This is a genomic window from Achromobacter sp. NCFB-sbj8-Ac1-l, from assembly GCF_052695805.1.
This window is the reverse complement of sequence record NZ_CP199812.1, coordinates 5,531,794-5,980,682: the sequence shown is the minus strand read 5'-3', so window position 1 is coordinate 5,980,682 and position 448,889 is coordinate 5,531,794. Positions and strand designations below refer to the sequence as shown.

The window sequence follows — 448,889 nt, the reverse complement described above, 5'->3', positions numbered from 1 at the left end:
ATCGTGCCGCCGCGTCCGCCGTCGCCGCCGTCCGGGCCGCCTTTGGGGATGAATTTTTCGCGGCGAAAGCTCGCCACGCCATTGCCGCCTTTGCCGGCGACGACTTCAATGGTGGCTTCGTCTACGAATTTCATGATGTCTGCGCGTGTATGAATTAAGAGGCCGCGCCGCGGTTGCGGTGGCCTGGAAGGAAAAAAGCCCTGCCGCGTGCGACAGGGCTTTTGCCGTTCTGGCGTGGGGCAGGTCGCCAGGGCGACCTTGCCGTTTGCCGGATCGTGCTGCGTCCGCCGCGTAGGCCGCGGACGCGATTGCCGATTACTCGGCGGCGACGATCGAAACGGTTTGCTTGTTCAACGCGCCCTTGAAGCCGAATTGAACCTTGCCGTCGATCAGCGCGAACAGGGTGTGGTCCTTGCCCATGCCGACGTTCACGCCAGCGTGGAAACGGGTACCGCGCTGACGCACGATGATCGAACCAGCGGGAATCAGTTCACCGCCGAAAGCCTTGACGCCCAGACGCTTCGATTCTGAGTCGCGTCCGTTTCGCGTAGAGCCGCCGCCCTTTTTCTGTGCCATTTTTAGCTCCTGCTAATGTGGTACCGAGTCGCTTCTCAAGCCGTGATGGCTTCGATGCGGATTTCGGTGTAGTTCTGACGGTGGCCCTGACGCTTCTGATAGTGCTTGCGACGGCGCATCTTGAAGATCTTGACCTTGTCGTGGCGGCCTTGCGCAAGAACCGTTGCCTTGATCACGGCGCCCGAGACGAGGGGCGTGCCAACTTTGAGTTGGTCGCCTTCGCCCACGGACAGCACTTGATCCAGGGTGATTTCTTGCCCAATGTCTGCCGGTATCTGTTCTATCTTGAGTTTTTCGCCAATGGCAACACGGTACTGCTTGCCACCGGTTTTTACGACCGCGTACATGGGGTATTCCTTAAATAGGTAAATGGGCTTATTCGCAGCCGGCCCTGCTGGGCTGGCGGTACTTGCCTGAAGCGGTTTTGTCTATTCTTGCCGGCCTGGGGTTCTGGCGGGCTGCATAGACGCGCAAGACAAGTGCGTAATTCACCGACGTAATTCGGCCATCACTGACCGAATCCGGGATATTAGCGTGGGGCTGGGGAAAAGTCAAAAAGCGCTTGCAGGGTAAGGGTTTAGGTGTCGTACGGACGCCGCGCAAGAGGGGGGCTGCCGGGGAAAAACGGGGTCTGATCCCTGTTCCTGAGGGAGGCCGGGCGGCGTCCGGACCTTGGCCGCCGGGCGCCGCCCGGCCCGGCTACGGTTCGTGACACCCCGTATAATCGCTGGTCGAATCCCCCCTGCCTTCCTGGCGGGCCCAGCGGTAAGAGCTGTTACACGCGGCTCGTTTCACACTCCGGATACGTCTTGAATCTCCCCGCGCTCATTGCCCCCATAGCTGACGATATGAAAGCCGTCGATGCGGTTATCCGCGAGCGGCTGAATTCCGAGGTGGTGCTGATCCGTACGATCGGCGACTACATCATCGGGGCGGGCGGCAAGCGCATGCGCCCGGCGATGGTACTGATGGTGGCGCGCGCCCTGGGCTATGAAGGGACGCATCACCAGTTGCTGGCCGCCGTGGTGGAATTCATCCATACCGCCACGCTGCTGCATGACGACGTGGTCGACGAATCCGACCTGCGTCGTGGCCGCGACACCGCCAACGCAGTGTTCGGCAACGCCGCCAGCGTGCTGGTGGGCGACTATCTCTATTCCCGCTCGTTCGAAATGATGGTCGAGGCCGACTCGATGCGCATCATGAGCATCCTGTCCGAGGCCACCACGGTGATCGCCGAGGGCGAGGTGCTGCAGCTCTTGAACGTGCACGACCCGGACGTATCGCAGGAACGCTACCTGCAGGTGGTGCGCTACAAGACCGCCAAGCTGTTCGAGGCCGCCGCCCAGGTTGGCGCCGTGCTGGCGGGCGCCACGCCCGAGCAGGAAGCCGCCGCGGCCGCCTACGGCCGCCATGTGGGCACGGCCTTCCAGTTGGTGGACGACGTGCTGGACTACAGCGGCGACGCCACCGCGCTGGGCAAGAACGTGGGCGACGATCTGCGCGAGGGCAAGCCTACGCTGCCGCTGATCCGCGTGATGGAAGTGGGTACGCCCGAGCAGCAGCAATTGATCCGCGACGCTATCAAGACGGGCGACGCCGACTTCGCCGCCGTGGCCGCCGCCATCCAGGCCACCGACGCGCTGGACCACGCCCGCCAGGCCGCCGTGGCCGAGGCGGATCGGGCCCGCGAAGCGTTGTCGAACTACCCCGTTTCCCCTTTTCTAAATTCTCTGTTAGAATTCTGCGCTTTCGCGGTGAATAGAGATCGCTAACCGAAAGGCAGCGAAATAAGTTCACCAAAACCCGAGGATCTTGGAACCCCCAAGCCCTTTGGTGGAAAGCGAAAAATGATTTGGTTGCACTGAGCGCAACGAAGTCGAAGTAGTAAGTAGTAAGACTCGGGGCGTAGCTCAGCCTGGTAGAGTACTGCGTTCGGGACGCAGGAGTCGGAGGTTCGAATCCTCTCGCCCCGACCACTTGATGTGGTCAAACCCGACGGAAGACCCTTTAGCCCTATGGCCATTGGGTCTTTTTTGTTGGAACTGTGGCAAGGCGGTGTGTCAATTTTAAAGATGACAAAGCACACAATGTCTAAGCTACCCCCTGGCCTGAAGATGCGTGGCGGCGTTTGGCACCTACGCATCGGAATTCCCGACAACATCCGTGACACGTATCCCGTTAGCTGTAGCGGCAAGCCCGCTACGGACGCATTTCGTGGATCGCTCGGCACCAGCGACCGCGCCTTAGCTCTTGTTCTGGCGCACTCCAAGATTGCGGAGGTGCGCAAGGAGTTCGCGGACCGCTTGGCGCTCAAGCAAGCCAAGGTCGCGCCGCCTCTGATTCCGCTCACGCCCGATCTGATTTCCTTCGTAAATGCGACGGTTGCGCGGCAGGTGCTGGCAACAGATGACGTATTGCGCACTGAACCGCATGCGGCGGAAGCTTGCCTAACGCGATTCAGGGCACGGAACGCGCCCTGAAGCTGTTTGAAGAGGCTGTAGGCATTGTCCCCTTGGGTCAGTTAGATCGTGCCGTAGGTGGGAGCTTTCTGGCCTTCCTGCGGGATAGCAAGGCTCGGGGCTTTGGCGATAGCACAGCAGCCAACCAAACCGCTGCTATCAACGCTCTCGTAAATGTGGCCGTCAAGGTGGGTAAGCTGACGGCTATCCCGTTCGACCTATCCTTTGCGGTGAAAGGGGCGGAAAAGCGCGTAGCGTGGACCGGCGGGGAACTGCGGACCATATTTGGGTCCCACCTATTTACCGAAGACCCTGCAAAGTTCCCTACGCTTCGGGCGACCCAAGCGTCCGCCGGGTATTTCCTGCTCGTGATGCAACTTTACTCAGGGGCACGAATCGGCGAATTAGCCCAGCTAGAGGCTGCCGACCTACAGAACAGAGACGGCATTTGGGCCTATGAAATTCATGCTCGTGCCGGCGGAACTGTTAAAACTGATGAGTCCGCCCGGTGGGTCCCGATTCACCGCGACCTTATCCGCCTGGGTTTTGCAGCGCCGAGGCAAATTCAGACCCATGTCGCAGTACACCCGATGAACGCGCTTTTTGTTCCAGCCGCGACCGTCGAGCCGCAGCCGGGTGAAACACTTCCAGAATCCCCAACGTCCGTGCCGGGTCACAATGGCATTGAGAGCGTCAATGACTTGGGCAGCCCGCTCAGATGCCGGCACTGGCCTCTTGTAGTACGCCGCCCGCGATAGGCCGGCAATCTGACAAGCGCGTGTGATGGAGAGCTTGGCTTGTACCAACCGATCCACCACTTCGCGCCTGGCCGACGGCGTCAGGATTTTCGATTCAAGACATCCTTGATCGCTGCATTCTCCAGCGCCAAGTCGGCAAACATGCGTTTGAGCTTGGCGTTTTCAGCTTCCAGTTCGCGCAGCCTCTGCAACTCGGAAATTTGCACGCCGGAGAACTTGCTCTTCCAAAGGTAATACGTGGCGTTGCTGATGCCATGTTTACGGCACAGCTCGGCAACGGGCATGCCGGCTTCGCCTTCCTTCAGCACAGCAACGATCTGGCTCTCGGTAAATCTGCTTTTCTTCAAGGAAATCTCCAACTCAGGGAGGCTCCGAAATTCTACCGGTTGGTGTCTACCTGAAGGGGGAGCTTACGATGGCAGCACAACATCAAAGAGGCGTTACTTAGTCCTACAAAATTGTTGTATAACGTAACGGCTTGACTTTCCATAGATGTTTTCCGAACACGTCACCGGGGTGCGCTCATGATGAAGAGAAGGCGTTTCAGAATATATTTTTCGCAGTTCTTCGATGTTGACCCAAAGGTTGTCGAGGATTACGGCGCTTTCGATATATCGCTGATCAACGATCTTCCGTTATTCATTGATCCATTTTTGCTTTTCAATAGCGATAATCAAAAATATCAAGAGCTTCATGATGAGATGATTCGCTACATGCTGTTCTTGAAAGAACAGTCTGCGAAGAAGCTTCCTGCTGGGCTGGTCCAGGCGTGGTTCCATTTCCCTGAAGTCAAGCAAAACTGGATGGGTTTCAGTAAAAGCGGAAACGGTGGTCGTGGACTGGGGGCAAAGTTTGCAGAGTCGTTGAAAAAAAACTTCACATCAGTATTTTCAGATTTTGGTGAAGAAACTAAGACTCATACGCATCTTGGCAAGTTGACTCTTATTAAGAGTGGGGTCGGAAAGGATAATATAAGTGATTTCACGTGCAACCTTATAAAAGGTTATCTGGCTGAGTTCACTGAGAAGTTTGCTTTAAAAAATATAGATCCATCAAAGCTGAAGAAATTCAATATAAGTAAAGTTAAGTTCAATTACGAAACCCAATCTTGGTCGGCCAAGCAATTTGTTCTACCGAAATTCGGTTCAGATTTCGTCTTGCTGACCCCATTGGATATATTGACTAAAGATGACGCCTGGATATCACATAACGGCTTTGTCGAAGATTTTTCTGCTGTACTGCAATCAGTAGGGAATACCAGCCTGCGCTTGCAGATGGAGAACTACTTTGCTTCAAAACTTCCTATTGAGGCCAATAAGCGGCAGCGCGAGGAAGCTATTGAAAAGGTGGTTAGTAAATACCCAGATTTGTTGAACCTGTACGTAAAAATGCAGGAAAAATCGGGAGATGAGGCCGCAGCCACGAGTGCGGAGAAGGTGCAGGCTGCGCAGCAGATTTTCGTAGCGCAATTGCAGAGGTTGATTGACCTTGTAGACAAAACCAAGTTCTACGAGACCGGCACTAACAGCTACGCCGAAGGGATGAAGCGAGTGCAGTTCCTGAAGCATGTTATTGAAAAGCAGGATGGTTATAGAATATTTTATTTGAGCGGAAAACCTATATCTAGAGAAAGTGATTTGCAAATTATGTTTAAGTTGACATGGTTTGCATCTGATTTTAGTGCTGATGCTGAGGTAAATAATGGGCGCGGACCGTCTGATTTTCTTGTTTCCTATGGAAGCGGAGATAAATCTGTTATTGAATTCAAGCTTGCAAAAAATTCTCAGCTAGAGAAAAATCTTCAGAATCAGGCGGAAATATACGCTGATGCGTCTAGGGCGACTCATCCTCCAATTAAGGTTATTCTTTACTTTAAAGAGGCGGAGTTTAAAAAAGTCCAGATTATCCTTGGGCGGCTCAAGTTGGATAAGTCAAAGGATATTGTTCTAATTAACGCCGCGCCTAAAGCGTCGGCTTCCAAGGCCTAAGCCCGAGTAGTGCGCCGTCTTGTAAGAGACCTACATTTGAGGAACTTCTGGCCTAGTAGTGATCGCCTTGATTGCGACATCACGAATCCGAGAGTCCAGTGACTGCCGTGGGGCTTGATAGGGAGGCTCTCAAGTGCTACGGTTTAGGTCGTGTCAATTAAGCCCACCGCCTCGTGTTGACATTTGTCTAGGTCTCCCAGGGAAACGTTAGGATTTCGCGAGGTTCGAATCCTCTCGCCCCGACCACTTGATGTGGTCAAATTCTTGAAAGTGTTTCCCGACACTTTTAGCTGAAAGCCGGTATCGCGAAAGCGGGCCGGCTTTTTTGCGTTTGCGCGGCCCACAGGGCAGACCGGTGGCTGGCGTGGCGCGCGCCGGCTCGGCTCGCCCTGACGATGGGCCTTGATGATGCGCAGGAAAGGATGCGCAGAAAAGCCGGCAGAAAAGCGAGCGGAAAATGGGCAGCCAAGAGCCAGGATCAGTCCGCCGCGGCGTCGGACGAGCCGTCGACCTGCAGATGCGATTCTCGCAGCAGGCTTTTTGCCAGCAACCGCAAGACGCGTGCACAGGCGCTGGCGGCCTTGGACAGGTCGGCGTCGCGTCGATGGACGAGACCCAGGTCCATCGACGGAACGGATCCTGCCATCACCGTCCTGCGTATTCTTCCCCCGTCGTGGGACCACGGCCTGAAAACGAGGTCGGAAAGAATCGTGACGCCGACATTCTGCGCGACCAGGCTGCGCACCGCTTCGATCGACTTGGTACGGAATATGACGTTGGGCTTGAGTTTGCTGGCGCCCCAGTAGCGATTGACGGTTGCCACATGCTCGTCCATGTCCAGCAGGATGAACGGCTGGTCTGCCAGTTCGGACAACGCTACCGACGGGCGGCCGGCAAGGGGGTGATCCAGCGACGTCCATAGCCGGCGCTCGGATTTCAGCAGTTTTTCCTGGTGAAAGTCCGCTGTGGGAGTCAGGTTTGAAACGAGGACGACGGCCAGGTCGAACGACCCGTTGCGTATGCCGTTTTCAATTTGAAGGCGGTTGCGTTCAACGGGTTCAAACGAGACGAGCGGCAGTTGCCGGCGCATCGCCCCGATGATCTTGGGCAGCACGTACTCCGACACCGTATCCGTGATGGCCAGTTTCACGCGGCCTTCGAGCGAGGAGATCGAATCCTTGGTCTCGGCGATGGCCGTTTCCAGCGATGCGAGCACGTGTTCCGCATGGCGCAGAAATCCTTCCCCCTGCAATGTCAGTCTCAAGCCCGCGGCGTGCCGCGTGAAGAGCGGAACGCCCAGGAGGGCCTCAAGATTCTTCAACGACGTCGTGAGCGACGGTTGGCTGACGTAGCAGCGTTGGGCTGCCCGGGACACCTGGCCGGTCATGGCGGCCGCCACAAAGTGTTCCAGCTGCTTGATCGTGACTTTCATAGATAAATTATATATTGCTGCATTCAATAAAAGAATTATGAATACTGCGTGACGATCAATAGCATGCACATTCGCGCGTCGTCGGATGTGTCTCGAGGAACGCCAACATTTCCGAGAAATGGAGACTCCCATGCAATCGTCATCGAGCATTCCTGCCCATCCTGCTGCGCCAGGCGACGCACCGCCCGGCACGCCGCCTGACATCGAACGCAGCACGGGCCTGCTCAGCCGCCTTGGCCTGCGTTTCACTGCGTGGGCGGAACGCTGGTTTCCCGACGCCTTTGTCTTCGCTGCCATCGCCGTGATCGTCGTCGCGGGCGCGGCAATGGCCAATGGGTCGACCCCCCAAGCCGTGGCCAAGGCGTTTGGCGATGGGTTCTGGAGTTTGATCGTCTTTACGATGCAGATGGCGGTCGTTGCCATTGGCGGTTACGTTGTGGCGACGTCGCCGCCTGCCGCTCGCCTTATCCAGCGATTGGCCGCGGTGCCCAGGTCCGGCAGGCAGGGGATTGCGTATGTGGCGCTGATCAGCATGATCCTGTCGCTTTTCAACTGGGGCGTCTCGCTGATCTTCAGCGCGCTCTATGCCCGAGCCTTGGCCCGCCGTGCCGACCTGCGGGTGGATTATCGGGCCGCTGGCGCCGCGGCGTACCTTGGCCTGGGCGCAACCTGGGCGTTGGGCTTGAGTTCGTCTGCCGCCCAGTTGCAGGCCAACCCAGGCAGCCTGCCAAAGAGCATCCTGGATATCACCGGCGTGATCCCGTTCAGCCAGACCATCTTTCTTTGGCAGTCCATGGTCATGGCCGCTGTGCTGATCGTCGTGTCGGTGGCGATCTGCTTTTTTTCGGCGCCTACCGGTGCCAATGCCGTCACGGCCCAGGATCTGGGTGTGGACCTTGCCGAGTTCAAGCCGGCTGCCCAGGATCCGGCCAAGCGTCGCCCCGGTGAATGGTTCGAGCGCAGCCCCTTGCTGACGATTCTTCTGTGTGCGCTTGGATTTGGCTGGTTGGCACAGGAATTCATGGCAAAAAGTCCGCTCGTGGCCATTTCCGGGCTCAATACGTACAACCTGCTGTTCCTGCTGCTCGGCTTGTTGCTGCATTGGCGTCCCCGGAATTTCCTCGATGCCGTGACGCGCGCGGTGCCTTCCACCGCGGGCGTCATCATTCAATTCCCCTTGTACGGCGCCATCGCGGCAATGCTGACGACCGCCAAGGGGCATGATGGCATTGCGTTGTCGGACCGCATCGCGCACCTGTTCGTCAGCATCTCCAACACCGACACCTTCGCGGTGATGATGGGTGCGTATTCCGCCGTCCTGGGCTTCTTCATTCCGTCGGGCGGCGGCAAGTGGATCATCGAGGCGCCTTACGTCATGCAGGCCGCCAACGCGCTCAAGGTGCACCTGGGTTGGGCAGTGCAGGTCTATAACGCCGCGGAAGCGCTTCCGAACCTGATCAATCCCTTCTGGATGCTGCCGCTGCTTGGCGTCCTGGCGCTGAAAGCACGCGACATCGTGGGCTTTACGTTCCTGCAATTGCTGGTCCACGCGCCGCTCGTGCTCTTCATGCTCTGGTTCCTGGGGCGTACGCTCGACTACGTTCCTCCGGTCATGCCCTGACCCTCGACGAGCACGCTTGATCGTGATGCCGACAGAATCCAAGCAGGGGTATTGCACGCTTTGCCGTTCGCGATGCGGTACGGTCAACGAGGTGCGCGGAGACATGTTGATTTCCGTTCGCCCGGATCCGTCGCATCCGACGGGCGAAGCGATGTGCATGAAGGGAAAATCAGCGCCTGAGCTGGTGCACAGCCCCCACCGCCTGCAATACCCTTTGCGTCGCACCAATCCGAAAGGAAGTCCCGATCCGGGCTGGGTGCGCATCAGTTGGGAAGAGGCGCTGGCGGAGACGGCGCGGCGGCTTGGCAGCATTCGCGCTGAAAGCGGCGCGGAGTCGGTCGTGTTCTCCGTCACGACGCCCAGCGGCACGCCGCTGAGCGACAGCATCGACTGGATCGAGCGCTTCGTTCGCCTGTTTGGCAGCCCCAATATCTGTTACGCGACGGAGGTCTGCAATTGGCACAAGGACTACGCGCATGCGTTCACCTTCGGCTGTGGCATGCCGCCTGCCGATTACGCCGAGGCCGACCTCATCGTCCTGTGGGGGCATAACCCTGCGAACACGTGGCTCGCGCAGGCATCGGCCATTGGCAAGGGCCGCATGCGTGGCGCAAAGATGGTCGTGGTCGATCCCCGGCCGACGGCGCTCGCCCGCCAGGCCGATGTTTGGCTGCCGGTACGTCCGGGCACGGATGCGGCAGTGGCGTTGGGCCTGGTCCACCTGCTGATCGCGCAAGGCCGGTACGACGAGGCGTTCGTGCGCGATTGGACGAACGGCCCGCTGCTGGTGCGCAGCGACACCGGGCAGTTCCTGCGCGAGCAGGATGTCTGGCCTGATGCGGTGCGCAACCGCTTCCTGGTATGGAACGACGCACGCCATTGCGTCTGTCCATACGACACCGAGCAGGCTGCGCAGCCACAGCAGAGCGCGGATTTTCGCTTGCGAGGCGCGGTGACTGTCGATGTGTGCGGCGTCGCGGGGCTGGTCTGCCATCCTGCGTTTGAATTGCTTGCCCAGGCCAGTGCCCATTACGGGCCGAGGGAAGTCGAGAGCATTACCGGCGTGCCCGCGGCCTCGCTGCACGCGGCAGCGGCGCTTTTCGGTTCGCTCGGACGCATCGCGTACCACGCCTGGACAGGCATCGGCCAACACGCCAATGCCACGCAATCGGAGCGCGCGGTGGCCACGCTGTACGCGCTGACCGGCAGTTTTGACCGTGTTGGCGGCAACCGCGTGCGCATCGGGCCGCCCTTCAACGCGGTAAACGCGCTTTCCCTGCTGAGTGAAGCGCAGAGGATGAAGGCGCTTGGCATTGATGAGCGGCCTATCGGCCCGCCGGCCCATGGCTGGGTGACGGCGCGCGACACTTACCGGGCGATTCTGGAAGGACAGCCGTACAAGGTGCGCGCCATGGTGGCGTTTGGTACGAACCTGCCGGTGTCGCAGGCGGATACCTCGCAGGCGCACCGGGCGCTTGCCGAGCTTGAGTTTCACGTGCATTGCGACCTGTTCGAGACCCCGGCGGCCAGGTACGCGGATATTTTTCTGCCCGTCAACACCCCCTGGGAGCGCGAGGGGCTGCGAGTCGGCTTCGAGATCAGCGACCGGGCTGCGGGATGGGTCCAGTTGCGCCAGCAAATGGTGCCGCCGCGCGGGCAATCTCGCTCGGACAACGACATCGTGTTCGATCTCGCATGTCGGCTCGGCTTGGGTGACGAATTCTTCGGCGGCAGCCTGGAAGCAGGGTGGAACCACATCCTGGAACCCACCGGACTCTCGGTGGCACAGTTGCGTCGACGCCCGGAGGGCATCGCCTGCCCGGTCGATGCGGGCGAAAGGAAGTATGCGTGCCCGACAGCCACTGGCGTTCGTGGGTTCGCAACGCCCACGCGGCGCGTCGAGCTTTATTCGGAAAACCTGCTTCGGCACCGCCAGCCGCCATTGGCTGCATTTGTAGAGCCCGCCGATACGCCATGCGATCCGAACGCGACGCGCCAGGGCCGCTTTCCTTATGTGTTGAGCTCGGCCAAGAACGGCTTCTATTGCCACAGCCAGCATCGCAGCCTGACCTCGCTGCGCAAAAGGGCGCCGGATCCCATTGCCGAACTCAGTCCCGTGCTTGCCAAGGAAAAAGGCATTCTGGATGGGGATTGGATACGCATCCGCACGCGGGTTGGGCAGGCCCGGTTCGTCGCCCGCATAACTCCCCAACTGGCTGATGGTGTCGTCGTGGCGGAGTTCGGGTGGTGGCAAGGTTGCCCGGAACTCGATCGCGATGGCCTGTCGATCGCGGGCTTGGCCAACAGCAATTTCAATAGCTTGATCAGCGCGGATCACCACGACCCGGTCAGTGGATCCTCGCCGTTGCGCTCGTTTCTCTGCGACGTCGAGTTAGACCCGCTCATCGAGGTGCGCCAGCGAAAGTGGCCGGGCTATCGCGATTTTCGCGTCAGCGAACTGTGTCGGGAAGCCGACGGCGTGCTGGGTATCCACTTTGAACCCCTGGATGACGTCGAATTGCCCGACTACCGCCCGGGACAGCATATCGAGATGAAACTGGACGGAGGGGACGGCATCCCGATCTCGCGTGCGTACTCGCTGACGGGCCCGGCCGTCGTGCCGCATCGGCGCCGTTACAGCATCGCGGTACGCCATCAAAAAGGGCAGTCAGCCGATGGCACGCCCTTTGAAGGGCGCATGTCAGGCTTCTTGCACCGCAGGCTGCGCGTGGGTGATGTCGTGTCGCTGCGATCTCCCTCAGGAGGTTGGGTCCTTCCGCGCCAATCGCCGCAGCCGCTTTTGCTGTTTGCCGGCGGCATAGGCATTACGCCGTTCTTGAGCCTGCTCGAGTCGTTGCCGGATGGCGCGGACGGGCCGGACATCTGGCTCTACTACGCGAACCAGAACAGCGGTACACACGCGTTTCGCGAGCGTATTGCCCATCACCGTGCTCGATTGCCTCGGCTGCACGTCTACGACTATTACGCAGCGCCGCTTCCAGGCGATCGGGAAGGCGTCGATTTCACGGCCAAGCGCTACGTCGATGCAAGCGTCGTTGACGAGGCGCTGATCGCACGACGGGCTCGCGTTTACCTGTGTGGACCGCCCGCGATGATGGAGGCCGTGACCAACGGACTCGTGGCGCGCGGCGTTCCGCGTTTCGACATGTTCAGCGAGCTGTTCCGCTCTCCGTCCACGCCGCCCTCGGGCAACGAAGCCTTCAACGTGCGCTTTTCCCGTTCGGGGCGGGATTCAGTGAAATGGACGGCCAGGCAAGGCACGTTGCTGACGTTTGCGGAATCCCTGGGCGTGCAGATGGCGAGCGGCTGCCGGGTCGGGCAATGCGAAAGCTGCGCGGTGCGGTTGGTGTCCGGCAAGGTGCGCCATCTGCATGGCAGCGAGCCCGATGATCCGGGCATTTGTCTGGCCTGTCAGGCCATCCCTGTCGAGGACGTCGTGCTGGATGCATGACCCGATGCAAGTTTCCATTCCAGGCTGAAAAGGACTAGTCATGAAAATCATCAATGCTGCGGATACGCAGCGGGCGCTGCCTTTCGAGCGTCTCATTCCGGCGCTCGAAGCCATGTTCATCTCTGGATGCGAGGTGCCCTTGCGGCATGTGCACGCCCTGCACGAGACGCCCGAGGCGTCTCCCATGACGGTGCTGATCATGCCGGCGTGGCAGCGTGACCGGTATTTGGGAATCAAGACCGTCAACATCTATCCCGCCAATGCCGCCCGCGGCCTGCCTGGCCTGTACTCAACCTATGTTCTCTATGACGCCAGGACGGGAGAGCCGCTGGCCCTGATTGACGGCAACGAAATCACATCGCGTCGCACCGCCGCAGCGTCCGCGCTCGCCGCGTCCTACCTGGCTCCGGCGACGGCAAGCCATTTGCTGGTGGTCGGCTGCGGGCGCGTGGGTAGCCTCATTCCCGAAGCGTATCGAGCGGTCCGGCCTATCGAGAAGGTCCAGGTATGGGACCGGAATGTCCAGGCGGCCAGAGCCCTTGCCGAAACGCTGCGAGCCCAGGACATTGACGCAAGCGTTGCGCCTGATCTGGCCGGTGCGGTTCGTGAGGCCGATATTGTCAGTTGCGCGACGCTCGCCACCGAACCGCTCATCCAGGGCTCGGCGCTGCGTGCATGCAGCCACCTTGATCTCATCGGCAGTTTCACGCCACAGATGCGAGAAGCTGACGATGCGTGCTTCAGCCATGCGCGCCTGTTCGTCGATACGCAAGAGGCGCTGCAAAAGAGTGGTGAGCTGCTCGGTCCGATGTCGCGGGGCGTCTTTTCTCGGGACGATATCGCCGGAGATTTGGCGGATCTGGCCAACGGGAGAATTGCAGGCCGCGGGGATTCATCGGGCCGCACGGTCTTCAAAGCCGTCGGTACCGCGCTGGAGGATCTGGCCGCGGCGATTCTGGTGTACGAGAGCGCCACGCAGTCAGAATCCTGAATCGCACGGATCCCTGCGCTCGCGGCGCGGGCGCAGAAGGTTGACGGTGGCGGTGGCCGTTATCTCAAGATCACCGTGTAGCGGCGCATCGGCGCTTTGAAAAAGACGTAGCCGATTTCGTTCACCCGGCCGCGCAGCACGATGTCCCTGGCTTGCGTGGCGACGTCCTGGCCATCGCTGGCCTGGATGGTGGCTTCGATGCAGTCCCCGGGCCGATAGCCGGTCGTCTTGATGACCACGTCCAGGTCGACGTAGTGGTCGACCTCGTCGGTGTTGACGCGTGCGTGGTAGGGGCCGTTGGTCCAGTAGATTTCCTCGACCTTGCCGCTGCGCCTGGCCGTTGTGACGTCGCAGGGCGCGGACGGGGCAAGGATCCGGATAGGCGCTTGCGCACCGGAAGCCGGCGACGGCGTTTCTGCCATGGCCGAAGACGCCATGACGCTGAGGGCTATTGCGAGAAGCTGGCTTGAAAACGGCATGGTCCGTCGGGAGCAGGAATGCAGCGCCGGCAGGGGGCAGGCGCCTTGTTCGCGCAGTTGTAGCCTAATCTGCGCCGATCCGCATGACCGCCTTGCCGATCTGCTGGCGCGATTCGATCCGCGCATGGATCCGTTGCACATCGTCCATGGCGTAGCGGCCTTCGATGTCGATGTGCAGCGAGCCTTCCAGAATGGCGCCGAAGACGGCGTCTGCACGGCGCTGCACGGTGGCGCCGTCCTGCAAGTGGTCGGCCAGGCGCGGACGGGTCAGGAAGAGCGAGCCGGCTTCGCCGAGTTCGATGGGGTCCAGGTCGGTGACCGAGCCCGAGACGTTGCCGTAGTTGATGACCAGGCCGCGAGCGCGGCAGGCGCGCAGGCTGTGGCGCAGGGTGGCCTTGCCCACCGAGTCGAATACGACGTCGACGCCCTGGCCGTCGGTGGCCTCGCGGATGCGGTCGGCAAAGCCGCCGTTGTCATACGGCAAGGCGTGGTCGGCGCCGCGTTGCAGGGCGATGGCGCATTTTTGCGCGGTGCTGCCCGTGACGAAGACCGTGGCGCCGCGGCGTTTGGCCATCTGCACCAGCAGTTGGCCGATGCTGCCCGAGGCGGCGTGGATGAGGCAGCTGCTGCCGGGTTGCAGCCGGGCGATGTCTTCGACCAGGTAATGGGCGGTGGCCCCCTGGAAGATCGCTGCGGCGGCCAGGTCGAAAGGAATGGCATCGGGAATTTTGGCGACTTTGGACACCGGCACGCTGGCGTATTCGGCATAGCTGCCCCAGGCGATGCACCAGGCCACGCGGTCGCCCGGGGCCAGGTGCGTGACGTCCGCAGCGACCTGGACGACCTCGCCTGCGCCTTCCATGCCCAAGGTGCAGGGCAGGCGCACGGGGTAGGTGACCGACGTGGCGTATTTGCCCTGGCGCGTGTGCACGTCCATGAAATTGATGCCGGCGTAGGCAACCTTGACCAGGACGTGGCCGGGGGCGGCGGCGGGCCTGGGCAGGTCGGTGCGCAGTTGCACCACGTCGGGGCCGCCGTAGCTTTCGATGAAGAGGGCTTTCATGGCTGAGAAGATCCTGAGGTTGCCTGTCGGGTCGCGGTGGGCAAGCACCGGCTGTGAGAAGTCGGGGAAGAATCTGGACTGACCGCATGGTAAAAGGGCCAGAAAGGTTAGAAAATTCCCCAATAATTCACCATATCCGTTCGAAAACAACCCGATGTTCGATTGGCAAGACCTGTATTGCTTCACCGTGCTGGCGCGCACCGGTTCGCTGTCGGCGGCGGCCCGCGAATTGCAGGTCGAGCATGCGACGGTCGGGCGGCGCATCGATGCGCTGGAAAAGTCGCTGGGCCTGCGCCTGGTGGACCGCCTGCCTCGCAGCCGGCCATTGACCGAGGATGGCCTGGCGCTGGCCCGGCTGGCCAGCGGCATGCAGGACATCGGCCATGGCATCGGGCAGTTGGCGCGCGTGGCGTCCATCGAGGTGGCCGGCACGGTCAAGGTGAGTGCGCCGCCGTCGCTGGCCAGTCATTGCATTGCACCGCGCATGGCCGCGCTGCGCGAGCCGTACCCCAAGCTCAATGTCGTGCTGCTGCCATCGCTGTCGCTGGTGGCGCTGGATCGGGGCGAGGCCGATATCGCCCTGCGTACGGTGCGGCCCGAGGCGGCGGCGTTGATGCGCCGGCGCATCGGCGCGGTGCGATTCGGCCTGTACGCCAACGCGGCGATGAGCGAGCTGCCGCCCGAACAGTGGCGCTTCATTGCCTATGACGAAAGCGTCGACCATCTGCCGCAGCAGGCCTGGCTGCACCAGATCCGTCGGCACCGGCCGGTGGTGTTCACGGCCAGCGACCTGACGGCGCAGCAGATGGCGGCCCGGGCCGGCGTGGGGGCGGTGGTGTTGCCGACGATCGTGGGCGACGACGATGCGGCCTTGCGGCGCCTGCCGGTGGACCGCGCGGCGCCGGTGCGCGATATCTGGCTGACCGTCTACCCGGATCTTCGGCGTTCGCCGTCGGTCAAGGCGGTGATGGATTTCCTGGTGGCGTGCGTGCAGCAGGAGCCGCGTTTGCAGGCGTGACTGGCCGGGCGGGTCGTCGCCTTGGACGGCTTGTGGATCGCCGTGCGGCCAGGGCTACTTTGGCGCCGTCGACGCGCCTTCTGCCAACATTTGCCGCAGGCGTGCGCGGCGCCGTTCAAGTTCGGCGATCTGTCGTTCGACCGACGCGAGGCGCTGGCGCTGGGCGGCCGAGGTTTCGGAGCAGGCGGCGGCCCCGTCGATCATGCGCATGCAATCTGGAAAGCCGCGGATCTCGGCCAGGCTGAAGCCGGTGGCGATCAGGCGCTGGATCTGGCGTACCTGCGTCACCGCGACGGCCGAAAAGGTGCGATAGCCGTTGTCGGCGCGGGCCGAGGCCAGCAGGCCGTGGTCGTCATAGTGACGGATCGAGCGCAGGCTGGCGCCGGTCGCTCGGGCAAGCGCACCGATCGACATCGCCGGTGACGTCGCGTCTGGCTGGGGGGCTGGCTTGGACTTCATGGCGGGCAGGGCGGGCGACGCCCGACGTGGCAATAGGTGGCTTGACTCTAACACTGGTGTGAGGGTCGAGACTGGAAACCCCTTACGGAATCCAGGAGTCAGCCTTGATGCTGCATCACCCCTCATTTCATGGTTTGCGTCCCACGCTGGCGGCATTGGCCTTGACCGTCGCCGCGGCGGCCGGCCTGGCGCCGGCCGGCGCCCATGCGGCGCCGACGCAGGCCGAAGCCAAGCCCGCCGTCGCGACGTCGCCCGCCCTGAGCAGGCAGTACCGCGTCACCGCACCCGACGGCGTCACGCTGGCGGTGCAGGAATCCGGCAACCCCGACGGTCCGCCCGTGATCTTCGTCCACGGCTTGCTGGGCAGTCGCCTCAGCTGGGATGCCCAGGTGGCCAGTGCGCGGCTGCAGCGCTACCGCCTGATCACGTATGACCTGCGCGGCCACGGCTTATCGGGCAAGCCTGTGGCGGCAGAGGCCTATACCGATGGCCGCCGCTGGGCAGACGACCTGGCGGCGGTGATGGCCGCATCGGGGGCGCGCGATCCGGTGCTGGTGGGTTGGTCGTTGGGCGCGGCCGTCGTGACGAATTACCTGGCCGCCTACGGCGACGGGCGTATTGCTGGCGCCGTCTATGTCGGGGGCGTGATCGAGCTGGAGCCGACGCAGATCGCGCCCCATCCCGACGTGTATCGCGACCTGGCGTCGACCGACTTGAGGACGCAGCTGGACGCCGAGCGGGCCTTCCTGGCGCTGTGCTTCCAGACCGAGCCCGAGGCGGTTACGTTTCAGCGCCTGCTCGCCAACGCAGCGCTGGCATCGTCCGAGATGGTGGCCGCCGTGCCGTCGATGTCGATCGCTGCCCGGGAGGGGTTGGGAGAAATGCGCAAGCCGCTGCTATTGGTTTATGGCGCGCGTGACGCGCTGGTGCAGGCCGGGCCGTCGATGGAACGCGCCAAGCACCTGAATCGGCGGCTGCGCGGCATCGTGTACGACGGCGCGGGCCATGCGCCGTTTCTCGAAGAGCCGGATCGCTTCAACGGCGATCTGGCTGCGTTCATCGAGGATGCGATCCGGCGCTGAGCCCGGCAGCCGCCGGCCGCCCATCTGTCGCGCATCGTCGTCTCACGCGGTGAGCACGGCGCGCACGGCGTCGGGCGTGAAGGGGGCGGCATAGAAGCGCCGGCCGGTGGCGTCGAACAGCGCGTTGGCGATGGCGGCGGGCCCCGGGACCGAGGCGGATTCGCCGGCGCCCATCGGCGGCTCGTCCTGGCGCGGCATCAGCAGCACGTCGATGGGCGGCAGGTCCTTGAAACCGATGATCGGATAGCCGCCCCATTCGCGGCTGGCCACGCCGGCGTCGTTGAAATCGACCTTTTCCAGCAGGCACCGGCTGAGCGTCTGGTTGATGTTGCCGTGGATCTGGTGGCGCACGCCGGCGGGGTTGACCACCATGCCGGTGTCCTGGCCGACGACGAGACGGTCGATGCGGATGCGGCCGCTGTCGGGGTGCACGCTGAGGTCGATGACCCAGGCGGCCCAGGCGGCGCCGAAGCCGGGAAACTTGCTGTGTACATAGCGGGCGTAGGCCACGCCGCGGCCATGCAGCAAGCCGTCGGCGCCAGGCTGGCCGCGGCTGCCGGGCGACAGGCGGCGCCAGCCGGCGCGGGCGGCGGTGGCCTCGATGAGCTCGACGGCGCGGCGGTCGTCCAGGTGGCGGGTGCGGTAGTCGACGGGATCTTCGCCAGCCGCGTGGGCCAGTTCGTCGATCATGCCGTCGTGCGCAAACGAGTTCGGCAGCGCGGACACGCCGCGCAGCCAGGACGCGCGCATGATCGGCGCCATGTCGTGGCAGACGATGCGCCGATGCGCGTAGCGGTAGGGCGGGGCGGCGGTGCGGTCGCCCATTTCCAGGGTGCGCGGTTCGCCGGACACGCCGCCGGTCAGCAGCAGCGCGAGCAGCGGGGCGTCGTTGGACGGGTAGCGCACGCCGAAATCGTAGGTGAGCAGATTGCCATCGGCATCGATGGCGGCGGTCACGTCCATGAGCTGGCCCGTGCCCTTGGGTTCCCACTGGTGTTCCTGTTCGCGGGTCAGTTGCACGCGTACCGGCGTGCCCGTTGCGATGGCCAGCAGGGCCGCGTCCGCGCAGACGTCGTCGGCGCAGTTGCGGCCGTAGCAGCCGGCGGCTTCCAGGCGGACGATATCGATGTTGCCTTCGCCCAGTTTCACCAGGCGGTCCAGGTCGGTGCGCAGCATGTGCGGGTTCTGGGTGCCGGCCCAGACCGTCAGCCGGCCCTCGCGGCAGTCGGCCACGGCGCACGACGGGCCGATGGACGCATGCATCTGGTACGGCCAGACGTAGGTGCGTTGAAGATGCCGGGCCGCGTCGGCACAGGCGTCGTCCAGGCCCGCGTCGTCGATCAGCACGCGGGCGCGGGCCGGGTTGGCGCGGATGGCCCGTGACAGGTCGCTCAGGTCGGGGGCGGGCGGCACGGGGTGCCAACGGACCTTCAGCGCACGCATGGCAGCGATGGCCTGTTCTTCGCGGTCGGCCACCACGCCGACAAAATCGCCCTGCACCACCACGTGGACGTGGCCGGGCAGGTGGGCGACCGAGTCGCGGTCTACGTCGATGAGGCAATGGCCGATGAAGTCGCCCGCGTCGCGGCCCGGATGTGGCGGGCGGATGACCCGGCCGTGGCGCATGCCCGGCACGCGCACGTCGTGCACGAAGCTGAGTTCGCCGGTGGCCTTGGCGGGGATGTCCACGCGGGCAGCCCCCTGGCCGACGAGGCGGTATTCGGCGGCGGGTTTGAGCTTGACGGGCTGGTCGGGCGCGGCCAGTTCCAGCCGGACGTGCTGGCCGCGCAGCAATGCGCCGTAGGGCAGCGTGCGCGGGTCGTTGCCGTTCGCGAAGTGCACGACGCCGTCGCGCACGCGCAGCACATCGGCGCTGACGCCCCAATGCCTGGCCGCGCGCGTCAGCAGATGTTCACGCGCCTGGGCCGCGGCGCGGCGCAGCGGCACGGCGGATATCTGGATGCTGGCGCTGGCGATGGTCGGGCCCTGATTGGGGACGGCGCTGGTGTGCCCCAGCACCATATCCAGTTGCTCAAGCGGCACCTCCAGTTCTTCGGCCACGATCTGGGCCAGCGACGTGCGTATGCCCGTGCCCAGGTCCACATGGCCGTTGAAGGCGGCGGCGCGCCAGCCCGGCGGCGCTTCCTGGGCGACCAGGGCCACGAAGATCTCGGGCGTGGCCTGGACGTAGTCGGAGGCCGTCCCCGGTTGCCCGGGGGCGGGCTTGGGCGGGGCCGAGGGCTGGCGCACGACCAGCAATGCCTCGGGATGGTCGAGCAAGGCGGCGTGCAGCGCGTGGGGCTGGGGCAGGTTCATGGGGCGGCGACGTTCCGGGCCAGGGGCTGATTATGCCGACAATTGCGGGCGCCAGAATCGGGGTCAACCCGCCACGGCGCGCGTGTCGGCCAGGGCCTGGGCCAGCGGCATGACCGCGGCGTATTTCTGCGCCATGTCGAACAGATTGCTTTCGTGCGGGCCCAGGGCGCGGTCGCCGCAGCAGTCGGACACGACCAGCGGCCGGAATCCGGACTGCATGGCGTCGACCACGCTGGCGCGGACGCAGCCGCTCGTGACGCAGCCGGCGACCAGCAGGGTCTGCACGCCGCGCTGGGCCAGCCACGGCGCCAGCATGGTGCCGAAGAACGCGGAAGGCGTGCTCTTGCGCACCACGTATTCGCCGGCGGCAGGCGTCAGCTCGGGCACGATGGCGCTGTGGGGGCTGTCTTCCTTGAGCGTGAGCATGCCGGGCACTTTCAGGCAGAAGATGTTGCTGTCGGCGTCGTCATCCGAAAACACGATGCGGCTGTGCGCCACCGGCCAGCCTTGTTCGCGTGCGTGGGCCAGCAGGTGGCGGGTCTGGGCGATGGCCGGGGCAATGTTGCCGCCACCGAATACGGCGGGGTCGGCAAACCCGTTGACGAAGTCAATGATAAGCAGCCCGAAGGGCGCCTTCAGCGGCAACGGCGTGCCGAAGCCCTGGCGGGCATAGGCCGAGATGTCACCGGCTACGCCGTCGGCGGGGATGGTCTGGGTCGAGGAGGTCATAGGGTTTCCTTGCGGCGGGCGGCGCGCGCGAGGCCGGCTTCGTCCTGGACGACGCCGTCGATGACGACGGGGCGGCCATCGAGCGCGACACTGCAATGGCGCATCGGGATGTCGATATGGCAGGCGGTGGTGCGGTGGCCGCCGGCCTCGTTGTTGGGGCCCATGGACCACAGGAAGTTGCCTTCGAAGGCGCGCGCATCCATGCCGATGTGGGTCTCTTTGTTGTAGTGGGCCAGCATCGACCAGTGCGCGCGGGGTTGCAGGCCCCAGCCGATGTGCGAGACCGCATAGGCCTCGGGGTCCTCGTAGGACGCCATGTATTCCTTGAGCAGGTCGGCCTGCAGGCCGCCTTCGATGCGGACCACGTAGCCGTTTTCGATGGTGAGCGTGATGGGGTCGGTGACGTAGTCCTTCATGGGCAGCAGGATGTCGCCGCGGTCGAGCACGACGCGGCCCTGGCTTGCGCCTTCGTCGGGCCAGGTCAGCACGAAGCCGCTGGGCCAGTGGTCCCAGCGGCCAGACTGGTCGACAAAGCCGTATTCGCTGATCGCCGGAAAGCTGCCCAGGCGGCACACCAGGTCGGTGCCGGCGCGGGACGTGATGCGCATCTGGCTGGCTGCTTCGATCTGCTTGGCCGCGGCCTGCACCCGGGCCCGGTCCGCCTCGGTGGGCACCAGCCGGCACAGCACTTCCGGCGGTTCGATGGCCAGCAGGATCCTGGTGCCGGTCTGCAGGATTTCATGCTGTTCGGGCGAGAACAGCAGCGTCATCAGGTCCAGCACCAGGTCGCTGGCCTTGAGTGCGGCGATGGCGGCCGGGTTGCCGGTCAGCGGCGTGGTGCCCAGGTAGGCCAGCGAGTCGCGGCTGAGCGACTTCTCGGCGTTGACGGGCGGCAGGTCGAGCCGGTTGACGCGGGCCTGCATGTCGCTGGCGGCGGCGATGGCGCAGCGCAGGGTCTGCGGGTGCGTGTCTGCGCCGGTCAGCACGGTGACGATCTGGCCGGGCTCGAGCCGGGAAAGGGACAGTACCTGCTTCCAGGCGTGGATCAGGTCGGTATCGCTGACGGACATGGCGGGCTCCTTGGGTCGCGAAGAAATGGGGGGCGGTGCGGCGTCAGGCCACCTTGGCGCCCAGGAAGTCGCCCAGGGCGGCATGAAAGCCCGCTTCGTTGTCCCAGGGAATCATGTGGCCGGCATCGGGCACCCGGACGTGCCGGGTCTGCGGCGCCAGTTCCTGCCATTCGGCCACGTCATCGTCGCCGACCACGCCGCCGCGCTCGGCGGTCATGAGCAGCAGTGGCACCGTGACGCCGGGCAGGTTGGCGTGGATGTCGTCGCGGCCGAAGTCTTCGAAGCTCTGGACGATGGCCGGTTCGAAGCAGGTGTGCAGCCATTGGGCCCGCAGGGCGCGCTGTTCGTCGGTCCAGGTGGGGCAGAACGCGCGCATGTCCTCGGCGCTCATGCCGTGCGTGGCCTGGCGGATGGAATCCACGTACCAGGCCAGGTTGGCGGGGTAGGCGCGCCGGCCGGGGCCGGATACCGGCGGGTCGACGATGACCAGGCGCGTCAGCCCCTGCGGCGCCTGGCTGGCGGCGCGCACCGCGATGCGCCCGCCCATGGAATGGCCGACCAGCGCATAGCGCGCCAGGCCCAGGGCGTCGGCCAGTGCGACCACGTCGGCCGCCTGCACGTCCAGGCCGTAGTCGAGGTCGGGGCCGGATGAGGACAGCCCCCGGCCGCGCACGTCCAGCACATAGGTGTCGAACTGGCGGCCCAGGCGTTCGGCGACGAAGCCCCAGGTGGCGGCGGGGCTGGTGATGCCGGGAATGACGATGACCGCGTCGCGGCCCGCGCGTTCGCCGCCGTAGCGCAGATAGTGCTGGCGGATGCCGTTGGCGTGGACGTGGGCGCCGTAGAGATAGGTGCTGGTGGGCGGATTCATGGAAGGCCTCGGTAGGCGGGCTAGGGTTTTCGATTAATTGAAAAACAGCGTATACGCTCTATTCTTGCAGGCATCGAATCGAATCGCCAACATGAGTTTCATCATGGTTTTCACCTAATTTGCCCTTTATTGGTGCAAGTTTGGAAGGGTAAACACTATGTGGGCACGATTAATCTGGTTCTCTGCCTGACCCGAAAATTAAAGCGTGTACGGGCTAATTTTCAAAACGCTACAAGGAGATATCCGTGTCCAAATTCCCTCGAATCGCTGTCGTCGGCGCCGGCCTTGGCGGCGCGGCCACCGCGTCGCTCCTGCTCCAGCAAGGCCTGAACGTTCGCGTCTATGAGCAGGCGCCGGGCTTTTCGCGCCTGGGGGCCGGCATCCACGTGGGCCCCAACGTCATGAAGATCCTGCGCCGCATCGGCGTCGAAGACGCGCTGAATGCGCAGGGCTCGCATCCGGATTACTGGTACAGCCGTCACTGGGAAACGGGCGACGTGCTGGCGCAGATTCCCTTGGGGGACTACGCGGTCAAGCACTACGGTGCCTCGTATCTCACCGTGCACCGCGGTGACTTCCATGCGCTGTTGATCGATGCGCTGCCGTCCAGCGTGATGGCCTATGGCAAACAGCTGACTCGGGTCGAGGACCGCGGTGACGTCGTGGTGATGCACTTCGCGGACGGCACCTCGGAAGAGGCCGACATCGTCATCGGCGCCGATGGCGTGAATTCGTGCATTCGCGAAGCGCTGCTGGGGCCGGAGTTGCCCAAGTACGCGGGCTACCTGGCACATCGCGCGGTGTTCCCGACCCCGCAGGTCAAGGCCGGCATGCTGCCGTTCGACGACTGCGTGAAATGGTGGAGCGACGACCGCCACATGATGGTCTACTTCGTCACCAGCAAACGCGACGAGCTCTATTACGTGACGGGCGTGCCGGTCGAGCACTGGGACTTGAACGACCGCTGGCTGGCCAGCAGCAAGGAAGAAATGCGCGAGGCCTTCCGGGGCTGGCACCCGACGGTGCAGGCGCTGATCGATTCCACCGTGGAAGTGACCAAGTGGTCGCTGCTGGAACGCGATCCGCTGCCGCTCTGGAGCCGCGGCCGCCTGGTGCTGCTGGGCGATGCCTGCCACCCGATGAAGCCGCACATGGCGCAAGGGGCGGCCATGGCCATCGAAGACGGCGCCATGCTGGCGCGGTGTTTCCAGGAGGTGGGCGTGCACAACCACGAGCTGGCCTTCGCGTTGTACGAGGCCAACCGCGCCGAGCGCGCCAGCAAGGTGCAGCGCATCTCGCACGACAATACGTGGCTGCGCACCAACGAAGACCCGTCTTGGTGCTTCGGCTACGACGTGTTTTCGGTGCCGCTGGTTGACCCGGCAGCCAAGGCCGTGGCCTGATATTTTTACGGGTTCGAGGAAAACGGGTTTTTCCCCGAACCGCGCAGCCGCCGCCCACCGCCATCCTGAAGACCTGCCACGCCATGGGAACCCCCGCCAATTCCGACCGAGCCGTGTCCCCGATCCGCCTGCGGGTCAACGGCCGCGCCTGCGAAGTGCCGGCCGCGCCCGACACGGCGCTGCTGCACGTGTTGCGCAACGACCTGGAATTGAATGGACCCAAGTACGGCTGCGGCCTGGGTGAATGCGGCGCCTGCACGGTATTGATCGACGGGGTGGCGGCGCGTTCCTGCGTGATTCCGGTGCGGGCCGCGCAGGGGCGACAAGTGACCACGCTGGAAGGCCTGGGCACGCGTGAACAGCCCGGCCCCACCCAGCAGGCTTTCATCGACTGCCAGGCGGCGCAGTGCGGTTACTGCCTGAACGGCATGATCATGACGGTGGAAGCGTTGCTGCGTCGCAATCCGCAACCGTCCGAAGCGGACGTGCGCAGCGAGCTGCACCACAACCTGTGCCGCTGCGGCACGCATGTGGAAATCATGCAGGCCGCATGGCGGGCCGTGCAATTGAAGGCGGAAGCGGCCAAGGCCGCGCTGGCCGGCACCTCGGGCGGGGCGGCATGAATCGGCCCTTGCACGCCTCGATGACGTCGGTGGGTGGCCCGCCCGCCACGTTGCCGCCCGACACGCTGCATGGCCTGACCCTGCGTGCCCCCGATGCGGCCTGGGACGGCGCGCGTTATCGCGGGCGCGGCCTGGCCAGCATCGATCTGGCGGGTGCCAGGAAAATGGCGGGCGTGGTGGCGGTGGTGCACCAGGGGCACTTTGCCGGCGTGATCGCCGCGTCGCCGTTGCAGGCACGCCAGGCGGCGGCCGGCTTGAATCCGGTCTGGGTTGCCGCCGACAGACATCCGGCCAATCATGCCCCGGCGGGCGACGTCGACGCGGATGCGTATCGCTGGAGTATGCCGGCCGATGACAATCATCCCGCTGCGCGCGTCGCCGTCTGGTGCCTGAACGGTCACGTGGGCGCATGGCTGCCGGCCTGCTCGCCGGACGTGCAGCGTCAGGTTCGGCGCGAACTGGCCCAGTTGCTGCAGTGTCCCGAAGCCGCCATCGGCCTGACCGTATGGCACGACGATGCGGCTGCCGCCGACAGCCAGCCCCCGCATCCGTTGAGCGTGCTGGATGCCGCCGCGGACGCGGCGCTGCTGTCACAGGCCATTGGCCGGCCGGTGAGCGTCGCGTGTGTTGCCGTCGCGGGCGGGGAACTCGCGTTGCGGGTGGTGCAGGCGGCTGCGCCAGCGACCGTCATCGATCCCACGAACAGTGACGCCGCAGACGTTGCCCCGGCAATGCCAACCGATGCGGCGCGCGGCGCCGTCGCCGCGCCGGACATCCCACGTGGGCAACCGGCACACCAGGGTTTCGTGGCGAACGCGCCGTGGGCCGTGCGCCCCAGCCTGGCCCGCCTGCTGAGCCAGCCGAGCATCGCCTCGGCCAGCGCGCAGGCCACGGTACGCACCGATTTCGCCGTGCAGTCGCCCCGGTCGGCTTCGGCACCCGTGCACGCCGGGGTGCACGACCTGAATGCCGCGCAGGTGTTCGCACAGGAAAGCCTGTGGCACGAGCAGGCGCTGGCGCAGGGCGTGGACCCGCTGGCGTGGCGGCTGCAGCAACTGCCGGAAGGCCCGGGCCGCGATCTGGCCATGCAGGTGGCCGAGCAGGCGTCGGTCATCGGCGGCGGCATGGCCCAGGGGGCCGACGGCCGCTTGTGGGGACGCGGCTTCGCCACCGCCGCGGCGCAGGGCGTGGATGACTCGGGCGCCGACCAGATGGTGTGGAGCGCCTGGGTGGCCGAAGTGGCCGTGCAGCCGCAGACCGGCCATATCGAAGTGACCCGCGTGGTGGCCGGCCATGACAGCCGGCATCTGCAAGCGGCGCAGGGCGCGCCGATGCAACGAGAGATCACGCATCAAGCGCCGCAATGCCTGCAAGACGCGCGGCGGCTGCTGGCTGCACCCGCAGCCTTTGACGATTGGGGGGCTGCGGCAGCGTCGGCGCCAGACCCGGCCGCGTCGGCAACCCACGCGCTGACCGCCCGCGAGGCGCGCAACGACCTGACCGGCCTTGACGCCAACACGGTGGGCCCATTGACGCAGGGGCGTCTGGCGCTGGATGGCGTGATGACGTTGCCCGCCGCGGCCGCCATTGCCAATGCCATCCAGGATGCCACCGGTGTGCGCCTGCGGCAGGCGCCGTTCCGGTCCGAGCAACTGCGCCTGGCGCTGGCCGGACGCGAGACCGCGCCCGCGGGCAAGCTTTGGCGCCGCAGCTGGGGCTGGGCCACGGCCGCAGCGGCCGGGTTGGCGGGCCTGGCCGTCATGGCGTGGCCGGCCAAGCCGGCGTTGCCGCTGACGGCAGGGCCGGATGTGTCGCTGTATTCCCCGCAGGCCATCGCACGCGGCCGGCTGGTGGCGGCGGCTGGCGATTGCGTGGTCTGCCATACGGCGCCGGGCGGCGCGCCCAACGCCGGTGGCTTTGCGCTGGAAACGCCCTTCGGCACGGTGTATTCCACCAATATCACGCCGGACCATGACACCGGCATCGGACGCTGGTCATTTGCGGCCTTTGATCGCGCCATGCGGCAGGGCATCCACCAGGATGGTCGCCAGTTGTACCCCGCGTTTCCGTACACGGCTTTCGCCAAGCTCACCGACGCCGATATGCAGGCGTTGTATGGCTACCTGATGTCGCAGCCGGCGGTGGCATCCACGCCGCCCGAGACGCGGCTGGCGTTTCCGTACAACCTGCGCCCGATGATCGCCGGCTGGAACCTGCTGTTCCACGACGCCGCGCCGTATACCCCCGATCCCGACTACAGCTTTGAATGGAACCGCGGCGCCTACCTGGTGCAGGGCGCTGGCCATTGTGCCGCCTGCCATTCTCCGCGCAACGCGCTGGGGGCGGAAAAGGGCGGCCTGGATTACCTGGCCGGCGGCGAAGCCGAAGGCTGGACCGCGCCGCCCCTGAACCGGCTGGCCGACGGCAAGCTGCCCTGGACCCGCGAAGGCCTGACCCAATATCTGCGCACGGGCTATTCACCCCGCCATGGCGTGGCCGCGGGCCCGATGGCGCCCGTGATCCACGGGTTGGCGCAGTTGCCCGAGAGCGATGTGCGGGCGATCGCGACGTACTTGATGGACCAGCCCGGGCCGGCCACCTCGAATGCGCCGGAGCAAGCAGTGGCAACCCGCGCCCCGACGCAGGCAGCCACCATGCAGGCGCCACCCCAGCCCGCTCCCGCACCGCAACCCTTCCCCGCGTCCGGGCCCGCTGTGGTCACGGCCCAGGCTGCGCCGCAGCCGGCGCGCTTTGCGGAGCTGTCCGGCCAGGTGCGCAACGTCAAGGGCGAACGCCTCTACCAGAATGCCTGCGCTGCCTGCCACGAGGCAGGCAGCGGTCCCACGCTGTTCGGCGCCAAGCCGCTGCTGGGCCTGAACACCAATCTGCATGCCGCCACGCCCGACAACCTGATCCAGGTGATCCTGCACGGCATCCAGGCACCCGCCAACGACGAGCTTGGCTACATGCCCGGCTTCAAGGACAGCCTGGACGATCGGCAGGTGGCGGACTTGATCGAATATTTGCGCGAGCGATTTGCGCCGGAGGAAAAGCACTGGCCAGTGGATTTGAAGATGATTAGCACGCTGCGCGAGCACGCGCCGTAGCAGCAAGGGGAAGCACCAGGGCACATCTGCCCGCCACTGTGCACATGCCGCCGGCCATGTTGCACAGCCATGAACATGCGGCTCGTATCGGCCCGGATTTGGCGCCGAGGGGAACGCTTGCGCCGTTGAATTCGCTCAATACAAGGGGAGTCCTCTCATGACAGGTTCATTTGTTTCCGTGGAAAAAGGCATCCAGCTAGCGGGTGTCGGGAAGTTCCAGTACCGCTTGTTCGTGATCTTCGGCCTGGTCTGGCTGGCCGACGCGATGCAGGTGCTGTCCATCGGCTTTTCGGCGCCGTCGATCGCCAAGACGTTTGGCGTGACGGTGCCGCAGGCCTTGCAGACCGGTACCGCCTTTTTCGTCGGCATGCTGATCGGCGCCTTTGTCTTCGGCCGCCTGGCCGACCGCATCGGCCGCCGGCCGGTGCTGATGATGGCCGTCATCATCGATGCCTGCGCGGGCGTCGCTTCGGCCTTTGCGCCGGAACTGAGCTGGCTGCTGTTGCTGCGTTTCGTGACGGGCATCGGCGTGGGCGGCACGCTGCCGGTGGACTACACCATGATGGCCGAGTTCCTGCCCAGCGATCGTCGCGGCCGCTGGCTGGTGCTGCTGGAATCGTTCTGGGCCGTCGGCACGATCTGCCTGGCGCTGCTGGCGCTGGCCGCCGTGTCGTGGGGCGATGACGCCTGGCGCGTGATCTTCTTCGTGACCGGCCTGCCGGCCTTGATCGGCGTGGTGCTGCGCTTCTACATCCCCGAATCGCCGATGTACCTGAACCGCAACGGCAAGTCCGACCAGGCGCGCAAGGTGCTGGAACGCGTGGCCCGGGTCAATGGCCGTAACGCCGAGATTCCTGCGCTGCAACCCGAACTGCAGGCCCGCAAGCCGCTGTCGGCCTTGTTCTCGGCCGATTACCGCCGTCGCAGCCTGGCGTTGTTCCTGGCCTGGGCGTTGATTTCCATCGCCTACTACGGCGTGTTCGTCTACCTGCCGGTCAAGCTCAGCAGCGAAGGCTTTGCCTTCATGCGTGGCCAGGAATTCCTGGTGCTGCTGGCGCTGGTGCAGTTGCCCGGCTTTGCCCTGTCGGCCTACGGGGTCGAGCGCTGGGGCCGCAAGCCCACGCTGGTTGGCTTCCTGCTCTTGAGCGCGGTGGGCTGCATGCTGTACAGCCTGGGCACGGCGCCGGCGGTGGTGGTGGGGTCGACCTTGCTGATGAGCTTTTCGCTGTTGGGCACGTGGGGCGCACTGTATGCGTTCACGCCCGAGGTCTATCCGACGGACCTGCGCGCCAGCGGCATGGGCATGGCGGGCGCCGTGGCGCGTTTTGGCGGACTGTTCGCGCCGGCCATCATCGCGCCGCTGATGGCCAATCATTTCACGCTGTCGCTGGTGGTGCTGGCCAGCATGCTGCTGGCAGGCGCCGTATCGATCTGGGCGGTGGACGTGGAGTCGCGCAACCGCGCGCTGGACTAAGGGGCCGGGGCCCGCGCGGCGTCTTAACCGGCGTCGTCGGGTCCTGCGTCGTTCTCCAGCATCTTCTTGAGCAGGAACACCAGCGCCAGGCGTTCGGCGGGATTGAGCTTGCCGAAGGTGCCTTCGGTGATCTGCTTGGCAAAGGGTTCCATCTGCCGCACCAGCTCGTGGCCGGCGGGCGTCAGGTTGATGACGACCTTGCGGCGGTCTTGCTGGTCGTGCTCGACCTGCACCAATTCGCGTTGCTTGAGCCGGTCGACCACGCCCCGCACGGTGGCCTGGTCGATCACGGTGGACTTGACCAGGTCGACCAGCGAGCTGGCGCCGTTGTCCCGCACCGAACACAGCACCACGAACTGCGCGGCGGTCAGCTGCGAGTCCGGGATGAACTGCTGGAACAGAGCGGTATGCCGTTGATAGACACGGCGCAGCAGGTGACCGATCTGATCGGAAAACAAATAGCCATCCTTGGTCGGCGCGGACTTGCCTTTCATATTGCACTCAAGCCTATTCGAAGCGGTGCGGTGCGCACCATGATCTTGCTCAATGAATCTTGTGCGAGTGTACGGGCACGGGGCGGCGTCATTGGCGTTTTATTGCGGATCTAGCGGGGTTCGTCGCCGCTCGGTGCATTCCCCGGCATTCTGCGCGCTGCGCTCGCGCTGTTTGCTGGGTGCAGACTGCACGAAGCCGCGTTGCCTGAGGGGGAGGGGGGTGTGGTGTGAAAAGCTTGTCTGATCATCTGTATTTGGTTGTGTCAGGCAGGAAAGATCGCGTGAAAATGCCAGTTGTTTCGTGGTGGATAATGGTTTTATTAATATATTATTTAATCTATTAAACATGGCAATTGAATTTTCTGGATCATGCTAAAATCCCGGCCATGAAAAATTCCACTTTGTCGACACTAGATTCAAATGAGTGTGCTTTTTCCCGCTATTTGGCTCTATTTTTATTATCATTCTTTGCGTTTTGCGTAGCCCTCGGATGGCTGAACCAGATGGCCCCGGTGGGCGGGGTGTCTCGGCAATTGGCGTTTCCAATTGCGTTGATCGGTGCGGTCGTCTCGTCCGTCGCATTGGGCGGCATTCGTAAGGGCGTTCTTCCTCCGTTGTTATGCTTAATTGCACTCGGAGCACTTTTATATATATCTTCCTGGTTCCTGGATCTCAGCTGGGATGGCCTCATGTACCACCAGCGAGCCGTTATCGCGCTGTTGAAGGGGGCCAATTTTCTGTCGGCGGCGGAGCCGACAGGATATATATGGGTCGATACCTATGCGAAAGCCACGTGGTTCTATGGCGCTACTCTGGTTTCTTGGTTTGGACGTACCGAGTTAGGTGCGTCCTATCATTTCGTGCTGGGAGGGGCGGCAGCTGCTTATTTGTATGGATTTTGTCGAGAAGTAGGTCGCGGCCGAATGCTATCGCTGATCGTGGCGTTAGTCGCATTCTTTAATCCCGTTGCGCTCGTTCAGTTTTTCTCTTATTACAATGATGCGGCGCTGGGTGCCTTTGGTATTCTGCTGTTTCTGTCGGCCATGTTGGTGGTTCGAGAAAATAGGCTGCAGGACCGTGTGATTTTCGTAGCGAGTGCCGTGTTCGCTGTGAACGTGAAGGCTTCTGGCATTATTCTGGTTGGTGCCGCTTTCCTGTATTTAGGGCTGGCAGTCTTGTTGCAGACAAGAAGTTTTATCCCTGTCATCAGAAAAGTAGGCCTGCCGTTTGCCGTGTTTTGTGTATTAGGGATTGGGGTGTTCGGGTTCAGCCCGTATGTCCAGAATTTGAAGAATGATCGGCATATATTATATCCCCTGATGGGTGAGAAGGCCGTTGATATCATATCTGACAATTCCCCATTTGGATTTCCGCAGAATAATAGGTTCCATAATCTATTTCTTTCGTTATTTTCAAAAAGCGAAGACTTGCTGATAGCTGTTTCCAAGGCTGAGCCAACGCTGAAAGTCCCTGGGCAAGTGTCCAAGAGGGAAGTCCTTGAGTTCTGGAGGACTGACCTTAGAATTGGCGGATTCGGGCCGTTGTTCTCCTTGGCGCTTGTGCTGACGCTGTTGTCCTTCTGCGTGCTGCGGCTGAATTGGAAGGTGGCTGGTCCGCTGACGTTTATGATTTTTATGGCGGTTGTGGTCAATCCTCATTCTTGGTGGGCTAGATATTCGCCAATCATTTGGATGTTCCCTCTGATTCCAATAATCAGCATGCGTGAATTCCGATTCAAATTGGCGTGGTTGGCCCCGGCCCTGTTGGTGCTTGCCATGGCTACAAATATTGGCTTGCTGCTCTGGAGCTGGATTCATGTTCATGCCCCGACCAATGCCTATTTGAAGGCTGCTGGTCAGTCGTTGAAAGGAAAGAAGCTGAAAATATATCAAGGAATTTTTGTCACCGATTTGCTCATCGAGAGATTGGGGATGGAATATGAAAAGGTTGATAAAGAGTATTACGAAAAAAACAAGGGCAGATTTGTCGATTTGAATATTGGCATCTCGTACGAACGAGATTGAATCATTTTTTGTCTTGTTTTTGAGTTGTCAAGAATAACCATGAAAATTAAAGCGATTGTTGGTTTGCTGCGTCCGCATCAATGGATCAAGAATGGCTTTGTCTTGGTCGGGGTGTTGTTTTCCTTCCAGTGGATATCGCGAGCTACCTGGTTGGACGCGGGACTAGCCTTCATCGCTTTCTGCTGTGCCGCCAGTGCCGTCTATGTCCTGAATGACTGCAAAGACGTGGAGGCCGATCGGCAGCATCCTAAGAAGCGATTCCGGCCATTGGCGGCCGGGCTCGTCAGCCAGCCGGTGGCGATAGCCATCGGGGTACTGCTTGTTGCGTTGGCCCTGGCAGCGGGATACGCGGCATCAATCAAGGTGTTGGTATTTGTCTGTGGCTACCTCTTAATCAACGTGGCTTACACGCTGTGGCTCAAGCATGAAGTCATCGTGGATGTCTTTTGCATCTTTGGGGGGTTCATGATGCGACTGCTGGCTGGTACCGTCGGTATTGGCCTGGCGCCTTCACGTTGGTTGCTGATCACGGGGATGATGATCACTCTGTTTCTGGGTTTTGGTAAACGCCGGGCTGAACTGGCCACCGCTCAAAAAACTGGTAATCGATCGCGCAAAAGCCTTGATAACTATTCGTTGCCCTTGCTGGACAAGTTCATTTCTATTTGTGCTGCGGGTACGGTTATTACTTATGGCTTGTACACAGTCGATAGCGCGACCGTTGCGATGCATCGTACGCAGAATTTGATATGGACCATGCCCATAGTCATATTCGGGATTTTTCGCTATCTCTATCTGATCCATCACCAAGGCAAAGGCGAGGATACGAGTAAAGATCTGTTCAAGGATGTGCCCATGCTGCTGGCGGCGATCTGCTGGGTCACTGCCGTAGTTGCGATCATGTCTGTGAGATAAACACACGCGCCGCCCGATGGACCAGGTGGCAGCGCGTGCAAAGTAACGTTGATATGAAAACAGTCGCAGCTTTTGATTTTGATGGCACGATTACCTATCGAGACACGCTGATTCCTTTCCTGCGCAGGTCGTGTGGTTTTGGAGGGCTGGGCCTCGCGATTGCCAGGTCTTCTCGCGAGCTTGCCCTGTTCGCGCTGGGACGCATGTCCAATGAGGCGGCCAAGCAACGCCTGATCGGTGCAGCGTTGGCGGGAAAGGACAAGGCGGTATTGCAGGGCATCGCAAAAGACTGGATTGCTGGCATTCCATTGCGGCCAGATGTGTTGGAGCGGCTCAAATGGCATAAGCAGGCCGGTCATCATTGCGTTATGGTCAGTGCATCGCCCGACGTGTACTTGGAAGCAATGGCGTCCAGGCTGGGATTCGATGCGCTCGTCTGCACGCAGCTTGAAGTTGGACAGACGGGGTTGCTGACCGGACGATTTGCCACGCCGAACTGCTGGGGCAGTGAAAAAGTACGGCGTTTGCAAGAGCAAGTCGGACCGTTGGATCAGATTGAACTTCATGCCTATGGCGACAGCGCGGGTGACTACGCGATGCTTGAAGCTGCTGACCACGCATGGTTCAAAGGGAAGCCTCATCAAGGGCGCCGCGGCACGACGAAGGCGGATGCCTGATCGCGGCTCGTGGATTGATTTCCCGGGCCCGAGATGACAGTCAGGCACCTTTTTTCACTTTTCTATCCCCGCGGGGGAACAATATGTCTTATCTCTGGCTGGCCCTTAGCGCGCTTTGCAGTGTGATCGCCAGCATTGCTCTAAAAGTGGGGGCCTATGGCGCCGTGGGTAGCGAAAGGCCCCTCTGGTCTGTCGGCACCCTGTTGCCTTATGCCGTCGCTATTGGCTCCTATGGACTGGGCTTTGGTCTGTACGCGCTCGCTCTGCGCAAACTCGAATTATCTTTGGCATACCCGCTGATGGTTGCAATTTCCATTGCAGGCGTGGTGGGGTACGGCATTTTTTTTGGCAACGAGGCGGTGACGGGTGCGCGAATGCTGGGCGCAACCCTGATTGCCGTCGGCATATTCTTCGTCAGCCGCTAAGTTCTCTGTTCCGAAGAGTCATTGCGGCCATTCTCTCCCGCGCGCCTTCAGGATGATGGCGCTCCGGGAACGCGTCGACGCGGCGTCGGGCACAGCCTCAGGTGCCGGGCGCCTGCGTGGCAGGGCGCTTGCTTGGCCGGGTACCCCAGTCGCTCGACGCCGTGCCGTCGTCATCCACCGTCAGTCCATCGCCGGCCATGATGCCCTTGGCGATCTCTTCGGCCGACTTGCCCGCAAAGCCGTGCTCGCCCGCCGCGATGCGAAAGCTGTCGCCCTCCAGCGGGCTTTGCAGCGTGGCCGACGACAGCAGCACGCCGTTCGAGCGCAGCTGCACGCGCTTGCCCACGCGGTTGCGGGTGAAGTCGGCCAGGGCCTGGCGGCTGCCGGGTTTGAGCACAACATCGACGAAGCGCATCGACGTGACCTGATCCGTGCCGGCGGTGGCGCTTTCGGCTTGCAGTGTCACGGTCTCGGCCAGGGCGGCGGGCGCCAGCATCAGCAGCGCGGCGCAGGCGAGGGATCGGAAACCGGTCATGGGGGATTCTCCAGGAAGCGTACGGGCAATGCCGGCATCCTAGCCGGGCCGGGCGGGGCAGGGCATTACGAGTTGTATTCAGCCGTTGGTTTCATCGGCATTCGCCCGCTACTATGGCGGCTCATCCAGGGCGGCCGTGGATCGGCCCGGCCGCCGCAAGGGAACCCTGCCCCATGAAACTGCACGCCTCTTTCTTCCTGTCCGGCCTGTTGCTGGCGGGCGTTGCCCACGCCGGCTCGGCGCCGGCCGAACTGTCCTGTGTCTCGGAAAGCGGCAAGGTCGCCCTGCGGGGCGTGGTGCCGTCGCCGTCGTCGGACGAGCTCAACGTGGTCCTGACCTACGTCGGGGCCAAAATGACCTTCGACATCGACAAGCAGCCGGGCTACGTGGTGGCCGATTTTCCGCAGGGCATCTTCACGCTGGTCGCGCCGTATGAGGATTGGCCGCTGACGCTGTACGCCTTGCCGGCCAGCGTCACGGTGAAAAAGCAGGACAACGGCGACGTGGCGGGCACCTTCCAGGCCAAGCTGTCGGGGCCGCGCCCGGGCGTAACCGTCGCGCCAGGCGCCGCCAATCCGCTCAAGGCCACGTTGAACTGCAAATACAAATACTCGCTGTAGGACCGTCTTCAGGGCGGTCGCCCGCGGCCTGGCTTTCCGGGTAATCCCGCTATCGGGATTTTCGGCAAGATTTGTATGATGACCATATGACATCAGAATCGCAGGTCCGTGAAGAAATCTGCACCGTTGGCGCCAGCCTGTACCAGCGCGGCTACACGGTGGGGGCCGCCGGCAACATCAGCGCCCGGCTCGACGATGGCTGGCTGATCACGCCTACCGATGCGTGCCTGGGCCGGCTCGATCCGGCCGACCTGGCCAAGGTCGATCTTGCCGGGCAACACGTATCGGGCGGCAAGCCGTCCAAGACATTGGCGTTGCACCAGGGCATCTACCAGGCCGACCCCGCCACGCGTGGCGTGGTGCACACCCATTCGACCCATCTGGTGGCGCTGACGCTGGCCGGCGTGTGGCGCCCGGACGAGGTGCTGCCGCCGGTCACGCCGTATCAGGTCATGAAGGTGGGCCGCATTCCGCTCATTCCCTATCGCCGGCCGGGCGATCCCGTTGCGGCGGAACAGGTGGCGGCGCTGGCGGCGCAAGTGCGCGGCGTGCTGTTCGAACGCCTGGGGCCGGTGGTGTGGGAACGCTCGGTGTCGCAAGCCTCGTTCGCGCTGGAAGAACTGGAAGAAACGGCGCGCCTGTGGCTGATGTCCGACCCCAGGCCGTCGCCCTTGTCCGAGGCCGCCATTGAAGAATTGCGCACGGTGTTCGGGGCGCGCTACTCCCAACCCCCACTCGCGGGAGGCAAGGCATGAAAATACTGATCACCGGCGGCGCCGGCTTCCTGGGCCAGCGCTTGGCACGCAAGCTGCTTGAGCAGGGCCTCCTGGCGCTGGGCGGCGCGGCGCCTGAACCCATCACGCAGATCGACCTGCTGGACGTCGTGCAGACCGACGCGATCAACGACACCCGGGTGCGTTCGGTCAAGGGCGACGTGGCCGACCCCGCAGTGCTGGAATCACTGATCGACACCGACACCGCCGCGATCTTTCACCTGGCCGCGATCGTCAGCGGACAGGCCGAGGCCGATTTCGACCTGGGCATGCGCATCAACCTGGACGCCTCGCGCGCGCTGCTGGACACCTGCCGCTTGCGAGGTCACCGGCCGCGCGTGGTCTTCACCAGTTCGGTCGCCGTCTACGGTGGTGCGTTGTCCGACACGGTGCGCGACGATACCGCGTTGAATCCGCAGTCTTCCTACGGCACGCAAAAGGCCATTGCCGAACTGCTGCTGGCCGACTACACGCGCCGCGGCTTCGTCGACGGCCTGGCGTTGCGCCTGCCCACCATCAGCGTGCGACCGGGGCGGCCCAACGCGGCAGCGTCCTCGTTCGCCAGCGGCATCATCCGCGAGCCCCTGAATGGCGAGCCGTCCGTGTGCCCGGTGGGCGCGGGCACGCGCCTGTGGCTGCTGTCGCCGCGCCGTGCGGTGCAGGCGTTGATCGCGGGCTGCGAACTGAGTGCCGAAGCCGTGGCGGACCGCCGGCCCGTCAACCTGCCAGGCGTGTCGGTGACGGTCGCCGAGATGACGCAGGCGCTACGCGACATTGCGGGCGACGCCGTGGCCGACCGCATCAGCTGGAAGGCGGATCCGCGGGTCGAAGCCATCGTCGGCAGCTGGCCGGGCCGCTGGGATACGGCGCGCGCCGCCCGGCTGGGGCTGACGGGCGACGCCAGCTTTGGGGACATCATCCGCGCCTACATCGGCGACGACCTGCGGGGAACGTTATGACAACAGATGTGCCATCCCCGCGCCCTGTCGGCGTGATCGGCCTGGGCGCCATGGGCGCGGGCATCGCCGCCAGCCTGCGGCGCGCCGGATGCCGCGTGCATGCCTACGACATCCGCCCCGGCGTGGCCGCGGCGTTTGCCGAACAGGGCGGCGTGGCGTGTGCGACGTTGGCGGACTTGGCGGCCGGCTGCGACGTGGTAGTCAGCGTGGTCGTGAACGCGCAGCAGACCGAAGCCGTGCTGTTCGGCGCAGGCGGCATCGCGTCGACGCTGCGGCCGGGCGGCGTGTTCGTCATGTGCTCCACCGTGGACCCGACCTGGTCGGCCGCGCTGGAAGCGCGTCTGGCGGCGCTGGGCATCCACTACCTGGATGCGCCCATCTCGGGCGGCGCGGCCAAGGCCGCCGCGGGCCAGATGACGATGATGACGGCGGGCACCGCCGCCGCCTATGCGGCCTGCGGCGACGTGCTGCAATCCATGGCGGGCAAGGTGTACCGGCTGGGCGATCGCGCCGGCGCCGGCAGCAAGGTCAAGATCATCAACCAGTTGCTTGCCGGCGTGCATATTGCGGCCGCCGCCGAAGCCATGGCGCTGGGCCTGCGGGCGGGCGTGGACGCCGAGGCGCTGTACGACGTCATCACTCACAGCGCGGGCAACAGCTGGATGTTCGAGAACCGCATGCCGCACGTGCTGGCGGGCGACTACACACCGTTGTCGGCGGTGGACATCTTCGTCAAGGACCTGGGCCTGGTGCTCGATACCGCGCGCCACAGCAAGTTTCCGCTGCCGCTGGCGTCCACCGCGCACCAGATGTTCATGCAGGCTTCGACCGCGGGGCATGGCGGCGAAGACGACAGCGCGGTCATCAAGATCTTTCCGGGCATCACCTTGCCGGAGTCGCCATGACGATCAGACTGGGCTGCATCGCCGATGACTTCACCGGCGCCACCGACCTGGGCAACAATCTGGTGCGTGCCGGCATGCGTACGGTGCAGGCCATTGGCGTGCCGGCTGCGCCGCTGGACGACCCGGCGGACGCAGTGGTGGTGGCGCTGAAGACGCGTACCATCGACCCCGCCGAGGCGGTGGCGCAGTCATTGGCGGCCCTGGCGTGGCTGCGGTCGCAGGGCGCCGAGCAGATCTATTTCAAGTACTGCTCCACCTTCGACAGCACGCCGCAAGGCAATATCGGGCCGGTCATCGACGCCCTGATGACGGCGCTGGATACGCCCTTCACCATCGCTACCCCCGCCTTTCCGGACAACAAGCGCACCGTGTTCAAGGGCTACCTGTACGCGGGCGACGTGCTGCTGAGCGAATCGGGCATGCAGAACCACCCGCTGACGCCGATGACCGACCCGAACCTGGTACGGGTGCTGTCCGCACAGACGCGACGTCGTGTCGGGCTGATCGACTACACGGTGGTGGCGCGCGGCCGTGACGCCATCCGTGTGCGCATCGGCGAACTGCAAGCCGAGGGCGTGGAGATCGCCATCGTGGATGCGATTTCCAATGACGACCTGCTGGTCTTGGGCCCGGCGCTGCAAGGCATGCCATTGGTCACGGCCGGTTCCGGCGTGGCCATCGGCCTGCCCGCCAACTGGGGCTTGGCCCCCGGCTCGGCGGCCGGCCTGGCGCGCGAGCCCGGCTTGCAAGCCGTGGTGGCGGGCAGTTGCTCCACCGCCACGCAGGGCCAGGTCGCGGCCTTTATCGAAACCGGGCGGCCGGCCTGGGCGCTGGATCCGTTGCGCATCGCGGCCGATGGCGGCGTCGCGGCGGTCGTGGCCGAGGCCCTGGCCTGGGCCACGTCGCGGCTGGCGGACGGACCGGTGCTGATCTATTCCACCGCCCGGCCCGACGCCGTGCAAGCGACGCAAGCCGCCCTGGGCGCCGCGCACGCCGGGGCGCTGATCGAGACGGCGCTGGCGCAGATCGCCAAAGGCCTGGCGGCGCAGGGCGTGCGCCAGTTGATCGTCGCGGGCGGCGAAACCTCGGGGGCGGTGGTGCAGGCCTTGGGGTTGACGCAGTTGGCCATCGGCGAACAGATCGACCCGGGCGTGCCCTGGTGCGCCGGCCACGCCCAGGCGGTGCGGGCGCGCCTGAGCGTTGTCTTGAAGTCCGGCAATTTCGGCGCGGCGGACTTCTTTACGCGGGCCTTTCAACAGGGAGTGCGATAGGGCGTGCGCCCGGTGCTCGATCGCAGCCCGCGAGATGAACAATGAACGGCTAGCGGTGCGCTTGCCGCAGCCGCTTGGCGGCGTTGACCATATGGATGCGCGCCGCCTCGCGTGCGCCTTCGACGTCTTGCCGGCGAATGGCTTCGGTGATGGCCTGGTGTTCCTGCAGCACGGCGCGCATCAGGTCCGCATGGCGCGCTTCGTTGCCGCGCGTGACGCGGGTGGCGGCTTCCAGGAACTGGCTGACGAACGCCAGCGTCGTGAGGAAGTACGGGTTGCCGGTGGCGCGGGCAATGCTGCGATGGAAGGCGACGTCTTCCTTGACGCCGTCACCGCCGCGCTCGACGGCCTGCGAAATGGCCGCCAGCGCGTTGTCGATGGCGGTCAGGTCGCGTTTGCTGCGCTGCGCGGCGGCCTGGGCCGCGATCTCGGTTTCCAGCGCGCGGCGCAGGTCCACGATGTGCAGCACCGCGTCCAGTGACGACAGCTCGGTGGCATCGATGCGCAGCGCGCGGTTGCCGCCCTGCGCCGTGACGAACACGCCGCTGCCCTGGCGCGCCTCGACGATGCCATCCTGGCGCAGGCGCGACACGGCCTCGCGGATCACGGTGCGGCTGACGCCGAACTGTTCGGCCAGGCGAGTCTCGGTGGGTAGCTTTTCACCGGGCAGCACGCGGCCTTCGTCGATTTCGGCGCGCAGTTGCTTGGCGACGGTGTCGGTCAGCGTGGGGGGCGTGTGCAGTCGGGGAAACGCCATGGAGGGGGGCGGCTGGGAAGGACTTTGCATGATACCTCGCAGCGTCAAGCGGCCGCGCGCGCCGCGTTCAGGCAATCGATGAAACACTGCGCCGCCGGCGTCGGCGACGATTCGGCTCGCGTCAGGATCGATACCCGCGCGGCCGGCAGCGGATGCGCCAGCGGCATCACGCACAAGGGGTGTGGCACCAGCTCGCGATGAAAGCCATTGCGCACGAAGAACCCCACCGCATCGCTTTGCGCCAGGATCGCCAGCGCGATGGCGATCGACTGGCACGGAATCACGTCCGTCGGCGTGGGCAGCCCGCGCGACGCGTAGGCCAGGTGCAGCAGGTTGGTGGGCGCCTGCGTATTGCCCGGCATCAGCCACAGCAGGTCGCGCAGCTCGGCCAGGTCGGTCGCGTGGCGCAGCGGGTGGTCTGCCCGGGCGCCCACCACCAGCGGCAAGGTGAACAGGGTGGTGCGTGCAAAGCCGTCGTAGATGTCGCCGTCGTATTCGGTCTGCACCACCAGGTCGTAGCGGCCGGCGTCCAGCTGTTCATGGCTGTAGGGCGCCGCGACCTCATGGAACGCGACCGCCACCCGCGGCATGCGGGCGCGAAACGCGGCCAGCGCGGCGGGCAGCACCGTCAGCGCCGACGAACTGATGGCCAGGTTCAGCGTGCCGCCTTCGCCGTCGCGCATCTGGTCGATGTCTTCCTGCGCCCGCCGGGCTTCCTGCAGGATCAGCACGGCGCGCTTGTGCAGGGCCTGGCCATAGGGGGTGAGTTCCACCCCCTTGGCGCTGCGCCGCACCAGCTCGGCCCCCAGGCTTTGTTCCAGTTCGCGCAGGCTGCGCGTGGCGGCCGGTTGGGTGACGCACAGGGCGCGGGCGGCGGCGCGGATGCTGCGGTGTTCGGCGATCAGCACGAAGGCGCGTAACTGGCGCAGGTTCATTGGGGGCTACCGTCCGGCAGAGGGTATAAGAAAAAGGCATCGCTGCGCCAAAAATACTGTCTTTCGCGTTTCAAGGGCCATCCGTATATTCACTAGCACCGCACGGCGCCCGATACAGGGGCCGGCGGCCAAGGATCGGACATCAAGGGGAAAACATGTCTATCGCCATCGCAGCCGGCGCCCGTGCGCCCAGCCTGCACACGCCGTCCATGCGCCGGCGCGTCATTGCCGGCACCACCATCGGCAATGCACTCGAGTTCTTCGACTTCACCGTCTTCACCTTCCTGATGCTGGTGATCGGGCCGCTGTTCTTTCCAGCGGCCTCCAGCTACGGCCAGTTGCTGTTGACCACGGCCACGTTCGGCGTGGGCTTCCTGATGCGCCCGGTGGGCGGCATGCTGATCGGTTCCTACGCCGATCGTCATGGTCGCCGCGCCGCCATGACGCTGACCCTGTGGCTGATGGGGCTGGGTTGTGCGCTGATCGCCGCCGCCCCGACGTATGCGCAGATGGGCCTGGCGGGTCCGGTCATGATGGTGCTGGCGCGGCTGATCCAGGGTTTCGCCGCGGGCGGCGAGGTGGGCGCGTCGACCACGCTGCTGGTCGAGCACGCGCCGGCCTCGCGGCGCGGCTTCTATTCCAGCTGGCAGTTCGGCAGCCAGTCGCTGGGCGTGGCGCTGGGCGCGCTGGTGGTGGGCGGGTTGACGGCCGCGCTGACGGCCGAGCAGATGCAGGCCTGGGGCTGGCGCCTGCCGTTCGTGATCGGCATCCTGACCGTGCCGGTGGGCGCTTACATTCGCCGCAACCTGGAAGAGACGCTGACCCCCCAGGACGAGCCGGACCGGCCCCGTGCCACCGCCCATCAGCCGCTGCGCCGTATCTTCGCCGAACACAAGGCTGAAGTGGCCAAGGGCATCCTGCTGATGATCGGCGGCATGGTGTGCGCGCAGATCATCGGCTTCTACATGCCGGCCTATGCCCACCGCGAGCTGGGCCTGCCCGCCACGTCCACGCTGTCGGCCAGCGTGGTGGTGGGGGCTGTGGGCTTTTTCTGCGCACCGCTGGTCGGCATGCTGGCCGACCGCGTCGGGCGCAAGCGGGTTATCTTCTGGTCGAGGGTGGTGACGGTGGCGGTCTTGCTGCCATGCTTTCAATGGCTGGTGGCCGAACCCGGCAGCGCGCGGCTGATGACGGTGGTGGCGCTGTTGTCGGTGCTGCTGGCATTGCAGTCCGCGCCAGGCATCACCATGCTGCCCGAGCTGTTTCCGAAATCCGTGCGCACCACCGGCATGTCGGTCGTGTACGGACTGGGTATCTCCGTGTTCGGCGGCTTTGCCCAGTTCTTCGTGACCTGGCTGCTGCACGTGACCGGCAACCCCATGGCCCCCGCCTGGTACCTGATGGTGGCGGTGGCGATTTCCACGGTGGTGCTGTTCTGGATACGCGACCGCACCGGTGACGACATCGACAACTAGGAGACGTGATGCAATCCGCAACCCCTTATTTTTCCCGCAGCTACGCCCAGGCACGCGAACGCTTCACGGCCGCCGCCCGGCCGCTGGCGGCGCACTTCACGTCCTACGCCATCGACCCCAAGGGCTCCGAGGGCGAGGCCCTGGCGACCGACGTGGCGCTGATCGGCGACCCGGACGCGCAGCGGCTGCTGATCATGACATCCGCCACGCACGGGGTGGAAGGTTTTTGCGGCTCGGGCTGCCAGCTCGCGCTGCTGGATGACGCCGACATGCTGGCGCGGGCCCGCCAGGCCGGCGTGGCGCTGCTGCTGGTGCACGCGGTAAATCCGCATGGCTTTTCCTGGATTGCCCGCACCGACGAGGGCAACGTCGACCTGAACCGCAATGCGCAGCCGTTCGGTGCGCAAGCCCTGCCCGCCAATCCCGGCTACGCGCAGATCCATGACTTGCTGCTTCCCGAGCAATGGCCGCCCACGCCAGCCAACCGCGCGCAGATCGCCGCCTATGTCGCTCAACACGGCATGCCCGCTCTCAAGCAGGCGGTGACCCGGGGGCAATATACGCACCCCGACGGCCTGTTCTATGGCGGCGATCGTCCCGCCGCGTCGCTGCTGAACCTGCGACGCATCCTGACCGAGCATGCTGCCCGCTATGCCCAGATCGGCTGGATCGACGTGCATACCGGCCTGGGGCCGCGCGGACATGGCGAAAAGATCTACGCAGGGCGTCGTGACGAAGCCGAAGTCGCGCGCGCCCGCCGCTGGTGGGGGGCCGACATCGCGGTTCCTTACCTGGGCACGTCCGCGTCGGTGGACATCACCGGCCATCTGGCGGGCCTGATCTACAACGCCTGCCCGGCCTCGGTGCCGACGCTGATGGCGCTGGAATTCGGCACGCTGCCGTCCGAAGACGTGGTGGATGCGCTGCGCGGACGCAACTGGCTGCGCGCGCATCCCGATGCGGATGCCGCACGGCGCGATGCGATTCTGCGGGCCACGCTGGACGCCTTTTACTGCGACGCGCCGGACTGGCATGGCGCCGTGCTGGGGCAAAGCCGCGTGGCGGTGCTGCAAGCGTTGTCCGGGCTGGAAGGCACGGGTGCCTGAAGGCATGACGGCCTGACGTCGCATCGGCCGATCCTCCGCGGATCGGCTTGATTTACTTTCAGAATGTTATATCATCCTTCAGCTATTTGTAATGATATAACATCTAAGAGAGTGACGATGAAAAGCAAAACGCTGGGGATGGCGCGAGCAGACGGCAAGCGAGGAGGCGGCAAGGCCACGGGGCGACGAGCCGGCCGCAAAAGCGCGCTCAAACCCCTGATGTGTTCGCTGATGCTGGCCGCGCCGATGGCGCAGGCCGAAACCGAAGCGGACCCCACCCGCACCAAGACCCTGGCGCCCATCACGGTGTCGGCCAATCCGCTGGGGCTGGACTTGAACAGCACCACCTTGCCGGCTTCCGTGCTGGAAGGCGACGCGTTGATCGAGCGCCGTGCCGGCACCCTGGGCGAATCGCTCAAGAGCCTGCCGGGCGTCAACAGCGACACCTTTGGCGGCGGCGCCAGCCGTCCTGTGATTCGCGGCCAGACGGCGCCGCGCGTGAAGGTGCTGTCCGATGGGTCCGAAGTAATGGATGCCTCCGGCATTTCGCCGGACCATGCGGTGACCGTCGAACCGCTGCTGGCCGAGCGCATCGAGGTGCTGCGCGGCCCGGCCACCTTGCTGTATGGGGGCGGTGCGATTGGCGGCGTGGTCAATGTGGTGGACAAGAAAATCCCCACGGCCGTGCCGGAAAAGGGCGTGGAAATGGAAGGCGAACTGCGCGGCGCCACCGGCACCAAAGAACGCGCGGGTGCCATCGGCATCACCGCCGGCGAAGGCCAGTTCGCGGTGCGGGTGGAAGGCATGAAGCGCCGCACCAGCGACTACGACGTGCCGGACTGGCCTGGCGGCAAGCTGGCCGGCTCGTACAGCGAATCCACCCAGGGCTCGGTTGGCCTGTCCTGGATCACGCCGCGCGGCTACGTCGGCCTGGCGTTCACGCACCTGGAAAGCAAGTACGGCCTGCCTGGCCACAACCACGAATACGAAGGCTGCCACCCGCACGGCACGCATCTGCACTGCGGCGGGCATGATCATGATCACGGCGACGAAGAAGCGGGCCACGACCATGACCATGAGCATGGCGGCGTGCCCTACGTGAAGCTGCGCAGCGACCGCCTGGACCTGCGCGCCGAATACCAGGACCCCTTTGCCGGTTTCGAGAAAATCCGCTTGCGTGGCGGCCTGACCGATTACCAGCATGAGGAAATCGAAGGCGGCCAGGTCGGCACGCGCTTCAAGAACAAGGGCTATGACCTGCGCGTGGAGTTGCAGCACAAGCCCATCGCAGGCTGGCGCGGCGTGATCGGCCTGCAGAATGCCTACAGCGACTTTCGCGCCGACGGTGAAGAAGCCTTCCTGCCGCGCAGCCGCACGCGTTCGAACGGCCTGTTCGTGCTCGAGGAATACCAGCTGAGTGACTGGCGCTTCGAGGTCGGCGCCCGCCAGGACTGGCAGCGGATTTCCCCGTCGGGCGGCGCCTCGCGCAGCAGCCTGTCGGGCACCTCGCTGTCGGCCGCCGCCATCTGGGACTTCGCGCCGCAGTACTCGGTGGCCCTGTCCCTGTCGCGCTCGCAGCGCCTGCCGACCGCGCAGGAACTGTATGCGGATGGCGTGCACCTGGCCACCAACACCTACGAACTGGGCAATGCCGGCCTGGGCCGGGAAACGTCGCACAACATCGACCTGACCCTGCGCAAGCATGCGGGCGACACGACGTTCTCGGCCAGCGTGTTCCACAACCGCGTCAAGAACTACATCTACGCCGACACGCTGGACCGCTACGAGGATTTCCGCCTGATCGAATACACCCAGCGCGATGCGGAATTCACCGGCGTCGAAGGCGAGGTCCGGCACCAGTTCACGCCGGTGTTCTCGGCCGCGGTGTTCGGCGACTACGTGCGCGGCAAGCTGACGGGCGGTGACGGCAACCTGCCGCGCATTCCGGCGGCGCGCGCCGGGGTGCGTGGCAATGTGAAGTGGCAGCAGTGGTCGGGCGGCATCGAGTACGCACGCGTGTTCTCGCAGAAGGACATCGCGTCGTACGAGAACAGCACGCCGGGCTACAACCTGGTCAACGCCGTGGTCGCCTACCGCGGGCGCTACGCCGCGACGGGCTACGAGGTCTACCTGCGTGGCACCAACCTGTTGAACAAGCTGGCCTACAACCACGCATCGTTCATCTCGTCGGTGGCGCCGCTGCCGGGCCGCAGCGTGATGCTGGGCGTGCGCCTGACGTACTGAGTTCGGGCCGAGCCCTGCGCTGCCGGTTCGGGCGCGCAGGGCGGACAGGCGCGCGGCAGGGGCCGCCGGGGCGGGCAGGTGTGCTAATTTCCAGGCATGCCGCCCGTCACGGAAACCGCCATGCTGAAATTCGCCGCCAACCTGTCGATGATGTACACGGAACACGCCTTCCTGGACCGCTATGCGGCCGCCGCCGCGGATGGCTACGCGGGCGTGGAATGCATGTTCCCCTACGAGGCGCCCGCCGCGTTCGTGCGCGAGCGCATGGACGCCGCCGGCGTGTCGCAAGTGCTGTTCAACGCCCCGCCCGGCGTGGCCTCGCGCGGTGAACGCGGCCTGGCTGCGTTGCCGGGCCGGCAAGACGAATTCCGCGCCGGCATCGAACAAGCGCTGGGCTATGCCACCGCACTGGCCTGCGCCCAGGTCCATGTCATGGCGGGCCTGGCGCCCGAGGGCGCCGAGCGCGGCGCCTTGCTGGATTGCTACCGCGAGAACCTGGACTGGGCTGCCCGCCAGGCACGCTCGGTCGGTGTGACCCTGCTGATCGAACCCATCAACACCCGCGATATTCCCGGCTATTTCCTGAACCGGCAGGACGAGGCGCATCAGGTCGTGCAGGCCGTCAATGCGCCCAACCTGAAAGTGCAGATGGACCTCTACCACTGCCAGATCGTCGAAGGCGACGTCACCGCCAAGCTGCGCCAATACCTGCCCACCGGGCGGGTGGGCCACGTGCAGATCGCCGGCGTGCCGCTGCGCCAGGAGCCGGACCGCGGCGAACTGGACTACGGCTGGATCTTCTCGGTGCTGCGCGAGCTGGAATACAACGGCTGGATCGGCTGCGAATACCGCCCCGCTGCCGGTACGTCCGCCGGGCTGCGCTGGCTGGCCGCGGCGCGCGCCTGAATTGACCCGATGCCCCCGTGTAATGGTCTTTCCGGATGTCAGGCGCTTGCTGCGTCGAAATATAATTAATGTGTTAACTAAATAAAGAACATCAGGAGACAACCCCATGTCCAGACGAGGCTTCATCCGCCGCACGCTGGGAATCGCGGCCGCCTTGGCGCTGGCCACGGGCGCCGGCCCCGCGGCCGCGGAATACCCTGACCATCCCATCCGCTGGCTGGTGCCCTTCAGCGCCGGCGGCGGCAGCGACCTGGCCACCCGCATCGTGGCGCGCCACGTCAGCCAGACGCTGGGCCAGCCCGTGGTGGTGGAAAACCGCCCCGGCGCCGCCACCATCGTGGCGGCCCAGGAAACGGCCCGTGCCGCGCCCGACGGCTACACGCTGATGACCGCGGGCATGAGCACGCTGGCGCTGAACCCCTGGTTGTACAAGCAGTTGCCGTACGACCCCTGGAAAGATCTCAAGCCCGTCTCGACGCTGGTGGCGCTACCCATCGTGCTGGTGGCCTCGCCCGCGTCCGACCTGGACAACCTGCCCGAGGTGATGGCGTACCTGAAAGGCGGCAAGCAGGCCAGCTACGCGTCATTGGGCGTGGGCAGCCCGCACCACCTGGCGATGGAATTGTTCCTGTCCCTGTTCGGCGGGCAGGCCACCGCCATTCCGTACAAGGGCACGCCGCCGGCCTTGCAGGACGTGGCGTCGGGCGTCGTGCCGCTGATGATGGCCGACCTGGCTGCGGCGCGGCCGCTGATCCAGGCAGGCAAGCTGCGCGCCATTGCGGTGCCGGCGATTCAGCGGTCGGAGCAGTTGCCGGACGTGCCGACCTTCGGCGAAGCCGGCGGTCCGCCGCTGGAGGCCACCGCCTGGCAAGGCGTGGTGGCGCCGCCGCGCACGCCCAAGGCGGTGGTGGACAAGCTCAGCCAGGCCATCGTGGCGGCGTTGCAGTCACCGGACGTGATCAAGCAGTTGAAGCTGCAAGGCATGGAGCCCATGGGCAGCACGCCCGACGCGTTCTTCGACTATGCCCACCGCGAATACACCAATTGGGGCGCGGTGATCCGGCAGAAGCATATTTCGGTGGATTGACGCGGGTCGGGCCCGGGCGATTGCCCGGGCCGCCCGCTGTGGATTCAGCCCGCGGCGGCAGCGCGGTTCTGGCGGCGGGCAGTGGCCGCGCAGCCGGCCGAGGCGATGATGATGCCGCAGATCGCCAGCCATTGCGTGCTGGACAGGTGTTCGTTCAGCACGATCACGCCGGCCAGCGCGCCCATCGCGGGTTCCATGCTGAGCAGCACGCCGAACGTCTTTTGCGGCAGGCGCCGCAGCGCCACCATTTCCAGCGAATAGGGCAGGGCGCTCGACAGGATGCCGACGCCGATGCCGGCCAGGATCAGCTTGGGGTCCAGCAGCGCCATGCCGGCATGCGCCGCGCCCACCGGCAACGCCACCATGGTGGCAGCCAGCAAGCCCAGCGACGTCGCCTGGCCGCCGTGCACATTGCCCGCCATCTTGCCGAAGATGATGTACAGCGCCCAGCAGACGGCGGCGGCCAGCGCGAAGCCGATGCCGGCCGGGTCCAGGTCGTGCACGGATTGGCCGGTGGGAATCAGCAGCACCAGCCCGGCCAGCGCGCAGGCAATCCAGACGAAGTCGATGGCGCGGCGCGACAGCACGACGGCCAGCGTCAGCGGCCCGGTGAATTCGATGGCGATGGCCACGCCCAGCGGCAGGGTCCGCAGCGCCAGGTAGAACAGCAGGTTCATGCATGCCAGCGTCACGCCGTACAGGGCGATCTTGGCGGCATTGACGCGCGTCAGCGGAAACCGCCAGGGGCGCCAGAACGCCAGCAGGATGATGGAGCCGATGACGATGCGGTACGCGGTGGTGCCTTGCGCGCCCACCTCGGGAAACAGCGACTTGGCGAACGAGGTGCCCACGCACAGCGACGCCATCGCAGCGATCAGCGACAGCGTCGGCATCAGGGTGGAAGCGGACGCGTTGTGTCCGGGGGTGATCGTGGCGGCGGTCATGGTGCTGCGTCAGGAAAGGGGCGGAAGATCGACATCAGGGATTCAACGTCACGGCGGTGGAGTGGAGCACATACAGTGCCAGGCCCAGCATGATGGCGCCCAGCAGGCCCTGCTGCATGCGCAGGAACCACGGGTTGCGTCCCACCCAGCCGCGGATGCGCGACGCACCGTAGGCAAAGCAACTGCCATACGGCAGGCTCAGCGCCTTCATCGTCACGCCCAGGACCAGCATCTGGATCCAGACGGGTCCGTTGTCCGGCGTGGTGAACTGCGGCAGGAAGGCGATCATGAAGAGCAGTACCTTCGGGTTCAGCAGATTGGTCATGAAGCCTTGCCAGAACGCATCGCGGGCGTCGCCAGGGCGCGCGGTGAGCGACACGTCGGCGTCGCGGGCGCAGCGCAGCATGGCCTTGATGCCCAGGTAGCCCAGGTACAGCCCGCCCGCCGCCTTGATGGCCAGGAACAGCGTGGGAAACGCTTGCAGCACCGAGGCCAGCCCCAGCACCACGGCCGGCACCTGGATGAACCCGGCGGCTACATTGCCCAGCACGCTGTGGAAGGCGGGCCGGAAGCCCTGGGTCATGCCTCGCGACAGCGTCAGTGCCATGTCCGGCCCCGGGGTGAGTTTGAGCGCCGCGTCGGCGGCCAGGAAAAGCAGGAAAAGCTGGAGTGACGGCATGGGAATCGGGCTGCGCCTGGCCGCGAGGTCGACCAGAGGGTTCCCAGTGTAAGCAAGCCGGCTGATTATTTCCTGCAGCCGGCGGGTCGGAAATGAAGTTTCCCGTCAAATTTGGGGGCAGGTCAGGGAGGCGCCCGATTAGAATCCTTCCACAGGCCCGCCCCGCCTGGACTGCCGCCGTTCGAGACCCCTCATGGAACTAGACGATTTCGACCTTCAGATCCTGCAGAGCCTGCAGGAAGACAACCAGCGCACCAGCCAGGAAGTGGCCGAACGCGTGAACCTGTCGCCGGTATCGTGCCTGCGCCGCATGAAGCGGCTGCGTGAATCGGGCGCGGTGCTGGGCGATGTGTCGGTGGTGGATCCGGCCGCGGTGGGGCGGGGCATCATGATGGTGGTGCTGGTGTCCCTGGAAAGCGAGCGCGCGGACAAGCTCGACCACTTCAAGCGGGCCATGCAGAACGCCCCCGAGATCATGCAGTGCCTGTCGGTGACCGGCGAAGTCGATTTCGTGGTCAACGTCACCGTGCGCGACATGGCCGAATACGACGCCTTCGCCCAGCGCCACTTCTGGGGCAATCCCAACGTGAAGCGGTTTTCCACGCTGGTGGTGATGAACCGGGTGAAGTACGGCCTGACGGTGCCGGTGGGGCAGTCGGACGCGTAACGGGTCGTCCGGCGGCGCGCGTTGTCCCCGCAGCCTGACGCCGGCGCTCAAAGAGCGCAGCCGTCCATGTCGACAGGCTGCGGACGTTCACGCCGCTTCGCGGGCCCCCAGTTCCTGCGCCAGCGCTTCCATGGCCGGGGTGCGGGGCGCGCCCTTGCGAAACACCAGCTCATAAGGTTCGCTGCGCGAGCGCAAGGGTAGCGGCAGCACGCCCACCATGCCGTGGCTGGCGCAATAGTTGGCTACGTCCACCGACACCAGGGCCACGAACGTGGCGTTGCGGTGCAGGAGCGACAACGTGGCCAGCACCGATGTGGTTTCGACCAGGTGCAGCGGAAACGGCAGGCCGGCCTCGTGGAATTCGCGTTCCAGCAGGCGCCGCATGGGCATGTTGGCGCGATACACCACCCAGCGGCTGTCGGCCAGGTCGGCCAGCGACAGCGGCGCCGCGCCCAGTAACGGGTGCGCCACGTTGGCGATCACGGCCAGCGACTCTTCTTTCACATGGAGCGACTGATAGAGCTGCGGCGTGCCGCTGACGGTGGTGCGGCACAAGGCGGCATCCAGGCGGCCGCTGTCGATCATGGCCAGCAGGGTTTCGCTGGTGTCTTCCACCACTTCCACCGACATGTCCGGCTGCGCGGCCAGCAGCGCCGACACCGCGTCCATCAGCAGCGGCACGGCGCCCATGATGCTGCCCACCAGCAGGCGTCCGCCGACGCCGCGGGCGATGGCATTCAGTTCAAACCGCAGGTGTTCCAGGTCGGCCTGGATGAGGCGGGCGCAACGCGCCGCGCTGCGTCCGGCCGCGGTCGGCATCAGTCCGCGATTGGTGCGGGTGAACAGTTCCGCGCCGAACGTGGTCTCCAGTTCCTTCAACGCCTTGCTGGCGCCGGGCTGCGTCAGGCCGACTTTTTCGGCCGCGCCCAGGAGGGACCCTTGTTCTTCCAGCGCGACCAGCAGGCGCAGTTGCTTGGCGTGCAGCCGGGACATGACGGAGTTCAGCGTGGGGACCATTTGACTTGATTAAAAGTTATAGCGCTATGGAATATTGTCAGTATCTCGTGTTCTTTGCGCTACGTAAAATTTTCCTCGTTGCCTTGGTATGAGGCGTTGTTATGAACCACGAGGGGAAAGCATGTCGCTCATCGCTTATGTCACGCAGATCCAGTTCGGGCCGGGCGTGTTGTCCACGTTGCGGGAAGAATGCGCCCGGGTGGGTATCCGCCGGCCGTTGATCGTGACCGACCGCGGCGTGCGCGCCAGCGGCATCGTCGACAAGGTGCTGGCCGCACTGGGCCAGCCGGATGCGCCGGTGTACGACGGCACGCCATCCAACCCCAACGAGGCGGCGGTGCGTGACAGCGTGGCCGCCTTCGCGGCGGGCGATTGCGACGGCATCATCGCCGTGGGGGGCGGCTCCCCCATCGACCTGGCCAAGGGCACGGCGGTCTGTGCGCGCCATCCGGGGCCGCTGCGCAGCTTCGCGCTGATCGAGGGCGGCCTGCAGAACATCACTGCGGCGACCGCGCCGGTGATCGCCGTGCCGACCACCGCCGGCACCGGCAGCGAAGTCGGCCGGGGCGCGATCCTGATCCTGGACGACGGCCGCAAAGTCGGCATCCTGTCGCCTTATGTCGTACCGCGCGCCGCGATCTGCGACCCGGAACTGACGTTCGGCCTGCCCGCCGGGTTGACCGCTGCGACCGGCATGGACGCCATCGCGCACTGCATCGAAACCTTTTTGTCGCCGGCCTTCAATCCGCCGGCCGAGGGCATCGCGCTGGACGGTCTGCGCCGGGCCTGGCGCCATATCGAGACCGCCACCCGCGAACCCGGCAATGTCGAGGCGCGCATCAACATGATGAGTGCATCGCTGCAAGGCGCGCTGGCCTTTCAGAAAGGGTTGGGCTGCGTGCATAGCCTGAGCCACTCGCTGGGCGGCATCAACCCGCGGTTGCACCACGGCACGCTGAACGCGATCTTCCTGCCGGCCGTGCTGCGCTTGAACCGCACAGCCGCCAGCGTGATCGCCGACGACAAGATGGCGCGCCTGGCGCAGGCCATGGACCTGGCCGGCGGGGACGCGCTGGAACAGGCGCTCCAGGACAAGTCGCGCGCGCTGGGCTTGCCCCAGGGACTGGCCGCGCTGGGCGTGACCGAAGACCTGTTCCCCCGCATCGTGGCCGGCGCGCTGGCTGACCACAGCCACCGCACCAATCCGCGCGACGCCAGCGCCGACGACTACCTGCGCATGCTGGCCGAATCGATGTAGCGCCAGGCCCGCGCCGCGGGCCCATAAAAAAACAGAATTCAATTGGAGGAGACATGAGCAATCTCGACGCAGTCGCGGGCTATCTGCCCAAGGAACGGCAGATCACCGGCCAGGACCGACGCCGCGCGCTGTTCGGCAGCGCAGTGGGCAGCACCATCGAGTGGTACGACTATTTTCTGTACGGCACGATGTCGTCCATCGTGTTCGCCAAGCTGTTCTTTCCCACCACCGATGCGCTGACCAGCCAGCTGCTGGCGCTGGCTTCGTTTGCGCTGGCCTTCCTGGTGCGGCCGCTGGGCGGCATCATCTTTTCGCACATCGGCGACCGCATCGGCCGCAAGAAGACGCTGGCCGTCACGCTGTCGATGATGGGTCTGTCGACGGTGTTCATGGGCCTCTTGCCTACTTACGACCAGATCGGCGTCTGGGCGCCGGTGCTGCTGACGGTGCTGCGCCTGATGCAGGGCCTGGCGCTGGGCGGCGAGTGGGGCGGCGGCGTGCTGCTGGCGGTGGAGTATTCGCCGCGAGAGAAGCGCGGCCTGTACGGCGCCGTGCCGCAGACGGGCGCGGTGCTGGGCCTGGCGCTGGGCAACATCATCACGTCGGCGCTGGCGTCGTCGATGCCGCAGGAGGCCTTCCTGGCCTATGGGTGGCGCATTCCGTTCGTGGCCTCGATCGTGCTGGTCGTGCTGGGCATGTGGCTGCGCAACCGCGTCGATGAAACCCCCTCGTTCAAGAAGATCCTGGCTACGCACGCCGCAGCCAAGGTGCCGCTGGCGCAGACGCTGCGCTATCACTGGCGCGAAGTGCTGATCGCGGTGGGCGCCAAGGTCATCGAAACGTCCACGTTCTTCCTGTATGCCACCTTCTCGGTCGCCTACATGATCGGCCTGGGCTATCCGCAGGCGCAGGTGCTCAACATCGTGCTGGTCTGTGCCTTGCTGGCATTTCCGGTGATGCTGTTCTTTGGCCGGCTGTCCGACCGCATCGGACGGCGCAAGGTGTTCATGTTCGGCACGGTCGCGTTCATTGTCTGGGTCATGCCGTACTTCTGGCTGCTGAACCAGCACTCCGTTGCTGCCGCCATCCTGGCCATCGGCGTGGGCTTCACGCTGATCTGGTCGTCGTACGGCGCCATGATCGGCACGCTGCTGGCCGAGGCCTTTCCCGCCGCGGTGCGCTACACCGGCATGTCGCTGGGTTACCAGATCGGCGCCGCGCTGGTGGGCGGGCCGATGCCGCTGATCGCCACCGCGCTGGTGGCGCATTACGGCGGCAGCTATGTGCCGGTGGGCGTGTTCCTGATCGGCTGCGGCGTGGTGTCTTTGATCGCCGTCGGTCTGACACGCGACCGCAGTGGGCAGGAACTGGACGACTGAGCCGCTTTTTCCGATACCTGAACGTCGGGGCGCCGCGATCGGCGCCCCTTTCCTGGAGCCTGATGATGAACCGCTACCCCAATTACATCGCCGGCGAGTGGACCGCCGCCGACGAATACGCCGTGAACCGCAACCCGTCCGACCTGGACGATGTCATCGGTGAGTATGCCCGGGCCTCCGAGGTCCAGGCCGCGCTGGCCATCGATGCGGCCGACGCGGCCTTTTCGGCCTGGTCGCGCACGACCGGCCAGCAGCGCCACGACCTCCTCAAGCGCATCGGCGACCAGATCCTGGCGCGCAAGGAAGAACTGGGTCGCCTGCTGGCGCGTGAAGAAGGCAAGACCCTGCCCGAGGCTATTGGAGAGGCCGGCCGCGCGGGCCAGATATTCCTGTTCTTTGCCGGCGAAGCGCTGCGCCTGGCTGGCGAGAAGCTGCCGCAGACGCGTCCCGGTGTGGACGTCGACGTCACGCGCGAACCACTGGGGCCGATCGGCATCATCGCGCCATGGAATTTTCCGCTGGCCATTCCCGCCTGGAAAATCGCGCCCGCCCTGGCGTACGGCAACACCGTGGTCTTCAAGCCCGCCGACTTGGTGCCCGGATCGGCGTATGCGCTGGCCGAGATCATTGTCCAGGCCGGCGTTCCGGCCGGCGTGTTCAACCTGGTCATGGGGCCCGGTTCGCGCATCGGCCAGGCGCTGATCGACAGCCCCAAGCTGCGCGCCATCTCCTTCACCGGCTCGGTCGACACCGGCCGCAAGGTGGCCGCCGGCTGCGTGGGCGGCCCGCATATGAAGAAGTTCCAGCTGGAAATGGGCGGCAAGAACCCGCTGGTGGTGCTGGATGACGCCGACCTGGCCACTGCCGCCGAATGCGCCGTCAATGGCGCTTTCTTTTCGACCGGCCAGCGCTGCACCGCGTCGTCGCGTCTGATCGTCACCGACGGCATCCATGATGCGTTCGTTGCCGCGGTCAAGGCACGCCTGGCGCAGCTCAAGGTCGATCATGCGCTCAAGGCCGGCACCGACATCGGCCCGGTGGTGGACGAGCGCCAGCTGGCGCAAGACCTGGAGTACATCGCCATCGGCGGCCGCGAAGGGGCCGAGCTGGTCTGCGGCGGCGAGGTATTGACGCGTGACACCCGGGGCCACTACCTCAGTCCGGCGCTGTTCACCGGCGTGACGGCGGGCATGCGGATTGCGCGCGAGGAGATCTTCGGACCCGTCGCCACCGTGACGCGCGTGCGTGACTACGACGAGGCGCTGGCGCTCAGCAACGACACGCCTTTCGGCCTGTCTGCGGGCATCTGCAGCACCAGCCTCAAGCACGTGACGCATTTCAAGCGCCACGCCGAAGCCGGCATGGTCATGGTGAACCTGGCGACAGCGGGGGTGGACCATCACGCGCCTTTCGGCGGCCGCAAGGATTCGTCGTATGGGGCACGAGAGCAAGGTCGGTACGCGGCGGAGTTCTACACCACCGTGAAGACGGCTTATACGTACGGGGGGTAGGGGCGGGCTGCGGATGGGCGGGAAGGGCGTCAGCGGCGGGTGCTTTGGCAGGCGCAAGAAGGTAGCGCACGGGCAGCACGCAATTGGGTCGGCGTGGATCGGCAGATTGCCCGCCCGCCGGGGCAGCGTTAGACTGGCCGCTTCCCGTGATTCTCGTATCTCGCGCCATGGCCTTGCATAGCTGGCTCATCTATCTGGTTGCCGTCACCGGCCTGTCCGTCACGCCCGGCCCCAACACCCTGCTTGCGCTGACCCATGGCGCCCTGCATGGCCATCGCAAGGCCCTGTGCACCATTGCCGGCGGCGCGGTCGGCTTCATCCTGCTCATCGCCTTGTCGATGCTTGGTATCAGCGCGCTGCTCAAGGCCTGGGGGCCGGCGCTCACGGTGCTGAAGTGGGCCGGCGGCGCCTACCTGATCTGGCTGGGCATCCAATTGTGGCGCGCGCCGGCGGTGCAACTGCGCCCGGCGCCCGACATGCCGCGCCTGCGCGGCACGCGCATGTTCAGCCAGGGTTTCCTGTCGGCCATCTCGAATCCCAAGGCCTTGCTGTTCTACGGCGCCTTCCTGCCGCAGTTCATCGACCCGGCGCGCAGCCTGTTTGCGCAATTCGTGATCATGGCCGCGACCTTCGCGGTGATCGAATTCGTGGTCGAGTACGTGCTGGCCCGCCTGGCACACCGCGTGCGCCCGTGGCTTGAACGCTGCGGACGGCGGTTCAACAAGGTGTGCGGGGGATTGTTCGCAGCGATGGGCGTGGCGTTGCCGGGGTCTTGAGCATCCTCGGATCGGATCGGTGCTGTAAATAGCAATCGTCCGCAATAAGCGCAGGGTGATCATGGTCGGATTGGATCCAACGGGGGCTGTGGTTATATTTCGACCTATCGTTAACCATACTAGAATGTACGGTTTGCCCAAAAAAGCGTCATTTGGCGCGAATACGGCTAGCCTGGGAATCGGGCCGAAGATAGGACACGGAATATGGCTCAAGTGCGGCAATTCGAGAATTTGGTGGCTGGCCGAAAGATTTTCGTAACCGGTCATACAGGCTTTACCGGTGGCTGGGCATGCCTTTGGCTGAAAGCCATTGGTGCGCAAGTTGCAGGGTATTCACTGCCGCCGGACACTCAGCCCTCATTGTTCGACGCGATCGGCCTCGCGGCCGACATGCCCTCCACGTTCGGCGACATTTGCGACTATGACGGTCTGCACGCCGCGATCGACGCATTTCAGCCTGATCTGATTCTGCATCTGGCCGCCCAGCCTCTGGTGCGCAAGTCGTACCGGGAACCGGTCAGGACGTTTCTGGTGAACGCCCAGGGCACCGCGCATGTGCTTGAGGCCGCGCGCACCGTCAAATCGGTCAAGGGCGTGCTTTGCATCACGACCGACAAGGTCTACAAGAACAACGAGTGGCCGTGGCCCTATCGTGAAAACGATCCGCTGGGCGGCAAGGACCCCTACAGCGCCTCGAAGGCCTCCGCAGAAATGGTCATCCAGAGCTACGCGGCTTCCTACCCCTGGCAAGACGGTCAAGGGCCGGCCATCGCAACCGCCCGCGGCGGCAACATCATCGGCGGCGGAGACTGGTCCGAAGATCGCCTGATTCCGGATTTCGTCCGAGCCGTGGTGAATGATGGTTCCCTGGTCCTGCGCTATCCCGATGCGACGCGGCCGTGGCAGCACGTGCTGGCGTTGGTGCACGGCTACCTGGTCATCCTTGCGGGACTCGCATCCGAAGATCCGGGGCGGGTGGCCAAGGCCTGGAACCTGGGGCCGCACGACGCCCGGCAGTACTCGGTACGCGATGTTCTCGAACTGATGAGCCAAAACTGGAAACGGCCGCAGCTGGACTATATGGATAATCCGCTGCCCGAAGCGCAGGCGTTGGCCCTGGACAGCTCGTTGGCGCGCAATCAATTGGATTGGGTGCCGGCGTGGGATGCCGAGCAGGTGGTCCGCGAGACCGCTGCCTGGTACCGCGACTACTACGCCGACCCGGTGGCCGCCCGGGCCATCACCGTGGCGCAGATCAACGCCTGGCGTGCCGCGCTGCAATGATGCGCTATGTGATTGGAGCGCGAGGCCGTCTGGGCCATGCCATCGTGCGCGAATATGCCGGCCAGGACGTGCAGTCTTTGGATCGGGCTGTGTATCAGGCGTGGTCCCGGCCGGGGGTGGCGGGCGACGTCACCCGCTATTTCGAGGGGCTTGCAGGTGCGCAAGAGGCGACCATCTACGTCGCATCCGGGTTACTGGATCCGGCGTTGCCACAAGAGGAATTGCTGGGCGTCAATTATCACCTGCCCAGGAATGTGATTGACGGCGCGGCTGCGATCGGTGCCAGGGTGATCACTTTCGGCACGGTGATGGAGAGCCTGCTGCGCTCGAAAAATCCCTACATACAGAGCAAGACGGCATTGGCCACGTACGTTGCCGAGGCTGTGGACGCTGGCGCGCCGGCGGCGCATCTGCAGATCCACACGCTCTTTGGGGCAGGCATGCCCAGTCCCTTCATGTTCCTGGGGCAGATGCTTGCCGCGTTGCGGGAAGATCGACCGTTCAAGATGACATCGGGCCGCCAGTTGCGTGAATACCACCATCTGGATGACGAGGCCGGCGCGGTCCGCAAGATCGCGGAGTCTTCGGTGACGGGCGTGTTGAATGTGAGCCACGGCAAGCCCGTCAGTTTGCGCGCGGTGGCGGAAAGTGTGTTCGGCGCGTTCGGCAGGGACGATCTGCTTTGCGTGGGCGCCCTGGCCGAGCCGCCCGAGGAAAACTACCAGATGATCCTGCCGCCCACCGGATTGCTGGACCCTGGTGCTTTTCGGGAAACACTGCCGGCTATCGCCAAATATATGCAGGATTGCTATTCCGGCCGAGAGACCCAAGCATGAGTGAACAGAACAAGCCGTTGATTTCCATCTCGATTCCCGTCTTGAACGAAGCCGGTAATATCGACGCTCTTTATCGCCGGCTGTGCGCGCTGGCCGATGTCATGCGCGACCGCTGCGACCTGGAATTCGTGTTCTCGGATAATCATTCCGACGACGAATCCTGGGCTATGTTGACCGCGCTGGCCAAGACCGACCCGCGCGTGAGAGCAATCCGTTTTTCGAAGAATTTCGGCTTCCAGCGTTCCATCCTCGCGAACTACATGCATACGCGTGGCGATGCCGTCATGCAGATCGATGCTGACCTGCAGGATCCGCCGGAGATGCTCGAGGCCTTTTTCGAGCAATGGAAGCAGGGCTACCAGGTTGTCTACGGCATACGTAAGAAGCGGCCGGAAAGCGGGGTCCTGCAGGCGTTCCGGAAGTTCGGCTATTGGGTGATCGACCGGATCAGCGAGCATCCCATTCCCCGGGACGTTGGCGATTTCCGCTTGATCGACCGGAAGGTCATCCGGTCCCTATGCCAGATCAGGACGGCCAACCCGTATCTGCGCGGCATGATCGCCGGACTGGGATTCAATCAGATCGGCATTCCCTATGATCGCGATGCGCGGACAGTGGGGGAAAGCAAATTCAACGTATCCCGCCTGATCCGGCTTGGGCTGACGGCGGTGTTCAATCACTCCACGGTGCCGTTGCGGGCGGCGTCATTCCTGGGGGCGATCATCCTGGCGGCCAGCGTTGTGGGTGCGCTGTACTACGTGACGTTGAAGATTCTGCATCCCGAATTGCCGCCCGGTCTGGCAAGTATTCACATATTGGTCCTGTTTGGTATCGGCCTCAATTCATTTCTGCTGGGCATCATTGGGGAATATCTTCTGCGTATCTATCTGGTCATGCGTGCTGATCCCGTTGCGATTGTCGAGCAAAGTGTGAATATTGATTCTTCCGAGTTGAAACTCTGAATAGGAATGTTATGAAAGCAGTCATTCTTGCTGGCGGACTGGGCACTCGCATTGCCGAAGAGTCCGATACGAAGCCGAAGCCGATGATAGAGATCGGCGGCAAGCCGTTGCTCTGGCACATCATGAAGACCTATGCGCGCCATGGCGTGAAGGATTTCGTGATCTGCCTCGGCTACAAGGGCTACGTGATCAAGGAATTCTTCTTCAACTATTATCGTCATATGTCCAATATGACGATCAATCTCAAGACCGGTGATCACCAGATATTAGACAGCCAGGCGGAAGACTGGCAGATCACGCTTGTCGATACCGGTGCAGATACGATGACGGGCGGCCGCCTGAAGCGCGTTGCGCCTTATCTCGGCAACGAGACGTTCTGTCTGACGTATGGCGACGGGTTGTCGGATATTGATGTTTCCGCCGAGCTGGAATTCCACCGCAAGCACGGCAAGTTGGCCACGGTGGCGGCTGTGCAGCCGCCTGGACGTTTTGGTGTGCTCAATATTGACGCCCAGGACCAGGTCTTGAGTTTCGAGGAGAAGCCGAGCGACGAGATCGGCTGGATCAACGGTGGATTCTTCGTGCTGGAACCCGGAGTCATTCCGTACATCGCGGGAGACGAGATTTCCTGGGAACGTGCGCCGTTGTCGAACCTGGCCAAGGACGGCCAATTGTCAGCGTTTCATCACACGGGCTTCTGGCAGCCCTGCGATACGTTGCGCGACAAGCGCGAACTGGAAGCGTTGTGGGCAACCGGCAAAGCGCCGTGGCGTACGTGGGCCGAGGCATGACAGCAGCGTCGCGTCAGGGGGCGGCGCGATGGTTCAAGCACATGGCAGGCGCAGGCGTAACGGTTCTGTGCCTGGTCGTTTTCTTGCGGCAGGTGAACATTTCTGATGTGCTGGATGCGTTGGCGCATTTCCATTGGGCCTACCTGGCGCTAGGCATTGCGTCGCTGGCGGCCGGATATGCCCTGCGTATTGTCCGCTGGTCCATGATGTTGAGGGCGGCCGGCACCAATATCACCTTCAGTAACTGCTGTGCGCCATTCCTGGGGTCCATCGCCTTGAACAACGTCTTGCCGCTGCGGCTGGGCGACGTCGTGCGTGCGTTGGTTTTTCCCCGCTCGATGGGTATCACCAAGACCATCGCGACGAGCAGCCTGATCGTCGAGCGGCTGGTTGACCTCATGACCTTGCTCGCCAGCCTGGCGATCGGCCTGTTCGCCATCCGGGCGATCGCCATTCCGGAGGCGCTCAAGGCGTCGGCCGTGTCGCTGGCGATCGCGGGCGGGGTGGTCCTGGCGCTCGGGTTCTTCTTCAGCGGCGCCTTGGGACGGCTGCTTGACCGTATGGCCGACCGGGCCCGCGAACAGGGCACGGCCAAGCGCGCTGCCGTGTGCGGCATGCTGGCAGGCTTGTTGCATGGTTTCAATGTCATGTCGCGTCCGCGCCTGCTGCTGTCCATGTTGGCGGTATCGATGCTGGTCTGGGTGGGTGAGGCGGGACTGTTCTATTTCGTCCTGCTGGGCGCGGGCGTCGAGGGTTCGCCCGTGGTGGCATTGCTCGTCATGGCAGTCGCAACCCTGTCGACGCTGGTGCCATCCTCCCCCGGCTATGTCGGGCCGTTCCATCTCGCCGCCTTCACCGCGATCTCGCTGGTGGGCGGAACTGCCGCGCAAGCAGGCAGTTATGCAGTCATTGTGCACCTGGCGTTGTGGTTGCCCACGACGCTCGCAGGCGCTGTCGCCATTTGGGCAAGACCCGAGCTATTCCGAGCGGCCAAATCTCAGGCCGGTTGACGCTCAAGAGCAATAAGGTAGACATTCATGGAAAAATTCGACGTGGTCATCGTCGGGGGTGGTTTCACCGGCCTCACCGCTGCGTACGTACTGTCCAAGCAGGGCAAGCGCGTACACGTTCTGGAAGCCGACGACACGCCGGGCGGATTGGCGGGCACCTTCAATTTCAATGATGGGGTCAAGGTCGAGAAGTTCTACCATCATTGGTTCAACAACGACGTATACGTGCCCGAGCTGGTCAAGGAACTGGGCCTGGATGGCGACATCATGTTGTTGCCCACGCGGACGGGCATGTATTTCAACGGCCGCTTGTGGAAACTGTCGACGCCGCTGGATTTGCTGCGCTTCAAGGCGCTCTCGTTCATGGATCGCATTCGCCTGGGGCTACTGGTTTTCCAGGTACGGCGCATCAAGGACTGGAAGACGATCGAGCACCTGAGCATTCGCGAATGGCTCGAACCGCTGTGCGGCAAGACCGTCTACAAGATCGTCTGGGAACCCCTGATCAACTCCAAGTTCTCCGTTTTTGCCGAAGCCGTCAACGCGGTCTGGATGTGGAAGAAGCTGGTGCTGCGTGGCGGGACCCGCAATGACAAGGGGGGCGAAGAGCTGGCGTACTTCAAGGGAGGTTTTGGTCGTCTTGCGGAAGCGTTGGCCGAAGGCGTCAGGCAACATGGCGGGCAGGTCAGCTACGGACGCCGCGTCACGGGTATCGAGGCCGATGGCGCCGAGATCGTGCGCCTGGCGACGGATCGGGGGCCGGTCCAGGGCGACAAGTACCTGTTCACACCGTCGTTTCCCATCATTGCGGATATTTTCGACGGCTCGGCCGACCCGCAGTGGGTGTCGGCGCTGCGACGCGTGAAGTACCTGGGCAACATATGTCTGGTCCTGCGTCTGAATCAGAGCCTGTCCGAGACCTATTGGCTGAACGTGAATGATCCCGGTTTTCCGTTCGTCGGCGTCATCGAGCACACCAACTTCGATTCCCCGGACAACTATCGCGGTTCGCGCATCGCCTATCTATCGCGGTATCTGGCCACGGACGATCCCGTTTGGGCCTATTCGGATGAAGAATATTTCCAGTTCGCGATGGGCCATTTGAAGCGAATGTTCCCCAAGCTGGATCAGTCGTGGGTGCTGGACTACAAGGTATGGCGTTCCGAGTACGCGCAGCCGGTGACCGAACGCAACTACTCGTCGTATGTGCCGGGTCGTGAGACGCCCTATGCAAACGCGTACATTTCGACGATGGCGCAGATCTATCCGGAAGACCGGGGCACCAACTACGCGATCAGGGAAGGCCGCTGCATTGCGCAGACTCTATCGCAGGCGTAGCCAGTTCATAGGTTGAAAGGTATTTATGGCAGCGCAATTTTTTAAGGGACGATCGTTCCAGATTGCTGCGATCATCTTCACAGCATTTATGGTGCTGATCGTCAATCGTGAGTTCGGGGTCGCGGACAATGGGGATTTTGTTCGGTACATGGGCGACTACGCGTCCGCTCCGATCGACATGAAGGACCGGAGCCCTCCCGCTCTTAGTGAGGCTTGGTATGCGCGTTATTTCGACCAGCCATCGTTTTACTGGAGTCCGGAAGAGCCGGGATTCTCGCGGCCTTGGTTCACGTCGGCGACTGTTTTTTGGCGTTTTGGGGACGTGCTGGGTAAGTATCTGTTCAGCCCTTCGGTTGTCAATATCAAGTACATCGGTCTGCCTTTATTTCTGTTTCATTTCTTAATTGTACTTTTGCTGATCGGACGAGTTCGGCCAGTGACACCGGCACCGGCACTTGTCTTGGCAGGTACTTTTCTGATCTTGACGGACGCCCGTATCACGGCGTTTTACAATTCCTTCTACGCTGAGGTTGTGCCATTTTTGGCGTTGTTTCTTCTCTTTGTTTTTCTTTCATGCCGAACTTGGGCTGGCCAGGCAGTGCCGCGAAACTGGAGCGAACAAACCCTGTATGCATTGGTGCTGGCCATGCTGATGGCTGCCATCTTTGCCAAGCGCCAGTATCTCTATTTGATCGTTCCTGTTCTGATATTTGGGCACTTCTACGTGAAAACCGAGGTGCGCCTGAGCAGAGTGGCGCGTACTGTCTTGTTATTTTTTTTCGCGGTTCTGTTCGCCGGTGTTGTAGGTCTGGTGACAACGTCTCAACGAATCGATAACCCGAGCGAACTGCGGGCGTCGCGTGTCACCAGCTACCATGCGCTCTATTTCGGCATGCTGCCGCATTCAAAAAAACAAACGGAATTATTAGCAGAACTTGGCTTGCCAGCTGAGTCCAAGGCGCTCATCGGCCGCGACGCCTGGAATCAGGCAAGTTCAAAACTCATTGCAGACAATCCAAATCTTACGATCAAGACATTTCTGCGCGCGATAGTCATTGACCCTCGGGCCTTCCTGGGCTCGTTGTGGCAAAACGCGAAGGAGGTCGGAAATTTCGATGTCGACCTGGGCATGATTTATGGCGAGCGCAGACAGCCCCCACCGGTGCTCATCACTGCGTTTTCCACCGGTTTTACCAAGGTGGCAGGTGCTGGAATTCTGTTGCCGTCGCTTTTGCTCGCCTGCATCCTTGCCGTCTTTCCTGTTGGAGTTCCGTCGGAGCGCAGATTCGCATCGCGTACCCTCTCTCTTATCTTGCTCGTGATTATCGTGGGTGATGTCGGCATTTCGACGTTTGATGGACGTCAGGAGGCTAACAAGCACGTGATGCTGGCAAGCTTGGCGGCAGCCTTGATGTTGGTGCACGCTTTGTCTTCTCTGGTTGGGCATTGGTGGCGTCCCGCGTCAGCGAGAGCCACGGTGGCTTAACAAGGTCGAGCTCGTAGCCAAGGGGCGGCCGTGGCCCGCCCCAAGGTAAGGCACGCCGCAGCCCAATGTGAAAAGCCCCAGTGCTCTTGCGAGCGCTGGGGCTTTGTATTCTGGTGGCCTGGGGCGGAATCGAACCACCGACACAAGGATTTTCAATCCTCTGCTCTACCGACTGAGCTACCAGGCCAACGAAGTCCGCAACTATACACAATTTTTTGGACTTGTGCCAGTCGGCGCGAAAAAACTTCAAATATTTTTCGCATCGGTCGTGAGGGGCGGCGATTGGGCGGCGCAGGTGGACCGCGGAGGGTTGCGGGATCGGCGCCGGATGGCGACTGAACGCCCGCCCGACTGTTGGGCGAAAGGCACGCTTGGGTGCGACCCAGGGTCGCGGCCGGGGCGCCGGTTGGTCTGGGGATAACCCGCAGGGGTATAATCATTAGCGGTCTGCTGTTACATGCGTGCTGTACCGCATGACCCGCAGGGACCACCGCTCTTATTACTTACGGCCTCGTCCTTTACATGTCGGTAGCTGTTCTAGCCTTCGGTCTGAATCACACGTCCGCGCCGGTTTCGGTTCGCGAACGCGTGTCCATGCCCGTTGATCTGGTCAAGCCGGCGCTCGAAGGCCTGCGTTCTGCGTTTGGCGGATCGGTGCGCGAAGCGGCCATCCTGTCGACTTGCAACCGCACCGAAATCTATTGCGCTGCCGACGGCCACGTGGCCGACCAGTTGCCTGCGTGGCTGGCCGAGCACAACCGCCTGGACGCCGGCACGCTGCGCCCCCATCTGTATCGCCACCATCAAGACGACGCCGTGCGTCACGCCTTCCGCGTGGCCAGCGGGCTCGATTCCATGGTGCTGGGTGAAACCCAGATCGTCGGGCAGATGAAAGACGCCGTGCGCGCGGCCGGCGAGGCCGGTGCGCTGGGCACGTTGCTGCACCAGATGTTCCAGCGCACCTTCTCGGTCGCCAAGGAAGTGCGGTCGCAGACCGCCATCGGCGCGCAGTCGGTGTCCATGGCCGCCGCCGCGGTGCGCCTGGCCGAACGCGTGTTCGGCAACCTGGACCAGGCCCGCACGCTGTTCATCGGCGCGGGCGAAATGATCGAACTGTGCGCCACGCACTTTGCCGCGCAACGTCCGCGCAGCATGGTGGTAGCCAACCGCACGGCCGAACGCGCCGAGTTGCTGGCCAACCGCTTTTCGGCCAGCACCATGAAGCTGTCGGACCTGACCGACCGGCTGTCCGAATTCGACGTGATCGTCTCCTGTACGGCAAGCTCCCTGCCCATCCTCGGGCTGGGGATGGTGGAACGGGCTACGCGCCTGCGCCGCCACCGCCCGATGGTCATGATCGACCTGGCCGTGCCGCGCGACATCGAACCCGAAGTCGGCCGCCTGGACGACGTCTACCTGTATTCCGTCGATGACCTGGGCCGCCTGGTGCAGACCGGCACCGATGCGCGCCGCGCCGCGGTGGTGCAGGCCGAGGCCATCATCGAAACCCGCGTCCAGGGCTTCATGCACTGGATGCAATCGCGTGAAGTGGTGCCCGTCATTCGCGACCTGCACCAGGCCGCCGAAGACGTGCAGGCCGCCGAACTCGAACGCGCCCGGCGCCTCCTGGCGCGCGGCGAATCGCCCGAGGCCGTGCTCGAACAGCTGGCCCATGGCCTGACCCAGAAGTATCTGCACGGCCCGCTGGCGGCGCTGAACCGCAGCGAAGGCGACGACCGCAAGCAACTGCTTGCCTGGATGCCGCGCCTTTTCCCCGGCCGCGACTCGCGCCGTTAGCGGCGCTGTCCCACGCCCCGCCTCCTGGCGGGCGTTCGTCTTGTGGGCGCCCGCTATCGTCGTTTTTCCTTTGCAGAATTCCCATCATGAAATCTTCCATGCGCAGCCGGCTGGAGCACCTGTGCCACCGCCTCATCGAGGTGGACGCGTTGCTCGCTGAACCGGAAACCGCGTCCGACATGGATCGCTTTCGCAAGCTGTCGCGCGAACGCGCCGAGCTTGAGCCCGTGGTCGAGGCCTTCACGGCCTTCGTGCGCGGCGAGGAAGACCTGGCGGCCGCCCAGGAAATGCTGTCGGACCCCGAGCTGAAGTCGATGGCCGAGGACGAGATCAAGACCGGCCGGGTCAAGCTGGAATCGCTGGAGGCGGCGTTGCAGCTGTTGCTGCTGCCGCGCGACCCCAACGATGGCCGCAGCGTGTTCCTGGAAATCCGCGCGGGCACGGGCGGCGACGAAAGCGCGCTGTTCTCGGGCGATCTGCTGCGCATGTACACGCGCTATGCGGAACAACGCGGCTGGAAGGTCGAGCTGATGTCCGAAAGCGCGTCGGAACTGGGCGGCTACAAGGAAGTGATCGCGCGCATCAATGGCGACGGCGCCTATGGCCGCCTGAAGTTCGAATCGGGCGCGCACCGGGTGCAGCGCGTGCCCGCGACCGAGGCGCAGGGCCGCATCCATACGTCGGCCTGCACGGTGGCGATCATGGCGGAAGCCGACGAGGCGTCGGAAATCGTCATCAACGCCAGCGACCTGCGCATCGACACGTTCCGCGCGAGCGGCGCGGGCGGGCAGCACATCAACAAGACCGATTCGGCCGTGCGCATCACGCACTTGCCGACCGGCCTGGTGGTGGAATGCCAGGACGACCGCTCCCAGCACCGCAACAAGGACAAGGCCATGCAGGTGCTGGCCGCGCGCCTGAAAGACAAAGAAACCCGCGAGCGCCAGAGCAAGGAAGCCGCCGAGCGCAAGAGCCTGATCGGCTCGGGCGACCGGTCCGAGCGCATTCGTACCTACAACTTCCCGCAGGGCCGCGTGACGGACCACCGCATCAACCTGACGCTGTACAAGCTGCAGCAGATCATGGAAGGCGACCTCGAAGAACTGACCGGCGCGCTGATCGCCGAGCACCAGGCCGAGCAGCTGGCGGCGCTGGGTGACGACCTCTGACGCATCGCGCCCCATGACCGCCCAGATCAAGAGCCTGCTGCAGGATGCGCGCCTGCCGCGCCTGGAAGTGCGCATGCTGCTGGAACACGTGCTGGCCAAGCCGCGCGCCTGGCTGCTGGCGCATGACACCGATCCGCTCGAACCCGCCACGGCCGCGGCCTACGAGGCCCTGGTGCAGCGGCGCCTGGCGGGCGAGCCGATGGCGTATCTGGTGGGCCAGCGTGAGTTCATGGGGCATATGTTTCGGGTGACGCCCGACGTGCTGATTCCGCGTCCCGACACCGAGGTGTTGGTGGAAACCGCGCTGGAATGCGTGGCCGGGCAGGCCGCGCCCGCGGTGCTGGACCTGGGCACGGGCAGCGGCGCCATCGCGATCTCGATCGCGCTGGCCCGGCGCGATGCCCGCGTGATGGCCAGCGACGTCAGCGCCAAGGCATTGGCGGTGGCGGCGGCCAATGCCTGGGACCTGACGGCGTCGCTGCGTTTCGTGGAAGGCAGCTGGTACGACGCGGTGCCGGCGGGCGAGGGGTTCGACCTGATCGTGTCGAATCCGCCTTACGTGGCCAGCGACGATCCGCACCTGGCGCAGGGCGACGTGCGCTTCGAGCCGCGCGGGGCGCTGACGGATGGTGCTGACGGCCTGGAAGACCTGCGCCGCATCGTGGCGGGCGCCCCTCGCCACCTGAAGGCGGGCGGGGCGCTCTGGATGGAACACGGCTGGGACCAGGCCGAGGCCGTGCGCACGCTGCTGGCCGACGCAGGCTTTGCCGACGTGCACAGCCGCCAGGACCTGGCCGGCATCGAACGCATTTCCGGCGGCCGCTGGCCGGGGCGCCGCTAACGCAAGCCCGAGTGCCAACGGGGCGTTGGCAGCCCGATTTGTAACCGCCTCCCGTCGCATTTCCCGGCCCCGCCCCGGGGAATCCGGGCGGTTTTCCCGCCTGTACCTATAATTGGCGTATTCCGTTATGCCTGTCCAAGAGACCACCATGAGCGACGTTCAAGAATTCATCCGCGAAACCGTGACCCAGCACCCCGTCGTGCTGTTCATGAAGGGCACCGCCCAGTTCCCGCAATGCGGCTTTTCCGGCAAGGCCATCCAGATCCTCAAGGGCTGTGGCGTGAAGAAGCTGGTGACCGTGAATGTGCTGGAGGACGACGAAGTCCGCCAGGGCATCAAGGAATTCTCCAACTGGCCCACGATTCCGCAGCTGTACGTGGCGGGCGAATTCATCGGCGGCTCGGACATCATGAACGAGATGAACGAGTCCGGCGAACTGAAGACCCTGCTGGAGCAATCCGGCGCCACGGCCTGATCCCGTGCGGCGTCTGGTGATCGGCATCACGGGGGCCACGGGGTCCTTGTACGCGGTGCGCATGCTGCAGGCGCTGCGCGGCGTGGACGATGTCGAGACTCACCTGGTGGTATCGGCCTCGGGCGTGCTGAACATCAAGCACGAGCTCGATGTGAGCCGCCATGATGTCTACGCGCTGGCCGACCACGTGCACAGCGTGCGCGACGTGGGCGCCACGCTGGCCAGCGGGGCGTTCCAGACGGCGGGCATGGTCATCGTGCCGTGTTCGATGCGTACGCTGGCGGCGGTGGCGCATGGCCTGTCGGACAACCTCATCACCCGCGCGGCCGACGTGACGTTGAAAGAACGCCGGCGCCTGGTGATGATGGTGCGCGAAACGCCCTTCAACCTGGCGCACCTGCGCAACATGACGGCCGTGACCGAAATGGGCGGCATCGTGTTTCCGCCGTTGCCGGCGTTTTATCACCGGCCTGCCAGCATCGAGGAAATGGTGGACCACACCGTGGCCCGCGTGCTGGAACTGTTCGATATCCACGTGCCCGGCCCGCACTGGGAAGGCACGAAGTAAGCCTTCCGCCACGGGCCGTCGTGTTGACGCGGCCACGCGGACCCGACCGATCTGAATCCCACCCCGAGCGTTGGACGCGAGTCCAGCCGTCGGGGTGTTTTTCATGGCGCAGGCATGGCGGGCGGCCGCGCTTATTCCACCAGGCCCAGCCCGTTCAGGGCGGCCAGGTTCTCGGGCCAGCGGCGGGCGCGCGCATTCTGCAATTCGATGCGCGCCCAGGCCATCCAGCCGGCCCATTCGATGCGCTTGTCCCAGGCGGTGCCCCAGGCTTGCAGCGCGGCAAGGCCGGCTGCGGCGTGGCGCTCGGCCGCGTCGAAGTCGCCCGCCGTGAGCGCCAGCTGGGCCAGCAACAGGCGCGGCTCGCCCACCCACGGATTGTGTTCGACCGCGGCTTCCAGCATGTGGCGGGCGCTGTCCATTTCGGTCAGGGGCTGCATGCGCGTGATGACCTGCCAGTACAGGGCGCTGGCCGCGGCTTCGTCGCGCGGGGTGAGCGTGGCGCGGCAGTGATCGAAGGCCGGCGGTACGGGGATGCCGGTATCGGCCGGCAGCGTGGCCAGCGGCGCCAGCAGGTGCGACAGCATCGACAGGATGTTCGACGGCGGCTTGAGCGGGCCGGGCCAGAGCGAAGCGGCCCAATGCGTTTTCAGGTCGCGGCGCTGCTGCTGGGGATAGCCGGCGAAGATCTCGTCTTGCCAGCTGTGCCATTGCTCGCCGATGTCGGCGGCGGACACCACGATGAAGGCGGCGACCTGGCGCGGCGTGAAGGTGAAGACCTGACCGTCGGTGCCTTCGAGCGTCAGGCCTTCGGGGCCTGCCCCTTGGCCCTGCAGCACGGCCTGGACGAATTTGGTGCGCGGCATGGCGCAGAACAGGCTGACCCAGGCTTCGGCTTCGTCACCCAGCACGTCGCGCAGCGTGCTGCGTTCGCGCTCGCGATCGAATAGCGTCAGGTCGACGTATTCGTTGCCGTAGACACTGTGGAACAAGCCCAGCAGGCGGACTTCGCGTGGCTGGTTCCAGAGCGTGAGCGTGCGATACACGCCCAGGAGGTGGTGCTTGAACGTGCCGGCCTTGTGCCAGTCTTCGCCGGCGCTGCGGGCGAACAGCAGGTCGAGCAGGGCGGGCAGGTCGGCATCCACCGCGGCGTAGTGATCAGCCAGCAGGGCGCGCGCGTGCGGGTGGAGGTCGGTAGGGGTGGACATGGGCGTAGCGGGTGGGTGATGAAAGCCAGCCGCTATTGTGTCGCGCCGACGCGCGCTTGTCATGGCGGGGCGTCTTATATGCGTTTCCGCATATCAATATGAAAATTCATCGCTTCCGGTTTTGAAGCGCGGTCACTAGAATCCGGGGCTTCCTTTACCCGTTTGCCTCGTCGAGATTCGCCATGCGCCTACGCCACACCCTGGCCGCCTTTGCCACCCTTATCGGATTCGCCGCCGCCACGCCGGCCCTGGCGCAGGACGCCGAACTGAAGGTCGGCGTGACCGTCGGCCCGCACGCCCAGATCGGCGAAGCGGTGCAGCAGGTGGCCGCCAGGCAGGGCCTGAAGGTCAAGCTGGTGGAGTTCAGCGATTTCATCCAGCCCAACGCCGCGCTGGACGCCAAGGAGCTGGACCTGAACATCTACCAGCACAAGCCATTCCTGGAATCGCAGAACAAGGCGCGCGGCTACAAGCTGGTGCCGGTGGCCACCGCGGTGGTGCAGCAGATGGGCATCTATTCCAAGCGCGTGAAGTCGCTGGACGACCTGAAGCCGGGCGCCAAGGTGGCGATTCCCAATGACCCGACCAACGGCGCCCGCGCGCTGCTGGTGCTGCAGGCCGCCAAGCTGATCAAGCTGAAAGACGGCGTGACGGTGACGGCGTCGCTGTTCGATGTGGTCGAGAACCCCAAGAACCTGAAGTTCGTCGAGATCGAAGCGGCACAGCTGCCGCACTCGCTGGCGGACGTGGACGCCGCCGCCGTGAATTCGGCCTATGCGATTCCGGCCGGCCTGTCGCCCGCCAAGGACGCGTTGGCGCTTGAAAGCAAGGATGCGCCGTTCGCCGCCGTGGTGATCGCCGCCCGCGAAGACAACAAGAACGACCCGCGCATCGCACGCTTCATCAAGGCTTACCAGTCCGATGAAGTGAAGGCGTTCGTGGCCAAGCAGTTCCCGGGCGCCTACAGCACGTCCTGGTAAGCCCGCTGCCGATGTCGACGCTGACGATCTACCCACAGCACGATCCCGCCGCCGGCCGCCGCATCGATGATGCCGGCGAGATCCGGCGCGAGCTGGCCGCCATCGGCGTGACGTTCGAACGCTGGCAGGCGCGGGTGCCGCTCGCGGCGGGCGCGCCGCAGGCCGAGGTGCTGGCGGCGTATCGTCCCGAGATCGACCGGCTGGTGGCCGAGCGCGGCTACCGCAGCGTCGATGTGGTGAGTCTGGATCCGTCGCATCCCGATCGCGAGGCGCTGCGCCGCAAGTTCCTGGCCGAGCACACGCATGCCGACGACGAGGTGCGCTTCTTCGTGGCGGGCAGCGGTTTGTTCACCTTGCATGCGGCAGGCCGCGTGTATGCGGTGCTGTGCGAGAAAGACGACCTGATTTCGGTGCCGGCGGGTTTGCCGCACTGGTTCGACATGGGATCGGCGCCGGCCTTTACCTGTATCCGGCTGTTCAACGATCCGGCCGGGTGGGTGGCGCAGTTCACCGGCGACGCGATCGCCGCCCGCTTTCCCGCGCTGCCGTAGCGCAGGCAGCACGGCAGCGGCCGCAGGTTGCGGGCCACCCCCGTCAGCCCGGCCGTGGGGCCCGAGGTCCTACGCGTACTTGCCCGTCAGCCCGCCATCCACCAGCAATTCCGTGCCGGTGATGTAGGACGCTTCGTCCGACATCAGGAACGCCACCGCGTTCGCCACTTCCCAAGGCGTGCCCATGCGGCCCATCGGCACCTGCCGGTCGCGCGCGGCGCGGGCGGCTTGCAGGTCGTCGGCATCGAACATGCGCGCCACGTTCCTGGCCACCCGCGGGGTGTCGATCAAGCCCGGAATCACCGTGTTCACGCGGATGCCGTCGGCGGCGTACTGCTGCGCTGCCATGCGCGCGAAATGGATCACGGCGGCCTTGCTGACGCTGTAGGCCAGGTGCGGGTAGCCGGTGTAGCGGATGCCTGCCACGGACGAAACCGTCACGACGGACCCGCCGCCTTGTTGCCGCATCAACGGCGCCAGCAGGCGCATGGCGATGAGCAGGCTGGTGACGTTGACCTGCTGGATGCGGTTCCAGTCCTGCAGCGAGATGTCTTCGGGACCGCCCACCTGGCCGATGCCGGCATTGGCCTGCAAGGCGTCGATGCGGCCGTAGCGGCGCACCGCCGCATCCACCGCGGCCTGCATGGCGTCCGGGTCGGCCACGTCGGCCTGCACGGGCAGGGCGCTGCCGCCGGCCTGCTCGACCTCGTGCGCCGCGTCTTCAGCGGCGGCCAGGCTGGCGTCCAGCGCGACGATGGCGGCGCCCTGGCGCGCCAGCGTCACGCAGCTGGCCTTGCCGATGCTCCAGCCGGCAGCCGACGCGCCGGCGCCCGCCACCAGCACGATCTTGTCGGTCAGGCGGGCGCCGGGCAGGGGCGTCACGACGCGTCTCCGCTGTTCTGGTGTGATTTGCCTTTGCCGACGTACGGGATGGCGTGGTCGATGGTTTCCCAGATGTAGCGGCCGGACGGGCTTTGCTGTTCTTCGGCCACGTGGGACACCAGCCCGGCCGCGCGCGAGATGACGGCAAAGCCGCGCATCAGGGCCGTGGGCACGCCGATTTCGCTCAGCAGTGCGGCGACCGCGCCGGTGGCGTTGATGGTGATGTGCTTGCCGTAGGCCTCGTCCACGGCCGCCGCCAATTGGCGCAGGGCCTTGAGCGAATCGCCGGGCAGGTCGGGTTCGGCTTCGGCCAGCGCCAGCAGCTTGATCGAGCGCGGGTCGTCGGGTTTGTGCAGGTGGTGGCCGAAGCCGGGCAACGCCTGCCGGCTCTGCCGGAATTCACGCGCAATCGCCTGGGCCTCGGCCGCGCCGTCGGCGGCCTGGCGGATGCGGTCCAGCAGGCGCGAGCAGTTTTCCATGGTGCCGACGAACTGGCTGCCCACCGCCATCAGGCCGGACGCTACGGCGCCTTGCAGGTTTTCGGGGGCGCTCATGTAGATCAGCCGCGTGGCGATGGCGCTGGGCGTCATGCCGTGTTCCATCAGGGTGACCAGCACCGCGTCGACGATGCGCATGTCCACCGGCCGCGCTTCGCGCCCCAGGATCTGCATGATCATCACTTCGGTGAAGCTCTTCTTGCCGATCAGGTCTTCGACCAGGTCGACGTCGCGGTACGACATGCCGGTCAGGTGATGGGCGCACAGGCGGGTTTCGGGCGTGTTCATGGGGTCTCCTTCAGGGCCGCGTCGCGCACGGCGTTTTTCAGCACCTTGCCGACGGGCGAACGCGGCAGGCTGTCGTGGATATGGAACTGCTTGGGCGTGGCCACCGGGCCGAGCAGGCCGCGCACGTGGGCCTTGAGCGCGTCGGCATCGGCCGTCGCGCCGGGGTGGAATTGCACGGCGGCGTGGACGGCTTCGCCCCATTTGTCGTCGGGCAGGCCGAAGACCGAGCATTCGTACACCGCCGGGTGCGCCGACAGGGCATTCTCGACGTCCACCGGGTACACGTTGAAGCCGCCGGTGATGATGACGTCGCGCAGCCGGTCTTTCAGGAACAGGTAGCCGCGGGGGTCGATCAGGCCGGTGTCGCCGGTGTGCAGCCAGCCGTCGATGACGGTCTCGGCGGTCTTCTCGGGCAGGCGCCAGTAGCCGGACATGACCAGGTCGCCGCGCACCACCACTTCGCCGATCTCGCCGCGCGGCAACAGTGCGCCATCGGGCGCCATGATGGCCACGTCCGACAGCCAGGTGACGCGTCCGACCGAGGCGCGGTTCTCGGGAGCGTCCAGGTCGGCGGGGCGCAGCACGGTGACGATCTGCGGTGCTTCGGTCTGGCCGTAGGTGGTGCCCAGCACGGGGCCGAAGAACGCGCGTGCGCGTTCGATTTTCTCGGGCGGCATGGGCGCGCCGCCATAGATCAGGTTGCGCAGCCGGGGAAAGTCGGCGCGCGAGACGCCCGGCTGCGCCATGATCATGTAGATCAGGGTGGGCGGCATGAAGCTCAACGTGCCGCCGCGTTCGCGAAAGGCGGCGGTGATGGCGGCGGGCGTGGCGGCCTCCAGCAGCACGTGTGCGCCGCCGCTGGCCAGCACTGGCAGCAGGTAGGTGCCCGTGCCGTGCGTGACGGGGGCGGCGACAACATAGCGGTCGTCGGGCGTCAGCCCCCAGTTGGTGATCTGGTTGATGATGCCGGCGTTCCAGGCGTGATACGGCTGCATCACGCCCTTGGGCAGGCCGGTGGTGCCGCCGGTGAACTTGATGGCCTGGGTGGCCTCGCGCGGCAAGGCGTGGCGCAGCGGCTCGCGGCCGGCGGCGCCCGCCAGCAGGGCATCCACGGCCAGGCCGGCCGCGTCGGCCCCCAGGCTGATGCGCTGGCCCACGCCGGTGGGCACCAGCGCGTCGCCGGCCGCATCGACGATGACGATCGACGGCTCGGTAGCGTCCAGGATGCGCCCGATTTCGCGCGCGGTGCTGCGATAGTTCAGCGGCACCCAGATCTTGCCGCTGGCCAGCACCGCCAACAGCGCCAGGATATGGCGGCTGGAATTGCCGGCGCACAGGGCCACGCGGGTCTGCGGCGCCGGGTCCAGGTCTTGCAGGGCGGCCGCCAGCGCCCGCACGTCCGCGGCCAGCCGCGCATACGTCACCTGGCCTTCGGGCGCGTCCAGCGCCACGCGGTCCGGGTATTGCTCGGCGGCGCGGAAGAAGAAATCGATCGGGTACACCCTGTGCTCCTCAGTTGGCTTTGATGTCGGCGCTCTTGACCACGGCGCCCCATTTTTCGATTTCGCTGGCGATCATCCTGGCGAATGTCTCCTGCGTGTTGGGCGGTTGCGGCGCGTAGAAGCCGGATTGCTTGTAGGACGCCTGCAAGGCCGGATTGGCCAGCGCCTTGTTCATGGCCTGGTTCAGGCGGTCGACGACAGCCTGCGGCGTGCCTGCCGGCGCCATCAGGCCGAACCAGGATTCGACGTCGAAGCCGGGCAGGCCCGATTCGGCCAGCGTGGGCACGTCGGGTACGGCCGGCAGGCGCTCTGGCGAAGTGACGCCGATGGCGCGCAGCTTGCCGGCCTGCACGTGCGGCAGCGACGAGGGCAGGTTGTCGAACATGGAATCCACCTGGCCGCCGAGCAGGTCGGCCACGGCCGGGCCGCTGCCGCGATAGGGCACGTGCAGGATGTCGGTGCCGGTGCGCATCTTGAACAGCTCACACGACAGGTGGATGGACGAGCCGCTGCCCGACGAGGCGCAGGTCAGCTTGCCGGGGTTCTTCTTGGCGTAGGCAATGTATTCCTGCACGCTCTTGATCGGCACCTTGGGGTTGACGACCAGGATGTTCGGAATGGTCGCCAACAGGCCGATGGGCTTGAAGTCCTTGACGAAATCGTAGTTGAGCTGGGTGTAGAGCGAGCGGTTGATGGTGTTGGCGATGGACCCGACATACAGCGTGTAACCGTCGGGCGCGGCGCGCGAGACGATTTCGGCGCCGATGTTGCTGTTGGCGCCCGTCTTGTTTTCCACCACGATGGTCTGGCCGAGTTCTTCGGTCAGCGCCTTGGCCACCAGCCGCGCCACGATGTCGGTGGCGCCGCCGGCGGCATAGCCGACCACCAGCGTGACGGGGCGTTCGGGGTAGGGCTTGGCGGCAGAGGCGGCGCCGCCCAGCGTCAGGGCGCCGGCCAGAGCCGCCGCGGCGGCGGTGCGCCGCCTGGTGAATATCTTCATGGTTGTCTCCGTCCTGTTTGTCTAATATTTGGACAGATCTTTGCCTGCCCGACTTCATATTGGGCTTTGATTGGCGCGTCATCAACGCAAGGTGTCCAGAAAATGAACAAGACGGAGACAGAGGGCGACGGGCCGAGGGTGCTGCGGCGCGGGCTGCGGGTGTTGGGCGTGCTGCGTCAGGCAGGTGCGGTGGGCATGCACGTGACGGACATCGCGCGGGCGGCGGGCATGCAGCGGTCTACGGTGTATCGCTACCTGGATGTGCTGGCCGAAGAGGGCTACGCGCTGCGCGAGGCCGACGCGCCGCGTTGGCGCATGGCGGAACTGGGCGTGTTGATGGCCGGCGATCCGCACGCCCAGGCCGTGCGCAGCCTGCGGCCGGTGCTGCGGCAGATCAGCGATGTCAGCGGCGATTCGGCCTTTCTGATCTGCCGGGCGGGGGGCGACTCACTCTGCCTGCACCGCGAGGTGGGCAACTATCCGGTACAGGTGCTGGCCGTGACGGTGGGCCATCGGCAGCCGCTGGGCGTGGGCGCGGCCGGGCTGGCGCTGCTGGGGGCGTTGCCGGCGAGTGAAGCCGACGAAGTCATTCTGCAGAACGAACAGGCCTTGCGCGCTTATGGCGGCATGACGGTGACGCAGATGCGGCGCCTGGCCGAAAACACCCGCGACCGCGGCTGGGCGGTGGTGGGCAATGCCGCGGTGCCGGGTGTGCTGGGCGTGGGGGTGGCGCTGTGCGATGCCAACGGCTATCCGCGGCTGGCGGTCAGCGTGTCCAGCCTGATCAGCCGCATGCAGGCGCCGCGCCAGCGCAGCATTGCCGACCTGATCCGCGCGCAGCTGGCGCAAGACGAGATCAAGCGCCAGCGCTGGACCCTGCCGGGGGAGCAGGCCTGATGGCCGTCGGGAACCTGGGGGCACGGGCGACCCGGGCGTGCGACCCGGGTCGACGCGTGGGGATCAGACCTGGGCCGGCGCCGGGGCGCGGTAGGTCTTCTGGTAGTGCACCGTGAACGTCTTGAATGCATCCAGCGCCTTGCGCGGGTCGTGGCCCGGCTTGACCAGGAAGCTGTCGAAGCCGACGCGCGCCTGGTAGTGGATGGTGTCGATCATCACGTCGCCGACGGCGCGCAGTTCGCCCGTCCAGTGGTAGCGGGTGCGCAGCAATTGGGCCAGCGAGTAGCCGCGGCCATCGGTGTAGACGGGAAAGTCCACCGCGATGAAGGCGATGCCCGCAGGGTTGAGCGTGCCGTCGGCATCGAGCAGGTCGCGCAGGTCGGCGTCCGGTTCGAGCAGCACGGCCACGGGGTGCCGGTGGCGCCGCAGCGTGGCGTGCGAGGCCTTCCAGGTGGCCAGCGGCACGATCCAGCCGGGCTCGTCGCTGGGCACCTGGCCTTCGGCGGCCACTTCGGGTTCGGGCACGAAGGTACGCGCGGTGTCGGCCTGCAGCCGGCCATCGCGGATCAGGTGCGGGCCGGGCGCGTCATGGGCGTAGACCTCAGACATGAGCGGCCTCCTGTGCGGGCTTGGCAAACGCCGGGTCGGAATAGACGTCCTGCTTGAAGGGGTCGATGCCGACGCGGTCCACCACGTCGATGAAGCGTTCTTCTTCGCTGTCGCGCAGGCCCAGGTAGGTCTGGATCAGGCGGTCGACCACGCCGGGCACCTGGTCGCGGGCGAACGAGGGGCCGATGATGCGGCCGATGGCGGCGCCGCCGCCCTTGGTGGATTCAATGTCGGGCAACGGCTTGGCGGCGCCGTTCTGGCGTCCGCCGATGGTGACCTGATACCACTCTTCGCCGGCCTTATCGACGCCGAGGATGCCGATGTGGCCCACGTGGTGGTGGCCGCAAGAGTTGATGCAGCCGGAGATGTTCAGGTCCAGCTCGCCGATCTCGAACAGGTAGTCCAGGTTGTCGAACTGACGCTGGATGGCCTCGGCGACGGGAATCGACACGGCATTGGCCAGCGCGCAGAAATCCCCGCCCGGACAGGCGATGATGTTGGTCAGCAGGCCGACGTTGGCCGTGGCCAGGTTCAGCGCTTCCAGCTTGCCCCACAGTTCGTGCAGGCGCGAGCGGCGCACGTCGGCCAGGATCAGGTTCTGTTCATGCGACACGCGCAGTTCGCCGAAGCCGTACTCGTCGGCCAGGGCCGCCACCGCGTCCATCTGGTCGGCGGTGATGTCGCCCGGCGGCACGCCGGTGGCTTTCAGCGAGACGGTGACGGCGGCGTAGCCGGCGACCTTGTGGGGGTGCACGTTGGTGCGGACCCAGCGCGCGAAACGCTGGTCGGCCGCGGCCAGGGCGGCCGTGTTGTCGGGTTCGTCCGCGGCGCTGGCGTCGTACTGCGGCCAGACGAAGCGGGCGGCGATGGTGTCGACGAATTCCTGCGTGATGGTGTCCGGGCCGCCCTTGATGAGCTGCCACTGTTCATCCACCTGCTGGGCGTACACCTCGGGCGTCAGGTCCTTGACCAGGATCTTGATGCGCGCCTTGTACTTGTTGTCGCGGCGGCCGTGCAGGTTGTAGACCCGCAGCGCAGCCTGCATGTAGGTCAGGAGGTCCTGCCATTCGACGAAGGGGTTTATCAGCTTGCCGACGATGGGCGTGCGGCCCATGCCACCGCCCACCCAGACGCGAAAGCCCAGCTTGCCGTCGCGCTCGACGGCCTGCAGGCCGATGTCGTGCACGCCCACGGCGGCGCGGTCCTGCACGGCGCCGCTGACCGCGATCTTGAACTTGCGCGGCAGGAAGGCGAACTCGGGGTGCAGGGTGGACCACTGGCGGATGATCTCGCACCACACCAGCGGATCGATCAGCTCATCGGGCGCGACGCCCGCGAAATGGTCGGTGGTGGTGTTGCGGATGCAGTTGCCGCTGGTCTGGATGGCATGCATCTGCACCGTGGCCAGTTCGGCCAGGATGTCCGGCACGTCTTCCAGGCGGGGCCAGTTGAACTGGATGTTCTGGCGCGTGCTGAAGTGGCCGTAGCCGCGGTCCCATTTGCGCGCGATGTGCGCCAGGGTGCGCAGCTGGCGCGAGGCCAGGATGCCGTACGGAATCGCCACGCGCAGCATCGGCGCATGGCGCTGGATGTACAGGCCGTTCTGCAGGCGCAGGACGCGGAATTCATCTTCGGTGAGCTGGCCGTCGAGGAAGCGGCGCGTCTGGTCGGCGAACTGCGCCACGCGCTGCTCGACGAGCTGCTGGTCGACGGGGTCATACACGTACATGTCTACTGCCCTTGAAGTCTTCTCGGTCTGAGTCCCCAAGGCAAGGCCCGCCGCAGGCGGGCAATGGGGGGATTCATAACCGTAACAGGCAGCCTGAATGGTCGTCTAAGTCATTCTAGTAATAACGGTATGCCTGGCTGCGGGCCCCCGCGCCGCGCACGCCACGCGTGCTTGCTGCCCCGAAGGGGGGTGTCCGGCCTTCGGACTGCGGGGCGGCCGGACGGCGGTTCTAACGGAGGTTGTTGCCGCGCGCTTGCGGGGTGGCCTGGCGGCGGGGTTGGTGTGTACCGAATGCGAACCGGCTGGCCAGGGCCAGCAGCGCGGCGGCAGCCGCGCCGTAGAGCATGACGTCGCCGAAGCCTTGGGCCAGGGCGGCGTGGGCCGCTTGGGCCGGGATACCGGTGCCGCTGGCGAGGCTGCCGGCGGACAGGCTTTCGGCCAGCAGACGCAGCGCGGCGCCGTCGGGGGCGTCGGGCCACTGTTGACGCAGCGCGGACAGCACGCCTTGCACCAGCAGCAATCCCATCAGCGCGATGTTGATCGACAGGCTGATCATGCGCACGCTGATGTCGATGCCCGACGCCATGCCCGCGCGTTCGCCAGGCACCGCGCCCGTGGTGGTATTGGTGACGGGGGTATTGATCAGCCCCAATCCCGTGCCGGCCAGCAGGCAGCCGGGCAGCATCGTCAGCCAACTGGCCTGGGCGGTACCGCTGCCGTACTTCATTAGCAGGAAACCCAGGCCGATGGCGAACAGGCCGGCGGGAATGACCGTGTCGGGGCGGTAGCGCAGCGCCAGCTTTTCGCCCAGTGGCGGCGCCACCAGGGTCGGCAGGGTATAGGCCAGCAAGGACAGGCCGGTGCCCAGGCTGCTGTACCCCAGGCCGTTCTGGAAATACAGCGGCAGGTAGATCATGAACGGCCAGAAGCTGAAGTTCATGCCGGCCGACGCCAGCAGCGCGCCCGAGAAGCGGCGGATCCGGAACACCGAGAAATCGAACATCGGGTCTGCGCTACGGCGTTCGGCGATGACGAAGACGATCAAGCCGAGGATGGCCACGGCCAAGCTGGCGATCGCGCTGCCGCTGGTGAAGCCAGCGGCGGGTCCCTGGGTGATGAACCACGCCAGGCCGAACACCGCCAGCGACAGCGACGCGATGCCGGCCAGGTCCAGCTTGCGTTGCTGCGGATCGCGCGATTCGTCCACGCCGGGCACGACCAGGGCCAGGGCGATCAGCGCCAGCGGCCCGTGCGCCAGGAACACCCATTGCCAGCTGGACGCCGCCACGATGGCCGAGCCGATGACCGGGCCAAAGCCCAGGCCTGTGCCGAAGGCGATGCCCCAGGCGCCGAAGGCCTTGCCGCGCGCGGCACCGTCCGGGAAACGGTGCGACAGCACCGCCACCTGGCAAATCAGCATGGCGCCGCCGGACATGCCCTGCAGGAAGCGGCCGGCGATCAGGACGCCTGTGTCCTCGGCCCAGCCGCAGATCAGCGAGGTGACGCCGAATATCGCCAGGCTGATGACGAACAAGCGCTTGCGGCCATAGCGGTCGGCCAGCGTGCCGGCGGCCATCAGCACCGTCGTGCAGGCGATGGTGTAGGCGTTCATGATCCATTGCAGGTCTTTGAAGCTGCTGTGCAGCGCCTGTTCCAGCGTGGGCAGAATCACCGGCACGCTGGAGATTTCCAGGCCGAACATCAAGGCAGCCAGGCAGACGGCGGCCAGCGTAAATGCTTTTTTTCGCGCGGGGGAGAGCGGCATCGGGGGGCTCACGGCAAATCGGGACAGCCATTCTGCGAGCGCCTTGAAAATGATGGAAATGATTTAATTTTGTAGAATTCATCAATATTCATCATGAGTGAAAGCGATGGACTTCGATCCCGCCCTGTTGCGCGCCTATGTTGCGGTGAAAGAGGCTGGCGGTTTCACCCGCGCGGCCGAGCGGCTGCACCTGAGCCAGTCGGCCATCAGCCACCAGATCCGGCGCCTGGAAGCGCAAGCCGGTACCGCCTTGCTGGTGCGCACCACGCGCAGCCTGGCGCTGACCGAGGATGGCGAGGATTTCCTGCGCTATGCCGAGCAGGTTCTGCGGGCGCAGGATGCCCTGGCGCGGCGTTTTCAGCGGTCGTCGGTGGCGGGGGCCGTGCGGTTCGGCGTGCCCGAGAATTTCATGGGCGAACGCCTGCCGCTGCTGCTGGCGCGCTTTGCCCGCGTGTTTCCCGCGGTGCGCCTGGACGTGTTTGTCGGCACCTATCTGGATCTGCGCGCGCAGGTCGAGGCCGACGCGCTGGACCTGGCTGTCGTCATGTCCTTACCGGGCGAGCCCGAGAGCGGGGCGATGTTGCGGCAGACGCGGTTCGTCTGGGCGGCCGCCCACGCCTTCGACTTTGACGGCGACGGGCCGCTGCCGCTGGCCTTCGCGCCTCCGCCGTGCGTGCACCGCGAGGTGGGCGTGGCCGCGCTGGAGCAGGCCGGGCTGGACTGGCGGGTGGCTTTCACGTCGCCCAGCCAAGAGGGTTTGCGGGCCGCGGTGCTGGCTGGTCTGGCGGTCACGGCGTTGCCGCAGGAAGACGTGCGGCCCGGCATGGACGTGATCGACGGCCGCTACGGCCTGCCGTCGTTGCCGGAGGCGGATTTCAGGCTGATCGCGCGCGCCGGCGATAACTCGCCCGCGGTGCATGCGTTCGGGCGCTTGTTGGTGGAGATGTCGGCGCTGGCGCTAGCGTAGCCGGATGGCGCGGCGATGGACGCTGCGGCGACGGGCGCTTACGCAAGGTTTCCCGTGACGGGGCTACAACGCCGCGTTGACGGCCCAGCGGGCGACGGCGATCAGGATGGCAACCAGGCACGCGGCCATCAGCAGGCCGGTGAGGATCAGGGGGGCGGGCTTGTTGTGGGCGATGTCGGCGTCGTAGCCGCGGCCGCGGCGCACGCCGAAAAAGCCCCACAGGACGGATTTGGCCGTGCGCAGGAAGCTGAGCATGAGGGTCTCCAGGCAAGGAAGGGGATGCTGCGACTGTAGGCGTTGCATCCTGGCGGCGACAGGGGCAGATCCGCGCGAAAAGACCGTATCAGATGCGGTGTATGGGCGGCGTTATCTCAAAGCGCGGAAGACGACGGGGCGCCGATGCCGCGCACGATATGGTCCAGCAGTTCACGCGCCGCGGGCGAGATGTGCCGCCCGGCACGGCTGAGCACGTGCAGGCTGCCCTGGTTCAGGATCGGATTGGCCAGCGGCAGGCTGGCCAGGCGCTGGGCGGCCATGTCGGCGGTGACGGCAATCGGCGGCGTCAGGGCGTAGCCGATGCCGGTCGCGGCGAACTGCCACAGCGCCTTGAAGGACGACGTCGTCAGCACGTTGCGCAGGCGCACCTGTTCGCTGATCTCGGCGGCCTGGATGTGCTGGCGCACGCCGAAGCCTTCCTGCATGGACGCGCCGGGGTAGTCGACCAGGTCGGTCAACAGCAGCGGGCGTTGCAGCCGCGTCAGCGGGTGGTCCTGCCGCACGATGGCGCGGATGGGTTCGGGGCGCGAGTAGTGCGTGCGCAGCCGGGCGTCGTTGGGCGGCTGGAATACCAGGCCGATGTAGGCCTGGTCGTCGACGATGCGTTGCACGATTTCGGAGGTGCGGGCCACGTCGATGTCCAGCGTCACCTCCGGGTGGCTGCGCCAGTAGCCGGGCAGCACGCGGTCGAACATCAGTTCGACGAAGCCTTCGCCCAGCACCAGGTCGATGTGGCCGCGCTCGGCCTTGCGCAGGCTGTCGATTTCCGAGAAGAAGCTTTCCTGGATGTTCTGCTGGCGCTTTACGTAGCGCGCCAGGATGTGGCCGGCGTCGGTCGGCACGACGCCGCGGCCGCGCCGTTCGAACAGCGCCATGCCGCAGTCGCGTTCCAGCGCGGCGATGGCGCGGCTGACGGCGGACGGATCCATGTTCAGCACTTCGGCGGCGCCGCGCACCGAACCCCGGCTCATGACCTGCATGAAGTAGTGGGTGCGGCGGGCGTCGAGTTTTTCGTCCATGGGGCGGCTCCGTGGCAGCAAGGCATCGGAAAATTTGCAACAATACCAAGGGTTTACCCTGAGTTATTGCGTGATCTTGCAAAAAATTCCCAGGAAAAGCCAGTCCGTTGCATTTTACGCAACGCAATAGCCCAGGTGGTGTCATGGTTGGCGTGCAGCCCCCCGGCGAAAATCGCCGCTGCCGCCCGCCGCGCCGTGGGCGGCCCTAAAACCTACTCACGTTCATCAGGGGAATTCGATGTCTCATGCCAGCGCCAGCCTGGCCGCGCCCACCATGTCGCTGTCCAGCCGCGTCCGCATGCTCGCCGCCATCTTGCTGGTGGTGATCGTGTCCGAAGCGATCGGCAGCGTCACCTTCGCGGTGGGCCCGGGCAAGATCGTTCTGCAGCCCATGCTCTGGGCCATTTTCATCGGCGCGATCGTGGCCGCCTTCGGCCAACGCCTGCCCGCGGGCGCCGGCATCGACACCGCCATGCAGACCCGCATCAGCGGTTACCTGCAATACGCGCTGCTGCCCTTCCTGGCCAAGCTGGGCCTGATGGTGGGCGGCTCGCTGCCGCAAGTGCGCGAGGCCGGCTGGGCGCTGGTGTTCCAGGAATTCGGCCACTTCTTCGGCACCATGGCCATCGGCCTGCCGCTGGCCCTGCTGCTGGGCATCAAGCGTGAAGCCATCGGCGCCACGTTCTCGGTGGGCCGCGAGCCCAGCCTGGCGATCATCGGCGAGCGCTACGGCATGAATTCGCCGGAAGGCCGTGGCGTGATGGCCGAGTACATCACCGGCACCGTGATCGGCGCGCTGTTCGTGGCGCTGATGGCCGGCTTCATCACCAGCCTGAACATCTTCGATCCGCGTTCGCTCGCCATGGGCGCCGGCGTGGGCTCGGGCAGCATGATGGCCGCGGGCGTGGGCGCGATCGCCTCGCAGCAGACGCCGGAAGTGGCGCACCAGGTGGCCGCGCTGGCCGCCGCCGCCAACCTGCTGACCACCGTGGTGGGCGTGTACTTCACGCTGTTCATTTCGTTGCCGACGACCATCTTCCTGTACGGCAAGCTGGAACCCGTGCTGGGCCGTTTCTCGCGCGCCAAGGCTGAACCTGCCGCCGCCGCCGCCGCGGCCGATGGCGAAGTGCCCTCGCACTCGGTGAAGATGGGCTTTGGCGATCGCCTGACCGCCTACGCCGTCTGCGGCCTGTTCGCGCTGGTGGGTAACCGCCTGGGCTACAACGTGCCGTTCCTGGACGCGTTGCCCGGCATGGCCATCATCATCCTGCTGGTCGTGATTGCCGACCTGCTGCTGCGCGTGGTGCCCAAGCTGCCGGCCGTGGCCGTGCTGTCGCTGATCGCGATGACCGTGGGCTGCCCGGGCGTGCTGCCGTACTCGGACCAGATCATTGCCGCCGTCGGCAAGGTCAACTTCCTGCCGTTCACCACGGTGATCCTGGCGATGGCCGGCCTGTCGATCCTGAAAGACCTGCCTGCCTTCCGCAAGCTGGGCTGGAAGATCGTGGTGGTGTCGCTGGCCGCCAATGCTGGCACCTTCATGGGCGCCACCCTGATCGCCGAGTTCTTCCACTGATCGTGAAGGGCCGTCCGGCCGATGGCCTGGACGGCAGCGTCGGTGAGGTTCAGCGCCCGCCAACAGAAAGCCGCCTTTTGCAGGGCGGCTTTTTTGCGTGCATCAGGTGCGGGCGCCGGGACGGTAGCGCGCGTTGTCGGTGACGTTTTCCGTGGGGCCGATGTTCTCGACCTTGGGAATATTCAGGCCGGCGGCCTTCATCGCGACGGTGGTCTGCAGGTCCTGGACCTGCGGGTTGCCCATCGCCACGCGATACGGCTGCAACGGCGTCAGGCCTGCGATGGTGCCCAGGTCGTTGGCGGTGTCGCCGCGCAGCGCGACGGGATCGGGGCGCGCCGAGAAATCGTCCACCGCGCGGCGCAGGCGGGCGTCGGCGTACAGGTCGCGCAGTTGGTCGACATTGACGGCGGCGGGGGCGGCGGCCAGCGCGTGCGGCGCTTGCGTCGTGGCGGGTTGCGCAGCACGCACGTCGCGGTCGGCCTGGGCCGATTCCGTGGCCGTGCGGGCAATGCGCTGGGCTTGCCAGGCGGCCTGCGCCTGGGCGCTACGCTGGGCCTGGCGGGTGGCGGCGTTGCGCGCGGCCCATTCGGCTTCCCAGACCGGGCGGGTGTCGTCCAGCAAGGGAATGCGCGCGGCGTAGGGCGCGGCGACTCGGCTGATGGGGGAGACGGCGGTCACGTTCATGCGTGGCTCCCTGGGCGGGTGGGTCTATCGGTTGGGCTGGCAGGCCCCGCGAAAGTTCAATATAGACGTCGGCCCCGGCACCGTCATTTCCATCTGTAAGAAAAAAAAGCCCCTGGCAAGCGCCAGGGGCCAGCGGCGGGTTCAAGCGAACGCGCCGTACCAGGCAGCCGCCCTTCCTGAAGCCCGGCGGGTTCTTCAGGCGTCGTGGCTGCCCAAACCGTGTTCAGGCGTGCGGCAGCGTGGCCTGCATCGACGGACGTTGGTTGAACGTCTTGAACCAGGCCGCAACGGCGGGGTGGCCGGCGCGCCAGTCGAAGTCGGGATAGCGGAAATCCAGGTAGCCCAGGGCGCAGCCTACGGTGATGGTGCCGATGTCCAGGCGCCCTTCCAGGCCGGCGGCGGTTTTTTCCAGTTGCGCCAGGCCGTCGCGCACCTTGCCCAGCTGGCCTTCGTACCAGCCGTCCCAGCGCAGGGCTTCGGGGCGCAGCACGGTTTCGTAGCGGGCCAGCAGGGCCGCGCCCAGCATGCCGTCGCCCAGCGATTGCTCGGCCAGGGCGCGCCAGCGGGCGGCGCCGGCCGGGAACAGCGCGCCGCCGCCCAGCTCGTTCAGGTATTCGCAGATGACGCGGCTGTCGAACAGTGCCTGGCCGTCATCGGTGAGCAGGGTAGGCACCTGGCCCAGCGGGTTGCTGGGGATGATGGTCTGGTCGCGGGCCACGGGGCCGGCGGCGCTGGGCAGCTTTTCGATGCGGTCGACCAGCCCCAGCTCGTGTGCGATGACCATGCATTTGCGCACAAAGGGCGAGGCGGGCGAAAAGTAGATCTTCATGTGGGGTCCTTGAAGGTTGGCGTAGCGTCAGTGTTGGCCGTGGGCCAGGTGTTGTCCAGCGACCCAGCCGAAAGTCAGCGCGGGGCCCAGCGTGATGCCGGGCGCGGGATAGGCGCCGCCCATGACCGAGTGCATATCATTGCCCACCACGTACAGTCCGGCTATCGGATGGCCGGCTTCGTCCACGGCCTGGGCATTGCGATTTGCCGCAATGCCGCACGCCGTGCCGATGTCGCCGGGGTAGACCTTGACGGCGTAGTAGGGACCGGCGCCCAGCGGCGCCAGGCAGGGATTGGGCGCGTGGTCGGGGTCGCCCAGGTAGCGGTTGTAGGCGGTGCCGCCCTTGCCGAAGTCGGGGTCGTGGCCTTCTTCGGCATGCTGGTTGTAGCGTTGCACCGTGGCGGTCAGTGCGTCGGCGGGCACGCCCAACTTTTGCGCCAGGGCTTGCAGCGTGGGCGCTTGCAGCAGGTAGCCGGCGTCGATCAAATGCTGCCGCGGCCGGCCGCCGGGCAATGCCAGGCCCAGGCCCCAGGTGTCGATGAAGCGCTGGTCGCACAGCAGGTAGGCGGGCACCGTGGGCGTGTCGGCGTGGCTGCGGTACATGGCTTCGACGAACGCGTGGTACGAGGTCGATTCGTTGACGAAGCGGCGGCCGGCGCCGTTGACGGCGATCAGGCCGGGCTTGGCGCGGTCCCATACCAGGTGCGGATAGTGCAGCGGCCCGCGGCCCGGTTGTTCCAGGATGGATACGGGCGCCCAGAATGCGGGGCTGGCATGGCCCTGGCCCAGCGCCGCACCCGCGCCTTCGGCCAGGCGGATGCCGTCGCCGGTATTGTCGCGCGGCGACATCGACCAGTCGCCGGTGGGATGCGGGTAGGCCTGCTGGCGGCGCGCCGAATCCCACGGAAAGCCGCCGGTTGCCAGCACCACGCCGCGGCGGGCGCGGATATTCATCCGCCGGCCTTGGTGCACGACGGTAGCGCCCAGCACCGCGCCGTCGTCGCCGCGCACCAGCCCCAGCGCGGGCGTATCGAGCCAGTACGGGATGTTGCGGGACAGCAGGGCATGGAACAGCTGCGCGGCCAGCGCGTTGCCCAGCAGCAGGCGGGTGCCGCGGTGATAGCCGCGCAGGCGGTCGGCGTAATAGCGCAGCACCAGCTTCATGGCGTGCCGCCACGAGGTGAAGGCGCGCGTGGCGCGCAGCAGATGCCGCACGTCGGTGATGTTGACCATCATGCCGCCCAGCACCGTGAATTCCTTGAGCGGGTCGCGCAGCGTCTTGAAGTGGCGGCCAAGCTTGCGGCCGTCGAATTCCACCGGGTCCAGCGACCGGCCGCCCAACGCCGCGCCAGGCCGGTCGGGGTAGTAGTCGGGTGATGCGGTACGCGCGGCGACCTGCAGGAAGCCGCGCTCGACCAGGTCGTCCATCATGCGCGGCCCGGCTTCCAGGTAGGCCCGCTTCATGTCGTCGGACGCCGCGGCGCCGACGGTTTCCTGCAGATAGGTCCAGACCTTGTCGAAACTGTCGGGATGGCCGGCGGCGTCGGTCTGCGCGTTCAGCGGTATCCACAGCGCACCGCCGGAAATCGCGGTCGAACCGCCGATGTGGCCGGTCTTTTCCACCACCAGTACATCCAGGCCTTCGACGCTGGCGGTGAGGGCGGCGCTCATGCCGCCGGCGCCCGAGCCGACGATCAGTGCGTCGACTTCCTTGTCCCACTTGATGCTGTCCATGCCGCTTATGCTCCCGACCCGCCCAGCGATTTGCCGCCGTCCACGAAAATGACCTGGCCGGTGATGAAGTCCATGTGCGGCGCGGCCAGGAAGGACACGGCATTGGCGATGTCTTGCGGCTGGCCCGCGCGGCCCGTGGGCTGCAGGGCCAGTTGCGCGGCCAGGCGCTCGGCGCTCAGGTTGCGCAGCAGCGGCGTGTCGATCAGGCCAGGCGCGATGGCGTTGACCAGGATGCCGAGCGGCGCCAGTTCCATGGCCGAGGCCCGCGTATAGCCCACCAGCGCGGCTTTCGAGGCCACGTAGTGCGGGTGGTTCTTGGCACCCAGATAGGCGCGCGAGGCGATGTTGACGATCTTGCCGCCGGGGGCCATGTCGCGCGCGGCTTCCTGCGTGAGCGTGGCCACGGCCAGCAGGTTGACGTTAAACATGCGGCGGTAGTCGTCGCTGGTGACGTCAAAGAACTTGCGCTCGTCGAAGAGGCCGGCGTTGTTGACCAATGCGGCCAGCGGCGCCAGTTCGCGCACCAGTTGGCGGGTGGCGTGCTCGTCGGTCAGGTCCACCACGCGGTAGTCGACGGCAAGGCCTTGCGCTTGCAAGGCGTCGGTTTCGCGGGCGGCCAGTTCGGCGTTGCGGTCGGCCATGACCACGCGAAAGCCATCGCGTGCCAGGCGCTCCACGATGGCCAGGCCCATGCCGCTGGCGCCGCCCGTGACCAGCGCGGTGCCCGGTGTGTTGTCTGATTGCATATCGACTCCTATACGGCCAGGTAGCCGCCGTCCACGGGCAGCACCACGCCATTCACGTAGCTGGCCATGTCGGATGCCAGGAACAGCACGGGGCCGACGATTTCGTCGGCGCGCCCGGCCCGCGCCATCGGGGCGCGTTGCAGGTACCAATCGGTGCCGTGCGCTTGCGAGCGCTGGCCGGCCGTCATTTCCGTTTCCATCAGCCCGGGCGCCACGGCGTTCACGCGCACGCCGTGCGGCGCCAGGTCGCGCGCCAGCACTTCGGTGAACGAGCGCACGCCGCCCTTGGACACCACGTAGCCCGCCGTCGAGATGCCGCAGCCATACGCCACGATGGAGCACAGGTTGACGATGGCGCCGCGCGTGGCCTTGAGCTGTTCGACGAAGGCGTGGGTGACGTTGAACGTGCCTTGCAGGTTCACGCCCATGACGCGGTCCCAGATCTGCGGCGTCTGTGGGTCGTCGAACGGGGCGCGCGCCGAGATGCCGGCGTTGTTGACCAGCACGTCGATGTTGCCGTGGCGGCTGGCGGATTCGGCAGCGAAGGCGCGCACCGCTTCGGCGTCGGTCACGTCCAGCGCCACGTCGAACGCGCGGCCGCCTTCGGCCGCGATGGCCTGCGCGCTGGCGCGTGCCAATGCGGGGTCCAGGTCGGCCACGATTACCGTGGCACCTTGCTTGGCGAAGCCCTGGGCGATGGTGGCGCCCAGGCCGCGGCCGGCGCCGGTGACGAGGACTCGCTTGTCTTGCATCATGCTCATGGCAATTTCCTAGGCGCCCAGGTAGGCGCGTTGCACGGCTTCATCGCTGGCCAGGGCGCTGGATTCGCCTTCCAGCGCGATCTCGCCGTTTTCCAGGATGTAGGCGTAGCTGGACACCGACAGCGCCAGCTTCACGTTCTGTTCGACCAGCAGGACGGTGATGCCCTGTTCGCGATTCAGCCGCAGCACGATGTCGAAGATCTGCTCGACCACCAGCGGCGACAGGCCCATGGACGGTTCGTCCAGCAGGATCATGCGCGGGCGCGCCATCATGGCGCGGCCGGTGGCCAGCATCTGCTGCTCGCCGCCCGACAACGTGGCTGCCTTCTGCTCGAATCGTTCGCGCAGCCGTGGAAAGGTGTCGCAGACCATGTCCAGGTCCTGCTTGACCGCCTGGCGGTCGTGGCGCAGGTAGGCGCCCATCTCCAGGTTCTCGCGCACGCTCATGTCGCGGAAGATTTCGCGGCCTTCGGGTACCTGCACGATGCCGCGGCCGACGATGGCATCCGCCGGCTGGCGGTGGATGGCCTCGCCGTCGAAACGCACGCTGCCCGCGGTGGGCGACACCAGTCGCGAGATCACGTTGAGCGTGGTGGATTTGCCCGCGCCGTTGGCGCCCAGCAGCGCCACGATGGCGCCTTGCGGCACCTTCAACGACACGTCCTGCAAGGCGCGGATGTTGCCGTAGGCGGCGCTGACCGATTCGACTTCAAGCAGATACTCAGCCACCGGCGGCTCCCTTGCCCAGATAGGCTTCGATGACGCGGGGGTTGCTGCGCACCTCCGCGGGCGTGCCTTCGGCGATCTTCTCGCCGAACGACATGACGGTGATGCGATCCGAGATCGACATCACCAGCTGCATCACGTGCTCGACCAGCAGCACCGTGATGCCGTCGCGTTCGCACAGCTCGGTCAGGATGCGGTCCAGCGTTTCGATTTCGCGGTTGCGCAGGCCGGCTGCGGGTTCGTCCAGCAAGAGCAGCTTGGGCGAGATGGCCAGCGCCCGCGCCAGCTCCAGCATCTTCTGGCGGCCGAAGTCCAGGCTGCAGGCGGGGGTGTCCAGGAAGTCGGCCAGCCCCACGCGTTCAAGCAGGTGCTCGACGCGTTCGCGCGCTTCGGCGCGGGCGGGGCGCAGCAGACGCGACGCCGTGGACGCGCCGTGCGCATAGGTGCCCAGCAAGGCGTTCTCGCGCACCGTCAGCGCGCTGAACAGCTCCAGGTTCTGGAAGGTGCGGGCCACGCCCAGCGCGGCCATTTCGTGCGGCTTCTTCGTCGTGATGTCGACGCCGTCGAACACGATACGGCCCTGGGTGGGGCGGTAGTAGCGCGAGACGCAATTGAAGGTGGTGGACTTGCCGGCGCCGTTGGGACCGATCAGCGCATGGATGCGACCGCGTTCCACCTGCATGGACAGGCCGTTGATGGCCGTCAGGCCGCCGAACTTCACCGTCAGGCCCTGGACGTCGAGATAAGGCTGGGCGCTCATGCGGCGCTCCTTTGCGTGGGTTTGGCGGCCGGGGCGGCGGCGCCCGTGCGCGTGGGCAGCGGGGCGGCCGGCGGGGGCGCGCGGCGGCGCGCGTCACGGCTGGCGAACAGGCCCTTGGGCGCGAACATCATGAAGCCCATCAGGATCACGCCGTAGATGATTTCCTGGAACGACAGCGCCTGGCGCAGCAGTTCCGAAATCAGGCCGAAGCCCAGTGCGCCGGCGATGGCGCCGCGCACCGAACCGATGCCGCCTACCACCACCATGGTGAGAATCAGGATGGTGGTCTGGAAGCCCAGGCTTTCGGGGTGGATGAACGAGGCAAAGGTGGTGTACATGCCGCCCGCGATGCCGGCGTACGCCGCCGACAGCGTGAAGGCGGTGCGCTTGATGGCGTTGACGTTCACGCCCATGGCCTGCGCCGCCACATCGCTTTCGCGTACGGCCCGGAAGGCCGACCCCAGCTGCGAGCGCGACAGTGCAATGGTGGCCCACAGCAGCAGCGCGGCTATTGCCACGACAAACGGATAGGCCTTGATGTCGGACACCAGCTCGTAGCCGAACAGCGTGGCAGGCGAAATCCGGAAGCCGTTCGAGCCGTTGGTGACCGATTGCCAGTTCAGGAACACCCACTGCATCGCCTCGCCAAAGGCAAAGGTGGACAGCGCCAGGTAGATGTCACGCATGCGCAGGGCCAGCGCGCCGATGATGTAGCCCAGCACGGCGGCCAGCAGGCCGCCCGCCACGATGGACACGAAGAAGGGCGGATGCCACAGGTTGTTGATGAGGCCCGCGGTATAGATGCCCACGCCATAGAACGCGGCGTGCGACAGCGCGAACTGGCCGGTTTCACCGATGACCAGGTGCAGGCCCAGGGCCAGCACCACGAACACCATCAATAGGTTGACGACGTAGATGACATAGCCGCTGGCCACGAACGGCAGGGCGACGAGCGCCACGGCCATCAGCGCCAGCAGGGCGGGATCGAGCTTGGATTTCATACTTTCTTCACCTGCAGTTTGCCGCCCAGGAGGCCTTGCGGACGCAGCAGCAGCACCACCATGATGGCGACGAAGGGCGCCACCACGATGGCGTTGGTCGAAATGAACAGGCCCACCAGGTTCTCGGCCACGCCGATCACGAAGCCGCCGACCACCGCGCCGGGCAGGCTGGTGATGCCGCCGACGATGGCGGCCGCGTAGGCCAGGATGGCGATGTGGCCGATGTCGGGCGTGATCAGGATCTTGGGGGTGATGAGCAGGGCCGCCACGGCCGAGATCAGGCCGGACAGCGCCCACACCATCATGCGGATGCGCGTCAGGTTCACGCCCACCAGGCGCGCGGCCTTGGGGTTCATGCCGACGGCGCGCATGGCCTTGCCCACGCGGGTGTAGGTGAACATCACGTAGAGCAGCAGCATCACGCCGACCGCCACCGCGAAGATCACCAGGTCCAGCTGGGTCAGCACCGCGTCGCCGATGATGACGGCGTCGGTGGGCGCCAGCGGCGGCAGCGAGCGCGGCGTGTCGCCCAGCCCGGTCTGGCGCACCAGCCCTTTCAGGGCATAGGCCAGGCCCAGCGTGGCGATCACCATCTGCACACCGACGCCCTTGGAGGCGATGACGCGTTCCATCACCACGCGCTGGAACAGGCCGGACACGACCGCCACGACGGCCAGCGTCACGGGGATGACAACCAGGTAAGGCCAGCCCATGACCAGGGTCAGGAACAGGGCGATGTAGCCGCCGACCATGAAGATTTCGCCTTGCGCGAAATTCGGCACGTCGGTGGTCTTGAAGATGATGACAACGGCAACGGCCAGCAGCGCGTACACGCTGCCCGTCACCAGCCCTGACAGCACCCCTTGCTGCAGGAACAACCAGAAATCGGCAAAGCTCATGATGGTCTCCGGCGGTCCGCGCGGCGCTGCGCCGCGGCGCGGACCTGGCCTGTGGCCGTGGTAGCGGCAGGTTTACGGCTGGTACTTCCAGACGCTCTTGAAGGCGCCGGGCACCAGCGACATGTTGGTGCCGTCGAACTTGATGTAGATGGCCGATTCCTGCGCGGCGCGGTCGTTGGGGCCGAATTCGATCGGGCCGGCCATGACGCCGGAATCGAACTTCATGGTTTCCAGCGCGGCCAGCACCTTCTCGCGGGTAGGCTGCGGGCCGGCGGCCTTCAGCGCATTGACCACCGCCATGGCGGGCGGCAGGCCATAAGGCATGTAGGTCTGCGGATGGCCCGGCTTGGCGGCCAGGTCGGGGTAGGCCTGCTTGTACATGTCGTAGACCCAGGTCAGCTTGGGACCGCCGGGCATATCGGCCAGCACGTCCTGGATGTAGACGTTCTTGAAGGCATCCTTGTTGCCGACGTTCTCGACCAGTTGCTTGAGGTCGGCCGTGCCGTTCACGGCCAGCACGATGGGTTTGTTCCAACCCAGTTCCTGCGCCTTCTTGATGATCAGCGCGGCGGGGCGGGCGTAGGTGGTCAGGAGCAGCACGTCGGGGTTGGCGGCGCGGATCTTGAGCATCGGCGCGGTGACGTCGGTGATGTTCGGGTTGACCGACTGCACCTGCAAGCCCAGGTTGTCCAGCTGCTTGGCCTGGGCCTGCGCGGCTTCCAGGTTCCAGCCGCCGTAGGCGTCGTCGTGGTTGATGTAGCCGATCTTTTTGGCCTTCAGGTGTTCGGCGGCAAACTGCACCATCGATCCGCCCACGGCGTGCTGCGAGATCGAGAACGCGCCATAGATGTACTTGGACGGCGGATACAGCGCGCCGTCGCCGGACGCGTTCAACATCACCAGCGGCATCTTTTCGCGTTCGACGTATTCGCGCGCGGCGACCACCGCGGCCGAGCACGAGCCGCCATTCAGCAGAAAGACCTTGTCCTGTTCGGTCAGCTTCTTGACCGCGGCGACCAGGTCGTTGGCGTTGCAGCGGTCGTCTTCGATCACCAGTTCGATCTGGCGGCCGTTGACGCCGCCTTCCTTGTTGACCTTGGCGTACCACATCTTGGCGGCGTTCAAGACGTCAAAGCCATAGGCCATGCCGCTGCCCGACAGGGGCGCGAACAGGCCGATCTTGATGGTCTTGTCGGTGATGCCCGGTTCCTGCTGGGCCTGGGCGGTGGCGCCGACGGCCAGGGCGCAGAGCGCGGCGGCCGCGTAGCGGCGGGGGTGGATCATGGTGTGTCTCCCGTTTTATGTGTGCGCGCCTTTATGCATGGCGCGTTGCTGCGTAGGCGGCCTGGCCGCCGGATAGGGGTTACTGCATGCGGGTTACTGCATGCGATAGCCGCCGTTGACGTCGATGACGCTGCCGGTGATGTAGCCGGCTTCTTCCGAGGCCAGGAATCGCACGGCGGCGGCCACGTCGTCGACGGTGCCGATGCGGCCCAGCGGAATGGCTTGCGCGGCGGCGGCCAGGGCGCCGCTGCTGGTGACGGTGCTGCGCAGCATGTCGGTGTCGATCAGGCCGGGCGCGATGCCGTTGACGGTGACGCCCAGGTGCGCAGATTCACGCGCCATGGCCTTGGTCAGGCCCAGCACGGCGGATTTGGCGGCGATGTACGAGGCGCTGGAGCGGTAGCCGCCCAACTGCGCGGCGACCGAGGTGAAGGTAACGATGCGGCCATGCGCGAGCGGCGCGGCTTCGCGTCGGCGCAGATAGGCGCGGCCACACAGGAAGACGCCGCGCGCGTTGACGGCGAAGCTGCGTTCCCAGATGTCCAGGGTGGTGTCTTTGATGAGCGGGCGTTCGCCGTTGGCCTGGAACAGCAGCAGGCCGGCGGCGCTGACGAGGACGGCGATGGGGCCGTGGGCGTGCTCGATCTGGTCGAAGGCGGTTTCGACGGCGGTTTCGTCGCTGACGTCGAAGGCATGGGCGGCATGCGGGGCGCCCAGTTCGTCGGCGACGCGACGGGCGCGCTGGGCGTCGACGTCGGAGACGATGACGCGGTAGCCGGCGCGTGCCAGTTCCTGGCAGATGGTGGCGCCGATGCCGCCGCCGCCGCCGGTGACGAGCGCAAGACGCGGGGCCGGGCCCGCGGCCGGCGTGGATACATTGGACATGCTGTCTCCTGTTGCACGGGTCGCCTCGCCTTGGGGAGTGCGCCCGCCTGTCTGAATTTTTTGCGATTATGTATACATGGAGGGTGGGCAGGTATAGGGGGTTTCCCTAGATTTCGGATGCGACTCCGGTGTCTCATAGGGGAGATCCCTAGCGGCGTAGTCCACATGACCGTCGTATGTATTCTTCATGTATACAATGAGGCTATGGATACGCTCTCTCAACACGTTACCGATACGCTGCGGGACTGGGTGCTGCATGGCAAGTTCAGCCCCGGGGCCCGTCTGGAGGAAATCCCGCTGGCCGAGAAGCTGGGGGTGTCGCGCACACCGGTGCGGGCGGCCCTGGCAACGCTGGGCAATGAGGGGTTGCTGGAACATCTGCCCAAGCGCGGCTATACGGTGCGGGCCTATGACATCGCCGAGATCGTGGCGGCCTACGAGGTGCGGGCGGCGCTGGAAGGGCTGGCCTGTCGGCAGGCGGCGCTACGCGGACTGTCGAACGATGCGGTGGCGGTGCTGAAGAACTGCCTGGATGAAGGGGATCGGATTCTGGGCAAGGGGGTGCTGCTGGCGGAGGACCATCTGCCTTATCAGCAGGTCAACATTACCTTGCACAACGGGATTCTGGAGGCGGCAGGGAACCCCTGGGTGAAGCGGTTTGCGACGCAGGCGCAGGCGATTCCCTATGCGTCGGATCGGATCATCCTGTGGGAGGACCATGGGATTATCTTGAGGTCGCACGATGATCATCATCGGATCGTGAACGCGATCATCGGGCGGGATGGGGCGCGGGCTGAGGATCTCATGCGGGAGCATGTCTACTACGCGGGGATTATTCTTAAGAATAATTATGAGAGGTTGGCGCAGGCTTATCGGGTTTAGGGGGGGGGTTTTTTTTGCGTCGGTTTGAGTTCTTAAGGCGCGCGTGACGGGGCAGGCGGGTGAGGGCGGGGCTACGATTGCGGTCCGGAGCCTTCGCTCCGGACTGGCCCGTCCTCATCGTCGTCCAGGCCTTCGGCCTTCCCTTCCGATTCCGTCGGGCGCATCTACACGCCCCGCCCTCACCCGCCTGCCCCGTCACGCGCTCTTGATGTCCATTAGTGCCGGACGTTGGGGCGAATTGCGTGCTTGGCGTTTTGGCCAAGATCGTTTGGGGTTGGAGCGGTTTGCGGGGCCCGCCTCGTGCCGGCCGCGCGGGCGGCCTTGCTCGGCTTACGGGGTGTCTTGCGTCGTGGGGATGACGCTGCGCGCTTGCGGGTTACCGGCTTGCGTAGCGTTAGCGGCCTGCTGAGGGTGCGGCCGGTGTGACTTGTGTCTGTGATTGCTTGCGGTGGGCGCGCACGCTTTGGGGCGTGCGCGCCACTCGCGGGCGGCAGCTTGGGGCTGGGTGCTGCGTCGCCGCGCCGCGCTGGGGTTACGCCGGCAGGCCGGTTTCCAGGCAGGGGTGGAATTCGCCGGTGGCGGGGTCGCGCAGGAAGAGGACGCCGGTGGCGACGCCGAAGTAGGTGCCGTGGAGTTCGAGTTCGCCCTTTTCCACGCGGCGGCGGATGGAGGGGAAGGTCATCAGGTTGTTCAGGCTGTGGCCGATGACGGCGAGTTCCAGGCGCTTGAGGTTGGCGGCGCGGTCGTCGGTGCCGGGGCCGATGGCGTCGGCGACGGGGGCGATCTGGGACATCCACTTGCCGATGAAGTCGCCCTTGGTGAGGGGCTTGGCGTCGTCGAAGAAGGCGCGGATGCCGCCGCAGGAGGCGTGGCCCAGGACGACGATGTGTTTGACGTTCAGGCCATTGACGGCGAATTCGATGGCGGCGCTGGTGCCGTGGTACGAGGATTCGGAGTCGGGGTCACAGGGCGGGACCAGGTTGGCGACGTTGCGCACGACGAACATTTCGCCGGGGCCGGCATCGAAGATGGCTTCGGGCGAGACGCGTGAGTCGCAGCAGCCGATGATCAGGATTTCCGGGCTTTGCCCAGTTTCGGCCAGTTTTTCGTAGCGGCTGCGTTCGGAATGGAAACGGCCTTCGAGAAACGATTGATAGCCTTCGGTGAGTCTTTTGGGAAACATGATCTTCACTTCCTTGGTAACGATGCCAGGCGTGCTGGCGCGCCGCGGACGCAACAAGGGGCTTCGTGTGGAAGCCCCTTCTGTCGAGTCGGCATACGGAATTTTCCCATACTTGGACCCGGACTTGTTTGACTAAACCCTGATATCGCCAGGGTTTTTAATTCCTTGCAAGGATAGCCCCCCCCGGCCGCCCGGCCGCCCGAAGGCCGGGGCGCCCCCTTGGGGGGCAGCAAGCGCGAAGCGCGCGGCGTGGGGGCATTATCTAGCCCTGATGTCTAACGCCGTGACCTTGGCGAATTGCAGGGGGGTGATGGCGCGGATCATCTTGATCTGGCCGGGGGCGAGGGGGCCGATGTCGTCGTCGCGGACGCGGCCGACTTCGCGGCCCTGGGCGTCGTAGAGGACGAAGGTGAGCATGACGTTGTTGATGGCGCGGGTGGATTGGTTGGCGAGCGAGCCGGTGATGGTGGAGACGTTTTCGTTGGTGTCGCGGACGGCCTGGATGTTGCCCAGGGTGACGCCGTAGAGGAAGCTCTGGGCGTTGGCGGCGCCGGTCAGGCCGGCCAGCAGGGCGACGAGGGCGAGGGCGGTTTTCATGCGGGTCTCCTGTGAGGCCGGCGCGGCAAGCCGGGCTGCCTGGGCCGCGGTCTTGTGCCTGGCGTTGCCGCGGGATATGCGCCTATCTCACACCTTTCCGCTGCCCGGCACAACGGGCTGAAAGGATGAATGGGTAACAGGTTGCGCGGGTTTGCCCCAGATTTCTCTGCGGATGCCACAAGTGCATCGGAATGTCTCCAAGTTGGGGATTTCTGGGCACATTTTCCGCGCCTTTCCGCAAGCTGAATGGGAGCGGTGGCGTTAGCATTTGTTGTCTTTTGGGCGCTTGCGAAGCGGTCTGGTTTGTCCGATGATGACCGGGCCGGCACCTTGGCCGGCGGAACGTGCGGCCCGGTTGTGCGCGTGGATGGCGTCGGCGGGCGCTCAAGGGAGGAACCCATGCTTTCCCGTACTAGCCAGTTGGCTTCGGCCATTGTGTTGTCCGCCAGCTTCCTGGGCGCCGCCTATGCCCAGACGCCCGCGGCCACGACGCCCGCTCCCGCCAAGACGCCGACCGCGCAGCAGCAGCGCATGGCCGATTGCAACAAGTCGGCGGAAGGCAAGAAGGGCGACGACCGCAAGACGTACATGAGCGCGTGCCTGAAAGGCGAGGCCCCGCCGCCCGCCAAGCAGCTGACGCCGCAGCAGCAGAAGATGAAGGACTGCAACGCCAAGGCCGGTGAACAGAAGCTGACCGGCGACAAGCGCAAGACGTTCATGAGCACCTGCCTGAAGGGCTGAACGCCGCTTGATGCAAAAAAGCGCCGACCGTTGAACGGGTCGGCGCTTTTTCTTTTGGGGGATACCGCGTGGCTTACACCGTGGCGATCGGCGTGACCGGCGATCCGATCGCGTGCGGCAGGCGCAGCGGCGGGGCGGTCAGCATGAAGCGGTGGCGGCCGTTGGCGTGCAGCCAGTCGGCCAGGTCTTTGAGGTACCAGAGTTCGGCCAGGGGCAGGCCCAGCTTGAACAGGCAGTGGTGGTGCAGCGGCAGCATGGCGCGCGGGCCGGTCTTTTCGCGGGCGGGGTAGGCCTCGACCGCGTAGTTGTCGGCGCAGATGGCGGCGATGCCGCTGTCGGTGATCCATTGCAGCAGCGCGGCGTCAGTGCCGTCCAGCGCGGCGCCGTAGGTGTGCAGCACCTGGGCGTCCGGTGTGCCGTTCATGGCGACGACCGCCTCGGCGTAGCCGGTGCGCAGCACCAGCATGTCGCCGGGTTCGACGTCGATGTGGTCGGTGGTCAGCACGTGCATGAGTTCGGCGTGGCCGATCAGGGTGCGGCCGGGACCGTAGTGGCGGAACAGGTCGACCAGCACGCCGCGGCCCTGCATGCCTTTCTGCGCCAGGTTTTCCACGCCGAGTTTGAGCGCGGCCGACGGGCCGCCGCTGTTGCAGCCGCAGCCGGTGTGGTCGCCATCGGCCGGGCCGAGCACGTCCACGCCGGCCTGGAAGCCGTTGTAGTAGCGCAGTTCGGGCTTGCCGTCGCCGTCGGCGTCGAACAGCGCGCCGACGTGCGCCAGCGCGTCCCACTGGGTGGAATACTGCATGGACAGCAGTACCTGGTCGTCGCTCAGCACATCCACCGCATCGGGGTTGACGTTGCGCAGGGGGAAGTTCAGGTAGGGCGTGTCCTGCAGCTTCGTGGGGCTCAGCTGCGGCGGATGGCGGCGCGGGTTGAGCACGTTGCCGCCGGGCAGGTCCAGGGGCAGGGACAGGCAGAACGTCTTGCCGGCGCGGATTTCGCGCGCGCCTTTCAAGACTTGTTCTTCGGTAATGAGGTTCAGGCGGCCGAGTTGGTCGTCGGGTCCGAAGTCGCCCCAGTTGGAGCTCTCGGGCCGGTGGGTCCAGCGCTGCATGCGGTTTACTCCGTCAGGAAGTCGACGACCGCGCGGGTGAAGGCTTCCGGTTGCTCCCAGTTGGAAATGTGGGAGGTGTTCAATTCCAGGTATTGCGCGCCGGCGATGGCGTCAGTCAGTTCGCGGCCTTGGGCGGGCGTGGCGGCCAGGTCGTGGGTGCTGGCGATGACCAGCGTGGGGGCCTTGATGGCCGAGACCTGTTCGCGGAAATCGGCGTCGCGCAGCGCGGCGCAATTGCCCGAATAGCCGGCGTCGGGGGTGCGGCGCAGCATGTCGACCAGCACCTGGGTCAGGCCCGGTTCGGCGGCGCGGTAGTCGTCGGTCAGCCAGCGCTGGACCAGCGTGGGCGCCATCTTTTCCAGCGTCTGTTCGGCGACTGCGGCAATGCGGGTGCTCCAGCCTTCGGCCGAGCCGATGCGCGCGGCGGTGTTGCACAGGATCAGTTTGTTGATCAGTTCGGGGCGGTTCAGCGCCAGCCACAGGCCGGTGGGGCCGCCCATCGACAGGCCGCAGAAGTGCGCCTGCTTGATGTTCAGGTGGGCCAGCAGTTCGGCCACGTCGTTGCCCAGCTGCGCAAAGGTGTATTCGCCATCGGGCACCGAGGATTTGCCATGCCCGCGAGTGTCGTAGCGCAGCACGCGGAAGTGCTTGCTCAGTTCGGGCACCTGGCGCGCCCACATGTCGGCGCAGGTGCCGAGCGAGTTGGACAGCACCAGCACCGGGGCGTCGGCGGGGCCGTCGATGACGTAGAACAGCCTTGCCTGGCTGAGATCGGCGTAAGACATGGGGAAATCCTCGGGAATGGGCAACGGCCGCCCGGGGGCGGCCGTGTCTTGATTACAGATGGCAGGTGCCGTTGACGTAGGCTTTGCGCCAGCGGGTGATGGTCACGCGGTCAAACAGCTGGGCCTGGGCGAACGGGTCGGCATCGATGAACTGTTGCGCGGCTTCGCGCGTGTCCAGGTCGACGATGTACAGGCCGCCGCCCGCATCCGTGCCGTCGTCCTGCAGCTTGGCGCCGCAGGCCAGCAGCAGGTGCTTGTTGGCATCCAGGTATTCCAGGTGTGCGGCGCGGTGCTGCTGGCGCACGGCCTGGTGGCCGGGCTTGTCGAAGGTTTCGATGATGTAGGGCATGGGCGGCTCCGGTCAGATCGCGGACGGGTGGCGCGCCAGCGCCGTGACGTTGATGTCCATGTACGGGAACAGCGGCAGCGACGACAGCAGCGTGTGCAGTTCGTCGTTGCTTTCGACGTCGAAGATGCTGACGTTGGCGTAGCGGCCGACCACGCGCCACAGGCTCTTCCATTTGCCATCGCGCTGCAGCTGCTGCGCCAGGGCCTTTTCGTCGGCCTTGAGCTTGTCGGCGCGTTCGGCCGGCATGTCGACGGGCAGGTTGACTTGCATTTGAACCATGAACAGCATTGCTTATCTCCTTATTGGGAAAACTTCAGCGGCAGGCCGGTCAGGCGCAGCAGCTCGTCGGCGGTGACCTCGCCGAACATGTCGATGACGGTCACGCCGTCGGCACGGATGTCGAACACGGCCACGTCGGTGTACACGCGAGACACGCAGCGCACGCCGGTCAGCGGATAGGTGCAGGCCTCGACCAGCTTGCTCTGGCCTTCGCGGGTGGTCAGTTCCATCATGACGAACACGTCCTTGGCGCCGATGGCCAGGTCCATCGCGCCGCCCACGGCGGGGATGGCGTCGGGCGCGCCGGTGTGCCAGTTGGCCAGGTCGCCGTGCTGCGACACCTGGAAGGCGCCCAGCACGCAGATGTCCAGGTGGCCGCCGCGCATCATGGCGAACGAGTCGGCATGGTGGAAGAACGAGCAGCCGGGCAGTTCGGTGACGGGCTGCTTGCCGGCGTTGATCAGGTCGTAGTCTTCTTCGCCCTTGGCCGGGGCCGGGCCCATGCCCAGCATGCCGTTTTCGGTATGCAGGATGACTTCGCGGTCGGCCGGCAGGTGGTTGGCCACCAGGGTGGGCAGGCCGATGCCGAGGTTGACGTAGGCGCCTTCAGGGATGTCCTGCGCAACGCGGGCGGCGATCTGGTCGCGGGTCAGTTTGGTGCTCATTGCTGCTCCTTGGCGGCCGGGGTGGCGGGTATCTGCACGACGCGCTGCACGAAGATGCCGGGGGTGACGACGGTTTCCGGGTCCAGGGTGCCCAGTTCGACGACTTCACGCACCTGCGCCACGGCCACGCGCGCGGCGCTGGCCATGATGGGGCCGAAATTGCGGGCGGTCTTGCGGTACACCAGGTTGCCCCAGCGGTCGCCGCGCTCGGCCTTGATCAGCGCGTAGTCGGCGTGCAGCGGATATTCCAGCACGTACTGGCGGCCATTGATTTCGCGGGTTTCCTTGCCGTCGGCCAGCGGGGTGCCGTAGCCGGTGGGCGAGAAGAACGCACCGATGCCGGCGCCGGCGGCGCGGATGCGCTCGGCCAGGTTGCCTTGGGGCACCAGTTCAAGCTCGATCTTGCCGCTGCGGTACAGGCCGTCGAAGATCTGCGAGTCCACCTGGCGGGGGAACGAGCAGATGATCTTGCGCACGCGGTTGGCGCCGAGCAGGGCGGCCAGGCCGGTGGTGCCGTTGCCGGCGTTGTTGTTGATGATGACCAGGTCTTTCGCGCCTTGTTCGAGCAGGGCGTCGATCAGTTCCATGGGCTGGCCGGCGGTGCCGAAGCCGCCGATCATGACGGTGGCGCCGTCGGGGACGTCGGCGAGGGCGGCCGCCGCGCTTGCAACAAGCTTAGAAATCATGGTGTTCGCTCATAGGTGGCGTGTCATAATTTGTTCTTAATTAGAACTTTCGTTCTTCTGAAGAACATCGTTTCATGGGGAAAGTCGACCGTCAAGGCAAGCCGGCGCGGTGCGATCTCCCCCGTTCAGGGTTGCCGGCAACGGCAACGCTTCTTTTCGCGGTAGACGGATGGCCGAGCAAGAAACCCAGCAACCCAGCGACAGCTACGTTCAATCCTTTGCACGCGGCCTGTCCGTGATCCGGGCCTTCGGCCCCGAGCGTTCGCAGATGACCTTGTCCGAGGTCGCCGCCGTCACCGGCCTGACTCGCGCGGGCGCGCGCCGCATCCTGCTGACGCTTGAGCACCTGGGCTACGTCACGGTCGAAGACCGCAAGTTCACGCTGACTCCGCGCATCCTGGAACTGGGCTACGCCTATCTGTCGGGCACGCCGCTGTGGAACCTGGCGCTGCCCTACATGGAAGAAGTGGCCGAGCAGACGCGCGAGTCGTGTTCCGTGTCGGTGCTGGAAGGCGCGGACATCGTCTACATCCTGCGGCTGTCGACGCACAAGGTCATGACGATCAACCTGGCGGTGGGCAGCCGGCTGCCGGCGTGGGTCACGTCGATGGGCCGGGTGCTGCTGGCGGGGCTGCCCGCTCCCGAGCTGGACCGGGTGCTGGCCATGAGCCAGATCCAGGCCTATACCGCGCACACGGTGACCGACATCGCCGAACTCAAGCGACTGCTGGCCGGCGTGCGCGCCGACGGCTACGCCTGCGTGGCGCAGGAACTGGAGCCCGGCCTGCAATCGGTGGCCGTGCCCATCGTGGACCGCAGCGGCCGCGTGATCGCGGCCATGAACGTCAGCGGTCATGCCAACCGCTTTTCGCGCGAAGAGATGCTCGCCGCGTTCCTGCCGCCGCTGCGCCGCGCCGCCGACCAGATCAACCACGCGCTGCTGCGCCGCTAGGCGGCGCGCGCAGGGGCTGAGGCGGGGGCGGGCGCGCATGGCGGCGGGCCTCAGATCGGGGCGACGCCCAGCGTCGTGCCGCCGCAGACATACAGCATCTGGCCGGTGACGAAGCCGTTGTCGGGCGACAGGAAGAACATCGCGGCGCGCGCCACGTCTTCGGGCGTGCCCAGGCGCTTGACCACGATGCTGTTGATGATGCGTTCGGTCTGGGGCGCGCCGGCGGGATTGCTCTTGGTGAACAAGTCGGTGGCAATGGGGCCCGGGCCGATGGCGTTGACGGTGATGCCGTCGCCGCCCAGTTCCATGGCCAGCGTGCGCGTCAGCCCCACCAAACCGGCCTTGGTGGCCGAATAGACCACGCGGTCCGGCTTGCCCAGCGCGGCGCGCGACGACATGTTGACGATGCGGCCGAAGCCGGCTTCGCGCATGGCGGGCAGCGCGGCCTGCACCAGGATCAGCGCGGTGCGCAGATGCAGGTTCACCACATAGTCCAGGTCGGCCAGCGTGGCCGTGTCGGCGGTGCCCGGGCGCGTGGCGCCGGCATTGTTCACCAGCCCGACGATGTTGTAGGCCGCGGTGACCTCGGCGGCGACCGCCTTGGTGCGCGCTTCATCGGTCAGGTCGGCCTGGTACGACACCAGCCCGGCGGGCGGGTTCTCGGGCAGCTTGTAGTCGATATTGACCACCTGATGCCCCGCGTCCAGCAGCATGCGGATGATGGCGGCGCCGATCCCGGCGCTGCCGCCGGTCACGAGATATGCGGTAGGTTTGCTCATATCGGTTTCCCGTTCCAGTCTTTGGTGCGCGGCGCCCCGCGGGGCGCCGCGGCGATCAGTGGGTGAGATATCCCCAGGCCAGGACGGCCGTGATGTGGATCACGCCCACCCACAGCATCATGATGACCGTGTAGCCCATCACGTCGCGCAGCTTCAGCTTGGACAGCGCCAGGGCCGGCAGGATCCAGAAGGGCTGCACCAGGTCGTTCCAGGCATTGCCCAGCATCACGGCCATGGTGGTCTGGTTCAGCGCGCTGCCGATTTCGCGGGCAGCATCGATCATGAACGGACCCTGGATGACCCAGTGGCCGCCGGCCGAGGGCGCGAAGAAGTTGATGACGAACGAGCTGATCAGGCCCCAGAACGGCAGCGAGGCCGGCGTGGCGACGTCGACGAAGACCTTCGAGATGGTGGTGACCAGGCCCGAGGCGGCCATGATGGCCATGATGCCGGCGTAGAACGGGTACTGCAGGATGATGCCCGAGATCGTCTTGATGCCTTCGGTCAGCTTGGCCACGTAGGCGGCCGGCGTGCCCAGCAGGATGATGCCCAGGAACAGGATGATGAAGTTGATCAGGTTCAGGTCGAGCGAGCCGCCGTCGATGAAGTGGAAGGCCACGTAGGCCACGCCCAGGGCGCCGATCAACAGGCTGAGGATGCGGCTGTTGTTGAGCTTGGAGGCAATGGTGCCCTTTTCCAGCATGTCTTCGGCCGCATTGGACGCGTTGGCGTCGCGGTCGATGGCCGGGTCCACTTCGACGATCTTCTCGCCTTTCTTCGGATGCAGCCAGGCGTTGAGCAGCGGCAGCGTCACGATGATGACCAGGCTGGTGATCAGCATGGGCACCGAGAAGATGGTTTCCGTCAGCGGGATGATGCCCATCTGCTTGGCGGTGGGGTGGCCGGGGGTGGCGACCAGCACGGGGATGCTGGCGGACAGGCCCAGGCCGTACATGGTGAAGCCGCTGTAGGCCGAGGCGATGATCAGGGGGTAGTGCACGCCCTTGACCTTGAGCGCCAGCTTCTTGGCGACGATGCCGCCGATGACCAGGCCGAAGCCCCAGTTCAGGTAGCTGCCGACGCCGCCGACCAGGGTGGCGACGATGATGGCGGTGTGCGGCTTGTGCACGTGACTGACGATGCGGTTGAGCAGGCGGTCGGTCAGCGGCGCGGTGGCCAGCACGTAGCCCATGGCCAGGATGACGGCCATCTGGGTGGTGAAGGCCAAGAGGCTCCAGAAGCCCTTGCCCCAGGCGCGGGTGATGTCGCCGATGCCCTGGCCCTCGATGCCCATGGCCAGCAGCACGGTGAGCAAGGTCAGCGCGATCGCGAAAACGAAAGGATCGGGCAGATACTTGCGCATCAGCTCAGTAAAAAAAGATGCCAATTTATTCATGATGCCTCCAACGAACTCCGGTAAGGCGTATTGCTCTGGTGTCTTGCGCCGCGACGCGCCGGGTAGGGGCGCGCAGCGGGTGGGACGATCGGTTTCTTTGTGTGGTGGGCTCGTGGCCCGCTGGCGCGTCAGGCGGATTGCCGCGCGCCTTATGTAATGGGTATTCGGGGTGCCTGCGGGGGCGTCAGGAATCGCCGGCTTTCTGGTTCAGCCAGGCAGCCAGTTCGCCCAGGGCGGCGCTTTTCTCGCGCAGCACCTGTTCGCGGCGCTCGGGGCTCCAGGTGTAGAAGCCCTGGCCGCTCTTGGCGCCCAGCTGGCCTTGTTCGACTTTGCTTTTGAGCAGGTCGGACGGCTCGGTGCGGTTTTCCAGGTCTTGGTAGAGGTAGCTGGCGATGGCGTAGTGAACGTCGATGCCGTTCATGTCGCGCTGTTCGAGCGGGCCGGACAGGGCCAGGCGGATGCCGAGGCTCCATTTCACGACTTCGTCGATGTCTTCGGCGCTGGCCACGCCCTTTTCCAGTAGCGAGATGGCTTCGCGGGCCAGGGCGTGCTGGATGCGGTTGGCGATGAAGCCGGGGATGTCCTGGCGCACCAGCACGGGCCGCTTGCCGCCAAAGCGCAGGGTGGCCATGACGCGGGCGACGGTGTCGTCGGAGGTGTCGTCGTTGCGCACGACCTCGACCAGCGGGATGACGTCGGCGGGCGTGAAGAAGTGGGTGCCGACGAAGCGGTCGCGGCGCGCGACGGCGCTCGCGATGGCGTTGATGGACAGGCCCGAGGTATTGGTGGCGAAGATGGCCTGGGGCGGGCACAGGGCGTCGAGCTTGGCGAACAGGCCGCGCTTGAGTTCGAGGTTTTCCGGAACGGCTTCGATGATGAGGTCGCTGCCGACGGCGGCGGACAGGTCGGCTTGCATGCGGATGCGCTGCAGGGTTTCCTGGACCTGGCCGGGGGCGTAGACGTTGAGCTGGCGTTCGATGGTGCCGCGGGCCCGTTCCAGGGCGCCGGCCATGGGGTCGATCAGGACGATGTTCAGTCCCTTCGAGGCGAAGAGCGCGGCGATGCCGCTGCCCATGGCGCCGGCGCCGATGACGGCGAGATGCTTGAGGGGAGTATCCATGAGGTTCGCTTGGGCCTTACGGGCCGGGCGCCAGGGCGGCACAGGCGGGAACCAGGGACGTGCTGCTGTCTCTTCCGTCGGTGTCTTCCTGTGCGCGGGGGCCGGGAAAATCTGTTTGTTCTATATACGAACATTTGTGCGTATATAGAATTTCTGAGGAAGATAGTACTAAAAGTTGCCGGGGGTGGACAAATGGGGTTTTGAGGGTGTACGCCAGGTGGACGGTGGGGGCGAGCTGCCCCCGCCGGTCACCGCGCTACCAGCGATAGCTTGCCGTGCCGATCACCCGACGCGGTTCGCCATAGAAGCAGCCGTAGGTGCAGCTGCCGATGTAGGTCTTGTCGGCCAGGTTGGTGGCGTTGAGCGCGAACCGCCAGGGGCCGGTGGTGTAGCTGACCATGGCGTCCAGCAGCGTGAACGACGGTACTTCGACCGCCGTGCCGTGCGCCATGCCGCGCGTGCTGCCGACATAGCGCACGCCCGCGCCGACCCGCAGCCCCGGCAGGCCGAATGCGCCGAAGCCATAGTCGCCCCACACCGAGAATTGATTGAAGGGCACCGAGTTCAGGCGCTTGCCGACCTCGTCGGGCTGCAGCGGGCTGGCCTTGAGCGTGCGCGCATCGGTATAGGCGTAGGCGGCGATCAGGTTGGCGTGGCGGCCGACGCGGGTGCGGGCTTCCAGTTCCAGGCCGCGTGCACGGGCCTGTCCGGCCTGGATTTCATAGTTCGTGTCGAACGGGTCGGCCACGTTCACGTTCTTGCGCGTCAGCTGGTAGATCGCCGCGGACAGCAGGGTGTCCGACCCCGCCGGCTGGTAGCGCAGGCCGGCCTCGTATTGTTGGCCGGTGGTGGGCTTGAAGCGGTTGCCCTGGCGGTCCTGGCCGCTGGTCGGCTCGAACGATTCGCTGTAGCTCAGGAACGGCGCGAGGCCATTGTCGGCCAGGTAGACCACGCCGGCGCGGCCGGTGAAGGCCTGGCTCTTTTCATTGTCCGCGAGCTTTTCACCCGTGAAGAAATTGCGCTCATTGACCGTGACCCAGTCGTGCCGCCCCCCCAGCAGCACGACCCATTTGTCGGCGATCTTGATCTGATCCTGGAGATAGACCCCCAGACGTTTCATGTCGCTTTTCGAGGACGATCCCGGGAACGGTTGCGCGGGCCCCAGGGGCACGCCGTAGACCGGGTCGTAGAGATCGATGTTGTTGTTGGCGCGCACATAGCGCTCGGTCTCATGCTTGGGCAGCGAATAGTCCAGGCCGGCCAGCCACGTGTGGTGCAGCGGGCCGGTATCCAGGTCGTACTGCAGCGACGTATCGGCCACCACGGCGGATGAACGGTCCCAGCGCGGCATGGCGCCGCGGTCGGCCGTGTGGCGCTGGTCGGCTTGCAACTGCCAGATGTCGGTAGAGAAATAGGTGCTGTCTGCGTGGAAGTAGCGCACGCTGTTGCGCAGCTTGAGCTGGTCCGTGAACGCGTGTTCGAACAGGTAGCCGACCGAATAGCGCTTCATGACGAATTTGTCGAAGCCGGGTTCGCCGGTGTAGCGGTTGCGGGGGATCTTGCCGTTGATGTTTGGCAGCACCGTGCCCTGGGCCGGCAGGCCATAGACATAGGCCGTGCGGTCTTCCTGGTATTCGGCCAGCAGCGTCAGGGACGTGGCATCGGTGGGCTGCCACTTGAGCGCCGGGGCGACATAGGTTCGGTCATCCGGGACGTAATCGATGAAGGCGTCGCTGTCGCGCTTGAGGGCGGTCAGGCGGTATGACCATTTGCCCTCGTCGTCGAGGGCGCCGCCAAAGTCGCCGGAAATCTGCTTGCGGCGAAAGTTGCCCGCCTCGATGTTCAGTTCATGCAGCGGTTCGACAGTGGGGCGCTTGCTGACCGTGTTGATCACGCCGCCCGGCGGCGCGGCACCATAGAGCACCGAGGCTGCGCCTTTGAGGAATTCGACCCGTTCCAGGCCGTAAAGCTCCTGGCGCCCGTTGTAGATATTCACTGTGTACAACGTACCGTCGCGGAAATAGTTGCCCTGGCTGCCACGAAAGCCGCGCAGGAACAGGCTGTCGGAGGTACGGTCCTGGCCTTCCGCGCGGCTCACGCCCGCCACGTAGCCCAGCGCGTCCTGCAGGCTCTGCGCCTTGAGCGTCTCGATTTCTTCCGCCCCCACCACCGTGATCGATTGGGGCGTTTCGATGATGGGCGTGTCGGTCTTGGTGCCGGTGGCGCTGACGCGGGCGGCGTAGCCATGCAGCGGACCGGTGGCGCTTTCCGGCCGTGCGGTGACGGTGACGGCCTCCAGCGTGGTGGCGTCCGACGACGTGGCTGGCGCGGGCGCGAGGGTGTAGCTGCCGTTGGCTTCGCGCCGGGCTTGCAGGCCGTGGCCGCGCAGCAGCGCCGCGAAACCTTCGCCCACGGTGTAGCTGCCGGCGATGCCGTCGCTGCGCTTGCCTTGCAGCAGGCCGTCGTTCATGGTCAGTTCGACGCCCGCCGCGCTGGCGTAGGCATTGAGCGCCTGGCTGAGCGGGCCGGCGGCCACGGTGTAGGGGCGGCGCGCCTCGGCGCTGGCCTGGGCCTGCGCCAGCGGCGCGGTGGCGCAGGCGGCCAGCCCGCCGCCCATCAAGAGCGCCAGCCGGATCGCGGCGGCGCGCTGCGAGGCGACCAAGCGACGAAGCGGGCGGGAAGACGGCGCGGCAGCGGGGCGGCGACGGAACGGCGGGTGAACGGACATGAAGTAAGCCTTGCTGATCGGGTCGAGGGAAAAGGGGAGTCACCCTGTATCCCGAACGAGCCGGCCTGAGGGACAAGCGATCGCGAAGAAAAGTTGTAACGGTGGTGGCGGGCGTCAGTCTGCGGACCGATCGGCCGCGCGCAGCGTGACCCAATAGCGCGTGCGATACACGACGTCCACCGGTAGCCCGCGCGTCAGGTTCTCCAGCGCCCTGTCGGTGTCGCGCAGTGAAAACACGCCGCTCACGCGCAGGTCGGCGACCGCCGGGTCGCAGCGCACGACGCCGGACCGATAGCGCGCCAGTTCGGCGGTGAAGTCTTCCAGCCGCATGCCGTCGGCCACCAGCAGGCCTCGGCTCCAGGCGGCCGCGTCATCGTTCGCGGCCGCGGGCGGCTCGACGCGGTCGCGCGAAAAGCGCGAGCCCTGGCCTGCATCCAGGCGGACGGCCTGGCCCGGCGCGTCCATGGGTCGGATTTCAACCGCGCCTTCGAACACCGCCACACGCGTGGTGTCGTCGTCATCGCGCACGCTGTAGCGCGTGCCCAGCGCCTGTACCGAACCGTGCCGCGTGCGGACCAGGAAGGGGCGGGCCAGGGCGACGGTATCGGGCGCGGTGGCAATCAGGATTTCGCCTGCCCGCAGCACCACCAGCCGTTCCGTATCGGAAAAGCGCAGGTCGATGGCCGACGCGGTGGACAGGGTGACGCGCGTGCCGTCCGGCAGGGTCAGGTCGCGGATCTCGCCAGTGGCGCTGCGGTAGTCGGCAGCTGCGCGCTGCCAGGTGCCGGTGCTGCGTGCGGCATAGCCGGCGCCCAGCACGATCACTCCCAGGCTCAGCGCGCGCAGGGCGCGGCGCCGGCCGGCGCTGGTCTTGGGTCGGCGCAGGGCATGGCGGGCGGCCTCGCGGGGCAGGCCCAAGAGCTTGCCCTCGAACGCCAGCAGGCGCTGCCAGGCCTGTTCGTGATCGGGATGCCTGGCGCGCCAGCGGGCGCAGTCAGCGCGGTCCTGGTCGGTGACATCGTCCGACCACAATTGGGCGATCCATTCGGCAGCCTGCTGCAGGATGGCGGGGTCCAGGGCCGGTTGGGCCGTGCGGGAGGCATCTGTCATGGCGTCAACCGCGCGCCGCCCACTGCGCCTGGTAGCAGGCCAGCAGGGCGGCAGCGATGTACTTCTTCACCGACGACACCGACACGCCCAGCCGCGCCGCGATGTCGCTGTAGGGCAGGCCGTCCAGCTTGCACAGCAGCAGCGCCTCGCGCGCCTTGGTCGGCAGCTGGTTGAGGATGGCGTCGATCTCGACCAGGGCCTCGATGGCCAGCGCGCGCGCTTCTTCCGACGGCGTCTGCGGGCGCGGCAGGTGGGCGATGGTTTCCAGGTAGGCGGCTTCGATCTGGCGGCGGCGGTGCAGGTCGATCACCAGGCAGCGGGCGATCTGCGCCAGATGCTGGCGCGACTGGTGCGGCTCGGGCAGGCGGCCGCTGTGCAGGATGCGCAGGTAAGTGTCGTGCGCCAGGTCGGCCGCGTCCCAGGCGTCGCCCAGCCGCCGCCGCAACCAGCTGCGCAGCCAGCCATGGTGTTCGGCATACAGGCTCTCGATGCCCTGTCGCGGCACGGCGGATTCGGGGGGGGACATGGCACGGCCTCCGGCGCAAAGGCATGCGGAAGGCCTGGCGCAATGAGATGAGAATAATACTCATTTTATAGCGTAGGCCGGCACCCCCGCAATGCATGGCCGGGCGCCGGGCCCTGCCATGCGCGGTCACTCAACCCGAGTTGCGCAACCCCGCCGCGATGCCGTTGATGGTCAGGTGGATCGCGCGTTGCACGCGTTCGTCGGCGTCGGGGTTGGGGTGCTTCAGGGCGGCGCGGTGGCGGCGGATCAGGTCTATTTGCAGGTAGTTCAGGGGGTCGATGTAGGCGAAGCGTTCGCGCAGGGAGTCTTGCAGGGTGGGGTTGTCGGCCAGGAGTTCGCGGCGGGTCAGGAGCTTGAGCATGGCCAGGGTGCGGGCGTGTTCGGCGCTGATCTGACCGAAGATCTTTTCGCGCAAGCCGCGCTGGGGCACGAGCTGGGCGTAGCGGGCGGCAATGGCCAGGTCGGATTTGGCCAGCACCATTTCCATGTTGGACAGCAGGGTGCGGAAGGCGGGCCAGTCTTGCGCCATCTCGCGCAGCTGGGCCAGGCGGCCGCGCTTGGAGCGCGGGGCGTCGGGGGCGCCGGTTTCCAGGTAGGCCTCGATGGCCGAACCCATGCCGTACCAGCCGGTGAGCATGAGGCGGCATTGGGCCCAGGAAAAGCCCCAGGGGATGGCGCGCAGGTCTTCGATGCGCTGGCCCTTCTTGCGGGAAGCGGGGCGCGAGCCGATGTTCAGGCCGGCGATTTCGGCAATGGGCGTGGCCGCAAAGAAGTATTCGGCAAAGCGCGGCGTGTCGTAGACCAGGCCGCGGTAGCTGCGCTGCGCGGTTTCGGACATGAACGTCATGGCCGGGCCGTGGTGGGCCATGTGGGCGTCTTCGGCGCTGGTGGCTTCGGCGCGCGGCGCGAGGCTGGATTCCAGGGTGGCCGCGACCAGCAGTTCCAGGTGCCAGCGGCCGACTTCGGCGTCCTTGTATTTGCTCTGGATGACTTCGCCCTGTTCGGTCAGGCGGATCTGGCCGGCGACGGTGCCGGGGGGCTGGGCCAGGATGGCGTCGAAGCTGGAGCCGCCGCCCCGGCCGACGGAGCCGCCGCGGCCGTGAAAGAGGCGCAGGCGGACGTGGCGGGCGGAAAAGACGTCGACCAGGGCGCGTTCGGCCTGGTAGAGCGACCAGTTGGACGTGAGGAAGCCGCCGTCCTTGTTGCTGTCGGAATACCCCAGCATGACTTCCTGGGCGCCGTTCTGCGCCTGCTTCACGCGCTGGCGGATCTCGGGCAGGTCGAGCCAGGCGGCCATGATGTCGGCGCCGCGCTGCAAGTCGGGAATGGTTTCGAACAGGGGCACGACCATCAGGCCGTCTTCGGCGGGGATGTCCTGGCCGGCGGAAGCGATGAGGCCGGCCTCTTTCTGCAGCACCATGACTTCAAGCAGGTCGCTGAGGGTTTCGGTGTGCGAGACGATGGTCTGGCGCACCGCCTGCTTGCCGTAGCGCTGGCGGCCGGCGGCGGCCGCGCGCAGCACGGCCAGTTCGCGGGTGGTGTCTTCGCTGTAGGCGATCCAGGGCGAGGCCAGCGGGCGGGCCTGGGCAAGCTCGGCGCGCAGCAGCGCGACGCGGGCGGCTTCGTCCAGGGCCAGGTAGTCCAGCGGCTGGCCGTCGTGGGTGGCGCCTGCGCGGGTGAACAGTTCGGCGAGCGCGCGTTCGTGCACATCGGAGCTTTGGCGCAGGTCGACGGTGGCCAGGTGAAAGCCGAACACTTCCACGGCCTGCTGCAGGCCGGCCAGGCGCAGCTTGCCGATGGGGGCGCCGTGGTGGGCGGCCAGCGACGCGGCGATGATGGCGAGGTCGGCGGACAGTTCCTGGGGCGCATCGTACGGCGCGGCGGCCACCGTGCTGCGCCGGGCCAGGTTCTGGCCGGTCAGGCGCTGGGCGGTGGCGGCCAGGCGGGCGTAGACGCCGACCAGGGCGCGGCGGTAGGGTTCGTCGCTGCGGTGGGGGGAATCGTCGCCACTGCGGTCGGCCAGCGCCAGCAGGTCGGCGTCGGCGGCGATGAGCAGGGTGGTGATGGAAAGCTCGGCGCCCAGCGCGTGGACTTCCTGCAGGTAGTGCTCGAACAGCACGGTGGCCTGGCGCAGCAGGGCGCGTTCGAGCGTGCCGGCATCGACGTTGGGGTTGCCGTCGCGGTCGCCGCCGATCCAGCTGCCCATGCGCAGGAAGGGTTCGAGCGGCGCGGGCGGGGCGGCAAAGGGCTTGGGGCCGTCGCGGTTCAGCAGCTTGGACAGGTCGGCGTACAGGCGCGGAATGACGGGCAGGAAGGTGCTGCGGTAGTACGACAGCGCGTTCTCGATTTCGTCGGCCACCGTCAGGCGGGTGTAGCGCAGCATGCGCGTCTGCCACAGCGTGGCCACGCGGCCGAGTAGCGCGGCGTCGAGCTCGGCCAATTCTTCGGGCGTGAGCGGCGTGTCCCGCTGGGCCAGGGCGCTGGCGATTTCACGGTGCACGTCCAGCGTGCTTTTGCGCTGCACTTCGGTGGGGTGCGCGGTCAGCACGGGCATGACGCAGGCCTCGGCCAGCAGGCGGCGGATGCGGGCGGGAGAAACGCCATGGCCGGCCAGGGTCTGCACGGCGTCGCGCAGGCTGCCGCGCGCGGGGGCGTCGCCGGTCAGGGCGCGGGCCCGCTGGCGGCGGTTCTGGTCGCGGTCTTCGGCGATGTTGGCCAGGTGCAGGAAATAGCTGAAGGCGCGCGCGACCGAGTTCGGGTCGCTGCCTTCCAGGCGCTTGACGCGCTGTTCCAGCAGCCTGCCGTCGGCGTCGTTGCCTTCGCGGCGGAATTTGACGGCGGTGCGGCGCAGCGTTTCGATGGTGTCGAAGACGCGTTTGCCTTCGCATTCGGCGATGACGTCGCCCAGTAATCGGCCGAGCAGCCGGATGTCGTGACGCAAGGGTTCTGCTGAATCGGACTGCAAGCGGCTGGCATTCATCGGGCGGGAGATCCGTCGGGCTGCGGGAATGGGAAGGGTGGGTACGTGCGCGCTACTGAGAAACCGTGATGAAAAGCGGATCGATTTTACGCAGGCTTCCTTACGGGAAAGGCGCGTGGCTGCGGTAAAGTCTGGCCTATCCCTTCGTCTTTCCAGAAACCCCCTTTCATGCAAAATCACCAACGTCGCGCGCTCGTGCTGTTTTCGGGCGGCCAGGATTCCACCACTTGCCTGGCCTGGGCGCTGGACCGCTATGCCCATGTGGAAACCGTGGCGTTCGACTACGGCCAGCGCCACCGCATCGAGCTCGATGCGCGCCTGAACGTGCTGCGCGAATTTCGCACGCGCTTTCCCGAGTGGGCGCCGCGCCTGGGCGAAGACCATCTGCTGGACCTGAAGGTGCTGGGCCAGGTGGGCGACACCGCCATGACCAGCGACCGCGCCATCGAGATGCAGGCCAACGGCCTGCCCAATACCTTCGTGCCGGGCCGCAACCTGCTGTTCCTGACGCTGGCCGCGGCGCTGGGCTACCGGCGCCAGCTGGACGTGCTGGTGGGCGGCATGTGCGAAACCGATTTCTCGGGCTACCCCGATTGCCGCGACGACACCATCAAGGCGCAGCAGGTAGCGCTTGGGCTGGGCCTGGGCAGTCGCGTCACGATCGAAACGCCGCTGATGTGGATCGACAAGTCCGAAACCTGGGCGCTGGCGCACACCTTGGGCGGCGACGCGCTGGTCGAGACCATTGTCGAAGAAAGCCACACCTGCTATCTGGGCGAACGCGGCGCGCGCCATGCCTGGGGCTACGGCTGCGGCACCTGCCCGGCCTGCAAGCTGCGGCTGGCAGGGTGGGAAAAATGGGTGGCGGCCAAGGGGGCCTGACAGGCCGCAGTGGCGGATGCACCCGCGCCCCGGGCGGGGGGGAGGGCAATCGGGCATGGCAGCGCAGCGCGCAGGCGCCAGACATGTACCGCCACGCATATCGCTACGTTTCGCCGATCGCTGAATTCTATTTCGATATATTGAATATTTCTCATTTTAAAATGAGGAATATTCAATAATTTGTCCAGTTTGGAACGCTGTTCGAGGATTGAGTGCGCTTTTTTTGCGACCCTGTTCCAGGTGTTGAGATGCAAATAAACATTTCAATACCGTTCGATGGAAAGACGTCATTAATCAGGGCTCAATCTCATGAATCGGTCGCGCATCATCCTTATTTTCGACAACGAATTTGCCAAGCAGGGCATCTCGAATTCCCTGGAACAGATCGGTTTCGTCCTGAACCCCGTTTCGTTGCAGGAGTCGGCGCTGCCGCGCCAGCCCGGCGACATCCAGGTGCATCTGTGCCTGCCGCGGGATCTGGACATCACGATCGGGCAACTGCGGGCTCGCTTCTCGCATTCCACGATCATCGCCATCCGCAACATTGAAAGTCCGGCCGTGCGCATCAATGCGCTGCTGGCTGGCGCCGACAGTTGCTACGGCACCAGCATCAGCTACAGCGAGGTGGCCGCGGCGATCCAGTCGGCGCAGCGCAAGCTTTCGCTGTGCCTGCCGGCGCAGTCGGCGGCCCGTCGTGTCGAAACGCCCGGCGTGCCGGAGATCAGCGTGGCGGACAAGGCCTGGCGCCTGTGTGACAACGAGTGGACCTTGCTGTCGCCGGCGGGCGCGGGCGTCAGCCTCACCCCGATGGAACGGGCGGTGCTAAAGGGCATGCAGGGGCATCCCGACAAGGTCGTGCGCCGCAGCGATTTCGCGGTCGACGACATGGACATTCCGGGCAATGGGCGCGCGCTGGATCTGGTCATCAGCCGCCTCAAGCGCAAGGGTGAGGCGGCGGGGCTGTCGATCCCGATCCGCAGCATGCGCGGATCGGGTTATTCGTTTTCGGGCGCGCTGGTGCAGGACGCGGAAGACGGTCGTGCGCCGATCAGCCTCGCGTCCGGGCGATGAATCGACTGCGCAGGATCAGCGCCGCGGCCAATATGGCAGTGGCCAGGCTGGCGGACAGGCCCATCGCGGCGCGCGCGCCGTGCTGTTCGACGACGTAGGCATAGGCCACCGGCGCGGCGGCGGTCAAGAGGAAGCTGGGAATGAGCAGGGCGCCGACCAGCGCGCCGTAGCTGCGAAAGTCGAACAACGCCAGCGGCAGGGTGCCGCGCGTGATCGTCATCAGGCCGTTGCAGGCGCCGTACAGCAGGGCGTATGCCGCCAGCGCGGCGAGGTTCCCACCGGAAAACAGCGCCAGCCCGAAGCACAGCGGCAATAGCGCCGCCACGGCCAGCGTGAGCGTCAGCGGATGCAGGCGCGAGCCCAGCGCCACGTCGGCCAGCCGCGAGGCGAATTGCCCGACGCCCCACAGTGCCGCGATGTTCACGGCCATCGCGCCGGCCAGGCCCAACCCCGACAGCAGCGGAATCAAGTGAGCCGCGTTGCCCGCGGCCAAAAAGTTGGTCAGCATGGCGATCGCCGCGTACAGCACGCCGGCCAGGCGGCGCTCGGCCTTGTCGCGCGCCAGGCCCGTGCCGGCCAGGCCGGTATCCTTCAGCGAAGCGGCATAGCGGGCGCGCGGCAGCGCCAGGTAGAGCGGCAGCGTCGCCAGCGCCAAGGCGCCATAGGCCAGCACCGCGCCGCGCCAGCCCAGCCAGCCCGACAGGGCATGGCCCACCGGCCACATCACGGTGGACGCCAGCCCGCCGAACAACGTGATCTGCGACATGGGCCGCCGCGCGGCCGGCCCGGCGGCGCGCGCCAGCGAGGCGAACGCGGCGTCGTACAGGCACAGCCGCATGCCCACGCCCAGCAGCATCCAGGCCGCGAAGTACGCGACGACGCCGTGGGTGGCGGCCAGGGCGGCGCAGCCGGCGGCGGCCAGCATGGCGCCGGCGGGCATGACGCGGTGGCCGCCCCAGAGGTCGACCGCGCGGCCGGCCAGCGGCGACACCAGCGCCATGACGACGATGGCGGCCGAGAAGCCGCCGTACACGGTGGCGGCGTTCCAGCCCAGGTCCGCGGCCATGTCCGGTCCCAGCGCGCCGATCAGGTAGAAGGTGACGCCCCAGCCGACCAGTTGGGTCAGCCCCAGGCAGACGATGGCCCGCGGGGCGATCACGGGCGTTGCGGCGGCGTCGTGTCGCCTTCGCCCAGCGCGCGCTGCATCAGCACGGTGTCGCGCCATTCGCCATGCTTGTGGCCCACCGACCGCAAGGTGCCGACGGGATGGAAGCCCTGGCGCGCATGCACCGCCAGCGATGCCGCGTTGCGGCTGTCGCCCACCACCGCCAGCATCTGGCGCCAGCCGGCGGCGGTGCAGCGCTCGATCAACGCGGCCAGCAGCTTGCCGCCGATGCCCAGGCCGGCGCGGCCCGCCTTGACGTAGACGGAGTCCTCGACGGTATGGCGGTAGGCCGGGCGCGGACGGTAGGCGGTGACGTAGGCATAGCCCACGACTTCGCCGTTGATCTCGGCCACCAGGAAGGGCATCTCTTTTTCCAGGATGCCGGCGCGCCGCTGGCGCATTTCGGGGATGGACGGCGGGTCCAGTTCGAACGAGGCGGTGCCGTGCTGCACGTGGTGCGCATAGATGGCCTTGATGGCGGGCAGGTCGGCTTCCGCGCTGTCGCGGATCAAGACGGTGGGGGCGGGTTGCGACATGGAAACGGGGTGCGAAAAGAGGGAAAAAAAGGCCGTGCAGGCGGAAAAAAGCAGATGCCAGTGTGGCGCAACCCCATTCATAAATAAAGCTTTGGTTTATTATAAAATGCATAAGCAAAACTTTGGTGTGCGAGGCTGCTGCGCCGCGCGCGCTGCCGCTGAGAGCCGGGGCGGCATGGCACACGAACCCAACGGAGCCCCCGCATGCGCGGACTGAATCTGGACGCCCTGCGCACCTTTGCGCAGGTCATCGAACTGGGCAGCTTTTCGGCCGCGGCCGAGCGCGGCGGCATCACGCAGCCGGCGGTCAGCCTGCAGGTGCGCCAACTGGAGCGCCGCTTTGGCCTGAAGCTGGTCGAACGAGTGGGCCGCCGTGCGGGCCCCACCGCGGCCGGGCTGGAATTGCTGACCCACATCCGCGCCATCGACGCCGCGCTGGCGCAGGCCGAACAGGCCATGACGGCGCATGCCTCGCAAGTGACGGGCCGGGTGCGCCTGGGCACCGGCGCCACGGCCTGCACCTATCTGCTGCCGCCGCTGCTGGCCGACCTGCGGCGGCGCTTTCCAGCGCTGGACGTGGTGGCCAGTACCGGCAACACGGCCGACATGCTGCGCGGCCTGGAAAGCAACACCTTGGACATCGGCCTGGTGACGCTGCCAGCCCCGGGTCGCATGATCGAGGCCACACCGGTGCTCGAAGACGAGTTCGTGGCGATTTTTCCCGCGCGCGGCACCCTGGCCATTCCCGACACCGTCACGCCGCAGGCGTTGGCGGCGCTGCCGCTGGTGCTGTTCGAGCCGGGCGCGCGCACCCGCCGGCTGGTGGACGACTGGTTCGAAGCGGCGGGCGTGGCGGCCAAGCCGGTCATGGAGCTGGGCAGCACCGAGGCCATGAAGGAAATCGTGGCCGCCGGCCTGGGCTGCGCGGTGCTGCCCAGGCTGGCGGTGTCGGGTGCCGGCCAGCGCAGCGCGCTGGCGGTGCGGTCGTTGACGCCCCGCCTGTCGCGCACCCTGGCCGTCGTCGTGCGCCGCGACAAACCGCTCAGCCGCGGCCTGCGTCACCTGCAGGACGCGCTGCTGGCGTTGCGGGCGTGAACGCATAGGGGTGGAACACGTCCACCGGCAGCTGATTGCACGCCTCGACGCACTCGCGCACCGCGGCCATGCTTGAAAAATCCAGGCCGCTGGCAATGCCTTGCGTGTCCAGGTTCATGGCCAGCGTGACCAGGTCGACGTTGCCGGTGCGTTCGCCGTTGCCGAACAGGCATCCTTCGACGCGGTCGGCGCCCGCCATCACCGCCAGTTCGGCCGAGGCCACCGCGGTGCCGCGGTCATTGTGCGGATGCACGCTCAGCACGATGCTGTCGCGCCGCGCCAGGTGTCGGTGCATCCATTCGATCTGGTCGGCGTAGACGTTGGCCGTGGTGCATTCCACGGTGGACGGCAGGTTGATGATCATCTTGTGTTCAGGGGTGGGGCCCCAGATGGCGCTGACCGCATCGCAGACCTCCAGTGCGAAATCCAGTTCAGCCAGGCTGAAGGTTTCGGGGGAATACTCGTAGATCCATTCGGTTTCAGGGTGCGCGTCGGCCAGCGCGCGGATCTGGCGCGTGCCGGCCAGGGCGATCTCCTTGATCTCGGCGCGGCTCATGCCGAACACGATGCGGCGCCACTGCGGCGCGATGGGGTTGTACAGGTGCACGACGGCGCGGGGCGCGCCGTGCAGCGCCTCGAAGGTGCGGGCGATCAGGTCGGGCCGCGATTGGGTCAGCACCTCGATGGTGACGTCGTCTGGAATGCGCCGTTCTTCGATCAGCTTGCGCACGAAATTGAAGTCGGTGTCCGAGGCCGACGGAAACGCCACCTCGATTTCCTTGAGCCCCACGGCGACCAGTTGTTCGAAGAGGCGCAGCTTGCGGGCGGCGTCCATCGGTTCGATCAGGGCCTGGTTGCCGTCGCGCAGGTCGGTGCTCATCCACACGGGCGGCGCGTGCAGGCGCCGCGTGGGCCAGGTGCGCTGGGCGTAGTCGTGCGTGAAGGGTTGGACGGGGCGATATTTGTGTTGGGGATGGTCAAGCATGCAAACCTCCGGCCGCGCAGGACAGCGCGGCGTGTGTAGGCCGCCGGTCTGCGGCGGTCGGGCAAGGGAGGTGGCGAACGGGCCCGTCAGAGGGCCCGGGGCTGCCGGGCGGCCACGGGACGCAAGGCCCGGCAACCGCGCGCTAGTCGTAGCGCGGCGCGTTGTCCGTGCACGGCCACGGCGGCCGTGGCCGGTCCGCGAAGGGCGGAACGGGCGCAGGCGGCGGACGGGCGGGCGGACATGGTTCGGACAGGCCAACAGGGGATTTGGACGGGATGAGCGGCATGGTAGGTACACTGGAAAAGACCGTCTAACGCCATCCAGGCATCAATCGTCGAGAAATGGACAAATCCTCTCCGCCGTCCAACCCACCCAAGGCGCGCAAGCCTGCCGACCTGGACCTGTTTCCCTACGAATCCTCGCTGCGCCCGGTGGCCGGGCTGGCGGTGGACTACGAGGACGGCCATCGCGTGCGGCGCCACCGGCATCGCCGCTCGCAGCTGCTGTACGCGATCTCGGGGGTGATGGTGGTGGATACCGACGCCGGCATCTGGGTGGTGCCGCCCACGCGCGGCGTCTGGGTGCCGGCGTGGATGCCGCACGCCATCCGCATGAGCGGCGAGCCGCGCATGCGCACGGTGTTCGTCGAGCCGGGCGCGGTGGCGCATCTGCCGGCGCAATGCTGCGTGCTGTCGGTATCGCCGCTGCTGCGCGAGCTGATGGTGGCGGCGGCCGAGGTGCCGCTGGACTGGACGCCCGGCACGCGCGACGGCCGCCTGATGATGCTGCTGCTGGACGAGCTGAAACAGGAGCCGGTGCTGCCGCTGCACCTGCCGCAGCCTGCCGAGCCGCGCCTGGCCCGCATCTGCCGCACCATCGTGCGCCATCCGGAGCGCCAGGCGGGCGCGGCCGACTGGGCGCGGGAATTGGGGGTGGACCCCAAGACGGTGCATCGGCTGTTCCTGCGCCATACGGGCATGACCTTCGGCCGCTGGCGCCAGCAGGCGCGGCTGCTGGCGGCAATGGAGCGGCTGGCGCGCGGCGACCGGGTGCTGGACGTGGCGCTGGACCTGGGCTACGAAAGCCCGAGCGCGTTCGCAGCGATGTTTCGCAAGGCCCTGGGCGAGCCGCCCAGTGCATTCGCGGCCCGCGGCGCGGCGTCCGCCTGATGGCCATGTAACGGCCCCAGGGTGGCCTGCGGGCGCTGCCGGCCGGAACCAGCGTATTATTTACCGTTTTGCCGCCCACGCTAACCGCCTGAGACAAGATCATGCCGCACTACCGTTCCCGCACCTCGACCCACGGCCGCAATATGGCCGGCGCCCGCGCCCTCTGGCGCGCCACCGGCATGAAGGACGGAGATTTCGGCAAGCCGATCATCGCGGTGGTCAATTCGTTCACGCAGTTCGTGCCGGGCCACGTGCACCTGCGTGACCTGGGTGCGCTGGTTGCCAAGGAAATCGAAGCCGCCGGCGGCGTCGCCAAGGAATTCAACACCATCGCCGTCGATGACGGCATCGCCATGGGGCACGGTGGCATGCTGTATTCGCTGCCGTCGCGCGAACTGATCGCCGACTCGGTCGAATACATGGTGAACGCGCACTGCGCCGACGCGATGGTCTGCATCTCGAACTGCGACAAGATCACCCCGGGGATGCTGATGGCCGCGATGCGCCTGAACATCCCGGTGGTGTTCGTGTCGGGCGGTCCGATGGAAGCGGGCAAGGTCAAGTCGCCGACGGACGGCAAGGTCATCGCCAAGATCGACCTGATCGACGCGATGATCAAGGCGGCCGACCCGAAGGTGTCGGACGCGGAAGTGGCGGAAGTCGAACGCAGCGCGTGCCCGACGTGCGGTTCCTGTTCCGGCATGTTCACGGCCAACTCGATGAACTGTCTGACCGAGGCGATCGGCCTGGCGCTGCCGGGCAACGGCACGATCGTGGCCACGCACGCCTGGCGCAAGGGCCTGTTCGAGCAGGCCGGCCGCCTGGTGGTGGACCTGTGCCGCCGCTATTACGTGGAAGAAGACGCGTCGGTGCTGCCGCGCAGCATCGCGACCAAGTCCGCGTTTGAAAACGCGATGGCGCTGGACGTGGCGATGGGCGGTTCGACGAACACGGTGCTGCATTTGCTGGCCGCGGCGCAGGAAGCGGGCGTGGATTTCACGATGGCGGACATCGACCGCATTTCGCGCAAGGTGCCGTGCCTGTGCAAGGCGGCGCCCGCCACCGACAAGTACCACATCGAAGACGTGCACCGCGCCGGCGGCATCCTGGGCATCCTGGGTGAACTGGCGCGTGCGGACCTGCTGGACCTGTCTTGCGGCAACGTGCACAGCGGCACGCTGGGCAACGCGATCCAGCAATGGGACGTGGCGGGCGGCGCGGGTGAAGCGGCGCAGAAGTTCTACCGCGCGGCCCCGGGCGGCATCCCGACGACGGTGGCGTTCAGCCAGGACGCGACGTTCCTGACGCTGGATACGGACCGCAAGACGGGCTGCATCCGCAGCAAGGAAAACGCCTACTCGAAGGACGGCGGCCTGGCGGTGCTGTACGGCAATCTGGCCGAGAAGGGCTGCATTGTGAAGACGGCTGGCGTGGACGAGTCGCAATGGGTCTTCACGGGCCGTGCGCGGGTGTTCGAGAGCCAGGACGACGCGGTGGAAGGCATTCTGGGCGACAAGATCGTGGCGGGCGACGTGGTGGTGATCCGCTACGAAGGCCCGAAGGGCGGTCCTGGGATGCAAGAGATGCTGTACCCGACGTCTTACTTGAAGTCCAAGGGCCTGGGCAAGACGTGCGCGCTGTTTACGGACGGGCGTTTTTCGGGGGGCTCGTCGGGGCTGGTGATCGGGCATGCGTCGCCGGAAGCAGCGGAAGGCGGCACGATCGGGCTGGTGGAAGACGGCGATACGATCGAGATCGATATTCCGAATCGGAAGATGCATCTGGCGGTTTCCGATTCGGAGCTGGCTCGGCGTCGGGCTGCTATGGAAGCTCGGGAGAATGCTTGGGAGCCTGTGGATCGGGAGCGGGTTGTGTCGTTGGCGTTGCAGGCTTATGCGGCGTTGGCGACTTCTGCGGATCGGGGGGCTGTGCGGGATTTGTCGCAGTTGAAGCAGAAGCGGTGATGCTTTGCTGGTGAATTAGGGAACGGCGCCTTGGGCGCCGTTTTTTTTGTGGTGGATTGAATTGTTCTTCGTGGGTCGTCCCTTGCGGCGGTGGCATGCGGGGCGGGCGCCCACGATTGCGGTCCGGAGCGTTCGCTCCGGACTGCCCCTTCGTCATCTTCGTTGTCGCCTTCGGCGACTGCCTCTCAAGAAACTCCCGTCAAGCTGCTGATTTGTTTGGGGTTTTTTCACGGAGTCTCGGGAAGTGGCGTGAGGCTATAGCCCATCGCCTGGGCGCGCTTGGTCAAGTGATGCATGACGCGCTGCTTGTAGCGTTCCTCGTAATACAGCTCTCCCTGGTCGACATATTCGGTGCCTTTGGTGAGCATGGCGTAGATCAGACGAGCCAACTTGTGGGCCGCAGCGGTGATGGCGCGAGGCTTGTCCAGGCGTGCGCACAGCCGTCGGTAATAGGCACCCAAGGCCGACTGGCTTGTTCGCAACGCAGCGGCGGCCAGGCGCAGGGCTTGGGCGGCGCGGTTTGGCGAGCGCTTGGTGGCGCTGCTCAGGACCTTGCCCCCGGAGATCCGTGTCCCCGGGCACAACCCGAGCCAAGAGGCGAAGTGCTTGGATGTGGGGAAGCGGGTCATATCAGGCCCGACCTCGGCCAGGACTTTGAAGGCGGTCATTTCATCGACCCCATTGATGCGGGTCAGGTCCACGCCGCACAGGGCGAACAGGTGCGTGCGCAGGTCGAAGGCCATGGCCTTCTTGGGCCAGCGACGCTGGGACTTGCCTGGGTCGCCGTCATGGCGCTGTAGCTTATGCAGCTCAGTCTGGATGAGCTGATCGCACTCATCGAGCTGGCTCTGATACGCGTCGTACAGGGCAAGTGCCTGGCGTAGCGCAAACAGGTGCTCATGGCGCCAGGTCCCTTGCAGGGCTGCGGCGATATCGTCTTCGCTGGCCTTGACCTGGCGCTTTTTAAGGCGGGCCAGGACGTGGGGATCACGCTCGCCGGCCACGATGGCGCGGATGATGGCCTGGCCGGTGACCCCGACGACGTCCGAGAGCACTTGGGTCAACTGGATGTTCATCTGCGTGAGCGCCTTCTGCATGTGCTGCACGTGGCGCACCTGTGAGGCCAGCAGCATCTGGCGTTGGCGCGAGAACTCGCGCAAGACGCAGATCTGGTCCGAAGGCCGGAAGGCGCTGGCCAGCAGGCCGTAGCTCATGAGCTGTTGCAACCACTGGCAGTCCAGGACGTCGGACTTGCGGCCGCAGACGTTCTTGACGTGCCGGGCGTTGACCAGATAGACAGTAAAGCCCTGGCTGTCGAGCAACTCGTACAAGGGGATCCAGTAGACGCCGGTGGACTCCATGGCGACCGCGGTAATGCCGCAGTCCTTGAGCCACTGCGCCAGGCGATAGAGATCGGCAGTAAAGCTCTTGAACTCACGAACGGGCTGCTCATCGCGGTCGGCAGGCACGGCGACAAAGTGACTGGCCGAGCCGATGTCGATGCCTGCGGCATCGGGGTGGGCCAGGGTTAAGGGTGCAACAGACTTGCGCAGGGACATGGCTTGCTCCATGATCACAAACGGAATGCCGCCAGGCATGGGTACGTCGTTGTACTCACTCTCTCAAACGGGATGCACGCGCTATGCGTGTGCTCACCAATGTCGGTGACGTCACCCGGGGCCATGCTTCAGAACGGGCGTGCGCTAACACGCACCACTGGAAGGTCGGTCTTTACTTGGCGGCATTCCACCTTGCCACAGCCGATGCCACGGAGAAAGTTTCTTCGTCACGGGTGTCGTGCATGACGACTATTGGGCTTCAGATTCCCTCGGGCGCATCGAGGTTGCCCGCCCCGCATGCCACCGCCGCAAGGGACTACGTGCGTCTTGGGTCGTTGCGCTGCTGGACCTGTGGTCAGGGCATGAGATCTACGGGGTCGCCAAGCCGCGGCCGCGCGGGCGGCCACGTTTGGCATTGCGTTTCTAGAAAATGTTGCGGGGGCGCTTCGCGCTGATGGAGATTGGTTTTCTATTGGGTCCACATCGTGGGGGTGGGGGCGGTGATGGGCGGCGCGGCAGGGTCCTGCTTGCGCATGCTAACCGTCTTGCGCGCCGCCCATCGGGCGCGGCAGATTGACTTGGAAGGTTACGGCATCCGCGCCGCTTGGTGGGGGGCTATAGAATTTGGGTATTCGTGACTGGGGGGCAAAAATGAGCCTGAATTCTGATGCTTTGCGGTTGTTCCTGGGCGTGGTCGACGCGGGGTCCATGAGTGCTGCGGCGGAGATGTTGGGGCAGACGGCTTCTGGGGTCAGTCGGGGGTTGTCGCGGTTGGAAGAGGATTTGGGGGTGGCGTTGTTGACGCGGACGACGCGGCGGATGGAGTTGACGGCGGAGGGGGCGCACTTTTTGCAGAAGGCGCGGCAGATTGTGCAGTCGTTGGAAGAGGCTGAAGAATGCATGCGCATCGTGAATCAGCAGCCGGCGGGGCGGTTGCGGGTGGATGCGTCGGTGCCGGTGATGCTGCATTGCGTGGTGCCGCATGTGGCGGATTTTCGGCGGGAGTATCCGGCGATTTCGTTGGAGCTGACCAGCAATGATCGGATCGTGGATCTGATCGAGCATCGCACGGACGTGGCGTTGCGGATGGGGCCGTTGAATGATTCGACGTTGCATGCGCGGCCGTTGCGGCCGCGGCCGCGGTGGTTGATGGCGAGTCCGGAGTATCTGGCGTGGCGTGGGGTGCCCGAGACGGTGGAGGATCTGGACGGGCATGAGCTGCTGGGGTTTACGCAGCCTGAAAGCCTGAATGTCTGGCCGCTGCGGCATGCGGGCGGGTCGAGTTATCTGGCGACGCCTACGTTGGCGACGTCCAGTGGCGAGACGCAGCGGCAGCTGGCGTTGCGGGGGGTGGGGATTGCCTGCCTGTCGGACTTCGTGTCGCAGGAAGACCTGGAAGCGGGGCGGCTGGTTCGGATCATGGAAGATATCCATACCGATTATTTGCAGCCGATGCATGCGGTGTATTACCGCAATACGCAGCTGTCGAGGCGGATTGCGTGCTTCCTGGATTTCTTCGCCAGCCGGTTGTGAAAGGGGCGTGCCAGGTGTGATTGCACCTGGCACGCAGCGTTCGGGACGCAGCGCCCAGCTCGCGGCATCCTGCACGCAGGCCGTAGCACGGCATGCCGCGTGCCGGGTGCTGCGATGCTTTATCCGTGCAGTGCGCGGCCGAACGCGGACAGCACCGATTCGTGCAAGGTTTCCGACAAGGTCGGGTGCGCGAAGATGGTGTGCATCAGGTCTTCTTCGGTGGCTTCGAGTGCGGTGGCGACGCCGTAGCCGGTGATCAGTTCGGAGGCTTCGGGGTGGATGATGTGGGCGCCGAGCAGTTCACCGGTGGCGGCGTCGAATACCGTTTTGACCAGGCCCTGGTCTTCACCCATGGCGATGGCTTTGCCGTTGCCGGCGAAGGTGAATTTGCCGATGCGGATGTCGCGGCCGGTCTGCCTGGCGTGTTCGCGGGCGCGGGCTTCGGTCATGCCGATGCTGGCGACCTGGGGGTGCGAGTAGGTGCAGGCGGGGATGCGCAGCGGATCGATGGGATGGACGGGCTTGCCGGCGATGGCTTCGACGCACAGCACGGCTTCGTGGCTGGCCTTGTGGGCCAGCCAGGGGGCGCCAGCGACGTCGCCGATGGCATAGATGCCGGGTTCGGCTGTGCGGCACAGGCCGTCGGTGACGATGTGGGTCTTTTCGACTTTGACGCGGGTCTGTTCCAGGCCCAGGTTTTCGACGTTGCCGACGATGCCGGCGGCGACGATGACGCGGTCGAATTCCAGTTCGGTCTGTTTGCCCTGCTGGTCGAGCACGACCTTGACGCCGGCGGCGGTCAGGCTGGATGACTTGACGGCGCATTGGGTCAGCACGCGGATGCCCTGCTTTTCGAAGGCCTTGCGGGCCAGGGCGGAGATCTCGGCGTCTTCCTGCGGCAGGATGTCCGCGGTCATGTCGATCAGGGTGACGTCGACGCCCACGGCCCGGTAGAAGCTGGCGAATTCAGCGCCGATGGCGCCTGCGCCCACGACCAGCAACGATTTGGGCAGGGCGGGGGGCGTCAGGGCCTGGCGGTAGGTCCAGATGCGCTCGCCGGGGGGCAGGGCGGGCAGGTCGCGGGCGCGGGCGCCGGTGGCCAGGATGATGTGACGGGCGGATAGCGTGGTGCCGTTGTCCAGGGCCACGCGGCCGCCGCCGGCCAGTTTGGCGCTGGCGGTGAAGACGCTGATGGCATGCTTTTTCATCAGGTGGGTCACGCCCTGGCCCAGGCGGGCGGCGACCTTGCGCGATCTGGCCACCATGGCGGCCAGGTCGGGTTGGGCATCGCCGGCGCCCGTGACGCCGTAGTGGGCGGCGTCGCGGCAGGCGCGCAGCACGGTGGCGCTGTGCAGCAGGGCCTTGGTGGGAATGCAGCCCCAGTTCAGGCAGATGCCGCCGAGTTCGGCGCGCTCTACCAGCGCGGTGGACAGGCCCAGCTGCGCGGCGCGGATGGCGGCCACGTAGCCGCCGGGGCCGCCGCCCACGACCACCAGGTCAAACGTCGTCTTGGTCATGGCGGGGCTCACAGCAGGATGCGCACGGGGTTTTCGATCAGCGACTTGAAGGCCGCCAGCCAGCGCGCGCCCACGGCGCCGTCGACGGCGCGATGGTCGGCCGACAGCGTCACGGTCATCACCGTGGCGGCGACCAGGTCGCCGTTCTCGGCCACGAGCGGGCGGCGTTCGGCGGCGCCGACGGCCAGGATGGCGGCTTGCGGCGGGTTGATGATGGCGGCGAACTGCTTGATGCCATACATGCCCAGGTTGCTGACGGTGAGCGAGCCGCCGGTGAATTCTTCGGGTTTCAGGCGGTTGATCTTGGCGCGGCCGGCCAGCTCCACGATTTCCATGGCGATGGCGGACAGCGGCTTCACGTCGGCGTCGCGCACGATGGGCGTGACCAGGCCGCCGTCGGTGGCCACCGCCACGCTGACGTCGGCGCCGGCATGGAATTCGATGGCGTCGTCGTGCCAGCTGACGTTGACCTCGGGCACTTCGCGCAGGGCCAGGGCGGCGGCGCGGACGATGAAGTCATTGACCGACAGCTTGACCGTGCCGCCGTGGTTGGCCTGGGCACGCAGGGCCAGCAGCGCGTCCATGCGGCAGTCCAGCGTCAGGTAGAAGTGCGGCACGTGCTGCTTGCTTTCGGTCAGGCGGCGGGCGATGGCGCGGCGCATGCCAGTGTGCGGCACGCGGCGGGCCGGCGCGCGGCCGGATGCCGGCTGGGCGGGGGCGGCCGTGGCGTGGTCGCGCGCGGCTTCGACGTCGCGGCGCACGATGCGGCCGTGCGGGCCGGTGCCTTGCACGGTCAGCAGGTCCACATGCCATTGGGCGGCGAGGCGGCGGGCGAGGGGGCTGGCGAAGACGCGGGCGCCGGATGTGGCGCCGGGCGGTGCATTGGGGGCCACTGCGGTACCCGCGGGGGCGGCGCCGGTCGATGCGGCCGCCGACGACGCGGTCGCGGTTGCGGCGGCCGGTGCTGCGGCCGAGGACCCGGAAGCGCCCGTCGGCGCGCCGGCCTGTGCCGCTTGCACCGGCGTGTCCGCGCCGCCTGCGGCACCGCTTTGCGCCAGCGCACGTTCGATATCCGCCGCGCCTTCGCCCGGCGCCAGCAGCACGCCGATGACGGTGTTGATGGGCACCGAGGCGGCGCCCGCCGGCACGACGATGCGGCCCAGCACGCCGGCCTGTTCGGCGTTGATTTCGACGATGGCCTTTTCGGTTTCGATTTCGGCCAGGGCGTCGCCGACCGCGACGCTATCGCCTTCCTGCTTGAGCCACTGGTGCAGGGTGCCGCCATCCGCGTCGGCGGCGACAGAGGGGAGTTTGATCAGGGTTGCCACGTTGTTCGTCCTATTCTGCGTGCGCGGCCAGGTCGGGCCGGTAGGCCGCCGGGTCGTCGTATTCGACCAGTTCCAGCACATTGCCTTCGGGGTCGCGGAAGAACGCCAGCCAGGTGCCGGGACGCACTTGCATCGGCGCGGGCGCGCTGTCGAAGGCCACGCCGCGCGCCTGCAGGCGCGCCACGGTGCCCGCCAGGTCGCGCACGATGAAGGTCAGGTAGGTGGCGCCTTGGCGATCCAGGATGGCGGCGCCGCGCACGGCGGGCGCCGGGGCGGCGGTGGGTTGCAGCAGCTTGATGCGTTCGCCGTAGGGGGTTTGCAGGCGTGCCACGTCGTAGCCGTGCGTCGTCAGGCCGGTGGCCCGGGCCTTGTCGGCGGGCACGGTGACGCGGTTCACCAGCGTCAGGCCGACCACGTCGGTATAGAACGCCAGCATGGCGTCCAGGTCGGCGCAGCACAGGCCGACTTCCATCGGCACGGTCATGTCCAGGGTGGCGCTCATGCTTTTTCTCCCAGGTCGGCCAGCACGTCAGCCAGGCCGGCGATGACTTCTTCGGTGTCGGCAAAGGCGGCGCGTTCCAGCACTTTGGAAATGCTGGGCGAGGCTTCTCCGCCCGTCACGCGCTTGATCGGCTGGTCCAGCCAGTCGAAGTAGCGACGCTGGATTTCATCGGCCAGCATGGCGCCGTACGAGGTGCCGCGCACGCCTTGTTCCACGATCAGCACGTTGTTGGTCTTCTGGATGCTGGCGCCGATGGTGTCCCAGTCCAGGCTGGCGCGGTCCAGCGTGCGCAGGTCGATGACTTCGGCGTCCACGCCGGCCTCTTCGGCGGCCTTCAGGGCGCGGCTGACCATCGACAGGTAGGTCAGCACCGTGACCTTGGCGCCGCTGCGGCGCACGCGTGCCTTGCCAAAGGGAATGGCGTAGTCGAGGTCGCCATCGGGCACCTCGCCCGACGAGGCGTACAGGTCCACGTGCTCGATCACCAGCACCGGGTCCTTGGAGGCCAGCGCGGTGTTCATCAGGCCGATGTATTCGTAGGGCGTGGACGGGGCGACGATGCGCCAGCCGGGCGCGGTGGCGAACACGCCGGCCGGGTCCATCGAGTGCTGCGAGCCGTAGCCCGTGCCCATCGCGACCTTGGTGCGCAGCACGAACGGCACGTCGATGTCGCCGCCGAACATGTGGCGGGCCTTGCCGATCTGGTTGAAGATCTGGTCGGCCGCGACCCACATGAAGTCGGGGTACATGAATTCCACCACCGGCTTGTAGCGGCCGTCCATGGCCAGGCCGCCGCCCAGGCCGGCGAAGGCGTTTTCGGAAATGGGCGTGCCCAGCACGCGGTCGGGGTACTTGTCCTTCAGGCCGCGCGTCGCGCCGTTGGTGCCGCCCTTCAGGCGGTGCACGTCTTCGCCCAGCACGACCATGCCGGGGTCGGTTTCCATGCGGCGATCCAGCACGTCGGCCACGGCGTCGACGAATTTGCGTTCGACGCGGGCGCCGGGGTGGTCGGCGACGTCCTGGTAGCGCAGGCCTTCGAGTTCCGAGCCGTCGCTGCGCAGGCCCACGTCACGGAAGTCAGGGCGCGGCCACAGGTCGGCGCGCACGCGGCGCTTGCCGCCCTCCGCGGCTTCGGTCAGGCGGCCGGACACGTCCTTCATCACGTCCTTGCACTGTTGGCGCAGCGCGTCGACTTCGGCCTGGGTGATCAGCTTGCGGCCGATCATCTCGGCGGCGATCTTGTCCAGCGGATCGCGGCGGCGCCACGCGGTTTCTTCTTCCTTGCTGCGGTAGCCGAAGGCGCTGCCGGGGAAGGGGCCGTTCTGGTGGAAGAAGCGGTACACGTCCACTTCGATGATGGTGGGGCCGTTGCCGGCGCGCATGTGGGCCACGGCTTCGGACATGGCCAGGTGCACGGCCAAGGGGTCCATGCCATCGACCTGCCAGGCGGGGATGTTGAAGGCCTGCCCGCGGGCCGACAGGCGCGGTTCGGCGGTGGATTCTTCCACCGTGGTCGACACGGCGTAGCGGTTGTTTTCGATGAAGAAGCACAGCGGTGTTTTCCACGCGGCGGTCAGGTTCATCGTTTCCAGCACCGAGCCGATGTTCACCGCGCCGTCGCCGAAGTAGGTCACGGCCACGCGGTCGGTGCCGGCATGGCGATGCGCCCAGGCGGCGCCGGCCGCGAGCGGCACGCCGCCGCCGACGATGGCATTGGTGCCCAGCGCGCCGGCTTCCAGCCAGCGCAGGTGCATGCTGCCGCCACGGCCGCGGCAATAGCCTTGCGCCAGGCCCATGATCTCGGCCAGCGTCTTGTGCAGCACCTCGTCGATGGCGGGCGTCAGCGGGTTGCGCGGGTCCAGGCCCAGCGGCGCGACGTGCTGCAAGGCCTTGGCCAGGAACTGGTGGTGGCCGCGATGCGAGCCGTTGATCTGGTCGCCGGCGCCCAGCGCCAGCACCGATCCGACGGCGCCGCCTTCCTGCCCCACGGACGAGTGCGCCGGGCCGTGCACCAGGCCTGCGGCGGCCAGGTCCAGCACTGCCTCTTCAAAGGCGCGGATCCAGTGCAGCTGCGTGAGCATGGTGGCCAGCAGCGCGGGGTCTGCCTGCTGCCAGTCGCGGGCGTCGACCGTCAATTGCCGCCAGGACGCTTGCGAGCCGAGCGGTTGGTAGGTGGCCATGAGTGAATCTCCAGAAAATTAGATAAGCGTCGATGCGGTCAGAGGTAGCTGTAGCGGCTCCAGCCGCCATCGGCCACCAGGGTGTGTCCGGTGATGTAGGCGGCCTGGCGCGAGGCCAGGAAGACCGCCAGGTCAGCCATTTCGGCCGGCTGCGCCATGCGCCGCAGCGGCGTGCGCTGCTTGAGGCGTTCGGGGTCCAGGCGGCCGCGTGCAGCCAGGTCGCGCACCAGGTCCGTTTCCACGTAGCCCGGTGCCAGCGCATTGACGCGCACGCCCTGCGGGCCCCATTCCACGGCCAGGGTCTCGGTCAGCAGCACCACCGCGCCTTTGGTGGCGCAATAGGCCGCGCGGTCGGGCGCCGCCACCACGCCGTACATGGATGCCAGGTTGATGATGCAGCCCTCGCCCTTGGGCACCATGCGGCGCCCGGCGGCCTGGGCGCACAGGAACACGCCGGTCAGGTTGATGTCGACGGCGCGGCGCCATTCGTCCACCGTCACGTCCAGGGTGGGCTTGTTGGCCGAGATGCCGGCGTTGTTGACCAGCACGTCGACGCCGCCCCAGGCCTGTTCGACCTGCGCGAAGGCGCGTTCGACCGCGTCGGCGTCGGTGACCGAGGCCTGCGCGGCCAGGGCTTCGCCGCCCGCGGCTTGCAGGCCGGCCACGGCCTCGGCCAGCGCGGCCGGGTCCATGTCCAGCAGCGCCACGCGCGCCCCCTGGCGGATGAAGGCCTGGGCGGTGGCGTAGCCGATGCCTTTGGCGCCGCCGGTGATCACCACGGTCTTGCCGCGCAGATCGGGGTGGATGACGTCCGATTGCGATACTTCAGGGGTCATGTCCAAGTGCTTGCCTTTTACGGTGCGTGGTGGAGGTATGGCGGGGGCAGGTTCGCAGGCGGTGTCAGACCGCCAGCCATTCCTGCACCACGTCCTGGCGCTCGTGCAATTGCGCGGGCGGGCCTTCGAAAACAATGCGGCCGTGGCCCATGACGCTGACGCGGGTCGAGACCTTCAGCGCGATGGTCAGCTTCTGCTCGACCAGCACCACCGACACCCCGCGCTGGTGGATGTCGCGGATCACGTCGGCGATCACTTCCACGATCTTGGGCGCCAGGCCTTCGGTGGGCTCGTCGATCAGCATGACCTTGGGGTTGCCCAGCAACGAGCGGCACATGGTCAGCATCTGCTGCTCGCCGCCTGACAGGTTGCCGGCCCGGGTATTGCGCCGTTCCTTCAGGCGGGGGAAATACTCGAACATCTGCTCGACCGTCCAGGCCGGCGCGTCGGCGCGCGGCGGTTGCTCGCCCATGCGCAGGTTCTCGTCCACCGTCAGGTTGGCGAAGACCTCGCGCTCTTCGGGCACGAAACCCAGGCCGGCGCGGGCGATCTCGAAGGGTCGCTTGTTGGTGATGTCGCGGCCTTCGATGGCGATGCGGCCGGCGGTCACGTCCACCAGGCCCATGATGCTCTTCATGGTGGTGGACCGGCCGGCGCCGTTGCGGCCCAGCAGGCTGACCACTTCGCCGCGATTCACCGTCAGGTCGATGCCATGCAGGATGTGGCTCTTGCCATAGTGGGCGTGCACGCCTTGCAGCGCCAGCAGGGGGGATTGCATGCTCATACCGTTTCCTCTCCCAGGTAGGCTTCGCGCACGCGGGCATCGCCGCGGATCTCGGCCGGCGTGCCGGTGGCCAGGATTTCGCCGTAGACCAGCACGCTGATGCGGTCGGCCAGCGAAAACACCACCTGCATGTCGTGCTCGACGATCAGCAGGGTGCAGTCGCGCGTCACATCCTTGATGAGCTCGACGGTGTAGTCGACCTCGTGCTGCGACATGCCCGCCATGGGCTCGTCCAGCAGGATCACCTTGGGGCGCGAAGCCAGCGTCATGCCGATTTCCAGCGAACGCTGCTCGGAATAGTTCAGGTCGCCCGCCGCGGTGTGCTGCTTGGGCGCCAGGCGCACCTTTTCCAGCAACTGGTCGACGTTTTCGTTCACCGCGCGGTGGCGGGCGATGGGACGCCAGAAGTTGTAGACCAGCCCGTGCATGCGCAACACCGCCAGGCGCAGGTTTTCTCGCACCGACAGGCGCGGGAACACGTTGGTGATCTGGAACGAACGCGCCAGGCCCAGGCGGTTGATCTGCTCGGGCGGCAGGCCGCCGATGGAACGCGAACGCAGGTTGATGTCGCCCGACGTCGGCGCGAACGAGCCGGACATCAGGTGAAACAGCGTCGACTTGCCGGCGCCGTTGGGGCCGATGACGGCATGGCGTTCGCCGGCTTGCACTTGCAGGTTCACGCCGCGGATGATCTGCGCATCGCCAAAAGACTTGCGCACGTCCGTCAGGGTCAGGATCTCGTGGCTCATCGCGCGGCCTCCAGCACGGGTGCGGCATCGGCGCCGCTGCGCCACAGGGCAATGGCCCAGCGGCAGGCGGCCAGGCCGACGGCGAACAACGCCAGCGGCACCAGCCAGGTGGACAGCGCCAGCGGCGCCCAGTCGCGGCCGAACAGCGCGATGGCGGGCCAGCCGGCATCGGGATTCATGGCCAGCAGCGCGCGGTAGTCGCGGGCGAACATGCGTTGCAGCAGTTCCACGCTGAAGACCGTGGCGGCCGTCAGCAGCAGGCCGCTGGCCACCGACACCAGCGCGCGCGGCAGCCAGTTGGCCAGGCCACGCTCGCGCAACGACTTGGCTGCGCGCTGCACCAGACCCACCAGGCCGTCCGGCACGAACAGCATCACCAGCACGAACAGCACGCCCTGGTACAGCAGCCACGACCGGGTGATGTCCGCCAGCGTCTGCGACAGGAAGGTCAGGATGGACGCGCCCAGCACCGGGCCCAGGAAGGCGTTGACGCCGCCGATGTAGGCGAACAGCACCGCGTCGGTGGACAGCTTGACCTCGAACAGCACGTAGTTGCCGGCTTCGATGTTCAGCGCCTGCAGGCCGCCGGCAATGCCGGCAAACATGGCCGACAGCGCGAACACCAGGGTCTTGAGCGCGTGGGGTCGATAGCCCAGGTAGCGCAGGCGGTTGGCGTTTTCGCGCAGGCCCAGCGTCAAACGGCCCAGCGGCGTGCGGGTCAGGCCGTACAGCGCCGCCAGCGACACCAGCACCCAGGCCAGCACCAGGAAATACACCTCGATGTCGGACCCGAAGGAAAAGCCCCAGGCCGGCATGCGCATGGCCGACAGGCCCGCTTCGCCGCCGAACACGCCTTTCAGGTGCGGGGCCAGCGCGTGCAGCAGTTCGGCCAGCGCCAGCGTGATCATCGAAAAATACACGCCGGACCGCATGGTGGCGAACCAGCCGGCGACCAGGCCGAACAGCAGGCCGGCCACGCCGCCTGCCAGCGGCATCAAGGGCGTGGGCAGAAGGCCCGCGCCGCCCAGCGCGTTCATGGCGTGGATGGTGGCGAAGGTGCCCACGCCGAAATACGCCGCATGGCCGAACGACAGCATGCCGCCCTGGCCCGCCAGCAGGTTGAAGGCGCAGGCAAACAGCGCCGCGATCAGCATCTGCACCGCCGCAACCAGTTGCCCTGCCGGCAGCAGCCAGGGCAGGGCGCACAGCGCGCCGACACAGATGAGCAGCAGCAAGGCGGCCGAGACGCGGCCGGGGGAATTCAGGGGCCGGTTCATGCTTGCTCTCCTTTCAGGCCCGACGGCTTGACCAGCAGCACCACCAGCATCAGCAGGAAGGGCAGCGTCGCGGCCAGGCTGGAGATCTTCACCGTCATCAGGCCGCCTACGCTTTCGGCCCACTCGCCGGCGCCGAACAGGCCGAACAGGGTGGCGAGACTGGCGTCGATGCCGACCGAGAACGAGCTGATCAGGCCGATCAGCAGCGAGGCGATCATGGCGCCTTCGAGCGAGCCCAGGCCGCCCACCACCACCACCACGAACACCAGCACGCCCAGCTCCAGCGCCATGTTCGGATTGGTCGTGTAGAAGGCCCCGGCCACCGCGCCGGCCAGCCCCGCCATGGCCGCGCCCACGCCGAACACGCTCATGAACACCAGCGGCACGTTGTGGCCCAGGGCCTCGGCCATGCGCGGCCGGTAGATGGCCGAGCGCACCACGATGCCGACGCGGGTGCGCGACAGCAGCAGGTAGATCACGCCGAACATCGCCAGCGACACGCCGCCCATCAGCAGGCGATAGAAGGGGTAGTCCGCGTCGAACACGCGGAAGGCCGCGAAGTTCAGGAACGCCGGCACGCGGTAGTCGACAGGGAAGTCGCCGTAGAACAGCTTGATGAGCTCGGCGACGATGAACGCCAGGCCGAAGGTCACCAGCAGTTCCTGCGCGTGGCCGAACTTGTGCACCCGGCGCAGGAAGAAGCGTTCCACCCCCATGCCCAGCACGCCCGCGATGACGGTGGCGAGCACCAGCGCGGTCCAGAACCCCGTCACGGGCGCCAGGGTGTAGGCGGCATACGCGCCTATCATGTAGAACGAGGCGTGCGCGAAGTTGAGCACGCCCATCATGCCGAAGATCAGCGTCAGGCCTGCCGACACCATGAAAAGTAGCAGGCCGTAGATCACGCCGTTCAACAGCGAGACCGTAAAGTATTCCATGTCCGCTCCAAAATCCTTGCGCGCCAGGCGCAATGCGCCCGGCGATTCATCACGCCCTGTTTGCCGGCCCCGCGCCGGTGAGCGTTGTTGTGATGCCGCCGCGGGCCGTCCGGCCCGCGGCGGGGGCCATCAGTCCGGGCGCACCATCTTGCAGGTGGCCTGCACCGGGGCGGAGACGTCCGCCGCGGCCAGCACCTTGACCGGCTCGAAGCCCATGTCGGTGCCGTCGGCCTTGTACTTGGCGTTCTTGCTGACCTTGGACACCACCATCGGCAGCTGTACCTGGTGGTCTTCGGCGCGCATGGTGTAGGTGCCCAGCGGCGACGTGTAGGTGACCTTTTCCAGCGCACGGGCCAGGTCCGGCACCGACAGCTTGCCGTCCTTGGGCTGGACCTGCTTGAGCGCCTGGCCCAGGAAGGTGATGCCGATGACGGTCTGCGGTTCGGTGTAGCTGGGGTAGTGGCCGGTCTTGGCCTTGTAGTCTTCGGCGAACTTGGCGCCGTCTTCGCCGGCGGCCTCGATGTTGTAGGGGTGGGCGATGTAGTGACCCAGCGCCACCTCGCCGGCGTTGGCCAGGTTGCCCACCTGGTCCAGGAACACCGTGGCAAAGCGCACCTTCAGGCCGGCCGATTGCGTGGCCTTCATGAGCAGCAGCAGGTCGTTGGACCAGTTGCCGGTGATGACGGTGTCCGGCGTGGCAGCGCGGATGCGGGCCACGTAGGGCGCGAAGTCCTGGATCTTGTTGACTTCGTGCAGCGTCTTGCCCACCACTTCATAGCCGTACTGCTTGGCAAAGCGCTCGGTGGCGCCTTCCATGTCCTGGCCCCAGGAATAGTTCTGGTTGATGGCGTACACGCGCTTGCCCAGCGTGCCGTCGGCCGACATGACCGAGGCCAGCGCCTTCACGCGCAGGTCGGCATTGGTGGTGAAGCGGAAATGGTAGAAGTGGCACTTCTGGCCCGTCAGTTCCAGGGCCTCGCCGCCCACGTTCAGGAACACGACTTCCTTGCCCGGATTGCGCAGGTTGTGCTTGCGCACGTCCTCGGTCAGTTGGCCCGAGATCGCCGACGACGACCCTTGCACCAGGATCTGCACGCCTTCGGCGGCCGCCGCGCGAAAGCGGTCGGACGCGCCCACCGGGCCGCCCTGGTTGTCGAACTCGACCAGCTCCAGCGGCTGGCCGTTCCAGCCGCCGGCCGCGTTGATGCGGTCCAGTTCATATTTGACCGCGGCGCGGAACATCAGGCCGGTCGAGGCCTGCGGGCCCGACAGCGTTTCGATCAGGCCGATCTTGACGGGCGCGGCCTGCGCCGATGCGGCAATGCCGGCCAGGCACAGCAGGCCGGTGGTGAAAGCCAATTTCATGCGTGTCTCCTCCGTGGAACGGGAGTGTGGGGTCCGTGAATCGATCAAGCTGCTTGATGCGGCTCTTGTATGCCCAGGAAGCGGGCAATTTCGGTGAGCTGGCCTTCCAGCATGTACAGGCCGGGGTGGGTGCGGCAGCCACGCGCGGCAGCGGCGCGCAGCAGTGGCGTGTCGACGCGGCTCATCACGGCGTCGGCCACGACCGTGCCAGGCGCCAGGGCGTCAAGCTGGAAGGGCAGGGAATCGGTATCGGCCAGGCCAAGCGAGGTCGCGTTGATCGCGATGTCACAGGACTCGGGGCGGGGGCCGGCAATGTGGAGGGCCAGCGCAGGGTAGTGCCGCGCCAGGCGTTCGGCAAAGGCCTCGGCCTTGGCCGCGGAGCGGTTGTAGAGCGACAGGCTGGCCGGGCCGGCATCGGCGATGGCACAGGCGATGGCCTTGCCCGCGCCGCCCAGGCCCGCCAGGTAGACATGGCGGCCGGCCGGATCGTGGCCCTGGCTGCGCAGGCCCGCGACAAAGCCCAGGCCGTCGAAGTTGCCGCCGGTCAGGCAGCCGTTCTGCAGACGCACGGCATTGACCGCGCCGATCAACTGCGCGGCGGGGGTCAGGGCATCGCACAGGGCGGCGGCGCTTTCCTTGTGCGGCACGGTGACGACGATGCCGCCCAGGTTGGCCAGGCCGCGCAGGCCGGCAAACAGGGCGGGCAGCGCGGCGGCCCCGACGTGAAACGGGACCATCACGCCATCCACGCCGCGCTCGCGCAGCAGGGCGTTGAGCCGCTGGGGCGTCCTGACGTGCGCGATCGGGTCTGCCGCGATCGCAAATACGGTAGTGCTGCCGGTGATGTCCACCTGGTTGTCCCCTGCCTGTCATGCGGCCCTAGGCCGTGCTTTTTGCTGACGCCCTTGCCTGGAAGCGCGGGTTGATTTACGCTTTCATCACAAGTTGTCAGGCAACTTTATTAAGTTGTCCGATAAATCATAGGGCAAGCGTTTTTCCCGTGTCAAGCAACGGATTCGGCGGTTCAATCGAATTCGTGGACAACCCCCGGGACCCGGCGCGGGCCGCTCGAACATCGCTAGGGAGACAGCATGATTTCGTTTGAAGGACAGGTAGTGGCCATCACCGGCGCGGGCAACGGCATCGGTCTGGCAACCGCGCGGCTGATGGCCGCCCACGGCGCCCGGCTGGTGCTGACCGATATCGACAAGGCGCGCCTGGAAGAGGTGGCGGCCGAACTGGACGCCACCGGCCAGCGCGTCTACACCCATGCGCTGGACGTGGCGGCTTCGGCCGATTGCGAACGCGTGCTGGAACGCGCCGCGCAGCACTTCGGCGGCCTGGACCACCTGGTGCACTGCGCCGGCATCTATCCCGAACAACTGGTCAGGGACACCACGGACGAGGCCTGGAAGAAGCTGATGGGCGTGAACCTGGACGGCACCTTCTACGTCTGCCGCGCGGCCCAGCGTCACCTGCGCCAGAATGGCTCGATCGTGCTCCTGACGTCGCTGGCCGCGCAGCGCGGCAGCTACGCCCACGCCGCCTATTCGGCATCCAAGGGCGCGGTGCAGAGCTTCGCCCGCAGCCTGGCGCTGGAACTGGCGCCGCAGATCCGCGTGAACGCGGTGGCGCCCGGCATCATCGCCACCTCCATGACCCACGACCTGATCGGCCAAAAGGGCGCCCAGTTGCTGGAAAGCACCCCGCTCAAGCGCTTCGGCACCGCCGACGAAATCGCCGGCGCCATCGCCTTCCTGTGCTCACCGCTGGCGGGCTTCGTCACCGGCGAAGTCATGCAGGTCAACGGCGGCATCTATATCGCGTAAAGTCTCAAACCGCCGTGCCCTTGCAACCCGGCAAAAGACTATGATTTTCAAGGGCGCGGCCGCAGTGAAACGTCGAAAACTCCTATAACCCAAGGTAGCCGCCCCGCGAGCCGCCTTACGTTTTAATGAACCTCATGCAGCCCATATCCGAACAGGACCGGCGGGACCCCGACCCGCAACGCGCCGCTCCCAGGCACTCGCTATCCGCGGGCGTGGCCGACGCGCTGGCCGAGCAGATCCGCCAGGGCGCGCTGGCGCCCGGCGACCGCCTGCCCACCGAAAAGCAACTGACCGAGATCTACTCCGTCAGCCGCGCCGTGGTGCGCGAGGCGCTGGCGCGCCTGAAATCCGAAGGCCTGATCACGTCGCAGCAAGGCAGCGGCGTCTTCGTCGACCCGAACTTCCAGCGCAACGCCTTTCGCATTGCCGCGCCATCCCCGGGCGACAGCCAGGACCTGGAACACATCCTGGAACTGATGCTGTCGATCGAAGTCACCGCCGCCCGCTACGCCGCGCAGCGCCGCACCGACGCCGACCTGAAGAAGATGCGCCAGGCGCTGGTGGGCATGGAGTACGCGCTGATCAACGACAAGCTGGGCGACGAAGAGGACTACCAATTCCACCAGTCGATCGTGCAGGCCACTCACAACCCCCACCTGGTGGCGCTGAACGACTACCTGGAAGCCAATGTGCGGCGTGTCATCCGCAGCGCGCGCAACAACACGGCGCGCAGGTATGCCGAACGCATGGCGGCGGTGCAGAGCGAACACCAGGCGATCTTCGCCGCCATCGAAAACGGCGATCCGGACGCCGCGGGCCGTGCCGCCGAGCAGCACCTGCGCAACGCGGCCGACCGGCTGCGGCTGTTCCAGGCGGAGCGGCCCGCACCAGTGTGAGCCCTGTTGGCGGGGACCGATGAGCGCGCTGCGGCGGGCGGGTCGTTGCATCGCCCCCCCGCGGGCCAGGGCTCAAGCGAAGGTCTGCTCCATTTCGCGGCGAAACTGCACGGCCTGCGAGCGATCGTCGTATTCGACGTCGCTCCAGCGGATCGCCTGCGATTGCCGCACGGCATGCTTGAGCTTGACCTGATGCGACAGGCCCAGCGGCAGATAGCCTTCTTCCACGGAATCGCGCGCCGGCATCAGGCGTCCGTACACCGTATAGCCGCCTTCGCCGTCCAGCAGTTGCCCGGCCTGCAGATCGCGCTTGGCCGTGGCCACCACGTCGCCATGCCAGCCTGCCGGTGCACCCGTGGGCTCGCGCCGCAGCCCCACGCTGGCTACGCTGATGCCCAGTTCCAGGCCCAGCAGGTGATACGGCTTGTACATGGCGGTGTAGTTGCCGCCCGGATCGGTGACCAGCCCGTACTCCTTGAAACAGCGGCGCACGTAATCGCTATCGGCGGCCAGCGTCACGTACACGCCCCAGCGCAGGTCGCGAAACACCGGCCGGCCGTCGCGCTCGAGCGAGGAAATCACCTCGACCTGTCCGCGATGATGCAGGATGCCGCCGTCTTCGCGCGGCCGCAGCACCCGCGCCAGGTCATCCACGCCGCAAGGCGGAAAATGCAGTCCGGACGGCGATGGCAAGAGCCCCGTGGCATTGGACACCGCCGCCATCTCGATGGCGCTCTTGGTGCCATCCAGGAAACTGTTGAACATCTGCGCATTGAAATCGCCGGCCGCCACCATCTCGGCAGTGAAGCCGTAGTACGGCCACACGGTGTCCGGCGTGGACGTATGGAACTCAGGCAGATACTTGGTGCCCTTGCCCGCCGCCATGACCTCGAAGCCGCTGGCCCGCGCCCAGTCGACCATTTCGCAGATCAACGCCGGCTGGTCGCCATAGGCCAGCGAATAGACGATGCCGGCCTCGCGCGCACGCCGCGCCAGCAGCGGCCCCGCCAGCGCATCGGCTTCGACATTGACCATGATGATGTGCTTGCCCTGCTCGCAGCAGGCCAGCACGTGCCCGATACCCGCGGCCGCCTGGCCGGTGGCGTCGATGACGATGTCGACGTCGGGGCTGGCGATGACCGCGTAGGGGTCGTCGCTGAAATAGACCTTGCCGTTCTTGAGGGCGTCATTGACGGTGGTGGCATTGAGCGCCGTCGCCGGCCACCCCACCCGGGTCAGTGCCGCGCGGGCCCGGTCGGGCGCCAGGTCGGCCACCGCCACCAGGCGCATGCCCGGCGTGCGCGGAGCCTGGCTCATGAACATCGAGCCGAACTTTCCGGCGCCCAGCAGCGCGACGCGCAAGGGCTTGTGGTCGGCTTCTCGCTGCTTGAGCAGACGGTGCAGATTCATGGTGCGGGCTCCTCCAGGAAATGGGGATACAGCACCACAGGATAGTCCTAAAACATGACGGCTGAACAGGGCCTGCAAACCGCCCGGAAAGCCCTCATCCGAAGGGCTTGCGACCCTATCATCCGGGCGTCACTCGTCTGCGGTATAGAGTTCGCCGGCCAGCACGCTGCGCCAGTTGCTCCAGTTGATGCGCGGCCGGTCGGTCACCTCGCGGTTGTAGGGCGCATCGAACAGAATGTGCTTCCAGCGCGGCTTGACCGCGCCCTGGATCAACGGCTTGTCGTCGATCAGCAAGTTGCCGTGCACCAGCGTCTTGTCCTTGGTCAGCACCAGCCGGTTGGTCGCCTCGCGCCCCAGGTGCTTTTCCACCCACAGATACTTCTCGGCCACGCAGTTCTCGAACTGCGACAGCGGCGAGGTGCAGATGCGCACATCCATGCCCAGCGCCAGCAATTCCTTCACCGCATCCAGCGCCCCCGGAACGGGAGGCAGGTTGCGAATGAACCCCGGCGCGGTATAGATGGCCTCGGCCATGCCCCGCAGTTCCGGCGCATAGTCTTCGCGAATGTAGAAGGACTTGCGATCCTCGAACGCCACGGGCGCAATATCGGGATGGCGCTCGCGCCAGGCATCGATGAACGCATGTTCGAAGTCGGCCAGCACGCCGTCTTGGTCGAGCAGGATGATCATGAAGATCCTAAGTCGTTGCGACGGGCTCGATTGTGCCAGAGCCGTGAGCGGGCGGTCCGCTCGCCTGGCCGTCTCTACGCTAGGCCGGTCGCGGGCAAGATTGGGCCACGACCCGATAGCGGCTGCCGCCGGTGGAAGATTCCGACGCCACCAGCACCATGCGGTCATACCTCCAGGTCAGCGGGGCCGGTGGCGCTGCGGGCGGCGCATCGCGTTCGATATTGCGCAGCAGCGTGACGTGCGGGCGGAACGGTTGGGTGGGCGGCACCAGGCCGAATGCCGACAGCCAGAGCCAGAGGCCGTCATGCGCCGCCTGCAGCAGATCGGGCACGTGGCTAGGTCCAGCCCACAGGATGCGCTGCCGGGCAAAGACGCCGTACTGATCCAGGGTGAGCTCACCGGGTATCAGGCGATGAAAGGGGGTGGCCTCGATGAGTTCGTCGGCGATCGCCCGGTCCACCGAACCCAGGAAGGCCAGCGTCAGATGCAGGGTTTCCGTGCGCATGACACGGCCCTGTGCGTGGGCGTGGGCGTGGTCGGCCCACGTGGCCAGGTTGCTGGCCAGGGGCGCGTCGGGCCAGAGCGCGTAGAAGAGGCGGGTGGTCGGCATGACGGAATTGTAGGCCCGACTTGCGCCGGGGTCAGACGATTCTGAATCGCGAGGGGCCGTCCGGCGCGGCGGCCGCGACCGGCGCAGATCCGGAATCGTCTGATGTCAGGCGATCCCGACGATTGATGTAATGCCTTCCGAACCGAAAGACGCCCGTGCGTATTCGGGGATTCAACCTCTTCCCATTCCTTCAGACCCGAATAACTTCATGAAACAGACTCTCTTGAACGCCGCGATCTTGTGCGGTTGCTCGATTGCCGGCGTGGCATCCGCCGCGGCAACGGACCCCGCGGCAGCCCCTGCTGCAGCGCCCACTTATACCGCCGGCGAAGTCCGGGGCCAGCTGGCGGTCGAACTGACCATCGGCAAAGGCTGCGAAGTGGTCAATGGCTCGGCCAAGGACTTCAACTCGTTCGGCACGTTGAGCTTCGGCGAAGTCTCGGCCCTGACCCAGAACTTCGTTGACGCCCAGGCCAAGGGTTCCGGCGGCGCCGTCGTCAAGCTCAACTGCACGCAGGGCGTTCCCTACCGCGTGTCGTTGGACGACGGACGCAATGCGTCCGGCGAGGGCGCCCGACGCCTGGCGCTGGTCGGCGGTACCACCGCTGCGTACGTCCCCTACTACCTGTATCAGGACGCGGCGCGCAAGACGGTCTGGGACAGCAAGAATCCCTACACCGGCTCCGGCAAGGGCGCGGCCGAGGAAATGGTGGTGTACGGCCGCATTCCTCCCATGGCAGCCACCCCCGCGTCCGGCAAATACGCCGATGTCGTCATGTTGACGGTCAGCTGGTAAACCTCTTGTGCAACGGGTCCGGTGCGTCGCACCGGACCCGTGGATGATCATGTTCCGCCCAGCATTTCATTTTCTGCTCTGCCTTGGCGCCGCCAGTGCGGCTCACGCGCAGACCTTTTCGCAATCCGGCAGTGCGACCCTGGGGGTGCGCGTGGTCATCGCCACCCTGTGTTCGGCCGGCGCCGCGCCCGCAGGCAACGCGGTCTCGTTTGGAACACTCGATTTCGGCACGCATCCCAGCCTGGCCAACGTGGTCAAGGCCCAGGCGGGCAAGGGGCAGGCAGGCATACGCGTGCAATGCGCCACCGGCGTTCCCTATCGCGTGGTCCTGGGCGAAGGCGAGAACAACGCAGGCCAGCAGCGCAGGCTGAAAGGGCCGACCGGCGCCTTCGTCGGCTATGCGCTCTACAGCGATGCGTCCTACAGCCGTCTCTGGACAGGGGCCACGCCGCTGGCGCGGTCCGGCACGGGCGCCGAAGAGCTGATTCCGGTGTACGCCGCGATCGAGCCGGCGCAGGCCACGCCGGCTGCGGGCGTGTATCGAGACACCGTCAAGGTGACGATCCAATGGTAGCCGGCAAGCGGGTACCGGGGCCGCGGCGCATGCTGCCGGCCCTGCTGGTGGCCGTCCTGACGCATGCGCCGGGCGCCAGCGCGGACCTGGTCACGCAGGCCATGACCGTCAAGGCGGCGATTACGCCGGGCTGCTGGTTTGGCTCCAGTCAGAGTCCCGTGACGTCGCTCGGCGTCATCGACTTCGGCACCGTGTATCGCCTGGACAAGAGCGTCAAGACCAAGTCCACCGTCAGTGCGGGGAGCATCGTGATGCGCTGCACGCCCGGCACGACATTCCGGGTGGATATCAATGAGGGCAGCAACGCCACCCGCTCTTCATTCGCCTATAGCGGCCGGCAATTGAAGAGCGCCGCCGGCAAGGTTCTGAAATACGAGCTGTACCAGGACAGCGGCTATCTCAAGCGCTGGGGCCAGAACAACGATGGCGTGCTGCTGACCGCGACGAGCAGCGCCATCGATCTGACTGTCTACGCCGAGTTGCGCAGCACACAGGCCATGCCGGAGCCCGGCCTGTACACCGACGACTTGATCGTCACCGTCTACTACTGATTGCCTTTGCCATGAAACCCCTCATTCATTTTGCCGGCGCGCTGGCCGCGCTGTGCCTGTCCGGATCGGCCGTTGCCGCCGCATCCATCCTGGTCTGGCCCATCGATCCGGTGATCGAACACGACGATACCGGGACGGCCATCTGGTTGGAAAACAACGGCAAGTCCGCCTCGCGCATCCAGATCCGCGCCCTGGGCTGGACCCAGGCCAATGGGTCGGACGAGCTGGTCCCGCAAGACAACATCGTGGTCAGTCCGCCCGCGGCCGAGATACAGCCGGGCCAGCGTCAGTTGCTGCGCCTGATCCGGACGGTCACGGTCCGAGCCGGCGAGGAACAGGCCTATCGCATCCTGATCGATGAAATTCCGGGCAATGCCAATGCCGGACAGACCCGTGAAGCGCCCCCCGTGGCAGAGGCCGGGCAGGGCGCCGGGCTGGCGTTCCAATTGCGCTATTCGGTGCCGCTGTTCGTCAGCGGCGCCGGCGCCTGGACGCGTGAAGACGCCCGCAAGCATCCCGATCCGAAAGCGGCTGCCCAGCCTGTGCTGACCTATACCGTGCAAAGCAAGCAGGGCCAGCGCTGGCTGGTCGTGCGCAACACCGGTCCGGTGCACGCACGCCTGTCCCATGTCAGTTATGTCCAGGGCGGACGCGAGGTGTGGTCGGTGCCGGGATTGCTGGGTTACGTCCTGGCGGGCGCCGAAATGGCGTTCGAGGCGCCGGCCTCGGTGCAGGCGGGAGGCGCCCTGAACGCGTACGTGAATTCCGATCGCGAAGCCCGTGCGATCGCACCGCGGTGAACCAGCCGTGGCAACTCGCTTTTTCCATGCTTTTCGACAACGCGCGGCTGGGGCATGCAATCGCCTGGCCGTCCTGTCGCTGGCAGCCAGCGCCTGCGCGGTGCAGGCACAGCCCCACGGGGCCGCATTCTCGCTGCCGGATGGAATGCTGTACCTGGACGTCGTGGTCAACGGAAAGGCGGCCGGCCAGGTACAGAAAGTCGAGCACCGCCAAGGGCATTTCTACTTGCAGGCCGCGTTGCTCAAGCAGCTGGGAGTGAAGGTCGACAACCCTGCGCAGGACCTGGTCGCGGTCGACAAGATCCCCGGCGTGCGGGCAGTGCTCGACAACGCGGCACAGCAACTGGTGCTTACCGTGCCGCCGGACTGGCTGCCCCAGCAGGTCGTGGATATGGATACGCGTAGCCAGGTATCGGTGTCGGCCGCCAGTTCAACGGGGTTGCTGCTCAACTATGACACCTATCTGAACCGCAGTCGGCGAGCCTCTGCACTGTCGGTGTGGAGCGAGCAGCGATTCTTCAGTCCCTACGGTTCGGTGTCGTCGACCGGGGCCTGGCGCAACACGTTGCGCGGCGAGGACCTTTCGGGCGCCCCTCGCTACATGCGATACGACACGCAATGGCGCTACAACGATCCCGCCACGGTGCGCAAGTACGTCCTGGGCGATCTCATCACCGATGCGTTGGCGGATTCGGGCGCCGTGCGCATGGCGGGCTTCCAGCTCGGGCGCAACTTCGCCACGCGTCCCGACCTAGTGACCTATCCGGTACCCCAGTTCGCTGGCCAGGCGGCCGTGCCGACCGCGGTGGATCTGTTCATCAACAATTATCGGATGGGATCGCGTGAGGTCGACCCTGGTCCGTTCACGCTGCAGAGCCTGCCGTATATCAATGGCGCGGGCACGGCGACGGTGGTCACCCGCGATGCGTTGGGCCGGGAAGTCAGCCAGGAGGTGTCGTTCTATGTCTCGAACGATCTGCTGCGGGCCGGCCTGTCAGACTACAGCGCATCGGTCGGCCTGTTGCGCCGGCAATACGGCGTGTCGTCCTTTGACTACGGTGACATTGCGGCAAGCGGCGTGATGCGCCACGGCCTGACGTCGGGCTGGACCGCCACGGGATGGTTGCAGGGCGCGCCAGGCTTTGCCGCCGGCGGCATCGGCTCGAACGTCCAGTTGGGCGTGTTCGGCGTGTTGAACGCTGCCGTTGCCGGCAGCCGCGCTTCGCCGGGAACGATAGGGCGGCCGGCCATCGACACATGGCGCCCGCTTTCGCCCTACGACAGGCAAGCAGGTTTGACGGCGGGCTCGCGCGCCGCCACGACGGTCTACAACGCCGATACGGCTCAAGGCGGGCAGTGGTCGCTGGGGTACTCCTACAGCAATCAACGCTATAGCGTCGGTCTGCGCCGCACTCGCCGTGACGAAGGGTTTGCGAATCTGGGCCTGTACCGCAATGCGGGCCGGCTGCCGCGTCAGGAAGACCAGGCCACCGCCAGCGTTTCTCTGGGGCGCTATGGCTCGCTGGGCATGGGATGGTTCGACCTGGACTACGCGCCGAACCAGCGTACCCGGCTGCTGAACGTGTCGTATGGCGTGACGCTGGGCTACGGGGTCAGCCTGTATGCCAGCGCCAATCGCGAGATCGGCTCGCAGGGCTACAACGCCCAGTTGTCGCTGTCGATCTCGTTGGGCGACGGTACATCGGGCAGTCTCGGCATGACTCGCGACCGCGACGGGCGGCGTTCGGAACAGGCGAATTTCATGAAGGCCGCGCCCTTGGCCGGCGGCGTGGGCTGGAGCCTGGGCGCCAGCCATTCCTCGACCAGCAGCGTCTACCGCCAGGCGGAGGTCAATTGGCGGGCTTCGCGCTTTGACCTGCGCAGCGGTGTCTATGGCGCCGGCGATGACCTGTCGCAATGGGCGCAGGTGAGCGGATCGATCATTGCCATGGACGGCGCGCTGCATCTGTCGCGCCCGGTCACGGACGCGTTCGCGCTGGTCTCCACCGACGGCTATGGCGGCGTGCCGGTCAGCTTCGAGAATCAGTACGTGGGCGATACGGACGCCAGCGGCCACCTGCTGATCCCGTCGGTCAGTTCCTGGTATGCCGCGCATTTCGAGATCGATCCGATCAATCTGCCGGCGGACGTGAAAGTGCCCCTGGCCAAGACCGAAGCCGCCATCCGCGATGGCAGCGGCCTGGTGCTGCGTTTCCCGGTGCAGAAGCTGCGGGCAGCGGTGTTTTCGGTGGTCGGCGCCGACGGCCGGCCGGTGGCGCCGGGCAGTCAGGTCCAGGCGGATGGCCAGGATGTGGCCTGGGTGGGCCGTGAGGGCGAGGTGTACCTGGACACGCTGCCTGCGGCCACGACCCTGCATGTGTTGCCGATCAACGGTTCCCCTGCTTGCCGCGTCACGCTCGGGCCTGTGCCCCCGCAGGCCGGCATTGCCCGGCTTGGCCGCCTGGCTTGCCAATGAGCGTGGTCATGCACCCTGTACAACTGCCTCTGTGAGCGACTTCATCATGCCCATCTTCTTTCAACGCGTTCTGCTTTTCGTGGCGCTGCTGGCGGGCCTGTCCGCCGTTGCAAGCGCAGACAACAACTGCCAGGGAGGGGCTGGGGCGGAAATCAAATTTGGTTCGTTCTATTCCTACGAGCTCTACAAAAGCAAGAACTCCCGGCAATTCGATTCCAGCTTCCAGTGCAATTTCTTTTCCCTTATCAACCTGGGCACCAATTCGCAGCTCAAGGTGACAGCCATCAGTTCGAACAATGGCGCCATGACCGTCTTGTTCGGCCTGGGCCGCGTGCCCTACAAGCTTTACAGCGACGCGAAAGGGACGGTCAGTCTGCCATTCGGGCAACAGGTAAGCCTGCCCCAGGGCGGGTTGAGTTTTCTGGGGTTGGGCGGGTCGGTGGGCGGCAATGTGCAGCTGTTCCTGGAGACGCAGGCCGGTGCCAATCCCACCGCCGCGACCTATCGGGACACCATTACGCTGCATTGGGAGTGGGGTTATTGCTCGCTGGGCGCGCTGGGCCTGTGCGCGCCATTTTCGTGGCATTCCGGGACGGCATCGAGCATCGTGAATGTGTCGCTTGATGTGCGCAAATCTTGCGCGTTCAACGGCGGCGCCGCCACGCTGAACTTTGGCGCCCAGCCGCTGGTGTCCCGGTTCAAGCCATCCACCGCCAACGTCGGCCTATATTGCACGGTTCTGGTGCCGTTCAAGATTTCCATCGGCGAGGGTGAGAATGCCGTCAATGGCACGCGCAGAATGAAGGGGGCAGGGGGCAACTATATCGAGTATCAGCTGTACCAGGCCGGCACGGACAAGATCATGACCCCGGGCGTGGCGATAGACGGCGTGGGACTTGGCAACGTGCAGACGTTCACTGTCGAGGGCCGCATCAACGGCCAGCAAGGCGACGTGCCGGTGGGTGAATATTCTGACCATCCCATCATGTTGATCGAATACTGAGTCCAGCCGCGCAGGTGGCCAGGCATGGGCGGCCGCCCCATGAAAATGCCCCGCAGGCGAACGCACCTGCGGGGCAGAACGTGCAGGCAAGCACGTTTTTTACGGGTTCGCGGCCACCGTCTCGGCCCCGGGCACCGGGTTGCCCCAGCCGCCGCCGATCGCGCGGATCAGGTCCACCGCCGATCGCGCCTGTTCGCCGCTCAACTGCACCGATACGCGCTGCTGCAACAGCACGCTGCGGTCCGCCTCGATCACATCCAGGTAGCTGATCGAGCCTTCGCGGTACTGCGTATGCGACAGCTTTGCCGCCCGTGCCGACGCTTCCACCGCCGCGTCTTGCGCACGCGTCTGGTCGGCCAGGATGCGCAGGTTCGCCAGGTTGTCTTCCACCTCGCGGAACGCGTTCAGCACCGTCTGGCGGTAGACCGCCACGTCTTCTTCATAGACCGCGCGGGCGCGGTCCAGGCCGGCCTGGCGGCGGCCGCCGTCGAAGATCGGCATCGACAGCGCGGCGCCCACCAGCGGGCCCAAGAGGAACGTGCGGCTGGACCATTGGAACAGATTGCCCAGTTCCGAGGATTCGTAGCCGAATGCGCCCGTGATATCCAGGCGCGGGAAGAACGCCGACTTGGCCGCGCCCACGCGGGCATTTGCCGCGGCCATGGCGCGCTCGGCGGCCGCGATGTCGGGGCGGCGTTCCAGCAGCGTCGACGGCAGGCCCGCCGGGATCGACAGCGCCACCTTCTGTATCGGCTGCGGTGGCATCGTGAATTCCGACGGGGCGCGGCCCAGCAGGACGGCCAGCGCGTGCTCGGCCGCCGCGCGGCGGCGGTCGATGCCCAGGGCTTCCGATTGTGCCGACGCCAGTTCGGCCTTCGCGCGCGCCAGGTCCAGCTCGCTGATGTCGCCCGCGTCGTAGCGGCGCTGGATCAGTTGCAGCGTATCCGTGCGCAGCTTCACCGTCTGGTTGTACAGCGCCGATTCCGCGTCCTGCTCGCGCACCAGGAAATACGTGCTGGCCACGTCGGCCTGCAACGCCAGCAGCACCGAGCGGTACAGCGCCTCGCTTTGTTGCGCGTCGGCCGTCGCGGCGTCCGCCGTGGAAGCCACGCGGCCGAACAGGTCGGCTTCATACGAAACCGTGCCCTGTGCGCGCCAGGTCGTGCTCGGACTCGTCGGCGTGCCGTCGGGCAGGCCTTGCGACACGGCCGACGGGCGTTGGCGGCTGGGGCCGAAGGCGGCGTCCAGGCTCGGGAAGAAGCCGGCGCGGGCCTCGCGTTGCAGGGCGCGGGCCTGGGTCAGGCGGGCGGCGGCGGCCTGCAGGTTCTGGTTGGCCTTCTGGGCCTCGTCCTGCAGCTGGTTCAGGCCTTCGTCGCCGAACACTTTCCACCAGGCGCCGCGCAGCGCGTCTTCCGACGGCTCGGCGGCCTTCCAGGTGCCCGCTTCCGAAGCGGGCAGGGCGGCTTCCTTGTAGGCCGCCGGCGCGGCGGCCGCGGGCCGTTCATAAGTCGGGCCCACCGCGCAGCCGGCCAGCACAAGCAGGACGGCAAGCAGGGCGGAACCTCGGATCAGTCTTTTGGTCTTCATGACGATTCTCTTGGGGGCGCGCCCCGCCGTTCGGGACGGGGCGCGCTGGCTATTTTTTCCGGGCCGGCTCAGGCGTGGTGTTGCGTGGCGGGCGGGGCGTTCGGGTCGATGTGCGGCACGCACACCGGCGCTTCATGCTGCGCGGCCGAATGCAGCGTCTTGCCGCTCATCGAACGCAGCAGCACGTAGAACACCGGCGTCAGGAACAGGCCGAACAACGTCACGCCCAGCATCCCGAAGAACACCGCGACACCCATGGCATGGCGCATTTCCGAGCCTGCGCCCGACGACAGCACCAGCGGCACCACCCCCATGATGAACGCGATGGACGTCATCAGGATCGGGCGCAGACGCAGGCGGCTGGCCTCGATGGCGGCTTCCAGCGGTGTGCGGCCGTCGTTCATCTCCAGCTCGCGGGCGAATTCCACGATCAGGATCGCGTTCTTCGCCGACAACCCCACCAGCACCATCAAGCCGATCTGCGTGAAGATGTTGTTGTCGTTGCCCGTCAGGTACACACCCGTCAGGGCCGCCAGGATGCTCATCGGCACGATCAGGATCACGGCCAGCGGCAGCGTCAGGCTTTCATACAGCGCGGCCAGCACCAGGAACACCAGCAGCACGCTGATCGGGAACACCCACAGGCCGGCATTGCCCGCCAGGATCTGCTGGTACGTCAGGTCCGTCCACTCGAACTTCACGCCGCGCGGCAGGGTTTCCGCCGCCACGCGCTCGGCCGCGGCTTGCGCCTGGTCCGACGAATAGCCGGGGGCCGGGCCGCCGTTGATGTCGGCGGCGGTGTAGCCGTTGTAGCGCACCACCATTTCCGGACCGAACGTCTGCTTGACCGTCACCAGCGACGACAGCGGCACCATGTCGCCCGCGGCATTGCGGGTCTTCAGTTGCAGGATGTCGTCGGCGTGGGCGCGGAACGGCGCGTCAGCCTGGGCCCGCACCTGGAACACGCGGCCGAAGCGGTTGAAGTCGTTGACGTACATGGAGCCCAGGTAGATCTGCATGGTGTCGAACACTTCGGTCACCGGCACGCCCAACTGCTTGGCCTTCACCCGGTCCAGGTCCACGTCCAGCTGCGGCACGTTGATTTCGTAGCTGGAGAACGCGGGGCCCAGTTCAGGTGTCTGGCGCGCCTTGGCCAGGAAGGCCTGCTTGGCCTTGTCCAGCTCGGCATAGCCCAGCGCCGCGCGGTCTTCCAGTTGCAGCTTGAAGCCGCCCAGCGTACCCAGGCCCAGCACCGGCGGGGGCGGGAACACGGCGATGAACGCCTGCTGGATGGCGCCGAACTTCTGGTTCAGCGACGCCGCGATGGCGTTGCCCGACAGCGCCGCGCCCTTGCGTTCGTCGAACGGTTTCAGGGCCACGAACACGATGCCCGCGCTGGAACTGTTGGTGAAGCCGTTGATCGACAGGCCGGGGAACGCGATCGCGCTTTGCACGCCCGGTTCCTTCAGGGCGATGTCGCTCATCTGGCGGATCACTGCTTCCGTGCGGTCCAGCGACGCGCCGTTGGGCAACTGGGTAAAGCCGATCAGGTACTGCTTGTCCTGCGCCGGCACGAAACCGCCGGGCACCAGGTACGACACGCCGATGGTGGCCGCCACGAGCACCACGTACACCGCCATGGCACCGGCCTTGCGCCGGATCACGCCCGACACGCCCACGCCATAGTTCTCGGAGGCGCGGCCGAACATGTTGTTGAACCAGTTGAAGAAGCGGCCGAACACGCGGTTCATGCCGCGGGTCAGCCAATCCGGCTTGTCGTGGTGGCTCTTGAGCAGCAGGGCCGACAGGGCCGGCGACAGTGTCAGCGAGTTGAAGGCCGAGATCACCGTCGAAATGGCGATGGTCATGGCGAACTGCTTGTAGAACTGGCCGGTCAGGCCCGTCATGAACGCCAGCGGCACGAACACGGCGCACAGCGTCAGCGCGATGGCGATGATGGGCCCGCTGACCTCACGCATGGCGCGATAGGTCGCATCGCGTGGACTCAAGCCCGCTGCAATGTTGCGTTCGACGTTTTCCACCACCACGATCGCATCGTCCACCACGATCCCGATGGCAAGCACCATCCCGAACAGCGACAGGGCGTTGATCGAATAGCCGAACATCAGCAGCAGCCCGAAGGTGCCGACGATGGACACCGGCACGGCCAGCAGCGGGATGATCGACGCACGCCAGGTCTGCAGGAACAGGATCACCACCAGCACCACCAGCGCAATGGCTTCCAGCAGCGTGTGCACCACGGCCTCGATACTGGAACGCACGAACTGGGTCGGATCGTATTCGATGCGGTATTCCACGCCCGGCGGGAAGTCCTGGGCCAGCTCGGCCATGGCGGCGCGCACCTTGGACGACACGTCCAGCGCGTTGGCGCCCGGCGACTGCATGATGCCCATGCCGACCGCCTGCTTGTTGTCCAGCAGCGAACGCAGGCCGTATTCCTGCGCGTCCAGTTCCACGCGGGCCACGTCCGACAGGTGCGTCACGGCGCCGTCGGGCGAGGTCTTCAGGATGATGTCGCGGAATTCCTCTTCGGTCTGCAAGCGGCCGCGTGCATTCACGTTCAACTGCAGCGGCACGTCGCCCTGGGTGGGGGATGCGCCGATGACGCCGGCGGCGACCTGCACGTTCTGTTCGCGGATGGCGGCCACCACTTCGCTGGCCGTCATGCCGCGCTGTGCGACCTTTTGCGGATCGAGCCACACGCGCATCGAGTAGTTGCCCGAACCCCACACGGTCACTTCACCCACCCCGGTAATGCGTGCCAGGCGGTCCTTGACGTTCAGGATCGCGTAGTTGCGCAGGTAGGTGATGTCGTAGCGATCGTTGGGCGAGATCAGGTGCACCACCAGCGTCAGGGTGGGCGAGCTCTTGGTCGTGGTCACGCCCAGGCGCTGCACGTCCGGCGGCAGGCGCGGCAGCGCCTGCGACACGCGGTTCTGCACCAGCTGCTGCGCCTTGTCCGGGTCCACGCCCAGCTTGAAGTTGACCGTCAGCGTCAGGTTGCCGTCGCTGTTGGCCTGCGACTGCATGTACAGCATGTTTTCGACGCCGTTGATGGATTCCTCCAGCGGCGAGGCGACGGTTTCGGCGATGACCTTGGGGTTGGCGCCCGGATACTGCGCGCGGACCACCACGGACGGCGGCACCACTTCCGGGTATTCCGAAATGGGCAGCTGGAACATGGCCAACAGGCCGCCCAGCAGCACCAATATGGACAACACCCCGGCGAAGATCGGCCGGTCGATGAAGAATTTCGAGATATTCATGAACGTTCTCGTTCTGCTTGTCTTGTCACCGGCCGCTTAGTTGGCGTTGGCCGATGCGGTCTTGACCGGGTTGCGCTGGGCCGTGACCATGGGCACCACGGTCGGGCTCACGGCGTCGCCGGGGCGTACGCGCTGCAGGCCGTTGACCACGATGCGGTCGCCGGGGGCCAGGCCGGAATCCACGACCCGCAGGCCTTCCTGGTTGGCGCCCAGCTTGATCTGGCGGTAATTGGCGTGGTTCTTGTCGTCCAGCACCAGCACGAAGCGCTTGTCCTGGTCGGTGCCGATGGCCTTTTCATCGATCAGCACGGCGCTGCGCGGGTCGCTGCCGCCCAGGCGGATGCGGGCGTACAGGCCGGGCAGGAGCGAGCCATCCGCGTTGTCGAACTCGGCGCGCACGCGGATGGTGCCGGACGTGGCGTCCAGGCGGTTGTCCACCGATTGCACGAAGCCCGTGCGCGAATAGCCTTCCTCGTTGGCCAGGCCCAGCTCGACCGGTACCGAGCCAGCCTTGCCGTTGCGGGCGGGGTTCACGTACTTCAGGAAGGTCTGCTCATCGACGTCGAACGACGCGTACATCTTGGACACCGACACCAGGGTCGTCAGCGGCACCGACGTGGCGCCGGCGGCGACCACGTTGCCCACCGTGACCTCGGCCCGCGAGACGCGGCCGGCGACCGGCGCTTCGATGCGGGTGTAGCCCAGGTTCAGCTTGGCGTAGTCCAGCGCAGCCTGCGCGCCTTGCAGGTTGGCGGCGGCTTCGCGGGCGGCGTTCTGCTTTTCCTCGAAATCGCGGCGGGCGATGGCGTTGTCGGTCAACAGGCGCTGGCCGCGGGCCAGTTCGGTGGCCGTGTACGAGGCGCGGGCCTTGGCGGCCGTCAGGGCGGCGGCGGCGCGATCCACCTCGGCCGCGTAGGGGCGCGGGTCGATGGTGAACAGGACGTCGCCCTTCTTGACGATGCTGCCGTCCTGGAAGTGCACGGCGGTCAGGGTGCCGGAGACCAGCGGACGGATGTCCACGCGGTCGATGGCTTCCAGGCGACCGGAATACCGCTGCCAGTCGACGATGGTCTTGCTGACCACTTCGGCCACTTCGACGGGAGGCGCCGCCGGGGCGCCTTGCGCCTGGGCAGCATTGGCGCCGGCAGGGGCGCGAAACAGGGCGTAGCTACCGCCGGCCGCAATGACGGCCGCGAAAACGACGAGCACAGCAATACGATTACGCGAAACCATGATGTTCCTTGAGGGTGGTGTCGGGGTGAAGCGCACTTGCCGGGAACCGCGAGGGGGGCGGGGGGCGGCGGGGGCGGCATCGCGGCGGGTCTGTCAGTCCTGAAACACCGATGTCATACTGCGGTGCAGCATGCAACACTGTTACGTCTCCCTGGGCTGAGAGTGTCTTTGGGGGACGGACTCTCGCGGGATCGGAATCTGAGGATTGACAGGCCCTTTGATGGCGCCGGGCGGCACGGGCACTTCAAGATGATTGAATTCTGAGTGTTTTGCCGGTGCGGATAAACACGTGTTGTTCGGCAACACTGTTCGGCAGAATTGTCTAATCCCGGCCGGAAACGCGTTATGCTCCGTACACCCCGACCAACTGCCCTAATAGGACACCGTCGCCATGGACCGTTTTCAGGCTATGCAGGTGTTTGTGCGCGTCGTGGATGCCAATAGCTTCACCCGGGCGGCCGACAGCCTCTCGCTTCCGCGCACCACCGTCACCACCATCATCCAGAATCTCGAACGCCTGCTGGGCGTGCGATTGCTCAACCGCACCACGCGCCGTATCGGCCTGACGCCCGACGGCGCAGGCTACTACCAGCACTGCGTGCGCATTCTGGCCGACGTCGAAGAAACCGAGGCCTGCTTCCAGGAAGCGGCCCTGCGCCTGAAGGGGCGCCTGCGCATCGACGTGCCCACGTGTATCGGGCGGCTGATTCTAATCCCCTCATTGTGTGATTTTCACGACAAATACCCGGACGTCGAGCTGGTGCTCGGCCTGGGCGACCGCCCCGTGGATATGGTGCAAGAGGCCGTGGACTGCGTCATCCGCGCGGGCGACCTCGAAGATTCCAGCCTGGTCGCGCGCCGCATCGGCACCTTGCAGACGGTGACCTGCGCCTCGCCCACCTACGTGGCGCGTCACGGCATGCCGCAGACCATCGAAGACCTGCGCGACCACCACGCGGTGCACTATTTCTCCAGTCGCAGCGGCCGCAATTGCCCCTGGGACTTCAAGATCGACGGCAAGCACCAGGAAGTCGACATGCGCGGCACCGTCGCCGTCAACGAAGCCGGCGCCTACCTGGACTGCGGCCTGAAGGGCTTCGGCCTGATCCAGACCCCGCGCTACATGGCGCTGCCGTACCTGCAATCGGGCGAGCTGATCGAAGTGCTGCCCCAGTGGAAACCCAGCACCACCGCGATCTCGGTGCTGTACCCGCAGAGCCGCCAGCTGTCGCCCAAGGTGCGCGCATTTGCCGACTGGGTCGCCGAATTGTTCGCCAGCTGCCCGCTCTTGAGCGGCCGCGACGAAACCGATCCGGCCGCCGTCAGCTGCGGGGTGTTCCAGCAGCGCCAGACCAGCCAGGCCAGGCAGATGGCCGTGGCCGGCGTGGCGGCCGCCAATGCCCCCGAAATGCCGCAGCGCCGCCGCACCGCCCGGGAAGAAGCCGCCGAGTACGCGCTGTAGTCGGCACCAGCGGCGAAATCGCGGGAAACCCCGTAGTAAATACAGGGCTTGTGTCCCTCGTATTTCTGGAAACGTATGTATAGTCCGACAGTCAAAGCCTAAACGCATTCACTGTCGATCTCTATGCAGCCTGTACTTCCCGCTTACCTGATCGCCCGTTGGCTTTTGCTGCTGGTCCTGCTGGCGGGCGTGTATTTCCTGAGCGGATTCCTGGTGCCCGCACTGGCCGCGCTGATCATCGGCCTGGCCAGCTGGCCCTTGTACCGGCGCCTGGTCGACCGCTGCGGCGGCCGCACGATGCTGGCCGCCTCGCTGGCGCTGCTGGTCGTTGTGGTGGTGCTGATCGTGCCGCTGTCGCTGGCGCTGTCGTACGCCATCAAGGAAGCCAGCACGTTCTTCGCCTGGGCCATCGCAGCCAACCGGCATGGCGTGGCCGTGCCAGCCTGGATCACCTCGATGCCGGTGGTGGGCGACCGCCTGGGCGAATACTGGGAAGCCTATATTGGCCAGCCCCACGCGCTGGGCGCGCTGGTCGAAGCCGTCAGCGGCGAACACCTGGGCAACATCTACCGCATGGTGCTGGCCGCCACGGGCAATGTGTTCCAGTTGCTGCTGACCGTATTGTTCATGCTGATCACGCTGTTCTTCGTCTACAAGGACGGCCTGCGCATGGTGGCCCAGCTGGACGTGCTGGGCGAACGCATCCTGCCCGCGCGCTGGCAGCGCTTTTCGCGCGTGGTGCCGGCCACCATCAATTCCACCGTCACCGGCATGGGCCTGATTGCACTGGGCGAAGGCCTGGTGCTGGGCGTCGCCTACTGGGTGGCGGGCGTGCCGTCGCCGGTGCTGCTGGGCGTGGTGACCGGTTTCATGGCGCTGATTCCCGGCGGCGCGCCGCTATCGTTCACGCTGGTGTCGCTGTACCTGGTGGGCTCGGGCCACGTGGTGGCGGGCATCGCGCTGATGGTCTGGGGCAGCGTCGAGCTTTTCATCGTCGACAAGACGCTGCGCCCGCGCCTGGTGGGCGGCCCGGTCAAGCTGCCTTTCCTGCCGACGTTCTTCGGTCTGGTGGGCGGGGTCAAGACCATGGGCATCGTGGGCCTGTTCGTGGGGCCGGTGCTGATGGCGCTGTTGGTGGCGGTGTGGCGCGAATGGGTGCACCACGAGGAAGTCGAACGCGATACCGCGCGGCTCAGGGCGGCCGAACCCCCCGAAAAAACACCGGCCGGCTGACGCCAACCTGAGCGTTTTCATGGCATAGATGGCGGCCGCCTTCCCTCAGGAATTGCGGCCGCATTTCCAGTAACGGTCCCGCCCGCACATTTGGTAATCTAGCTCTCCCCGCGCTCGCCGGCGCCTTGCCCGGCACGCGCCTGCCCTGTGCGCAGACGCTTTGCAGCTTACGCCGCGGGGTGTGAGGGTCGAGATGTCCGGGTCACTGCAAGAAAAAGAGTTGGCGGTCCTGCGCGAGCAGGGCTTTTTCGTGGCGCGCCAGTTCGTGGATACGGCGCAGGTCCAGGCGCTGCGGGCGCTGGCCGAACGCCATCTGCACGACCACGTTGCGCCCATCGAATACGAAGCGGATCTGCGCTACCCCGGCGCACCGGAATCGCGCAGCGCCGAAGGCGGCTTGACGGTGCGGCGCCTGCTCAACGCCTACGCCCGCGACCCGCTGTTCGCGCAATGGGCCACCGACGCCCGCATCGGCCAGTCGCTGGCACGCTATTTCGGCGAGGCCCCGGTGCTGTCGACGGTGCACCACAACTGCGTGATGACGAAGCACCCGGCCTATGGCAGCCTGACGGGCTGGCACCAGGACATCCGCTATTGGTCGTTTTCCGACACGGACCTGGTGTCCTGTTGGCTGGCCCTGGGGCCCGAGACGCGCGAGAACGGCGGCCTGTCTTTCATCCCCGGCTCGCATGCGGCGGCATTTCAGCCCCAGCAATTCGACGACAAGAAATTCTTCCGCGACGACGCCCCTGGCAACGCGGACTGGATCGCGCGCGCCGTCTGCCCCGAACTGCAGGCGGGCGACGTGGTGTTCTTCCATTGCCGCACGCTGCATGCGGCCCAAGGCAACCGCAGCGACCGCGTGAAGCTGTCGGTGGTGCATACCTATTACCCGCAGTCCTGCCACCCGGTGCCGGGGTCGCGTTCGGCCAGCCAACCGGGCGTGCCGTTGGCGGGGTAGTGCAAGCGCGTCGGGGGTACGCGACGCGGTCAACGGCGGCAGGTAGCGGCGAGTCCGCCACCGGAGGGTCGAGAGCGGGGGGGCTGGCCATTCAGGTTGACGCAGCGCGCGGCCACCGGGGGCATTAAGTCATTGGAATTCGCTATTAATAATTGAATTACAATTAAATAGTGTGCACTTCGCGCGATCGCCCCCGGCAAGACGGCATCGCGCGCCCTGGCTCGTGCACGTTCCTTCACTGAATAGGCTGTTTCCCGTGCCCAACCGCAAGCCCGACGATACGGACAAGACGCAGGCAACGACCGAAACCCGGTCTTCGCTATTCGTAGGCTCTACCGAAAAAGCCTTCCAGGTGCTGCACGCCTTCGACGGCCCGAAGCGCCACATGACGCTGGCCGACATCGCCCGCGCATCGGGCCTGGACCGCAGCGCGACGCAACGCCTGGTGTACACGCTTGAAACGCTGGGCTATCTGCGCCGCATTCCCGATACGCGCAATTACGGCCTGACGCCGAAGGTGCTGCAATTCTCGTACAACTATGTGCGCGCGAACGAGCTGATCGACAAGGCGTCCCCCTACCTGCTGGACATCAGCCGCACGCTGGGTGAAACGACGAACCTGCAAGAGCTGGACGGCCACGAAATCGTGTTCGTGGCCCGCTTCCCCGGCCACCACCTGGTCAACGTGGACATCGCCGTAGGCAGCCGCCTGCCCGCCTATTTCACCGCCTCGGGCACGGCCATCCTGTCGCGCCTGTCAGACGAACAGCGCCGCGAAATCCTGTCCCAAACCCGCCTGGACCCCATCACCCCCTACACAGAGGTGAACCCGGACAAGCTGCTGGAACGCGCGCAGCGCGTGGCCGAGAAGGGTTACGCAATCATCGTGAACGAAACGGTGCTTGGGGATATTTCGGTGGCGGCGCCGGTGATCGATCATCGGGGGTTGGCGGTGGCTGCTATCAATATTTCTGTGCCGACGACGCGGTGGACGGTGGCAAGAGTCGAGGCTGAATTGGCGCAGCATGTGCAGGTGGCGGCGACTTCTATTTCGAAGTCTAAGTTTTCGGCTTATTCGCGGTAGTTGTGGGTCTTGGTTTGTTGAATTGATCTTCGTGGGTCGCCCGTCGTGCAGGGCTTCGTGGCAGCGGGCGCCCACGATTGCGGTCCGGCGCGCCGGCGCCGGACTTCCCCTTCGTCATCCTCGTACGCCTTCGGCTCCCTACGGATTCCCTCGGGCGCATCGAGGTTGCCCGCTGCCACGAAGCCCTGCACGACGGGCTACGCGCGTCTGGGTTCGTTGCGTCGCTAGACCTGTGGTCAGGGCATGAAATCTACAGGGCCGCCAAGCCGCGGCCGCGCGGGCGGCCACGTTTGGCATTGCGTTGGTGGAATGTGTTGCGGGTGCGCTTCGCGCTGTTGGAGATTGGTTTTCTAATGGTTCGCAGTCAGGGGGGAGGGGGCGGTGATGGGCGGCGCGAGCAGGCACTGGCTTGCGCATGCTGGCTGTCTCGCGCGCCGCCCATCAGGCGCTGCACATTGATGTCAACGCCACGGCATCCGCGCCGCTACAGGCCAACAGCATTTCTGATGCCACGTGCTCCGCTCACACGCAAGAGCGACATCCTGACAGCACCAACATCACTACCTACACGCGAGAGCGTCATCGGCGCACGCAAGACGCCGCGTAAGCTTCGTAAGGCCGCCCGCGCGGCCGGCACGAAGCGGGCACCGTCCCACCCCGCCCACCCCCCTCTGACCGTGGCTAACATGCCAAGCACACCGACCGCCCCAGGGTCCGCCATTAAGTCGCATCAAGAGCGCGTGGCGGTGTCGGGGTGGGGTGGGCGGGGCGTGTAGATGCGCCCGAGGGAATCCGTAGGGAGCCGAAGGCGGGCGAGGATGACGACGGGGCAGTCCGGAGCGAAGGCTCCGGACCGCAATCGTAGCCCCGCCCACCCCACCCCGACACCGTCACGCGCGGCTTAAGAACTCAATTCTTCAAACACTCAATTCTTCAAACGCCCTCAAACTCCACCAACAACGGCTTCAACACAACCCGCAGCGCTTCCTGCAACTCAGCCCCCGGCTCCACCAAAGGATCCAAAACACAAGGAGAATCGACGCCGATAAGATCCATCACAGACTTCATCGGTCCAGGATTCGTCTCCGCGAATGCCAGGTTCATCAGGGGGATCAGGCGGCGGTGCAGCAGCATGGCGGGTTGGGTTTGGCCGGCCGCGGCCAGGTCGTAGACCTGGCGCCAGGCCTTGGGCAGCAGGCTTGCCGTCACCACGATGCCGCCGCGGGCGCCGGCGGCCAGGTGGACGGGGAGCAGCGTATCTTCGCCGCTGAAGACGGCGAACGAATCGTCTACGCCTGCCACCGTGCGCAGGAAGTGGTACATGTCCGTGTTGCAGGCCTTCATCCCGATGATGTTCGGGTGGCGCGACAGCTCGTGCAATACCTCCGGGGCAATCGCGATGCGCGTGCGGTACGGAATTTCGTAGATCATGATCGGCAGCGGCGAGGCGTCTGCGTAGCGCAGGAAATACTCGCGGATGCCGGCTTGCGTCGGTGTCGTGTAGTAGGGCGTCAGCACCATCAGTGCGTCCGCGCCTGCGTCGGCGAATTCCTGGCCGGCTTGCAGTGCGTCGTGGAAGCCGGGGTCCAGTACGCCGGGGATCACCGGCACGCGGCCGGCGACGGCGTCTACGGTCAGCTTGCACATGCGGATGCGTTCGGCGCGGGCCAGCGCGCCGTATTCGCCCGTGCCGCCCAGCGGCACGATGCCGTCGATGCCTTGCTTGAGCAGATAGGCGATCAGCGCCTGGGCGGCCGGGGCGTTGATCGTGTCGTCGGCGTTGACCGGGGTGGGGATCGCGGGGAACACGCCGCGCAGTTGGCTTGCATTCAACATGGAATAGATCCTGATAAAAGGGAAACGGCGCCGCGTGTCAGCCCGCCAGGCTGCGGCGGCGCAGCCGGTCGGCGAGCCAGATCAGCGCGGCGATGAAAATGAACAGGCAGGTCGATACCGCGGCGATCACGGGCGAGATTTGCAGCGTCACCTCGTCCCAGAACTGCTTGGGCAGGGTGGCGTTCAGGCCGCCCGAAGCGAACAGCGCAATCGTCAGCTCGTCGAACGACGTTGCAAACGCGAAGAGGAACGACGACATCAGGCCCGCGCCCAGGATCGGGAACGTCACGAATCGCAGCGTCGACCACGGGCCGGCGCCCAGGCTTTGGGCCGCCAGGTCCAGGCGCGTGTCGTAGTTGCGCAGCACTGCCATCATCGTGATCACCACGTACGGCACGGCCACCACCGTGTGGGCCAGGATCAGGCCGATCGTCGAGCCCACCAGGCCGACACGGGCAAAGAAATAGAACATGCCCACCGCGATGATCATGCGCGGCACCACGATGGGCGACAGCACGAAGGCCAGCATCGCGGACTTGCCGCGCATGTCGGCGCGCACCAGCAGGAAGGCCGCTGGCGTGCCGATCAGCATGGCCAGGAGGCCCGTGCCCACGCCCACGATCAGTGACCGCGTGATCGCCTGCATCCATACCGGCGATGTGAACATCTGCTCGTACCATTGCAGTGAAAAGCCCTTGGGCGGCCAGGTCAGGCCCGAACCCGAATCGAACGACAGCGGGATCATCAGGAACGCGGGGGCGGACAGGAAGGCCAGCACCGCCAGCACGATCCACCACAGCGTGCGGGACTGGCCGGTGCCGGACACCGAGCGGCGCAGGCGCTTGGGCAGCAGCGAGAACAGGCGGTCGGACAGCGCGGCCAGCACGTCCAGCAGCGCTTCGCCCGCGCGGCGCATCAGGCCGGGCTGGCTTGACGTACGAGGGCGCGATGCGCTGCCGCCGGTCATGGTCGACAGCCCCAGGATCTTGTCGTACAGGGCGAAGACCACCAGCACCACCACCAGCAGCAGCACCGACACCGCGCCGGCGAATTCCCAGTTCATGGTCTGCTGGACCTGGTCGATGATGATCTGCGTGATCATCGTTTCCTTGCGGCCGCCCAGCAGCGCAGGCGTGATGAAAAAGCCGATCGCGGTGACGAACACCATGATGGCCGCGGCGGCCACGCCGGGCATCGACAGCGGGAAATAGATCTTCCAGAACGCCGTGCCGGGGCGCGCGCCCAGGGTCGATGCGGCGCGCGGCAGGTTGCGGTCGATGTTCTCCATGACCGACAGCATCGTCAGCACCGCCAGCGGCATCAGCGCATGCACCATGCCGACCAGCACGCTGCCGAAGTTGTAGAGCAGGTTGGCCGGCGCATCCAGGATGCCCAGCGCCTGCAACAGCTGGTTGACCACGCCGTTGCGGCCCAGCAGCACGACCCAGGCGAAGGTGCGCACCAGGAAGCTGGTCCAGAACGACAGCAGCACCCAGAACAGCAGCGAGGTCTTGCGCCGGGCCGACAGGCTGGAGATCAGGTAGGCGACCGGGTAGCCGGCCACCACCGCAAAGAACGTCGTCCACAGCGAGATCTTCAGCGTGATCAGCAGCACGTTGACGTACACCGACGACTCGAACAGCCGGTGGTACTGCGCCAGCGTGAAGCCCTGGTCGCCGTAGAAGCTGAGCAGCAGCAACTGGCCGACCGGATAGATCAGCAGCACCAGCAGCAGGATCACCAGCGGTGCGGCCATCAGGAAATGGCGGCGGCCCTGGCTCATGCGCTTGCGGGGAGGGGCGAGGGGGCTCATGCCGTCACTCCGCGATGGCGACCGCGTCGGCGGCCTGCCAGCTGACCGACAAGGGCTGGCCGATGGCGTATTGCTCGGCCTCTCGGCGGGTGGGGTAGGCCACCACGATCGGGGCGCCGTCGGGCACGCCCGAATCGAGGTACAGCTTGGTCAGGCTGCCCGTCACCATCACGTCGAGCAGCTTGCCGGTCAGGGCCGGGCCGTTGGGGCCGGGGGCCGCGGCGGGGCCGGCTTGCAGGTTCTGCGGTCGCAACATCAGCGTGACCTTCTGGCCGACCTTGATGGCGGCGCCGTTGGACAGTGCCTGGCCGGTCACGCCCTGGTGCGCCAGCTTGACGGTCAGCGTGTCGCCATCCACCGCGGTGACTTCACCCGGCAGCAGGTTGGATTCGCCCAGGAAGTCGGCCACGAACAGCGTGCGCGGGCGGAAGTACAGGTCGGCCGGGGTGCCCAATTGTTCGATCGCGCCGCCGTTCATCAGGCAGATGCGGTCGGACATGGTCATGGCCTCTTCCTGGTCATGCGTCACGTAGACGATGGTCGTGCCCAGCTCGCGGTGGATGCGCTTGATCTCCAGCTGCATCTGGTCGCGCAGCTTCTTGTCCAGCGCGCCCAGCGGTTCGTCCATCAGGATGATCGCGGGGCGGTAGACCATGCAGCGCGCCAGGGCGATGCGCTGCTGCTGGCCGCCAGACAGTTCGCGGGGCAGCCGCGTGCCGACCTGCGGCAGCCGCACCATGTCCAGTGCTTCCTGGGCGCGGCGCTTCGCTTCGGCCGCCGGGATCTTGCGCATCTTCAGCGGAAACGCGATGTTCTCCAGGATGGTCATGTGCGGGAACAGCGCGTAGTTCTGGAACACCATGCCGATATCCCGCTCGTACGGCGCGCCGTAAGTGACGTCGTGGCCGTCGATCAGCACGCGGCCTTCGTCGGGCCGGGCCAGGCCGGCGATCAGGCTGAGCAGCGTGGTCTTGCCCGATCCGGACGGGCCCAGCAGGGTCAGGAATTCGCCGCGGGCGACGTCCAGGTGAGTGGGCGCCAGGGCGACGAAGTCGCCGTAGCGTTTGCCCAGGCCGGAGATTTGCAGATTGGAAGAAGACATGGTGTTCGGCGTATGCAGAGAATTACTTCAGGACCCAGCCGTTGAAGCGCTCGAGCACGTCGCGCTGCTTGTCCAGCCAGTACGCGGCGTTGATGTGCAGGCCGGTCTTGATGTTGTCGGGATGGGTGGGGCAGTTGCGCGCCACGTCGGCCTTGATGAAATCAAACGCGGCGGGTTGGGTGACGCCGGCGGCGAAGTACTCGACCAGCGCGGCCTGGCGCTTGGGGTCGGACGCGAACTTGATGAATTCGCGGCAGGCGTCGGCGTTGGGCGTGCCCTTCAGGATGGACCAGTTGTCGCAGCCCCAGATGTTCTGGTCCCACACGATCTGCACGGGGGCGCCGTTGGCGATGGCCGATTGCGCGCGCGAGACCCAGGTGGCGATCATGTCGACCTCGCCCGAACCCAGCATCTGTTCGACCTGCGCGCCGGTGTTCCACCACACGTCGACCGACGGCTTGATCTTGTCCAGGCTGGCCAGGGCGCGGTCGACGTCGCAGGGGTAGACCTTGTCGGTGGGCACGCCGTCGGCCATCAGCGCTTCTTCGATGGTGTCGAACGGATGCTTGCGCAGGCCGCGGCGGCCGGGGATGTTCTTGACGTCCCAGAAGTCTGCCCACGACGCCGGCGCACGGCGGCCCTTGAAGGCGTCGGTGCGATACGCCAGCACCGTGGTGTAGACGTTGTTGCCCACGCCGTAGGGCGACATGTATTGCTTGGGAATCGTGGCCACGACCGGGTCGGATTCCAGGCCGTGCTTTTCCAGGTAGACCTTGTCGCCTTCGGTCAGCATCAGGATGGCGGGCTGGCTGATCTTGGCCATGTCCCAGGTGTAGTTGCCGGTGTCGACCATGCTGCGGATCTGCGCGGTGGGCTCGGCGTTGGCCTGCACGCCCACCACCTGGATGCCGGTGGCGTCGGTGAACGGCTTGTAGAACACGGCGCCATAGGCCTTGCTGTAGATGCCGCCGTCATCGCGCACGACGATGCGCTTGGAGGCCGCGCGCGACGGCGTCCAGATCATGGGCATGGTCAGGGCGGCGACGCCGGCGGCGGCGGTCTTGAGCGCGCTGCGGCGCGAGGCGTTGTACGTAGTGCGTTTCATGGAAGGCTCCAGCGGGGCGGGGACGGCGGACGGAAAGGGCGCTTCAGGGCAGAAAGCGGCCGGGATTGAAGAGGGCGGCGGGGTCGAAGCCGGCTTTCAGCGTGCGCATCATGTCCAGCTCGACCGGCGACTTGTAGTGCGCCATTTCGGCCAGCGACGTGCGGCCCACGCCATGCTCGGCGCTGAAGGTGCCGCCCAGCGCATCGGCGGCATCGTTGACGGCGCGGCGGATGGCGGCGGCCGTGGCGTCGCGCTCGGGCAGCGCGTTCCAGGCGTCGAACGTGAAGAACGGAATGAAGTGCACGTTGCCGTCGCCCAGGTGGGCCACGATCAGGATGGGCAGGCCAGGCACCAGGCGATGGACGGCTGCGGTGGCGTCGGCAATGAACTGCGGCACGCAGGAAACGGGCACCGCGCTGTCGGTGGTCAGGCCGACGCCGGCCTTCTTGTTGCCTTCGGACACGCTGTGGCGGACTTCCCAGAGCGCGGCGCGCTGGCTGTCGTTGGTGGCCAGCACGGCGTCGTGCAAGAGGCCTTGTTCAGAGGCCTGTTCCAGGATCTGCTGCAGCACGTCCTGCAGTTCGGGGCCGCTGCCGGTGTCCGACAGTTCCACCAGCACGTGCCACGGATGCGTGCCCGCCAGCGGATTCTTGCGGCCCGGCACATGCGCCATGACGATGTCCAGCTGGTTGCTGTCGATCATTTCGAAACCGGACAGGCGCGAAGCGCATTGCTGCTGGAACAGGCCCAGGATGTCCAGCGCGGCCTGCGGATCGGTCGGCGCCAGCCAGGCGACGGCGTGGCGGGCGGGCAGCGGGTGCAGCTTGAGCACCGCCGCGGTCACGATGCCCAGCGTGCCTTCGGAGCCGATGAACAGGTGCTTCAGATCAAAGCCGGTGTTGTTCTTGCGCAGCGCGGTCAGGCCGTGCCAGATCGTGCCGTCGGGCAGCACCACTTCCAGCCCCAGGATGTTGTCTCGCGTATTGCCGTAGCGCAGCACGCCGGTGCCGCCGGCATTGGTGGCGATGGTGCCGCCGATCTGGCACGAACCTTCGGCGCCCAGGCTGATGGGGTACAGGCGGCCGGCCTCGGCGGCCGCCTGCTGCACGGTGGCCAGCACGCAGCCGGCTTCGACTTCCATGGAGTTGTTGGCGGGGTCGATGCGGCGGATCTTGCGCAGGCGGGCCAGGTTGACGATGACGGGCGGCGGGCCCGCCGCATCGGGCACGGCGCCGCCGCACAGGCTGGTGTTGCCGCCTTGCGGCAGCACCGGGGTGGCGTGGACATTGCACAAGCGCACGATGTCGGCCACCTGCTGCGGGGTCCCCGGCAGCGCCACGCACAGGGCCGGGCCCTTGTAGCGGCCGCGCCAGTCTTCGGTGTAGCCGGCCATGTCGGCCTCGTTGCGCAGGATCGCGTCGGCGCCCAGGGCCTGGGTAAGCGCGTCGAGCAGGGCAGTGCTGGTCATGTCTGTCGTCCCATGGGGATCGGGGGGAAGGAAACCCGATCACGTTGAGACACAGCATACGATTACTTAAATCGCTTTTCGATTTGATTAATCGTATATCAATTGATTTTAGGGTATGTCCTAGGGTGGAAGGCCCGAATGGCGGTTTTTAAAATAATCGAAATACAATCGATACGTTCGATATGTAATTTAAACGGAATCCGGCCAACAAGGAAGAGCCATGCTGCCCAGCGTGATGGATTACCGGACGCAGGCGCGCAAGCGGCTGCCCCGGCTGGCGTTTGATTATCTGGAAGGCGGGGCCGAAGACGGCGCCACCCAGCGGCGCAATACGGCCGCCTATGGCGAGCTGGAATTCCAGCCCCAGGTGCTGGCGGACGTGAGCGACTGCCAACTGGGCACCACGGTGCTGGGCGCCGCCGCAGCCATGCCCGCGATCGTCGGGCCGACCGGCCTGAACGGCCTGTTCTGGCCCGACGCAGACGTGCACCTGGCGCGCGCCGCCCACCAGGCCGGCCTGCCGTTCGTGCTGTCCACCGCGTCGACCTCGCTGCTGGAAGACGTGCGCGCGGCCAGCGCGGGCGAACTCTGGCTGCAGCTCTACGTGCAGCGCGACCGCCGCATCGCCGAGCACCTGATGGACCGCGCCTGGCGCAGCGGCTACACCGTGCTGTTCCTGACCGTGGACGTGCCGGTGCACGGCAACCGCGACCACGACAAGCGCAACGGCTTCAAGCTGCCGCTGCGCCCATCCGGCCGCCTGTTGCTGGACCTGGCGGCGCACCCCGGCTGGTGCTGGCGCATGCTGCGCGGCGGCGGTCCGCAGCTGAAGAACCTGGCCGTCAGTTCCAACGCGCGCGAAGACATCACCGAGCAGGCCGGTGCGCTGAGCCGGCAGATGGATCTGGCGTTGACCTGGGACGACATCGATTGGCTGCGCCGCAGATGGCACGGGCGCATCGTCATCAAGGGCATCCAGACGCTGGCCGACGCGCGTCGCGCCCGGGCCCGCGGGGTCGATGGCATCGTGCTGTCCAACCATGGCGGCCGGCAGCTGGAAAGCGCCCCCTGCATGCTGGATGCCTTGCCCGAGGTGGCGGCTGAACTGGGGCATTCGCTTGAGATCCTGGTGGACGGCGGCGTGCGGCGCGGCAGCGATATCGCCAAGGCGGTGGCGCTGGGCGCGCGCGCCGTGCTGCTGGGCCGCGCACCGCTGTACGGATTGGCCGGTCGCGGGCCGCGTGGCGCGGGCGAGGTGCTGGCGATTCTGCGGACCGAGCTCGAGAACACATTGAGGCTGCTGGGGCGGGACCACATCGGCGCCCTGGACGGCGCCGCGGTGCGCCGGCGCCGCGCCATTTTCGATTGACCTGAGGAACGGAACATCATGCGCGAAAAGATTGTCTTCATCGGCGGCGGCAACATGGCCAGCGCCATCATCGACGGCTTGCTCGGACAAGGCCGCAAGCTCACCGACTTTCTGGTGGTGGAACCCTACGAACCCACTCGCGCCAGCCTGCTGGCGCGCGGCCTGGCGTGCCGCGAAAGCGTCGGCTCCGAACTGGCCGACGCAGCGTTGTGCGTGCTGGCAACCAAGCCCCAGGGTTTGCGTGAAGCCTGCACGCAGGTACAGGCGCACTTGCCGGCGCACGCCACCGTGGTCAGCATCGCGGCGGGCGTGAACCTGGCTTCCCTGTCGCAATGGCTGGGGGGCCATGCGCGTATCGTTCGCGCGATGCCCAACACGCCCGCCAAGGTGGGGCTGGGCATGACGGGCCTGTACGCCACCGCGGCTTGCGAAACGGCGCAGCGCGACCAGGTGGACAGCCTCTTCGCGGCGGTGGGCGAACGCATCTGGGTCGACACCGAAGCCATGATCGACGCGGTCACCGCCGTGACCGGCAGCGGCCCGGGCTACGTGTTTTATTTCATGGCGGCGCTGGAAAAGGCGGCGAGGGAGTTGGGCTTTGGCGCGGCCGATGCGCGGCGCCTGGCGGTGGCGGCGTTTCGCGGCGCGGCCGAACTGGCCGCGGGCGACGATGCGGCGCTGACCGAGTTGCAGGACCGCGTGACATCCAAGGGCGGCACCACCTACGCCGCGCTGACGCACCTGCGCGAGGCCGGCGTGGCGCAGGCCATCACCGAGGCGGCCTTGAAGGCCGAGCAGCGCGCACGGGAATTGTCGGCGGGGTAGGTCGACGGGGTCAGCGCTGGCGGCCCAGCCACGCCAACAGCAATACCGATGCCGCGATGGCGGCCACGTTGAATTGCATGGCGCTGGCGAACGCGTGCGCATAGCGATCGCCGACCGCAGCATCGGCATACGCATCCAGCGCGCCGCTGAACAGCATGCCTGCTGCGGATACGCCCAAGGCTGCGCCCACCTGCTGCAAGGTCGCGACCACGCCGGCGGCCATGCCGGCGTGGCGGTCTTCGACCAAGCCCAGCGCCAGGTTCACCAGCGGCGTGTTCACCGCGCCTTGCGCCGCACCGAGCCACACCAGCGCGGGCACCAGCGACCAGGGCGCCAGTGCGCCGCCCGCCGCCCCCACTTGCAGCATCAACGCCGCCGTCGCGCCGCCATACAGCACGGCGGCCACCAGGATCGCGCGCGTGCCGTAACGCGCCACCAGCCGCGGCGCCGCCATCGAGCCGGCCACGAAGCCCACGCTGGCCGGCGCGAACACCGTGCCCGCCGTCAGCGCGTCCACGCCCAGGCCGGTCTGCAAGAGCAGGGCGTAGCAAAGGAACATGGCGCTGGCGGTGGAAAACACCAGCGTCACCAGCAGGCAGCCCGCCGCAAAGCGCGGTTGCGTCAGCAAGGCCATGTCCACCAGCGGCGTGCGGCCTGCGGCAGCGGCGCGGCGCTGCAATTGCGTGAACCACGCCAGCAATGCGATCGACGCGACGCCCGCGGCCCAGGTCCACACGGGCCAATGGCGCGCGGGGCCTTCGACCAACGCCAGCAGCAGCAAGCCCAGGCCCAGGCCGACCAGCGCGGAACCCGGCCAGTCCATGCTGGCGCCCGCGGCATCGCGCGATTCGGGAATGTGACGGGCCAGCCGCCAGGCGATCAATCCTAGCGGGACGTTGACCAGGAAGATCGTGCGCCAAGCCAGCCCGAACAGATCGGCATGCACGATCCACCCGCCCAGCACCTGGCCCGCAATGGCGGCCAGCCCCAGTGTCATGCCGAGCAGGCCGAAGGCGCGGCGGCGCGCATGGCCGTCGTAGCTGACGCGGATCAGCGCATAGACCTGCGGAAACAGCATCGCCGCGGCCGCGCCTTGCAGCACGCGCGCGGCGATCAGCGCGTTGGCGCTGGGGGCCAGGCCGCACAGGGCAGACGCCAATGCAAAGCCCGCCATGCCCAGCATGAACAGGCGCCGCCGGCCATGCCGGTCGCCCAGCCGGCTGCCGGCAATCAACAGCACGCCATAGGCCAGCTCGTAGGCCACGATGATGAAGTTGATCTGCGCGAAGCTGGCGTCCAGCGTGGCCTGCATGCTGGGAATGGCGACGTTGACGACGAACAGGTCGAAGATGGTGATGAAGCCGCCGGACAGCAGCACGGCCAGGCCGAGCGGGCCGGGCGTGGCGGGTGATGATGCGGGGGCGGGGCAGGCGGCGGGCAGGGCGCTGGAAGACATGGATAGGCCAGGGGAAAGACGATTGGCGCTATTCTGGGCGGGTCCGCAGCCTTATACAATTTAGCTGTTTATGCTGTTACTGAAGGCAATAGCCGATGCCCCATTCCCGCAAGCCTGATCCCGTGATCGACGTGGCGCCTGTCGCCGCGTCGGTCTCCTCCTCCCGCGCCACATCGGTTGCCGCAGGCGGTGCGGCGGCGGCATCGGCTCCCCCGTCCGCGGCACGCCTGGACCGCACGCGCAGCGACCTGGCCGAATTCCTGCGCCTGCGTCGCGAACGCCTGAGTCCGGCGGCGTTGGGCCTGCCCGCCGGCGGGCGACGCCGCACGCCGGGCCTGCGGCGCGAAGAAGTGGCGGCCCTGGCCGGCGTGGGCCTGGCCTGGTACACCTGGTTCGAGCAAGGCCGCAACATCAGCGTGTCGGCGACGTTCCTGGAAAACCTGGCGCGCGTGCTGAAGCTGGATGCGGCCGAACGCCGCCACCTGTATCTCCTGGCGCATCAACGTCCGCCCGCCGAACCCGGCCGCACCTGGTGCACCGTGCCGCCGCAGGTACGCCGGCTGATGGACGACCTGCCGACGCGCCCCGCCTACATCCTGAACCTGCGCTGGGACGTGGTGGTGTGGAACGCCGCGGCCGAGCGCGTGTTCGGTTTTGGCGCGCAGGCTCCGGGGCGGCGCAATCTGCTGTGGATGCTGTTCACCGACCCCGCCATGCGGCAGTTGTTCGTCGACTGGCCGGCGCAGGCGCGCGCCATGTTGTCGACCTTCCGGCGCGACTTTGCGTCGGCCGCGGGCGTGCCCGACATCGCGGAGCTGGTCGACGAACTTGAGCGGGTGTCGCCGGACTTCAAGGCGTGGTGGCGCGAACACGATGTGCACGGCAACTGCATGGGCGTGCGCAGCCTGCACATCGGCCCGCTGGGCGACGTGGCCTTCGAGCATTCGACGTTGTCGGTCGACGAAAGCCGGCATCTGCGCCTGGTGGTGTACGCGCCCGCACCGGACGAACCGCAGGCCCGCGCCTTTGCGCAGTGGCTGGGGCGCAAGCCGGCGCGGCCCGCGCGTGGCTCCAGAGAATAAGCGCCGCGTGGGTCTACGGCGGGGGCGCGGCGCACTCCTATAGTCGGCGCCATGCCTGCCGAAAACCTCTCCCGCCGCCATGCCCTGACCCTGCTCGCCATCGTGGTATTGGCGTGGGGATTCACCTGGGTCGTCAGCAAACTGCTGCTGCAATACATGACGCCGATCTGGGCGGTGGCGGCGCGCAGCCTGGTCGGCACTGCCGCGTTGCTGATGCTGGGCCTGGCGTTGCGCCGGGTCGCATGGCCGGTCAAGGCCGACATTGCCGTGATCCTCAGCGTGGGCCTCTTGCACATGGGCGCCTTTGCCGCGCTGGTCAGCCTGGGGTTGCAATACGTGCCGGCGGGCCGCTCTGTGGTGCTGGCGTACACCACGCCGCTCTGGGTGATTCCCGCCGCGCGGCTGTTCCTGGGCGAGCCGATCGGACGCGGCCGCCAGGCGGGCCTGGCGCTGGGCCTGGCCGGACTGGCCGTCATCTTCAATCCCCTGGCATTCGACTGGCACGACGGCGACGCCGTGTTCGGCAACGGCCTGGTGCTGCTGGCCGCGCTGTGCTGGGCCGCCAACATCGTCTACGTGCGGGCGCATCGCTGGGTCACGCCGCCGTTTGAGCTGGCGTTCTGGCAGGCGCTGCTGGCGTCCGTGGTGCTGGCGGGGGTGGCGTGGGCGGCCGAAGGTACGCCACGCGTGGTCTGGAGCCCGGACCTGGGCTGGCTGCTGGGCTACGGCGGCGTGTTCGGCATTGCCGTGGCGTACTGGGCGGCGGTGAATGTGAACCGCTCGTTGCCTGCCGGCGTCACGTCCATCGGCTTGCTGGGCGTGCCGGTGGTGGGGCTGCTGTGTTCGGCGGCCATCCTGCACGAGCCGCTGAGTACGCCGCTGGTCGTGGGGATGGCGCTGATCGTGGCGGGTATCGCGGCCGGGGTGTTGGACAAGGGGCGTCGCTAGCGAGATTTGAAAAAGGCGCTTGACGCCGGGAAGTCGGGCTGTGTATCGTAAGATATATATCTTAAGATACATCGTAAGTCATATCCCAGATACCCAGCGAGGCCATGCCATGCGCCACTTCCACTTCCTGGCCGCGTTTTCACGCGGTCTTCGCCATGAATCCCGCGACGGCCACGGCCGCGGCGGCCACGGCGGCCGCCATCATCATGAACGCGGCAGTCACCATCACGAATACGCCGGGGGGGCGTATGCTGGCCATGGCCGGCATCACGATTACCCCGGCAGCCCATACGAACAGCCTGGCGCCCGTCACGCCCAGGACATGCCTGACGGCAATTTCTGCGAAGGCGGCCGTGGCCGTCATCGTCGCCATGCCGGGGGCGGCGGTGGCTGGTTTGGCGGCCCCTGGGGCGGCCGTGGCGGCGATGCCGACGACAGCTTCGGCGGCGATGGCCGCGGCTGGGGCCGTAGCCGCAAGGTGTCTGCCGATGACCTGCAACTGATGCTGCTCGGCCTTCTGGAACAGAACCCCAGTCATGGCTACGAGCTGATCAAGGCGCTTGGCGCACTGTCCAACGGCTTCTACACACCCAGCCCCGGCATGGTCTACCCCGCGTTGACCTACCTGGAAGAGCTGGGCTACGCCACCGTCGAACAGGAAGGCACCAAAAAGCGCTACCACCTGGCCGAGCCGGGCCGCGCCCACCTGCAAGCCAACCGCGAGCGCTTGTCGGTGATGTTCAACAAGCTCAAGCACGTGGCGCGCAAGATGGACTGGATGCGCCAGGCCTGGAGCGGCGAATCGCGCGCCGCGCCCGCGGACGACGAGAACGCCACCGGCTGGATCGACGAATTCGTCCATGCCCGCCAGGCGATCCGCCATGCGCTGCTGGAACGCACCGAGGCCTCGCCGGCCGAACAGCGCCGCATTGCCGCGATCCTGCGCCGCGCCACCGAGGAAATCACCGGCAAGAAGGACTGTGCCTGATTCCGTTCATTCCATTGGAGTACCCATGACCCGTAGCGACCTGACTGTCGAACGCGTGCGCCATTCGCTGAAGATGCGCATCCTGACCGTGGCGCGCGTCGAGCGCATCGCGGGCCTGTTGGCCCGCGTCACCTTTACCGGCGAAGACCTGCACGACTTCGTCTCGGCGTCTTTCGACGACCACGTGAAACTGTTTTTCCCCGCCGATCCATCCCAGCCGCCGGCTTTGCCCGAAGTCGGCCCCGACGGCATCAAGTTCCCCGAAGGCGTGCCGCGTCCGGCCGCGCGCGACTACACGCCGCGCCGTTTCGATACGGTCCGCCAGGAACTGGATATCGACTTCGTGCTGCATGGCGATGGGCCTGCGTCCACCTGGGCCGAGCAGGCCGAGGCGGGCCAGCGGCTGGGCATCGGCGGCCCGCGGGGTTCGTTCGTCGTGCCCACGGGCTTTGACTGGCATGTGCTGATCGGCGACGAGACCGCGCTGCCGGCCATCGCGCGCCGCCTGGAGGAACTGCCCGCCACCGCGCAGGCGCTGGTGCTGATCGAGGTGCCTGGCGCCGACAACGAAATCCCGCTGGCTACGCGCGCCCAGGCCAATGTGCGCTGGCTGCATCGCAACGGCACGGCCGCCGGCTACAGCACGTTGTTGCTGGAGGCCGCGCGCGAACTGACGTTGCCGCCGGGCGAGGGCTATACCTGGATCGCGGCGGAATCTGCGGCGGCCAAGGCCGTGCGCGGAATCATGGTGGCCCAGCACGGCATCGACAAGAGCCGCATTCGTGCCGCCAGCTACTGGAAGCGCGGCGCGATAGCGGTGCACGAGTCGCACGAAGACTGACGCAACGCACCCATCGGCCCTGGGCTGTCGTCCCACCGCTGCACATGTCGGCCGCGTGCGGGCGTCTACCCCTGCGCCAGCGCCAGCAGATTGGCCACGCGCCCGCGCGGTGAGTCTTCGCGCACCGCCAGCCCCAGCACCGCGCGCGGCCAATCCAGCGCAAACGGGCGGTACACCACGCCGTCCGGACGCAGATGGCGCAGCGACGCGGGCACGATGGCCACGCCCATGCCCGCGGCCACCAGGTTCACCGCGGACGACAGCTGCGGCGCGCGCTGCCCCGGCAGCGGGTTCAGCCCATGCTGCCGGCAGGCGGCCATGATGTCGGCGCTGAGCCCATAGCCGGACTTGCGCGAATACTGGATGAAGCGTTCCTGCACCAGGTCGGCGGGCGCGAGCCGCTTGCGTCGCGCCAGCGCGTGGCCCAGCGGCAAGGCCACCATCAACGGCTCTTCGGTCAGTTGCAGAAAGCGCAGCCCGCCGTCCATCGCGAAGGGCGGGCGCACGAACGCCGCGTCGATCCTGCCGTCGCGCAGCTGCGCGACCAGCGTTTCGCTGTCGTCCTGCGACAGCGTCATTTCCACGTCGGGATACTGCTGCCGATACAGGCGGATCAGTTCGGTCACGACCGGGTGAAACGACGCCGATTCGGTAAAGCCCAGCGCCAGTTCGCCGACCTCGCCACGCGCGGCGCGCTGTGCCGTCTGCACGGCCGCCTGGGCGCGTTGCAGGATGTCCTGCGCGCATGCCAGGAAGGCGCGGCCCGCGTCGTTCAGGCTGACGCCGCGCCCGCGGCGGTCAAACAGCGGGGTGCCCACTTCTTCTTCCAGTTGCCGGATCTGCTGCGACAACGGCGGCTGCGCCATGCCCAGCTGTTCGGCGGCGCGGGTGAAGTGCTGGGCCTCGGCCGTGGCCACGAAATAGCGCAGGTGACGCAGTTCCATATCGATACCTGAAAAGTACTGATTATCAATTTTCCATATATTGGACATTCTATTGCAGCGGAACGATCATGCAGGCATCGATCTTTCGTTTTCAAGGAATGCACATGGCCCCCTCTCTGACCCCCGGCGCGCGGCTGCGCCAGCTTCTGGCGCAGGACATCGTGGTGGCGCCCGGCGCCTACGACGGGATGTCGGCCCGCCTGGTGACGGCCGCCGGTTTCAATGCGGTGTACGCCAGCGGCGGCGCCATTGCCCGGGCCGCCGGCTACCCGGACATCGGGCTGCTCAGCTTTACCGAGGTGATGGACCGCGTGGAAAAGATCGTCGATGCCAGCGGCCTGCCGGTGGTGGCCGATGCGGATACGGGTTTCGGCGGCTCGGCCAACGTCGAACGTACCGTGCGCATCATGGAGCGCGCCGGCGTGGCTGCCTTTCATATCGAAGACCAGTCATTTCCCAAGCGCTGCGGCCACCTGGACGACAAGAGCCTGGTGGACGCCGGGGAAATGTGCCGCAAGGTGCACATCGCGCGGCAGACGCTGGCCGACGCCGATACCCTGGTGATTGCGCGCACCGATGCCATTGCGGTGGAAGGCTTTGACGCGGCCATCGCGCGCGCCGAGCAATACGTGAAGGCGGGCGCCGACATGGTGTTCGTCGAAGCGCCCGAAACGCTGGAGCAGATCCGCGCCATCGCCGCGCGGTTGCCCGGGCTGAAGCTCATCAACATGTTCTACGGCGGCAAGACGCCGCTGGTGCCGCTGCCCGACCTGGCGGCCATGGGCTATCGCCTGGCGATCATTCCGTCTGACCTGCAGCGTGCAGCCATTCACGCGATGCAGGCCACGCTGGCCGCCATCCGCGAGACGGGCGACAGCCGCGCGCTGGCCGACCGGCTGACCAGCTTCAAGGAACGCGAAGAGATCGTGCAGACGCGCCGCTACCTGGCGCTGGATACGCAGTAACCGCGCGCTGTGGACCGGGCGCGGAACGCCCGGTCACGGCAATGCATCCGGCAGCCGCAGCGCACCCGGTGACTGCGCCGTTGCGACTGCGCGCTAGCGCTGGCAGCGTTGCGGCATCGACAGTGGCCACAGCCGCTGGTTGTACGCACCGTACAGCGTGCGGATGCCACATTCCATGCCGACCCGCGCCACCATGGCGCCTTGCTGATCCAGGATCATCGACATGTCGCGCGTGGACACCACGGCGCGTTGGCCCGAGAACGGCGTAGCGTATTGGTACACCGGCGCGATCGCCAGCTTGCCCTGGCCGTCGGCATAGCCCAGCAGGCCGCCCACGCGGGCCAGGGCCAGGCCGTCGCGTCGCAAGCCCAGGTATTCAAACACCGGGCCATCGGCCACGGCCTTGTCGTTGACGGCGCGCTCGGTGCCGTTGGGCAGCGTCATGACCGCGCGGCCCTCCGAGAAGCCCGAGCCGAAACCGGCCAGCGTCATGCGCGTCTTTCCCGTCAGGTCCGCATAGTGGGTGATGTGCCGGCCCTGCTGCTGGTCGCGCCGTACCAGCCAGGGCGAGCCCGTCGGCCAGCTCCATTCGCCCGCAGGCAGCGTGGCCACGGTCTTGCCGTGTTCGTCGATGAGGCGCGCACCGTCATCGTCGCTGAGCAGCGCGCGGGCGGGCTTGCCCTGGAAGGGCGTGCCGGCGACCGGACCCGGGGCGATCTGCCAGCGGCCGGCGCCGTCCAGGTAGCCGTAGCGGTTGGCGCGGCGGATGGACATCCAGCTGCCCATCGGGGTGTAGCTGGCGTCCTGCACGTCCAGCGCATCGGACGCGTCGGGCGCGATCATCCAGCGCTGCTTCTGGCTGTAGGCCAGGTAGGCGCCGTCGTCGGTGCGCGAGACGTCCATGCCGGACTGGAACGTGGTCAGCGCGCGGCCGGCGGTATTGATGACGGCTTGCGGCCGCTGGTAGTCCTCGCCCTTCCAGCCCGCCTGCGACACCAGCCACAGCTTGTCGCTGACGCGCGTGGCGCCGTGATGGCTGGCCGGCACGACCCACTTGCCTTGCTGGTCGATCACGCCGACCTTGTCCGCGCCCAGGGCGGCCACGGCCTGGCCCTTTTGGAAGACGCCTATGAACTGGAACGCGGGCGCCGACACTTCCTTGCCGGCGATGAAGTCGTACAGGCCCCACGGATCGCCTTCCGCCGCGGTCTTCAGGTAGCGCACCAGGCCGGGCGCCACGACCTCGGCCTCGAAATAGTCGGGCAGGGCGTAGGTCTTGCCGGCGCGGTCGATCAGGCGCGCTTCGCCTTTGGCGTAGATCAGCGCATAGCCATGGCGGAAAGCGCCGATGTGCTGCTGCAAGGGCAGGTCCATCGGCTTGCCGCGCGCATCCAGCAACTGCATGCCGTCTTCGGTCTGCGCGGCGTAGCGCAGTTGGTCGGCGGTGGGCGTGTCGCCGGCTTCGTCTTTCGCGGCGTATTCGTCTTGCGGGCCGTCCAGCGGCAGCACGGCGGTCCACGTCTTGTCGGTGGCCACGCTGCCATCGGCCAGCAGCAGGCCGGCGCTGCTGTCGCCGCACTGGCAGTAGCCCTGGCCCAGCAGGCCCAGTGGGCCGCCGGGCACATCCAGCGGCATGTCGCGCAGTTGCGAACCCTGCGCGGCCGCCAGGGCCTCGGGCTGCAGTATCGCGCGGCCCTCGGCATCCAGTGCATTGAACAGCTCACCGTCTTCGCCGGACAGCCACAGCTTGCCCTGGCGCAGCGCGAGCCGGCTGACATTGGCCAGCCAGGGCGGCGCGGTGTCGCCATGCAGCCACGTGCCCTTGGGCGTGAGCAGCCCGGCGACGCGGCCCGCGGGGTCGCGGAACAGCACGTAGTTGCCTTCATTCTCGGCAGCCGTCATGCCCGTGCCCAGGGTCACGGGTTCGGCGCGGCCCGGCACATAGGCCTTGAGCGTGTCGCCCGTGGCGTAGACCAGCGTGTCGCCGTGCAGCACCGTCGACTGCGCCTCGGCGTCGGTCAAAGTGCCCAGCGGCTGGCCGGCGGCGTCGAGCAGCGCATAGCCGCCGCGCGGCAGCTGCGCGCTCCAGAATGCCTCGCCCACCTTGATGATGCGGCGATAGTCCTTGCCCTGGCCGATGACGTTGCCGGCGGTGTCGATCAGCGCCACCTCGTTTTCACCCTCGGCAAGCGCCAGGGTGTCCTTGGATCGGCGCGAGATGTCCAGGTACTGCGGTTTCACGCGCCAGTTCCAGTCGCTGCCGAGCAGCCCATACCGACCGTTCGCGTCGGCGGCGATGAACAGGTCGGGGCCGTAGCCGGACAGGATGCGGATGTCGTCGGTGGCGTAGCGGCGTTCGCCGGTGTTGGAGCGGTATTCCTCGCGGTAGGTGATGGCCACCTGCGCCGGCTTGCCCTCGCCCAGTTGCACGCTTTGCACGCTGGCATCAAGCGCATCGCCCACGGTGTTGCCGCTGCGGTCGATCAACTGGTATTGGCCATCCCGCGTCACCACCGCCAGCCCCGCTTCGACGAAGTCGGACACGCTGCTGTAGCGCGGCGGCACGGCCATCTTGCCCTTGGCATCGATGAAGCCCCACTTGCCCTTCCAGCGCACCGCGGCCAGGCCATGGTGGAAGTCGCCGACCGCCTCGAATTGCGGATTGATGGCCAGCTTGCCGTTGCCGTCCAGAAAGCCCCAGGCGTGCCGGCGCAGCGATTCGTCGGTGGGGACGCGGTCGATCTCTTCCAGCGCCGACGGCAACAGCACGGCGGCGCGGTTGTCGGACAGCGCGCGGATGCAGCCCAGGGCCGCATTGCCGTGGCCGTCGCGATCCTCGACCATGGCGCTGGTGTTGACGGCCGACGCATCGACGCAGACGCTGCGCGCCTGGCGGTACTGGGCGTGGGCGGACAAAGAGACGCCCAGCGCGGCGAGGGCGCAGGCGAGACGGGTGGCGTGAAACGCGCGTGAGGTCATGGTCATTCTGCTTTGGCGGATGCGGGGACGGGCGCCAGTTCGATCTCGGCGGCTTCGGGGCAGGTCAGCTTTTCGCGCGGCCAGGCCTGGCGCTCTTGCGCGTCCAGCACCACGATTTCGTCGCACAGCTTGCCGAACAACGCGGTGGTCTTGCCCTGGGGGTCGATGAATTCCAGCAGGCGGCCGCGGCGCACCAGCGCGCGTTCGTCCTGGAAGTCGGAGGCCCAGCCGAAGTCCGGCGCGATCACGTAGCGGCCGGTCAGGTCGATGTAGCCGTACTGTTCGCCGGTGCGCTGGGTGCGTTGGGCAAGCGCCCGCCCATTGCGCAGCGGGCCCAGCTTGTCGAAGTAGGGGCCGACGATGCGCTTGCCGTCGGCGTTGATGAAGCCATAGCGGTCGTTCTGGCCGCGATACGGCACGACCCCTTCGCTGGCCTTGCGTTCCTCCAGCGAATACTTGCCCTTGATGCGGGTGATCTCGCGGCCCTGCAGGTCGGTGATGATGCCTTCGGACGTCTCTTCGTCGTCGAACACCAGGCGTTTCATCGACGCCAGCGGCGTGCCGTCGCCGCGCTGCGCAAGCAGCGTCTTGCCGTTTTCGTCCATCAGCCGGTAGCTCTGGCCGTCATAGACGCGGGCCAAGCCCTCGGGCTGCACGAAGAACGGGTTGAATTCACCGTTCACCGCGGCGATCTTCATGTTGCCGCGGGCATCGATCGCGCCATTGCGTGAACGGTATTGCACGTAGATCCAGTCGCCGTACTGTTCCTGGCGGTCAGGGCTGCCTTCCCACAGGCGGGTGGTGCCGCCCTGGCGGTCGAACAGCAGCGTGGCGCCGTCCTGCCCCTGCCCCAGGAAGCGGCCCTGCCGCAGGTCCTGCGGCTTTGCACTCAGCAGCGGGCTGCGCTGGCCGGTGCGCAGGTTGATCAGGCGATAGCTTTCGCGATAGCTGCTGGAAGCCCCCTTGCCGCGGGGTTCGCGCGCCAGCAGGTAGCCATTGCCCAGGTAGTCCAGGTCGTAGCTGCCGGCATAGGTGGCGGGCACCACCCATTTGCCCTGGCGGTCGATGACGCCCCAGCGGTCGTTGTCCTGGGCGTTGGCCCAGTCATCCTTGAATTCCTCGATGCTTTCAAGCGTCGGCTTGACGGCCACGCTGGCGCTGCGAATGTTCCACAGGCCCCAGCGTTGCCGGCGGTTGTCGTCCTGCGTGTAGTAGTAGAGCAGGTCGCCGTCGATCTTTTCGCCGTTGACTTCCACCCGCGCCGGCAGCTTCTGCACCTGGCCGCGCGCATCGATCAGCAACGCCGAGCGGCGGTCCATGCCGGTCGTGCGGGCCCAGGAATACGGGCCGTCGAACCCGCGGATGCCCTCGTAATCGGGCGGCAGCAGCCAGTTGCCTTCCGCGTCGATCAGGCCCACGCCGCGCTGGCGGGTCTTGACCACCAGCGGCGCGCTGGCGTTGTAGGTATTGATGTCGTCCCAATCCGGGTTGGTGACGATCCTGCCGGATGGGGTCAGGATGCCGGACGGCTGCGTGTAGTCGTCGGGGCGCAGCAGCGCCAGGGGCAGTTGGGCGTTGTCTTGCGTGCCGGCCTGGGCCTCGTCCGGTGCGGCGTCGGCTGCGTTCCGGGGCGTGAATTCCGACACCCGGTAGCGGGCCAGGCGCGCCGCGGTGTCGGCGTCCAGCAGCGTCGTGCCGTCTGGCCGGTAGATCTGCACCAGGCTGGCTTCGGTCTGCGTGCCGCTGCCGGTGATGTCGATCGCGGTTGCGGTGTCGGCGGCAGCAGTGGCGGCAGGGACGGCCTGGTCCGAGGCGGCATCCACCGCGGCATCGGCGACGGTGGCGGTGTCCGCGGCGGCGGTGGCCTCTGCGGGAACCGTGTCGGCGGCAGCGGTGGCCTCGGCCGGGGCCGCGGCCGTGGCGTCCGTTTCTTGCGGCGGCCGGACGGCATCGCTGGCGCCATTGGCGGGCGGCGTCGGGGCAAAGGCATACACCCAGGCCAGGCCATTCTTGATCGTCACCTGAGGCATGTGGCCGGGAATCTTGCGCATCTTGCCGTCGGGGAAGACCAGCATCACCGCATCGGCATCGCTCAGGATCTTCCAGCCGTTTCGTTCTTCGACGGCCGCGTAGTTGACCGAGAAGGTGTGCAGCGTGGCCAGCTTGCCATCGAGCAGCAGGGACGGGCCGTCGCCTTTGGACCTGACCAGCCACAGGCCGGGCGCGACCTGTTGCACGTCGCTGTAGCGGGTGTCGGACAGCGGCGTGCCGTCGGGGCGCACGAACATCCAGGTCTCGTCGCGGCGCACGGCGATCGTGTCGCCATCGCGTCGCGGCGGTTCGTGCGAACGCAGCACATCAGGGGCGATGGCCCAGCGGCCTTCGGCATCCAGCAGCCCCCAGGCGCCGCCGTAGCGGGCGCTGCGGCGCTGCGCGGGCAGGTAACCGCCGGTGGTGGGCTTGGACAACGCCATCACGTCGCCCGGCAGCGTCAGGGCGCGTCCGGTCGCCGTGTCGAACAGCCGCGGCGCTTGCGGCACTTCCATGGACGCCAGTTTCTGGCCGGGCTCGAAGCCCCACGAACGCATGCCCAGCTCGAACGTCTTGACGATCTGGCCCTGCCGGTTGACCAGCACGTCGCGCTCGTCCAGTTCGACCAGCGCGGTGCCTTCGGCGTTAAAGCCGGTGGCGCGCGTGAAGCGCGGCTGGATCGCCCACTCGCCGCGGGCATCGATGTAACCCCACAGCTCGCCCTGTTGCACGGCGGCCAGCCCGTTCTGGAAGGATTCGGCTTCCCGGAAGGCGGGCTGTATCGCCATGCGCCCTTGCTTGTCGATGTAGCCCCAGGTGCCGGCCGGGTCGCTCGTCTTGCCGACCTGCACGGCCGCCAGCCCCTCGGCATAGGCGCGGTTGCAGGGCGTGTCCGGGTTGATGGCATAGGTGCTGCCGAGGCACGCGCGCTGCCAGTCTCTGTCGTATTGGGCGCTGGCCGGCGCCGCGTACGAGCCGGCAACGGCCGTAGCGAGCGCCAACAGGCGGAATGAGCGAAGCCGGACGTGCCGCATGGTCGGGTTGCCTGCCAAAAGTGGGGGGAAGGCAGCACTGTAACCAGCAGTAGCAGTCAAAAAACCGAGAAATGTAACGATTAAGAACGAACCGTTAATCGTCCAGCCAGGCACCCTGGGCGCGCATGCGCGAACGGACCAGGGCGCGGGCGCGCGACAGGCGGCTGCGCACGGTGCCCACCGGCAGGCCCAATTGTGCCGCGGCATCCTCGTACGACAGTTCGTCCACGCAGATCAGCACCAGCAATTCGGCCAGGTCGGGCGGCATCGCGGCCAGCGAGCGGTCCAGGATGCGGAGCAACTGCAGCAGCTCGACGCGGTTGGCCGGATCGGCATGCAGGTCCGATTCGTCGGTCAGCGCGTCGTCGCTGACGAAGGTAAAGCGCCGTTCAGGCGAACGCGACAGGTGGTTGCGGATCAGGTTGCGCGCGATGCCGAACAGCCAGGTCGACGGCTTGCTCTCGCCGCGGAACCGGTCGTAGCAACAGGACATCTCGACGAACGCCTGCTGCGTGATGTCGTCGGCATCCGAGCCGTTGCCCACGTGGCGCAGCACGAAGCGTCGCAAGCGTTCGGATTCCTCGCGCACCAGCTGGCTGACCGGGTCGGGTTGGGCGGAGGCGGCGTAACGGAGAGCAGGGTGCATGGTGACGGTGCAACGGTGCATGGACGGGATGCTCGGCACGCCGGGCAAGCGGCGCCTGGCTTGGGCGCGCACCGTCCCGCCGCGGAGCCGGTGCGGTCCGCGCACGTTCTGATGGGCATGAGGGAATTCGGTGCAGGCCTGTGATCTCCCATGGCCCCTCGCAGGAAGAGATCGCAGGACGCTGCGAAATCAGTCTACGTTTGGAAGATTCGGTAGCAAATACGGCGGGCGCCGTATTTTTGGCCAACTTTTTGCGCGGGCAAGGCGCTTGGGTGGCGCGGGGCCGCGCCGTCAGGCGCTGGGCAGGCCCAGCCGAACCGCGTAGGCCACCAGCTCCGCGGTGCTGTGCAGCGTCAGTTTGCGCATCAGGTTTTCGCGATGCTTGCGCGCGGTCAACGGACTGATGTGCAGCGCCTCGCCGATCTGCGCGGACGTGGCGCCTTGCGCGGCCAGCGCCAGCACCTGTTGCTCGCGTCGCGTCAGGGTTTCGGCGGGGGCGGGGGCATGGCTGGGCCGGGCGCGGGCGGGTCGGCGGGCGTGGTCATCGTGCAGGCGCTGGATGGCTGCCATCAGTTCGCGCGAGCTGCCGGTCTTGGCCAGGTAGGCATCGGCGCCGGCCTCCAGGATGGCCTGGCGGCTGCGCGCGTCGGTATTGGCGGTGAGCACCATGATGTACAGCGCCGGGTGGCGTTCGCGCAGGGCGCGCACCCAGCCCGACCCCGCCACGCCGGGCATGCCCAGGTCCAGCACCAGCACGTCGGCGCCATGGGCGGCCAGCAGGGCCAGCACCTGTTCGCCGGTTGCCGCTTCATCCACCGACCCGATCAGGTTGGCCGCCTGGTGCATGACCATTTTCAAGCCCTCGCGCACGATGCCGTGGTCATCGGCCAGCAGGACGCGCAGCAGGGGAGGTGGCAGGGGCAGGGTCATGGAGGGCGGGAGGGGGCGCCGCAAGGTTGTGTCAGAATGATGCGTCATTATAGGGACCGATCCAGGCGCATGACCGACCCCGCCGCGCTGCCCCCACCTCGCTCGCCAGGCGAGCCTTTTTCCGGCACGCCGGGCGGCACGGCGCCCGATGTCGCCGATGCCATCGCGGCCGAGCTGGCCGCGCTGCTCTACCAGCAATCCCATGGCGTGCTGTTCGCCAACTTCGCTGTCGTCGTGCCCGTGGCCTATGTCATGCACGGCAGCGTGCCGACCTGGCTGCTGGCGTCGTGGGTCGCCATTGTCTATGTGCTGACCTTGCTGCGGGTGGCTGTCAGCCACCGCTTTGCGCGGCGCGGCCCCGGGCCGTTGCGGCCCTGGGTTCGGGGTTTCTGCCTGCTGTCCTGGACGTCAGGCCTGCTATGGGGGCTGGCGGGCGTGGCGGCGGTGCTGTCAGGGCAGGACATGCTGCTGGCTTTCGGCTGCGTCATGCTGGCCGGCATGTGCAGCGGCGCCGTGCCATCGCTGTCGGCCTACCCGCCCGCGTACACGGGGTCGGCGCTGGGCATGGTGGCGCCCTTCATCATCGCCTGCCTCGCGGCGGCCGACGGCCTGCACCTGGTGTATGCGGCCTTCGGCGTCTGCCTGTTGGGGGTCAACCTGTACTACAGCGCCGTCACCTATCGCAGCTTGCAGACCACGGTGGCGCTGCGCTTCGAGAACACGGCCCTGATCCACAGCCTGGAGCGTGAACGCGATCGGGTGGCCGCGGCCGACCGCGCCAAGACCCGTTTCCTGGCCGCCGCGGGGCACGACCTGCGCCAGCCGGTGCACGCCCTGGGCATGTTCACCGATGTGCTGGCCAGCCGCGCCGAACAGGGCAGCGTCACGCCACAGGACGCGCTGCAGGTGGCCCGCCGTCAGCAGACCGTGCTGGACGGCCTGAACCGCCTGCTCGACGGCCTGCTGGACCTGTCGCGCATGGACGCGCATGCGCTGCGGGTGGAACGCCAGGCGGTGGCGCTGGACTCCCTGTTCGACGATATGCGCCAGGACTTCGAACCCCAGGCGCGCACGCGCGGCCTGCGCTTGTCGGTGCTGCCCACCGCCGTCGTGGTCGACACCGACCCCGCCTTGCTGCGCCGCATCCTCGACAACCTGCTGGGCAATGCGCTGCAGTACACGGCCACGGGCGGTGTGCTGCTGGCGGCACGGCGGCGGCGCGGTGGCGTGCTGATCCAGGTATGGGATACCGGCGTGGGCATCGCGCCCGAGCGGCAGGAATCCGTTTTCGCCGAATTCACGCGCGGCGACGCGGCCCCGGCCGCGGCCATGGCGGGCCAGGGCCTGGGCTTGGGGCTGGCGATCGTTCGACGGCTGGCAGGGTTGCTGCACGGCTACATTTCGCTGCGGTCGGTGCCCGGCAAGGGGTCGGTGTTCTCGTTGTGGCTGCCGGCTGGCATTCCCGCCGCGCATGCCGCCGACGAAAATTAATCAGTTGAACGCCGGCGGCAGCGGCCCTGTAATAGCGCAAGCTGCCCGCCCGCGCGGGTGTTGACGTTTCCCACCCGAGGTCCGCCATGCCTGCCGCTCCGTCCGCCACGCCCGTTCATCCCGCCACCGTGCGCCGCCTGTGGGTCATGGTATTGGCCGGCGGCATCGTCATGGGCCTGGCGCTGGGCGTGCGGCACGTGCAGGGCCTGTTCCTCTTGCCCATCACGATGGACCGCGGCTGGTCGCGCGAGACCTTCGCCATGGCGCTGGCGGTGCAGAACCTGACCTGGGGCGTGGTGCAGCCGTTCACCGGCATGATCGCCGACCGCTACGGTTCGGCCAAGGTCGTCCTGGGCGGTCTCGTGTGCTACGCCGTGGGGTTGTTCGGCATGGCCCACGCCGCCAGTCCGGCGGCCTTCATGTGGACCGCCGGCATCTGCATCGGCATCGCGTTGTCGGGCACCGCGTTCGCCGTCATCTACGGCGTGCTCAGCCGCCTGGTGCCGCCGGAAAAACGCGGTTGGGCGCTGGGCATGGCCGGCGCGATCGGCGGGCTGGGGCAGTTCACCCTGGTGCCCGCCGCGCAATGGCTGATCGGCGGCTGGGGATGGGTCAGCGCGCTGCTGACCTTCGCGGTGGTGCTGGCGGTGGTGCTGCCGCTGGCCTGGCCCTTGAAGGACACCGCACGTCGGGCGGCGCCGGCCGCCACCGGGGCGTCCGCCACGCCTGCCGACCTGCCCATGGGGGCGGCCATTCGCGAAGCCTTCGCCCAGCCCGGCTTCTGGTTGCTGAACCTGGGCTTTCTGGCTTGCGGCTTCCAACTGGCGTTCATCGGCACCCACCTGCCGGCCTACCTGATGGACAAGGGCCTGCGCGCGGCCGACGCCGTCGCGGCCCTGGCCATCATCGCGCTGACCAATGTCATCGGCACCTATGTCTGCGGCATCCTGGGCGCGCACCACCGCCGCAAATACCTGCTGGCCGGCATTTACCTGCTGCGTACCGCCGCCATGGCGCTGTTCTTCCTGCTGCCGCTGTCCACCTGGTCGGTGTATGCCTTCGCGGCGGTCATGGGCTTCGTGTGGCTGGGCACGGTGCCCCTCACCAACGGCCTGATCTCGCAGGTGTTCGGCGTGCGCTACATCACCACGCTGTTCGGCTTTGTCTTCTTTGGCCATCAGGTCGGGTCTTTCCTGGGCGTGTGGCTGGGCGGCGTGGTGTTCGAAACCACCCATTCCTACGACCTGATCTGGCTGGGCGCCATGGCGCTGGGGGTGCTGGCGGCGGCGCTGCACTGGCCCATCGACGACCGCGAGCTGCCGCGCGTGCGGGCGGCAATGGCCGGCTGAAGGCGCCAAGGGCGCGCGCCGGGCGGGCGCAACGCCAATCCGCGCTATAACCTTGCGGTGCGCCGCGCTGGCGCGGACCGTTGCGGCAAGGAGCCCGACATGCAGATTCAATCCCGTTGGCTGTTCCCCTGCGAACCGCGCCATGTCTGGCCGCATTTCCTGCATGCCCGCATGGACGACAACCGTCCGCTGCTGTTTCGGCTGGGCGTGCCCAAGCCGATCAGCTGCAAGGTGCTGGAAGGCGTGGCGGCCGTGGGCAACACCCGTCAGTGCACCACCGACCGCGGCACCATCGACCAGCGCATCCTGATATTGCAGCCCGACGAACGCTTGCGCTATCAGATGCAGCAGAGCACCGTGTGGTGCGCGGACTGGGTCGGCAAGCTGGTGGATACCTTTGAGCTGCGCGCAGTGCCGGGACAGGGCACCGAAGTGCGCCGGACCACCCAGTTCGAGGCCGCGGGCAGCCTGCGCTGGATCAAGCAGGTCAGCCTCTGGGCTGGCTTGCGCCAGGCGCACGCCTACGCCAGCCGCAACTGGCGCCGGCTGGCCTTGCAGGCGCAGGCCTCGGAAGCGCAGGCCGCACCTGGCAGCGTCGCAGCGCGCTGACCGCCGCATGTGATCAACCCTGCGCATGTGATCAACCCCGCATCGGAGCAACGACAGGCATGAACAAAGGATTCGACGGCGTGCGGCCGGCTTCCGAATCGTCCATCGAGATCGGCTTTTTCTACCAGGGCCGGCATTGCGTGGAACGCATCCGCGTCAAGCCCACCGCCGCCAACCTGAAACGCGCGACCGCGCGGCGTGCCGCCATCCTGGCCGCCATCGCCCGCGGCGACTTCGACTACGACGCTGAATTTCCCAAGCGCGCCGCGTCCAACCTGCGCGCGCAATCGCAATCTTCCCTGCCTTCAACCCCTTCCGCCAAGGACGACGCATGACCCGCGCTGCCGCATTGCCTGTATACGACCTGACCGACGATGCCTTCAAGCCCTACGGCTGGATGCTGGGCAAGCCGATTCCGCAGGGCAACGGTGTGCCGCTCTTTACCAACGACGCCACCGATTTCTGGCAAGAGCACGTGTTCAACACCGGCGCGGGAGGGGACGCGGAAGTGCTGTGGGTCAATTACCGCAGCGCGTCGGCCGATATCGCCAGCCTGGAAAAGCACTTGCTGACGCAACAAGCCATCGTGCCGCTGACAGGCAGCATCATCCAGGTCGTGGCGCGCAGCGCGGCGGACGGCAGCCCGGACCTGTCCACGCTGGCCGCCTTTCATGTGGCCCAGGGGCAGGGCGTCTGCATGCGGCCCGGCTGCTGGCACGCAACCCGCGTGGCCGACACCGAGGTCACCTGCCTGATGCTGACCCGCCGGTCCACCACCGTGGACTTGATCCAGCACCTGACCACCGACGCCGCGGCCACCGAAAGCGCCATCACGCCGATTCCGCTGGCCCGGCTGGAAGGCTTGCCGCTGCCGGGGTGAGCGCGTCTGGGGTCGAGGAATCAGACGACAGGTAGTGCGATTGAGGGGGCGCTGTTTCACTATGGTCACAAAAAGTGTGCCAGAATTTCGACCACCCTTTTGTCTTGCCCGCGACGCTGCCGCCATCTGGGCGTTGCCAACATCCGCCCATGTTGGAGCATCGAATGCGCGACCGCCTGGTTGGCACTGCCCTTCTTTCCACCCTTCGCGGCATGGCCGGCGTGGCGCTGGCCGCCACCCTGGCCGGATGCAGCTTCACGTCGCCCGACGCGGCAACGGGGTCTCAGTTCGTGGGCATCGACGGCGTCTCGGCACCTGAAGCACGTCGCATCGCCAAAGAGGCCTACGTCTACGGCTACCCCATGGTCGCCAGCTACCAGGCCCTGTACGCCACGAACATCGATTCCGCCAGCCCGCAGTATCGCGGCCCTTTCAACACGCTGCACCTTGATGCGCGGGGGGGCACGCCGGAAGACGCCGGCCTCGCGGCGCCCGATCTCGACACCGCCAGGTCGTCCGCCGTGCTGGATCTGCGGGCCGAGCCGGTCGTCATCAGCGTTCCTCCCATGGAATCGCGGCGCTACTTCGCGCTGCAGCTGACTGACCTGTACGGCCAGAACTTTGCCTATATCGGCAGCCGCGCCACGGGCAATGGCGGCGGCCATTTCCTGATCGCAGGTCCCCGCTGGAAAGGCACGGCGCCCAAGCACGTTTCCAAGGTCATCGTCGCCGAAACCGAGCTGGTCACGCTTTCCGGGCGCACCCTGCTGTTTTCCTCGGCCGACCTCGCGAACGTCAAGCGCATCCAGGCGGGCTACAAGCTCCAGCCCTTGTCGGCCTTCCTGAAAAAGGCCGCGCCGCCCGCGCCGGCGCCGGTCGCCTGGATCGTGCCGGAAGCCCCCGCCCAGATGCGCAGCTCGCTCGAGTTCTACAACCAGCTGGCATTCCTGCTGCAGTTCGCGCCTGTCGAGCACAGCGAAAAAACGCTGCGCCGGCGCCTGGACAGCCTGCGCATCCGGCCGGGGGATCCGGTCGTGACCGATCGCATGAACCCCCGCCTGCGCCAGATGATGCAGGAAGGCATGCACGACGGCCAGAACGACATCGACAAGCGCCGCGTGGCGCTGGCCGGCAAGACCGATACGCTGTTCGCCGACCGTCGTACCTTCAAGAACGATTACCTGGCGCGTGCCGCCGGCGCCCAGGTCGACCTGGGCGGCAGCAGCCGCGAAGAAGTGCTGGCGCCGGTACTCGAACAAGACAGCGCCGGGCAGCCGCTGGATGGCACGCGCGCCTACACGTTGCGCTTTGCCCCGAAAAGCCTGCCGCCGGTCAATGCCTACTGGTCGGTCACGCTGTATCGACTGCCCGGGCAAACGCTGGTGCCCAACGCCGCCAAGCGCTACACGATCAACGCGTCAATGCTGTCGTCGCTCAAGCGCGACCGCGATGGCGGCATCACGCTCGCCCTGCAACCGTCGTCGCCCGGCAAGGGCCACGAGGCCAATTGGCTACCCACGCCACCGGGGCCGTTCGTGGTGGCGCTGCGTTATTACTGGCCCAAGCCCGCGTTACGGGATGGCACGTGGCAAACCCCCCAGCCGCAGCGGGTGGCGCAGTAGGGCGGCGAATCGCCGAATGCCTCACGCAAGCCCGCGCGCATCAGATCGTGCCTGTCTGATCGCGCGCCTCAGAAATCGTCGCTGCGCCACACCTTCAGCACACGCCCGAAAATCTGCAGGTCCATGTCTTCGGTGATGTCCCAGGCGTCGTACTTGGTGTTCTCGGATTTGGCGCGAATCAGCAACCCCCGCGCGCTGGGAATGCGTTGCAGCCGCTTGATGAAGCCTTCGTTGCCCACCCGAAAGAAATAGATGCCATCGATGTCGGCCTTGGCCACGCCCAGGTCCACCAGCAGCGGATCGCCGGGGTTGTACATGGGCCGCATGCTGTCGCCGAAACCCGTCACGACGCACAGGTTGCTGACCGAGGTGTAGTGCCGCAGGTTCTTGTGCAGCCATTCCTGGCTGACGCGCAGGCTTTGAATCACGCCTGGCTGGTCGCGCAGTTCGACCCCCGCGCCCATGGCACCGCCGGTATCGAAGCGCGGGATGCGCAAATCGTCGGCCAGGCCGTCGTCCAGGCGCAGCAGGGTGTCGGGCGCGGACAGCACCGTATCGGGCGGATATTGCGCCGCTTCGTCCAGCAATTGTTCCAGCGACAGCCCCAACCCGGCGGCCAGCCGGGCCGCGTATTTCGAGCGTTCGCTGTCGCGCCCTTCGAGGGCGGCGATGGTGCCCACGCCCACGCCCGTGCGGGCTTCCAGCTGTTCCAGGGTGAGACCGAGCGCGGCGCGATAGCGCCTGATTTGTTTTCCGAGAGCCATGGTGCGGACGCTAAACAGTTGTGGAATGTTGTGCAACAACAAGTGTTGAAAAGGCGATTATACACTTGTAGAATTCCAGGTATGAATTACCCAAAACGCGTGCTGTTATCAGACGGAAGCGTAGGTAGCGTTTCGCTACCAGAAGACTTCTCCCGACAATCTTTCCGACCGGCGGCGCAGCCGGTCCGCGCACCAGGCGCCCGCGCGGCGCACTCCCGGGACAGCCAGGCGGCTTACCCCGGCAACGAACTCAACGGCAAGGAGCGGCATATGGATCAGGCAGCAAACATGGCATTGCGGGCACCGCAAGGCTGGGCAGTGGCGGCATCGCAGGCGGGGGCCGCGATTGCGCGCTCGTTCGCCGCGCGGCCGGCGGGCAACGCGGACCGCACGGCCCGCGCAAGCATTCAGAAGGGGCAGGGCATGACGCGAGAAGAATCGGACCAGGTCGAAGCACTGATCATGGAGTGGTACCACTGGAGCCGCGGCTACCGGCCCAAGCTGGGCGTGGGCCGCGTATCGGCATTCGCGCGGGGCATGGTGCCCGACGACGCCTACGTCGACGACGAAGACATCGATGCACGCCTGACCGCCGCGCGCGGCGAGCAGACCGAATTGTGCATCGACGAACTGCCCTGGCAGCAACGCTCGGCCATCGGCGTGCACGCAGGCAACAAGGCCGCCGGCGCGCGCGTGTTCAGCAACCCGCGCATGACGCCCGAGCAGCAGCATGCCGCCTACCAGGAGGCCAAGGCCGCACTCTTGCCCGCCCTGCGTCGTCGTTCGCTGGTGACCGCGCCGCAAGTGCGACACGCAGATCGCGCCAGCGCTTGCAGCCCGTCCAAGGCCCGCGCATAATTCAGTCGTCGGGGCAAGTTGCGCCCGAAGAAAACCCACCCGCTGGCCTACACGAAACCCGTGCTTGCCCGCGGGTTTTTTCTTTTCAGAACATGTGCAATGCCAGTCCCGCGCAGTGGGCGGGCGGCGCTGCTTCGACACTTCATCCTCAACACGCTGATCAGGCCCCGTGGCATTCGCCACGGGGCCTTTTTCATGGCCGCGCCGACCCTCGGGGTGGCCACAGTTGCCCGCCATCGGCGGGCTTTTTTCTGGAGTCTGCAATGGCAGGTACTACCGTTTCGCAATTCGTTCAAACCCAGGGCACGCAGCTGGACGTGTCCACCACGGCCACCGAAGACCTGGGCGCCGCTGGCCTGACCTACGCCGATCTGGCGATCACCATCAAGGATCCGAACTTCCAGGGCGGCCAGACCACCGAGATCGACGTCACCGTGCTCAAGTCCACTGCCAAGGAATATGCCCTGGGCCTGGACGACAGCGGCACCTTCAGCATGGCCGGCAACTGGAAGGCCGGTGACCCCGCCCAGAAGGCGCTGGTGGCCGCGCGCAGCGACAAGAAGACCCGCGCGTTCCGCGTGACCTTCGCCGACGGCGCCAAGTTCGAGTTCCTCGGCCTGGTCACGCAGTACCAGTGGCAAGGCCAGCTGGACAACGTCGTGTCCGCCACGTTCAACGTGCGCGTCACTGGCGCCGTCAAGCTGACCGACGCACCCGCCAACGGGGGCTGAGCGCCATGACGGACACGTCGATCAATCCCCTGGCTCGCGCAGCGGGCCTGCGCGGCCTGGCCGCCGATCCCCTGGCTGGTTTCCATCATGAAACCGTCACCGTGCCGCAATGGCAGGACGCGCGCGTCATCGTGCGCGCGCCCAGCGCCGGCGACCATCTGTTCCACATCCGCGCCATCTGGGCGGCCGCGGGCGTGGTGCCGGGCGAAGACAACGACACTGTGCGCGCCAAGCTTGATGCGCCGGGCGTGGATTACACCCGCGCCTCGGCCAGCCTGCTGGTGCGCACCCTGTTCGAGCAGACCGCCAATGGTCCGCAGCGTGTCTTTCGCGACGAAGACGTGGACATCGTCGCGGCGGCCTACGGGCTGGCGCACGCCACGCTGGTGGCCAAGGCGATCGAACTGGGCAACCTTGGGGAGGGGGCGCAGGAGCGCGCAAAAAAGCCCTCCAGGAAACGCCAGACCTCCGTTTCCTGATGGTCCTGGCGCTTCGGCTGGGGCGCACGCTGGGCGAGTTGATGCAGGCCATCGACACCCATGAACTGTCGCTGTGGCGCGAACTGGACCGCACGTCTCCCCTGGGCGACGAACGGGCCGACCTGCTCGCCGCCAGCCTGGCCGCCACGGTGGCGCAGGCTGCCGGCGCCAAGGTGCGCGCCACCGACATGCTGGTGCGCTGGGGCGCCGACGATGCGGAACCGCCGGCCGAGGCCGGTGCGGACGCGTTGAAGGCGTTCCTGCTGTCGAAGGTCAAGAAGGGGTCTTGACGACGTGTCCGGCCCGCGCAAGCGGGCCGGAGGCGGATTTATAAGAGGTGAAAGACCATGGAAAGTAACAAGACAGCGGCGCAGCTGGCTGCGGAAAACCTGGCGCTCAAGCAGCAGAACGATCTGCTGGCTCGCAACATCGGAGCCCAGAAAGCGCGCTGCAGTGAATTGGCGAAGGCCGCGACGGCTGGCACGAAAGACAACACTGTCACCAAGCTCGGCACCACTGAAAAGGCAAGGGCAACGCTGGCGTTGAAGCAGAACGCCGAAGCGGTCAAATCGGCCGTAGTCGAGCAGGTGCTTGCCGACCAGAAGCGCACCGCGGCGTATATGAGCCTGAAGTCCGAGACCGGCAAGATGCTGTACGAGACGGAATTCGGCAAGTACGCGGGCGAGAGCGAGCCTGACAAGGATCGGCTGATCGAAGGGGCGACGCGTCTGGACAAGCGCCAGGAGCAGATGAAGATGAGCGATTACATCGCAAGTCTGAAAACCGCGGAGACTGCAAAAGCCGAGAAGGACCAAAAAATGGCGGCGCTGGACCAGGCCCTGCGAGACGGCAGGCTGGATCAGGGCACGTACGACAAGGAAAGACGGAATCTCGGCTTCAGGAAGGACGGCGATTTCATGCTGGACCTGAATGACAAGCTGGTCGAATCCGCGCGCACCAGCGCAGGCAAGATCCAGGACGTGCTGGGCACGAAGATGTATGACTTCGTGGCCGAGAAGTTCGACAAGATGGGGCTGTCCTTCTTGAACAACGTCGCCAAGATGGTGACATCGGCAGCCTCGGCCAAGCTGATGGAAACGCTGTTCGGCAGCAATTTCATGAAGAACGAGAACGGTGGCGGCCTAGGCGGCTGGATCAGCACGGCGGGCAATTTCATCTCCGGTCTGTTCGGAGGCGGGGGCGCCGCCGCCCAGGGAGCAATTTCTGTGGGAAGCAATTTCGTTTCCGGCGGGACCGCGCTTTCGTCGTTTTCATCGCTTTTCCCCAGCGCCAAAGGCAACGCCTTCACCAACGGCATGGTCAGCAGCCCGGTCGCCTTCCCCATGGGCGTCATGGGCGAAGCCGGCCCCGAAGCCATCATGCCGCTGCATCGCGGCGCTGACGGCTCGCTGGGCATTCGCGCGGCCTTCCCGAACGTAGCCGGCGACACCGGCCAGATGGGCGGCGGGGTCGCCGTCAACGTCTATGTGCAGGACGGCAACGTCAATTCGGAAACCGAGTCGGGCGAAGGCGGCTGGAAGCAGTTCGGCCAGCAGATCGGCGAATACGTCAACCAACTGGTCGACCGTCGCATGACGCAGTCGTATCGACAGGGTGGCCTGGCATGGCAGGCCAGCAACAACCGTTTAGCAGGGGCTTGAACATGGCAATCGAAACCTTCACCTGGTCGCCGCGCGTGAATCCACAGGGCCGGACCAAGTTCCGCGTGCTGAACGTGCAGTTCGGCGATGGCTACAGCCAGTCGGCGGCCGATGGCATCAACAACAAGGTCGCGTCCTGGCCGTTGCAGTTCGCAGGCTCGGCAGCACAGATCAGTCCGATCATCGCCTTCCTGGACAGGCACCACGGCTATCGCGGATTCCAGTGGCAGCCGCCGCTTGGCGAGCCGGGGTTCTACTCCGCGACGGATTACGACCTGACGGCGCTAGGCGGCGAGATGTACACGCTGGCCGTCACCTTCCAACAAGTCTTCAGGCCTTGAACACTATGGCGAATACGCAACCTATCAATGTCGGCAAGACCGACAACGACCAGACGGGCGATCCCCTGCGCGTCGCCTTGCAGAAGGTGAACGCCAATTTCACTGCGGTGCAGGCCGATCTGGCCAGCGTCTGGGATGCTGCGCCCCTCGGCGCTTCGGTCGACCTGAATACGATCACGGCTCCGGGGCGCTATCACCAGCATACGAACGCCAATGCGCAAACGGGCAGCAACTACCCGATCGCCAATGCGGGCCTTCTGGAGGTGGCTGGCTCCGCGGACAGCGCATTTGTCTACCAGGAGTACACCCAGTACCGTTCGGGCGCGTATTCGCGGCGCTTCTGGCGATCGCTCTACGGTGGCACCTGGGCAGCATGGCAGGAACTGCCCGCGCTGTCGCTAAAGGGGGCTGCGAACGGCTTGGCGGCGTTGGACGCAAACGGCAAGGTGCCCGTTGCACAGATTCCTGCCGCGTACTCGGCTGCGTTGCCCACGACGGCGCACGACCTGAACGAATACGTGACGCCCGGATCGTTCTATCAGACCACCATCGCCGGTGCGACGGCGGGTGCTAACTATCCGGTGGCCAATGTGGGGTTCCTGGAAGTCACCGCCACCGGTACGCCCGTGGTCCAGGTCTATACAACGCGCACCAACGTCGTGACGGCCATGCAGCGCTTCTGGCGCGTGCGCATGTCGGCTACCGTCTGGTCGGCGTGGAAAGAGCTGGCAGATGTCACGACTGTGGTCTCGTACGCGGGTGCAATGGGGGGCGCTCAGGATCTGAACAGCTATACCCAACGAGGCTTGTGGGCAGTCGGAACGTCGGCGATTGCGGCCGGCGGGTCGAACTATCCCGTGGGCCAGTCGGGCCATTTGCTGGTCATATCGGGGGTGTCGCTGGGCGGCCCCGCCCTTACTTCCGGTGTATGCCAAGTGTATTACGCTGCCAATGGCAACAAGGTCTATAACCGTTCGTTGATCAACGGCAATTGGTCTCCTTGGGTGGCCAGCCTGGATTCAAGCCAACTGGCGGCGTCCGGCGGTGTGGCCACCCTGGATGGCAATGGCAAGATCCCCCAAGACCAGGTTCCCGGCGTAAACGCGACGCCGTTGGGCGCTGCCGAGAATCTGAACAACTTTTCGACCCCCGGCGACTATAGCCAGAACACGAATGCGGGCGCGACGGGCGGGGTCAACTACCCTGCGCCCCTGGCCGGTCTGTTGTCCGTGAGATTCGGGCCCGGCAGTAACAATGCGGTGTATCAGGAATATACGACCTACCTGTTGGCCAATCCACGCAAGTTCATCCGGAATCGTTTTCTTAGCGCAGGGGTGGCAACCTGGGGTGCATGGTTCGAGCTGGCGCGCAGCGACCAGGCAATGACGCACGTCTACCTGACTGCGGCAACCGACGCCAATACGCTGGTTGCGGACAATACCTTCTACACCTGGGGGACGGCTACGCCTATGTCGGCAGGCTCGAACTGGCCCGCAAGCGCCGCCGTGAATGCCGGTTATATGAACGTCCGCTGGCTGGCGGCCGGTATGGTCAGCCAGGAAATTTCTGTGCTCTTTTCGGGTCAGAAGCCGCGCAAGTACGCACGCTACGGCAACCCCGCCAGCGGTGCCTGGCATCCCTGGCGCGCCGTGGGTGCCTGGAGCAACACGGCTCAGATGCCCACCGCGGATTGCGGTGACATCTACGTGGACGGCGCGGGTTGGTATCGCTGGAATGGGACCGCATACGCGAAATATGACCCGAGCGTAGCCCAGGATCTCACGTTCGACTCGGCGACCTGGAAGGTCCGAGGCGTAATGGGCTTTGGTCCCAATGCGGGCGGCGTATTTCAAAGCAGTGCCGGCGAGGCAAACTTGAATATCGCGCCGGGTACCGCGGCGGGTGGCAGCCGGTTGAATGTGTGGCAAGACAACGGGGCGAATTCCAGCCTGTTGTCACTGCAGTGTTTTCCCTCTGGCGCCCGCATCACTAGTGGCAGGACAGGGACCGGCGCTTTCCAGCCGCTGATCTTCGAGGCCGTCGGCCAGGAGTGCGGCCGGATCAATACTGCGGCAACGTGGGTTATCGGCCCCGAATACAGCCGCAACTATCTGGTCAGGCAGGCGATCCACTTCGAAGGGGGTGGAACCCGGTTCGGTACCTTGTACAGTCCGCGAGCGGACGACACGGTGGCCATCGGCTTCTCGAACGCGGCGGGTGGTCTTGTCGGTTCTATCCAGACCTCGCCTTCTGCTACGTCCTATTACACGACTTCGGACTATCGCGTTAAGTACGACGTCGCAGACATGGAAGGACCTTGGGCGCTGGCGTCGATTCTGAAGATGCGTCCGCGCACGTTCAAGATGGTGATGGACGACAGTTTGCAGGACGGCTTCATTGCGCATGAATTGCAAGAGGTAGCGCCCCTGGCTGTGTCCGGCGAGAAGGACGCCGTGATGCCAGAGGGTCATGGTTCGGGCCCGCGGATGAAGCTGCAAGGCGTCGACAGCTCGAAGCTGGTTGCACGCATGGTCTGCGCGATGCAGGAGATGCATCGCAAGATTGAAAGCCTGACGCACCGGCTTGAACAGTTGGATGGCGGCGCGGCCGCATCCGAACCCGTTGCCTCGATGCAAGAGGAGGGATAGAAATGACTATCAACGCAGACGTACAAAAGCTGGAACCAGGCGCCCTGGTAGAACTGTTCGAGCTGGACGCCAGCGAAATCGGCGGCGCCGTGCAGAGGTTTCACAGCTATACGCAGGTAGGCCCGATCTACTGGCAAGGCAAACAGTACGACCCCTGGGCGATCCAGGCCGAAGGCTTCGAGCAGGTGGGTGAAGGCCAGCAGCCGTCGCCCACCTTGCGCGTGGGCAACATCGGCCAGGACGAAAAGGGCAATCCGCTGCCCGGGGTGATCTCGGCCCTGTGCATCCACCTGGACGACCTGGTGGGGGCGCGGGTGGTGGTGCGCCGCACGCTGGGCAAGTACCTGGATGCGGCCAACTTCCCGGAAGGCAACCCGACGGCGGATCCGCAGGAAGAGCTGCCGCCCGAAGTCTGGATCGTGCAGCAAAAGACCGCGGAAACCGCCCAGGTGGTGGAATTCTCGCTGTCCAGCGCGCTGGACTTCAACGGGCAGAAGCTGCCCGACCGGCCGATCATCGCGGGCGTGTGCGCGTGGCTGCGCAAGGGCGGCTATCGCGGTCCGTACTGCGGCTACACCGGCAGCCGCATGTTCGACCTGGACGGCAAGCCCGTCAACGATCCCACGCTGGACCGGTGTTCGGGCCTGATGTCGGATTGCAAGCAGCGCTTCGGCGAATACGAAATCATCAACTTCGGCGGCTTTCCGTCCGCCGACCTGGTCAGGGGATAAGCATGCGCAAGAGCACGATGCAGGCCATCCGCGACCATGGCGTGGCGACGTATCCGCAGGAATGCTGCGGGCTGGTGGTCAAGGCCGGCCGCCGTGAATGGTATGTGCCGTGCCGCAATACGGCTGCCAGCGAAGAACATTTCGTGATGTCGGCCGAAGACTACGCGGCCGCCGAGGAAACCGGCAAGATCGCGGCGGTGGTGCATTCGCATCCGGATGCCGCGGCGGTGCCCAGCGAAGCCGACCGCGTGGCCTGCGAGGCCTCGGGCCTGCCCTGGTACATCGTGGCGGTGGAAAAAGGCCTGGATGGCAAGATCCGGGCCGGCGAAATCCGCGGGTTCACGCCCGAGGGCTTCCAGGCACCGCTGTTGGGCCGCCAGTTCGCCCATGGCGTGCTGGACTGCTATTCGCTGGTGCGCGACTGGTACGCCCGGGAACGCGGCATCCGCCTGCCCGATTTCGCGCGCGAAGACGGCTGGTGGGAAGCGGGGCGCGCCGGCAATCTGTACATGGACCACTACGCCGAAGCGGGTTTTCGGCCGCTGGCGTCGCACGAGACCATGGCGCCGGGCGACGTGGTGATCATGCAGGTGCGGTCCGACCGGGCCAATCACGCGGGCGTCTTCATCGGCGCCGAGCCGCTGGCCGAGGCGCCGGGCCTGTTTCCGCTGCCGGACGCCATGCTGCATCACCTGTACGGACGTGATTCCGAAAGGGTGGTGTACGGCGGTTTCTGGCGCGAGGCGACGCGCATCGTGTTGCGTCATGGGGGGATGGCATGAACGAAAAACTACGTTTGGTGCGGCTGTACGGCTGGCTGGGCGCGCGCTTTGGCCGCGAGCACCGGCTGGCAGTGGCCAGCCCCGCCGAAGCCGTGCGGGCGCTGTGTGCGCTGCTGCCCGGCTTCGAGAAAGCGCTGGCGCATAGCGACGCGCGCGGCGTGCGATTTGCGTGCTTTGCCGGCCGTCGCAACCTGTCGGAAGACGAGCTGGCGTATCCGGTGGGCGAGGATGCCATCCGTATCGCACCGGTGCTGGCAGGCGCCAAGAACGGCGGCTTGTTCCAGACCGTGCTGGGTGCCGTGTTGATCGCGGCCGCGGCGTGGTACAGCGGCGGCCTGGCGGCGGCTTTTCAGGCGGGTGGCATGGTGCAGGCTACGGCAACCCTGGGCCTGTCGATGATGCTGGGCGGCGTCGCCCAGATGCTGTCGCCCCAGCAACGCGTGCTGAGCGCCAAGGACGGCCCGGAAAACGGCGCCTCCTACAACTTCAACGGACCCGTGAACACCACGGCGCAGGGCAATCCCGTGCCGCTGCTGTACGGGGAAATGTTCGTCGGCAGCGCCACGATCTCCGCAGGCATTTATTCGGAAGACCACGTATGAAACAACGACATCGCATCAGGAACAAGGCGCCTTCGGGCGCCTTTGCTTTTGGCGGCAAGCGGGCGCCCGGCAGCCAGGACCTTATCGGCCACAAGGGCAAAGGGGGCGGCGGCGGCCGTGCGCCGGTGGAATCGCCGGACAGCCTGCACAGCACCGCCTATGCCCGCGTCATCGACCTGCTGGGCGAAGGCGAGATCTACGGCCCCGTGCACGGGCTGGACAACGCCTTGCGCGACGTCTACCTGAACGGCACGCCCGTGGCCAACGAGGACGGTTCGCTGAACTTCACCGGCGCGTCCATCGACTTTCGCACGGGTACCCAGCTGCAGGACCCGCTGCCCGGCTTTCCCGCGTCGGAAAGCACCATCGGCATCAATGCCGAGCTGAAGTCCGGCCAGCCGTGGAACCGCCTGTTCACCAATCTGCAGGCGTCCGCTGTGCGCATCACGCTGGCCGTGGAAGGCCTGAGCCGCGCGGACACCAAGAACGGCGACATCAACGGTTATCGGGTGGAATACCTGATCGAGGTGAACACCGACGGCGCCGGCTACCAGGTGGTGCTGTCCACCGCCTTCGATGGCAAGACCACGCAGCGCTATACCCGTTCGCATCGCATCGACCTGCCGCGCGCGCGCCAAGGCTGGAACATCCGCGTGCGCCGCATCACGCCCAACGCCAACAGCAACACCATCTCCGACCGGACGATGGTGGATACGGTGACCGAGATCGTCGATGCCAAGCTGCGCTATCCGATGTCGGCCGTGGTGGGCATCAAGATCGATGCCTCGCAGTTCCAGAGCATCCCGACCCGCGCCTACCACGTGCGCGGCCGCATCATCCGGGTGCCCTCCAACTACCACACGGACCTGCGCAGCTACGACGGCGTGTGGGACGGCACCTTCAAGCTGGCCTGGACCAACAACCCGGCCTGGGTGTTCTACGACCTGATCAGCAACGACCGCTATGGCCTGGGCACCCGCGTGCCCGCCGGCTGGCTGGACAAGTGGGGCCTGTACCAGATCGGGCGCTATTGCGACGAGATGGTCGACGACGGCTTTGGCGGCAAGGAACCGCGCTTTACCTGCAACGTGTATCTGCAGCAGGCGGCCGACGCCTACCGCGTGGTACAGGACTTCGCGTCGATCTTTCGCGGCATGGCCTATTGGGCCAACGCCGCAGTGTTCGCGTCGGCCGACATGCCGGGCGATCCGGTCTACACCTTCTCGTCGGCCAACGTGGTCGAAGGCAAGTTCAACTACGTCGGGTCGGCGCTGACCACGCGCTACACGGTGGCGCTGGTGTCCTGGAACGACATGTCCGAAATGGGCCGCCAGAAAGTCGAATACGTCGAGAATCGCGAAGGCATTGCGCGCTACGGCATCCAGCAGATCGAAGTGACGGGCTTTGGCTGCACGTCGCGCGGCCAGGCGCATCGCATTGGCAAGTGGATGCTGCTGACGTCCAACATGGAAACGCGTTCGGTGACGTTCTCGGTGGGGCTGGACGCCTGCCGCGTGCGGCCGGGCAGCGTCATCCGTGTGGCCGACCAGCACCTGGCCGGCCGCCGCATCGGCGGCCGCATCCATGAAGGCAGCGCCAGCAAGATCACGGTGGACGCCGAACTGGGCGTGCGCCCCGGCGACCGGCTGACGGTCAACCTGCCCAACGGCCTGTCGGAAACCCGCGTGGTCGCCAAGGCGGTGGGTACGGGCCTGACGGCGGACAACACCGTCTTCACGGTCGATTCCACCGAACTGACGGCCGATCTGGTGGGCCTGCCCGGCACGGTGCTGCACATCACCGTCACCACGCCGTTCTCGCAGGCGCCCGAGGCCGAGTGCGTCTGGACGCTGGAATCCGAAGTGCTGTCGGCGCAGACCTTCCGCGTGCTCAGCGTGAAACGCAAGGAAGGCCTGGTTGCCGAGATTTCGGCGGTGCAGCACGAGCCCGGCAAGTTCGATAACGTGGACTTCGGCACCCGCCTGGACCCCAAGCCCATCACCGTGGTGCCGCCGTCCGTGCAGCCGGCGCCCACGAACATCCGCCTGGCTTCTCGCTCGGTGATCGACCAGGGCATGGCGCGCCACGTCGGTGTGATCAGCTGGGACGCGGCGGCGTCGGCCGTGGCCTATCAGGTGCAATGGCGCCGCGACAATTCCGACTGGGTCGAAGCGGGCCGCACCGGCGCGCTGACCCTGGAACTGCCGGACATCCGTGCCGGCGCCTATGTGGCACGCATACGCGCCATCAACGTGGCGGACGTCTCGTCGGTGTGGGTCAATTCCACCGAGACGAAGCTCGAAGGCGACATCGCGCCGCCGCCTGCGCTGGCGTTGCTGGCCACCAAATCGCTGGTGTTCGGCATCGACCTGCGCTGGGCCTTCCCGGAAGGGCGTTTCACGGCGCAGCGTACCGAGATCTGGTACAGCGCATCCAACGACCGTGCCAGCGCCATCAAGCTGGGCGACTATGCCTTCCCGCAAAGCGCCCACACCTTGATGGGGCTGTCGGCCGGCAAGCGTTTCTACTTCTGGGGGCGCATCGTTGCGCTGAACGGCGAGATCGGCGCCTGGTATCCGGGCGAGCAGGGCGTGATGGGCGAGGCCAGCTGGCAGGCCAGCGAGATCCTGGAATACCTGAACGGCCAGATCAGCCGCGACGAGCTGGCCAAGGAACTGGTCGGCACCATCGACGGCCTGACCGACGGCCTGGAGGAAACCCGGGCGGCGATCACCGCAGAGGAAATCAAGCGCGCCGACGAGGATGGTGCATTGGCCTCGCGCGTGGATACGGTCATGGCGACCGCCAACGGCGCGGCTGCCGGGGTGCAAGAGACCCGCTCCGCGTTGGTCGATGTAGACGGCCAGCTGAAGGCCACCTACAGCATCCGCGCCCAGATCACGAAAGGCGGTGATATCTATGCGGCCGGCATGTCGATGGGCGCCTACGCCCAGCCCGACGGGACGGTGCAGAGCTCGGTGTATTTCCTGGCGGACCGCCTGGCGTTGTTGAACCTGGCGAACGGCCAGACCACCACGCCCTTCGTGATCCAGGGGGGGCAGACCTTCATCAACGATGCGGTGATCGGCACGGGTCGGATCACCAACGCGATGATCCAGAGCCTGGAGGCGGGCAAGATCAACGCGGGGTTCATGAGCGCGGAACGGATCGATACCGGGTCGTTCAACGCCAAGGTGGCCAATATCGGTCAGGCCTACATCAAGCGCGCGCACATCATCGACGCGCAGGTGGATACGCTGGCCATCGCGGGTAACGCGGTGACGATACCGGTGGCGTGGTCTGGCACAGGCGCTGGCTCGGTGTCGCTGGTCAGCAACGTGGCGGGGCCCGCCGTCATCATTGCCTATCGCGGCGGGTATCCATCCCAGCCTAGCGCACTGAGGATACTCGCGAACAATGTCCAACTGGATCGAGTGGAGCCTTCCTATACCTCCACGACGCCCAATGAGGGTGGCGGTCTCATTTACAACACGATGCCCTTGTCGGTCATGGCGGTGACGCAGTTGCCAGCGGGAACGTCGACCATCACCGTGAATTCCGAGGGCTACACCGGCAATGCTCCGCTTCGGCTGCTTGCCCTGATGGTCAAGAGGTAAATACATGGAAACTGTTTCTTTCTACGACGCCGACGGCCGCATCGTCGGTGTGATGAGCGGGCCGCACGACTGCATCGTCGCCACCGGCCAGCACAACCAACAGCAATGGGTCGACGGCCGCAGCGATCCCGACACGCATTATGTGAAACAGGGCGTCCTGACGCCGCGGCCGCAGAACCCGGCGGTCCTCGATGGCGGAACGCTGTCCGGCTTGCCGGTGCCCAGCACCATCAACATCGGTGGCGTCGACTACCCCTGCGACGAGCCCGTCGCTGAACTGGCTTTCGACCAACCTGGCACCTATCGAATCGTCGTCCGGGCCTGGCCCTATCTGAACAAGGAGTTCACCGTTGAAAATCCGGCACTATGAACCGTATGCGCCGCTGCGCGCACGCGCCTATCCCGCCATCGGCGACCAGCTCGACGCGATCATGAAGTTCGCCCAGCATCTGCAATCGTCGGGCCAGGTCTTGCCCGACGAAGTGGCGCAGTGGGTGGCGCAATGCAACCACGTCAAGCAGCGCTTTCCGAAGACTGCGGGCAGCGGCGCCGAGCCGCTGCCCGCCGCCTAGCGACGCCCAGCGAGAGCAGACCATGACACAACAACTGAAGACCATCCGCCTCTACGGCAGGCTGGGCGCGGAGTTTGGCCGGTTGCACCGGCTGGCCGTGTCCAGCACGTCCGAGGCGATCCGTGCGCTGTGCGTCCTGCTGCCCGGCTTTGAAAACCGCCTGCTCGACAGCGAATCCAAGGGGGTGCGCTACGCCTGCTTCATCGGCCGGCGCAACTTGGGCGAAGACGAGCTTGCGCGGCCGGCAGGCAACGAAGACATCCGCATCGCGCCCATGCCGACGGGCGCCAAGCGCGGCGGCCTGATGCAGGTGGTGGTGGGGGTGGCGTTGATCGTCGCGTCCTTCATTCCTGGTTTGAACGCCATCGCCTGGGGCGCCATGACGCTCTCGGGCGCCATGGCGTCGATGGGCATGGCCATGGCCCTTGGGGGCCTGGTCCAGATGCTGAGCCCCCAGCAGCGGGCGTTGAGCGCCAAGGACGGGCCCAACAACGGCGCGTCGTACAACTTCAACGGCCCGGTGAACACGACGGCACAGGGTAATCCCGTGCCGCTGCTGTACGGCGAGCTGATCGTGGGCAGTTCCACCATTTCGGCCGGCATCTACTCGGAAGACCAGGTGTAACGCCAGGCGCTTGCCCGTTGCCGGACGGATTTCCCGTGTGGCGACGGGCGGATCAGCCGTGATACCCCCTAGAATCAGGAACCGGGCGGGGCGTGGCCCCGCCGGCCGTGTTCTACCGGGAGCCGCGATTTCGCATGAAGCGCAACTTCAACATCCACGACCTGCGTATCTTCTACACCGTGGTCATGACGGGGTCGACCCGCCAGGCCGCGCAGGCCATGCACCTGACGCAGCCGGCAGTCAGCCACGCCATTTCGCGGCTGGAAGCCGCCACCGGCGTGCTGCTGTTCGACCGGTCCCACAAGACGCTGCGCCCCACCGAGGCCGGCCAGTACCTGTACAGCGAGGCCAAGTTCGTGCTGGACGAACTGGTGCGAATCGACGAAGCCCTGCACAGCATCGAACAGTTCGGCGGCCGCAGCCTGCGCATCGCGACGTCGCCCGCGTTGGCGCTGGACTACGCGTCCGACGCCGTGCGCCGCTACGTGCAGGCCAACGGCACCCGGCCGTTCTCGATCGATCTGGAATCGTCCGTGCAGCTCATCAGCGCGGTGGAAACCATGCGCGCCGATGTCGGGCTGGGCGCCGTGTCGCAAGACAGCGCGCGCCTGAGTTTCAGGCCGTTCCTGCGGACCGAGGTCATGGCGATTGCCCATCGCGACCATCCGCTGGCAGGCGGCAGCACGGTGGCCGTGGCGGATATCGCACCGGACACGTATGTGCAGCCCTTGTGGTCGGACTACGTCATGCCCCAGGGCGACATCGCCGATACGCTACAGCTGCGGTCCGGCATGCAGGCGCACATGACGTTGCTGGCGGGGACGGTCAGGGCGGTGCGTGGCATCAGCCTGGTCAATGCGCTGTCGGCGTCCGATATCGTGTCGGCCTATCCGGATCTGGTGGCCTTGCCGCTGACGTCGCGCCAGTGGTTCGATTTTCTGCTGATCACCCGCAAGGACAGCGCCAATCAAGACGTGGCCGAGCGCCTGCTGGAAGCCTTGCATGCCGGCGCCCAGGCGCGCCGGCAGGGCGTGTATGCCAATACCATCCAGCTGTTGGACTGGGGCCTGTAACACTACAGGGCCCCAGGGGCGCCTCAATCCGCGGGCGGTTGCCAGGGCAGCGACTGCAAGTCGCCGTCGATGCTGATCGCCTGGCCGCTGATCATCGCGCCAAACGGGCTGGCCAGGAACAACGCCATGTTGGCGATGTCGGCCGCGCGGACGAACTGGCCCAGGCTGACGCCGGCCAGTTCCAGGCGGGTTTCTTCTTCTACCGTCAGGCCCATGTTCCGGGCGCGTGCCTCGATCACCCGATCGATGCGCGGCCCGGCTACCAGTCCGGGCAGCAGCGCATTGACGCGGATACCGTAGCCGCCCAGCTCCACCGCCAGCGAGCGGGTCAGGCCCACCACGCCCCATTTGGTGGCCGCGTAAGGGGTGCGCATCGGCACGCCCATGCGCCCCGCCACCGAGCTGATGTTGATGATGCTGCCGCCGCCCGCCTGGCGCAGCGCCGGCAACGCGTGCCGCACGGTATGGAATTGCGCGGCCAGGTTGATGTCCAGCGTCGCGTCCAGGGCGTCGGGTGCGATGTCGGCGATGCCCGCCGTGGGGCCGGCGATGCCGGCGTTGTTGACCAGCACGTCCAGGCCGCCCAGGTGCTCCAGCGCGGCCTGCATGTAGCGGTCGATTTCATCGCGGCGGCTGACGTCGGCGCGCAACCACGGGTGGGGGCAGGCCGCCAGGGCCTGCTCGTCCACATCGCACACATGGACCCGCGCGCCGCGGGCCGCGAATGCACCGGCGATGGCGGCGCCGATGCCGCCGGCGCCTGCCGTCACGATCACGCGCTTGCCGGCCAGGTCCACGGGCAGGGCACCGATGTCGCCGGGGACAGGATTTTTCTCAGCCATTCAGGTTCCTTGTATCGGGTCAGGGCTTCATCAGCCGGCAGGTCGATTCCGCGGGCGACGTGTAGATCTGGTCGCCGGGGGCGCGCGCCACCAGCTTGTAGTAGTCCCACGGCCCCTTGGATTCGGCCGGGGTCTTCACCTGCATCAGGAACATGTCATGCTGCATCAGCCCGTCGGCGCGAATCTTGCCGTCCTTGACGAAGAAGTCGTTCACCGGGTTGGCCTTCAGCCACTTCATCACCGTGTCGCCGTCCGTCGTCCTGGTGGCGGCCACGGCCTTCAGGTAGGTGGTGGCGGCGGAATAGTCGCCCGCTTGCAGCATCGAGGGCTTTTTCTTCATCCGCTCTTCGAAGCGCGCGGCCCACTGGCGCGAGGCGTCGTCCTGGTCCCAGTACCACGCCGTGGTCAGGTACATGCCCTGCGCGGCTTGCAGGCCCAGTGCGTGGATATCGGTGATCAGCACCAGCAGGCCGGCGATCTTCATCTTGGGCGTCAGGCCGAATTCCGCGGCCGCCTTGACCGCGTTGCTGGTGTCGCTGGCCGAGTTCGCCAGCCCCAGCACCGTCGCGCCCGATGCCTGCGCCTGCAGGATGAACGACGAGAAGTCGGCGGTGTTCAGCGGATGGCGCACGCGGCCTTTGACGGTGCCGCCGTCGGCCGTGACCACCGCCGACGCATCGCGTTCCAGCGCCTGGCCAAAGGCATGGTCCACCGTCAGGAAATACCAGTCCTTGTTGCCTTCCTTGAGCATGGCGCGCGCGGTGCCGCGGGCCAGCGACACGGTGTCGTAGACGTAATGCACCGTGTAGGGCGTGCACTGCGAATTGGTCAGTTCCGACGCACCCGCGCTCACCACGAAAAAGGGCGTCTTCTTTTCTTCGGCCACCTTGGCCATCGCCAGCGCCGCCGCCGAATTGGCCCCGGCGATCAGCATGTTCACGCCTTTCTGGTCCAGCCATTCCCGAGCGCGCGACGACGCGATATCTGCGCGGTTCTGATGGTCGGCCACCAGCACCTCGATCTTCTTGCCCGCCACCGTGCCGCCGAAATCGGCAATCGCCATCTTGATGGCCTCGGCGCCGCCCGGGCCGTCCGCGTCCGCCGACAGCCCGGACATATCGGTGATGAAGCCGATGCGGATCACGCCGTCATCGGCCTGCGCCGCGGCGCCCCAGCCCAGCGCCGTGGCCAGCGCGGCCGCGCACAATGTCTTGTTCATGGTGTTGTCTCCCTTGGATGTTGTTATCGCGCCCGCCTGGCCGGCGTGCGCGCAGGCATGCCCGACGCGTTCAGAACGCGACGTTGCTGCCGCCCTTCAGCTGCAAGGCTTGGCGCGCGTCGTCCGGTGTCGCTACCTGCAACGACAACCCTTCCAGGATCTTGCGGATGCGCCGCACCTGGTCCGCGTTGGACTTCGCCAGTTCGCCCGGCCCGTCCCACAGCGAGTCTTCCAGCCCCACGCGCACATTGCCGCCCATCGTCGCGGCCTGGGTCGCCAGCGGAATCTGCTTGCGGCCGGCGGCCAGCACCGACCAGGTGTAGTCATTGCCAAACAGCCGGTCGGCCGTGCGTTTCATCATCATCACGTCTTCGGGGTGCGTGCCGATGCCGCCGCGAATCCCGAATACCGACTGGATCAGGAACGGCGGCTTGAGCAGCCCGCGGTCCACGAAGTGCGCCGCCGTGTACAGGTGGCCGATGTCGTAGCATTCGATCTCGAAGCGCGTGCCGTTGTCGTTGCACGACCTGAGGATGTGCTCGATGTCCTTGAACGTGTTCTTGAAGATCAGGTCGTTGCTGCCTTCCAGGTAGGGGCGTTCCCAGGCGTGCTGGAATTCCTTGAAGCGTTCCAGCAACTCGTACATGCCGAAGTTCATCGACCCCATGTTCAGCGAGGCCACTTCCGGCTTGAACCGCAGGGCGGGCGCCATGCGGTCGGCCAGCGGCAGAATGGGCGATCCCCCGGTGGTGATGTTGATCACTACGTCGCTCGCGGCCTTGATGCGCGGCAGGAACTGCGCGTACAGCGCCGGGTCCTGCGTGGGTTGCCCCGTATCCGGTTGGCGCGCGTGCAGGTGCACGATGGCCGCGCCGGCTTCGGCCGCCTCGATCGCCGATTGGGCGATCTGGTCGGGCGTGACGGGCAGGTGGGGCGACATCGACGGCGTATGGACCGAGCCGGTGATGGCGCAGGTGATGATGACCTTGTTCCTGGACTGCTTCATGGCCTGGCACCTTCTGTGTTTTTTGCGGGGCCCGGTTGTCTCCTCCGGGTGCAGGCCATTCTGTCGCAGGGTGTCCGGGCTGTCACCTGAACAGAAATTATCAATTGATAGGGAATCCGGTGCTGCGATGCAGCGCACGGCTGGGCGCAATCATGGGACGCATCGCCTGGCAGCGTGATGCCCCGTGCCATGGCCCCCTGCGTCATCGACAAAGTCAGCCGCAAACTTCACAGACCTTAACAAGGTTCGTGCGTAGCATGGGCGGGTCTGGTTTTCGAGAGACGTCTCATTCATGACCCCCACCGCCGCCTGCCGCTTCGGGCTGCTTTCCCAACGCCTGTCCGGCGTCTTGCTGGCCTGCGCGGCGCTATTGGCTGGCGCCTTGCCCGGTATCGCCGCCGCGGCGGTCGAGGCCACCCCGGCCGCCGGCACAGTCGCCCCGACCGCGCCCGAGCGCTGCATGCACATCGGCGTGCATCAGCAAGATGACCGCCTGGCCCTGCAAGCCGAATTCGACGCCGTCACGCAGACCGTCAACCCCGAGCGCTCGGCCGGCATCCTGTCCCGCGAGTTTCGCCGCGTCTACGACATGCTCGAAGAAAACCGGCGGCTGGATGCGCGGTTCGACGCGCGCATGGCGGTGCTGTCCCATGAACTCTTCGGCCCGCTGCTGCCTGGCCTGCGCAAGGCGCCGTGCGTCATCTTCCAGATCGAGCCCACGTCCATGCATTTCGCGCTGGACCTGCTGCCCGTCGACGGGGTGCCGTTGTTCGTGTTGAAGCCGGTCGCGTTCAGCTTCGACAAGCTGGGCGGCGGCTCTGCGATTCAGGCTGCGGCCGCGGACGGGCGCACCCCTTCCGTCAAAGGACTTGGCCCGCAGTCCAAGGGTTTCATCCTGCGCGACCTGGAAACGGATCCCGACGACGCCACCGGTGACGTGCAGAAACTCTATCCCGGCTCGACCTTCCAGCGCATCAGCACCGCCACGCCCGACATGTTCGCCCGCAGCCGCTACGATTTCCTGCTGATCAGCGGCGAAGGCGTCGTCAGCCCCACCTGGGGCAAGCCCGAAAAAGACGAAAACGACGCCATCGGCCTGGGCGAAGACGACCTGTATGCCAAGGACCTGCAAGGCGCCGCCTTCAAGCTGGTCTACCTGGACGCCAGCCAGTTGGCCATGAGCAAGGCCTTCATCGACGCCGCCCGCCGCAGCGGCGCGCGTCATTACGTGGCGCCGCTCATCAGCAACGAGGCCGGGCATTCCTCCACGCTCACGCTGCGCTATTTCTTTGGCGGCCTGAACAAGGGCGAGGCCCCGATGGACGCCCTGTACCAGACCCGCAGGCAGCTCTACAAAGAGTTCGAAGGCCGGGTGAACCGGACCGAACAGATCTACTACGCGTACCCGTTCAGGTTGTATCTGCTGTAGGGGCGCGTGGCCAGCGGGATAAGCCCGCAGCCGGACGCCTGCGGCACGACAAGCGTTCAATCGATGAACAAGGCCGCCGCCAGGAAACCCTGGCGGCGGCCTTTTGTCGTGCAGCAGCGGGGACTTAGTCCTTGCGGCTGGTCACTTCAACCAGGTGATAGCCGAACTGCGTCTTCACGGGGCCCTGGACTTCGCCGACCGGGGCGCTGAACACCACGGTGTCGAATTCCTTGACCATCTGGCCCGGGCCGAACGTGCCCAGGTTGCCGCCGTCGCGGCTGGACGGGCAGCTGGAGTTTTCCTTGGCGACTTGAGCGAAGTCGGCGCCGTTGGCGATGGCCGTCTTCAGTTCGTTGGCGCGGGCTTCGGTCGAGACGAGGATGTGGCGGGCGGAGGCTTGTGCCATGTTGGGCTCCTTGCGGGGGGAATGATTGGGGAGGGGAGAGTACCGCATTTGCGCGGACTCGCTACCCCGACATCATAAACGGGCCTACGGAAAAGCCATGGCGGGGACGGATCACGGCTCGGCCAGCCAGGTCCTGAACGGCTCCAGGTCCAGGTGGTCGGGGACGTACCAGACCTTCCGGGTGCGATCCCATTGCGCGCCCAGCGACTTCACCGCGTCCTTGTTGGCGTAGGCCACCTTCAGGTCGCGGCGGCCCGCGGTTGCGGTGGGCGCGCCGACATTGCGGCGAACGGCATGGTTGGCGCGGCTGAGCGTGCCCGCCAGTTGCATCCGGGCGATGAACGGGCTGCGCCGTGCGGGGTCTTCGGCCATCACCAGCGTCAGCCGGGATTTTGCCCGCGTGGCGGCGACATAAAAGAGGTTTTCCTCTTCAGCCAGGGCACGCAGCGGATTCGGGAACTCGCCCTGATCCAGGAAGGGCAGGATCACGTGGTCGAATTCCTTGCCCTTCACGTTGGCCACGCAGTCCAGCAACACCGTGGCCTTGCCCGGCCGCGCGCCGGCGACTTTCTCCGCGGTTCCGATCCATGCGGAAAAGTCGGTCAGGTTCTGGTTCAAGTTGCGCGCCGTGCCGATGAAGCCGCTCACGCATTTGGTCACGACAGAGGCCTCGTACGGGTGGACATACAGGCGCTGCGCCAGTTTTTCCATTTCCACGAAGTCGCACACCGCTTCCAGCGCGGCATGGGCGGGGGCAGCCGGTTCCAGGCTGCGCAGATATTCCACCGCCTGTTCGATGCGTGCCCGGGCGGCCGGGTTGCCGACACGCTTGATCTGGCCCTCGAAGAAATACTCCAGCGTGGCGGGGTCCCGCGCGATCGTCGCCTTGGCTTCGCTGAGTTCTTGCGGCGTCAGCGGCACCTCGGCAAACGTCGCCAGCGCTTCCACGATGGCGGCCCGGGTTTCAGGCGATGCCACGTTATGAAAATCGCCCAGCGCAATCGCCAGCATGCCGCGCAAGAACAGGATTTCGTCGCGTTGCAGATAGCTGTGCATCGTCAGCGTGCGATATTGCACTTGCGCCTGCATCAGCGCGTTTTCGACGTCGATGGATTGATGCTGGTCGCGAAACAGAATGCAGCAGGCATCCAGCGGCTTGCCGTCCTGCTTCCATTGAAGAACGGCCTGGACGACCTGTTGCCCGCAGGCGCCGGGCAGGTCGGCATAGGCAGTCTCGATAATCTCCGTGCGCAGCGGCAGATTCGACTCCACCGCCTTGTTCTTGAACGCTTCCATGGCGTACGCCAGGTGCGGACCATGGCGGTAGGTCATCGACAGCGGAAACGTCGCGCAGTCCGGAAAGCTGGCCGCAATTCGATACTGCAAAAAGACATCGTCCGCGCCCAGGTGTGAATAAATCACCTGGTCCTTATCCCCCACGCCTACAAAGTAAGGCTGGTGGACATTCAACAGCGTCTCGATGATGCAGAAAGACGCTTCGTTGATGTCGTGCAACTCGTCGCACACCACCAGTTTGCAGGCGGGCAGGGCCTCGTGCATTTCAGGCGTCGTGCGCAATGCGCAGGCCAGGTCGTAGGTAGCGTCAAAAAAACCGCGCGCCTCGACATACCCGAACAGGTCGATGCGCAGTTTTTCATATTCGATGGCCCACAGATAATCGGTCACCGGAATGGCAAGGCCTTCCGCGGAAAATTCCGCGTCGTTGCCTTCGCCGCCACGCATGAGGGTCATGGTGGCCTTCAGTTTGAGCAGATTCTCCAGAAACTGGCTGACCGCCGTGTTGTGGGTGCGGATATCCAGCACATCGCCCCGGTCCGGATTATTGGGGGCGACGTTCTCCAACGCATCCAGCGCGAACGCCTTCTGTTCCCGCACCGACGCCAACGCGCTCGGCACGGCATCTTCCATCCCGGCCAGCACCTGCCGCGCAAATTCCTCGACCGTCTGCACGCGAACCCGCCGGGCCGTGTTGTACGCGATGCCCACGGCCGTCAGGCGTGCCTGCAGCACCTGCCTGGCTTCGTCGGTGAACGTCAGCGCCAGGATCTCTTCCGGCGCGGTTCCCTTGCTGATGGCTTCGCCGATGCGCAGCGCCAGCGTCGTGGTCTTGGCCGCACCCGCATTGGCCAGCACCAGATTGATGCGATGCCGTGACGCCTGGATCTTTCTCTGTTCGTCGGTCGGAACAAAACCTGTGGGGATGAATTGAACGGAGATCGATGAAGAAGACATGTACCTGAGGGAAGCGGAAAGGCCGGGGCCGTCAACGATACTACGTAAGTGACATCCGGGTGCGGTGCCCCGCAATGCCATGCGTCACCCACGCGGCAGGCAAAAAAAACGAGCGCACACGGCGCTCGTTTTTCCGGGCGGGACGTTCCTAGCGGACCGGCCACCCATACATCAGCCCGCCCTGGCGGTACGACGCATTCAAGCCCCGCGCCAGCTTCAGCGGGCTGGTCTCGCCCAGGTTCTTCTCGAAGCTCTCGCCGTAATTGCCGATCGTCTTGATGACGTTGTAGGCCCACTTGTCATCCACGCCCAGGTTCTTGCCCATGCCCGGCGTCACGCCCAGAAGGCGCTGCACGTTCGGATTGGTGCTTTTGAGCATCTCGTCGACGTTCTTGGACGTCACGCCATACTCTTCCGCTTCCAGCATCGCGAACATCGTCCAGCGAACCACGTTGAACCATTGCTCGTCGCCCTGGCGCACCATCGGGCCCAGCGGTTCCTTCGAGAAGTTCTCGGGCAGGATGTCGTATTGCTCGGGGTTGGCCAGGTTGCTGCGCGCGGCCGCCAACTGGGATTTGTCGCCCGTGAAGGCGTCGCAGCGGCCCACCGCGAAGGCGCGGATGATTTCGTCCAGGCGTTCGACGACGACGGGCTTGAACACGATGTTCTGCGAACGGAACCAGTCGGCCAGGTTCAGTTCGGTGGTGGTGCCCGGCTGCACGCAGACCGTGGCGCCGTCCAGCTCCTTGGCGCTTTTCACGTTCAGCGACTTGTTCACCATGATGCCCTGGCTGTCGTAATAGTTCACGCCCACGCCGATCAGGCCCAGCGTGGTATCACGCGTCAGGGACAAGGTGGTGTTGCGCGGCAGGACGTCCACTTCGCCCGATTGCAAGGCGGTAAAGCGCTGCACGGCGCTCACCGCCATGATCTTGGCCTTGGACGCGTCGCCGAACATGGTCACGGCCAGCGCGCGGCACAGGTCCACGTCCAGCCCCATCCAGCCGCCCTTGCTGTCATTGACCGAAAACCCCGCCACGCCCGTGGACACGCCGCATTGGACGAAGCCCTTGTTCTTGACGCTTTCGAACGTCACGCCCGCGCTGGCGCCCCACGACGAAAGAAGCAACGCGGCGCCTGCCGCGACAGTGGTCAAAGTTTTCATGGTGTCTCCGCGCGAGGGGCGCAACGTATGGATTTCATCCCGCCAGCCGGCGGAAGTGCGCCGAATGGTATCGGCCGGGCTGGGGGCGGAGAATCGGGGAATTCCCCTTAAATCCACTGGGCGGAATTTATGGGGAGCGGGCGGTAGAGCCGCACCCACCCCGGCCCGCCGCCGAAACCGCCTGAAACCACCCGCCCCCGCCGCGTAACCGTTTCGATAATTCCCGCCGCGCACACTAGCCTCACCGCGCTCGCCTCGTCGAACGCGGCGATTGCAAGGGAGAAACCGTTATGAAAAGCCTCATCAAAGCCGCGATGACCGCGGGTGCCGCGGTGGTGTTGTCCTTGGGGGCGCTGAGCGTGCCGGGCGTCGCGCAGGCCGGCGTGGCCATCAGCATCGACGTGGCGCCGCCGCCACCCCGGGTCGAGGTCGTGCCGCCGCCCCGCGTGGGCTACGTCTGGGCGCCCGGCCATTGGGAATGGGTTGGCGGACGCCACGCCTGGATCGAAGGCGTGTGGCTACCGGCGCGGCGCGGGTACGTGTACCACGGGCCGGAATGGCGCCAGCGGCATGGGCACTGGGTGTATTACGAGGGTAGGTGGGGGCGGCATTGAGAAGGGGAGAAGGTCCTGCCCGTTGCTGTGGGGCGGGACCGCTCTCTCAATGCGTGTCTGCGCGTTCTATGAAGGCATCCGCCCGAACGTGAAAGCGCTCGACCAATGCGGCAATCTGGCGGGTGTTGAGCATCCGGCGGCCTGCCAGAATCTCGGACATGACGCTCTGGCTGCCCACCTCGGGCAGGTCGGATTGGTTCAGCCCGTGCTGATCCATCAGAAAGCGCAGCACCTCACGGGGCGATGACGCCGGGATGGCGTGGTGATCGGCCTCGTACTCATGCACCGCCGCCGTCAGCAGATCGAGCAGATCCGCCAGCGGATGCGAGGGGTCTTCGCGTGCAGGCAGGCCGCGCGTTTTATCCAGGATCGCCTCGATCAACGCAAGCGCGCGGTCGTAGTCTGCTTCATTGCGGATCGCACCCACGCCCGCGATTGCGCGGAATTCAGCATAGCTGCGGGCCACTTCGGTCAGGTCGGGGATTACGGCTTCCATGAGTCGTACTCCTTATGCGTGAAAACGTACTTGATGAAGACGGTCTGCGATCGGAACACCACATCGGCAACGATGCGGTACTTGTTGCCGCCTATGTCGAAAACCACAAGGCCGCCGACCCAGTCCACCGTGTTGAACACCGTCTTCAGCGCCGAGAAATCAGCGGCCTCTGCGTGTTCCAGCGTCGTGTGCCAATGAAGCAGGGAGTTGGTGGACCCGGGATGGATCAGCCAGAACTCACGCAACGATCGCTTGGAGATGATGTGCATGGGAAATTATCGCAAAAGCAAATAAAAATAGCAATTACCGATATGGCAAGGTGCGAGAGCGGCGCCCGGACAGTCGGCAGGAGCGAGTTGATGGGGGAGTTACATGCAGGAAGGCAAAGTCCACCCGTGAGGCGCCAAGTTTGCCGAATTTCCGGCCGCCTGAATTGGGCCGGGTGACAAATAGCGCGCGCTTTTTACAGCCTGCGGTCACACGCAAGCACTGGAACTTCGATTGGTCAGGGCGATGGATCGAATCAGGTGAACCCACCGAATGGTCTCGATGAGTTCGTGATGCGAGTGTGCGCGCAATGAGATCGCCGTATCCCGCTGTCGGGATACAGGGCGTGGCAATCACGGGGAATATTCTTGATGGTGCCCGGGGCCGGAATCGAACCGGCACGCCTTGCGGCGGGGGATTTTGAGTCCCCTGCGTCTACCAATTTCACCACCCGGGCAAGGGGGTCGCGAACGCGTCCGGTGCTACTTAAGGACGGCTGCGGGAGAAGCGAAGACCGCGATTATATGCGGTCTGGAAAAAATTGTCAGGCGACGGGCCGGCGCCTGGCAAGGCATGCAGGCGGGCGGGCCGGCGCGCGGCCCGCAGGACCCTGCGCGACGTCGCGCCGCGCAAGGTCCGGCCTGCTACCGCTTACTTCTTCTCCGGCAGGAACCAGTTCATCACCAGGGCGCAGATGCCGCCCGTGGCCACGCCCGATTCCAGCACGCTCTTCACGGCATGCGGCAGGTGCGACAGGATTTCCGGCACTTGCGACACGCCCAGGCCCAGGGCCAGGGACACGGCAATGATCAGCAGGGCGCGGCGGTCCAGGTGGATGCCGGCCAGGATGTTGATGCCCGATGCGGCCACCGCGCCGAACATGACCATGGCGGCGCCGCCCAGGACGGGTTCGGGCACGGCCTGCAGCACGCCAGCCACCGACGGGAACAGGCCCAGCAGGATCAGCATGCCGGCGATCCACACGCCGACGTGGCGGCTGGCGATGCCGGTCAGCTGGATGACGCCGTTGTTCTGCGCGAAGACCGAGCTGGGGAAGGTGTTGAAAACCCCGGCCAGCAGCGAGTTGGCGCCGTTGACCAGCACGCCGCCCTTGATGCGCTGCATCCACAGCGGGCCTTCGACCGGCTGCTTGGACACCTTGCTGGTGGCGGTGACGTCGCCGATGGCTTCCAGGGACGTGACCAGGTAGATGATCAGCATGGGCACGAACAGCGCCCACGAGAAGCCCAGGCCGAAGTGCAGCGGCACGGGAATCTGGAACAGCGCGGCTTCGCGGGCGCCGGTGAAGTCCAGGCGGCCCATGTAGGCCGCGGCGATGTAGCCCACGGCCAGGGCCAGGACCAGGGCGGTGCTGCGGATCCAGACGACCGGCACGCGGTTGAGCAGGATGATGGTGCCCAGCACCAGGCCGGACAGCGTCAGGTTCTCGGCGCTGGCGAAGGTGCCGCTGGCCATGGCGCCGAAACCGCCGCCCATGCTGATGAGGCCGACCTTGATGAGGGTCAGGCCGATCAGCAGCACGACGATGCCGGTGACCAGCGGGGTGATCAGGCGTTTGACGAAGGGCAGGATGCGGCTGATGCCCATTTCCACGAAGGACCCGGCGATGACGACGCCGAAGATCGCGGCCATGACGGCTTCGACCGGGGTGCCTTGCTTGACCATGACCGAGCCGCCGGCGATCAGCGGGCCGACGAAGTTGAAGCTGGTGCCCTGCACGATGAGCAGGCCGGCGCCCAGGGGGCCGAAACGTTTGCACTGGACGAACGTGGCGATGCCGGAGATGACCAGCGACATGGACACGATCAGGGTGGTGTCGCGGCTGCTGACGCCCAGCGCCTGGCAGATGAGCAGGCCGGGGGTGACGATGGGCACCAGGATGGCCAGAAGGTGCTGCAAGGCGGCGACGAAAGCGACAGGGGCGGCGGGACGGTCGTCGGGGCCGTAGACCAGGTCGTGGCTGGGCTCGGCGTCGTCGGCGGCGCCGTGGGAGGCGGGTTGGGTCAGGGAGGCGGGTTGCATGGCGGAGGGGCCGGCAAGGTGGGGGGAGGGAAGAAAGTGCGGGATTTTAGCGGGGAAGGCGGCCAGGCGCCCTGGGCAATCGACGACCGGATAATCCGGGGCGGATCGGCTTGATAGAATTTGCAGCCACCCACCCGACCTTCGCACCGGGCCTTTCTGGCCGAAAACCATGCAGAAACGCACGAGATGGATCGCCATCGTTTGCGCCTTGCTGATTGCCGGTTTGCCGATGACCCTGCTGTTTCTGGTGATTGACGGCAATGATGACTTTGCGGCTGTCGACCAGGGCGAGTCCTACCGCAGCAGTATCTATAAGCGGTATCAGGGCGCCATCTATGCGGCCGTGCCCAGCAATGGCTATTACCGGATGGATGCGGCGGACCCGGCGAGTTTCGATGCCTTTGAAACCCGCACGTACGATGGCCGACAGGCGGGGCGCGACAGCCGCCACGTGTATTGCGGCAACCAGATCCTGCCGGAGATGCAACCTGCGTCGGCCAGGTTCCTGGGCAACGGCTATTTCACTGACGGTACGGTCACTTATTTCTGCGCTTTCCATTCCGAGTCGAACGCGGCATTGGGCGGCCTGCGGCAAGTGTGGCAGCAGATATTGTTCAGGGCGGGCCGGGGCGAGAAACCCCAGACCTATCTCTATCCGTTCAAGGCGTTGCCGGCCAGTGCGCAGCCCTACCGGCCGCTGCTCGAGCGCGAGCTGGCGACCGACGGCGCGCGGGTGTTCTACAAAGGCACGGAAATGCCGCAGGCCAACCCGGCGACGTTGCGGCGCATCGCGGCGCGGCAAGAGGGCGAGACGCGGCCCGGCGATCAATTCTTCGCCGACGGCCGTCACGTGTATTTTCGCGAGACGCTGCTGCCGCTGTCGGATGATCCGGGCTTGTATTCGTTCGAGGTGGGCGGCCTGGACCGCCAGCGTTATCTGCGCGACCCGCGCGACGGCATGGTGTACGTCGGTGCGCAGGCCTTCGATGCGGCGCGTGCGCCGTACCGGCTGATCAGCGAGAAAGGCGGCCACGTCAATCAGGCCTTGTTTGCCGGCCAGGACGGCATTTACTTCTATAACAGCCAGACCCGGCAGGTCGAGCGTGCCGGCGATGATCCGTTTGCGTCGGGGGCGTTTACCGCGCTGTCGCCGTTTGTATTTTCCGATGGCCGGCAGGTGCTGTTTCTGCGGGGCAAGGAATCCTGGAATCGGTCTCGTAGCGGTGGCGGGCTGATATCGCGGTCGACGCTGATCTACCGGCTGCCGGACACGGCGGGGGGGGCCTGGCAGAAACTCGGCGATGTGTATCACCGCTTCGGCTCGGTCTGGCGCCATGGCGACGCGCTCTATTATTTTGACGAGATGGGTGCGACCCAACTGGTCTTCAGCCCCATTTACCGCATCCTGGACCCTGCCGCCGCCGATTTTCTGCTGCGCTCGCAGCAGACCCTGCAGATCCGGGCGGACGATATTCGCAAGCTGATCCGCGACGGCAAAATGGCCGCGATCGAGGGCGAAGCCATACTGGAAGCCAAGACCCGCTACCGGAAGTCATGGGGGCTGTTCTGATCGGTCTTGAAAAGCTGCCGATGGCCCCCATCACAGTAGGGTTTCCCGGAAACCGCGCGGGCGCTTCGTCCCGGTAACCGGTTTCTTTTGTCCCTAATTTTTTAGACCTTCACGTAGAACTATGAGCCAAAACGCCGCGTCGTCCCCGTCCGAAACCCTGGGATTCCAGGCCGAGGTGAAGCAACTGCTGCACCTGATGATCCATTCGCTGTACAGCAACAAGGAAATCTTCCTGCGCGAGCTGGTGTCGAACGCATCGGACGCCTGCGACAAGCTGCGCTTCGAAGCCATCGACCAGCCGGCGCTGCTCGAAGGCGACGGTGAGCTGGCCATCACGGTCAGCTACGACAAGGACGCGCGCACGGTCACGATTTCCGACAACGGTATCGGCCTGTCGCGCGAAGAAGCCGTGGCCAACCTGGGCACCATCGCGCGTTCCGGCACGCGTGAATTCTTCTCGCAACTGACCGGCGACAAGCAGAAAGACGCGCAACTGATCGGCCAGTTCGGCGTGGGTTTCTATTCGTCGTTCATCGTGGCGGACAAGGTCACGGTGGTCAGCCGCCGCGCGGGCGCGTCGGACGCCATCCGCTGGGAATCCGACGGCCAGGGCGAATTCACCATCGCCGCCGCCGAAAAGGCCACGCGTGGCACCGACGTGACGCTGCACCTGCGCGCCGACGAAGACGAACTGCTCAACGGCTGGAAGCTGCGCGAGATCCTGCGCCGCTATTCCGACCACATCTCGCTGCCGATCCGCATGGCCAAGGAAGAATGGGACGCGGAAAAGGGCGAGCAGGTCAAGAAAGACGAACTGGAAACGGTGAACCAGGCCAACGCGCTGTGGGCCCGCAGCAAGTCGGACGTTTCGGATGAGCAATACCGCGAGTTCTACAAGACCGTCTCGCACGACTACGACGATCCCCTGGCCTGGACGCACAACCGCGTCGAAGGCCGCAGCGAATACACCCAGCTGCTGTACGTGCCCAGGCACGCGCCGATGGACCTGTGGGACCGCGACGGCCGCCGCGGCGTGAAGCTGTACGTCAAGCGCGTGTTCATCATGGACGACGCCGACCAGCTGCTGCCGTCGTACCTGCGCTTTGTGCGCGGCGTGATCGATTCGGCGGACCTGCCGCTGAACGTGTCGCGCGAAATCCTGCAGGAAAGCCGCGACGTGCGCGCCATTCGCGAAGGGTCGGCCAAGCGCATCCTGTCGCTGCTGGAAGACCTGGCCGAGAACAAGCCGGAAGACTACGCCACGTTCTGGTCGGAATTCGGCCAGGTGCTGAAAGAAGGCGCAGGCGAAGACCACGCCAACCTGGAACGCATCGCCAAGCTGATGCGCTTCGCGTCGACCCACAGCGGCGACCAGGCGCAGACCGTGTCGTTTGCCGACTACGTGGCGCGCATGAAGGAAGGCCAGGACAAGATCTACTACGTCACGGCCGACACCTTCGCCGCAGCCAGCAACAGCCCGCACCTGGAAATCTTCCGCAAGAAGGGCATTGAAGTGCTGCTGCTGTCCGACCGCGTCGACGAGTGGATGCTGTCGTACCTGCGCGAATTCGACGGCAAGTCGCTGGTGTCGGTGGCCAAGGGCGGCCTGGACCTGGCCGAGCTGGCCGACGAGGAAGAAAAGAAGCACCAGGCCGAAGTGGCCGAAGACTTCAAGCCGCTGGTCGAGCGCCTGCAAAAGACGCTGGAAGACCAGGTCAAGGAAGTGCGCGTGACGCTGCGCCTGGTGGATTCGCCGGCGTGCGTGGTGGTGGGCCAGAACGAACTCAGCCCGCACCTGCTGCGCATGCTGAAGGCCGCCGGCCAGGAAGCGCCCAACGTCAAGCCGGTGCTGGAAATCAACCCCGAACACCCGCTGCTGGCGCGCATTCGCGCGGCCGACGACGGCGAGTTCGACCAGTGGGCCCGCCTGCTGCTCGACCAGGCGCTCTTGGCCGAAGGCGCCCAGATCGCCGACCCGGCGGCGTTCGTGAAGCGGTTGAATGCGTTGCTGCTGAAGTAAGCGGCAGTCTGCCCGGAAATGGCGCCCGAGTCCGGGCGCCATTTTTTATTGTTGCGCACGGCATGCGCTTGTTCAGCGCAAATGCGCGGCGTGCAGCTTGAGGTCACGATCACGGGCGAAACCAATGCCCGCGGTGAAAAGGCGGACTATCACAAGGCGGCCTATGAACTGCTGGCTGGCTTGTCGGGCAACGTGCACCCGCATTCAAGCATCCACGTCGCGAACTGCCGGCCCACGGCCTACGGGTATGGGGGCGTGACGCAGGCGTGGCGGTATCAGCACGGGTGAATCGTGGTTCGCGCCTTCGGAGGAGGGTCTGTCGCGAAAATTCCCGATCGGGAATTTTTCATGGGTTTCTGCCCCCAAATGGCAATAAAATTACCGAACGGTAATTTTGGAGCAGCCCATGTCGACGCAGTCCCCATCCAGCGATGTTCTTGCCACTATCCGGACTGCTGCCGATTTGGGCGAGCTGGTGAGAAGCATGCGGCGCGAGCAGGGCTTGCTGCAGACGGACCTGGCGGGCTTGGCGGGTACCGGCAATCGCTTCGTCGTGGATCTGGAGCGGGGCAAGCCCACCTTGCAATTGCAGAAGGTGCTGGACGTGCTGGATCTGATGGCCCTGGAGGTGGTGATTCGGCCCAAGCGCGTCGGGCGGCGATAAGCGGGCGGCGCGCGCGACCCCGTCATTCATGACTCCAGATCAAAAGTGTTTCCCCGTTTAGTCGCTTTTTCCGCAAGGGTATCCCCGGCATACTGGGCGCCTGTCTTCCGATCGGGTTTTCCCTAGGTGCCGGCTGGTGTAGCTGGATCGCCCCTGAACCATCCGGTCGGCGCAATCCCTCCAAGGAACCCGCATGTCTACCCATGAATCCCCGCCGGTGAAAGCCGGCTTGCCGTTGCTGGCGCTGGCCGTTGGCGCCTTCGGCATCGGCGTGACCGAATTTTCCCCCATGGGCCTGCTGCCCGTGATTGCAGACGGCGTAGGAGTGTCGATTCCCAGCGCCGGCATGCTCATCAGCGCCTACGCCATCGGCGTGATGGTGGGCGCGCCGCTGATGACGCTGGCGTTTTCACGCTGGTCGCGGCGCAAGGCGCTGATCCTGCTGATGGCGATCTTCACCATTGGCAATATCCTGTCCGCCCTGTCTCCCAATTACACGACGCTGCTGCTCGCGCGTCTGGTCACCAGCCTGAACCACGGCGCGTTCTTCGGCCTGGGGTCGCTGGTGGCGGCCAGCGTGGTGCCGCGGCACAAGCAGGCCAGCGCGGTGGCGACCATGTTCATGGGGCTGACCATCGCCAACGTGGGCGGCGTGCCCGCCGCGACGTGGCTGGGCCAGGTGATTGGCTGGCGCATGTCGTTTGCGGCCACGGCCGGACTGGGCCTGGTCGCGATGTTGTCGCTGTGGTTCGCGCTGCCTTCGGGTGAAGCCGGCCGCCGTCCCAACGTGCGCCACGAACTGGCCGTACTGAAGAGCCCCGTCGTGCTGCTGGCGTTGCTGACCACGGTGCTGGGCGCGGGCGCCATGTTCACGCTGTACACCTACATTGCGCCGACGCTGGCGGACATCACCGGCGCATCGCCCGCCTTCATTACCGGGATGCTGGTGCTGATCGGCCTGGGCTTTACGCTGGGCAACGGCGTGGGCGGCCGCATGGCCGACCGTTCGCTGGACGGCACGCTGATCACGTTCCTGGTGATCGTCATCATCGACCTGCTGGCGTTTCCGTGGATCGGCCAGACGTCGGTCGGCGCGGCGATTTCGCTGCTGATCTTCGGCGTGGCGACGTTTGCGGTGGTGCCGCCGTTGCAGATGGGCGTGATGCGCGCCGCGACCGATGCGCCGGGCCTGGCGTCGTCGGTGAACGTGGGCGCCTTCAACCTGGGTAATGCGGTGGGGGCGGCCGCGGGCGGCGCGGTGATTTCGGCGGGCCTGGGCTATGCCGCCGTGCCGATCGCCGGAGCGGTCATCGCCACGGCCGGCCTGGCCCTGGTGCTGGTGCAGCGCGCCGCCAACCAGCGCCGCAGGCTGGCGGTGCAAGGCTGCTGATCGGTCAGAACTCGAACGTAGCCCCCAGCTCATACGTGCGGCCGGGCGCCAGCAACACCTGGCTGGTCGCACGCCCGCCATAGTAGGCATACAGCCGGTCCGTCAGGTTGCGCACGCGGAAGGTCAAGAGAGCGGGCCGGATGCGGTAGCTGATCGCCGCATCGACCGTCGTGTGGCTGTTGATGCGGATCTGGTTGGCATTGTCGGTGTAGATCTTGCCGGTGTGGTTCAGGCCCACGAAAAGATTCATCGGCAGGTCGGCCAACCGATAGTTGGCGTACAGGTTGGCGACCCGCTCGGGCACGTTGGGCGGGGTGTTGCCCACGCGTGATGCGCCATCGGCCTCGGTCAGGGAATCGAAGCGCGCGTTCAGCACCGCGACGTTGCCCGACAGCGTGAACTGGGGCGTAACGCGCCAGTCGGCCGACAGTTCCACGCCCCGCGACGATTGGCGGCCGTTGTTGACCGTCAGGCGCGCGTCGTTCTGGTCGCGCGACAGCACGTTTTCCAGCTTGATGTGATAGACCGCCGCTGTCCACTCGACGTTGTCCAGCGTCTGTTTGAAGCCGGCTTCCCATTGTTCGCCCTTGGCCAGCGGATACGAGGCGTTGGCTTGCGACAGCAGGAACAGCGAACCCACCGGAATGGTGGCGTTGGTGTATTGGGCATAGACCGACGACGACGGCGTCAGGTCAAAGACCGTGCCCAGGCGCGCCGAGTTGGCGGAATAGCGGGTGCCGAATTCGCTGCGGCTGCCGACGTTCAGGTCCGTCACGCTGCGATCGACGCGGATGCGGTCGTAGCGGTAGCCGGCCACGACCGTCCAGGGCTCGGCAAGCTTGAGCGAGTCTTCCAGGAAGAACGCCGCGCCGCGTACGTCGGTGGTGAAATCGGTGCGATTGCCGGGGCCGCTCATCAGCGCCGGGTCATCATTGAAGTAGCCGACCGCGGGATTGCGCAGCGACACGCGCAGTGCGTCGGCCGTCGACGCGCTGCGGTTGGAGAAACGCCGTTCGCTGTCCAGGCTGGTCTTGCTGAGCTCGCCGCCCACCACGAATTTATTCGACAGCCCCGCAATCGTGCCGCTGTGGGTGGCGTCGAAGCGGTCGATCAGGTAGCGCTGGTGGTGCGTGATGATGGTCTGGTCGCGGTTGATGAAGCCGGGGGCGCTGTAGGTGGCGGATTCCGAGTTCTTCCACAGGCGGTCGACCTTGTTCATCGCGAATTCGTTGCGCAGGGTCCAGGCGGGCGTGAGCTTATGCGTGACGCGGGCCCGCAGCCAGTAGGCTTCGGCTTCGTTGCGGTCGTTCAGCACGTTGTAGTTGTTGCCGGCCAGGCTGCGGTCCAGCACGCGGCCGTCGGGCGTGCTGACCACGCCGGTCGGGTCGCGGGCGACGCTGCGCGGCACCAGCGGCGTGCCCCAGTAGGCGTGGCCGGTGTCGCGCGAGTAGTCGAACGACAGGTCCAGGCGGGTGGCGGGCGCCACGTCGAAGGCGATGCCCGTGGTCAGGTGGTCCAGCTTGTTGCTGTTGCGGGCTATGGTGCCGACGCGGCTGTCGTTGTGGCTGTAGTCGATGCGGTAGGCCCCGGTCTCGCCGACGTTGTCGCCCAGGCCGATGCCGGTGCGCGTGCTGCCGTAGCTGCCATACGAGAACATGGCTTCGCGGCCGGGGTTGTCGCGGTCGGGGCGTTTGGTCTGGAAGTTGACGATGCCGCCGATGGCGCTGTCGCCCTGCAACACCGACGCGGGGCCTTTCAGGACTTCGATGCGTTCGTAGTTCCAGGTGTCTTCGACCCGGTTGGTCGAACCGGCGCCGGACATGCGCAGGCCATCGTACAGGTACAGGATGTCGGTGAAGCCGCGCGACGAGAGCGTGGTGGGCGAGGACGGCGGGCCGCCGCCGGCCAGGCCGGTGGCGCCGCGCAGCGCATCGCTGAGGGTGCTGGCGCCGCGCTCGCGCAGGGTCTGCTGCGCCAGGATTTCGACGGACGCCGGCGTTTCGCGCAGGGTCAGGCCCAGGCGCGACGCGGTGCTGCTGCGCGAATCCAGCCGCAGGCCGTCGGCCTCGCTGGCGGCTTCCACGCGGATGGCGGGCAGCTCGGGTTCCTGTGCCTGGACGCCGGGCACGGCGGCGCACGCCGCGAAGGCGGCGGTGGATACGACTTTCCTCATGACTCTTTCCCGTTGGGCTTGAAGGGGGGTACAGCGTGTCTTGGGCGGTGGCCGGTGCTAGACGACCCGGTAGCGACGCAGGCGCCAGCCGGCCAGGGCGAGCAGCAGCAGCGTGGGCGCCAGCAGCTGCAGCAACGCCCGCAGGGCCTGCGCGCGCACGACGCCGGGGTCTTCTTCCTGCCAGCGAAACACCGGCATGGCCGCGAAGTCTGCGGGCGCGATGGCGCGGCCGGCTTCGATGCGGGGCAGGAAAAAGTCCTTCCAGGCCTGGTGGTAGGCGTCGATCTGTTTCATGAAATGGGCATGGCGGCGCTGGCCGGTGCCGGCCAGGGCGGTGATGCCCTCGTACGCCACGGCCGCGGGCGACAGCACGCTGTAGCGCGCCACCAGCGCCTGCTGGCGGGCCAGCTGGGCGTCGAAGCGGTCCAGCTCGGGCTGCATGGCTTCGTCCACCTGGCGCTCGACACGGGCCTGGCCCATGGGCCGGCCGGTGATCTCCAGGCGGCCGTCGCGGGGGACCAGCACGTCGGGCTTGTCCATGTGCTGGTAATCGGTAGACAGCAGCGCGGCGTTGTCGCGCATGGCCAGCGCCGTGGCGACGCGGGTGCGGGTGGCCAGCTCGGCGCGCGACGGCGCGGGGCTGGCGAAGGCGGCGGCCAGGTTCAGCAGCACCGGCGCCACCAGCACCAGCAGCACCCAGCCCACCATCAGGATCATGGCATTGGCCGCCGACGATTTGCCGAAGGCATTGACGGCCACCACCGCCGAGAACCAGAACAGCGCATAGGCGCCGACCAGCAGTGCCCACCACAGTGTCGTGCCGGCCGCGTGCAGGGCCTGGGGGCGCACCAGCAGCAGGGCCGCCATCGGCAACAGCACCGCGGCCCCCAGCAGCACGGCGGCGCGCAGCGAGATCTTGCCGGCGATCAGCGTCAGCAGCGCCAGGGGCTGCGATAACAGCAGCCGCAAAGTGCCGTCTTCTTTCTCGCCCGACAGCAGGTTGTAGCTCAGCGCAAAGATCAGCAGCGGCAGCAGGTAGACCACCACGAACGCCAGGTCGAAATGCCCGCTGAGCAGGTGCCAGGGGTTCTCGATGTCGTTGTTGTGGATGAAGTTGACCTTGCTTTGGTAGGTCACCTTGAATTGCGAAGGGAACAGGTCGGTCTGGCCCAGCGCCACGGGCGCCAGGGCCACGCTGGGCATGATGGCGTAGTGCGCGCCCAGGCCGCCGCCCATGTTGGCCGGGCTGGCGGGGTTGCCGAATGGCGTGGGGGTTTCGCGGCCATCCATGATGCGGTGCAATTGCGCCAGCTGGCCGGCGCGGGCCTGCGCATCGGCGCGCACCAGCGCGGCCTGGGCCTCGTCGCGCAGCGAGGTCTGCCACAGGCCATTGAAGACGGCATAGGCCACCAGCAGCAGGAACAGCAGGCCGCACAGCCACAGGGCGCGCTCGCGGGTCAACAGGCGCAGTTCGTGCCGCAGCACCAGGGCGTAGCGGCGGGATTGTCGGGCGTGCACCAGGGGGTCTCCTACAGGGCGGTCTGGCGGGCCACGGCGCGCCAGGCAAAGGCCAGGCTCAGCAGCAATGCGGCGGCCAGCATCAAGAGGCTCAGGCGGGCCTCGTGCAGCGCCCAGCCGGCGGCGGGCGGCTGGTACTGGAAGGGCGGCACACGGGCCCATAGCGATGAGCTGGCCTGATACGAAAAGTGCTGGTGGTCCAGCGTGTCGGCGTGCGCGACGAGGTCTGCGCTGACGATGTCCTGGATCACGCGGCGCTGGCGTTCGGCGGCCACGGTGAAGTCGCGATGGTGGGCGAAGTCGGTGCCGGCCATCGCGGCCGAGAAGGCACGGATGGCCAATAGCGGCATCAGCCAGCCGGCGGATTCCTGCACGGCCTGCTGCCTTTCCCAGGTGTCCCACAGGCCGCCGAAATGGCGGTCGTAGACGGCGTAGCTGGACTGGTCGTCCAGCTTGAGCGCCAGGCCCCATTGGTTCAGCGGCACGTCGCGGCTCCAGCGTTCGGTGGTGCCGAAGGCCTGCATCCAGACGCGGTCGGACGTGGCTTTCAGGTCGTCCTGCAAGGCCTGGTTGAATTCCAGCCGGGTGGGGCTGGGGTGCACGCCGCGCGATAGCTCGGCCATGACGCGCGGCGCGACCACGGTGTTGGCGATCCATAGCGCCAGCAGCACCGTGATGGCCACGCGCGATGACCGTGCGGCCGCCGACACGCCCAGCGTGATGAAGACGAAGGTGGCCAGGTACAGCGCATAGCCGGCCCCTAGCGCAACAAGGCGCCACAGCGCGTCGGCGCGACCGCCCGCCCACCACACCGCCACGCCGGCAGCGATGGCCGCGGGCGCCAGCAGCAGCGCCAGGCTCAGGCCCAGCGCGCAGGCCTTGCCCCACAGCAGGCGCCACGGCGCCACGCCCAGGCTCAGCGTCTGGCGCAGGATGCCCTGCTCGCGTTCGCCCGAAAACGCGTTGAAGCCCAGCACGATCACCAGCAAGGGCCCCAGCGCTTGCAGGATCCACGCGGCCGACAGGTCGCCGAAGCGTTGCAGGCCGGTGGCGTCCTGCGCCGGCCGGAACTTCACTTCGCTCTGGCGGTGCGCCTGCAACCACACGGTGCTGCCGATATACGGGTTGATGCCCGCGTCCAGCAGCGCCAGCGCGGTATCGGGCTTGAACACGTGCATGCCCTGGTGGGCGGCATCGTGCGGATGGCGCGCGCCCTGCTTGAGCCAGTCGCCGTAGTCGGCGTTCTGGGCGGCGGCCTGCTCGGCGCGTGCTTCCTGCTGGTGCAGGTAGCCGACCGCCAGCGCGGTCAGGAGCAGCACGGCGACGATGCCGCCGGCCCAGTAAAGGCGGCCGTCGCGCAGCCGTTCGCGCAGGTCCTTGAAGGCGATGAGCAGGATCATGCGTCGGCCTTCATGTGCGCCAGGTACAGGGCTTGCAGGTCGGTGTCGCTGATCTGGCGGCTGTCCAGGCTGTCGACCAGCCGGCCGCGTTTCATGATGCCGACGCGGGTGGCGGTCTGGCGGGCGTGGAACAGGTCGTGCGTGGTGTTCAGGATGGCGACGCCGCGTTCGCTGGCGCGTTGCAGCAGGCGCGTGAATTCGGCCGCGGCCGACGGGTCCAGGCCGGACGTGGGTTCGTCCAGCAACAGGGCCCGCGCGTTCTTGGCCATGGCCACCGCGATCCAGACCTTTTGCCGCATGCCCTTGGAATACGCGGCCACGCGCTTGTCCGCCGCGGCGGGTTCCAGCCCCACGTCGGCCATCAGTTCCAGCAAGCGGGCGCGCGGCGGCGCTTCGCCCAGCGCCAGCGCGGCGAAGTAGCGCAGGTTTTCCAGGCCCGTCAGCGTGCCGTACAGGTTCACCTGCTCGGGGATGTAGGCCACGTGCTGCTTGGTGGCCAGCGGCTCGCGCGCCGCATCCAGGCCATTGATCAGGGCCTGGCCGCCGTCGGGCGCGATGAAGTTCAGGAACAGATTGATGGTGGTGGTCTTGCCAGCGCCGTTGGCGCCCAGCAGGCAATAGATTTCGCCCGGCTCGATGCGCAGGTCCAGCGGATGCAACGCGATCTGGTCGCCGTAGCGTTTGGTCAGGCCGATGGCTTCAAGCACGGGGTGTCCTTCTTCGGTTGAAGATGTCGGAAAGGGGAAGGGCGCGAGGCGGCGCGGAACGGGGGCCAGCGGGTCCGCGTGGTTCAGGTTCTTAAATAGATATGTTATATCATAACAATAATGAGCCGCAGCGCGCCAGCGGATGCGTCAACGGGCCTGCCGTGGCGCGGTGGCGGGCGCAGGCGCCGCGCATGAAAAAGGGCGCCTGTGCAGGCGCCCTCGGTTGCGGCAATGCGCGGGATCAGGCGTCGATCCGCTCGACCTTGCCCACCAGCAGGATGTACGACAGCGCGCCCAGCAAGGCCAGCGACGACACGTACACGATGGCCGGCGCGAAGCTGTCTTTGGACACCAGGAAGCCGATCACGATCGGCGTGCAGATCGACGACAGGTTGCCCACGAAGTTGAATACCCCGCCGGTCAGGCCCAGCAGCCGCACCGGCGCCAGCGTCGATACCAGCGACCACGTGATCGACGCCAGACCGTTGCCGAAGAACGCGACGGCCAAAAAGAAGATGACCCAGGGCGTGGAATCGGTGAAGTTGGCGCCGATCATCGACGTCGAAATCAACAGGCCCAGAATGATGGGCAGCTTGCGTGCCAGGCCCACAGTGGCGCCGCGGCGGATCAGGAAGTCGGACAGCACACCCGAGCACAGCACGCCGACGAACGCGGCCAGGAACGGCACCGACGCCAGGAAGCCAGACTTGATGAAGTCCATGCCGCGGTACTTCACCAGGTAGGTGGGGAACCAGGTCAGGAAGAACCACAGGGTGGATGTCAGGCAGAACTGGCCCAGGTACACGCCCCACAGCTTGCGCTTGGTCATCACCAGGCCCAGGTCGTTCCAGTTGAATGGGGCCCTTTTCTCCCGCGCGCGCTTGTCCAGGTCGACCACGCCGCCGCCTTGTTGGATCAGGTCGATCTCAGCCGCATTGGCGCCCTTGAACTGGCGCGGTTCGCGATAGATCAGGTACCACAGCACGCCCCAGATGATGCCCAGGAGACCGGTGCTGACAAACACCATGTGCCAGCCGTAGTGGTGCTGCAGCCAGGCCAGCACCGGCGTCAGGAACGCCAGGCCGACGAACTGGCCGGACGTGTAGAAGCCGATGGCGGTGGCGCGTTCCTTTTCCGGGAACCAGGTCGTGACGACGCGGTTGTTGATCGGATAGGCCGGCGCTTCCAGCGCGCCCACGGCCAGGCGCAGCACGAACAGGATCACGAAGCTGCCCGCAAAACCCATGAAGAACGTAGCCGCGGACCACAGGATCAGCGCGGCCGCGTACAGCACGCGCGGCGACACGCGGTCCACCAGCCAGCCGCCGGGAATCTGCATGGCGGCGTAGGTCCAGCCGAAGGCCGACAGGATCAGGCCTTCATGCACCGTGTCCAGGCCGAACTCGTCCTTCAGCGCGGGGGCGGCGATGGACAGGTTGCTGCGGTCCAGGTAGTTGATGACGACGGTGATGAACAGCATCACCATGATGAGATAGCGGCTGCGCGTGGGCCGCTGGGCGCTTTGCAGGCCCGGGTGGGTGGCGGTGGTCAAGGGGGTCTCCTCTCTCTTTTATCGGCGTGCGGGCCTTACCATTCGGCGAAGCTGCCGTCGGCATGGCGCCAGACGGGGTTGCGCCAGCGGTGGCCGACGGCGGCGCGTTCCTTGACGTATTCCTCGTTGACCTCGATGCCCAGGCCCGGGCCTTGCGGAATCGCGACCATGCCGTCTTCATAGGCGAAGACTTCGCGGTTGCTGACGTAGTCCAGCAGGTCGTTGGCGGCGTTGTAGTGAATGCCCAGGCTTTGCTCCTGGATGAACGCGTTGTAGCAGCCGGCGTCGATCTGCAGGCAGGTGGCCAGCGCGATCGGACCCAGCGGGCAGTGCAGCGCCAGCGCCACGTCATAGGCCTCGGCCATCGCCGCGATCTTGCGGGTTTCGGTGATGCCACCGGCATGCGACGGATCGGGCTGGATGATGTCGACGTAGCCTTCGGACAGCACGCGCTTGAAGTCCCAGCGCGAGAACAGCCGTTCGCCCAGCGCAATGGGGGTGGACGTCAGTGGCGCCAGTTCCTTCAGGGCTTCGTAGTGCTCGCTCAGCACCGGCTCTTCGATGAACATCAGCTTGAACGGGTCCAGCTCTTTCATCAGCACCTTGGCCATGGGCTTGTGCACGCGGCCGTGGAAGTCCACGCCGATGCCCACGTTGGGGCCTACCGCGTCGCGCACCGCGGCCACGTTTTCCAGGCACTTCTCGACCTTGTCGAACGAATCGATGTACTGCAGCTCTTCGGTGCCGTTCATCTTCACGGCGGTGAAGCCGCGTTCGACGGCGCTCTTGGCGGCCGCGGCGGTATCGGCCGGCCGGTCGCCGCCGATCCACGAATACACGCGGATGCGGTCGCGCACGTTGCCGCCCAACAGTTGCGACACCGGCACGCCCAGGTGCTTGCCCTTGATGTCCCACAGCGCCTGGTCGATGCCGGCCAGCGCGCTCATGTGGATGGCGCCGCCGCGGTAGAAGCCGCCGCGGTACAGCACCGTCCAGTGGTCTTCGATGTTGCGCGGGTCCTTGCCGATCAGGTAGTCGGATAGTTCTTCGACGGCGGCGGCCACGGAATGCGCGCGGCCTTCGACGACGGGTTCTCCCCAGCCGACGATGCCGGCGTCCGTTTCAATCTTCAGGAAGCACCACCGCGGCGGCACGATGTAGGTGGTGAGCTTGGTGATCTTCATGCTTGGGTCTCCTGGGCGGGATAGGCGCGTTGCCAGGCCGCGATGAATGCGCGCGCGTTCTGGCCGACTTCGGTGGCCGACAGGCCGGGTTTGTACAAGGCGGAGCCCAGGCCGAAGCCGCTGGCGCCCGCCTGGGCGTAAGTGGAAAGGTTGTCGGGGGTGATGCCGCCGACCGGCACCAGCGCGATCGGCGGGCGCATCACGGCGCGCCAGGCCTTGAGCACGACGGGTCCGAGCTGTTCGGCGGGGAACATCTTCAACACGTCGGCGCCGGCGGCCAGCGCGGCAAAGGCTTCGGTGGGCGTGGCCACGCCGGGGCAGGACGCGAGGCCAGCGGCCTTGGCCGCGCGGATCACGGCCGGGTCGCTGTGCGGCATCACGATGATCTCGCCGCCGGCATCCTTGATGCGGGCGACGTCGTCGGGGTTCAGCACGGTACCGGCGCCGACCAGGCAATCGGCCGGCAGCGCGTCGCGCATGGCGCGGATGCTGGCCAGCGGCTCAGGCGAATTCAGCGGCACTTCGATCAGGCGAAAGCCCGCGGCATAGAGTTCGCGGGCGACGGGCTTCGCCTCGGCCGGCGTGATGCCGCGCAGGATGGCGATCAGGCCGCAGTGGGCCATGGCGGTTTGCAGTCCGGGATGGGTCATGGGGTTTCCTTGGTCGATGCGGGCGATGTCGAATGGGCTGCCTGGGCGGTCGGCGCAGGCACCAGCCCGGCGCACACCGCCAGGTGCCACAGGCCGCGCTCGGTGGCGTTGCGGGCCTGTTCGGGCGTGCCCAGGCCGTAGTGATGCAGCGCCAGCAGGTAGCGTTGGCACAGCGCGTCGTCGCCGCACAGCACGATGCGCGGCAGTTCGCCCTGCTGGCGCAGCATGTCGGCCAGGGCCGCGACCTCGTGGCCGATCAACAGGCCCGACAGGTAGTCGGCCTGCGAGGCGCCGGCCAGTTCGCCGGTCAGCCCCAGCGCACGCGTGCTGAAAATCGTCGACAGCACGCCGGCGCGGCCGGCAGGGGCGCCGGCCACTTTCACGCCGCGCTCGAACGCGGCCATGTCGGGCGCGGGCGCCTCGGTCATCGTGCGGCCCAGGATGGTGTGGCCGCGCAGCGCGGCGTAGACCTCGCCGGTCATGAAGGTATCGAAGTGGGTGACGCGGCCGCGGCGCGCGTTGACCCATTTCGAGTGCGTGCCGGGCAGGCCGATCAGCACGTCGTCCGCGCCGCCGCCGGCCTGGTCGAACAGCACGCCGAACACCTGGGTCTCTTCGCCGCGCATCACATTGGGCAGCCCGTGGCGCTGGATCAGGCCCGGCACGATATGCACCGGCGTCGCGCCCGCGCGGTCGATGCGGGTCAGCAAGGTGCCGATGCGCGGCAGGTCGACCGGTACGTCCAGGTAGGCGGCTTCCTGCCAGCCTTGCGCGCTGCCGACCATGCCGCAGGCAATGACGGGCAGCGTCGGCTCGGCGCGCAGCCAGTCGCCGCAGGCCTGCTCGAATGCCAGTTCGAATCCCGATTGGGTGCTGGCGGTGGCGGCGCCGTCCTGCAGCGGCTGGGGCAGCCGCATGATGCCCCAGGGCAGGTGGCGGGTATCCAGCGTGCGGCCGGCGCCGTCCAGGCGATAGGCGCGCAGCGAAGAGGTGCCCCAGTCCAGCGCTATGAGAGCCGCGCGGGCAGGCAATCCGGTTGTCATCAGAGTCTGTCTCGTCTCGGGCCGCCGGCCCGCCTGCCGGGCGCCGCGAGCGGGCGTGATGAGGCAGGGGATCGCCGACCTTGTTTGTCGTCAAGCGCGTCGCGAAGCCGGAGAGGCCCCGCGCGGGCATTGCGAAAAATTCTAGATCAGCGCTTGAAAAATCTCAAAATATAGAATCTAATCCCACATATAGGGAAACTGGCTGTGACAAGATACCAGGCAGCCCTCCCTCCCGCCCGCCCGCCCGCCCTGCGAATCTGCCGTCTCCATGAACGCCACGCCGTCCCCTGCCTCGTCTTCCCCCATCGATCCCGATGCCGCGGCCCCCGCCGGCACGCAGACGCTCATGCGCGGCCTGGCCGTGATCCAGGCCGTGGCGGGCGGCGCGCGCGACCTGAAGGAAATCTGCGCCCGCATCGGCGTGGCGCGCAGCACCACGCACCGGCTGGCCAGTTGCCTGGTGCAGGAACGCTATCTGCGGTCGTTGGCGGGCGTGGGCTACGTGCTGGGCCCCAAGCTGATCGAATTGGGCTTCCAGGCGCGTGAAGCCTTTCCCATGGCGACGCTGGCGCGCCCGTACCTGGACAGCCTGGCCGAGCAGACGGGCGACACCATCCACCTGGCGGTGCGCGACAACGACGAAGTGCTGTACCTGGAAAAGATTCCCGGCAAGAAAGGGCTGGAGATGCGTTCGCGCGTGGGGCATCGCATGCCGCTGGCCGCCACCGGCGTGGGCAAGGCGCTGCTGCTGGACGCCGACGAACCGCAATGGAAGGCGCTGCACCGCGTGGGCGCGCCGGTGTCGTCGCGCGCGCCCGGCGGCCGCCAGACGTGGGAAGCGTTTCGCGACCGCATGCGCGATTACGCTGCCAAGGGCTACGCGTTTGACCTGGAAGACAACGAGCCGTCGATCCGCTGCGTGGCCGCGCCCGTGCGCGATGCCTCCAGCGGCATCGTCGCCGCGATCAGCGTGTCCAGCACGGTGCCGTACATGTCGCTGGAACGCATGCAGGAAATGGTCGCCGTCGTGCAGGGCGCGGCGGCGGATATCTCGGCGGAACTGGGCTGGAAGGTGGCGCGCGGCTGATCGCCGCGACGCGATCAGGCAGCCACCGGCGGCAACGGCAATAGCTGCCGCGCAATGTTCTCCATGGCGATTTCCAGTTCCGCGACCAGCGCCTGCGCCGCGGGCGACAGCGATCGATCGCGCCGGTGCAGCAGCCCGATATAGCGGCGCGCCGACGCATCGCAGAGCGGGGCGGCGCGCAGCCCCGCCAGATTCAGTTCCGGCAGGGCCAGGCGCGGCAGCACGCTGACGCCCAGGCCCTGGCGCACCATGCTGGCCGCGGTGCCCATGTTGGTCACGTCGTAACGCAACGCAGTGACCGGCGCGCCGACTTCGTCGCGCACCGCGCGGTCGAATTGCTGCCGCGCATTCGAGCCCTGCGACAGCAGCACCAGGTCGTAGCGCAGCACGTCGCGCCAATGCAGCCGCCCCGGCGCGTCGCCCAGCGGATGGCCGGCGGGAAAGATGGCGCAGAAGCAGTCTTCGGCCATTGGCGTGAAAGACAGGTCGGACACCGGCTCGGGCAAGGCGCCCACCGCGAACTCGATCTGGTTGGTGCGCAGCATGGCCATCAACTCATCGTTGTGCGCTTCCACGACCCGCACTTTCAAGGCCGGATGCGCCCGGCTCAGCATGCCCACGGCCGCAGGCAGCAAGGCCAGGGCCGTTGACGGCAGGGCGCCCAGCGCGACGCTGCCGCGCCGTACGGCCGCCAGGTCCGCCAGGCTGCGGTAGGCCTCTTCCAGGTCGGCGATGGGCCGTTGCACCCGCGCATAGAAGTCCTGGCCCGCCGAGGTCAGGCTGATGCTGCGCGTGGTGCGCTCGAACAGGCGCAGGCCCAGCACTTCTTCCAGGTCCTGGATCAGGGCGGTGAATGACGGCTGCGTGACGCCCAGCTGATTGGCCGCGTGGGTGAACGACCCGGTGTCCACCGCCAGCAGAAAGGCCTTGAGCGGCCGGTATTTGATATTCATAGCCATGGGCTAAGAATAGTAGAAAAATATCTATTTGTGTCTAATAATCGACCGGCCGATGATGACGCCTACCGAAGAACTCCCGGACCCAAGACGTTATGGACGCATCGAGCCACAAGCCCTTCCGCCTGGGCGCCAACTGGCGCCACAGCCAAGACGGCGACGCCGTCATCACCTCCATCAATCCGGCTGACGGCAGCATTGCCGGCATCGTCACGCGTGCCACGGCGCAGGACGTGGACACGGCCGTCGCCATTGCCTGGGACGCGTTCCAGAACAAGCCCTGGCGCAAGCTGCGCCCCGACCAGCGCGCCGCCACCCTGTACGAGATCGGACGGCGCCTGTCGGCCGAGCGCGAGCCGCTGGCGCGCCTGCAGATGCAGGACAGCGGCAAGCCCTGGAAGGAATGCCTGCACATGGTCGACAGCGCGGCCGGACATTTCCGCTATTACGCCGCGGTGTGCGAGACCTGGCAGAACGAGATGACCTCGCCGCGCGGCGAGTATTTCTCGATGGCCCTGGCCGAACCGTTCGGCGTCATCGCGGCGATCACGCCGTGGAACTCGCCCATCATGAACGAGGCCCAGAAGGCCGCCCCGGCGCTGGCCGCCGGCAACGCCGTGCTGCTCAAGCCGTCCGAAGAAACCCCGCAGCTGGCGCTGGAACTGGCGCGGCTGTGCAGTGAAGCCGGCTTGCCCGAAGGCCTGCTGACGGTGCTGCCGGGCCACGGCGAAGACGTGGGCGCGGCGCTGGTGAAGCATCCGGGCGTGCGCATGGTGTCGTTCACCGGCGGCACCGAGACCGGCCGCATCATCGGCGGCATCGCGGGCCAGCGCCTGATTCCGGTGGGGTTGGAACTGGGCGGCAAGTCGCCGCACATCGTGTTCGACGACGCCGACCTGGACCGCGCCGTGGCGGGCGTGATCTCGGGCATCTTCGGCTCGGCCGGCCAGAGCTGCGTGGCCGGCTCGCGCCTGTTCGTGCAGAAGTCCATCTACAAGCGCTTCATGGACGAACTCGTGACCCGCACGCAGCAGGTGCGCGTCGGGTTGCCGGACGACCCGGCCACGCAGATGGGCCCGCTGGTGTCGCGCGCCCATCGCGACAAGGTCGCGGGCTACGTGGACATCGGTCGCGGGGAAGGCGGCCGCGTGCTGGTGGGCGGCGCCGCGCCGTCGCAGGCCGCGCTGGCCAACGGCTGGTTCTACCTGCCCACGATCATCGACGGCCTGGGCAACCAGGCGCGCGTGTGCCAGGAAGAGATCTTCGGCCCGGTGCTGGTCGCCCTGCCGTTCGACGACGAAGACGACGTGATCCGCCAGGCCAACGACACCCCCTTCGGCCTGGGCGCCGGCATGTGGACGGGCGACTACGCCCGCGCCTGGCGCGTGGCCCGCGACATCGAAGCGGGCTCGGTCTGGATCAATACCTACAAGCAATCGCACATTGCCACGCCGTTCGGCGGCTTCAAGGCCAGCGGCATCGGCCGCGAGAAAGGCCTGCATGGCCTGCGCCTGTACAGCCAGGTCAAGAGCCTGTACTGGGGCATGCACGACAAACCGATGGGACTCTGAACACCATGACGACTGACAAGAAAAGCGCGGCCCTCACGCTGGCCGACTCCCGCATCCTGATCGCCGGCGCCGCCAGCCTGGTGGGCTCGCACACCGCCGACGCGCTGCTGGCCGCCGGCGTGCGCGAGGTGATCCTGCTGGACAACTTCGCCTTCGGCACGCCCGAAGCCATCGCCCACCTGCAGGACAACCCGCGCGTGAAAGTGGTGCGCGGCGACCTGATGCGCCTGCCCGACCTGCTGGCCGCCACCGAAGGCGTGGACGGCGTGCTGCACCTGGCCGCCTACATGACGCTGGGCTTTGCGCAAACGCCGTGGCAGGCGGTCGACGTGAACGTGCGCGGCGCGCAGAACATGCTGGAAGCCTGCCGCGTCAACAAGGTCAGGAAGATCGTCTTCGCCTCGTCCAACGCGGTGTACGGCTATGGCACGGGCATCGCGGGCGCGCTGGTGGAAAACGGCCCCTTCCATTCCGTGGGCGCGCCACCCGCCGCCATCCTGTACGGCGCGTCCAAGATCATGGGCGAACAGCTGTGCCGCCAGTACTACCAGAAAGCGGGACTGGACTACGTGGTGCTGCGCTATTCCACCGTGTACGGCGAACGGCAGCACTACCGCGCCGCCAATTCGCTGTACATCATGGAAACCTACGACCGCGTGCGCAAGGGCGAACGTCCCGTGCTGCCGGGCGATGGCACCGACACCAAGCACTTCGTGCACGTCTCGGACGTGGCGCGCGCCAACGTCGCGGCCTTCCAGAGCGCGGCCACCGACGTGGCCGTGAACGTGTCCGGCCCCGCGCCCATCACCACGGGTGAACTGGTGCGGCTGGTGCTGGACTACTGCAAGAGCGACCTGCAGCCCGAGATCAAGCCCGACCCGCCGGGTACCGTGCGCCTGACCTCGGGGGGCGCGTTCCATATTCCGCACGACCTGGCGGGCCAGCTCATCGGCTGGCAGCCCAAGGTCGGCATGGCCGAGGGCGTGGCGCGCCTTCTGGCCTGGCGCGAGCAACAAGGCGATGGCTGACGTGTCGCCCACGCAGCACCCGTGAAGTTCCGTGCACCGCGCCATAGAGCGCGGGCACCTGCAAAAGTGCCGATCCGGCACACCACGAGGAGACAAGGCAATGAGGAAGCTGAAAAGCATGGGCAGGGCGCTGCTGGCCCTGGGATTCGCGTTGGGCAGCGCCGTGGCATCGGCCGCGGCTTTTCCCGACAAGCCGGTGACGCTGGTGGTGCCGTACCCGCCGGGTGGCGCCACCGATGTGATCGCGCGGCTGATCGCCGAGAAACTGCCTGCCGTCTGGGGGCAGCAGGTCATCGTCAACAACCGTCCCGGCGCAGGCACCACCGTGGCGGCCGAAGCCGTGGCGCGCGCACCGGGCGATGGCTACACCCTGTTCATGACGACGGCGGCGCACACCATCAGCGCCAGCCTGTACAAGAAGCTGAACTACGACCCGCTCAAGGACTTCGCGCCGCTGACGCTGACCTCGACGATTCCGCTGGTGCTGGTGACCGCGCCGTCGCTGCCGGTGAAGAACCTGGCCGAACTCATCGCCTACGGCAAGGCCGCGCCGCAGGGCCTGAGCATGGCCTCCACCGGCAACGGTACGCCCCAGCACCTGACGGGCGAACTCTTCAAGGCCAAGACGGGCATGAAGCTGGTGCACGTGCCGTACCGCGGCGACGCGCCGATGCTGACCGACCTGATCGGCGGCCAGGTGCAGATGGCGTTCGTGACCCTGTCGGCCGCGCTGCCGTACATCCAGTCGGGCAAGTTGCGCGCGATTGCGCTGGCGCATCCCCGGCGGGTCGAGGCCGTCGGCCAGGTGCCCACGCTGGACGAAGCCGGCATGAAAGGCTTCGAGGCGGCGACCTGGTTCGGGCTGTTCGCGCCCGCCAGCATGCCGGCGGACCTGCGCGAGAAGATCTATCGCGATGTCGCCAAGATCGTCGCCACGCCCGAGATGACCAAGAAACTGCAGGACATGGGTGGCGAGGTGAACAACAGCTCGCCGCAGCAGTTCCAGTCATTCATCAATGCCGAAGCGCAGCGCTGGGCCGAGGGCGTCAAGCTCTCCGGCGCGCAGATCGATTGAGTCCGTACCCCCGAGATGGCCGCCGCGCCGTCCCGACAGGAGACCCCGCAAGATGAGCAATACCGAACACGCTTTGCTGGCGCGATGCGCCGCCTATGGCACCAGCACCTGGGCCGACGCCCTGGATACCCTGGGCATCGCCGGGGTGGTGCAGGGCATCCCGCGACGCGGCGGGCAAGGCCGCATCGCCGGCTTCGCCGTCACGGCCCGCCACGTCAGCGGCGCACTGGGCGACTTCGATCGCGCCGATTTCGCGGTGGGACGCCTGGTGGCCGCCACCGGCCCCGGCCGCGTGCTGATGGTGGACGCGGGCGGCGCCTGCATATCCACCTTTGGCGGCATTGCCTCGCTGGCCGCATCCATGCGCGAGGCCACCGGCGTGGTGATAGACGGCGCCTGCCGCGATGTCGACGAGATCGAAGCCACCGGCTTGTGGCTGGCGGCCCGCCATGTCACGCCCTTGACGGGCAAGACGCGCCTGCGCCTGCAAGCCATGGGCCAGCCCGTCATCATCGGCGGGGTGACGGTGGCCGAGGGCGACCTGGTGGTGGGCGACGACACCGGCCTGGTGGTGGTGCCGCGGGCGCAGCTGGAAGCCGTGCTGGCCGCGGCGCAACAGGCGCAGGACACCGACGCGCGGGTGGAACAAGGCATTCGCGACGGCCTGTCGTTCGCCGAGGCCGCCGCCGCCGCGAACTACATCCCCGCCCGTGCCGGAGCGCCTGCGTGACTGCTGCATACGACATCGTCCAGGTGGCATCGCTGGGCCCGGCATTCGACCAGCAACTGGCGTCGCGCTACCGGGTCCTGCCCGCCTGGCGCGAACCCCAGGGGCTGGCCGCCTTCGGCGACGAACTGCGCGGCTTGCGCCTGGCCGTCACCTCGGTGCGCCATGGCTTCACGCAGGCCATGTTCGACGCGCTGCCGGCCTTGCAGGCCGTGTGCAGCTGGGGCGTCGGCCACGACACGCTGGATTTGCAGGCAGCCGCGCGGCGCGGCATCGGCGTCAGCGTCACCCCTGATGTCTTGGACGACTGCGTGGCAGACCTGGCCTGGGCGCTGCTCTTGTCCGCCGCGCGCCGCACGGCGGTGGGCGACCGCTACGTGAAGGGGGGGCACTGGCGCGCCCTGGGGCAGTTTCCGGTGACCACGCGGGTATCCGGCAAGCGGCTTGGCATTCTGGGGCTGGGCCGCATCGGCGACGCCATCGCGCGGCGGGGGGCGGGGTTCGACATGGACGTGCGCTATCACAACCGCACGCCGCGGCCCCAGGCGCCCTACCGCTACGAGGCCCGTCTGGTGGACCTGGCCGCGTGGGCGGATTTCCTGGTGGTGGCCTGCGTGGGCGGCCCCGCCACGCGCCATCTGGTCGACGCCGCCGTCATCCGCGCGCTCGGCCCGCAGGGCATCCTGGTCAACATCGCGCGCGGCAGCGTGGTGGACCAGGCCGCCGCGCTGGCGGCATTGCGCGCGGGCGAACTGGGCGGCGCCGGCCTGGACGTGCTGGAACGCGAACCCACGCCCGCCACGGAATTCGCCGATCTGGATCAGGTCTCCCTGATGCCCCACGTGGGCAGTGCCACGCACGAAACACGCGCCGCCATGGCGCAACTGGTGCTGGATAACGTGGCGGCCTTCATGGAAAGCGGCAAGCTGCTGACGCCGGTGGCCGCGCGGGACGGGCAGTCATGACCGCGCCCGGCGTGCAGGCGCGTGCGACGCTGCTGGCCGATCTGGTCGCCTGCCTGGGCGCGGCCCAGGTATTGACCGGCGCGGATGCCGAGCCCCACCTGACCGACTGGCGCCGGGCCGTCACCGGCCGCGCCCTGGCCGTGCTGCGGCCAGGCTCGTGCGACGAGGTGGCGCAAGTGATGCGCCTGTGCGCCGCCGCGGGCGTGCCCGTGGTGCCGCAGGGCGGCAATACCGGCCAGGTGGCCGCCGCCACGCCGAGCGCGGACGGCACCGCCGTGGTGCTGTCGCTCGTGCGCATGAATCGCATCCGCGCGGTGGACGTGGATGGCGACACCCTCACGGTCGAAGCCGGCTGCGTCTTGCAGGCGGTGCAGGACGCCGCCCGGCAGGCGGGCCGCCTGTTCCCGCTGTCGCTGGGGGCGGAAGGCAGCTGCACCATCGGCGGCAACCTGGCCACCAACGCCGGCGGCACGCAGGTGCTGCGCTACGGCAATGCGCGCGACCTGGCGCTGGGCCTGGAAGTCGTCACGCCGCAAGGCGAGATCTGGCACGGGCTGCGCGGCCTGCGCAAGGACAACACTGGCTACGACCTGCGCGACCTGTACATCGGCAGCGAGGGCACGCTGGGCATCATCACCGCCGCGGTGCTCAAGCTGTTTCCGTTGCCGCGGGCACAGCGCACCGCCTTGATGGTCGTGCCGGACCTGCACGCGGCGCTGCGCCTGCTGCAACGTGCCCGCGCGGGCTTTGGCGCCGCGCTGACCGCGTTCGAAGTCATGGCGGCATCCTGCCTGCACGATGTGGTGCGGGCGTTTCCCTCGCAGCGCCTGCCTTTTCCGGCGCTGCCAGATACGGCCTGGTGCGCGCTGCTGGAAATCTCCGACAGCCAAGACGAACAGCATGCGCAAGCGCAGCTGGAATCGGTGCTGACAGCAGCGTGGGATGCGGGTGAGGCGCTCGATGCCGCCGTGGCGGTATCCCAGGCGCAGAGCGACGCCTTCTGGCATCTGCGCGAAAGCATCACGCTGGCGTTGGCGCAGGCCGACGCATGCGTCAAACACGATATCTCGCTGCCCGTCTCGCGCATTCCGGATTTCGTGCGGGCCACCGACCAGGCATTGGCCGAAGCGTTTCCCGGCGTTGCGATGCGCGTGTTCGGCCATCTGGGCGACGGCAACCTGCACTACAACCTGTTGCCCCCGCCAGGCGCGCGGGAAGCGGACATCCAGCGCCTGGTGCACGACCGCGTGCACCAGGCGGGCGGCTCGATCAGCGCCGAACAGGGCATCGGCCAGCGCCGCGTGGACGACCTGCAACGCTACAAGGGTGCAGTGGAACTGGCGCTGATGCAACGCATCAAGCAGGCGCTGGATCCGCAGGGCCTGATGAATCCGGGCAAGGTCCTGGCGGCCGATCCCCCCACGAAATAGACACAAGCAAAAAAACCCACAGGAGACAAGCATGTTTTTTTCGAACAAGACCGTTGCGCGCGCCGCGCTTGCCGTCGCGGGGCTGTGCGCCGCGTTGCCCGCGTGGGCCTGGCCGGATCATCCGATCGAACTGATCGTAGGCTTTGCGCCCGGTGGCGGCACCGACCTCACCGCCCGCTCGCTGGCGGTGTTCCTGGAAAAGGAGCTGGGCGCCACGGTGGTGGTGCAGAACAAGCCGGGCGCCTCCAGCGCCATCGCGCTGTCGTACGTGGCCCGCGCCAAGCCCGACGGCTATACGCTGGCGATGACCAACATGCCCGGGCTGGTGTCCCTGCCCATCGAGCGCAAGGCGGGCTTTGCCACGGGCGATTTCACCTACCTGGCGAACCTGGTGCGCGACCCCAGCGCCTTCAGCGTGGCGGCCGACAGCCCCTACCAGACGCTGGACGCGCTCATCGCCGCGGCAAAAGCCAAGCCCGGCGCCATCAGCTACGGCTCTACCGGTGTGGGCACCGACGATCACCTGGCCCTGGTGCTGTTCCAGAACCTCACGGGTACCCAGCTGAACCACGTGCCCTACAACGGCGCGGGGCCGCTGCGCAGCTCGGTGCTGGGCGGGCATACGGTGATCGGCGGGTTGAACCTGGGCGAAGTCATGCCGTATCACGGCAAGAACATGCGCGTGCTGGCGCAGGCCAGCGCCGAACGATCGCCGTTGGGGCCGGACGTGCCGACCTTCAAGGAATTGGGGGTGAACCTGGTGTTTGCGTCCGAACGCGGCATCGTGGCGCCCAAGGGCCTGCCGGTGGACGTGGCCGACAAGCTGCGCAAGGCCTTGGGCAACGTTGCTGCCAACCCGGAATTCCAGGCCCAGATGAAGCAGCAGTTCACCGAGATGGACTACCTGGACGGCCCGCAATGGCAAGAGCGCCTGAAAGGCGACGACACCCGCCTGCGGGCCATCTGGGCCAAGACGCCCTGGGTGGAATAAGCGGGCTTATTCCAGCGGCAGCGTCAGCACGCCCTGCGGCGCGGGGCGCATCATCACGCGGCGGTACCAGGCCGACAGGGCGGGCGTGTCCGGGCGTTCGATGGGCAGGGCCAGCCAGCGATGCGCCGAACAGACCAGGGCGATGTCGCCGATGGTCAGCTGGCGGCCGGCGATGAATTCGCGGCCTTGCAGCGCCTGGTCCAGGATCTGGGCGCGGGCGTTGCTGCGCGTGACCGACAGGTCGATGGCGGCGCGGTCGCGCTTGTCTTCGGGCGTGCGGATCAGGCCCAGGAAGGCCGGGCCCATGGCGCCTTGCCATTCGGTCGTCTGCCAATCCATCCAGCGGTCGGAGTCGGCCCGCATGCAGGCGTCTTCAGGCCACAGCGTGCCGGCGCCGTAACGCGAGGCCAGGTAGCGCACGATGGCATTCGATTCCCACAGCACGAAGCCGCCGTCGTCGATGGCGGGCACGGTGCGGTTGGGATTGATCTTGGCGTAGTCCGGCGTGTCGACCACGCCGAACGGGCCGCCCGCCTGGATGAATGTGTGCGGCAGCGCCAGTTCGCGCACCGCCAGCATGACTTTCTGCACGTTGACGGAAGTCAGGCGTCCCCAGATCTTCAACATAACGAATCCTTGTAAGGGTCAGGCGGGCGGCAATTGCCGCCGCGCAAAGCCGCTGTCGCGCGAAAAGCGCGTCCAGTTGAATGCGGGCCCCGGGTCGGTCTTGCGGCCCGGGGCGATGTGCTCGTGGCCCCAGGCGGCCGCCAGGGGATAGCGCGTGCGCAGCACCGGTGTCAGCTTGCGCAGCGCCACGTATTGCTCGTCAGTGTAGGGCAGGGTGTCCGTGCCCTCCAGCTCGATGCCGATCGAAAAATCATTGCAGCGCTCGCGCCCCGCGAACCTGGACACGCCGGCATGCCAGGCGCGGGCGTCGGTGGACACGAACTGCACGATGCGGCCATCGCGCCGGATGAAGAAGTGCGCCGACACCCGCAGCCCGCGCAGCCGTTCCAGCCAGGGATGCGAGCCGTAGTCCAGCGTATTCAGGAACAGCCCGGCGACCTCGGGGCCGCCGAACTGCCCGGGCGGCAGGCTGATGTTGTGCAGGACCAGCAGCGACACCTGCGTGCCCGGCGGGCGCGCGTCGCAGTTGGGAGAGGGCAGGCGGGAAACACCAGGGGCCGGCGCCAGCCAGCCATGTCGATCCAGAAGCAGGGCCATGGGAAGGAAGCATGCATGTTGTATCCAACATGCATTATGCCTGCGAGGCGCGAACGGCAGAATCGATGGGCGTTTGTGCTGAATTATCGATATTTCTGACGGGAATGTAGCCATTGGGCCGCGTCGATTATCGCGTCCAATTCGGCCATGACTTGAGCATGCGGAACTACAGGTCGTGTATCCATGAGGCTGTCTGCCACCCCCAACCAGCCCCTTCCGTCCTATTTCGCTGCCGGCCCCAGCCGCGCGTGTTCCGCGCTGCACCAGGTGTGGCCGCCTTGCAGCAGCGCTTCCGAGCGCGGCAGGTGGATGCCGCAGTGGGCGCAGCGGACCATGGATTCGGGGGCGCCGGGGGCGGGTTGGCCGGCCGCGGGGCGCGGCTTGGCGCCCGGGGGCGGGGCCTGTCGGGCGGCGGCCATGCGGCCGGCGATGCGGGCCACGAACAGCACCAGGATGATGATGACGATCCAGAACAGCAACTTGCCCACGTCAGCCTCGATGCAGAATGACTTCCAGCACAAACCGGCTGCCGGTATAGGCCAGGATAAGGAACCCGAAACCCGTCAGGGTCCAGCGCAGGGCCACGCGGCCGCGCCAGCCCCAGATGTGGCGTCCGGCCAGCAGCACCCCGAAGGTCAGCCAGGACAGCAGGGTGAACACCGTTTTATGGTCGAACGGCAGGATCATGCCGGTCAGCTTCATGGACGCCACCGACCCCGACCCCACGGCCAGCGTCAGCACCACGAAACCGATCCAGATGATGCGGAACAGCAGTTGTTCCTGCACCAGCAGCGGCGGCTGGGAATCGAGCACCCGGCCGATGATGCTGCGTTCGGCGGGGGCGTCCAGGGGGCGGTGCAGATGGCGGTCGAGCAGCGCCATCATCATGGCGTGCAGGGCGGCGATGGTGATCAGGCCGTAGGCCGCCAGGGCGATCAGCAGGTGGACGCGCAGCCAGGGGTTGTCGGCATGGGGCACGAACTGCCCCTGGGGAAACAGGGCCGCCAGGCCGCTGGCCAGGGTGGCGGCGGGCAACAGCAGCAATTGCAGGCCGTCGATGCGCACCAGCAGGCTTTCCAGCCAGAACACCACCAGGCCCAGCCATACGGCGGCGGACAGCGCCAGTGCCCACCCTATGAACAGGTGGGGGGCCCCCAGCATGGATTGTTGCAGCCCGATTCCATGCAAAACCAGGGCCCCCAGCAGGCACGCCCGGGCGATTTTGCCCGTGTGCTCGACTTCCCCGGCGCCGGCCAGGCGGACCCAAAGAGAGCCTCCCAGCACTGCGTACGCCAAGGCAGCCGCTGTGTGAAATACAATGCCTAGTGACATAGAAACCGTTGTCTGGATGGGGCCTTGGGGTGCATACCACCGGAAAGCGCAGAATCCGCGCCTGCGGCCACCGTTCAATCAGCTAGTTTAAGCGGAAACGCCTCTCATGCTCGATAACCTAACTCAACGCCTTTCGCGCGTCGTCAAGACGCTGCGCGGCGAAGCCCGCCTGACCGAGGCCAACACGCAAGAGATGCTGCGCGAAGTGCGCATGGCATTGCTTGAGGCCGACGTGGCGCTGCCCGTGGTGCGCGAATTCGTCGCCCGGGTCAAGGAAAAGGCGCTGGGCGAAGAAGTCGCCGGCAGCCTCAGCCCCGGCCAGGCCCTGGTGGGCGTGGTCCACAAGGAACTGACCGCCCTCATGGGGGGCGACCTGGGCGCCGATTCCGGCGAACTGTCGCTGGCCGTGCAGCCGCCCGCCGTCATCCTGATGGCCGGCCTGCAGGGCGCCGGTAAAACCACCACCACCGGCAAGCTGGCCCGCTGGCTGTCCGAAGGCCAGCACACCCAGCATGGCCGCAAGACCGGCAAGAAAAAGGTCCTGGTGGTGTCCGCCGACGTCTATCGTCCGGCCGCTATCGACCAGTTGAAAAGCGTCGCGGCCCAGGTCGGCGTCGATTTCCTGCCGTCCGACCCCAGCCAGAAGCCCGAAGACATCGCCCGCAACGCGGTCGACCATGCCCGCCGCCACCACTACGACGTCCTGATCCTGGATACGGCCGGCCGCCTGGGCATCGACGAAGCCATGATGCGCGAAATCCGCGCCCTGCATGACCTGGTCAAGCCGATCGAAACACTGTTCGTGGTCGACGCCATGCAAGGCCAGGACGCGGTCAACACCGCCCGCGCCTTTGCCGAGGCCCTGCCGCTGACCGGCGTGGTGCTCACCAAGCTGGACGGCGACGCCCGCGGCGGCGCGGCCCTGTCGGTGCGCCACGTCACCGGCAAGCCGCTCAAGTTCGTCGGCGTCTCGGAAAAGCTGGACGGGCTTGAACCCTTCTACCCCGAGCGCATGGCACAGCGCGTGCTGGGCATGGGCGACATCGTCTCCCTGGTCGAGCAGGCGCAGAAGAACATCGACATCGCCGAAGCCCAGAAGCTCGCGGCCAAGATCAAGTCGGGCAACAAGTTCGACCTGAACGACTTCCGCGACCAGCTCGGCCAGGTGAAAAAGCTGGGCGACATGGGCTCGCTGCTGGAAAAGCTGCCGGCCCAGTTCCAGCAGGCCGCCGGTCAGTTGCAGGGCGGCCAGGCCGAAAAGCAGTTGCGCCGCACCGAGGGCATCCTCAATTCCATGACCGCCGCCGAACGCGCCAAGCCCGAACTCATCAAGGCTTCGCGCAAGCGCCGCATCGCCGCGGGGTCGGGCGTGCCCGTGCAAGAGGTCAACCGCCTTCTGGCTCAGTTCGAGCAGATGCAGGGCATGATGAAGCAGATGAAAAAGGGCGGCATGGCCAAGATGATGCGCGCCATGGGCGGCATGAAGGGCATGGGCCGCTTCATGAAGGGCTGATGGCTCAAAAAAATGGCCAGACGTTGCGTCTGGCCAAATGATCGCGGCAGTCAGGGGGTTCTGCGCCGCGATGTACAAGCCGACCACTGCAAAGGCGCAGCCGGCTTGTTCGCTGTTCTGATTTACGACAGGGGCGGAATGCGCAGCACCTGGCCCGGGTAGATCTTGTCGGGGCTGGTCAGCATCGGCTTGTTGGCCTCGAAGATCAGGGTGTTCTTTGCGCCCTGGCCCTTGCCGTACTGCGCTTCGGCGATCTTCCACAGGTTGTCGCCCTTTTGCACCGTGTACATCTTGGCTTCGGGGGTGGCTTGCTTCACCTTCAGCTGGTTGTCCACCGCGGCCACGCCGACGGTATTGCCCAGCGCCAGCGAGATCTTCTCGGCGGCTTCGGTGCTGGCGGCTTCGCCCGCCACCGTGACCTTGTCGCCGTCCACGGTGATCTGCAGGCCGTCGGCGTTCAGGCCGTGCTTATCCAGTTCTTTCTTCAGTTCGTCCGCCGTTGCCGCCTTGGCTTCGCTGGCGCCGAAGAGCTTTTCCCCAACATCCTTGATGAAATTGAGCAGACCCATAGTGTTTCCTTTATCTATGTTGCGGTGAGAAAGAGAGAACGTGCTGTCAGGACGCGCGGCCGGCAAGCATCTTGCGCACGGCGCCGGCAATAAGCGTCAGGACCGCCCCGCCCACGCCGCCGCCGACCACGCTGCTGGCAATGGCGGAAAGATCCATGCCGCTGTTGCCCGCCGCCATGGCGCCGGTGCCGGCGGTGATCATCGGGGCCAGCCAGGACCCGCCTGCCAGGCCGCCGATCGCGCCTGCGATCGTGTTGCCCAGGGGCCCCAGCGTGAATTGCTGGAGCATCTTGCCCAGGCCATTGCCCCCGGCTGCGCCGGCGACAAGCTGGATGATGAGGTTAATGATGACCGCGGTGTTCATGATGCCTCCTGTGCCCATGGGGCAATGTGCAACGCTAGAACAACAACACGACAACCGTACGACGACAACGCCAGCAACGACGATTATGACCCCCTCTGTCGGCCCGAGACGAGGGGTTAACGTGTAACAGGTTGCTAGCCCCGCGTCAGGTTACGCAAGAATGCGTGCCAGTTGGCCGCAACCGTGCAAAGGGACGATCCGGGCCCTGACAAGGGGCATGGGGGCCGGAGAGAAGGGGGCCGGCTAGAACTTCAGGTTGAACGTCGCCCTGACGCCATGGTCGCTCAGGCCGGATCCTGCCTGACCGTTGTAGGCCAGGCCCACAACCGTGTTCGAGGTCGCCGCATAGTCGAGTCCGGCTTCGAGCACCGCGGTATTTCGAGCCAGGGGAAGGCCGCTGACGGAGTAGGCGTCGCCGCCATCGGCAAAGCGCATCGTCGCCGCCGGCGCCCCGGGTCCGAAGGCATGGCGCCATCCGGCCATGCCTCGGATCGTCAGGGGCGCGCCCCGGGTATCGAACGTGGATGCCGCCCGCAGCCCGAGCGTGGTGAACGCGGCGTGGGTGTCGGCACGCCGGCCGGTGAGGGCGGCCGCGCCTCCCTGTTCGGTGAAGCCCCGGGTGTGCAGCTTCACCCAGGCCATATTGACGAAGGGCTCGATGGTGGCGGGGCCGACGCGGGACCGGTAGCCCAGTTCCCCGTATAGCTGCGAGGTGCCGGCACGGTAGTCGCTCGTGAGCCGGTCGGCGAAGCTCGGGCTATTGATATCGCGACGGGCCGACAGGTCATGCCAGGTGTGGCTGGCGCCGCTACGCAGGACGACGTGGTCCCAATTTGCGCCGGCATACACGCCAAGGTGGTAGTTGTCGCTGGACCCCGATGTGCTGCGGTCTTTCACATTGAAGCGGGTGCGGCTGTAGCCCGCCAATACGCCCAGCCGCCAGTGCCGCGATACCGGTGCATCGGCGCCGGCCAGAAAACCGCCATTGGAACGGGACAGCCGCGCGGCATTGTCGTTGCCTTGCGTTTGCGCCCAGGCGCCGAAAGCCTGTCCCCACAGCGCCGCGCGCTCGGCATTGGCCTTCGCCAGTCGCGGCTGGCCTTCGGTCGCCCCGATACTGGCGGCACCCGCCTGCCCTGCATCATCGAAGGCACTGCGAAGCCGGTCATTGATCGCCTCGCGCAGATAGCGGCTGTCCTCGATCAAGGCCGTCCTGATCGAAGCGTAGGCCTCGCCCGAGAATTGGTCGAATGCCGCTTGCGCCTGCGGAGCGGACAGGCTGAGCACCGCTCCATAGAGCGGGTTGCCTTGCCCGAGGCTGTCGACGGCTGCGCCGGCCGCCCTCTGATTGCGCGTGACGCCAATGCTCTGGAAGCCGACCTGGTTGCGGGTCATGGTCAGATAGACGTGGCTGGCGTCATAGCCCAGGGTGGGCGACAGGAAGGCCAGGTTCGAGGTGACACCGCTGAAAGCGCCGGTGAGGCCACCGTCGGCCGTCAGGATCGTGTAGCGCCGGGACGGCAGATAAGTGCCCTGCCCGCCCAGGACCTGGACGGCGCTGCGCTCCAGGATGGCGCTGCCGGATGTGACGATCCTGTCTGAGGCGCCCGATGGATCCACCTCGACCTCGTAGAGGGCGCCGGGACCTAAGACCAGGTTGCCCGAGACATTCAGCACGCCGATCGAGTTGCCCGGTGCCACCGTGCCGTTGATCCGCGTGTTGCCCACCGTACCCGTGCCCTGAAGGCGGGCCGCGGCATCAACGGTCAGTGCGCCGCCGAGCTTGCCGTTCACCGCCAGCGTGCCCGCCGTGACGTCGGTGACGCCGGCGAACCCCGAGGAATCGCCGGTCAGTTCCAGCTTGCCGAATCCGCTTTTCTGCAGACGACCTGCACCGGCCAGCAAGCCGTCATAGGAGGCGTTGCCGGTTTGCTCCAAGGCCAGGGTTGCGCCGGCATCGATCGTGGCATTGCCGCCCAGGCGCTCGGCTGTCGTCACCATTTTCCCATCGGCAATCCTCAGGTTCGGTGCCCGCGCGCCGGTCAGCGTCAGGGTGCCGCTGCCGCGTTTGATGAGGGTGCCCGAGCCCAGGAAAGCACCGGCATAGGCCGTGTCGGCCACTTGGTCGACCGTCAGCGCCGCGCGGCCCAGCGCCACCTGCCCGCCGTTGCCCGCCAACGACGAGACGGTCAGGTCGTAATCGTTGAGATCCAGCATGCCTCCATTGATGGTGTAGGCGGTCCCGGCGGCGAACGCGCCGACGTTGCCGGCGCGCAGGATGCCGCTGTCGATGGTTGTGCCGCCGGTGTAGCGGTTGGTGCCGGCCAGGATGGTGGTGCCAGCCCCCATCTGGCGCACGGCGCCATTGCCGGAAATGTTGCCGCTGAATGTGAACGTATCGCCGCGATTGAAGGCCAGCGTGCCTTGCGTGACGACGTCTCCCGCGATGGCGCCGCTGCTGCCGCCGTCACCCACCTGCAACGTGCCGCTGGCGATGTGGGTGCCACCGGAATAGGTGTTGTTGCCCGTCAGGACCAGCGTGCCTGCGCCCGCCTTGGTCAGGGACCGCCCGTTCCAGCCGGTGGCGGCATTGGCGGACTGGTCGGTCAGCACCGTGCCGATGGTGAAATGGTTGCCGGCGTCGGCCAGGGTGAAGGTGCCGTGCGCAAGATTGCTGCGGGCGACCCAATTCAGTCCGTAGGTGGCCAGATATTGCATGTCATTGGCCGATTTGCGGGCCGAAAGCGACAGGTAGTCCACCGCGCCCGTGTAGCCGCCGATGTTCACCGTGGTGAAATTGCCCTGGATCTCGATCCGTGTGTCGATCAGTACTTTGTCGTGCTCCAAGGGGCCGCTGATGCTGCTGAGGTTCAGTGTGGCGCCGTTGTCGATGATCAGGCGGTCCGCCGTGAGGGACGGGCCGTTTGCATTCGCGCCAATCGACAGCCCGGCACCGACGCCGGAATTGGCAATCAGATTGACGTTGTTGGCGACGTTGACGGTCGTGGGGCCTTGGATCGACAACACCCCGTTTTCGCGCACGAAGACATCGCCACCCAGGTTATTGACGCCGGTCGACACGCCATCGCCAAATTGCAGCGTGCCGCCGTAGATGGAGGTATGACCGCGCTCGCCCCGCAGGCTGCCGGCATAGTTGTTGGACCCCGTCAGTATCAGCGTGCCGTTGCCGCGTTTGGTCAACGACAGCGTCGCCGAGGAAGAGTCCGACAGGACGCCGCCGAAGGTCGAGTCCTGGCCGCTGTCCACCGTCAACGTACGGGTGCCATTTCCCAGGTTGGTGACTCTTCCATTGCCGGAAAGCGCCCCGACGCTCACGTTGTAGCCGCCGATATCGAATACGCCGCCGCTTGCCACTTTCAGTGCGCTGTGCGACCCGAACGCATCCTCGGATCCCGCGGCCAGCACACCGCTCAGGACGGTCGTCGCACCGGTATAGGTGTTCTTGCCCGCCAGCGTCAGCGTGCCGGCGCCGGTCTTGGTCAACGCCCCGCCGGTCCTGCCGCTGTCGCCTTTGTCGGCAATGATGCCCGTGACCACAGACGACGTGTCATTGCCGCCCACCGTCAGCTCGTTGCCGCCGAGGTAGAACTTCCCGTCGCCGGCGATGCTTCCGGCCGACAGCTTTCCGGTCCCGTCCGGGCCGGCGCTGTAGCCGAAGTCGACGACGCCGCTGGCGCCATTGATGAAGGCCGCGTTGCCGCCGTTGGCGTTGCCGTAGAAGACCACGCGGGAGTCGTTGTAGAGCGTGGCATTGCCGGCCGAGCTATGGGTAATGAACTGCAGATGGCCTTTGTTGTGGAGGGTTGCCTGGCCCGCCGAGCTGCTCTCATAGAAGCCCATCAGATTGCCGTTGACGATCTGCGCGTTGCCCGGGTTGGCGGTGCCATAGAAGTAGGCCGAGCCCACACCATCGGCGACGGTGATGTTGCCGAGATTGCTGCTGTCGACGTTGACGATCTCCAGTCGGGCGCGGGTATGAATCGGGCCCGCCATGGAGGCGGCCACGTCCGTTGTGCCCAGCACCAGCGTGCCGGCGGAAATCGTCGTATCGCCGGTATGACCGCCGCTTCCCGTTACCGTCCAGATGCTGGTGCCCGATTTGTCGAAACGATCAAAGCCACGGTAGGCCTGGCTTGGACCCATCTGCGACAGGTCGAAGGTGCCATTGAGCGAGCCTCCCAGCGCCAACGTGTTGTTGGCGCCGCCGCTGGCCACCTGCACCCCTCCCAGCAAGGTAGACCCCTGCCACAGTTCCAGCCGGTTGTTGCTGCCGGAAAGCACGATGGCGCGGGCGCGGGTCAACCCGTCGCCCTTCAAGCCGCCCGCGATCGTGCCTGCGTTGACGATCGAGGTATTGCCGGACGCGGCGCCGTAGACTCCCACGCCGCCATCGCCATGCGTACCCTGGCCGAGAATCGGCGTGCCGCCGGCCCCCGCCTGGATCGTGCCGGCATTGAACAGGCTTGCTGGCTGGCCACTGTTGAACAGGATTCCCGCGCCGCCGGTACCCGCCACGCCGCTGGCAGGGGCGCCGTAGAGCATGCTGCCGTACCCGCCCGTAATCGTGGCGCCCGCCAGGTTCTGGATCGAGCCGCCCCAGGCTTGCACGCCCGCCCCGCCAGTCCTGCCTTGGCCGATGGTCATGCCACTCGTGCCGCCGGTGATCGTGGCGCGATTGACGATCGTTCCCTGGTTGCTGAGAACGCCCGCGCCCGCCGCACCGGCAGATGTGTACCCGCCGCCGCCGTCGCCGCCGCGGATGCTGCCGTCGTCCACGAGCAGCGTGCCGCCGGCGTACAGAAACACGCCTGCACCGCCATCACCGCCGCCGCCGCTCAAGCTGGGGTTCCGGCCGCCATTGCCACCGATGACGGCACTGCCGCCATTGATCGTCACGCGGCCCCCCTGGGTCAGCACCAGTGCCGCGCCGCCGCCACCGCCGGCGCCATAGAACGTGAGGTCGCCAGGGCCGCCGTTGCCGCCGTTGCCTCCCCTGACCCGGCGGCCGAGTGTGGACAAGTCCACGTCGGCACGGGTCAGGACCAATCCGCCTCCCCCGCCGCCACCGCCCGGGGCCAGCATGGCACCACCGCCGTTGCTGCCGGGGGTTCCGATCTGGTCCACCGCCAGGCCGCCGGTGTCCATGTCGCTGACACTGCCCGTACCGCCGCCGCCACCGATGCCGGAAGCATCTCCGGCCCCCCCGGCGGCGCCGCCTCCCCCGCCCGCCAGGCCTGCGCCGCCGAGGCCTCCCGTCACACCCGCGCCATTGCCCGCGTTGAGCGCGGCGTCGGGGGTTTGCGCCGCATCGCCGCCTTTCCCGGCGAATCCGCCTCCTCCACCGCCACCGGCAATGCCGCCCAGGCCGCTGATGCTGCCGCCGGCACCGGCGCCATGGCCGCCGCCATGGGTGATCTGCTGTGCCTGCGCGCCTGGCAGTCCCCCCCAGCAGACGGCGGCCATGAGGGCCAACAGAGACAGCGGTCGCGGGCCGCCCGCGCGCACGCCGGGGTGGGGGGCGGCTGCAGGGCGGGTGGAGGGGGCGCCGGGCGGGTCGGTTGCCAAGGCTGTCGTCCAGGCGGACGCAGCGTCTTTCCAGGAGGCGCGATAGGGCAGGGGCATTCGGAAGTCCGCAAACTGAAAACGGACAATGTTCCGAGATTCGTCTTGCTTTTACTGCACGCAGCGTCCCCGAAAACCATACCTTGCGTCCCAAGCGGCAGGCCAGATGTCCCATGGGGCGGCCGCGGGCCCGATGGGGCTGGCAGTCCGATGAGCTTGGGGGCGGCTAGCGTGAGGCGACAGTGGGCGCGCGCTGGATGCCCGCCAGCCAGCTCTGGATCAGCGCGGCATCGGTGGGCGGCGGGTGGGTGGCGGATGCGTCGTGCCTGGCTTGACGGGCGTTGGCGCGAACTTCGCGGGGGCTCGCCCCGAATCGAAGCCGGAAGGCGCGGCTGAATGCGCTTTCGCTGGAGAATCCATAGCGGTAGGCGAGTTCGGCGATGCCGATGCGCTGCCCTGTCGCCAGCAGCAATTCGTCAAAGCATTTGTCCAGCCGGCGTCCCTGGACGTATGCGGAGACACCGCCGTCTTCCAGGAACAGGCGGTACAGGCCCGATCGCGAGATGCCCATTTCTGCCGCGATTCGCTCCGGCGACAGTTGATCCGAATCGAGGTGGCGTTCAATGTGGCGGCGGATCAATCGATGCATGCCGTCGCGTACCGCCTGGCGCGCTTCGCCATGGTCGTCGCGCAGCTTCGACAGGCTGCCGCCCAACAGGACCAACGCGGCATTGACGGACGCCGCCATTTCTTCGCGAGTCAGCAGCGGCGCGCTTTGCATCAGCTGCGACAGGTGCGACGCCAACAGATGCGTCGCGCCCTGGCTGCGGTCCAGCGTCGCGCCGTGCAGGCCATGGCTACGCAGCGCAGTCGGCAGGCGGTCGCGCGGGATAGTCAGGGTGATGGTGGAAAACGTCGTGGTGCGGCTGTCCATCGTCTGCCCCAGGTCAAGCAGGCCGATCGAGCCCGTCTCTGCATGGACCTGCCGTTTTCCGTAATCGCCCCGGGTTCCCCCCGCCACGAACAGCTGGACCAGCAAGTGGTCGACGTGGCTGCGCCGAACATCCAGCGGGGTGCGCCGATGGCGCATGGTGGCCGAGCAGGTGCTGTGGCTGATCAGGCTGTCGCCCAGGTGCGTGCCGCTCATCTCGCCGCGGAAGTCCCGTGGATCGGATTCGATCTGCAGGTCGACGTAGGGGCGCACCAGCGTGCGCCAGATATCCGCCGCATCCGGCATGAGGCGGCTGTCGAATTGCGCGCGGAACTGTGGGGGCGCGTCGGCCTGGCCCTGGGAGGGCTGGCGGGACGAAGGGCTGCGGCTCACGATGCGGGAGGACGCGGGGCGCGGCGCGTTCAGCCCCCGCCCACCGCCACCACGATCTCGATCTGGTCGCCGTCGGCCAGCGCGGTCTGGCCGTGCTGGCTCTTGGGGACGATCTCGCCGTTGCGTTCCACCGCCACGCGCTTGCCGGCGTAGCCCAGGGTTTCGAGCAGTTCGTTCACCGTGGTGTCCAGCGGGAACTCGCGGGCGTCGCCGTTCAGGGTGATGTGCATGCGGGTCTCCTTAGCGTTTTGCGTAGGCGTCGGTGGTCGCGATCAAGCGCGCCAGCGTGCCGGGTTCGTCAAAGGCATGCCCCGCGTCGGGCACGATGTGGAAGTCGGCTTGCGGCCACGCGCGGTGCAGGTCCCAGGCGGTGCGCATGGGCGTGCAGGTGTCGTAGCGGCCCTGCACGATGGTGCCGGGAATGCCGTGCAGCTTGTGCGCATCGCGGATCAGCTGGCCTTCTTCCATGAAGCCGGCGTTGACGAAATAGTGGTTCTCGATGCGCGCGAAAGCCAGCGCCGCGCGGTCGGCGGCGTGGCTTTGCTGGTGCCGCGGGCTGGGCAGCAGCGTGATGGTGCTGTCTTCCCACTTGCTCCAGGCCTTGGCCGCGCGCAACTGCTCGGCGGGGTCCGAACCCGTCAGGCGCTTGTGATACGCCGCGACCAGGTCGCCGCGCTCGGCTTCGGGGATGGGCGCCAGGTACTCTTCCCAGCGGTCGGGAAACAGCCACGACGCGCCTTCCTGGTAGAACCAGTCGATCTCGGCGCGGCGCAACGCGAAAATGCCGCGCAGCACCAGTTCGCTGACGTGGTCCGGATGCGTTTCTGCATACGCCAGCGACAGCGTCGAGCCCCACGAGCCGCCGAACACCAGCCATTTGTCGGCGCCCATCACTTCGGCGCGCAGGCGTTCGATGTCGGCGACCAGGTGCCAGGTGGTGTTGTTGTCCAGGCTGGCATGCGGCGTCGACCGCCCGCAACCGCGCTGGTCGAACAGCAGCACGTTGTAGCGCTGCGGATCGAACAGCTGGCGATGCACCGGCGAGCAGCCGCTGCCCGGGCCGCCATGCAGGAACACCGCCGGCTTGCCCTGCGGATTGCCGCAGAGTTCCCAATAGACCTGGTGGCCGTCGCCGGTATCCAGGAAGCCGTGGCGGTAGGGTTCAATCGACGGATAGAGCATCAGGCGACTCGCTTGAAGATCAGGTCCCAGACGCCGTGGCCCAGGCGCAGGCCGCGTGTCTCGAATTTGGTCAGGGGGCGGTAGTCCGGGCGCGGCGCGTAGCCGTCCGCGGTGTTTTGCAGCAGGGGCTCGTTGCCCAGCACGTCCAGCATCTGCACCGCGTATTCTTCCCAGTCGGTGGCGCAATGGATGTAGCCGCCGGGGGCGATGCGGCTGGCCAGCAGCGCGATGAACGGCGGCTGCACCAGGCGGCGCTTGTGGTGGCGCTTCTTGGGCCAGGGGTCGGGGAAATAGATGTGCACGCCGGCCAGGGAATCGGGCGCAATCATGTCGCGCACGACCTCGACGGCATCGTGCTGGATGATGCGCAGGTTCGGGATGCTGGAGTCTTCGATGCGGCGCAGCAGCGAGCCCACACCGGCATTGAACACTTCCACGCCCAGGAAATTGTCGCCAGGGCGGGCCAGCGCGATCTTCTCGGTGGTCTCGCCCATGCCAAAGCCGATTTCCAGCACCGTCGGCGCCGCGCGGCCAAAGGCGGCGGCGGGGTCCAGGCGGCGCGGCGCGTACGGAATGGACCATTGGCCCATCAAGCGCTCCAGCGCGGCCAGCTGGCCCTGGGTGATGTGGCCGCGGCGGTGCACGAAGCTGCGGATGTGGGTGGCGCCGGGGCTGTTCGGCGCGTGCGGCGTGCTGGCCAGCGCGGCCTGCGTTTCCGGGGAAATGGGCGCGGCGGCGGCGTCGCCGGCGGGTGGTGCGGGGGTGTTCACAGGCGTGGTCGCGGAGTTGTTCGCGGGGGTGTCCGCGGGCTTGTTCGTAGTCATGGGGCGAATTGTAGTGGCAGCCCAGGCCGGCCGTCCCTGCCAGGGGGGATTAAAATAGGGACATATTTGTCGCGGATCGCCCCGGCGATGAGGCTATAGTTCCCTGCCTGGCTTTCTACAGGGCGGATGCCGCCCCGCTTGCTTCCCATGAATGTTGCCCGCTTCGACCTCGTCACGCTTTCCTTGTTTGTGTCCGTGGCACGCCAGGGCAGCATTTCGGCCGGGGCGCGCCAATCGCATCTTGCCGTGGGCGCGGCCAGCAAGCGGATTTCCGACCTGGAGGCCGCGCTGGGCACCGCGCTGCTGTACCGCAACGCCGCCGGGGTGGAACTGACCGACGCCGGCCAGGCCTGCCTGGTCCATGCGCTGCGCGTGCTGCAGGAAGTGGAACAGATGGCCGGCGCGCTGTCCGACTTTGCCCAGGGCGTGCGCGGCCAGGTGCGCATTGCCGCCAACACCTCGTCGCTGACGCAATTCCTGCCCGAAGACCTGGCCGCCTTCATGGACGGCCACCCGGCCGTGCGCATCGACCTGGAAGAGCAGAACAGCAGCGACATCGTTACTGCCGTGCTGGAAAACCGCGCCGATATCGGCGTGTTTGCCGACCGCACTCCGGCCGACGGCCTGGCCACCTTTCCCTACCGCCTGGATGAACTGGTGCTGATCGTGCCGCAGCGTCACCCGCTGGCCGGTGAACCCCAGGTAGCCTTTGCCGACACGCTGGCCTACGACTACGTCGGCCTGCCGCCCGCCACGTCCCTGGCCACCCGCCTGGCCGACGAAAGCGGGCGCCTGGGCCGGGCGATCCGCCTGCGCATCCAGGTGCGCAGCTTCGATGCCATCTGCCGCATGGTGTCGGCCACCCGCGGCGTGGGCATCCTGCCGCGCATCGCCGCCGAGCCGCATGCGCGCTCGATGCCGATCAAGCTGATTCCCCTGACCGACGAGTGGGCGCGCCGCTGGCTGCTGCTGGGCGTGCGCGATGCCGACACGCTGACCGTGGCGGCCCGCCTGCTGCTGGCGCATCTGCGCAGCGACAGCTGATTCCTGCGGTTGCGGGTTTGCCCGGGGTTTCTCGTTCCGGGAATGCCCCTTTCCCCGATTGTCCATTCCGCCCGGCGCCGCTTTGCGCGCACACTGCCGTCCATTGATATCGAGTGTCGCCAGGGAGGCGAAATGGCAGGGCAGATTCTTGCCGGCATCCGCGTGCTGGAGCTGGGCCAACTGATAGCAGGGCCGTTCGCCGCCAAGACGCTGGCGGACTTTGGCGCGCAGGTCATCAAGATCGAGCCGCCGGGGCAGGGCGACCCGCTGCGCAAATGGCGTTTGCTGCATGAAGGCACGTCCGTATGGTGGGAAGCGCAGTCTCGCAACAAGCAGTCGGTCTGCGTGGACCTGCGCCAGCAAGAAGGCCAGGACATCGTGCGCTTGCTGGCCCAACAGGCCGACGTGCTGATCGAGAACTTCCGCCCCGGCACCCTGGAAAAATGGGGCTTGTCGTGGGAAGCCCTGCATGAATTGAACCCCCGCCTGATCATGCTGCGCATCTCGGGCTACGGCCAGACCGGCCCCAAGGCGCGCGAACCCGGCTTTGCCGCCATCGGCGAAGCCATGGCCGGCCTGCGCTACCTGAACGGCGAACCCGGCCGCGCCCCGGTGCGCGCCGGCCTGTCGCTGGGCGACACCATCGCCGGCCTGCACGGCGCGTTGGGCGTGATGCTGGCGCTGTACCAGCGCGATGCGCGCGGCGGCGTGGGGCAGGTGATCGACGCCGCCCTGTACGAAAGCCTGTTCAACCTCAGCGAAAGCCTGTTGCCGGAATACTCCGTGTTCGGCGCCGTGCGCGAGCCCGCCGGGGCCGCGCTGCCCGGCATCGCGCCGTCCAACGCCTATCCCTGCTCAGATGGCTATGTGCTCATCGCCGGCAATGGCGACGCCATCTACACCCGCCTGATGGCAAGCATCGGCCGCAACGACCTGGGGCAGGACCCGGACCTGGCGCACAACGACGGCCGCGCCCGGCGCGTCGCCGAGATCGACGCGGCCATCGGTGCCTGGACGCACACCCGCCACATCGACGACGTGCTGGCAGCCATGCGCGAAGCCGACGTGCCTGCCGGCCGCATCTATTCCGTGGCCGACATCGCCGCCGATCCACACTACCGTGCCCGCAACGCCATCACCACCGTCGAATCCGCGGCCGGCGTCGCCGTGGAAATGCCGGCCGTCTTTCCTTTCCTGTCGTCCCATCCCGGCGCGGTGCGCGAGCGCGCGCCCACCCTGGGCGAACACACCGACACCGTGCTGGCGCAGGCGGGCCTGACGGATGCACAACGCGCCGCGCTGCGCGCCAAGGGAGTCATCGCATGAACGCCGGCCCCGCCAAGATAGCAATCAACGAAGTCGGCCCCCGCGACGGCCTGCAGATCGAAAAAGCCCTGGTCGCCACCGACGACAAGGTCGCCCTGGTCGACGCCCTGTCCGACTGTGGTTTCGCACGCATCGAAGTCACCAGCTTCACCTCGTCCAAGGCCATTCCCGCCCTGGCCGACGCCGCCGACGTCGTGCGCCGCATCCGCCGCCAGCCTGGCGTGATCTACACCGCGCTGGTGCCCAACATCCGCGGGCTGGAACGCGCGCTGGAAGCCGGCACTGACGAGATGAACCTCGTCATGTCGTGCAGCGAAACCCACAACCGCGCCAACCTGCGCATGACGCGCGACCAGTCCTATGCCGAACTGTCACAGGTGCTGGCCGCGGCGGCGCAGACCGGCACACCGTGCAACGTATCCTTGTCCACCGCCTTCGGCTGTCCGTTCGACGGCGACGTCGTGGCCGATCAGGTACTGGACCTGGCCGCACGCCTGGTGGATGCGGGCGCCGCCGGCATCACGCTGTGCGACACCACCGGCATGGCCTTTCCGACGCAAGTGGCCGCGCTGTGCGAACAGGCATCCGCGCGCCTGCCCGGCGTAGCGCTGACCGTGCACCTGCACAACACGCGCGGCATGGCCCTGGCCAACGCCATGGCCGCCTGGCAAACCGGCATCACCCGTTTCGATGCGGCGGCCGGCGGCCTGGGCGGATGCCCCTACGCGCCGGGCGCCAGCGGCAACGTCAACACCGAAGAACTGGTGCACATGTTCGCCTGCATGGGCGTGGATACCGGCGTATCGCTGGAACCCCTGATGGCCATCGTGCGCGGCTTGCCCGCCCTGGTGCAGCGGGACCTGTCCAACGCCTTGCTGCAAGCCGGGCCGCGCCTGGCAACGCATGCGGCGCCGGCGTGGCTGGCTGAACGATTTCCCCAGTAATGCGGCAGCAGTCCCGCGGCCGCGCCATAGCGGGCCGCGCTTGTCGCAGCTCAGTATCGCCGTTAGATCCATCCGTTTTGACCACACTATAAAAACCCAAGGAGACACACCCATGGCATTGCCCAGCTTGCCCCCCATCCTGCGCGTCGGCGTCGCCGCCGCCCTGACATTCGCCGCCGGCGCCGCCAGCGCGCAAGCCGACTTTCCCAACCGCCCCGTCACGCTGATCGTGTCCGCCGCGCCCGGCGGCACCACCGACATCGCCGCCCGCCTGATCGCCCAGCCCCTGGGCGTGGCGTTGGGCCAGAGCGTCGTCGTCGAGAACAAGCCCGGCGCCTCGGGCGGCATCGCCGCGCAGGCCGTGGCCCGCGCCAAACCCGACGGCTACACGCTGCTGCTGCAATATTCGGGCTTCCAGGTCATCACGCCCCACGTCACGCCCGCCTCGGGCTGGGACCCCATCAAGGACTTCGCGCCCGTCGCCAACGTGCTGTCGGCGCCGCAAGTCGTGGTGGTCCGCCCGGACCTGCCGATCAAATCGCTCAAGGACCTGGTGGCCTACGCCAAGGCCAACCCGGGCAAGCTGAATTACGCCTCGTCCGGCAATGGCTCGCTGCAACAGGTGGCCACCGAACTGCTCAACCAGATGGCCGGCACCCAGATCACCCACATCCCCTACAAGGGCACCGGCCCCGCGCTGAACGACCTGTTGGGCGGCGCCGTCGACATGACCATCACCACGCCGCCGCCGCTGCTGGGCCAGATCGCCGCCGGCAAGCTGCGCGCGCTGGCCGTCACCGGCACCACCCGTCTGCCGTCCCTGCCGAACGTGCCCACCGCCGCCGAGGCCGGCTATCCCGACCTGATCGTGTCGTCGTGGTTCGCCATGTATGCGCCCAAGGACACGCCCGCGCCCGTCGTCGACAAGATCGCCGGTGAAATCCAGAAGATCATGAAGACCGACGCCTTCCGCCAGAAAGCCGCAGAGCAGGGCGCCGAGGCCATCTTCATGGGGCCGAAAGAACTGGGCGCCTATACGCAGTCGGAACTGGACCGCTGGGGCAAGGTCGTCAAGGCCGCCAATATCACGGCCAACTAAGATCACGGCCAGCTAAGATCACGGCCAACTAAGCCCTGATCGCTGAGAAGCCGGGGGGCGGCAAGCCGCCTCCCGGCGCAGAAAAACCCGCGCTATAATTCGCGCCTCTGTCCGGGTTTGAGTCCCGGGCACGACACCCGAGCGGGTGTAGTTCAATGGTAGAACGGCAGCTTCCCAAGCTTCATACGAGGGTTCGATTCCCTTCACCCGCTCCAGCTTTCCCCTCATCGCCCAGGCCGCAGTTCTTGCGCTGAGCGATGCGTTCGCCAGATTTTCCTGGCAAATCCCCTGAAGACTTTTGCCGATCGGCGTGCTGCTGCGCGTTGGGTTCTGTGCTGCGTGCTCGTTTTCAGAATCTTCCAATTCCTGCGTGGTCGAGTGCCTTCTAGCATGGCGGGTGGAGTTTTGAACGACAGCTACTGAAAACGTAATTTGGTTCGTTGTTAAGCCCTCTGACTCAACAGATTGAGTCTGATGACTGAGTAAGTCAGGGTTTGAATTTATTCTTCACACAAAACGTCGAAAAATTCTCCGCGTAAATCCAATCGACATCATGCAAAACGGAAACCGATATTTCCAACATATCTGCCGCCAGATACTCGGGGTAATTGCTGTATTCCAACATGCCTTTTTCGGTGGCCAATCCGGTTGTTAGTAATTTAATGACTTTCCGAAAGGTGGCTGAGGCATCGTCACTCAATTTCAAAAGAGCGACTTTTTCTTTAACCAGGTCTGATGTAGGCAAAACCCCCTTGGCGTTAAGCTTCAATATGTTGAGCTTTTCTTCAAAAAACGCGCAGTCATTCTTACCAGCATACATTCTGAAGCCATCCATCGACGGCAAGGTCTCAAGATATTCGACGTACGTCATCAATACGTCTCGAAATTCAATTGCTTCGAGATCTATAAGGATGCCGATTTTTTCAATTATCTGTTTGGTGGTCGGTTGGATCATTTAATTGGCTCCTTGTGCTGTTTTGAAAACGTAGTCTGGTTCGCTATTTTGTTCAATGGTAGAACGGCAGCTTCCCAAGCTTCATACGAGGGCTCGATTCCCTTCACCCGCTCCAGCTTTCCCCTCATTGCCTAGGCCGCAGTTCTTGCGCTGAGCGATGCGTTCGCCAGTTTTTCCTGGCAAATCCCCTGAAGACTTTTGCCGATCGGCGTGCTGCTGCGCGTTGGGTTCTGTGCTGTGTGCTCGTTTTCAGAATCTTCCAATTCCTGCTTGGTCGAGCGCCTTCTAGCATTGGGGGGGTGAGCCTTGGACGACGGTCCTTGAAAACGTAGTTTGGTTCGTTATTCTGATTCTGAAAATTGCCATGCAAGATTTAATTATTCGCTTGAACGAACAGCGCGACGTGTTGCAATTGTTGGTACCTAAAAAAGGCGGTAAGGTTGAGAAGTTACGCGTCTTTTATGAGATTGCTGCTAACGAAATTCCGAATACGGAAAGTCTTGAAAGCCACCTTGGTTCGATTGTTCTTGCATTTCTTTCGGTGACCTCTACTGCGAAGTCATTTCATCTTGACCAATACCGACAAGCTGGTAAAGACTTCGGTCAATTCATGTCTAATGAGGCTGCCGAGCTACTGGACAGCGGCGACGCTGATAGTGAGTTCGACGGAGCGTTGCTGCGCCTCAATCTATTTGACGATACGTGGTCGCTTGAAGACATTGATGGGATAACGGCCTTGCTTGCGAGAGCAGCAGAGAATGGTTCCGAAAAGGCCGCTCAGTTTTTGCGAGATGATTGGCCTGCACGATCCAAGATGCTGAAAAAGCGACTTGGACGAGCTACTGGCAACTAGCCGATGAAATAACGAACCAGACTATGTTATCGCTTCTTTGAAAGGTTAGGCCGAATCGTTGTCCCACAGAGTCATGAAAAAAACAAGCGCACTAGATTTGATAAAGGAGAACATAAACTCCTATGGCTATCATGTTTATGTGGTCGCTGGCGGACCTTTGCCGAGATTTTTGTACACCATTGGCCTCACGGAAACTGTCGGCTTTGAGTTAATAATAGCGGGGGCCTCGTTCTACTCGTCAGATGAGTTAAAGATAATTATCGACCTGGTAGCGAAGAAGGCGGATACACATCCGGCATCAATGGACTCAAAAATAGTTGATTCAACTCTCGGCTCGTTCACCCTCCAAAAGACAGATGATTCATGGGTGGCCAAGTTAATGCTGGGAGCATTGAACTTCTATAGAGCAAAAGAGATTTCCGCACTTCAGATCGTCCCGGACGTTGATCATTGGCCAATCGACACGCCTGATTTAAGTAAGCCATGGACTATCGACAATGCCCCAATATGGCGTTGGCTGTACTAACCTTGGGGTTATCAATCAATTTCAGATCACTCAGTTTCTATCACCAACCTTAGAGCGTTGCGTGGTGGAAAAGTCACAGAGGCTGCCAGATGGGAGGAAGACCAATGGGAGTTGTTTGCCGGTTCAGGGCCTGATACGCCTCGTGATGAGATACGCGTGGTTCCACTTGGAGTGCTTATGGAATCCGATGCATCTCTTGTGAAGGTAGGTGATTTAGCAGTCGGTCATGCTCTTTGGCGTGAGGAGCATGAGGCGAAATGGCATAAATGGGGTTGAGGTAGTCCTAGGCGCCAAAAAATATCCGACCAAAACGTAGTCTGGTAGTCATTTTTGGGCTGGCGCGAAAACGTAGTCTGGGTCGTTATCCTTGTTTGGTGTGAACCGAAATAACGAACCAGACTACGTTTTCGAAAATTAATCTCTTGCGGGGATCAATCATTCCTCCATCAATACCAATAATACAGGAGGATGCAAGTTCTCTTTCATCAGTTTTTACAAAGACAGCGAATATATATGGAAATAGACATGAAACGGATCGAGATTGATTGTAATTTCAACTACTTGGGACCGGGATATCCGGCTCTAAGTGAGAGAGAGGTTGAATCTCTTGATTTGCACGAAAATGAGAGCGTTACTGTTTATCAGGATGGGGGCGAGTGGAGCGGGATTTTGTGCTTTGATGATAGTCTCCCCTTCCAGTATCAGTGGTATGTGAAAATATAAGCGAATGGAAATAACGAGTCAGACTCTGAGGTTTCCCCACGAATCCTCGGAAGAATTCTTTATTTATCAGCAAACTACGGTGAAAGTGGCAGTTTCGAGCGCCGCAAACGGCGGAAGCCCCCATAGCCTAGTGCTCCTCTGGTTTCATCAGCGCCGCTTCAGGGAATCAAGTGTCGCTGTGCTTTGCTCCCTTGGGAAGCGCTTGCCTGAAGGCTCGGCTGTAAGTCCTTGATTTGGCTTGTGCCTTCGAGGAAATTCGTGGGGAAGCCTCAGAGTCAGACTACGTTTTCCCGGATACCTGCTCGGGTGGGGGCTGTGAAAAGGTAGTTGGCTCGCGATTGAGCCAAGTATCGATATGAACAAGAAAACTGCATCGGAATTGATGGCGGCTATTGAACAGATGAATGCCGCATTGGGAGTGATGGCAGCAACCGTCGAATCAATCCAAGATATGGATGAAAGAAGAGAGTTCCGCAAGCATGTGGCAGAACTTATGGGCTACGTTTACGCGGGCTTGATGGTTCCAGTGCTACGTCAATACTCTGAGCTTGATCCTGACTCAAATCCGGGGCCCGCCACGGCCTGACCCTGTCCGAGATTTCGGTATTGCTCTGCTGACGATATGCGATCGAGTGCACTGGGGCGCATATCCGCTCCGTCAAGACCAAGAATGTATGCGTTGTGAGAGAAGAAATTTCATGCACTGGATGAAGCCGTGCGACGAGGAAAAGTATGACATTTGCGCCCCGCTTGGAGATCTGCCTGGGCAATCGACAAAATCTTTGCATGTCCACGGTTAAAAATCAGAATGCCGAGCCTCGCCTGCTTGTTGATATACCGTTAGACGAGCTAAAAGCGCTTGGCTCAGAGGATGCCGCCCACCGAATAGGTGGAACCATCCTGAATGTCTTGGCGCTTTGGCACAAGCAGGCGTTTGAAGATTGGCAGAAGCTGGCAGTTCGAAATTCGGAGGTGGTTGTTGGTGGCGAATCCCACGACAGCGATGATGAGTATTGCTCTGCATTAAGGTTGATTGGTCAGGCTCTATCGGCGAAAACAGCGTTGCATAACTCATCCATCGAGTATTTCTTAAGGCAGGCGGCAAAAGATAATGAGGATGTGCGAAAGTATTTGGAAGATGTCTGGCCGTTGCTGCGAGATCGATTGGGGGCGCAATAAATTCCGTTGGGTAGGATTCGAGGGCGCAGTGTGATTCTTTATTTACGCTGTCCGGCCACAAAATGATTATCGTAACGGTGCGATTTAGAACGACGGTAGAAGGAGGGCGGCATCAGCCGATCTACCCACGCGACCTTTCCTGCACTGACTTTGGCTTGTCTGCCGAACATGTATGCTGCGGACGAGAACATCCGCCTGTTAGCGATCAGGCACGGCAAGTCAATCGATCAGGGTGAAGTAATGCTCGACCTCCATTCCTCGTCTCCATCAACCAAAGCGAAGCTTCGAGTCACATTCTGCGTGACTCTGGTCATGGCACTTGCTCCGGCGCTTGGCGCTGCCAAAGGGTATGTTCCCAGTGACGTTGAAGCCGCTCTTCTAACGCTTGTCCGACAGGATGATCTGCGGACGTTCGGTGAGGGGCAACAGAGCTTTGCTGCCCAGGCTCTCAACATCGACGTTGCGACAGCGTCTGAAATTGCTCACGTCTATAAGAGTGGAAATGACGCCAAAGCAAATCTACGGTTTCTCAACAGGCGAGTGCTCGTGTCGGGCACCATTGATGCGGTGCAGTCCGGTAGCCCTGGTCGCACAGCGCTTGTCTATGCCGACACCGGAACGACTCAAGTGCGCGCAATGACGCACGATGAACAGCCATCGCGTACGAGTGCACGGCAGGTGGGGAGCAAGGTCGCGCTGGTCTGCACGGGGGCAGGCGGAACCTCACGTGCAGTCACATTTGACGATTGCGAGAATGCGGACAGCTTTGCCCGGCGTGAATGGGGGCGCCTGAATGCCTGGTTTGTCGATTTCTATCAGGGCAAGTACGTGCCGAACATCATGGTGGTGACGATGGCCATCAATATTGCAGCACGGGCCAGCAGGATGCCTGCAGACCACCATTGCGGCGTAAGTGCTGAAAAGTGTCGTGAGGCTGCGATGGCGATCGGTTCTCTGACCGACGATGATGGTCTTTTCAGGGACACCGTCAAGCGATTCGAGGCACAAGGGCTGGATTTAAGCTTGTTTGCGCCCGTGCAATCGAAGCCCTAGCCAGTCGCAGGAAATAACCGAAATAGGAAATAACGAACCAGACTACGTTTTCTCATCGCTTAGGCCACAGTCCCTGCACTGAGCGACGCGATCGCCAGTCTTCTTGGCAAATCTCCTGAAGACCTGTGCCGATCGGCGTGCCGCTGCGCGTCGGGTTCGGTCCTGCGTGCTCGTTTTCAGAGTCGTCTAGTTCCTGCCTGACCGGGTCACTCCTAGCATGGTCGGTTGGCTCATGACTAATGACCAGTCGGTGCCGGTCTTCCCGCAGGTTCGCGAGGCAGCTTCAAGAGTCTGTGAATGAGAAGTGACTACCGCTTGCCGCGCCTGGGGGCCAACAGCTCCGATTGCCCGATCTTCGTGCGCGTCGACGCTGGCGGCTGAGGATCGGAAAACCCGGCCGCGGCGATAGCCGCATCCAGCGCTCGGAATTGCACCGCCGACTTGGGACTGCGTAGCGAGGCCATGCCCTCGTTCCAGGCATGTACCATCTGCTTGGCTACGTCACGCCAGCGTGGTTCATTCTTCGCCGCTTCGATTACTTCCTGGCCCACGGCTACCGCCGATTCACATAGACGTTCGATCATTTCCGCGTATTGCCGTGGCGGAATACCTAGCCGCGCGTTGAAGAACCGCTCCAGCGTCTTGCCGATTGTCCAGGTTTGGTGCCCGTCGATGGACAAGCTCGGCGGATTGCTGGCATAGCGCGGATAGGCCTGCGTTGTCACAATGTCGTAGGCTGGCGTGTAGGCCACGTCGGCCAGCGAGTTGTAGTAGAGCGCGATGTTCTTGGCGTGGCAGTCAGCGTTTCGTACCACATAGTTGGTGAGCAGCAGCCAGCCCAGCCGCGTCAGTTGTTCTCGTACCTGTGCGGCAGGTAGGTAGACCCGTGTGGCGTTCAGCACCTTTTCCGTGGTGGTCGCGTACTTCTCGTGGGGCGGCAAACCAAGCAGGCTGCACGCATCTTCGAGGCCATGCGTCGGGATGCCATGCGCATCGACATCGAAGCGTTCAACCACCAGCACGCGGCCATCATCGGACATTTGCGCCTGGACGACCGGCACCACGTTCAACCGTGCCAGCACGCGCAGGCTGTAGAACTCGTTGAAACCCAGGTAAGGCGTGCTGTCGTCCGAACCCTTGATGATGTGGCGGTGGGTGCGCAGAGTGGGTTTGCCCAAGGGGCCAGCCGCATCGGAAGACGTGGCCTCCGGTGCCAGGAATTTGGGCACCATGCCGGAAATGGCGGCGCGCGCGTAACGGCGCACCAGCGAGGAGAACTGTTCGACGCTGTTGTCCGCTTTCAGCAGGCCTTCGATCTGCAATGGCGCCAGATCGGCACCCGGCTTGCCACCTTCGGGCGTGACGGTGACGCGCCCAATGCCCATGCCGCCGACGACAGCGAGCAAGGACAGGTCTGTGCCGTCGAGCAGCGGCCCAAACTCTTCGCGGATGATGCCCAGCAAATAGCCTTCAGGAAGGTTCTGGCGGAAGAATGGATGTAGATCGCGCGGCCAGCGCCAAGGCTCCTCGCGTACTGGCATGGTCAGGCTAATGAAGTCGGCCGGATTGCTGCCTGGTAGGTATTTCAGGACGTATTCGTCCCGTTCCCGGTAGAGCTGTGCTCTCGTTTCCCCACTAACCTGGACGTCGAGTTTCATGGCGTGTCACCTCGACGTTGTTCGGCCAGAATGTCTTCGACCGTACGGACATGACCCAGCTTCACCGGCTTGAGGTCATAGCCGGCAGCTTCGAGCAGCCGCACCAAGATCGACACACTCATGTCGCCCTTGGCCAGGGTTTCCATGCGTGCCACCGTCGTGCGCGATACCCCCGCCCGCTGGGCCAGTGCTTCCTGGCTCAGGCCGGCTTGGCGCCGTGCCTTCTTCAGCATGTCGGCAACGTCAGAGAGGGTTGTCATTGTGTCCCCTGGGCATCAAAGATAGGCTAATCAAGTAAAATTGTAGCCCAGAAGATACTTTAATCAACCTCTTTTCTGCAGGCTTTTCAATGAGGCGGGTTCCTGCACGCGCCGCTCAACCTTGGCGCGCCGGTTGGCGAGCAAGGCCGCCATCACATCATCAAATTTCTTGCCATGTCTCTTTTTAATCAATTGGTTGAGTGGATTTTTCGATTCCCTTCACCGGCTCCAGCTTTCCCCTCATCGCTTACCTCGCAGTTCTTGTACTGAGCTGTGCGATCGCCTGATTTTCTTGGCAAATCTCCTGATGGCCTTTTCCGATCGGCGTGCCGCGGCGCGTCCGTAGCTGTACCGCGTGTTCGCCAGGTTGTCCGATTGAAAACGCAGTCTGGTTCGTTATTTCTTTAGAATGCCAAGCATGCAAGACGATCTTTTCGCAGATGCGCTACCCGTGCCGCCGGCCAACGCCTCGCAGCATGTCGCGTCTCCTGCCACTCCCGACCTTTCCGCCCTCCGAAGCATGGCCAGAGTGCTTCCTGCCCCTGCGGCGCAGGAATGGTGTGCGCTTGCGCAGCAGTTGCCGGCGCAGTTGCGCTTTGGCGTCTCCACCTGGTCATACCCCGGCTGGGAAGGGCTGGTCTGGGACGGCGAATACGATTCAAGCACGCTGTCCAGGCACGGCCTTGGCGCCTACCATCGGCATCCGCTTTTGCGCACGGTTTGCGTGGACCGCACGTTCTGGCAGCCGTTGACGGCGAGCCAGTATGCCGGTTATGCGGGGCAGGTCGATGATGATTTCCGCTTCGTCGTCAAATGCCCCGCCAGCATCACTGACGCCCAGGTGCGTGGCGAAGAAGGCAGGACGCGCGAGGCCAACCCGGTTTTCCTCGATCCGTCGCTGGCTGTCCAGGACTTCGTACGGCCAGCGCTCGAAGGCCTGGGGGCCAAGCTCGGCGTCCTGGTGTTCCAGCTGAGTCCACTGCCGCTGGGCTGGCTGAGTGGCCAGACATCGCTGTTCGAGAAACTGGGGCACATGCTGGCGGCCGTCCGGGAGGCATTGTCCACGCATGATGCCGTGATCGTCGCGGTGGAAGTACGAGACCCGGAACTACTGGGCCAGGCGCTGGTCGACACGCTCAAGGCGCATGGGGCCACTTTCTGCCTGGGGCTGCATGGCAAGATGCCCCCGATCGAAGCGCAACTGCCGATGCTGCGCGCGCTATGGCCGGGGCCGCTGGTCTGCCGCTGGAATCTGAACCGCGTTTTTGGCCCATATGGGTATGCCGCCGCGCAGAAGAAGCATGATCCGTTCAATGCCATTCTCAGCGAGGACATCCCCACTCGCATGGTGTTGGCGCGCACGGTCCGCGGCATTACGGGCGCGGGCCAGCCGGCCTACGTGACGATCAGCAACGACGCCGAGGGTTGCGCGCCGCTGTCCATCCAGCAACTGGCCCAGGCCATTGCGGGGTAGGTGGGGCTTCTAAAGCTGACAACGGCGGCCCGTTCATTTTTGATCTTTGAGGCTCAGCCCGGCATCAAGCGCATTCGCCTGTGTCAAAAAATCATTTGGGCGCTTTTTGCGGAACGCCTCCAGGTTGGCGAGCTTCCACCGTAAAGCTGGCAGTTGGGCAGCGTGCCGGCATTGCAGTAATGCCCAGTCAGGTTCAGCACGCACTAGCCCACTCAGGAATCGCTTGTGATGTGCGGTCATTCGTTGCGGCAGTTCTTGCCGCAATCTGGCACGAGCCTTCAGCAGCATTTCTAGCGAGCAGTCCGCTTCAGTCATGCCGACGAAAGCACGCTCATACTCTGCCGAAATGTCCTTGTCGTTGCCGAACAGCACTTCATGGGGCGGCCGATTGTGGCCGGCCAGATAGATCACGAAGCACTCGACCATGTCATCGCTGACACCACCTGATTCGTAAAGCTGCCATACGTCGAACAGATCACGCGGATGCTGCCGGTCCAGGGCCGCGACCAGCTTGCCAGCATATAACTCGTCTCGCGCGAGGATCGGTGCCGTGAACTCGACGCTGAACATGTCACTGGTTCTGGCGCTCAGCGGCCTATGCTCGATAGGCAGCACTGTTCCACGGAATACTACATTGACTTCGATCTTCACCTGGCTGGTATCGTTTCCGATGATCAATTTGGTGTCGCCGAGGTCATTGCCGCTAATCAGACGTGTCTGCACGCCAAGTGGCGCAACGCGCTGCGTGATGGCTGCCAGTTCGCTGTTGATCGCGCCCAGCGCCTCGTCCCGCGCTACATCCCAAGGCCGGTACACCACGTCGATATCCACCGACAGGCGGGGCATGTCCTGCACGAACAGGTTGATCGCCGTGCCTCCCTTCATCGCAAATACATCGTTAGCGAAGACTTCAGGCGTGACAGCGAGTAGCAGGCGAACCGTATCGGCGTAGTCCTTATCCATATGGGTTCAGGCTCAGCAGGGTGCCGTCGGCAAGCCGGCTCATCCAGCGTTTCGTACTGCCAGTACGTGGCGAATATCGCGTGAGCAAATCGTCCACATCCACTACCTGGGTCTCGCGGGCCCAGGTAAGGAACAGGCGGACGGTCTTGACGCTCGTGCAGCAGGACAACAATTGGCCCAGCAATTCCTTGCGCGGTGAACGCAAACCATCGAAGAGATTGCGGGCCTCTTCCAGGCTTTGCCTAGTGCCAGCGTCATACAGCAGTTCCAGCACAGCGCGTTCGGGTGCTGCCACGGCTAGCCCCTCGGGTAGGCCAGGGGGGGTACCCAGGCTTTTGCTGGCCAGGGCAGTACCCGGCCAATCGAACAGGCTGGCGTGCACATAACGCGCCGGAAAGCGCGAAGTGAACCAGGCTGGCAGCATGTAGCGGCTACCTCCCCACAACACCAGCGTGTCCCGGCTGCCCAGGTTGTGCCGTACACCCTGTAGGGCTAGCGCACTTCTGCCCCCGATGTGCAGGCCAGGCACGCGCCGTTGCAGAAGCTTCAATGCGCCGTAGGCCCCGAAATCATCATTCGGGAAGGCGTAGACGCCTTGTGCCAGCCGCACGAGCCAGCCCCCCTCAGCGTAACGTGCAGCAAGTTGGGGAGACACCCCGAGCTGAGCGAGAATGGCCAAGTCAAACGGTGCGCCACGGGGAAGATCCGCTTGGAGTCGCTTGATTACTTGGTATCTAGAATTTCCTTCCATGGTTGAAAATTAGCACAATATTCAATCGTTTTGTTCTCGTGGACAGAGAAGTTGCATTAGAAATAGCCTTATGGACTATTTCTAACGCTGAATCTAATCACGGGATCAGTCTCACAGATCCGTCACCCCTTGCCTGCTCAGGGCCGCGTTTAATGACCGCAGTTCCAGTCTTAAACCTGCTTAAGGGCTCAAATTGCGAACATCTCGACGTCGAGACCATAGCTCGACCTCTCACTCGCTTCCAGAGGCTTTCGACTGATTTTGCCCGGTTGGTGCGGGTAAAATCCGCTCCCCATGCGCTTCTCCGACTTCCACCCCCGTCTCGCCGCCCTCGGCGCCCAGCCGGCTCATCGCGGCCGGGTCATGCGCGCCTGGCTGAGCGGACAGGCCTTCGACACCGACACCTGGCGCCGGCGTTTCGACAACTACTTGCCGCTGGCGCTGCGTGACGCGTTGCCTGCCCTTGCCGCGGAACTGGGCGGTCTTGCCCGTGTTCATGCCGAACATGCCGGTAACGACGGCTCGCGCCTGCTGCTCGCGCTGGCAGACGGCCAGATGGTGGAAAGCGTGCTGCTGCCGCGCGATGGGCTCTGTGTTTCCACGCAGGTCGGCTGTGCGGTGGGCTGTCGGTTCTGCATGACGGGCAAGAGCGGCCTGATCCGCCAGGTGACCAGCATGGAAATCCTGGCCCAGGTCGTGCTGGCGCGACGTCAGCGTGCGGTGAAGAAAGTCGTCTTCATGGGCATGGGCGAGCCGGCGCACAACTTGGACAACGTGCTCGAAGCCATCGACTTGCTCGGCACGGATGGCAACATCGGCCACAAGAACCTGGTGTTCTCCACCGTCGGAGACCGGCGGGTGTTCGATGCCTTGCCGCAACAACGCGTCAAGCCCGCACTGGCGCTGTCACTGCACACGACCAAAGCCGACCTGCGCCGGCACCTCCTGCCACGCGCGCCGCAGATTACGCCGGACGAACTGGTCGAGCTGGGTGAAGCCTATGCCCGCGATACCGGCTACCCGGTGCAGTACCAGTGGACGCTGCTCAAGGGCGTCAATGACGGCGACGACGAGCTCGACGCCATCCCCCGCCTGCTCAAGGGCAAGTTGGGCGTGCTCAACGTCATTCCCTTCAACAGCCTGGAAGGCGACGACTACCAGCGTCCTGATACCGAACGCATCCGCGAGATTGTTCGTACCCTGCACCGCCGCGGTGTGCTGACCAAGGTGAGGAACAGCGCCGGGCAGGACGTGGAGGCCGGTTGTGGCCAGCTGCGTGCGCGGGCCGTGGGGGCGGAACAGGTGGTCGAACTGCGCCGCCGGCCGCGTGGCGCCGGGGCGGAAGCCGCCTAGCGCCTTTCTGGTCCGAGCAATAGCTCGCTTCACGTAGGGGTCGGATTGCGTTGATCCGCTCCCACTTTGCCCTTCATCTTCTTCATGGTCCTTGTGCAGGACCACGATCGCTAGATCGTCTTGGCAATCTCCTGATGACGTTCCCTGTGCGCTGCGCTGCCTGCGCGCCGCTCGTTTCTGCCTCATCGGTCCGTTTTCAGAATCTTCCAATTCCCCCTGGGGAGGGTGAGGCCTAGCATGGCCGGTTGAGCCGTGGACGACGAACGGGGCGCCTGTTGGTTGCTGGTGTAGCGTCGCTGAACGCGCAGTCCGGGCCAGTCGTTTCTTACCGCCCCAGGAATATCACCAGGGGCCATCATGGAGCAAGATTGAATGCGTAATGTCTGGATGATCGTCTCGAGCTTTGCGGTCGCTGTCGCAATTGGCGGAGCGGTTTACTACTTCTTCCCACGGCAGCCGACGGCTATCACCCCTAGTGCATCGCAAATGCCATCAACTGAAGGCCATGTGCTCATACTGTCGACCGGCAATCCACTGCTGTCTGCGGTCAAAGGTCAACTTGACCGATGGGTGCCGTTCTATCCAATTCGCTGTGGCGAAATCCTTTTCGAGAAATCCGATCCCAAAGCCCAGCACTTCGAGTTTTGTATCAATGAGATTCAGCGTCGCGTATCTGGGGCTGCCGGGAAGGATTTAAGCAGAGAGGATGTGCTCGACCCGCGCGTCAAAGCGCATTGGCGCGAAGTGATGGGAGCCCAATAGCAGCTGCCGTCTCCCCGAAGTTCACCGCTTCCCTGGGGTTTCGCCAGACTGCTTCGAAAAATCCATTTGCGACGTTTTCGACCGGTGTGGTGTGCATCGTCCGATGCTGTCCTGCCTGTGCGTTTTCAGAATTTTCCAATTCCTGCTGGGCAGGGTGCGTCCTAGCATGGCCGATTGAGCCGTGGACGACGGGCGGGGCGCCTGTTGGTTGCTGGTGTAGCGCCTGCGACCGCATGGGTCTGGCCCGTCATTTCTCATGCCCCCGCAACTTCACGCCGGGCAACTTTGGAGCAAGATGGATGCGCAATGTCTGGATGATCGGGTCGAACCTTGCGATCGTTGTCGCGATTTGCGCGCTGGTTTACTACGGGTTCCCGGCGCGCCCGGCCACGCTGGCGGTTGCCGCGTCTGGCCTGCCGCAACGGCAAGTGGCCGATGGGCATGGGCTGGTGGCGCTGGCCGACAATCCTTTGCTGATCGCTGACAAGGGTCAACTTGACCGATGGGTGCCGTCCTATCCGATTCGATGTGGCGAAATACTCTTCGAGAAGTCCGATCCCAAGGCGCGGCATTTCAAGTTTTGTGCTGATGAAATCAGACGGCGGGTATCGCGGGCTACTGAGCACAAACTGGGCCGAGAAGAGGTGCTAGACCCACAAGTCAAAGCGCACTGGCGCGAAGTGATGGGAGGCCAGTAGCTGGTCCATCTGTCCGCAGTCTTGCCATCGCACCAGTCGTTCGCGGGGCTGTCCGGACATTCCCTCCATGACGCTTTCTGATCGGCGCGGATCGTCCAAGGCTTTCCCGCCAACTCGTTTTAGAAATCATCCAATTTCTGCTTGGCCGCGCGCCGCTTGGCGCGGGAAGTCCAGCCGATGCCGGCTTCGGGGTTATCACGCAGGGTGATCCCGCGTCGGCATGCGAGGCGGAAGACTCCCTGCGCAACGACGTACGACCGTGCATGCCATAGCCACCCAAGGAGACAATGATGAGCAAGCCGGACAGAGACACCGAACAGCAACAAGCCGCCTACCTGGACCGCCTGGATAAATGCTATTCAGGGATTCTTCACGATGTCATGCGGGCCGAAGGGCTGCGCAATTTCACGCTGCCTTCGACACTGCGTCCGTTGGTCCCCGGTCAAAAGCTGGCTGGCCCGGCCTTTACCGTTGCGGGGCGTGTCGATCGCACAGCCGATGGACATGACACCTTGCTGGGCTGGACGGGTCTGCTGTCCAAGGCGAGGCCGGGACACGTGGTGGTGATACAGCCCAATGATTCGACGGTTGCGCACATGGGCGAACTGTCTGCCGAAACGCTCAAGTACAAGGGTGTGCGCGGCGTGATCGCTGATGGCGGCGTGCGTGATTCCCAATCCATCCTGGATATTGGTTTTCAGGTATGGCACCGCTATTACACGCCTCGCGACGTGGTGGGCTATTGGTTGCCGTATGCCTTCGACGTGCCGGTGACCATCGGTGAGGTCAAGATATGTCCTGGCGATTACCTGTTTGGCGATGGGGATGGCGTGGTGCGCATTCCGCGCGCGCATCTTGATCGGGTGTTGCAACTGGCGGAAGCGGCCATGGGCAAGGAGAACCTGGTTCGCAAGGCAATCCTTGGCGGGATGGATCCGCAGGAAGCGTATTTGATGTATCGGAAGTTCTAACCGTGTCGCGCCATATGGTCGGCTACCAGATTTAGAGAGCGTTGACAAGAGAATGCGGACAGATAGCGTGGTTGATGCTCTTCAAAATTGGTACGCCTCGCAATGCGACGAAACTTGGGAGCACTCTTGCGGTATAGAGATTACCAATATAGATAACCCAGGCTGGAAGGTGAGAGTGAGCGGTTCATCGGGGAAGCAATGCTTCAAGATGAATGTGGAGCGCAATGGGGAAGACTGGGTAGTGGTGAGAGCGACCGGAAGTGAGTTTTCCGGATACTGTGGCCCGGGCAATCTCAATGAGTTGCTGCTGCTCGTTGTCGAGTGGCTGCGATAAGTCCGAACTACTTGGTTGTGTTGCCATGGCGGCCATGCTTGCATGCCTGCTGGCATTCGCCGTTTGGTTTCGCAATGCGCACTAGTCGGAAGGAGGAATCAATGGGTGGCCTAGTCCTGCATTTGGTCGGGATAGTGGTTGGGGCAGTCGTGTTCGTGGCGGGTATCTACGTCTATTTGGTTCCGCAGGTCTTTCCAGCCACATCTCTGTTCTTGATTGTCGGCATCTGTGCCGCTGCAATCCTTGGCGGCTGCCGGATCTATCTCTTCACCGAGGCTGGATCGTATCGATGGCTTACAGTGGCGTTGGGTGCGGCCATCCTAGCGTTCTGCGTCTTTTACATTTCTATGTTTATCATTTTGAACACGAGGGGCTCGTGCATGCTGGAGTGCAATGAAGGCATGGTGATGAGTCATCAACCGTTCATTCACAGCATAGGAAATGTAGTCTGGTTGGCTATTCTGCAGGTAGGGAATTGGAAGATTCTGATTTTCGGAAACGGTGCGGCGTCAGACTACATTTTCGTGGGTGAGTCTAACCTTTGAGCAGGGCTGCCGTGGCGTCCATTTGCTCATGTTCGAACGCCGCTGCGAAGTCATCCAGCTCGTTCGAGCGCAGTCCGACTTCCTTTCCAAGAGCGACTTGTCGCCAGCTCATGACCGCTGTGTAGACCTCGGCCAGCACGGCCAGCGCTTGGGTCTTGTCCAGTGCGAAATAGGGCGCGCGGGCGAGCAGCATATGCATATCGGTGATGGGGCCGTCTGCCTCGGATAGCCAAGTCTTGGACTCCCGCTCTTTATCGGGAAACGGGTTGATGTCAAAGGCGGGTGCAAGGCGCCATTGTCCATGTTCTACGTGCAGAAAGCCGTGATTCTGAAGGTGATCGTCCACATTGGTGATCAATAGGTTGAACACCAAACGGCGCCAGAGTTCGTGCAAATCCCGAGTGGGGGCTTGACCGTGGGAGCGGATGGCATCTGCAATTTCCGTGTAACTACGGTCTTCCTCGCGCGAGGCCTGCAACAACGAGGCTGCGGATTGATAGGGAATGCGGCCATTACTGCTGTCGCGGTCAAATCTTCGAATGACGGCTATCGGCGCATCGGCCAGGAGGGCGATGCGCGCGGGCGCGGCGTCGATTCCCGCCAGCCGAGCCAACGTCAGCGCCAGGACTTCGCCGCGTGTAACGCTGCGAATATCGTTGACGCTGGGAAACTTGCCGATGGCGAGCCAGCCGTCTTCGTCAATGATTGTGCATTTTGGACGCATGCCGCCAAGCGAGGTGCCTTTGCCCTGTAGGTAGCGCAAGTCTTCGGCCGTTTCTTGCCCGCGCTCGACGGCACGGCTTGCTTGATAGATGTGCTCGAGCTCAATCAATGGTGGGGTGGTACGCCGACCTTCTGGCGCTGTTCGATGCCAGACTCCATCGGAATCGCGCAGACGTAGCGCGCCAACGCGGCTGAAGTCATCGACGGCAAGCAGATAGTCCAACTCGGTGAGAGCCGGTAGCTTCGGATCCGCTCGGCGGCGTTTGGCATGATCGCGCGCGATAACGCGGCGACCCCAGGCGTCGGGGACGGTATCCGCTAGCGCACCATGAAAGACGGAGTCATGAGGCGAGGCCGCCTTATGGGGTTGGTGGCCATGCACTAACTGCAGGTCCGCTGATACGTTGAACCGTGCAGGGCTGGCCAGCCACGTTTCGTCGTAGGCAAAGGCACAATTCTCACGCCGGCCTTGCTGGACGTATACGAGCGAGCCTAGCGGCAGGCCAGCTGTGCCGATACAGAGTTGGACGTGTCGACGGATCGGTGCAATGGTCGCCATCACAATGCTCCCGACGAGCCGCCGGACTTGCTACGCACGCGCTTGGGCAGGTGCTCGTCCATCAGTGTGAGTCCAATCTCGTCGTTCGGTGTGTCCAGCAGGTGCTCAAGCGCGTGGATCTCGCCGAAGACATGTAGGGCGCGGGCGTAGAAGTGGATAGGCACGCGGGCGTCACCCTTCTCCATGCGGCGCACCGTTGATAGGGATGCGCCCATGCGTTCGGCTAGCGAAGCCTGGGATATGTGGCGCCGCCTGCGGGCCAGCGAAATGTCGTTGCCGAGTTTCTGGATGGCGCGTTCGACTGGCAATGGGAGGGGGGATTCCATTTAAAAGCTCCATAGGGGCGTTTAACGGCATTTAAAGGTTCCCTGGAGAGTGATTATATGGGTTGGCGGTTGCTAATGTGAAATATTTTTGCCGCCCTATGCCGCCGGAGATTCGACCTAACGGCGTTAGTCCGGTCGACAAGGCCCAAGGCGACAGAAGGCACGCAAGCCCTGAAGCGAATCCTAGTCCGAAGCGCCTCAACCCGCAGCGGGCTTTCGACTGATTTTCGCTAAGCGATATAGCGCGTCGGTATCCAGCACCGTCAACCCGCCATAGTGGGTCCGCAGCACCCCCTCGCGTGCCAGCATAGTCAACGTGGCGTTGCAGCGTTGCCGTGACACTCCGCACAAGGCCGCGATCTCTTCCTGCGATATCTTCAATCGCCCATCGAACCCCGAATGCTGTTCCGCATCGCATTGCGCAGCCACCGCGCGGGCCACCGTCGTATCCACGTCCAGCAGCACGTTGCCCGTGTAGCAGGCCATCAGCCAATTGACCCGTTGCGCCAGGTGCATCATCAGCACCTTGGTGAATTCGATGTTGTTGTTCCACAGGCGTTCGCAGGTGTCGCGCGGCAGGATGACGATCTGGCTGGGGCGCAGGGCGACGACTTCGTATTCAAATTGCTCGCGGCGGATCATGGTGGCTTCGCCGAACCAGCTGCCTGTGCTGAAGCCGGCCAGCGACAGGGACCGGCCGTCGGGGCCGCGGGACGACCATTTCACCAGGCCGGCCACCACGCCATACCAGCCGGGCGAGCGCGAACCCGAGCGGAACAGGTATTCGCCGGCGGCCAGCGACACGGTGCGCAGTTCGGACCGGACCACGCTGCGTTCCAGCGCGGGCAGGCTCTTGTACCAGGGCACCACGTCCAGCATGCGATCGACGGGGCAGGTCGCGGGGCGGCGCCTGGCGGCGGGCGACTCGTTGGCATTGGCATGCGCGTTGGCGCTGCCGGCGGGCGATCCACGCATATCCATTCCTTTTTGCAGTGCGATATCGCTCAGGTAAACCCTAGGGCGCTCTGTCACCGTGATGACTGTTCGCATCCCGGGCGGGACGCAGAATAGGCCAGGGCCTGTCAACACGCAAAGTCGCCTGCGCACGCAATGAACGCGTATCAACGCGCGAGGCGCAGTCGTGACAGGCTCTTGGCCCCAAGAGCCCAAAAACCATAAGAGGAGATAACGATGTTGTCAATGCAACAGGCGGTCTGCCGTGCTGCCGTCGCCTGCGGGGCCGTGGTCTCGCTGCTGAATGCCCCGGTCGCGCAGGCCCAGTATTCCGACGATGTGATCCGGATCGGCTTCATTACGGACCTGTCGGGCGTGTATTCCGGGCCGGACGGTCCGGGCGGGGTGGAAGCCATCAAGATGGCCATCCAGGAGATGGGCGGCGAGATCCACGGCAAGAAGATCGAACTGCTGGTGGCAGACCACCAGAACAAGGCGGACGTGGCGTCGGCCAAGGCGCGCGAGTGGTTCGACCAGAAGGGCCTGGACATGCTGATCGGCGGCACCAATTCCAGCACGGCGCTGGCGATGTCGAAGGTGGCGGCCGACAAGAAGAAGCCGATCATCGTGGTGGGGGCAGGCGCCCCGGCGCTGACGAACGAACAATGCACGCCCTATACGCTGAACTATGCCTACGACACGGTTGCGCTGGCGCGCGGCACGGGGGCGGCGGTGGTGAAGGCGGGCGGCAAGAAGTGGTATTTCCTGACGGCCGACTACGCCTTTGGGCATGCGTTGCAGGCGGATACGACGAAAGTGGTGGAAGCGGGCGGCGGCACGGTGGTGGGGTCGGTGAAGCACCCGCTGTCGTCGGCGGATTTCTCGTCGTTTCTGTTGCAGGCGCAAAGCAGCAAGGCCGAGATCCTGGCGCTGGCGAACGCCGGGGCCGACGCCACCAATGCGATCAAGGCGGCGAATGAGTTCGGCCTCACCAAGACGATGCGCCTGGCCGGGCTGATCATGTTCATCAACGACATCCATGCGATGGGCCTGCAGGCCACGCAGGGCATGTACCTGACCGACAGCTGGTACTGGAACGCGTCGGAAGAGACTCGCGCGTGGAGCCAGAAGTTCTTCCAGGCCCGCAAGGCAATGCCGTCGTCGTTGCAGGCGGCCGATTACTCGGCGGCGCTGCAATACCTGCGTGCGGTCAAGGCCACGGGCACGGATGACGCGGACCGCGTGCTGGCCTATCTGCGTGAGACCAAGCTGAACGACCTGTACATCAAGGACGGTGTGGTGCGCCCTGATGGCCGGGTGGTGCACGACATGTACCTGCTGCAAGTGAAGACGCCGGAGCAGTCCAAGGAACCGTGGGACTACTTCGACGTGGTGCAGACCATCGACGGCAACGAGGCCTTTACCAAGAAGGCCGAGACGCGCTGCGCACTGTGGAAGTGAGCGGCGCCGGCCAATCCAGCTTGAAAGAGAAACTTCATGGCGAAACGCAAAGTGATCGTGACCATTGCCCCGACGGGGGGCATGGCCTTCAAGACCCAGAACCCGCATCTGCCGACCCAACCGGCCGAGATTGCCGACGACGTCTACCGTTGCTACAACGCGGGCGCCAGTGTGGTGGCGCTGCATGCGCGCCGCCCGGACGACCAGGCGACGTGCGACGCGGGCATCTACCTGGACATGAACCAGCGCATTCGCGACCGCTGCGATATCGTGCTGAACAATTCGACGGGCGGCGGCGTGCATGGCGACATGGTGCGGGAAAGCTATCCGGGCATGTGGGAAATCGTGTGGGAAGAGCGGCTCAAGGGCATGGATGCCGGTGCCGAGATGTGCACGCTGGATGCGACGACGCTGAATCTGGCTTTCGGCGACCACGAATACCTGATGAACACGCCGCTGACCAAGGCCCGCGAGCTGGCGGCGGGCATGAAGGCGCGTGGCATCAAGCCCGAATGGGAGGTCTTCAGCCCGACGCACATCCTGCAGGACACGACCACGCTGATCAACGAAGGGCTGGACGACGGGCCGCCCTTCGTGAACCTGGTGATGAACGTGCACCGCAATTTCCAGAACGCGATGCCGTTCTCGCCGCGCTATTTGCAGATGATGGTCGACATGCTGCCCAAGGACAGTGTGTTCTGCGTGAGCGGCATCGGGCCGTCGCAGCTGGAAGCCAATATCAGTGCGTTGCTGCTGGGCGGGCACGCGCGCGTGGGGCTGGAAGACAATCTGTATTACCGCCATGGCGAGCTGGCCACCAATGTGCAGCTGGTGGAACGCATCGTGCGCATCATTCGCGAGATGGACATGGAACCGGCTACGCCGGCCGAAGCGCGCGAGATCATGGGCTTGCCGCGCCGCGGTGGCGTGCGGCCCCAGTTCGCCTGCTGACGCAGCGGGCGTTATTGCAGGCAGGCGGCGCGATCGATGATCGCGCCGGTTTTTATTCTTTTACCGGCAGAACAACATGAGTGAATCCTTGAAGGGCAAGCGGGTCCTGGTGACGGCGGGGGCGCAGGGCATCGGCCTGGCGATCGCGAAGAAATTCCTGGCGGCGGGCGCAGACGTGCATATCTGCGACGTGGACGAGGCGGCCGTGAAGGCGGCGGCCGCGCTGTCGCCGAGCCTGAGCGCCAGCGTGACGGACGTGTCGCGCGAAGCCGAGGTGCGGGCCATGTTCGCGGACCTGGCCCGGCGCTGGGGCCGGCTGGATGCGCTGGTGAACAACGCGGGCGTGGCTGGCCCGACCTGCCGCCTGGAAGAGATTGGGCTGGATGCCTGGCAGAAGACGCTGGATGTGAACCTGACCGGCACGTTCCTGTGCGCCCGCAGCGCGGTGCCGTTGCTGCGGGAAGCGGGGGGCGGCGCCATCGTCAATATCTCGTCGGTGGCGGGGCGACTGGGATTCTCGCTGCGCACGCCCTACAGCGCCACCAAGTTCGGCCTGGCGGGGCTGACGCAGACCTGGGCCATGGAGCTGGGGCCCGACAATATCCGCGTCAATTCCGTGCTGCCGGGCGTGGTGGCGGGCGAGCGGGTCGAACGCATCATCGCCGCCCGCGCCGAGGCGGGCGGCGTCAGCCATGAAGAAATGCGCATGCGGCTGGTGGACAAGGTGTCCCTGCGCCGCATGACGCAGCCCGAGGACGTGGCCAATCAAGTGGCGTTTCTGTGCTCGGACGAGGGGGCGATGGTCAGCGGGCAGAGCATTTCGGTGTGCGGGAACGTCGAGTATCTGGGGTGACCTGACGACCGAAATAGATCAGCGTATTAGCGTTTTCGTCTAAAAATATGATTTTGGTATCAAAAAAATGTTACCAATAATGTTATTGGCGAAGCTGCTACGGGGTAAAGTTTTCGGTTAGGATTGGCGAATCATTAGCATTTTCGCGTGCTAAGTAGAGGATTTTTGCCATGCTGGTCGGATTCAAGGCTCTCGCTGAACGCTATGGCATTACGCCGGTGCAACCGCTACGTATCGAATCCGTGATCGGTACCGTACGGGCAAGCTTGCAGGCCGAAGGTTTGCTGGAAAACAAATACCCGCCCAGCTACCTGCCCAATGATGACTTCGCTGGCCATTTTGAATTTGGACTGAAGTACGAAGAGATTCATCTTGAGTTCTTTGCTCGCTTGTTTGCAGCCGTGGGCCCAGAGCCGGTCGAAGCTTGGTGCAGAAATGCACCCTTCGGTCAGTACGCGCGTCGAGCGGGCTTCCTGTTTGAGTGGCTTACTGGGCAGCGTCTTGATGTTCCTGACGTAGCCAATGGGGCGTACGTCAATGCGATTTCACCAACGGCATATCTCGCTCGCACAACACCGCTTCGTTCCCGACGGTGGCGCGTCAACGACAATCTTCCCGGCACCACGGCGTTTTGCCCTTTGGTTCGACGCACGGAAGCTATCCAACAGGCACTACGGTTTGATTTGAAGGCGGCGTTACGCGAATTGGACCGAGTTTTTGGTCCCGACATCCTGATGCGAACGGCCACTTGGTTGACGTTGAAGGAGTCGCGTGCAAGCTTCTTGATTGAAAAAGAAGCCGATCAAGCTGATCGCATTCAGCGTTTTGCGCACGTGATCGAACAGTATTGCGGTCATATCGACGATGCCTTGGCCGTCCAAAGCCTGCAGACCCTGCAAGCCGGGATTCTGGGAAAGGATGCTCCTGGGTTGGGCGTCAGGCGTTCTCCTGTCTTCGTAGGCCAGGCGACATTGCGTGAAGATATCGTGCACTACATCGCGCCACCTTTCGAGGATTTGGCCTTGATGCTGGCCGGTCTTAAGGTGTTTGAAGTTGCTACGCGAGGAGCCGAATCGCTGGCACGCGCGGCAGCGCTGGCGTTCGGATTCGTCTACATCCATCCCATGCGTGATGGTAACGGGCGGATTCATCGCTTCTTGATCAATGACACGCTCGCGCGAGATCAGGCGATTCCCGACGGCGTGATACTTCCAATTTCAGCGACCATAACGGGCTCGCTGGCTTTCCGTACGGGCTACGAAAAAGCCCTTGAGGCGTTTTCGCGTCCGTTCATGCGGCATTACGCGGCCGCCTATCGATTTGGCAAGTTCATCACTTACGAGGACGGCACGCGTAGCAATTTTGTGTTCGATGAGTACGCCGACGCGCGCTACGCCTGGCGGTTTCCAGACCTGACTGAGCAGGTGTTGTACACCGCAGGCGTTGTCGCCAGGACGATTCGGGTCGACATGGCTGACGAGGCCAGAATCTTGGTGGAATTTCAGCTTGCCCAAGCGCGCTTGAAGGAGGTCGTGGAAATGGCCGACCTAGACGCAAGTCGCATTATCCGATCCATTAAAGAGAATGGCTGGATCGTCTCGGGCAAGCTCAAACAACAGTATCCCCAACTGGCTTCGGCGCGTGTAGCGGCGAGCGTTGTGCAGGCGGTGCGATCGGCATTTGATGATCAAGAGGATGTGTCTACGGGGAAGTCGGCCTGACACTGCGCCGTCACTTCCACTACCTGATCAATCGCCCCGAACGGCATGGCGCCATCCGGCCCGCGCGCAAAGATCCGCACCCGGTCGCCGTGGCGCAGGTAGGGCGGCAGCTGGTCTTCGCGGGCGCCATCCAGCTGCGCGCGCACGCGGGCTTCGGTAATGCAGGCGCTGCCTGAGGCCGGGGCGGCGTTGCTGATGGTGCCGGCGCCAACGATGCTGCCCGCGACCAGGCCGCGTGTGCGGGCCAGGTGTTCGATGATCTGCGCAAAATTGAAGACGACTTCGCTGCTGGCGCTGGGTTCGCCGAAGCGGGCGCCGTTGACCTCGATGCGCACGGGCAGGTCCAGCATATTGTCGTGCCAGGCACTGCCCAATGCGGCGGGCGTGACGGCAATGGGAGCGAAGCTGGTAGCGGGCTTGCTTTGGTAGAAGCCAAAGCCCTTGGCCAGTTCGGACGGGATCAGCCCGCGCAGCGAAACGTCGTTCAGCAACACCACCAGCGCGATCAGGTCGGCCGCCTGCGCGGCGGTCGTGCCCAGGGGGACGTCACGGGTGATGACGGCGATTTCGGCTTCCAGGTCGATCAGGTGGCTTTCGTCGGTGGCGATGATGGGGTCTTGCGGGCCCAGCAGGATGTCGGACCCGCCCTGGTAGACCAGGGGTTCGTCTTCGTAGCGGGGGGGAATGGGTTCCTGGCGCCATTGGTAGATCAGGCGCGCATGGTTGCGGTAGACGGACGCGTCGGCCCATTGGTAGGCACGGGGCAGGGGCGCCATGCATTGGGCCGGGTCGAAGGCGCTGGCGGCGGCCCAGGCGCTGGCGTCCAGCCCGGCGCGACGGTGGTCGAGTTCGGGCGCCAGCGTGCTCCAGCCGTCCAGCAAGGCTTGCAGCGTCGGGGCGTTGGGGCCTGCGGCCATCCAGCGGTCGCCTGCCGGGCTGACGAGCATCAGTTCGCCGTCACGCGTGCCGGTCTTGCGAGTGGCCAGGCGCAGTTGCAGGGCGGGGTGGGTCATGGGCGGTCCTGTTGGGCGGGGGCGGGCTGTTGTCGGGTGGTCCAGCGGTCGAGCAGGCTGTGTGCGTCGCGGGCGAACCCGTCGACGACGGACGGGGCGGCGACTTCGACGGTGAGTTCCAGCCGCAAGCCGTTGGGGTCGAAGAAATAGATCGATTCGATGAAGCCGTCGTGGTCGGTGACGCCGACCACGTCGACGCCGTGGGCCTGCAGCCGTGCCTTCATGGCGTGCAGGTCGTCGCGGCTGGCCAGGGCGAGGGCGATGTGGTTGACCCAGGCGGGGGTGTTGGCGGACGGCAGGGCCGCGGTGTCGTCGCCCAGGTCGAAGAAGGCGATGCAGCCGCCGTTGCGCATGCGAAAGAAGATATGCACGTAGGGGCAGTATTCGCCGGTGCTGGGCACGTGGTCGTTCTTGATGACGTGCACCAGCGGCAGGCCCAGCAGGTCTTCGTAGAAGCGGCGGGTTTCTTCGGCGTTGCGGCAACGCCAGGCAAAGTGGTGCAGGCCCTGGACGGGGCGGGCGGTGGGTGTGTTCATGGCGGTCCTCAATCGAGTGAGATGTTGTTGGCGCGGATGACCTGGCCCCAGCGGGCGGACTCCGACCGGGCCAGCCGCTTGAAGGCGTCGGGCGTGCCGGGCAGCGGTTCAAAGCCGAACTCGGTGAAGCGGTTCAGCACGGCGGGGTCGGCCAGGGCCTGGTTCAGCGCCTGGTTCAGCGTGGCGACGATGGGGGCGGGCAGGCCCGGCGGTCCCAGCAAGCCCTGGAAGGCAAAGACCTCGACGTCGGCCACGCCCACTTCGGCCAGGGTGGGCACGTCGGGCAGCAGCGGTGAACGCGCGGCCGAGCCGATGGCCAGCGGGCGCACTTTGCCGGATTTGATGATCTGCAGCCCGGACGCCAGGTCCAGGAACATGACGGGCACCTGGCCGCCCATGACGTCCTGCATGGCGGGGGCGGCGCCGCGGTAGGGGACGTGGGTCAGGGTGGTGCCGGTCTTGCTCTGGAACAGGGCCATGGCCAGGTGATGCGGCGAGCCGTTGCCGACCGAGGCGTAGTCGACCTGGCCGGGCCGGGCGCGCACGTAGGCCAGGAACTGGGCGAAGTCGATCACGGGAAAGGCGGGGCTGGCGACCAGCACCAGGGGGAATTTGCCGATGGCGCCGATATAGGTGAAATCGTCCGCCGGGCGATAGGGCAGCTTCTTGAAGAGGTGTTCGTTGAAGGCCAGCACGCCGTTGTCGGCCGACATCAGGGTGTAGCCATCGGGCTTGGCGTGGGCGACCTGCTCGGCGCCGATGTTGGTGGCGGCGCCCGGCCGGTTGTCGATGATGATGCGTTGGCCCAGGCCGGGGCGGATGCTCTCGGCCAAGGTGCGGGCCAGGGTGTCGGTGCCGCCGCCTGCGGGATAGGGCACGACCCATTTGATGAGCTGGTCGGGGTACGCAGGCTGAGCCTGCACGGGCGTGGCAGTGGCCCATTGTGCGGCGGCGAGCGCCAAGGCCGCGGCCATGAATGTTCTTCGGTTCAAGGTTGTCTCCGTTGGGGGGCGGGGCAGGCTTGGTGGCCTGTCTTGGGGATCGGGGCTGAAAACGCCGACAAGCGTGCCGGTCGGGTGGGCGCAGGCGGCGTCAGCCTGCCGACAGTGACGGCAGCGGCAGGTCTTGCAGCGCCTGCTCGATGGCGTGCAGGCAGCGCTGTTCGTCCTGCACCTGCTCGAACAGCAGCAGTGCCAGGCGGGCCAGGAACAGGGATTCGCGTTCGCGCCCGGCGCTGGCGATGGCGTGGCTGCAGCGGGCGTAGAGGCGGTCTTGGACGGCGGCGTCGTAGGTCATTGCGGGGCTCCTTGGGCGCCGCAGGCGCGAGCCAGGGCGGTCAGTACGTCAGGCAGGTCGGGGGATGGCCAATGGGCGCCGTGATGGCCATCGGGGCGTATCAGGAAGGCCATGTGGGCCAAGGTCTGTTCCGGCAAGCCAAAGCACCGCGCCAGGTTGGCATCCGGCGCCAGTGTCACCACGCGGCAGGGCAGCCAGGGCCAGTCGGGTGCATGCGTCTGCGCTTCAAGGGTGTCGGCCTGCGGCCAGGGGCCGAATGCGAAAAGGGTGAAGCCGCCGGCCGCCAGCCGTTCGGTCAGGTAGCGCCCGTCTGGCAGGCGGCCGTCGAGCAAAGGCGCGCCAGGGGCCGCGTTCGCTGCCGTGGCGGGCGGCGGGGTATCCGTGCGTTGCGACGCATCGGCCGTCGCACCCGACTCGGGCGTTACGGCATACGTGATGGCATGCGTCTGGCGCGGATTGATCAGCCGCGCGATGCCGGGGTGGCGCGCGGCCAGCGACAGGCAGGCCTCGCGCATCAGGTCAAAGCCCCGGTTGGGCGGCGACATGAATTCGGTGCTGCGCATGGCGTTTTCGGCGTTGACGTGAAAGGCGTGCAGGCGTTCGGCGCTGTAGCGGTCCAGCAGGGTGTCGCTGCCCTTGCCGTGCAGCACCGCGGCCAGCTTCCACACCAGGTTGTCGGCGTCGTCGAAACCGGAATTCAGCCCGCGCACGCCGAAGATGGGCATGGCGTGGGCGGCGTTGCCGGCGAACAGGATGCGGCCATGGCGGTAACGGTCCAGGGTCATGGCGCCCGCGCGGTAGAGGGACGACCAGACCGGCGTCCAGGGCAGGTGGCCTTCGCCGATGGCGTCCAGGTGCGTCTGCACGAAGCGTTGAATCTGCTCGGGCTGCATGGCCTGGGCGGCGTCCACGCTGCCCGCCAGCTGGAAGTCGATGCGCCAGATGTCATCGGGCTGGCGGTGCATGAGGATGGTGGTGCCGCGGGCCCAGGGCGGATCGAACCAGGCGCGGCGCTCGGTAGGGTGGCGGCTGGCCAGTTCGATGTCGACGATGGCGTAGCGGCCCTGATAAGCGGTGCCCGCCAGTTCCAGCCCCAGGCTGGACCGGATGAAGCTCTGCCCGCCGTCGCATGCCACCAGCCAGTCGGCCTGTGCCGCGTAGCGACCCAGCGCGTTGTCGATATGCATGGTGACGCCGTCGGCGGCGGGGGCGCAGGCGGTGATCTTGCTGGCCCAGCGGATGTCGACGCGGCCCGGATGCTGTCGGTTGACGGCATCGATGGCGTCCAGCAGGAACTGTTCGATGTAGTACTGCTGCAGGTTGATCATGGGCGGATAGCGATCGTCCGCGCGGGTGGGCATCTCAAATACCAGGACCTCGTCGGTGCCGTAGTAGCTGCGGCCACGCGTCCAGGGCAGCCCCTTGCCGAGGAAAGCGGAGGCCACGCCCAGCCGGTCCATGATCTCCAGGCTGCGGCGCGAGATGCAGGCGGCGCGGCTGCCTTCGCAGACCGAGTCGTCGGCCTCGATGACGACGCAGTCGATGCCTTGCCGGGCCAGGCCCAGCGCGACGGCCAGGCCGACGGGGCCGCCGCCGGCAATCATGACGCGATGGCGGCGGGCGTCGGTGCCGTTTGCATCCCGCGGCGGCAGCGATGGCGCAAAGCGTGAATAGCGGAAGGGGCCGATTCGTTCGAGCGGCATGCGGATGTCCTGTTCTTATGGCGTTGTCTCTGGGTATATTCTGGCGACTTGGAATCGATAATTTGTCCTGATTAATTAGGACAGGAATACCCGTCATGAAATTGCTGCCCGTGGTGCAGGACACGCCCGCTCCCGCGTTTGCGGTGGCGGCGGCCCTGATGGACGCGATTGGCGCCGACGATTTCGCCGCCCGGGTGCTGGGCGCGCTGGGCGGCATGTTTCCGGCCAGCCACTGCACGGTGTTCGCGCTGCGCAGCAGCGGGCGCGTGCAGGCCGTGTCCAGCGCCAGCGCGATTGGCGAGGTGGCCACCTTGACCGCCGTGCAATACATGCGGCTGGGGTTCGATCGCAAGGACTCCAATATGCTGTGGCTGTCGCGGCGCAAGCCGGGCAAGGCGACACAGCTGTGGATCGGGCTGCAGCAGGCCGAGGACGTGGCGGATGAACACTACCGCCGCGTCTGCTATGGCGATCCGGGCATCCGCGAGCGGCTGTCGTTGCTGGCGGTGTTCGCCGACGGCTATCGGGTGTCGGTCAGCCTGTACCGCAATCTGGCGTATCCGGAATTCCTGCCGCAAGACATCGAACGCCTGGCGTTGCACGCGCCGCTGATCGCCACGGCGGTCATGCGGCACGTGCTGGTCACTCGGCGCTCGCCGGCGGATCATGCCCCGCAGGCGCGCCTCATGGCGCAGTTGTCGGGCCGCGAGCGGCAGATCGTCACGCACGTGCTGGAAGGCCTGACGACCAAGGAAGCGGCGCGCGAGATGGGGGTGTCGGACACGACCGCGTTGACGTACCGCTACCGGGCCTTCCAGCACCTGGGCGTGCGCAACCATCGGGAACTGATGGCGCTGGTGGGGGCGGGCGTGCCCAGGCGGACGTCGGCGCGCGCTGACGCCCTCAAGCCCCGCAAAGCCTGACCTCGCAGTCTGCCGTGCACAGGGGCTGCCCGGGCGCGGCGCACGGGGGGGCGATCGCTTCACGTGGGGCGGCGCCTTCGCGTCGCGGTGCGGCGGCATGGGGCGTCAGTCGGCGTGCAGCGTCGTGCCGGGCCTGTCCTTGACCAGCGTCACGGCGATGAACGAGATGACGGCCATCGCGACGACGTACAGCCCCACCCGCCACGATTGCCCGGTGGCAGAGATGATCGCCTGCGCAATCATTGCGGCAAAGGCGCCGCCCAGAATGGACCCCAGCGCGTAGCCGGCCGACACGCCGGAATAGCGCACGTCGGCGGGGAACATCTCGGCATACAGGGCGGCCTGCGGTCCGTAGGTCAGCCCCAGCGGCACCGCCAGCACCGCCAGCGCCAGCGTGAACAGCGCCGGGTTGCCCGATTCGATCAGCCACCACATCGGAATGGCCCACAGGGCCAGCAGCACATAGCCCACCTGGAACGTGCGGACGCGGCCGATGCGGTCGCCCAGCCACCCGCCCAGAAGGGTGGTGCCCAGCCAGCAGGCGGCGGCCAGCGTGCAGATCATCAGCACCTGCTGCGCCGGCATGTGCAGCGCGCGGCTGCCGTAGCTGATGAAGAACCCCACCAGCAGGTAGCCGGCCGTGCTGTTGCCCACGAAGATCAGGGTCGTCAGCGCGATCTGGCGCGGATGCCGGCGCAGCAGCGTGCCCAGCGGCGCCGACGAGTGGCTGCGCCGGGACCGCATCTTCAGGAACACGGGGGATTCCTCGACGGCGCGGCGGATGAACACGCCCACGATGATCAGCGCAATGGACAGCAGGAACGAGATGCGCCAGCCCCAGGCCATGAAGTTATCGGGTCCGACCAGCGCCGTGATGCACCACAGCGCGCCCGTGGCGACGATCATGCCCAGCGGTACGCCGATCTGCGGGAAGGCACCGAACAAAGACCGTCGGTCGACCGGAGCATGTTCCACGGCCATCAGCGCCGCGCCGCCCCATTCGCCGCCGGCCGAGAAGCCCTGCAGCACGCGCAGCCCGACCAGGATGACCGGCGCCCACAGTCCGATCTGGGCGTAGGTCGGCAACACGCCGATCAGCGCGGTGGAAACGCCCATGAGGATGAGCGTCGCGGCCAGCACGCGTTTGCGGCCATAGCGGTCGCCCAGGTGGCCACAGACAATGGCGCCCAGCGGCCGGAACAGAAAGGCCACGCCGACGGTCGCAAACGACAGGATCAGCGACAGCTCGGGATTCTCGCGGGCAAAGGGAGCGAAGAACAGGCTGCCCAGCACCAGGCCCGCGGCCTGGACGTAGATGAAGTAGTCGTACCACTCGATGGCCGAGCCGACCAGCGTGGCCGCCAGTACCTTGCGGTCTTCGAGGCTGACCCGGGGGACGGCCGCCCGGCGGTCGGCGAGGGACGCGGGCGCAACGGCGCCCTGTCCAGAAAGATCTGTCTGCATGCATGTCTCCTTGGGGGCGCGGTCTGGGCCGCTTGCTTTTGGGGGGCTGCCAGGGCGCGGGCTCAGGCGGTGACCGCTTGGTGCGCCGGGGCCTTGGGCAGCGGGCGGGTGCCGGGAATGCGGACCTGCTGGTCGATGTCGCCAAACAGGCTGTGGCCGGCGTCGTCCTGCATGGCGATGCGCACCTGGTCGCCGTGCTTGAGGAAGGGCGTGCGCATCTGGCCTTCGCGCAGTTGCTCGCGCACCCGCGCTTCGACCAGGCAGCACACGCCGACGGCGTCGCTGGCGTTCGAGATGGTGCCGCTGCCCACGAGGGTGCCGGCGCCCAGGCGGCGGGTGCGTGCCGCATGTGCGATCAGCTCGCCGAAATGAAACTGCATTTCCTCGCCGGCCTGGGGCTGGCCCAGCAGTTGGCCGTTCAACCACACCTGCATCGGCCGGTGCAGCTTGCCACCCCGCCAATGGGGGGCGAGTTCGTCGGGGGTGACCAGCACGGGCGACAGTGCCGACGCCGGCTTGCCTTGCAGGAAGCCAAAGCCCTTGCTCAATTCCGGCAGCACCACGTTGCGCAACGTGACGTCGTTGACCAGGCCCAGCAGCACCACATGATTCAGCGCCGTGTCGGCGTCCACGCCCAGCGGCACGTCGTCGGTGACCACTACGATCTCGGCTTCAAGGTCGACCCCCAGGTCTTCGCTGGCGGCGGTGATCGGGTCGCAGGGGCCCATGAAGTCGTCAGAGGCGCCCTGGTACATCAGCGGGTCGGTGCGAAACGACGGCGGCATTTCGCCGCCGCGCGCGCGCCGCGTCAGGTCGACGTGGTTGAGGTAGGCGGATGCGTCCAGCCACTGGTAGGCGCGCGGCAGCGGCGCGGCGCATTGGGCGGCATCGAACGGCTGGCCGGCGCCGCCGGCTTGCAGGTCGTCGTATTCCGCTTGCAGGCGCGGCGCGCAGCGGGCCCAGTCGTCCAGGGCTTGCTGCAAGGTGGCGGCGATGTGCGGCACGGGGCGCTGGCGGGCGAGTGCGCGGTCGACGACGACCAACTGGCCGTCGCGGGTGCCGTGGTTCAGGGTGGCAAGTTTCATGTTGGGGTTCCGTGGTGATGGCGTCAGGCGGTGAGCTCGGCCCACATTTCGCGGTCGCGCTGCGCCGTCCAGACGCGCGGCTCGGCGATGCCGCTGGCTTCGTCGAAGGCGCGCGAGATGTCAAAGGGAATGGCGTGTTCGTAGATGACGACGTGGCCGAATTCGGGGTCCATCACGCGGCGGGTGTCTTCGTAGACTTGCTTCAAGCCCTTGCCTTCGCTGACGCCCTGGCGGGCGCAGCCGTACAGCGTCTCTACCCAGCGCTTCGTGTAGCCGATGGCCTCGCGGCAGGCGTCGGGTTGCGTGAGCGCGGGGCCGCGCCCCGGCACCAGCTGGCGCGGCTGCAAGGCTTGCAGCGCATCCAGCGTGGCGGGCCAGTCGGCCAGGTAGGCGTCGCCGGTGTAGACGCCGGCATTGAATTCGACCAGGTCGCCGGAAAAACAGATGCCCTGCGACGGAATCCACACGATCGAATCGCCGCGGGTGTGGCCGGCGCCCAGATGCATCATGCGCACTTCCAGGTTGCCCAGGTTCACGGTCAGTTCGCGCTCGAACACCACCGTGGGCCAGGTCAGCCCGGGGATGCCTTCGGCGGATTGGAACAACCGGGGAAAGCGGCCGATCTCGGAGTCCATGTCGGCCTGGCCGCGCTCGGCGATCAGTTCGTAGGTGCCGCGGCTGGCGAAGGTGTTGACGGCGCCTTCGGCGGCAAAGGCGGACGCGCCCAGCACGCGCACGGCGTGGTAGTGGGTCAGGGCGACGTGGCGGATGGGCTTGTCGGTGACGCCGCGAATCGCGCGGATCAGGGGTTGGGCCATGACCGGCGTGGCGGTCGCATCGACCACCATCACGCAGTCGTCGCCGATGATGACGCCGGAGTTGGGGTCGCCGTCGGCGAGGTAGGCGTAGGCGTTGTCGGATAGGCGGACGAAAGAGGTCTTCTTTTCGGCTACGTCGGCCTGGGAGGCAAAGGGCTTGGTCATCGTGTTCCTGTATCGGGTGGGAATGCGGGTTTCAGTGGGCCTGGCGAGCAGGTCGTCGTGGGCCGCGGGATCGGGGCGGGATGCGGCGTCTTGACGCCGTTTCCGTGGGTCAGGGGATGTGCAGGGGGGGCGGTTCGGCGCGTGCCGCCAGCACTTCATCGACGGCCGACTGCACCCGGGCGGCGTCGTCCACCGCTTCGATGAGCAGCAGCGACAGCCGCGCCAGGCTGTCGCGTTGATCCACGGGGTCGGGCTGGTCGGTCAACGCGATCAGGCGTTCGAGCAGGTCATCAAGCTGTTGCTGTGAGGGCGGCATGAAGGGAGTCTCCGGGAGAATGCCGCAGGCCGTGGGCCGGGGCAGTGGGGAACGTCGGGCTGTCGGCGCGGCCCAGCGCGGCATCGATCCAGGTCGTGATCTGCGCGGGGGGAAACGCCTGCGCGTCGCCTGCCGCCATGAGGTGCTGATCGGGTCGCACCAGCCAGGTCGCGCCGTCCAGGGCCAGGCCAAGCTGATGCGCCAGGGCGGCGCGGCCCCGCGCATCGCACAGCGGCCCCACCGCGACCCAGTGCACCCGCGCATCGGCGTGCGTGGCCACGGCAGCCTCGGGCGGCAGGGCCTCGCCGAATACCAGCACCGTGAACCAGGGGCCCAACAGCGCATGCAGGGACAGGCCGTCGGCCTGCCGCAGCACGATGTTGGGCAGCGCGCGGCCGGCGTGGGCATGGGTGCCATGCACCAGCGGCGAAGGGGGATAGACCGCGGGCATGCACAGGCGGCCGGTATTGATCAGGCGGGCGGTGGCCTCGTGTTGCGGTGCGAGCGCGATGATGGCGTCGCGCCACAGCGCGGCCGACCGGGCCGTGCCGGGATAGACAAAGCGCGACGAGCGCCGCGCCTGGCGGATGTTCTCCATGGCCGCGTGCTTGCGCTCGTGGCTGTAGCTGTCCAGCAGCGACGCATCCGCCTGCCCTTGCAGCAGCAGCGCCAGCTTCCAGCCCAGGTTGTCCGCATCCTGGATGCCGCCGTTGCCGCCGCGTGCGCCAAAGGGCGCGACCAGATGGGCCGAGTCGCCCGCGAACAGCACGCGGCCGTGGCGCAGGCTGTCCAGGCATTCGTGGCGGTAGGCCCAGACGCCATGCCAGGCGATATCGAAGTCGACCGATTCGCCCACCAGGTCGCGCACGCGTTGGCGCATGCCGGCCTCTGTTGCCGCGGCCTCGGCGTCCTCGTCGGGCCGCAGCTGGAAATCCAGCCGCCAGGTGTCGTCGGCCATCTTGTGGCGCCAGACCGCGCGGCCGTGGTTGCTGCCGGCGTCCAGCCAGGTCCAGCGCTCTTCGGGCCAGGTGGTGCCGCGCAGGACGATGTCGATGATGATCCAGCGGTCTTCGGTGCGGTCGTAGACGCGCGGTTGCAGGCCCAGCAGGCCGCGCACCGCGCTGTGTGCGCCGTCGCAGGCCACCACCCACTGGGCGCGGGTGGCATAGGCGCCATCTGGCGTCTGTACCCGCAGCGTGACGGGGCCGTCGGCGCAGGGGGCGATGCCGACGACGGCGTTCAACCAGCGCAGGTCGGCCAGCGGTTCACGCTGCAAGGCGTCGACCAGGAAGGCTTCCAGATAGTATTGCTGCAGGTTCACGAAGCCGTTGTGGCGCATGTCCGGCTGGTCCTGTAGCGTGAACGATGCCACCGCCTTGTCGCGGCACAGCACGCGGCCGATGTTCCAGCGCACGCCCTTGTCGACCACCGCGCCGGCCATGCCCAGCCGGTCGAAGATATCCAGCGTGCGCTGGGCCCAGACCATGCCGCGCGAGGCCAGGCCGCGCACGCCGACGGTGTTGTCGTCGTCCAGCACCACCACGGCAATGCCGCGGCGCACCAGGTCCAGCGCCAGCGTCAGGCCGGAAAGCCCGGCGCCGACGATGGCGACGGCATGCGGCTCGGCGCGCGGGCCGTCCATCTCGGCGGGCCGGATATAGGGGTAGAGGGGAAGCTCTGTCATCGTTTTCCCTAGCGTCTTGTGTTTTGTCTCTTGCCCCACTCTAGGAGCGCGACGCGGGCCCGTCATGTCCTCACGGAAGAGGACACACGGAAGGCGGGGGTTGACCTTAGAATCGGGAAAACACGTCCGTACGAGGACCCAGAACCATGGAAGAGACAAGCACGCCGCTGGCGGCGGCCGGGGGGACGGACCAATGGGCGGCATCCGCCGTGATGGACCTGGGCGGGCCGATGTTCCATGCCGCGCTGCTGCTGGCCCTGCGCGAAACGGTGGCGGCCGATCACGTGGCCCACGTGTTCTACGGGCACGACGGCTCGGTGCAGTATTCGTCGGCCGCCAGCCTCTTGAACCAGTCCCTGATCGAATGGACCACCAACGTCTACGTCGACGATGAGTTCTATCGCCGCGATCCCAACTACGCGCTGCTGCGCGACCTGGCCTGTCACCCCGAGGGACAGCCGGACCTGATCATCCAGACGCCCACGCCGGGGCACATCCTGGATGCCGAATACCGCCGCCTGCTGTTCGAGCGGCCGGGCTTTGCCAGCAAGATTTCACTGATCGGCGCGCGCAGCGAAGGCATCAGCTACCTGAACCTGTATTTTTCGCGCACGCATTCGGCGGACGTGACCGACCTGATGCGCGGCCGCGCGCCGCTCTTGATCGCGCTGGCGCGGCGCCATCAACAGCTATGTCGGCGCGAGGCCGCGCCGGCACCCGTGGCGGCCTGGCCGGCCGACCTGTCGTTTCGTGAGATCCAGGTGGCGAACCTGCTGCGCCAGGGCCACACGGCCAAGGAAGTGGGCCGCGCGCTGGGCCTGTCGCCCACCACGGTGGTGACCTACAAGAACCGCATCTTCAAGAAGAGCAAGGTCGCCAGCCTGAAGGAATTCCTGATCAAGGCGCCGGTGGCACGCGAGGCCTCGCATGGCCCCTCGTAGCGGCTGACAGGGTCTGGGCACGCCGGCTGTCGAGTGCCTCCCGGCCGTCACGCCATCTTCGCGTACAGCCGGATCAGATCATCGAACGACGCAGCGACGGGCATGAACCAGCCGTCGTCAATGAAGCCGTCGACCAGGGCGTCGACATCCTGGCCCCGGATGTCCAGGTCTTCGTAGACCGAGGCCATCTCGCCATCGGTGTACATGATGCGGCCCTGGTGCGTGCCCTGGCTGATTTCCACGTAGGTACAGAAGTCGCCGCCCAAACCCAGCACGGGGGCGAAGGGCAGGAAGGCGGGGTTGTGAAAGCCCATTTTCGGGGTCAGCAGCGCCAGGTCCAGGTGGGGGGCGCCATTGCCGATGCCGAAAAAGGTATTCATGTCGGCCAGCGCGGGCGAGACGCCGGCCCGGTGGGCCTGGTCGAAATCGAAGCCGAAGCGCAGGCCGTTGCTGCGCGCCAGGAACGCCTTGTAGCCATCGGAAAAGCGCGTTTGCCAGGCGTGCTCGTAGGCCTGGATGGCGGCGCGGTCGGCGCCGGGGAACGATTGCAGGATCTTGCCCGAACGCAGGAGTTTCTCTAGCGGGTCCATGGGGTGGAAGTCCTTTCGAGGTTGGCGCAGCGAATCCGCCAGGCAGCGGACGGGAAGGCAACGCCAGGATAACGCGCCTTCCACGTCACCGGTGTTTCACGATTTTTCACAAATCCCCCACAAATGGCGGCGGATCGGAGCCGGCTTTTGTCCCTATGATCCCGAGCCGCCGGCTGTCGGCGCCTGGGCCTGCAATGTTCAAATTCTTCGTTCGATTCTTCATCGTGGTCGTGATCAGCCTGTGCCTGGCCTACCAGCTGGTGGACAAGGGCCTGGGCAAGCTGTTCAAGCCGACGGTGGACGAGATTGCCTACCAGTCGCTGCGAGGCCAGGTCTACGAACTGCACCAGCGGCTGGATGGCGTGCCGCCGGCCGAGCGCGAAGCCGCGTTGCGTGAACAGGTGGTGCCGCACTACGGTCTGGCGTTGCGCCTGCTGCCGCCGGACCAGGTGCGGTTGACGCAGGGCGAACGCGAGCAGCTCGAGAGCCGGGGCTTCGTGATGCGCGACGAATACAACACGCACCTGGTGCCGTTGCCGGGCGAGCCGGCGCAATGGCTGGAATTGCGCCTGCCAGGCGAGGGCGTGGTCGATACCTTGCTGACCTGGAGTCTATGGACCTTCCTGACGGTGATGGTGGGCTTGGGGCTGCTGGCTTTGTGGGCGCTGCCGATGTGGCGCGACATGGACCGGCTGCGCAACGCGGCGGTGCGCATGGGGCAGGGCGAGCTGGGCATGCGGGTGCAGTTGTCGCGGATGACGGGCATTCGCCACGTGGGCGAAAGCTTCAACTACATGGCGGGCCGCATCGCTACGTTGATCGAGAACCAGCGCAGCCTGACCAATGCCGTGTCACATGAATTGCGCACGCCGCTGGCGCGGCTGTCGTTCGAGGTGGACGTGCTGGACCGCAGCGGCCTGCCGCCGGCACACGGCCGGGTGCTGCGCGACATGCGGGCGGATATTTCCGAACTGGAAAGCATGGTGGCCGAGCTGCTGGTGTATGCGCGGCTGGAGCGGCCCGCCGACGACGCCGTGAAGCAGGAAACGGTGGATACGCGTGATTGGCTGGGCGAGGCGCTGGCCCAGGTGGCGCACCAGGCCGATGCACGCAATGTACGCTGCGTGGTGGTGGAGGGGCATCCGCCGCACGTCAGCCTGAACCCGCGCTACATGAGCCGGGCGCTCTTGAACCTGGTGCAGAACGCGGTGCGCTACGCGCGCGGCCGCATCGAGATCGCGCTGGCGCGCTGTCCGCATGGCGGCTTCGAGCTGATTGTGGATGATGACGGGCCGGGCATCCCCGCCGAGGATCGCGCCCGGGTCTTCGAACCCTTCACCCGCCTGGATGAAAGCCGCGACCGCGGCACGGGCGGCGCGGGCTTGGGCCTGGCGATCGTGCAGCGCGTGGCGGCCAGCCACCGCGGCACCATTCAGGTGTTCGACAGCCCGCTGGGCGGCGCGCGTTTCGTGTTGCGGTGGGCGGTGCCCGCGGGGCAGCCGGGATAATTGCATTTTGATGGCGGTCCGCGCAAAAATGGCGCTTGGCATCGGGGGCTTCCCCTGCCGACTCTTCCCCATAACGAGAACGCCATGAGACATTTTCTGCCCGCCCTGGGCGCAGCCCTTGTATTTTCCCTAGGCAGCCAAGCGGCCCTGGCGCAACAGGCGCCTGCGGCATCCGCCGCTGCCAAGCCGCCCGCGCGCGACCCGTTCTTCTGGCTGGGCGAGATCAACAAGGCCACGGCCGTGATCAACACCGACGAAGGGCTGCTGGACAAGTCCATGGCGCCGCGCCTGGCGGCCGGCGTGGCCAAGGTGATCAACGATGGCAACCAGCCCGGCGCCAAGCGGCCGGCCAGCGTCATCACGTTCGAACCGCTGCTGATCAAGGCGGCCGGCGAAGACGTGACGCTGCTGCACGCGGGCCGTTCCAGCCAGGACATGCACGCCACCTACCGCAGCGCGATCCTGCGCGACAAGCTGCTGGAACTGGCGGACCAGCTGAACGCCACGTCCACCACGCTGGTGGAACTGGCGGCCAAGCACGCCGGCACCATCGTGCCGAACTACACCAACGGCGTGGCGGCGCAGCCGAACAGCTATGGCCACTATCTGCTGGGCCAGGCGGCGGGGCTGGCGCGCGATGCGCAACGCATCCGCGAAGCCTATGCGCGCATCGACCGTTCGCCCATGGGTACCACGGTGCTGAACGGCACCAGCTGGCCGCTGGACAGAAAGCGCATGGCGCAATACCTGGGCTTCGAGGCGTTGGTGGACAACGCCTATGACGCCTCGCAGATCTCGTCGATGGACCAGCCGGTGGAAGTGGCGTCCATCGTGACCAGCATCGCATTGCGCACGGGCAATTTCGTGGAAGACGTGATGACGCAGTACGCGCAATCGCGTCCGTGGATTCTGCTGGAAGAGGGCGGCGGCAATACCTATGTGTCCAGCGCCATGCCGCAAAAGCGCAATCCGGGCTTGCTCAACGATACGCGCAGCGATGCGTCGACGGCGGTGACGCTGGCGATGGGGCCGGTGATCCAGACGCACAACATCACCCCGGGCATGAGCGACCCCAAGGACGTGAAGCAGAATTCGGCGATGGTCGACAGCGGCATCTCGGCGCTCAAGCGCTGGGACCGGGTCCTGAAGGCCATGGTGATCAGCCCGGACCGTGCGCTGGAAGAACTGAACAGCGACTGGACGGCGTCGCAGGAACTGGCCGACGTGCTGATGCGCAAGTACAAGCTGCCGTTCCGCGATGGGCATCATTTCGCGTCGGAAGTGGTGACCTACGCCAAGACCAACAACATCAAGCCGCTGGACTTCCCGTATGACCAGGCGCGCCGCATCTATGCCGAGGCGATGAAGGGATCGAAGTACCCGAACGAACTGCCGATGAGCGAAGCCGAGTTCCGCGCGACGCTGGACCCGGTGGCCATCGTGAAGAACCGCGCCACCATCGGCGGGCCGCAGCCGGCCGAGATGGATCGCATGATCAAGGAAGCGCGCGAGCAGTTGGCGTCGCAGGATAAGTGGATCAAGGAACGCCGCGGTCACATCGCGGATTCGCTGGCCAGCCTGGACAAGGCGTTTGATGCGCTGGTGGCCAGCGCGCCTAAAGAGCAGGGCAAGTAAGGCCCGGGCCGTGATGCAGGGCAGCGGCTGGAGCGAATGCCTTGCGGGTCGGGCGGCGCGCCAGGTGGGCGCCGGGGCGTGCCCGGAACGGTTCCATCGATGGAGGGCCTGCGGCAGCGCATGCCGCAGGCCCTTCCGATTCAGAACCCCGTGCGCGGCACGTGCACGCGGCCTTCCATCAGTACGCGTGCGCTGCGGCTCATGATGGCCTTGGTGACGGTCCATTCGCCGTCGACCAATTGGGCCTCGGCGCCCACGCGCAGGGTGCCCGACGGGTGGCCGAAGCAGACCTGGTCGCGCTGGCCGCCGCCGGCCGCCAGGTTGACCAGCGTGCCGGGCACGGCGGCGGCGGTGGCGATGGCGACCGACGCGGTGCCCATCATGGCGTGGTGCAGCTTGCCCATGGACAGGGCGCGCACCAGCACGTCGATGTCATTCGCGCCGATCTGCTTGCCGCTGGACGCGGTGTAGGCCTTGGGGCCGGCCACGAAGGCGACCTTGGGGGTGTGCTGGCGGGCGGCGGCTTCTTCCAGGGATTTGATCAGGCCCATGCGCAGCGCGCCGTGGGCGCGGATGGTTTCGAAGCGGGCCAGCGCGGCGGCGTCGCCATTGATGTCGTCCTGCAGTTCGGCGCCGCTGTAGCCCAGCGCGTCGGCGTTCAGGAAGATGGTGGGAATGCCGGAGTTGATCATGGTGGCCTTGAAGGTGCCCACGCCGGGCACTTCCAGGTCGTCCACCAGGTTGCCGGTGGGGAACATCGAGCCGCCGTCGCCTTCTTCGGCCGGGTTCATGAATTCCAGCTGCAGCTCGGCGGCGGGGAAGGTCACGCCGTCCAGTTCGAAGTCGCCGGTTTCCTGCACGGCGCCGTCGGTGATGGGCACGTGGGCGATGATGGTCTTCTGGATGTTGGCCTGCCAGATGCGCACCACGGCGATGCCGTTTTGCGGCACGCGGGCCGGATCGATCAGGCCGTTGGTGATGGCGAAGGGGCCGACCGCGGCGGACAGGTTGCCGCAGTTGCCGCTCCAGTCGACAAAGGCCTGGTCGATCGAGACCTGGCCGAACAGGTAGTCCACGTCATGGTCGGGGCGGGTGCTCTTGCCGACGATGACGGTCTTGCTGGTGCTGGAGGTGGCTGCGCCCATGCCGTCGATCTGCTTGCCGTAGGGGTCCGGGCTGCCGATGACGCGCATCAGCAGTGCGTCGCGGGCCGGGCCCGGCACGCGGGCGGATTCGGGCAGGTCGTCCAGCTTGAAGAACACGCCTTTGCTGGTGCCGCCGCGCATGTATGTGGCGGCAATCTTGATCTGGGGTGCGTGGGCCATGGGGCAGTCCTGATGTCTTGAATGTGGGCGGCGGGCGCGCGGGGCGCCCGCCTTGATGAGGGTTGCGGGGATCAGCCGGCCTGCTTGGCCGAGCCGGCCGATTCGGCCTCCAGGAAGTCTTGCGCGAAGCGCTGCAGCACGCCGCCGGCTTCGTAGATGGAGACTTCCTCGGCTGTGTCCAGGCGGCAGGTCATGGGCACTTGCAGGGTTTCGCCGTTGCGCCGGTGCACGACCAGCGTCAGGTCGGCGCGCGGCTTGCGTTCGCCGACCACGTCGTAGCTTTCGGTGCCGTCCAGGCCCAGCGTCTTGCGGTTCACGCCCGGCTTGAATTCCAGCGGCAGCACGCCCATGCCGATGAGGTTGGTGCGGTGGATGCGTTCGAAGCCTTCGGCGGCGATGGCTTCGACGCCGGCCAGGCGCACGCCCTTGGCGGCCCAGTCGCGCGACGAACCCTGGCCGTAGTCGGCGCCGGCCACGATGATGAGCGGCTGCTTGCGGTCCATGTAGGTTTCGATGGCTTCCCACATGCGCATCTCTTTGCCTTCGGGTTCCACGCGCGCCAGCGAGCCCTGTTTGATCGTGCCGTCGGCGTTCTTCACCATTTCGTTGAAGAGCTTGGGGTTGGCGAAGGTGGCGCGCTGCGCGGTGAGGTGGTCGCCGCGGTGGGTGGCGTACGAGTTGAAGTCTTCTTCGGGCAGGCCCATCTTGTGCAGGTATTCGCCCGCGGCGCTGTCCATCAGGATGGCGTTGGACGGCGACAGGTGGTCGGTGGTGATGTTGTCGCCCAGCACGGCCAGCGGCAGCATGCCGCGCAGCGTGCGCGCGCCGGCCAGCGCGCCTTCCCAGTATGGCGGCCGGCGGATGTAGGTGCTTTGCGGGCGCCAGGCGTACAGCGGGCTGACGCCGGCCTGGCGTTCGTTCTGGATGCCGAACATGGGCGCGTAGACCTTGCGGAACTGCTCGGGCTTGACGGCGGCCTTGACCGTGGCGTCGATCTCGGCATCGGTGGGCCAGATGTCCTTCAGGCGAATCTCGCGGCCATCGGCGGTGGTGCCCAGCACGTCGCGTTCGATGTCGAAGCGGATGGTGCCGGCGATGGCATAGGCCACCACCAGCGGCGGCGAGGCCAGGAAGGCCTGCTTGGCGTAGGGGTGGATGCGGCCGTCGAAGTTGCGGTTGCCGGACAGCACGGCGGTGGCGTACAGGTCGCGGTCGATGATTTCCTGCTGGATCACGGGGTCCAGCGCGCCCGACATGCCGTTGCACGTGGTACAGGCAAACGCCACGACGCCGAAGCCGAGCTTTTCCAGGTCTTCGGTCAGGCCGGCTTCGTCCAGGTACAGGGCCACGGCCTTGGAACCGGGGGCCAGCGAGCTCTTGACCCAGGGCTTGCGGGTCAGGCCGGCGCGGTTGGCGTTGCGCGCCAGGAGGCCCGCGGCGATGACGTTGCGCGGGTTGCTGGTGTTGGTGCAGCTGGTGATGGCGGCGATGATGACGGCACCGTCGGGCATCAGGCCGGGCTGGTTCTCGACCACGCCGGAAATGCCGCGTTCGGCCAGGTCGGCCACGGGCAGGCGGCGGTGCGGGTTGGACGGACCGGCCAGGGTGCGCACCACGGTCGACAGGTCAAAGCGCAGCACGCGTTCGTATTCGGCGGTCTTCAGGCTGTCGGACCACAGCCCGGCGGTCTTGGCGTAGGTTTCCACCAGCGCGATCTGCTCGTCTTCGCGGCCGGTCAGGCGCAGGTAGTCGATGGTCTGCTGGTCGATCGAGAACATCGCGGCCGTGGCGCCGTATTCGGGCGCCATGTTCGAGATGGTGGCGCGGTCGCCCAGCGTCAGGCTGGCGGCGCCTTCGCCGTAGAACTCCAGGTAGGCGCCCACGACCTTTTCCTTGCGCAGGAATTCGGTCAGCGTCAGCACCACGTCGGTGGCGGTGATGCCGGGTTGGGCGCGGCCCGACAGTTCGACGCCGATGATGTCGGGCAGGCGCATCCACGAGGCGCGGCCCAGCATGACGTTTTCGGCTTCCAGGCCACCCACGCCGATGGCGATGACGCCCAGCGCGTCCACGTGCGGGGTGTGGCTGTCGGTGCCGACCAGCGTGTCGGGGAAGGCCACGCCGTCTTGCGTGTAGATCACCGGCGACATCCGCTCCAGGTTGATCTGGTGCATGATGCCGTTGCCCGGGGGCACGACTTCGATGTTGCGAAAGGCCTGTTTGGTCCAGTCGATGAAGTGGAAGCGGTCTTCGTTGCGGCGGTCTTCGACGGCGCGGTTCTTTTCGAACGCGTCGGGGTCGTTGCCGCCGTATTCCACGGCCAGCGAGTGGTCGACGATCAACTGCACCGGCACCACCGGGTTGACCTTGGCGGGGTCGCCGCCCTTGTCGGCGATGGCGTCGCGCAGGCCGGCCAGGTCGACCAGCGCGGTCTGGCCCAGGATGTCATGACAGACCACGCGGGCCGGATACCACGGAAAGTCCAGGTCGCGGCGGCGTTCGATCAGCTGCTTGAGCGCATCGGTCAGCATCGCGGGGTCGCAGCGGCGCACCAGATTCTCGGCGTGCACGCGCGAGGTATAGGGCAGGCGGTCGTACGCGCCGGGCGAAATGGCGTCCACGGCGGCGCGGGTGTCGAAGTAGTCCAGGCGGGTGCCGGGCAGGGGCTTGCGATAGGATTTGTTCATGCCTCGGTGCGCTTCAGGTTGCCCTGAGCGATCTGATTTTCGATGTTGAGACGGGATGCGCGGATGTGGCGGCGCATCAGGAGTTCAGCCAGCTCGCCATCGCGGTCGGCGATGGCGTCAAGAATGCGGTGGTGCTCGGCATACGACTGCCGGGGGCGATTCGGGGTGGTCGAATACTGGATGCGGTACATGCGCGCCAGTTGGTAGAGCTCGTCGCAGAGCATGCGAAACAGCATGTCGTTGCCGCTGCCTTTGACGATGCGGTAGTGGAAGTCGTAGTCGCCCTCCTGCTGGTAGTAGCCGATGCCCGCCTGGAAGGCTGCGTCTTTTTCGTGGGCTTGCAGCACCTGGCGCAGTTCTTCGATTTCCGCGGGCGGCATGCGGTCGGCGGCCAGGCGGCAAGCCATGCCTTCCAGGGATTCGCGGATTTCATACAGCTCGGCCAGCTCTTTGGGGCTGAGCGACACGACGCGGGCGCCGGCGTGCGGCACGCGCACCAGCAGCTTCTGGCCTTCCAGCCGGTGCAGGGCCTCGCGCAGCGGACCCCGGCTGACGCCATGGATGCGCGCCAGTTCCGGTTCTGAGATCTTGCTGCCGGGGGCGATTTCGCCTTTGACGATGGCGGACTGGATCTTGCGGAAGATGTGTTCCGCCAGGGTCTCGTTATCGCCAGGCTCGGCGCTGGGTAGCGTCAGCACTTTGCTCATTGTGTCAACAATCTGGTCTTTATCTGGGTGAAAACCCGGTGTAAGTCGCCTTTGGGCGATGGATTGTCAACAATTTACCTGCGAGGCGCCATGGCTGCAAGCCCCGGTTCGGGATGCTGCGTGACAAATAGAATGTTATTACATATCATTATTGTCTGGCCGTTGATCCCGCTGGCGCGAGATCGGGGCCTGCATTCTCATTCCTTCCGGAGCCCCGCATGAAAGTCCTTTCCTCTCTCAAAGACGCCAAGACCCGCCACCGGGACTGCCAGGTCGTCAAGCGCCGCGGGCGCATCTACGTGATCTGCAAGTCCAACCCGCGCTTCAAGGCGCGCCAGGGCGGCGCGAAAAACAAGTAACGGCGCATCGTGCAATCGAACGTGCTTGACGTTGCCGTGGTGGGCGCCGGCCCCGCCGGGATCGGCATGGCTGTCGCATTGGCGCGGCACGGGGTGCGGCGGCTCGTGGTGATCGACCGGCACCAGGTGGGCGCCTCGTTCCTGGCGTGGCCGCAGGAAACGCGCTTCATCACGCCGTCGTTCTACAGCAATCCGTTTGGCCTGGCGGACCTGAACGCCGTGACCGAGACCAGTTCGCCGGCCTTGTCCGCGGGCATGGAGCACCTGGACGGGTCACGCTATGCGCAGTACCTCGAACGGGTGGCGCAGGCCCACGAGGTGCCGCTGGCGCTGGGGTACGACGTGACGGGGCTGGCGCGCGGGCCGCGCGGCGAATTTCGGCTGGATACGTCCAAGGGGACGGCGCTGGCGCGGTCGGTGGTGTGGGCCACGGGTGAATACCAGTATCCGGACCTGCGGCCCTTTGCGGGGGCGCAGGCTTGCGTGCATTACGCCGAGGTGGACAGCTGGTCTGCCTTCGACGGCGATGACTACCTGGTGATCGGCGGCTATGAAAGCGGCGTGGATGCGGCGGTGAACCTGGTGGCCGGCGGCGCCCGCGTGCAGTTGCTGGCGCGCAAGTCGACCTGGGACCCGGCCAGCCCGCACGACCCCAGCCTGTCGCTGTCGCCGTACAGCCGTCAGCGGCTGCACCAGGCATTGGACAGCGGTCGGTTGCAGATCGCGTTCGGGGTCAACGTGCTGGAGGTGCGGCGCGAGGCCGCGGGCTTCGTGGCGCTGGCCGAGGACGGCCGCGTGTTTGCCAGCGCGCACGAGCCGATCCTGGGCACCGGCTTTCTGCGGGGCGGCGGCGCGCAGTTGATCCGCGAATGCTTCGACTGGACGGCCGATGGCCGGCCGGTCCTGAGCGCGCATGACGAATCCACGCTGACGCCCGGCCTGTTCCTGGCGGGGCCGCAGGTGCGGCAGGACCGCCGCATCTATTGCTTCATCTATAAGTTCCGCCAGCGCTTTGAAGGCGTGGCGCGGAGGGTGGCACAGCACTTGGGCCTGCCGCCGCAAGAAGAGGCGCCGGGTGCCTGGGGCCCGTTCGGCAATGCGGATTGCTGCGATGACGCCTGCGAATGCTGACACGGTGGTATTGGCCGGGCTGGAGAATGCGGGCAAATCGGCGCTGTTTCGCAGCCTGACGGGCCAGGCGGTCGGCGACGAGAACAACGTGCCGGGGTCCACCGTGGCCTGCCGCGAGGCCTGGCTGCGCGATACCGGCACCCGGCTGGTGGATACGCCGGGCGTGCGGCTGCGCGAAGACAGCGCCGCCACCCGACTGGCCCTGGCGCGGCTGACGCCCGCCGCCGTGGTGGCGGTGGTGATGCGCGTGACCGATGCGCCGGCGCGCATGCGCGAACTGCTGGCCATGCTGGCGGGGGCGCGGCGTGTGTGCGTGGTGCTGACCTTCGCGGACAAGTGCGACGACGGACCGGCGCTGGCTGCGCGTTGCGGCGCCGCGTTGGGCGTGCCGGTGGCGGCCATCAACGCGCGCACGCCTGCGACGCAGGAACTGGTGGCGGTGCGTGCGGCGTTGGCGGGCGCGGCCTTGCTGCCCGCCGCGCCTGCACCGTTGATCGCCTGGCCCGCGGCCGGCCTGCGCCGGCCGCAGCGCACGCCGTTCGACCACGCCCGGCTGGGGGCGTGGTGGGCATTGTTGGCGTTGCTATCGATGTTTGCGTTGCCGGTGGTGCTGGCCTACCTGCTGTCAGGCTGGCTGCAACCCTGGGCCGATGCCGCGCTGGTGCAGCCGCTGACCGAGGCGTTGGCACCCGCGCCGGCCGCGTTGCAGACAGTGCTGGTCGGCAGCTATGGCCTGGTCAGCCTGGGGCTGTATTCCTTCATCTGGGCGTTTCCGGTGGTGGCGCTGATCGGCGTGTCGATGGCGCTGTCCGAAGAAAGCGGGCTGAAGGACCGCATGACCGCGGCGCTGGACCCGGCGCTGCGGCACATCGGCCTGAGCGGACGCGACCTGATCCCGGTGCTGTCGGGCTTTGGCTGCAATGTGGTGGCCACGTTCCAGAGCCGGGGCTGCTCGGCCTGCACGCGGCGCGCCTGCGTCAGCCTGATCGCGTTCGGTTCGGCGTGCAGTTACCAGATCGGCGCGACGCTGTCGGTGTTCGGCGCGGCCGGGCGGCTGTGGCTTTTTGCGCCGTACCTGTTCCTGCTGTTCGTCGTCGGTGCGGTGCACACGCGGCTGTGGCACGGGGCGTTGCGGGCCGATGCCGCCGCGTCGCTGTCCGGCCAGGCGTATCTGCAATGGCCGTCCTGGCGCGGGGTGGCCTGGCGTCTGCGCGCCGTGTTGGCGCAATTCCTGAAGCAGGCGATGCCGGTGTTTCTGCTGATCTGCCTGTTCGCATCCCTGCTGGAAGGCATGGGCGCCATCCAGGCGCTGTCGTCGTGGCTGGCCGCGCCCATGGCGGCGCTGGGCTTGCCGGCGCAGGCGGCGGGCGGCGTGGTGTTTTCGCTGTTGCGCAAGGATGGCCTGCTGGCGCTGAACCAGGGGCAGGGCGCGCTGCTGGCGCAACTGACGGTGGCGCAGACCTTCGTGCTGGTGTGGCTGGCGTCCACCGCTTCTGCTTGCCTGGTGACGCTATGGACCGTGGGGCGCGAACTGGGGGCTCGTCAGGCGTGGGGCCTGGCGGCGCGTCAGGCGGCGACGTCGCTGGTGTCGGCGTGGTTGCTGGCGCTGGTGTTGATCTGATGCGGCCAAGCCGGCGGCCGGCTGACGCCAGAGAAGGCGGGCCGGCACAGGCAAGGGCGTGTGATTACGGACCGGTATCCGGATAATTCGGGCCGGCGTCGCGGAAGCCGCCGCTGCTGTAGGGATTGGCGGCGCCGGGATGCGGCGGGCCGCCAGGGCCCAGGGACGAACAGCCGCCCAGAATAAGCAGGGCGGCCAGCAAAGCCAGCGCGCGTGTCGGGATGGGTTTCATGGTGATCTCCGGCGGCTGCCCCTCGGCGGCCGCGTACAGCCTGTTTGTCGTTCCAGTTTACGCCTGTGTCAGGGTTTGGGCATGACGCCGTGGCGGGCCATCAGGGTCAGGTTGCCGCCCAGGCGGGGGTCCTTGAACGGCCCGTCGGCGTGCATGGCATCGAAGTCGTGCGGATCGGTGGCATGCTGGCGGTAGAACTCGACCCAGCCGCTGCTGCCGTGTGGCCGTTCGGCCTCTTGCGGCGCACCGGCGCGCTGGGCGAACCAGGCGCTGTCGCGATAGCCATCTGCCACACGGTGCGCCAGCCGGCCCAGCGCGCCCTCGCGGTAGGCGTACCAGTCGTGGCCGGTTTCGTAGGCCAGTTCGGCCATCATGACCAGCGGGGCGGCGGCGTAGTCGTGATAGTGCAGGGCGCGGCGGGCGCGCGCCATTTCCATGGGCAGGCTGCCGTCTGGCTGGATGTCTTCCACGCCTTTGCGGTAAATGGCCTGCGCGGTGCGCAGCAGGTCGGCATCGTGGGTTGCCACTGCCGTGGCCATGATGCCGACGCCGGTCCAGTAATAGTGGTTGTTGCGCTTGTGCCGGGTATCGTCCCAGTAGGCCAGGTTGGCGCGGGACAGTTGCCTGAGCCAGGGTTCGATGACGCCGCGCTGCGCCGGCGTGGCCAGCGGCAGGGTCTTCAGGTAGGCCAGGGCAGCGGCGCCGTGGGTCCATTGACGCAGGTAGTCGGGCTGGTCGTTGTTGCTGCGGATCATGCGGCCCAGCATCGCGCCGTCCTGCGCCCACGCGGCCAGCCAGGCCTGGGCGCAGCGGCCTGCGGCGGCGTCGTTGTCGGCCAGGTAGGCGTCGGACATCGTGGCGATGCGCTGCGCGTAGTCGTCCAGGGGGCGCGTCTGGGCGCGGTTGCGGGCCTGCAGCTGCGGATCGATCTTTGAGTGGGCGGCGTCGGTGTAATAGCCCGTGCCTTGCAGGTCGCGCGGCCCGGGAGGCGGTGTCGGGCACTGCGGCGCGGCCGCCAGCGCCTGCGCGCCGGCCAGGGTCAGCAGCAGACCCGTTGCGTATCGCCAGCGGGGCGGCAGGCGGCGCGCAGGGGCCGGAGGGATGCCTGCAATGGGGCGGTGCAAGGGCGAAGTCATCATGCAAACCTGTATTGAAGCGTCGCGACGCGTTCCGAATAGACCTTCCTTCGCGATTTAAGTTGCGTGGCGGCGCGCAGCGCGTCGGCCGCCGATGCCGGGGTTCGTCGCGGTCTAGCGCGCCAGATGGGCGTCGATATAGCGCGAGATTGCGCGGGTTTCGTCGTTGTCTGCACCCACGTCCGCATTGATCTGGGCGTGATTGCGCGCGATACCCAGGATTTCCGCCTGGTTGCCATGCGCGGCGAGCTGGTCGGCGTAGCTGCGCGACCGGCGGCACGGATCCGGCCGCAGGGTCGAGCACACCAGCAGGGTTGGCGATACCGGGCCGCGCAGTTGGGCGGCGGGCGAGGCCTGGGCCCACTGGGCCGGGTCGGCGCCGAAGGCGTCGTCGTAGAAGGGGGCGTGGGGCCGGGGCATGACGTCCAGCAGGTCGAAGCCGGCGCCGTCCAGGATCACGCTGGCGCGCCAGGGCCGTGCGCCGGTGCGTTGGCGCATGGCGGCGTCGGCGGCCAGCAGCGCCAGCAGGTGGCCGCCGGACGAATGGCCCATGACGATGATGCGGTCCGGATCGGCCCCCCAGCCGGGCGCTTCGCGCTGGACCCAGGCCAGCGCCAGGCCCAGGTCCTGTGCCTGGGTTTCTGGACGCGCGGCTGGCAGTACCCGGGTATTGACCGAGACGATCGCAAAGCCCTTGGGCAGCCAGTAGCCCAGTTTGTTGTCGACGACATCCGAGGCGGCCTTGTCGCCGCCTTTCCAGGCGCCGCCGTGCACCATGACGAGGACGGGGGCGGCCGGTCCGGATGAACGACCGGGCAGATAGACGTCCGCCCGTTGCGCCGCGTCCGGGCCGTAGGGCTGATCGATCAGCGGCGCGGCGGGGGCGGCGGGGGCCGGGCTTGCCCCGGCGCAGGCCAGGGCGAGGGCGATCAACAGGTGGGGCAGGCGCATGGCGGCGGGCGGGATCCAGGGTGCCGGCTACTGTAGCGCGGGTGGGCTGCCGTGGCGACCCGGCGACGGTTTGTGGCATGCTGCGCCGCTCTCGTCCTTTTTCCTTGCTGCCATGCCTATCAGACTCTTGTCGCGGCTTTGCGATTTTCTGCTGCTGTTTGCCGCCGCGGCGCTGTTCGGCGCCTGCCTGACGGCCAAGTTGCGGACCGGGTCGTACGGACTGGCGATGCCCGATGCGCCTTATCTGTACGAGCGGTCGGACTTCTTTCTGGATGCGTCATTCGCCGGCCTGGTGGCCTGGCTGGCGCTGGCCGTGGCCGAACGGTTTACGCCGTTGGGCCGATCGGCCATCGGCCGCGCCGTGGCCGGCATGGGGGCGGCGCTGCTGGCCATTTATCTGGGGCCGCCGGCCCCGATCGTGTTCGGCAACACCTGGGCGCGCTGGGAACCGACCTTTGAATTGTTCCTGGCCCAGTGGGACATCGCGTTGCCGCTGGCGGTGGCGGTCGTGGCGGCGCGCCAGGGCATTCGCAAGCTGGCGTCCGTGATTTACCCGCGCAGCACCCGATCCAATTCAAGCACCGTCTGATACAGCACGCGCGTGCCGTCCAGCAGTTGCGCCGGTTCGATCCATTCTTCGGGGCAGTGGCTGCGGCCGTGCAGGCAGGGGATGAAGATCATGCCGATGGGGCCGGTGGGCGCCATGTAGACCGCGTCGTGGCCGGCGCCGCTGGGCAGGCGCATGCTGGCGTAGCCCAGCTGGTCGGCGGCGGCCTTGACGGCATCCATCACCAGCGGCGCGCAGTCGGTGGGCTGGGCGCGGCTGAGCTGGGTGAAGCCGGCGGTCAGGCGCAGCGCCTTCAGGTCGTCGGCCACCGAGGCCATCAGCGTTTCGGGAAACGCGTCCAGCACCGCATTGCTGTCGCTGCGCATTTCCAGCGTCAGTTCGACGCGGCCGGGCACGGCATTGGCGGCGTTGGGCGTCATGGCCAGCTTGCCTACCGTGGCCACCACGTAATGCGGATTGCCGCTGGCGGCACTGGCCTGGCGGCTGGCGGCGTCGATGAGGCGGGCCGCGCCCACCAGGGCATCGCGGCGGATGTCCATGGGGGTGGTGCCGGCGTGGTCGGGCTGGCCTTCGACCACGATCTGCACGCGGCGGATGCCGACGATGTTGGTGACCACGCCGATGGGCAGTTGGCGGCTTTCCAGCACGGGGCCCTGTTCGATGTGCAGTTCAACGAACGCCGCGGTGCCATGCGCGCCGCGCAAGGGGGCATTGAGCGCGGCCGGGTCGCCGCCGATGCGGGCGATGCCCTGGGCCAGCGTTTCGCCGTCGGGGTTGCGGGCGGCCAGCATGTCGGCGCTGAGCTGGCCGCTGAGCGCGCGGCTGCCGACGCACGAAATGCCGTAGTCGCTGGGCTCTTCGGACAGGAAGTCGATGACCTCGAAGTCGTGCTCCAGTTCGATGCCGTGTTCCTGCAGGGTGTGGGCGACTTCGATGCCGGCCAGCACGCCGATGATGCCGTCGAAGCGGCCGCCGCTGGGTACGGTGTCGCAATGCGAGCCGGTGGCGATGGGCTTGCGGGCGGGGTTGCGGCCGGCGCGGGTGCCGATCAGGTTGCCGCCGGCATCCACGCGCGTCGTCAGGCCCGCGGCCTCGAATTCGACGCGCAGCCACTGGCGCGCTTCCTGGAACAGCGGCGAGAACGCGCGGCGAGTCCAGGGCTGGTCGGGCAGGGTGAAGCGCGACAGCGCTTCGACGCGGGCCCACAGGCGGTCGGCGTTCAGGGGCGGAAAGGGCTGGGACATGGGCGCGGCCTTCACGCCTGGCGCGGGCGCAGGAAGCGGCCGTCGCCCTGCTGGTTGACGATGCGCTGGCCGTCGTAGACCTGCTGGCCGCGGCACCAGGTGCCGGCTACCCGCACGGTGAATTCACGGCCTTCGAACGAGCTCCAGTTCACGGCGGCCAGGCTGCCGGACGGATCGAAAGCGTAGCGTTCCGGGGTGAGGATGACGATGTCGGCGTCCTTGCCGATATCCAGCGTGCCCTTGCGGTCGTCGAGCAGGAAGTGCTTGGCGGGGTTGCTGCACAGCTGGCGCACCACCATGGTGGGCGAAATGCCGTGTTCTTCGCAGCCGGTCCAGAAGGCGGGCAGCAGGGTTTCCAGGCCGGGGCCGCCAGATGAGTTCTTGAAGACGTTGGGATTCTGCTTGCGTTCGAGGCTCCAGCTGACGTGGTCGGACGAGACGAAGGTGCATTCGTCGTTGGCGATGTGGGTCCAGAGCCGGTCGACCTCGGCCTTGGGGCGGATGGGCGGGTAATGCTTGGTCTTGGCGCCGAAGCGGCGGGTGTGTTCTTCGTGGTTCAGCATCAGGTACTGCACGCAGGTTTCGATGCTGGCGCGGTGGCCGTTGCGGCGGTACATGTTGCAGATCTCGAAGCCGCGCGAGGTGGACACGTGCACCGCATGGGCGCGGGCGCCGGTCTCGGCGCCGATCTCGTAGATCAGGGCGGTGGCCAGGTTTTCGATCAGCGGCGTGTGGGCGCGCATGAAGGCGTCCCAGCCGGTGTCGCCGGCGTCGATGAGGCGCGCGATGTTCTTGCGCGTCATTTCCTGCATCTGGTTGTGCACGCCGCAGGCCAGGCCCGACGGCGCGATCAGGCGAAAGGCGTCGTACAGATCGTCTTCTTCGATGCGTGGAAAGCGGCCGGGCGTGGCTTCGAAGGTCGAGAACTTGAAGGCACAGACGCCGCCTTCGATCAGGCCCGCGGCGGCCGCCAAGCCGTGTTGCGTGTTCAGCGTGCCGAACAGGGCCACGTCGACGTGGCAGTCGCGTTCGACCTCGGCGATCTTGGCGTCCAGGTGGGGGCGCGAGGCCACGGGTTCGGGGTCGTCGTAGGGCATGTCGACCATGACGGTGACGCCGCCGGCAGCGGCGGCGCGGGACGCCCAGCCCAGCCCTTCCTGGTTGGCCTGGCTGCCGGAATGCACCTGGCCGTCGACCACGCCGGGGATGATCCACTGGCCCGTGGCGTCGACGCTGTCGCGCGCCGCGGGGGCCGTGCCGGTGCCGCGCGCGGCGATCTTGCCGCCTTGCACCGCCAGCCAGCCGTTTTCCACAATGCCGTGCGGATCGACGATATTGCCGCGCACCACCCAATCGAAATCGCTCATGACCACTTCCATTCAGACCAAGGATTGAAGGGCAGTGTAGTAAGCGCAGGTCAAAACGTCTTATGCTTATATGTACGTAGGAATTAACATCAGGTTAAGCATATGAAATTGAATCTGCGACAGATCGAGGTGTTCCGCGCCATCATGATCAGCGGCTCGATCAGCGGCGCCTCGAAGCTGTTGTTCGTGTCGCAGCCCGCCGTCAGCCGGCTCATCGCCTACACCGAGCAGCGCCTGGGGCTGATGCTGTTCGAACGCATCAAGGGCCGGCTGTACCCCACGCCGGAAGCGCGTCGGCTGTTCGTGGAAGTGACCGCGCTCTATCAGAACGTGCAGCGCGTGAACGAGGTGGCCGATAACCTGGCCGAGAACCGCGAAGGCCAGTTGCGGCTGTCTTGCAGCCCCAGCCTGGGGCAGTCGCTGCTGCCACGTGCCATCGCCCGGTTCCGCCGCCAGTTTCCCGAGATCCGCATCGTGTTGCAGACGCTGATTCCCGCAGTGATGGAGCAGTCGCTGCTGACCCAGCAGGTCGAGCTGGGGGTGGCGTACATGCCGGTGAACCACCCCAGCCTGGCCACCCGGCCGCTCTATGAAAACAAGATCGTGGCGGTGCTGCCGGCGGGCCATCCGCTGGCCGCGCGCCGCCAGGTCACGGCGGCTGAACTGGCGCGCGAACCGCTGATCGGCTACAGCGCCGACATTCCGTTCGGCATGCTGGTGCACAAGCTGTTCGGCGCCGAAGATGCCCAGCCCGAACCGCGCATCGAGGTGCAGCAGGCGCACGTGGCCTGCGCCCTGGTGCAGGCCGGCGCCGGGGTGGCGCTGGTGGACGAGATCACGGTGGCGGGGCCGATCTGGTCCGATGTGGTGACGGTGCCGATCGTGGATACGGTGCACGCGCCGGTCAATGTCTTTCACCTGCAGTTGCAGCCGCTGTCGCGCTTGGCGCAGGCGTTCATCGACGTGCTGCACAAGCTGGACCTGCCCGCCGCCCCGGAATCCGACTGATATATCGCCTGGGGATATCCCTAGGTGGGGCGCGGCGCCACGTCGCGCCGCTCTCTGAGTGCGGCCAACAATTAACACAGCGTTATAGACAAGGCATAAAAGGTAATACGACATTAACAAGATTGCTTCCTATGATTCCCCGAAATCTCCAGCGCCATGGCGTCGCTGGACCGGCTGAACCGCTATCGGGAAAGGAAGGGCGAAATGGGAAGAATCTTGACGATGAAAGACGTCGAAGCCGCGGTCAGGGGCGGTTCGGTGTTTGCCTGTGGCGGGGGCGGCTGGGCCGATCATGGCCGTGAACTGGGGTCGCTGGCGGTGACCATCGGCCGGCCCGAGCTGGTCTCGATGGACGAAGTACCCGACGACGCCTGGATTGCCACGGCCGCCGCCATCGGCGCGCCGGGCGGCCTGACCGATTGGCAGATGCTGGGCATCGACTACGTCAAGGCGGCCGAACGCCTGCAAGATGCCCTGGGCGAACGCCTGTACGGGCTGATCATCGGCCAGAACGGCATGTCGAGCACGCTCAACGGCTGGCTGCCGTCGGCGGTGCTGGGTACCAAGGTGGTGGACGCGGTGGGCGACATCCGCGCCCATCCCACGGGCGATATGGGGTCCCTGGGCCTGGCCGGCAGCCCCGAACCCATGATCCAGTGCGCAGTGGGCGGCAACCGCGCCAACAATGCCTATATGGAACTGACCGTGCACGGCGCCACGGGCAAGGTGTCGCCGGTGCTGCGCAAGGCGGCCGACATGGCCGGCGGCTTCATCGCCAGCTGCCGCAACCCGATCCGCGCGTCGTACGTGCGGCGTCATGCGGCGCTGGGCGGCATCAGCCGCGCGCTGGCGCTGGGCGAAGCCATCCTGGCGGCGCAGCCCAAGGGCGGCAGCGCCGTGATCGACGCCCTCTGCAAGGCCACGCAGGGCGAGATCATCGGCTCGGGCAAGGTGGTGCGCAACACGCTCAAGTACACCGAAGAAGCCTTCGATATCGGCACGGTCGAAATCGGCGAAGGCGCGGGCAAGCGCGTCATCCACGTGATGAACGAGCACATGGCCGTGACCGACGCACAAGGCGAACGCATCGCCTGCTACCCCGACGTCATCACCACGCTGGACGCCGACGGCAACCCGGTCAGCGCGGGCAAGCTGAGGGAAGGCCTGCAGGTGTCGATCCTGCACGTGTCCAAGCAGCACATTCCGCTGTCTTCCAGCGTGACCGATGCGTCGGTGTATCCCATCGTCGAAAAGGCGCTGGGCATGGATTTCACCGGCTACGCGCTGGCACGCTGAGGGGCCGCACGATGAAACGCGAATTCAACGTTCCCGGCGGCACGGCGCTGCGTTGCAAGGGCTGGCGCCAGGAGGCCCTGCTGCGCCTCCTGGAAAACGTGCTGGCGGTGGGCGAAGACCCGGACAATCTGGTGGTCTACGCCGCGCTGGGCCGTGCGGCGCGCGACTGGCCGTCGCACGACGCCATCGTGCGCGCGCTGCTTGAACTGGAAGAAGACCAGACCCTGATCGTGCAGTCGGGCAAACCCATCGGGGTGCTGCGCACGCATCCGCAGGCGCCCATCGTCATCATGGCCAACTGCAATATGGTGGGGCAGTGGGCCCACGCCGAAAACTTCTACCAGCTGCAGGACGACAACCTCATCTGCTGGGGCGGGTTGACTGCCGGCGACTGGCAATACATCGGCTCGCAGGGCGTCATCCAGGGCACCTACGAAATCTTCTGCCGCATCGCCGAGCGCCACTTCGGCAACGACCTGCGCGGCCGCTTCATCCTGACCGCCGGCATGGGCGGCATGGGCGGCGCCCAGCCCCTGGCCGGCCGCATGGCCAACGCCGCCATCCTGACCGTCGAGATCAATCCGGAACGCATCGAAAAGCGCTTGAAGGCGGGCTTCCTGGAACGCCGCGCCGAGTCGCTGGACGAGGCGCTGGCCCTGATCCGCGAGGCCCAGGCGGCGCGCCGCCCGATCTCGGTAGGGCTGCTGGGCAACGCGGCCGACGTCTATCCGGAAATCCTGGCGCGCGGCATCGTGCCGGACATCGTCACCGACCAGACGTCCGCGCATGACCTGGTGTACGGCTACGTGCCGTCGGGCTACACGCTGGACCAGGTAGTGCGCATGCGCCAGGACGACATGGCCGGGCTGATGCACGCCAGCCGCCAGTCCATCGTGCGCCACGTCACCGCGATGCTGGGCTTCAAGGACCGTGGCGCCGTGGTGTTCGACAACGGCAACCTGATCCGTACCCATGCCAAGCAGGGCGGCGTGGACCGCGCGTTCGAGATTCCGGTGTTCACCGAGGCCTTCCTGCGGCCGCTGTTCGCGCGCGCCATCGGCCCGTTCCGCTGGATCGCGCTGTCCAACGACCCGGGCGACATCCGCAAGATCGACGACTTTCTTTTGCAGCGCTTTCCGGACAACCTGATCGTATCCAACTGGATTCGCCTGGCGCGCCAGGAAGTGCCGTTCGAAGGCTTGCCGGCGCGCATCGCCTGGCTGGGCCACGGCGAACGCACCGAGCTGGCGCTGGAAGTGAACCGCATGGTGCGGGACGGCGTGCTGGCCGCGCCGGTGGCCTTCACCCGCGACCATCTGGATGCCGGCGCCATGGCGCACCCCAACATCATGACCGAGAACATGCGCGACGGCTCGGACGCCATCGCCGATTGGCCCTTGCTGAACGCCATGATCAATTGCGCGTCCAGCGCCGACCTGGTGGCGATTCATTCCGGGGGCGGCGGTTACAGCGGCTACATGACCAGCGCGGGTGTCACGGTGGTGGCGGACGGCACCGACGCGGCGGCGCAGCGATTGTCGCTGTCGCTCACCAACGACACCGCCAGCGGCGTGCTGCGCTATGCCGACGCCGGCTACGAAGAGGCGCTGGACGAGGTCAGCAAAAAAGGCATAGGCCGCATCGATACGTCGGTGCGGGCTTGAACGGCAGGACATAACAGCCCCGGATACGGGGCGATTCAACGGGAACGTCAATGAAGAACATCGCAATCAACCCGGGCGCCGGGGTATTGGGGGGCAATCCCCCCCATGCTGGCGCCGACGAACACAAGGGCGCCAAGAAGGCCGTCATCGCCGCATCCATCGGCAATGCGCTGGAATGGTATGACTTCTCGGTCTACGCGCTGTTTGCGGTGTATATCGGGCAGAACTTCTTTCAGAACGCAGACCCGACGGTGCAGCTGATGGCCTCGTTCCTGGCCTTCGGGCTGGGCTTCGTGGTGCGGCCGCTGGGCGCGCTGGTGCTGGGCTCGTACGGCGACCGGGCCGGGCGCAAAGCCGCGCTGACCATGACCATCATGCTGATGGCGCTGGGCACCCTGCTGATCGCCATTGCGCCGCCGTACGCGGCCATCGGCGTGGGGGCGCCGCTCTTGATCGTGTGCGGCCGCATGCTGCAGGGCTTTTCGGCCGGCGGCGAAGTGGGCGGCGCCACCGCATTCCTGGTCGAGCATGCACCGGAAGGCAAGCGCGGCCAGTATGCCTCGTGGCTGCAGGCCAGCATGGGCATTTCCAACCTGCTGGGCGCGCTGGTCGCCACGCTGGTGACCACCTTCCTGACCGAAGACCAGGTGGGCGAGTGGGGCTGGCGCATTCCGTTCATCGTGGGCCTGTCGATTGCCCCGGTGGGGCTGTGGATGCGCCGCACGCTGGACGAAACGCCCCATTTTCGCGAAGAGCAGGCCCGTCAGGCGGCCACGAAAAATCATGTCAAGGCGCCGCTGCTGGCGGTGCTGCGCGACTACCCGCGTGAACTGTTCACGGGCCTGTGCATGTCGGTGCTGTGGGCGATCGGCCCGTACGCGCTGATCATCTTCATGCCGATCTACGTGCAGAAAAGCATGGGCTTCACCAGCTCGCAGGCGTTTCTGGGGGCGCTGGTGGGCAACCTGTTCCTGATCGGCGGCTGCTTCTTTTCGGGCACGCTGTCCGACCGCTACGGCCGCCGCACGGTGCTGCGCGGGTCGGCCTTGCTGCTGCTGGTGACGGTGTATCCGCTGATGATGTGGCTGCAGGCCAACCACACGCAGTTCGCACTGATCGTGGTGCAGTCGCTGTTCTGCCTGCTGGTGGCGATGTACGTGGGCACGGCGCCGGCCGCCCTGTCCGAAGTCTTCCCGACGGCGGTGCGCTCGTCCGGCATGTCCCTGTCGTACAACACCGCGGTGACGGTGCTGGGCGGTTTTGCGCCGGCCATCCTGACCTGGATCACCTACACCACCGGGGTGTCGTTCGCGCCGGCCCTGTATGTGATGGGCGCCTGCGTGGTGGCGCTGGTGGCGTTGACCCTGCTGCCGCCGAGCCGCCATGTCTGACGGCCCCGTGAAGTCGCCGCAGAGGTCGGCGCCGGGATGGCTGGCCGCGCTGGCCGCGGCGCTGGTCCTGTCGCCACTGGCGGGCGTTGCCGCGCCGGCCGCACCGGCCGGCCAGGCCGCGCCCGAAACTGCCAGTGCCGCGGCATCGACCGCTGCGCCCCGGCCCGTAGCCGATTGCGCCGTCACCCTCGACGGCCGCTCGCTGACCGCCGCCCAGGTCGTGGCGGTGGCGCGGCAGGACTGCGCCGTCACCATCGCCCCGCAAGCCGCCCAACGCGCGGCCCGCGCCTACGATCTGTTGCTGGCCTACGCCCGCCTGGACAAGCCGGTGTACGGCCTGAACCGGGGCGTGGGCCTGAACAAGGACCAGACCATCTTCCAGGGCGGCGACATTTCGCCCGAGGTGCGGCGCCTGTCCGAGCAGTTCAACCGCAACCTGCTGCATTCGCACAGCGCGGCCTACGGCAACGAGGCGCCGCGCGATGTGACCCGCGCGGCCATGCTGATCCGCCTGAACACCGCGCTGTTCGGCGGGGCCGGCATGCAGCCCGCGGTGCTGGACCAATACGCCGCCTTCCTGAACCGCGACGTGACGCCGGTGATGCTGGGCGAAGGCTCGGTCGGCCAGGCCGACATCACCATCCTGCCGCAGATCGGCCTGGTCATGATGGGCGAGGGCGAGGCCTGGCGTGGCGGGCGGCGCCTGGGCGCCGCGCAGGCGCTGCACGAGGCCGGGCTGGCGCCGGTGCGGCCGTTCGGCAAGGATGCGCTGTCCATGGTCAGTTCCAACGCCTACGGCGCCGCGGTGGCGGTGCTGGCTGCGCACGATGCGCGGGCGCTGCTGGCCCAGGCCGATGCGGTGGCGGCGCTGTCGCTGGAAGGGCTGGATGGCAATCTGGCGCCGCTGCTGGCCCCGGCGCAGTCGCAGCGGCCCTATGCCGGCCAGCGCGCCACCGCCGAGCGCATGCTGGGGCTGCTGCAAGGCAGCGCGTTGTGGAAAACCGATGCGCAGCGGCCGCTGCAGGATCCGCTCAGCTTCCGCACCGTCAGCCAGGCGCACGGGGCCGCCCGCGACATGCTGGCGCTGCTGGACAGCCAGTTGCAGGTGCAGATCAACAGTTCCGATGACAACCCGACCGTGGTGCTGGACGCCACGCCCAGCCCCGGTGCATCCGCCTACGAAACCCAGTATTTCGTGACCGACGGCCCGGTGCGGGGGGCGGTGCTGCCCAGCGCCGGCTTTGACCCCAGCGCCTGGGTGCTGCCGCTGCAGGGCACGGCGGTGGCCCTGTCGCAGGTGGCGCAACTGTCGGCGCAGCGCACCTTGCGCCTGACCGACCCGGCCTTCACGCGGCTGCCGCGCTTTCTCAGCCCGGGCAACGGCGCCATCGGCTACGGCCCGATCCAGAAGACCGTGTCGGCGCTGGCGGCCGACGTGCGGGCCCTGTCCGGCCCGGTCGTGACCGACGTGCAGGCGCAGGCCGGCAACATCGAAGACGTGGGCACCAACGCGCCGTTGACCGGGCTGCGCGTGACCGGGCAGATCGCCGCCTTGACCCGGTTGCTGGCGGTGGAACTGATGCATGCGGCCCAGGCCGTGGACCTGCGCTATCCGCAAGGGCCGGCAGCCGCCCTGGGGCAGGGCACGGCCATCCTGTGGCGGGACTTCCGCAGGCAGGTGCCGCACCTGGCCGAAGACCGCCGCAACGACGCCGACATCATCGCGGCCACGGCATTCCTGCGGCAGAACCGGGACGCCCGATCCGCCTGGGCGCCTGGCCTGTAGGCGTGGAACAGTCTGTTGCGCGGCGGCCGCCCACGGGCCGGCCGCCGAACGCTTGCCAAGCGGGTGATTTGCGTTAAATTTGCGCGACGCCCGCAGGCGCCGGATTGCCCGCCGCCCGCGCCGCCACCGCGTTTCCAATCGCCACCCCCGGATCTCCAGGAGTTCCTACGCATGTCTTCCCTAGACTCGTTCGCCATCACCCAAAAATGGCCCGCCCGGCACCCCGACCGCATCCAGCTCTATTCGCTGCCCACGCCTAACGGCGTGAAGGTGTCGATCCTGCTGGAAGAGCTGGGCCTGCCCTATGAGCCGCACCGGGTCAGCTTCGATTCCCAGGACCAGTTTTCGCCGGAATTCCTGTCGCTCAGCCCGAACAACAAGATCCCGGCGATCCTGGACCCCAACGGCCCCGACGGCAAGCCGCTGGCGCTGTTCGAGTCCGGCGCCATCCTGGTCTACCTGGCCAGCAAGACGGGCCAGTTCATCCCCGCCGACACCGCCGGCCGCTATGAAACGCTGCAATGGGTGATGTTCCAGATGGGCGGCATCGGCCCGATGTTCGGCCAGCTGGGCTTTTTCCATAAGTTCGCCGGCAAGGACTACGAAGACAAGCGCCCGCGCGACCGTTATGTGGCCGAATCCAAGCGCCTGCTGGGCGTGCTGGACAAGCGCCTGGAAGGCCGCGCCTGGGTCATGGGCGACCAATACACCATCGCCGACATCGCGATCCTGCCGTGGGTGCGCAACCTGATCGGCTTCTACGGCGCCGGCGACCTGGTCGAATTCTCGCAATTCAAGAACGTCGCCCGCGTGCTGGAAGCATTCGTGGCGCGTCCGGCAGTGGTAAAGGGTCTGACTATTCCGGCTTGAGCATTGCGCCGTGCCTGGATGTCGGCAAAGATCCGTTTAACGCAATAGCTGGTGAGCCCTCGGGCAAATGCGTTGACTGCCGCGATAGCGGTTCCGCCAAAAGCGGAGGTAACAGACGCCAGGCTACGGGGCCCCTTCGGGGGCCTTCGTTCTTTGCCGCGGCGCCGTTGTCTGAACGCCCTTTGCGTCCGGTCAAACAAGCCCGATACTTTCATGCTTTTCAGTCATATGCTTATTACCAGAAGGCGTAAGCTGGCCTCATAAGCTGGACAACGCTGTACGAACACCCGACGTGCGCGCTTGCCGGCGCGTAACGGAGGGTCAGATGAAGAAGTTCGGGATCAAGGCGGTGGTGGCGCTGCTGGTATTGGCAGGCGGGGCCATTGGCGGCGCCCAGGTGCTTACCGCCCATCGCAAGACAGACACCACGGCGACGATCGATCCGCAGGATCGGCGCCTGGTCGAGGCCGGCGCCTATATCGCGCGCACGGCCGACTGCGTGGCCTGTCACAGCGTGCCCGGCGACAAGCCCTTTGCGGGCGGCCTGGCGATGCAGACGCCGGTGGGCACGATCTACTCGTCCAACATCACGCCCGACAAGGCCGCCGGCATCGGCGCCTACACCTACGCCGATTTCAAGAACGCGGTGCAGTACGGCATCCGCAAGGACGGCACGCCGCTCTATCCGGCCATGCCGTATCCGTCGTACGCCATCATGCCGGACGCCGACGTGCAGGCGCTGTACGCCTACTTCATGGCCGACGTGAAGCCCGATGGCAAGCCCAGCGCCGATTCCACCATTCCGTGGCCGCTGAACATGCGCTGGCCCATGGCCTGGTGGCAGGCGCTGTTTGCCGGCAAGCGGCAGTTCGCGGCGCCGGCCGGCGCCGACGACATGCTGACGCGTGGCGCCTATCTGGTGGAAGGGCCGGGGCATTGCGGCGCCTGCCATACGCCGCGTGGCCTGGCCTACCAGGAAAAGACGCTGTCCATGGCGGATGGCGATGCCTTCCTGTCGGGCGCGGTGATCGACGGTTGGCGGGCCAAGAGCCTGCGCGGCGAAGCCCAGGGCCTGCAATCGTGGACGGCGGCCGACATCGCGCTGTTCCTGAAGACCGGCCGCACCGACAAGGTGGCGGCCTTTGGCGCGATGGCCGACGTGGTCGAGCACAGTACGCGTTATTTCAGCGACAACGACCTGGCCAGCATCGCGGCCTACCTGAAGCAATTGCCGCCGGTGCAGGGCAAGTTGCCGGTGTTTGCCGCCAAGGCCGATGCCACCACGGCGGCGTTGATGGCCGGTCGCTACGACAGTCGCGGCGCGGTGATCTACATGGAACAGTGCGTGGTCTGCCATCGCGCCGACGGCCAGGGCATGCCGCGCATTTTCCCGGCGCTGGCGGGCAATTCGGCCATCTTCGCGCAGAACCCGCAGTCCATCATCCAGATCACCCTGGAAGGCGGCAAGATGCCCGCCAACGACCATGATGCCATGGCCTTCGCCATGCCCGGGTTCAACCACCTGAGCGACCGCGACATCACCGACGTCATCAATTTCATCCGCACGGCCTGGACCAACCAGGCGCCGGCCATCGCCGATGGCGACGTGGCGCACATCCGCGACTTCCTGGCGGGCAAGAAACCGAACATCGTGTCGGGAGGCAAACATGAATAACAGGCTCAAGATTGCCGCGGCGCTGGTGCTGGCGGCCACGGTCGGGGGCGGCATGGCCGCGATGGCGGCGCAGGATGCGCCGGCTGCGGACCCCAACGGCAAGACCTTCGCCGTGCTGGACAAGGACGGCAAGCGGCTGGCGGACTACACCATTCCGTCCGACACGCTGATTGCCAAGGAACCCAACGCCGACCAGATCAACTACGGCAAGCGCCTGCTCAACGAAACCCGCCGCCTGCTGCCGCAGAACACCGGCGCCAGCATGAATTGCAACAGCTGCCACGTGCAGCAGGGCAAGAAGCCGCTGGGCGCGCCGTACATCAACACGGTCAATTCGTTTCCGCAATTCAACCCGCGCGCCAACCGCGTGGTGACGCTGGAAGACCGCATCAACGGCTGTTTCATGCGGTCGATGAACGGCAAGCCGCTGGACAAGACGTCGCCGGAAATGCAGGCCATGGTGGCCTACATGAAGTGGCTGGCGCAGGACGTGCCGCATGGCGCCAAGGTGCAGATCGAAAACGCCTGGCCGATCGACACCAGGCTGATCGGCGACCCTGTGCGCGGGAAAAGCCTGTACGCGGCGCAGTGCGCCGCCTGCCACGGCGCCAACGGCGAAGGCAAGAAGGACCGCGCAGGCGACATCGTGTTTCCGCCGCTGTGGGGCGACGAGTCGTTCAACATCGGCGCGGGCCTGGCGCGCACCTACAAGGCCGCGGCCTTCATCCGCAACAGCATGCCGATGGGGGTGAACACCCACGGCACCTGGGGCGAAGGCGGCGTACTGTCGGACCAGGACGCGGTGGACGTGGCGGAATACTTCACCCACATGCCGCGCCCGGACTTCCCGGGCAAGGAAAAGGACTGGCCGAACGGCAAGAAACCCAAGGACGCGCGGTATTGAGGTGATCGTTGCCGAGGACCGCCCCGAGCCGCCGCCGCGGCGCGGGACCTCGTGGCGGACGCGTTGCCGGCGGCCGTGTGCTGGCCAGACCGCCCTACAATCGGCGGATCTTCACTTGCGATCATCCGGCCCATCATGGAACTGCGCCAGCTGCGTTATTTCGTCCGCGTCGTCGAAGCCGGCAGCATCGGCCGCGCGGCCGCGTCGCTGGATATGGTGACGTCCGCGCTCAGCCAGCAGATCAGCCGCCTGGAAGGCGAACTGGCCACGCGGCTGTTGCAGCGCAGCGCCAGCGGCGTGGTGCCCACCGACGCGGGGCTGGCGTTCTTTCGCCAGGCCCAGCTGGCGCTGCGCCATGCCGATGACGCCGTGCGCGCCGCGCAGCAAGCCCGGCTGGCCGGGCACGTCAGCGTGGGGCTGTCGTCCACCACCGCATCGATCCTGGGGGCGCCGTTCGTGCAGGCCATGAACGAACGCTATCCCGACATCCGGCTGCACCTGGTCGAGGCGCTGTCGGGCCACCTGGCCGACATGCTCAACGGCCGGCTGCTGGACCTGGCCATCGTGTTCCATGCCGAGGCCGCGCGCCGCTGGAGCGTCATGCCGCTGCTGGACGAACCGCTGTACTTGTGTGCGCGGCGCGGCATGGCGGGTTTGCCGGCTGGCGCCACGACCCGCCTGGAAGACCTTGCCGACCTGCCGCTGGTGCTGCCCAGCGGCCGCCACGGGCTGCGCGCCCTGGTCAACCATGCCTTCCAGAAGTCCGAATTGACGCCACGGGTGGTGGCCGAGGTCGACGGCCTGGCGCTGCTGATGGACGTGGTGCAGCTGGGCTACGCCGCCACCATCCAGCCCAGCTCGGCCACCGCTCGCATCGCGCCCGGCCAGTTGGCGATGGCGCGCATCGACGATGCGGACCTGTTCCGGCCCAATCTGCTGGCCAGCCTGTCCGAAGATGAGCTGTCGCCCGCGGCGCTGGCCGCGCGGCTGGTGCTGGCGGACGTGTCGCGCAGCCTGGCGCGCGCGGGCACCTGGGCGGTGACGACCCTTCACGAATCGTGAAGACCCGTTGACGCAGCGCTGATATCGCGGCGCAGGGCGTAGACCTACAGTGCATTCCTTGATTCAGGAATGCTGTCATGGTCGACGTTCTGGTGGTGGGAGGGGGCAATGCGGCGCTGTGCGCGGCCCTGATGGCGCGCGAAGCCGGCGCCAGCGTGTTGCTGCTTGAAGCCGCGCCGCGCGAATGGCGCGGCGGCAATTCGCAGCACACGCGCAACTTGCGCTGCATGCACGATGCGCCGCAGGACGTGCTGGTGGACGCGTATCCCGAAGAGGAATACTGGCAGGACCTGCTCAAGGTCACCGGCGGCCAGACCAATGAACACCTGGCGCGGCTGGTGATCCGCGAGTCGTCCACCTGTCGCGACTGGATGCGGCGCCACGGCGTGAACTTCCAGCCGCCGCTGTCGGGCGCGCTGCACGTGGCGCGCACCAATGCGTTCTTCATGGGCGGCGGCAAGGCGCTGGTGAATGCCTATTACCGCAGCGCCGAAGCGCTGGGCGTGCAGATACGCTACGACGCGCCGGTGGACGCGCTGGAACTGCAAGACGGCCGCTTCATCGCCGCTCGCATCGGCGCCGAACGCATCGAGGCGCGCGCCTGCGTGCTGGCGGCCGGTGGCTTCGAGTCCAACCGCGAATGGCTGCGCGAGGCCTGGGGCCAGAACGAACGCGGCGAATGGCCGGCCGACAACTTCCTGATCCGCGGCACGCGTTTCAACCAGGGCGTGCTGCTCAAGTTCATGCTGGACGCGGGCGCGGACCGCATCGGCGATCCGTCGCAGTCGCACTGCGTGGCGATCGACGCCCGCGCGCCGCTGTACGACGGCGGCATCTGTACCCGCATCGACTGCGTGTCGCTGGGCGTGGTGGTCAACCGCGACGCGCAGCGCTTCTATGACGAAGGCGAGGATTTCTGGCCCAAGCGCTACGCCATCTGGGGCCGCCTGACCGCGATGCAGCCGGGGCAGATTGCCTATTCCATCATCGACGCCAAGGCCATCGGCCGCTTCATGCCGCCGGTGTTTCCCGGCGTCAAGGCCGACACGCTGCCCGAGCTGGCCACGCAGCTGGGCCTGGACCCGGTGGCGTTCGAGCGTACCGTGCGCGATTACAACCAGGCCTGCCGGGTCGGCAAGTTCGACCACACCGCGCTGGACGACTGCCATACCGAAGGCGTGACGCCCGCCAAGACCCACTGGGCCCGACCGATCGACACCGCGCCGTTCTACGGCTATGCGCTGCGTCCCGGCATTACGTTCACCTACCTGGGCCTGAAGGTCGACGAGACCGCCGCGGTGCGCTTTGACGACGTGCCCAGCGACAACCTGTTCGTGGCCGGCGAGATGATGGCCGGCAATGTGCTGGGCAAGGGCTATACGGCGGGGGTGGGCATGTCCATCGGCACGGCGTTCGGCCGCATCGCCGGCACCCGCGCCGCGGCCGCCGCGCGCCGCGCCCACCCTGAAGGAGCCCGCCATGCGGCAGCTTGAAGCCCTGGCCCAGGAGGCCCAGTCGTTCACCCCACCCCAGCCGGCGATGACCGAGCAGGTGGTCACGTGGCATGGCCGCGGCGCCGGGCCGGCTTCAGCACCGGTGACCGCCGAGCCCGGCGCGCTCAGCGGCGACGAGGCCGAGGTGGCCCGCGTCATGCAGATCTGCAACGCCTGCCGCTATTGCGAAGGGTTCTGCGCGGTATTTCCGGCCATGACCCGGCGCCTGGAATTCGGCAAGGCCGACCTGAACTACCTGGCCAACCTGTGCCACAACTGCGGCGCCTGTCTGCACGCCTGCCAGTACGCGCCGCCGCACGAGTTCGCGGTGAACGTGCCGCAGGCCATGGCCAAGGTGCGCATGCAGACGTACACCGACTACGCCTGGCCGCCCGCGCTGGGCCAGCTGTATCGCCGCAACGGATTGACGCTGTCGCTGGCCACCGCGGCGGGCCTGGCGCTGTTCCTGACGCTGGCGGTGCTGCTGACCGGCGGCCTGTGGCATGCGCCGATGGCCGGCAATTTCTATGCGGTGTTTCCGCATAACACGCTGGCGCTGATGTTCGGCGTCGTGTTCGGCTTTGCCATGCTGGCCCTGGGCGTGGGGGTGGCGAAGTTCTGGCGCGACGTCAGCCCGGGCGCGGCCAGCGGTGCCGCGGTGGCCGAAGCCGCGCACGACGCGCTGCGGCTGCGCTATCTGGACGGCGGCCACGGCAAGGGCTGCAACAACGCCGACGACGCCTTCACCCTGTGGCGTCGCCGCTTTCACCACTTCACGTTCTACGGCTTCATGCTGTGCTTTGCCGCCACGGTCGTGGCCACGCTGTACCACTACCTGCTGGGCCAGCAGGCGCCGTATCCGTTCTGGAGCGCGCCGGTGCTGCTGGGCACGGTGGGCGGCATCGGCCTGCTGGTCGGGCCGGCGGGGCTGCTGTGGCTGAACCTGAAACGCCATCCGCAGCATGGCGACGCCGCGCAAAAGCCGATGGACCGCGGCTTCATCGCGCTGCTGTTCCTGACCAGCGCCACGGGCCTGGCGCTGCTGGCCGGACGCGACACGGGCGCCATGGCGCTGTTGCTGGCGGTGCACCTGGGCGTGGTGATGGCGCTGTTCCTGACGCTGCCCTACGGCAAGTTCGCGCACGGCATCTACCGGTCGGCTGCGCTGCTCAAGTGGTCGATCGAAAAACGCCAGCCCAACAAGCTGCAGTTGGGATCTGACTGATCCGTTGTACCCGCTCGCATGACGGCGCCCTGGATGGCGCCGCAATCCATACCTATCAGGAGACTCGCATGTTCCCTTCCCGCATCGCCCGCGCGGCGCTTGCCGCCTGTCTGTGGTCGGCCCTGCCGACCGTGCACGCGCAGACCTTTCCCGCCAAGCCCATCACGCTGGTGGTGCCGCATTCGGCGGGCGGCACGTCCGACATCCTGGCGCGCACGGTGGCCGCCGAAGCGGCCAAGACGCTGGGCCAGACCATCGTGATCGACAACAAGGGCGGCGCCAACGGCACCATCGCGGCCAAGCAGGTGGCCTCGGCCGCGCCGGACGGCTACATGCTGCTGCTGGCCACCGCCAGCACGCACGGCATCAACCCGTCGCTGTACTCGCGCATCTCGTACGACGCGGCCAAGGACTTCACGCCCGTCACGCTGCTGGCCACCGTACCCAACGTGCTGGTGGTCGGCCCCAATGTGAAGGCTACCGACGTGCAGGCGCTGATCGTTCATATCAAGGCGCAGGGCGACCGCAGCAACATGGGCTCGGCCGGCGCCGGCACCCCGGGCCACCTGGCCGGCGAGATGTTCAAGCGTGCGGCCGGCCTGCAGTTCACCCATGTGCCCTACAAGGGCGGCAGCCCCGCCATCACCGACCTGATCGGCGGGCAGATCGATTTCCTGTTCACCACCATTCCTGGCGCGTTGCCGCATATCAAGGCGGGTACGTTGCGCGCCTTGGCGGTGACCTCGCCGCAGCGTTCGCCCGCGCTGCCCGACATTCCCACCATGGCCGAATCCGGCTTGCCCGGCTTCCAGGCCCTGTCGTGGCATGGCGTGGTGGCGCCGGCCGGCACGCCGGACGCGGTGGTGCAGAAGCTGAATGCGGCGTTGAGCGGGGCTTTGGCCGCGCCCGCCGTGCGCCAGCGGCTGATGGAAGAGGGCGCGCAGGCATCCAACGTGAACACGGCTGCGTTCGGCGTCTTCATCCGGGAAGAAATCGTGGCCTGGGCGCAGGCGGTGAAGGATTCGGGCGCGACGGCGAACTGACGATCGTCATGTGAACCCTGCGGGGGCGCGTGCTAGGATTTCGCGCATGCTCACGACCCTGCTTTTTTCGTTGCTGGCACACGCGCCGGTGACCGCTTCCGATTTCGACCTGAGCTGCCTGGCCGCGGCCCGGGGCACGGGCGGCATGATGGAAACCACGGCGCATTGCGCGCGTCGTGACGGCAGCCAGCTGTCGTTCAATCCGGCCGTGCTTGGGCAGCTGGAATACGATGCCGACGGCCTGAGCTCGGTGGCGGTTGGCGGCGGCTGGTCGTGGGTGCGCGCCGATGGTGCATCGGCGCAGGTGATCCCCTTCGACAATGGCCCCGACGATTTCGTCGACGGGCTGGCTCGTGGCCGGCGGGCCGATGGCGCCATGATCTACATCGACAAGCGCCTTGACGTCGCGTTGGCGACACCCTACACCTGGGTGGAACCCTTTGCCGACGGCATCGCCGCGGTCTGCGCGCGTTGCCGTTTCGAACCCGACGCCAGCGGGGAGCACCAGGTGGTGGTCGGCGGCGAGTGGGGCGCCATCGATCGCGCGGGCAAGCTGGTGTTGCCTTTGCGCGCGGATGCCGCCTCGTTGCGGCGGGAATTGGACGCCGCCAGAAAGCGCTAGCGGCGGCGCCTGTCAGTGTCGGTCAACGCGCCTGGTAGGCGTCGCACAAGGCCAGGTATTCGTCGCCGTTGATCTCCAGCGCCATGGCCTGGATCAGCACGCGCTTGCGATTGGGCAGCGAGGTCTTCAACTGGATCTGCTTGGCGATCGGGATACCGACGTAGCTTTGGTTGACGTAGGTGTTCTCGTTGATGGCGTGCCACGGCACGACGGTGCCGTCGGTGATCTTCAGCCCGTCGCGGGTGAAGGTGATGACGGGCGTGGGCGGGCTGAAGGCGCGCTTCAGGCATCTGATGACCAGCCAGACGCCGATGGCGGCGATGGCGCCGAAGAACGCCAGTGCGCCCATGCTGTCGCGCGACCGCGCGGCCAAAAAGCCGAAGACCCCCGCGGCCACCGTCCAGATGATCGCACCGGCAATCAGGCGGTTGCGGGAGAAAAACACCGGGCGGTCGGCCAGCGTTTGGGATTGTTGGGCGTTGGAGCTGTAGATTTCCATATCGAGGCTGCGCAAAAGGGGAAGGGGCCGCCCTGTAAAGGGGGCGGAATCGAAGTCAGGCGCCGGGCAGGTATTGGCGCAGACAGGCAAGCATCACCGGCTCATTGACGATCTTGGACCGGTCGATCTTGTGGGTCTTGCCCCGCGCGACGATGATCAGCGTCTCGTCGGTTTCCATGCCTTCGCTGTCCGATTGCGTGCGGATGGTGTCGATGGCGGTCCAGGGAATCTGCTGGCCCTTGTGCACCAGGCCGGCGGCGTTCATGCCCAGCGGGCCGAACGCCACGGTGGCGCCGGCCTGCAGCTTGCGGTGGGTGTCGGCTTCGAGATTGCCGCCCACCGCGTCTTCCAGGTGCTCGGCCAGTTCGTAGGCGTCTTGCCAGATCGCCAGGCGCAGCCGGATGCGTTCGCCGCCGTGCAGGGTCAGCAGCAGATGGTCGCGGTTGTGCAGGTGGCGCATCGACGCGATGTCGGCGTAGGGCACGGTGCGTGTGCCAAGGTGCAGCGCGTGGTCGTCAAGCGTGATTGCGGCCGGGGCGCGCCACCACGCGACCAGGTCCGATCCGCGCCACAGCAGGTAGCCGACGGTGGGCAGCGTCAGGAAGAACACCAGCCACATGGCGCGGTAGCGCAGCATTTCGACCAGCAGGCTGCGGGGCAGCAGCCAGATGTCGATCGCGGCCAGCAGTTGGGCGCAGAACAGATACAGCAGGGCCGCGGCGCCCAGGTAGCAACCCAGCGCGTAACGCGGCAAAACTCGGGGGAACGAAGCAGTCATGAGAAACGCGCCGCGACGCGGCACCGTCCGGATGTCGAAGGCTTCGCACTCTAAGGGATGTGCGTCAGGGTGGGGTTTCTATCTGTATCAAGATGGCGAATTTCATGTCCCCATCAGCTTGCCCAGGGTGGCCATGCCCTGTTCCATCTCGGCATTCCAGGGGTGTCCGTAGTTCAGGCGCAGGAAGTTGCCGAAGGCGCCCGACGACGAGAACAGCGGCCCCGGCGCGATGCTGATGCCGTGGTCCAACGCGGCGCGGTGCAGCCGCAAGGTGTCGATGTGGGCGGGCAGTTCCACCCAGGTGAAGTAGCCGCCCAGCGGCCGCGTGGCGCGCGTGCCTTTCGGAAAGTAGCGCGCCACGGCCTGAAGGACTTCGCCCTGCTGCAGCGCCAGTGTCTGGCGGAAGTGGCGCAGGTGCCGGTCGTAGCCGCCCTGGGCCAGATAGGCGGCAATGGCGGCTTGGGTAGGCGCGGCGGTGGCCAGGCTGGTGGTGAGCTTGTTGCGCATGATGGCTCGGGTGTAGCGCCCGGCCGCCACCCAACCCACGCGGTAACCCGGCGCCAGCGTTTTCGAGAACGACGAGCAATGCATCACGATGCCTTCGCGGTCGAAGGCCTTGGCGGGGCGCGGGCGGGTGTCGCCAAAGTAGAGCTCGCCGTAGACGTCGTCTTCGATCAGGGCCACGCCGTGTTCGGTCAAGAGCCGCACCAGCGCTTCTTTCTTGGCCTCGGGCATCAGGCTGCCCAGGGGGTTCTGGAAGGTGGTCATCAACCAGCAGGCGCGCGGCTTGTGCTGCACGATGGCCTGCTCCAGGGCTTGCAGGTCGATGCCTTCGCGCGGATGCGTGGCCACTTCGATGGCGTGCAGCTGGTTGCGTTCCAGCGATTGCAGCGCGGCGTAGAAGGTGGGCGATTCGACGATGACGGCATCGCCCGGCTGCGTCACGGCGGCCAGCGACAGGTTCAGCGCGTCCAGCGCGCCATTGGTGATGATGATGTCGTCGACCGGCACCGTCAGGCCGTCGGCCAGGTAGCGCAGCGCGATGGCGCGGCGCAGCGCGGCATCGCCCGGGCTGAGGTCGTCGATGGAACTCCAGGGGTCCAGCTGTTGCACGGTGGCGGCCATGAACTTGGCCAGCCGGCCGTAGGGCAATAGCGACGGGCTGGGAAAGGCCGAGCCGAACGGCAGCATGTCGCGCCGCAGGGTGGCATTGAGCACTTGCAGTACGTTGTCGCTGACGTCCACCGGATGGCGGCCCGCGCTGGCGCTGGACAGGGCGTCGGGTTCGGGCAGCGCGGCGTGCGGCGTGCGCAGCACGTAGTAGCCCGAGCGATCACGCGCGCGGATCAGGCCGCGCGCTTCCAGCAGGTAGTAGGCCTTGAACACCGTCGACGGGCTGACCCCGCGGCTGGCGCTGGTCTGGCGCACCGAGGGCAGGCGGTCGCCCGCCTGCAACAGGCCCGAGAGGATCGAGGCGGTGATGTCTTCGGTCAGGCGTTCATAGCGTTTCATGGCGGGTCCGTGAAAGGCGGGGAATCAGGTCGACATGCCGATGGCGCGCATGACCAGGCGCAGGGCGCAGGCGGTCACGCCCAGCGCCGCCACGCTGCCGGCCCAGATCAGCGCCAGCCACAACAGCCGGCTGCGCCACGTGGTGGGGGGTGTGCGAGCGTGCATCAATGGAACTCCTCGCCCGTGCGTACCTTGCCGCGGAACACGTAGTAGGACCAGGCGGTGTACATCAGGATAATCGGAATGATGGCCAGCGCCCCGACTAGCGCAAAGCCCAGGCTTTGCGGCGGCGCGGCGGCGGTCCAGATGGACACGTCGGGCGGAATCACGGCGGGCCAGATGCTGATGCCCAGGCCGCTGTAACCCAGGAACACCAGGCACAGCGCCAGCACGAAGGGACCGGCGTTGGGCGTGCCGCGCACGCGCCGCACCAGGTCGAAGCCGGCGGCGGCCACCAGCAGCGGCACGGGCAGGAACCAGAACATGTTCGGCAGGCTGAACCAGCGCTGCGCGATCTGCGGCTGCGCCAGCGGCGTCCACAGGCTGAGCGCGGCGATCACGGCCAGCAGCGCCAGCGTCAGCGGCCGGGCCAGCGCGCACATGTGGCGGTGCAGGCGGCCTTCGGTCTTCATGATCAGCCAGGTGCAGCCCAGCAGCGCATAGGCCACTACCAGGCCCACGCCGGTGAACAGCGAGAACGGGCTGATCCAGTCCCATGCGCCGCCGTGATACGCGCGGTCCACGACCGGAATGCCTTCGATGTAGGCGCCCAGCGTCACGCCCTGGAAGAACGTCGCGCACAACGAGCCCAGCACGAACGCACGGTCCCACAGCGGGCGATGGTGCGGGTCCGCCTTGAAGCGGAATTCGAACGCCACGCCGCGAAAGATCAGCCCCAGCAGCATGAACACCAGCGGCAGGTGCAGCGCGCTGAGAATCACGGAGTAGGCCAGCGGAAACGCGGCCAGCAGGCCCGCGCCGCCCAGCACCAGCCAGGTCTCGTTGCCGTCCCACACGGGCGCCACGGTGTTGACCATCACGTCGCGTTCCTCGGCATCGTTGACCAGCGGGAACAGGATGCCGATGCCCAGGTCGAAGCCGTCCATCACCACGTACATCATCACGCCGAACAGGATGATGACGGCCCATATCAGTGCAAGATCGATACCCATGGCGTCAGGCTCCCGTGGCGTTGCGTGAGGCGGACGGGACGTCCGCCGTGGTGGAGGCGGCCGACAGCGGCCGCGAGGGTTGGCGCGGTTCGCCCGGCCCGCCGGACAGGGGCGCATGGCCGGGCGCCGGGGTCGGGCCCATGCGGATCAGGCGCAGCATGTACGACACGCCGGCGCCGAACACGAACAGGTACACGACCACGAACAGCGCCAGGGTCAGCGTCAGTTCGCCGATGCCATGGCGGGTGGCGGCATCGGCCGTGCGCATCACGCCGTAGACGATCCACGGCTGGCGGCCGATCTCGGTGACGTACCAGCCCGCCAGCATCGCCACCAGGCCGGATGGGCCCATCCACAGCGCAAAACGCTGCAAGGCCCGCGACTGGTACAGCTTGCCGCGCCAGCGCGCCCACAGCGCCCAGGCCGCCAGGGCGATCATCAGCATGCCCAGCCCGGCCATCACGCGGAATGACCAGAACACCACGGTGGCGTTGGGCCGATCTTCGGGCGGATACGACTTCAGGCCGGGAAGCTGGCCGTCCCAGCTGTGGGTCAGGATCAGGCTGCCCAGACGGGGAATGTTGAGCGCGTAGCGGGTTTCTTCGCGTTCCATGTCGGGAATGCCGAACAGCGTCAGCGGCACGCCCGCACCGGGTTCGTTGTCCCAGTGGCCTTCGATGGCGGCGATCTTGGCCGGTTGATGCTTGAGGGTGTTCAGGCCATGGAAGTCGCCCACCACGGCTTGCAGCGGCGCCGATATCGCCAGCATGGCCATCGCCATCGCGAACATCTTCTTCACGGCCGGGCTGCGGTCGCCGCGCAGCAGGTGCCAGGCGCCGGAGGCGCCCACCATGAGCGCGGTGGCCAGGAAGGCGGCGATGCCCATGTGCGCCAGGCGGTAGGGAAAGGACGGGTTGAAGATCACGGCCAGCCAGTCGGTCGGCACCACGCGGCCATCCAGGATCTCGTAGCCCGCGGGCGTCTGCATCCAGCTGTTGGACGCCAGGATCCAGGTGGCGGACACCAGCGTGCCCAGCGCCACCATGATGGTCGAGAAAAAGTGCAGGCCCGGCCCCACGCGGGACCAGCCGAACAACATCACGCCCAGAAAGCCGGCTTCCAGGAAGAAGGCGGTCAAGACTTCGTAGGCCAGCAACGGTCCGGTGACGCTGCCGGCGAAATCGGAAAAAAAGCTCCAGTTGGTGCCGAACTGGTAGGCCATCACCAGGCCGGACACGACCCCCATGCCGAAATTGACGGCGAAGATCTTGGTCCAGAAATGGTAGAGGTCGCGGTAGACCGTGTTGCGGGTCCGCAGCCAGCAGCCTTCCAGCACGGCCAGGTAGCTGGCCAGCCCGATGGTGATGGCGGGAAAGATGATGTGAAAAGAGATGGTGAAACCGAACTGTATTCGGGCAAGCAGTAGCGCGTCGCTATCCATGGCGGGGTTTTCCTGACTCAAGGCCCGCGCGGGAAAACCGCTGATGGGCGGCGCGCGCGGACAGGCTGGTGCCTGTAGCGTCAAGGTAGGCCGGCGGCGAAAGTTAGTACAGATTCAGAAAGCGCTGAAAAAAGCGGATCAGTTTGTGAGGGTGGTGGGGCGTTACGCCCGAATTTCATAGGCAAGCGGGCGATTTTTCGCTGAAGGGGACAGGCTTGCGGGTTACAAAAAAAGCAGCACAGCGGGAAGGCTGTGCTGCCTGATATCGTGCGGCCCTGCGATGCAGGCGGCGGCGCGGCGAGGGGGCCATGGCCTTGCCTGGCGCCCGCCAGCCTGCGCAGGGCTCATCCTGCGCTAGGCGCGCGCCGCCTCGTCGATCAGCGCGGCCACTTCCTCGGCCCGCGCCATGGGTTTTCGGCAGTTTGTCATCGATGGATACGACTATGTCGATGGCGCGTCTTTGGCGGCGCGTTGGCGCTGGCGCAGCGCCGTGACGGTCTCGCCGCCCACGCCCCAGCTGTCGGTGTCGACCTCTTCGATGACGACGAAGGTGGCCTGCGGGTCCTTGCCCAGCACGCGCACCATCAGGTCGGTGGCGCCCTTGATGAGTTCGGCCTTCTGTTCCCGCGTGACGCCTTCGCGGGTGATCTGGATGTTGATGTACGGCATGTCGGTCTCCTTGGGGAAAGCGGCGCTGGCGTGGCGGCCGGCGCCGGTGGGATCAGGCTTACCAGCGGCCGGCGGTGGCGCCGCCGTCCACAGGGATGATGGCGCCGGACGTGAACGACGAGTCGGTCAGGTACAGCACGGCATCGACCACGTCGCGCGGCGCGCCACGGCGGCCGGACGGCGACAGCCGATCCAGGAAGTCGGTGTCGCCGCCGTCATGCATCGGCGTGGCGATGATACCCGGCGCCACCGCGTTGACCAGGATGTTGTGCGGCGCCAGTTCCAGCGCCAGCGCCTTGGTGGCCTGGTTCAGCCCGCCCTTGACCAGTACCGGCAGCAGCGCCGGCACTTGCTGCACCGGTTGCAGGCCGATGCTGGCCGTGATGTTGATGATGTGGCCGCCGCCGTGCGCCGCCATGTGCGCGGCCGCTTGCTGCGACGGGTAGAAAAAACCCTTCAGGTTGGTGCTGAACAGCGCCTCGGCGTCGTCGACGGTGTAGTCGCCCACGGGCTTGGCGATGAAGATGCCGGCGTTGTTGACCAGCACGTCGACGCGGCCGAAGGCTTCGATGGCGCGGTCGAACAACAGGCGCGCGGTGTCGGGCTGGCCGATGTCGCCGGCCACGCCCAGAAAGCGCGGCGGGTTGCCCAATTGGCGGGCCGCCTGTGCCAGGCGTTCGGCGCTGCGGGCATTGCCCACGACGTTGTCGCCGCGTTCCAGGTAGGCGCGGGCGATGGCCAGGCCGATGCCGCTGGAGGCGCCGGTCACGATGAGGGTCTTGGCTTGCTTGGACATGATGGATTTCCGGGATGAAAAGAAGGAAACCCCACTCTACTTATGACTCCAAACGTGATAAACACACCAAATATAAAATATATGCATACACCATGTAATGAATAGGCGCGCCATCCATGCAAAGACGTTTTGAAGACCTCATGCTCGGCAGCGTCGAGCTGTTCTGCCTGGCGGCGGAATTGCAGAGCTTCACGGCGGCGGCCAACGCCGCGGGGGTGACGCCGGCTGCGGTGAGCCGGTCGGTGTCGCGGCTGGAAGAGCGGCTGGGCGTGCGCCTGTTCGTGCGCACTACCCGCCAGATCGGCCTGACGGCCGCTGGCCAGCGTTACATGGAGCAGTGCCGCTCGGCGCTGTCGCTACTGACCGAGGCCGAACGCGAGGTCACCGGCCAGCAGGCCGAACCGGCCGGCAAGCTGCGCATCAGCCTGCCTACCCCTTATGCCCACCATCGCGTGCTGCCGTTGCTGGGGGAATTTCGCCAGCGCTATCCGCAGGTGCACGTCGACGTGCATATCAGCAATCGCAACATCGACTTCGCCGAAGAAGGCTACGACCTGGCCATTCGAGGACGTCTGCCGCCTGATTCCAATCTCGTCGCCCGCAAGCTCGAAGACGCCGAACTGGTGCTCGTGGCCGCGCCCGGCTACCTGCGGCGCGCGGGTACACCGCAAACGCTGGAAGACCTGCGGCAGCATGACTGCATCCAGTTCGAATTGCCCAGCACCGGGCGCAACATTCCGTGGATATTCATGCAGGGTGGCCGCCAGATCGATGTGCCGACCACCGGCGGCGCCAGCTGCTCGGGCGACGTGCTGGGTGGAGTGAGCCTGGCGCGCCATGGCGCGGGGCTGTTCCAGGCCTATCGCTTCACGGTGCAGGATGACCTGCGGCGCGGCGACCTGGTCGAGGTGTTGCCGCAGTTCGGCGGTGCAACGCGCGCGTTCACCCTGCTTTATCCGCACGTGCGCCACGTATCGCTGCGGGTGCGCACGTTTGTGGACTTCCTGCTGGAACGGCTGCGGCACTAGCTGCGGCACTAGCTGCGGCGCGGCGCTGCACGTGCTGGCTGAGCCAGACGCTGCCCACCACGATCACCATGCCGGCCATCTGCGCCGCGCTCAGGCGCTGGTCCAGCAGTGCCCAGCCCAGCAGCACGGCGGTGACCGGGCTCAGGAATCCCAGCGACGACACCACCGCGGGTTCCAGCCGGGCGATGCCGCGAAACCAGATCACGTAGGTCAACGCCGCGCCGATCAGCCCCAGATAGGCGATGCCCAGCACGTTCAGGGCCGTGACCGGCGGCAGGGCCGGTTCGGCCAGCAGCGCCACCGGCAACAGCAGTACGCCACCCGCCGTCAGTTGCCACGAGGTAAAGGTCAACGCCGACACCGGCGGCTGCCAGCGGCGGCTGAGCACGGTGCCCAGGGCCATGGACGCCGCGCTGAACAGGCCGGCCGTCACACCGACAGGGTCCAGCGCGGCCTTGGGGCCCAGCACCAGCAGGGCCACGCCGCCGATGCCGGCCAGCGCCGCCAGCACCGCCAGGCCGCGCACGGGCGAGCCCAGCAAGGCGCGCGCCAGCAGGATGACCACCAGCGGCTGGATCGCGCCCAGCGTCGCGGCCACGCCGCCTGGCAGGCGGTAGGCGGCCACGAACAGCAGCGCCCAGAACACCGAGAAGTTCAGCGCACCCAGGACAAAGGCGCGCAGCCACCAGATGCCCTGCGGCAGTTGCCGCACGGCCAGCAACAGCAGGATGCCGGCGGGCAGGGCGCGCAGCATGGCCACCGTCAGCGGGTAGCCCTGCGGCAGCATCAAGGTGGTGACGACATAGGTGCTGCCCCAGATGGCGGGGGCCACCGCGGTCAGGAGCAGGTCAGCGCTGCGGCTCATGGCGAGAATTCCTTGGAAGGGCAAGACGGGCCGGGCGCGGGCGCGGCATCCATACCGACAGGCTAATTGAATCGTCTGGCCGCGATAATATCCATTCCAATGGCAACATCATTCACTGGCAGTGAATGATCATCCCCGGGGAATCCATGGATCATCTCACCGCCCTCAAGGTGTTTCGCCAGGTGGTGGAGCAGGGCGGTTTTGCGGCGGCCTCGCGCCAGTTGGGGCTGTCGCCGGCCGCCGTCAGCAAGAACATCGCCGAACTCGAAGCCCATGTGGCGGCGCGCCTCTTGAATCGCACCACCCGCCGCATGAGCCTGACCGAGGCGGGGCGGCAGTACTACGACCAGGTCTCCCGCATTCTGGATGACCTGCACGAGGCCGAGTCGTCACTGGGGCCGCTGCAACAAGAACCCGCCGGCACGCTGCGCGTGAGCGCGCCGCTGTCGCTCAGCCTGACGTTGCTGGCCGGTGCCATGCCGCGATTCCTGGCACGCTATCCGCGCCTGTCGCTGGACCTGCATCTGGAAGACCGCCGCATCGATCTGGTGAAGGAAGGCTTCGACGTGGCCATCCGCGGCAGCGACCGGCTGGAAGACTCCAGCCTGGTGGCCCGCAAGCTGCTGACGCTGGATCACGTGCTGTGCGGCGCGCCCGCGTATTTCCGGCAGCATGGGGTGCCGGTCCAGCCCGCCGACCTGCGGCGCCTGGAATGCGTGCGCTTCACGTTGTCGGGGCACGCCGATGAATGGACTTTCCAGCGCGCGGGGCAGGTGGAACGCATCCCGGCGCGGGGCCGCTACCAGGTCAGCTCCAGCCTGGCGGTATGCGATGCCTTGCGGGCAGGGTTTGGCGTGAGCCTGGTGCCGCGCGTGTATGTGCAGGCCGACCTGGACAGTGGCGCGTTGCAGGCGGTGCTGCCGGATTGGGTGCCCGTGCAGACGGAGGTCTACGCGGTGTATCCGTCGCGCCGTCACATGGTGGCCAAGGTACGGGCGCTGGTGGATTTCCTGGTCGAGGAATTGGGCGCGCCGGCGGCGTGAGCCGGCGCACGGGCGCATGCCATCGCAAGCGCCCGTGCTCCAGGCAGGCGAGCAGGCCTCAGTACATATGCTGCCCGCCGTTCATGGCGACATTGCTGCCGGTCATGAACGCCGCCGCATCGCTGCAGATGAACGCCACCAGCGCGGCGATTTCATCAGGTTCCCCCAGCCGTCCCAGCGGAATCTGCGGCAGGATCTTTTCCTTCAATACGTCTTCGGGCACGGCCTTGACCATCGCCGTGGCCAGGTAGCCCGGCGACACGGTATTGACCGTGACGTTCTTCTTGGCCAGTTCCAGCGCCAGGGCCTTGGTGAACCCGTGGATACCGGCCTTGGAGGCCGCGTAGTTGGTCTGTCCGAATGCCCCCTTGGACCCGTTCACCGACGAGATGTTGATGATGCGGCCCCAGCCGCGGTCGGCCATCGGTCCGCACAGCGGCTGCGTCATGTTGAACATGGAATCGAGGTTGCTGCGCATGACCTCGGTCCAGTTTTCGTAGCTCATCTTGCGCAGGCTGGCGTCGCGCGTGATGCCGGCGTTGTTGACCAGGATGTCGATCTGGCGGCCGTCATCTTCCAGGCGCCGGGCCAGCGCCTGGCACGAGGCATAGTCGGCCACGTCCACCTTGACCATGTCAAAGTGCCGGCCCTGCGCGGCTTCCTCGGCCAGCCAGGCGCGCGAGGCCTCTTCGCTGGAGTGGTACGTGACGATGACGTCGTGGCCGGCGTCGTGCAGCGCGCGGGCGATGGCGCGGCCCAGGCACCCCGCGCCGCCGGTGACCAGGGCCGTGCGCTTAGCGGCCATGGCGCGCCCCGACTTGCGTGGCTTCCTGCATGGCCGAGCACGCCGAGGTCATCTGCTCGGAAAAGCTGGACCACATGCGCGTCAGCGGCGAGGCCGACAGGCCGCCCGTGGCGGCGGCCGAGGCGTTGCTGAGCCAGCCGCTGAAGGCCTCGCTGACGCCGGCGGCCAGGGCCGCCTGGTCTTCGAGCGCGGCATGGGTGATGGCCTGGCTGGCTTCGAGTTGGCATTGCCAGTGCTTGCGCGTGGCTTCGCCCAGGGCCGGGGCGATGCTCTGCCAGTTGCCGTCGACCTTCAGCGGTCCGAACGAGGCAAAGTACTGGCCTGCGGTGTCGCCGGCCAGGCGTTGGCTCAGTTGCAGCCAGCGCTGCTGGCTTTCCTGGGCCAGTTCGGCCAGGCGTTTGCAGTAGGCGACATTGGCGCCGGCGAGGTCCGGGGGCGTGGGGGCGGTTGTCTTCTTCATCATGCGTCCTTTTAAGAGAGTGATAAGGGCCAACGAATACACAGGCCTCACGCCATCTGGCTGAGGGTCTTGCGAAAGCGCGTCAACGAGAAGGCGAACAGGACGCTGCCGATCAGCGCCAGCGCCAGGAACGGTTTCCAGACGACGCTGAATCCCGCGCCGCGAAAGAGAATGGCCTGGCCGAGTTCCACGAAGTGGGTGGTGGGGGCGGCCAGCATGATGTGCTGCACGAAGTCGGGCATGCTTTCGCGCGGCGTGGTGCCGCCGGAGAGCATCTGCAAGGGCAGCAGCACCAGCACCAGCAGCATGCCGAACTGCGGCATGCTGCGCGCCAGGGTTGCCATGAAGATGCCCATGGCGGTGGTGGCAAACAGGTGCAGCGCCACGCCGACCAGAAATAGCGCGACGGATCCTTCGACCGGCACCTGCAACAGGCCGCGCACGATGAACGTCAACGATAGCGCAGCGGACACCAGTACGACCAGCCCCATCGACCAGACTTTCGCCAGCATGATCTCGGTCGGTGTTACAGGCATCACCAGCAGGTGCTCGATGGTGCCGTGTTCGCGCTCGCGGATCAATGCGGCGCCGGTCAGGATGATGGACAGCATCGTGACGTTGTTGATGATCTCCATCAGGCTGCCGAACCACGCCTGCGTCAGGTTCGGGTTGAAACGCATGCGCACCGCCAGGTCCACCGCAAGCTCGGTCGGCTTGCGGTAGCGCTGCACGAATTCGTTGATCTCGTCGGTGATGATCTGCTGGATGTAGTTGCTGCCCGTGAACGCCTGGCTCATGCGGGTGGCGTCCACGTTCAGCTGGATCTGCGCGGGGCGGCCCGCCAGCACGTCGCGCTGGAAATTCGGCGGGATGTTGACGGCAAAGGTATAGCGCCCGGCGTCCATGCCGGCGTCGGCCTCGGCCGAATCGATCATCTGCGGCCGGGTGAAGTGCGGCGGATAGAACGCCGATGCGATGCGCGAGGACAGGGGCGATACGTCTTCGTCGACCACGGCGATGGCGGCGTTGTGCAGCGATTCGGGCACGGCCGTGGCAGCGGTGTAGATCATCAGCGTGAACGACACGCCGATCAGCACCAGCATCATCGGATCGCGCGCCAGGCTCCAGAGCTCTTTCACGCCCAGCCGGAAGATATTGGCGGCATGTCGCAGCATGGTCAGGTCTCCTGCTTCTTCAACAACAGCACCGACGCGCCCAGGATGACGGGAATCGCGACCAGCAAGGGCCAGAACGCGCCTTGCAGGTTCGAGAAGTCCAGCGCCTTGCTGAAGACGCCGCGGCTGATGGTGAGCATGTGGGTGGCGGGGTAGACCTCGCCGATCAGCTTGCCGCCGCCTTCCAGCGACGACACCGGATTGAGCAGCCCGGCGAACTGCACGGCCGGCACCAGCGTGCCGATCATGGTGAAGAACAGCGCCGCGATCTGGCTGCGGGTGAAGGTCGAGGCCAACAGGCCGATGGCGGTGGCGACCACGTTGTAGATCAGCGCGGCGGCCAGCAAGGTCAGGAAGCTGCCGGTGATGGGCACGCCGAACAGCGTCACCGCCAGCAGCGTCATCAGCAGGAAGTTCAGCATCGCCAGCGCCACGTACGGCCCCTGCTTGCCCAGCAGGAATTCCAGCCGCGTCACCGGCGTGACGTACAGGTTGATGATCGAGCCCAGTTCCTTTTCGCGCACCACCGCCAGCGCGGTCAGCATCGCCGGCATCATCAGGAGCAGCAGCGGGATCACGGCCGGCACCATGGCGGGCAGGCTGCGCACGTCGGGGTTGTAGCGAAAGCGGGTTTCGATGCTGAAGGGCGGCGTGGCGCCCGCGCCCAGCCGTTCGCGCGCCTGCTGCTGCAGCCAGCCCTGGTGCATGCCCAGGACGTAGCCGCGAATCGTCTCGGCGCGTTGCGGCATGGCGCCGTCGATCCACACGCCGATCTGCGCGTGGCGGCCGCGTTCGGCGTCGCGCGCAAAACCTTGCGGAATCTCGATCGCCAGCGACAGCTCGCCGCTGCGCATGCGCGCATCCATGTCCTGGTAGTCGGCGATGGGCGGCTGCTCGATGAAGTAGCGCGAGCCGGCCAGGTTCAGGCTGTAGTTCTGGCTCAGCGTGGTCTGGTCGCGGTCCATCACCGCGTAGCGCAGGTCTTCCACGTCCAGGCTGATGCCAAAGCCGATGACGAACATCAGCAGCAGCGAGCCGGCCAGCGCCAGCGTGGCGCGCACCGGGTCGCGGCGCAGTTCCAGCGCTTCGCGCCACATGTAGCTGAACATGCGTTGCAGGTTGAAGCCGCGATGGTCGGGGTGGGCGTTGCCGGGGGCCTCGCGCGCTGGCGGGGCGGCGGGCGCGGCGTTCTCCGCCCTGGCGGCCACCGGCTGCGCCGATGGCGCCGCGGCCTTGCCCGGCTGCGTGCCCGCTCCGGCATCGATCAGGTAGGCAATGAAGGCCTCTTCCAGCGTCCGGGCGCCGCGCAGCCGGATGATCTCGTCCGGCGAAGCGCTCACCAGCACCTTGCCCGCGTGCATCAGCGACATGCGGTCGCAGCGCTGGGCCTCATTCATGAAGTGGGTGGAAATGAAGATCGTGACCTGGTCCTGCCGCGCCAGTGCGATCAGCAGGCGCCAGAAGTTGTCGCGCGCCACCGGGTCCACGCCGGAGGTGGGTTCGTCCAGGATCAGCAGTTCGGGCTTGTGCACCATGGCCACGGCCAGCGACAGGCGCTGGCGCACGCCCATGGGCAGCTTTTCCGGCAGTTCGTCCAGGGCGTCGGCCAGGTCAAAGCGCGCCACCATCTCGTCGACGCGGGCGGGGATGTCCGCCTCGGGTACGTGGAACAGCCGCGCGTGCAGCACCAGGTTCTGCCGCACGGTCAGTTCGCCATACAGCGAGAACGCCTGCGACATGTAGCCGACGCGGCGGCGCGTGTCGATGTTCCTGGGGTCGACCTCGGCGCCGAACAGCCAGGCCTGGCCCTCGCTGGCCGGCAGCAGGCCGGTCAGCATCTTCATCGTGGTGGACTTGCCGCAGCCGTTCGAACCCAGGAAGCCGAAGATTTCGCCCTTGCGGATGCGGAAGTTGACATGGTCCACCGCCACGAATTCGCCAAAGCGCATGGTCAGGTCGCGCGCCTCGATGGCGATGGGCGCGTTGTCGTCCAGCGCCAGCGGCGTGATTTCCACGGGTTGGTGACCGCGCCGCTTTTCCTCGGGCAGCAAGGCGATGAACGCGGCTTCCAGCGAGTCCGTGCCGGTGCGGGCGCGCAGTTCGTCAGGCGTGCCGGTGGCCAGCACGCGGCCTTCGTCCATGGCGATCAGCCAGTCAAAGCGCTGCGCCTCGTCCATGTAGGCGGTGGCGACGATGACGCTCATGCCGCGGCGTTCGCGGCGGATCTGGTTGATCAGGTCCCAGAACTGGGCGCGCGCCAGCGGGTCGACGCCGGTGGTGGGTTCGTCCAGGATCAGCAGGTCGGGGTCATGGATCAGGGCGCAGCACAGTCCCAGTTTCTGCTTCATGCCGCCGGACAGCTTGCCCGCGGGCCGCGACAGGAAGGCGTCCATGCCGGTGCTGCGGGTCAGGCTGTCGATGCGGCGGCGCCGCTCGGCCTCGCCATGGCCGAACAGGCGGCCGAAGAATTGCAGGTTTTCCTCCACCGACAGGGTGGGGTACAGGTTCTTGCCCAGCCCCTGTGGCATGTAGGCGATGCGCGGGCAGACGTCATCGCGGTGGCGCTTGCTGGCCATGTCGCCGTCCAGCACCCGCACCGTGCCGGCCTGCACCGCGCGTGAGCCGGCCACCAGGGCCAGCAGGCTCGACTTGCCCACGCCGTCGGGGCCGATCAGGCCCACCATGCAGCCTGCGGGGATGTCCAGCGTGATGCCGTCCAGCGCCACGGTCTTGCCGTAATGCAACGCCACTCCCGACAGCTGCACCACCGGGGCGGGGGACGACGCTGTCGTGGCGGTGGGCATCAGGGCACCTTGACTTCAAGCGTGGCGGGCCAGGCGGCGTTGCCGTCCAGCTTCAGCCAGGCCATGCCGGGCAGGCCGGTCTTGACCTGGGTCAGGTGCTGCTGCAGCAGCGCGGGGTCGATCTGCGCCTTGACGCGGAACATCAGCTTCTGGCGTTCGGTGGCGGTCTCTACCGTCTTGGGCGTGAACTGTGCTGTGCTGGCCACGAACGACACCTTGGCCGGAATCACGTATTGCGGCGCGGCGTCCAGGATGATGCGCACGTCCTGGCCCAGCGCCACGCGGCCCGCGGCCTGTTCGGGCAGGAAGAAGGTCATGTAGACATCGGCCAGGTCCACCATGTTCAGTACCTTGCCGCCGGCGCCCAGCACTTCGCCGGCCTGCGCCACGCGGTATTGCACCCGGCCGGCGCGCGGGGCGCGCAGTTCGCTGTCGGCGATGTCGGCATCGATGCGGGCAATGGTCGCCTGCGCGGCGTTCACGGCCGACTGCCCGCCCACCTGGGCGGCGCGGGCCGCATCGATGGCCGCCTGGGCCGCTTTGACTTGCGCTCGCGCCGCGTGGACGGCGGCCTGGGCGCTGCGGACACGGGCGCGGTCATCGTCCAGTTCCTGGATCGACGAGGCGCCTTCGCGCGACAGCGTTTCCGAACGCGCCAGCCGGCGGCGGGCGGCGTCCAGTTCGCTTTCACGCTGCACCACCACGGCTTCGGCGGCGAGTTTGTCGCTTTCGCGCTGTGCGATCTGCGCGCTGGCGCTGGCGGCGTTGTTGATGGCCTGCTGGTGCTGGGCGCGGGCTTCTTCGCGCTGTGCCGTCAGCGTGTCGATCTGCATCCGCGCCAGCGGCTGGCCCGCGGCGACGAATTCGCCTTCGGCAGCCAGTACGTCCTGCACCCGGCCGGCCAGTTTGGTGGCGACGTCGATCTCGGTGGCTTCGATGCGGCCGTTGCCGCTGATGAAGCCTTCGCCGGGGCCGCGGTCGGACAGCATGCGCCAACCGCCATAGCCGGCGGCGGCGACAGCCAGGACGATCAGGACGGGAATCAGTTGTCGGGTAGGCAGCTTCATGATGCGTTTCCGGGGGGTATCGAGGAGGGCGTGGCGGGCGCCTGGGTGCCGCCGCCCAGCGCGGCATAAAGGCCGACGCGGGCCGACAGAAGCGCGCGGCGGGTCTGCACCAGCGTCTGCTGCGCCGCCAGCAGGTCGCGCTGGGCGTCCAGCACTTCCAGGTAGGGCGAGGCGCCATGGTCATAGCGCAACTTGGCCAGGCGCGCGCGTTCGGCCTGGGCGGCCACGGTGGCGCGCAGTACCTGCACCTGCTCTGCCAGCCAGCGGCGCGCCGACAGCGCGTCCGAGACGTCCTTGAACGCACTCTGGATGGATTGCTCGTAGCCGGCCACGGCCTGGTCGCGGCGGACTTCGGCCAGGTCCAGGTTGGCGCTGCGGCGACCGGCATCGAAGATCGGCAGGTCCAGGCTGGGCGTGAAGTTCCACGCGCGGCTGCCGCTGCCGAACAGGCCGTCGAGTTCGGCGCTGGCAGTGCCGAAGGCGCCCGTCAGCGTGATGCGGGGAAAGAACGCGGCGCGGGCCGCGCCGATGTTGGCGTTGGCGGCGCGCAGCTGGTGTTCGGCCGCGACGATGTCGGGGCGGTTGGCCAGCAGGTCCGACGGCAACCCGGCCGGCAGGTCGCGCATCACCGCGTCATCGTCCAGGCCGGCCTGCGGCAGGGGCAGGTCCAGCGGCTTGCCCACCAGCAGTTCCAGGGCGTGGGCCTGGGTGGCGCGGGCCTGCTCCAGGTCGGCGCCCAGCGCGCGGGCCTGTTGCCACAGCGTTTCCACCTGGGTCAGGTCCAGCTTGGAGATCGATCCGACTTCGTAGCGGCGGCGGAAGATGCGCAGGGATTCCTCGCGCGACGCAATCGTGGCGCGGGTCAGCGCCAGGCGTTCGTCCAGCTCGCGCAGCGACAGGTAGCTGTCGGCCACCTGGGTGACCAGGCTGAGCGTGGCGGCGCGGGCGGCGGCATCGGAGGCCAGGTAGTTTTCCAGCGCGGCGTCCTTCAGGCTGCGGACGCGGCCCCAGAAGTCCAGCTCCCAGGTCGCCATGCCCACGCCGGCCTGATACTGGCTGGCCACCTGGGGCCGGCCGGTCAGGTTCAGGTCGCCCGGCGTGCGGGCACGGGTGCCTTCGGCTTGCACACCGATCGTTGGGAACTGGTCGGCGCGCTGGATGCCGTAGAGCGCGCGCGCCTCTTCGACCCGCAGCAGTGCCACGCGCAGGTCGCGGTTATGCGCCAGCGCCTCCCCGATCAGGCCTTGCAAGGTGGGGTCCGAAAAGTAGTCGCGCCAGTCGACCTGCGCGGCCGGCGTCGACGCCGGCGCGGCAGAGGCGGGCCCGGCTGTCTCGGCGGCATAGGTGGCCGCCACCGGCAGCGCCGGGCGGTCGTATTGCGGGGCCATCGACACGCAGCCCTGAACCAGCAGCACGGCCAGGGCGGCCGGCGCCAGGCGGGCAACGGTTCTGGGTGCAAGGGAGCGGCGAGTCATGCTCAGGTCTCCATCACGTAGGTGCCGGGCGCATCGTCCAGCACCGGGTAGCCTTGACGGGCAGCGCCCAGCGCAGGTGGCTTGGCGGTCTTGCCCGACCGGGCATCCAGCCACGCCCGCCAGTGGGGCCACCAGGAACCTGCGTGCGTCGTGGCGGCCGCCAGCCAGGCATCGGGGGCCAGCGCCGGTTGGCCGGCGGGCCGTGTCAGGCTGCGGAAATGACGCCGCGGATGGCCGGGTTCGCTGACGATGCCGGCGTTGTGGCCGCCCCGGGTCAGCACGAAGGTCAGCGGCGCCGGCGCCAGGCCGTGCAGTTTGTAGACCGAGCGCCAGGGCGCCACGTTGTCGGTTTCGGTGCCGACGCAGAACAGCGGCGTGCGCAGGTCGGCCAGGCTCACCGGCTGGCCGTCGACGGCGTAGCGGCCCGCAGCCAGGTCGTTGTCCAGGTACAGGCGGCGCAGATACTCGCCATGCATCCGCGCCGGCATGCGGGTGGCGTCGGCGTTCCAGGCCTGCAGGTCGGTCATGGGCTGGCGCTGGCCCAGCCAATAGTCATTGATCATGCGGCCCCACACCAGCTGCTGCGAGCGCAGCAGCTGGAACGCGCCGCTCATCTGCTGCGCCGGAAAATAGCCCAGCGCCTGCATCTCGGCTTGCAGCAGCGCCACCTGGAATTCATCGATGAACAGGCCCAGCTCGCCCGGTTCGGAGAAATCCGTCTGCGCGGCCAGGAGGCTCAGGCTGGCCAGGCGGGTATCGCCGTCCCGCGCCATGGCGGCCGCGGCGATGGCCAGCAGTGTGCCGCCCAGGCAGTAGCCCGCCGCATGTACCGAGGCACCGGGCGTGATCGCGTTGACCGCGGCCAGCGGTTCGCGCACCCCCAGGTTCAGGTAATCGTCCATGCTCAAGTCGCGCTCGGCGGTGCCGGGGTTTTTCCACGACACGCAGAACACCGTGTATCCCTGCCCGACCAGATAGCGGATCAGGGAGTTGTGCGGCGAGAGATCCAGGATGTAGTACTTCATGATCCAGGCCGGCACGATGAAGATGGGCTCGGGCCGGACACGCTCGGTGCCGGGGCAGTACTGGATCAGCTCGATCAGGCGGTTGCGCAGCACGACCTTGCCGGGCGTCACCGCCACGTCGTGGCCGGGCCGGAAATGCTCCGCGCCCGCCGGCGGCAGGCCGCCCCACTGGCGCAGGCCGTCTTCCCAGGCCGCCTGCGCGCCGCGCAACAGGTTGGCGCCGCCTTCCTGCAAGGTCTGGCGCAGCACCTGGGGATGGGTATACGGGTGGTTATCGGGCGCCAGCACTTCCAGCCACTGGAGTGCCGCGAAGGCGGCCAGCGCGCGCTGGTGCGCATTGGCCAGGGGCAGCGCGCGGACATACGTGTTCCAGCCACCCTGGGCCTGCTCAAAGGTCCGGCGCCACCACGAATAGGGCCACTGTCCCCAGGCGGTGTCGTCGAACCGGCCTGCGGTCATCGCAATGTCCTTGCGTGCTGGCGGGGTCGTGTCCGACATGCTGGCTCCATGGCGTGCAGGGCAGCGCGGTCATCGCGCTGGGGGGGGGGCCGGCGCGTCGTGGTGCGGGGCTTGTGGCCCGGCACCGGGCGCACCGGTGTCAAACGTCCTGGATTGATTGTGCGCCAGCCGTCGTGCCCCCTCCTTGATCGAAATCAAGTTAACGACTGACTGGTCGGTTTTTAATGGGACTGTTGGCGGGGCCTTGATGCCGCGCCGACTCGCACAGGGAGCAGTGATGATGGGCACGCAACGTCAGCGTCTCCCCCCCACCGTGCGCGTCGGGCAGATTCTCGACGCCGCGTTGCAGGAATTCTCGATCGCCGGTTATGCCGGCACCCGGATGGACGACATCGCCCTGCGGGCCGGGCTGTCCAAGGGCGGTCTTTACGCGCATTTCTCCAGCAAGGAGCAGGTCTTCGAAGCGCTGCTTGCGCGTCATCTGTGCCCGCCGCGGCTGGACGCCCAGGCCCTGGTGGCGGGGGCGTCCACGCCCCGGCATCTGGCCGAACGCCTCGTCAACCACCTGTACGCCAGCCTGGCCAATCCGGCCATGGTCGCCACCATGCGCCTGCTGCTGGCCGAAAGTGGGCGCGTGCCGCACCTGGCGCGCCGCTGGCGCCAGGACACCGCGGATGCGCACCAGGCCGACATCGCCCAGTTGCTGCGGCTGGCCCGCGAACGCGGCCTGTGTGGCGACGGGGTGGCGCTGCGGCATCCGTGGCTGCTGCTGTCGCCCGTGGTCCACGCCATCTTCATGGCGATCCTGCTGGGTCCGGACGAACGCATCAACCTGCCGGAGCGGCGCGAGGCGCACGTCGCCATGATCTGCGCCCTGCTGTAGCCGGGGCGGCTCGCTGCCCTGTATTCTTGCGCTACTTCCACGACTCGATCCGCGAGGACGATTTGCCTACTTCCGGAATGACCGTCCGCGTGCCGTCCTGGCGTTACTTCCCGGTGGCGTTGGCCCTGGTCCTGCCGGTGCTCGGTTGCGTTGCCTGGACCTGGCTGCATGCCCAGTCCACCGAACGCGCCGAAGCCGCCACCGCCGCGCGCATCGTGCGGGTCCAGACCGAGCAGATCGTGGCCCGCGCCGTGGACATCCTGCCGCGCGTGGCGGCATTGACGTCCGGCTCCTGCGAAGAGGCGCTGCCCGACCTGTACCGCTGGGGCACGCTCAATCCGTACTTCCGCGCGCTGATCCTGGTCGAGCGCGACCACATCTATTGTTCGTCGGCCGTGGGCGAGGTCGATTTCGTCACGGGCCAGTTCCGCAAGTGGCCCGTGGATGTGCCGCCGGCGCAGTGGTTCTTCAGCGTGGCGGGTACGCCCCTGGCGCCTGAGCGGCCGGCGCTGCTGCTGGGCATGCCGGCCGCCGATGGCCGCGGCGGGGTGGTCGCCATCGACGGGCGTTACGTGCAGGACATCCTCAATTCCGTCGCCTCGCTGGGCGAATACCAGCTGGAAGTCACGCTGGGCCAGGGCGCGCCTATCCGCAGCGATTCCTGGGGGCGGGCCTCGGTGGCGCCCGAACTGCTGTTCGAGCAAGCCGCCAACGTCGACGGCCGGGCTGACCTGGCCGTGCGCGTGCTGGCCCCGCCCGAAGCCGTGGTGCGGGCCTGGCAGCAACTGCTGGTGACCTACCTGCCGATCGCCTTGTTGTTCGGCGCGCTGCTGGCCTTCGGCGCCTACCGCCTGCAGGTGAACCGGCAGTCGTTCAAGGAACAGCTGCGCCGCGCCATGGCGGCCGACGAATTCCACGTCGAATACCAGCCGGTCTACGGCAAGGCCACCGGCCGCTGCGAAGGGGTCGAGGCCCTGATGCGCTGGAACCGCCCCGGCGTGGGCCCCGTGCGTCCGGACATCTTCATCGCGGCGGCCGAGGTCGAGGACATGATCGTGCCGCTCACCCAGCATCTGCTCGCGCTGATCCAGCGCGACATGCGCGATTGGGCCACGCCGCCCGAATTCCATATCGCGGTCAATTTCGCGCCCGAGCATCTGTCCAGCCCCACGCTGTTGGCCGACGTGCAGGCCTTTCGCGCCGGCATCCGGCCGTCGCTGATGGTGCTGGAAATCACCGAGCGCAGCCTGATCGCCGACAACGGCCAGGCCCGCCGCAACATCGACGCGCTGCGCGCCGAAGGCGTGTTCGTGGCCATCGACGATTTCGGCACGGGCCATTGCTCGCTGTCGTACCTGCAGAAATTCCCGGTCGATTACCTGAAGATCGACAAGGGCTTTGTGCATGCCATCCAGCCCACCGGGGAAGAGGCACCGGTGCTGGACGTGATCATCACGCTGTCGCATCGCCTGGGCCTGGCGGTCGTGGCCGAAGGCGTCGAAACCCCCGAGCAGTTCAACTACCTGACGCAGCGCGGCGTGGCGTTCATCCAGGGCTATCTGTTTGCCCGGCCCATGCCGTCGGCCGACTTCGTGCGGTGGTATGCCGAGAAGGCGGCGCAGCCGCCGGTGCCCGCGGTCTCATAGCGCGCGCAGCGGCAGGTTCAATAACGAAAAGCGGTTACCCAGCGACCACAGGACGCCGCCGCGCCCAGCTTGCGCGAAGACCGGGCCGCGGCAGAGCCGTGCGCCCGGGTCGGCCGTGTCGCCGCAGGGGACTGACAGCACGAAGTACAGCAGCACGGCGAGCAGCGACGCGACTGCCAGGGTGGCCCGCATGACTTTCCTTTATGGGATAAAAAATTATTGTAAAACGATAATTTGTTGCTACACTACAGCAACTTCATCACCCCAGCAATGTCATCCGGAGACCGCCATGGCAGCCGCGCCGACCTTTTCATCCGCCCCGCAGACCTCGCCACCCGCCAGCGGCGCGCGGCGCCTGGCCCGCATTCGTGGGCTGTCGCGCTGGATGCGTGGCCTGCTGGTCGTCGCGGCGGTGATCCTCATCGCCGCACTGATCGGCATGTGGTTCTTCACATCCGAGGCCGTGCTGGCCCGCGGCCTGTATTCCTTTCTCGGTGTCACGGCGCCGGCCTATGCGGATGCCGCCACGCCCGTCACCTTGCCGCACCTGAACCTGGGGCCTGCGTACCGGGTGCTGGGCTTTGCCTTGTTCGGCGTATTGGCGGCCCTGGCATTGCGCGCCATCGCGCATGCCCATGCGATGTTTTCCGACTTCAGCCGCGGCGAGGTGCTGACCGTGGCCACGGCCCGGCGCCTGCGCGGCATTGCCTTGCTGGTCACGGTGTTCAGCGTCGCGGTGCCGGCCTTGAAAACCGTATTGATGCTGGCGCTGACGCTGGCCAACGGGCCGGGCGAGCGCCAGCTGATGATCGGCATCGATATCAGCGACATCCTGCTCGGCCTGCTTGGCGGCCTGTTGTTCACGCTGGCCTGGGCCATGGAAGAAGCGGCCCAGGTCGCGGAAGAAAACCGGGGATTCATCTGATGGCGATCGTGGTCCGGCTGGATGTGATGCTGGCGCAGCGCAAGATGAAGGCGCGCCAATTGGCCCAGGAAATCGGCATTACCGAGCCGAACCTGTCGCTGCTCAAATCGGGCAAGGTCAAGGGCATGCGCTTTGACACGCTCGAGCGCATTTGCGAGGTGCTGCAATGCCAGCCCGGCGACCTGCTCGAATACCAACCCGGCCCGCCCGCGGCCGGCGACGACACCGGCGTCGACTAGGCGCCGCGACGGGCGCTGTTCGCCGCGTGGCGCCGCCCTCGCGGCAGGCGCCGGTGGCCATGGCCTGATCCGTCCAGGGCCGCCCCGCGCTCGCCCGGCGGCCGCCCCTTGATCTTACTTTTCAACCGCCTGTCGCGCGGGGTTCGCCCGCGTGCCGGGTTCCCACGTCCCTTTGATGGATGCTTGCCATGCACTACCTGTCTGCGATTTCCCGCGATGCACTGCGTGTCGCTTCCCTGTTGACCTCGGCCTGCGCGCTGGCCGCCTGCGCACCCACGGCGCTGTCGCCCGGCGCCGCCTCCAACGTGCGCATCACGCACAACGAACCCGGCAAGGACTGCGTCTTCCTGGGCGACGTGACCGGCAACCAGGGCAACTTCCTGGCGGGCGCGATCACCTCGAATGCGGATCTGGAAACCGGGGCGCGCAACGACCTGAAGAACAAGGCTGCCGCGCTGGGCGGCAACGTGGTCTACCTGCTGACGCAGCGTGCGGGGCAGACAGGCGGCAAGGACCACCTGGAGCAGACCAACGTCACGCTATCAGGCAACGTGTATCGCTGTGGCTAGGAGGGGGCGCCGTGCGCAGGCCCGCGCTTGCGGCCAGGCGGCACGGGCCGCGCGCGGCGGCGGGCTCAGCTCGCCTTGGCTTGCGGCGCCGCCTTGGCAAAGAACAGATCCGTGATGGACTGGCTGTCCATCGGCTCGCCGTTGATGGCGCGCGCCAGCAGTTCGGCGCCCAGCAACTGCACCGAGAACACCAGGTCGGGCTGTACGCGGCGGATCTTTTCCAGGTGCTTGCTGGTGTTGACCAGGGCGACCGTCTTGGCGCCTTGCTCGCCCACGGCCTCTTTGGCGGCCAGCACGATGAAGGCGTTCTCGGCGTCGTCGTCGCGCAGCGCCAGCACGTAGCGCGCGCGGGTCACGCCCGCGCTGCGCAGCACTTGCACGCTGGACGGGTCGCCTTCGATCAGGTCGGTGGCGGCCGGGTATTCCTGCGGCACGCCAGGCGGCACGATGACGGTGACCTCGTCGCCGCGGCGCCGCAGGCCTTCGTAGACGCTCATGGCCAGGGGCGTGGCGCCGGCGATGATGATGTGGTTTTTTCTCATGGCGCTGGAAAACCGGCCTTTGACCAGCCGTTTCAGGTTGCCGCCGATCACCGGGCCGGCGATCGCACTGATGGAAGTGGCAAAGACGGTGATGCCAAGAATGATAATCGACGCGGTGAACAGCCTGGCCGCATTGCTGTGCGGCGTGATGTCGCCGTAGCCCACCGTGGACATCGACACGATGGAAAAGTACAGCGCCGTTGCCGCATCCTTGATGGGCGGATTGAATTCCTCGCCCAGGTACAGCGTGCCGAAGATCGCGTAGATCAGCAGCGATGCCATGCTGACCAGCGCGAACAGCGAGCCCGCCGTGACGCTGGCGCGGTCAAAGCGCCGCCAGTAGGCGATCAGCGCAATCACCAATACCAAGGTATAGACGCCCAGCCCGGCCCGACCGCTGTCGCCCAGGATGGCGAAGGTGCCCACCCCGATCAGCAGCACCAACGAAAAGGCCCACGCGATGCGGGCCTTCAGGATGAGGCCCAGCGCGATGATCTGCAGGCCCACGCCCAGCACCAGGCGGGGAATTTCGAGCAGGCCCACCACCTGCATCACGTCATGCCAGTTATCCAGCGCCAGCCAGAATGAATACTCGCGCGCCCGCACCTCGCGCAGCACGGGATGCATGAAGGCATAGCCGTCCAGCGCCACGAGAATGGCAAGGCACCAATTGGGGGGAATGCGGGTCAGCGCCAAGCGCAATCGGCGCGCAAGGCCGGACAGGGAATGGGGCATGGCAGGGGCGTCCTTTGCGGCTCATTCTATAGGGCAGGGCGGCAGGCTTCCTATATCCAATATGTATAGAAGGCTATCAACAAAGAATTACTTGAATTGCGCCCGACGTCCTAAACTTCTTTCATCACGCGGCTATCCGAGAGGAACACCGCTGATACGGGCGACAAGCCTGCCAGCTGCAAGGGCAGGCGAAATCACCCGGGCGTTGATCACGCTGCAGCTTGGGTGGGGACTAGAGACCCCGTTCGGGCTCACGGCCAGTCCGTGCGTGAGTAGTATGAGGCACGAATGTTGGAATCGCGTGATCTAGGTAGAAGGCATCAGTGCCGGCTGATGACTCCAGGCTCACGTGTTGTTTTAGCGCGGCGTCTTACCTTCGGGGCAGCGCCGCGTTTTTTTCGCCTGGCGCCAGTCGCCAGGTCGCAAGCGTATCAGTAAGTCGGCACGTTGGCATCCAGCGCGTGGCGTCGCCAGTGCTCCGGCCCGTCCGGACGACCTTCCTCTCCCCCCTCCCGATTGTCCAGTTCCAACGTGATGTCCGCCGCGAACATATAGCCCCAGCCGTGCACGGCGCGGATCGGCAGCGTCATCTCGTTGACCGTCGCCTTGCGCCGCAAGCGGCTGATCATCACGTCCACGAAGCGGCGCCGGGTAATGGCTCCATCCGCATCCTCGGCGCCATCCGGGTAGAAGGCATCGCGACTGACCTTGCGGTCGGGCGCCTGCACCAGCTTGGTCAGGAAATCGCGCTCGCCCGTGGTCAGCCCCAGCTTGCGGCCCGCCGGGCTGATCAGCGTCCACCCCTTGTTGGCCAACCGCCAGGTGCCATGCGGCCTGTCCTCGGGCAGCGACGGTTCGGCCGCGGCCTCTGATCCGTCCAGCCCGACCGCGCGCCGCACCAGCGCTTGCAGCACCGCCGCCAGTTCCAGTCCGGTGACGTCCGGCGGCAGGCAGGCGTCGGCGCCGCAAAGCAGCGTGCGGATGCGGTTTTCCTCGGCCCCGAATGGGGCGATGGCGACAATGCCCAGGCTGCGGTCGATGGCCCGCAGGCGCACCGCCGCATTATGGATATCGGGCAGGGGGGCTTCCAGGATGATGAGCGGGCTGGGGCGGCGCGAGTAACGGTCGTACACGTCGGCCAGGTCGTGGCAGCGCCGCACGCCGAAGCCCAGGTGGGACAGGGCCTCGACCAGGCGGGCGTGCCGGGCATCGTCCTGGCCGAGAAAGATGACATCCAGCGTGTTGGTCATGAATGCCCGCCTTTGCCGACGACAGCGTGATCGTTGCGTGTCATGCCCCTCTCCCTTTGCGGCGCGCCATGATGTGGCGGCATCTGGCGATGTTGTTGGTGGCGGGCTAGGGCTTTCAGTGTCGTCAGGCCAGGCAATGGCCGGTCGATCAGCGTCTGGGCCGCGGCGGATGAATGCCGCGGTCGGGGTCTGGGGCGGCATTTGGCTGCAAGCGTGTCGCGCTTGGGCCGCCGATGATCCGATTCCGCATGGAAGTCACGCCCGTGTTTCATTTAAACACGGGCGTGTTTTTTTGTGAAGATACGTTTCTGTAGTTTCTGGTAGTAACACAGGGGCGGGGGCAAATCTCAGGGAAGCGCTTGAAACGCTGTTCGTTTGCGGGCTTGCGGCCACAGGATATTAAGTATTACCGATACATTATTTTTTATTTTTCATTCCGAAGCGACATAAACTCGGGCGGGCTTTAATGGCTTGGCCGGTCCAGCGGGCGATCGGGCGCGCCGGGCTGCGTGGCCCGCAGGGTTGCGTGCAAGCCGATGATAGCAATGGTTTTTTTTACGGGTTGTGGCCTTGCCGGCGCGCCCGGCGCCGCGCCGGGCTGATGGCTGGGGGAGAATGCCGCGATTTACGGATTAGCCCCGGAATTGGTGTGCAATCCGTTTGTTTGGCGGCAGTATTGAGATGTTTTAATCAAATAAATAAATTCATATTAATGTCTCAGGTTGATCGATTGGACACGTTTAGCCATCGTCTGCGCAACGCAAGAATGCTTCAGGGATGGACACAAAAGGACTTGGCAGTCGCGAGCAACCTGTCGCAAAGCGCCATCGGCAACTACGAAAGCGGCCAGCGCCTGCAGCCTTCCAGCGACGCGCTCATCAAGCTGACCCGGGCGCTGCGAGTCAATCCCCTGTGGCTCAGCACCGGTGAAGGGCCGATGGTCAGCCCGGCGTATGACGAGCCTTCGCCCAGCCTGGGCCAACGCCCCGAGCAGCCTCCCTGGCCGTTCGAAACCGTCTCGTACGCCACCTATGCCCGCTTGAGCCTGCAGGAAAAGCGCCAGATCGAACAGGTGCTGGCGGCCTACATCAAGGCGCGCGGCGAATAGTTCCCACGCCGCGCCCACGCGGCGTGGCGGCCAGCCTGCGCACGGGCTGCACGAGACCCGACGGGCGGGGAGCGTTGGCGGGTTGCTCGCCTTCGCCTGGGGCCGCGGTGGCGCCGGCCTCGGTTCCCCGGTTACGCAGGCGCCGGCGCAAGCGCTCGACCGGGTCTGCCACCAGGGTATTGAGCAGCGCGGCAAAGCCGATGCAACCCGCCACGACCAGCACCATGAACATCACCGGCTGGCGCGCCTGCGCGCCCTCCAGCAGCCAGCCGAAGAACAGGATGACCAGCGCGTGGCAGATATAGATCGGGTAACTGAGCTCGCCGATGGCCTTGTCCAGCCGATATCGGGACTGGAAAAGGAAGGCCAGCGGCAGCAGCGCAGCGAACAGCACCACCGCCATCGCGTCGCGCACGGTGTGCGGCAGGCCGATGGAAAAATGGGCCAGCGCGTAAAGCAGCAGCAGTGCGCTGCCGGCTTCAGGCAGCCGCGGAAAACGGCGCGTCCACGCCTGCCAGCGCGGCAGCAGCACCTGGTGCGACAGCGACCCCACCAGGAATAGCGCCAGTTCGGTCGGGAAAAAGCGGTAGGTCCAGGGATCGGCCAGACCGATGCCGGTGGCGACCAGCACCGCCCGCAACGCCAGGGATGCGACCAGCAGCGCCAGCAGGCGACGCGGCGAATGCAGGACGAACGGGGCGATCAGGTAGAAGCTCATTTCCACGCCCAGCGTCCAGGCCTGCGGCACCAGCAGGCCCTGGTAGAGCGGGACCTCGCTGTGAGCGAAGCTTCCCGTGAACGCCAGGGCGCCCTGCTCGATGCCGAAGAACATCAACCAGTCCTGCCCCAGGATCAGCAGGTTCGACACGCCCAGGAACAGTTCCGCGGCAAAGGGCAGAGCGTCGTAGAAGCGCCAGAACGCGCCGCCGTCCGCCGCATGCGCCAGCAGGGTCAGCGCCGCCACCGCCAGGTACACCGGATACAGGCGCAACGCCCGGTTGGCATAGAACCGGCCGATCGACCCCTGGTAGTGGTCCGTGGCGGTCAGCACGTAGGAAATCAGGAAGCCGGAAATCACATAGAAGAGCTGCACCGCCAGCCGGCCGCCCACCAGCCAGTCGGTCGTGCCGCCACCCAGGTGGTCCAGTACAACGGACAGCGCCAGCAAGGTTCTCAAGAAGCCCATCGCCGTGTCTCCGGTCGTCATTGTTGTGTGCTGCGCGGCTCCGCCGCGGGCGGGGAGCCGGACGCGTGCGGGGTGTCAACCGATTCTGCGCGTGGCGGCACGCCGCCGCCATGCGGCGTACGATGCAGACCCCCCCTGCGCAGGGAGGACGGTGCGTGCCGCTTTCGGATTCGGCTGTCAGGCGGAGGCCCGGGACGCGCCGACCGCGTGGCGGTTACAGTTGGGGTATGTCCATTCAGGAGTGCTGTTCCATGTCTTCCTTCCTGTCTTCGCATTGCCGCCTGTTGGGCGTGGGGTTGCTGGCCGTGGCGCTGGCGGGCTGCGCCGGTTCCACGGGGGGCGCACGCGCCCAGGGTGCGGCGGCCGCCAATGCGGCCACCAGCGCCGATTCGCTGGCCCAGACCAGTTGGGAACTGGTGCGCTGGACGCAGTCCTCCGGCGGGCTGCGCAACATTCCGCATGGCGACAACGGTGAACCGATACGGCTGACGTTCCTGGCGCAGGGCAAGGAATACCGCACGGGCGGCTTTTCGGGTTGCAACCGCTACATGGGCAGCTACAAGCTCGAATCCGGCAAGCTCTTCATCCAGGCCAATGCCGCCACCCGCATGGCCTGCGTGCCGGCCGAGCGCGCCGCCCTTGAAAACGACTACCTGCGCAGCCTGGGCGCGATCGATACCTTCACGCTGGACAGCGGCGGCGCCCCGCGCCACCTGACCTTCAATCTGCGTGGCGGCGACGTGCTGGAGTTCGAACGCCGCGAGGATCCGCCCACGCCCTGAGGCCCGCCGGGCCAGGTGTTTCAGTCTGTTTTGCGCCGGCAGGCGCAGGCCCGGCGCGCGCCTACAATGGGCGCTGCCCGGGGCGCCCGGCCGTGCCGCCGCGGCGCCGTGCCGAGTGTTGCCGGCGCTGAACCAGCCCTAGTTTCTTGCGGGAGAATCCCATGTCCTTGTCCTCATCCTTGCGCTGGCTCGCGCCCTGCGTGCTCAGTCTCGGCCTGGCGGCCTGCGCGTCGCCGCCGCGCACCGCGGATGGGCGGGATCCCCGCTTCCAGCCGGCCGCGGCCTCGGATGTGCTGGCGCAGACCAGCTGGGACCTGGCCCGTTGGACCCGCCCGGGCGGCGCGCTGCGCGAGATTCCGCATCCATCATCCCATTCGCGCCCGCTCACCATCAGCTTCATCCATGACCAGGGCGCCACGCGCGCCAGCGGTTTTGCCGGCTGCAATTCGTACAACGCGCCCTATACCGTGGCCAATGGCCAACTGATCATCACGTCCAACCCCGTGGCGACGATGATGGCCTGCGCGCCCGTGAACATGCAGCTCGAACAGGAATTCCTGGCCGGTCTGACGCGCATCACGGCCACCTCGTTCGACAACACCAGCAATCCCCAGCGCATGACCTGGGCGCTCAGCAACGGCGACACGCTGGATTTCGGCCGCCGCATCGATCCCGTCGCCGGCGGCCAGGTGGGGCCCACCAAGCTGGTCTACGTCAACGCCGAACGCGTGCCCTGCAATGCCGGCGCCGGCCGCACCACCTGCTACCAGGTGCGTGACAGCGCGTCGCAGCCCTGGCAGCTCTGGTATGGCGACATCACCGGCTTCACCTTCCAGCCCGGCATCCGCTACCGCCTGCGCGTGGTCGAAATCAAGGACCCCAATCCGCCCGCCGATACCTCCGGCTTGCGCTGGGTGCTCGACGCGGTGATCGAACAGGAAATCGTCAGGCGCTGACGTACCGGTTTGACCTGCGGCAAGCGGGCAGGGCGGGGCAGCGATTACTATTACGGCCTTCTTTGCCCAATCGCCCCGCTTTGCCATGTCTTCCGTCGTCAATATTGCCGCTTATAAATTCGTCTCGCTGGATGCCCTGCCCGAGCTGCGTGCCCGGCTGCTGGCCCAGGCGGGCGAGGCCGCCCTGAAGGGCACCGTGCTGCTGGCCGAAGAGGGCATCAACCTGTTCCTGGCCGGGTCGGCTGAAGGCATCGATGCGTTCTTGCGGGCCTTGCGGGCCGACGCGCGCTTTGCCGACCTGGAAGTGAAGTTCAGCCATAGCGCGCAGGTGCCATTCCGCAAGCTGCTGGTCAAGATCAAGCGCGAGATCATCCGCATGGATCACCCCACGATCCGGCCCGAGGCCGGCCGTGCCCCGGGCGTGGATGCGCACACCCTGGCCCGCTGGCTGGCGCAGGGCGCCGACGACGACGGCCGCCCCGTGGTCATGCTGGACACCCGCAACGCGTTCGAGGTCGACGAAGGCACCTTCAAGAACGCCATCGATTGGCGCATCGACCGCTTCACGCAGTTTCCCGCCGCCGTGCAGACGCACCGCGCCGAACTCGAAGGCAAGACGGTGGTCAGCTTCTGCACCGGCGGCATCCGCTGCGAAAAAGCCGCCATCTACATGAACGAGGCTGGCATTCCCAACGTCTACCAGCTCGACGGCGGCATTCTCAAGTACTTCGAGGAAACCGGCGGCCCGGGCTTTGACGGCAAGTGCTTCGTGTTCGACGAACGCATCTCGCTGGACCCGGCGCTGGCCCCCAGCAAGGACTGACGGCGGCACCGAGACCCACGTGCCCCAAAGCAACAAGCCCGCCAATCGGCGGGCTTGTTGCTTTGGGCGAAACCGCTAGCCGGCTCAGCGCACGCGCATGCCGGGCTTGGCGCCGGGGAAGGGCTCCAGCACGTAGATGCCGGCGTCCACGGCTTCATCGGCGTGGCTGGCGGCCAGCACCATGCCTTCGGAGACGCCGAACTTCATCTTGCGCGGGGCCAGGTTGGCGACCATGACGGTCAGCTTGCCGATCAGGTCTTCGGGCTTGTAGGCCGACTTGATGCCCGAGAACACGTTGCGGTGGCGGCCTTCGCCCACGTCCAGCGTCAGGCGCAGCAGCTTGGTCGAGCCTTCGACGTGCTCGCAATTGACGATCTGCGCGATGCGCAGGTCGACACGGGCGAAGTCGTCGATCGAGATGGTCTCGGCCAACGGCTCGCCACCCGGCACCACCACCGGGGCGGCGGGCGGCTCGAACAGGTCTTCGAGCATCTGCGGTTCGACGCGCTGCATCAGGTGCTTGAACGGCGCCACGCGCTGCGGCAGCACGGCGGCATCGGCCCAGGTGAAATTGGCCTCGGACGCGAACAGCTCGCGCGCCACGCGCTCGGCCAGCGCCGGCAGCACCGGGGCGAGCATCACCGACAGGGCCTTGAAGCCGGCCAGCGAACGCGAGCAGATGTCCTGCAGGGCGGCTTTCTGGGCATCGTCGGCGGTGGCGATGCCCTTGGCCAGCACCCACGGCTGGGCCGTGTCGAACGCCTGGTTGATGCGGTCGGCGTAGGCCATGATCTCGCGGATGGCGCGGTTGTACTCGCGGGCCTCGAAGGCGGCGCGGATCGACTCGGCCTGCTCGGCGTATTCGGCCGCTAGCGCGGCGGTGTCGCCCGAATAGGCCAGGGCGCCGTCGAAGTGCTTGGTGATGAAGCTGGCGGCGCGGCTGGCGATGTTGACGTACTTGCCGACCAGGTCGCTGTTGACGCGGGCGATGAAGTCTTCGGGGTTGAAGTCCATGTCTTCGACCCGGGCGTTCAGCTTGGCGGCGATGTAGTAGCGCAGCCATTCGGCATTCATGCCGATTTCCAGGTAGCGCAGCGGCGAAATGCCGGTGCCGCGGCTCTTGGACATCTTTTCGCCGCTGACGGTGATGAAGCCGTGCACATTGATGGCGTCCGGCGTCTTGCGGCCGGCGAACTTCAGCATCGCGGGCCAGAACAGCGCGTGGAAGTACACGATGTCCTTGCCGATGAAGTGCACCTGTTCGGTGGTGCCGGCCGGGTCCAGCAGGGCGTCGAAATCCAGGCCGCGGGCGTCGCAGTAGGACTTCAGCGACGCCAGGTAGCCCACCGGCGCGTCCAGCCAGACGTAGAAGTACTTGCCCGGGGCGTCAGGGATCTCGATGCCGAAGTAGGGGGCATCGCGCGAGATGTCCCAGTCGCCCAGCTTGGCCTCGCCGTCTTCGGCGCCCAGCCATTCGCGGGTCTTGGCCAGCATTTCCGGCTGCAGGTGCTTGCCGCCGTTGACGTTGCTGCCGGTGGTCCATTGCTGCAGGAATTGCACGCAGCGCGGGTCCGACAGCTTGAAGAAGAAGTGGTCGGACGACTTGAGCACCGGGGTGGCGCCGGTCAGGGCCGAGTACGGGTTGATCAGGTCGGTGGGGGCGTAGACCGCGCCGCAGACTTCGCAGGAATCGCCGTACTGGTCCTTGGCGTGGCATTTGGGGCATTCGCCCTTGATGTAGCGGTCGGCCAGGAACATGCCCTTGACGGGGTCGTAGAACTGCTCGATGGAGCGCGTCTCGATCAGGTCCTGGGCCTTGAGCTTGCGATAGATGTCCTGCGACAGCGCCACGTTCTCGGGCGAGTCGGTGCTGTGCCAGTGGTCGAAGCGGATGTGAAAGCCGTTCAGGTACTGCGGGCGCTCGGCCGCGTAGCGGGCCACCAGCGCCTGCGGCGTGATGCCTTCTTTTTCGGCCTTCAACATGATCGGCGCGCCGTGCGCGTCGTCCGCACCCACGAAGTGCACCGTGTGGCCCGCCATTCGCATCGAACGAACCCAGATATCGGCCTGGATGTACTCCATGATGTGGCCGATGTGGAAAGATCCGTTGGCGTAGGGCAGCGCAGTGGTGACAAAAAGGGTGCGAGACATGGTTGTCGACAGAGGTTGAGGGGAAATGAGGGGGTGGCCGGCCATTTTAGGGCAACGGCGGCGATGTGCCCGGGCCGGGGCCTGAAACGACACAACCCGCATGGTCGCGGACAGGCGCCAGGCGGGTTGGGAAAGGGCAGCGAAAAACGGGCAGGGTGCCGGTCGGGGGCCGGGACGACGCCGGGCTGGCGGATGCGGCGCGGCTGCCGGTGCGCGGGGCGGGCCGGCGGGGCGCCTGCGAAACCGCGCTTAGCGGATCTCGCGGGCCTCGACGTCGATCACGTCGCCGCGGGGCTGCGTGGCGAACGGGGCGGTGGCGGACTGGAACGGACCCTGGCGGGCGCCCTGGCGCTGGCTCCAATAGGCGCGAACGCCGAAAGGCTTGCCGCGCACCTTGGCAACGACGTACAGGATCGCCACGGCGATCGCCGTGGACAACATGAAGACCAGCGCCATCGCCATGCCGATCAAGGCCAGGGCGGCGAACAAAACGGCACGGAAGAAGCGGATGAGAGTATTGGTCATGAAGGTGGGATGCAAAACGCAGCGAAAGGTTCCCGCGTATTCCGCTATCCTTTAGGGGATGGCGGCCCGCAAAAGCCGCGCTGCCTACGGAACCACAGTGATATGAGTATAACGATAGAACACATCCGCGCCGCGCTGCGCGCCGCGCAAGACCCCAATACCGGCCTGGACCTGGGGGTATCTGTAAAAGATCGTGACATTCAACTGGCGGGCGACCGGGTCGCCCTGACGCTCGAATTGGGCTATCCCGCCGATGCCGTGCGCGACCAGGTGCGCGACATCGCCGTGGCCGCGCTGGCCGCCGCGGGCGCCCCGGGCGCCCAGGTGACGATCACCTGGAAAGTGGCGGCGCATGCCGTGCAGAAGGGCTTGAAGCCCCTGCCGAATGTGCGCAACATTATTGCAGTGGCCTCCGGCAAGGGCGGCGTGGGCAAGAGCACCACCGCCGTCAACCTGGCCCTGGCCCTGGCCGCCGAGGGCGCCAAGGTCGGCCTGCTCGATGCCGACATCTACGGCCCCAGCGTGCCGACCATGCTGGGCATTTCGGGCCGTCCGGAAAGCCTGGACAACAAGAGCATGGAACCTCTGACCGGCCACGGCCTGCAGGCCAACTCCATCGGCTTTTTGATCGACGCCGACGCGCCCGCCATCTGGCGCGGCCCGATGGTCACCCAGGCGCTCGAGCAACTGCTGCGCCAGACCAACTGGCGCGACCTGGACTATCTCATCGTCGACATGCCCCCGGGCACGGGCGACGTGGCCCTGACCCTGGCGCAGAAGGTGCCTGTGGTGGGGGCGGTCATCGTTACCACGCCGCAAGACGTGGCGCTGCTCGATGCGCGCAAGGGCCTGCGCATGTTCCAGAAGGTCGACGTGCCGATCCTGGGCGTGGTCGAGAACATGGCGATCCACATCTGCTCGCAGTGCGGCCACGCCGAACACATCTTCGGCGAAGGCGGCGGCCGTCGCATGGCCGAACAGTACGACATCCCCTGGCTCGGCAGCCTGCCCCTGACGCTGGCGATCCGCGAGCAGACCGACGCGGGCACGCCCACGGTAGTGGCGGACCCCGGCAGCGAAGCCGCGGCCCTGTACCGCGGCATCGCCCGGAAACTCGCGGCGGGCGTCGCGGCGCTTCCCCGCGACATGGCGGGGAAGTTCCCGTCCATCGTCGTGCAGCAGCCGACCTGACGCATGCGGTGGGCAGCCCGGGCCTTTCTGGCTGGACTTTGCATGGTGGGGGGCGAGGCCGCGGCCAAGCGTCCTGAGATCATCGTGGACCCCGGCGGCGTGCCGCCGGCCGCGTTGCAGTCGATCACCGAGGCCGTGAATGCCATCGCGCGCCTGGCCGAAGACCAGGACGGCGGCGAAATCAACCGCCTGCGCCGCCGCGCGCGCGACGCCACGTTGGCCGCGCTGGCCACCCAGGGCTACTTCAGCCCCACCGTCACGCTCGAAGCCGGCACCGACATCGGCGGCGAAACCTGGGACATCGGCATCGTTCCCGGCAAGCGCACGATGGTGTCGTCGGTCGACCTGACCTTCACCGGCCGCATCACCCGCCCGGAATACGCCGCCCGCGTGCAGAAGCTGCGCGACGACTGGCTGCTCAAAGTCGGCCAGCCGTTCATCAACAGCGATTGGAACAAGGCCAAATCGTCCCTGCTGGACAACGTGTCGGTGCGCGACTTCATGCTGGCGCGCATGACCGCGTCCGAAGCCGAGGTGCAGGCCGACACCGCATCGGCCGCGCTGCGCGTCACCATCGACAGCGGCCCGCAGGTGCGCATGGGCGAACTCAGCACCGAAGGGCTTGAACGCGTGCCGAACAAGCTCATCACCCGTTACGTGCGCTATTCGCCGGGCGCGGCCTACGACCAGAACCGGCTGGACGAATGGCAGCAGGACCTGCAGTCCACGGCTTTTTTTCGTGGCGCCTTTGTGGCCTTGCGCCAGCCCGGCAGCGCCCAGCAGCCCGCCGAACCCGCGGCCGACCGGGCTCGCGCGCCGGGGGCGGCCAATGCGGCGGAGTCCGCGCCGGCCGGTGACCCCGTGGTGTCGGGCGCCATGCCTGCGCCGCCCGCCACCTACGATTCCGATGGCGAGGTGACGTTGCCGGTGCAGGTGCGGGTGGTCGAAGCGCCGCCCAAGCGCTTTTCGGTGTCGCTGGGCGTCGACGACGAGGCCGGCGTGCGGCTCGAATCGCTGTACCGCCAGAACGTGGTGTTCGGCCAGCCCGTCACGATGGAATCGGGCTTCAGCGTCGACCGGCTGCAACAGCGCGTCTACACCGACATCTACCTGCCGCCGACCGAGCGCGGCTACAAGGATTCCGTCGGCGTATTGGCGCAGCATTCCGACATCCAGGGCCTGGACGTGACCCGCTACGCGCTGGGCGCCACCCGCAGCCAGGAACGCAAAGGCGCCGGCGACAGCCGCGTCACCTACGAAACGCGCTGGGGCCTGCTGCTGGCGCAAGACCACGTCAAGATCGACGGCGGCGACGAATACACCTTGCCCACCCTGACCGCCACCGGCGAATGGCTGCGGCGCGACGTCGACAACAAATACGATCCGCGTGAAGGCAACCTGATCGCCCTGGGCGGGGGCGTGGGCGTCACGCTCGACACCGGCGAACCCTATACCCGCGCCCGCTTCCGCGCCCAGAAGTGGTGGCCCATCGGCAAGCTGGACGTACTGACCATCCGCGGCGAAGTCGGCCGCGTCTGGGCCAACGGCAATGTGCAGGTGCCGGACGACTTCGGTTTTCGCACGGGCGGCGCGCGCTCGATCCGTGGCTACAAGTATCAGAGCATCGGCCTGAAGCGCGACAACGCCACGGTAGGCGCGCCATCGCTGGTGGTGGGCAGCATCGAGTACGACCACTATTTCAATGAGCGTTGGGGCATGGGCGTGTTCGTCGATGCCGGCGACGCGGCCCAATCCTTCAGCGACATGTCGATGTCGGTGGGCTATGGCGTGGGCGCCCGGGTGCGCACGCCGGCCGGCCCGCTGTTCCTGGACGTAGCCTACGGCCAGCGCGAGCGCGACCTGCGCCTGCACTTCTCGCTGGGGATCGCGTTTTGACGGCGCTGCGCAAGTTCCTGCGCCAGGTGCTGGTCTGGTGGCTGCCGGGCCTGGTCATGCTGGCCGTGCTGGCGTGCAGCTTCGTGTTCTGGCTGCTGGCCTCGCAGACCGGTTCGCGCCTGCTGCTCACCACCGCCGCGCAGCAGCTGGATGGCCAGGCGCTGGACGTGCGCGGTTCGATCCTGCGCGGGCTGGATGTCGGCCGGCTGGACCTCGATGTCGGCGGCACGCGCATCGGCATCAGCGACCTGCGCCTGGATGTGCATTGGCGCGCGCTGGGCGACCGGCTGCTGCACGTGCGCGAGATTTCGGCGCGTACCGTTGACGTGGCGCTGACGTCCAGCGCCGACGCGCCCGCCGAACCGTCGTCCGATGAACCGTTCACCCTGCCGTCGCTGCCGGTGACCATCGCGGTGGACCGCCTGGCGCTGGGCGAATTCCAGTTGCTGCAGGACGGCCAGCCGCTGCCGGTGACCCTGGCGGACCTGGCTGCCACGTTCGCCGCCGGACCCCAGGGCGCGCAGCTGCGCATCGCCAATCTGCGGGTGGGGCACGAGGTGGGCCAGGCCCAGGTCAGCGGCCAGGCCGAATTGCTGGGCTTGTCCGACCCATGGCCCTTCACCGCGCGCCTGGACGTGACGGCGCGGGGCACGGGCCCGGATTCCCCGTTGTGCCAGGCCGATCATTTGAGCGGCAAGTTCGTGCCGGCCGGTCAGGCGCCCGCTGCCAACGCGCAGGCGGACGCGGCCAAGTCCGCACCCAAGGCGCAAGGCGCCGCCAAGCCTGCGTCGGGTGCTGCCAAGGCGCAAGCCGGCGCCGCCCAGCCTCGGGCCGCGGGGGCCAAGTCTCAGGCCGCCAGCGCCAGCCAGGGCAAGAACGAGGGCAAGGCTGCCACCGAATTGGCCGGCCCGCCCGCGCCGGCCTGCCAGGTGGTGCTGCGCGCCGATGCGGCCGGCTCGCTCGACAGCATCCAGGCCAAGCTCGATGGCACTGGCGCCGGCCTGGCGCTGGATGTGGTGGCCGACCTGGCGCCGCGCACGCCCCTGGTGCTGCGCAGCGCCAGGGCCGACGCGCAACTGCCGGACAAGTCGTCCCTGTCGGCGCGTCTGGACCTGCAAGCGGTGCCCGACCGCCCCGGCCGTGACCGCATTGCCGGTACGCTGGGCGCGCGGGGCCTGGACCTGTCGCACTGGCTGGGCGACGCGATTCCGCCGGCCGTGGTCAGCGCCAACGCGCAACTGAGCGCCGAACTTGAAAACCTGAGCCAGCTGCGCCAGGCCGCCATCGACCTGCGTTTCGAAGACGGCGCACGCTGGAACAAGCAGCCGTTGACCGGCACGGTGAAGGCGCAGGTGGACATCGCCGCGCCGCCGGCCCAGCCTGCCGCGAATCCTTCGGTGGCAGGAAACGCTGCCGGGCCCGCCGCGGCGCAACCGTCGGCCAATCCGGCCACGCCCGCCGCCACGCCGGCCGCCGCGGCCACAACCCATAAACCCGCCACGCCCGCCGACGACCTGCTCGCCGGCCTGCGCATCCATGGGCTGGACATCGACCTGAAACTCGGCGCCAACCGCATCCGGGCACAAGGCGAAGTCGGCGAATCCGACGGCGCCCTGACGCTGGACGCCCAGGCGCCCCAGCTGGACGCCTTCTGGCCTGGCCTGCCGGGCGGGGCTGACCTGAAGGGCAAGCTGACCGGCACGCCGGCCGCACACAAGGGCGAATTCACCGCGGGCTACAACCCGCCCAAGCCGCGGCCCGGGGTACTGGGGCAGTCGCGGGCCCAGGCGGCCATCACATTTGCGGGGGGCTGGGGCAAGGGACCCTCGGGGGATGCCGACGCGGCCCTGACCGGCTGGCGCGGCACGTTCTCGCGACTGACGGCCGAGACCGCCGGGTTCACCGTCGCGACCGAACGCCCCGTGACGCTGTCGTATCTGCCTTCGGCGGTCGCGCCGCAATGGCAGTGGCAGGCAGGACAGACCGCGCTGGGCCTGACGCTGCCTGGCAAGGAAAAACTGATCATTGCCCACAAGGGCTCGCGGGGCGATGCCAAGCGGTGGGAAACCGCCGGGCAATCCGACAACCTCGTCATCACCGCCGCCATGGCCCGCCAGGTCATCGCCGCGGTCGACCCCGAGGCGGCGGCCAGGTTGAACAAGGGCCCCAAGCGCGTCAATGCGATGGTGGCCGAGGGGCAGCGGCGTATCGCGCTGGACATCCTGTGGGACCTGAAATTCGACGGCCGGCTGGCCGGCCGCGCCCGCATCGCGCGGCGCGACGGCGACCTGTTGATTCCGGGCGATCCGCCCATCCCGCTGGGCGTGAAGGCCCTGGTGCTGGACTTGACCGCCACGCCCACTTCGGCCAACGCCAGCCGCCTGGACGCCAAGCTGGATCTGGCCACCGACAAGATGGGCAAGATCACCGGCAACGGCACCGCGGTGCTGCTGGTGGACGCCAAGGGCGGCATGGCGCTGGACCCGCGTCAACCCATCCGCGCCAAGCTCGATGCCGACATCGCCGACTTGGCCTGGGTGGGCCTTTTCGTGGGCGACTCGATGGAAATCGGCGGCCAGGTCAAGGCCAACCTCGAGGCCCAGGGCACGCTGGCCGGCAAATGGAGCGCCACGGGCGCGATCCGCGGCGACAAGCTGCGCGTGGTGCGGATCGACGACGGCGTGCGTCTCATCGACGGCACCTTGTCGGCGCGCCTGGATGGGGACAAGCTGGTGCTGGACAGCCTGCGCTTTCCGGCCTCGTTGCGGGTCATGCCGGCCGAATGGCGCACCAAGGAATGGATCACCACCGACCCCGAGGCCAAGGGCGGCTATGCCGAAGCCCGCGGCCAATGGAACCTGATCGACGGCGGGGGCAACGTGCGCCTGACCCTGTACCGCTTCCCGGCGTTGCAGCGCTCGGACCGCTACGCCATGGTGTCCGGCACCGTCGACCTGACGGCCCAGATGCCGCGCATCGATATCGTGGGCGACCTGAAGGCGGACGCCGGCTGGTTCAGCCTGGAAATCCTGCAGGGCGTGCCCTCGCTGGACGATGACGTCAAGGTGCGGCGCGTCGGCGACGACCCCGGCACGGTCTCCACGCCCCTGCAGACCAGCATGAACCTGAAGTTCGACATGGGGCCGCGCTTCTACATCACCGGCATGGGGCTGGACGCCGGCTTGCTCGGGTCGATCCAGATCCTGCTCAACGACGGCCGCCTGACCGGCGTGGGGGCGCTGCGCACCCGCGGCGGCGGCATCGAGGCCTATGGCCAGAAGCTGCGGCTGCGCCGGGGCACGCTGACCTTCCAGGGCCGGCTGGACAACCCGCTGCTCGATATCGAGGCCCTGCGCACGGGCGAGCAGGTCGAGGCCGGCGTGAAGGTCGTGGGCACCGCCCAGCGTCCGCGCATCGACCTGGTGTCCTACCCGGACGTCAGCGACGTCGAAAAGCTATCGTGGCTGCTGCTGGGCCGCGGCCCGGACGAAAGCGGCAGCGACGCGGCCCTGCTGCTGTCGGTAGGCACGGCGCTGCTGGGCGGCGGCCAGCCGTTCTACAAGCAGTTCGGCCTGGATGACGTCAGCGTGCGTACCGGCAACCTGGGCAGTTCCGGCAGCATCCTGCCGGACCGCACCGTGGCCGGCGACGTCAACCGCGACAGCGACAGCCAGCTGGCCACCCAGTTCCTGGTGGCAAGCAAGTCGTTCGCCAACGGCATCACCCTCAGCGTGGAACAGGCGCTGGCCGGCAGCGACACCGTCGGCCGGGCCAGCTACCGCCTGGCGCGGGGCCTGTCGCTGGACCTGAAGGGCGGCTCGGTCAACGGCATCGCGCTGGTCTATCGCACCTTCTTTGGCGATTGACGGGGCGCCGCTCCGGCCCTTTGGGGGACGGGGCGGCGCGCTCGGGATAAAATGAGGCCCGTTCCATCCCAAGCACTCTGCCACCATGAGCATCAAAAGCGACCGCTGGATCCGCCGCCAGGCCGAAGCCGGCATGATCGAACCCTTTGAAGCGGGTCAGGTCCGCACGGCCAATGGCGGGCGCATCGTCAGCTACGGCACCAGCAGCTACGGCTACGACGTGCGCTGCGCCGACGAATTCAAGATCTTCACCAACATCAATTCCACCATCGTCGATCCGAAGAACTTCGACGAAGGCTCGTTCGTGGATTTCAAGGGCGACGTCTGCATCATTCCGCCCAACTCGTTCGCGCTGGCCCGCACGGTGGAGTACTTCCGCATTCCGCGCAGCGTCCTGACCATCTGCCTGGGCAAGAGCACCTACGCGCGCTGCGGCATCATCGTCAACGTGACCCCGCTGGAACCCGAATGGGAAGGCCACGTCACGCTGGAATTCTCCAACACCACGCCGCTGCCCGCCAAGATCTACGCCGGTGAAGGCTGCGCGCAGATGCTGTTCCTGGAAAGCGATGAAGTCTGCGAGACCTCGTATCGCGACCGTGGCGGCAAGTACCAGGGCCAGACCGGCGTCACCCTGCCGCGCACCTGATCGGCGAGCCCCGTCCGACCCGGCCCCGGTCGCGACGGTGTATCAGGCCCTGCGCCCCGGCGCGGGGCGCAGATAATCGATATCCCATTCGCTTTCTTCCACCTGCACGAAGCCGTGCCGGCGGTAGAAGCGGTTCGAGTCGCTGCCGCGCAGCGCGCCCACGCGCACCGGCAGGCCACGGCTGTCGGCATCGCGCAGCAGGCGGTCCAGCACCTGGCCGCCCACCCCCAGGCCTTGCATGGCCGGCACCACATACAGATGGTCCAGCCGCAGCCCGTCGCCGTCCGGGCGCAGGGCATAGAAGCCGACGCGCGCGCCGTCCCGCTCGATGAACCAGGTGTGATCGGGCCGGAAGGTATTGCGCAGCCGCGCTCGCGCCCGCTCGGGGTCGAAGCGGCCCAGGCGTTCCAGGCTGTCCCGCATGGCCTCGATGCGCAGGGCCAGCAGGGCTTCGAAATCGGCATCGGTGACCGGCAGGTCGCGGAGCGAGGCGGTCGTCAGCGCGTCGTAGCCGCGGCCCAGGAACTGCAGGATGCAGATGCCGTGGCCGAACGGATCGCTCAGGTGGGCAATGCGGCCCCATGCATGCGAGACGGCGGCGTCTTCCAGCCGTGCGCCCGCCGTCACCGCCCGTTGCACCGCGCCGTCGACATCGTCGACCACCACGTCCAGGTGCACCGGCGTCCAGTGGCGGTCGTAGTCGCGTGGCTGGCGCACGCTGCCTGCGGCCGGCGTGCCGGCCGCCTTTTCCAGCAGGTAGAGGGGGGCCGAGGCGCCCAGCATCTCGGCGGCCTGGGGGCCCAGGCGTCGGTGCAGCACCAGCCCGAAGGCGTCCCGGTAGAAGGCGATGGCTTGTTCGAGATCGGGAACGTCGATATTGACCAGGATGCGCATGAGGTTTTCCGGCAAGGAGCGTCGCGAAAACATAGCACGACGCCGACCCCGCGCGGCAGGCCCCGCCCAGATCGTTGCTGCGCTAAAGAACCCCGGGCCGTGACCGTAAAAAGAGATATGTGTTTGCCGATTTGGCGACGTCATCTCAGCAAGCGTGAGCAAGGCCCTACCCGTGCGTTACCCCCACATTCCCTGGCTGCCCCTGTTGTTCTATCCTGCGCTGCCGGTATTCGCGGCGGGCGGGCTGCTGCTATGGCAGCAATGGCCGCCTGCATTGACGCAGATCGTGCCTTTCGTGCCCTGGGTCATGGCCTTGGTGGGGGCGGCGATCTGCCTGATGTACCAGCGCTCGCAGACGTTGGCGCTGATGCTCAGCGTGTTGGGGGCGGTGGCCCTGTGGCCCGTCTTGGCCAACCAGGCGCCCTGGGCGCTGGCCCCGGCGCTGGTGTGGTGGTCGCTGGCCTACACCATCAACGCCTTGTGGGCCGAGCGTTCCAGCCTGCTGCTGGACATGGCTGCCCGCATCGGCCTGATGGCGCTGGGGGCGGCCGCCATCGCCCTGGCGGGCAAGGATGGCGTGGCGGACGGGTTCGGCCCGCTGGCGGTGCAAGGCATGCTGGCCCGTCTGGGCCTGCCCGTGCAAGCCCTGGCGGCGCTGCTGGTGACGGGCCTGACGCTGACCCTGCTGCTGCTGCGCTATGGCCGCCCGCAACAGGCCGGCCAATGGCTGGGCTTTGTCTGCATGGCCTGGGCCCTGCCGCGCGGCGCCCAGCATCCGCTGGAGCTGGCCGTGATGGCGTCGGCCGCGCTGACCGCGCTGTCGATTTCGCTGGCGCACGAGGGCTTTCACATGGCGTTCCGCGACGAGCTGACCGGCCTGCCCGGGCGCCGCGCCCTCAACGAACGGCTGCAACGCATGGGCCGCGTCTATACGCTGGCGATGGCGGACGTGGATCACTTCAAGGCTTTCAACGACACGCACGGCCACGACGTGGGGGACCAGGTGCTGCGCATGGTGGCGTCGCAACTGCGCCGGGTGGCGGGCGGCGGCTATGCCTACCGCTACGGCGGCGAAGAGTTCACGCTGGTGTTCCCGGGCAAGACCGCGGTCGAAGCCATGCCGCATCTGGAAACCGTGCGGCGCGCGATCGAGGCCTACCAGATGCGCCTGCGCGACAAGCCGGCGCGGCCCAAGGCGGACCAGGTCGGCCAGCGCCGGCGCGGCGGCCGCGGCGGGCGCAATTCGCGGCCGTTGCGAGTCACGGTCAGCATCGGGGTGGCCGAGCGCGGCGATGCGCTGCGCGCGCCGGATGCCGTCATCAAGGCGGCCGACCAGGCGCTGTACAAGGCCAAGGACGGCGGCCGCAACCAGGTCTGGGCCTACGGCGCGCGCCGTCGCTCGGGTTGAACGGGCAGGGCGCTACCTGCCGGCCAGCGGCAGCGCCATCAGCAGCTCGTCGTAGAGCACGCCGTTGACGCACAGGGCCTCGCATTCGTGGCCGTATTCCTCGAATCCCAACGCGGCGTACAGATTGAAGGCGGCGGCGTTGTTGGCGGTGACGCTCAATTGCACCTGGCGCACGCCACGCATGCCGGCGGCGTGGTCGATGGCCGCACGCATCAGCAGCCGGGCCAGGCCCTGGCCGCGGAAGTCCGGCGCCACATACATGCTCCAGATATGCGCCTTGTGTCGCATCTTCAGCTTGCGTTGCCGCGCCACGCCCACCATGCCGGCCAGCGCGTCGTGCAGGAACACGCCGAACATGGCGCTGTCGTCCGCGGGGGCGATCCAGCCGCGGATATCGTCCAATGTCAGCGTGTGTTCCTCTTCGTAACTTGATCCGAACGCCTCGGGGGTTTCCTGCAAGGCGTCCAGGCGCAATTGCCGCAGGGACAGGGCGTCTGCGGGGGTAAGACGTCGGACAAGTGGGGCGCTGGAGGGCATGCGGGCAAGTGTTGGGAATAGGGAACGGTTCGGGAGCCTACTGGCCAGTATAGGCGGCCGGGTTGCCTATAATGGCCCTAACGCCGCTTGCGGTTTTCACAAAGGAGCCAATGATGTTCGGTTTCCTCAAGATAAACCAGGACGCCAAGCGCGACGAAGTCCAGGAAGAGTTCGTGGCGCGCGTGGCCAACGCCGCGCAAGATTTCGTCCAGGCCGCCGGATCCGCCGGGGCCACGCTCGACTACTCCCCCTCCAGCATCCACGCGCTCGACGCGGCGCTTGAAGCCGCGCACGTCGGCTCGTTGCCCCTGACCCCCATGCAGACCGTCGGCGCGGCCGCCTATCTGTACGAAGTGGCGCGCCGGGCCCACGGTGGCCTGTACGAGGTCTGCGACGACGAAGACCCGGTCGTGCTGGTGTGTGGCGAGCCCGATGCCGAGATCTGCTTCGGCGCCATCGCCAAGGTCGAGCGGCGCATCCGCTACGGTGACGCCGAGGCCATTCCGCCGTACTTCGATGCCTTCACCGCCGCGCTGCGGGCGGGCGAAGCGCGCACCATCCGCTAAGCAGTGCCGCCTTGGGCGGGCCCGGGGACGGGCCTGTCGCGGGCCCCGTCGGGGCCCGTGTGCGGCCATCTTCGGGAAAACCATAGGGCCTGGGGAAAAACCGCCCTACAATTCGGCCATTCCCGCCCACCTGGCGGGACCTTCGCGCCGCCTGTCATCAGACGGTTTTTCACTAGAAGTACACTCGCGTCCGCCACACCGGTCCGTTTCGCTTGCCCCAGGAGCGCCTGCATGAAATTCCGCTTCCCTATTTTCATCATCGACGAGGACTACCGTTCCGAGAACGCGTCCGGTTTGGGTATTCGTGCCTTGTCTGAAGCGATCGAGGCCGAGGGCGTCGAGGTGATCGGGGTGACCAGTTACGGCGACCTGAGTTCGTTCGCCCAGCAGCAAAGCCGCGCCAGCGCCTTCATCCTGTCGATCGACGATGAGGAATTCGACGTGGATTCGCCCGAGGACGTGGCCAGCGCGATCAAGAACCTGCGCATGTTCATCGGCGAACTGCGTTTCCGCAACGCCGACATCCCCATCTACCTGTACGGCGAAACGCGCACCTCGGAACACATCCCGAACGACATCCTGCGCGAGCTGCACGGCTTCATCCACATGTTCGAGGACACCCCCGAATTCGTGGCGCGGCACATCATCCGCGAAGCGCGCAGCTACGTGGACAGCCTGCCGCCGCCGTTCTTTCGCGAGCTGGTCAAGTACGCGCAGGACGGCTCCTATTCGTGGCACTGCCCCGGGCACTCGGGCGGCGTGGCATTCCTGAAGAGCCCGGTGGGCCGGATGTTCCACCAGTTCTTTGGCGAGAACATGCTGCGCGCCGACGTCTGCAACGCCGTGGACGAACTGGGCCAGCTGCTGGACCACACCGGCCCGATCGCCGAATCGGAACTGAACGCCGCGCGCATCTTCCACGCCGACCACTGCTATTTCGTGACCAACGGCACGTCCACCTCGAACAAGGTGGTGTGGCATGCCAACGTGGCCGCGGGCGACGTGGTCGTCGTGGACCGCAACTGCCACAAGTCGATCCTGCACGCCATCACGATGACGGGCGCGATCCCGGTGTTCCTGCGCCCCACGCGCAACCACCTGGGCATCATCGGCCCGATCCCGCTGGAAGAATTCCACCCGGACAACATCCGCAAGAAGATCGAGGCCAACCCCTTCGCGCGCGAAGCGGTGAACAAGAACCCGCGCATCCTGACGCTGACGCAGAGCACCTACGACGGCGTCATCTACAACGTGGAAATGATCAAAGAGCAGCTGGGCAGCTACGTCGACACGCTGCACTTCGATGAAGCCTGGCTGCCTCACGCCGCGTTCCACGAGTTCTACAAGGACATGCACGCCATCGGCCAGGACCGCCCGCGCAGCCAGGACGCGATGGTGTTCGCCACCCACTCGACGCACAAGCTGCTGGCCGGCATTTCGCAGGCCTCGCAGATCATCGTGCAGGAGTCCGAAACCCGCAAGCTGGACCGCAACGTCTTCAACGAAGCCTACCTGATGCACACGTCCACCTCGCCGCAGTACGCGATCATCGCGTCGTGCGACGTGGCCGCGGCCATGATGGAACCCCCGGGCGGCACCGCGCTGGTCGAGGAAAGCATTCGCGAAGCGCTGGACTTCCGCCGCGCCATGCGCAAGGTGGAATCCGAATTCGGCAAGAACGACTGGTGGTTCAAGGTCTGGGGGCCGAACCGCCTGGTGTCCGAAGGCATCGGCAACCGCGACGAGTGGATTCTCGAAGCCAACGACCACTGGCACGGCTTCGGCGAAATGGCCGAAGGCTTCAACATGCTGGACCCGATCAAGGCCACGGTCATCACGCCGGGGCTGGACATGTCGGGCAGCTTCGGCGAAACCGGCATCCCCGCCGCGCTCGTCTCCAAGTACCTGACCGAGCACGGCGTGGTGGTCGAAAAGACCGGCCTGTACTCGTTCTTCATCCTGTTCACCATCGGCATCACCAAGGGCCGCTGGAACACGCTGCTGACCGCCTTGCAGCAGTTCAAGGACGACTACGACCGCAACCAGCCGCTGTGGCGCATCCTGCCGGACTTCTGCAAAGACCATCGCCGCTACGAGCGCATGGGCCTGCGCGATCTGTGCCAGGAAATCCACGAGGCCTACCGTGCGCGCGACGTCGCCCGCCTGACCACCGAGATGTACCTGAGCGACATGGTGCCGGCGCTGAAACCGTCCGACGCCTTTGCCCGCATGGCGCACCGCGAGGTCGAGCGTGTGGACATCGACCAGCTCGAAGGCCGCGTCACGGGCGTGCTGCTGACGCCGTACCCCCCGGGCATCCCGCTGCTGATTCCGGGCGAACGCTTCAACCGCACCATCGTCCAGTACCTGCAGTTCGCGCGCGAGTTCAACGAGCGCTTCCCGGGCTTCGAAACCTACATCCACGGCCTGGCCGATGAAGTGGGTCCGGACGGCGAAAAGCGTTACTACGTCGACTGCCTGATCGAAGACTGATACGGGCCGACTGTTCCGATGTTCGATGTTGCCGTTCTCGGCGCCGGCGCCGCTGGCATGATGTGTGCAGCGGTTGCCGGCCAGCGTGGCTTGCGGGTGGTGCTGGTCGACCATGCCGAGCGCCTGGCCGAAAAGATCCGCATCTCCGGCGGAGGCCGCTGCAACTTCACCAACATCGGGGCGGGCCCGGCCAATTTCCTGTCCGACAATCCGCACTTCTGCCGGTCGGCCCTGTCGGGCTACACGCCGCAGGACTTCCTGGCGCTGCTCAAGCGCCACCACATCGCCTGGCACGAAAAGCATCGTGGCCAGCTGTTCTGCGACGATTCCAGCGAATCCATCATCGAGATGCTGTGCGCCGAATGTGACGCGGGCGGCGTGAAGTGGCGCATGGGCTGCCAGGTGGCCGAGGTGGCCCATGGCGAGGCCGGCTTCGAACTGCGCACCAGCCAGGGCCCCATCCGGGCCGCCAAGCTGGTGGTGGCCACCGGCGGCATGGCGATCCCGCAGCTGGGCGCTACCGATTTCGGCCTGAAGCTGGCGCGCCAGTTCGGCCTGAAGGTGGTCGAGCCGCGCCCCGCGCTGGTGCCGCTGACCTTCGACGCGGCCCAATGGCAACCGTTGGCGGAGCTGTCCGGCGTGGCGCTGGAGGTCAACCTGCACACCGGGCAGGGCAAGACCCGCGGCGAATTCCTCGAAGACCTGCTGTTCACGCACCGAGGCCTGTCGGGCCCGGCGATTCTGCAGATCTCCAGTTTCTGGAAGCCGGGCGAACCCATCGTCATCGACCTGGCGCCGGGGCGCGACCTGGCCGACGAGCTGCTGGCGTCCAAGTCCGGCAACCGCCAGCAATTGCATACCGTGCTGGCCGGCCTGTGGCCCAAGCGCCTGGCCGACCGCTGGCTGCACCTGGCCGAGCAGGGCGGCAAGCCCGGCCTGGCGGCGCTGCGCCTGGCCGATGCCCCCGACAAGACCCTGCGCGCGCTGGCGCAGGACATCCACCAATGGACGCTGGTGCCCAGCGGCACCGCCGGCTACAAGAAGGCCGAAGTCATGCGCGGCGGCGTCGACACCCGCGGGCTGGACCAGAAGTCCATGCAGGCCAAGACCACCCCCGGGCTGTACTTCATCGGCGAAGCCGTGGACGTCACTGGCTGGCTGGGCGGCTACAACTTCCAGTGGGCCTGGGCCTCGGGCGTGGCCTGCGGCAAGGCGCTGTAGGCGCGGCGCCCGCGTTCGCGGACCGCCGCTTCGCTTTCATTCTCGGACGGTTTCACGGCAGCGATCGGCCAGGCCGCCACTGGCCGTGTCCACGCGGCCGGCGGGCCGCATCGCCCGCCGCCATGACAGCCTCGGCAACGCCACCATTGTTATATCAAATAAAAATACATATCATTTATGTTTTCGATAATCGATTCGGCCCCGCATTCGGCGGCGCCGTCCTGACGGAGACATGCCATGGCCTACACCCTGCCGACCTTGCCCTACGCCTATGACGCGCTCGAACCCCATATCGACGCCATGACGATGGAAATCCACTACAGCAAGCACCACCAGACCTACGTCACCAGCCTGAACGCGGCCCTGGACGGCGCCGGTATCGCCACCGACGAGCCGGTCGAAGCCCTGGTGGCCCGCCTGGACCAACTGCCCGAGGCCATCCGCGGCGCGGTGCGCAACCACGGCGGCGGCCATGCCAACCACAGCCTGTTCTGGTCCGTCATGTCGCCGCAGGGCGGTGGTGAGCCCGATGGCGCGCTGGCCCGCGCGATCGATGCGGAACTGGGTGGCCTGGCCGCGTTCCGCGAGGCCTTCACCAAGGCAGCGCTGACCCGCTTCGGCAGCGGCTGGGCCTGGCTGTCGGTCACGCCGGCCGGCAAGCTGGTGGTGGAAAGCAGCGCCAACCAGGACAGCCCGCTGATGCAGGGCAACACCCCCATCCTGGGCCTGGACGTGTGGGAGCACGCCTACTACCTGAAGTACCAGAACCGCCGGCCGGAATACATCGGCGCCTTCTACAATGTCGTCAATTGGCCCGAGGTGGCGCGCCGCTACGCCGCTGCCATCGGCTGATCCGGCATTGCGCGAGGGCAGGTTCATGAACACATTCAGCCGTCATCGCATCCGGCCCGCAGCCACCAGCGTCAGTGTCTGGACGTTGGCGGTGCTGGTCGCCTGCCTGGGCCTGCATCAGCTGTGGGTCTATCTCGCTGTGCACGCACCCCATGTGGCGGACGCGCTGCTGGGCGGCATGGTCGCCGCCGGCGCCACCGCGGCGGGCACGCTGCCCATTCTTTTCGCGCGCACCATTCCCCAGAAAATGCAGGACAGCATGTTCGGCTTCGGCGCGGGCGTGATGCTGGCGGCCAGCGCGTTCTCGCTGGTGGCGCCGGGCATCGCGGCAGCCGAATCGCAGGGCGCCGGCCCCTGGGGAGCCGGGCTGACCGTCGGTGCGGCCATCCTGCTGGGCGCGGCCGCGCTGCTGCTGATGGACCGGCTGCTGCCGCATGAACACTTCATCAAGGGCCGCGAAGGCATCGAGGCGCATCGGCTGCGCCGTACCTGGCTGTTCGTCTTCGCCATTACCTTGCACAACCTGCCCGAAGGCCTGGCCATCGGCGTGGGCTACGCGGGCAACGATCCGGTGCGCGGTACCGCGCTGGCCACCGGCATCGCCATCCAGGACATCCCCGAAGGGTTGGTGGTGGCCGTGGCGCTGATCGCCGCCGGCTACAAGCGGTCGTTCGCGGTGGCGCTGGGAATGTTGTCCGGCCTGGTCGAGCCGGTCGGCGCCGTGCTGGGCGCGGCGGTGGTGGGCTGGTCGGCGGCCATGCTGCCCTGGGGCCTGGGATTCGCGGCGGGCGCCATGCTGTTCGTGATCAGCCACGAAATCATCCCCGAATCGCATCGCAAGGGACACGAGGTCTATGCCACCTGCGGGCTGATGCTGGGCTTCGTGCTGATGATGCTGCTGGACACGGCGCTGGGCTAGGCGTTGCGAACAGGTTGCGGGCCGCCGGTGACAGGCCGCGCGGCGCTGGGCGAAGCCGGCGTTTCGCGGTATGCTTTCGGCGCTGTCACGCATGTTGCGGGAGAGAGCGGCTGTTACCGCAGCCGCCGCCGAAGGCGCAATTCGCCCGGAATCGCTCAGGTATCCCATACCGCACATGTTTGCCCTGTCCCGGTTTATGCCGTGCGGACGCGGCAAAACAGCACTCTGGAGAGACCTGGCGCCGCTGCCCAATCAGGGACATAGCGCGCAGCCCAGGCGCCGAAGGTGCAAACCCGCCACGCGGGGCAACTCTCAGGCAAAAGGACAGAGGGGCGGAAGATTCAGCCGTTGTGCGGGGGCGCATTGCCCATCTGCCAGCGGCATTCCGTAACCCTGGCACCGCTGCCGCTCCGGAGTCCCCTGCATGTCCGCAACCCTCAAACGCACCCCGCTGGCCGACGAACACATCGCCTCCGGCGCCCGCATGGTCGATTTCGGCGGCTGGGACATGCCCCTGGCCTACGGCTCGCAACTCGAAGAGCACCACGCGGTGCGCCAGGACGCCGGCATGTTCGACGTCTCGCACATGCTCAACGCCGACGTCACCGGCCCGGATGCCTTTGCCTACCTGCAGCGCCTGGTGGCCAACGACGTGGCCAAGCTGACGGTGCCGGGCAAGGCGCTCTACACCTGCATGCTGAACCCGCAAGGCGGCGTCATCGACGACCTGATCGTCTATTTCTTCGCCGCCGACCAATGGCGCGTGGTCGTCAACGCCGGCACCGCCGACAAAGACATGGCCTGGATGCAGCGCGTCAAGCAGGCCGGCAAGTTCGACGTCACCATCACGCCGCGCCGCGACCTGGCCATGGTCGCCGTGCAGGGCCCCAACGCCCGCGCCAAGGTCTGGGCCGCGCGCCCGGCCTGGCAGGCCGCCAGTGAACCGCTGACCCCGTTCGTGGCCGCCCGCATCGGCGACGACACCCTGGTGGCCCGCACCGGCTACACCGGCGAAGACGGCTTTGAAATCGTGCTGCCCGCTGCCGACGTCGTGCAGCTGTGGCGCGACCTGGTCGCCCAGGGCGTGCGCCCGGCAGGCCTGGGCGCGCGCGACACGCTGCGCCTGGAAGCCGGCATGAACCTGTACGGCCAGGACATGGACGAACTGACCCAGCCCGGCGAGGCCGCGCTGACCTGGACGGTGTCCCTGAAAAACCCCGAGCGCCGCTTCATCGGCCGCGACGCGCTGGAACAATTCGCCACGCCCGCCGCCTTCGTCGGCCTGAAGCTGCAGGAACGCGGCGTCATGCGCGCCCACATGGCCGTGCGCACCGCGCAAGGCACCGGCGAACTCACCAGCGGCACCATGTCGCCCACGCTGGGCGTATCGATCGGCTTTGCCCGCCTGCCGCAAGGCGTGGCCGCGGGCGATACGGTCGAGGTCGACATCCGCGGCAAATGGGTGCCCGCCCTGGTCTGCAAACTGCCGTTTGTCCGTAACGGCAAAGCCGTCGAACACTCGTAAACTCGAAGCTTCGCGCCGCAGGCCCCCCGTGGCGGGCGGGCTGCCGGCGCGAGGCGCGCAACACCATTCTTCTACCCGAATCCCTCAGGAGTTCCCATGAGTCTGCCCACCGATCGCAAGTACACCCAGTCCCATGAATGGGTCAAAGCCGAAGGCGACGTGTTTGTCGTCGGCATCACCGATACCGCCCAGGACCAACTGGGCGACCTGGTCTTCGTCGGCGACGTCAAGGTCGGCGCCAAGCTGAACGCAGGCGAAACCGCCGGCGTGGTCGAGTCGGTCAAGGCCGCCTCCGACATCTACGCCCCGGTCGCCGGCGAAATCGTCGCATTCAACGACGAACTCGAAAGCAACCCCAACCTGATCAACGAATCGGCCTTCACGGCCTGGATCTTCAAGATCAAGCCGGTCAACGCCGCCGATGCCGACAAGCTGCTGGACGCTGCCGGCTACGAAGCCGTCGCCAACGGCTAAGCCTGTCCGGGCGGGCGGCGGCGCCAGGCGTCGCGCCCGTCCGCAAGATGCATCACCGTTCGTCCCCCGACGACACCTGCTACCCCGAGATCCCTCCATGTCGCGCGCCCTAGACACCCACACCGACTTCATTCCCCGCCACATCGGCCCCTCCGACGCCGACCAGGCCGCCATGCTTGCCGTGATCGGCAGCGCCAGCCTGGACGCCCTGATCGAAGAAGTCGTGCCGCCCAAGATCCGCAGCCAGGCCCCGCTGGCGCTGCCGCCCTCGCGCAGCGAAGCCGACGTGCTGGCCGAACTGAAGCAGATCGCCGGCCGCAACAAGGTCTTTCGCAACTACATCGGCCAGGGTTACTACGGCACGCAGACCCCCAACGTGGTCCTGCGCAACATTCTCGAGAATCCCGCCTGGTACACGGCCTACACGCCCTACCAGCCCGAGATCTCGCAGGGCCGCCTCGAGGCCCTGCTGAACTACCAGACCATGGTCGCCGACCTGACCGGGCTGGACATCTCCAACGCCTCGCTGCTGGACGAAAGCACCGCCGCCGCCGAAGCCATGACGCTGGCCCGCCGCGGCGCCAAGTCGCAGAGCCCGGTGTTCTTCATCTCGCGCCACGTGCATCCCCAGACTATCGAAGTCGTGCGCACGCGCGCCGAAGGCCTGGACATCGAAATCGCCATCGGCGACGAAGCCGAGGGCCTGCCGGAATGCTTCGGCGTGCTGCTGCAATACCCGCATAGCACCGGCTCGGTGTCCGACTACCGCAAGCTGGCTGACGCGGCCCACGCCCAAGGCGCCGTGGTGGCCGTCGCCACCGACCTGCTGGCGCTGGCGCTGTTGGCCGCCCCGGGCGAATGGGGCGCCGACATCGCCGTCGGTTCGGCGCAACGCTTTGGCGTGCCGTTCGGTTTCGGCGGCCCGCACGCCGGTTTCATGGCCTGCAAGGACGCCTTCAAGCGCAACATGGCCGGCCGCCTGGTCGGCGTGTCCAAGGACGCCCAGGGCAACCCGGCGATGCGCCTGGCGCTGCAAACGCGCGAACAGCACATCCGCCGCGAAAAGGCCACGTCCAACATCTGCACGGCGCAAGTGCTGCTGGCCGTCATGGCCGGCATGTACGCCGTGTGGCACGGCCCGGCCGGCATCCGCCGCATCGCCCATCGCGTGCAGCGCTACACCGCCATCCTGCGCGCCGAACTCGGCAAGCTGGGCATCAAGGTCGCCAACGACACCTTCTTCGACACGCTGCTGCTGGAAACCGGCGCCGCCACCCCGGCCATCCTGACGGCCGCCGAGTGCGAGCACATCAACCTGCGCCGCGTCGACGGCGCCCGCCTGGCCGTCTCGCTGGACGAAACCGTCACCGCCGCCGACCTGCAAGCGCTGGTCAACGTGTTTGCCGCCGGCCTGGAGCGCGATGACGTCGAACTCGACATCGACGCGCTGGACGCCGCGGCCGCCAGCGGCATTCCCGCCGCCGTGGCCCGCGAAAGCGCCATCCTGAAGCACCCGGTGTTCTCCAGCGTGCAGTCCGAAACCGACATGCTGCGCTACCTGCGCAAGCTGGCCGACAAGGACCTGGCGCTGGACCGCACGATGATCCCGCTGGGTTCGTGCACCATGAAGCTGAACGCCACCGCCGAGATGATCCCCATCACCTGGCCCGAATTCGCGCTGATCCATCCGTTCGCGCCCGCCTCGCAAAGCCAGGGCTACGACGAGCTGATCACCCGCCTGTCGGCCGCGCTGTGCGAAATCACCGGCTACGACAACATCAGCCTGCAGCCCAACTCGGGCGCCCAAGGCGAATACGCCGGCCTGCTGGCCATCCGTGGCTACCACCAGGCCAACGGCCAGCACCAGCGCAACATCTGCCTGATCCCGTCGTCGGCCCACGGCACCAACCCGGCCTCGGCCCAGCTGGCCGGCATGGAAGTCGTGGTCGTGGCCTCGGACGCCAACGGCAACGTCGACCTGGCCGACCTGCGCGCCAAGATCGAACAGGTCGGCGACAAGCTGGCCGCGCTGATGATCACCTACCCGTCCACGCACGGCGTGTTCGAGGAAGCCGTCACCGAGATCTGCGACCTGGTGCACCAGGCCGGCGGCCAGGTCTACCTGGACGGCGCCAACATGAACGCCATGGTCGGCGTGGCGCAGCCGGGCAAGTTCGGTTCCGACGTGTCGCACCTGAACCTGCACAAGACCTTCTGCATTCCGCACGGCGGCGGCGGCCCGGGCGTGGGTCCCGTGGCGGTGCGCGCCCACCTGGCGCCGTACCTGCCGGGCGTGGTCAACGAGCAGGGCAAGCTGCCCGGCGAGGCCCACGTCGGCCCTGTCTCGGCCGCCCCGTTCGGGTCGGCCGGCATCCTGCCGATTCCGTTCGTGTACATCGCGCTCATGGGCGCCGACGGCCTGCGCCGCGCCACCGAAGTGGCCATCCTGAACGCCAACTACATCGCCACCCGCCTGCGCGACCACTACCCGGTGCTGTACGCGGGCCGCAACGGCCGCGTGGCGCACGAGTGCATCCTGGATGTGCGTCCGCTCAAGGAAACCAGCGGCATCAGCGCCGAAGACATCGCCAAGCGCCTGATGGACTACGGCTTCCATGCCCCCACCATGAGCTTCCCGGTGGCCGGCACGCTGATGGTCGAACCGACCGAATCCGAAGGCGTGGCCGAACTGGACCGCTTCATCGACGCCATGATCTCGATCCGCGAGGAAATCGCCCAGGTCGAGCGCGGCGAACGCGATCGCGAAGACAACGTCCTGAAGAACGCGCCGCACACGGCGCAGATGCTGCTGGCCGAAGAATGGCTGCACGACTACCCGCGCCAGCAGGCTGCCTACCCGGTGGCTTCCCTGCGCGACGCCAAGTACTGGCCGCCGGTGGCCCGTGTGGACAACGCCTATGGCGACCGCAACCTGGTGTGCGCCTGCCTGCCGATCGAAGCCTACGCGTAAGCGTGCGACGGGCCTGCCGCGAGGCGGGCCCGCGTGGCAAGACCGCAGCCCCCGCTTGTTTCAAGCCGGGGCTTTTTCTTTGGTGGCACCCGGGGCGGCTGCGCGCGGATGCAAAAAGGGCCGCACTGTGCGTGCGGCCCCTTGCTTGTCGTATCCGCCGCCGCGCCCGGGGGGGCGGGGCAGCCTGCGCGCGAGGGCTTACTTCGCCGGCGCGGCCGTCAAGGTCTTGGCAAAGTCTTCGGTGATGCTGAAGTACGTATTGATGAGGATCTGCAGGTTGTCCTTGCCGATACCGCCTTCCGCGTTCATGTCCATCTGCAGCACGGCCTGGTTCTTTTCGTCCAGGTAGGCGCGGGTCCAGCGGTATTCGCGGTTCCAGGCGTTGATGGCTTTCAGCGAGGCGGGCTTCTTGGTGGCGTACGTGGCGGTGACGACCAGGTCGTAGCACTTCTCGGTGAAGTCATTGCACAGGAATTCCATGCGCAGGTCGGTGGCGCCGGTGCTGCCCGCGTCCAGGATCAGCACGGGACCTTCGTCGCCGTCGGTCTTGCGCGTGGTGTAGCCCATGTCGTCGAGCATGCTGACGACCATGTCGACGTTGAAGTCCTGCAGCGTCTCGCTGCTGGACGCCGAGGCGACGTCGCCGTCCATGCCCGAGGTGGCGCCCGCGGCAGGTTCGGATTCTTCATCGTCGTCCGTCACGCTGGGCGAGATGCTGGCCGCGCTGAGCAGGCCCGAGAACAGTTCGTCGGCGGGGATCTTCTTGCCGTTCAGGTCGCCCATGCCATCGGCAAAGTGGAACTTGCCGACGATGTTGTCGCCTTCGTTCTTGCCCACGTTGAACATCTCGGCCATGCCGGACATGCTGCGCACGTTGTCGGCGGCTTCCTCGGCGGCCTTGTCGGCGGCCATGCCTCCCTTCTTGACGCCATACTGCACCATCAGGTCTTGCACCATCGGCTTGGAGATCACCAGCGTGGCATCGATCTGCTTGATGGCCTTGACGATGATTTCCTGCGGCGTCAGGTCCTTGACGTTGGGCGGGTTGGCCAGGTCCAGCGAGAACGTCAGCTTGCTTTCGCCCTTGGCGGTCTTCCAGCTGATCGGGTCGATGCTGAACGACGGGTTGCCCGCCAGCAGCTTGCCGGCGTTGTCCAGCAGCACCTGGAACTGTTCGTCGTTCAGGCCTTCGTCGCGCGTATCGGCCATGTACTGGCGGAGCAGCTGGTTGTAGGTGTCCGACAGTTGCTTGACCGCGGCGCCGTCCAGCTTGGCCAGCTTGATCACGGCCTGGGCATTGCCCAGCGCCACGTCGTTCACGTTGATGTCGCCGCTTTGGTAGGCGGCTTGCACATTGATGGTCTTGTCATCTTCGGCGACCTTGACGGTGTAGCCGAAGTTGTCGAGCGTAACCTTGACATCAGCGTCAGGCTTGAAGACCTCGGTGCGCTTGATCTTGAAGCCCGAATCGCCGATCGACAGGCCGAACTTGCCCATGCGGCTGTCGACGTCGATCGACAGGCCCGACAGCAGCATCTTGATCGGGTCGTTGCCCTTGGTGCCGTCCACGGCCAGCGTATCGGTCTGCGCGTGCGCGGTGACGCTCTGCAGGCCGCGGTCGAAGGTGCCGGTGATGGTCATGCCGCTGAAGTCGACCGAGTTGCCTTCGTGGGTGACCTTGACCGGCGCGATCTTCGAGGTCGAGGCGGTGTTGCCGCCGAAGCTGACCATGGCGTCGGTGATCAGGGGCGAGACGTCCTTGGTCAGCTCGAAGATCGGCTTGACGTTGTCCGTCTTGGCCAGTTCAGCATGGAAGAACGCCAGCTTGGGGGCGATGGCGCCGCGCGCCAGGGCGCTCTTGGGGAACGGGCCGTGCTCGATGTTGGCATCGAATTCGACCATGCCGTCGGGCATTTCCTGCGGGCTCTTGTCGTTCTTGACGAACGACAGGCCGTAACGCGCCTGGGTCGAGAACAGGCCGCGCTCATACTTGATCTGGTCGATGCGCAGACCGAACAAAGGCGTGATCTTGGCCAGCTTTTCGTTGGTTTCGGCCAGGTGGCGCTGGGCGCTTTCTTCAATGCGCTTGCCGGTGTACCACGTGGCACCTACCCAGCTTCCCGCTCCCACTATGACCACGGCTAAGGTGATCGCTACGCTCTTTTTCATCGTTTTGCTTTGTCGTTGATTATCGAGTCAGATCCGGCCGCGGTGCAGCGCCGTGAAACAGGCGGGCAGCGGCATAGACGGATTCATCGTCCTGTAAGGACCGGGGCGAGTATACCGAGGCAGATCGCGCGTGGAGGGTGCGCCCAGTTACCGAAGATTTCAAAATGAAAGCCGGCGCCGTGGGGCGCCGGCCATATTGTCGACAAAACCGGCTTCAGAGCGGGTCGAGGGGGTAGATGGGGCGCCGCACGTGCTTGAATTCCAGCTGCCCATAATCGGACGTGGTGACGCCCACGCCGGTGCATTCGATCACGTCGGTCGCCATGTCGGAAAAGCCCGCCCGCCAGTGCACGCGGCTTTTCAGCACCACGTAGCGCTTTTGCAGCGGGTCGATGCCGGCCGACAGCAGGCAATTGATGTCGAAGGGTTCCTGGTGGCGCGAGACCACCACGATCTCGACCTGGCCGGTATCGATCACCACCGTCAGCCCGGTATCGTTGCGCACGCCGCGATACATCGGGCCGCGATTCAGGTAGACCCCGTCAAACACCAGCTTGACCCGTCCCGTGACCGTCAGCGGTTCGCTCGGTTGCTTGATGGCGGGCATGGCCACCTTGCCGCCCAGCGCCAGGGTGATCGGGTTGCCCACGCCGGCCGCGGCCGCCTCGCGCGCGGCCTGCGGGTCGCAGATCGCGTAGAACACGACATTGTCCAGTTCCTGGCGCAGCACTTCGGCCAGCACGGCAGTGGTGTCCATGGTGCCGCCCGAACCGGTGTTGTCGAAGTGGTCAAGCAGCACCACCGGCCCGTGTTCGATGGCCTTGGCGCGGGTGATGGTGGGCACCAGCGGCTCAGGATGAAAGACCCATTTGGCGCGGTCGTTCCAGGCGCGGTCCAGCAGCTCGTCGCGGTATTGCTCGGCCTGGGCCAGGTTGCCGTCCGTACAGACCACGGCGCTCAGCCCGGCTTCGCGGATATCCGCGTGCGGGAAGCCCACGAAGACCGAGGCGGCCAGCACGCCGCCGGCTTCGAGCTGCTTGCAGCGTTCCTGCAGCGATTTGTTGGGTTCGGTGTGCGTGCCCTGGCACATCACGTGCGGCAGCATGGGCTTGCTGGCCCAGGTCATGACCGGTTTGATTTCACCCTTGAGGGTGCGCACGATGACGTTGGCGGCGCGCACGCCCGCCTCGCGGATATCGACGTGCGGATAGGTATGAAAGCCGCTGATGACGGTGGCGTGGTCGACGATGTCGGCATAGATGTTGGCGTGCATGTCCAGCGTCACGGCCACGGGCGTCTTGGGGTCTATTTCGCGCAAGCGGCGCAGCAGGTCGCCTTCGGCGTCTTCCACGCCTTCGGCCACCATGGCGCCGTGCAAGTCCAGCAGGATGGCGTCGAAGCCGCCGCGCCGGACCTGGTCCAGCACCCGCTTGCACAGCGCTTCGTGGGTGTCGCTGCTGGCCGGCCCGCTGGGCCAGGATTCGGCCGCCACCGGCACCACGATCTCGGCGCCGACGCGCCGCGCCACCTCGATGTAACCGCCCAGGCCGCTATCGGTGTTTTCGTAGGCCCGGATGGCGCGCTCGCCTTCCAGGATGTCAGGGGCGCCGCGGAAGAACCGCGACAGCGGGGTCGGCACGGGCGAAAAGGTGTTCGTCTCGTGCTTGATCATTGCCAGAAGCCAACGCATGGGGTGTCCTGTGGGTTGCCAAAGGGGAAAGACCGGAAAGCAAAAGGGCCGGCGGGAAGGCCGGCCCACGGAAGGAATCAGGCCGCGCCGGGTGGCTGGGGCCACGGGTGCTGGGCCGGGCGCATGCGCTCCCAGGCGTGCGCCACGCGCAGCACGCCCAGATCGTCAAAGCGCGCGCCCGCGATCTGCAGGCCGATGGGCAGCCCGGCGCGGGTGTAGCCGCAATTGACGGACGCGGCCGGCTGCTCGCTCATGTTGTAGGGCAGGGTGTAGCCGATGTGGTGCATGGTGGTCGCCACGTCGTTGGTGGGCGCAGCCCACTCGGCGTTGTAGGCCACCACGGGCGCCACCGGCGACAGCACGTAGTCGTATGGGGCGCAGGCGGCCACGGTCCTGGCGCGTACGTTCAGGGTTTCGTAGTAGCTGCGGAACACGGCCTCGCCGGCCTGGCCGCCGCCGCTTTCGGCCCAGGTACGGATGAACGGCAGGATCTTGGCGCGACGCGTCTCAGGCAGCGCACCCAGGTCGATGGCCGAGCGCGTGCGCCAGAAGCGGTCGACGCCGTCCAGCATATCGGGCGTCATCCAGGGGTTCATGGGCGTGACGATGGCGCCGGCGGCCTCGAACAGGCGGGCTGCCGCCTCGACGGCCTGGCGGATCTCCGGGTCCAGCGGCAGGCCGCAGCCGGCGTCCAGCAACAGGCCGATGCGCAGGCCGCGCACGTCCTGGGTCAGGTTGAGCCAGTCGAAATCCTGGAAGGGCAGGCTCATGTGGTCGCGCACGTCGGGCTGCGACAGCACGCCCATCATCAGCGCGGCATCGGTGATGGTGCGGGTCATGGGGCCGGCGCAGCGGCCCATGAACGGCGGGTCGATGGGGATGCGGCCCAGGCTGGGCTTGAGCGTGGCGATGCCGCACCAGGCGGCCGGCAGGCGCACCGAGCCGCCGATGTCGGTGCCGATATGCAACGGGCCGTAGCCGGCGGCGGCGGCCGCGCCTGCGCCAGCGCTGGAGCCGCCGGGGTTCTTGGTGACGTCCCAGGGGTTGCGCGTCAGCTCGTGAAAGCTCGACAGGCCCGAGGACAGCATGCCGTAGTCGGGCATGGTGGTCTTGCCCAGCACGACGGCGCCAGCCTCGCGCATGCGGGCCGCGGGCGGGGCGTCCGCCGTCGCGGGTGTCAGTTCCGTGGCAGCGGTGCCCAGCGGCACCGGCACGCCGCGGGTGGCAATGTTTTCCTTGATGGTGGCGGGCACCCCGTCCAGCGTGTAGCCGCCGCAGACCTGGGGTTCGCCCTTCATCCAGCGCGCTTCCGAGGCGCGGGCCTGGGTCAGGGCCTGCTCCGGGTCCAGTGCGTAAGTGGCGTGGATGTGCGGTTCCCAGCGCTCGATATGATCGAGCACCGAACGCGTGGCCTCGACGGGCGACAAGGTCTTGTTGCGATAGGCCGAGAGCAGTTCCTGGGCCGAGAGTTCGTGCGGTTGCGGCATGGCGGGTTCCAGTGGATGAGGGCGCGTCAGGCGGTGGCGGCAGGCGTCTGGCCGGCCGCGACGGGCCGGAAATTGCGGAAGTCCCAGTCGCGCCCGGGCGCCGCGTCGATCAGGGCGCGGGTGTATTCATGGCGGGGTTCGGTCAGCACGGTTTCGGCGCTGCCGGTCTCGACGACCTTGCCGCGCTGCATGACCATGATGGTGTCGCAGATCTGCGCGGCCACGCGCAGGTCATGGGTGATGAACAGCACGCCCACGCCGGTGCGCTGGCGCACCTGTTCAAGCAGTTCCAGCACCTGCGCCTGCACGGACACGTCCAGCGCGGACACGGCCTCGTCGGCCACCAGGATTTCCGGGTCCATCACCAGCGCGCGCGCGATGCAGATGCGCTGGCGCTGGCCGCCCGAGAACTGGTGCGGGTAGCGCCGCATCGCGTCGGGGCTCAGCCCGACCACGGTCAGGGTTTCGCCGGCACGCTTGAGGGCCTCTTCGCGCGGCATGCCGAAATTGAGCAGGCCTTCGATGATGGATTCGCCCACCGTGCGGCGCGGGTTCAGCGACCGGTAGGGGTCCTGGAACACGATCTGGATGCGGCGGCGCACCGGGCGCAGCGCGGCGCCGGACAGGGTGCTGAGGTCTTCGCCGCCCATCATCATGTGGCCGGCCGTGGGCTCGATCAGGCGCACGATGCAACGCGCCACGGTGGACTTGCCCGAGCCGGACTCGCCCACGATGCCCAGGATCTCGCCCTTGCGCAGCGTCAGGTTCACGTCCGTGGCGGCGATGACGTTCTGCGGCGCGCGGCGCGACAGCAGCGCGCGCTTGCCGCCGTAGGTGCGGCCCAGACCCTTGACGTGCAGCACCGGCTGGCCGGCGGGCGCGTCGCGCCGCGACGGCACCAGGCTGGGCACGGACGACACCAGGCGCCGCGTGTACGACTGCTTGGGCTCGGCCAGGATCTCGTGGCGCGTGCCGCTTTCGATCAGGTCACCGCGGTTCATCACCACGATGCGGTCGGCAATCTCGGCCACCACGCCGAAGTCGTGCGTGATGAACAGCACGGCGGTCTTGTGCTTGACCTGCAGTTCCTTGATGAGCAGCAGGATCTGCTTCTGCGTGGTGACGTCCAGCGCCGTGGTGGGTTCGTCGGCGATCAGCAGCTTGGGTTCGAGGATCAGCGCCATGGCGATCACGATGCGCTGGCGCTGGCCGCCCGACAGCTGGTGCGGGTAGGCGTCGAAAATGCGTTCGACGTCGGGCAGGTGCACCGAGCGGAACATCTCCAGCACCTTGGCGCGGCGCTCGGCGGCCGACATGCGGCGATGCAGGCGCAGCACTTCGTCGACCTGCTTGCCGACCGTGTGCACGGGGTTCAGGGCGGTCATGGGTTCCTGGAACACCATGGCCATGCGGGTGGCGCGCAGTTCGCGCAACCGGCGCGGCGTGGCGCTGGCGACGTCTTCGCCTTCGACGCGGATCGAGCCCGCGTTGATGCGCAGCACGCCCGGCGGCAACAGGCCCATGACGGCCAGCGAGGTGACGGATTTGCCCGAGCCGGATTCGCCGACCACGCAGACGGTTTCGCCGGCATGCACGTCCAGGCTCAGGTTGCGCACGACGCGGTTGCCTGCGCCGGCGACTTCCACCGACAGGTTGCGGATGGCCAGGACGGCGGACGAGGTATCGCCCGCGGGCGGAGTGGGAGAGTAGGTCATCGGCATCAGATCCTGCGCACCATTTTCGGGTCCAGCGCGTCGCGCAGCGCGTCGCCCAGGATGTTCACGCTGAGCACGGTCAGCGACAGGAACAGGCCCGGGAACAGGATCAGCCCCGGCAGCATGCGGAAGTACATGCGGCCTTCGGACATGATGTTGCCCCAGGAGGCGATTTCGGGCGGGATGCCCGCGCCCAGGAAGCTCAGGATGGCTTCGGTCAGCATGGCCGAGGCGAACACGTAGGTGCCCTGCACGGTCAGGGGCGCCACGGTGCTGGGCACCATGTGGCGCCACAGCAGCAGCGGCAGCGGCGTGCCCAGCGCCAGCGCGGCCTCGACATAGGGCTCGCCGCGCACGGTCAGGATCTGGCCCCGCACCAGCCTCACCACCCGCGGAATTTCCGGGATGGTGATGGCGATCAGCACGGTCATCAGGCTGGCGCCGGTGGCCGACACCAGGGCGATCGCCAGCAAGATGCCGGGAATCGCCATGATGGCGTCCATGGTGCGCATGATGAAGCCGTCCAGCGACCGGAACCAGCCCGCTATCACGCCGATGACCAGGCCGATGGCCACGCTGACGACGGCGGCGCCCAGGCCTGCGATGAGCGAGATGCGCGCACCGTAGGCCACCCGCGACCAGACGTCGCGGCCGAAGGCATCCGTGCCGAATAGATAGTCGGCAAAGGGCTGCTTCAAGCGCGCGCCGGGGTTGATCTGGGTGGGGTCCACGGTGCCCAGCAGCGGCGCGAACACGGCGATGGCCACGATGACGGCCAGCACCACCAGGGCCAGCATGACTGGCCAGCTGCGCAGCCCCTGGCGGATCTGGCGCCAGGCGGTGACGTGGGGATTGCCGCCTCCGGGGAGGTCGGCGGCCGCCTCTACGGCGGCGTCGGTTGGCGTGTGCATGGCGTGGCCTCAGTATCGGATACGGGGGTCGAACACCGTGTAGGCGCAATCGACAACCAGATTGATGAACACGTAGACGAACGCGAAGAACAGCGTCAGCCCCTGGATCACGGGGTAGTCGCGCGCCAGCACGGCCTCGACCACCAACCGGCCCAGGCCGGGAATGTTGAAGACCGATTCGGTCACGACCACGCCGCTGATCAACAGCGCGATGCCCAGGCCCACCACCGTGGCGATGGGCACGGCCGCGTTGCGCAGCGCATGCCCCAGCAGCACGCCGGTTTCGGTCAGGCCCTTGGAGCGCGCCGTGCGAATGAAGTCTTCACCCATGACCTCGATGACGCTGGTGCGCGTGATGCGCGCGATCAGGGCGATGTACACGGTGGACAGCGCCAGCGACGGCAGGATCAGCCGGTGCAGGAACGGCCAGAAGCCATTGGCCAGTGGCGAATAGCCCTGCACGTTGAACCAGCCCAGCTTGATGGCGAAGGTCCAGATCAGCAGGTAGCCGGTGACGAACACCGGCACCGAGAAGCCCAGCACCGAAAAGCCCATCACGGCGCGGTCCAGCAGCCGGCCCTGGCGCCAGGCCGCCAGCACGCCCAGCGGAATCGCCACGATCAGGGTGAAGATCAGGGTCAGCACCGCCAGGCTGAGCGACGGCTCGAGCCGTTGGCTGATGAGCTTGGTGACCGGCACGCCGGACATCAGCGAGGTACCCAGGTCGCCCTGCAACAGCCGGCCGCCCCAGATGAAGAATTGTTGGACCACCGGCTTGTCCAGGCCCATCGTCTGGCGTATCTGCTCGACACGTTCAGGCGTGGCGCCGTCGCCGGCCATGATGATGGCCGGATCGCCCGAGCCCGCACGCAATATCGCAAAGACCACCACCGCGACCATCACCAGTACGGGGATGGTCGCGAGGAGCCGGCGTGAAACGAATGCCAGCATGTAATTCCCCCAAAATCAGGGCCTGCCTGAGGGCAGGCCCTGGCTGCTGCCCTTCAAGGGGCTTTTTTCACATTCCAGAACGCGAACACCGGTGCATGCACCAGGCCGGACAACTTGGCCGAGTACACGGTGGGCACGGACATCTGGCCCAGCGGCACGTACAGGCCCTCGTCGATGCCGATGCGCTGCAGCTCGTCGGCGATCTTCTTCTGTTCGGCCGGGTCGGAGGTCAGCGCGAACTTGGTACGCAGTTCCTCGACCTGGGGGAAGTCAGGCCAGCCGAACCAGGCGTTGTCGCCATTGGCCGCGGCCGGGGCCGAGCGCACCGGGTCCATGACGTCGGTGGCATACCAGTTGGTGTTGTGGATGTTCCAGCCGCCTTCGGCCGGCGCTGCCTTCGAGGCGCGGCGGGTCGCCACGCTCTGCCAGTCCATCGCCGCCAGGTTGACGTTGAAGCCGGCCTTGCGCAGGGCCTGGGCCATGACCACCGGCTGGGCCGACAGCGTGCCCACGTCGGTGGCGTGCATCACCAGGATGGGGGTGTTGTCGTAGCCGGCTTCCTTCAGCAGGGCCTTGGCCTTCTCGATGTTCGAGGGCACCACGACGTCCTTGCCGATGTCGGTTTCCAGCGGCGTGCCGCAGCCCCACAGCGATGCGCAGGTTCGCCAGTACTTGGGATTGCCCACCAGCGCCTTCATCACGTCTTCCTGGCCGATGGCGTACATGGCGGCCTGGCGGATCTTCTTGTTGTTGAAGGGCGGGTACTTGAAGTTGAAGCGGTACATCGTGAAGTAGCCGACCGGGCTGAGCGATTCTTCCTTCAGGTCCTTGTTGCCTTCGATCATCGGCAACAGGTCATAGGGGAATTGCTCGACGAAGTCGATCTCGCCGCCCAACAGCGCATTGGCGGTGGTCAGGGCGTCGGGCATGACGTCCCATTCGACCTTGTCCACGTTCACGACCTTGCCGCCGGCCAACCCGCTGGCGGGTTCCTTGCGCGGCACGTAGTCGGTGTACTTGGCGTAGACGGTCTTCACGCCCGGCTTGAATTCGACGATCTTGAAGGGGCCCGAACCGGTCATGTCGGTGATGGGCTGGCCGATGGCGAGGTCGGCGATGCGCTTGGGCATCATGAAGGGCGCCGTGCCGGTGGGCTTGGACAGGGCGCGCAGCGCCAGGTCCGTCGGTTCTTTCATGACGATGCGGAAGCTGTTGTCGTCGATGACTTCGATCTTGTCCGTGAACTTGAGCAGGGTGCGGCCCATGCCGTCGCCCGCGGCCCAGCGCTTGATGGACGCCACGCAGTCTTCGGCCGTGACGGGCTTGCCGTCATGCCATTTCTGGCCCGGGCGCAGCGTCATGGTGTAGGTCTTGCCGTCGGCCGAGACGTCCCATTTTTCCAGCATCTGCGGCTGGATCTTGTTGTTGGCATCGGTGGCCAGCAACGTGTCGTAGATCATGTAGCCGTGCCACGTCGTGATGTACGCGGTGGTGGCGTGCGGGTCGGTCAGCCGCAAAGGCGAGTGCATCACCGATTTGATGACGGTCTCGGCGTAGGCGCCGTGGGCCATCAGCAGGGTGGCGCTGGCCAAAGCGGCCGCGCGGACAAACTTGAGCATGAAAATCCCCTTGATGCGTAGTGAGCGGCGTGTTGAGCCGCTACGTCGTTAACGCGCCGCGCCAGGGGCGCGGCGTGCGAGGGTCAGGCTGTAGCGGGTCCGGCGAAGACCGGGCCGCAAGGCGCCATTCTGATGCCCGGACGCAACCGTGTCCATGGTTGTTTAGCCGCATCCATCAGCATCGAGCCCGGTGCGGCGCACACCAGGATCGTGTGCGCGATGGGCGTGAAATCAGCCCGGAAATGCGCCGAACTTTTCACCGCCAGGATCGCCGCGCGGCGCGGGTCCACCCCGGCGAAGCGGAACATCTCCTGGTCGGCCATCTGCACCTTGCTGGACGCCACCACGATGCGCACGCCGCCGATCCGCAGGCAGGCGCTGGGGCCGAGATCCATGTGGAAGCCGCGGTAGAACGCGCCGTGCGTATCGAAGCGCCCATCGGAAGTTTTCTCTACGATGAACTCGGCGTCCAGGGGTTCGTCATCAGGAATACCCGAATGTCCACCCAATGAAATTCGGACTGTCTTACCGACGCCTGCGCGGTGTGCGGCCAAGGCGGCCTCGGGGTCGACGATCAGGCCGATGGCAGCATCGCGAACGTCGTGGCGGATCAGGGCGCGCAACAGCCCCGTGGTGTCGGAACTGCCGCCGGCGCCGGGGTTGTCCTGCGCGTCGGCGATGACGATGGGCGCGTGGGCGTCGCGTGCCAGCCGCAGGGCCGTGGTCACCGCGTCGTCAGGGGTGTAGAGCGTGCCGCCGAAGTCGCGTTCGGCGTTGAGCACGGCGCGCGCCATTTCGTCGGCGGCCGCGTCGGCCTCGGCCTGCGTGGCTCCGTAGGCCCAGACCGCGGGCAGGCAATCCGGAAAATCCGCGGCCGGGAAACCGGTGGCGAACGACAGGCTCCGGGCGCCGCGGGCTTCGATGTCGCCCAGCCGCTGGTACAGGCTGCGCGACGGCTCGATGTCGGTGGACTGCCAGCACAGTGGAATCAGATAGGGCAACTGGCGCAGCGCGACGTGGCTGCGCGGCGTGCCCGCCAGGCGCTGTGCGAGCAGGGCGGCGGCGCGCTGGCCCGTCTCGGCCATGTCGATGTGCGGATAGGTGCGATAGCAGACCAGCGCGTCCGCGTGCTGCACCATGGCCCGCGTGACGTTGGCATGCAGGTCCAGGCTGGCAACGACCGGCACGTCGGGGCCCACCAGCGCGCGCACGCGCTTGAGCAGTTCGCCCTCGCCGTCGTCCAGGTGCTCGGTGACCATCGCGCCGTGCAGGTCCAGGTAGACGCCGTCCAGCGGCATGGCCTGCGACAGCCCCTGCAGGATCAGCGCGCTGATGCGTTCGAACGCATCTTCGGTGACCAGTCCGGAAGGGCTGGCCGCAGCCCAGGTGGCGGGCAGCAGCGTATGGCTGCCCATGGCCTCGATGAAGCCGGCCACCGGAATGTTGGCGCCGGCCACGGCCTGGAACATGGCCGGGCCGCTGACCAGCCTGGGCCAGCCGCCGCCCTTTTCGGCGAAGTCTTCCCACGTCGCGCGTGAGGGCGCGAACGTATTGGTTTCATGCTGAAAGCCGCCTATCCCGATACGCATCAGGATTCCCCTTGTTGTGTCTTTCGGCAAAGCCCCGGCCGCCGCGGCCGGGGCGGTGTGGACGCGTGTGGCGCGACTACTTGGCCACGGGCATGGTGAATTCCGCGCCCTTGGCGATGCTGTCCGGCCAACGCTGCATCACGCTCTTGTAGCGCGAGTAGAAGCGGATGCCTTCTTCGCCGTAGGCGTGGTGGTCGCCGAACAGCGACCGCTTCCAGCCGCCGAACGAATGCCAGGCCATGGGCACCGGGATCGGCACGTTGATGCCGACCATGCCGACCTTGATCTGGCGGGCGAAAGCGCGCGCCACGCCGCCGTCGGACGTGAAGCAGGCCACGCCGTTGCCGAATTCATGGGCGTTGATCAGTTCGACCGCCGAGGCGAAATCGGGCACGCGCACGATGCACAGCACCGGTCCGAAGATTTCTTCGCGGTAGATGTTCATGGCTGGCTTGACGTTGTCGAACAGCGTGCCGCCCAGGAAGAAGCCCTTTTCGTTGCCCGGCACCTTCAGGTCGCGGCCGTCGACCAGCATGTCGGCGCCGGCGGCGATACCGTCTTCGATGTAGCCGATCACCTTGTTGCGGTGCTGCGCGGTGACCAGCGGGCCCATTTCGGCGTCGCCGTTCATGCCGTCCTTGACCACCAGCGCCTTGACGCGCGGGATCAGGCGCTCGACCACCTTGTCGGCCACGTCGCCCACCGCCACGGCCACCGAGATGGCCATGCAGCGTTCGCCGGCCGAGCCATAGGCCGCACCCATCAGGGCGTCGGTGACCTGGTCCAGGTCGGCGTCGGGCATCACCACCAGGTGGTTCTTGGCGCCGCCCAGCGCCTGCACGCGCTTGCCGCGGCGGGTGCCTTCGGCGTAGATGTATTCGGCGATGGGGGTCGAGCCGACGAAGGACAGGGCCTCGACGTCAGGATGTGCGATCAGCGCGTCCACGGCCTGCTTGTCGCCATGCACCACGTTGAAGACGCCGGGGGGCAGGCCGGCTTCGGTCAGCAGTTCGGCCAGGCGCAGGGACGCCGACGGGTCGCGTTCGGACGGCTTGAGCACGAAGGTGTTGCCGCAGGCGATGGCCACGGGGAACATCCAGCACGGCACCATCATGGGAAAGTTGAACGGCGTGATGCCGGCCACCACGCCCAGCGCCTGGCGCATGCTCCAGTTGTCGATGCCGCCGCCGATCTGGTCCGAATACTGGCCTTTGAGCAGTTGCGGAATGCCGCAGGCGAATTCCACGATCTCGATGCCGCGCATGACTTCGCCCTTGGCATCCGAGAACACCTTGCCGTGCTCGCGGGTGATCAGTTCGGCCAGCTCGTCCTGATGCTTGTCCAGCAGCGCCTTGAAGTTGAACAGCACGCGCGAACGCTTGAGTGCGGGCGTTTCGGACCAGGCGGGAAAGGCGGCCTTGGCCGAGGCCACGGCCAGCGCCACTTCATCGGTGGACGCCAGCGGCACGGACGTGGTCACTTCGCCGGTGGCCGGGTTGAAGCCGTCGGCGTAGCGGTTGCTGCGGCCGTCGTAGTGCTGGCCGTTGATGTAGTGCGGAATCTTCTTCATGGGAAAGGCTCGGAACGGGTTCTTTGAAAATGCCGGAGGGCGGCCCAGGGCCGCCCGCGAGTGTGTCAGTGTGCGGCGGGCAGGCCCGCGCGCAGGTGGGGGACAACGCCCCGTCGGCGTCGCGTGGACGCGGCAGCGGGGCGCGGCGTCATGCGACTTCCTTGAGCGCCTTGCCGATCTGCTCGAAGATCTGGCCGATCTGGGCCTCTTCGATGATCAGCGGGGGCGAGACGGCGATGATGTCGCCGGTGTAGCGCACCATCAGGCCGCTGTCGAAGCATTTCTGGAACACTTCGGCGGCGCGTGCGCCCGGTGCGCCGGCGCGCGGCGCCAGTTCGATGCCGGATACCAGGCCCAGGTTGCGCACGTCGATGACGTGCGGCGCGCCTTTCAGGCTGTGGGCGGCCTGCTCGAACGCGCCGGACAGCTTGCGGGCACGGCTGAACAGGTCTTCGCGGCGGTAGATGTCCAGCGTTGCCAGGATGGCGGCGGCGGCCAGCGGGTGCGCCGAATAGGTATAGCCGTGGAAGAACTCGATGCCGCCGGCCGGTCCGTTGACGATGGCGTCGTGCACTTCGCGGCGCACGGCGACGGCGCCCGCGGGCACGGCGGCGTTGCTGACCCCCTTGGCCATGGCGATCAGGTCGGGCGTGACGCCGAAGAATTCGGATGCGGTGGCGGCGCCCAAACGGCCGTAGGCGGTGATGACTTCGTCAAAAATCAGCAGGATGCCGTGCTTGGACGTAATTTCGCGCAGCTTTTCCAGGTAGCCCTTGGGCGGGATCAGCACGCCGGTGGAGCCGGCCATGGGCTCGACGATCACGGCGGCGATGGTGGACGCGTCGTGCAGCGCGATGATGCGTTCCAGCTCGTCGGCCAGATGGGCGCCCCAGGCGGGCTGCCCCTTGGAATAGGCGTTCTGCTCCAGGTTGTGGGTGTGGGGCAGGTGGTCCACGGCGGGCAGCAGCGCGCCGGAGAAAGTCTTGCGGTTGGTCGAGATGCCGCCGACCGAGATGCCGCCAAAGCCCACGCCGTGATAGCCGCGCTCGCGGCCGATCAGGCGGGTGCGTTGGCCGTCGCCGCGGGCGCGGTGGTAGGCCAGCGCGATCTTCAGCGCCGTGTCGACGGACTCGGAACCCGAGTTGGTGAAGAAGACGCGGTCCAGGCCCTGCGGCATGAAGCTGGCCACGGCGGTGGCGGCTTCGAAGGCCAGCGGATGGCCCAGCTGGAAGCCCGGCGCATAGTCCATGATGCCGGCCTGGCGGGAAATCGCGTCGACGATTTCCTGGCGGCCGTGGCCGGCGTTCACGCACCACAGGCCGGCCGTGCCGTCCAGGATCTGGCGACCGTCGGCCGAGGTGTAGTACATGCCTTTCGCTGCCGCCAGCATGCGGGGATGCGCCTTGAACTGTTTGTTGGCGGTAAAGGGCATCCAGAGATGGGACAGGTCGGGCAACTCGGCGGGGGCGTTCATGGCGGCTCCAGGGGGTGACAGGCCCGGCTTTGCTTGCGTCGCGTGCAGGCAGCCGGCGGATGCGAATGATTCTGGTGCGTCCCGCGCGGATTGAAAATATACAATCCGCGCAAAGCGGGCTAACTGTATAGTTGCAAGCATGACAACTGTACAGTTAACGTTTCTGCCGTGATTGATTTCCAGCCCGTGCGCGCCCGCGGCCAGGCCCCCACGCTGGTGGACCAGCTGGTGGCGGCCATCCTGCAAGCCATCGAGGCCCAACTGCTGCGTCCGGGTATGTCCCTACCCTCGGTGCGCGAGTTCGCGCGCCAGCACGCGGTCAGCACCTTCACCGTGGCCAGCGCCTACAGCCGCCTGGTGTCGCTGGGCTGGCTGGCCGCACGCCCGGGCGCCGGCTACCGGGTGGCCCAGCCGGACGCGCCAGCCCGCCGGGGCGAGCCGCAATCCTGGGAGCCGCCCCGCCTGAACGCGAGCTGGCTGCTGTCGGACATCTTCGCGGACCACTCCATTCCCATCAAGTCGGGCTGCGGCTGGCTGCCCGGCGAGTGGCTGAATGAAGAAGGGCTGCACGTGGCGCTGCGCCACATGGGCCGGGTGCCGGCCATGCGCATCGCCCACTACGGCCATCCCTACGGCTACGCGCCGCTGCGTGAAACCATCGCCGCCACGCTCAGCGCGCAGGGCATGGAGGTCGAGGTATCCCAGGTGCTCTTGACCCAGGGCGTGACCCACGGTCTGGACATGGTGATCCGCACCCTGCTGCGGCCGGGCGACACCGTACTGGTCGAGCAACCCGCCTACGCCAACCTGTTGCAGATGCTGCGCCTGGCCGGGCTGCGGGTGGTGCCGGTGGCGCGCACCCTGGACGGCCTGGATTGCGACGCCCTGGAGCGCGCGGCCACGCAGCACCGGCCGCGGGCGCTGTTCGTCAACACCGCGCTGCAGAATCCGTCCGGGGCCAGCATCAGCATGGCCAACGCCTTTCGCATCCTGCAACTGGCCGAACGCCATGGTCTGTGGGTGGTGGAAGACGACATCTCGCGCGAGCTGGCGCCGGGCGTCACGCCCATGCTGGCGGCGCTGGACGGCGGGCGCCGGGTGGTCTACCTGGGCGGCTATTCGAAGGTCATCAGCCCGTCCGTGCGGGTGGGCTACGTGGTGGCGCATCGCGACCTGACCCGCGACATCGCTCGCACCAAGATGGCGGTGGGCCTGACCTCGCCCGAAATCATGGAGCGCATCGTCCACCAGGTCATCCGCGAAGGCCGTTACCGGGCGCACATCGAGCGCACCCGCGAACGCCTGGCCCAGGCGCACGCCAACGTGGCCGGACAGATGGCGCAGCATGGCTTCGAGGTCTATGCGCGGCCCCAGGCCGGCCTGTTCCTGTGGGCGAAGGTGGCCGGGCAGTGGCGCGAACGCGGCGCCAATGGCCTGGCCGAGTCGGCCCTGAAAGACGGCATCTGGCTGGCGCCGGGGTCGTATTTCGAGGCCGACGAGGCCGATACGCCCTGGGTGCGCTTCAACGTGGCCTATTCCGAAGCGCCGGCGCTATGGCGCTTCATGCGCAACGCCGGCGCCGCCTAGCGGATGCCGACGCCGCCTGGAGGATGCCGGCGTATCCCCGGCCAGGCCGCGCGCAGGCTGGCGCGGGTCAGGCCCGTTCGTACGTGACGAAATCGTAGTCGTAGCCGTTTTCGGCCGGCTGCGCTTCGCGCGCCGTTTCCTTCCATTGGAAGCCCGGCAGCAGCGGGAAGAAGGCGTCGCCCTCGACCTCGGCATGGACTTCCGTGGCCAGGATGCGGCGGGCCAGCGGCAGCGCCTGCGTATAGATCTGCGCGCCGCCAATCACGAAGGCGTCGGCGCTGTCGCCGCAGGCGGCGATGGCCGCTTCCAGTGACGGCACGAGCGTGGCGCCGGCGGCGCTGAAATCCGGATTGCGGCTGACGACGATGTTGGTGCGCCCGGGCAGGGGGCGGCCCAGCGATTCCCAGGTCTTGCGCCCCATGATGATGGGGTGCCCCAGCGTGCTGCGCTTGAAATGTGCCAGGTCGCCCGGCAATTTCCAGGGCAGGGCGTTGTCGCGCCCGATGGCGCGGTTGGTGGAATAGGCGACGATCAGGGTAAGGCTGGCGGACATGCGGTCGGGAAGCTCGGGGAGGTCGGCCGGCAGGGCCGGCGGGAAGGCCCCAAGCGTAGCAAATTCAGCCCGACGCGTGTTCCAGGAACTCGCTGGCCGGCATCGGCTTGCCCAGCAGGAAGCCCTGCAGCGAGTCGCAGCCCAGCCCGGTCAGGAATTTCTGCTGCGCGGTGGTTTCCACGCCCTCGGCCACGATGCGCAAGTTCAGTTGCTGGGCCAGCGCGACGATGGCCGAGACGATGGCGGCGTCCTCGTTGTCGTTTTCCAATTGGTTGACGAAGCCGCGGTCGATCTTCAATTCCGTGGCCGGCAGCCGCTTCAGGTAGAGCAGGCTGGAATAGCCGGTGCCGAAGTCGTCGATGGAAATGGTCACGCCCAGCCCCGACAGGCGCTTGAGCACCGTCAGGCTGGCCTCGGCGTCGCGCATGGCGGTGGATTCGGTCACTTCCAGCGTCAGGCACGACGGCGGCACGTCATGGCGCGCCAGCGCGGCGCGCACGGTTTCGACCAGGCTGGCATGGGCGAACTGCAGCGCCGAGATGTTCACGGCAATGGTCCAGTGCCCCTGTCCGGCGTTGATCCACTCGCGCATCTGGCGGCAGGCCTCGTTGATGACCCATTCGCCGATCGACAGGATCAGCCCGGTCTTCTCGGCCGTGGGAATGAACTGGTCCGGGCCCACCAGGCCGCGGGTCGGGTGGTTCCAGCGCAGCAGCGCCTCGGCCCCCATGATGGGGCCGGCGGGCGCTTCGTATTTGGGTTGATAGTGCAGCACGAACTGGTCGCGCTCCTGCGCCAGGCGCAGGTCGTGCAGCAGCTCGATCTGCTCGTGCGCGTCGGCGTTCATCGACGGCTCGAAGAAGCTGTAGCCGGTGCCGCCCAGGCGCTTGGCGTGGTACATCGCGGCGTCCGCGTTGGTCAGCAGCGCGTGCGTGTCTTCACCGTCATTCGGGTAGATGGCGATGCCCACGCTGGAGGTCACCAGCACTTCGTGGCCATACACCATGACCGGCCGCGCAATGGCCTCGATCAGGCGGTCCGCCACGTTGGCGGCGTCGGTGGGTTCCACCACCTCGCTCAGCACGATGAACTCGTCGCCGCCCAGCCGCGCGACCGTGTCCTGCGTGCGCAGGGTCTGGCGGATACGCTGGGCCAGGTCGATCAGCAGGGCGTCGCCGGTATGGTGGCCGTAGGCGTCATTGACCGCCTTGAAGCCGTCCAGGTCGAAGAACAGCACGGCGAAATAGCCCTTGCGGCGGCTGGCGCTTTCAATCGCCTGCTCCAGCCGGTCTTCCAGCAGGATGCGGTTGGGCAGCTTGGTCAGCGTGTCGTGCAGTGCCAGTTGCACCAGTTCTTCGTTGGCTTCGGCCAGCGACGAGGCCAGGGCGGAGGTGCGGGCTTCCAGGCGGTTGTCCAGCACCGCCACCACCAGGGCGATGGCCAGCACGCTCAGGGTCACCGCAGTCACGGCAATGGCCAGCCAGCCCGCCGAAATGCCGCCGTTGGCCGCCATGCAGATGCTGCCTTCCGGAAAGCCGGCCGCTTCCATGCCGGTGTAGTGCATGCCGACGATGGCCAGGCCCATGACCACGGCCGCCAGCGGCCGCGACAGCGCCACCCGGGGGCCGTCCTGGCGCAGGCGGTAGGTGATCCAGAGCGCGGCGCCCGAGGCCGCCACGGCGATGCCGATGGACAGGGCGAACCACGCCGGGTTGTAGGAGATGCCGGGCATCATCCGCATCGCGGCCATGCCGATGTAGTGCATCGCCGCAATGCCTGCGCCCATCAGCAGGGCGCCCGCAATCAACCGCGACCAGGGCAGCTCGTCCTTGCAGACGATCCACAGCGCGAAGGCCGAGCAGCCGATGGCGATGACCAGCGACAGCAGGGTCAGCGGCAGGTCGTACCCCATGGGAATCGGCAGGCTGAACGCCAGCATGCCGACGAAATGCATGGCCCAGATGCCGATGCCCATGGCCGTTGCGCCGCCGGCCAACCAGTAACGCGCCGCCGGCAGCCCGTTCGCGGCCCGCACGCGGTTGGCCATGCCCAGCGCCGTATACGACGCCAGGATGGCGACCCCTAGGGATACGAGGACGAGCGAAGGGTTATATGTTCCAACGAGCATTTTTGGGGTCCTGTCCTGGGCGCATACAGCCGCCGCGCCGGCCTCAATTCAAATCAATTAGTAGTCAACAGTTGCAACTGGGCCGCAAGCGGGTCCTGCTGTCGACGCTGGCGATTCACGTACTCTCTTGTCTGGATAGGGGGTGCGGCGCTGCGGTGCAGGCGGCCGGGAAGGCCGGGCGGGGTGCCCGGTTTCGCGGCGAGCGGCAGGCACGGCGCGGCATGGGCCGTTCAGAAGCAACGGCGCGCGGGGCTTGCTGGACGCGCGTCCGAGGCTAAGGGATGGGTTATACCGAAAACGCGCTTCCAGAAGCTCACCAATCTTCACTTGCGCATCCCGGCGTCGCGGACGGCCGCCAGCCGGCCGAACCGCCACGTCTTAAACGGCCATCGGAGCGGTGAGAGGCGCGTGGTGGGTGTAGCCCGCCAGCGAGAAATCGCCCGGTTCGACCTTCTCGAGCCACTCGGGCTCGTAGCGGCCGGTCTGGGCAAAATCGGGAATACGGTCGGACAGGACGAGCTGGGGCGCTTCATACGGCGTGCGCGTCAGCTGTTCGCGCAGCATCGGCAGATGGTTCTCGTAGATGTGGGCGTCGCCAATGAAGTACGTGAACCAGCGCGGCTTGTAACCCGTCAGCCGGCCCACCAGGTGCAGCAGGGCCGCGCCTTCGGTCAGGTTGAACGGCGTGCCCAGCCCGACATCGTTCGAGCGGATGTACAGGCACAGGGAGATTTCGCGGGTGGTCGCGTTGGGCAGGAACTGGTAGAGCAGATGGCAGGGCGGCAGCGCCATTTCTTCGATCTGGGCCCAGTTCCAGCCGTGGAACAGGATGCGGCGGTCGCCCGGGCGCTCGTGGATGGCATCCAGGCACTGGCGCAACTGGTCGACGGCTTTATAGAGCAGCACCTTGGGGGCGCCGTCTTCCTGCAGGTCGGCGACCCTGGTGTACCCACGGGCCAGCGCGTCGGCGATCTGTTCCTGGCGGCCGGCATCGAGCACCTTGTAGGCCGGCCACTGGCGCCATTGCACGCCATACACCGGGCCCAGGTCGTCGGGGCCTTCGCGATAGGGGTTGGCCAGCCACTGGCTGTTTTCGTTGGCGTTCTGGTCCCAGACCTTGCACCCGAGCTCGCGGAATTCGGCGGCGCTGCGCGAGGCGCGCAGGAAGCCGACCATCTCGCCGATGGCCGACTTGAAGGCCAGCTTCTTGGTGGTCACGGCCGGAAAGCCCTGTTGCAGGTCGAAGCGCAGCGAGGCGCCCGGCATGCTCAGGGTGCGTATGCCCGTCCGATTTTCCTGCCACGCGCCGGTGTCCAGGATGGATTGAACGAGGTCCAGGTATTGTTTCATGGGTACAGAATCAGAAAAGGCTGAAAGGGCGCGGTCGCGTCAGGCCGTGGCGGGGGCTTCCTGGGTGTCGACGATGTCCACCGAGAAAGTCAGCTCGGCGGTTTTTTCCAGCATGGCCGACGCCGAGCAGTATTTTTCGTGCGACAGCTGCACCGCGCGTTCGACGGCGGCCCGGGGCAAGTTGCGGCCGGTGACGGTGAAGGCGAAATGGATGCGCGTGAACACCTTGGGGTCGACATCGGCGCGGTCGGCCTGCAGCTTGACGCTGCAGCCGGTCACGGCATGGCGGCCGCGCTTGAGGATCAGCACCACGTCATAGGCGGTGCAGCCGCCGGTGCCGGCCAGCAGCATTTCCATCGGGCGGGGGGCGAGGTTGTGGCCGCCGCCGTCCACCGCGCCATCCATGACGGCAACGTGGCCGCTGCCAGTGCTGGCGGTGAAGAGCATGCCGTTGGGGCCGCCCCAGTCGATCGTGCATTCCATGTGTCGGAGTCCTTGTGCGGGTGCTTGAGCGCAGTCAATGGCTGATGATACCCGTTGCGTACAATTCCAGGCACGAGAGCCCCGCCCCGCATCAGGGGTGTGTGCGCCCCAATTCCAGGAGTTGTCCATGTCCACCGCCCTGTTCCCATCCGGCCCCGCCTCTTTCCTGCGTCGCGTCAGTCCGCTGGACGCCGTGCTGGCCGAAGCCGACCGCGCGCTGCGCGTGCTGTCCGGCAGCGCCAGCGCCGGCCGGCCCAATCCGGCCACGGCAGACGAGGCACCGGACACCCTGTCGGCGCAGGAAAAGCGCCACGCGGCCGGGCTGATGCGGGTCAATCATGTGGGCGAGGTCTGCGCCCAGGCCTTGTACCGCGGCCAGGCCGCGGCGTGCCGCGAACCCGGCCCGCGCGCCTTGTTGCTGGACGCGGCCAGCGAAGAGGTCGATCACCTGGTCTGGTGCAACCAGCGCCTGGCGGAACTGGGCAGCCGGCCCAGCCTGCTGAATCCGGTCTGGTACGCCGGTTCGTTCGCGCTGGGCGTGCTGGCCAGCTACGCCGGCGTGCCGCGCAACCTGGGTTTCATGGCGGAAACCGAAAAGCAGGTCGAGGCGCACCTGGACGGCCATCTGCGTACGTTGCCGGCGCAGGACGCCCGGTCGCGCCAGATCGTGCAGAAGATGAAGGAAGACGAAGCCCAGCATCGCGCCAGCGCCGAAGCGGCCGGCGGCGTGCCGCTGCCCGGGCCGGTCAAGACGGCGATGCGGGCCATGTCCAAGGTCATGACCACGACGGCCTACTGGATCTGAATGTGCCGCCCGAGGGGCGCGATGCCGAAATGTTGCAATGCGCAAAAATTGCCGCATATTGGTGCCGTATGCACCTTTCTGGTGCAAATCATAGGGCGGGATTACCCGGCAAGGTCTAGGGTAAGTCCGCAAGGGGTTAACCCGTTCGGCAAAAACCCGTCGTTTCGCAAGGTCATTGCTGGGCGCGGCTTTGCGGGCAGGCGTCCGCGAAGTTGCGGCAAAAATGCAACGTGGAATGTCCGGTTGCCGCACGCTTAAAAAAATTCTTGCATCGCACAAAAAAACCCGATACTATGCATCTCATCGGATGTTGAAACGCAGTCGGCGCGGTACCCAAGCAAAACCCGTACCCCGACAGCGTAGCGAGCGAAACCTCAAGGCCGCTCCCGACATGCCAAGGTTGTCTCCTCCACCCTCCTCCTTTGGTGGATTTAGCCCGAGATCTTACGATCTCGGGCTTTTTTTTATCTTGAAATAATGCGTCCCTATTTTTTGAGGGCGCAGGGTGAAGCGGTGGTCCGGCGATGGCCGGCCCGGGGCGAAATCGCCCGCAATGATCCTGGCGTTTTCCCTTGGATATTTCGCGTGCGCCGCAGCGGAAAGCTCTACAATTAATCCATGAAATCCGTATTTCCGCGCGTCTCTCGCCGCGCCGCATTCACCCTCGTTTATCGGGGCGGCAGCCATGCGCGTAGTTCCGGATGCCGGGTGTTACGTTCTGTCCCGGTGCATTGCACTTCCTTATTCCTCCCATATATGGGCGTTACACCTGCGGCCGATAATGGCCGGCCTGTCTCGATAGACCAACCAAAGGTGACCTTGTGACCTGGCTGTACATTTGCGTGGTCGCGTTCATGGTGGGCGGACTCATCGTGGCGTCGGAGCGCTGGCATGGCGCCTTCACCGGCGACAGCGACCTCAACAAACCGCAAGCGAACCATTCGCGCGCCACGCCTCGCGTCGGCGGCCTGGCCGTGCTGGCCGGCACGCTCCTGGGCCTGCTGGTGCTCGGGCCCGACAACATGACCCTGACCTGGCTGTGGCCGGCGCTGTTCGTGTCGGCGCTGCCCGTGTTCGTGGCGGGCCTGCTCGAAGACATCACCAAAGACATCGGCGCCAGCAAGCGCCTGCTGGCGGCCTTCCTGTCCGCCGCGATCGCCTGGTGGTTGCTGGGTGGCGTCAGCCGTGTCGGCATGGCGCCCGTGGACTACGTCCTGTCGTATTGGCCCGTTTCCCTGCTGTTCACCATGTTCGCCGTGGGCGGCTGTACCCACGCCCTGAACATCGTTGACGGCATGAACGGCCTGGCCGGCATGGTTGCCACGCTGATGGCCGTGTCCATCAGCCTGGTCGCGCTGCAGGTCGGCGATGTGCCGATCTTCCTGATCTCGGCGGCGCTGGCCTCGGCCACGCTGGGTTTCCTGGTCTGGAATTTTCCGTTCGGCCGCGTCTTCCTGGGCGATGGGGGGGCGTATTTCCTGGGTTTCATGCTGGCCGAACTGGCCGTGCTGCTGGTGGTGCGCAACCCTTCGGTATCGCCGTTCTACGCGCTGGCCGTGCTGTTCTACCCCGTCTTCGAAACCGGGTTCTCCATCTGGCGCCGCCGCTTCAAGCGGGGCGTGCCGGTGGACCAGCCCGATGCCCTGCACCTGCATCAACTGGTGTTCCGCCGCCTGGTCCGCGTGACCTTCAGCCGCGGTCGTCGCCATGCGGTGCCGGCGCTGTGCAACGCCTTGGCGTCGCCCTACATGTGGGTGCTGGCCCTGATCGGGCTGGTGCCCGCCACCATCTGGTGGGACAACGCCTGGGCGCTTGGCGCCAGCCTGGTGGTGTTCGCCAGCGTCTATATCTGGCTGTACGCGCGGCTGGTGTCCTGGCGCCGTCCGGGGTGGCTGTTGCTGCCTTCCGTCTTGCGGGCCGATTAAGTCTTGGGTGCCCCGGCGATATCCGCCGGGGGCCCGGTTATCCATTACCCCGACCATATTTAAAATGCCGTAATCGTTTTACGGTGAAGGGAGAGTTATGTTGCGTATTCAGGATGTGAAACTCGCGGTTGTCGGCCTGGGTTATGTCGGCCTGCCGCTGGCGGTCGAATTCGGCAAGAAGCGCTCGGTCATCGGCTTTGACATCAACACCCGCCGGATCGACGCCCTGAAGGCTGGCCACGACCACACGCTGGAAGTCAGCGATGCCGAGCTGGCCGAAGCCAGCCAGCTGAGCTACACCGCCGACCGCGCCGAGCTGGGCCAGGCCAACGTGTTCATCGTCACCGTGCCCACTCCGATCGACGAATACAAGCAACCGGACCTGACCCCGCTGGTGAAAGCCAGCGAGACCATCGGCGCCGTGCTCAAGCGTGGCGACATCGTCATCTACGAATCGACCGTCTACCCCGGCGCTACCGAAGAAGACTGCGTGCCGGTGCTGGAGCGCGTGTCGGGCCTGAAGTTCAATGTCGACTTCTACGCCGGCTACAGCCCCGAGCGCATCAACCCGGGCGACAAGGAACACCGCGTCAGCACCATCAAGAAGGTCACCTCGGGCTCGACTCCGGAAGTCGCCGAACTGGTGGACCAGCTGTACAAGCAGATCATCACGGCCGGCACGCACAAGGCCTCCAGCATCCGCGTGGCCGAGGCCGCCAAGGTGATCGAGAACACCCAGCGCGACGTCAACATCGCGCTGATCAACGAACTGGCCCTGATCTTCAACAAGATGGGCATCGACACCGAAGCCGTGCTGCAGGCCGCCGGCACCAAGTGGAACTTCCTGCCGTTCCGTCCGGGCCTGGTGGGCGGCCACTGCATCGGCGTGGATCCGTACTACCTGACGCACAAGGCGCAGTCCATCGGCTACCACCCCGAAATCATCCTGGCGGGCCGCCGCCTGAACGACTCGATGGGCGGCTACGTGGTGTCGCAGCTGGTCAAAGCCATGACCAAGCGCCGCATCCACGTGCAGGGCGCGCGCGTGCTGGTGATGGGCCTGACCTTCAAGGAAAACTGCCCCGACCTGCGCAACACGCGCATCGTGGACATCGTCAAGGAACTGGGCGACTACAACGTCGACGTGGACGTGTACGACCCGTGGGTCGAGGCCGAAGAAGCGGTGCACGAATACGGCATCACGCCGGTCGCCAAGCCCGAAGAGGGCAAGTACGACGCCGTGATCCTGGCAGTCGCGCACAATCAGTTCAAGGCCCTGGGCGCCGAAGGCATCCGCAAGCTGGGCAAGGCCGAGCACATCCTGTACGACCTGAAGTACGTGCTGTCGCCCGCCGAATCCGATCTGCGTCTGTAAGGGGATACGGCCATGACGACCCGCTACGAAACCGTTACCCGTGAACTTTCCGCCACGCCGCGCAAATGGCTGGTGACCGGCTGCGCCGGCTTCATCGGCTCGAACCTGCTGGAAACGCTGCTCAAGCTGGGCCAGACCGTGGTCGGCCTGGACAACTTCGCCACCGGCCACCAGCGCAACCTGGATGAGGTGCGCGACACCGTCACGCCCGAGCAATGGCGCCGCTTCAGCTTCATCGAAGGCGACATTCGCGACCTGGAAGCCTGCCGCCGCGCCACCGCGGGCGTGGACTTCGTGCTGCACCAGGCGGCCCTGGGTTCGGTGCCGCGTTCGCTGAAAGACCCGATCACCACCAACGAGGTGAACATCGGCGGCTTCCTGAACATGCTGGTCGCCGCGCGCGACGCCGAAGTGAAATCCTTCGTCTATGCCGCGTCCAGCTCCACCTACGGCGACCACCCGGCCTTGCCCAAGGTCGAAGAGAACATCGGCAATCCGCTGTCGCCCTACGCCGTCACCAAGTACGTCAACGAACTGTACGCCAGCGTGTTTGCGCGCTCGTATGGCTTCGAGACGGTGGGACTGCGCTACTTCAATGTGTTCGGCAAGCGCCAGGACCCGGACGGCGCCTACGCTGCCGTGATCCCGAAATGGACCGCCGCCATGATCAAGGGCGACGACGTCACCATCAACGGCGATGGCGAGACCAGCCGCGACTTCTGCTTCGTGGACAACGCGGTGCAGGCCAACATCCTGGCCGCCATGGCGCCGCCCGAGGCCCGCAACCAGGTCTACAACGTGGCCGTCAGCGGCCGCAGCACCCTGAACGACCTGTTCGGATTCCTGGTGCAGGCGCTGGGCAAGCAGGACGTCGCCTACGGCAAGAAGCCGGTCTACGGCGACTTCCGCGCCGGCGACGTGCGCCATTCGCAGGCTGACGTCAGCAAGGGCAGCCGCCTGCTGGGTTACCAGCCCACGCACACCGTGCTGCAGGGCCTGGAAGTGGCAATGCCCTGGTACACGCAATTCCTGCGTTGATTTGAAAGCACTCATCCGAAAACTCGGCACCATCCACCCGGACCACCAGCGCATCTTCAAAGGCGCGTTCCGGGTGGCGGTGTTCCTGCTGTTGGGCAAGGCCGCCGGCGCCATCAAGGAAATGGCGGTGGCGTACCGCTACGGCGTCAGCGACGCCGTCGACGCCTATCAATTCACGATGACCATGGCCACCTGGCTGCCGGTCACGATCGTGGGCGTGCTGTCGGTGGTGCTGATCCCGGTGCTGGTGCGTCTGCGCCGCGCCGACGACGCCGAGCGGGACCAATTCATCCGGGAGCTGCAGGGCTGGGTGGCGGCGGCCGGCATTGCGCTGGCGCTGTTGACCTGGTTCGCCTGGCCGCATGTGCTGAGCAGCTTGGGGCAGGGCCTGTCCGCGCGGGTGGGCGGCATGACCGGCGATCTGCTGGTGGCGTTCGCGCCCGTGTCGGCCCTGTTGCTGGTGGCCGGCATCAGCGCCGCGCGGTTGCGGTCGCATGAACGCCACGTCAATACCTTGCTCGACAGCGTGCCTGCCGTGGCCACGCTGGCGTGGGTGATGCTGGCGGCCAGCGCCGACGGCGTCGGGCCGCTGCTGTGGGGCACGCTGGTGGGCTATGCGATCCAGACGGTGTGGCTGGCCTGGCTGGCCGCGCGGGCCGACGGCGGTTTCTGGGGTTCGCCCCGGCTGACGTTGCGCTCGCCGCACTGGCCCGAACTGATGAGCGCCGCGGGCGTGATGCTGATCGGCCAGGTGGCCATGAGCTTCGTGGGGCCGCTGGACCAATACGCCGCGGCCAACCTGGGCGCCAATGCCAACGCCACCTTGGGCTACGCCAGCCGTCTGCTGTCGCTGGTGCTGGGCATCGGCGCGGTATCGGTGGGGCGTGCGGCCTTGCCGGTGCTGGCCGACGTGCAGGCACGGGGCGATACGGCGCGTGCGCGCGCCATGGCACTGAAATGGTCGATGCTGATGGTGCTGGCCGGCGCGGCGGCCGTGGCCGTGGGTTGGCTGCTGGCGCCGTGGGGCGTATCGGTGCTGTTCCAGCGCGGTGCGTTCACTGCCGAGAATACCGAGGCCGTGGCGCACGTGCTGCGCTGGGGCCTTTTGCAGCTGCCGTTCTATTTTGGCGTGCTGATCCTGGTGCAGTTGCTGGCCAGCCAGAACCGCTATCGCATCATGTCCGCCATCGCGGTGGGCAATTTTGCGCTGAAGGCAGGACTGAACATGGTGCTGGCGCCCAGGATGGGCGCGGCCGGCATCATGCTGGCGACCAGCCTGATGTATTTGCTGTCCTATGCCTGCTACCTGGTGGTGGCCCTGCGCCGCGTTGAACCCCAAGAGGCCGACTGAATGCCCGTAGCCGACTCCGCCCGCACGCAACGCGTGCTGCTGTTCATCCATTCACTGCATGGCGGCGGCGCCGAACGCGTGGCCGCCGACCTGAGCGCGCACTGGGCCGGCATGGGCCGCGAGGTGATGGTGGTGACGCAGGCCAGCGCCGACGGCGACGTCTACACCCTGCATCCCAAGGTGCGGCGCGAAGTGCTGCATACGGTGGGCGAGGGCGGGGGCCTGCGCGGCATCTTGAGCAATGTGCAGCGGGTGCGCGCGCTGCGCCGGGTGATCAAGGCGTTTCGCCCCGATATCGTGCTGGGCATGATGACGACGGCGTCGGTCCTGTCCGTGCTGGCCTCGACCGGGCTGTCCACGCGGGTCATCGCCACCGAACACACCCATCCCCCCTCGCAAGCGATGTCCGGTTTCTGGCAGCGACTGCGCCGGTTCACGTATCCTCGGGCCGCGCGTGTCGTGGCCCTGACACGCGGCACTGCCGACTGGCTGGCGCAGCATGTGCCGGGGTCGCGGCTGGCCGTCATCCCCAATCCGGTGCATTGGCCCCTGCCCAAGGGCATGCCGATGCTGACGCCGCAAACGGGTGACGGCCGCAAGCGTTTGTTGGCCGTGGGCCGGCTGCACGCAGACAAGGGATTCGACCTGCTGGTGCAGGCCTATGCCCGGCTGGCGCCGTCGCATCCGGACTGGGATCTGGTTATCCTGGGCGAAGGCGACGAACGCCGCGCGCTGGAGGCGCAGGTGCAAGGCGCCGGCCTGCAAGACCGCGTCAGCTTGCCCGGCCGGGCGGGCAACGTGGGCGACTGGTATCAAAGCGCCGATCTGTATGTGCTGACCTCGCGTTTCGAAGGGCTGTCCAATACGCTGCTGGAATCCATGGCCAGCGGTCTGGCCGCGGTGGCATTCGATTGCGATACCGGCCCGCGCGAGATCGTGCGTGACGGCGTCGATGGCGTGCTGGTGCGGCCCAACGGCGATGTGGATGCGCTGTGCCGCGCACTCGATGCGGTGATGTCCGACGAAACCGGCCGCCAGCGCATGGCCCAGGCGGCCACGGCGGTGCGCGAGCGGTTTTCGGCCGAGCGGGTGCTGGGCCTTTGGGAAGAACTTTTTGACGGCGTGCGCGCACCGGGCCGATAGGCCGCGCGTCACGCCGTTGCTGCGGTGACCACGAGAACCTAGATCATGTGTGGAATTGTCGGAATTTGGGGCCCCCTGGGCGATAAGGCGCAAGTGCTGGCGGAAAGCTGCCGCCGCATCCGTCACCGCGGACCGGACAGCAACGGCTTCTGGGAAGACACCGGCGCCGAGCTGGCGCTGGCGCACGTGCGCCTGGCAATCCAGGACCTGACCGAAGCCGGTCACCAGCCGATGGTGTCCGCCTGCGGCCGCTACGTCATGGTGTTCAACGGCGAGATCTACAACCATATGGATATGCGCCAGCAGCTGGAACAGTCCGGCCTGGCGCCGGCCTGGCGAGGCCATTCGGATACCGAGACGCTGCTGGCGGGCTTCACCGCGCTGGGCATCGAGGCCACCCTGCAGGCCTCGGTAGGCATGTTCGCCATCGCGCTGTGGGACCGCGCCTCGCGCAAGCTGATGCTGGCGCGCGACCGCATGGGCGAAAAGCCGCTGTACTACGGGTATTCCGGCGCGGAACTGGTGTTCGCCTCGGAGCTCAAGGGGCTGATGCCGATCCCGGGATTCGGCCGCAACCTGAACCGCAATGCGTTGGCCTCGTTCATGCGCCACAACTACATTCCGGCGCCGCAATCCATCTACGAAGGCATTGCCAAGCTGCCCCCGGGCACCTGGATCGAATTCACTGCTGACGACACCCGCAGCCGCCGCATGCCGGAGCCGCACGTGTACTGGTCGGCGCGCGAAGCCGCGGACGCCGCGGCGCAATCGCGCCTGTCGTTCGGTTCCGATGCCGAAGCCACCGACGCGCTGGAAAGTGTGCTGTCCAAGGCCGTGGGTGGCCAGATGCTGTCCGACGTCAGCCTGGGCGCGTTCCTGTCGGGTGGCATCGACTCATCGACCATCGTGTCGCTGATGCAGGCGCAGAGCTCGCAGCCGGTGCGCACCTTTGCCATCGGCTTCCATGAAAAGGGCTACGACGAGGCGCAACACGCCAAGGCGGTGGCCATGCATCTGGGCACCGACCACACCGAACTGTACGTCACCGCCGACGACGCGCTGGCCGTGGTGCCGGGTCTGGCCGACATGTACGACGAACCCTTCGCCGATTCGTCGCAGATTCCCACCTCGCTGGTGACGCGCATGGCGCGCCAGCATGTCACCGTGGCCCTGTCGGGCGACGGGGGCGATGAACTGTTCGGCGGCTATTCGCGCTATTTCCGCGTCAACAACTGGTGGCAGAAATTCGAGCGGGTTCCGTCCCTGCTGCGCACGCCTGCCGGCGCGCTGCTCAGCGCGTCCATCCATCTGCCAGGCCGTGGCGCCTGGCGCGGCAAGGTCGGCAAGCTGGGCGAGCTGTTGCGCGCCGATACGCGCGGCGATTTCTATCGTTTGTTCGTGTCGTACTGGTCCGACCCGGCCCGCGTGGTCAAGGGCGGCGTCGAGCCGGTCTCCGAGTTCGCGCAGGAGATGCGCGGCTCGATCTTCGAATCCATGATGAAGCTCGACACGGTGACCTACCTGCCGGACGACATCCTGGTCAAGGTGGACCGCGCCGCCATGGCGGTCAGCCTCGAGACGCGCGTGCCGCTGATCGACCACCGTGTCTATGAATTCGCCTGGAGCCTGCCGCACCAGTACAAGGTGCGCGGCGCCACCGGCAAGTGGCTGCTGCGCCAGGTGTTGTACCGCCACGTGCCGCAGGCGCTGGTGGACCGGCCCAAGCGCGGTTTCGCGGTGCCGCTGGCCGCCTGGTTGCGTGGTCCGCTGCGCGACTGGGCCGAGGCCTTGCTGGACCCGGCGCGCCTGCGCCAGGAAGGCTGGTTCGAGCCGGAGCCCATTCTGCGCAAGTGGCGCGAGCATGTGTCCGGCCATCGCAATTGGGATAGCCATCTTTGGGGCGTGCTGATGATGCAGGCCTGGTTGGACCGCTACCGCGCAGGCGGTGAGCAAGGAGGAACGTTTGGGAGTCGCTGACGAATGAAGATATTGATGCTGGTCAGTTCCATGCACGCCGGGGGCGCCGAGCGCGTGGCCGCCACGCTGGTCAACGCCTGGTCCGAACGCGGAGACGATGTCACCCTGACGCCGACCTACTCGTCCAAGGGAACCTGCTTCTATCCCCTGTCGGAAAAGGTCAAGCTGGAATGGCTGGCAGACCTGGCGGGTACCCGGGTGTCGGGGCCGCTGGCCGCGCTGCGGCGCCTGTTGGCGCTGCGCCGGCACATCCGCGATACCGCGCCGGATGTGGTGGTGTCGTTCCTGACCAACGTCAATGTCGCCGCCATCCTGGCGACGCGCGGATTGCGCGCGCCGCTCATCGTCTGCGAGCGCACCAACCCGGTGGCCGAGACCACCACCGGCACGGTGTGGCGTCGGCTGCGCCGCCTGCTGTATCCGCGTGCCGACATGGTCACGGTGCAGGCGGCCGACACGGCCGGCCCGTTTTCGCGCCAGGTGCCGGGCATCAAGCGCCTGGCCGTGATTCCCAACCCGCTGCCCGCGCCGCTGCTGGATGCGCCGCTGGTGACGCAGAGCGATGACGGTTCGCCGCGCACGCTATTGGCGATGGGTCGGCTGGTGACCGACAAGCAGTTCGACCTCCTGATCGATGTGTTCGCGCAGCTGGCGCCCGATTTTCCGGACTGGAACCTGCGCATCTGGGGCGAAGGCCCCGAGCGCGGCGCGCTCGAACAACAGGTGGCACGGCTGGGCCTGCAATCGCGGGTCGCGCTGCCCGGCCGAACCGAAACGCCATGGGACGAATTGGCACGTGGCCAGGCCTTCGTGCTGAGTTCGCTGGTGGAAGGGTTTCCGAATGTGCTGCTGGAATCCATGGCGCTGGGCCTGCCCTGCGCCGCATTCGATTGCCCGAGCGGCCCGCGCGAAATGACGCGCGACGGCCAGGACGCGCTGCTGGTGCCCGCTGGCGACCGCGACGCGCTGCGCGAGGCGCTGCGGCGCCTGCTGGGCGACATCGCGCTGCGCCAGCAGATGGGGGCGCGCGCCGCGGCCGCCGTGCGCCAGCGCTATGCGCTGGCCAGCGTGCTGTCGGAATGGGATGAACTGTTCGAAGCCGTCAGGGAAGGGCGATGAGCCAGGCCGCATTGCGTGTCGTGCACGTCATTACCGGCCTGGGGCAGGGCGGCGCCGAATCCGTGCTGTGGCGCCTGGCCACCTATCCGGACCCGGCCGTCGAACACGTGGTGGTGTCGCTCACCGACGAGGGCATCTACGGTGCGCGCTTGCGCGCCGCGGGGGTTGCCGTCCACGCGCTTGGCATGGCTCGCGGCCGCGTCAGCCTGGGCGGTTTCATGGCGCTGCGCCGTGTGATCGCGCAGGCCAAGCCGCACGCCGTGCAGACCTGGATGTACCACGCCGACCTGATCGGCGGCATGGCGGCCCGTCTGGCTGGCGTGCGCGCGATCGCCTGGGGCATTCGCAATTCGGGCGCCCATCTTGAGCGCAGCAGCCGCTCGGCGCGCATGGTGCTGCGTGCGTGCGCGGCCTTGTCCGGCGTTTTGCCCAGGGCGATTGTCTGCGCCGCGCAGAATGCCGCCGAACGCCATGCCGCCAAGGGCTACCGGCGCGACCGCATGGTGGTGATCTCCAACGGCTACGACCTGTCGCGCTACGCGCCGGACCTGGCCGCGCGCGAACGCGTGCGGGCCCAATGGGGCCTGGCCGGCGACGTGCCGGTGATTGGCTGCGTGGCCCGCTGGGACCCGCTCAAAGACCATGCCAACCTGCTGCGCGCGGTGGCCGCGCTGGTGCGTGACGGCCGCGATGCCGGCCTGCGCTGCGTGCTGGTAGGGCGCGGCATGACTGCGGACAACCCGGACTTGATGGCGCTGGTCGACAAACTGAACCTGCGCGACCGGCTGGTGCTGGCCGGCCCCAGTGACGACGTGCCTGCGGTGATGAACGGGCTGGACCTGCATGTGTTGTCCAGCTGCGCCGAAGGCTTTCCCAACGTGGTGGCCGAGGCGATGGCCTGCGGTGTCTATTGCGTGGCGACGGACGTGGGCGATGCTGCCTACATCATCGGCGAGACTGGCGTGGTGGTGCCGCCCGAGCAGCCCGAGGCGCTGGCGCGCGGCATCGAAACCGGCCTGCGTGAAGTGGCGTCACGTGGCCAGGGACGCGCAGGCGAGGCTGGGCGCGCCCGGGTGCTGGAAAACTTCGACCTGGCGCGGATGGTGCAAAGTTACATCGCGGTCTGGCGCCGCATTTCCGGAGAAACGGCATGAGCGCCGCCCGCCGTCTGCTGTTCGTCGTCAACAACCCCGCGTTCTTCATGTCGCACCGCGTGCCGCTGGCGCTGGCCGCCCAGCGCGCGGGCTACGACGTGCACGTCGCCACGATGGACGGCCCTGCGGTAGCGGATATCCAGGCGCTGGGCATGACGCACCACGCCATTCCCATGACGCGCAGCGGCAAGCATCCGCTGCAGGAGCTGGGCACGCTGCTGGCGCTTCTACGCCTGTTCCGCCGCCTGCGGCCGCAGGTGGTGCACCTGGTGACGATCAAGCCGGTGCTTTACGGCGGCATCGCCGCGCGCCTGGCCCGGGTGCCGGGCATGGTGGCGGCAATTTCCGGGCTGGGCTTCGTGTTCCTGTCCAACTCGCTGAAGATGCGGCTGGTGCGCGTCGTGGTGGCGCGGCTGTACCGCATTGCGCTGGGGCACCCCAACAGCCGCGTCATCTTCCAGAACGCCAGCGATCGCGACATGCTCAAGTCGCTGGGCGCGGTGCGTGACGAACAGGTGGTGCTGATCCGCGGCGCGGGGGTGGACCTGGACGACTACCGGGCGCAGCCCGAACCGGCCGCGCCGCCGGTGGTGGCGACCATGGTGGCGCGTCTGCTGCGCGACAAGGGTGTACAGGAATTCGTGCAGGCCGCCCGGCTGCTGCGCGAGCGCGGCGTGCCGGTGACCATGCGGCTGGTGGGCGGCGTGGACGCGGGCAATCCCGCTTCGGCCACGCAGGCCGAGGTGGACGCCTGGCAGCGTGAAGGGTGCGTCCAGGCCCTGGGCGAGCGTTCGGATGTGCCGCAGTTGTATGCGGCTTCGCACATCGCCGTGTTGCCCTCGTATCGCGAGGGTTTGCCCAAATCGCTGATCGAAGCGGCCGCGTGCGGCCGTGCCGTGGTGACGACCGATGTGCCGGGTTGCCGCGATGCGATCGACCCCGACAAGACGGGCTTGCTGGTGCCGGTGCGCGACCCGCAGGCGCTGGCGGATGCCATTGCCCGCCTGGCCGGCGATCCGGCGTTGCGGCAGGCCATGGGCGCGGCCGGCAGGGCCTTGGCCGAGCGCGAGTTCAACATCGAGCGCGTTGCCCGAATCCACGTGGACCTGTACGACACGCTGAGCGCGTAGCGCACTCGCCGGCCCGCTTGCGGCGCGGTTGGGCGCCGCCAGGCCTGGGTTCTAGCCGCCCAGCGCGGCGCCATCGCGGCGCGGGTCTGCCGCGCCATCCAGCCCTTGCGGCGTCACGCGAATCGCGGCGGCGCCGCTTTTCATTTCGACCTGTTCGACCTTGTGGCCTTGCGCCGCCAACTGCGCGGCCGTTTCGAGTGGCACACGGTCTTTTTCGACCTGGCTGCGGCCGGTGTTGCCCGCGACGTGCGGCAGCGCCAGCGCATCGGCCGGGCGCAGGCCCCAAGCCAGCGTGCCCACCACGGCCTGCGCGATGTAGTCGACGATGTAGCCGCCGCCGGCGGATCCCGTCACCAGCACCAGCTTGCCGTCGTGATCGAACACCATGGTGGGCGCCATCGACGTGACCGGCCGTTTGTTGGGCGCCATGGCATTGGGCGCATCCTTGCCATGGGCCGACGAGAAGTTGGTCAGGGCGTTGTTCAGGAAGAAGCCATGCGGCATCAGCCAGGAACCGAAGTTCAGGTTGATGGTGGTGGTCATGGACAAGGCGTTGCCATGCGCATCGACGATGGCGACCTGGCTGGTCTCGGTGGTGCCAGGGGCCTCGGCGCCGGCCGGCGCCGGCACGCCCGCGAACACGCCGGGGCGCGGGTGCACGGCTGCCTTGCCGGACAGCAAAGCGGTGCGCTGCTCGACGTAGGCGGGCGAGATCAACTGGCGCACCGGTGCCTGGACCTGGTCGGGGTCGCCGATATAGGCCAGCCGGTCGGCGCGCGCGATACGGGCCGTATCGATCAGAAGATGGTCGGCCGCGGCCGAGCCGGGGGCCAACCTGTCGATGCGGCGTTGCGACAGCATGCCCAGTTGCTGCAAGACAGAGACGCCGCCGAAGCTGGGGGGCGGAAAGGTGCAGACCTTCCAGGACAGGAAGGGGCCGCAGATCGGCGAGCGTTCGGCCGGACGATACGCGGCCAGGTCCTGGGCCTGGATCAGGCTGGGATACTTGCCGGCGCGGGTTACGGCCAGGATATCGGCGGTGAGGGCGCCCTGGTTGATGGCTTCGGGGTCGGCGGCTACCTTGCGCAGCGCATCGGCCAGCAGCGGGTTGCGCACCGTGGCACCGACCGGCAGCAACTGCCCTTGGGAGTCGTAGAACACGCTCCGAATGGCGGGGTTCTCGGCCAGTTGCGGCAGGCGTTGCAGGCTGTCGTGCAGATAGGGCGACATCGGGAAGCCGTCTTCGGCGCTGTGGATGCCCGCCTGGAACAGGCTGGCCCAGGGCAGCTTGCCGTAGCGCTGGTGCGCCAGTGCCATGACACGCACGGTGCCAGGCACGCCTACCGGGCGACCATAGCGCGCCACGTCTTTCAGGGGCAGGGTTTCGCCGTTGACGTCGGTGCGCAGGCTGGCGGTGGTCCGTGCCGGCGCGGCGGCCAGGCCGTCCAGCGCCGACAGGGTGGCGTTGCCCTGGTCCCATACCAGCATGAGCGAGCCGCCGCCCAGGCCTGACGATTGGGGCTCGACGACGGTCAGCACCATCTGCACCGCGATGGCTGCATCGACGACGCTGCCGCCGCGCTTCAGGGCATCCAGGCCCGCGGCCGCGGCCAGCGGATTGGCGGCGGCGACCATGCCCGGGGTGGTTTGCGCCTGGGCACTGACTGCGGCGGCGGTCAGCGCCAGGAAGGCGAGAAGCCGGGTGGTGCGACGGGCTAGCGGATGCATGGGGCGCTCCGGAATGGATGACGGGCCATTATTGGCCCGTCATCCAGCCCTGTCCATAGGGGGGGCGTCAGCCGCGGCGCGAGATCGCGTCGATCCAGAATCGCGTGGAGGGGTCCTGGGGGGCGGCCTGCGAAGCGGGCGCGTCCAGCTCGCGGATGATGTTCTTGGCCAGCGCCTTGCCGAACTCCACGCCCCATTGATCGAAGGGATTGATGCCCCAGATCACGCCCTGTGTGAAGACCTTGTGCTCGTACAGCGCCAGCAGCGCGCCCAGCGCATAGGCTTCCAGGCGCGGCAGCACGATCAACGAAGACGGGCGGCCGCCGGGATGCACCTTGTGCTGCGCCAGCACCCGGGCCTTGGCGGGATCTTTTTCGGTCAGCGAGGTTTCGGCCAGCGCATCATCGAACGATTTGCCGCGCAGCAGCGCCGCGCGCTGGGCCAGGCAGTTGGCGATCAGCAGTTCGTGGTGGCGCGCATAGTCGTGGTCAGGCTGCTCGCACAGGATGAAATCGACGGGGGCGCCCGTCGATTCCTGGTGCAGCCATTGGAAGAACGTGTGCTGGCAATCGGTGCCCGACATGCCCCACACCGCCGGCCCGGTCGGGACGCCCGCCGGGCTGCCATCGGCCGTGGCGACCTTGCCCAGGGATTCCATTTCGAGCTGCTGCGCCCAGGGCACGATGTGGTACAGCCGGGAATCGTAGGGCGAGATGACCAGCGAGTCGTAGCCCAGCACGCTGCGGTTGACGACGCCGGCCAGCGCCAGTTGCAGGGGCGCGTTCTCGGCAAAGGGCGCGTGACGGAAGTGGTCGTCCATGGCCGCAGCCCCGGCCAGCAATTGGTCGAAGGCATCGTTGCCCAGGGCCAGCGCCACGGGCAGGCCGATGGCGGACCAGAGCGAATACCGGCCGCCCACCCAGTCCCAGATCTGGAAGATGTGGTCGGGCGAAATGCCCAGGTTGAGCGCCGCTTCGACGTTGGCGGTAATGGCCACCACCTGCTTGATCGGGTCGGCCACGCCGGCATCGCGCAGCCAGTTCATGGCGACCTCGGCGTTGGCCAGCGGTTCGGTGGTGGTGAAGGACTTGGAGGCGACGATGACCAGCGTGTTGTGCGGATCGAGCCGGCTCATGGCGTCGGCGACGGAGTGCGAATCGACGTTGGAGGCGAAGCGCACTTCGCGGCGTGCGGCGCCGTAGCGCAGGGCCCGCGTCACCAGGCGGGGGCCCCAGTCGCTGCCGCCGATGCCCAGGTGCAGCACGCAGCTGTAGCGCTTGGCGGAGTCGGCCTGCTGCACGAACTGGCGCACGCGTTCGCGCTCGGCCAGCACCGCGCTGGCGACCAGGGCAGGCGGCTGCGAGGCGCGCAGCGCGGTATGCCAGGCGGGGCGCTGTTCGGTCCAGTTGGCGTTGCCGCCGTCGAACAGTCGGGCGCGTGCGGCCTCGAAGCCTTGCTGCGCCAGCAGATCGGCCGCGGCCCCTTGCAGCTCGGGCGAGTGCGCTTGTGCGCTCAGGTCCAGGCGCAGGCCAGGAGCGTTGATCAGTCGCAGTTGCTCGCCGTCCAGGTTGGCGGTTTTTGCCGCGGCGGTGAAACGCTGCCAGGCGGGGCTGTTGGGCAAGGACATGGGAATCTAGAAAGGCAGCGTGGCGTCGGGGGCAAGTTTGGCCAGTTCGCGGCGGAAATCACCCTGGATGCGGGCCAGCGCCTCGGCCGTCTGCGCCTCGAAGCGCAGCACCACGACGGGCGTGGTGTTGGAGGGACGCGCCAGGCCGAAGCCGTCTGCGTATTCGGCCCGCACCCCGTCGATGGTCACGACGCGCACGGCGTCCGGGAACTGGCCCTGCTCTTGCAGCGCCTGCACCAGCGTGAAGGGCTGGCCCTCTTCCATTTCCAGCTTCAGTTCGGGCGTGGAAATGTCTTGCGGCAACGCTTCCAGCGGCGCGCCGGCATCGGCGAAGCGGGACACGATCTCCAGCAGGCGGGCGCCGGTGTAGAGACCGTCGTCAAAGCCGTACCAGCGTTCCTTGAAGAAGATGTGGCCGCTCATTTCGCCGGCCAGGGGGGCGCCCGTTTCGGCCAGCTTGGCCTTGACCAGCGAGTGGCCGGTTTTCCACATCAGTGGTTCACCGCCTGCGGCCTGCACCGACAGGCCGACGTGTCGGCTGCATTTGACGTCATAGATGATGGTGGCGCCGGGGTTGCGGTCCAGCACGTCGCGGGCGAACAGCACCAGTTGCCGGTCGGGCCAGATGATCTGTCCCGATTTGGTCACCACGCCGAGGCGGTCGCCGTCGCCGTCGAACGCCAGCCCCAGCTCGCAATCGGTGGTGGCCAGGCAGTGGATCAGGTCTTGCAGGTTCTTGGGTTCGGCCGGATCGGGATGATGGTTGGGGAAGGTGCCGTCGACTTCGCAGAACAGCTCGGTGACCTCGCAGCCCAGCGCGCGGAACAGCTGCGGCGCAATGGCCCCGGCCACGCCATTGCCGCAGTCGATCGCGATTTTCATGGGGCGCGCCAGCTTCACGCCGGACGCCACCCGGGCGATGTAGGAGGCCACCAGGTCCAGTTCGCGGCGCACGCCCGGCCGTGCCGCCGGGGCAGCAGGGGCGCCATTCATGACGCGGGCCAGGGCCTGCACGTCTTCGCCATACAGGGCGCGACCGCCCATCATCATCTTGAAGCCGTTGTATTTGGGCGGATTATGGCTGCCGGTGATGGCAACGCCCGAGCCGGTCTGCATGGTGTTCGCAGCGAAATACACCAGCGGCGTGGGTACCTGGCCGATGTCCAGGGTGTCGACACCGCCTTCCAGCATGCCTTCCTGCAACGCTTGCGACAGCATTTCGCTGCTCAGGCGGCCATCGCGGCCCACCACCAGCGTCTGGATGCCCTGGGCCTGCGCAAGGGCGGCCAGCGCCACGCCCAGCGAACGGGCGAAGCGGGCGTCGATCAGGTCCGGGACGGTGCCGCGGATGTCATAGGCCTTGAATACCGAGGCGGGAAATTGCGTGTTGTCGGCCACGACGGTTCCTTGAGTAGCGATTGCGCGGGGAAACCCCTAGGCCGTAGAACCGGCAAAACGGGGCGCAAACGGGAATTATCCCCCATTGGGGCGAGCGTGGCATCCGGCGAGGGATGTAGGGCGTGAAGGGGCTTGTGCCGCGACCGCCGCCCGCGCCAGTTTGGTGCGCGAGCCCCCTGTGACGCCTTGTTGCGGTGCATCGGCGGCACACGTCGATCCCGTATTCGCGCGGGGGGCAGGCAATGGCATGGAACTTGCTCGTCATCCGAAGGTGATACGCTTGTCATGCAAGTGGAAAGACCGGAGGGGCCATGGGAGCCAAAGTATCCACAGTCATGTCATCGGGCGGCGCCAGACGCAGGCGGGGCCCGCCCACGGACTTCGCCGGCCCTGCCGCCGGGCGTGAGCGCCGGCTCGACATCCACGTATTCGTATCGCCCGAGGGCGACCTGGCGACCGGCCGGGCCTGGGAGCGTTGCGTCTGGCGCGATGCCCGGGTGCTGATCGCCGAATGTCCGGCGCCGCACCTGCCGGCCTCCATCGAACGCGCGCTGCGTGCCATTGCGGCCAGCGTCGCGCGCGATCGTGCCTGGAAAGGCATGGGCACCGTGGCCTTTTCGCTGGACGACCGCAGCGGGGTCTTTCGCGTGATCTGCGCCGAATCGCAACCGCGCTCGGGGGCGGCGGTGGCCGATTTCGAACCCGTTGCCGCGCATGCGCTGGAAGTGCGCATCGACGGCTGCGCCGAGCGCCGCAAACCCTGCACCCGCCTGCTGGTGTGCGGAGCCACGCGCGGCGAAGCCCTGCGGCGCGCTTACCGCGCGCTGTCCGAAATGCCTGGCCCCGCCGGGGTGGACAGGGCCTTCCTGATGAATCGCATCGCGTCGCGGGCCTACTGCACGGGCCTGACGGGCACCCGACTGGATCAGGCGGTCGGTCAGGCCGGACGGGCGCCCGAGGCGCCGCTGCCTCTACAATAGGCCGCATCTCCCTTGAACAGCGTCCGGGCGCAGCCCGGCGCGATTTCCTGTGCGGCGCGTATGAATTTGCTGAGCGATTTGCAGTCCCTCCTGGGCGAGTCCCATGTGCTGACCGGCGCGGATGCCGATTCCTACGTGCTGGACTGGCGTCGGCGCTACCGCGGTGCGGCCTTGGCGGTGATCCGCCCGGGCTCCACCCAGGAAGTGGCAGACGCCATCAAATTGTGCGCGCGCCACGGCGTGCCGGTGGTGCCGCAGGGCGGCAATACCGGCCTGTGCGGGGGCGCCACGCCCGACGATTCCGGCAACGCCGTGGTGCTGTCCACCGCCCGCCTGACCCGGGTGCGCGCGCTGGATACCGACAATGACACGATCACCGTCGAAGCCGGCTGCATCCTCCAGGCGGTGCAGGAGGCCGCGGCCAACGCGGGCCGCCTGTTCCCGCTGAGCCTGGCGGCCGAAGGCAGCTGCACCATCGGCGGCAACCTGGCGACCAACGCCGGCGGCACGCAGGTGCTGCGCTACGGCAACACACGCGACCTGACCCTGGGGCTGGAAGTCGTGACCGCCGAAGGCGAGATCTGGGACGGCCTGCGTGGCCTGCGCAAGGACAACACCGGCTACGACCTGCGCGACCTGTACATCGGCAGCGAAGGCACGCTGGGCATCATCACGGCCGCCACGCTGAAGCTGTTCCCCCGGCCGGTGGCCTCGTGCACGGCGCTGCTGACCCTGGACAGCATCGACAACGCGGTGGAATTGCTGTCCCGCGCCCGCGCCGGCTTCGGTGCCGCATTGACCGGCTTTGAGCTGATGAGCGGCCACTGCCTGCAGGCCGTGGTGCGGCTGTTTCCGCAGCAGCGCCTGCCCTTTGAAGGAGAATCCGCCGCCTCGCCCTGGTTCGCGCTGCTGGAACTGTCCGACAGTGAAAGCGAGACCCACGCGCGCGAGCGCTTCGAGACCGTGCTGGGCGAGGCCATCGAGGTCGGCCTGGTGAATGACGCCGCCATCGCCGCCAACGTGGCGCAGAGCAAGGCGCTCTGGCACCTGCGCGAAAGCATCCCGCTGGCCGAGGCCGAGCTGGGCAAGTCCGTCAAGCATGACGTGTCCATTCCCATCTCTGCCATCGCCGGGTTCGTACACCAGACCAACGCCTTGCTGCAGGCGCGCTTTCCGGGCGTGCGGCACGTGATCTTCGGCCATCTGGGCGACGGCAACCTGCATTACAACGTGGCCAATGCGCCGGGCCAGACCGAAGCTGAACTGCTGGCGCTGCAAAGCGACATCTACGGCGTGGTGCACGACAGCGTGCATGCCCACGCCGGCTCGATCAGCGCCGAACATGGCGTCGGCCAACTCAAGCGCGACGAACTGCCGCGCTACAAGAGTCCGGTCGAACTGGCGCTGATGCGCCGCATCAAGCGCGCGCTCGACCCGCAAGGCCTGATGAATCCCGGCAAGGTGCTGCAGGCCTGACGCGGGGCGCTCAACCTTTCTTTCCATGGGGAATGCAACGATGGCGGCCAGTCCCGCAGCGGGTGAGAATCAACGGATCCTGATCGTCGAAGACGATCACATCATCGCCGGCAACCTGTACACCTTCCTGGAAGCGCGCAAGTTTCTGCCGGACGTGGCCTACAGCGGCCCGGCCGCGCTCAAGCGCCTGGAAGAGCAGCGATTCGACGCGATGATCCTGGATATCGGCCTGCCGGGCATGGACGGCAACGCGGTGCTGCACGCGCTGCGCAACGAGAAGCGCCTTGCGCTGCCGGTGCTGGTGCTGACCGCGCGCGACAGCCTCGAAGACAAGCTGGCCGGCTTTTCCCATGGTGCCGACGACTACCTGACCAAACCGTTCGCGCTGCTGGAGGTCGAAGCCCGCCTGCTGGCGCTGATCCAGCGCGCCAAGGGTTCCACGGTGGACACGGTGCGGGTGTTTGGCGACCTGCAGTACGACACGCGCAGCCGCATGGTGTCCATCGCAGGCAAGCCGGTGCACCTGACGCGCAAGGCAACCATCATTCTTGAAGCGCTCTTGCGCGATCCGGGCAGGGTGGTGTCGCGGGAAGAGCTGGAAGCGCAACTGTGGGGCAGCGAACCGCCGTCTTCCGACGCCTTGCGCAGCCAGGTGCACCTGCTGCGCCGTGCGCTGGCCGACGCCGGCTTTGACGGCATCGAAACCCTGCACGGCACGGGCTGGCGGCTGGTGGCCAGCGGAGCGGCCGCATGAATCGGCCCTCGACAGGGGCGGGGACCCTGACCCAACGCGTGGTGTGGGCGTTGACAGGCACCGTGGCGTTGTTCGTCACCGCCCTGGCGTTGCTGGCCTACCTGACGTTCGACCAGATGGAAGACGACCTGGTCAACGACATCCTCAACACCGAAATGGACCGCCTGGTGCAGCACGCACGCACCAGCGACCAGTTCCTGCCGCGCCGCGGCGCCCGCGAACTGGGCGGGTCCATGCGGGCCTGGCTCAGCGTCGACGGCGAGCCGGCCGTCGGCATGCCCGAAGAGATCCGCGGGCTGGACAACGGCCTGCACCTGATCGAGCCCGGCGCCTACACCTGGCATGTGATGGTGGCTGAAACCGGCACCGGCAAGGTTTATCTGCTGTACGACGCGACCGACAACGAAGAGCGGGTGCATGATTTCGGATTGATCGTGCTGGGTGTCGGAGCGATTTGCGTGGTGGGCGCCTATGCCTTGTCACGCAGGGTGGCCGCGGTGGCGGTCGGGCCGCTGCTTGACCTGACTGACCGCTTGTCGACCTGGGCGCCGGGGGCGCCCGACCTGGCGGTGACCCGTGACGACGAGGCGGGCCGGCTGATCGAGGCCTTCAACCGGGTGCAGAACCAGGTCGACCGATCGATTGCGCGCGAGCGCGAATTTGCCGGCAATCTCAGCCACGAGGTCCGGACCCCGCTGGCGGCCATCCGGTCCGACAGCGAACTGATGCTGTTGACGCAGGAACTGACCCCGGATCAGCGCCAGCGGTTGACGCGCGTGGTGGATAACGTCGATGACGTCATCGTCTGCCTGGAGAGCGCGCGCGCCATGGCCCGCGACCAGCTGCGGCCCCCGGAACCGGTCGATCTGGCCGAGTGCATGCTGGACGCGTGGCGCGGCTATGAAACGCAGGCGGAAATGGCCGGTCTGCGGTTCGACAATCGCATCGCGGCGGACCACATCCGCATCCTGGACCGCTATGCCCTGCTGACCGTACTGCGCAACCTGGTGCGCAATGCGGTCGAACACGCCGCGCCGGCCACCCTGACCGCCAGCCTCGAGGCCGACGGTACCCTTTTGCTCCGAGACGACGGCAAAGGGATTGCGGCGGACGATCTGCCGTTCTTGTTCCGTCGCTACTACAGCGGCCGGATGCGCGATTCAGGTATGGCCGGGCGGGACGAAACCGCCCGCGGTCTGGGGCTGGCGATCGCCAAGCGGGTTTGCGACATGCAGGGCTGGACGCTGACAGTCGATTCCTCCCGCGAAGGCGACAATCGCGGCACGCGCTTTACGCTGCGGCTGGATACGGCCGGCGCAGCGGCTTGAGCGGGTGGCTCAGGGGGCACGCACGAGCGGGATGGCAGTGCGTGAGCGAATTTGACGAATTTTCGACTATTCCGAGCCTAAGCTGTCCGCTTCGGCCGACCGCCGCCGCCCCGTGCCCTTCATGCCACCGTTATCCCTGCCTGCGTCTGCCAGGCCGACGTCTGCTTCCTATTTCTTCACGCATGTCCTTGGCGTGACGCTGATGCTCGCCTGCCTGGCGTGGTGGGCAAACGCGTCAGGCCTAGACCTGGCGATCGGACGGGCGTTGTTCAGCCCCGCGCTGGATGATTTCCCATTGCATACCAACCGCTGGCTCGAACTGGTGGGGCATCGCATGGTCCTCACCCTGCCCATCGGCATCGCCCTGGGCGCCGTGGCGGTTGCCGCCGCCAGCTACCGCATCCCGGCCTGGCGTCCGTTGCGCGGTGCGGCGCTGGCCGTGGCCTTGACCTGCCTGGTCGGACAGTTGGCGGTCAACCAGCTCAAGCACTACACCACGTTGCCGCGTCCCTATGACCTGGACACCCTGGGCGGCTACACGCCGTATCCCTTGTCCTGGTGGACCTGGGACCGGAGCAAGGCGGGGGGCGCCCTGCCCAGCGGGCATGCCGGCGCCGGTTATTCCATGCTGACCCTGTATTTCGCCGGTTGGGCGGCCGGGCGGCCGGGCTGGCGGTGGTGGGGGTTGGCAGCGGGCGTGGTGGCCGGTGTGGCGTTTTCCGCCGTACGCATCCTTCAAGGGGCGCACTTCCTGAGCCAGACGCTTTGGTCCGCGGCCTTGATGTGGCTGCTCGCGGCGCTGTTCTTCTGGCCGGTGCTGCGGGGACGGAACGCCAGCGGCGCGTCCCCGCTTCCAACGGTTCAGTTGAGCAGCACGCCGGGCAGCCATAGCGAGAACGCCGGCACGTAGGTCACCAGCGCCAGGGCCGCCAAGAGCGCGCCGTAGAACGGCCAGATCGTTCGCATCACCGTGCCCACCGAGACGCCGCCGATGGCGCAGCCCACGAACTGCGTCGTGCCCACCGGCGGTGTGTTCAGCCCCAGTGCGCAATTGAGCAGCATCACCATGCCGAACTGCACCGGGCCCATGCCGTACTGCATGCAGATCGGCAGGAAGATCGGCGTGCAGATCAGGATGGTCGCGGCCATGTCCAGGAAGGTCCCGAGCACGAACAGGATGACGTTGACCATCAGGAAGATGGCCCAGGGGCTGGTGGACACCGACGCCATCAGTTCGCCGGTCTTCTCGGCCACGCCATAGAAGCTGATCAGGTAGCCGAAGGTGGCAGAAATGCCGATCAGCAGCAGCACCACGCCGGTCGTCTTGACCGCCTTGCTGGCGGCGCGCACGAACTGGTCCCAGGTCAGCGAGCGATAGACGAAGATGGTCAGCGCCAAGGCGTACAGCACCGCCACCGCGGCCGATTCGGTTGCGGTGAAGACGCCGCTCAGGATGCCGGCGATGATCAGCACCACCACGAACAGCCCCGGCGCCGCCGCCACCAGCGAGCGCGCGACGATGACCCAGCCGGGAAACGTGCCTGCCGGGTAGCCGCGGCTGCGCGCCACGAAATAGGCCGCCGCCAGGTTGCACAGCGTCAGGATCAGCGCGGGCACGACGCCCGCGGCGATCAGGGCGGCGATGGACACCTTGCCGCCCGCGGCCAGCGTGTAGATGATGATGTTATGGCTGGTGGGCATCAGCGCGCCGACCAGCGCCGCGTGGGTCGTGACGTTGACGGCGTAGTCGGCGTGATAGCCCTCGCGCTTCATCATCGGGATCATCACCGAACCCATCGCCGACACGTCCGCCACGGGCGAACCCGACACGCCGCCGAACAGCGTGCAGGCCACCACGTTGGACATGCCCAGGCCGCCGCGTACGTGCCCCACCAGCGATTTGGCGAAGGCCACGATGCGGTCGGCGATGCCGCCGTACAGCATCAGCTCGCCGGTAAAGATGAAGAACGGGATGGCCAGGAACGAAAACGCGTTCATGCCCGAGGTCATCTGCTGGAAGGCGACCGCCAGCGGCAGGTCTTCGTACATGATGGCCGTGATGGACGACAGGCCGATGGCGAAGGCCACCGGCACGCCGATCACCAGGAAGCCCATGAAGGTGAACGAGAGTAGGGTCAGCGCCATGCCGGTACCACCTTCTGGTTGCGCAGCAGGGCGATGACGTGCTCGATGGAAAAGAGCGCGATCAACGTGCCGGACAGGGCTGCGGGAATGTATTTCCAGCCATTGGAGATGCCCAGGTTGGGAATCTTGTAGAGCCAGACGGATTCGGCGAGCAGGGCGCAGTTCCAGGCCATCAGCACGCCGAACAGCAGCACCAGCAGATGGATGAATATCTTCAGGCGACGCTGGCCGGCCGCGGGCAGCGCGTCCACCAGCGACTCGAAGCCGATGTGGCCGGCATCGCGCACGCCTACCGCCGCGCCCAGCATGGTGACGTACAGCACCAGCAGCAAGGCCAGGCTTTCGGCCCAGGTGGGCGTGCTGTTGAGCACATGGCGGCCGAAGATCTGCAGCGATACGGCGACGATCAGGCAGACCAGCCCGAACACGCTGGTCCACATGCACAGGCGCGCCAGCTTGGCGCAGCCGCGGGAGTAGGCGTCCAGCGGGGCAGCCAGGGCATGCGCCCGGCCCCCCGCCGCGACATCCGGTTCATTCGTGGAGGTAGCCAACATGATGTTCCCTTACTGGACGGCCTGGATCCTGGCGACCAGGTCTTTCATGTCGGGGGTGGTGACGTAGCGGTCATAGACCGGCTTCATCGCCGCCTGGAACGAGGCCTTGTCTACCTCGACGATCTGCGAACCGGCCTTCTCGACCACGGCGCGGGACTTCTGTTCGCGCTCGTCCCACAACTTGCGCATGTAGGGCACCGATTCGCGTGCAGCCTCGCGCAGGATCTTCTGGTCGTCGGCCGACAGCTTGTCCCACTGCCGCTTCGAGAAGATGAGTATCTCGGGCGTCATGGTGTGGTCGGTCATGGCGTAGTACTTGGCCACTTCGTAGTGGTGCGCGCTCTCGTAGCTGGGGTAGTTGTTCTCGGCCGCGTCCACCAGCCCCGTCTTGAGCGAGGTGTAGACCTCGCCCATCGGCATCGGCGTGGCGTTGCCGCCCATCGCTTCCACCATGGCCACCGACAGGTCCGACTGCTGCACCCGGATCTTCAGGCCCTTGGCGTCGGCCAGCGTCTTGATCGGCTTGTTGCGCGTGTACATCGAACGCGAGCCGCTGTCATACCAGGCCAGGCCCACGAAGCCGGCCGACTCGCACGAACGCAGGATCTGCTCGCCAATGTCGCTGTCCAGCACCTTGTGCAAGTGCTCTTTGGAGCGGAACAGGAACGGCAGCGACGGCACCCGCGTGGTCTGGCAGATGTTGTGCATGGCGGCGCTGGAGACGCGCGCCATGGCCAGCGCACCCATCTTCACTTGTTCGATCGAATCGTCTTCGTTGCCCAGCGCGGCGCCGGCATACACCTTGACGGTGATGCGGCCGTTGGTGCGCTGCTTGACCTGTTCGCCGAACTGGCGCACGGCTTGCACGGTGGGGTAATCGTCGGGATGGATATCCGCGGAGCGCAGCTCGGCGGCATGGGTCGCGGGAATCAGCGTCAGCAAGGCAGCCGCGGCCAGGAGGGCGCGGGTCAGGGTCGGGGCAAGCATGTCTACCTCCGGTAGGGAGTACGGCGTTTCGTTGAGGGCCCGTGGGGCCCCGAAGCTCTTTGATGTGTCGGACCTGCCTACTACTCATGCGTGGGCGCAAGGCTTGCGCCGCGGTCGGGTGCTAGCCGGCGCTTGCGGTTTCCTCCAGCCCCCGCGCGCCGGGGCGCAGGGCAAAGACGGCGCCGGCCAGGGAGCCGGGGGCCGCGTCCGCGGGGCGGATGGACGTGACGAACAGCACATCCAGGTCCGGCCCGCCGAAGGCGCACATCGCGACTCGCGGGGCGGGCACGTCGACGCTGCGGTCCAGCCGGCCGTCCGGTGTGTAGCGGTAGATGCGGCCCGCTTCGTTGCCGCAGATCCAGTAGCCGCCGTCGGCGTCCACGGCCGCGCCGTCGGGGCGGCCGGCGGGCAGCTTCGGGATGAACACGCGGCGGTTGCTCGGCACGCCGGTGTCGGTGTCGTAGTCGTAGGCCCAGACCACCTGCCGTGCCGGATGCGAATCCGACAGGTACAGGGTGCGGCCGTCGGGGCTGAATGCCAGGCCGTTGGGCACGATCAGGTTGTCGATCACGGCATGCAGCGCGTCGCCGCCGTCATGCCGGTACAGGCGGCCGGCATGGCTGGCCAGGCTCATGTCCATGACCATGGTGCCGGCCCAGAAGCGGCCCTGGCGGTCACAGCGGCCGTCGTTGAAGCGCATGCCGGGCGCCCCATGCTGCACGCAGACCAGCGACTGCGGCAGGCAAGCCTGCCCCGCGACCAGCGGCCCGCAGGCGTACAGCCCGTCTTCCATGGCCAGCAGCCAGCCGTCGCCGCGCGGCGCGATGCAGCCGGCCATCTGCGGCAGCGCCCAGTGGTCGATCGCGCCGTTGGCCGGCGTCCAGCGCCAGAGTGCACGGCCAGGGATGTCGGTCCAATAGAAGGATTGCTCGGCGGCGCGCCAGACCGGGCTTTCGCCCACGCCGCAGAGCTGGGTGCCGATGCGTTCAGCGGAGGTCGCCATGGCGGGGGCGGGAATCAGCGGGGCGGAAAGGGGAAGGGGCCGGCCTTGACGAAGGCGCCGCCCTGGTAGCGGGCGGCCGGGTCGTCGGCGGGCAAGGGCGGCTGCGCCTCGACCTGGGCACGGAAGGTTTCGGACGAGTCCTTGGGCGCGAAACCCAGCGCGGCGGCGCGGGCATTGTCCCACCAGCTGTCTCGGTTGGCCGACGCGCCGTAGGCGATCAGGTGGCCGACGCCCGGCGTGAACAGGGATCGCACCACCAGGTCGGTCAGGTCGTCATAGCTGAGCCAGGTGACCATCATGCGGCGATCCTTGGGCTCGGGAAACGACGAGCCGATGCGCAGGCAGACCGTCTCGATGCCGTAGCGATCGTAGTAGAAGCGCGACAGGTTTTCGCCGTAGGCCTTGCTCAGGCCGTAGTAGCCGTCGGGGCGCAGCGGCACGTCGGCATCGAGTTGCACGCCTTGTTCGTAGAAGCCGATCACGTGGTTGGAACTGGCGAACACCACGCGCCGCACGCCATGGACGCGGGCGGCTTCGTACACGTGGTACACGCCCTGGATGTTGGCCGGCAGGATTTCCTCGAAAGAACGTTCCACGGACACGCCGCCCAGGTGCACAATGGCGTCGGCGCCGCGCACCAGTTCGGACACGGCGGCGGCGTCGGCCAGGTTGCAGGGCATGACTTCTTCGCCGGGGCCGGCGGGCGCCATCGCTGCCACGTCGGAAACCCGCAGCACGTCGGCATGGGCTTTCAAGCGTGGCCGCAGTACCTTGCCCAGGTTGCCGGCCGCGCCGGTCAATAGCAGGCGATGGCAACGCGGAGAAGCGGGCATGCGGTCGACAACTTGGCTCATGGCGCAACACTCGGTGGATGGCGCGGTGGAGAGGACGTATCTGGTACGTTATCGTACAACCTGCCCAAAGTATAATAACCACGAAATTTTGCAGTCAAGCTCCACGCAACCGCTTTCGGATAATCCCTGATGAACGCTCCTGTCGATACCCCCGTCTTGCCGCAGCGTCGTCCCCGCAACCTGGCCCAGGGCCTGGTCGAGAGCATCTCCGAACGCATCCGGAGCGGCGAGATCCGCCCGGGCGACAAGCTGCCCACGGAGTCCGAAATCATGCGGCAGTTCGGCGTCAGCCGTACTGTCGTGCGCGAAGCCCTGTCGCGGCTGCAGGCTTCAGGCCTGGTCGAAACCCACCATGGCGTGGGTACCTACGCGCTGGAGCCCAGCGGCGGCGGCGATTTCCGCGTGGACCCGGCCGATATCGCCACCGTGCGCGACGTGCTGGTGCTGCTGGAACTGCGCATCTGCCTGGAAAGCGAGGCCGCGGGCCTGGCCGCGATCCGCCGCAGCGAGGCCCAGTTGGCCGACATGCGCCGCGCGCTGGACGCCTTCAAGAGCGCGCTGGATAGCGGCGGCGACACCATCACCCCCGATTTCCAGTTCCACCTGCTGGTATCCCAGGCCACCGACAACCGCTATTTCGCCGACCTGATGTCGCACCTGGGTTCGGCCATCATTCCCCGTACCCGCATCAATTCGGCCAAGTTCGCCCACGAAGACCGCCCCGCCTATCTGGCCCGGGTCAACCTGGAGCATGAAGACATCTACAGCGCCATCGTCCGCCAGGACGCCGAAGGCGCCCGCGCCGCGATGCGCACCCATTTGAGCAACAGCCGCGAGCGCTTGCGCAAGGTGCAATAAGGGCCAGGGCGCCGCCGCGGCGGCGCACCCCGCGTTGGGGCCGCCGCAGCGGACGATACGGCCATCAACCCGCCCGGGCGCGATGCCGGCGCAATTGAAATACGACGTCATACAACGTTTGTATGCTTCTGTTCGTCGTCCTGCCTTCGCGACTCGCCGCCGTCGGGGCCATGAAACCGCGTTAATCTTGTGGCCGTTTCATTCACCGGACGGCACGGCATGGTTTGGCTCGGTCATCGTAGCGACGCATCAACACTAGGGCTTGGCAGCCGCCAGGGGAGGGCCGTCGCATGCGCCGCCTGACACTCCGGTTCATCCTGTCGGTCCTGATCCTGCTGACCCTCAGCCGGCTGGGCCTGGCGCTGTGGATGTGGGACCGCGTCGAAGCCGCAGGCGGCTTGTGGCCCGTGCTGTTCGGGGGCCTGCGCATCGACGTCTGCCTGCTGTCGATGGTGATCGCGCTGCCCGCGGTGTTCTCGCCGTGGTTCGGCCACCGCGCCTGGGGCGCCCGCGTCACGGCCTGGTGGTTCCGCCTCTGGTGGATGCTGTACGTGCTGCTGGAAGTGTCCACGCCGCAATTCATCGCCGAATACGACACGCGGCCCAACCGCCTGTACTTCATCTACCTGCTCAATCCTAAAGAAGTCGGCTCGATGCTGTGGCAAGGCTACAAGGGCGTGCTGCTCGCCGCCGCCATCGTGCTGATCCTGGCGGCCTGGCTGGCGATCAAGCTGTTCCCGGTGCGCGTGCGCGACCCGTTCATGGCATGGTGGAAGCGGCCGGTGGCGACGCTGGTCATCCTGGCCCTGGTCGTGCTGGGGGCCCGCGGCACGCTGGAACACCGCCCCATCAATCCGGCCAAGGTGGCATTCAGTTCCGACGCCATGGTCAATTCGCTGGCGCTGAACTCGCTGTATAGCGTGTTCGACGCCGCCTACCGCATGCGCGACGAACGCTCGTCGGCCGCGATGTATCCCAAGATGCCGGTGGACGAGATGAACGCCATCGTGCGAGAAAAAGCCGGCCTGTCCGGCCCGCCGCTGGACCCGCGCTATCCCAGCCTGCACGAGCAGAAAGCCACCGTGCGTCGCGACAAGCCGCTGAACGTGGTGATCATCCTGCAGGAAAGCCTGGGCGCCCAATACGTCGGCAGCCTGGGCGGCAAGGACCTGACGCCCAACATCGACCGCCTGGCCAAGGACGGCTGGATGTTCCACCGCGCCTACGCCACCGGCACCCGTTCGGTGCGCGGCATCGAGGCCGTGACCGCAGGCTTCCTGCCCAGCGTGGCCGACGCCGTGGTGAAATTGCCGCGCTCGCAGACCGGCTTTTTCACGCTGGCACAGGTGCTGGGCAAGCACGGCTACCACTCGCGTTTCGTCTACGGCGGCGAATCGCATTTCGACAACATGCGCGCGTTCTTCCTGGGCAACGGCTTCAATGAAATCGTCGACCGTCCGAAGTTCGTGAACCCGGTATTCGAAGGTTCGTGGGGCGCGTCCGACGAAGACATGTTCAACCAGGTCGACCGCCTGCTGCGCGAAGACGGCGACAAGCCGGTCTTCACCCTGGCGTTCTCGGTCAGCAACCACTCCCCCTGGGAGTACCCCGCCGGCCGCATCCAGCCGGTGGGCGACCCGGCCAGCGTGGACAACACGGTGCGCTATGCCGACTGGGCGCTGGGCCAATTCTTCGACAAGGCCCGCCAGGCCCCGTACTGGAACAACACCGTATTCCTGGTCATCGCCGACCACGACTCCCGCGTCTACGGCTCGATCCCGGTCCCGGTGCGCCATTTCCAGATCCCCGCGCTGATCCTGGGCGCCGGCATCACCCCCCGCCAGGACGAGCGCATCGTGAGCCAGATCGACATGGCGCCGACACTGCTGTCCCTGATCGGCCTGGACAACGTGAACCCGATGCTGGGCGCAGATCTGACGCAACGAGATCCGAATCGGGCGCTGATGCAGTACGCAGACAATTTCGGCTATCTACGCGGCGACAAGCTGCTGGTTCTGGAACCGTCGAAGGCACCAAAAGAATATCGGTATGAGGCGGCGCCGGTGGGGCGTGATGAGATCTACGAACCTGTTGAGCCGGCAGACGATGCGCTTGTGAAAGAAGCTTTGGCGCATGGATTGTGGGGGAGTTGGGTCTATCGGGAAGAGAAGTATCGGTTGCCTTGAGTTGGGCTCTTGAGCCTGTTGAGTTCTTGAGCCGCGCTTGGCGGTGTCGGTGTGGGGTGGGCGGGGCTACGATTGCGGTCCGGAGCCTTCGCTCCGGACTGCCCCGTCGTCATCCTCGTCCAGGCCTTCGGCCTTCCCTACGGATTCCCTCGGGCGCATCTAACGCCCCGCCCACCCCACACCGACACCGCCAAGCGCTCACGTTGAAGATTAGCCTCGGGCGCTGGGGCGGGTGGTGTGCTTGGCATATTTATCCCCGTTGGAGTGGGGTGGGCGGGGTGGGGCGTTGCCCGCTTCGTGCCGGCCGCGCGGGCGGCCTTACGAAGCTTACGCGGCGTCTTGCGTGCGCTGATGACGCTCTCGCGTGTGGGTGGCGGGGTTGGTGGCGTGACGATGTCGCTCTTGTGTGTGTGCGATGCAGGTGGCATCGGCAATGCTGTTGGCCTGTAGCGGCGCGGATGCCGTGGCGTTCGACATGAATGTGCAGCGCCCGATGGGCGGCGCGCGAGATAGTCAGCATGCGCAAGCAGGACCCTGCCGCGCCGCCCATCACCGCCCCACCCCCAACGTGACGAGCCACTAGAAAACCAATCTCCAACAGCGCGGAGCGCCGTCGCAACACTTTCCAGCAACGCAATGCCAAACGTGGCCGCCCGCGCGGCCGCGGCTTGGCGACCCTGCAGATTCCATTCCCTGACCACAGGTCCAGCAGCGCAACGAACCGAGACACCCCCGCGCCGGGCGACCTACGAAGCGACAACCGCACGATCCAAATAACTTAAACCCGAGCCGGCAACACAGTCCCGGAAGCCTCACCAAAGCCAATCCGAGGATACCCAGCCTTCACACACTCAGCCCGCATGATCACCTGATCCCCATCTTGCAGGAACGTCCGCTTCTCCCCCCAAGGCAGATCGAATGCCGTCTTCCCGCCATTGCTCAGTTCCAGCAGCGAACCTGCTTCCGCCGCTTGCGGACCCGATAGCGTCCCCGTACCCAGCATGTCGCCCGGTTGCAGGTTGCAGCCGTTGACCGTGTGGTGCGTGATCAGTTGGGCGATGTTCCAGTAGGCGTCGCGGAAATTGCTGCGCGAGAGTTTGGCCGGGGGCAGTTTTTCGGCGCGCGACTTGTCCGTCGTCAGCAGCACTTCCATCTGCACATCGTAGGCGCCCTTCGCGCGGTTCGCGTCCGAGGCCAGGTAGGGCATCGGCTGGGGTTCCGACGGGCCGCGGTTCCATTGCGTGCGGAACGGTTCCAGCGCTTCCATCGTCACGATCCACGGCGAGATCGTCGAGGCGAAATTCTTCGACAGGAACGGGCCCAGCGGCTGGTATTCCCAGGCCTGGATATCGCGTGCCGACCAGTCGTTCAGGATGCACAGGCCGAACACGTGCGCGTCCGCGTCCGCCAGCGTGATGCGTTCGCCCTGCGCGTTGCCCGTGCCCACGAAAATGCCCAGTTCCAGCTCATAGTCCAGGCGCGCGCACGGGCCGAACTGCGGGTTTTCGCCTTCGTTTGCCGGACGCGTCTGGCCCACTGGGCGCGGGAACTTCTGGTCCACCCCGATGCTCGAGGCGCGGCCGTGGTAGCCGATCGGCACCCACTTGTAGTTCGGCAGCAGCGGATTGTCCGGGCGGAACTGCTTGCCCACCGACGTCGCGTGGTGCACCGAAATATAGAAGTCCGTGTAGTCGCCGATGCGGGCCGGCGTCGTGTATTCCGCCTCCGCCTGCGCCACCAGCAGCGGCTCCACATCGGCCCGCAGCGCCGCGCCTTCGCGTAGCGCGCGCGACAGCGCCAGGCGCAGGGCGCTCCAGTGGGCATGGCCCAGCGCCATCAGTGCATTCAGGCTGTCGCCCTGGCAGGCGGCCAGCGCCTCGGCGGCGGCGCCTTCGAACGGTTGTTTGGCGGCCAGGGCGGCCAGGTCCACGATCTGGTCGCCAATCGCCACGCCAGGGCGGTAGGCCTCTTGCGAGCCCTTGCGGCGGAACGCGGCGTACGGCAGGTTCTGCACCGGGAAATCGGACGTGCCCGTATTCGCGCTGGCCACCCAGCTCTTGAGGGACGGGTCGTGGGTTTCGTTGATCGTCGTGGTCATGGTGTGCGTGTCTCGTTCAGTGTGTTTGTAAGGGGCCGGCAGGCGCCGGAAAAATCCAAAGCCAAACGGCGATGCGCTTGCGCGCATCGCCGTGGGCGGGCGTGGAATCGGTCTGTCCGGTCACGCCTTGCCGGGATCGAAGTGCTTCTTGATGTCCTGCCAGCACCGGTAATAGTCGCCCTGCAATTCTACCGACGCCAATGCCTGCGCGGTCGGGCGGATCACGCGGCGCGTCTCGAACATGAACGCCATCGTGTCGCGGATGTAGTGCGCCGTGCTGGTGTCGGCGCGCGACGCCTTTTCAAACGTCTCGGCATCCGGGCCGTGGCCGCTCATGCAATTGTGCAGGCTGGCGCCACCCGGGGCGAACCCTTCGGCCTTTGCGTCGTACACGCCCTGGATCAGGCCCATGAATTCGCTGGCCACGTTGCGATGGAACCAGGGCGGACGGAACGTGTTTTCCATCGCCAGGATGCGCGGCGGGAAGATCGCGAAGTCCATGTTTGCCGTGCCCGGGGTGTCGGACGGCGCCGTCAGCACCGTGAAGATCGACGGGTCCGGATGGTCGAAGCTGATCGAGCCGATCGTGTTGAAGTGGCGCAGGTCGTACTTGTACGGTGCGTGCGTGCCGTGCCAGGCCACCACGTCCAGCGGCGAATGGCCGATGGGGGCGCGCCAGAAGCCGCCCGTGAACTTGGCGATCAGTTCGAAATCGCCTTCCACGTCTTCGTACCAGGCCACCGGCGTCTTGAAATCGCGCGCATTGGCCAGGCAGTTCGAGCCGATCGGGCCCAGTTCCGGCAGGCGCAGCGCGGCGCCGAAGTTCTCCAGCATGTAGCCGCGCGCCGTGTCGTCCAGCAGTTGCACGGCAAAGCGGACGCCGCGCGGGATCACGGCGATTTCCAGCGGTTCCAGATCGATCAGGCCCAGCTCGGTGGCCAGGCGCAGGCGGCCTTGCTGCGGAACCAGCAGCAGCTCGCCGTCGGCGTTGTAGAAGTAGCGGCCCTTCATGCTGCGATTGGCGGCGTACAGATGGATGCCGACGCCGCCCTGCTCGTCGGGGCCGCCATTGCCACCCCAGGTCTTCACGCCTTCCAGGAAATCGGTGGGGGCGGTGGGGATGGGCAGCGGGCTCCAGCGCAGCTGGTTGGGTGTGACCGGGCCTTCGCCGAACGTGCTTTGCCACCCTGCGGCGCCGCCGAACGGTTCAAACGGTTTGTGCTGGGCGCCCGGGCGGATGCGATACAGCCACGAGCGGCGGTTCTCGCTGCGCGGCGCCGTGAACGCGGTGCCGGACAACTGCTCGGCATACAGGCCGTAGGGGCATTGCTGCGGCGAATTGCGGCCCAGCGGCAGCGCGCCGGGCAGGGCTTCGGTGGCACAGTCGTTGCCGAAGCCGGTCTGGTATTGCAGTTCCATGGAATCCTCCTGGGTGGCGCGCGGTGCGTGGCCGCGCGGTCTTGGTTCTGGGGCCTCTGGCAGCGCTTGTCCCGGGCCGATGCGCCATTGTCGGAAAAAAGCCCCACTATGGCTACGGGAATGCAAAAATAGCGACTATAAATTTTGTGAATAGTAGGGGGGCGCATGGCCGAGCTGCGCGACGTCGACCTGAATCTGTTGATCCTGTTCCAGCACCTGCTGGAAGACCGCAACCTGTCCGCCGTGGCGCGGCGGCTGGACTTGTCGCAACCTGCCGTCAGCAATGCCCTGCGGCGGCTGCGCCTGGCCTTTGGCGACGAACTGTTCGTGCGCACCGCCCAGGGCATGCTGCCCACCCCGCGGGCGCAGCGCCTGGCCGGGCCGGTCAGCGAGGCGCTGGCGATGCTGACGCAGGCGCTGCAGGACCAGGATGCCTTTGACGCAGCCACCAGCACGCGGCGTTTCCGCGTGGCCATGACCGACGTGGGCGAGATTCACTTCATGCCGCGCCTGATGGAAGTGTGCGTGCAGGTGGCGCCGCAGGTGCGGATTGATTCGGTGCGGGTGCAGGGGCCCGACCTGCCGCGCGAAATGGAGGCGGGACGCGTCGACCTGGCCATCGGCGCATTCGACGAGATGGGCGCGGGCACGTTGCAGCGCATGCTGTTCCGGCAGGGCTACGCCACCCTGTTTCGCCAGGCGCATCCCACCGCCCATGCCGGCATGGGGCTGAAGGCGTTTCGCGCCGAACGCCACCTGATCGTGTCGCGCGCCGCGCCCTATGGGCAAGTGAACCAGTCCATGGAGCGGGCCGGCCTGGTGCTGGCCGAGCATTTCAGTGTGCCGCATTTCTCGGCCGTGCCGTACATCGTCAGCGCCACCGACCTGCTGGCAACCGTGCCTGAAAAGCTGGCCGCCAGCGCGGCGCCGCCCTTTGGCCTGCGCATCATGACGCCGCCGGTGAAGGTGCCGGCGCTGCAGACCAATATGTACTGGCAGCGCCGCTACGACCGCGATGGCGGCAACCAATGGCTGCGCGCCTTGATCGTCAATGCGTTTGCGGTGGGTTCGTCTGCGGCGTGACCGAGGCGCGCGCATGGGCCAGGGCCTCGCGCAGCACGGCCATGTCGCCCAGGTGATTGGCCAGCAGCAGGATCAGCGCGGCATTCATTTCCTGGCTCTGCTCGTTGCTCAGGTCGCGGTGCGCGTCGATCAGCGCTTCGTAGAAGTCGTCCGGCGCGGCCAGGTTGTTCTCGGTGATCAGCATGGGGAGTCCTTCGGATTCAGGCGCGGCCGGTGGCGCGATGGATGGCCGAGGCCACGGCGTCGGGCTGGAACGCGCGCCAGCGCGCAGTGATGTGCTGGTCGGGGCGGATCAGGTAGGCGGTGCCTGGGCGGGCGTCGTAGCGCTGGGCCAGCAGGCCTTCGCTGTCGACCACGTAGGCCAGGTCGGCGGGCCAGGCCGAGGTATCGCATTGGGCGTTCGCTACCAGCACCGGCGTGACCGGCACGGCCGCCAGGCGCAGCGCCTGCAAGGCCTGCAGTGTGTCGGGCGAGGGCGACTGGTCGCCGCAGAACAGCGCCAGCGTGAAGCTGCCGTTCAGCCGCGCCAGCCACCAGTCGACGCCGCCGGGGCCGCTGACGGGAGCGTCCAGCGCCACGGCGCCGGGACGCATGCGGCCGGCAAAGGCGTCGGTGTCGGGTGTGTTCAGCGGCGAATCGGTGTAGGTGGCCGGCAAGGACAGCCGGCCGCTGTTCACCAGTGAACGCGCGAACGGATGGTTGCGCGCCAGGTTCAGCACGGCATTGCGGAAGCTGCGGCTGATGTCGCTCTTGGGGGTGATGAAATCGGTGGCGCGCGATGAGTTCAGGATGTTCTCGTCGGCGGCGTGCTCGCGTTCGGTGGCGTAGCTGTCCACCAGCGATTCGGGCGCCTGGCCGGCCAGCACCAGTTTCAGCTTCCAGGCCAGGTTCTCGGCATCCTGCACGCCGCTGTTGGCGCCGCGCGCGCCGAACGGCGAGACGCGGTGGGCCGAGTCGCCCGCGAACAGCACGCGGCCATGGCGGAACGTGTCCATGCGTTCACAGGCAAAGGTGTAGACGCTGACCCATTCCAGTTCGAACTGCGCGTCCGGCCCGAGCAGGGCGCGGATGCGCGGCAGCACGTTCTCGGGCTTGACGGCTTCGACGGGGTCGGCGTTCCAGCCCAGCTGGAAGTCGATGCGCCAGACGTTGTCGGGCTGCATGTGCAGCAGCACCGATTGGTTGGGGTGAAAGGGCGGGTCGAACCAGAACCAGCGCTCGGCGGGAAAGTCCGCCTTCATCTTGACGTCGGCGATCAGGAAGCGGTCGCGGAAGATGCGGCCATGGCTTTCCTGGCCGATCAGCTTGCGCACCGGCGAACGCGCTCCGTCGCACGCCACCAGCCAGTCGGCCTGCAAGGTATAGGGGCCTTCGGGCGTGTCGATCGACAGCGTCACGCCGGCGTCCGTGTGTTCCACGCCGACGACCTTGTTCTTCCAGCGCAGATCGATATTGGGCTGTTGGCGTGCCTGTTCGTACAGGTAGCCTTCGGCGTAGTACTGCTGCAGGTTGATGAAGGCGGGACGGCGGTGGCCGGGTTCGGGCAGGAGGTCGAAGCGCCAGACCTCCTGGTCGCGGAAGAACACCTTGCCGACGTTCCACGAGACGCCCTTGTCGGCCATGCGCTGGCCGACGCCCAGGCGGTCCCAGATTTCGAGCGTGCGCTTGGAAAAGCAGATGGCGCGTGAGCCGGTGGACAGGCGGTAGTCGTCGTCCAGCACCACCACGCGCACGCCCTGGCTGGCCAGGTCCAGCGCCGTGGTCAGGCCGACCGGCCCGGCGCCCACCACCACCACCGGGTGGCGCGCGCGTGCCGCGGCCGCCTGGTCGGCGTGTTTCTCATAGGCGAACTCCATCGCCTGAAAGTCGATGTCTCCCACGGTTGTCTCCTGTGTGGGTCATTTTGTTTTTATGCTCGGCTGCGCCTCGCTGCCCGCGCCGAGGGGGGGGCGGAGGGCGGGCGCAGCCGGTTCCTGCTTGGCGTGTCGGGGGCGAGGGCGGCCAGTCATGCCGGCCCGCCACCCGCCCCGATTCGTGATCAGCCCTCGAGCTGGGCCCACATTTCCAGGTCGCGCTTGTCGGTCCAGATGCGCGGATGGACGTGGCCGGTGGCTTCGTCGTAGGCGCGCGACACGTCAAACGGCATGCAGTGGTCGAAGATGACCCAGTCGCTGTAGCGCGGCTTCATGAAGTCGTAGACCTCGCGGTAGATCGTCTTCAAGTCCTTGCCTTCGGCCACGCCGCGGTTCACGGCGCCGTACAGGTCGGTCAGGAATGCGCGGGTGCCGGCCAGGCCCTGGCGCACTTCGGTGGCGTTCTTCAGGGCCGGGCCACGGCCGGGCACCATCTTTTCGGCTTCAAAGCCCGACAGCGCGTCCAGTGTGCTGGGCCAATCGCGGAAGTAGGCGTCGCCGCAGTAGGGCGTGGACTGGTATTCGACCAGGTCGCCCGCGAACAGGATCTTTTGTTCGGGCAGCCAGGCAACGGTGTCGCCCTTGGTGTGGCCGCGGCCCACCTGCAGCAGCTTGACTTCCAGGTTGCCCAGGTTGACGGTCATTTCGCCCTTGAAGGTCATCGTGGGCCAGACCAGGCCGGGCGGAATCGATTCGGCATTGCGGAACAGGCGCGGGAAACGGCCGATTTCGCTGGCCTTGTCCTGCTCGCCGCGTTCGGCGATGAGGTCGTAGGTGTCGCGGCTGGCCAGGATTTCCTGGGCGTCGTAGGCCGACGCGCCGAACACGCGCACGGCGTGGTAGTGCGACAGCAGGATGTACTTGATGGGCTTGTCGGTGACTTCGCGGATGCGGCGGATGACGTCCTGCGCCATGACCGGCGTGGCCTGGGTGTCGACCACCATGACCGCCTCGTCGCCGATGATCACGCCCGTGTTCGGGTCGCCTTCGGCCGTGTAGGCATAGGCGTTGTCGGACAGTTTTTCAAACGAGACGACCTTGTCGGACAGGTCGGCGTGCGAGGCGAATTGCTTGCTCATGACTGGCTCCTTCCACTTTTATAGGAATAGGGTGTGTGGAAGGAATATAGCGTGGCGTTAGTGCTTATGCAATACGTTTGCTATTGACTAATGGTCTGGTTTTTTCAGGGATTACACCAGGGTGGCAGGCCCGAGCGCCCACGGCAAACCGGGCCGCATGGCGGCCCGCAGGGGGAATCGTCAGGGGGAACTTTCGGGTCGGGGGCGGCTCTGACCGCCAGCCTGCACGTCTGGCCTGGCCGCGGGCCAGGCCAGAGGCGCTAGGTTTTCTGGCACTTCGGGCAGTAATAGGTCGCGCGCTGGCCCTGGACGATGCGACGGATCGGGGTGCCGCACACCTTGCAGGGCTGGCCTTCGCGTTCGTAGACCGCGGCGTGGATCTCGAAGTAGGCGCCCGGTTCGCCGCTGGCGCCGACGTAGTCGCGCAGCGTGCTGCCGCCCGAGGTCAGGGCGTCGGCCAGGGTGGCGCGCACCATGTCCGCCAGGCGGTCGCAGCGGGCGGCCGACAATTTATTGGCCGGGGTCTTGGGATTGATGCGGGCCCGGAACAGGCTTTCAGAGGCGTAGATATTGCCCACGCCCACGACCGCCATGCCAGCAAGCAGCACCTGCTTGACCGCCGCGCCGTGCCGCTTGAAGTGCCGGTGCAGCCAGGCGCCGTCAAAGCGCGGGTCGAAGGGTTCGATGCCCAGCTTGGCCAGCAGCGGGTGGTTTTCGATGGGGCCGTCGGCGTCGGGGTGCCACAGCACCGCGCCGAACCGGCGGGGATCGTGCAGGCGCAGGACCGCCTGGTCGAAGATCCATTCGACGTGGTCGTGCTTGCGCAGGAACTCACCCGGCGCCGTGCTCCGCAGCGAGCCGGACATGCCCAGGTGCACGATCTGGGTGCCGTGGTCAAAGCGCAGCAGCAGGTATTTGCCCCGGCGGCCGCATTCCAGCACGGTCCGGCCGCCCAGCAGGTCGGGCAGATCGGCGGGGATGGGCCAGCGCATCCGGGATTCATGGACGACCAGCCGCGAGAGGGTCCGGCCGGTGATGACGGCGTCTATTCCCCGACGCGTGGTTTCGACTTCAGGCAGTTCCGGCATGAGCCAGTGTAAGATCATCAATTGCGTGTACGAAGATTGTGCCATCAACCGGACGGGCCGCGTGAAGTCGTCTTTCAAACAAATGAATATCGGGTTTGCCACGCTGGCGCTCGCGTTGGCCGCCATCCTGGCCCCTCAGGCCCAGGCCGCCGACAGCCGGACGCGCGATGCGACCGGCCCGCGCATGGCGCCCCAGAGCCGTCAACCTGAAACCGAGGTCATCCGCCTGCGCCCGGGGCAATTGCCCTATGTGTCGCTCACGGCCGACATCTTCTATCGCGTCCTGGCGTCCGAAATCGCCGCCCAGCGCGGCATGTACGGCACCGCCGCCAACACCATGGTCGGCCTGGCTCGCGATACCGGCGATCCCCGCCTGGCGCGCCGCGGCCTGGAATTCCAGCTGGCCGGCGGCAACCTGCCGGGCGCGCTGGACGCGGCCCGTGTCTGGGCCCGCCTGTCGCCCAACGACCTCGAAGCCAGCTCCACCGAACTGGCGCTGGCCGCGGCCAATGGCCAGACCAAGGGGCTGTCGCAGGCGCTGCGCAATCGCATCGATGCCTCGCGCGACAAGCCGGCTGCCATCGGCCAGGCCCTGGCCGTGCTCAGCCGCCTGAACGACCGCCGCCTGGCGCTGCGCATTCTCGACGAATCCCTCAGCGATAGCGTGCGCAAGCTGCCCGCTGCGCATCTGGCGCTGGCCGACGTGGCGTCCGCGTCCGGCGACAACCAGCGCGCTTCCCAGGAAGCCCGCGCCGCGCTGGCCGCCGACCCCAAGTCCGAAGCGGCCGCCCAACGCGTGCTCGAATACGGCGCCAAGGTCGATCCCCAGCGTGCCCAGGCCGACGCCCGCGCCTATATCAGCCGCAATCCCAATGCCCGCAAGGTGCGCCTGATGCTGGCCGGCCAAATGGCCGATGCCGGCGATTACGCCGGCGCCCTTGCCGAATTGCAGGCCATGTCGCGCCGTTCGCCCGAAGACTTCGATCTGCTCTTCATGCAGGCCCAACTGGCCTACAAGGCCGGCCAGTTGCCGCAGGCCAAGGCCTTCCTGCAGCAGTACCTGGATGTCCAGAACCAGCGCCAGCGCGCCATCGTGCCGGGTGCCACCGACGCGGGCGCCGCCGCGGCCGACGCCCACGTGCTGTTGTCGCGCATCGCCGAAGACCAGGGCCAGTACGACGAAGCCATCGCCGAACTCGGCCGCATCGACGACCCGTCGCTGCGGTTCTCGGCCAGCATGCGCCAGGCCGTCCTGCGAGCCAAGTCCGGCCGGGTCGACGACGCCATCAAGATGGTCGATACCGCCTCGCCTCAAGATGAGGAAGAGCGCACGCTCGGCATTTTGACCAAGGCCCAGATCCTGCGCGATGCCGACCGCATCGGCCAGGCCGTGTCCACGCTGGAAGCCGCTGACCAGGCCCTGCCCGACACCGTCGAAATCAAATACGAACTGGCCATGCTGTACGAGCGCCAGGACCGTCTGGCCGACCTGGAGCGCATGCTGCGCCAGGTCATTGCGCTGGATCCGGACCACGCCCACGCCTACAACGCGCTGGGCTACACGCTGGCCGACCACAACCAGCGCCTGCCCGAAGCGCTGGACCTCATCACCCAGGCGCTGGAACTCTCGCCCAACGATCCGTTCATCCTGGACAGCATGGGCTGGGTCAAATTCCGCATGGGCGACCAGATCGCGGCGGCCGACTACCTGCGCCGCGCCTACAGTGTGCGCCCCGAGGCCGATATCGCCGCCCACCTGGCCGAGGTCCTGTGGGCCCAAGGCAAGCGCGACCAGGCCACCGACCTGCTGCGCGCCGCCCTGCTGAAAGACCCCAAGAACAAGACTGTGCTCGACGTCGTCAAGCGCCTCGGGGTCAGCCTGTGACGGCAGGGGTACGCCGCTTGTACGACGGCGCGGCCGCGTTGCGCTGGGCGCTGCTGGCCCTGCTGGCCTTCGTGCTGGCGGCCTGCACCACCACGCCCAAGCCCATCGAAGGCACGTCCGCCGACGCGTTTTCCCGCATCGGGCGGTTTGCCATCACGGTCAACGAAGAAGGCGGCAAGCAAAATGCCGTGCAGGGTGGGTTTTCCTGGTCGGACGACGGCCGTCGTTACGTGCTTGACCTGACCAACCCATTGGGGTCGACCGAAGCCCGCGTCGAGGGCCAGCCCGGCGCCGCCAGCCTGACCAAGGCCGACGGCACCCGCCTGGTGGCCGACAATCCCGACGCCCTGGCCGAAGACGCCCTGGGCAGCAGCATGCCGGTTTCCGGCCTGCGCGATTGGCTGCGCGGCAAGCTGCCGGGTCATCCCGAAGCCACCGACGTTTCCAACGACGAACTCGGCCGCCCCGTGGCCTTCGAGCAGGGCGGCTGGCGGGCCAACCTGTCACGCTACGACACCCTGGGACCGCGCATGCTGGTCCTGGAACGGCAAGAACCCGGTCGCCGCATCATGGTGCGGCTGGTCGTCAACCAGCCCTGATCTTTCCCTGATTTGCCTGGCCCGATGGCCGCTGCGCCCCTTGTTTCAATCCCGGGGCGCCCCGGCCATCGGCGTTAACACGTCCGTCATTTTTCAATCGGGCAAATAAACGCGGCAAAATCCGTTGTGTTACGGCTTGAAATATCTTGTTTAGCCTGAATAATTCTCCCGAGACCCGCGCGCGCGACCAGCCTGCGCGGCTTGCAAGACCGGCGGCCGCGGATCGCGCCGCCGATTTTTTGGAGAATGGCTATGTTCAGGAACACACGAATCGCGACGATGCTTTTGGGGGTCATCGCGGTCTTTTTCATTTTCCAGCTGCTTGTCGGCGGCATGGGCTTCATCGCCCTGCGCCAGACCAATCAGGACGTCGGCCAGCTCTATCGCCTTTCTTCGCAGCAGGTCAACGCCGTCAATTCGGCGGCGCTGTCGCTGGTGGCGGCCCGTACCGACCTGAGCCGCTACGCCACCCGGGTGGCCCAGGGCAATTCCAGCGACACCACCGCGCTGCGACTGGCGCGCCAGCGCATCGCCGCGGGTGATCGTGCGTTCCAGGGCTTCTCGGGCGGCCTGTCGGCCGACGAGCGAACCGCCTCCAAGGACCTGATCGAAGCCTACGGCAACCTCAGCGCCAACTTGCAGAACGTGGGCAAGGTGCTCGAGGCGGGCGACATGGATGCCTATTTCAAGCAGGGCACGCAGCAGGTGCAGGAACTGCTGGTGTCCGAGCGCGACGCCTTCATGCGCCGTGCCGAGGAAACCGGGCAGGGCGTCATGGACGAGATCTCGCTGTTCCACAGCGTGTTCACCTACCTGCTGGGCGGCATCCTGGCCCTGGGGCTGGCGATGGCCATCGGCGCGCACGTGCTGATCCGCCGCATGATCGTGCGCCCGCTGCTGGAAGCCGGCGAGGTCTTCCGCCGTATCGCCGAAGGCGACCTGACGCGCCGCGTGGCCGATCGTGGCCGCAACGAAATCGGTGCGTTGTTGAACGCGTTGCGTGCCATGCAGGACAGCCTGGTGCGCACGGTGTCCACCGTGCGCCGTGGCGTGGATGAAATCAACGTCGGCGCGCGCGAGATCTCGTCGGGCAACACCGACCTGTCCAGCCGCACCGAAGAGCAGGCGGCCTCGCTCGAGGAAACCGCCGCCAGCATGGAAGAATTGGCGTCCACGGTGAAGCAGAACGCCGACACCGCGCGCGAGGCCAACCTCATGGTCGCGGCGTCGGCCGCGGTGGCGCAGCGCGGCGGCGATGCCGTGTCCAGCGTGGTGGAAACCATGCGCGCCATCTCGGGCAGCTCGACGCGCATTTCCGACATCGTGGGCGTGATCGACGGCATCGCGTTCCAGACCAACATCCTGGCGCTGAACGCCGCGGTGGAAGCCGCGCGTGCCGGCGAGCAAGGCAAGGGCTTTGCCGTGGTCGCCAGCGAAGTGCGCACGCTGGCCCAGCGCAGCGCCGCCGCCGCCAAGGAAATCAAGCAGCTCATCGAAGATTCGGCGCAGAAAGTCGGCGTCGGTTCGGCGCAGGTGGAAACCGCTGGCGCCACCATGCGCGAGATCGTCGATTCCGTGCAGCGCGTGACCAGCCTGATGGGCGAGATTTCCGCGGCCTCGGAAGAGCAGGCCAGCGGCATCGACCAGGTCAATCGCGCGGTCACGCAGATGGATGGCGTGACGCAGCAGAACGCCGCCTTGGTCGAGCAGGCCGCTGCCGCCGCAGGCGCACTGGAAGAGCAGGCACGCCAGTTGGCCAGCGCCGTGGCCGTCTTCAAGTTGCCGGAAGGGCAGGTCATCGAGGCGCCCGCCGAACGCCTGGCCGGCCGGGCCGCGCCGCAGATCGTCTGATCCTTGGCCACGTCCGGTCGCGCGCGGGTCGTTAAAATCGGCGCCTGCTTCCCTTTTTCCGATCCGCCGTGACTCTCTACGACGTTCCCGCGCCCGCCAAGCTGAACCTGTTCCTGCACGTGGTGGGCCGTCGCCCAGACGGCTACCACCTGCTGCAGACCGCGTTCCGTTTCATCGACCTGTGCGACACGCTGCATTTCGAGGTGCGCGCCGATGGCGTCATCAGCCGCGCCACGGACCTGCCCGGCGTGTCCGAGGCCGACGACCTGACCCTGCGCGCCGCCCGCGCCTTGCAGCAGGCCACCGGCACGCGCCAGGGCGCCCAGATCGCGCTGGAAAAGCGTATTCCGCAGGGGGGCGGGCTGGGCGGCGGGTCCAGCGATGCGGCCACCGTGCTGATCGCGTTGAACCGGCTGTGGGGCACGGGCCTGACCCGGCGCCAGTTGATGGACCTGGCCCTGCCGCTGGGCGCGGACGTGCCGGTATTCGTGTTTGGCCAATCGGCTTTCGCCGAGGGCGTGGGTGAAAAACTGACCGCGCTGGACCTGCCCGAGCGCGCCTATCTGGTGGCCCAGCCGGACGCGAGCGTGCCGACTGTTGGAATTTTTTCCGCACCCGATTTGACAAGAGATTCTTCTTACATCACAATAGCGGACTTTCTTGCTTCGCCTACTTTCTGCTTCGGCAGAAACGACTTGGAGCCGGTAGTCTTCCGTCTTTATCCTGAAGTTTTCAGGGCATCGCGGTGGCTGAGTGAACAGGATGCCCTGAAGTCTCGTGGAATCCCAGTTCGCATGTCGGGATCTGGCGCGTGTTTATACGCCGAGTTTTCCGAACTTCCGGAGGCCGTTTTGGCGAAAACGGAAATTACCGCTACAATGCGCGGCGCTGTTAAAACAAA

At 66.4% G+C, this 448,889-nt stretch carries 398 protein-coding genes, 4 tRNA genes, 1 pseudogene and 2 riboswitches (2 of these 405 only partly in view); of the genes and pseudogenes, 203 read left to right on the top strand and 200 right to left on the bottom strand.

Features of this window, described 5'->3' with window-relative positions; all coding sequences use genetic code 11:
• The 3 genes from obgE to rplU form a co-directional block, all read right to left on the bottom strand.
• On the bottom strand, positions 1–134 hold the 5' end (the start) of the coding sequence (gene obgE, locus ACUDP5_RS27440) for a GTPase ObgE (RefSeq protein WP_263915137.1). 1,003 nt of this gene lie to the left of the window's left edge; only the first 134 of its 1,137 coding nucleotides appear in the window; the start codon lies at positions 132–134; its stop codon lies beyond the left edge, outside the window.
• A gap of 181 nt (positions 135–315) precedes the next feature.
• Positions 316–576: a 50S ribosomal protein L27 gene (gene rpmA, locus ACUDP5_RS27435; protein ID WP_006216229.1), complete on the bottom strand. Its 261-nt coding sequence runs from the start codon at positions 574–576 to the stop codon at positions 316–318.
• Positions 577–611: 35 nt separating this feature from the next.
• Positions 612–923: a 50S ribosomal protein L21 gene (gene rplU / locus ACUDP5_RS27430; RefSeq protein ID WP_025138401.1), complete on the bottom strand. Its 312-nt coding sequence runs from the start codon at positions 921–923 to the stop codon at positions 612–614.
• A gap of 462 nt (positions 924–1,385) precedes the next feature.
• Here rplU and ispB point away from each other — a divergent pair, with 462 nt between their 5' ends.
• The 3 genes from ispB to ACUDP5_RS27415 all read left to right on the top strand — a co-directional run bounded on the left by ispB (position 1,386) and on the right by ACUDP5_RS27415 (position 3,059).
• Positions 1,386–2,351, top strand: coding sequence for an octaprenyl diphosphate synthase (ispB, locus tag ACUDP5_RS27425; RefSeq protein ID WP_025138402.1), 966 nt, complete (start codon positions 1,386–1,388; stop codon positions 2,349–2,351).
• A 127-nt stretch (positions 2,352–2,478) separates the two neighbouring features.
• Positions 2,479–2,555: transfer RNA gene (locus tag ACUDP5_RS27420), tRNA-Pro, on the top strand.
• 111 nt (positions 2,556–2,666) lie between these two features.
• Positions 2,667–3,059, top strand: a complete 393-nt coding sequence (locus ACUDP5_RS27415) for a DUF6538 domain-containing protein (RefSeq protein ID WP_445657742.1) — start codon at positions 2,667–2,669, stop codon at positions 3,057–3,059.
• 524 nt (positions 3,060–3,583) lie between these two features.
• Here the strand turns inward: ACUDP5_RS27415 and ACUDP5_RS27410 are convergent.
• Positions 3,584–4,143, bottom strand: a pseudogene (locus ACUDP5_RS27410) (transposase); the annotation flags it as partial.
• Positions 4,144–4,320: 177 nt separating this feature from the next.
• Here ACUDP5_RS27410 and ACUDP5_RS27405 point away from each other — a divergent pair.
• Positions 4,321–5,784, top strand: a complete 1,464-nt coding sequence (locus ACUDP5_RS27405) for a hypothetical protein (RefSeq protein ID WP_445657741.1) — start codon at positions 4,321–4,323, stop codon at positions 5,782–5,784.
• Positions 5,785–6,262: 478 nt separating this feature from the next.
• On the opposite strand, the gene ACUDP5_RS27400 is transcribed toward ACUDP5_RS27405, so the two are convergent.
• Positions 6,263–7,216 carry a LysR family transcriptional regulator gene (locus ACUDP5_RS27400; protein WP_445657740.1) on the bottom strand — a complete coding sequence of 318 codons (954 nt, stop codon included), beginning with the start codon at positions 7,214–7,216 and terminating at the stop codon, positions 6,263–6,265.
• Between the two features lie 130 nt (positions 7,217–7,346).
• On the opposite strand from ACUDP5_RS27400, the gene ACUDP5_RS27395 reads away from it, so the two are divergent.
• From ACUDP5_RS27395 to ACUDP5_RS27385, 3 genes are read left to right on the top strand one after another with little or no spacing between them, the layout of a single operon-like run.
• Complete coding sequence (locus ACUDP5_RS27395; RefSeq protein WP_445657739.1) at positions 7,347–8,837, top strand: short-chain fatty acid transporter; 1,491 nt, start codon at positions 7,347–7,349, stop codon at positions 8,835–8,837.
• A 25-nt stretch (positions 8,838–8,862) separates the two neighbouring features.
• Positions 8,863–12,309, top strand: coding sequence for a molybdopterin-dependent oxidoreductase (locus ACUDP5_RS27390; protein ID WP_445659221.1), 3,447 nt, complete (start codon positions 8,863–8,865; stop codon positions 12,307–12,309).
• Positions 12,310–12,349: 40 nt separating this feature from the next.
• A complete protein-coding gene (locus tag ACUDP5_RS27385; RefSeq protein WP_445657738.1) occupies positions 12,350–13,300 on the top strand; it encodes an ornithine cyclodeaminase family protein in 951 nt (316 codons plus the stop codon).
• A gap of 59 nt (positions 13,301–13,359) precedes the next feature.
• Here ACUDP5_RS27385 and ACUDP5_RS27380 read toward each other — a convergent pair whose 3' ends face one another.
• The gene (locus tag ACUDP5_RS27380) at positions 13,360–13,722 is read right to left on the bottom strand and encodes a hypothetical protein (RefSeq protein WP_263915141.1); all 363 of its coding nucleotides are present in this window, start codon (positions 13,720–13,722) and stop codon (positions 13,360–13,362) included.
• A gap of 121 nt (positions 13,723–13,843) precedes the next feature.
• Positions 13,844–14,842 (bottom strand): quinone oxidoreductase family protein, encoded by a 999-nt coding sequence (locus tag ACUDP5_RS27375; protein ID WP_445657737.1) that lies wholly within the window; start codon positions 14,840–14,842, stop codon positions 13,844–13,846.
• A 154-nt stretch (positions 14,843–14,996) separates the two neighbouring features.
• Here ACUDP5_RS27375 and ACUDP5_RS27370 point away from each other — a divergent pair, with 154 nt between their 5' ends.
• Positions 14,997–15,860, top strand: coding sequence for a LysR family transcriptional regulator (locus ACUDP5_RS27370; RefSeq protein ID WP_263915143.1), 864 nt, complete (start codon positions 14,997–14,999; stop codon positions 15,858–15,860).
• Positions 15,861–15,914: 54 nt separating this feature from the next.
• Here ACUDP5_RS27370 and ACUDP5_RS27365 read toward each other — a convergent pair whose 3' ends face one another.
• Entirely contained in the window at positions 15,915–16,319 is a 405-nt protein-coding gene (locus ACUDP5_RS27365; protein WP_263915144.1) for a MerR family transcriptional regulator, read from the bottom strand.
• A gap of 107 nt (positions 16,320–16,426) precedes the next feature.
• Here ACUDP5_RS27365 and ACUDP5_RS27360 point away from each other — a divergent pair, with 107 nt between their 5' ends.
• Positions 16,427–17,401 (top strand): alpha/beta fold hydrolase, encoded by a 975-nt coding sequence (locus ACUDP5_RS27360; protein ID WP_445657736.1) that lies wholly within the window; start codon positions 16,427–16,429, stop codon positions 17,399–17,401.
• A gap of 42 nt (positions 17,402–17,443) precedes the next feature.
• On the opposite strand, the gene ACUDP5_RS27355 is transcribed toward ACUDP5_RS27360, so the two are convergent.
• From ACUDP5_RS27355 to ACUDP5_RS27340, 4 genes are all read right to left on the bottom strand, one after another.
• Positions 17,444–19,717 carry a molybdopterin cofactor-binding domain-containing protein gene (locus ACUDP5_RS27355; RefSeq protein WP_445657735.1) on the bottom strand — a complete coding sequence of 758 codons (2,274 nt, stop codon included), beginning with the start codon at positions 19,715–19,717 and terminating at the stop codon, positions 17,444–17,446.
• A 63-nt stretch (positions 19,718–19,780) separates the two neighbouring features.
• Positions 19,781–20,446, bottom strand: coding sequence for an isochorismatase family protein (locus tag ACUDP5_RS27350; RefSeq protein WP_263915147.1), 666 nt, complete (start codon positions 20,444–20,446; stop codon positions 19,781–19,783).
• Entirely contained in the window at positions 20,443–21,516 is a 1,074-nt protein-coding gene (locus ACUDP5_RS27345) for a 2,5-dihydroxypyridine 5,6-dioxygenase (RefSeq protein WP_445657734.1), read from the bottom strand. Before ACUDP5_RS27345 ends, ACUDP5_RS27350 begins: the two co-directional genes overlap by 4 nt.
• A 43-nt stretch (positions 21,517–21,559) precedes the next feature.
• On the bottom strand, positions 21,560–22,387 hold the full coding sequence (locus tag ACUDP5_RS27340; protein ID WP_445657733.1) for an alpha/beta fold hydrolase: 828 nt from the start codon (positions 22,385–22,387) through the stop codon (positions 21,560–21,562).
• A 245-nt stretch (positions 22,388–22,632) separates the two neighbouring features.
• Between ACUDP5_RS27340 and ACUDP5_RS27335 the strand changes: the two genes are divergently transcribed.
• From ACUDP5_RS27335 to ACUDP5_RS27320, 4 genes are all read left to right on the top strand, one after another.
• Positions 22,633–23,790, top strand: a complete 1,158-nt coding sequence (locus ACUDP5_RS27335) for an FAD-dependent monooxygenase (protein WP_263915150.1) — start codon at positions 22,633–22,635, stop codon at positions 23,788–23,790.
• 83 nt (positions 23,791–23,873) lie between these two features.
• Positions 23,874–24,413: a 2Fe-2S iron-sulfur cluster-binding protein gene (locus ACUDP5_RS27330; protein ID WP_263915151.1), complete on the top strand. Its 540-nt coding sequence runs from the start codon at positions 23,874–23,876 to the stop codon at positions 24,411–24,413.
• A 20-nt stretch (positions 24,414–24,433) separates the two neighbouring features.
• On the top strand, positions 24,434–27,520 hold the full coding sequence (locus tag ACUDP5_RS27325; RefSeq protein WP_445659220.1) for a c-type cytochrome: 3,087 nt from the start codon (positions 24,434–24,436) through the stop codon (positions 27,518–27,520).
• 157 nt (positions 27,521–27,677) lie between these two features.
• Positions 27,678–28,994 carry an MFS transporter gene (locus ACUDP5_RS27320; protein WP_263915153.1) on the top strand — a complete coding sequence of 439 codons (1,317 nt, stop codon included), beginning with the start codon at positions 27,678–27,680 and terminating at the stop codon, positions 28,992–28,994.
• A 23-nt stretch (positions 28,995–29,017) separates the two neighbouring features.
• Here the strand turns inward: ACUDP5_RS27320 and ACUDP5_RS27315 are convergent, their stop codons facing one another.
• Positions 29,018–29,488: a MarR family winged helix-turn-helix transcriptional regulator gene (locus ACUDP5_RS27315; protein WP_263915154.1), complete on the bottom strand. Its 471-nt coding sequence runs from the start codon at positions 29,486–29,488 to the stop codon at positions 29,018–29,020.
• Between the two features lie 386 nt (positions 29,489–29,874).
• Here ACUDP5_RS27315 and ACUDP5_RS27310 point away from each other — a divergent pair, with 386 nt between their 5' ends.
• From ACUDP5_RS27310 to ACUDP5_RS27295, 4 genes are all read left to right on the top strand, one after another.
• Positions 29,875–31,512 (top strand): hypothetical protein, encoded by a 1,638-nt coding sequence (locus ACUDP5_RS27310; RefSeq protein WP_445657732.1) that lies wholly within the window; start codon positions 29,875–29,877, stop codon positions 31,510–31,512.
• A gap of 39 nt (positions 31,513–31,551) precedes the next feature.
• Positions 31,552–32,427, top strand: a complete 876-nt coding sequence (locus ACUDP5_RS27305) for a decaprenyl-phosphate phosphoribosyltransferase (protein ID WP_445657731.1) — start codon at positions 31,552–31,554, stop codon at positions 32,425–32,427.
• A 53-nt stretch (positions 32,428–32,480) separates the two neighbouring features.
• Entirely contained in the window at positions 32,481–33,104 is a 624-nt protein-coding gene (locus ACUDP5_RS27300; RefSeq protein ID WP_445657730.1) for an HAD family hydrolase, read from the top strand.
• Positions 33,105–33,187: 83 nt separating this feature from the next.
• Positions 33,188–33,529, top strand: coding sequence for a DMT family transporter (locus ACUDP5_RS27295; protein WP_445657729.1), 342 nt, complete (start codon positions 33,188–33,190; stop codon positions 33,527–33,529).
• 97 nt (positions 33,530–33,626) lie between these two features.
• Here ACUDP5_RS27295 and ACUDP5_RS27290 read toward each other — a convergent pair whose 3' ends face one another.
• A complete protein-coding gene (locus ACUDP5_RS27290; RefSeq protein ID WP_445657728.1) occupies positions 33,627–34,064 on the bottom strand; it encodes a SecDF P1 head subdomain-containing protein in 438 nt (145 codons plus the stop codon).
• Positions 34,065–34,237: 173 nt separating this feature from the next.
• Here ACUDP5_RS27290 and ACUDP5_RS27285 point away from each other — a divergent pair, with 173 nt between their 5' ends.
• The 5 genes from ACUDP5_RS27285 to otnK all read left to right on the top strand — a co-directional run bounded on the left by ACUDP5_RS27285 (position 34,238) and on the right by otnK (position 38,592).
• Positions 34,238–34,684, top strand: a complete 447-nt coding sequence (locus tag ACUDP5_RS27285; RefSeq protein WP_445657727.1) for a hypothetical protein — start codon at positions 34,238–34,240, stop codon at positions 34,682–34,684.
• Positions 34,685–34,770: 86 nt separating this feature from the next.
• Complete coding sequence (otnC, locus tag ACUDP5_RS27280) at positions 34,771–35,439, top strand: 3-oxo-tetronate 4-phosphate decarboxylase (protein ID WP_445657726.1); 669 nt, start codon at positions 34,771–34,773, stop codon at positions 35,437–35,439.
• Positions 35,436–36,416 carry a D-erythronate dehydrogenase gene (gene denD / locus ACUDP5_RS27275; RefSeq protein ID WP_445657725.1) on the top strand — a complete coding sequence of 327 codons (981 nt, stop codon included), beginning with the start codon at positions 35,436–35,438 and terminating at the stop codon, positions 36,414–36,416. The genes otnC and denD overlap by 4 nt, the downstream gene beginning before the upstream one ends.
• Positions 36,413–37,321: an L-threonate dehydrogenase gene (ltnD, locus tag ACUDP5_RS27270; protein WP_445657724.1), complete on the top strand. Its 909-nt coding sequence runs from the start codon at positions 36,413–36,415 to the stop codon at positions 37,319–37,321. The genes denD and ltnD overlap by 4 nt, the downstream gene beginning before the upstream one ends.
• Positions 37,318–38,592 (top strand): 3-oxo-tetronate kinase, encoded by a 1,275-nt coding sequence (gene otnK / locus ACUDP5_RS27265; RefSeq protein ID WP_445657723.1) that lies wholly within the window; start codon positions 37,318–37,320, stop codon positions 38,590–38,592. Before ltnD ends, otnK begins: the two co-directional genes overlap by 4 nt.
• 49 nt (positions 38,593–38,641) lie before the next feature.
• On the opposite strand, the gene ACUDP5_RS27260 is transcribed toward otnK, so the two are convergent.
• Together ACUDP5_RS27260 and ACUDP5_RS27255 are read right to left on the bottom strand one after the other, a co-directional pair.
• Positions 38,642–39,349, bottom strand: coding sequence for a FadR/GntR family transcriptional regulator (locus ACUDP5_RS27260; protein ID WP_263915161.1), 708 nt, complete (start codon positions 39,347–39,349; stop codon positions 38,642–38,644).
• Between the two features lie 44 nt (positions 39,350–39,393).
• The gene (locus tag ACUDP5_RS27255) at positions 39,394–40,284 is read right to left on the bottom strand and encodes a LysR substrate-binding domain-containing protein (RefSeq protein WP_445657722.1); all 891 of its coding nucleotides are present in this window, start codon (positions 40,282–40,284) and stop codon (positions 39,394–39,396) included.
• Between the two features lie 155 nt (positions 40,285–40,439).
• On the opposite strand from ACUDP5_RS27255, the gene ACUDP5_RS27250 reads away from it, so the two are divergent.
• The 5 genes from ACUDP5_RS27250 (at position 40,440) to ACUDP5_RS27230 (ending at position 47,102) form a co-directional block, all read left to right on the top strand.
• On the top strand, positions 40,440–41,759 hold the full coding sequence (locus ACUDP5_RS27250) for an MFS transporter (RefSeq protein WP_445657721.1): 1,320 nt from the start codon (positions 40,440–40,442) through the stop codon (positions 41,757–41,759).
• Positions 41,760–41,767: 8 nt separating this feature from the next.
• A complete protein-coding gene (locus tag ACUDP5_RS27245; RefSeq protein WP_445657720.1) occupies positions 41,768–42,865 on the top strand; it encodes a M14 family metallopeptidase in 1,098 nt (365 codons plus the stop codon).
• A gap of 231 nt (positions 42,866–43,096) precedes the next feature.
• The gene (locus ACUDP5_RS27240; RefSeq protein WP_445659219.1) at positions 43,097–45,109 is read left to right on the top strand and encodes a TonB-dependent receptor domain-containing protein; all 2,013 of its coding nucleotides are present in this window, start codon (positions 43,097–43,099) and stop codon (positions 45,107–45,109) included.
• Positions 45,110–45,229: 120 nt separating this feature from the next.
• Positions 45,230–46,015, top strand: coding sequence for a 2-oxo-tetronate isomerase (gene otnI / locus ACUDP5_RS27235; RefSeq protein ID WP_263915165.1), 786 nt, complete (start codon positions 45,230–45,232; stop codon positions 46,013–46,015).
• 106 nt (positions 46,016–46,121) lie between these two features.
• Positions 46,122–47,102 carry a Bug family tripartite tricarboxylate transporter substrate binding protein gene (locus tag ACUDP5_RS27230; RefSeq protein WP_263915166.1) on the top strand — a complete coding sequence of 327 codons (981 nt, stop codon included), beginning with the start codon at positions 46,122–46,124 and terminating at the stop codon, positions 47,100–47,102.
• 44 nt (positions 47,103–47,146) lie between these two features.
• Here the strand turns inward: ACUDP5_RS27230 and ACUDP5_RS27225 are convergent, their stop codons facing one another.
• Positions 47,147–48,046 (bottom strand): EamA family transporter, encoded by a 900-nt coding sequence (locus ACUDP5_RS27225; RefSeq protein ID WP_445657719.1) that lies wholly within the window; start codon positions 48,044–48,046, stop codon positions 47,147–47,149.
• Positions 48,047–48,080: 34 nt separating this feature from the next.
• Complete coding sequence (locus ACUDP5_RS27220) at positions 48,081–48,725, bottom strand: LysE family translocator (protein WP_263915168.1); 645 nt, start codon at positions 48,723–48,725, stop codon at positions 48,081–48,083.
• Between the two features lie 193 nt (positions 48,726–48,918).
• On the opposite strand from ACUDP5_RS27220, the gene ACUDP5_RS27215 reads away from it, so the two are divergent.
• Positions 48,919–49,392, top strand: a complete 474-nt coding sequence (locus ACUDP5_RS27215; RefSeq protein ID WP_263915169.1) for an Lrp/AsnC family transcriptional regulator — start codon at positions 48,919–48,921, stop codon at positions 49,390–49,392.
• Positions 49,393–49,479: 87 nt separating this feature from the next.
• Here the strand turns inward: ACUDP5_RS27215 and ACUDP5_RS27210 are convergent, their stop codons facing one another.
• Positions 49,480–50,385, bottom strand: a complete 906-nt coding sequence (locus ACUDP5_RS27210) for a LysR family transcriptional regulator (protein ID WP_263915170.1) — start codon at positions 50,383–50,385, stop codon at positions 49,480–49,482.
• Positions 50,386–50,530: 145 nt separating this feature from the next.
• On the opposite strand from ACUDP5_RS27210, the gene ACUDP5_RS27205 reads away from it, so the two are divergent.
• The 11 genes from ACUDP5_RS27205 (at position 50,531) to wsfD (ending at position 63,040) form a co-directional block, all read left to right on the top strand.
• Entirely contained in the window at positions 50,531–51,667 is a 1,137-nt protein-coding gene (locus ACUDP5_RS27205; RefSeq protein WP_263915171.1) for an iron-containing alcohol dehydrogenase, read from the top strand.
• Between the two features lie 53 nt (positions 51,668–51,720).
• Positions 51,721–53,046: an MFS transporter gene (locus tag ACUDP5_RS27200; RefSeq protein ID WP_445657718.1), complete on the top strand. Its 1,326-nt coding sequence runs from the start codon at positions 51,721–51,723 to the stop codon at positions 53,044–53,046.
• Between the two features lie 65 nt (positions 53,047–53,111).
• Positions 53,112–54,557, top strand: coding sequence for an aldehyde dehydrogenase family protein (locus ACUDP5_RS27195; RefSeq protein WP_445659218.1), 1,446 nt, complete (start codon positions 53,112–53,114; stop codon positions 54,555–54,557).
• Positions 54,558–54,724: 167 nt separating this feature from the next.
• Positions 54,725–55,333, top strand: coding sequence for a LysE family translocator (locus ACUDP5_RS27190; protein WP_445659217.1), 609 nt, complete (start codon positions 54,725–54,727; stop codon positions 55,331–55,333).
• 204 nt (positions 55,334–55,537) lie between these two features.
• Positions 55,538–56,617: a CDP-glucose 4,6-dehydratase gene (gene rfbG / locus ACUDP5_RS27185; protein ID WP_445657717.1), complete on the top strand. Its 1,080-nt coding sequence runs from the start codon at positions 55,538–55,540 to the stop codon at positions 56,615–56,617.
• On the top strand, positions 56,614–57,453 hold the full coding sequence (locus ACUDP5_RS27180) for an NAD-dependent epimerase/dehydratase family protein (protein ID WP_445657716.1): 840 nt from the start codon (positions 56,614–56,616) through the stop codon (positions 57,451–57,453). Before rfbG ends, ACUDP5_RS27180 begins: the two co-directional genes overlap by 4 nt.
• Positions 57,450–58,415 (top strand): glycosyltransferase family 2 protein, encoded by a 966-nt coding sequence (locus tag ACUDP5_RS27175; RefSeq protein ID WP_445657715.1) that lies wholly within the window; start codon positions 57,450–57,452, stop codon positions 58,413–58,415. The genes ACUDP5_RS27180 and ACUDP5_RS27175 overlap by 4 nt, the downstream gene beginning before the upstream one ends.
• Before the next feature lie 11 nt (positions 58,416–58,426).
• The gene (gene rfbF, locus ACUDP5_RS27170) at positions 58,427–59,206 is read left to right on the top strand and encodes a glucose-1-phosphate cytidylyltransferase (protein WP_445657714.1); all 780 of its coding nucleotides are present in this window, start codon (positions 58,427–58,429) and stop codon (positions 59,204–59,206) included.
• A complete protein-coding gene (locus ACUDP5_RS27165) occupies positions 59,203–60,216 on the top strand; it encodes a lysylphosphatidylglycerol synthase transmembrane domain-containing protein (protein WP_445657713.1) in 1,014 nt (337 codons plus the stop codon). The genes rfbF and ACUDP5_RS27165 overlap by 4 nt, the downstream gene beginning before the upstream one ends.
• 27 nt (positions 60,217–60,243) lie before the next feature.
• Positions 60,244–61,554 carry an NAD(P)/FAD-dependent oxidoreductase gene (locus tag ACUDP5_RS27160; RefSeq protein WP_445657712.1) on the top strand — a complete coding sequence of 437 codons (1,311 nt, stop codon included), beginning with the start codon at positions 60,244–60,246 and terminating at the stop codon, positions 61,552–61,554.
• 25 nt (positions 61,555–61,579) lie between these two features.
• Positions 61,580–63,040, top strand: a complete 1,461-nt coding sequence (wsfD, locus tag ACUDP5_RS27155; protein WP_445657711.1) for a glycan biosynthesis hexose transferase WsfD — start codon at positions 61,580–61,582, stop codon at positions 63,038–63,040.
• Positions 63,041–63,151: 111 nt separating this feature from the next.
• Here the strand turns inward: wsfD and ACUDP5_RS27150 are convergent.
• Positions 63,152–63,227 (bottom strand) — tRNA-Phe (locus tag ACUDP5_RS27150).
• Positions 63,228–63,562: 335 nt separating this feature from the next.
• Here ACUDP5_RS27150 and hemA point away from each other — a divergent pair.
• The 5 genes from hemA (at position 63,563) to ACUDP5_RS27125 (ending at position 67,890) form a co-directional block, all read left to right on the top strand.
• A complete protein-coding gene (gene hemA / locus ACUDP5_RS27145; protein WP_263915177.1) occupies positions 63,563–64,837 on the top strand; it encodes a glutamyl-tRNA reductase in 1,275 nt (424 codons plus the stop codon).
• A gap of 86 nt (positions 64,838–64,923) precedes the next feature.
• Positions 64,924–66,006: a peptide chain release factor 1 gene (prfA, locus tag ACUDP5_RS27140; protein ID WP_263915178.1), complete on the top strand. Its 1,083-nt coding sequence runs from the start codon at positions 64,924–64,926 to the stop codon at positions 66,004–66,006.
• 13 nt (positions 66,007–66,019) lie between these two features.
• Complete coding sequence (gene prmC / locus ACUDP5_RS27135; RefSeq protein WP_263915179.1) at positions 66,020–66,847, top strand: peptide chain release factor N(5)-glutamine methyltransferase; 828 nt, start codon at positions 66,020–66,022, stop codon at positions 66,845–66,847.
• Positions 66,848–66,995: 148 nt separating this feature from the next.
• On the top strand, positions 66,996–67,322 hold the full coding sequence (gene grxD, locus ACUDP5_RS27130) for a Grx4 family monothiol glutaredoxin (RefSeq protein WP_006391696.1): 327 nt from the start codon (positions 66,996–66,998) through the stop codon (positions 67,320–67,322).
• 4 nt (positions 67,323–67,326) lie between these two features.
• The gene (locus ACUDP5_RS27125) at positions 67,327–67,890 is read left to right on the top strand and encodes a UbiX family flavin prenyltransferase (RefSeq protein ID WP_025138455.1); all 564 of its coding nucleotides are present in this window, start codon (positions 67,327–67,329) and stop codon (positions 67,888–67,890) included.
• Between the two features lie 131 nt (positions 67,891–68,021).
• Here ACUDP5_RS27125 and ACUDP5_RS27120 read toward each other — a convergent pair whose 3' ends face one another.
• Complete coding sequence (locus ACUDP5_RS27120; RefSeq protein WP_263915180.1) at positions 68,022–69,095, bottom strand: DUF6817 domain-containing protein; 1,074 nt, start codon at positions 69,093–69,095, stop codon at positions 68,022–68,024.
• A 182-nt stretch (positions 69,096–69,277) separates the two neighbouring features.
• On the opposite strand from ACUDP5_RS27120, the gene ACUDP5_RS27115 reads away from it, so the two are divergent.
• Together ACUDP5_RS27115 and ACUDP5_RS27110 are read left to right on the top strand one after the other, a co-directional pair.
• Positions 69,278–70,075 carry a MetQ/NlpA family ABC transporter substrate-binding protein gene (locus ACUDP5_RS27115; RefSeq protein WP_445657710.1) on the top strand — a complete coding sequence of 266 codons (798 nt, stop codon included), beginning with the start codon at positions 69,278–69,280 and terminating at the stop codon, positions 70,073–70,075.
• 11 nt (positions 70,076–70,086) lie between these two features.
• Positions 70,087–70,626: a 1,2-dihydroxy-3-keto-5-methylthiopentene dioxygenase gene (locus ACUDP5_RS27110; protein WP_445657709.1), complete on the top strand. Its 540-nt coding sequence runs from the start codon at positions 70,087–70,089 to the stop codon at positions 70,624–70,626.
• Between the two features lie 69 nt (positions 70,627–70,695).
• Here the strand turns inward: ACUDP5_RS27110 and ACUDP5_RS27105 are convergent, their stop codons facing one another.
• The 4 genes from ACUDP5_RS27105 to ACUDP5_RS27090 are packed head-to-tail and all read right to left on the bottom strand — an operon-like array spanning position 70,696 to position 74,795.
• Positions 70,696–71,508 carry an SDR family NAD(P)-dependent oxidoreductase gene (locus tag ACUDP5_RS27105; protein WP_263915183.1) on the bottom strand — a complete coding sequence of 271 codons (813 nt, stop codon included), beginning with the start codon at positions 71,506–71,508 and terminating at the stop codon, positions 70,696–70,698.
• Positions 71,505–72,293, bottom strand: coding sequence for a citryl-CoA lyase (locus tag ACUDP5_RS27100; RefSeq protein WP_445657708.1), 789 nt, complete (start codon positions 72,291–72,293; stop codon positions 71,505–71,507). The genes ACUDP5_RS27105 and ACUDP5_RS27100 overlap by 4 nt, the downstream gene beginning before the upstream one ends.
• Positions 72,290–73,795, bottom strand: coding sequence for a class I adenylate-forming enzyme family protein (locus tag ACUDP5_RS27095; RefSeq protein ID WP_445657707.1), 1,506 nt, complete (start codon positions 73,793–73,795; stop codon positions 72,290–72,292). The genes ACUDP5_RS27100 and ACUDP5_RS27095 overlap by 4 nt, the downstream gene beginning before the upstream one ends.
• 10 nt (positions 73,796–73,805) lie before the next feature.
• The gene (locus ACUDP5_RS27090) at positions 73,806–74,795 is read right to left on the bottom strand and encodes a Bug family tripartite tricarboxylate transporter substrate binding protein (protein ID WP_445657706.1); all 990 of its coding nucleotides are present in this window, start codon (positions 74,793–74,795) and stop codon (positions 73,806–73,808) included.
• Between the two features lie 102 nt (positions 74,796–74,897).
• Here ACUDP5_RS27090 and ACUDP5_RS27085 point away from each other — a divergent pair, with 102 nt between their 5' ends.
• On the top strand, positions 74,898–75,692 hold the full coding sequence (locus tag ACUDP5_RS27085) for an IclR family transcriptional regulator (RefSeq protein WP_445657705.1): 795 nt from the start codon (positions 74,898–74,900) through the stop codon (positions 75,690–75,692).
• Between the two features lie 63 nt (positions 75,693–75,755).
• Here ACUDP5_RS27085 and ACUDP5_RS27080 read toward each other — a convergent pair whose 3' ends face one another.
• From ACUDP5_RS27080 to ACUDP5_RS27070, 3 genes are all read right to left on the bottom strand, one after another.
• Positions 75,756–76,301 carry a DUF934 domain-containing protein gene (locus tag ACUDP5_RS27080; RefSeq protein ID WP_263915188.1) on the bottom strand — a complete coding sequence of 182 codons (546 nt, stop codon included), beginning with the start codon at positions 76,299–76,301 and terminating at the stop codon, positions 75,756–75,758.
• On the bottom strand, positions 76,294–78,030 hold the full coding sequence (locus tag ACUDP5_RS27075; RefSeq protein ID WP_445657704.1) for a nitrite/sulfite reductase: 1,737 nt from the start codon (positions 78,028–78,030) through the stop codon (positions 76,294–76,296). Before ACUDP5_RS27075 ends, ACUDP5_RS27080 begins: the two co-directional genes overlap by 8 nt.
• Before the next feature lie 229 nt (positions 78,031–78,259).
• Complete coding sequence (locus tag ACUDP5_RS27070) at positions 78,260–79,795, bottom strand: MFS transporter (RefSeq protein ID WP_445657703.1); 1,536 nt, start codon at positions 79,793–79,795, stop codon at positions 78,260–78,262.
• 106 nt (positions 79,796–79,901) lie between these two features.
• Here ACUDP5_RS27070 and ACUDP5_RS27065 point away from each other — a divergent pair, with 106 nt between their 5' ends.
• A complete protein-coding gene (locus ACUDP5_RS27065; RefSeq protein WP_445657702.1) occupies positions 79,902–80,762 on the top strand; it encodes a LysR family transcriptional regulator in 861 nt (286 codons plus the stop codon).
• Between the two features lie 63 nt (positions 80,763–80,825).
• Here the strand turns inward: ACUDP5_RS27065 and ACUDP5_RS27060 are convergent, their stop codons facing one another.
• Positions 80,826–81,017: a DUF2970 domain-containing protein gene (locus tag ACUDP5_RS27060; protein ID WP_263915192.1), complete on the bottom strand. Its 192-nt coding sequence runs from the start codon at positions 81,015–81,017 to the stop codon at positions 80,826–80,828.
• 116 nt (positions 81,018–81,133) lie between these two features.
• Positions 81,134–82,057 carry a LysR family transcriptional regulator gene (locus ACUDP5_RS27055; RefSeq protein WP_263915193.1) on the bottom strand — a complete coding sequence of 308 codons (924 nt, stop codon included), beginning with the start codon at positions 82,055–82,057 and terminating at the stop codon, positions 81,134–81,136.
• Between the two features lie 238 nt (positions 82,058–82,295).
• Here ACUDP5_RS27055 and ACUDP5_RS27050 point away from each other — a divergent pair, with 238 nt between their 5' ends.
• Positions 82,296–83,633 carry a DUF3100 domain-containing protein gene (locus ACUDP5_RS27050; RefSeq protein ID WP_263915194.1) on the top strand — a complete coding sequence of 446 codons (1,338 nt, stop codon included), beginning with the start codon at positions 82,296–82,298 and terminating at the stop codon, positions 83,631–83,633.
• A 102-nt stretch (positions 83,634–83,735) separates the two neighbouring features.
• On the opposite strand, the gene ACUDP5_RS27045 is transcribed toward ACUDP5_RS27050, so the two are convergent.
• The 11 genes from ACUDP5_RS27045 to ACUDP5_RS26995 all read right to left on the bottom strand — a co-directional run bounded on the left by ACUDP5_RS27045 (position 83,736) and on the right by ACUDP5_RS26995 (position 93,942).
• The gene (locus ACUDP5_RS27045; RefSeq protein WP_445657701.1) at positions 83,736–84,317 is read right to left on the bottom strand and encodes a hypothetical protein; all 582 of its coding nucleotides are present in this window, start codon (positions 84,315–84,317) and stop codon (positions 83,736–83,738) included.
• Between the two features lie 223 nt (positions 84,318–84,540).
• The gene (locus ACUDP5_RS27040; protein ID WP_445657700.1) at positions 84,541–85,146 is read right to left on the bottom strand and encodes a glutathione S-transferase; all 606 of its coding nucleotides are present in this window, start codon (positions 85,144–85,146) and stop codon (positions 84,541–84,543) included.
• A 27-nt stretch (positions 85,147–85,173) separates the two neighbouring features.
• The gene (locus ACUDP5_RS27035; RefSeq protein ID WP_445657699.1) at positions 85,174–86,880 is read right to left on the bottom strand and encodes an FAD-dependent oxidoreductase; all 1,707 of its coding nucleotides are present in this window, start codon (positions 86,878–86,880) and stop codon (positions 85,174–85,176) included.
• Positions 86,881–86,885: 5 nt separating this feature from the next.
• Entirely contained in the window at positions 86,886–87,626 is a 741-nt protein-coding gene (locus ACUDP5_RS27030; RefSeq protein WP_445657698.1) for an SDR family NAD(P)-dependent oxidoreductase, read from the bottom strand.
• An 8-nt stretch (positions 87,627–87,634) separates the two neighbouring features.
• Positions 87,635–88,387 (bottom strand): SDR family NAD(P)-dependent oxidoreductase, encoded by a 753-nt coding sequence (locus ACUDP5_RS27025; RefSeq protein ID WP_445657697.1) that lies wholly within the window; start codon positions 88,385–88,387, stop codon positions 87,635–87,637.
• Positions 88,388–88,396: 9 nt separating this feature from the next.
• Positions 88,397–89,116 carry an ABC transporter ATP-binding protein gene (locus ACUDP5_RS27020; RefSeq protein WP_445657696.1) on the bottom strand — a complete coding sequence of 240 codons (720 nt, stop codon included), beginning with the start codon at positions 89,114–89,116 and terminating at the stop codon, positions 88,397–88,399.
• Positions 89,109–89,873: an ABC transporter ATP-binding protein gene (locus tag ACUDP5_RS27015; RefSeq protein ID WP_025138476.1), complete on the bottom strand. Its 765-nt coding sequence runs from the start codon at positions 89,871–89,873 to the stop codon at positions 89,109–89,111. The genes ACUDP5_RS27020 and ACUDP5_RS27015 overlap by 8 nt, the downstream gene beginning before the upstream one ends.
• Complete coding sequence (locus ACUDP5_RS27010; protein WP_263915200.1) at positions 89,870–90,874, bottom strand: branched-chain amino acid ABC transporter permease; 1,005 nt, start codon at positions 90,872–90,874, stop codon at positions 89,870–89,872. The genes ACUDP5_RS27015 and ACUDP5_RS27010 overlap by 4 nt, the downstream gene beginning before the upstream one ends.
• Entirely contained in the window at positions 90,871–91,773 is a 903-nt protein-coding gene (locus ACUDP5_RS27005; RefSeq protein ID WP_445657695.1) for a branched-chain amino acid ABC transporter permease, read from the bottom strand. The genes ACUDP5_RS27010 and ACUDP5_RS27005 overlap by 4 nt, the downstream gene beginning before the upstream one ends.
• Positions 91,774–91,845: 72 nt before the next feature.
• Positions 91,846–93,057, bottom strand: coding sequence for an ABC transporter substrate-binding protein (locus ACUDP5_RS27000; RefSeq protein ID WP_025138479.1), 1,212 nt, complete (start codon positions 93,055–93,057; stop codon positions 91,846–91,848).
• A 93-nt stretch (positions 93,058–93,150) separates the two neighbouring features.
• Positions 93,151–93,942 (bottom strand): SDR family NAD(P)-dependent oxidoreductase, encoded by a 792-nt coding sequence (locus ACUDP5_RS26995; RefSeq protein ID WP_445657694.1) that lies wholly within the window; start codon positions 93,940–93,942, stop codon positions 93,151–93,153.
• Positions 93,943–94,146: 204 nt separating this feature from the next.
• On the opposite strand from ACUDP5_RS26995, the gene ACUDP5_RS26990 reads away from it, so the two are divergent.
• Entirely contained in the window at positions 94,147–94,824 is a 678-nt protein-coding gene (locus ACUDP5_RS26990; protein ID WP_025138481.1) for a GntR family transcriptional regulator, read from the top strand.
• A gap of 532 nt (positions 94,825–95,356) precedes the next feature.
• Here ACUDP5_RS26990 and ACUDP5_RS26985 read toward each other — a convergent pair.
• Positions 95,357–96,007, bottom strand: coding sequence for a carbonic anhydrase (locus ACUDP5_RS26985; RefSeq protein ID WP_199165706.1), 651 nt, complete (start codon positions 96,005–96,007; stop codon positions 95,357–95,359).
• A 258-nt stretch (positions 96,008–96,265) separates the two neighbouring features.
• Positions 96,266–96,604 carry an FxLYD domain-containing protein gene (locus tag ACUDP5_RS26980; RefSeq protein ID WP_263915690.1) on the bottom strand — a complete coding sequence of 113 codons (339 nt, stop codon included), beginning with the start codon at positions 96,602–96,604 and terminating at the stop codon, positions 96,266–96,268.
• 399 nt (positions 96,605–97,003) lie between these two features.
• On the opposite strand from ACUDP5_RS26980, the gene ACUDP5_RS26975 reads away from it, so the two are divergent.
• Entirely contained in the window at positions 97,004–97,345 is a 342-nt protein-coding gene (locus ACUDP5_RS26975) for a PsiF family protein (RefSeq protein ID WP_263915691.1), read from the top strand.
• Between the two features lie 73 nt (positions 97,346–97,418).
• Here the strand turns inward: ACUDP5_RS26975 and ACUDP5_RS26970 are convergent, their stop codons facing one another.
• From ACUDP5_RS26970 to ACUDP5_RS26945, 6 genes are read right to left on the bottom strand one after another with little or no spacing between them, the layout of a single operon-like run.
• Positions 97,419–98,459, bottom strand: a complete 1,041-nt coding sequence (locus ACUDP5_RS26970) for a cyclase family protein (RefSeq protein WP_445657693.1) — start codon at positions 98,457–98,459, stop codon at positions 97,419–97,421.
• Positions 98,460–98,464: 5 nt separating this feature from the next.
• Positions 98,465–99,244 (bottom strand): 3-oxoadipate enol-lactonase, encoded by a 780-nt coding sequence (gene pcaD / locus ACUDP5_RS26965; RefSeq protein WP_445657692.1) that lies wholly within the window; start codon positions 99,242–99,244, stop codon positions 98,465–98,467.
• A gap of 52 nt (positions 99,245–99,296) precedes the next feature.
• Positions 99,297–99,593 (bottom strand): YciI family protein, encoded by a 297-nt coding sequence (locus ACUDP5_RS26960; RefSeq protein ID WP_445657691.1) that lies wholly within the window; start codon positions 99,591–99,593, stop codon positions 99,297–99,299.
• A 12-nt stretch (positions 99,594–99,605) separates the two neighbouring features.
• Positions 99,606–99,881, bottom strand: coding sequence for a muconolactone Delta-isomerase (gene catC / locus ACUDP5_RS26955; protein ID WP_175191666.1), 276 nt, complete (start codon positions 99,879–99,881; stop codon positions 99,606–99,608).
• Between the two features lie 11 nt (positions 99,882–99,892).
• Positions 99,893–100,537, bottom strand: a complete 645-nt coding sequence (locus ACUDP5_RS26950) for a 3-oxoacid CoA-transferase subunit B (protein ID WP_025138289.1) — start codon at positions 100,535–100,537, stop codon at positions 99,893–99,895.
• Complete coding sequence (locus tag ACUDP5_RS26945; protein WP_445657690.1) at positions 100,534–101,223, bottom strand: 3-oxoacid CoA-transferase subunit A; 690 nt, start codon at positions 101,221–101,223, stop codon at positions 100,534–100,536. Before ACUDP5_RS26945 ends, ACUDP5_RS26950 begins: the two co-directional genes overlap by 4 nt.
• A gap of 169 nt (positions 101,224–101,392) precedes the next feature.
• Between ACUDP5_RS26945 and ACUDP5_RS26940 the strand changes: the two genes are divergently transcribed.
• Positions 101,393–102,175 (top strand): IclR family transcriptional regulator, encoded by a 783-nt coding sequence (locus tag ACUDP5_RS26940; protein WP_445657689.1) that lies wholly within the window; start codon positions 101,393–101,395, stop codon positions 102,173–102,175.
• A gap of 50 nt (positions 102,176–102,225) precedes the next feature.
• Here ACUDP5_RS26940 and ACUDP5_RS26935 read toward each other — a convergent pair whose 3' ends face one another.
• The 7 genes from ACUDP5_RS26935 to ppc form a co-directional block, all read right to left on the bottom strand.
• Entirely contained in the window at positions 102,226–102,954 is a 729-nt protein-coding gene (locus ACUDP5_RS26935; RefSeq protein WP_263915695.1) for an SDR family NAD(P)-dependent oxidoreductase, read from the bottom strand.
• 55 nt (positions 102,955–103,009) lie between these two features.
• Positions 103,010–104,350, bottom strand: a complete 1,341-nt coding sequence (locus ACUDP5_RS26930) for a short-chain fatty acid transporter (RefSeq protein ID WP_263915696.1) — start codon at positions 104,348–104,350, stop codon at positions 103,010–103,012.
• A 184-nt stretch (positions 104,351–104,534) separates the two neighbouring features.
• A complete protein-coding gene (locus ACUDP5_RS26925; protein WP_263915697.1) occupies positions 104,535–105,470 on the bottom strand; it encodes a 3-hydroxyacyl-CoA dehydrogenase family protein in 936 nt (311 codons plus the stop codon).
• A 256-nt stretch (positions 105,471–105,726) separates the two neighbouring features.
• Positions 105,727–108,198, bottom strand: a complete 2,472-nt coding sequence (locus tag ACUDP5_RS26920) for a TonB-dependent siderophore receptor (RefSeq protein ID WP_445657688.1) — start codon at positions 108,196–108,198, stop codon at positions 105,727–105,729.
• Positions 108,199–108,312: 114 nt separating this feature from the next.
• Complete coding sequence (locus ACUDP5_RS26915) at positions 108,313–109,308, bottom strand: FecR domain-containing protein (RefSeq protein ID WP_445657687.1); 996 nt, start codon at positions 109,306–109,308, stop codon at positions 108,313–108,315.
• Positions 109,309–109,312: 4 nt separating this feature from the next.
• Positions 109,313–109,834, bottom strand: a complete 522-nt coding sequence (locus tag ACUDP5_RS26910) for a sigma-70 family RNA polymerase sigma factor (protein ID WP_445657686.1) — start codon at positions 109,832–109,834, stop codon at positions 109,313–109,315.
• A 130-nt stretch (positions 109,835–109,964) separates the two neighbouring features.
• The gene (gene ppc, locus ACUDP5_RS26905; RefSeq protein WP_445657685.1) at positions 109,965–112,814 is read right to left on the bottom strand and encodes a phosphoenolpyruvate carboxylase; all 2,850 of its coding nucleotides are present in this window, start codon (positions 112,812–112,814) and stop codon (positions 109,965–109,967) included.
• A gap of 168 nt (positions 112,815–112,982) precedes the next feature.
• Here ppc and queC point away from each other — a divergent pair, with 168 nt between their 5' ends.
• Together queC and ACUDP5_RS26895 are read left to right on the top strand one after the other, a co-directional pair.
• The gene (gene queC, locus ACUDP5_RS26900; protein WP_263915702.1) at positions 112,983–113,696 is read left to right on the top strand and encodes a 7-cyano-7-deazaguanine synthase QueC; all 714 of its coding nucleotides are present in this window, start codon (positions 112,983–112,985) and stop codon (positions 113,694–113,696) included.
• 309 nt (positions 113,697–114,005) lie between these two features.
• Positions 114,006–114,767, top strand: coding sequence for a winged helix-turn-helix domain-containing protein (locus tag ACUDP5_RS26895; protein WP_263915703.1), 762 nt, complete (start codon positions 114,006–114,008; stop codon positions 114,765–114,767).
• Here ACUDP5_RS26895 and ACUDP5_RS26890 read toward each other — a convergent pair.
• Together ACUDP5_RS26890 and ACUDP5_RS26885 are read right to left on the bottom strand one after the other, a co-directional pair.
• Positions 114,745–115,926: an MFS transporter gene (locus ACUDP5_RS26890; protein WP_263915704.1), complete on the bottom strand. Its 1,182-nt coding sequence runs from the start codon at positions 115,924–115,926 to the stop codon at positions 114,745–114,747. The genes ACUDP5_RS26895 and ACUDP5_RS26890 overlap by 23 nt on opposite strands.
• Positions 115,923–116,468 carry a GNAT family N-acetyltransferase gene (locus ACUDP5_RS26885; protein ID WP_263915705.1) on the bottom strand — a complete coding sequence of 182 codons (546 nt, stop codon included), beginning with the start codon at positions 116,466–116,468 and terminating at the stop codon, positions 115,923–115,925. The genes ACUDP5_RS26890 and ACUDP5_RS26885 overlap by 4 nt, the downstream gene beginning before the upstream one ends.
• A gap of 204 nt (positions 116,469–116,672) precedes the next feature.
• On the opposite strand from ACUDP5_RS26885, the gene ACUDP5_RS26880 reads away from it, so the two are divergent.
• Positions 116,673–117,563, top strand: coding sequence for a LysR family transcriptional regulator (locus ACUDP5_RS26880; RefSeq protein WP_263915706.1), 891 nt, complete (start codon positions 116,673–116,675; stop codon positions 117,561–117,563).
• On the opposite strand, the gene ACUDP5_RS26875 is transcribed toward ACUDP5_RS26880, so the two are convergent.
• Positions 117,511–118,548 (bottom strand): 2-isopropylmalate synthase, encoded by a 1,038-nt coding sequence (locus ACUDP5_RS26875; RefSeq protein WP_445657684.1) that lies wholly within the window; start codon positions 118,546–118,548, stop codon positions 117,511–117,513. The two genes, ACUDP5_RS26880 and ACUDP5_RS26875, sit on opposite strands and share 53 nt — an antisense overlap.
• A 341-nt stretch (positions 118,549–118,889) precedes the next feature.
• On the opposite strand from ACUDP5_RS26875, the gene ACUDP5_RS26870 reads away from it, so the two are divergent.
• Together ACUDP5_RS26870 and ilvD are read left to right on the top strand one after the other, a co-directional pair.
• The gene (locus tag ACUDP5_RS26870) at positions 118,890–119,717 is read left to right on the top strand and encodes an AraC family transcriptional regulator (protein WP_445657683.1); all 828 of its coding nucleotides are present in this window, start codon (positions 118,890–118,892) and stop codon (positions 119,715–119,717) included.
• A 101-nt stretch (positions 119,718–119,818) separates the two neighbouring features.
• Positions 119,819–121,681: a dihydroxy-acid dehydratase gene (gene ilvD / locus ACUDP5_RS26865; protein WP_263915709.1), complete on the top strand. Its 1,863-nt coding sequence runs from the start codon at positions 119,819–119,821 to the stop codon at positions 121,679–121,681.
• Positions 121,682–121,908: 227 nt separating this feature from the next.
• Here ilvD and ACUDP5_RS26860 read toward each other — a convergent pair whose 3' ends face one another.
• Positions 121,909–123,240, bottom strand: a complete 1,332-nt coding sequence (locus tag ACUDP5_RS26860; protein WP_445657682.1) for an IS110 family transposase — start codon at positions 123,238–123,240, stop codon at positions 121,909–121,911.
• A 651-nt stretch (positions 123,241–123,891) separates the two neighbouring features.
• On the opposite strand from ACUDP5_RS26860, the gene ACUDP5_RS26855 reads away from it, so the two are divergent.
• Positions 123,892–124,773 carry a LysR substrate-binding domain-containing protein gene (locus ACUDP5_RS26855; protein WP_445657681.1) on the top strand — a complete coding sequence of 294 codons (882 nt, stop codon included), beginning with the start codon at positions 123,892–123,894 and terminating at the stop codon, positions 124,771–124,773.
• 119 nt (positions 124,774–124,892) lie between these two features.
• On the opposite strand, the gene lpdA is transcribed toward ACUDP5_RS26855, so the two are convergent.
• The 11 genes from lpdA to ACUDP5_RS26800 all read right to left on the bottom strand — a co-directional run bounded on the left by lpdA (position 124,893) and on the right by ACUDP5_RS26800 (position 137,100).
• Positions 124,893–126,290, bottom strand: coding sequence for a dihydrolipoyl dehydrogenase (lpdA, locus tag ACUDP5_RS26850; RefSeq protein ID WP_445657680.1), 1,398 nt, complete (start codon positions 126,288–126,290; stop codon positions 124,893–124,895).
• Between the two features lie 8 nt (positions 126,291–126,298).
• The gene (locus ACUDP5_RS26845; RefSeq protein ID WP_445657679.1) at positions 126,299–127,618 is read right to left on the bottom strand and encodes a pyruvate dehydrogenase complex dihydrolipoamide acetyltransferase; all 1,320 of its coding nucleotides are present in this window, start codon (positions 127,616–127,618) and stop codon (positions 126,299–126,301) included.
• Positions 127,619–127,628: 10 nt separating this feature from the next.
• A complete protein-coding gene (locus ACUDP5_RS26840; RefSeq protein ID WP_263915637.1) occupies positions 127,629–128,120 on the bottom strand; it encodes a VOC family protein in 492 nt (163 codons plus the stop codon).
• Complete coding sequence (locus ACUDP5_RS26835; RefSeq protein WP_445657678.1) at positions 128,117–130,300, bottom strand: alpha-ketoacid dehydrogenase subunit alpha/beta; 2,184 nt, start codon at positions 130,298–130,300, stop codon at positions 128,117–128,119. The genes ACUDP5_RS26840 and ACUDP5_RS26835 overlap by 4 nt, the downstream gene beginning before the upstream one ends.
• Positions 130,301–130,338: 38 nt before the next feature.
• Entirely contained in the window at positions 130,339–131,142 is an 804-nt protein-coding gene (locus ACUDP5_RS26830; protein ID WP_445657677.1) for an SDR family NAD(P)-dependent oxidoreductase, read from the bottom strand.
• A 58-nt stretch (positions 131,143–131,200) separates the two neighbouring features.
• Entirely contained in the window at positions 131,201–131,920 is a 720-nt protein-coding gene (locus ACUDP5_RS26825) for an ABC transporter ATP-binding protein (RefSeq protein ID WP_263915640.1), read from the bottom strand.
• Positions 131,917–132,669 carry an ABC transporter ATP-binding protein gene (locus ACUDP5_RS26820; protein ID WP_263915641.1) on the bottom strand — a complete coding sequence of 251 codons (753 nt, stop codon included), beginning with the start codon at positions 132,667–132,669 and terminating at the stop codon, positions 131,917–131,919. The genes ACUDP5_RS26825 and ACUDP5_RS26820 overlap by 4 nt, the downstream gene beginning before the upstream one ends.
• Positions 132,666–133,946, bottom strand: coding sequence for a branched-chain amino acid ABC transporter permease (locus tag ACUDP5_RS26815; protein ID WP_263915642.1), 1,281 nt, complete (start codon positions 133,944–133,946; stop codon positions 132,666–132,668). Before ACUDP5_RS26815 ends, ACUDP5_RS26820 begins: the two co-directional genes overlap by 4 nt.
• On the bottom strand, positions 133,943–134,884 hold the full coding sequence (locus tag ACUDP5_RS26810; RefSeq protein WP_263915643.1) for a branched-chain amino acid ABC transporter permease: 942 nt from the start codon (positions 134,882–134,884) through the stop codon (positions 133,943–133,945). Before ACUDP5_RS26810 ends, ACUDP5_RS26815 begins: the two co-directional genes overlap by 4 nt.
• A 129-nt stretch (positions 134,885–135,013) precedes the next feature.
• Positions 135,014–136,249 carry a branched-chain amino acid ABC transporter substrate-binding protein gene (locus ACUDP5_RS26805; RefSeq protein ID WP_445657676.1) on the bottom strand — a complete coding sequence of 412 codons (1,236 nt, stop codon included), beginning with the start codon at positions 136,247–136,249 and terminating at the stop codon, positions 135,014–135,016.
• A gap of 44 nt (positions 136,250–136,293) precedes the next feature.
• On the bottom strand, positions 136,294–137,100 hold the full coding sequence (locus tag ACUDP5_RS26800; RefSeq protein WP_445657675.1) for a shikimate dehydrogenase family protein: 807 nt from the start codon (positions 137,098–137,100) through the stop codon (positions 136,294–136,296).
• Positions 137,101–137,340: 240 nt separating this feature from the next.
• On the opposite strand from ACUDP5_RS26800, the gene ACUDP5_RS26795 reads away from it, so the two are divergent.
• Complete coding sequence (locus ACUDP5_RS26795; protein WP_263915646.1) at positions 137,341–138,078, top strand: SDR family NAD(P)-dependent oxidoreductase; 738 nt, start codon at positions 137,341–137,343, stop codon at positions 138,076–138,078.
• 134 nt (positions 138,079–138,212) lie between these two features.
• The gene (locus ACUDP5_RS26790) at positions 138,213–138,974 is read left to right on the top strand and encodes a FadR/GntR family transcriptional regulator (protein ID WP_263915647.1); all 762 of its coding nucleotides are present in this window, start codon (positions 138,213–138,215) and stop codon (positions 138,972–138,974) included.
• Between the two features lie 72 nt (positions 138,975–139,046).
• On the opposite strand, the gene ACUDP5_RS26785 is transcribed toward ACUDP5_RS26790, so the two are convergent.
• The 3 genes from ACUDP5_RS26785 to thpR form a co-directional block, all read right to left on the bottom strand.
• Complete coding sequence (locus tag ACUDP5_RS26785) at positions 139,047–140,384, bottom strand: NAD(P)H-dependent oxidoreductase (protein ID WP_445657674.1); 1,338 nt, start codon at positions 140,382–140,384, stop codon at positions 139,047–139,049.
• A gap of 129 nt (positions 140,385–140,513) precedes the next feature.
• Complete coding sequence (locus tag ACUDP5_RS26780) at positions 140,514–141,074, bottom strand: 5'-3'-deoxyribonucleotidase (RefSeq protein WP_263915649.1); 561 nt, start codon at positions 141,072–141,074, stop codon at positions 140,514–140,516.
• Positions 141,075–141,153: 79 nt separating this feature from the next.
• The gene (gene thpR, locus ACUDP5_RS26775; RefSeq protein ID WP_263915650.1) at positions 141,154–141,684 is read right to left on the bottom strand and encodes an RNA 2',3'-cyclic phosphodiesterase; all 531 of its coding nucleotides are present in this window, start codon (positions 141,682–141,684) and stop codon (positions 141,154–141,156) included.
• Positions 141,685–141,892: 208 nt separating this feature from the next.
• Between thpR and ACUDP5_RS26770 the strand changes: the two genes are divergently transcribed.
• The 6 genes from ACUDP5_RS26770 to ACUDP5_RS26745 are packed head-to-tail and all read left to right on the top strand — an operon-like array spanning position 141,893 to position 147,884.
• Positions 141,893–142,480: a Csu type fimbrial protein gene (locus tag ACUDP5_RS26770; protein ID WP_445657673.1), complete on the top strand. Its 588-nt coding sequence runs from the start codon at positions 141,893–141,895 to the stop codon at positions 142,478–142,480.
• Between the two features lie 49 nt (positions 142,481–142,529).
• Positions 142,530–143,054, top strand: a complete 525-nt coding sequence (locus tag ACUDP5_RS26765) for a spore coat U domain-containing protein (RefSeq protein ID WP_263915652.1) — start codon at positions 142,530–142,532, stop codon at positions 143,052–143,054.
• The gene (locus ACUDP5_RS26760) at positions 143,048–143,605 is read left to right on the top strand and encodes a Csu type fimbrial protein (RefSeq protein WP_445657672.1); all 558 of its coding nucleotides are present in this window, start codon (positions 143,048–143,050) and stop codon (positions 143,603–143,605) included. Before ACUDP5_RS26765 ends, ACUDP5_RS26760 begins: the two co-directional genes overlap by 7 nt.
• Before the next feature lie 11 nt (positions 143,606–143,616).
• Complete coding sequence (locus ACUDP5_RS26755) at positions 143,617–144,405, top strand: fimbrial biogenesis chaperone (protein WP_263915654.1); 789 nt, start codon at positions 143,617–143,619, stop codon at positions 144,403–144,405.
• A 7-nt stretch (positions 144,406–144,412) separates the two neighbouring features.
• Entirely contained in the window at positions 144,413–146,881 is a 2,469-nt protein-coding gene (locus ACUDP5_RS26750) for a fimbria/pilus outer membrane usher protein (protein WP_445657671.1), read from the top strand.
• A 31-nt stretch (positions 146,882–146,912) separates the two neighbouring features.
• Positions 146,913–147,884, top strand: coding sequence for a Csu type fimbrial protein (locus tag ACUDP5_RS26745; protein ID WP_445657670.1), 972 nt, complete (start codon positions 146,913–146,915; stop codon positions 147,882–147,884).
• A gap of 99 nt (positions 147,885–147,983) precedes the next feature.
• Here the strand turns inward: ACUDP5_RS26745 and ACUDP5_RS26740 are convergent, their stop codons facing one another.
• The 3 genes from ACUDP5_RS26740 to ACUDP5_RS26730 form a co-directional block, all read right to left on the bottom strand.
• Positions 147,984–149,471: an efflux transporter outer membrane subunit gene (locus tag ACUDP5_RS26740; protein ID WP_445657669.1), complete on the bottom strand. Its 1,488-nt coding sequence runs from the start codon at positions 149,469–149,471 to the stop codon at positions 147,984–147,986.
• A gap of 68 nt (positions 149,472–149,539) precedes the next feature.
• Positions 149,540–152,758 (bottom strand): efflux RND transporter permease subunit, encoded by a 3,219-nt coding sequence (locus tag ACUDP5_RS26735; RefSeq protein WP_263915658.1) that lies wholly within the window; start codon positions 152,756–152,758, stop codon positions 149,540–149,542.
• A 36-nt stretch (positions 152,759–152,794) separates the two neighbouring features.
• Complete coding sequence (locus ACUDP5_RS26730; RefSeq protein WP_081821632.1) at positions 152,795–153,991, bottom strand: efflux RND transporter periplasmic adaptor subunit; 1,197 nt, start codon at positions 153,989–153,991, stop codon at positions 152,795–152,797.
• Positions 153,992–154,382: 391 nt separating this feature from the next.
• Here ACUDP5_RS26730 and ACUDP5_RS26725 point away from each other — a divergent pair, with 391 nt between their 5' ends.
• The 4 genes from ACUDP5_RS26725 to ACUDP5_RS26710 all read left to right on the top strand — a co-directional run bounded on the left by ACUDP5_RS26725 (position 154,383) and on the right by ACUDP5_RS26710 (position 158,731).
• Positions 154,383–155,453, top strand: a complete 1,071-nt coding sequence (locus ACUDP5_RS26725) for a LysR family transcriptional regulator (protein ID WP_263915659.1) — start codon at positions 154,383–154,385, stop codon at positions 155,451–155,453.
• Positions 155,454–155,576: 123 nt separating this feature from the next.
• Positions 155,577–156,686 carry an AI-2E family transporter gene (locus ACUDP5_RS26720; RefSeq protein WP_445657668.1) on the top strand — a complete coding sequence of 370 codons (1,110 nt, stop codon included), beginning with the start codon at positions 155,577–155,579 and terminating at the stop codon, positions 156,684–156,686.
• Between the two features lie 193 nt (positions 156,687–156,879).
• A complete protein-coding gene (locus tag ACUDP5_RS26715) occupies positions 156,880–157,647 on the top strand; it encodes a phytanoyl-CoA dioxygenase family protein (protein WP_445657667.1) in 768 nt (255 codons plus the stop codon).
• Positions 157,648–157,903: 256 nt separating this feature from the next.
• Complete coding sequence (locus ACUDP5_RS26710) at positions 157,904–158,731, top strand: IclR family transcriptional regulator (RefSeq protein ID WP_263915662.1); 828 nt, start codon at positions 157,904–157,906, stop codon at positions 158,729–158,731.
• A gap of 933 nt (positions 158,732–159,664) precedes the next feature.
• On the opposite strand, the gene dapA is transcribed toward ACUDP5_RS26710, so the two are convergent.
• The 5 genes from dapA to ACUDP5_RS26685 are packed head-to-tail and all read right to left on the bottom strand — an operon-like array spanning position 159,665 to position 166,055.
• Positions 159,665–160,567, bottom strand: a complete 903-nt coding sequence (gene dapA / locus ACUDP5_RS26705) for a 4-hydroxy-tetrahydrodipicolinate synthase (protein ID WP_445657666.1) — start codon at positions 160,565–160,567, stop codon at positions 159,665–159,667.
• Positions 160,568–160,604: 37 nt separating this feature from the next.
• Positions 160,605–162,380, bottom strand: a complete 1,776-nt coding sequence (locus ACUDP5_RS26700; protein WP_445657665.1) for an ABC transporter permease subunit — start codon at positions 162,378–162,380, stop codon at positions 160,605–160,607.
• A gap of 4 nt (positions 162,381–162,384) precedes the next feature.
• The gene (locus ACUDP5_RS26695; protein WP_445657664.1) at positions 162,385–163,482 is read right to left on the bottom strand and encodes an ABC transporter ATP-binding protein; all 1,098 of its coding nucleotides are present in this window, start codon (positions 163,480–163,482) and stop codon (positions 162,385–162,387) included.
• Positions 163,483–163,504: 22 nt separating this feature from the next.
• Positions 163,505–164,587: an ABC transporter substrate-binding protein gene (locus ACUDP5_RS26690; protein WP_445657663.1), complete on the bottom strand. Its 1,083-nt coding sequence runs from the start codon at positions 164,585–164,587 to the stop codon at positions 163,505–163,507.
• A gap of 43 nt (positions 164,588–164,630) precedes the next feature.
• Complete coding sequence (locus tag ACUDP5_RS26685) at positions 164,631–166,055, bottom strand: FAD-binding oxidoreductase (RefSeq protein ID WP_445657662.1); 1,425 nt, start codon at positions 166,053–166,055, stop codon at positions 164,631–164,633.
• A gap of 220 nt (positions 166,056–166,275) precedes the next feature.
• Between ACUDP5_RS26685 and ACUDP5_RS26680 the strand changes: the two genes are divergently transcribed.
• Together ACUDP5_RS26680 and proC are read left to right on the top strand one after the other, a co-directional pair.
• Positions 166,276–167,424: an alpha-hydroxy acid oxidase gene (locus tag ACUDP5_RS26680; protein ID WP_445657661.1), complete on the top strand. Its 1,149-nt coding sequence runs from the start codon at positions 166,276–166,278 to the stop codon at positions 167,422–167,424.
• 18 nt (positions 167,425–167,442) lie between these two features.
• A complete protein-coding gene (proC, locus tag ACUDP5_RS26675; protein ID WP_445657660.1) occupies positions 167,443–168,249 on the top strand; it encodes a pyrroline-5-carboxylate reductase in 807 nt (268 codons plus the stop codon).
• A gap of 10 nt (positions 168,250–168,259) precedes the next feature.
• On the opposite strand, the gene ACUDP5_RS26670 is transcribed toward proC, so the two are convergent.
• On the bottom strand, positions 168,260–169,705 hold the full coding sequence (locus tag ACUDP5_RS26670; protein WP_445657659.1) for an MFS transporter: 1,446 nt from the start codon (positions 169,703–169,705) through the stop codon (positions 168,260–168,262).
• A gap of 95 nt (positions 169,706–169,800) precedes the next feature.
• Between ACUDP5_RS26670 and ACUDP5_RS26665 the strand changes: the two genes are divergently transcribed.
• The 4 genes from ACUDP5_RS26665 (at position 169,801) to ACUDP5_RS26650 (ending at position 173,564) form a co-directional block, all read left to right on the top strand.
• Entirely contained in the window at positions 169,801–170,787 is a 987-nt protein-coding gene (locus tag ACUDP5_RS26665; protein ID WP_445657658.1) for a helix-turn-helix transcriptional regulator, read from the top strand.
• A gap of 51 nt (positions 170,788–170,838) precedes the next feature.
• Complete coding sequence (locus ACUDP5_RS26660) at positions 170,839–171,735, top strand: DMT family transporter (RefSeq protein ID WP_445657657.1); 897 nt, start codon at positions 170,839–170,841, stop codon at positions 171,733–171,735.
• A gap of 322 nt (positions 171,736–172,057) precedes the next feature.
• Complete coding sequence (locus ACUDP5_RS26655; protein ID WP_263909199.1) at positions 172,058–172,723, top strand: PadR family transcriptional regulator; 666 nt, start codon at positions 172,058–172,060, stop codon at positions 172,721–172,723.
• Positions 172,724–172,748: 25 nt separating this feature from the next.
• Entirely contained in the window at positions 172,749–173,564 is an 816-nt protein-coding gene (locus ACUDP5_RS26650; RefSeq protein WP_445657656.1) for a siderophore-interacting protein, read from the top strand.
• 65 nt (positions 173,565–173,629) lie between these two features.
• On the opposite strand, the gene ACUDP5_RS26645 is transcribed toward ACUDP5_RS26650, so the two are convergent.
• Positions 173,630–174,508, bottom strand: a complete 879-nt coding sequence (locus ACUDP5_RS26645; RefSeq protein WP_263909203.1) for a LysR family transcriptional regulator — start codon at positions 174,506–174,508, stop codon at positions 173,630–173,632.
• Positions 174,509–174,612: 104 nt separating this feature from the next.
• Between ACUDP5_RS26645 and ACUDP5_RS26640 the strand changes: the two genes are divergently transcribed.
• Positions 174,613–175,473 carry an isocitrate lyase/phosphoenolpyruvate mutase family protein gene (locus tag ACUDP5_RS26640; protein ID WP_263909205.1) on the top strand — a complete coding sequence of 287 codons (861 nt, stop codon included), beginning with the start codon at positions 174,613–174,615 and terminating at the stop codon, positions 175,471–175,473.
• Between the two features lie 93 nt (positions 175,474–175,566).
• Here the strand turns inward: ACUDP5_RS26640 and ACUDP5_RS26635 are convergent, their stop codons facing one another.
• The 4 genes from ACUDP5_RS26635 to ACUDP5_RS26620 form a co-directional block, all read right to left on the bottom strand.
• On the bottom strand, positions 175,567–178,452 hold the full coding sequence (locus ACUDP5_RS26635; RefSeq protein ID WP_445657655.1) for a WG repeat-containing protein: 2,886 nt from the start codon (positions 178,450–178,452) through the stop codon (positions 175,567–175,569).
• A gap of 2 nt (positions 178,453–178,454) precedes the next feature.
• The gene (locus ACUDP5_RS26630) at positions 178,455–181,517 is read right to left on the bottom strand and encodes a WG repeat-containing protein (RefSeq protein ID WP_445657654.1); all 3,063 of its coding nucleotides are present in this window, start codon (positions 181,515–181,517) and stop codon (positions 178,455–178,457) included.
• A gap of 94 nt (positions 181,518–181,611) precedes the next feature.
• Positions 181,612–182,163, bottom strand: coding sequence for an RNA polymerase sigma factor (locus ACUDP5_RS26625; RefSeq protein ID WP_445657653.1), 552 nt, complete (start codon positions 182,161–182,163; stop codon positions 181,612–181,614).
• Between the two features lie 291 nt (positions 182,164–182,454).
• On the bottom strand, positions 182,455–183,093 hold the full coding sequence (locus ACUDP5_RS26620) for a response regulator (protein WP_445657652.1): 639 nt from the start codon (positions 183,091–183,093) through the stop codon (positions 182,455–182,457).
• 69 nt (positions 183,094–183,162) lie between these two features.
• Here ACUDP5_RS26620 and ACUDP5_RS26615 point away from each other — a divergent pair, with 69 nt between their 5' ends.
• The 6 genes from ACUDP5_RS26615 (at position 183,163) to ACUDP5_RS26590 (ending at position 189,044) form a co-directional block, all read left to right on the top strand.
• Positions 183,163–184,584, top strand: a complete 1,422-nt coding sequence (locus tag ACUDP5_RS26615; RefSeq protein ID WP_445657651.1) for a sensor histidine kinase — start codon at positions 183,163–183,165, stop codon at positions 184,582–184,584.
• Between the two features lie 86 nt (positions 184,585–184,670).
• The gene (locus ACUDP5_RS26610) at positions 184,671–185,933 is read left to right on the top strand and encodes an MFS transporter (protein ID WP_445657650.1); all 1,263 of its coding nucleotides are present in this window, start codon (positions 184,671–184,673) and stop codon (positions 185,931–185,933) included.
• A gap of 99 nt (positions 185,934–186,032) precedes the next feature.
• The gene (locus tag ACUDP5_RS26605) at positions 186,033–186,542 is read left to right on the top strand and encodes a hypothetical protein (protein ID WP_263909220.1); all 510 of its coding nucleotides are present in this window, start codon (positions 186,033–186,035) and stop codon (positions 186,540–186,542) included.
• A 59-nt stretch (positions 186,543–186,601) separates the two neighbouring features.
• Entirely contained in the window at positions 186,602–186,877 is a 276-nt protein-coding gene (locus tag ACUDP5_RS26600) for an Arm DNA-binding domain-containing protein (RefSeq protein WP_263909222.1), read from the top strand.
• On the top strand, positions 186,874–187,422 hold the full coding sequence (locus tag ACUDP5_RS26595; protein ID WP_263909224.1) for an ureidoglycolate lyase: 549 nt from the start codon (positions 186,874–186,876) through the stop codon (positions 187,420–187,422). Before ACUDP5_RS26600 ends, ACUDP5_RS26595 begins: the two co-directional genes overlap by 4 nt.
• A gap of 164 nt (positions 187,423–187,586) precedes the next feature.
• On the top strand, positions 187,587–189,044 hold the full coding sequence (locus ACUDP5_RS26590; RefSeq protein ID WP_445657649.1) for a DUF1254 domain-containing protein: 1,458 nt from the start codon (positions 187,587–187,589) through the stop codon (positions 189,042–189,044).
• Between the two features lie 68 nt (positions 189,045–189,112).
• On the opposite strand, the gene ACUDP5_RS26585 is transcribed toward ACUDP5_RS26590, so the two are convergent.
• The gene (locus ACUDP5_RS26585; RefSeq protein WP_263909228.1) at positions 189,113–189,808 is read right to left on the bottom strand and encodes an XRE family transcriptional regulator; all 696 of its coding nucleotides are present in this window, start codon (positions 189,806–189,808) and stop codon (positions 189,113–189,115) included.
• Between the two features lie 270 nt (positions 189,809–190,078).
• On the opposite strand from ACUDP5_RS26585, the gene ACUDP5_RS26580 reads away from it, so the two are divergent.
• The 15 genes from ACUDP5_RS26580 (at position 190,079) to ACUDP5_RS26510 (ending at position 204,528) form a co-directional block, all read left to right on the top strand.
• Positions 190,079–190,666: a hypothetical protein gene (locus ACUDP5_RS26580; protein ID WP_445657648.1), complete on the top strand. Its 588-nt coding sequence runs from the start codon at positions 190,079–190,081 to the stop codon at positions 190,664–190,666.
• A gap of 263 nt (positions 190,667–190,929) precedes the next feature.
• A complete protein-coding gene (locus ACUDP5_RS26575) occupies positions 190,930–191,397 on the top strand; it encodes a phage tail tube protein (protein ID WP_445657647.1) in 468 nt (155 codons plus the stop codon).
• A 5-nt stretch (positions 191,398–191,402) separates the two neighbouring features.
• Positions 191,403–191,876, top strand: coding sequence for a phage tail assembly chaperone (locus ACUDP5_RS26570; RefSeq protein ID WP_263909232.1), 474 nt, complete (start codon positions 191,403–191,405; stop codon positions 191,874–191,876).
• Positions 191,876–192,166, top strand: coding sequence for a phage tail assembly protein T (locus ACUDP5_RS26565; protein ID WP_263909234.1), 291 nt, complete (start codon positions 191,876–191,878; stop codon positions 192,164–192,166). The genes ACUDP5_RS26570 and ACUDP5_RS26565 overlap by 1 nt, the downstream gene beginning before the upstream one ends.
• 57 nt (positions 192,167–192,223) lie before the next feature.
• The gene (locus ACUDP5_RS26560; RefSeq protein ID WP_445657646.1) at positions 192,224–193,537 is read left to right on the top strand and encodes a phage tail tape measure protein; all 1,314 of its coding nucleotides are present in this window, start codon (positions 192,224–192,226) and stop codon (positions 193,535–193,537) included.
• Between the two features lie 2 nt (positions 193,538–193,539).
• Complete coding sequence (locus tag ACUDP5_RS26555) at positions 193,540–193,878, top strand: phage tail protein (RefSeq protein ID WP_263909237.1); 339 nt, start codon at positions 193,540–193,542, stop codon at positions 193,876–193,878.
• A 5-nt stretch (positions 193,879–193,883) separates the two neighbouring features.
• Positions 193,884–196,526 (top strand): pyocin knob domain-containing S74 family peptidase, encoded by a 2,643-nt coding sequence (locus ACUDP5_RS26550; protein WP_445657645.1) that lies wholly within the window; start codon positions 193,884–193,886, stop codon positions 196,524–196,526.
• A gap of 2 nt (positions 196,527–196,528) precedes the next feature.
• Positions 196,529–197,257 (top strand): phage minor tail protein L, encoded by a 729-nt coding sequence (locus ACUDP5_RS26545; protein ID WP_445657644.1) that lies wholly within the window; start codon positions 196,529–196,531, stop codon positions 197,255–197,257.
• 2 nt (positions 197,258–197,259) lie between these two features.
• The gene (locus ACUDP5_RS26540; RefSeq protein ID WP_445657643.1) at positions 197,260–198,039 is read left to right on the top strand and encodes a C40 family peptidase; all 780 of its coding nucleotides are present in this window, start codon (positions 197,260–197,262) and stop codon (positions 198,037–198,039) included.
• Positions 198,036–198,641 carry a tail assembly protein gene (locus ACUDP5_RS26535; RefSeq protein ID WP_445657642.1) on the top strand — a complete coding sequence of 202 codons (606 nt, stop codon included), beginning with the start codon at positions 198,036–198,038 and terminating at the stop codon, positions 198,639–198,641. Before ACUDP5_RS26540 ends, ACUDP5_RS26535 begins: the two co-directional genes overlap by 4 nt.
• Entirely contained in the window at positions 198,638–202,258 is a 3,621-nt protein-coding gene (locus ACUDP5_RS26530; protein ID WP_445657641.1) for a host specificity protein J, read from the top strand. The genes ACUDP5_RS26535 and ACUDP5_RS26530 overlap by 4 nt, the downstream gene beginning before the upstream one ends.
• A gap of 4 nt (positions 202,259–202,262) precedes the next feature.
• Complete coding sequence (locus tag ACUDP5_RS26525; RefSeq protein ID WP_445657640.1) at positions 202,263–202,628, top strand: hypothetical protein; 366 nt, start codon at positions 202,263–202,265, stop codon at positions 202,626–202,628.
• Positions 202,609–202,830 carry a hypothetical protein gene (locus tag ACUDP5_RS26520; RefSeq protein WP_263909252.1) on the top strand — a complete coding sequence of 74 codons (222 nt, stop codon included), beginning with the start codon at positions 202,609–202,611 and terminating at the stop codon, positions 202,828–202,830. Before ACUDP5_RS26525 ends, ACUDP5_RS26520 begins: the two co-directional genes overlap by 20 nt.
• Positions 202,831–202,852: 22 nt before the next feature.
• Entirely contained in the window at positions 202,853–203,455 is a 603-nt protein-coding gene (locus ACUDP5_RS26515; protein WP_445657639.1) for a tail assembly protein, read from the top strand.
• Positions 203,456–203,589: 134 nt separating this feature from the next.
• A complete protein-coding gene (locus ACUDP5_RS26510; RefSeq protein WP_263909256.1) occupies positions 203,590–204,528 on the top strand; it encodes a LysR family transcriptional regulator in 939 nt (312 codons plus the stop codon).
• A gap of 23 nt (positions 204,529–204,551) precedes the next feature.
• On the opposite strand, the gene ACUDP5_RS26505 is transcribed toward ACUDP5_RS26510, so the two are convergent.
• The 3 genes from ACUDP5_RS26505 to ACUDP5_RS26495 all read right to left on the bottom strand — a co-directional run bounded on the left by ACUDP5_RS26505 (position 204,552) and on the right by ACUDP5_RS26495 (position 207,595).
• A complete protein-coding gene (locus ACUDP5_RS26505) occupies positions 204,552–205,370 on the bottom strand; it encodes an SDR family oxidoreductase (protein WP_445657638.1) in 819 nt (272 codons plus the stop codon).
• A gap of 19 nt (positions 205,371–205,389) precedes the next feature.
• A complete protein-coding gene (locus ACUDP5_RS26500; protein WP_445657637.1) occupies positions 205,390–206,589 on the bottom strand; it encodes an ABC transporter substrate-binding protein in 1,200 nt (399 codons plus the stop codon).
• Between the two features lie 70 nt (positions 206,590–206,659).
• Positions 206,660–207,595 (bottom strand): 3-keto-5-aminohexanoate cleavage protein, encoded by a 936-nt coding sequence (locus tag ACUDP5_RS26495; protein ID WP_445657636.1) that lies wholly within the window; start codon positions 207,593–207,595, stop codon positions 206,660–206,662.
• A gap of 292 nt (positions 207,596–207,887) precedes the next feature.
• On the opposite strand from ACUDP5_RS26495, the gene ACUDP5_RS26490 reads away from it, so the two are divergent.
• Positions 207,888–209,024, top strand: coding sequence for a hypothetical protein (locus tag ACUDP5_RS26490; protein WP_445657635.1), 1,137 nt, complete (start codon positions 207,888–207,890; stop codon positions 209,022–209,024).
• A 124-nt stretch (positions 209,025–209,148) separates the two neighbouring features.
• On the opposite strand, the gene ACUDP5_RS26485 is transcribed toward ACUDP5_RS26490, so the two are convergent.
• From ACUDP5_RS26485 to ACUDP5_RS26475, 3 genes are all read right to left on the bottom strand, one after another.
• Positions 209,149–209,430 (bottom strand): peptidylprolyl isomerase, encoded by a 282-nt coding sequence (locus ACUDP5_RS26485; RefSeq protein WP_263909261.1) that lies wholly within the window; start codon positions 209,428–209,430, stop codon positions 209,149–209,151.
• A gap of 111 nt (positions 209,431–209,541) precedes the next feature.
• Entirely contained in the window at positions 209,542–211,683 is a 2,142-nt protein-coding gene (locus ACUDP5_RS26480; protein WP_445657634.1) for a UvrD-helicase domain-containing protein, read from the bottom strand.
• Between the two features lie 148 nt (positions 211,684–211,831).
• Positions 211,832–212,848 (bottom strand): amino acid ABC transporter substrate-binding protein, encoded by a 1,017-nt coding sequence (locus ACUDP5_RS26475; protein ID WP_263909263.1) that lies wholly within the window; start codon positions 212,846–212,848, stop codon positions 211,832–211,834.
• A 290-nt stretch (positions 212,849–213,138) separates the two neighbouring features.
• Between ACUDP5_RS26475 and ACUDP5_RS26470 the strand changes: the two genes are divergently transcribed.
• Positions 213,139–213,462: a YXWGXW repeat-containing protein gene (locus ACUDP5_RS26470; protein ID WP_445657633.1), complete on the top strand. Its 324-nt coding sequence runs from the start codon at positions 213,139–213,141 to the stop codon at positions 213,460–213,462.
• A 46-nt stretch (positions 213,463–213,508) separates the two neighbouring features.
• Here ACUDP5_RS26470 and ACUDP5_RS26465 read toward each other — a convergent pair whose 3' ends face one another.
• From ACUDP5_RS26465 to ACUDP5_RS26450, 4 genes are all read right to left on the bottom strand, one after another.
• Entirely contained in the window at positions 213,509–213,958 is a 450-nt protein-coding gene (locus ACUDP5_RS26465) for a helix-turn-helix domain-containing protein (protein ID WP_175217503.1), read from the bottom strand.
• The gene (locus ACUDP5_RS26460; RefSeq protein WP_175217504.1) at positions 213,946–214,227 is read right to left on the bottom strand and encodes a type II toxin-antitoxin system HigB family toxin; all 282 of its coding nucleotides are present in this window, start codon (positions 214,225–214,227) and stop codon (positions 213,946–213,948) included. The genes ACUDP5_RS26465 and ACUDP5_RS26460 overlap by 13 nt, the downstream gene beginning before the upstream one ends.
• A 370-nt stretch (positions 214,228–214,597) precedes the next feature.
• Positions 214,598–214,682, bottom strand: a tRNA-Leu gene (locus tag ACUDP5_RS26455).
• Positions 214,683–214,876: 194 nt separating this feature from the next.
• On the bottom strand, positions 214,877–216,268 hold the full coding sequence (locus ACUDP5_RS26450) for a nucleobase:cation symporter-2 family protein (RefSeq protein WP_445657632.1): 1,392 nt from the start codon (positions 216,266–216,268) through the stop codon (positions 214,877–214,879).
• A 169-nt stretch (positions 216,269–216,437) separates the two neighbouring features.
• Here ACUDP5_RS26450 and ACUDP5_RS26445 point away from each other — a divergent pair, with 169 nt between their 5' ends.
• The 5 genes from ACUDP5_RS26445 to ACUDP5_RS26425 all read left to right on the top strand — a co-directional run bounded on the left by ACUDP5_RS26445 (position 216,438) and on the right by ACUDP5_RS26425 (position 221,912).
• Positions 216,438–217,838: a DKNYY domain-containing protein gene (locus tag ACUDP5_RS26445; RefSeq protein WP_445657631.1), complete on the top strand. Its 1,401-nt coding sequence runs from the start codon at positions 216,438–216,440 to the stop codon at positions 217,836–217,838.
• Between the two features lie 121 nt (positions 217,839–217,959).
• On the top strand, positions 217,960–219,858 hold the full coding sequence (htpG, locus tag ACUDP5_RS26440) for a molecular chaperone HtpG (protein ID WP_445657630.1): 1,899 nt from the start codon (positions 217,960–217,962) through the stop codon (positions 219,856–219,858).
• Between the two features lie 81 nt (positions 219,859–219,939).
• A complete protein-coding gene (locus ACUDP5_RS26435) occupies positions 219,940–220,146 on the top strand; it encodes a hypothetical protein (RefSeq protein ID WP_445657629.1) in 207 nt (68 codons plus the stop codon).
• 118 nt (positions 220,147–220,264) lie between these two features.
• Complete coding sequence (locus tag ACUDP5_RS26430) at positions 220,265–220,522, top strand: type II toxin-antitoxin system Y4mF family antitoxin (RefSeq protein ID WP_445657628.1); 258 nt, start codon at positions 220,265–220,267, stop codon at positions 220,520–220,522.
• A 193-nt stretch (positions 220,523–220,715) separates the two neighbouring features.
• Positions 220,716–221,912 carry an MFS transporter gene (locus ACUDP5_RS26425; RefSeq protein ID WP_263909311.1) on the top strand — a complete coding sequence of 399 codons (1,197 nt, stop codon included), beginning with the start codon at positions 220,716–220,718 and terminating at the stop codon, positions 221,910–221,912.
• Between the two features lie 4 nt (positions 221,913–221,916).
• Here ACUDP5_RS26425 and ACUDP5_RS26420 read toward each other — a convergent pair whose 3' ends face one another.
• The 8 genes from ACUDP5_RS26420 to ACUDP5_RS26385 form a co-directional block, all read right to left on the bottom strand.
• Positions 221,917–224,085 (bottom strand): TonB-dependent receptor, encoded by a 2,169-nt coding sequence (locus tag ACUDP5_RS26420; protein ID WP_445657627.1) that lies wholly within the window; start codon positions 224,083–224,085, stop codon positions 221,917–221,919.
• 57 nt (positions 224,086–224,142) lie between these two features.
• A complete protein-coding gene (locus ACUDP5_RS26415) occupies positions 224,143–225,603 on the bottom strand; it encodes an ABC transporter permease subunit (protein ID WP_445657626.1) in 1,461 nt (486 codons plus the stop codon).
• Between the two features lie 11 nt (positions 225,604–225,614).
• Positions 225,615–227,003 (bottom strand): ABC transporter permease subunit, encoded by a 1,389-nt coding sequence (locus tag ACUDP5_RS26410; protein ID WP_445657625.1) that lies wholly within the window; start codon positions 227,001–227,003, stop codon positions 225,615–225,617.
• Entirely contained in the window at positions 227,000–227,710 is a 711-nt protein-coding gene (locus ACUDP5_RS26405; protein ID WP_263909316.1) for an ABC transporter ATP-binding protein, read from the bottom strand. Before ACUDP5_RS26405 ends, ACUDP5_RS26410 begins: the two co-directional genes overlap by 4 nt.
• Positions 227,711–227,951: 241 nt before the next feature.
• Entirely contained in the window at positions 227,952–229,262 is a 1,311-nt protein-coding gene (locus ACUDP5_RS26400) for an MFS transporter (RefSeq protein ID WP_445657624.1), read from the bottom strand.
• 35 nt (positions 229,263–229,297) lie between these two features.
• On the bottom strand, positions 229,298–230,446 hold the full coding sequence (gene dgoD, locus ACUDP5_RS26395) for a galactonate dehydratase (RefSeq protein WP_175191762.1): 1,149 nt from the start codon (positions 230,444–230,446) through the stop codon (positions 229,298–229,300).
• Positions 230,443–231,096 carry a 2-dehydro-3-deoxy-6-phosphogalactonate aldolase gene (locus ACUDP5_RS26390; RefSeq protein ID WP_445657623.1) on the bottom strand — a complete coding sequence of 218 codons (654 nt, stop codon included), beginning with the start codon at positions 231,094–231,096 and terminating at the stop codon, positions 230,443–230,445. Before ACUDP5_RS26390 ends, dgoD begins: the two co-directional genes overlap by 4 nt.
• Positions 231,093–232,139 (bottom strand): 2-dehydro-3-deoxygalactonokinase, encoded by a 1,047-nt coding sequence (locus ACUDP5_RS26385; RefSeq protein WP_445657622.1) that lies wholly within the window; start codon positions 232,137–232,139, stop codon positions 231,093–231,095. Before ACUDP5_RS26385 ends, ACUDP5_RS26390 begins: the two co-directional genes overlap by 4 nt.
• A gap of 268 nt (positions 232,140–232,407) precedes the next feature.
• Here ACUDP5_RS26385 and ACUDP5_RS26380 point away from each other — a divergent pair, with 268 nt between their 5' ends.
• Positions 232,408–233,226, top strand: a complete 819-nt coding sequence (locus tag ACUDP5_RS26380) for an IclR family transcriptional regulator (RefSeq protein ID WP_263909324.1) — start codon at positions 232,408–232,410, stop codon at positions 233,224–233,226.
• A 14-nt stretch (positions 233,227–233,240) separates the two neighbouring features.
• Here ACUDP5_RS26380 and ACUDP5_RS26375 read toward each other — a convergent pair whose 3' ends face one another.
• A complete protein-coding gene (locus ACUDP5_RS26375; RefSeq protein ID WP_263909326.1) occupies positions 233,241–234,179 on the bottom strand; it encodes a LysR family transcriptional regulator in 939 nt (312 codons plus the stop codon).
• Positions 234,180–234,277: 98 nt separating this feature from the next.
• Here ACUDP5_RS26375 and ACUDP5_RS26370 point away from each other — a divergent pair, with 98 nt between their 5' ends.
• From ACUDP5_RS26370 to ACUDP5_RS26340, 7 genes are all read left to right on the top strand, one after another.
• Positions 234,278–235,753: an aldehyde dehydrogenase gene (locus ACUDP5_RS26370; RefSeq protein WP_445657621.1), complete on the top strand. Its 1,476-nt coding sequence runs from the start codon at positions 234,278–234,280 to the stop codon at positions 235,751–235,753.
• Between the two features lie 5 nt (positions 235,754–235,758).
• Entirely contained in the window at positions 235,759–236,781 is a 1,023-nt protein-coding gene (locus ACUDP5_RS26365; RefSeq protein ID WP_445657620.1) for an NAD-dependent epimerase/dehydratase family protein, read from the top strand.
• Positions 236,782–236,881: 100 nt separating this feature from the next.
• Entirely contained in the window at positions 236,882–237,856 is a 975-nt protein-coding gene (locus tag ACUDP5_RS26360; protein ID WP_263909331.1) for a Bug family tripartite tricarboxylate transporter substrate binding protein, read from the top strand.
• A gap of 52 nt (positions 237,857–237,908) precedes the next feature.
• A complete protein-coding gene (locus ACUDP5_RS26355) occupies positions 237,909–238,586 on the top strand; it encodes an RraA family protein (protein WP_445657619.1) in 678 nt (225 codons plus the stop codon).
• Positions 238,583–239,548 carry a 2-hydroxyacid dehydrogenase gene (locus ACUDP5_RS26350; protein WP_445657618.1) on the top strand — a complete coding sequence of 322 codons (966 nt, stop codon included), beginning with the start codon at positions 238,583–238,585 and terminating at the stop codon, positions 239,546–239,548. The genes ACUDP5_RS26355 and ACUDP5_RS26350 overlap by 4 nt, the downstream gene beginning before the upstream one ends.
• Entirely contained in the window at positions 239,545–240,978 is a 1,434-nt protein-coding gene (locus tag ACUDP5_RS26345; protein ID WP_445657617.1) for an FAD-binding oxidoreductase, read from the top strand. The genes ACUDP5_RS26350 and ACUDP5_RS26345 overlap by 4 nt, the downstream gene beginning before the upstream one ends.
• 31 nt (positions 240,979–241,009) lie before the next feature.
• Positions 241,010–241,969, top strand: coding sequence for a tripartite tricarboxylate transporter substrate binding protein (locus tag ACUDP5_RS26340; protein ID WP_445657616.1), 960 nt, complete (start codon positions 241,010–241,012; stop codon positions 241,967–241,969).
• A gap of 6 nt (positions 241,970–241,975) precedes the next feature.
• Here the strand turns inward: ACUDP5_RS26340 and ACUDP5_RS26335 are convergent, their stop codons facing one another.
• The 4 genes from ACUDP5_RS26335 to ACUDP5_RS26320 all read right to left on the bottom strand — a co-directional run bounded on the left by ACUDP5_RS26335 (position 241,976) and on the right by ACUDP5_RS26320 (position 244,525).
• Positions 241,976–242,596, bottom strand: coding sequence for a glutathione S-transferase family protein (locus tag ACUDP5_RS26335; protein ID WP_263909341.1), 621 nt, complete (start codon positions 242,594–242,596; stop codon positions 241,976–241,978).
• Between the two features lie 18 nt (positions 242,597–242,614).
• Positions 242,615–243,193: a 1,6-anhydro-N-acetylmuramyl-L-alanine amidase AmpD gene (gene ampD / locus ACUDP5_RS26330; RefSeq protein ID WP_175191775.1), complete on the bottom strand. Its 579-nt coding sequence runs from the start codon at positions 243,191–243,193 to the stop codon at positions 242,615–242,617.
• Between the two features lie 221 nt (positions 243,194–243,414).
• Positions 243,415–243,681, bottom strand: coding sequence for a PP0621 family protein (locus tag ACUDP5_RS26325; protein WP_445657615.1), 267 nt, complete (start codon positions 243,679–243,681; stop codon positions 243,415–243,417).
• 1 nt (position 243,682) lies between these two features.
• Positions 243,683–244,525, bottom strand: a complete 843-nt coding sequence (locus ACUDP5_RS26320) for a cytochrome C assembly family protein (RefSeq protein ID WP_025138167.1) — start codon at positions 244,523–244,525, stop codon at positions 243,683–243,685.
• 106 nt (positions 244,526–244,631) lie between these two features.
• Here ACUDP5_RS26320 and ffh point away from each other — a divergent pair, with 106 nt between their 5' ends.
• Positions 244,632–246,038: a signal recognition particle protein gene (gene ffh, locus ACUDP5_RS26315; protein ID WP_025138166.1), complete on the top strand. Its 1,407-nt coding sequence runs from the start codon at positions 244,632–244,634 to the stop codon at positions 246,036–246,038.
• Between the two features lie 122 nt (positions 246,039–246,160).
• Here ffh and lysM read toward each other — a convergent pair whose 3' ends face one another.
• From lysM to trmB, 7 genes are all read right to left on the bottom strand, one after another.
• A complete protein-coding gene (lysM, locus tag ACUDP5_RS26310; protein ID WP_199168576.1) occupies positions 246,161–246,607 on the bottom strand; it encodes a peptidoglycan-binding protein LysM in 447 nt (148 codons plus the stop codon).
• Between the two features lie 46 nt (positions 246,608–246,653).
• Positions 246,654–246,971: a hypothetical protein gene (locus ACUDP5_RS26305; RefSeq protein ID WP_445657614.1), complete on the bottom strand. Its 318-nt coding sequence runs from the start codon at positions 246,969–246,971 to the stop codon at positions 246,654–246,656.
• Positions 246,972–247,214: 243 nt separating this feature from the next.
• Positions 247,215–252,614 carry an autotransporter domain-containing protein gene (locus ACUDP5_RS26300; RefSeq protein ID WP_445657613.1) on the bottom strand — a complete coding sequence of 1,800 codons (5,400 nt, stop codon included), beginning with the start codon at positions 252,612–252,614 and terminating at the stop codon, positions 247,215–247,217.
• A gap of 166 nt (positions 252,615–252,780) precedes the next feature.
• On the bottom strand, positions 252,781–253,878 hold the full coding sequence (locus ACUDP5_RS26295) for a helix-turn-helix domain-containing protein (RefSeq protein WP_263909357.1): 1,098 nt from the start codon (positions 253,876–253,878) through the stop codon (positions 252,781–252,783).
• A 29-nt stretch (positions 253,879–253,907) separates the two neighbouring features.
• Positions 253,908–254,108, bottom strand: a complete 201-nt coding sequence (gene thiS, locus ACUDP5_RS26290) for a sulfur carrier protein ThiS (RefSeq protein ID WP_175191777.1) — start codon at positions 254,106–254,108, stop codon at positions 253,908–253,910.
• A gap of 10 nt (positions 254,109–254,118) precedes the next feature.
• Positions 254,119–255,060 carry a prolyl aminopeptidase gene (gene pip / locus ACUDP5_RS26285; RefSeq protein WP_445657612.1) on the bottom strand — a complete coding sequence of 314 codons (942 nt, stop codon included), beginning with the start codon at positions 255,058–255,060 and terminating at the stop codon, positions 254,119–254,121.
• Positions 255,060–255,884: a tRNA (guanosine(46)-N7)-methyltransferase TrmB gene (gene trmB, locus ACUDP5_RS26280; RefSeq protein WP_263909363.1), complete on the bottom strand. Its 825-nt coding sequence runs from the start codon at positions 255,882–255,884 to the stop codon at positions 255,060–255,062. The genes pip and trmB overlap by 1 nt, the downstream gene beginning before the upstream one ends.
• A 147-nt stretch (positions 255,885–256,031) precedes the next feature.
• Between trmB and ACUDP5_RS26275 the strand changes: the two genes are divergently transcribed.
• The 5 genes from ACUDP5_RS26275 to ACUDP5_RS26255 all read left to right on the top strand — a co-directional run bounded on the left by ACUDP5_RS26275 (position 256,032) and on the right by ACUDP5_RS26255 (position 260,512).
• Complete coding sequence (locus tag ACUDP5_RS26275) at positions 256,032–256,928, top strand: LysR family transcriptional regulator (protein WP_025138160.1); 897 nt, start codon at positions 256,032–256,034, stop codon at positions 256,926–256,928.
• Positions 256,929–257,060: 132 nt separating this feature from the next.
• A complete protein-coding gene (locus ACUDP5_RS26270; protein ID WP_445657611.1) occupies positions 257,061–258,254 on the top strand; it encodes a CaiB/BaiF CoA transferase family protein in 1,194 nt (397 codons plus the stop codon).
• Positions 258,251–259,198, top strand: a complete 948-nt coding sequence (locus ACUDP5_RS26265; protein ID WP_445657610.1) for a hydroxymethylglutaryl-CoA lyase — start codon at positions 258,251–258,253, stop codon at positions 259,196–259,198. The genes ACUDP5_RS26270 and ACUDP5_RS26265 overlap by 4 nt, the downstream gene beginning before the upstream one ends.
• A gap of 112 nt (positions 259,199–259,310) precedes the next feature.
• Entirely contained in the window at positions 259,311–260,297 is a 987-nt protein-coding gene (locus ACUDP5_RS26260) for a Bug family tripartite tricarboxylate transporter substrate binding protein (protein WP_445657609.1), read from the top strand.
• A gap of 141 nt (positions 260,298–260,438) precedes the next feature.
• Positions 260,439–260,512, top strand: a tRNA-Gly gene (locus ACUDP5_RS26255).
• Positions 260,513–260,784: 272 nt separating this feature from the next.
• Here the strand turns inward: ACUDP5_RS26255 and ACUDP5_RS26250 are convergent.
• On the bottom strand, positions 260,785–261,252 hold the full coding sequence (locus tag ACUDP5_RS26250) for a hypothetical protein (RefSeq protein WP_445657608.1): 468 nt from the start codon (positions 261,250–261,252) through the stop codon (positions 260,785–260,787).
• A 364-nt stretch (positions 261,253–261,616) separates the two neighbouring features.
• On the opposite strand from ACUDP5_RS26250, the gene ACUDP5_RS26245 reads away from it, so the two are divergent.
• The 5 genes from ACUDP5_RS26245 (at position 261,617) to ACUDP5_RS26225 (ending at position 265,586) form a co-directional block, all read left to right on the top strand.
• Positions 261,617–262,105, top strand: a complete 489-nt coding sequence (locus ACUDP5_RS26245) for a hypothetical protein (RefSeq protein ID WP_143870869.1) — start codon at positions 261,617–261,619, stop codon at positions 262,103–262,105.
• 73 nt (positions 262,106–262,178) lie between these two features.
• Complete coding sequence (locus ACUDP5_RS26240) at positions 262,179–262,631, top strand: DUF4262 domain-containing protein (protein WP_445657607.1); 453 nt, start codon at positions 262,179–262,181, stop codon at positions 262,629–262,631.
• A gap of 1,078 nt (positions 262,632–263,709) precedes the next feature.
• Entirely contained in the window at positions 263,710–263,940 is a 231-nt protein-coding gene (locus ACUDP5_RS26235) for a hypothetical protein (RefSeq protein WP_445657606.1), read from the top strand.
• Positions 263,941–264,086: 146 nt separating this feature from the next.
• Complete coding sequence (locus ACUDP5_RS26230; protein WP_445657605.1) at positions 264,087–264,533, top strand: hypothetical protein; 447 nt, start codon at positions 264,087–264,089, stop codon at positions 264,531–264,533.
• Positions 264,534–264,701: 168 nt separating this feature from the next.
• A complete protein-coding gene (locus ACUDP5_RS26225) occupies positions 264,702–265,586 on the top strand; it encodes an OB-fold protein (RefSeq protein WP_445657604.1) in 885 nt (294 codons plus the stop codon).
• A 308-nt stretch (positions 265,587–265,894) separates the two neighbouring features.
• On the opposite strand, the gene ACUDP5_RS26220 is transcribed toward ACUDP5_RS26225, so the two are convergent.
• Positions 265,895–267,244 carry a type II toxin-antitoxin system HipA family toxin gene (locus ACUDP5_RS26220; protein WP_445657603.1) on the bottom strand — a complete coding sequence of 450 codons (1,350 nt, stop codon included), beginning with the start codon at positions 267,242–267,244 and terminating at the stop codon, positions 265,895–265,897.
• Positions 267,241–267,504: a helix-turn-helix transcriptional regulator gene (locus tag ACUDP5_RS26215; protein ID WP_445657602.1), complete on the bottom strand. Its 264-nt coding sequence runs from the start codon at positions 267,502–267,504 to the stop codon at positions 267,241–267,243. The genes ACUDP5_RS26220 and ACUDP5_RS26215 overlap by 4 nt, the downstream gene beginning before the upstream one ends.
• A 418-nt stretch (positions 267,505–267,922) precedes the next feature.
• Here ACUDP5_RS26215 and ACUDP5_RS26210 point away from each other — a divergent pair, with 418 nt between their 5' ends.
• Positions 267,923–268,978 carry a DUF72 domain-containing protein gene (locus ACUDP5_RS26210; protein ID WP_445657601.1) on the top strand — a complete coding sequence of 352 codons (1,056 nt, stop codon included), beginning with the start codon at positions 267,923–267,925 and terminating at the stop codon, positions 268,976–268,978.
• A 33-nt stretch (positions 268,979–269,011) separates the two neighbouring features.
• On the opposite strand, the gene ACUDP5_RS26205 is transcribed toward ACUDP5_RS26210, so the two are convergent.
• Entirely contained in the window at positions 269,012–269,941 is a 930-nt protein-coding gene (locus ACUDP5_RS26205) for a nucleotidyl transferase AbiEii/AbiGii toxin family protein (protein WP_445657600.1), read from the bottom strand.
• Positions 269,934–270,692, bottom strand: a complete 759-nt coding sequence (locus ACUDP5_RS26200) for a type IV toxin-antitoxin system AbiEi family antitoxin domain-containing protein (protein WP_445657599.1) — start codon at positions 270,690–270,692, stop codon at positions 269,934–269,936. The genes ACUDP5_RS26205 and ACUDP5_RS26200 overlap by 8 nt, the downstream gene beginning before the upstream one ends.
• A 294-nt stretch (positions 270,693–270,986) precedes the next feature.
• On the opposite strand from ACUDP5_RS26200, the gene ACUDP5_RS26195 reads away from it, so the two are divergent.
• The 6 genes from ACUDP5_RS26195 to ACUDP5_RS26170 all read left to right on the top strand — a co-directional run bounded on the left by ACUDP5_RS26195 (position 270,987) and on the right by ACUDP5_RS26170 (position 275,355).
• A complete protein-coding gene (locus ACUDP5_RS26195) occupies positions 270,987–272,045 on the top strand; it encodes an RNA methyltransferase (RefSeq protein WP_445657598.1) in 1,059 nt (352 codons plus the stop codon).
• Positions 272,046–272,417: 372 nt separating this feature from the next.
• Positions 272,418–272,807 carry a hypothetical protein gene (locus tag ACUDP5_RS26190; RefSeq protein WP_445657597.1) on the top strand — a complete coding sequence of 130 codons (390 nt, stop codon included), beginning with the start codon at positions 272,418–272,420 and terminating at the stop codon, positions 272,805–272,807.
• Between the two features lie 299 nt (positions 272,808–273,106).
• Complete coding sequence (locus ACUDP5_RS26185; RefSeq protein ID WP_445657596.1) at positions 273,107–273,505, top strand: hypothetical protein; 399 nt, start codon at positions 273,107–273,109, stop codon at positions 273,503–273,505.
• A gap of 290 nt (positions 273,506–273,795) precedes the next feature.
• Positions 273,796–274,476, top strand: a complete 681-nt coding sequence (locus ACUDP5_RS26180) for an RraA family protein (RefSeq protein ID WP_445657595.1) — start codon at positions 273,796–273,798, stop codon at positions 274,474–274,476.
• Positions 274,477–274,528: 52 nt separating this feature from the next.
• Positions 274,529–274,810, top strand: coding sequence for an Imm53 family immunity protein (locus tag ACUDP5_RS26175; RefSeq protein ID WP_445657594.1), 282 nt, complete (start codon positions 274,529–274,531; stop codon positions 274,808–274,810).
• Between the two features lie 101 nt (positions 274,811–274,911).
• Positions 274,912–275,355 (top strand): hypothetical protein, encoded by a 444-nt coding sequence (locus ACUDP5_RS26170; RefSeq protein ID WP_445657593.1) that lies wholly within the window; start codon positions 274,912–274,914, stop codon positions 275,353–275,355.
• Here the strand turns inward: ACUDP5_RS26170 and ACUDP5_RS26165 are convergent.
• From ACUDP5_RS26165 to ACUDP5_RS26155, 3 genes are all read right to left on the bottom strand, one after another.
• Entirely contained in the window at positions 275,345–276,637 is a 1,293-nt protein-coding gene (locus tag ACUDP5_RS26165; protein WP_445657592.1) for a type II toxin-antitoxin system HipA family toxin, read from the bottom strand. The two genes, ACUDP5_RS26170 and ACUDP5_RS26165, sit on opposite strands and share 11 nt — an antisense overlap.
• The gene (locus ACUDP5_RS26160; RefSeq protein WP_263909404.1) at positions 276,637–276,963 is read right to left on the bottom strand and encodes a helix-turn-helix transcriptional regulator; all 327 of its coding nucleotides are present in this window, start codon (positions 276,961–276,963) and stop codon (positions 276,637–276,639) included. Before ACUDP5_RS26160 ends, ACUDP5_RS26165 begins: the two co-directional genes overlap by 1 nt.
• 198 nt (positions 276,964–277,161) lie before the next feature.
• Positions 277,162–277,938, bottom strand: a complete 777-nt coding sequence (locus ACUDP5_RS26155) for a Crp/Fnr family transcriptional regulator (protein ID WP_445657591.1) — start codon at positions 277,936–277,938, stop codon at positions 277,162–277,164.
• Between the two features lie 216 nt (positions 277,939–278,154).
• Here ACUDP5_RS26155 and ACUDP5_RS26150 point away from each other — a divergent pair, with 216 nt between their 5' ends.
• The 4 genes from ACUDP5_RS26150 to ACUDP5_RS26135 all read left to right on the top strand — a co-directional run bounded on the left by ACUDP5_RS26150 (position 278,155) and on the right by ACUDP5_RS26135 (position 282,903).
• A complete protein-coding gene (locus ACUDP5_RS26150) occupies positions 278,155–279,378 on the top strand; it encodes an ABC transporter substrate-binding protein (RefSeq protein WP_445657590.1) in 1,224 nt (407 codons plus the stop codon).
• A gap of 36 nt (positions 279,379–279,414) precedes the next feature.
• Positions 279,415–280,329, top strand: coding sequence for a 3-keto-5-aminohexanoate cleavage protein (locus tag ACUDP5_RS26145; RefSeq protein WP_445657589.1), 915 nt, complete (start codon positions 279,415–279,417; stop codon positions 280,327–280,329).
• 76 nt (positions 280,330–280,405) lie between these two features.
• The gene (locus ACUDP5_RS26140; RefSeq protein ID WP_445657588.1) at positions 280,406–281,182 is read left to right on the top strand and encodes an SDR family oxidoreductase; all 777 of its coding nucleotides are present in this window, start codon (positions 280,406–280,408) and stop codon (positions 281,180–281,182) included.
• A gap of 170 nt (positions 281,183–281,352) precedes the next feature.
• A complete protein-coding gene (locus tag ACUDP5_RS26135) occupies positions 281,353–282,903 on the top strand; it encodes a Fic family protein (protein ID WP_445657587.1) in 1,551 nt (516 codons plus the stop codon).
• Here ACUDP5_RS26135 and ACUDP5_RS26130 read toward each other — a convergent pair.
• From ACUDP5_RS26130 to ACUDP5_RS26110, 5 genes are all read right to left on the bottom strand, one after another.
• The gene (locus tag ACUDP5_RS26130; protein WP_445657586.1) at positions 282,870–283,916 is read right to left on the bottom strand and encodes a fumarylacetoacetate hydrolase family protein; all 1,047 of its coding nucleotides are present in this window, start codon (positions 283,914–283,916) and stop codon (positions 282,870–282,872) included. The two genes, ACUDP5_RS26135 and ACUDP5_RS26130, sit on opposite strands and share 34 nt — an antisense overlap.
• Positions 283,913–284,452: a VOC family protein gene (locus ACUDP5_RS26125; RefSeq protein WP_263909416.1), complete on the bottom strand. Its 540-nt coding sequence runs from the start codon at positions 284,450–284,452 to the stop codon at positions 283,913–283,915. Before ACUDP5_RS26125 ends, ACUDP5_RS26130 begins: the two co-directional genes overlap by 4 nt.
• Before the next feature lie 8 nt (positions 284,453–284,460).
• On the bottom strand, positions 284,461–285,444 hold the full coding sequence (locus tag ACUDP5_RS26120; RefSeq protein ID WP_445657585.1) for a Bug family tripartite tricarboxylate transporter substrate binding protein: 984 nt from the start codon (positions 285,442–285,444) through the stop codon (positions 284,461–284,463).
• Positions 285,445–285,544: 100 nt separating this feature from the next.
• On the bottom strand, positions 285,545–285,748 hold the full coding sequence (locus ACUDP5_RS26115; RefSeq protein ID WP_263909420.1) for a hypothetical protein: 204 nt from the start codon (positions 285,746–285,748) through the stop codon (positions 285,545–285,547).
• Positions 285,745–287,451, bottom strand: coding sequence for an FAD-dependent monooxygenase (locus ACUDP5_RS26110; protein WP_445657584.1), 1,707 nt, complete (start codon positions 287,449–287,451; stop codon positions 285,745–285,747). Before ACUDP5_RS26110 ends, ACUDP5_RS26115 begins: the two co-directional genes overlap by 4 nt.
• Positions 287,452–287,546: 95 nt before the next feature.
• Between ACUDP5_RS26110 and ACUDP5_RS26105 the strand changes: the two genes are divergently transcribed.
• Positions 287,547–288,374, top strand: coding sequence for a helix-turn-helix transcriptional regulator (locus ACUDP5_RS26105; RefSeq protein ID WP_445657583.1), 828 nt, complete (start codon positions 287,547–287,549; stop codon positions 288,372–288,374).
• Positions 288,375–288,479: 105 nt separating this feature from the next.
• On the opposite strand, the gene ACUDP5_RS26100 is transcribed toward ACUDP5_RS26105, so the two are convergent.
• The 5 genes from ACUDP5_RS26100 to ACUDP5_RS26080 form a co-directional block, all read right to left on the bottom strand.
• Complete coding sequence (locus ACUDP5_RS26100; protein WP_263909426.1) at positions 288,480–289,838, bottom strand: MFS transporter; 1,359 nt, start codon at positions 289,836–289,838, stop codon at positions 288,480–288,482.
• Between the two features lie 62 nt (positions 289,839–289,900).
• Complete coding sequence (locus ACUDP5_RS26095) at positions 289,901–290,923, bottom strand: fumarylacetoacetate hydrolase family protein (protein WP_445657582.1); 1,023 nt, start codon at positions 290,921–290,923, stop codon at positions 289,901–289,903.
• A gap of 23 nt (positions 290,924–290,946) precedes the next feature.
• Complete coding sequence (locus ACUDP5_RS26090) at positions 290,947–291,906, bottom strand: MBL fold metallo-hydrolase (RefSeq protein WP_263909430.1); 960 nt, start codon at positions 291,904–291,906, stop codon at positions 290,947–290,949.
• A gap of 109 nt (positions 291,907–292,015) precedes the next feature.
• Positions 292,016–292,222 (bottom strand): DUF2783 domain-containing protein, encoded by a 207-nt coding sequence (locus tag ACUDP5_RS26085; RefSeq protein ID WP_263909432.1) that lies wholly within the window; start codon positions 292,220–292,222, stop codon positions 292,016–292,018.
• Complete coding sequence (locus tag ACUDP5_RS26080; RefSeq protein ID WP_445657581.1) at positions 292,197–293,906, bottom strand: FAD-dependent monooxygenase; 1,710 nt, start codon at positions 293,904–293,906, stop codon at positions 292,197–292,199. The genes ACUDP5_RS26085 and ACUDP5_RS26080 overlap by 26 nt, the downstream gene beginning before the upstream one ends.
• A gap of 146 nt (positions 293,907–294,052) precedes the next feature.
• On the opposite strand from ACUDP5_RS26080, the gene ACUDP5_RS26075 reads away from it, so the two are divergent.
• Positions 294,053–294,847, top strand: coding sequence for a helix-turn-helix transcriptional regulator (locus tag ACUDP5_RS26075; RefSeq protein WP_445657580.1), 795 nt, complete (start codon positions 294,053–294,055; stop codon positions 294,845–294,847).
• Positions 294,848–294,894: 47 nt separating this feature from the next.
• On the opposite strand, the gene ACUDP5_RS26070 is transcribed toward ACUDP5_RS26075, so the two are convergent.
• Positions 294,895–295,437, bottom strand: coding sequence for an SMI1/KNR4 family protein (locus ACUDP5_RS26070; protein WP_445657579.1), 543 nt, complete (start codon positions 295,435–295,437; stop codon positions 294,895–294,897).
• A 194-nt stretch (positions 295,438–295,631) separates the two neighbouring features.
• On the opposite strand from ACUDP5_RS26070, the gene ACUDP5_RS26065 reads away from it, so the two are divergent.
• Together ACUDP5_RS26065 and ACUDP5_RS26060 are read left to right on the top strand one after the other, a co-directional pair.
• Entirely contained in the window at positions 295,632–296,945 is a 1,314-nt protein-coding gene (locus tag ACUDP5_RS26065) for an ATP-binding protein (RefSeq protein ID WP_263909440.1), read from the top strand.
• A gap of 84 nt (positions 296,946–297,029) precedes the next feature.
• Positions 297,030–298,580 carry an argininosuccinate lyase gene (locus tag ACUDP5_RS26060; protein WP_445657578.1) on the top strand — a complete coding sequence of 517 codons (1,551 nt, stop codon included), beginning with the start codon at positions 297,030–297,032 and terminating at the stop codon, positions 298,578–298,580.
• Between the two features lie 140 nt (positions 298,581–298,720).
• Here ACUDP5_RS26060 and prpF read toward each other — a convergent pair whose 3' ends face one another.
• The 3 genes from prpF to ACUDP5_RS26045 form a co-directional block, all read right to left on the bottom strand.
• Positions 298,721–299,905: a 2-methylaconitate cis-trans isomerase PrpF gene (gene prpF, locus ACUDP5_RS26055; RefSeq protein ID WP_445657577.1), complete on the bottom strand. Its 1,185-nt coding sequence runs from the start codon at positions 299,903–299,905 to the stop codon at positions 298,721–298,723.
• 71 nt (positions 299,906–299,976) lie between these two features.
• The gene (gene acnD, locus ACUDP5_RS26050; protein WP_445657576.1) at positions 299,977–302,592 is read right to left on the bottom strand and encodes a Fe/S-dependent 2-methylisocitrate dehydratase AcnD; all 2,616 of its coding nucleotides are present in this window, start codon (positions 302,590–302,592) and stop codon (positions 299,977–299,979) included.
• Positions 302,589–303,299: a GntR family transcriptional regulator gene (locus tag ACUDP5_RS26045; protein ID WP_263909448.1), complete on the bottom strand. Its 711-nt coding sequence runs from the start codon at positions 303,297–303,299 to the stop codon at positions 302,589–302,591. Before ACUDP5_RS26045 ends, acnD begins: the two co-directional genes overlap by 4 nt.
• A 218-nt stretch (positions 303,300–303,517) precedes the next feature.
• On the opposite strand from ACUDP5_RS26045, the gene ykgO reads away from it, so the two are divergent.
• Genes ykgO through ACUDP5_RS26030 form a run of 3 tightly spaced genes read left to right on the top strand, consistent with a single transcriptional unit; the run spans position 303,518 to position 306,410 of the window.
• Positions 303,518–303,658: a type B 50S ribosomal protein L36 gene (gene ykgO / locus ACUDP5_RS26040; protein ID WP_025138121.1), complete on the top strand. Its 141-nt coding sequence runs from the start codon at positions 303,518–303,520 to the stop codon at positions 303,656–303,658.
• 21 nt (positions 303,659–303,679) lie between these two features.
• Positions 303,680–304,789 carry an NAD(P)/FAD-dependent oxidoreductase gene (locus tag ACUDP5_RS26035; protein ID WP_445657575.1) on the top strand — a complete coding sequence of 370 codons (1,110 nt, stop codon included), beginning with the start codon at positions 303,680–303,682 and terminating at the stop codon, positions 304,787–304,789.
• Complete coding sequence (locus tag ACUDP5_RS26030; RefSeq protein ID WP_445657574.1) at positions 304,770–306,410, top strand: nucleoside recognition domain-containing protein; 1,641 nt, start codon at positions 304,770–304,772, stop codon at positions 306,408–306,410. Before ACUDP5_RS26035 ends, ACUDP5_RS26030 begins: the two co-directional genes overlap by 20 nt.
• Positions 306,411–306,474: 64 nt before the next feature.
• Here ACUDP5_RS26030 and ACUDP5_RS26025 read toward each other — a convergent pair whose 3' ends face one another.
• From ACUDP5_RS26025 to ACUDP5_RS26015, 3 genes are all read right to left on the bottom strand, one after another.
• On the bottom strand, positions 306,475–306,642 hold the full coding sequence (locus ACUDP5_RS26025) for a hypothetical protein (protein WP_263909454.1): 168 nt from the start codon (positions 306,640–306,642) through the stop codon (positions 306,475–306,477).
• A gap of 68 nt (positions 306,643–306,710) precedes the next feature.
• The gene (locus ACUDP5_RS26020) at positions 306,711–307,781 is read right to left on the bottom strand and encodes an alginate lyase family protein (RefSeq protein ID WP_445657573.1); all 1,071 of its coding nucleotides are present in this window, start codon (positions 307,779–307,781) and stop codon (positions 306,711–306,713) included.
• Between the two features lie 111 nt (positions 307,782–307,892).
• Positions 307,893–308,729: an alpha/beta hydrolase gene (locus ACUDP5_RS26015; protein WP_445657572.1), complete on the bottom strand. Its 837-nt coding sequence runs from the start codon at positions 308,727–308,729 to the stop codon at positions 307,893–307,895.
• Positions 308,730–308,841: 112 nt separating this feature from the next.
• On the opposite strand from ACUDP5_RS26015, the gene ACUDP5_RS26010 reads away from it, so the two are divergent.
• Complete coding sequence (locus ACUDP5_RS26010; protein WP_263909460.1) at positions 308,842–309,318, top strand: hypothetical protein; 477 nt, start codon at positions 308,842–308,844, stop codon at positions 309,316–309,318.
• Here ACUDP5_RS26010 and ACUDP5_RS26005 read toward each other — a convergent pair.
• Positions 309,279–310,541 (bottom strand): Zn-dependent hydrolase, encoded by a 1,263-nt coding sequence (locus ACUDP5_RS26005; RefSeq protein ID WP_445657571.1) that lies wholly within the window; start codon positions 310,539–310,541, stop codon positions 309,279–309,281. The two genes, ACUDP5_RS26010 and ACUDP5_RS26005, sit on opposite strands and share 40 nt — an antisense overlap.
• An 11-nt stretch (positions 310,542–310,552) precedes the next feature.
• Positions 310,553–311,908: a dihydroorotase gene (locus ACUDP5_RS26000; protein WP_445657570.1), complete on the bottom strand. Its 1,356-nt coding sequence runs from the start codon at positions 311,906–311,908 to the stop codon at positions 310,553–310,555.
• Between the two features lie 102 nt (positions 311,909–312,010).
• Here ACUDP5_RS26000 and ACUDP5_RS25995 point away from each other — a divergent pair, with 102 nt between their 5' ends.
• The 13 genes from ACUDP5_RS25995 (at position 312,011) to ACUDP5_RS25935 (ending at position 327,947) form a co-directional block, all read left to right on the top strand.
• Positions 312,011–312,916: a LysR family transcriptional regulator gene (locus tag ACUDP5_RS25995; protein WP_263909466.1), complete on the top strand. Its 906-nt coding sequence runs from the start codon at positions 312,011–312,013 to the stop codon at positions 312,914–312,916.
• Between the two features lie 204 nt (positions 312,917–313,120).
• A complete protein-coding gene (locus tag ACUDP5_RS25990; RefSeq protein ID WP_263909468.1) occupies positions 313,121–314,212 on the top strand; it encodes a DUF917 domain-containing protein in 1,092 nt (363 codons plus the stop codon).
• An 11-nt stretch (positions 314,213–314,223) separates the two neighbouring features.
• Positions 314,224–315,876, top strand: coding sequence for a urocanate hydratase (locus ACUDP5_RS25985; protein ID WP_445657569.1), 1,653 nt, complete (start codon positions 314,224–314,226; stop codon positions 315,874–315,876).
• 50 nt (positions 315,877–315,926) lie between these two features.
• Positions 315,927–317,267 (top strand): MFS transporter, encoded by a 1,341-nt coding sequence (locus tag ACUDP5_RS25980; RefSeq protein ID WP_263909472.1) that lies wholly within the window; start codon positions 315,927–315,929, stop codon positions 317,265–317,267.
• Positions 317,260–319,053, top strand: a complete 1,794-nt coding sequence (locus ACUDP5_RS25975) for an HAL/PAL/TAL family ammonia-lyase (RefSeq protein WP_445657568.1) — start codon at positions 317,260–317,262, stop codon at positions 319,051–319,053. The genes ACUDP5_RS25980 and ACUDP5_RS25975 overlap by 8 nt, the downstream gene beginning before the upstream one ends.
• Before the next feature lie 171 nt (positions 319,054–319,224).
• Positions 319,225–319,923: a glutathione S-transferase N-terminal domain-containing protein gene (locus ACUDP5_RS25970; RefSeq protein ID WP_263909476.1), complete on the top strand. Its 699-nt coding sequence runs from the start codon at positions 319,225–319,227 to the stop codon at positions 319,921–319,923.
• A gap of 325 nt (positions 319,924–320,248) precedes the next feature.
• Positions 320,249–321,598 (top strand): cytochrome c, encoded by a 1,350-nt coding sequence (locus ACUDP5_RS25965; RefSeq protein ID WP_445657567.1) that lies wholly within the window; start codon positions 320,249–320,251, stop codon positions 321,596–321,598.
• Positions 321,591–322,502 (top strand): c-type cytochrome, encoded by a 912-nt coding sequence (locus tag ACUDP5_RS25960; protein WP_445657566.1) that lies wholly within the window; start codon positions 321,591–321,593, stop codon positions 322,500–322,502. Before ACUDP5_RS25965 ends, ACUDP5_RS25960 begins: the two co-directional genes overlap by 8 nt.
• 135 nt (positions 322,503–322,637) lie before the next feature.
• Positions 322,638–323,564 (top strand): LysR family transcriptional regulator, encoded by a 927-nt coding sequence (locus ACUDP5_RS25955; protein WP_445657565.1) that lies wholly within the window; start codon positions 322,638–322,640, stop codon positions 323,562–323,564.
• Between the two features lie 77 nt (positions 323,565–323,641).
• Positions 323,642–325,057, top strand: a complete 1,416-nt coding sequence (gene tcuA, locus ACUDP5_RS25950; protein WP_263909482.1) for an FAD-dependent tricarballylate dehydrogenase TcuA — start codon at positions 323,642–323,644, stop codon at positions 325,055–325,057.
• On the top strand, positions 325,044–326,282 hold the full coding sequence (gene tcuB / locus ACUDP5_RS25945) for a tricarballylate utilization 4Fe-4S protein TcuB (protein WP_263909484.1): 1,239 nt from the start codon (positions 325,044–325,046) through the stop codon (positions 326,280–326,282). Before tcuA ends, tcuB begins: the two co-directional genes overlap by 14 nt.
• 68 nt (positions 326,283–326,350) lie before the next feature.
• Positions 326,351–327,325 carry a Bug family tripartite tricarboxylate transporter substrate binding protein gene (locus ACUDP5_RS25940; protein WP_445657564.1) on the top strand — a complete coding sequence of 325 codons (975 nt, stop codon included), beginning with the start codon at positions 326,351–326,353 and terminating at the stop codon, positions 327,323–327,325.
• A 46-nt stretch (positions 327,326–327,371) separates the two neighbouring features.
• Positions 327,372–327,947 carry a hypothetical protein gene (locus tag ACUDP5_RS25935; RefSeq protein ID WP_445657563.1) on the top strand — a complete coding sequence of 192 codons (576 nt, stop codon included), beginning with the start codon at positions 327,372–327,374 and terminating at the stop codon, positions 327,945–327,947.
• 22 nt (positions 327,948–327,969) lie between these two features.
• On the opposite strand, the gene ACUDP5_RS25930 is transcribed toward ACUDP5_RS25935, so the two are convergent.
• From ACUDP5_RS25930 to ACUDP5_RS25895, 8 genes are all read right to left on the bottom strand, one after another.
• Positions 327,970–328,446 (bottom strand): hypothetical protein, encoded by a 477-nt coding sequence (locus ACUDP5_RS25930; protein WP_263909490.1) that lies wholly within the window; start codon positions 328,444–328,446, stop codon positions 327,970–327,972.
• Positions 328,447–328,501: 55 nt separating this feature from the next.
• A complete protein-coding gene (locus tag ACUDP5_RS25925; RefSeq protein WP_263909492.1) occupies positions 328,502–329,224 on the bottom strand; it encodes a hypothetical protein in 723 nt (240 codons plus the stop codon).
• Positions 329,225–329,326: 102 nt separating this feature from the next.
• Positions 329,327–330,736 (bottom strand): aminotransferase-like domain-containing protein, encoded by a 1,410-nt coding sequence (locus ACUDP5_RS25920; RefSeq protein WP_263909494.1) that lies wholly within the window; start codon positions 330,734–330,736, stop codon positions 329,327–329,329.
• Positions 330,737–330,760: 24 nt separating this feature from the next.
• Positions 330,761–330,901: a DUF2474 domain-containing protein gene (locus tag ACUDP5_RS25915; protein ID WP_445657562.1), complete on the bottom strand. Its 141-nt coding sequence runs from the start codon at positions 330,899–330,901 to the stop codon at positions 330,761–330,763.
• The gene (gene cydB, locus ACUDP5_RS25910; protein WP_263909498.1) at positions 330,901–331,908 is read right to left on the bottom strand and encodes a cytochrome d ubiquinol oxidase subunit II; all 1,008 of its coding nucleotides are present in this window, start codon (positions 331,906–331,908) and stop codon (positions 330,901–330,903) included. Before cydB ends, ACUDP5_RS25915 begins: the two co-directional genes overlap by 1 nt.
• 4 nt (positions 331,909–331,912) lie before the next feature.
• Positions 331,913–333,349 carry a cytochrome ubiquinol oxidase subunit I gene (locus ACUDP5_RS25905; RefSeq protein ID WP_445657561.1) on the bottom strand — a complete coding sequence of 479 codons (1,437 nt, stop codon included), beginning with the start codon at positions 333,347–333,349 and terminating at the stop codon, positions 331,913–331,915.
• A 441-nt stretch (positions 333,350–333,790) separates the two neighbouring features.
• Positions 333,791–334,018, bottom strand: a complete 228-nt coding sequence (locus ACUDP5_RS25900; protein WP_263909504.1) for a tautomerase family protein — start codon at positions 334,016–334,018, stop codon at positions 333,791–333,793.
• A gap of 58 nt (positions 334,019–334,076) precedes the next feature.
• Entirely contained in the window at positions 334,077–334,814 is a 738-nt protein-coding gene (locus ACUDP5_RS25895) for an SDR family NAD(P)-dependent oxidoreductase (protein WP_445657560.1), read from the bottom strand.
• 116 nt (positions 334,815–334,930) lie between these two features.
• On the opposite strand from ACUDP5_RS25895, the gene ACUDP5_RS25890 reads away from it, so the two are divergent.
• Positions 334,931–335,842, top strand: a complete 912-nt coding sequence (locus ACUDP5_RS25890) for a LysR family transcriptional regulator (protein WP_263909508.1) — start codon at positions 334,931–334,933, stop codon at positions 335,840–335,842.
• On the opposite strand, the gene ACUDP5_RS25885 is transcribed toward ACUDP5_RS25890, so the two are convergent.
• The gene (locus tag ACUDP5_RS25885; protein ID WP_445657559.1) at positions 335,757–336,707 is read right to left on the bottom strand and encodes an EamA family transporter; all 951 of its coding nucleotides are present in this window, start codon (positions 336,705–336,707) and stop codon (positions 335,757–335,759) included. The genes ACUDP5_RS25890 and ACUDP5_RS25885 overlap by 86 nt on opposite strands.
• Before the next feature lie 146 nt (positions 336,708–336,853).
• On the opposite strand from ACUDP5_RS25885, the gene ACUDP5_RS25880 reads away from it, so the two are divergent.
• Positions 336,854–337,750, top strand: coding sequence for a LysR family transcriptional regulator (locus ACUDP5_RS25880; protein WP_263909511.1), 897 nt, complete (start codon positions 336,854–336,856; stop codon positions 337,748–337,750).
• Between the two features lie 58 nt (positions 337,751–337,808).
• On the opposite strand, the gene phbB is transcribed toward ACUDP5_RS25880, so the two are convergent.
• The 7 genes from phbB to ACUDP5_RS25845 are packed head-to-tail and all read right to left on the bottom strand — an operon-like array spanning position 337,809 to position 347,059.
• Positions 337,809–338,555: an acetoacetyl-CoA reductase gene (gene phbB, locus ACUDP5_RS25875; protein ID WP_445657558.1), complete on the bottom strand. Its 747-nt coding sequence runs from the start codon at positions 338,553–338,555 to the stop codon at positions 337,809–337,811.
• Positions 338,545–339,018: a hypothetical protein gene (locus ACUDP5_RS25870; RefSeq protein WP_445657557.1), complete on the bottom strand. Its 474-nt coding sequence runs from the start codon at positions 339,016–339,018 to the stop codon at positions 338,545–338,547. The genes phbB and ACUDP5_RS25870 overlap by 11 nt, the downstream gene beginning before the upstream one ends.
• A 44-nt stretch (positions 339,019–339,062) precedes the next feature.
• Positions 339,063–340,190 (bottom strand): ABC transporter permease, encoded by a 1,128-nt coding sequence (locus ACUDP5_RS25865; RefSeq protein WP_263909516.1) that lies wholly within the window; start codon positions 340,188–340,190, stop codon positions 339,063–339,065.
• A gap of 2 nt (positions 340,191–340,192) precedes the next feature.
• The gene (gene rbbA, locus ACUDP5_RS25860; protein WP_445657556.1) at positions 340,193–342,994 is read right to left on the bottom strand and encodes a ribosome-associated ATPase/putative transporter RbbA; all 2,802 of its coding nucleotides are present in this window, start codon (positions 342,992–342,994) and stop codon (positions 340,193–340,195) included.
• Positions 342,994–344,061 carry an HlyD family secretion protein gene (locus ACUDP5_RS25855; RefSeq protein WP_445657555.1) on the bottom strand — a complete coding sequence of 356 codons (1,068 nt, stop codon included), beginning with the start codon at positions 344,059–344,061 and terminating at the stop codon, positions 342,994–342,996. Before ACUDP5_RS25855 ends, rbbA begins: the two co-directional genes overlap by 1 nt.
• Positions 344,058–345,536 carry an efflux transporter outer membrane subunit gene (locus ACUDP5_RS25850; protein ID WP_445657554.1) on the bottom strand — a complete coding sequence of 493 codons (1,479 nt, stop codon included), beginning with the start codon at positions 345,534–345,536 and terminating at the stop codon, positions 344,058–344,060. The genes ACUDP5_RS25855 and ACUDP5_RS25850 overlap by 4 nt, the downstream gene beginning before the upstream one ends.
• A 2-nt stretch (positions 345,537–345,538) precedes the next feature.
• Positions 345,539–347,059 (bottom strand): PHA/PHB synthase family protein, encoded by a 1,521-nt coding sequence (locus ACUDP5_RS25845; protein WP_445657553.1) that lies wholly within the window; start codon positions 347,057–347,059, stop codon positions 345,539–345,541.
• Positions 347,060–347,300: 241 nt separating this feature from the next.
• Here ACUDP5_RS25845 and ACUDP5_RS25840 point away from each other — a divergent pair, with 241 nt between their 5' ends.
• Complete coding sequence (locus tag ACUDP5_RS25840) at positions 347,301–347,903, top strand: TetR/AcrR family transcriptional regulator (protein WP_263909526.1); 603 nt, start codon at positions 347,301–347,303, stop codon at positions 347,901–347,903.
• Positions 347,904–347,980: 77 nt separating this feature from the next.
• The gene (locus ACUDP5_RS25835; protein ID WP_445657552.1) at positions 347,981–349,549 is read left to right on the top strand and encodes an EAL domain-containing protein; all 1,569 of its coding nucleotides are present in this window, start codon (positions 347,981–347,983) and stop codon (positions 349,547–349,549) included.
• On the opposite strand, the gene ACUDP5_RS25830 is transcribed toward ACUDP5_RS25835, so the two are convergent.
• Complete coding sequence (locus ACUDP5_RS25830) at positions 349,544–349,741, bottom strand: hypothetical protein (RefSeq protein WP_263909531.1); 198 nt, start codon at positions 349,739–349,741, stop codon at positions 349,544–349,546. The genes ACUDP5_RS25835 and ACUDP5_RS25830 overlap by 6 nt on opposite strands.
• Before the next feature lie 97 nt (positions 349,742–349,838).
• Here ACUDP5_RS25830 and ACUDP5_RS25825 point away from each other — a divergent pair, with 97 nt between their 5' ends.
• The 3 genes from ACUDP5_RS25825 to ACUDP5_RS25815 all read left to right on the top strand — a co-directional run bounded on the left by ACUDP5_RS25825 (position 349,839) and on the right by ACUDP5_RS25815 (position 351,282).
• Positions 349,839–350,474, top strand: a complete 636-nt coding sequence (locus ACUDP5_RS25825) for a hypothetical protein (RefSeq protein ID WP_445657551.1) — start codon at positions 349,839–349,841, stop codon at positions 350,472–350,474.
• Positions 350,474–350,713, top strand: a complete 240-nt coding sequence (locus ACUDP5_RS25820) for a helix-turn-helix domain-containing protein (RefSeq protein WP_263909535.1) — start codon at positions 350,474–350,476, stop codon at positions 350,711–350,713. The genes ACUDP5_RS25825 and ACUDP5_RS25820 overlap by 1 nt, the downstream gene beginning before the upstream one ends.
• Positions 350,714–350,901: 188 nt before the next feature.
• Complete coding sequence (locus ACUDP5_RS25815) at positions 350,902–351,282, top strand: DUF4156 domain-containing protein (protein ID WP_263909538.1); 381 nt, start codon at positions 350,902–350,904, stop codon at positions 351,280–351,282.
• A gap of 65 nt (positions 351,283–351,347) precedes the next feature.
• Here ACUDP5_RS25815 and kch read toward each other — a convergent pair whose 3' ends face one another.
• Positions 351,348–352,559: a voltage-gated potassium channel protein gene (gene kch / locus ACUDP5_RS25810; protein ID WP_445657550.1), complete on the bottom strand. Its 1,212-nt coding sequence runs from the start codon at positions 352,557–352,559 to the stop codon at positions 351,348–351,350.
• 431 nt (positions 352,560–352,990) lie between these two features.
• On the bottom strand, positions 352,991–353,809 hold the full coding sequence (locus ACUDP5_RS25805; protein ID WP_263909541.1) for a winged helix-turn-helix domain-containing protein: 819 nt from the start codon (positions 353,807–353,809) through the stop codon (positions 352,991–352,993).
• A gap of 766 nt (positions 353,810–354,575) precedes the next feature.
• Here ACUDP5_RS25805 and ACUDP5_RS25800 point away from each other — a divergent pair.
• Complete coding sequence (locus ACUDP5_RS25800) at positions 354,576–354,917, top strand: helix-turn-helix domain-containing protein (protein ID WP_445657549.1); 342 nt, start codon at positions 354,576–354,578, stop codon at positions 354,915–354,917.
• Here ACUDP5_RS25800 and ACUDP5_RS25795 read toward each other — a convergent pair.
• Positions 354,898–356,124, bottom strand: coding sequence for an acyltransferase family protein (locus ACUDP5_RS25795; RefSeq protein ID WP_445657548.1), 1,227 nt, complete (start codon positions 356,122–356,124; stop codon positions 354,898–354,900). The genes ACUDP5_RS25800 and ACUDP5_RS25795 overlap by 20 nt on opposite strands.
• Positions 356,125–356,354: 230 nt before the next feature.
• Between ACUDP5_RS25795 and ACUDP5_RS25790 the strand changes: the two genes are divergently transcribed.
• From ACUDP5_RS25790 to ACUDP5_RS25780, 3 genes are all read left to right on the top strand, one after another.
• A complete protein-coding gene (locus ACUDP5_RS25790) occupies positions 356,355–356,885 on the top strand; it encodes an META domain-containing protein (RefSeq protein ID WP_263909546.1) in 531 nt (176 codons plus the stop codon).
• Positions 356,886–357,046: 161 nt separating this feature from the next.
• Entirely contained in the window at positions 357,047–357,841 is a 795-nt protein-coding gene (locus tag ACUDP5_RS25785; protein WP_445657547.1) for a DUF4377 domain-containing protein, read from the top strand.
• 85 nt (positions 357,842–357,926) lie between these two features.
• On the top strand, positions 357,927–358,664 hold the full coding sequence (locus tag ACUDP5_RS25780; protein WP_445657546.1) for a sulfurtransferase: 738 nt from the start codon (positions 357,927–357,929) through the stop codon (positions 358,662–358,664).
• 84 nt (positions 358,665–358,748) lie between these two features.
• Here ACUDP5_RS25780 and metG read toward each other — a convergent pair whose 3' ends face one another.
• Positions 358,749–360,815, bottom strand: coding sequence for a methionine--tRNA ligase (gene metG, locus ACUDP5_RS25775; protein ID WP_445657545.1), 2,067 nt, complete (start codon positions 360,813–360,815; stop codon positions 358,749–358,751).
• Positions 360,816–361,064: 249 nt separating this feature from the next.
• Positions 361,065–361,340, bottom strand: coding sequence for a hypothetical protein (locus tag ACUDP5_RS25770; protein ID WP_263909554.1), 276 nt, complete (start codon positions 361,338–361,340; stop codon positions 361,065–361,067).
• Between the two features lie 102 nt (positions 361,341–361,442).
• Here ACUDP5_RS25770 and apbC point away from each other — a divergent pair, with 102 nt between their 5' ends.
• The 4 genes from apbC to dcd all read left to right on the top strand — a co-directional run bounded on the left by apbC (position 361,443) and on the right by dcd (position 368,942).
• Positions 361,443–362,531 carry an iron-sulfur cluster carrier protein ApbC gene (gene apbC, locus ACUDP5_RS25765; RefSeq protein WP_445657544.1) on the top strand — a complete coding sequence of 363 codons (1,089 nt, stop codon included), beginning with the start codon at positions 361,443–361,445 and terminating at the stop codon, positions 362,529–362,531.
• A gap of 3 nt (positions 362,532–362,534) precedes the next feature.
• Entirely contained in the window at positions 362,535–364,427 is a 1,893-nt protein-coding gene (locus tag ACUDP5_RS25760; RefSeq protein ID WP_263909558.1) for an autotransporter assembly complex protein TamA, read from the top strand.
• Positions 364,424–368,293 carry a translocation/assembly module TamB domain-containing protein gene (locus ACUDP5_RS25755; RefSeq protein ID WP_445657543.1) on the top strand — a complete coding sequence of 1,290 codons (3,870 nt, stop codon included), beginning with the start codon at positions 364,424–364,426 and terminating at the stop codon, positions 368,291–368,293. The genes ACUDP5_RS25760 and ACUDP5_RS25755 overlap by 4 nt, the downstream gene beginning before the upstream one ends.
• A gap of 85 nt (positions 368,294–368,378) precedes the next feature.
• A complete protein-coding gene (gene dcd, locus ACUDP5_RS25750) occupies positions 368,379–368,942 on the top strand; it encodes a dCTP deaminase (RefSeq protein WP_025139383.1) in 564 nt (187 codons plus the stop codon).
• 42 nt (positions 368,943–368,984) lie between these two features.
• Here the strand turns inward: dcd and ACUDP5_RS25745 are convergent, their stop codons facing one another.
• Positions 368,985–369,836: a GNAT family N-acetyltransferase gene (locus ACUDP5_RS25745; protein ID WP_263909562.1), complete on the bottom strand. Its 852-nt coding sequence runs from the start codon at positions 369,834–369,836 to the stop codon at positions 368,985–368,987.
• Between the two features lie 172 nt (positions 369,837–370,008).
• On the opposite strand from ACUDP5_RS25745, the gene ACUDP5_RS25740 reads away from it, so the two are divergent.
• On the top strand, positions 370,009–371,244 hold the full coding sequence (locus ACUDP5_RS25740) for a GGDEF domain-containing protein (protein ID WP_263909564.1): 1,236 nt from the start codon (positions 370,009–370,011) through the stop codon (positions 371,242–371,244).
• A gap of 12 nt (positions 371,245–371,256) precedes the next feature.
• On the opposite strand, the gene ACUDP5_RS25735 is transcribed toward ACUDP5_RS25740, so the two are convergent.
• Positions 371,257–371,781 carry a GNAT family N-acetyltransferase gene (locus tag ACUDP5_RS25735; RefSeq protein ID WP_445657542.1) on the bottom strand — a complete coding sequence of 175 codons (525 nt, stop codon included), beginning with the start codon at positions 371,779–371,781 and terminating at the stop codon, positions 371,257–371,259.
• A gap of 113 nt (positions 371,782–371,894) precedes the next feature.
• On the opposite strand from ACUDP5_RS25735, the gene ACUDP5_RS25730 reads away from it, so the two are divergent.
• From ACUDP5_RS25730 to gcvP, 8 genes are all read left to right on the top strand, one after another.
• Positions 371,895–372,347 carry a hypothetical protein gene (locus ACUDP5_RS25730; protein ID WP_263909568.1) on the top strand — a complete coding sequence of 151 codons (453 nt, stop codon included), beginning with the start codon at positions 371,895–371,897 and terminating at the stop codon, positions 372,345–372,347.
• A gap of 231 nt (positions 372,348–372,578) precedes the next feature.
• The gene (locus tag ACUDP5_RS25725; protein WP_263909570.1) at positions 372,579–374,840 is read left to right on the top strand and encodes an arginine/lysine/ornithine decarboxylase; all 2,262 of its coding nucleotides are present in this window, start codon (positions 372,579–372,581) and stop codon (positions 374,838–374,840) included.
• An 18-nt stretch (positions 374,841–374,858) separates the two neighbouring features.
• The gene (locus tag ACUDP5_RS25720) at positions 374,859–376,061 is read left to right on the top strand and encodes an NAD(P)/FAD-dependent oxidoreductase (protein ID WP_445657541.1); all 1,203 of its coding nucleotides are present in this window, start codon (positions 374,859–374,861) and stop codon (positions 376,059–376,061) included.
• 237 nt (positions 376,062–376,298) lie between these two features.
• Complete coding sequence (locus tag ACUDP5_RS25715; protein WP_445657540.1) at positions 376,299–376,913, top strand: superoxide dismutase; 615 nt, start codon at positions 376,299–376,301, stop codon at positions 376,911–376,913.
• A 25-nt stretch (positions 376,914–376,938) separates the two neighbouring features.
• Positions 376,939–377,832 (top strand): ZIP family metal transporter, encoded by an 894-nt coding sequence (locus ACUDP5_RS25710; RefSeq protein ID WP_263909577.1) that lies wholly within the window; start codon positions 376,939–376,941, stop codon positions 377,830–377,832.
• 87 nt (positions 377,833–377,919) lie between these two features.
• Positions 377,920–378,014: riboswitch (glycine riboswitch) on the top strand.
• A gap of 33 nt (positions 378,015–378,047) precedes the next feature.
• Positions 378,048–378,170: riboswitch (glycine riboswitch) on the top strand.
• Positions 378,171–378,256: 86 nt separating this feature from the next.
• On the top strand, positions 378,257–379,357 hold the full coding sequence (gcvT, locus tag ACUDP5_RS25705) for a glycine cleavage system aminomethyltransferase GcvT (protein ID WP_445657539.1): 1,101 nt from the start codon (positions 378,257–378,259) through the stop codon (positions 379,355–379,357).
• A gap of 96 nt (positions 379,358–379,453) precedes the next feature.
• On the top strand, positions 379,454–379,831 hold the full coding sequence (gene gcvH / locus ACUDP5_RS25700) for a glycine cleavage system protein GcvH (RefSeq protein ID WP_025139390.1): 378 nt from the start codon (positions 379,454–379,456) through the stop codon (positions 379,829–379,831).
• Between the two features lie 97 nt (positions 379,832–379,928).
• Positions 379,929–382,802: an aminomethyl-transferring glycine dehydrogenase gene (gene gcvP / locus ACUDP5_RS25695; protein WP_263909582.1), complete on the top strand. Its 2,874-nt coding sequence runs from the start codon at positions 379,929–379,931 to the stop codon at positions 382,800–382,802.
• 198 nt (positions 382,803–383,000) lie between these two features.
• Here the strand turns inward: gcvP and ACUDP5_RS25690 are convergent, their stop codons facing one another.
• The 10 genes from ACUDP5_RS25690 to ACUDP5_RS25645 all read right to left on the bottom strand — a co-directional run bounded on the left by ACUDP5_RS25690 (position 383,001) and on the right by ACUDP5_RS25645 (position 397,977).
• Entirely contained in the window at positions 383,001–384,971 is a 1,971-nt protein-coding gene (locus ACUDP5_RS25690) for a DUF945 family protein (protein WP_445657538.1), read from the bottom strand.
• A 214-nt stretch (positions 384,972–385,185) separates the two neighbouring features.
• The gene (locus ACUDP5_RS25685) at positions 385,186–386,661 is read right to left on the bottom strand and encodes a M81 family metallopeptidase (RefSeq protein ID WP_445657537.1); all 1,476 of its coding nucleotides are present in this window, start codon (positions 386,659–386,661) and stop codon (positions 385,186–385,188) included.
• 77 nt (positions 386,662–386,738) lie between these two features.
• Positions 386,739–388,148, bottom strand: coding sequence for an amidase (locus ACUDP5_RS25680; RefSeq protein WP_263909588.1), 1,410 nt, complete (start codon positions 388,146–388,148; stop codon positions 386,739–386,741).
• Between the two features lie 26 nt (positions 388,149–388,174).
• Positions 388,175–389,863: an ABC transporter ATP-binding protein gene (locus tag ACUDP5_RS25675; protein ID WP_263909590.1), complete on the bottom strand. Its 1,689-nt coding sequence runs from the start codon at positions 389,861–389,863 to the stop codon at positions 388,175–388,177.
• Positions 389,864–389,868: 5 nt separating this feature from the next.
• Positions 389,869–390,774 carry an ABC transporter permease gene (locus ACUDP5_RS25670; protein WP_445657536.1) on the bottom strand — a complete coding sequence of 302 codons (906 nt, stop codon included), beginning with the start codon at positions 390,772–390,774 and terminating at the stop codon, positions 389,869–389,871.
• Between the two features lie 9 nt (positions 390,775–390,783).
• On the bottom strand, positions 390,784–391,725 hold the full coding sequence (locus tag ACUDP5_RS25665; RefSeq protein ID WP_263909595.1) for an ABC transporter permease: 942 nt from the start codon (positions 391,723–391,725) through the stop codon (positions 390,784–390,786).
• A 53-nt stretch (positions 391,726–391,778) separates the two neighbouring features.
• Complete coding sequence (locus tag ACUDP5_RS25660) at positions 391,779–393,344, bottom strand: ABC transporter substrate-binding protein (protein ID WP_263909597.1); 1,566 nt, start codon at positions 393,342–393,344, stop codon at positions 391,779–391,781.
• Between the two features lie 83 nt (positions 393,345–393,427).
• A complete protein-coding gene (locus tag ACUDP5_RS25655; protein WP_263909599.1) occupies positions 393,428–394,933 on the bottom strand; it encodes a M81 family metallopeptidase in 1,506 nt (501 codons plus the stop codon).
• A gap of 76 nt (positions 394,934–395,009) precedes the next feature.
• Complete coding sequence (locus tag ACUDP5_RS25650) at positions 395,010–396,503, bottom strand: CoA-acylating methylmalonate-semialdehyde dehydrogenase (protein ID WP_263909601.1); 1,494 nt, start codon at positions 396,501–396,503, stop codon at positions 395,010–395,012.
• Between the two features lie 148 nt (positions 396,504–396,651).
• The gene (locus ACUDP5_RS25645; RefSeq protein ID WP_263909603.1) at positions 396,652–397,977 is read right to left on the bottom strand and encodes an aspartate aminotransferase family protein; all 1,326 of its coding nucleotides are present in this window, start codon (positions 397,975–397,977) and stop codon (positions 396,652–396,654) included.
• Between the two features lie 168 nt (positions 397,978–398,145).
• Here ACUDP5_RS25645 and ACUDP5_RS25640 point away from each other — a divergent pair, with 168 nt between their 5' ends.
• Positions 398,146–399,564, top strand: coding sequence for an aminotransferase-like domain-containing protein (locus ACUDP5_RS25640; RefSeq protein WP_263909605.1), 1,419 nt, complete (start codon positions 398,146–398,148; stop codon positions 399,562–399,564).
• 67 nt (positions 399,565–399,631) lie between these two features.
• Here ACUDP5_RS25640 and ACUDP5_RS25635 read toward each other — a convergent pair whose 3' ends face one another.
• From ACUDP5_RS25635 to ACUDP5_RS25620, 4 genes are all read right to left on the bottom strand, one after another.
• On the bottom strand, positions 399,632–400,117 hold the full coding sequence (locus ACUDP5_RS25635; protein ID WP_263909606.1) for a dihydrofolate reductase: 486 nt from the start codon (positions 400,115–400,117) through the stop codon (positions 399,632–399,634).
• A gap of 64 nt (positions 400,118–400,181) precedes the next feature.
• Positions 400,182–402,245 carry an EAL domain-containing protein gene (locus tag ACUDP5_RS25630; RefSeq protein WP_263909608.1) on the bottom strand — a complete coding sequence of 688 codons (2,064 nt, stop codon included), beginning with the start codon at positions 402,243–402,245 and terminating at the stop codon, positions 400,182–400,184.
• Between the two features lie 378 nt (positions 402,246–402,623).
• Positions 402,624–403,595, bottom strand: a complete 972-nt coding sequence (locus ACUDP5_RS25625) for a thymidylate synthase (protein ID WP_263909609.1) — start codon at positions 403,593–403,595, stop codon at positions 402,624–402,626.
• Positions 403,596–403,634: 39 nt separating this feature from the next.
• Complete coding sequence (locus tag ACUDP5_RS25620; protein ID WP_025139406.1) at positions 403,635–404,078, bottom strand: OsmC family protein; 444 nt, start codon at positions 404,076–404,078, stop codon at positions 403,635–403,637.
• A gap of 127 nt (positions 404,079–404,205) precedes the next feature.
• Here ACUDP5_RS25620 and coq7 point away from each other — a divergent pair, with 127 nt between their 5' ends.
• Complete coding sequence (gene coq7, locus ACUDP5_RS25615) at positions 404,206–404,883, top strand: 2-polyprenyl-3-methyl-6-methoxy-1,4-benzoquinone monooxygenase (protein ID WP_263909611.1); 678 nt, start codon at positions 404,206–404,208, stop codon at positions 404,881–404,883.
• 444 nt (positions 404,884–405,327) lie between these two features.
• On the opposite strand, the gene ACUDP5_RS25610 is transcribed toward coq7, so the two are convergent.
• Positions 405,328–405,570 carry a hypothetical protein gene (locus ACUDP5_RS25610; RefSeq protein WP_445657535.1) on the bottom strand — a complete coding sequence of 81 codons (243 nt, stop codon included), beginning with the start codon at positions 405,568–405,570 and terminating at the stop codon, positions 405,328–405,330.
• Positions 405,571–405,704: 134 nt separating this feature from the next.
• Here ACUDP5_RS25610 and ACUDP5_RS25605 point away from each other — a divergent pair, with 134 nt between their 5' ends.
• The 9 genes from ACUDP5_RS25605 to ACUDP5_RS25565 all read left to right on the top strand — a co-directional run bounded on the left by ACUDP5_RS25605 (position 405,705) and on the right by ACUDP5_RS25565 (position 417,095).
• Entirely contained in the window at positions 405,705–406,808 is a 1,104-nt protein-coding gene (locus tag ACUDP5_RS25605) for an MraY family glycosyltransferase (RefSeq protein ID WP_263909614.1), read from the top strand.
• 97 nt (positions 406,809–406,905) lie between these two features.
• Positions 406,906–408,183, top strand: coding sequence for a Vi polysaccharide biosynthesis UDP-N-acetylglucosamine C-6 dehydrogenase TviB (tviB, locus tag ACUDP5_RS25600; RefSeq protein WP_263909616.1), 1,278 nt, complete (start codon positions 406,906–406,908; stop codon positions 408,181–408,183).
• A gap of 12 nt (positions 408,184–408,195) precedes the next feature.
• Entirely contained in the window at positions 408,196–409,221 is a 1,026-nt protein-coding gene (locus tag ACUDP5_RS25595) for an SDR family oxidoreductase (protein WP_263909618.1), read from the top strand.
• A 1-nt stretch (position 409,222) separates the two neighbouring features.
• A complete protein-coding gene (gene murJ, locus ACUDP5_RS25590; RefSeq protein ID WP_445657534.1) occupies positions 409,223–410,572 on the top strand; it encodes a murein biosynthesis integral membrane protein MurJ in 1,350 nt (449 codons plus the stop codon).
• Positions 410,573–411,715 (top strand): glycosyltransferase family 4 protein, encoded by a 1,143-nt coding sequence (locus ACUDP5_RS25585; protein ID WP_445657533.1) that lies wholly within the window; start codon positions 410,573–410,575, stop codon positions 411,713–411,715.
• A gap of 45 nt (positions 411,716–411,760) precedes the next feature.
• Complete coding sequence (asnB, locus tag ACUDP5_RS25580; RefSeq protein ID WP_445657532.1) at positions 411,761–413,692, top strand: asparagine synthase (glutamine-hydrolyzing); 1,932 nt, start codon at positions 411,761–411,763, stop codon at positions 413,690–413,692.
• A 3-nt stretch (positions 413,693–413,695) separates the two neighbouring features.
• Complete coding sequence (locus ACUDP5_RS25575) at positions 413,696–414,811, top strand: glycosyltransferase family 4 protein (RefSeq protein ID WP_263909625.1); 1,116 nt, start codon at positions 413,696–413,698, stop codon at positions 414,809–414,811.
• Complete coding sequence (locus ACUDP5_RS25570; protein WP_445657531.1) at positions 414,808–415,965, top strand: glycosyltransferase family 4 protein; 1,158 nt, start codon at positions 414,808–414,810, stop codon at positions 415,963–415,965. The genes ACUDP5_RS25575 and ACUDP5_RS25570 overlap by 4 nt, the downstream gene beginning before the upstream one ends.
• Positions 415,962–417,095, top strand: coding sequence for a glycosyltransferase family 4 protein (locus ACUDP5_RS25565; RefSeq protein WP_445657530.1), 1,134 nt, complete (start codon positions 415,962–415,964; stop codon positions 417,093–417,095). Before ACUDP5_RS25570 ends, ACUDP5_RS25565 begins: the two co-directional genes overlap by 4 nt.
• Positions 417,096–417,146: 51 nt before the next feature.
• Here ACUDP5_RS25565 and ACUDP5_RS25560 read toward each other — a convergent pair whose 3' ends face one another.
• The 3 genes from ACUDP5_RS25560 to ACUDP5_RS25550 form a co-directional block, all read right to left on the bottom strand.
• Positions 417,147–418,823, bottom strand: a complete 1,677-nt coding sequence (locus ACUDP5_RS25560) for a gamma-glutamyltransferase family protein (protein ID WP_445657529.1) — start codon at positions 418,821–418,823, stop codon at positions 417,147–417,149.
• A gap of 67 nt (positions 418,824–418,890) precedes the next feature.
• Positions 418,891–420,456: a glucose-6-phosphate isomerase gene (gene pgi / locus ACUDP5_RS25555; RefSeq protein WP_445659216.1), complete on the bottom strand. Its 1,566-nt coding sequence runs from the start codon at positions 420,454–420,456 to the stop codon at positions 418,891–418,893.
• The gene (locus ACUDP5_RS25550) at positions 420,457–421,848 is read right to left on the bottom strand and encodes a phosphomannomutase/phosphoglucomutase (RefSeq protein ID WP_263909633.1); all 1,392 of its coding nucleotides are present in this window, start codon (positions 421,846–421,848) and stop codon (positions 420,457–420,459) included. It lies immediately after the preceding gene.
• Between the two features lie 311 nt (positions 421,849–422,159).
• On the opposite strand from ACUDP5_RS25550, the gene ACUDP5_RS25545 reads away from it, so the two are divergent.
• From ACUDP5_RS25545 to ACUDP5_RS25525, 5 genes are all read left to right on the top strand, one after another.
• Complete coding sequence (locus ACUDP5_RS25545; protein WP_263909636.1) at positions 422,160–422,828, top strand: BPTD_3102 family carboxylase-like protein; 669 nt, start codon at positions 422,160–422,162, stop codon at positions 422,826–422,828.
• A 60-nt stretch (positions 422,829–422,888) separates the two neighbouring features.
• A complete protein-coding gene (locus ACUDP5_RS25540) occupies positions 422,889–424,304 on the top strand; it encodes an FAD-binding oxidoreductase (RefSeq protein WP_445657528.1) in 1,416 nt (471 codons plus the stop codon).
• 40 nt (positions 424,305–424,344) lie between these two features.
• Positions 424,345–425,058, top strand: coding sequence for a response regulator transcription factor (locus ACUDP5_RS25535; protein ID WP_445657527.1), 714 nt, complete (start codon positions 424,345–424,347; stop codon positions 425,056–425,058).
• Positions 425,055–426,386, top strand: coding sequence for a sensor histidine kinase (locus tag ACUDP5_RS25530; protein ID WP_263909642.1), 1,332 nt, complete (start codon positions 425,055–425,057; stop codon positions 426,384–426,386). The genes ACUDP5_RS25535 and ACUDP5_RS25530 overlap by 4 nt, the downstream gene beginning before the upstream one ends.
• A 193-nt stretch (positions 426,387–426,579) precedes the next feature.
• On the top strand, positions 426,580–427,296 hold the full coding sequence (locus tag ACUDP5_RS25525; protein WP_263909643.1) for a phosphatase PAP2 family protein: 717 nt from the start codon (positions 426,580–426,582) through the stop codon (positions 427,294–427,296).
• Here the strand turns inward: ACUDP5_RS25525 and ACUDP5_RS25520 are convergent.
• The 5 genes from ACUDP5_RS25520 to ACUDP5_RS25500 form a co-directional block, all read right to left on the bottom strand.
• Entirely contained in the window at positions 427,248–428,531 is a 1,284-nt protein-coding gene (locus ACUDP5_RS25520; protein WP_445657526.1) for a TRAP transporter large permease, read from the bottom strand. The two genes, ACUDP5_RS25525 and ACUDP5_RS25520, sit on opposite strands and share 49 nt — an antisense overlap.
• Positions 428,522–429,085: a TRAP transporter small permease gene (locus tag ACUDP5_RS25515; protein WP_263909647.1), complete on the bottom strand. Its 564-nt coding sequence runs from the start codon at positions 429,083–429,085 to the stop codon at positions 428,522–428,524. The genes ACUDP5_RS25520 and ACUDP5_RS25515 overlap by 10 nt, the downstream gene beginning before the upstream one ends.
• A gap of 9 nt (positions 429,086–429,094) precedes the next feature.
• On the bottom strand, positions 429,095–430,072 hold the full coding sequence (locus ACUDP5_RS25510; protein WP_263909648.1) for a TRAP transporter substrate-binding protein: 978 nt from the start codon (positions 430,070–430,072) through the stop codon (positions 429,095–429,097).
• A 121-nt stretch (positions 430,073–430,193) separates the two neighbouring features.
• The gene (locus ACUDP5_RS25505; RefSeq protein WP_445657525.1) at positions 430,194–431,075 is read right to left on the bottom strand and encodes an SMP-30/gluconolactonase/LRE family protein; all 882 of its coding nucleotides are present in this window, start codon (positions 431,073–431,075) and stop codon (positions 430,194–430,196) included.
• 14 nt (positions 431,076–431,089) lie between these two features.
• The gene (locus ACUDP5_RS25500; RefSeq protein WP_445657524.1) at positions 431,090–431,929 is read right to left on the bottom strand and encodes an NAD-dependent epimerase/dehydratase family protein; all 840 of its coding nucleotides are present in this window, start codon (positions 431,927–431,929) and stop codon (positions 431,090–431,092) included.
• Between the two features lie 129 nt (positions 431,930–432,058).
• Here ACUDP5_RS25500 and ACUDP5_RS25495 point away from each other — a divergent pair, with 129 nt between their 5' ends.
• On the top strand, positions 432,059–432,787 hold the full coding sequence (locus ACUDP5_RS25495; protein WP_263909654.1) for a FadR family transcriptional regulator: 729 nt from the start codon (positions 432,059–432,061) through the stop codon (positions 432,785–432,787).
• 290 nt (positions 432,788–433,077) lie between these two features.
• A complete protein-coding gene (locus ACUDP5_RS25490) occupies positions 433,078–434,973 on the top strand; it encodes an LTA synthase family protein (protein WP_445657523.1) in 1,896 nt (631 codons plus the stop codon).
• A gap of 778 nt (positions 434,974–435,751) precedes the next feature.
• Here the strand turns inward: ACUDP5_RS25490 and fahA are convergent.
• Positions 435,752–437,071, bottom strand: coding sequence for a fumarylacetoacetase (fahA, locus tag ACUDP5_RS25485; RefSeq protein WP_445657522.1), 1,320 nt, complete (start codon positions 437,069–437,071; stop codon positions 435,752–435,754).
• Between the two features lie 120 nt (positions 437,072–437,191).
• The gene (hmgA, locus tag ACUDP5_RS25480) at positions 437,192–438,490 is read right to left on the bottom strand and encodes a homogentisate 1,2-dioxygenase (RefSeq protein ID WP_445657521.1); all 1,299 of its coding nucleotides are present in this window, start codon (positions 438,488–438,490) and stop codon (positions 437,192–437,194) included.
• A gap of 165 nt (positions 438,491–438,655) precedes the next feature.
• Here hmgA and ACUDP5_RS25475 point away from each other — a divergent pair, with 165 nt between their 5' ends.
• Entirely contained in the window at positions 438,656–439,573 is a 918-nt protein-coding gene (locus ACUDP5_RS25475; protein ID WP_445657520.1) for a LysR family transcriptional regulator, read from the top strand.
• Here the strand turns inward: ACUDP5_RS25475 and ACUDP5_RS25470 are convergent.
• From ACUDP5_RS25470 to mutM, 4 genes are all read right to left on the bottom strand, one after another.
• Positions 439,539–439,757, bottom strand: coding sequence for a DUF2783 domain-containing protein (locus ACUDP5_RS25470; protein WP_445657519.1), 219 nt, complete (start codon positions 439,755–439,757; stop codon positions 439,539–439,541). The genes ACUDP5_RS25475 and ACUDP5_RS25470 overlap by 35 nt on opposite strands.
• A 16-nt stretch (positions 439,758–439,773) precedes the next feature.
• The gene (locus tag ACUDP5_RS25465) at positions 439,774–441,453 is read right to left on the bottom strand and encodes an FAD-dependent oxidoreductase (RefSeq protein WP_445657518.1); all 1,680 of its coding nucleotides are present in this window, start codon (positions 441,451–441,453) and stop codon (positions 439,774–439,776) included.
• A gap of 158 nt (positions 441,454–441,611) precedes the next feature.
• Positions 441,612–442,565 carry an MBL fold metallo-hydrolase gene (locus ACUDP5_RS25460; RefSeq protein WP_445657517.1) on the bottom strand — a complete coding sequence of 318 codons (954 nt, stop codon included), beginning with the start codon at positions 442,563–442,565 and terminating at the stop codon, positions 441,612–441,614.
• A gap of 260 nt (positions 442,566–442,825) precedes the next feature.
• Complete coding sequence (mutM, locus tag ACUDP5_RS25455; protein ID WP_263909672.1) at positions 442,826–443,653, bottom strand: bifunctional DNA-formamidopyrimidine glycosylase/DNA-(apurinic or apyrimidinic site) lyase; 828 nt, start codon at positions 443,651–443,653, stop codon at positions 442,826–442,828.
• Here mutM and ACUDP5_RS25450 point away from each other — a divergent pair.
• Together ACUDP5_RS25450 and lolB are read left to right on the top strand one after the other, a co-directional pair.
• Positions 443,652–445,538: a tetratricopeptide repeat protein gene (locus tag ACUDP5_RS25450; RefSeq protein WP_263909674.1), complete on the top strand. Its 1,887-nt coding sequence runs from the start codon at positions 443,652–443,654 to the stop codon at positions 445,536–445,538. The genes mutM and ACUDP5_RS25450 overlap by 2 nt on opposite strands.
• Complete coding sequence (gene lolB, locus ACUDP5_RS25445) at positions 445,535–446,137, top strand: lipoprotein insertase outer membrane protein LolB (RefSeq protein ID WP_445657516.1); 603 nt, start codon at positions 445,535–445,537, stop codon at positions 446,135–446,137. Before ACUDP5_RS25450 ends, lolB begins: the two co-directional genes overlap by 4 nt.
• 86 nt (positions 446,138–446,223) lie before the next feature.
• Here lolB and ACUDP5_RS25440 read toward each other — a convergent pair whose 3' ends face one another.
• Positions 446,224–446,448 (bottom strand): hypothetical protein, encoded by a 225-nt coding sequence (locus ACUDP5_RS25440; RefSeq protein ID WP_445659232.1) that lies wholly within the window; start codon positions 446,446–446,448, stop codon positions 446,224–446,226.
• Between ACUDP5_RS25440 and ACUDP5_RS25435 the strand changes: the two genes are divergently transcribed.
• Positions 446,390–447,988 carry a methyl-accepting chemotaxis protein gene (locus ACUDP5_RS25435; RefSeq protein ID WP_445657515.1) on the top strand — a complete coding sequence of 533 codons (1,599 nt, stop codon included), beginning with the start codon at positions 446,390–446,392 and terminating at the stop codon, positions 447,986–447,988. The two genes, ACUDP5_RS25440 and ACUDP5_RS25435, sit on opposite strands and share 59 nt — an antisense overlap.
• A gap of 68 nt (positions 447,989–448,056) precedes the next feature.
• On the top strand, positions 448,057–448,889 hold the 5' portion of the coding sequence (gene ispE, locus ACUDP5_RS25430) for a 4-(cytidine 5'-diphospho)-2-C-methyl-D-erythritol kinase (protein ID WP_263909679.1). It continues 85 nt past the right edge of the window; 833 of the gene's 918 nt are visible here — the first part of the coding sequence; it begins with the start codon at positions 448,057–448,059; the stop codon falls past the right edge of the window.

What these genes read in the sequence shown, in the direction of transcription:
- rpmA (WP_006216229.1), bottom strand. Translation starts at nt 576, where the DNA reads ATGGCACAGAAAAAGGGCGGCGGCTCTACGCGAAACGGACGCGACTCA.
- rplU (WP_025138401.1), bottom strand. Translation starts at nt 923, where the DNA reads ATGTACGCGGTCGTAAAAACCGGTGGCAAGCAGTACCGTGTTGCCATT.
- ACUDP5_RS27415 (WP_445657742.1), top strand. Translation starts at nt 2,667, where the DNA reads ATGTCTAAGCTACCCCCTGGCCTGAAGATGCGTGGCGGCGTTTGGCAC.
- ACUDP5_RS27405 (WP_445657741.1), top strand. Translation starts at nt 4,321, where the DNA reads ATGATGAAGAGAAGGCGTTTCAGAATATATTTTTCGCAGTTCTTCGAT.
- ACUDP5_RS27400 (WP_445657740.1), bottom strand. Translation starts at nt 7,216, where the DNA reads ATGAAAGTCACGATCAAGCAGCTGGAACACTTTGTGGCGGCCGCCATG.
- ACUDP5_RS27395 (WP_445657739.1), top strand. Translation starts at nt 7,347, where the DNA reads ATGCAATCGTCATCGAGCATTCCTGCCCATCCTGCTGCGCCAGGCGAC.
- ACUDP5_RS27390 (WP_445659221.1), top strand. Translation starts at nt 8,863, where the DNA reads ATGCCGACAGAATCCAAGCAGGGGTATTGCACGCTTTGCCGTTCGCGA.
- ACUDP5_RS27385 (WP_445657738.1), top strand. Translation starts at nt 12,350, where the DNA reads ATGAAAATCATCAATGCTGCGGATACGCAGCGGGCGCTGCCTTTCGAG.
- ACUDP5_RS27380 (WP_263915141.1), bottom strand. Translation starts at nt 13,722, where the DNA reads ATGGCAGAAACGCCGTCGCCGGCTTCCGGTGCGCAAGCGCCTATCCGG.
- ACUDP5_RS27375 (WP_445657737.1), bottom strand. Translation starts at nt 14,842, where the DNA reads ATGAAAGCCCTCTTCATCGAAAGCTACGGCGGCCCCGACGTGGTGCAA.
- ACUDP5_RS27370 (WP_263915143.1), top strand. Translation starts at nt 14,997, where the DNA reads ATGTTCGATTGGCAAGACCTGTATTGCTTCACCGTGCTGGCGCGCACC.
- ACUDP5_RS27365 (WP_263915144.1), bottom strand. Translation starts at nt 16,319, where the DNA reads ATGAAGTCCAAGCCAGCCCCCCAGCCAGACGCGACGTCACCGGCGATG.
- ACUDP5_RS27360 (WP_445657736.1), top strand. Translation starts at nt 16,427, where the DNA reads ATGCTGCATCACCCCTCATTTCATGGTTTGCGTCCCACGCTGGCGGCA.
- ACUDP5_RS27355 (WP_445657735.1), bottom strand. Translation starts at nt 19,717, where the DNA reads ATGAACCTGCCCCAGCCCCACGCGCTGCACGCCGCCTTGCTCGACCAT.
- ACUDP5_RS27350 (WP_263915147.1), bottom strand. Translation starts at nt 20,446, where the DNA reads ATGACCTCCTCGACCCAGACCATCCCCGCCGACGGCGTAGCCGGTGAC.
- ACUDP5_RS27345 (WP_445657734.1), bottom strand. Translation starts at nt 21,516, where the DNA reads ATGTCCGTCAGCGATACCGACCTGATCCACGCCTGGAAGCAGGTACTG.
- ACUDP5_RS27340 (WP_445657733.1), bottom strand. Translation starts at nt 22,387, where the DNA reads ATGAATCCGCCCACCAGCACCTATCTCTACGGCGCCCACGTCCACGCC.
- ACUDP5_RS27330 (WP_263915151.1), top strand. Translation starts at nt 23,874, where the DNA reads ATGGGAACCCCCGCCAATTCCGACCGAGCCGTGTCCCCGATCCGCCTG.
- ACUDP5_RS27325 (WP_445659220.1), top strand. Translation starts at nt 24,434, where the DNA reads ATGACGTCGGTGGGTGGCCCGCCCGCCACGTTGCCGCCCGACACGCTG.
- ACUDP5_RS27320 (WP_263915153.1), top strand. Translation starts at nt 27,678, where the DNA reads ATGACAGGTTCATTTGTTTCCGTGGAAAAAGGCATCCAGCTAGCGGGT.
- ACUDP5_RS27315 (WP_263915154.1), bottom strand. Translation starts at nt 29,488, where the DNA reads ATGAAAGGCAAGTCCGCGCCGACCAAGGATGGCTATTTGTTTTCCGAT.
- ACUDP5_RS27310 (WP_445657732.1), top strand. Translation starts at nt 29,875, where the DNA reads ATGAAAAATTCCACTTTGTCGACACTAGATTCAAATGAGTGTGCTTTT.
- ACUDP5_RS27305 (WP_445657731.1), top strand. Translation starts at nt 31,552, where the DNA reads ATGAAAATTAAAGCGATTGTTGGTTTGCTGCGTCCGCATCAATGGATC.
- ACUDP5_RS27300 (WP_445657730.1), top strand. Translation starts at nt 32,481, where the DNA reads ATGAAAACAGTCGCAGCTTTTGATTTTGATGGCACGATTACCTATCGA.
- ACUDP5_RS27295 (WP_445657729.1), top strand. Translation starts at nt 33,188, where the DNA reads ATGTCTTATCTCTGGCTGGCCCTTAGCGCGCTTTGCAGTGTGATCGCC.
- ACUDP5_RS27290 (WP_445657728.1), bottom strand. Translation starts at nt 34,064, where the DNA reads ATGACCGGTTTCCGATCCCTCGCCTGCGCCGCGCTGCTGATGCTGGCG.
- ACUDP5_RS27285 (WP_445657727.1), top strand. Translation starts at nt 34,238, where the DNA reads ATGAAACTGCACGCCTCTTTCTTCCTGTCCGGCCTGTTGCTGGCGGGC.
- otnC (WP_445657726.1), top strand. Translation starts at nt 34,771, where the DNA reads ATGACATCAGAATCGCAGGTCCGTGAAGAAATCTGCACCGTTGGCGCC.
- denD (WP_445657725.1), top strand. Translation starts at nt 35,436, where the DNA reads ATGAAAATACTGATCACCGGCGGCGCCGGCTTCCTGGGCCAGCGCTTG.
- ltnD (WP_445657724.1), top strand. Translation starts at nt 36,413, where the DNA reads ATGACAACAGATGTGCCATCCCCGCGCCCTGTCGGCGTGATCGGCCTG.
- otnK (WP_445657723.1), top strand. Translation starts at nt 37,318, where the DNA reads ATGACGATCAGACTGGGCTGCATCGCCGATGACTTCACCGGCGCCACC.
- ACUDP5_RS27260 (WP_263915161.1), bottom strand. Translation starts at nt 39,349, where the DNA reads ATGGCGTTTCCCCGACTGCACACGCCCCCCACGCTGACCGACACCGTC.
- ACUDP5_RS27255 (WP_445657722.1), bottom strand. Translation starts at nt 40,284, where the DNA reads ATGAACCTGCGCCAGTTACGCGCCTTCGTGCTGATCGCCGAACACCGC.
- ACUDP5_RS27250 (WP_445657721.1), top strand. Translation starts at nt 40,440, where the DNA reads ATGTCTATCGCCATCGCAGCCGGCGCCCGTGCGCCCAGCCTGCACACG.
- ACUDP5_RS27245 (WP_445657720.1), top strand. Translation starts at nt 41,768, where the DNA reads ATGCAATCCGCAACCCCTTATTTTTCCCGCAGCTACGCCCAGGCACGC.
- ACUDP5_RS27240 (WP_445659219.1), top strand. Translation starts at nt 43,097, where the DNA reads ATGCTGGCCGCGCCGATGGCGCAGGCCGAAACCGAAGCGGACCCCACC.
- otnI (WP_263915165.1), top strand. Translation starts at nt 45,230, where the DNA reads ATGCTGAAATTCGCCGCCAACCTGTCGATGATGTACACGGAACACGCC.
- ACUDP5_RS27230 (WP_263915166.1), top strand. Translation starts at nt 46,122, where the DNA reads ATGTCCAGACGAGGCTTCATCCGCCGCACGCTGGGAATCGCGGCCGCC.
- ACUDP5_RS27225 (WP_445657719.1), bottom strand. Translation starts at nt 48,046, where the DNA reads ATGACCGCCGCCACGATCACCCCCGGACACAACGCGTCCGCTTCCACC.
- ACUDP5_RS27220 (WP_263915168.1), bottom strand. Translation starts at nt 48,725, where the DNA reads ATGCCGTCACTCCAGCTTTTCCTGCTTTTCCTGGCCGCCGACGCGGCG.
- ACUDP5_RS27215 (WP_263915169.1), top strand. Translation starts at nt 48,919, where the DNA reads ATGGAACTAGACGATTTCGACCTTCAGATCCTGCAGAGCCTGCAGGAA.
- ACUDP5_RS27210 (WP_263915170.1), bottom strand. Translation starts at nt 50,385, where the DNA reads ATGTCCCGGCTGCACGCCAAGCAACTGCGCCTGCTGGTCGCGCTGGAA.
- ACUDP5_RS27205 (WP_263915171.1), top strand. Translation starts at nt 50,531, where the DNA reads ATGTCGCTCATCGCTTATGTCACGCAGATCCAGTTCGGGCCGGGCGTG.
- ACUDP5_RS27200 (WP_445657718.1), top strand. Translation starts at nt 51,721, where the DNA reads ATGAGCAATCTCGACGCAGTCGCGGGCTATCTGCCCAAGGAACGGCAG.
- ACUDP5_RS27195 (WP_445659218.1), top strand. Translation starts at nt 53,112, where the DNA reads ATGAACCGCTACCCCAATTACATCGCCGGCGAGTGGACCGCCGCCGAC.
- ACUDP5_RS27190 (WP_445659217.1), top strand. Translation starts at nt 54,725, where the DNA reads ATGGCCTTGCATAGCTGGCTCATCTATCTGGTTGCCGTCACCGGCCTG.
- rfbG (WP_445657717.1), top strand. Translation starts at nt 55,538, where the DNA reads ATGGCTCAAGTGCGGCAATTCGAGAATTTGGTGGCTGGCCGAAAGATT.
- ACUDP5_RS27180 (WP_445657716.1), top strand. Translation starts at nt 56,614, where the DNA reads ATGATGCGCTATGTGATTGGAGCGCGAGGCCGTCTGGGCCATGCCATC.
- ACUDP5_RS27175 (WP_445657715.1), top strand. Translation starts at nt 57,450, where the DNA reads ATGAGTGAACAGAACAAGCCGTTGATTTCCATCTCGATTCCCGTCTTG.
- rfbF (WP_445657714.1), top strand. Translation starts at nt 58,427, where the DNA reads ATGAAAGCAGTCATTCTTGCTGGCGGACTGGGCACTCGCATTGCCGAA.
- ACUDP5_RS27165 (WP_445657713.1), top strand. Translation starts at nt 59,203, where the DNA reads ATGACAGCAGCGTCGCGTCAGGGGGCGGCGCGATGGTTCAAGCACATG.
- ACUDP5_RS27160 (WP_445657712.1), top strand. Translation starts at nt 60,244, where the DNA reads ATGGAAAAATTCGACGTGGTCATCGTCGGGGGTGGTTTCACCGGCCTC.
- wsfD (WP_445657711.1), top strand. Translation starts at nt 61,580, where the DNA reads ATGGCAGCGCAATTTTTTAAGGGACGATCGTTCCAGATTGCTGCGATC.
- hemA (WP_263915177.1), top strand. Translation starts at nt 63,563, where the DNA reads ATGTCGGTAGCTGTTCTAGCCTTCGGTCTGAATCACACGTCCGCGCCG.
- prfA (WP_263915178.1), top strand. Translation starts at nt 64,924, where the DNA reads ATGAAATCTTCCATGCGCAGCCGGCTGGAGCACCTGTGCCACCGCCTC.
- prmC (WP_263915179.1), top strand. Translation starts at nt 66,020, where the DNA reads ATGACCGCCCAGATCAAGAGCCTGCTGCAGGATGCGCGCCTGCCGCGC.
- grxD (WP_006391696.1), top strand. Translation starts at nt 66,996, where the DNA reads ATGAGCGACGTTCAAGAATTCATCCGCGAAACCGTGACCCAGCACCCC.
- ACUDP5_RS27120 (WP_263915180.1), bottom strand. Translation starts at nt 69,095, where the DNA reads ATGTCCACCCCTACCGACCTCCACCCGCACGCGCGCGCCCTGCTGGCT.
- ACUDP5_RS27115 (WP_445657710.1), top strand. Translation starts at nt 69,278, where the DNA reads ATGCGCCTACGCCACACCCTGGCCGCCTTTGCCACCCTTATCGGATTC.
- ACUDP5_RS27110 (WP_445657709.1), top strand. Translation starts at nt 70,087, where the DNA reads ATGTCGACGCTGACGATCTACCCACAGCACGATCCCGCCGCCGGCCGC.
- ACUDP5_RS27100 (WP_445657708.1), bottom strand. Translation starts at nt 72,293, where the DNA reads ATGAACACGCCCGAAACCCGCCTGTGCGCCCATCACCTGACCGGCATG.
- ACUDP5_RS27090 (WP_445657706.1), bottom strand. Translation starts at nt 74,795, where the DNA reads ATGAAGATATTCACCAGGCGGCGCACCGCCGCCGCGGCGGCTCTGGCC.
- ACUDP5_RS27085 (WP_445657705.1), top strand. Translation starts at nt 74,898, where the DNA reads ATGAACAAGACGGAGACAGAGGGCGACGGGCCGAGGGTGCTGCGGCGC.
- ACUDP5_RS27080 (WP_263915188.1), bottom strand. Translation starts at nt 76,301, where the DNA reads ATGTCTGAGGTCTACGCCCATGACGCGCCCGGCCCGCACCTGATCCGC.
- ACUDP5_RS27075 (WP_445657704.1), bottom strand. Translation starts at nt 78,030, where the DNA reads ATGTACGTGTATGACCCCGTCGACCAGCAGCTCGTCGAGCAGCGCGTG.
- ACUDP5_RS27070 (WP_445657703.1), bottom strand. Translation starts at nt 79,795, where the DNA reads ATGCCGCTCTCCCCCGCGCGAAAAAAAGCATTTACGCTGGCCGCCGTC.
- ACUDP5_RS27065 (WP_445657702.1), top strand. Translation starts at nt 79,902, where the DNA reads ATGGACTTCGATCCCGCCCTGTTGCGCGCCTATGTTGCGGTGAAAGAG.
- ACUDP5_RS27060 (WP_263915192.1), bottom strand. Translation starts at nt 81,017, where the DNA reads ATGCTCAGCTTCCTGCGCACGGCCAAATCCGTCCTGTGGGGCTTTTTC.
- ACUDP5_RS27055 (WP_263915193.1), bottom strand. Translation starts at nt 82,057, where the DNA reads ATGGACGAAAAACTCGACGCCCGCCGCACCCACTACTTCATGCAGGTC.
- ACUDP5_RS27050 (WP_263915194.1), top strand. Translation starts at nt 82,296, where the DNA reads ATGTCTCATGCCAGCGCCAGCCTGGCCGCGCCCACCATGTCGCTGTCC.
- ACUDP5_RS27045 (WP_445657701.1), bottom strand. Translation starts at nt 84,317, where the DNA reads ATGAACGTGACCGCCGTCTCCCCCATCAGCCGAGTCGCCGCGCCCTAC.
- ACUDP5_RS27040 (WP_445657700.1), bottom strand. Translation starts at nt 85,146, where the DNA reads ATGAAGATCTACTTTTCGCCCGCCTCGCCCTTTGTGCGCAAATGCATG.
- ACUDP5_RS27035 (WP_445657699.1), bottom strand. Translation starts at nt 86,880, where the DNA reads ATGGACAGCATCAAGTGGGACAAGGAAGTCGACGCACTGATCGTCGGC.
- ACUDP5_RS27030 (WP_445657698.1), bottom strand. Translation starts at nt 87,626, where the DNA reads ATGCAATCAGACAACACACCGGGCACCGCGCTGGTCACGGGCGGCGCC.
- ACUDP5_RS27025 (WP_445657697.1), bottom strand. Translation starts at nt 88,387, where the DNA reads ATGAGCATGATGCAAGACAAGCGAGTCCTCGTCACCGGCGCCGGCCGC.
- ACUDP5_RS27015 (WP_025138476.1), bottom strand. Translation starts at nt 89,873, where the DNA reads ATGAGCGCCCAGCCTTATCTCGACGTCCAGGGCCTGACGGTGAAGTTC.
- ACUDP5_RS27010 (WP_263915200.1), bottom strand. Translation starts at nt 90,874, where the DNA reads ATGAAATCCAAGCTCGATCCCGCCCTGCTGGCGCTGATGGCCGTGGCG.
- ACUDP5_RS27005 (WP_445657695.1), bottom strand. Translation starts at nt 91,773, where the DNA reads ATGAGCTTTGCCGATTTCTGGTTGTTCCTGCAGCAAGGGGTGCTGTCA.
- ACUDP5_RS27000 (WP_025138479.1), bottom strand. Translation starts at nt 93,057, where the DNA reads ATGATCCACCCCCGCCGCTACGCGGCCGCCGCGCTCTGCGCCCTGGCC.
- ACUDP5_RS26995 (WP_445657694.1), bottom strand. Translation starts at nt 93,942, where the DNA reads ATGTCCAATGTATCCACGCCGGCCGCGGGCCCGGCCCCGCGTCTTGCG.
- ACUDP5_RS26990 (WP_025138481.1), top strand. Translation starts at nt 94,147, where the DNA reads ATGGATACGCTCTCTCAACACGTTACCGATACGCTGCGGGACTGGGTG.
- ACUDP5_RS26985 (WP_199165706.1), bottom strand. Translation starts at nt 96,007, where the DNA reads ATGTTTCCCAAAAGACTCACCGAAGGCTATCAATCGTTTCTCGAAGGC.
- ACUDP5_RS26980 (WP_263915690.1), bottom strand. Translation starts at nt 96,604, where the DNA reads ATGAAAACCGCCCTCGCCCTCGTCGCCCTGCTGGCCGGCCTGACCGGC.
- ACUDP5_RS26975 (WP_263915691.1), top strand. Translation starts at nt 97,004, where the DNA reads ATGCTTTCCCGTACTAGCCAGTTGGCTTCGGCCATTGTGTTGTCCGCC.
- ACUDP5_RS26970 (WP_445657693.1), bottom strand. Translation starts at nt 98,459, where the DNA reads ATGCAGCGCTGGACCCACCGGCCCGAGAGCTCCAACTGGGGCGACTTC.
- pcaD (WP_445657692.1), bottom strand. Translation starts at nt 99,244, where the DNA reads ATGTCTTACGCCGATCTCAGCCAGGCAAGGCTGTTCTACGTCATCGAC.
- ACUDP5_RS26960 (WP_445657691.1), bottom strand. Translation starts at nt 99,593, where the DNA reads ATGCCCTACATCATCGAAACCTTCGACAAGCCCGGCCACCAGGCCGTG.
- catC (WP_175191666.1), bottom strand. Translation starts at nt 99,881, where the DNA reads ATGCTGTTCATGGTTCAAATGCAAGTCAACCTGCCCGTCGACATGCCG.
- ACUDP5_RS26950 (WP_025138289.1), bottom strand. Translation starts at nt 100,537, where the DNA reads ATGAGCACCAAACTGACCCGCGACCAGATCGCCGCCCGCGTTGCGCAG.
- ACUDP5_RS26945 (WP_445657690.1), bottom strand. Translation starts at nt 101,223, where the DNA reads ATGATTTCTAAGCTTGTTGCAAGCGCGGCGGCCGCCCTCGCCGACGTC.
- ACUDP5_RS26940 (WP_445657689.1), top strand. Translation starts at nt 101,393, where the DNA reads ATGGCCGAGCAAGAAACCCAGCAACCCAGCGACAGCTACGTTCAATCC.
- ACUDP5_RS26935 (WP_263915695.1), bottom strand. Translation starts at nt 102,954, where the DNA reads ATGAGCAAACCTACCGCATATCTCGTGACCGGCGGCAGCGCCGGGATC.
- ACUDP5_RS26930 (WP_263915696.1), bottom strand. Translation starts at nt 104,350, where the DNA reads ATGAATAAATTGGCATCTTTTTTTACTGAGCTGATGCGCAAGTATCTG.
- ACUDP5_RS26925 (WP_263915697.1), bottom strand. Translation starts at nt 105,470, where the DNA reads ATGGATACTCCCCTCAAGCATCTCGCCGTCATCGGCGCCGGCGCCATG.
- ACUDP5_RS26920 (WP_445657688.1), bottom strand. Translation starts at nt 108,198, where the DNA reads ATGTCCGTTCACCCGCCGTTCCGTCGCCGCCCCGCTGCCGCGCCGTCT.
- ACUDP5_RS26915 (WP_445657687.1), bottom strand. Translation starts at nt 109,308, where the DNA reads ATGACAGATGCCTCCCGCACGGCCCAACCGGCCCTGGACCCCGCCATC.
- ACUDP5_RS26910 (WP_445657686.1), bottom strand. Translation starts at nt 109,834, where the DNA reads ATGTCCCCCCCCGAATCCGCCGTGCCGCGACAGGGCATCGAGAGCCTG.
- ppc (WP_445657685.1), bottom strand. Translation starts at nt 112,814, where the DNA reads ATGAATGCCAGCCGCTTGCAGTCCGATTCAGCAGAACCCTTGCGTCAC.
- queC (WP_263915702.1), top strand. Translation starts at nt 112,983, where the DNA reads ATGCAAAATCACCAACGTCGCGCGCTCGTGCTGTTTTCGGGCGGCCAG.
- ACUDP5_RS26895 (WP_263915703.1), top strand. Translation starts at nt 114,006, where the DNA reads ATGAATCGGTCGCGCATCATCCTTATTTTCGACAACGAATTTGCCAAG.
- ACUDP5_RS26885 (WP_263915705.1), bottom strand. Translation starts at nt 116,468, where the DNA reads ATGTCGCAACCCGCCCCCACCGTCTTGATCCGCGACAGCGCGGAAGCC.
- ACUDP5_RS26880 (WP_263915706.1), top strand. Translation starts at nt 116,673, where the DNA reads ATGCGCGGACTGAATCTGGACGCCCTGCGCACCTTTGCGCAGGTCATC.
- ACUDP5_RS26875 (WP_445657684.1), bottom strand. Translation starts at nt 118,548, where the DNA reads ATGCTTGACCATCCCCAACACAAATATCGCCCCGTCCAACCCTTCACG.
- ACUDP5_RS26870 (WP_445657683.1), top strand. Translation starts at nt 118,890, where the DNA reads ATGGACAAATCCTCTCCGCCGTCCAACCCACCCAAGGCGCGCAAGCCT.
- ilvD (WP_263915709.1), top strand. Translation starts at nt 119,819, where the DNA reads ATGCCGCACTACCGTTCCCGCACCTCGACCCACGGCCGCAATATGGCC.
- ACUDP5_RS26860 (WP_445657682.1), bottom strand. Translation starts at nt 123,240, where the DNA reads ATGTCCCTGCGCAAGTCTGTTGCACCCTTAACCCTGGCCCACCCCGAT.
- ACUDP5_RS26855 (WP_445657681.1), top strand. Translation starts at nt 123,892, where the DNA reads ATGAGCCTGAATTCTGATGCTTTGCGGTTGTTCCTGGGCGTGGTCGAC.
- lpdA (WP_445657680.1), bottom strand. Translation starts at nt 126,290, where the DNA reads ATGACCAAGACGACGTTTGACCTGGTGGTCGTGGGCGGCGGCCCCGGC.
- ACUDP5_RS26840 (WP_263915637.1), bottom strand. Translation starts at nt 128,120, where the DNA reads ATGAGCGCCACCCTGGACATGACCGTGCCGATGGAAGTCGGCCTGTGC.
- ACUDP5_RS26835 (WP_445657678.1), bottom strand. Translation starts at nt 130,300, where the DNA reads ATGGCCACCTACCAACCGCTCGGCTCGCAAGCGTCCTGGCGGCAATTG.
- ACUDP5_RS26825 (WP_263915640.1), bottom strand. Translation starts at nt 131,920, where the DNA reads ATGAGCATGCAATCCCCCCTGCTGGCGCTGCAAGGCGTGCACGCCCAC.
- ACUDP5_RS26820 (WP_263915641.1), bottom strand. Translation starts at nt 132,669, where the DNA reads ATGAGCCACGAGATCCTGACCCTGACGGACGTGCGCAAGTCTTTTGGC.
- ACUDP5_RS26815 (WP_263915642.1), bottom strand. Translation starts at nt 133,946, where the DNA reads ATGAACCGGCCCCTGAATTCCCCCGGCCGCGTCTCGGCCGCCTTGCTG.
- ACUDP5_RS26810 (WP_263915643.1), bottom strand. Translation starts at nt 134,884, where the DNA reads ATGGAATACTTTACGGTCTCGCTGTTGAACGGCGTGATCTACGGCCTG.
- ACUDP5_RS26805 (WP_445657676.1), bottom strand. Translation starts at nt 136,249, where the DNA reads ATGAAATTGGCTTTCACCACCGGCCTGCTGTGCCTGGCCGGCATTGCC.
- ACUDP5_RS26795 (WP_263915646.1), top strand. Translation starts at nt 137,341, where the DNA reads ATGATTTCGTTTGAAGGACAGGTAGTGGCCATCACCGGCGCGGGCAAC.
- ACUDP5_RS26790 (WP_263915647.1), top strand. Translation starts at nt 138,213, where the DNA reads ATGCAGCCCATATCCGAACAGGACCGGCGGGACCCCGACCCGCAACGC.
- ACUDP5_RS26785 (WP_445657674.1), bottom strand. Translation starts at nt 140,384, where the DNA reads ATGAATCTGCACCGTCTGCTCAAGCAGCGAGAAGCCGACCACAAGCCC.
- ACUDP5_RS26780 (WP_263915649.1), bottom strand. Translation starts at nt 141,074, where the DNA reads ATGATCATCCTGCTCGACCAAGACGGCGTGCTGGCCGACTTCGAACAT.
- thpR (WP_263915650.1), bottom strand. Translation starts at nt 141,684, where the DNA reads ATGCCGACCACCCGCCTCTTCTACGCGCTCTGGCCCGACGCGCCCCTG.
- ACUDP5_RS26770 (WP_445657673.1), top strand. Translation starts at nt 141,893, where the DNA reads ATGAAACAGACTCTCTTGAACGCCGCGATCTTGTGCGGTTGCTCGATT.
- ACUDP5_RS26765 (WP_263915652.1), top strand. Translation starts at nt 142,530, where the DNA reads ATGTTCCGCCCAGCATTTCATTTTCTGCTCTGCCTTGGCGCCGCCAGT.
- ACUDP5_RS26760 (WP_445657672.1), top strand. Translation starts at nt 143,048, where the DNA reads ATGGTAGCCGGCAAGCGGGTACCGGGGCCGCGGCGCATGCTGCCGGCC.
- ACUDP5_RS26755 (WP_263915654.1), top strand. Translation starts at nt 143,617, where the DNA reads ATGAAACCCCTCATTCATTTTGCCGGCGCGCTGGCCGCGCTGTGCCTG.
- ACUDP5_RS26740 (WP_445657669.1), bottom strand. Translation starts at nt 149,471, where the DNA reads ATGAAGACCAAAAGACTGATCCGAGGTTCCGCCCTGCTTGCCGTCCTG.
- ACUDP5_RS26735 (WP_263915658.1), bottom strand. Translation starts at nt 152,758, where the DNA reads ATGAATATCTCGAAATTCTTCATCGACCGGCCGATCTTCGCCGGGGTG.
- ACUDP5_RS26730 (WP_081821632.1), bottom strand. Translation starts at nt 153,991, where the DNA reads ATGGTTTCGCGTAATCGTATTGCTGTGCTCGTCGTTTTCGCGGCCGTC.
- ACUDP5_RS26725 (WP_263915659.1), top strand. Translation starts at nt 154,383, where the DNA reads ATGGACCGTTTTCAGGCTATGCAGGTGTTTGTGCGCGTCGTGGATGCC.
- ACUDP5_RS26720 (WP_445657668.1), top strand. Translation starts at nt 155,577, where the DNA reads ATGCAGCCTGTACTTCCCGCTTACCTGATCGCCCGTTGGCTTTTGCTG.
- ACUDP5_RS26715 (WP_445657667.1), top strand. Translation starts at nt 156,880, where the DNA reads ATGTCCGGGTCACTGCAAGAAAAAGAGTTGGCGGTCCTGCGCGAGCAG.
- dapA (WP_445657666.1), bottom strand. Translation starts at nt 160,567, where the DNA reads ATGTTGAATGCAAGCCAACTGCGCGGCGTGTTCCCCGCGATCCCCACC.
- ACUDP5_RS26700 (WP_445657665.1), bottom strand. Translation starts at nt 162,380, where the DNA reads ATGAGCCCCCTCGCCCCTCCCCGCAAGCGCATGAGCCAGGGCCGCCGC.
- ACUDP5_RS26695 (WP_445657664.1), bottom strand. Translation starts at nt 163,482, where the DNA reads ATGTCTTCTTCCAATCTGCAAATCTCCGGCCTGGGCAAACGCTACGGC.
- ACUDP5_RS26690 (WP_445657663.1), bottom strand. Translation starts at nt 164,587, where the DNA reads ATGAAACGCACTACGTACAACGCCTCGCGCCGCAGCGCGCTCAAGACC.
- ACUDP5_RS26685 (WP_445657662.1), bottom strand. Translation starts at nt 166,055, where the DNA reads ATGACCAGCACTGCCCTGCTCGACGCGCTTACCCAGGCCCTGGGCGCC.
- ACUDP5_RS26680 (WP_445657661.1), top strand. Translation starts at nt 166,276, where the DNA reads ATGCTGCCCAGCGTGATGGATTACCGGACGCAGGCGCGCAAGCGGCTG.
- proC (WP_445657660.1), top strand. Translation starts at nt 167,443, where the DNA reads ATGCGCGAAAAGATTGTCTTCATCGGCGGCGGCAACATGGCCAGCGCC.
- ACUDP5_RS26670 (WP_445657659.1), bottom strand. Translation starts at nt 169,705, where the DNA reads ATGTCTTCCAGCGCCCTGCCCGCCGCCTGCCCCGCCCCCGCATCATCA.
- ACUDP5_RS26665 (WP_445657658.1), top strand. Translation starts at nt 169,801, where the DNA reads ATGCCCCATTCCCGCAAGCCTGATCCCGTGATCGACGTGGCGCCTGTC.
- ACUDP5_RS26660 (WP_445657657.1), top strand. Translation starts at nt 170,839, where the DNA reads ATGCCTGCCGAAAACCTCTCCCGCCGCCATGCCCTGACCCTGCTCGCC.
- ACUDP5_RS26655 (WP_263909199.1), top strand. Translation starts at nt 172,058, where the DNA reads ATGCCTGACGGCAATTTCTGCGAAGGCGGCCGTGGCCGTCATCGTCGC.
- ACUDP5_RS26650 (WP_445657656.1), top strand. Translation starts at nt 172,749, where the DNA reads ATGACCCGTAGCGACCTGACTGTCGAACGCGTGCGCCATTCGCTGAAG.
- ACUDP5_RS26645 (WP_263909203.1), bottom strand. Translation starts at nt 174,508, where the DNA reads ATGGAACTGCGTCACCTGCGCTATTTCGTGGCCACGGCCGAGGCCCAG.
- ACUDP5_RS26640 (WP_263909205.1), top strand. Translation starts at nt 174,613, where the DNA reads ATGGCCCCCTCTCTGACCCCCGGCGCGCGGCTGCGCCAGCTTCTGGCG.
- ACUDP5_RS26635 (WP_445657655.1), bottom strand. Translation starts at nt 178,452, where the DNA reads ATGACCTCACGCGCGTTTCACGCCACCCGTCTCGCCTGCGCCCTCGCC.
- ACUDP5_RS26630 (WP_445657654.1), bottom strand. Translation starts at nt 181,517, where the DNA reads ATGCGGCACGTCCGGCTTCGCTCATTCCGCCTGTTGGCGCTCGCTACG.
- ACUDP5_RS26625 (WP_445657653.1), bottom strand. Translation starts at nt 182,163, where the DNA reads ATGCACCCTGCTCTCCGTTACGCCGCCTCCGCCCAACCCGACCCGGTC.
- ACUDP5_RS26620 (WP_445657652.1), bottom strand. Translation starts at nt 183,093, where the DNA reads ATGACCCTGCCCCTGCCACCTCCCCTGCTGCGCGTCCTGCTGGCCGAT.
- ACUDP5_RS26615 (WP_445657651.1), top strand. Translation starts at nt 183,163, where the DNA reads ATGACCGACCCCGCCGCGCTGCCCCCACCTCGCTCGCCAGGCGAGCCT.
- ACUDP5_RS26610 (WP_445657650.1), top strand. Translation starts at nt 184,671, where the DNA reads ATGCCTGCCGCTCCGTCCGCCACGCCCGTTCATCCCGCCACCGTGCGC.
- ACUDP5_RS26605 (WP_263909220.1), top strand. Translation starts at nt 186,033, where the DNA reads ATGCAGATTCAATCCCGTTGGCTGTTCCCCTGCGAACCGCGCCATGTC.
- ACUDP5_RS26600 (WP_263909222.1), top strand. Translation starts at nt 186,602, where the DNA reads ATGAACAAAGGATTCGACGGCGTGCGGCCGGCTTCCGAATCGTCCATC.
- ACUDP5_RS26595 (WP_263909224.1), top strand. Translation starts at nt 186,874, where the DNA reads ATGACCCGCGCTGCCGCATTGCCTGTATACGACCTGACCGACGATGCC.
- ACUDP5_RS26590 (WP_445657649.1), top strand. Translation starts at nt 187,587, where the DNA reads ATGCGCGACCGCCTGGTTGGCACTGCCCTTCTTTCCACCCTTCGCGGC.
- ACUDP5_RS26585 (WP_263909228.1), bottom strand. Translation starts at nt 189,808, where the DNA reads ATGGCTCTCGGAAAACAAATCAGGCGCTATCGCGCCGCGCTCGGTCTC.
- ACUDP5_RS26580 (WP_445657648.1), top strand. Translation starts at nt 190,079, where the DNA reads ATGGATCAGGCAGCAAACATGGCATTGCGGGCACCGCAAGGCTGGGCA.
- ACUDP5_RS26575 (WP_445657647.1), top strand. Translation starts at nt 190,930, where the DNA reads ATGGCAGGTACTACCGTTTCGCAATTCGTTCAAACCCAGGGCACGCAG.
- ACUDP5_RS26570 (WP_263909232.1), top strand. Translation starts at nt 191,403, where the DNA reads ATGACGGACACGTCGATCAATCCCCTGGCTCGCGCAGCGGGCCTGCGC.
- ACUDP5_RS26565 (WP_263909234.1), top strand. Translation starts at nt 191,876, where the DNA reads ATGGTCCTGGCGCTTCGGCTGGGGCGCACGCTGGGCGAGTTGATGCAG.
- ACUDP5_RS26560 (WP_445657646.1), top strand. Translation starts at nt 192,224, where the DNA reads ATGGAAAGTAACAAGACAGCGGCGCAGCTGGCTGCGGAAAACCTGGCG.
- ACUDP5_RS26555 (WP_263909237.1), top strand. Translation starts at nt 193,540, where the DNA reads ATGGCAATCGAAACCTTCACCTGGTCGCCGCGCGTGAATCCACAGGGC.
- ACUDP5_RS26550 (WP_445657645.1), top strand. Translation starts at nt 193,884, where the DNA reads ATGGCGAATACGCAACCTATCAATGTCGGCAAGACCGACAACGACCAG.
- ACUDP5_RS26545 (WP_445657644.1), top strand. Translation starts at nt 196,529, where the DNA reads ATGACTATCAACGCAGACGTACAAAAGCTGGAACCAGGCGCCCTGGTA.
- ACUDP5_RS26540 (WP_445657643.1), top strand. Translation starts at nt 197,260, where the DNA reads ATGCGCAAGAGCACGATGCAGGCCATCCGCGACCATGGCGTGGCGACG.
- ACUDP5_RS26535 (WP_445657642.1), top strand. Translation starts at nt 198,036, where the DNA reads ATGAACGAAAAACTACGTTTGGTGCGGCTGTACGGCTGGCTGGGCGCG.
- ACUDP5_RS26530 (WP_445657641.1), top strand. Translation starts at nt 198,638, where the DNA reads ATGAAACAACGACATCGCATCAGGAACAAGGCGCCTTCGGGCGCCTTT.
- ACUDP5_RS26525 (WP_445657640.1), top strand. Translation starts at nt 202,263, where the DNA reads ATGGAAACTGTTTCTTTCTACGACGCCGACGGCCGCATCGTCGGTGTG.
- ACUDP5_RS26515 (WP_445657639.1), top strand. Translation starts at nt 202,853, where the DNA reads ATGACACAACAACTGAAGACCATCCGCCTCTACGGCAGGCTGGGCGCG.
- ACUDP5_RS26510 (WP_263909256.1), top strand. Translation starts at nt 203,590, where the DNA reads ATGAAGCGCAACTTCAACATCCACGACCTGCGTATCTTCTACACCGTG.
- ACUDP5_RS26505 (WP_445657638.1), bottom strand. Translation starts at nt 205,370, where the DNA reads ATGGCTGAGAAAAATCCTGTCCCCGGCGACATCGGTGCCCTGCCCGTG.
- ACUDP5_RS26500 (WP_445657637.1), bottom strand. Translation starts at nt 206,589, where the DNA reads ATGAACAAGACATTGTGCGCGGCCGCGCTGGCCACGGCGCTGGGCTGG.
- ACUDP5_RS26495 (WP_445657636.1), bottom strand. Translation starts at nt 207,595, where the DNA reads ATGAAGCAGTCCAGGAACAAGGTCATCATCACCTGCGCCATCACCGGC.
- ACUDP5_RS26490 (WP_445657635.1), top strand. Translation starts at nt 207,888, where the DNA reads ATGACCCCCACCGCCGCCTGCCGCTTCGGGCTGCTTTCCCAACGCCTG.
- ACUDP5_RS26485 (WP_263909261.1), bottom strand. Translation starts at nt 209,430, where the DNA reads ATGGCACAAGCCTCCGCCCGCCACATCCTCGTCTCGACCGAAGCCCGC.
- ACUDP5_RS26480 (WP_445657634.1), bottom strand. Translation starts at nt 211,683, where the DNA reads ATGTCTTCTTCATCGATCTCCGTTCAATTCATCCCCACAGGTTTTGTT.
- ACUDP5_RS26475 (WP_263909263.1), bottom strand. Translation starts at nt 212,848, where the DNA reads ATGAAAACTTTGACCACTGTCGCGGCAGGCGCCGCGTTGCTTCTTTCG.
- ACUDP5_RS26470 (WP_445657633.1), top strand. Translation starts at nt 213,139, where the DNA reads ATGAAAAGCCTCATCAAAGCCGCGATGACCGCGGGTGCCGCGGTGGTG.
- ACUDP5_RS26465 (WP_175217503.1), bottom strand. Translation starts at nt 213,958, where the DNA reads ATGGAAGCCGTAATCCCCGACCTGACCGAAGTGGCCCGCAGCTATGCT.
- ACUDP5_RS26460 (WP_175217504.1), bottom strand. Translation starts at nt 214,227, where the DNA reads ATGCACATCATCTCCAAGCGATCGTTGCGTGAGTTCTGGCTGATCCAT.
- ACUDP5_RS26450 (WP_445657632.1), bottom strand. Translation starts at nt 216,268, where the DNA reads ATGCAACCCGCCTCCCTGACCCAACCCGCCTCCCACGGCGCCGCCGAC.
- ACUDP5_RS26445 (WP_445657631.1), top strand. Translation starts at nt 216,438, where the DNA reads ATGCAGAAACGCACGAGATGGATCGCCATCGTTTGCGCCTTGCTGATT.
- htpG (WP_445657630.1), top strand. Translation starts at nt 217,960, where the DNA reads ATGAGCCAAAACGCCGCGTCGTCCCCGTCCGAAACCCTGGGATTCCAG.
- ACUDP5_RS26435 (WP_445657629.1), top strand. Translation starts at nt 219,940, where the DNA reads ATGCGCGGCGTGCAGCTTGAGGTCACGATCACGGGCGAAACCAATGCC.
- ACUDP5_RS26430 (WP_445657628.1), top strand. Translation starts at nt 220,265, where the DNA reads ATGTCGACGCAGTCCCCATCCAGCGATGTTCTTGCCACTATCCGGACT.
- ACUDP5_RS26425 (WP_263909311.1), top strand. Translation starts at nt 220,716, where the DNA reads ATGTCTACCCATGAATCCCCGCCGGTGAAAGCCGGCTTGCCGTTGCTG.
- ACUDP5_RS26420 (WP_445657627.1), bottom strand. Translation starts at nt 224,085, where the DNA reads ATGAGGAAAGTCGTATCCACCGCCGCCTTCGCGGCGTGCGCCGCCGTG.
- ACUDP5_RS26410 (WP_445657625.1), bottom strand. Translation starts at nt 227,003, where the DNA reads ATGATCCTGCTCATCGCCTTCAAGGACCTGCGCGAACGGCTGCGCGAC.
- dgoD (WP_175191762.1), bottom strand. Translation starts at nt 230,446, where the DNA reads ATGAAGATCACCAAGCTCACCACCTACATCGTGCCGCCGCGGTGGTGC.
- ACUDP5_RS26390 (WP_445657623.1), bottom strand. Translation starts at nt 231,096, where the DNA reads ATGACCCATCCCGGACTGCAAACCGCCATGGCCCACTGCGGCCTGATC.
- ACUDP5_RS26385 (WP_445657622.1), bottom strand. Translation starts at nt 232,139, where the DNA reads ATGACAACCGGATTGCCTGCCCGCGCGGCTCTCATAGCGCTGGACTGG.
- ACUDP5_RS26380 (WP_263909324.1), top strand. Translation starts at nt 232,408, where the DNA reads ATGAACGCCACGCCGTCCCCTGCCTCGTCTTCCCCCATCGATCCCGAT.
- ACUDP5_RS26375 (WP_263909326.1), bottom strand. Translation starts at nt 234,179, where the DNA reads ATGAATATCAAATACCGGCCGCTCAAGGCCTTTCTGCTGGCGGTGGAC.
- ACUDP5_RS26370 (WP_445657621.1), top strand. Translation starts at nt 234,278, where the DNA reads ATGGACGCATCGAGCCACAAGCCCTTCCGCCTGGGCGCCAACTGGCGC.
- ACUDP5_RS26365 (WP_445657620.1), top strand. Translation starts at nt 235,759, where the DNA reads ATGACGACTGACAAGAAAAGCGCGGCCCTCACGCTGGCCGACTCCCGC.
- ACUDP5_RS26360 (WP_263909331.1), top strand. Translation starts at nt 236,882, where the DNA reads ATGAGGAAGCTGAAAAGCATGGGCAGGGCGCTGCTGGCCCTGGGATTC.
- ACUDP5_RS26355 (WP_445657619.1), top strand. Translation starts at nt 237,909, where the DNA reads ATGAGCAATACCGAACACGCTTTGCTGGCGCGATGCGCCGCCTATGGC.
- ACUDP5_RS26345 (WP_445657617.1), top strand. Translation starts at nt 239,545, where the DNA reads ATGACCGCGCCCGGCGTGCAGGCGCGTGCGACGCTGCTGGCCGATCTG.
- ACUDP5_RS26340 (WP_445657616.1), top strand. Translation starts at nt 241,010, where the DNA reads ATGTTTTTTTCGAACAAGACCGTTGCGCGCGCCGCGCTTGCCGTCGCG.
- ACUDP5_RS26335 (WP_263909341.1), bottom strand. Translation starts at nt 242,596, where the DNA reads ATGTTGAAGATCTGGGGACGCCTGACTTCCGTCAACGTGCAGAAAGTC.
- ampD (WP_175191775.1), bottom strand. Translation starts at nt 243,193, where the DNA reads ATGGCCCTGCTTCTGGATCGACATGGCTGGCTGGCGCCGGCCCCTGGT.
- ACUDP5_RS26320 (WP_025138167.1), bottom strand. Translation starts at nt 244,525, where the DNA reads ATGTCACTAGGCATTGTATTTCACACAGCGGCTGCCTTGGCGTACGCA.
- ffh (WP_025138166.1), top strand. Translation starts at nt 244,632, where the DNA reads ATGCTCGATAACCTAACTCAACGCCTTTCGCGCGTCGTCAAGACGCTG.
- lysM (WP_199168576.1), bottom strand. Translation starts at nt 246,607, where the DNA reads ATGGGTCTGCTCAATTTCATCAAGGATGTTGGGGAAAAGCTCTTCGGC.
- ACUDP5_RS26305 (WP_445657614.1), bottom strand. Translation starts at nt 246,971, where the DNA reads ATGAACACCGCGGTCATCATTAACCTCATCATCCAGCTTGTCGCCGGC.
- ACUDP5_RS26300 (WP_445657613.1), bottom strand. Translation starts at nt 252,614, where the DNA reads ATGCCCCTGCCCTATCGCGCCTCCTGGAAAGACGCTGCGTCCGCCTGG.
- thiS (WP_175191777.1), bottom strand. Translation starts at nt 254,108, where the DNA reads ATGCACATCACCCTGAACGGCGACGCCCGCGAGTTCCCGCTGGACACC.
- pip (WP_445657612.1), bottom strand. Translation starts at nt 255,060, where the DNA reads ATGCTCTATCCGTCGATTGAACCCTACCGCCACGGCTTCCTGGATACC.
- trmB (WP_263909363.1), bottom strand. Translation starts at nt 255,884, where the DNA reads ATGACTACGAACAAGCCCGCGGACACCCCCGCGAACAACTCCGCGACC.
- ACUDP5_RS26275 (WP_025138160.1), top strand. Translation starts at nt 256,032, where the DNA reads ATGAATGTTGCCCGCTTCGACCTCGTCACGCTTTCCTTGTTTGTGTCC.
- ACUDP5_RS26270 (WP_445657611.1), top strand. Translation starts at nt 257,061, where the DNA reads ATGGCAGGGCAGATTCTTGCCGGCATCCGCGTGCTGGAGCTGGGCCAA.
- ACUDP5_RS26265 (WP_445657610.1), top strand. Translation starts at nt 258,251, where the DNA reads ATGAACGCCGGCCCCGCCAAGATAGCAATCAACGAAGTCGGCCCCCGC.
- ACUDP5_RS26260 (WP_445657609.1), top strand. Translation starts at nt 259,311, where the DNA reads ATGGCATTGCCCAGCTTGCCCCCCATCCTGCGCGTCGGCGTCGCCGCC.
- ACUDP5_RS26250 (WP_445657608.1), bottom strand. Translation starts at nt 261,252, where the DNA reads ATGATCCAACCGACCACCAAACAGATAATTGAAAAAATCGGCATCCTT.
- ACUDP5_RS26245 (WP_143870869.1), top strand. Translation starts at nt 261,617, where the DNA reads ATGCAAGATTTAATTATTCGCTTGAACGAACAGCGCGACGTGTTGCAA.
- ACUDP5_RS26240 (WP_445657607.1), top strand. Translation starts at nt 262,179, where the DNA reads ATGAAAAAAACAAGCGCACTAGATTTGATAAAGGAGAACATAAACTCC.
- ACUDP5_RS26235 (WP_445657606.1), top strand. Translation starts at nt 263,710, where the DNA reads ATGAACAAGAAAACTGCATCGGAATTGATGGCGGCTATTGAACAGATG.
- ACUDP5_RS26230 (WP_445657605.1), top strand. Translation starts at nt 264,087, where the DNA reads ATGACATTTGCGCCCCGCTTGGAGATCTGCCTGGGCAATCGACAAAAT.
- ACUDP5_RS26225 (WP_445657604.1), top strand. Translation starts at nt 264,702, where the DNA reads ATGTATGCTGCGGACGAGAACATCCGCCTGTTAGCGATCAGGCACGGC.
- ACUDP5_RS26220 (WP_445657603.1), bottom strand. Translation starts at nt 267,244, where the DNA reads ATGAAACTCGACGTCCAGGTTAGTGGGGAAACGAGAGCACAGCTCTAC.
- ACUDP5_RS26215 (WP_445657602.1), bottom strand. Translation starts at nt 267,504, where the DNA reads ATGACAACCCTCTCTGACGTTGCCGACATGCTGAAGAAGGCACGGCGC.
- ACUDP5_RS26210 (WP_445657601.1), top strand. Translation starts at nt 267,923, where the DNA reads ATGCAAGACGATCTTTTCGCAGATGCGCTACCCGTGCCGCCGGCCAAC.
- ACUDP5_RS26205 (WP_445657600.1), bottom strand. Translation starts at nt 269,941, where the DNA reads ATGGATAAGGACTACGCCGATACGGTTCGCCTGCTACTCGCTGTCACG.
- ACUDP5_RS26200 (WP_445657599.1), bottom strand. Translation starts at nt 270,692, where the DNA reads ATGGAAGGAAATTCTAGATACCAAGTAATCAAGCGACTCCAAGCGGAT.
- ACUDP5_RS26195 (WP_445657598.1), top strand. Translation starts at nt 270,987, where the DNA reads ATGCGCTTCTCCGACTTCCACCCCCGTCTCGCCGCCCTCGGCGCCCAG.
- ACUDP5_RS26190 (WP_445657597.1), top strand. Translation starts at nt 272,418, where the DNA reads ATGCGTAATGTCTGGATGATCGTCTCGAGCTTTGCGGTCGCTGTCGCA.
- ACUDP5_RS26185 (WP_445657596.1), top strand. Translation starts at nt 273,107, where the DNA reads ATGCGCAATGTCTGGATGATCGGGTCGAACCTTGCGATCGTTGTCGCG.
- ACUDP5_RS26180 (WP_445657595.1), top strand. Translation starts at nt 273,796, where the DNA reads ATGAGCAAGCCGGACAGAGACACCGAACAGCAACAAGCCGCCTACCTG.
- ACUDP5_RS26175 (WP_445657594.1), top strand. Translation starts at nt 274,529, where the DNA reads ATGCGGACAGATAGCGTGGTTGATGCTCTTCAAAATTGGTACGCCTCG.
- ACUDP5_RS26170 (WP_445657593.1), top strand. Translation starts at nt 274,912, where the DNA reads ATGGGTGGCCTAGTCCTGCATTTGGTCGGGATAGTGGTTGGGGCAGTC.
- ACUDP5_RS26165 (WP_445657592.1), bottom strand. Translation starts at nt 276,637, where the DNA reads ATGGCGACCATTGCACCGATCCGTCGACACGTCCAACTCTGTATCGGC.
- ACUDP5_RS26160 (WP_263909404.1), bottom strand. Translation starts at nt 276,963, where the DNA reads ATGGAATCCCCCCTCCCATTGCCAGTCGAACGCGCCATCCAGAAACTC.
- ACUDP5_RS26155 (WP_445657591.1), bottom strand. Translation starts at nt 277,938, where the DNA reads ATGCGTGGATCGCCCGCCGGCAGCGCCAACGCGCATGCCAATGCCAAC.
- ACUDP5_RS26150 (WP_445657590.1), top strand. Translation starts at nt 278,155, where the DNA reads ATGTTGTCAATGCAACAGGCGGTCTGCCGTGCTGCCGTCGCCTGCGGG.
- ACUDP5_RS26145 (WP_445657589.1), top strand. Translation starts at nt 279,415, where the DNA reads ATGGCGAAACGCAAAGTGATCGTGACCATTGCCCCGACGGGGGGCATG.
- ACUDP5_RS26140 (WP_445657588.1), top strand. Translation starts at nt 280,406, where the DNA reads ATGAGTGAATCCTTGAAGGGCAAGCGGGTCCTGGTGACGGCGGGGGCG.
- ACUDP5_RS26135 (WP_445657587.1), top strand. Translation starts at nt 281,353, where the DNA reads ATGCTGGTCGGATTCAAGGCTCTCGCTGAACGCTATGGCATTACGCCG.
- ACUDP5_RS26130 (WP_445657586.1), bottom strand. Translation starts at nt 283,916, where the DNA reads ATGACCCACCCCGCCCTGCAACTGCGCCTGGCCACTCGCAAGACCGGC.
- ACUDP5_RS26125 (WP_263909416.1), bottom strand. Translation starts at nt 284,452, where the DNA reads ATGAACACACCCACCGCCCGCCCCGTCCAGGGCCTGCACCACTTTGCC.
- ACUDP5_RS26115 (WP_263909420.1), bottom strand. Translation starts at nt 285,748, where the DNA reads ATGACCTACGACGCCGCCGTCCAAGACCGCCTCTACGCCCGCTGCAGC.
- ACUDP5_RS26110 (WP_445657584.1), bottom strand. Translation starts at nt 287,451, where the DNA reads ATGCCGCTCGAACGAATCGGCCCCTTCCGCTATTCACGCTTTGCGCCA.
- ACUDP5_RS26105 (WP_445657583.1), top strand. Translation starts at nt 287,547, where the DNA reads ATGAAATTGCTGCCCGTGGTGCAGGACACGCCCGCTCCCGCGTTTGCG.
- ACUDP5_RS26100 (WP_263909426.1), bottom strand. Translation starts at nt 289,838, where the DNA reads ATGCAGACAGATCTTTCTGGACAGGGCGCCGTTGCGCCCGCGTCCCTC.
- ACUDP5_RS26095 (WP_445657582.1), bottom strand. Translation starts at nt 290,923, where the DNA reads ATGAAACTTGCCACCCTGAACCACGGCACCCGCGACGGCCAGTTGGTC.
- ACUDP5_RS26090 (WP_263909430.1), bottom strand. Translation starts at nt 291,906, where the DNA reads ATGACCAAGCCCTTTGCCTCCCAGGCCGACGTAGCCGAAAAGAAGACC.
- ACUDP5_RS26085 (WP_263909432.1), bottom strand. Translation starts at nt 292,222, where the DNA reads ATGCCGCCCTCACAGCAACAGCTTGATGACCTGCTCGAACGCCTGATC.
- ACUDP5_RS26080 (WP_445657581.1), bottom strand. Translation starts at nt 293,906, where the DNA reads ATGACAGAGCTTCCCCTCTACCCCTATATCCGGCCCGCCGAGATGGAC.
- ACUDP5_RS26075 (WP_445657580.1), top strand. Translation starts at nt 294,053, where the DNA reads ATGGAAGAGACAAGCACGCCGCTGGCGGCGGCCGGGGGGACGGACCAA.
- ACUDP5_RS26070 (WP_445657579.1), bottom strand. Translation starts at nt 295,437, where the DNA reads ATGGACCCGCTAGAGAAACTCCTGCGTTCGGGCAAGATCCTGCAATCG.
- ACUDP5_RS26065 (WP_263909440.1), top strand. Translation starts at nt 295,632, where the DNA reads ATGTTCAAATTCTTCGTTCGATTCTTCATCGTGGTCGTGATCAGCCTG.
- ACUDP5_RS26060 (WP_445657578.1), top strand. Translation starts at nt 297,030, where the DNA reads ATGAGACATTTTCTGCCCGCCCTGGGCGCAGCCCTTGTATTTTCCCTA.
- prpF (WP_445657577.1), bottom strand. Translation starts at nt 299,905, where the DNA reads ATGGCCCACGCACCCCAGATCAAGATTGCCGCCACATACATGCGCGGC.
- acnD (WP_445657576.1), bottom strand. Translation starts at nt 302,592, where the DNA reads ATGAACAAATCCTATCGCAAGCCCCTGCCCGGCACCCGCCTGGACTAC.
- ACUDP5_RS26045 (WP_263909448.1), bottom strand. Translation starts at nt 303,299, where the DNA reads ATGAGCAAAGTGCTGACGCTACCCAGCGCCGAGCCTGGCGATAACGAG.
- ykgO (WP_025138121.1), top strand. Translation starts at nt 303,518, where the DNA reads ATGAAAGTCCTTTCCTCTCTCAAAGACGCCAAGACCCGCCACCGGGAC.
- ACUDP5_RS26030 (WP_445657574.1), top strand. Translation starts at nt 304,770, where the DNA reads ATGACGCCTGCGAATGCTGACACGGTGGTATTGGCCGGGCTGGAGAAT.
- ACUDP5_RS26025 (WP_263909454.1), bottom strand. Translation starts at nt 306,642, where the DNA reads ATGAAACCCATCCCGACACGCGCGCTGGCTTTGCTGGCCGCCCTGCTT.
- ACUDP5_RS26020 (WP_445657573.1), bottom strand. Translation starts at nt 307,781, where the DNA reads ATGATGACTTCGCCCTTGCACCGCCCCATTGCAGGCATCCCTCCGGCC.
- ACUDP5_RS26015 (WP_445657572.1), bottom strand. Translation starts at nt 308,729, where the DNA reads ATGCGCCTGCCCCACCTGTTGATCGCCCTCGCCCTGGCCTGCGCCGGG.
- ACUDP5_RS26010 (WP_263909460.1), top strand. Translation starts at nt 308,842, where the DNA reads ATGCCTATCAGACTCTTGTCGCGGCTTTGCGATTTTCTGCTGCTGTTT.
- ACUDP5_RS26005 (WP_445657571.1), bottom strand. Translation starts at nt 310,541, where the DNA reads ATGTCCCAGCCCTTTCCGCCCCTGAACGCCGACCGCCTGTGGGCCCGC.
- ACUDP5_RS26000 (WP_445657570.1), bottom strand. Translation starts at nt 311,908, where the DNA reads ATGAGCGATTTCGATTGGGTGGTGCGCGGCAATATCGTCGATCCGCAC.
- ACUDP5_RS25995 (WP_263909466.1), top strand. Translation starts at nt 312,011, where the DNA reads ATGAAATTGAATCTGCGACAGATCGAGGTGTTCCGCGCCATCATGATC.
- ACUDP5_RS25990 (WP_263909468.1), top strand. Translation starts at nt 313,121, where the DNA reads ATGGGAAGAATCTTGACGATGAAAGACGTCGAAGCCGCGGTCAGGGGC.
- ACUDP5_RS25985 (WP_445657569.1), top strand. Translation starts at nt 314,224, where the DNA reads ATGAAACGCGAATTCAACGTTCCCGGCGGCACGGCGCTGCGTTGCAAG.
- ACUDP5_RS25980 (WP_263909472.1), top strand. Translation starts at nt 315,927, where the DNA reads ATGAAGAACATCGCAATCAACCCGGGCGCCGGGGTATTGGGGGGCAAT.
- ACUDP5_RS25975 (WP_445657568.1), top strand. Translation starts at nt 317,260, where the DNA reads ATGTCTGACGGCCCCGTGAAGTCGCCGCAGAGGTCGGCGCCGGGATGG.
- ACUDP5_RS25970 (WP_263909476.1), top strand. Translation starts at nt 319,225, where the DNA reads ATGTCTTCCCTAGACTCGTTCGCCATCACCCAAAAATGGCCCGCCCGG.
- ACUDP5_RS25965 (WP_445657567.1), top strand. Translation starts at nt 320,249, where the DNA reads ATGAAGAAGTTCGGGATCAAGGCGGTGGTGGCGCTGCTGGTATTGGCA.
- ACUDP5_RS25960 (WP_445657566.1), top strand. Translation starts at nt 321,591, where the DNA reads ATGAATAACAGGCTCAAGATTGCCGCGGCGCTGGTGCTGGCGGCCACG.
- ACUDP5_RS25955 (WP_445657565.1), top strand. Translation starts at nt 322,638, where the DNA reads ATGGAACTGCGCCAGCTGCGTTATTTCGTCCGCGTCGTCGAAGCCGGC.
- tcuA (WP_263909482.1), top strand. Translation starts at nt 323,642, where the DNA reads ATGGTCGACGTTCTGGTGGTGGGAGGGGGCAATGCGGCGCTGTGCGCG.
- tcuB (WP_263909484.1), top strand. Translation starts at nt 325,044, where the DNA reads ATGCGGCAGCTTGAAGCCCTGGCCCAGGAGGCCCAGTCGTTCACCCCA.
- ACUDP5_RS25940 (WP_445657564.1), top strand. Translation starts at nt 326,351, where the DNA reads ATGTTCCCTTCCCGCATCGCCCGCGCGGCGCTTGCCGCCTGTCTGTGG.
- ACUDP5_RS25935 (WP_445657563.1), top strand. Translation starts at nt 327,372, where the DNA reads ATGCTCACGACCCTGCTTTTTTCGTTGCTGGCACACGCGCCGGTGACC.
- ACUDP5_RS25930 (WP_263909490.1), bottom strand. Translation starts at nt 328,446, where the DNA reads ATGGAAATCTACAGCTCCAACGCCCAACAATCCCAAACGCTGGCCGAC.
- ACUDP5_RS25925 (WP_263909492.1), bottom strand. Translation starts at nt 329,224, where the DNA reads ATGACTGCTTCGTTCCCCCGAGTTTTGCCGCGTTACGCGCTGGGTTGC.
- ACUDP5_RS25920 (WP_263909494.1), bottom strand. Translation starts at nt 330,736, where the DNA reads ATGAAACGCTATGAACGCCTGACCGAAGACATCACCGCCTCGATCCTC.
- ACUDP5_RS25915 (WP_445657562.1), bottom strand. Translation starts at nt 330,901, where the DNA reads ATGCACGCTCGCACACCCCCCACCACGTGGCGCAGCCGGCTGTTGTGG.
- cydB (WP_263909498.1), bottom strand. Translation starts at nt 331,908, where the DNA reads ATGGGTATCGATCTTGCACTGATATGGGCCGTCATCATCCTGTTCGGC.
- ACUDP5_RS25905 (WP_445657561.1), bottom strand. Translation starts at nt 333,349, where the DNA reads ATGGATAGCGACGCGCTACTGCTTGCCCGAATACAGTTCGGTTTCACC.
- ACUDP5_RS25900 (WP_263909504.1), bottom strand. Translation starts at nt 334,018, where the DNA reads ATGCCGTACATCAACATCCAGATCACCCGCGAAGGCGTCACGCGGGAA.
- ACUDP5_RS25895 (WP_445657560.1), bottom strand. Translation starts at nt 334,814, where the DNA reads ATGTCCAAGCAAGCCAAGACCCTCATCGTGACCGGCGCCTCCAGCGGC.
- ACUDP5_RS25890 (WP_263909508.1), top strand. Translation starts at nt 334,931, where the DNA reads ATGCAAAGACGTTTTGAAGACCTCATGCTCGGCAGCGTCGAGCTGTTC.
- ACUDP5_RS25885 (WP_445657559.1), bottom strand. Translation starts at nt 336,707, where the DNA reads ATGAGCCGCAGCGCTGACCTGCTCCTGACCGCGGTGGCCCCCGCCATC.
- ACUDP5_RS25880 (WP_263909511.1), top strand. Translation starts at nt 336,854, where the DNA reads ATGGATCATCTCACCGCCCTCAAGGTGTTTCGCCAGGTGGTGGAGCAG.
- phbB (WP_445657558.1), bottom strand. Translation starts at nt 338,555, where the DNA reads ATGGCCGCTAAGCGCACGGCCCTGGTCACCGGCGGCGCGGGGTGCCTG.
- ACUDP5_RS25870 (WP_445657557.1), bottom strand. Translation starts at nt 339,018, where the DNA reads ATGATGAAGAAGACAACCGCCCCCACGCCCCCGGACCTCGCCGGCGCC.
- ACUDP5_RS25865 (WP_263909516.1), bottom strand. Translation starts at nt 340,190, where the DNA reads ATGCTGCGACATGCCGCCAATATCTTCCGGCTGGGCGTGAAAGAGCTC.
- rbbA (WP_445657556.1), bottom strand. Translation starts at nt 342,994, where the DNA reads ATGCCCACCGCCACGACAGCGTCGTCCCCCGCCCCGGTGGTGCAGCTG.
- ACUDP5_RS25855 (WP_445657555.1), bottom strand. Translation starts at nt 344,061, where the DNA reads ATGAAGCTGCCTACCCGACAACTGATTCCCGTCCTGATCGTCCTGGCT.
- ACUDP5_RS25850 (WP_445657554.1), bottom strand. Translation starts at nt 345,536, where the DNA reads ATGACTCGCCGCTCCCTTGCACCCAGAACCGTTGCCCGCCTGGCGCCG.
- ACUDP5_RS25845 (WP_445657553.1), bottom strand. Translation starts at nt 347,059, where the DNA reads ATGTCGGACACGACCCCGCCAGCACGCAAGGACATTGCGATGACCGCA.
- ACUDP5_RS25840 (WP_263909526.1), top strand. Translation starts at nt 347,301, where the DNA reads ATGGGCACGCAACGTCAGCGTCTCCCCCCCACCGTGCGCGTCGGGCAG.
- ACUDP5_RS25835 (WP_445657552.1), top strand. Translation starts at nt 347,981, where the DNA reads ATGACCGTCCGCGTGCCGTCCTGGCGTTACTTCCCGGTGGCGTTGGCC.
- ACUDP5_RS25830 (WP_263909531.1), bottom strand. Translation starts at nt 349,741, where the DNA reads ATGCGGGCCACCCTGGCAGTCGCGTCGCTGCTCGCCGTGCTGCTGTAC.
- ACUDP5_RS25825 (WP_445657551.1), top strand. Translation starts at nt 349,839, where the DNA reads ATGGCAGCCGCGCCGACCTTTTCATCCGCCCCGCAGACCTCGCCACCC.
- ACUDP5_RS25820 (WP_263909535.1), top strand. Translation starts at nt 350,474, where the DNA reads ATGGCGATCGTGGTCCGGCTGGATGTGATGCTGGCGCAGCGCAAGATG.
- ACUDP5_RS25815 (WP_263909538.1), top strand. Translation starts at nt 350,902, where the DNA reads ATGCACTACCTGTCTGCGATTTCCCGCGATGCACTGCGTGTCGCTTCC.
- kch (WP_445657550.1), bottom strand. Translation starts at nt 352,559, where the DNA reads ATGCCCCATTCCCTGTCCGGCCTTGCGCGCCGATTGCGCTTGGCGCTG.
- ACUDP5_RS25805 (WP_263909541.1), bottom strand. Translation starts at nt 353,809, where the DNA reads ATGACCAACACGCTGGATGTCATCTTTCTCGGCCAGGACGATGCCCGG.
- ACUDP5_RS25800 (WP_445657549.1), top strand. Translation starts at nt 354,576, where the DNA reads ATGCTTCAGGGATGGACACAAAAGGACTTGGCAGTCGCGAGCAACCTG.
- ACUDP5_RS25795 (WP_445657548.1), bottom strand. Translation starts at nt 356,124, where the DNA reads ATGACGACCGGAGACACGGCGATGGGCTTCTTGAGAACCTTGCTGGCG.
- ACUDP5_RS25790 (WP_263909546.1), top strand. Translation starts at nt 356,355, where the DNA reads ATGTCTTCCTTCCTGTCTTCGCATTGCCGCCTGTTGGGCGTGGGGTTG.
- ACUDP5_RS25785 (WP_445657547.1), top strand. Translation starts at nt 357,047, where the DNA reads ATGTCCTTGTCCTCATCCTTGCGCTGGCTCGCGCCCTGCGTGCTCAGT.
- ACUDP5_RS25780 (WP_445657546.1), top strand. Translation starts at nt 357,927, where the DNA reads ATGTCTTCCGTCGTCAATATTGCCGCTTATAAATTCGTCTCGCTGGAT.
- metG (WP_445657545.1), bottom strand. Translation starts at nt 360,815, where the DNA reads ATGTCTCGCACCCTTTTTGTCACCACTGCGCTGCCCTACGCCAACGGA.
- ACUDP5_RS25770 (WP_263909554.1), bottom strand. Translation starts at nt 361,340, where the DNA reads ATGACCAATACTCTCATCCGCTTCTTCCGTGCCGTTTTGTTCGCCGCC.
- apbC (WP_445657544.1), top strand. Translation starts at nt 361,443, where the DNA reads ATGAGTATAACGATAGAACACATCCGCGCCGCGCTGCGCGCCGCGCAA.
- ACUDP5_RS25760 (WP_263909558.1), top strand. Translation starts at nt 362,535, where the DNA reads ATGCGGTGGGCAGCCCGGGCCTTTCTGGCTGGACTTTGCATGGTGGGG.
- dcd (WP_025139383.1), top strand. Translation starts at nt 368,379, where the DNA reads ATGAGCATCAAAAGCGACCGCTGGATCCGCCGCCAGGCCGAAGCCGGC.
- ACUDP5_RS25745 (WP_263909562.1), bottom strand. Translation starts at nt 369,836, where the DNA reads ATGCGCATCCTGGTCAATATCGACGTTCCCGATCTCGAACAAGCCATC.
- ACUDP5_RS25735 (WP_445657542.1), bottom strand. Translation starts at nt 371,781, where the DNA reads ATGCCCTCCAGCGCCCCACTTGTCCGACGTCTTACCCCCGCAGACGCC.
- ACUDP5_RS25730 (WP_263909568.1), top strand. Translation starts at nt 371,895, where the DNA reads ATGTTCGGTTTCCTCAAGATAAACCAGGACGCCAAGCGCGACGAAGTC.
- ACUDP5_RS25725 (WP_263909570.1), top strand. Translation starts at nt 372,579, where the DNA reads ATGAAATTCCGCTTCCCTATTTTCATCATCGACGAGGACTACCGTTCC.
- ACUDP5_RS25720 (WP_445657541.1), top strand. Translation starts at nt 374,859, where the DNA reads ATGTTCGATGTTGCCGTTCTCGGCGCCGGCGCCGCTGGCATGATGTGT.
- ACUDP5_RS25715 (WP_445657540.1), top strand. Translation starts at nt 376,299, where the DNA reads ATGGCCTACACCCTGCCGACCTTGCCCTACGCCTATGACGCGCTCGAA.
- ACUDP5_RS25710 (WP_263909577.1), top strand. Translation starts at nt 376,939, where the DNA reads ATGAACACATTCAGCCGTCATCGCATCCGGCCCGCAGCCACCAGCGTC.
- gcvT (WP_445657539.1), top strand. Translation starts at nt 378,257, where the DNA reads ATGTCCGCAACCCTCAAACGCACCCCGCTGGCCGACGAACACATCGCC.
- gcvH (WP_025139390.1), top strand. Translation starts at nt 379,454, where the DNA reads ATGAGTCTGCCCACCGATCGCAAGTACACCCAGTCCCATGAATGGGTC.
- gcvP (WP_263909582.1), top strand. Translation starts at nt 379,929, where the DNA reads ATGTCGCGCGCCCTAGACACCCACACCGACTTCATTCCCCGCCACATC.
- ACUDP5_RS25690 (WP_445657538.1), bottom strand. Translation starts at nt 384,971, where the DNA reads ATGAAAAAGAGCGTAGCGATCACCTTAGCCGTGGTCATAGTGGGAGCG.
- ACUDP5_RS25685 (WP_445657537.1), bottom strand. Translation starts at nt 386,661, where the DNA reads ATGCGTTGGCTTCTGGCAATGATCAAGCACGAGACGAACACCTTTTCG.
- ACUDP5_RS25680 (WP_263909588.1), bottom strand. Translation starts at nt 388,148, where the DNA reads ATGCCGCAACCGCACGAACTCTCGGCCCAGGAACTGCTCTCGGCCTAT.
- ACUDP5_RS25675 (WP_263909590.1), bottom strand. Translation starts at nt 389,863, where the DNA reads ATGACCTACTCTCCCACTCCGCCCGCGGGCGATACCTCGTCCGCCGTC.
- ACUDP5_RS25670 (WP_445657536.1), bottom strand. Translation starts at nt 390,774, where the DNA reads ATGCACACGCCAACCGACGCCGCCGTAGAGGCGGCCGCCGACCTCCCC.
- ACUDP5_RS25665 (WP_263909595.1), bottom strand. Translation starts at nt 391,725, where the DNA reads ATGCTGGCATTCGTTTCACGCCGGCTCCTCGCGACCATCCCCGTACTG.
- ACUDP5_RS25660 (WP_263909597.1), bottom strand. Translation starts at nt 393,344, where the DNA reads ATGCTCAAGTTTGTCCGCGCGGCCGCTTTGGCCAGCGCCACCCTGCTG.
- ACUDP5_RS25655 (WP_263909599.1), bottom strand. Translation starts at nt 394,933, where the DNA reads ATGCGTATCGGGATAGGCGGCTTTCAGCATGAAACCAATACGTTCGCG.
- ACUDP5_RS25650 (WP_263909601.1), bottom strand. Translation starts at nt 396,503, where the DNA reads ATGAAGAAGATTCCGCACTACATCAACGGCCAGCACTACGACGGCCGC.
- ACUDP5_RS25645 (WP_263909603.1), bottom strand. Translation starts at nt 397,977, where the DNA reads ATGAACGCCCCCGCCGAGTTGCCCGACCTGTCCCATCTCTGGATGCCC.
- ACUDP5_RS25635 (WP_263909606.1), bottom strand. Translation starts at nt 400,117, where the DNA reads ATGTCCGCCAGCCTTACCCTGATCGTCGCCTATTCCACCAACCGCGCC.
- ACUDP5_RS25630 (WP_263909608.1), bottom strand. Translation starts at nt 402,245, where the DNA reads ATGCTCGTTGGAACATATAACCCTTCGCTCGTCCTCGTATCCCTAGGG.
- ACUDP5_RS25625 (WP_263909609.1), bottom strand. Translation starts at nt 403,595, where the DNA reads ATGAAACAATACCTGGACCTCGTTCAATCCATCCTGGACACCGGCGCG.
- ACUDP5_RS25620 (WP_025139406.1), bottom strand. Translation starts at nt 404,078, where the DNA reads ATGGAATGCACGATCGACTGGGGCGGCCCCAACGGCATGCTCTTCACC.
- coq7 (WP_263909611.1), top strand. Translation starts at nt 404,206, where the DNA reads ATGTCCACCGCCCTGTTCCCATCCGGCCCCGCCTCTTTCCTGCGTCGC.
- ACUDP5_RS25610 (WP_445657535.1), bottom strand. Translation starts at nt 405,570, where the DNA reads ATGGCTGCCGCCCCGATAAACGAGGGTGAATGCGGCGCGGCGAGAGAC.
- tviB (WP_263909616.1), top strand. Translation starts at nt 406,906, where the DNA reads ATGTTGCGTATTCAGGATGTGAAACTCGCGGTTGTCGGCCTGGGTTAT.
- ACUDP5_RS25595 (WP_263909618.1), top strand. Translation starts at nt 408,196, where the DNA reads ATGACGACCCGCTACGAAACCGTTACCCGTGAACTTTCCGCCACGCCG.
- ACUDP5_RS25585 (WP_445657533.1), top strand. Translation starts at nt 410,573, where the DNA reads ATGCCCGTAGCCGACTCCGCCCGCACGCAACGCGTGCTGCTGTTCATC.
- asnB (WP_445657532.1), top strand. Translation starts at nt 411,761, where the DNA reads ATGTGTGGAATTGTCGGAATTTGGGGCCCCCTGGGCGATAAGGCGCAA.
- ACUDP5_RS25575 (WP_263909625.1), top strand. Translation starts at nt 413,696, where the DNA reads ATGAAGATATTGATGCTGGTCAGTTCCATGCACGCCGGGGGCGCCGAG.
- ACUDP5_RS25570 (WP_445657531.1), top strand. Translation starts at nt 414,808, where the DNA reads ATGAGCCAGGCCGCATTGCGTGTCGTGCACGTCATTACCGGCCTGGGG.
- ACUDP5_RS25565 (WP_445657530.1), top strand. Translation starts at nt 415,962, where the DNA reads ATGAGCGCCGCCCGCCGTCTGCTGTTCGTCGTCAACAACCCCGCGTTC.
- ACUDP5_RS25560 (WP_445657529.1), bottom strand. Translation starts at nt 418,823, where the DNA reads ATGCATCCGCTAGCCCGTCGCACCACCCGGCTTCTCGCCTTCCTGGCG.
- ACUDP5_RS25545 (WP_263909636.1), top strand. Translation starts at nt 422,160, where the DNA reads ATGGGAGCCAAAGTATCCACAGTCATGTCATCGGGCGGCGCCAGACGC.
- ACUDP5_RS25540 (WP_445657528.1), top strand. Translation starts at nt 422,889, where the DNA reads ATGAATTTGCTGAGCGATTTGCAGTCCCTCCTGGGCGAGTCCCATGTG.
- ACUDP5_RS25535 (WP_445657527.1), top strand. Translation starts at nt 424,345, where the DNA reads ATGGCGGCCAGTCCCGCAGCGGGTGAGAATCAACGGATCCTGATCGTC.
- ACUDP5_RS25530 (WP_263909642.1), top strand. Translation starts at nt 425,055, where the DNA reads ATGAATCGGCCCTCGACAGGGGCGGGGACCCTGACCCAACGCGTGGTG.
- ACUDP5_RS25520 (WP_445657526.1), bottom strand. Translation starts at nt 428,531, where the DNA reads ATGGCGCTGACCCTACTCTCGTTCACCTTCATGGGCTTCCTGGTGATC.
- ACUDP5_RS25515 (WP_263909647.1), bottom strand. Translation starts at nt 429,085, where the DNA reads ATGTTGGCTACCTCCACGAATGAACCGGATGTCGCGGCGGGGGGCCGG.
- ACUDP5_RS25510 (WP_263909648.1), bottom strand. Translation starts at nt 430,072, where the DNA reads ATGCTTGCCCCGACCCTGACCCGCGCCCTCCTGGCCGCGGCTGCCTTG.
- ACUDP5_RS25505 (WP_445657525.1), bottom strand. Translation starts at nt 431,075, where the DNA reads ATGGCGACCTCCGCTGAACGCATCGGCACCCAGCTCTGCGGCGTGGGC.
- ACUDP5_RS25500 (WP_445657524.1), bottom strand. Translation starts at nt 431,929, where the DNA reads ATGAGCCAAGTTGTCGACCGCATGCCCGCTTCTCCGCGTTGCCATCGC.
- ACUDP5_RS25495 (WP_263909654.1), top strand. Translation starts at nt 432,059, where the DNA reads ATGAACGCTCCTGTCGATACCCCCGTCTTGCCGCAGCGTCGTCCCCGC.
- ACUDP5_RS25490 (WP_445657523.1), top strand. Translation starts at nt 433,078, where the DNA reads ATGCGCCGCCTGACACTCCGGTTCATCCTGTCGGTCCTGATCCTGCTG.
- fahA (WP_445657522.1), bottom strand. Translation starts at nt 437,071, where the DNA reads ATGACCACGACGATCAACGAAACCCACGACCCGTCCCTCAAGAGCTGG.
- hmgA (WP_445657521.1), bottom strand. Translation starts at nt 438,490, where the DNA reads ATGGAACTGCAATACCAGACCGGCTTCGGCAACGACTGTGCCACCGAA.
- ACUDP5_RS25475 (WP_445657520.1), top strand. Translation starts at nt 438,656, where the DNA reads ATGGCCGAGCTGCGCGACGTCGACCTGAATCTGTTGATCCTGTTCCAG.
- ACUDP5_RS25470 (WP_445657519.1), bottom strand. Translation starts at nt 439,757, where the DNA reads ATGCTGATCACCGAGAACAACCTGGCCGCGCCGGACGACTTCTACGAA.
- ACUDP5_RS25460 (WP_445657517.1), bottom strand. Translation starts at nt 442,565, where the DNA reads ATGAGCAAGCAATTCGCCTCGCACGCCGACCTGTCCGACAAGGTCGTC.
- ACUDP5_RS25450 (WP_263909674.1), top strand. Translation starts at nt 443,652, where the DNA reads ATGAGCCAGTGTAAGATCATCAATTGCGTGTACGAAGATTGTGCCATC.
- mutM (WP_263909672.1), bottom strand. Translation starts at nt 443,653, where the DNA reads ATGCCGGAACTGCCTGAAGTCGAAACCACGCGTCGGGGAATAGACGCC.
- ACUDP5_RS25435 (WP_445657515.1), top strand. Translation starts at nt 446,390, where the DNA reads ATGTTCAGGAACACACGAATCGCGACGATGCTTTTGGGGGTCATCGCG.
- ACUDP5_RS25440 (WP_445659232.1), bottom strand. Translation starts at nt 446,448, where the DNA reads ATGAAAAAGACCGCGATGACCCCCAAAAGCATCGTCGCGATTCGTGTG.